Raw genomic sequence first — 461,373 nt, forward strand, 5'->3', positions numbered from 1 at the left:
GGCATCCGTGCCCTGACCGACGCTGCCAAAGAGGCGGGCGTGAAGTTCGGACTATGGATAGAGCCGGAAATGGTGAATCCCAAAAGCGAACTCTTCGAGCAGCACCCCGACTGGGCCATCCATTATCCCAACCGCGAGACGTATTACTACCGCAACCAGCTGGTGCTCGACCTGAGCAACCCGGCCGTGCAGGACTATGTCTACAGCATTGTGGACAAGCTGCTGAAGGAGAATCCTGACATCGCTTACTTCAAGTGGGACTGCAACAGCCCTATCACCAACATCTATTCGCCCTACCTCAAAGCTGAACAGGGACAACTGTACATCGACCATGTCCGCGGCGTCTATAACGTGATGAAGCGCGTGAAGGACAACTATCCCGACGTGCCCATGATGCTCTGCTCGGGCGGCGGTGCACGTTGTGACTACGAGGCGCTGAAGTATTTCACCGAATTCTGGTGTAGCGACAATACCGATCCTGTGGAGCGCATCTACATCCAATGGGGCTTCTCGCAGTTCTTCCCGGCCAAGGCCATGTGCGCCCATGTGACGAGCTGGAACAAGGCAGCTTCCCTCAAGTTCCGCACCGATGTGGCTTCGATGTGTAAGCTGGGCTTCGACCTGGGACTGAAAGAACTGAGTGCCGAGGAACTGCTCTACTGCCAGACGGCCGTAGCCAACTGGAAGCGTCTGCAATCCGTCATCCTGGACGGTAACCAATACCGTCTGGTATCGCCTTACGAAAGTAACCACATGGCGGTGAACTACGTGAGCACAGACAGCCGCAAGGCCGTACTCTTTGCTTACGATGTCTATCCGCGTTATCAGGAGAAACTGCTGCCCGTCCGCTTGCAGGGACTTGACCCGACGAAGCGCTACAAGGTAGAGGAAATCAACCTGATGCCCGAGGCCCAATCTTCACTTCCATCTAACGGCCGCATTCTTTCAGGTGACTATCTGATGAAAATCGGTCTCGATATCTTTGGTTTCCGCCCGATGCAAAGTCATGTGGTGGAACTGACGGAGGTAGAATGAATATCACTTCTCAAACTTCTTTAAATTCTTAAAAACAATGACCGCAAAACAACAAATGAAATACGGAAGGCTGATACCCGTCATGCTCTGCTTCTTCGCCATGGGCTTTGTCGACCTGGTGGGTATCGCTTCCAATTACGTAAAGGCTGACCTTGGACTGACGGACTCGCAGGCCAACATTTTTCCGTCGCTTGTCTTCTTCTGGTTCCTCATCTTCTCTGTACCCACAGGAATGCTGATGAATCGTATCGGACGAAAAAACACGGTACTGCTGAGCCTCTTCGTGACAGCTCTGTCACTCCTATTACCTTTCTTTGGGGATGGTTACGGACTGATGCTCTGTTCCTTCTCGCTGCTAGGTATCGGCAATGCCCTGATGCAAACTTCACTCAATCCACTATTGAGCAACATTATTTCGGGCGATCGTCTGGCCAGTTCGCTTACTTTCGGGCAGTTTGTCAAAGCCATCGCTTCGTTCCTGGCTCCCTACATCGCCATGTGGGGTGCTACGCAGGCCATGCCTACTTTCGGATTGGGCTGGCGTGTGCTGTTCCCCGTCTACATGATAGTGGCTGTCATCGCCATCCTGTGGCTCTCATCTACCCCTATTGAAGAAGAAAAGCCTGATCAGGCATCAGGCTTTGCCGACTGCCTGCGTCTGTTAGGACAACCGTTTATCCTGCTTTGTTTTTTGGGTATTGTCTGCCACGTAGGTATCGATGTAGGAACCAACACAACTGCACCCAAGCTACTGATGGAGCGTGTAGGCTTGACACTCGACGAAGCTGGTTTTGCCACGAGCCTCTACTTCATCTTCCGTACGGCGGGCTGCCTGTTGGGCACGTTCATCCTGCAGCATTTGTCAGCACGCCGCTTTCTGGGCATCAGCGTAGTGTGTATGCTGGTAGCCATGGCTGGCCTGCTGGTGTCCGACGCGCATCATGTCATCTACGTCTGCATCGCCCTCATCGGATTCGGCAACTCCAATGTCTTTCCTATCATTTTCGCACAAGCCCTCACTGCTGTACCCGACAAAAAGAACGAAGTTTCGGGACTGATGATTATGGGCCTTTTCGGCGGTACAATCTTCCCGCTGCTGATGGGTATGGCCAGTGACGCTGTCGGACAAAGCGGCGCTGTCGCTGTAATGACGATCGGCGTACTCTATCTGATTGCCTACACTTTGAAAATGAAATCACAAAAAAACAATAGCCATGAATAATCAATCAATCGTAGTCGGAATGGGCGAAGCACTTTGGGACGTGCTGCCCGAAGGGAAAAAACTGGGTGGAGCACCCGCTAATTTTGCCTATCACGTATCGCAGTTCGGATTGGAAAGCCGCATAGTAAGTGCCGTAGGACAGGACAAACTGGGTTCAGAAATTTTGGATAACTTCCGCGAAAAACAATTATACGGACTGATAGAAACAGTACCTTATCCCACAGGAACGGTTCAAGTTGAATTGGATGCTGAAGGGGTTCCTTGCTATGACATTAAAGAAGGGGTAGCTTGGGACAACATTCCCTACACACAAGCTCTTGAGGGACTGGCCCATCAGACATGCGCTGTCTGTTTCGGTTCACTGGCACAGCGCAGCATCGTATCACGCGAAACCATTCACCATTTTCTCGACGCAATGCTGGAAAACGAAGATACACTCCGCATTTTTGACATCAACCTGCGTCAAGGATTTTATACGAAAGAAATTCTGTGTGATTCGTTTCGTCGTTGCAACGTACTGAAGATTAACGATGAAGAGTTGGTTACCGTAAGTCGAATGTTCGGTTATCCGGGTATCGACCTTCAAGACAAATGCTGGATTCTGCTGGCCAAGTATAATCTGAAAATGCTGATTCTGACTTGTGGCGTAAACGGCAGTTATGTCTTTACTCCCGGCCGCGTATCATTTGTAGAAACTCCCAAGGTGCAGGTTGCTGACACCGTAGGTGCAGGCGACTCTTTCACAGCAGCCTTTACGGCCGCTATCCTTAAGGGACATCCAGTAGCAGAAGCCCATCAACTGGCCGTAGAAACTTCGGCTTATGTTTGTACGCAACAAGGAGCTATGCCCGTATTACCTCAATCGCTGACGGAAAGACTGGCATAGAGATGATAGTTTCATGGATTTTTGTCTATCTTTGTATCCATAACCAAAGAACAAAAATCCATGAAACGCCATTTTGTCTTTCTTGTAACCATCCTTTGTACACTCTATCTACTGCTATTTAGTTCATGCAGCCAAGAGAAAAACCGTTACGTTATCGGTGTGTCACAATGCAGTGATGACGAATGGCGCACACAAATGAACAAGGAAATCCGCCGCGAAGCACTCTTCTATCCTGGCGTGGAAGTAGATATCCGTTCGGCAAACGACGATAATCGGAAACAAACAGAAGATATCGAACGATTTATCCGCCGAAAAGTAGATCTGATTGTTGTAGCTCCCAACGAAGCAGAAGCCATCACTCCTGTGATAGAAAAAGCATACGCCAAGGGAATCCCCGTCGTACTGGTTGACAGACGGATTAACTCCGACCAGTATACTGCTTATGTAGGAGCAGACAACTACGAAATGGGCCGACAGATAGGCCACTACATTACTACACGTTTGGAAGGCAAAGGCAACGTTGTAGAACTGACAGGCTTAAAAGGTTCCACACCTGCAGCCGATCGCCATCGAGGATTGATGGACGTACTATCTCGTACACCTGGCATACAGATAGTGGCCAGTGCCGATGCCGGGTGGTTCCAAAAATCAGCAGAACAAGCATTTGACTCCATCCTGACCTGTCAGCCGAAAATCGATCTGGTATTTGCTCATAACGATCGCATGGCAGCAGGAGCACACACAGCAGCCCTTCGGCATGGACGCGCAAACAAAATGCTCTTCGTCGGTGTAGATGCCTTGCCTGGCAAAGGATTGGGAGTAGAATTGGTAGCCAATGGCGTATTGGACGGCACTTTCATTTATCCAACGGGAGGCGACCGCGTAATACAAGTAGCCATGAGCATTCTGGAAGGGAAGAAATATCAACGCGAGAATCTGCTTTCCACCGCTCCTGTCAACCGACAAAACGCCCACGTAATGCAGATGCAAACGGATCACATCGCCACACTGGACGGAAAAATTGAGAAGCTCAACAGCCAGTTGGATGCCTTCCTGCTCCGCTATTCCGCCCAACGCATGTTCCTCTACGCCTGCATCATCATTATCCTGCTGGTAGGTGCATTGCTGGTCTTCGTAGTACGTGCTTTTTGGACCAAAAACCGCTTGAATGCCGAACTGTCCCAACAGAAAAAGCAGCTGGAGGAACAACGTGACCAACTCATCACACTATCGAGGCAACTAGAAGAAGCTACGCATGCCAAACTGGCTTTCTTCACCAACGTATCCCACGACTTCCGTACTCCCCTCACCCTCATCGCCGACCCCGTCGACCAACTTCAGCAAAGTCACAACCTGAACGAGCAGGAACGCTTTCTGCTGAATATTATCCATAAGAACGTAGCTGTACTGTTACGCCTCGTCAATCAGATACTCGACTTCCGCAAATTTGAAGAAGGGAAACTGGATATGCATCTCTCTCGATTTGATCTGGCTGCCTCGCTACACGAATGGACAGATGCCTTCCGTACTTTGGCCTATCGAAAACATATCCGCTTCAGCATCGACACCCCTGAACCTGAAGGTAAAGAAAACGAAAATAGCTTCATCACCGCCGATGCCGAAAAAATAGAACGTATCTTATACAACCTCCTGTCCAACGCCTTCAAGTTTACTCCCGAAAACGGAAGCGTCCACGTCTGTCTCGAATTTTTCAATAAGGAAGAGGTCCGTTGGATGCGCCTGCAAGTGACAGATACTGGAGTAGGCATGTCTGCCGACCACATACAGCACATATTCGAAAGCTTCTACCAGATAGATGTCCACCATGCAGGATCGGGCATTGGCCTCGCTTTGGTGAAAGCATTTGTAGAGATGCACGGAGGCACCATCCACGTGGACAGCGCTGAAGGACAAGGTACCCGCTTCTGCATTGAGATGCCAGCTCATCAAACAGGTGCATTAGACAGTAACACTACCCGTAGCGCCATGTTAGCCAACCTGAAAGAAGGCGCCGTACTGGCCGCCGACCAGGAAACAATACAAGTGGCCGATCACGACACAAAACCCGAAGACAAAGAAACCATTCTCGTAATAGACGACAATCAGGACATACGCGACTATGTCCGCTCCGTCCTTCAGGAAAAATACAACGTCATTGAGGCTGCCAACGGACAAGAGGGCGTTCAACAAGCCATGAAGTACGTGCCCGACGCCATCATCTGCGACGTGATGATGCCCGTCATGGACGGCATGGAGTGCTGTCGTCGCCTGAAGTCGGAATTGCAGACATCGCACATCCCCGTAATGATGCTCACGGCCTATGCCGTAGACGAACAGAAGATAAAGGGATACGAGTGTGGAGCAGATTCCTACATATCCAAACCTTTCAGTGCCCAGCTACTTACCGTCCGCCTGCGCAACCTCATCGAAAACCGCCAACGTTTACAAAATTTCTTCTCGGACGGCGTGAAAGCACCCACGCAAAAGGCCCCCGTGGCCGAGCTGGATAAAGGTTTCATGGAAAAGCTCCATCGCCTCATCAACGACCGCCTGTCCGATCCTAACCTAAGCATAGAGGATTTGGGGGAAGAAATAGGTTTGAGCCGCGTACAGCTTTATCGCAAAACGAAGGCACTCTGTGGCCATGCACCCAACGAACTGCTGCGCATCGCACGCCTGAAACGTGCATCTGCGCTATTGGCTTCCACCGAAAAGACGGTAGCTGAAATCACTTACGAGGTAGGTTTCAGTTCGCCCTCCTACTTCACCAAATGCTACAAAGAATATTTCGGCGAAAACCCCACCGATTTCTTGAAACGAAAGAATGGAGAATAAATGCAAAAAGAAAGCATTGCTTTCCACCTCGAAAAACAATGCTTTGTGAGGCAGAAAACAATGCTTTATTCTTTATTAAGAAGAGGCTTCTCTGACTACTTCTCTTGTCCGTATCCCTCTTCTGCCGTATCGTGATGCTTCAATACCTTGGCGTCGATGAAGAAGACAATCTCTTCTGCTATGTTCGTGATGTGGTCGCCGGCACGCTCCAGCTTGCGGAAAACGCTTGCCAAATTGATGCAGGACAAAGCGCTTTCAGGATGTTGCTGGATATATTCAGCCAACAAGGTAGAAGCGTTGGCATTGATTTCATCCAGCACATTGTCTTTCGCGAAAACTGATGTAGCCAACTCCTGGCTTTCTTCCTGCAAAGCACGCTTTGCCAGTTCGAGCATGGAGAGAACCTGATCGATCATCTCCTGCAGACGAAGACGCTTCACGAGGTCGGCATCGAGTGTCAGCTCTTTCTCTTCGAGAGCAAAGCGGGCAACGCTCTCGGCAAAATCGCCCAGACGCTCCAGATTGGTATTGATTTTCAGCATGGCCAATACAAATCGTAAATCGATGGCTACCGGCGTATAAAGCGCAATGATGTCCTCCACATCGCTGTCTATCTTCAGCTCAAAGGCATTGACCCGACGTTCATGCACAAGCACCTGCTGAGCCAACTCCTTGTCCAGCGTAAGTACCGATTCGCCGGCACGATCCAGTTGGTTGTAAACCAACGTCCACATTTCGTCTATCTCTTTCTTCAACAAAACCAGTTCACTTTCGATGAATTTTACCATAATACTATTCTGTTTTAGTTACTAATTCGTTTTTAAAATTGCCTCAAAGTTAAGCAAAATCCCCATTAACCGAAACGTCCTGTGATATAATTCTGCGTCTGCTCTTTTTTCGGGCTGATAAAGATGGTCTTCGTGTCGCCATACTCCACCATCTGCCCCATGTAGAAGAAAGCCGTCTTATCGCTTACACGGGCGGCCTGCTGCATGTTATGAGTCACGATAACAATGGTGTAGTCGTGCTTCAGCTCGTGTATCAGCTCCTCTACCTTGGTTGTCGAGATGGGGTCGAGCGCCGAAGCCGGTTCGTCCATAAGAAGCACCGAGGGGGATACTGCCATGGCCCGAGCTATGCACAAACGCTGCTGCTGACCACCCGAAAGAGCATACGCCGACTCTTTCAACTTGTCTTTCACCTCATCCCACAAGGCGGCACCACGCAAGCTTTCCTCCACACGCTGACGAATGAATTGGGTATCGGTCACCCCATTCACGCGCAGGCCATAGGCTACATTCTCGAATATACTCTTGGGAAACGGGTTGGGACGCTGAAAAACCATGCCAACGTCCTTACGCAACTCATCCACATTCACCCCTTTGCCGTAGATGTCTTGCCCGTTGATTTGAACGCTTCCGGTCAGACGCGTATCGGGTATCAGGTCATTCATCCGGTTCAACAGACGAAGGAAGGTAGACTTGCCACATCCCGACGGGCCGATGAAAGCCACCACGGATTTTTCCTCTATATCCATGCTGATATTTTTCAACGCATGAAAATCGCCATACCAGAAGTTCACGTCACGGGTTTCAATGATATTCTTCATATATTTGGATATTTGATTATCGATAAATTTCCATTTTCTAATTTGATTTTACTTTCTTCTCAAAATACTTGCGCAGAGCATTGGCCAACAGGTTGACAAACAAGATGATGACAATGAGCACCAAGGCCGTGCCATAGGCAATGGGCAGCTGGGCATCGATGTCCGTACCACTGGTCGAAATCACATACAGGTGATAGGGCAATGCCATACACTGGTCAAAAATGCTTTGTGGCAACCGAGGCAGGAAGTAAGCGGCACAAGTAAACAGAATAGGCGCCGTCTCGCCCGACACACGCCCCAAAGCCAGAATAAGGCCGGTAATGATGTTAGGCATACCCATCGGCAAGATGACATGCCAGATGGTCTGCAACTTCGTGGCGCCCAAGGCCCGGCTTCCCTCACGCATGCTGTCGGGTATCGCCTTCAAAGCTTCCTCAGTAGTACGGATAACCAACGGTAAGCTGAGCAGGCCCAACGTGAGCGAACCGGCCAGGATGCTGTCACCAAAATCGAGCCAGTTGACAAACAAGGCCATACCGAACAAGCCAAACACAATGGACGGGATGCCGCTCAGGTTATTGGTCATCATCCGGATGAAGCGAACCACCCACCCCCGTTTGGGAGCATACTCATTCATATAAATGCCGCTCATCACTCCTACAGGGAAAGCGAACAGCGCACTACCCACCATGAGATAAAACGTACCTACAATGGCCGGCCAGATACCGCCTGCCGTCATACCGTCGGCCGGAGCCGTCGTCAAGAAGTCCCAACTAATGACCCCTATACCCTTATATATAATAAAGAACAGAATAGCAAAGAGCACCAACACGACACTCAGACTCAGCAAACGGAACAAACCGAAAGCTATACCTTGCGAAACACGTTTTCGATTGACTGACATAATCTTATTTCTATATTTAAATCCTTACTTTCTCTTCGACACCGCCTCCACCGTAAAGTTAATCAGCAGACTAATGAAAAACAGCACCACGCCCAAGAGGAACAACGACGCGTAATGTGCCCCCCCCGCGGGAGCCTCACCCAGTTCGGCAGCAATCGTAGCGGGAATGGTGCGAAGCGGTTCAAGGATGGAAGACGGTATCACGGCCGCATTGCCTGTCACCATCAACACGGCCATCGTCTCGCCCACAGCGCGTCCGATGCCCAACACGACACCCGACGTAATACCCGATATGGAGTAAGGTATCACCACTCTATAAATAGTCTGCCATTGCGATGCGCCCAGCGCCAGACTGGCCTCGCGCATAGCCCGGGGACAGTTACGCATGGCATCTTCCGTCACGGTGATTATCGTAGGCAAGGCCATGATGGCCAGCACGATACTTCCCGCCAAGCCACTTTCACCCACAGGTAGGTTGAACACTTGTTGAAGCAAAGGCACGATGACTATCAGGCCGAAGAAGCCATAAACTACAGATGGAATACCGCTCAACAGCTCGATGACCGGCTTCAAGACGTTACGGATTTTAGGATGGGCCACTTCAGACATATAGATGGCCACGGACAGTCCGAAGGGTAAAGCTATCAGAATGGCAAATAGGCTGACCCAAAGCGTACCCGTTATCAAGGGCAAGAAACCGAACAAGGGTGCGGGCGTAGCAGTCGGAAACCATTCCGCACCGGCAAACACGTCCTTCGCCGAGATGGTGTTATCTTTCATCAAATACACTGAGTCATTGTGCTCCACAAACTGTTCGGGAACAAAAGCCACCATACCAGGCGTACGGGCTACCAACCCTGTGATACATGCGCCCGCATTCTCGTAAGACGCTCCCAACTGCTCTTCCGTGAAATACCGCTCAGCGTCCTCCAGACGAAACAGGCGGATGGGGACATCCTCTCCCCCTACATCCTTCCAATTGGTAATCTCGCCGTCAAACACATCCTTAATCTCCTCGGGAGTCAGCTCGTCCACTCCGGTACCTTGATGAACCGCCAGCACGTAACCTTCTTCTATGACCTTGTCACCAAACAGCCCCGCCGCTTCCGAAAAGAGGAAGAGCACAATCAAAACAATTGTGATGCTTGTCACAAAACCGCTACAGGCCAGCAGTCCTTCTACAATTTTTTCAAATATCCGCTTCATTGCATAATAAATTTCTGTACCTATAATTTTCCGCCGCAAAGAAACAGCGGAAATGCTAAGAAAACGTGTCTTTCTCTTGAAGAAACTGTTTCATATGTATTACATTTTCGTTACAAATCCCGAGGACACCCGTTTTGTAACGTCCATGAAACATCTGTTTCCGTTATTTGTGCCCATAAAAACAATAATTAAAATGAAGACTATACAGATTTTTCTTGTTCTGGCCGCATGGTTTCTTTCCTTCGGCAACCTCTACGCCCAACGCATCAAGGGCAGCGACACAGTATTGCCCATCGCCCAACAGACAGCCGAAGAATTCATGAAAATCCACCCCGAAGCCCGCGTCACCGTCACCGGCGGAGGTAGCGGCGTAGGAATTTCCGCATTGCTAGACGGCACGGCCGATTTGGCCATGGCTTCGCGCTCCATCAAGTTCAGCGAAAAGATGAGAGCTAAGGCGGCAGGCAAAGACATCCGCGAAACCATCATCGCTGGAGACGCCCTTGCCGTGGTGGTCCATCCTGACAATCCGGTCGACCGGCTGACCCGCCAGCAACTGGAAGATATTTTCCGCGGAAAGATTACCAACTGGAAAGAAGTGGGAGGAGAAGACCGCAAGATTGTCGTTTATTCGCGCGAGACGTCCTCCGGCACGTATGAATTCTTCAAAGAGAGCGTGCTGAAAAATAAGAACTACATGGCTGGCAGCCTTTCCATGCCCGCCACGGGCGCCGTCATCCAGTCGGTCAGCCAGACCCGTGGTGCCATCGGCTACGTGGGACTGGCCTACGTCTCCCACCGAGTGAAGCCGCTTGCCGTGGCCTACGAAGGAGGCGAGTATGCACAACCCACCCCGCAAAACGCCACCAACGGCACTTACCCCATCGTCCGCCCACTCTACTACTATTACGAACAGAAGAATGCCGACCGCGTTGCCCCGCTACTGGATTATATTCTTTCGTCCAACGGGCAGGCCATCATCAAAGGCGGCGAATATATTCCCGTCAAGCCATAAACGCTATCCGGTTTCTGTCATCCCGCACTCGATGCGGGATCCATATCATCATCGCCTGTGTGTTCCTGGGAAGGTGTGTCAAAAAGCACACCTTCTTTGTTTAGCACAAAGCCCCGACTTTCACAAGCTGGGGCTTTGTTGTTACCTAAAGATTTTGTATCTTTAAGCCTAAAGATTTATACATATGGCAAAGATACATTTTCGTCCCTACACTCCCAACCAAACGGTACTATTTCCGCAAAGAATCGATGAAGATATTGCAGAAAACGATCCTATACGCATGGTTGACGCTTTGGTTGAAAGCCTGAATCTTGAAGGTTTCAGGAAGTTATACAAAGAATGCGGCCGTAGTCCTTACCATCCCAAGATGATGCTAAAGGTTATCTTGTATGCCTATATGAACAATATATACTCCTGCCGGAAAATAGAAAAGCTCCTTCGTCGTGATATCCATTACATTTGGTTAGCCGGTTATGAGAAACCGGACTTTATTACTATCAACCGTTTCCGTAATCGGGTGAAGAAGGAGATCAACGAAGTGTTTACCCAAACCGTACTTCTGCTTTCATCCAAAGGTTTCATCAGTCTGAATGTGGAATATATTGACGGAACAAAGATTGAGTCCAAGGCCAACAAATATACTTTTGTATGGCGGAAGAGCGTTGAGCGAAACCGTGAACGACTGATGAAGAAAATCAGTGTTTTGTTAAGCCAAATAGATGACGTCATCGCTCAGGAAAAAGCTTCGGAAAACAACGAGGAAATTGAGTTTACTCCTTCCATGCTGACAGAAATGGCGGGAGAATTACGCACTGCTCTTGAACAGACTTCAGAACCATCCACGAAAGAGCAGAAATCTGCGCTGGGAAAGAAACGCAAGCAGCTGAAAGAACTGGAAGCACATAGAGATAAGCTTCAGGAATACAATAACCATCTGGACAATCTTCAGGACCGCAACTCTTATTCCAAGACAGACAAAGAGGCCACTTTTATGAGAATGAAGGAGGATGCCATGCACAACGGTCAGACAAAACCAGGATATAATCTTCAGATTGCTACGGAAAATCAATTCATTATCGATTATTCTCTTTTTCCGAATCCGACTGACACCTTGACGATGATTCCCTTTCTGAAGTCCTTTGCCGACAGATACGGCCGTTTGGCTCATACGGTGGTTGCTGATTCCGGTTACGGATCAGAAGAGAATTACCACTTTATGTCGGAAAACGGGATGGAAGCATACGTCAAATACAATTGTTTCCACATGGAGCAGCGGCCAAGATTTAAACCGAATCCTTTTAAAGCCGAAAACTTTTTCTACAATGAAGAACAGGACTACTGCGTCTGTCCAATGGGACAAAAGATGCAGAGGGCAGGTACCAGGCATACGAAAACCGAATCCGGATATGTAGTCGAATATGCCAGGTATAGGGCTGTCAGATGCGAAGGGTGTCCGTTAAGATGTCTGTGTTTTAAAGCTAAAGGAAACAGGACGATAGAACTGAATCACCGACTCAGGATATACAAACAGAAAGCCCGGGAACTTCTCTGTTCCGAAGAAGGACTGAAACACAGAGGGCAAAGGTGTATAGAACCGGAAGCTGTATTTGGACAGATAAAATTCAACATGAACTACAAGCGCTTCCGTCATTTTGGAAAGGACAAGGTCCTTATGGACTTTTCCTTCCTGGCCATCGCCTTCAATATAAAAAAGATGTGTACCAAGATGAATAAAGAGGGGATAAATTGGCCAATTAAACACCTTTACGGCCTTATTACCACTCATTTAAGCTATTGGGAACAAAATATCGAGATTATCTTCAGAATATCGCTGCTTGAAAAAGTTAACAACGCTCTTATCGTTGATAAAGAAAAGAGGGTGAATCGCGTATTACGACACACCCTCTTTTCTTTTTATAAGCAGTTACAACATCCGCATGAAACAGGAATTGAAAGAAAACGGCGGCCTTCCCGCCCATATTCTCTGGACACTCGCCATCGTGGCAGGCGTGTCTGTAGCCAACATCTACTACAACCAGCCCCTGCTCAACCTGATACGGCAGGAACTGGGCATCACGGAGTTCAGCGCCAACCTCATCGCCATGATCACGCAGGTGGGCTATGCGCTGGGACTGCTGTTCATCATCCCGCTGGGAGACCTCTATCCGCGTAAGAAAATCATTCTGGCCAATTTCACCCTGCTCATCTGCTCCATGCTGACGATGGCCGTCAGCAAGGACATCCATGTCATCTGGGCCGCGTCGCTGCTCACGGGTATAGGTTCCATGATTCCCCAAATCTTCGTGCCCATCGCCTCCGTCTTCTCTCGCCCTGAGAACAAGGGGCGCAACGTAGGCATCGTCATCTCGGGTCTGCTGACGGGCATCCTGGCCTCGCGCGTGGTCAGCGGCTACATCGGCGAACTGCTGGGCTGGCGCGAAATGTACTACATAGCTGCCGGCATGATGGTAGTATGTGCTGTGGTGGTGCTCAAGGTGCTGCCCGACATCCGCCCCACCTTCAGCGGACGGTACTCCGACCTGATGAAATCGCTCTTCCAGTTAGTAAGGGACTATCCCGAACTGCGCATTTACTCCATCCGCTCCGCACTGGCCTTCGGCTCCATGCTGGGCATGTGGTCGTGCCTGGCCTTCAAGATGGGCAGCGCACCGTTCTATGCCGACAGCGACGTCATCGGCTTCCTGGGCTTGTGCGGCGTGGCCGGCGCCTTGACAGCTTCCTTCGTGGGCAGTTGGGTAAAGAAAGTGGGTGTACGCAACTTCAACTACATCGGATGCGGGCTCATCCTCCTGTCCTGGTGTTGCTTCTACTTCGGGCAAAACAGCTTTGCCGCCATTGTGGCAGGCATCCTGCTAATAGATATCGGCATGCAGTGCATCCAGCTCAGCAACCAGACAAGCATCTTCCACCTCTGCCCTTCGGCCTCCAACCGCCTGAACACCATCTTCATGACCACCTACTTCATCGGCGGCTCGCTGGGTACCTTCCTGGCCGGCAGCTGTTGGGAGCTGTGGGGCTGGGGCGGTGTATCGGCCGTCGCCTCCCTACTGACGCTGATTTCACTGGGCATCACGGTGGTGACACAAAAGTAAAAAAGCAATGGGGCTGCATCAACAACATGATAGAATGGTTCGCATTCTCTCTTGTTATTGATACAGCCCTACAATTGTATAGAAGTCGGGCAAAGTTAATCAATCACCTTCCTCCAGCTGGAAAACTGTTTCGACCGGCTGGCCGAAAACTTTTGCTATCTTGAGGGCCAACACCGTAGAAGGAACATACTTCTTGGTCTCGATGGCATTGATGGTCTGGCGGCTCACTCCTACCGCCTCGGCCAGTTGCTGCTGCGTCATCTGATGGATGGCGCGCTGCACGCGCAAAGTATTATTCATGATTCTCCTTTCTGAAACGCAAAAGTTTCCAATGAAAAATGACAAGAAACAAAATCAATACGGTAAACATATTGACAGCCATAAAATTGAGATATGGCATTCCGTAAATGCAAAGTGTTACCACAATCAGAATCAGGTAGTTGCACACAATAGCCAACGTCCAAGCCTGCATGCGCAAATGAGCAATACATTCGTCCTCATCCTTCTCACACGAAAAGGAAGCCAGCAACAAGCAGACAGCAAGACCTACCACAACAAGTTCATCAAAACAATCCTTCATCCCCATTTGGGATAAGAATGTATCCATCCACGATCCATCAAGCAAGAGATAAAGACCTCCCAACACAAAAGGAATACCCAACCACAATCCTACTTTCTTGCAGGAGGGCGACAAAAGATAATCGGTTTTCATATCGTAATGGTTTTAAAGATTACGATGCAAATATAAAGCATAGAATACGAAATGACAAGTAAACTATACATAAAGTAATGCAAACTTAACTCAATATAACATTTCACACTCTATTAAAACCACTACATGCTACTATTTCAACCCCCAAAATGAGCATGACACACCCACTACCTCCTCCGTACATTCTCCGTATACAAGTACCCAAACATGGAGCAGGTACGGACCTGGTACGGAGAAGGTATGGAGAAAGGCATCTGTTTGCAGGATTTTTCCGTTTTTTGCACTTACATCATCTTGATACACGTCCGGAGGTATTTCCCTGCATCAGGCTTTCTACCTCCTCAACTGTCACCAGATTGAAATCGCCATAGACCGTATTCTTCAAGGCAGAAGCAGCCAAAGCAAAATCAAGTGCCTTCTGTGCATCATCGGGATAAGCTCGCAAACCATAAATCATACCTCCTACAAAGGCATCGCCGGCACCCACACGATCTACTTCATGCTCGATGTCATAGATTCCAGTGTGATGGAACTTTCCATCAGACAAAAGAACAGCTGCCAATAAATTATGATTAGCAGTGAGAGAATTGCGCAACTCAAGGAAAACCTTCTGACAACGTGGTACAGCCTTACTTACTTTACGCGTGAAAGTTTCGAATGCAGGCAAATTGGCTTCAAATGAAACATCAGCTGCGGTCACAGCCTTAAAACCGACAGGCTCAACTCCCATAATCTCCCGATACTCGGGTTCGGCACCAAACAATACATCACTGTACTGCACAAGCGGCATCATCACTTCAGCTGCTGTCCGTCCATAGTTCCACAGTTTCTTGCGGAAATTCAAATCACACGAAATGATCAGTCCCATGCGATCGGCTACTTCCAACGCCTCACGACAGGCATCAGCCCCTTCCTGCGAAAGGGCGGCAGCAATACCCGACCAATGGAACCATCCCGCTCCGTCGAACACCTTCTCCCAGTCAATCATACCCGGACGAAGAGTCGCAAATGCAGAATCCTCGCGATCGTACACGACATTGGAATTACGAAAAGCAGCTCCCGGTTCCAAAAAATAAATCCCCATACGCTTGCCACCGAAAACGACACCTTCCGTGCCCAACCCATAAGAACGTAACGAATCAATACAGGCATGAGCAATGGCATTGTCCGGCAAACGAGTTACAAACTCAGTCGGCACCCCGAAATGAGCCAACGACACTGCTACATTAGCCTCACTACCACCATACGTGGCTATCCATTCGTTTGTCTGCGAAAAACGCCGGAAACCGGGGGTAGACAGACGAAGCATCACCTCACCGAAAGTAACCACTTTCTTTCCAATATTCAATCGCTTGTTTTCCATCTGATTATCCAAGTTTTATTCTTCAATTCGTTTTGAGATTGCGAATGTACAAATTTAATGGATAACAAAATCGGTTCAACTTCGAAAAAAGAAAAAAACTAGTAAAAATCCGAATATATATTCACACAAAATAATATAAAAGCCAAAGTATCCCTATCAAAACATTATTTTTATGCAATATTCCCCTACGGATACGGAATAAGCATAAATTTTATCGTACCTTTGCCGCAAAATTGAAAAATAAGCATGAATTCAACGAAGAAGATTCCCTCTCCCCTCGTATCCCTCCTGCCTATTGCGTTGCTGGCAGGAATGTTGTTTGCCACCATTAGTACTTTCGGAAGTGATGCGCTGAACGGTGGTAGCCAAATTTCCTTATTAGTAACCACTGCCTGCTGTGCACTTATCGGAATGGCCTTCTACCGCATTCCTTGGAAAAACTTTGAACGGGCAATAACCAATAATATAGCAGGTGTCTCTACCGCCCTTCTCATTCTGCTTATTATCGGTGCATTAAGCGGAACTTGGATGATCAGTGGTGTAGTGCCAACCTTAATATATTATGGCATGCAGATAATCCATCCTGATTTTTTTCTGGCTTCGACCTGCCTTATCTGCGCTCTCGTATCCGTAATGACTGGAAGTTCATGGACCACTATCGCTACTATCGGCATTGCCCTGATGGGCATCGGCAAAGCACAAGGGTTCCACGAAGGATGGATAGCCGGTGCTATCATCTCAGGAGCCTATTTTGGAGACAAAGTTTCCCCTCTGTCTGACACGACCATTCTGGCTTCATCGGTTACAGATACTCCTCTTTTTACCCACATCCGCTACATGATGATTACGACTGTGCCTTCCCTACTCATAGCTATCACACTCTTCACCATCATGGGGTTAACGCACGACGGCGGTAGCACGGCCCAAGAAATGGCTGCATTTGGTGCAACACTGGAAAACAAATTTCATATTACTCCCTGGCTGTTGCTTGTTCCCATCGTAACAGGCATTCTTATTGCACGCAAAGTACCCTCTATTGTCACCTTGGCCATCTCGACCGTACTGGCTTGTGCAGCCGCCCTCATCTTTCAGCCCGACCTGCTGCGCGAAGTAGCAGAAGGTGGAAGCTTGTTCAAAGGAACAATGATGACCTGCTATGGAAGTACCAGCCTGCAGACCGATAATAGCATCCTGACTGAACTGGTCGCCACCCGGGGTATGTCAGGTATGATGAATACCGTATGGCTTATCCTATGCGCCATGTGCTTCGGTGGAGCCATGACGGCCAGTGGCATGTTGGGTAGTATCACATCCGTATGTGTACGTTTTATTAAAAGCCGTGTCAGCACTGTAGCTTCTACGGTTTTTTCAGGACTCTTTTTGAACATAGCCACAGCCGACCAATATATCAGCATCATTCTGCTGGGTAATATGTTTGGAGACATTTATAAAAGACAAGGCTACGAAAGCCGTCTGTTGAGCCGAACAACCGAAGATGCCGTAACAGTCACTTCCGTACTGATTCCATGGAATACTTGCGGCATGACCCAGGCCACCATCTTGAGTGTACCTACACTGGTCTATCTACCCTTCTGCTTCTTCAACCTCATCAGTCCGCTAATGAGCATCCTGATGGCAGCCATCGGGTACAAAATAGTTGTGAAGAAAGCTAACCTGTCATAAATGAAAAGAAGCTTCGAGGGCAATACACATGTAAATGTCAACCCACGAAGTTTCTTTCAATCAATTCTTTTTCAGCCAATAAAATCTGGGCTACTTCTGTTTTCCGAAAAATTTCTCAAAAAACAAAATCTGGTAATCAATGGAATTATTCCAATAAGTATTATTATGTGTGCCGGGTCTGGTAATAAAATCGTGATCGATCCCCCGGCCCAATAAACGTTGATGAAGTTCTTTATTCACCTCAAGAAAGAAATCACTCTCACCGCAATCGAATATAATGGCCAAATCACCATTCTCTATCTTGTCTATCTGATTAATGGCTGTATGTTCGTCCCAACGTTTCCTATTGGCAGCATACTCTCCCAGCTGTTTATTCATCTGCCAGTTCAGCGGGAAAGGACGGATATCCACTCCACCGCTGGTACTGCCGGCAGCACCAAATACATCTTTATGACGGAAGGCATTCCACAAAGCACCGTGGCCACCCATACTCAGTCCTGTAATCGCACGACCCTGAGGTGCTGCAATCGTCTTATAATGACTATCCGTATAAGCAATCAATTCGGAAGATACAAATGTTTCATAACGGTATGAAGAGTTCACCGGACTATCCCAGTACCAACTGTTTTTTCCATCCGGACAAACGAATATAATACCTTTTTCGTCGGCTATGGAAGGCAATTGAGGTTTGATATTGATCCATGTCTTGGCATTTCCACCGTAACCATGTAATAAATAAACTACCGGACACGCCTGAGCCCGATCGCCTTCTGCCTTGTCAGGCACAACATAAACAACTTGAACCTCCTTGTCCATGGAACGGCTTTTAACCATTACCGTATCCACCCGTGCCGCCTGTACAGACAACACAACCAAACATAGCAGCATACCTGCCAAAAAGAACTCTTTTTTCATTATTTACAGATGTTTTATTACAAAAGATTACAAAATTGCTCCAAATTTAGTATGTTTGCGGCGAAAACACTTCATTTATTATATGGAATTTATTATCATTCTACTTTTATTAGTATTGAACGGCATTTTTGCCATGTATGAAATCGCACTTGTATCATCCAGTAAAGCACGGCTAGAAACTCTGGTCAGCAAAGGAAACAAACGAGCCAAAGGGGTACTGAAACAACTGGAAGAACCCGAAAAATTTCTTTCTACAATCCAAATAGGCATCACTCTCATCGGAATTGTTTCCGGTGCGTACGGTGGTGCAAATATTGCAGACGACCTGGTTCCACTATTTGCTCTGATTCCTGGAGCTGAGCCATACGCAGCAAATCTGGCCATGATAACCACAGTAGCCGTTATCACCTATCTATCCTTAATTATCGGTGAACTGGTTCCGAAAACCGTTGCCATGAACAACCCTGAGAAATGGGCAACCCGCCTCAGTCCGTTCATGATCGTACTCAGCAAAATTTCCTATCCGTTTGTCTACCTCCTCAGCGCATCCACACGCCTGACCAACCGTCTTATCGGTATGGAAAACAACGAAGAACGCCAAATGACACAAGACGAACTGAAAATGATACTCCACCAAAGCTCCGAACAGGGTGTCATTGACAAAGACGAAACCGAAATGCTAAAAGACGTATTCCGTTTCTCGGACAAACGTGCCAATGATTTGATGACCTACCGACGCGACATCGTCGTGCTCCACCCGACAGACAGTCCTGAACAAGTGCTGAAAACAATCCAAGAACAGCATTTCAGCAAATACCTGCTAACTGACAAAAGCATGGAAGATATCATCGGTGTCGTATCAGTGAAAGATATCATCTTGATGATGGGCAATACCAATCAACGTTTCGACTTGCGCAGCATTGCTCGTCCGGCCCAATTTATTCCCGAAAGCCTTTATGCAAAGAAAGTTCTGGAAATCTTCAAGAAGAATAAAAACAAATTTGGAGTAGTGGTTGACGAATATGGCAACACACAAGGTATCATCACCCTGCATGATCTGACAGAAAGTATCTTCGGCGATATTCTGGAAGAAAACGAAATGGAAGAACAAGACATCGTAGCACGCCAGGATGGTTCGCTACTGGTAGAAGCCTCCATGAATTTGGACGACTTCATGGAAGCCATGGGCATCCTCGATTATGATGATCTGAAAGAAGAAGACTTCACCACACTAAGCGGACTGGCCATGTTCCTTGTAGGACGTGTTCCGAAAGCCGGTGATCTTTTCACATACAAAAACCTGCACTTTGAAATTGTAGATATGGATCGCGGACGAGTAGACAAACTACTGGTCACTAAAGACGAACCGGAAGAAGAAGACATCTAATGTTCCTTATTCTTAAGAATTAGATTTTATTTTCTAAATAACGAATAACCCCATAAAAAAGGGCGGCTCATTTTTGAACCGCCCTTTTTATCGATTACACCAATTTCCTTATTTCTTGGCCGGTGAAGAATAACGTGCATTCAAACCTTCCAAAATTTCCTTTGTAATATTGTAAACGCTATCGGCATACAACAGATTATCAAAACCAGTATTGCTGATAATCATGCTGTAGCCTTTTGTCTTGTTATATTCTTTCAAGAAAGAATTAATAGAATCACGCAGCTGCAAACTGTTTTTTTCATTTTCGCTCATCAGTTCAGACTGCAATTTATTGCTCAGGGCCTGCAAATCTTGCTCCAACTTAGCAATACGATTGTATTCCTGTTGAGCTCTTTCCTGCGAAAGATAAGCATTGTTCTGATATTTGGTCTGGAATTCCTGCTTTTGCTTTTCCAACTCAGAAGCCTTCTGGTTAAGTGTCAGACGTACATTTTCGCTCTTCTTCACCATCGCTTCATTCAGGTCAATGCAGAAATTGTATTTGGCCAACAATGTGTCTATCTCTACATAAGCAATCTTCATGCCTGACAGGCCGGCTTGAGCAGGAGCACTAACCGATTGATTGTTTGTATTGCCTGCACATTGGGAAAACAAAACAACAAAGGCCAAAGCAGCCAAACCGTTCAGGAGGTAATTCAATTTCTTCATAATTTTGAATACAATAATATTTTTAGAATTAATTAGTTCACACTTTCATTCAAGGCTTTTTCCAATTCATCAATGGAAAAACGAGATTTTTTCTGCGCAGCTCTGTCTTGCGACTGAACGCATCCAATGCCTTTCTTACGAAGCGCCTTATTACCGCTTACATGGCCATTAGGAAATCGTCCTCCTTTTACAAAAAAGACCTTTACACCCAACAGAAGCACACAAATAGCAACTATTAACAAAGTTATCAATACAGTCTCGAGCATTTCCATTAATTTTGTGGGTGCAAATATAGGGCTTTGCAAGGACTAAGCCGCCTTTTTTCTTCTAAAAAAAGAAGATGGGTTGGCAGAATAATTCATTATTTAACCATATTTAGCAATATATCGTTCATGCAACAGTCCTTAAGAGAAAGGAAAAACAGATTGCTACAAGGCAAAAACCAAAACAAAAAGAAGTATGGAAAAGAAAAATTTGAAACCGGCAGGAGTGTTCCACTATTTTGAGGAAATCTGCCAAGTACCACGCCCTTCCAAACATGAAGAAAAAATAATAGCTTACCTGAAAGAATTCGGCCAAAAGCACCACTTGGAAACATTATCGGACGAAGCTGGCAATGTGTTAATCAGGAAACCGGCCACACCAGGCATGGAAAACCGTAAAACCGTAGTTCTGCAATCCCATGTGGATATGGTCTGTGAAAAGAATAGCGATGTAAAACACGATTTTATGACAGATCCCATCCAAACCGAAGTAGACGGAGAATGGCTGAAAGCCAAAGGTACAACTCTGGGAGCAGACAACGGTATTGGTGTAGCAACCGAATTAGCCCTTCTGACCGACGATACGATTGAACACGGCCCTCTGGAGTGCTTGTTCACAGTGGATGAAGAAACAGGCTTGACAGGTGCATTTGCCCTGAAAGAGGGATTCATGACAGGAGAAATCTTACTGAACCTCGACTCGGAAGATGAAGGCGAACTGTTCATCGGATGTGCAGGAGGAGTAGATTCTGTTGCTGAATTCAATTACCACGAAATAGATGTTCCAGCCGGATACTTTTGCTGTAAAATTCAAGTAAAAGGTCTGAAAGGCGGCCATTCAGGAGGAGACATTCACTTAGGATTGGGCAATGCCAACAAAATTCTGACTCGTTTCCTGAGTCTTGCTTCTCAAAAATACGACCTTTACTTATGTGACATCGATGGAGGCAATTTGCGTAATGCCATAGCCCGGGAAGCTCATGCAATCATTGCCATACCTGAAAATGACAAACACAGTTTGCGAACCGATCTGAATATATTTGCAGCTGAAGTACAAAATGAATATAACGTCATCGATCCAGATCTACAACTGATCATGGAATCAGAAAACTTCCATGCAAAAGCAATTGACCGCGATACCACACGCCGACTTCTTCAGGCACTCTACGCATGTCCTCACGGTGTATTTGCCATGAGTCAGGACATTCCCGGCCTGGTAGAAACATCTACCAATCTGGCTTCTGTCAAAATGAAACCCAACCATATTATCCGTATCGAAACCAGCCAACGTAGTTCCACGGCCTCCTCGAAACAAGACATTGCCAACATGGTACGTACTGTATTTGAAATGGCCGGCGCAACTGTTACTTTTGGCGACGGTTATCCAGGTTGGAAACCCAACCCACATTCCGAAATACTGGAAGTGGCCACTGCCTCCTATAAACGCCTGTTTGGCGTCGATGCCAAGGTTAAAGCGATCCATGCAGGACTGGAATGCGGCCTGTTCCTTGACAAATATCCGTCGCTCGACATGATTTCGTTTGGTCCTACTCTGCAAGGAGTACATTCACCAGACGAACGTATGCTGATACCAACGGTTCAGAAATTCTGGGATCATCTGTTGGATATTCTGAAAAACATTCCAACTAAATAATTACGGAACAGACGGATGATACTCTTTTTACAAAGACACAGGAAGAATACGAAACCGCGTTTCGCATTTTATTCTTTCTGTGTCTTTGTTTTTTCAAGCTACAGTCTGTTATGCAAGGCACAAAACAATGATACTTTGACTTTCCGCGTAGTCAGTTACAATGTAGAAAACCTTTTTGACACCTATCATGACTCACTAAAAAACGACTACGAGTTTCTACCCGAGTCTGTTCGCCATTGGAACTATTCAAAATACAAGAAAAAGCTGAACGACATCGGCCGCACTCTCATTGCCGTGGGCGAATGGACACCTCCAGCACTAATAGCCCTATGTGAGGTTGAAAATGACAGTGTATTGTATGATCTGACACACTACTCCGTATTGCGTGAAGTCGGATACCGTTATGTGCTGACCCACTCCAACGACGAACGTGGTATTGATGTGGCCTTACTCTATCAACGTGGCTTGTTTAAATTATTAGACAATCACAGCATAACCATCGACAAACCCCGACCATCCGACCGGCCTACACGTGATATTTTGCATGTAAGCGGGATGTTATTGAACGGCGATACCTTAGACATACTGATCGCTCATTTCCCGTCCCGTTCAGGCGGTGCGAAAGAGAGTGAACCATATCGACTAAAGGCCGCCCACCGGCTAAAACAGACAGCAGACAGTATCATCAGCCTTCGGCAATATCCACAGCTACTCATCATGGGAGACTTTAACGACTATCCTCACAATCGATCCATCAAGAAAATCATACAGGCAGAAGCTCTCGTTCCCGGCAATACGCCTCGTAACGATCAGCTATACCACTTGCTAGCCCGTAAGGTCCAAAAGGAGAAAAACTATGGAAGTTACAAATATCAGGGGGAATGGGGATTGCTTGACCACCTTATTGTATCAGGTAATCTGCTAAAGCCCGATGCTCCACTCACTACTAGTGAAGCACATGCTGGAATAGCTCGCCTACCGTTCCTATTGGTTCCGGACAAAAGATTCGGCGGAGTCCAGCCTTTCCGTACTTATATCGGCCCTCGATACGAAGGAGGCATCAGCGATCACCTGCCTGTATGGGCAGAATTTCGACTGATTTACTAAAGAAATGGATCAATTACAGAACGAAAAATTAATCATTCAGATACATAAATGCGTCAATCTGACCTGTTGGAATCGAAATTACCCCTCCACACATTGCGGGTATCATATAATTTTGCGAATATTGCACAAACAATAATCTATAATTTATCATGAAATACGCCATCTTATTACTTACATTCATTATAGGCAGCTTGTCTGCATCAGCTCAACATTTAGTTCAAATAGGAAAAGGTTACAGTTCCACTTCAGTCAACACAACCGTATTCCGCAACAGTTCGCTTGTTACCTTCAAGCAAAATCAATACACAGCCTATTACGACGCCGACGGCTATATGGTTATCGGTAAACGCAAACTAGGTTCCGAACATTGGGAACTTCAGCGTTCACAATACAAAGGTAATGTAACTGATGCCCACAATGTCATCAGCCTAATGGTAGATGGCGAAGGCTATTTGCATGTTGCCTTTGATCATCATGGACAACCGCTGAACTATTGTCGCAGTACTGCTCCCGAATCCCTTGTTTTAGGAGAGAAAGAACCGATGACCGGTAAAGACGAAGCCGATGTCACTTATCCAGAATTTTACCGTCTCTCCACCGGAGATTTGCTCTTCGTCTATCGTTCAGGAGCATCCGGAAGAGGAAATCTCGTATTAAACCGTTATAATTTGAAACAACGTAAATGGCAACGTGTCCAAGACGTGCTCATTGATGGCGAGGGACAACGTAATGCCTACTGGCAACTGTACGTAGATGCCAAAGACGTAATCCATCTTTCGTGGGTATGGCGGGAAACATGGATGGTAGAAACCAACCACGACCTGTGCTACGCCTGTTCATCAGACGGGGGAAAAACATGGCAAAAATCAAATGGCGAAACTTATAATCTGCCCATACGTGAAGCTAATGCAGAATACGCCTGCCGTATCCCCCAAAACAGCGAACTTATCAACCAAACCAGTATGAGTGCCGACACGGAAGGTCATCCTTATATTGTCACCTACTGGCGCGATACCGACAATACCATTCCCCAGTATCGTCTGGTTTGGCATGACGGCATCAACTGGCACAACCGCCCCATCATGAATCGCACACAGGCCTTCTCTCTGAAAGGAGGAGGAACCAAAATGATTCCCATTTCTCGCCCCCGCATTGCAGTAGACAAAGGACGGGCTTTCTTCCTCTTTCGCGATGCTGAACGTAGCAGCAAGGTATCCATGGCCTATACCACTGACCTCAAAAGCGGAGAATGGCAAGTGACTGATCTTACCGACTTCAGTGTCGACGCATGGGAACCCAGTCTTGATACAGAATTATGGAAACAAAACCGTCAGCTTCATGTTTTCGTACAAGAAACCCATCAGGGCGACGGCGAGAAACAAATCGCTTCCGAACCAACTCCCGTATATGTACTCGAGATCAATACCAAACAATAATTAACATACAAAACTTATGAACAAAATTCTTAAAACATTTGCAGCCTGTTTCATTGGACTATTACCGGTTGCAACATTTGCCAAGACTTCCGAGGCCGAACAGGTCCGAAAGATCATTGACAAAGTGAACCAACACTGGCAAGCTGAAAACAAGCCAGAAGTACGTTCTTTCTGGGACAACGCAGCCTATCACACCGGCAACATGGAAGCTTACTTCCTGACAGGCAATGAGACTTACCGTGCCTACTCCGAAGCATGGGCCAAACACAACGAATGGAAAGGAGCCAAAAGCAACGACCGTTCCCAGTGGAAATATTCATACGGAGAATCGGACGAATACGTTCTGTTCGGCGATTATCAGATTTGTTTCCAAACGTATGCCGACCTTTATAATCTGGCACCTGAAGACTATAAAATCAAGCGTGCACGCGAAGTCATGGAATATCAGATGAGCACTCCGCAAAACGACTATTGGTGGTGGAGCGACGGTCTGTACATGGTTATGCCGGTCATGACAAAATTATATAAGATTACTCACAATTCTCTCTATCTGGACAAGTTATACGAATATATCACCTATTCCGACCAGATCATGTTCGACAAAGAAGAAAATCTCTATTACCGCGATGCCAAATACGTCTATCCCAAACACAAAAGTGTCAACGGGAAAAAAGACTTCTGGGCCCGTGGTGACGGATGGGTACTGGCCGGACTGGCTAAAGTGTTGAAAGATCTGCCGGCCGACTACAAGCATCGCGCCTTTTTCGTGGAGAAATTCCAGAAACTGGCTAAAGCAGTAGCTGCCATCCAGCAACCCGAAGGGTATTGGACCCGCAGTATGATGGATCCCGAACATGCGCCCGGCCCTGAAACAAGCGGTACTGCCTTCTTTACTTATGGCATCCTGTGGGGCATCAACAACGGTTATCTGGACGAGGCTGAATACCTGCCCATTGTCAACAAAGCATGGAACTACCTGTCGAAAACCGCTCTTCAGAAAAACGGAGCTGTGGGTTACGTACAACCTATCGGCGAAAAAGCCATCCCCGGCCAGGTTGTTGATGCTAACTCTACCGCAAACTTCGGTGTAGGTGCCTTCCTGTTGGCAGCCTGTGAGTATGTACGTTACCTGGAAGCTCCCAAGACTCAAGACCGTGCTTACTGGTGTGACCTTGCCTACAAGATGGCTGCCCCTATCTTGAGTAATATGTCCAAAGGAGAACTTCAAAAGAACATGATTGTAGAAGTTAGTCCTACATGGGACGGTCGCGACAAAAGGGTAACCTACATGGAAGCTTTCGGCCGTCTGATGGCAGGTATCGCCCCATGGCTTACCCTCCCCGATGACAATACAGCAGAAGGAGCCATGCGCAAGCAATTACGCGAATGGGCTTTGGAAAGCTATGCCAACGCTGTAGATCCACAGAGTCCCGACTACCTACTGTGGCGTAAGGAAGGCCAGCCCCTAGTAGACGCAGCCTATATTGCAGAAAGCTTTCTCCGTGCATTCGATCAGCTGTGGAAACCTTTGGATGACACCACCAAGCAACGCTACATTGAAGAGTTCACGCTGTTACGCCGTATCGATCCGCCATACACTAATTGGCTGCTCTTCTCATCCACTATCGAAAGTTTCCTGGCTAAAGCCGGGGCACCTTATGATGCCTATCGTATCAATTCCGCTATCCGCAAGGTAGAAGAATGGTATACCGGAGACGGCTGGTATGCTGACGGCCCGAGCTTTGCTTTCGACTATTACAGTAGCTATGTATTCCATCCCATGTATCTGGAAACTCTTCAGGCCATGAAAGACGTCAAGGCTTATACACGCATACATTATTCCAAGTATTATGACCGTGCCTTGCGCCGTGCCCAGAAGTACAGCCTGATACTGGAACGCTTCATCTCACCTGAAGGAACCTTCCCTGTCTTCGGACGATCCATCCCCTACCGCATGGCTACCATGCAACCCCTCGCTTTGATGGCCTGGTATCAGGAACTGCCGGCTGGTGTGACCAACGCTCAGGTACGTTGCGCCCTCACTGCCGTCATGAAACGTATGTTTGCCAGCGGCAACAATTTCAATGAAGGTGGTTATTTGACCATTGGATTCAGCGGACGACAGCCCAATATTGCAGACTGGTACACCAACAATGGTAGCTTATACATGACTTCCCTGGCTTTCCTGCCTTTGGGGCTGCCAGCCAGCCATCCATTCTGGACCGATGCCCCCCAGGACTGGACCAGCAAACGAGCTTGGAGCGAACAACCATTCCCCAAAGATCACCATTGGAAGGATGAAATCCGTACGTGGGATTTATTCTGATAATAACAGCATGTAGGGACGCACCACGGTGCGTCCGACCCTTCAGGCACGGATGATACAGATAAATTGTCATCCGTGCCTGAAATATAATATATCACCCCCGGCTCTTCTGCTTCAGATATTCCGAAGGAGCCATGCCATATTCATCCTTAAAGCACTGTCTGAAATAAGCCACACTACTGAAACCGGCTAAGTCTGAGATCTCAGCAATACTATACTCACCACCTAACAGGAGATCCACACTTTTCTTCAACTTCACTTTTCTCACAAATTCGTTGACCGACATATCTGTCAGACACTTAATTTTCCGATAAAGCGTAGAATGACTCATACACATTTTGTCGGCAATGAACCCCACATCAATCTTTTCCATGCTAAGATTTTCTTCAATAATACGGGCTACCTTATCCAAAAACTCACGATCAAGCTTATTCAGTGTGTGATTTCCTTCACCCAGATCCTTTAAAGCCTCTTGAGTGGACGAACCTACTGACGATACAGTCTTTGCAGCAATCAGGGCCGCCAACTTTCTTCTACCAGCCAGCAGATTCTCAATTCTCCGAGTCAATAGACGAGCACTGAAAGGCTTGGCTATAAATGAATCGGCTCCAACGGCATACCCTTCTTCCCGATCCTGAATACTATCTTTGGCCGTCAGCAAAATCACAGGAATATGACTGGTACGCATATCCTGCTTCACACGTTTACAGAAAGCAATACCATCCATAATGGGCATCATAATGTCACTGACAATGACACTAGGTATACGCACCTTGGCAATGTCCCAGCCTTCTTTTCCATTGGAAGCAGTAAGTACCTCATACATATCCTCGAAGGAACTTCGGATATACTCACGGATATCATTGTTGTCTTCTACCACTAGCAGAACGGGACGTGCATCTTCCCCTTCAACCAACGCATCCTTAACAGCAGTTTCAGCTACAGATGTTTTAGCACTACTTGAAACCTCCTGCTTATGTTGTGCATGAGGATATGTATTGTCGGTCAAAAGGCTGAGAGTAAAGCAGCTACCTTCATTCAGTTCACTTTCCACCATGATCTTTGCTTCATGCAAATCGGCCAATGACTTCACCAAGGCCAACCCTATGCCTGTGCCTGAAGCCTGATGCTTGCCTTCCGCCTGATAATAACGATCAAAAATGTGAGGTATTGACTCCGGATCAATGCCGAACCCTGTATCTTTAACCTTGATTTCAGTATAGCTCTGCCCGGCTTCCTCACGTTTGTCGAGAGATAAAGTGATGACTCCCTCAGGCGTATACTTCATGGCATTGGACATCAGATTATTAAGGATAATCCTTACTATTTCGGGATCGAAATAGAGTTCCGTTTCTTCTGTTTCAATCTTCACCTCGATATCGACTCGACTGTTCTGATTCAATTCCTTAAAACCCAAACCGATTTCTCTTACCAACTTCCCAAGATTAGCTTTTTCTATCAGCAATTTCCGATTCTGTGTTTCTGTCTTTCGGAACTCCAATATCTGGTTAATCAACGCCAGCAACCTATTGGCATTGCTATGTATGATACCGATACGTTCCGCATGTTTCTGTGATAGCGACTTATCCGACAGAAGATCTTCCAAAGGTCCGATAATGAGCGTAAGCGGCGTACGCAACTCGTGTGTAATGTTGGTATAGAAACGAAGCCTTTCTGCATTAAGTTTCTCTCCATTCTCCAGCTGTTGGTGCTCCAGACTCAGTTTATTCTCCAAATCAAGTTTATGCTTATAGAAACGCAGAATAAAAAAGAGAATCAGGCATGCTACAGCCACATAGAACAACTTTGCATACCACGCCAACCATAGAGGTGGTTCGATTACCAACGTCAATGAGGCAATATTCTCATCCGTCCAAGCTTGATTTCTCATCCGGGCATTCACCTTGAACGTATAATTTCCGTAGGGCAGATTCCTGAACGTAACCTGATTCTCACCATGCGTATTGTACCAGGAATCATTCAACCCTTCCATCTGATAAATATACTCCACCTGACCTGCTTGTGAGAAATCGGTCACATTGAAGCCAATTCTCAGATTATTGTTTCGATAAGAAAGCTTAATCTTATTCTTAACGATGGGGACCATTACCTCGGCATACTCCGGCCGTAAATCCCCCGTCATACTCCGACACTCAGTAAAGACTACTGGGGCCACCTTGTCACCATTATCAAGAGTAGCAGGATGAAAATAGCATACACCATTCTGCGAGCCAAAATAAATAGTGCCATCAGCTGTCCGACAAACCGATCCGTCCATAAAGTCACCACGGGGAACGCCGTCATGGTAATTATAATTTCTGAACATTCCTGTCGCTTTCTCATAACACGAAATACCATTGTTTGTACTGAACCAAATATTACCTTTCCCATCCTCCTGTATGGCTCTGACATAACTGTTCTCTATGCCGTCTTTCTCTGAAAATATACGGAATCCATTCGGATTGTCTGTCCGTTCAAAAAAGACAAGGCCATTCCTTGTTGCAGCCCAGATTTCGCCACGGCTATTCATAGCCAAATGGGATACAGCATTCGAAGCCATTCCATTGTCCGTAGTCAGACTATAAACCAAATTGCTATGACGGTTCAGAATCTGAACACCCTTACCGAAGGTGCCAATCCACAGTTTTCCCTGCCTGTCACGCAGAATACTATGTACCATATTGTCGGCCAACTGACTGTTAATGCTGTCCTCACAACAGAACCGTCCGCCGACATAGCTGTAGATACCGCTTTCCGTACCAATCCACATCTTGCCGTCCGTATCTTCATGGAAACATCGTACGTCAAGATTAGGGTATCCTTCGGCAATCCGCTCCATGCGCCCCGTTTTGTGGCGATACACTGTCACTCCATCCAGATACATACCCATCCACAAGTCACCTGAACGGTCTCTATAGATAACATTCACATGTGTATTCTTTACGGCTTGCGGCTTCAGCAAATCTTTCATTTTACCCTTGTCGAACACTGCTACTTCATTCTCTCCACCCAACCACAAACGACCGTCCACATCAACATTGATACCCCACACCTGCTTGTTGGTATATTCGCCGTAGCGTTTCTTCTGATAAGGCAACGTCTTGAACAAAGGCTGCTGATGACTGATGACATCCACCCCACCCCGATAATTACCAATCCAGATGTTACCGAAAGAATCTTCGAACAAACACCGCGCATTGGGTGAAGACAAACCATGTATATCGTTTGTCACTACAAGATTGCGGAATTGCACCTGTTCAGGGCGGATAAAAGAATTTTGGCGTAAATCAAGAATGCTGACTCCGCCCATATTGGTACAAACCCAAATGTTTCCATCGCGTGTCTGCCTGATATCGTACACCTGATTGGACAATAGGGAACGGGGATTGTCAGGCTGATTACGGAAGGTCGTAAACTCCTTCGTAACCGGATTGAACAAAGAAAGGCCGTTCTCCGTACCGACCCATATCCGTTCTGCACTATCCATCAGAATGGCATGAACCGTATTACTCGGAATGCTCTTGGGGTCGTCAGTAGAATGGCGGAAATTCTCACAAGTACGTGTCTTCAAGTCTATGATACTGAGACCGTCATTCACGTGTCCCACATAGAGATGACCTTTCCCGTCATCGCACGAAGTCCAGTTACGGCCCGTAAATCCCTTGACATTGGACGTGCTGTAACACTCTATCTTCTTCGTCTTCCGGTCGTAATGATCGATACCCAAATGATAATGAGTAATCCAGACACCACCGTCCGCCGCCATTTTCAGGTCGGTCACGTCGTTTGTAATCAGTCCGCCATATACGTCTAAAGTCTCAAACGTCTGGCTGCCTACATCAAAGATACTGATACCATCGCGCTGCGTTCCTATCCAGATCGTATTGTCTTGCGGCACGGAAAGCAATGCATTATGTTCATTGCCGCTAATCTGTGAATTGTTTCGGTTATAAACAGTGAAGTAACGTCCGTCGAACTTGTTGAGTCCGGACTCTGTTGCAATCCATACACAGCCCTGGTTATCTTGCGTAATATCTACCACATAATTGTTCGACAACCCTTGTTCCACACCCATCCGTTTCAAAATCAAATCGTCCTGAAGTGCACGTGCATTCAAAGGGAAACACCCCAATAATACTATGAGCGATATAAGGTAACCGGTTTTCATCATCATCACACTAAACAGATTAATTGTACCCAGCAAAAATAATGAAATAAGCCGAATAGAACAGTCTTTATGACCATTTTTTCTATCCGTTCTTATCAAAAAGCATGAAATCTCCCACGTAGTGCCATTTATTCAAGATGTTTCACATCCTTCATCCTGTTTACGAGCGTTTCTATTGTGTATGAAGAAGTTTCACCCGTGAAGTTTCACCGTAACCAACTATGTACAAGGCATTTACCGTGAAAGATGCCTATAAGGACGCATGAAACATTGATTTCACAACAATCCTTTGAATTCCAATAATTTATAGGACCGTGAAAGCGTGAAAGTTTTTTTCTGAAAGAAAGACTTCAACAGAGATTTGCAGCTAATCTGAATAATCTTTCACCTTCGTCAATACCCAATCAATGACCGGAAACGAAAAACAGCCACTCCTATAGCGTAACTATTAACTTGAGCGACGTAACTATGAACTTTAGCGACGTAACTATGGACTTTAGAAAGACAATGATAAACTTTTAAATAGCATTTTGACGAAAAAAACGATGTTTTATAACGAGAAATTAGATGTTCACATCTTATAAAACACAGATTCTGATGCATGATAATCATCTAAACGTTTCCTTTTTCACCCCTCTCAAATGTTAAAAACTACCAATAAAAACAAAGCAAGCAAGATAGAATAAAACGTCATTTGACATCTTTGAACAATTTTTCTATCTTATATGCTTATTTCTTATAATCTCTTTTTCTTATTTATCTCCTACTTTTGGCAGCGATTTAATTCTCATACAATTTTTAACTAAAATAAAATGAATGATGAAATCTAATTCTTGCAAAAACAATCGACGAGCCATGATGGCTCTGCTTCTTTGCACAGGATTCATTGCCATGCACCCCTTGGCAATGTCAGCTAAAGAAGACGTTTCATCACTGAACGTGGTGCAACAACAAAAGAGCGTAAGCGGTGTAATCAAAGATTCAACAGGCGAACCTGTCATCGGTGCTAATGTACGTGAAAAGGACAATCCCACGAATGGTACCATAACTGATTTGGACGGAAAATTTATTCTGAATGTAGCTCAGGCGACTAAATTGGAAATATCTTTTATCGGATATAAAACTGTCGTTGTAGATGCTATTCCAGGAAAGACAATCGATGTAAAGTTAGAAGATGATTCCGAAATGCTCGACGAGGTAGTTGTAGTAGGTTTCGGTACCCAGAAAAAAGTGAACCTGACCGGTTCGGTAGGTGTAGTTACAGCCGAAGAGCTGAAGGAACGTCCCGTAACCAATGCAGCACAAGCCCTGCAAGGTGTAGTACCTGGATTGCAAATTACCCAAACCAACGGTAGTTTGGAAGACACTCCAAGTATCAATGTCCGCGGTACAACAACCATCGGTCAAGGAACAAGCGGCGACCCGTTAGTTTTAATTGATGGTATGGAAGGTGACTTGAACACTATCAACCCACAAGACATTGCCAACATCTCAGTTTTGAAAGATGCTGCTGCATCTTCTATTTATGGTTCACGTGCTCCATTCGGTGTTATCTTGATTACAACCAAATCAGGTAGTACAGAAGGAAAGACTACTGTTAACTACAATAACAGCTTCCGTTGGGGTACTCCTATCAACATGAACCATATGATGAATTCTGTTGATTTTGCCAGCTGGATGAACGACACCTTTGCAAATGGAGGTAATCCCGTTTTCTTTGACGCAGACAGAATGGACCAAATTGTGGCCTATCACAATGCTACTCCTTACAAACCTGGACAAAGAATTACCAGTGATGGAACAATCATGACAGGTATCAGCGCAGGAGATAACGGATACTGGTTAGACGGATATGCCTACGGTATAGATGATGTAGACTGGTACAGTGAAATCTATAAAAAGTGGACATTCTCCCAAGAACACAATTTAAGTGTCAGCGGTGGTAGCAAGAAGCTTAACTATTATGCATCATTCAATTTCTTGGATCAAGGCGGCTTCATGAATCTGGGTGAAGAAGGTTTGAAGAGATACAATGGTACAGCTAAAATCAGTTCACAAATTACCGACTGGTTAAAATTCAATTATACCATGCGTTTCACTCGCCAGGATTATAAACGTCCTGCCACTCTGACCAGTTCATTGTATTCCGATATGGCCCGTCAGGGATGGCCTGTTCTTCCACTCTACGATCCCAATGGCTACTACTACGATGCGCCCTCACCTGCTTTGGGATTGGCAGAAGGTGGTGTTGACAAGACACAGACAGACAACTCTTATCATCAAATCGGACTGGCAATTGAACCTATCAAGAATTGGATTACCCATATTGATTTCAACTACCATATCCAGTCGGCTAACAGACATTGGGATAGCCAAATGAGATACAACCACGATGTAAACGGTAATCCTTATGTTCACAGCAATGGTTCTAATGTACATGAAGATTATTATAAAGAGAACTATTATAACTTCAATGCCTATACGGAATATACTCATACCTTCAATGAGGTTCACAATCTTCATGTAATGGGTGGTTTCCAGGCAGAGAATCTGAAACAGACCCAATTCGGTCTGCAAAGAAACGGTATCATGTTCCCCGGCAAACCCGAAGTGGATCTTACGACCGGTTTGGACTATTTTGGCAACGAAGTAACTCCTCAGACCAATGGTTCCAGAAACGAATGGTCCACAGCAGGTTTCTTTGCACGTGTCAACTATGACTACCAAGGCAAGTATCTGATTGAAGGCAATCTCCGTGCAGACGGAACGTCACGCTTTAGAAAAGGCAACCAATGGAAAGCCTTCCCATCAGTATCTGTCGGTTGGAACATTGCAAGAGAAAACTTCTTCGAACCAATCAACGATGTAATCGGAACTCTTAAGTTGCGTGCCTCATACGGATCATTGGGTAACCAAAATACAACCAACTGGTATCAGACTTATCAGACCATGTCAGTAGGTTCATCCGACGGTAGCTGGCTCATGAACGGTAAGAAACCTAATACCGCAACAGCCCCCGGTCTTGTATCTACAACGTTGACATGGGAAACCATTGAATCATACAACATTGGTTTGGATTGGGGATTGCTCAATAACCGCTTGACCGGTTCATTCGACTATTATATCCGAAACACTAAAGACATGGTGGGTAATGCTCCTGAACTTCCTGCCATTTTAGGTACTGCGGTTCCTGTAACCAACAATACCGACTTGCGCACTTCAGGATGGGAATTGTCAATTGGTTGGAATGATCGTCTGAGCAACGGGCTGAACTATAGTGCCAAATTCAACATATCAGATGCACGCACAAAGATCACTCGCTATCCCAATAACCCGACCAATGCCATCAGTACATACATTGAAGGACGTTACATCAACGAAATTTGGGGCTACGAAACAGTCGGTTTGGCCAAGACAGACGAAGAAATGCAGGCACACCTCGCTACATTGCCCAACGGCGGACAAAATGCTTTGGGTAGCGACTGGAGAGCCGGTGATATCATGTATGCTGACTTAAATGGCGATGGCAAGATTTCCGGTGGCGCAGGCACACTGAACGACCATGGCGATATGAAAGTAATTGGTAACCATACCCCCAGATATCTCTTCGGTCTTGACTTGAACGCAAGCTGGAAAGGATTTGATGTTCGCGTATTCTTCCAAGGCGTTATGAAACGCGACTACTGGCAAGGAAGTACTTATCTGTTTGGTGCTGCCGGCAACGGACAATGGTGGGCAACAGGCTTAAGCCAAGTTTCCGACTATTTCCGCGACGAAAACACGTGGTCTGTTCAGAACGGTTACCAATCTGTTAACACAGACTCTTATTTGCCACGTCCTTTGTACAGTGACAAGAACCAACAGTGTCAGACAAGATACCTGCAGAATGCAGCTTACATTCGTCTGAAGAACTTACAAATCGGTTATACTATCCCCCAAAATATCACCTCTAAATGGGGCATCCAAAATGTCAGAGTCTTCTTCTCTGGTGAAAACTTGTGGACAGGAACAAGCCTGGCAGACCAATTTGATCCTGAAACCATTTCCAGCTATAGTGGAAACTCCTACCCGTTGTCAAAGACATTATCATGTGGTATAAACGTTACATTCTAAATTCGAAGCTATTATGAAACTCAATAAACTCACTTATTTATCGACAGTCATATTACTGTCTTCTTCGCTGGTATCTTGTGAGGATTTTCTGGACAAGGAACCCCCTTCATACGCAGTTCCTGAAGATTACTATTCAGCAGAAGACCAAATTCAAGCTGTAGCCAACAAATTCTATCCTGACGTGCTTCCTTCTCACGGAAACTGGAGTTATGGAACATTCGGCACAGACAACAATACAGACAACCAAGCCGGCTTTACAGCAGATAACAAATATGCTACCGGCCAATGGAAAGTAGCATTGGAAAACGGCAATTGGGCTTGGACCAACATCCGCAACATTAATTATTCATTGAATACCATTCTGGAAAATTATGAGGCAGGAAAGATTACCGGCTCTGACACAAACATTCGCCAATATATAGGAGAGATTTACTTTTTCCGTGCCTATTGCTATTTCGACATGTTACAGAAGTGGGGAGATCTGCCCATTATTAAAGAAGCGCTTCCGGACGACAATGATATTCTGGTGGAAGCCAACAAGAGAAGTCCGAGAAACGAAGTGGCAAGATTTATTCTTGAAGATTTGGACAATGCCATCAGCTATATGACCGACAATTTCGATTCCAGAAAGAATCGTCTGTCACCGGACGTTGCCAAAGTGTTGAAATCACGCGTTGCTTTGTTTGAAGCTTCCTGGTTGAGATATTTTAATAATACGCCTTTTGTCCCGAACGGTGAAGGATGGCCGGGAAAAGCAAAAGATTATAATGCAAACTATCAGTTCCCATCAGGCAGCATAGAAAACGAAATCGAATATTTCTATACGATAGCAGCAGAAAGTGCTGAAGAAGTGGCTGAAAAATACAAAGGACGACTGACTCAGAACACAGGCTTAGTTCCCCAATCTGAATCAGATCCAGAGAATCCTTATTTCAGCATGTTCGGAAATACTGATATGTCAGGTTTCCCGGATGTACTCTTGTGGCGTGAATACAACGAAGGTTTGGGCATTACCAACAACATCGAAGTAGCTGTTCAGAAAGGTAACTACGGTGTAGGACTGACTAGAAGTATGGTTCAAGGTTTTATTATGTCGGACGGAAAACCCATCTATGCAAACCATGACGGTTTTGCATTCAATGATGAAACATTGGCTAATGTGAGAAAAAATGCAGACCCACGCTTGTTCATTTTCTTAAGGGGTGTTCTATAAATTGAATTACTTATAATACTTTGATAATCAGATAATTATTTGTATATTTAAGCAATAAAAATTGCTGAAAACGATGAAAAAGCAGAACCGATACAGAAACCGCATTAGCAAGAGTCTTTTCGAGTCCGAAGATACTCATACGATTTTGTCGAACCTCGGTAACCCATTGACTGCGCTTGACAACTTGATTGACTTCGAGATGTTTCGCCCTGAACTTGAGGCCGCTCTCTCGAACAAAGAGCGCAAGAGTAACGCTGGGCGCAAGCCTTTCGAACCGGTTCTGATGTTCAAGGTTCTGTTTTTACAACGCTACTACGGCCTGGGAGACCATCAAATCCAATACCAGATTGTTGATCGGACGAGCTTCCGCCAGTTCCTTGGTATAGAGAGCGTAAAGGACGTTCCCGATGAAAAGACGGTCTGGAAATACAAGGAGGCGTTGCAAGTCTGTGGCGCGTACGACAGACTGTTCGACATGTTCCGCCGGTACATGGAGGATAGAGGTCTTGTTTTCAACAGCGGCAAGATAGTGGATGCGAGTTTTGTCACCGCTCCCCGTCAGCGCAACACTCGCGAGGAAAACCGGCAGATAAAAGCCGGCAGGGGTGATGAACTTTGGAATGACAATCCACACAAGAAGTGCCATAAGGACACTGATGCCCGTTGGACGAAGAAGCGTGGTGAAACTTATTACGGATACAAGAACCACTCCAAGGTGTGTGCCAAAACGAAGATCGTGCTTGCCTACGACACCACATCCGCCAGTGTGCACGACTCGAAGAAGGTCACCGACTTGATTACGGATGAAGACAAGGGGAAAGCCTTGTACCTTGATGCCGGATATGTCGGCAAGGACGATGAGGTCAGGAAACGTGGAATGACCCCTGTCATATGTGAAAAAGGACACAGGAATCGTCCGCTGACAGAAACCCAAAAGGCCAACAACAGGACAAAGTCCAAAGTGCGCAGCCGTGTGGAGCATGTCTTTGGCTTCATGGAACAGAGTATGCACGGGCTGTTCGTCCGCACGGTCGGGATAAGCCGAGCGAAAGCCAATACCGCACTGACGAGCCTAATGTACAATATCTGCCGCTTCTGTCAGATTGTCAAGTATCATGGCGATTGGCTGGCTACTTGTGAGGGATAGTTATGCCTTAAATATTAATTTATGTTAAAATTGGGGGGGGTGATATAGTTATGAGCTAAAACACATACTTTTACATCGTGAATTAATAAAATCCGTGTCGGTCAGGCTTAATCGGGTTCTCCCGATCATCACGAAGTGTTAATTATAGAACCCCTCTTAAAAGAGCCCGATCAAATCAATATGTTCAAGAACATGGACTCCCAAAAAGATCATGGTATGGAATTTGAACCCTATCCCGATATCTTGGGTAATGATGGTGAAAATGACTATGGTACCGGATATTCCATCCGTAAGGGAGGAACTTTCGATAAAGCCTTAACAGGTAATGGTGCTGGATATACAGGTTCTATTACTTTCAGAGCAACCGAAGCATTGTTGAATTACATGGAGGCTGAATACGAACTTACCAAGAACATTTCCTCCGGTAAGATTCTGGAATATTGGAAAGCTGTCCGTACAGCTGCAGGATTTACAGGTTCTGCCATTGACCCACAGACAACCATCGCAGCAACAGATATCACGCAAGAGAAATTGGACTGGGGCTCTTATTCTGCAGGAGAACAGTTGACCGACCCCGTTCTTTACAATATACGTAGAGAGCGCCGTTGCGAACTGATGGCCGAAGGCCTCAGATGGATGGATTTGATTCGTTGGAGAGCATTGGATCAAATGATTGACGAACCTTATTTCATTGAAGGTTTCCATCTTTGGAATACTCCAATGCAGAACTGGTACGATGCAAATAATCTGATTTCCGACGGAAGTGCTTCAGCTACCGTATCAAGCCCAAGCTTGAGCGAGTATTACAGACCTTATCAGAAGAATATGACAAGTGGTAATCTGTTCAAAGATGGATATACATGGCACATGGCACACTACCTGCAACCACTTCCCATCAAACAGTTCCAGTTAACTGCTTCCGATAACGCTTCACCAGAGCTTTCTCCTCTGTATCAAAATCCATATTGGCCGACTACTGCCGATATGCCAGCAGAGAAATAATTTATCTAATAATAAAATAACTAAAGTCTCTCCTTTAATGGGAGAGCTTTAGTTATTTTTTTTATTCCGCATAGCAATATGAAAAACATCAAAGTCCTGTTCCTTATATCATTCACATGGTTGTCCATACAGGCTGTCCAATCACAACAAAACATTAAAAAGAATATACCATTAGATTCTATCCGATTGAGCGATCCTTGTATTCTAACAGATCCAGAAACTTCCACTTATTACATGACAGGAACAGGTGGAATGCTATGGAAAAGTAAAGATTTAAAATATTGGGACGGTCCTTATAAAGTAGCTCAAACAGATTCTCACTCATGGATGGGACCTGAGCCTATGATTTGGGCGGCTGAACTTCATCATTATAAGAATAAATATTACTACTTCGCTACCTTTACAAACAAAGCAGTCATTATAGATGTAGTCCAAGGAAACAAAATTGAACGAAGAGCAAGTCACATATTAGTAAGTGACAGACCAGATGGCCCCTATCGCCCTATGAAAGATTCCATTTATCTGCCTGCAAATAAGCCCACATTAGACGGGACATTTTGGGTTGATACTGATGGAAAGCCTTATATGGTCTATTGTTATGAATGGCTACAGAATTGGGACGGAACCATTGAAAAAATAGAATTGAAATCTGATCTCAGCGGTTCTATCGGAGAAGGTAAATTGCTGTTCCGTTCCAGTGAATGTCCCTGGAGTCGTGAATTGCGTGACGGGAAGGAGGTTCCTAATAAAGTGACCGACGGTCCTTACCTATTTCGCACGCAAACAGGACGGTTAGGAATGCTTTGGACAAGCTGGATTCATAACATCTATACACAAGGAGTCGCATATTCTGAAAGTGGAACTTTAGACGGTCCTTGGATTCAGGAACCACAGCCCATCACCCCTCCCAACTTCGGACACGGGATGCTATTCCAAACATTGGACGGTAAATGGCTGATGTCTGTACACAGTCACAAAGACATCAACGGATTTTATCTCCGCATACCACACTTATTTGAAGTGGATTTGTCTGGCGATAAATTAATAGTCGGAAAAATGTACCAACCCTAAAGTAAACGACATCATGAAAAACAAAATAACCTAAAATCCGCAACTATCATCCAATACACGATTAAGGGTAGATTTATGAGTCGTTAGTAGTAGCTTTCAGTAAAAAGCAACAGCACAACATCAATATGTAGCCAACATCCCCTTACCCCACGATGCGACTTGAGGAAATACGCAGATTCTAACCGGAAAGAAAGGATTCTTATCCGAATTCTGTTTTGAAGGGTTTTGCATAAGCGCGGTTCTCTGTGTAGATATTCAGCACGTATTGCCTTGCAGTCATGATCCACTTGGCAGGTACGGAGATGAATCTGAAGACAAAAGCCTTTATGCGACTCGTTTTCTTGAGCCCAAAAGCCTTGGTGTCAAGCCTGCTCATGATGGTCTTGTAGAAATTGTGTATCAATGCAGTAAGCAGAAGAAAGACAGTATTCTCCGCCATGAATGACTTGGGGAGCCTGCTCCAACCGAATCCGTTGTTCATGTCGTCAAAGATACGTTCCTTGCCGCCACGCAGATTGTAGAATTCAACAATGTCCCTTGTCGATGACTTGTAATCGTTGGTCAGAATACAACGGTAAGTGTATTCGCCTTCCCATAGGTCAAGGTCGCCACTGTTGCGTCTTTGTCTCTGGATGACAAGACGATAGCACTTGCCTTCCCATTTCTCAACGAGAATGGAATTGAGTTCGAACTGGATGCCGTTAATCTCCTCCGTCTTCCATCCTCTCAGAGCAAAGATGTCATTGTAGAGCGAACTGCATCGGTTGGCACGGATGTAGAAATGTTTGCAATGCTTCTCTATCTCACTGACGATTTCCTTCGAGCAGGAACCGCAGTCTGCCCTGAAGCGATTTACACGGATGTTCTGGGATTCCAGAAGAGCGAAGAATCTCTTATGGGTGTCTGCCTGATGAAAACGCACATTCGTGTTGCCATCGCTGTTCTCGATATAGACTATCTTGTCACCGATAACATATACGCCAGGCCTGTAGCCGAGGAACTTTTTGTAGGTCGGTTTTGCATCATACTTCTCCGTTTCAAGAAACTGATGGTCAAAGTCAACATCGTATTCCTCAATTTCCTTCAACTCGCCTGTAGAAACCAAAGCGTTTATAAGCAATGTGTTGAGTTTGTCTGCAGTATTGAAATCATAGGTCTTGCCTTGGTCGGAAGTATAGGAGATGTTTTCCTGTGTCAGTTCCTTGATGGCTCTGAGGATGGTATCAGAGCTGCATGTACGAAGGGTAGGATGATACGAGAGATGGCGCATCAGTTGTGACGTTACGTCTTCCACGCATGAGCCGCCACAGAAATAAACGCTCATCAGCGAACGGACTATCTCGCTGAACTGATATCCGATGATACTGCGGCATCTCTGACCCAGTGTTGAGTCGATAACGGGTGAAAGCATGGAGTCAAATTTCTCCATGATTGAAAAAATTCCTCCAAAAGGTGTGAGTTTCTCAGATTTTATTTGTACCTTTGCCATGCCTTGTTACGATTTTCGCTTGTTTTCTAATTGCAACACTAAGATAAGTGAAAAATCTGACACGGCAAAATCCTGGGCAACTTTTTGTTGCTCAGGTACTTAAAAAGTTATATTTATAATAGTGTTGCGGAATTAAGGAATAATAAAATACTGCGGATATTTTTGCATTTTACTATCCACAGCTTGTACACAACCACAGCCGAGACCTATCTGTTCCGGCGAAATCTGGCCCGACAATCAAGGCGTGCATATCAATGCACACGGAGGCGGTATGCTCTATCACGAAGGAACCTATTACTGGTACGGAGAGAACAAATCGGACTCGACCAGCAAGGCTATGGTAGGTATCATGTGTTATTCGTCAAAAAACCTCACCGACTGGAAAAACGAAGGTGCCGTGCTGCCTGTGGAACTGAATGATACAACCAGTGACATCATACAAGGTTGCATAATGGAGCGACCGAAAGTGATCTACAACGAAAAGACGAAAAAATTCGTCATGTGGTTCCACTTGGAGCTAAAAGACAAAGGATATGCAGCCGCTCGTTCGGCCGTAGCCGTAAGTGACTTGCCGACCGGGCCATTCCAATATCTTCGTTCAGGACGTATCAACCCCGGGATTCTTCCTTTTGACATAACAGCCGACCAACGCAATATCCTTGACACGCTTCAGTTGGAACATTTCAAGGAATGGTGGACACCAGCCTGGTATGAAGCCATCGACAAAGGCCTCTTCCTGAAACGCGACCTGGAAGGCGGCCAGATGGCACGCGACATGCAACTTTTTGTAGACGACGATGGTAAAGCTTACCATATTTATTCTTCGGAAGACAACCTGACCCTACACATAGCCGAACTAAGTGAAGACTACCTGAGCCATACAGGCAAATACGTACGCCTGGCACCTGCCGGACACAACGAAGCTCCTGCCATCTTCAAGAAAGACGGCATTTATTGGATGATTACTTCGGGATGCACAGGCTGGGATCCCAACGAAGCACGCATGTTCTCAGCACCCAGTATCTGGGGACCATGGACCAAACACCCCAATCCCTGCATCGGACCGAATTCTGAACTGACTTTCGGCGGACAAAGTACATTTGTACTGAATATACCCAGTAAGAAAAACGCCTATATGTTCATGGCTGATATATGGAGACCGAAAAAACCAAGTGATGCACGCTACATCTGGCTACCCATACAGTTTAAAGACGGAGTACCCTATATTGAATGGATGGACAGCTGGACACTCGATTTCTTTAATAAATAAACGAATATCATTAAAAAAGTCCGCTTGTTATAGGCGGACTTTTCTGTTCTGCCATTACTACAATCGTTCAATGCATGATTATTATCCCTTTTTGAATGATTTGCTGCCCTTATAATCACTGTTTATTTGTAAATTTGCACAAAATAAAAAAATAACAAACATAAACATGAAAAACAAAATTCTAGCATTTATCCTACTGTTATCTGCTTTCACCCCTACCTTTGCAGAAAAAATAGAAGAAAAAGATTTAATGGCCTATCTCTTCGTCTACTTTACCGGTAATCACATCAGCCAGGAAGCTGTATGTTATGCGGTCAGTATGGACGGATATTCCTATTGGGCCCTCAATAACAACAAACCGGTTATCGACTCAAAAGTCATCAGCTCTACCGGAGGGGTACGCGACCCGCACATCCTACGTTGTGAAGACGGAAAGACATTTTATATGGTGGTAACGGATATGGTATCAGGTAACGGATGGGATTCTAACCGTGCCATGGTGTTACTGAAATCGACTGACCTGGTTAACTGGTCACACTCGATCATCAATATGCAGAAGCGCTATGAAGGTCAGGAAAAGCTGAAACGCGTATGGGCTCCCCAAACAATTTTTGATCCTGAGGCAAAAAAATATATGGTCTACTGGTCCATGAAATACGGTGATGGTCCTGACGTTATCTATTACGCCTACGCCAACAAAGACTTTACCGACCTGGAAGGTGAACCGAAACCTCTGTTCGTTCCAGCCGACAAGAAATCGTGCATTGACGGTGACATCGTGTACAAAGACGGTATCTATCACCTGTTCTACAAGACAGAAGGGCATGGTAACGGCATCCGCGTAGCCACATCCAAATCACTGACTTCCGGACAATGGAAAGAAAATATGGAATATAAGCAACAAACCAAGGAAGCAGTGGAAGGTGCCGGTACCTTCAAACTGATTGGTGAAGACAAATACATCCTGATGTATGACGTTTATATGAAAGGGGCTTACCAGTTCACGGAAACAACCGATCTAGAACACTTCAAAGTCATTGATCACGAGGTAAAGATGAATTTCCACCCACGCCATGGCACTATCATGCCCATTACCCGAAGCGAACTGAAACGCATCACGGACAAATGGGGAAAGCCTGCCGAACTGGGTGAATTACCCAATAATCCGGTTCTCCCCAGCTTCCATGCCGACCCTGAAATTGTTTATTCCAATCTGACCGGCAAATATTACATTTACTCAACAACCGACGGACATCCCGGATGGGGAGGATGGTATTATACCGCCTATTCTTCCAATAACCTGAAGGACTGGACCTATGAGGGCATTGTTCTCGACCTGAAATCCGATCAGGTTTCCTGGGCCGACGGCAACGCATGGGCACCTGCCATTGAAGAAAAGAAGACCAAAGACGGTTACCGCTATTACTTGTACTTCAGCGGCAATCCGAAAAACGGCGGCGGCAAGCAAATCGGTGTCGCTACAGCCGACTCACCTACCGGTCCTTTCACAGACTTGGGATATCCAATGATTACCGAATCACCTGTAGGCAGAGGACAGCAGATTGACGTGGACGTATTCACCGACCCTGTATCAGGCAAGTCCTATCTCTACTGGGGTAACGGATACATGGCCGGTGCCGAACTGAACAAGGATATGGTTTCCATCAAAAAGAAAACGCTGACAGTATTGACACCCGAAGGCGGCACATTGCAAGATTATGCCTACCGTGAAGCTCCCTACGTATTCTACCGGAACGGTCTGTACTATTTCATGTGGTCAGTAGATGATACTGGTTCTCCAAACTATCACGTGGCCTATGGAACTTCTACATCTCCACTAGGCCCCATTAAAGTAGCTACCGACCCTATCGTCACGATCCAAAATCCAGAAAAGGAGATATACGGTCCGGCACACAATTCTGTCATCTGTAAGCCCGGCACGGACGAGTGGTACATTGTCTATCACCGCATCAACAAGCACTACCTTGACAAAAGCCTGTCGCCCGGCACGCACAGAGAGGTCTGCATTGACCGCCTGGAGTTCAATGCTGACGGTACCATCAAGCGGGTGGAACTGACAAAATAAGTCTAAACAATCAACATTTAAATAGCATAAAGATATCATGAAAAGAGTAGCAAGCATTGCCCTCTCCTTCTTTTTAGCCATAAGCATGGTAGGCAGTCTGTCGTCTTGTTCGCAGAAAACGACAGGCACATTCGAGGCAGGAAAGGGCACGTTTCTCCTGAACGGAGATTCCATGGTGGTGAAAGCCGCCGAAATCCACTATCCGCGTATTCCCGAACCCTACTGGGAGCAGCGTATCGAATCGTGCAAAGCACTGGGCATGAACACAATCTGCCTCTACGTTTTCTGGAACCTGCACGAACAGGAAGAAGGTAAGTTCGACTTCACAGGGAACAAAGACATTGCCAAGTTCTGTCGCCTGGCACAAAAGCACGGCATGTACGTCATCGTACGACCGGGTCCCTATGTATGCGCCGAATGGGAAATGGGCGGTCTGCCCTGGTGGCTCCTGAAGAAACAGGATGTACAACTCCGTTCGCTCGATCCCTACTACATGGAACGTGTAGGCATCTTCATGAAGGAAGTAGGTAAGCAGTTGGCCGACCTGCAGATTACCCGCGGCGGAAACATCATCATGGTGCAAGTGGAGAATGAATTCGGTTCCTATGGTACCGACAAACCGTACGTATCGGCTATCCGCGACTTGGTGCGCGAAGCAGGCTTTACAGATGTACCTCTCTTCCAATGTGACTGGAGCTCGAACTTCACCAACAACGCCCTGGACGACCTGCTTTGGACAGTAAACTTCGGTACCGGTGCCAACATAGAACAACAATTCAAGAAGCTAAAGGAACTTCGCCCCGAAACTCCACTGATGTGCAGTGAGTTCTGGAGTGGATGGTTCGATCACTGGGGACGCAAGCACGAAACGCGCGACGCTGCCACCATGGTGAGCGGTATCAAAGACATGCTCGACCGCAACATTTCCTTCAGCCTGTACATGACCCACGGAGGTACGACCTTCGGCTGGTGGGGTGGTGCCAACAATCCCGCCTACTCGGCCATGTGCAGCTCCTACGACTACGACGCACCCATCAGCGAAGCCGGCTGGCTCACGCCGAAATACTACCAGTTGCGCGACCTGTTGCAACAATACCTGCCCGCTGGACAGACCCTGCCCGAGCCTCCCGAAGCTTTCCCCGTCATCGAAATACCGGCCATCACCGAATGGGAGGTAGCCCCCTTGTTCGACAACCTACCCGACCCCAAGCAGACGGAAAGTGTGAAGCCCATGGAGCAGTTCGACCAAGGCTGGGGAAGCATCCTCTACCGCACGACATTGAAGGAAGACATCGAAGGTACTCTCCACCTGGACGAGATGCACGACTGGGCACAGGTCTTTGCCGACGGCCAGCTGCTGGGACGCCTCGACCGCCGTCAAGGCGAATTCACCCTTCCACTGAAGTCGCCTCTGAAAAAGGGTACCCAACTGGACATTCTCGTGGAAGCCATGGGGCGTGTAAATTTCGATAAATCCATCCACGACCGCAAAGGTATCACCGAGAAGGTGGAAGTTATTTCCGACGGACAGGCTACCGAATTGAAAGGATGGTCAGTATATAATCTGCCTCCCTTCTACGAATTCGTCAGCAACAAAAACTATCAGAAGGGACAGGCTGTAAATGGTCCCGCCTACTACCGTGCCACCTTCCGCCTAGACAAGACGGGCGACACCTTCCTCGACATGCAGACGTGGGGTAAGGGCATGGTTTGGGTAAACGGACACGCCATGGGCCGTTTCTGGGAAATAGGTCCCCAGCAGACGCTCTACATGCCCGGATGCTGGCTGAAGGAAGGTGAGAACGAAATCATCATCCTCGATTTGAAAGGTCCTGCCGAGACAAAGGTGATCGGCCTTGAGAAACCTATTCTCGACATGCTTCGCACACAGGCTCCCGAAACGCATCGCAAGGACGGACAGGCCCTGAAGCTCAACGCCGAGAAACCGGCCCACAAGGGTACTTTCAAGCCGGGCAACGGCTGGCAGGAAGTGAAGTTTACTGCCCCCGTGCAAGGACGCTACTTCTGCCTGAATGCCACGTCCAACTACGATGGAAACAACATTGCCTCCATCGCCGAATTCGATGTACTGGATGCCAACGGCAAGCCCGTATCGCGCGAAAGCTGGAAGATTGTCTATGCCGACAGTGAAGAGACACGTAGCGGCAACCGCACGGCCGACAAGATATTCGACCTGCAAGAGAGCACCTTCTGGCAGACGGTAGACAACACCGCATTCCCCCATCAGGTAGTTATTGATTTAGGTAAGGAGTACAACGTAAGTGGTTTCCGCATGCTGCCCCGCGCCGAGAAGGGTGCACCGGGCCTCATCAAAGACTATGCAATATATGTAAAGACCAACGATTTCAAATACTAATTGACTTAACTACAACTATAAACTGGAAGGGTAAGAGGATGTGCCATGCAATGCGTGACGCATCCTCTTTTTTATCCCCGCAACACGTATCCTTTTTTCATGAGCGACTCAATCTTTACCGACGGGTCGTTCTTCAACGCCTTACGCAGGTAGGTGATCTGTACGTTCAGGGCCAGGGAGTTGGCATAGGAAACCGTTCCCCACACGGCTTCGAGCAGGTGGTCGCGGGAGACGGCCTGATTGACATTCAGGGCCAGCAGGCGGAGGATATCTGCCTGGCGCGAAGTGATGAGCACCTTGCTGCTGGCCGTGCGGAGCTCGTTAGTGTTGTAACTGAACACGGTATTGCCGAAGCGGTAGGTCTCCTCCTCCATCGTCTCCTCCAGCTGGAGGGCGAAGCGCTCGCGGATGCGGGCAATGAGCTCTTCGGGGTAGAAAGGCTTGGCCAGGTAGTCGTTGGCGCGGAGGCTGAAGCCCTGCAGGCGATCGGCCTTGTCGCTGCGGTCGGAGAGGAAGAAGATGAGGACGTGCTTGTCTGCCTCGCGGATGCGGGCCGCCACTTCGAAGCCGTTCAGCCCGGGCATGTTGATGTCGAGCAGCACCAGGTTGGGCCTGACCAGGGGGAACTGCTCCACGGCCATGCGGCCGTTTCCTACGTAGGTCACTTCATAACCTTCCTGCTCCAAGAAGCGTTTCAGGAGCAGAGAGTATTTCAGGTCGTCGTCGGCAAAAAGAATCTTCAAGGGTTTCATAATCATCCATTCATTGAGGTATAGTGACGGTCACCGTTGTCCCCTGCCCCGGCTGGCTCTGCAGGTCGACGGTGCCGCCATGCGCTTCCACGAGCAGCTTCACGTAGCTCAGGCCCAGGCCGATGCCGGGCACGGATCGGTCGGGCAGGCTGGCGCTGCGGTAAAACTTGTCAAACACACGGGCCTGCTCGGCGGGCGGGATGCCGATGCCGTTGTCGGCCACCGTGAGGGTGAAGCGATGCCCGTCCGACGCGCCGGTGATGGTGATGTGGACGGAGTCGCCCGAATACTTCACGGCATTCTCCAGCAGGTTGCTCAGGATGTTGCAGAGGTGCATGGGGTCGGCCGTCACGGGAAGCGAGGGCGGGAAGTGGGTCTCGAACGTCACGAGCTTGTGGTCGGGGATGTGCAGCTGGCGGAGGGTCTTCTCGGCCATCGGGCGGAAGTCGAAGGTGCGGAGGCTGAGCGGCGTGCGCTCGTCGTCGGCCCGCGTCATGTCGCGCAGCTTCTGGAGGTAGGCCGAGAGGTTGTCCACCTCGACGATGGAGTCGTCCACCACCGCATCGGTAGCCTTCGTGTCGGCACGGAGGGAGGGGTCGGACAGGTAGGCCAGGCACATCTTCAACATCTGGACGGGGCGCTTCAGTTCGTGTATCATGGTACTCACGAAGCTACGGCGCATCTCGTCCACCCGCCGTTGCTTCAGGATGGTCTTGATCTGGAAGAACAGGCAGACGGCCAGCAAGGCTATCATCAGCAGGCTGCCCGCCAACTGGCCGCCCATGCGAAGCAGCAGCATGTGGCAGGGAATTCGGACATCGACTTCGACCAACTGGCGCTTCAGGGGGTTATAGGGATAGACCACCTGCGCCAGCGGCCGGAGCAGGGAGCCGCCGGAGTGTAGGGTGGCTTCCCACTGGTAGAGGCTGTCGGCGGCAGTGGTAGTCAGGCGGGTGGTGAAGGTGACGTCCGGCAGGGTGACGGCTACGATGGAGTCGAACGGATGAAGGTCGAACGGATGGGACAACTCCAGACGCATCAGGTCGGCCAGATACATCATGTTGAGGCGTTCGTACTGCCTCTTGTCGCCCAGCAGGACGACCGAGTCGGTGCAGAGCACGGTACTGTCGGCCAGCAGGCGGGATACATTCACGCCTGCCGCCCCTGTCTGTGCTGGGGTGAAGTCCGTCAGCGTGTCCTGCGTCTCCGCTCCCAGGCGCTGCACCAGGTAGATGCGCGTACTCTCCTGCCCCGTCAGCGAGTCGGTACGGTCGTCCCAGTTGACGTTGGTGTTATACCACTGCACGGCCTTCTGTTCGCCCAGGGGACGGGGTTCCTGCCAACGCAGGGTGTTGTAGCTCACCACGGCTTCGGACACCTGCCGCAGCACTTCGCGTCCGTAGGCCTCGTTGGTATATTGATAGTGGCTCCACAGCCAGTAGCCCTGCCCCGCCCCGATGAGGAGCATGGAGGTCAGAGAGAGCAGCCAGATAATCTTGATGCGTCGTTCCATCGTTCACTTGTTTTTTCCGCAGGCAAAGATAAGCCTTTCGCCCGTACACAAGGTTCGCGCGAGGCCGATATTTCCGCCGCCGTAATATTTCCGTAATAACTTCCTGCGCCCGCTTCCGCCCCTTCCGCCTATCTTCGTGGCAGGAAAACGAACTGAATGTTTCACCACCAAACCATTACAGACATGAAAACCAGACACATTCTTCTCCTCGCCCTGAGCCTCGCCGCCACGGCTGCCCAGGCACAGATGAACATCAAGATTTCTACCGGGCAAACCTTCCGCAAGGACACCATCGACCACAAAGTGCTGACCGTGCAATACGGGCTGGATGCCCTGACCGACCTCAGCAAGCCCGACGCACGGATGCAGGAGACCCTGCGGCTGGACATCGGGCGGCAGGCGTCGCGCTTCTACAGCTACACGGCCTTCGTGGCCGACTCCGTCCTGGCTGCCGACATGGCCAACGGCGCTTCCTCCGAGCTGATAGCCCAGCACGCCAACCAGTACCAGAGCCAATGGAGCGAACAGACGTTCAAGAACTATCCCGCCGGGAAGGTGACGACGCTGGACGAGCTGGCGGGCGACATCTGCCGCCTGCGTTGCGAAGAGCCCACGGAAAAACCTCAATGGACGCTGACGCAGGACACGCTGACCCTGCTGGGCTACCGCTGTACACGTGCCACGACCCAGTTCAAGGGGCGGCAATGGTCGGCCTGGTACACGACGGACATCCCCGTGAGCGAAGGCCCGTGGAAGCTCTGCGGCCTGCCGGGCCTGATTCTGAAAGCTGAAGACGACGAGGGGCACTACCGCTTCACGGCCGACGGCCTGGAGCAGAGCCACGGCACGGAGCCCATCCTCTTCGGCGGCAAGGACTACCAGCCCGTCGACCGCAAGCAGTACGACAAGATGCAGAAACGCTTTGCCGCCGACCCCGTGGGCTTCATCACCGGCATCATGCCCAACGTAAAGATTACCGTCCGGGACAATCACGGCAACAACACCAAGAACCCCAAGGACATGCCCTACAATCCCATCGAACGGTAAAGGCGGACATCCTGCCGCCCCACGTACAGGGAAGCATCCGTTCAAAGGCTTTGAACTACCAGTTTAAAGGCGGTAAACTAATGGTTTAAAAGCAGTAAACTACCAGTTTAAAAGCGATAAACTGACAGTTTAAAAGCTTTAAACCGATTATAAACTCCGTTTGAACGGACACTCTCCTTGTACAATACTCCCATCATCGTATTTTCCTATTCTTTCCACTTTCTGCCTATGCCGACCCGATATCTCCTTCTTCTCTGCTTGGGGGGCTTTCTCCTGCCCTCGCTTCATGCACAAGACGTACTCCAAGGCCGCGTGACCGACGCCGAAACCTCCCTTCCGCTCGAGGCAGTGATGGTGAGCGTACTGCGCGACAGCATGACCATCGACTACACCCTGACCGACGCCGACGGACGCTACTCCCTGCCCTGGCACCACAAGGGCACCCTGCAAGTCAGCGCCTCGATGCTGGGCTACGGACGACAGACGCGCGACGTCGGCAAAGGCGGTCGGCTGGACTTCGCCCTGCGCACCGAGAGCATCGTGCTCCGCGAGGTGGAGATACGGCCGGGGCGCATCAGCAGCCGGCGCGACACCGTGCGCTACAACCTGGCCGACTTCATCACGGAGAAAGACACCCGCGTCCGTGATGTGCTGAAGCGCCTGCCGGGCATCGACGTGGAGGAGAACGGCACCGTGACCTACAAGGGCAAGCCCATCGATCACTTCCTCGTAGAGGGCATGGACGTGACGGGCGGACGCTACAACCAGGTGAACAACAACCTAGACGCACGGGCGGTGAAGTCAGCCGAGCTGATGGAGAACTACCAGTCCGTCCGCGCCCTAAAGGGGAAAATTGACTCCGAACAGGTGGCCCTGAACCTGCGGCTGGACGAGAAGGCGCGCGACCAGTGGTTCCCCTACCTCGAAGCAGGGGGCGGATTGACCGAAGACACCGACGGACACCCCGCACCCCTGTGGGAAGGTACCCTGAGCGCCCTGCAACTGGGACGCGGACGGCAGAGCATCTTCGCCCTGAAGACCAACAACACGGGGCGTGACCTGAGCAACGAACAAACCCTCCTGGCCACTAATGTACCCGAAGCTGCCACACTCCCCTCCCTGCTCGACCTGCCGGCCTTCAGCGCTCCGCTGGACACCCGCCGCACGTTGTTCAACGAGACTTGGACGGCCAACGCTAACCGCATGTACCGCCGCAACGACGAACGCACCCTGCGCATACAGGCCGACTATACCCACGACTTCGTCCACCAGGAGCGGGGCAACACGCAGACTTACTACCAGGCAACCGATACCGTCAACCTCTCGGAAGAGGCCGACTACCGCCTCCGAACCGACGCCCTGCACGCGGCCCTGGCCTACGAGGACAACAGCCCGACGCACTACCTGACCGAACGCCTGGAGCTGGACGCCGCCCGCAACCGCAGCCACGCCTCCCGGCTGGGACAAAACATAGAGACCTCCACCCTACAGGCCCGCAACTACCTGAACTACCTGAAGAACAGCGGTGAGCGGACGTGGGAGCTGACCTCGGACGTACAGATGTCCCTGCTTCCCTCCGTCCTGACCCTGGCTACGGAGCGTGACGACTATACCCAAAGGAGCCTTCACACCCGCCACACGGCCAGCTACCTGCGCAAGCGCAACGGCTTCAGCCGCCGCCTAGAGGCAGGCCTCACGGCGGAATGGGCCCGCTATCGGCTGGAGTCGCCCGCCACCGTCCGCACCTACGACGCCTCGCACCTCGGGGCCGACCTGACGCCCCAGCTCCAATGGGAAGGCGGACGATTGTTCGCCTCGGTGGAGGTACCTGTCGAATGGACGCACTACCTCGGGGCACAACAATCGTACCTGCTCTACCATCCGACCCTCTACCTGCGCTACCAGCACGACTATCACTGGAAATTCTCTCTTTATAGCGGCCTCGACCGGCAGGCGGGGCAGGCACTCGACCTCTGCCCCTACCTGCGCCGCACCGACTACCGCACGCTGACCTCTACCGCCAGCCTGATGCCCCTCAGCACCACCGCCACAGGGCAGCTCTACGCCGAATACAAGAACACTGTAACCGAATTTTTCGCCACGCTAACCCTGACCTACAGCCACGGTCGACATGCCACGATGGACGAACAATACCTCTCGGAAGACACCCTATCCCTGACGCGACGCGCCCTGAAGAACCGGACGGACACCTGGACACTGAGAACCTCCCTCTCCAAAGGCGTCTTCGACTGGCGGCTCAAGGCCTCGCTCGACCTGCAACTGACACGCCACTACGGCCACCAGCTGACACGCACCGCCGCATCGCCCGCCCTGCCACAGGACTATCGTTACGACCTCCTCACGGCCGAGCCCAAGCTCAACTGGTCTCCCCTGACGTGGCTGGAGGCCGACTATCACGCCACCCTGTCGTACAACGCCACCCGCATCGGGAGCGACACACACCTCCCTCCCCTGCTGAACCTGACGCAACGCTTGCGCCTCATCCTGACCATCGGGCGGATAGACGTACAACTGGGCGGCGAGCACTACCGCAACGCCCTGGCCGACGGCACTCACCTGAACACCCTCCTGGCCGATGCCTCGCTCACGTGGAAGCACGACCGCTGGCGGGTAGAGGCCCGCCTCAACAATCTGTTCAACAAAAAGACTTATGCCTACACCACGTACACGGCCACACAGAGCCGCACCGACTGGCTTCGCATCCGACCCCGCGAACTGTCCGTCAAAGTGGGATATCAGTTCTGAAAAGAAGAAATCTATACGAAAGTATACACCAACATGCCTACAACCGTGAGACCACCCACAGCCACCGGCACCCACAGATGCATCGGACGTTCGAGACGCTCGTACTTACCAAATTTCTGGAAAAGCCAATAACAAAGACTGGCGCTCGCAAAGCCAAGTAAAGCCCCTGCCAACAAATCACCCGGATAGTGAACGCCAAGGTAAGCCCGCGAGTAACACGTCACCACTGCCCATCCGAAAATAAACGTTGAGAGCAGCCGATTACGGAAAAGATAAAAGACAAAAAAGGCAAGACCAAAGGTGTTGGCAGCATGACACGAAGGGAAACCATAACGTCCGCTGCGGTAACCATTAACGATGTGTACCATCTCCGAGATTGGATTATCCAAATTGGATGGACGCAGTCGTTCTGCTATGGGACGGATAAGCGAGGCGCCTATCTGATCAGCCAAAACAATAGTGAATGCGATGGCTACGGCACAACCCAAAGCTACCTGCCAGCGCAGGTTGCGTACAATGACGTAAAGCAACGAAGCATAAAGTGGTATCCACACTACCTTGCCACTAAAGGCATACATAAACGTGTCCGCCCAAGGGGCATGCCATCCGTTGATGGCGAGAAGGCAGGCATTGTCCGCCTCAATCAACTGTGATAAAAAGTCTGTCAACATAGTTTCATTCTATTTGCGATGAGCCGCTTCGTGCCGGCTCGATGTAAGAATTGCGATCTTTTTCCTTTATCCTGAAAACGAGTCAGTTACGTTTCAGGTAAAGATGGTCTGTAATAGTGATTGGCAGCTCACCTGCATAGTGAGTCACCATAATCAAAGTTTTGTCATTGCGACGACAAAAGGCTTCGATAACGGCTTTTACCCGACGACGGTTATACGTATCGAGTCCATGCAGGGGTTCATCCAATATCAATAGCTCAGGATCCTTGACAAAAGCACGTGCCAACAACGCCAAGCGTTGCTCGCCACTGCTCAGCTGCAGGAAGGGTTTGTCGCGCAGGGCACCGATGCCAAAGATATCCATCCACCACTCGCACACCGCCATCTCTTCTTCATGTGGACGCTTGTAAAGACCAATACTGTCATGCAGACCGCTGGCCACAATCTCTACGGCCGGCAGGTTCTTCAGGTAGGCACGATGCATCTCGGGACTGACGTAGCCAATGTGCTTCTTTATCTCCCAGATACTCTCACCTGTACCCCGTTTACGGCCAAACAAACTGATATCGCAAGCGTAAGACTGTGGATTGTCGGCACAAATAAGACTCAGCAAAGTGGACTTGCCCGCTCCGTTCTCGCCGCTCAAAGCCCACTTCTCACCGCGCTTCACGATCCAATCGAGCTCCTTCAGAATGGTGCGATCACCATAGCGGATACTAACATGGTTGAGCCGTACCACTTCGGAAGAAGTAAAGTTCGTATGTGTATAAGGAAGAGCTAAAATGCGCTGCTGCAAAGCTTCAAGCCGTTGGCGCTCATCAGCACTCTGTGCTTCATCGAGCTTGCGATAGGCATCCAAATAGTCGACACGCCTCATCTTCTCACCAACCCGCATACCATTCACTGGTATCACATGGGTGATAAAAGGAGGTATGTCGTCAAGCATCGAAAGCACCAGCACCAACTGGAGCGAACGCATATCGGCAATGCGCATCAGAAGGTCGTTCAATAAATCGCGCGTAGCTGCATCAAGACCGATGAAGGGATTGTCCATCACCAAGATGCGGGGAGCAGTCAGCAGGGCTTTGGCCAACTGGAACTTACGTAGCTCACCGCTACTAAGCAGAATGATCTTCTTGTCAAGCAAAGGTTCGATGCCAAACAGCTCGAACAACTGGCGACGGTATTCTTCGTTCTTAATCTCGCCCAACTGTTGGCGTACGGTAGGAGCTTCGTCCTGGTCGTGGGCGTTCCATCGTTGCTGATAATAGTAATTGGCATCGGCACTGCCATAGGTATCGCGAAATGCGATGTAGCGAATATTTTCGTATGCTGAAAGTGAAGAAGAAGGACGAAAGTCATAGGTCAAAGAGCCCTCTCGCAACGGATATTTCCCGGTCAGCGTGTCCACCAGCAGACTCTTACCTGCCCCATTGGGTCCCACAATGGCGATATGTTCGCCTGCTCCGAAGGCCACATCGGCAGGCGCATCCAGCCTTACCAGCGGGTTACGTACCACCCCCTTCATCAGACAGATTGTTTGTTGTTCACTCATTTCTGTGTCACCTTGTTTCATTTCAACGGCGAAGATACAACATTTTTCATATACCCCCACTAAATCAGCATGAGTTTCCAACGAAGTGCTTTCTCACCCTCTGACGAAGTGCTTCGTTAGGGGCTCAGGAAGTGCTTCGTCACCACCTCATGAAGCACCGTGTCAGACCGCCAGAAAGCACCGTGTCAGGATGCCTGCCGACGGACGATGACATTTCCACGCCTTACGACCACAGACCCGCCTCAAAACGTTATAAGCCCTTTAACTTCAGTACCAATGAGTCGCATACCTGACTGAAAGCAGCACGGTTGGCTTCACTGATAGGCTTCTTGGGTTGGGACTTGATGGTTAGCGGATTGATAGGACGGCCGTTTTCATAGACACGGAAATCAAGATGAGGACCTGTGGAAAGTCCCGTAGAGCCGACGTAGCCAATGATCTCCTTCTGTTTTACCGTAGATCCCACCTTCAAACCTTTGGCAAAACGAGACAAGTGCATGTAAGTCGTAGTATATGTACCATTATGCTTGATTTTCACATAATTTCCACCACCATTCGCCTGATAGGCTTTGGCGATGACCTTACCGCTTCCGATGGCATAAACAGGCGTACCCGCTGGAGCAGCATAATCCACACCATGATGGGCACGATAACGTTTCAGCACCGGATGATAGCGGCTGTTGGTAAAACGTGAAGAAATGCGGTAAAAATCGAGCGGAGCTTTCAGAAAAGCCCCTTCGAGGCTATTACCGCGCTCGTTGTAATAAAGCTCTTCACCATCCTGAACGAAAGGAATGGCATAATACGTACTGTCTGAAGCCCGGAAAGAAGCAGCCAGAATGTGGAAGTTATCAAGCGCTTTGCCGTCCACAAATTCCTGCTCGTAGATGACACGGAACTCGTCCTGCTTCTGCAAGCCGAAGAAGTCGATGGTCCATCCAAAAATGTGAGACAAGACAATGGCCAGCTGGGGAGACGCCTCGCAACGCTGCATGGCCACCCATAGCGACGACTCGACCTGTCCCTTAACCGTCTGTGTGCGCCACTCGGCGGGATTTTGCCCACGACTGACAGCCAAGTCACCACGCAAATCGAAAACGATGTACGATTTAGGATCTTCTTCATAAACGAAAAAACGAGGAGGAGCCAGACTGTCATGCTTGCTGAAGAACAAGGCATAGGCTTGCCCACTACGAATACGACGAACGTCGAACACTCCACGAGCCTTCTCGCCCAGATGATGTACCGTACCCGTAGATACGCCATGCTCACCTAAGATGGAACCGAGGTTCTGGCGTGGCTGCACAATGCCATACTGCACCCGATAGCGGTCGGCCGGAATGCCATATTCGTAGACCATTTCCTGCACTTCAGCCGAGTCGGTAACGGCCACTTCGTCAAGGTCTCCTTCTCCCTCGCGATAGGTAGGAAGGAAAAGCAAAGCTGTCGCCACTGCCACAAACACGGGCAGGGCAACCAGCCAAAGTTTCTTGTTACTGAACTTGAACACTTCTTTTAATTGAAAATTGAGCGTGAATAATTGAATATCATTTCCAGGCGATAAGGGCCGATTGGGCAGGAACTGTCAGTTCGGTACCCGACACTTTGGCCAAACCGCCTTCATTAATAAATCCATCCTTGCACACTACAGTATAACTACCCTGAGGCACAGTCACACGTGCTGGCTCGCGACGCGAATTGAGCACAACAACAATATCTTCCCACTTGTCACCTCCTGCATGTTCCTTCAAGCGCCATGCCACTACATTCGTGCCCTCAACAGGCAAGAATTCCAAATGACGGCGCACGAGATCGGCATCTCCCAAACGGAAAGCCGGATGGTTCTTGCGCAACTGTATCAGCCCCTTGTAGTAAGCAAAGACGTCGGCATGCAGAGCCTTGCGGCTCCAGTCGATAGCGTTGATAGAATCAGGGCTCTGGTAGCTGTTATGCACCCCCTTCTTATCGCGCATCACCTCCTCGCCGGCATAAATGAAAGGAATACCCTGCGAAGTGAAGACTGCTGTCTGGGCCAACTTATCGAGGCGTGCCAGTTCATCGTCCTTAATGCCGGGAATGCTGGCACGCAGGCGGTCGACGAGGCACATGTCATCATGACAGGACACATAACTGATCATCTGCGTAGGCTCGGCCGCCCAAGGAGCCTGACTGTAGTTAACAGAGTCGTTACATACTTGTGGATGCTGCACAGCACCTACAATGCCGAACTTAATACTCTCCTCACCGCCCGGCAGACCTGCCAGAAAAGCTCCCTGCTTGTTATCATTGAAGGGACCACGAAGAGCGTCGCGCATCTCGTCACTGAAAGCAGCAATGCCCGGCATACGATGCGTATTAGCCTTCATAGCCAACGAGTCTTGAGGAAGCTGGGGAGCCTGGGCAGCCCATCCCTCTCCGTAAACAACGATGGAAGGATCAACGGCTGTCAATGCAGCACGTATTTCGTTCATGGTCTTTATGTCGTGAATACCCATAAGATCAAATCGGAAACCGTCTATGTGGTATTCGTTCACCCAGTGTAGCACAGATTCAATCATATATTTACGCATCATGGGGCGATCACTGGCCGTCTCGTTTCCACAGGCTGAAGCATCTGCATACGTACCGTCGGGCTTCTGACGATAGAAGTATCCGGGAGCCGTACGTTCGAAATTACTGCCGGCAATATTGAAAGTATGGTTATACACAACATCGAGAATGACACGGATACCAGCCTTGTGGAGTGCCTGCACCATCTGCTTGAACTCACGAATACGCGTAGCAGGGTCATAAGGATCGGTAGAGTAAGAACCATCAGGAACATTATAATTTTGAGGATCATACCCCCAGTTGTATTGATTCTCGCTCAGTTTCGTTTCGTCCACAGAGGCATAGTCATAGGAAGGCAGCAAATGAACATGAGTCACTCCCAACTCCTTCAAATGATCGATACCCGTAGCCAGTCCTTCGGGAGAAAGGGTCCCTTCTTCAGTCATAGCCAAAAACTTTCCCTTATGCTCAATACCCGATGCTGGCGAAACGGAAAAATCACGATGATGCATCTCATAAATAACAATATCGGCAAAAGACTGAAGTGGCGGACGACGGTCCTCAGCCCAGCCCTCCGGATCGGTAGCCTTCATGTCAATGATGGCAGCACGCTTACCATTCACACCAACAGCCTTAGCATTAATACCCGGCGTATCTCCCAACCATTGATCATCGATTTTTATATTAAAGGTATAGAACTTACCCATCAGGTCCTCTTTTACCGTAGCGTGCCAAACACCTTCTTCGCCCGCTTCCATACTGACAGTTGTGTAGGCATGGCCACCTTCACCAGCCTCATACAGCATGAGACGTACTTCGTCTGCTGTAGGTGCCCATACGGAAAAATGTGTAGCTTCAGAAGTGTACTCCATCTCTGTCAAGCTGCCCGAACGTACGGGATAAAGTTCATAGGAGGCATATTCGTTCTTCACGGATGTGCAACCGGCAGCCGTCGCCACCGCTACACCGACAATGACTAAATCGTTCATTTTCATGGCTTCCATCTTCTATATTTATATATACTGTTTTTAAAATTAAAATCTACTATCCACCCTTTACCTTATCAGGATTCTTGGCAATGAAGTCCTTCCACCCATGATAGGCTTTATCTACCATAGGACGCCCCATCTGCAAGTAATGACAGTAGGCAGCTGCCATAGCATCCGTAGCATCCATAAAAGCAGGCATCTGACTTTTGTCGAAACGAAGCATACGCTGCAACATGTCGGCTACCTGTTCTTTCGAGGCCTGCCCATTGCCCGTAATAGCCATCTTAATCTTAAGAGGAGCATATTCGGTAATAGGAATGTCACGACTCAGGGCAGCAGCCATAGCAACTCCCTGTGCACGTCCCAATTTAAGCATGGACTGAACGTTTTTGCCGAAAAAGGGCGCCTCAATAGCTAATTCATCAGGCAGATAACTTTCAATTATTCCCAATACCCGTTGATGAATGTACTTTAGTTTAAGATAAGTATCGCCTACACGTCGCAAATCGATAACCCCCATAGCTACCATTTCAGGTTTGGTGCCCATAACACGCAACACTCCGTAGCCCATAATATTAGTACCCGGATCGATACCCAAAATAACCTTTTCCTTGACTGGTACTATCACTCTACCTCCTCCATCAACGTCGGGAATCCTACTACTTTGTCCTTGAATATGCGAAGCATCTCTTCATTAAGTTTCACTCCCTGTTCGCGATGCCAGCGATGAAGTAAGGCCGAGCTCTCCACCTCGAATTGAACAGAATAGCAAGTACTTCCTTCCTCACGATGACTAAGGATACGCAGGATACGCGGTGAACGCAGCGTGCCTTCTTTTTCCACTTCGGGCAGATAGAATTCCCTCATCCAAATAAGGAAATATTTCTCCTGTCCATCCTCTACATGATACGTTGTATTATAGACCAACATAATTTTTTCGCTATTTTTTCTGCAAACATAACAATTATTTCAGAAATATGCATTATCTTTGCGCCATCAAAACGAAAGCAACCTTGCAAACGTTTACATTTTGGGGTATTAGCTCATCTGGCTAGAGCGCGACACTGGCAGTGTCGAGGTGAGCGGTTCGAGTCCGCTATGCTCCACACAAAGTCCTTGAGAACGGAAGTTTCAAGGACTTTTTTCGTATCTTTCTAGCACATAACAGAACGATGTGACAAGAAAGTTGTATCTTTGCAACATTTTCAAACCAAGACGAAATTCAAAAAGACAACAACGATATGATAGCTAAAATCAACGAGCTTCTGCAGGAAGTGGAAGCACTGACGGCCTCCAATGCCGAAGAACTGGAGGCGCTCCGCATTAAATACCTCAGCAAGAAGGGTGCCATCAACGAACTGATGGCCGACTTCCGCAGCGTGCCCGCCGAACAGAAAAAGGAAGTGGGTATGAAGCTGAACGAACTCAAGAACAAGGCACAAGAGAAAATCAACACCCTGAAGGAACAGTTCGAAAGCCAGGATACGGGTTGCGACGACCTCGACCTGACACGTACCGCCTACCCCATCGGGTTGGGCACACGCCACCCCTTGTCCATCGTCAAGAACGAAATCATTGACATCTTTGCCCGCATGGGCTTCAGCATCGCCGACGGCCCCGAGGTGGAGGACGACCTGCACGTATATACCAAACTGAACTTCGCCGCCGACCATCCGGCACGCGACATGCAGGACACCTTCTTCGTCAATGTGAACCCCGGCGACGTGACCAAGAACATCATCCTGCGCTCGCACACCAGCTCCGTACAGGTACGTACCATGGAGCATGCCGAGCCGCCCATCCGTATCATCTGCCCGGGACGCGTGTACCGCAACGAGGCCATCAGCTACCGTGCACACTGTTTCTTCCACCAGGTAGAGGCTTTGTATATCGACAAGAACGTGTCGTTCACCGACCTGAAGCAGGTATTGCTGCTCTTCGCCCAGGAGATGTTCGGCAGCGAAACGAAGATACGTCTGCGTCCGTCGTACTTCCCCTTCACAGAACCCAGTGCCGAGATGGACATCAGCTGTAACATCTGCGGAGGCAAGGGATGCCCCTTCTGCAAAGGCACCGGCTGGGTGGAAATCCTAGGTTGCGGCATGGTGGACCCCAACGTACTCGAGGCTTGCGGCATAGACAGCAAAGTTTATTCCGGCTACGCCCTGGGTATGGGCATCGAGCGCATCACCAACCTGAAGTATCAGGTGAAGGACCTGCGCATGTTCTCTGAAAACGATACCCGCTTCCTGAAGGAATTCGAAGCGGCAAGATAAAGTTCAACGGTCAGTGGTAAGTAGTTAGCCGTAAGTGCCTTATACAAGCATCAACCACTAACTACTAACTACTTACCACTAACCGCTTATCACTAAACTGCTAATGAAAGACAAGCTCATCACTCCGAGTTACTGCTTCATCCTGGCAGCCAACTTCCTGCTTTACTTCGGCTTCTGGCTGATGATGCCCGTACTCCCCTTCTACCTGACGGAAGTGTTCGGAGCGGACAAATTCACCATGGGGCTCGTCTTGTCGTGCTACACCATTGCGGCCCTATGCATCCGCCCCTTCTCGGGCTACCTGCTCGACACGTTCGCCCGCAAACCTCTCTATCTGCTGGCCTACTTCATCTTCACGTCTATCTTCGGCGGCTATCTGCTGGCCGGCACCCTGACCCTCTTCATCGCCCTGCGCATCGTCCACGGCGTGTCGTTCGGCATGGTGACGGTAGGTGGCAATACGGTGGTCATCGACATTATGCCCTCGTCGCGCCGCGGCGAAGGACTGGGATATTACGGACTGGCCAACAACATTGCCATGTCCATCGGCCCCATGACGGGCCTCTTCCTGCATGACGCGGACATCGGTTACACGTGGATATTCTGTGCCTCACTGGGTTCGTGTCTGGCCGGCTTCTGTTGTGCTACGCTGGTCAAGACGCCCTACAAGCCACCTGTGAAGCGCGACCCCATCTCACTCGACCGCTTCATCCTGCTCAAGGGACTTCCTGCCGGAGCCAGCCTCCTACTTCTGTCCATCCCCTATGGCATGACGACCAACTACGTGGCCATGTATGCTCGCCAGATTGAGATAGACGCCTCTACAGGCTTCTTCTTCACCTTCATGGCGCTGGGCATGGCCGTGTCGCGACTCTTCTCCGGCCGGCTGGTGGACAGGGGAAAGATTACGCAAGTGATATCCGCAGGACTGGTGCTGGTAGTGTTCAGTTTCTTCCTACTGGCCGCATGCGTATACATCATCCAATGGGACAGCCATGCCTGCACGGTGGTGTTCTTCACCATCGCCCTGCTGCTGGGCATCGGCTTCGGCACCATGTTTCCCGCCTACAATACCCTGTTCGTTAACCTGGCGCCCAACAGCCTGCGCGGCACGGCTACCTCAACCTACCTCACGTCGTGGGACGTGGGTATCGGCATCGGCATGCTGGCCGGCGGATACATTGCCGAAATCAGCACCTTCGACAAGGCTTACCTCTTCGGCGCCTGCCTGACGGTGGTGTCCATGCTGTACTTCAACCTGAAAGTGGCGCCCCATTACCACCAAAACAAACTGAGATGAGAAAGAAAGAACGATACGAAAAGATACTGGCCTGGTTCAGGGAGAACCGCCCCGTGGCCGAAACGGAGCTGCACTACAACACCCCCTTCGAGCTACTCATTGCCGTCATCCTGTCGGCCCAATGCACGGACAAGCGAGTGAACATGATCACTCCCCCGCTTTTCCACGACTTCCCCACTCCCGAAGCACTGGCCGCCACTACGCCCGAGGTGGTGTTCGAGTACATCCGTAGCGTGTCCTACCCCAACAACAAGGCACGCCACCTGGTGGGCATGGCGCAGATGCTCATCAAGGACTTCGGAAGCCAGGTGCCCGACACGCTGGAGGAACTCGTCAAGCTGCCCGGCGTGGGACGCAAGACGGCCAACGTCATCCAGTCGGTCGTGTTCAACAAGGCCGCCATGGCAGTAGATACGCATGTCTTCCGCGTCAGCCACCGGCTTGGACTGGTAGGTCCAAACTGTACCACCCCGCTGAGCGTGGAAAAGGAGCTGACCAAGCACATCCCCGAGGCCGACATTCCCATCGCCCACCACTGGCTCATCCTGCATGGGCGCTACGTGTGCCAAGCACGTACACCCCAATGCGATGCCTGCGGCCTAAAGATGCTCTGCAAAGATTACGAAAAAAGGACGGGAATAAAAGAGGTGAATAGTTAATTCACAGGGGGATATCCAACATATTTTTAACATTCAAGATTTAAAAAAGTGCCCGTAGCGAACATATTACAGAAAATAATGCTAACTTTGCGGGCAAGTAAAGCGAGAATATTCGTAACACTTTTAAATAAAATAGAGCATTATGACAATTGATCAATTCAACTTTGCCGGTAAGAAGGCATTCGTCCGTGTGGACTTCAATGTGCCCCTGGACGAGAATTTCAACATCACTGATGACACCCGTATGCGTGCCGCTCTTCCTACACTGAAGAAGATTCTGGCCGACGGCGGTAGTTTGATAATCGGCTCCCACCTGGGTCGTCCGAAAGGCGTAGCCGAAAAATTCTCTCTGAAACACATCCTGAACCACCTGAACGAGCTGCTGGGCATTGAAGTTCAGTTTGCCAACGACTGTATGGGCGAAGAAGCTGCCGTAAAGGCTGCCGCTCTGCAACCGGGTGAAGCCCTCCTGCTGGAAAACCTGCGTTTCTATGCAGAAGAAGAAGGTAAACCCCGTGGCCTGGCCGAAGATGCTACCGACGAAGAAAAGAAAGCCGCTAAAGCCAAGGTAAAAGAAAGCCAGAAGGAATTCACCAAGAAGCTAGCTTCGTATGCCGACTGCTATGTGAACGATGCTTTTGGTACCGCTCACCGCGCACACGCTTCAACGGCACTCATCGCCCAATATTTCGACAAGGACCACAAGATGTTCGGTTACCTGATGGAGAAGGAAGTGAAGGCTGTTGACAAAGTATTGAACGACATTCATCGTCCGTTCACCGCCATCATGGGTGGTTCGAAGGTTTCTTCCAAGATCGAAATCATCGAAAACCTGCTGAACAAGGTAGACAACCTCATCATCGCCGGCGGTATGACTTATACATTCACCAAGGCTATGGGCGGCAAGATCGGTATCTCCATTTGCGAGGACGACAAGCTTGACTTGGCTCTCGACCTGATGAAGGAAGCCAAGGAAAAAGGCGTTAATCTGGTATTGGCTACCGATGCCAAGATTGCAGACTCCTTCTCGAACGACGCCAACACCCAGTTCTGCAAGGTAAATGAAATTCCTGACGGATGGGAAGGCCTTGACATAGGTCCTGAGAGTGAGAAACTCTTCGCCGATGTTATCAAGAGTTCCAAGACTATCCTGTGGAACGGCCCGACAGGTGTATTCGAATTCGACAACTTCACACACGGTTCACGTGCCGTAGGCGAAGCTATCGTAGAAGCAACGAAGAACGGTGCTTTCTCACTGGTAGGTGGCGGTGACTCTGTAGCTTGTGTCAACAAGTTCGGTCTGGCCAGCGGCGTATCTTACGTATCGACTGGTGGTGGTGCATTGCTCGAAGCCATCGAAGGAAAAGTTCTTCCGGGTATTGCAGCTATCAACGAATAAAACATAATCACCAACCGAAAGAGGGTGTGTCCAGAGAAGATACGCCCTCTTTCTTTTTAAATGCCTTATGAAAAAACTACTGATACTATGGTTTGTCTGCGCTTTCATGGCTTCAGCAGCCGCACAAGAAAAGCAAGAAGAAAAGAAAAAACCACAGAACAATACACTGAACAACATTGTGAACACGCTGAAAGAGCGTATCACACTGGAAGGATATATGCAATTAGGATACACATATAATGATCAGTCTGAAAGCAAAACAAATACCTTTGAAATGACCCGTGCCATCCTCATGGCTCGTGGACGAATTACAGATCATTGGTCATGTTATTTTATGTATAGTCTGGCAGGAACACCCAAAATTCTGGAAGCCTACACCGAATATCACTTTTTCCCTGAATTGAGTGTACGCATTGGCGAATTCAAGACTCCTTATACGTATGAGAATCCCTTGTCACCTACAGTCGTTGAGCTAATAAGTTGTTACTCACAAGCCGTTAACTATCTAGCAGGTATTAATGGCAGTGATTTACTTTACGGCTCTAACAGTGGACGCGATTTAGGTTTAATGATATACGGCAACCTGTTCAAGAATCTCATAAATTACAAACTAGCCATCATGAACGGACAAGGCATTAATAAAAAAGATGGCAACAATCAAAAAGATATCGTAGGTACGTTCAACATCAATCCACTGCAATGGCTGACCCTTACCGGTTCTTTCATTAAAGGAAAAGGATGCGCCATAGCCACATCCAATATCAATCCCAACATACAGATTGGAGACAACTACACACGCAATCGATGGGCAGCCGGTATAGTAATGAAACTGAAACCGATAGACCTTAGATCAGAATATCTGGCAGGCAAAGACGGTTTGGTAAAAAGCAACGGATATTATGCAACAGCCAACATACACATCCTCTCCAAGCAAAAGCTAGACTTAATAGCATCTTACGACTACCTAAACAAAAATAAAGCTGTAGACAATAAACAAAGTAACTACGTTGCAGGTATACAATGGTGGTTTTATCCGAAATGCCGCCTTCAAGTACAATATACCCACTGCGTTCCTTACCAAAATAAAAGTTACAACCTGGTACAAGCTCAAGTACAAGTACGTTTCTAAGAACCATTTTTCAACTCAACCAGTTCATGAACTACGATCAAATCCTTCAAGAAATTTATCAGGAGATACAGCCTTATGCCGGACAGGGAGAACCTGCCGCCTACATTCCCGACTTGTTGAAAGTAAATCCCGACCGCTACGGTATCTGCCTGCATACCCTCGACGGACAAGACTTTGCGATGGGCGATTGCGACGAACGGTTTGCCATCCAGAGTATCTCGAAAGTCTTTGCACTGGCCATGGGATTTGCCCGGCTGAACGACCGTCTTTGGCAACGCATCGGCGTGGAGCCTTCGGGTAATGCCTTCAATTCTATCTTTCAGCTGGAACTGGAACATGGTATTCCCCGCAATCCGCTCATCAACGCAGGGGCGCTTGTCATGACCGATATTCTTCTCTCTGTATTGGAATACCCCGAACGTGAATATCTGGCCTTTGTGCGTAGCCTTTGCGGATGCGACTCCATCCAATACGACGAGAGCATGGCCGCCTCGGAGCGCGACAACGGCTATCTGAATGCAGCTATCGTGAACATGCTGAAGTATTATGGCAATATCGAAAACGACGTGGAGCGCGTACTCCGCTTCTATTTTCGCCAGTGTTCGGTCAAGATGAACTGCCGCGAATTGTCGCGCGCTTTCCTGCCCTTCGCCGACCACACGCGCGCCTTTAGCTTCGACGGAACTGAACTCACCACCTCACAGGTGAAACGCATCAATGCCATCATGCAGACATGTGGTTTCTATGACGAAGCCGGCGAATTTTCCTACCTGGTAGGATTGCCAGGCAAGAGTGGTGTAGGAGGAGGTATAGCTGCCATCTGTCCACGCCAATACTCCGTAGCCGTCTGGAGTCCCCGACTCAATAAAAAAGGCAATTCTGTAATGGGATTAAAAGCACTCGAACTACTCACCACGAAGACAGCTGTCAGCATTTTCTGACAATTTTTCACCGGCATAGGCTTCTCCCATCCTTCATTTTGGCGAAAAAGCATGCGAATGTGAAAAATGTTTCGTATTTTTGTACCCAAATTGAGTGAAAATTAACGATATGAACGTTTTAGAACTAAGTGAACAGGAAATCATTCGCCGCAACAGCATGAATGAACTTCGCGCGATGGGTATCGAACCCTATCCCGCAGCAGAGTATGTAACCAACGCTTTCTCTACAGACATAAAAGCTGAATTCAAAGACGAAGACGAACCTCGCCAGGTGTCCATCGCCGGACGTATGATGAGCCGTCGTGTCATGGGAAAAGCTTCCTTCATCGAACTTCAGGACTCCAAAGGACGTATCCAGGTGTACATCACCCGTGATGACATCTGTCCTGACGAAAACAAGGACATGTACAACACCGTGTTCAAACGTTTGCTCGACTTGGGCGACTTCATCGGTATTGAAGGTTTTGTTTTCCGTACCCAGATGGGCGAAATCAGCGTACACGCCAAAAAGCTGACCGTACTCGCCAAGAGCCTCAAACCTCTGCCTATCGTGAAATACAAGGATGGCGTGGCATACGACTCGTTCGAAGACCCTGAACTACGCTATCGCCAACGCTACGTAGACCTCATCGTGAACGACGGTGTAAAAGAAACTTTCCTGAAGCGCTCCAAAGTTATTTCTACCATGCGTGCCGTGCTGGACGAAGCCGGCTATACCGAAGTAGAAACTCCTATCCTTCAGTCTATCCCCGGCGGTGCAAGTGCCCGTCCATTCATTACCCACCACAATTCGCTGGACATCGACCTTTACCTGCGTATTGCTACAGAACTTTACCTGAAAAGACTTATCGTAGGCGGATTTGAAGGTGTATACGAAATCGGCAAGAACTTCCGCAACGAGGGTATGGATAAGAACCATAACCCCGAATTCACCTGCATGGAGCTCTATGTACAGTACAAAGACTATAACTGGATGATGAGCTTCACTGAAAAGCTGCTTGAACGTATTTGTATTGCCGTAAACGGTTGTACAGAAACTGAAATAGACGGCAAGACCATCAGTTTCAAAGCTCCTTACCGCCGTCTACCCATTCTCGATGCCATCAAGGAAAAGACCGGCTATGACCTCAACGGCAAGAGCGAAGATGAAATCCGCCAGATCTGCAAAGAACTGAAGATGGATATTGATGATACCATGGGCAAAGGCAAGCTGATTGATGAAATCTTCGGCGAATTCTGCGAAGGAACCTTCATCCAGCCGACTTTCATCACCGACTATCCTGTTGAAATGAGTCCGCTCACCAAGATGCATCGTAGCAAACCGGGCCTTACCGAACGTTTCGAATTGATGGTAAACGGCAAGGAGCTGGCCAACGCCTATAGCGAGCTGAACGACCCCATCGACCAGGAAGAACGCTTCAAGGAGCAGTTGCGCCTGAGCGAGAAGGGTGATGACGAAGCCATGTTCATCGACCAGGACTTCCTGAAAGCTTTGCAATATGGCATGCCTCCCACATCGGGTATCGGTATCGGTATTGACCGTCTGACCATGCTAATGACAGGAAAGGCCTTCATTCAAGAAGTATTATTCTTCCCGCAAATGCGTCCCGAAAAAGTAACGCCGAAAGACGCACCAGCCAAATTCATAGAACTGGGTATTCCTGAAGAATGGGTACCTGTTATTCAAAAAGCAGGATATAATCAAGTTGCAGACATGGCAGAAGTCAATCCTCAAAAACTGCACATGGACATTTGCGGGATCAACAAGAAATACAAACTGGAATTGGCCAATCCGAGCGTAAACGACGTCGCCGGCTGGATAGAAAGATTGAAGAACTAACGAAATAGAGATGAAAGTTCCTGGAAAGATAGCCATCATGGGCGGAGGAAGTTGGGCAACAGCCATTGCCAAAATGGTGCTCAATCAGGCAGAGTCGATTAATTGGTACATGCGGCGTGACGACCGTATTGCCGACTTCAAGCGGCTGGGCCATAACCCCGCCTATCTGACAGGCGTCAAGTTTGATACCAAGCGGATCAATTTCAGTTCGAACATCAACGATGTAGTCAAGGCATCCGATACACTGATATTTGTTACGCCTTCGCCTTACCTCAAATCTCATTTGAAGAAGCTGAAGACAAAAATAAAGGACAAATTTATCATTACAGCCATCAAAGGTATTGTCCCTGATGACAATCTGATTGTATCCGAATACTTCACCAAGGAATATGGTGTACCAGCCGAGAACATTGCTGTAGTAGCAGGTCCCTGCCATGCCGAAGAAGTGGCACTGGAGCGCCTGTCCTACCTCACCATCGCTTGTCCCGACATCGAAAAAGCATCGATTTTTGCCCGCCATCTCAGCTGTTCTTACATCAAGACTTCGGTGAGCAACGACGTGGCAGGCATCGAATATGGTTCGGTACTGAAAAACGTTTACGCCATCGCAGCCGGCATTTGCAACGGATTGAAATATGGTGACAACTTCCAGGCTGTACTCATATCGAATGCAATACAAGAGATGAACCGTTTCCTGCAAACGGTGCATCCACTTGACCGTAATGTCAGCGACTCGGCCTACCTAGGAGATTTACTTGTAACAGGCTACTCCAACTTTAGCCGTAACCGCACGTTTGGCACCATGATAGGAAAAGGTTATTCGGTGAAAAGCGCCCAGATAGAAATGGAAATGATTGCCGAAGGTTACTATGGAACCAAGTGTATCAAGGAAATCAACAAACACTATCATGTCAACATGCCTATCGTGGATGCGGTCTATAACATTCTGTATGAAAGGATATCCCCCATGATAGAAATCAAATTGCTGACTGATTCTTTCAGATAAAACTTTTTTAAATTAAGATAGTATGATTAGTTTAAACATTGAAAAGACTTTTGGATTTATTTCCAAAGAAAACGTTGCCGCTTACGAAGCAAAAGTAAAAGAAGCACAAGACGCTTTGGAAAACGGCACCTGCAAAGGTAATGACTTTTTGGGCTGGTTGCACCTGCCGTCATCCATCACCAAAGAGCACCTGGAAGACTTGAAAGCTACAGCACAGATATTGCGTGAAAATTGTGAAGTTGTAATCGTTGCAGGCATTGGCGGAAGCTATCTGGGTGCACGTGCGGTCATCGAAGCACTTTCAAACAGCTTTATCTGGTTGCAGGAAAAGAAGAACGCTCCTACCATTCTTTTTGCCGGTCACAATATTGGTGAAGACTACTTATACGAACTCACTGAATATCTGAAAGACAAGAAATTCGGTGTCATCAATATCTCCAAGTCAGGGACAACTACCGAGACAGCTCTCGCTTTCCGCCTGCTGAAAAAACAATGCGAAGACCAGCGTGGTAAAGAAATGGCCAAGAAAGTCATCGTAGCTGTTACAGATGCCAAGAAAGGTGCTGCACGCACTACTGCCGACAAGGAAGGATACAAGTCGTTCATCATCCCCGACAATGTAGGCGGACGTTTCTCTGTACTGACTCCGGTTGGTTTGCTCCCTATCGCCGTAGCCGGCTTCGATATCGACAAACTGGTAGCTGGTGCCGTTGAGATGGAAAAGGCCTGCGGCGCGGACGTTCCTTTCGAACAGAATCCCGCTGCCTTGTATGCCGCTACCCGCAACGAATTGTACAAGAATGGCAAGAAGATTGAAATCCTTGTCAACTTCAACCCGAAACTCCATTATGTCAACGAATGGTGGAAGCAATTATACGGTGAGTCAGAAGGTAAGGAAGGCAAAGGTATCTTCCCTGCTGCCGTAGATTTCTCGACCGACCTTCACTCCATGGGACAATGGATCCAAGAAGGCGAACGTACCATCTACGAAACCGTTATATCAGTTGAACAACCGACTCACAAACTGGAAGTGCCCAGTGACGCAGAAAACCTGGACGGCCTGAATTTCCTGGCTGGCAAGCGTGTAGACGAAGTCAACAAAATGGCCGAACTAGGCACACAGCTGGCTCACGTAGATGGAGGTGTACCCAACATGCGTATCTCCGTTCCGACCCTGAACGAAAAATGTATCGGCGGCCTGCTCTACTTCTTCGAAAAAGCCTGCGGCATCAGCGGTTATCTGCTGGGCGTCAACACGTTCAACCAACCGGGTGTAGAGGCCTACAAGAAGAATATGTTTGCCCTGCTCAACAAACCTGGATACGAAGAAGAATCCAAAGCTATCCGCGCAAGACTGTAAGCTCTATGAATTCCATTCAACAATCCATAGCCCGCTATCTTCAAGGTAGCGGGCATTCTTATATCCATCTCAAAGCAGTACTGTTCGACATGGACGGAGTACTATTCGACTCCATGCCCTATCATGCCGACGCCTGGCATACGGTAATGGAGCGTCGTGGCCTCCATTTAAGCCGTGAGGAAGCTTTTCTGCACGAAGGACGTACAGGAGCATCGACAATAAACATTGTATACCAAAGGCAGTTCGGCAAAGATGCCACTCCCGAAATGATTGAAGAAATCTATGCCGAAAAAAGCCGAGAGTTCAACAAGCATCCTGAACCCGAACGCATGAAAGGTGCTTGGGAACTGATACAAAAAGTAAAATCCTGCGGGCTCATTCCTGTATTGGTCACAGGTTCAGGACAAACATCCCTACTCGACAGACTGAACCACAACTATCCCGACACGTTCGATCGGAACCATATGGTTACAGCCTTCGATGTCAAATATGGTAAACCGCATCCTGAACCCTACCTGATGGGACTGGAAAAAGCGCAGGTAGCCCCCAATGAAGCAATCGTTGTTGAAAATGCCCCCATCGGCGTACAAGCAGGCGTTGCAGCAGGTATTTTTACTATAGCCGTCAATACAGGTCCACTGGACGAGCAAGTTCTACTTAATGCTGGAGCCAATTTACTATTTCCTTCCATGCTGGCCTTCAATGATTCATGGGAGAAAGTATACCAAACTTTACAACAAGTGTCCATATAATAAAAAAAGAGGGTATATCATCAACAGATATACCCTCTCATTTTTTACTATGCAATTCTTATTTGGCAGCTTCCAAAGATGCTTTGCGGAAAGCCTTCATAGCTTTCTCAATTTCCAATGAAGCCTTACGTGCACGGGTACCAGCAGCCTTGTTTCCATTTTCTACCTGTGCCTTTGCATCTTTTTCAAACGCTGCATATAATTCAGCAATCTTTTCTACTAATTCTTTCATAATCCCTTTAAGTATTTACTTTGTTAATAATGTACGGCAAAAATACACTCTTTTGCGAAATAAACACATAAAAAGAATATTTTTTTTTACTACAGCAGCAATTTTAAGCTAAAAAAAGAATAATCGGCGTTTTTTCTCTACTTTTGCAGCCATGAAACGTCTTACAGATACCGACTATATATACACTTTGATTGCTGAAGGTGAGCATCAACAACAAGACTTTAAGTTTGAAATATCTGACGCATGTAAAATTGCTAAAACTCTTTCCGCCTTTGCAAATACAGAAGGGGGACGCCTGTTGATTGGCGTAAAAGATAATGGCCGAATTGCAGGAGTGCGTTCAGAGGAAGAAAAATACATGATCGAAGCCGCAGCAGAACTATATTGCAGCCCAACAGTCAACTATAGCATGCAGACTCATCAAGTTGAAGGACGCACTATCCTGATTGTACAAATTGAAGAAAGTGATCAAAAACCAATCTATGCAAAAGATGAATCGGGAAAATACTTAGCCTATCTGCGCATCAAGGATGAAAACATCTTGGCAACTCCCGTCCATTTACGTGTCTGGCAACAGAGTGGAAATCCGCTTGGAGAATTGATAGAATATACTGAACGTGAACATTTATTACTTGATCTGCTCAAAGGGAACGACCAGTTATCTTTAAACCGATATTGCCGCTTAGCGCATATTTCACGCCGTGCGGCAGAACATCTACTGGCCAAGTTTATCCGCTATGATATTGTAGAAGCAGTGTTTGAAGGCCACAAATTTCATTTTCGTTTGAAAGAATAATAACACCCTACTCCACAACAATACAACACACATGGGAATAATCAATTCAATCAATGACATACTTTGGACATATATCCTTATAGCATTTTTGCTAGGATGTGCCATTTGGTTCACTTTCAGAACTCGTTTTGTCCAGTTTCGCATGATTTCAGAAATGATACGCCTGTTAGGAGATTCTGCAGGAACAAACAAGAACGTCAAACACATCTCGTCCTTTCAGGCATTTGCTATCTCGATAGCCAGCCGCGTAGGTACAGGAAATCTGGCAGGAGTAGCTACCGCTATCGCCGTCGGCGGTCCAGGAGCTGTATTCTGGATGTGGATTATCGCCCTATTCGGAGCATCCAGTTCGTTTGTAGAGTCGACCTTGGCACAACTTTATAAGGAAAGAGGGAAGGACTCATATATTGGTGGACCAGCCTATTACATGAGAAAAGGACTAAAACTGCCATGGATGGGAACTTTATTTGCACTCCTCATCACCGTCACTTTTGGTTTTGCATTCAATTCTGTACAGAGCAATACACTATGCGCCGCTTTCGAAAACGCATTTGGTTTAAGTCATACCATTGTAGGAGTTATACTTACTGCATTAACTGTTCTCATCATCTTTGGAGGCGTACAACGTATTGCCAAAGTTAGCAGTATCATCGTACCTATCATGGCTCTAGGGTATATTGCACTGGCAGTAACCATTGTCTTGCTGAACATAACTGAACTGCCAACCGTAATCAGCCAAATTATAAGCCATGCCTTCGGCTGGAATCAGGCATTAGGAGGAGGTATAGGCGCAGCTTTGATGCAAGGCATTAAACGGGGACTTTTCAGCAATGAGGCCGGCATGGGTTCAGCGCCCAATGTGGCAGCTACGGCTCACGTCAGTCATCCTGTAAAGCAAGGACTGATTCAGACCTTAGGTGTCTTTACAGACACTCTGATCATTTGTACCTGCACAACTTTCATTATCCTTTTCAGTGGTGCTCCACTAGATGGTTCAGCCAACGGAGTGCAACTCACCCAACATGCTTTGACAAACGAAATAGGTCCCTCTGGCAGTATATTCGTAGCAGTGGCATTATTTTTCTTTGCATTCAGCAGCATCTTGGGAAACTACTATTACGGAGAGGCCAATATACGTTACCTCACCCATCGAAAATGGATACTGAACATTTATCGCTTATTAGTAGGTGGAATGGTACTGTTTGGGGCATTGGCAACATTGGATATGGTATGGGGGCTGGCAGACATCACTATGGGATTAATGACTCTCTGCAACCTGATTGCCATCAGCCTTCTTGGCAAATACGCATTTAAACTTTTGGAAGACTATCGTATGCAAAAACAAAGTGGAATTAAAGACCCTGTATTTACCTCCGACAGATTGAAAGAATTGGAAGATGATTTAGATTGCTGGCAAAAAGAAAGTTAAGAAATAAGCGCCAAACAATATTGGTGTAAATCAACTTATTTCGTAATTTTGCGCCACGACTAAAAAAACATTCATAAAAAACATGGGAATATTTACCAACTTATTTAAAAAGAATACAGAAGAAGTCTCTTCAAAGAACGTAGAAGACTTTGTCTTGCTGACGCGTGTTTATTTCCAGTCAGTAATAGCAGCCAATCTGGGTATCACCAACATTCGCTTTGTGCCCGATGTAGCCACTTTCAAACGGCTATTCAAAATCCCCACACAAGGTGGAAGACTGGGACAAGCAGAAAAAGCTGCCTCCAAGAAAATGTTGATGCAAGACTATGCTTTAAGTGAAAACTTCTTCAAAGAAATTGACGCTTCCATCAAAAAACATTGTCGCACTCCCAACGACGTGCAAGCCTACCTCTTCATGTATCAAGGTTTCGCCAACGACTTGATGATGCTGATGGGTAACTTAATGCAATGGAAATTCCGCATGCCGTCAATCTTTAAAGGTGCCCTTAGAGCGATGACGGAAAAAACAGTCCATGAAGTCTGCACCAAAACAGTATGGAAGAAAGACGACGTACACAAGACTGCTGCCGCCGTACGCCAATACAAGGAACGTTTGGGCTACTCCGAACAATGGATGACAGAATACGTCTACAACGTAGTGGTACTGGCCAAAAAAGAAGCCAAGCATAAAAAGAACGAAGACAAGAAATAACAGGTTCACCCCCATTTATGGAAATAGAACAACACCCATTGGAACCTTTCCTGCCAACCAATGCCAAACTGCTGATGTTAGGCAGCTTTCCGCCTCAACGCAAGCGGTGGAGTATGGAGTTCTATTACCCTAACTGGAACAACGACATGTGGCGCATCGTGGGCCTCATTTTCTTCGGCGACAAAGAGCACTTTGTTGTCAAGGAGAAAAGGGCCTTTTCCAAGGAAGAACTCATTGCTTTCCTGCAGGAAAAAGGCATCGCCCTCTACGACACGGCCACGGCTGTCCGACGTCTGCAAGACAATGCATCCGATAAGTTTCTGGAAGTGGTACAACCTACGGATGTCCGCGGCTTGCTCGAAAGACTTCCTCAATGCCGCGCCATCGTCACCACCGGCGAAAAGGCTACCGATACATTGTGCCGCACGTTCTCCCTTACAGCTCCCAAGGTGGGCGACTTCACTGAATTCCTTTTCGGAGAACGCTCCCTCCGCCTCTATCGCATGCCCTCTTCCTCGCGGGCCTATCCGTTGGCCCTGGACAAGAAAGCGACTGCCTATCGAGTCATGTATCAGGACTTGCAAATGTTATAAAAGACAGCATAATCGGGGACAAGAAGAAAAATAAAGCGGCAAAGGTCTTGCAAAATCAAAACTTTCCACTACCTTTGCAGCCGCAAACACGGGAATAGCTCAGTTGGTAGAGCATCGGTCTCCAAAACCGAGTGTCGGGAGTTCGAGCCTCTCTTCCCGTGCAACAAAAAATCCGGTATCCTTCAAAGGATATCGGATTTTTTTGTTGCAAGGATAAAAATTACTTCAAAACGACCAGTACCTTACGTGCGCCATGGGCTCCCATAACCAGCGCCTGCTCGATGTCGGCCGTCTTCGAAGGCCCCGAGATGAATACGCCATAAGGATAGGAAGCCGTCTTTAAAGCAGCATAGGCCTCGTGCATATTGTTGACCAGACGGTTGCGGTCCACAACTATCAGCAATGCCTCCGCAATGAAATACAGCAACTTATGACGAACGGTTTGCGGAATCCAGACCGCCCCATTCTCGGCCACTCCCATTTCACCCGACACCACAGCCAGGTCTACTCCGTTCAAATCCTGCGCACGCTCCACCTCGTCGGGATTCAGCGTAGCGCAAGTTACCTCTGTCAAAGTCGAAGCAATGCTACGCGCCTCAGGGAAACGCGAATGAATGATGGCATCCAGTGTATCACCCTCCTGCCACACTACCGCATCACCTCCCACCTGACGGCTGACCTCACAAAACTGTTTCACCTTGTCGGCATAGGTCCTAGCCTTTATCTCCCAGCGGGGATAGTCGAAACGCAACTTGGTGTTCCGACGTATTTTGTCCAATATTTCGTCACGATTGCTCATTTCTCAGATTCCTCCTTTCCCTGTACTTTGTTTTTCTTCCACATCTCGTTGAACGATTCCGAAGCAAACTTGGGCAGCTCACGTCCCTTGCCCCAATCATTCAGTCCATTGTATTTCATGAAACGGGGCAACCCGTTCACCATCGGAGCCGCCCAAAGTGCCGCATTGAACAGGGTCGGACGCTCCATCAGGAATTTCATGCCGCCGGACATGTACTGCTTCTCGCTGCTGGCCTTGCCAATAGCCTTCAATCCCTGACGCCACTTATAAATCTGTTCGCCCAAGTCGACCTTGGCCGGACAAACATTGGAACAGGAAAGGCAAAGCGAACAAGCCGAAAGATTGTCGTAATACTTCTGCGGATCGTGTGCCATCCCCAGATTGATGCCAATTGGCCCTGGAATGAAATAGGTATACGAATAGCCACCGCTCCGCCGATAGACCGGGCAGGTGTTCATGCACGCTCCGCAACGGATACAGTTCAGCAGACGGATGTGGTCGGTATCAGCCAGCATGCCGCTGCGCCCGTTGTCTACTATAATGATGTGATACTCACCTCCCTCACGCGGAGAGCGGAAATGGGACGTATAGGTGGTACTGGGTTGTCCTGTGCCCGAGCGGGCCAACAGACGGGTAAAGACACCTAACGCCTCCATGTCGGGTACAATCTTCTCCAACCCAAAAGCCGAAATGTTCAACTTGGGGCAGGACATGCCCATATCGGCATTACCTTCGTTGGTACATACCACGACATCGCCCGTCGAGGCAACGGCAAAGTTGGCGCCAGTCATGGCCGCATCAGCATTCAGAAAAATGTCGCGCAGGTTCTTGCGGGCCACATGGGTCAGATAAGTAGGATCGTAGTTGCCCTTTTCAGAACCCATCTCCTTCTCGAACAGTTCGCCCACTTGCTGACGCTTGATGTGTATGGCCGGCAGCACCACATGGCTGGGCGGCAGGTGCATCAGTTGCAGGATACGTTCGCCCAAATCGGTTTCCACCGTATCGATGCCCTTGGATATCAGGAAAGGATCCAGTTCGCATTCCTCGGAAAGCATGGATTTGCTCTTGACAAAGCGCTTGACACCATGGCTGCGCAGCAGGTCGTAGATAATGTTGCGATACTCCTCCGCATCCTTGGCCCAGTGTACAATAGCACCATTGGCTGTGGCGTTCTCCTCAAAATCGACCAACAGCTCTTCCAGGTGGCTGTTGGAATACAGTTTCAGCTGACAAGCCTTTTCGCGCAGGTCCTCCCACTCGGACAGTTCCCGGCTCATCTTGTCTCGTTTGGCACGGACCATCCAAAGGGTCTCATTGTGCCATGCCACCTGTTCCTTGTTCTGGAGGAACTTCTCGGCGGTTTTTGAATGCTTGGTACTCATAGTTGTGAAGCCAATATTTCTACAATATGAATGGTTTTAATGGGCAGATGTTCGCGGTCAATGACGCCCTGCATGTGCATCAGGCAGGAGCTGTCGGCCCCGGTGATGTATTCGGCACCTGTTTCCATGTGATGCCTGATCTTATCCTGGGCCATGCAGACCGAGACGGCCTGTTCTTCTACGGCAAACATACCACCGAAGCCGCAACACTCGTCCGGATGGGCCGGCTCAAATACTTCGATATCCTTCACCAGCCCCAAAAGATCGCGCAACTTGTTATAGTAAGGAATGTTACGCTCACTAGGCGAAGAGAGATTGAGCTCACGTACGCCATGGCAACTGTTGTGTATGCTCACCTTATGGGGAAAGCGTGCACTCAGGCTGTCAGGCTTCACCACGTCGTGAATGAATTCACAGAGGTCATAAATCTTTCCCGCACTCCGACACACGTGTCCTTCGTGCTTCAGGATATCAGGATGATTCAACTTTACAAAAGCCACGCAACTGGCCGAAGGACCGACCACGTAGTCATAATCCTTGAACAAATCGTCGAAACGGAGGGCCAGCTTGGAAGCCTCGCTCTCGAAACCAGCATTGGCCATAGGCTGTCCGCAACACGTCTGGTCCAGCGGATAGTCCACGTCTACACCCAGGCTCTTCAGCAACTTGTAGGACGCCACCCCCACCTGGGGATAGATGGCGTTGATATAACATGGAATAAACAAACCTACTTTCATGGGTTCATCAGATTGATTGAATGATATGGTTAGTTTTCTTATTGTATGTCTATCAGCTTATGCGTCTGCAGACTGAGCCGCCAACGTGGATGCGCCAGCACACAAGCCACCGTCTCGGCCGTATTCCGGCATGAGCAGGGCTGCAGGAAGAAGTGTGCAGCAGGCAGCTGTTCGTAGGGCGTCAGGTCCTGTCCCTCGTACACCACCTTCATTTCGTCCATGCGGGTCAACTTCAGTACGCCACCCTGTTTGGGCGAACAGGTCACCCAGTCGATACCTTCCGGCAAGGGACAGGTACCGTTTGTTTCGATGCAAATGTACTTCCCAGCCCGATGCAACAGGTCTACCAACGTCCCGTCAATCCAAAGCGACGGCTCTCCCCCAGTCAATATCACCATGCGGGCCGGATATTTCTGTACTTCGGCCAGGATGGCTTCATCGGTCATCAGCGTGCCTTCCTCGTGGCGCGTGTCGCAGAAGTGACATTTCAGGTTGCACCCCGAAAAGCGCACGAATACGGCAGGAGTACCCGTATGGAACCCCTCACCCTGCAGGCTGTAGAATATTTCGTTAATCTTTCTCATAGATGGCCATATTTCCTTCGGACTCCTGTACCTCTACCTTGAAACAAGTAGGTATCTGGTCGCATACCCAACGGGCGATGTTCTCGGCCGTGGGATTGCAGGGGATGACTTCGTTCAGATTCTTGTGGTCGAGACGGTCCATCACCGTCTGCTTGATGTGGGTAAAGTCCACGACCATGCCGTCCTCGTTCAATTCGCGCGAACGGCACCAGACGGTAATAATCCAGTTGTGACCATGCAGATTCTCACACTTACTGGGATAAGAAAGGCGCAGGCTATGGGCAGCCGACACCTCCATGCATTTGACTACTGTGTACATAGGTTTAATACGCTTACTAAAATAAATGTTCCTACATAAATTCTGCATCTAATGTCACCTCGATGCTGCGGCAAAAATACGAATTTCTTCGTTATTTTTTCTACATTTGCGCCATGAAAGTAATCTGCATCATTTTAGGAAGCCTGTCGCTGGGGCTAGGCATTGCCGGCATTTTCCTGCCCTTGCTCCCCACCACACCCTTCCTGCTCCTGACAGCAGCCCTCTACTTCCGCGGCTCACCCCGCCTGTACGACTGGCTGTTACGACAGAAGCGGCTGGGCCCCTATATCCGCAACTTCCGCGAACACAAGGCCATACCGCTTCATGCCAAAATTACTTCCGTCAGCCTGACGTGGATTACCATTCTTTACTGCGTGACTTTCCTGATTGCAGCACTCTGGCTTCGAGTCCTGCTGCTCCTATTGGCTGCAGGCATCAGCTGGCACATCTTGTCGTACAAAACTTTGAAATAGCTTCAGACACCACCCGTCCGCTCAAAGAAAGCCTCCAAAGCCCGCCGGGCATCGGAAAGCTTGTCCTCCCAATGCTGGACGGAATTTTGCCCGATGACGTCGGTCACATACTTCACCGCCACAAAGGGTACCCCCTTCGCACGGCACACCCAGGCCTGAGCATACGCTTCCATATCGACCACGTCGCCTTCCACGTCGGTCAGCTCGGTCAGGAAGGAGTCGCCTGTATTGCACACCCCGTCCGTCCCCTGCCAATGGAGGCAGTAACCTTTCTCTTCTAGTAGACCTGATACATCGAGACGGCAATCCACGCCCAATCCCTGTACTTTCTGCAAGTCGCGGTCGACAAAACGACGACAGACAAAGATATCGCCCACACGATGGCCGACCGTACCGGCCGTACCGATATTGATCACCAGATCGGGCTGCAGACGATTAAGCGCATCGGTCAGGTAATAGGCAGACTTCACCTTGCCGATTCCTGTACGCAGATAGCCCACCTGCACTTCGTCGTTTCCCCGCATGCCGGGAAATTTCAGTTCCGTAAATTCACCTTGAACGGCGTAAGTAACCAGTATTTTCATTGCAATTTCATTTTAAATCTTTATTTCACAATATATGTCTTCAGCGCTTCCACATATTCCTCGAAGGCATCCACTCCCTGGGGCGTAATTTTGCAGAGCGTGCAGGGCATCTTTCCCTTGAACGTTTTCGTCACCTCCACATAGCCCGCTTTGCTGAGCTTGTCTATCTGCACGCTCAAGTTGCCCGCCGTGGCTCCCGTCTGCTGACGGATGTAGACAAAATCCGCTTCTTCTACGCTGATGAGCAGCGACATCACGGCCAAGCGGAGCTCGCTATGAAGTAATGGGTTCAGTTCTCTAAACATATCGGTTCCTTCTCACTTTCCAATTGAAACATCCTTACGCACACGACGGTTCAACACATGACCGGGAATAACCAACGAAAACAGTAGAATAAGGACAAAAATAATCAATGTGTCCATGGAAGCCCCGTCGGTTGCCACCTCGAAAACCTGCTCCAGGCTCCAGGCAAACCCACACGAAGGCAAACCCGAGAACAGCGTATAGCGGATAATAATGCCCGTAAGCAGGCTGCCGAGCGAAACCAGCAAGCCACACAGGGGCAGAATCATTTCATAACGATGATAGAGCGTGGCGAACCCGGCCACTGCGCAGCAGGCTATGCCGACTATCTGCCACACCTGCCCTACTACACGGTCGGTATAGTCCTTCGCTCTCTGTTCCTTCCGCCACTTGCGCCCGAACCACCAGGACAACGACCATCCCACTACCGGCAAAGCCCAAAAGCCCCACAAAGCAACGGTATTTTCCGTCAGAGACCACGCGGCCAGTACACCCAATGTAACCACTACACCTACATATCCCCACAACAGAAACATGTTTCCTCCGCCTGCATCCAGATTGCGGCGTGTGTTCTGAATCATCTGCGTTATCAATTCCAAACTCTCCTTTTCGTTCAGTTTACGATCTTCCATACGTTTTCCTCCTTACTTGTTTACGTTTTCAACATTCTGTTTTTACATTTCAGGATGCAGTCATCCCGTTTTCAGGTTCGAACTCTGTCGCAAAGATATAAGGTTTATTTTATAAACCAAATTATTATATAGATTATTTTATAGTCTGAAAAGAAGACATCTATCAGTACCAGTGTTTCACACCCACGAAATCAATCTTTCACATAAGTATTTGAACAAATAATAGGGATAAAAACAGTTACTTTTATAAATGAATTCACTTTAAACCACTGAAAATAAAACAATTACGGTGAAAGATCGAATTTTATGAAAGCAAAATCGGAAAAACAGTCGTTTCACCCACATGAAACACGACCTTTCACCATAACCATATCTTTATCAACAATTTACAAACAGAATGAAAGATTGAAACCTGTTTAGAGAATAAGGCTTTCAGACACGGATATTTAAAGAATATACAGCCAGAAAAAGAGCAACGCACTGAACGCACTAAACACCTACTTGAGCTCGCTAAACATCTACATTACGATCACCAAGTGGCACTTTAGCTTCACAATGTAGTATGTTGCCCTATACAGATAACAATACTTTTACCGGAAGAAAGCACCGTTTTCCACATAGCAAAGCAATGCTTTCCTACACGAAACAAATACAGATAGATTTTAATACCATTGAATATTGCTCTGTGTCTGGCTGCGCTGTTCCCACTTCAAGTCCTGAAGAATGCTGGCGTTGGCACGAATGGTAAAGTTGTAGTATTTCCAACGGCCGAAAGGTGAAAGGCTGGCTGACATGCTGAAGCAGTGAAGGTCGCGCGTAATATTGAAAGCTGTCTGCACAATCTCTTTCGCATCGAAGTCGTAGCCCGAATTGAAGCTGATGGCCCACTTGTTGGATATCTTGATATTGCCGTTGATACTCAAGTTTTGCGTATACTTATAAGGATAGCGCATCTTCTTCTTGTTGATTTCCGCACTGCGGTCTTCGGTAATGCCAAAACCGTAGTTCACATTGATAGACCAAGGCATCTTGAAAGCCATATATCCATCTTCGTCCACGGCAGCTTTCTCTGTTTTCTTCTTGCTTGGCAAGCCCCCTGATGCAGTTTCTTCACCTTCTGTAGTCTCATCGGTCTCCGTTCCTTCGCCACCTTCTTTCCCTTCGCCCTCTTCCTTTTCACCTGTAAAGAAAGCCTTGATTTTCTTCCAGGTATCATTGTTGAATGTATAGCTGAAAGAAGAACTATAACCTTGGAAGATACCAAAACGGCCATAAGACCACTCGGTACGATCATTATCTACGACATTGCCTTGTTCGTCGAATTTATAACCATAGGTCTTGAACGTGGAGCTCATACTGAACGTATAGCTCTTTGTCAGTTTCAATCGTGCGTTCAATGTCAGGTCGCTCCACGGCCTTGTCGTAGCGGCCATATTATAGGAAAGGCTTGCTCCCAATTCGTCAATCAGACTGACTTTCTTGATGGAGTCGTTCTTGTCCTTATACTTCATTTCCAAGTTGTTGGAGATGCTGAACGTAACGTTTCCCTGCTTACCGCCACTGGGCACATCAAACATCTGGTTGGCATAATAGGAATACTTCACTGTATCCTGCGTACCATTGCTGTTCGGACGATAATAGGTATCATAATACCCATAGCGCGACGTCGTAAAGTCGGGGGCAGCACTAAGGCTGATAGAAGGAGTGATGACATGACGTATCTGAATGGCCTTCTTCGGCAGGAAGATGGGCTTGTACATACCATAAATCTTGGTATTCAAGCCGAGGCTGGCATTATAGTTGTAGACACGATGGAACCCATAGATGGTATCTGTATCTACTTCTTTGTTAGCCGTTTCGTCCCAGCCTTTTGTGATTTTACGGGTATACCAACGCTCGGTATAATTGACAGAAGGCGTCAGGTTGAAATACTTGAAAAGGGTAAACGTGGCACTGATAGGAATTTCATGCTGCATACCGTTTTCCCAGTCTTTTATCAAGTTCGACTTAAAAAGCAGATTATCTTTAGTCTTGATACTATTCTTCAAATGTCCTGTATAACGAACAGAAATTTTCTCATACCAACGTTCTTCACCCACCGCCTTTTTCCGCTTAAAAGGATAAATATTACTGAGCGAAATTGTCAAATCGGGCAAAGTAACAGCAATTGATGAATCTTTCATCGTTTGCGCAATGTTCGACGTGGCCGAGATGGTCAGCTTCTGGTCGGGGAAGCTTCGGGTATAACTGATACTCGAGGTCTTGGTATTCTGCGTCATGGCCTGCGAGTTGTAAAGATTGCCAATATTGGACAACTCATAACTACTGGTCGAAAAGTTCACACTGGCCGAGAAAGTGGAGTTCGGATTAGCCTTTGCATCCTGACGATGACTCCATACGATCTTAAAATCTTTGGACACAGAATAATCGGGCAGACCTTTGTCACCTGTCTTCGTCACCTGATAGCTGGCTTGGAAAAGACCCGAATACTTGTATCGCTTCACATAGTTGCTTTCGGCATTCAGCGCCCACGAACCCTTCGTGAAGATATCGCCACGAAGTTTCAAATCCATCTGGTCACTGATGGCAAAGTAATAGCCACCGTCCGTCAGACCAAAACCGCGGCTGGAGTCGTCCATATAAGTAGGCATCAGAAAACCTGACGAGTAGCTGCTGGAGAAAGGGAAGAAAAAGAACGGAACCGCCAAGGGCAGAGGTACATCCTCGACCACCAGATAGGCAGGTCCGGTCACTACATTCTTCTTAGGACGAACTTTGGCATAAGTCATCTGCATATAGAAGTGAGGATGTTCGTGGTTATCACAGGTTGTATATTTACCATCCTTCATATACATCTCGTTACCCGTTCCCTTCTTGGCATTGTTACCCGTTACATATCCCTCACCCTGCTGGCTCACCACATTGCTGATGATACCTCGCTTACTCTTGAAGTTGTAGCGAATGGTATTGGTTTCGTAAGGCGTCTCGCCATCCTTAAAGACAGGTGTACCCTGCATCACACCCAATGAGTCCTCCACGCCATGGGCATAGACCGTACTGCTGTCCATATTCATGGTAATGACGGCAGCAGTCAGTTCGGCTTGCGGATAATTCACTTTACTGTTTCCATACAGATGGGCATAACCGTTTTGCGTGAATACAATGGAGTCCGTCGCTTCATAGGTCACCGGCGCATCGAGCCCGTCTTTCTTCTTTGCCGCCAATGTATCGACAGGTATGGAGTCATTGCGCAACGTGTCGCCTGTCTGCAACGAATCTCTTTGATTCCTTGGAAGCGAAACGTTCCTGTTCCTGCGCTGCGATTCGGCTTCAGCAGAAATGATCAGCAAGAGAAACAATAATAAGAATGATATGGTTGTCTTTACTTTCAATGCTCAAATAAACATACGGTTATGTGCTTGGAGGGGGCAAAAATAAACAAAATAGATGGATTGTCCGCTCTTTTTAAAGAAAATTAGATAGCTACAAGAAGAGTTCGCACCAACGGTCGAAACGTGACAAACCTTCCGCTCCATATTTTTCCAGACTATTCCTCGCCTTCTCTACTGTCTTTTCACGGTCGAGACGGGTTTTGGAATAAAATTTATCGGCGAAACAGATAATCTGCTCCTCGATACTGACAGGAAGCATCTCACGATGAGGTACAGGCAATTGCTGTTCTACGATCTGTTCGAGTGACAAGCCGGCTCCAGTATGCCGCTCGCAAACCAACGCATGGCGTGGATAGCCTTCATTACGCATCAGGTCGGCGCCCAAATAGCCATGACAAATGTAAGGTTTATCGCCCTTACAGAAAATACCGTCAGCATCGGTCAGAAAAATGCCAATATCGTGTAACATGGCTGCTTCGTACAGGAAATCCCTGTCTGCCTTCAGTTCAGGATGTCTGTCGGCTATCTGCAAAGCCTTATCGGCAACCGAACGGCTATGGGTCAGCAGGATATGGCGCAGTTCACTGCCCTCCTGATAATATTTATCGATAATTTCAACTGGATTCATGATCTAACTTTCACAAAATTATCCGACTATGCCTTCCCCTACTCCTGCATGACTATAACTCCAACGACAGAAGAAACGGTAAGCACAATCTTTTTCGACGACAAAAGTACAAATTATTCCCTAACTACCTTACACATCCTTGGATAAATCAGCTTTCCTTTTCTTCCATAACTGATAGCTGTTAATAATATTTTGCCACAACACGTAGGAGCCAGGACCCACTGAAGAAAGAGGATTCAAATAAGTATAAGCCATCCAAATAGCCAACACGGTATTCTTCTGACCCAATGCCTGACCACCACTGATACGTTCCTTATAATGTCCACCGATACGTTTACCCAAATAGAACTGAACGCAACATGCCACCAGTCCGGCCAAAGCAATCAGCACCTCCACATAGCCTGGAGCTGTACTGTTGACTAATGAACGCACAGTTTGACCAGAAACAATCGCCAAGGCCACACCCCACAGGTAAAAAGCAGCCGTATGCCGCTCCAGCAACCATTGATGAACAGCAGGCAACCAAATCCGCAAGAGCCATGCCAACAGGAACGGACAAAGCAGCAACGGAAAGACCTTGCTAAGGATTTTCAGAAAAGCCAGCCAGAAAGTCACATCCGCATGAGGTTCTACCAACGGGAAAACCAGCGGGACGGCCACGGCCGCCAACAGATTGGACATCAAAGTATAGGTAGTCAAGCTAGCAGCACTTCCACCCAATTTGCCCGTAATAACAGCTGCTGCAGTAGCCGTAGGACATATCAGACAGACCATAGCTCCTTCGAACACCTCCCGATAAAGTTCGTTCATCGGACAATAGACCAACAATGCCGAAAGCAAAAGACATGAAACCGTCTGAAACAAAAGCAACCAACCATGCCAGGCTTTCGGCTTCAAATCTGCGAAATCTACCTTGCAGAACGTGAGTAGCAATTGGGCAAAAATCAGCAACGGCGTAAGAATTGCTACCAAGGCATTGACCAAAGGTTTGACTGGAGCAAGCACCGGCACTCTTGCAAAAAGAAAATAGGCTAACGTTCCGGCTATCATGGCCACGGGGAGCGTCCAGTCTTTCAAAAAACGAATAATAGCATTAGCCAACATAAATTACACCAATTTTATTGCTCTAACCATCTCTGTCAGATTAGGCGGTGCAAAATTAGCTTCTATTTATGAAAAACATGCTCTCCAACATCTAAAAACTGTACCAAAATAAATGGAAAAAGAATAAAACTTAGTGTAAACGGCAAGTTTTCAGCAAAATTACACTACATTTGCGGAGTAATTCATATATAGATGAGTTTGAACAGGCTTTATCACATATTATATATTACTTTTTGCATGGTCTGTTTGCCCATGCACCCAAGTTTGGCAGCCAACCTATCCAAAAAGTTCGTCGTAGTCATCGACGCCGGTCATGGAGGACATGACCCGGGAGCTGTCGGAAAAATATCCAAGGAAAAAAACATCAACCTTAGCGTCGCTCTTCAATTGGGTAACCTGATTAAAGAGCAATGCGCTGACACGCGTGTTATCTATACCCGCAGCAGAGATGTATTTATACCATTAGCCCGACGAGCAGAGATTGCCAATGAAGCCAAAGCAGATTTGTTTATCTCGATTCATACCAACTCTGTCGGAGGAAATAAAAGCGTGCAAGGTGCTTCAACCTGGACATTAGGTCTGGCCAAATCGGATGCTAATCTGGAAGTAGCCAAACGTGAGAACTCCGTAATCTTATACGAAGACGACTACAAAACCCGCTATGCAGGGTTTAATCCCAATTCTGCAGAATCGTATATCATCTTCGAATTCATGCAGGACAAATACATGTCGCAAAGTGTCCACCTGGCTTCATTAGTACAGAAAGAATTCAAACAAACAGGGAAACGCATAGATCGAGGCGTACATCAAGCCGGCTTTCTGGTCCTGAAAGCCAGTGCAATGCCTAGTATTTTGGTCGAACTTGGATTCATCTCCAACCCGACAGAGGAACGCTATCTGAACAGTGAGTCTGGCAAGAGAGCACTGGCAAACAGCATTTTCCAAGCTTTCCTGACATACAAAGAAGAACAGAAAATGAGATTGGAAGGAAGTAAAGGGAACACATTGCCTGAAGCTGAGCCTCTACAATCTGAGGTTCCACAACCTGAAGGTACCACCTCTGCTTCCACTACACCGAAAAAGGCATCTGTTGCAACAACTTCTGCCAAGACACAGAAAGTCGCCCAACAAGTCCCGGTATTTAAAGTACAAATTCTGACTTCATCTAAACCATTATCCCCCAAAGACAAACAGTTCAAAGGTCTCAAAGGTATAGATTCTTACAAAGAAAACGGGCTGTATAAGTACACATACGGTTCGTCCACCAACTACAACGAAATACTCCGCATTAAGAAGGACGTTTCCAAACGGATAAAAGACGCTTTCATCATAGCCTTCAAAAACGGAAAAAAGATAGATACCGCTGCCGCTATCCGCGAATTTAAAGAAAACAAGAAATAACCATTCAATAAAGACAAATCATCATGAAGTATATTACAAAAGAAGTAAAGATAGGTATTGCCGGTATTGCAGCTCTATGCATATTGGTATATGGTATCAACTACCTGAAAGGTATCCACCTGTTCAAACCTGCTAGCTACTTTTATGTCAAATTCCAAAACGTCAACGGTCTCACAAAATCCAGCCCGGTCTACGCCGATGGATATAAAGTGGGACTCGTACGCGAACTCTATTACGACTATGATGCCCCTGGAAATGTAGTAGCTGAAATCGACGTAGAGCCTGATTTGCGTATACCGAAAGGAAGTAGTGCAGAACTGGCCGCTGAAATGTTGGGAGGAGTTCGCATGAACTTACTACTTGCCAACAATCCGCGTGAACGCTACCAAATCGGTGATACCATCCCCGGATACTTAAACAACGGAATGATGGAAAAGGTAGCTAACATGATGCCTCAAATCGAGCAAATGATGCCTAAGCTCGACTCCATTCTCAGTTCTCTTAACGCAGTACTGGCCAATCCAGCCATTCCTGCATCATTAAAGAATATCGAAGAATTGACGGCCAACATGAATGCAACCAGCAAACAATTGAAGGTACTTATGAGCAATGATATCCCGCAACTAACAAGCAAGTTGAACACCATCGGCGACAATTTCATTGCCATGTCCGATAACCTCAAGCAAATCGATTATGCTGCAGCCATGCAAAAAATAGATTCTACACTGGCTAACGTACGAACACTTACAGACAAGCTGAACAGCAAAGATAATACCGTAGGCTTACTGCTAAACGACCCACAGCTTTACCAGAACCTGAATGCAACAACGGCCAATGCTGCTAGTTTACTCGAAGACTTGAAAGCCCACCCCAAACGCTATGTTCATTTCTCGCTTTTCGGCAAAAAAGACAAATAAAAAAATCTATTATATAGAATTCATCTAAATAAAGGCAAATTTAGCAAAAGCTGCAAGAAGCTAAGAAAATAGGGTAATTCAAAGCATTAAGGACTATTCCATCACAAAGAATAAAAGTCTTATAGATTTACATAGACATTCGTAATATACTAATATACAAGTCCTTTTAAAAAAGCAACAGCCCTTCTCAAAGGGCTGTTTGCACGTTATGCGATAAATAGCTGAAAGTAAAGACCTTATTCATTGAATGAAAAAAGCAAGAAAAAAAGCATTTGTTTTTTTCAAATAAGATACCCAATTTTGCAAACGTAGAAGTTTCGCTAAATTGATAAATGTAGATAGCCGTTATGAGTAAAAACAATCATGTCGGACTATGGAACGCGTGTCTTGACATCATTCGCGACAACGTTCCTGAACAGACATATAAAACTTGGTTTTGTCCAATCGTCCCATTAAAATTTGAGGACGATACCTTGGTATTGCAGGTGCCGAGCCAATTCTTTTATGAATTTCTGGAAGAGAAATTCCTGGATTTGCTACGCCAAACAATTCATAAGGTTTTTGGCGAAAGAACCAAATTGATGTACAGTGTAATGGTGGTTAAAAACCCACCTACAGCTGTTCCTCTGCCTACTCATTCCGGTTCGTCCACTCCGGTATCTGCTGTACGCAAGACTACAACCAAAGACATTCCGCAGACACCACAAATAACCGAACTCGACCCTCACCTGAATAGAGATTACAATTTCGAAACATTCATAGAGGGAGAAAGCAACAAACTGTCACGTAGTGTGGCAGAAGCTGTTGCACTCAATCCGGCCAAAACCATTTTCAATCCGCTATTCTTCTATGGAGCATCTGGCGTAGGGAAAACTCACCTCGCCAATGCCATCGGAACCAAAATTAAGGAACTTTACCCTGAAAAACGGGTGTTGTATGTCTCGGCCCACTTATTTCAGGTGCAATACACGGACTCCGTACGCAACAATACGACTAACGACTTCATCAACTTCTACCAGACAATTGACGTGCTGATCATCGATGATATCCAGGAATTTGCTGGAGTTACCAAAACTCAAAACACGTTCTTTCACATCTTCAACCATCTACATCAGAACGGGAAACAGCTTATCCTAACTTCGGATCGTGCCCCCGTACTCCTACAAGGTATGGAAGAACGCCTCGTCACTCGTTTTAAGTGGGGTATGGTTGCCGAGCTCGAAAAGCCGACCGTCGAACTGCGCAAAGATATCTTACGCAACAAAATACGTCGTGACGGTTTGCAATTCCCTCCAGAAGTTATTAATTATATCGCAGAAAACGTAAGTGACAGCGTACGCGATCTGGAAGGTATCATTATCTCCATCATGGCCCATTCAACCATCTACAATAAAGATGTAGATTTGGAACTGGCTCAACGGATTGTACGTAAAGTTACCCAGAACGAAAGTAAAGCCATAACGATAGACAATATCATCAATACGGTATGCAAGCACTTTGGTCTGGATACAAGTGCCATCCATACAAAATCCAGAAAGCGAGAAGTGGTACAGGCACGACAGATTGCCATGTACCTGGCTAAAAATTACACAGACTTCTCAACGGCCAAAATTGGTTCTTTAATAGGCAACAAAGACCATGCAACCGTTCTACATGCCTGCAAGACGATCAGTGAGCTGAAAGAAGTAAGTAAAAGTTTCCAAGCAGAATTAGAAGAGATACAGACGGCCTTGAAACAACAATAGGATTAAAGTAAACTCATAACGATGAAAAAGCAGGGATTAAAATCCCTGCTTTTTCATTATATTCCATAACAATTCAGACATGGCTTCTGCATCTTTTTTCGTATAGCGAACATCCGTAAAGACTTGGGCTAAAGTCGCTTTACCATTTTCTGTCACATACTGTCTATTCTCAGGCAATGATTCTTTATAAGCATACAAACGGTCAATATCCTCAGGCGTATAGTCGTGATAAACTTCTTCATGAACTACCGCTTCCAATGGCAAACGGTCAACTTGCGCAGGATCTTCAGCCGGCCATCCCACTGTAACGGTCGTGATGGGGAACACCAACTCCGGCAACTCCAGTGCTTCAATAATCAAATGAGGATTGTATGTAGTAGTACCCAAATAGCAAATACCCAATCCTTTTTCCTCGGCGGCCACGCAAAATGTCTGAGCAGCCAGCAAGGCATCAACAGCTCCCGTTACAAACCATTCAAAGTTATTATACCCCGGCTCGGCCTGACGCTGCCGACACCATTTGCTAAACCGGTTCAAATCTATACAGAAAGTAAGTACAACCGGCGCAGCTGTCACCATTGGCTGATTGAAATGTGCCGGAGCCAGTTTGGCCTTCCGGTCGGCATCGCGGGTCACCACCACGCTATAGGTCTGCATGTTTCCAACGGTCGATGCACGAAACGCCGTTTCAAGTAAATCATTTAACAAATCAGCAGGAATGTCCTTCTGCTGATATTTACGGATTGTTTTTCTCTGTTTCAAGCTTCCCATACTTTTTCTTTTTTCTGCAAATATATAAAAGATTTAAGTAATTACCCTCTTTCTAGGCATAATCCTTCCCCACTCCATACCTAAAAAACAATTCAAGAATCTTCTCATATGCTCACTGCTTTTCTTTTTTGAAAACTTTCCCATATATCCCAAAATAGTAAACTTCTAAAATACAGACAGATAACAGTTATAAACAAGAAACTTACAATCTGTTGATAAAAACATGACTATTTATTTTGTCGGATGGAAAAACATTCATAGATTTGCAAACACATTTGTTAGCCAATGGCAAAACTTCTACAATATTGCTAATTGAATCAATAAAATCTAAAAGAATAGACCATCGTGGAAAAGAGAACTTTTACTTATCAGGAAGCCTTTGAAGCATCTTTACAATACTTCCAAGGCGATGAACTGGCTGCCAGGGTATGGGTGAACAAATATGCCGTCAAGGACTCCTTCGGCAATATTTACGAAAAGTCACCAGAAGACATGCATTGGCGTATCGCAAACGAAGTGGCTCGTATTGAGGCCAAGTATCCCAATTCCTTGAGCGCCGAAGAGTTGTTCAAGTTGTTGGATCACTTCAAATACATCGTTCCACAAGGAAGCCCCATGACAGGCATCGGAAACAATTACCAGGTTGCTTCTCTGTCCAACTGCTTCGTAATTGGAGTAGACGGTGAAGCCGACTCTTACGGCGCCATCTTCAAAATCGACGAAGAACAAGTACAGCTGATGAAAAGACGCGGCGGCGTAGGCCACGATCTTTCACACATCCGTCCCAAAGGATCTCCGGTAAAGAACTCGGCCCTCACTTCCACCGGTTTGGTTCCTTTCATGGAACGCTATTCGAACTCCACCCGCGAGGTAGCACAAGACGGACGCCGTGGTGCCCTGATGCTCAGCGTTTCCATCAAACATCCCGATTCTGAAGCTTTCATCGACGCCAAAATGACTGAAGGCAAGGTGACAGGCGCTAATGTTTCGGTGAAACTGGATGACGCATTCATGGAAGCCGCCGTCAGCGGTACTCCTTATGTACAACAATACCCCATCGACAGCCCCAATCCGCTTGTAAAGAAAACCATAGATGCAAGTACTCTGTGGAAGAAGATTGTCCACAACGCATGGAAGTCTGCCGAACCCGGCGTACTGTTCTGGGACACCATCATCCGCGAATCTGTCCCTGACTGTTATGCAGACTTGGGCTACCGCACTGTATCTACCAATCCTTGCGGTGAGATTCCCCTCTGTCCGTACGATTCCTGCCGCCTGCTGGCTATCAATCTCTATTCTTACGTGGTCAATCCATTCAAACCCGACGCTTATTTCGACTTCGAGCTGTTCAAGAAACATGTAGCCTTGGCACAGCGAATCATGGACGACATTATCGACCTGGAGTTGGAAAAAATCGAACGGATCATGGAAAAGATAGACTCCGATCCGGAAAGCGATGCTGTCAAGGAAACAGAACGTACTCTATGGCAAAAGATCTACAAAAAGAGTGGCCAAGGACGCCGTACCGGGGTAGGTATCACGGCCGAAGGCGATATGCTGGCTGCTCTAAACCTGCGCTATGGTACGGAAGAAGCAACAGCTTTCTCTGAACAAGTACACAAGACCATCGCCCTGAGCGCTTACCGCTCGTCGGTCGAAATGGCAAAAGAACGCGGAGCATTCGAAATCTACGACACCGAACGCGAAAAGAACAATCCGTTCATCAACCGCCTGCGTGAAGCCGATCCTGAGCTCTACGAAGAAATGGCCCAATACGGTCGACGCAATATCGCCTGCCTAACCATCGCTCCTACCGGAACCACCAGCCTGATGACGCAAACCACCTCGGGTATTGAGCCTGTGTTCCTGCCGGTATACAAACGCCGTCGCAAAGTAAACCCCAACGACACCAACGTCCGTATCGACTTTGTAGACGAAACCGGTGACGCATTCGAAGAATATGTAGTGTTCCACCCGAAGTTCGTCACTTGGATGGAAGCTCAGGGCCTTAACCCTGCCAAGCGTTATACCCAAGAAGAAATCGACGAAATGGTGACACGCTCACCCTATTATAAAGCCACGTCCAACGACGTAGACTGGCTGATGAAAGTCAAAATGCAAGGACGCGTGCAGAAGTGGGTGGACCACTCCATCAGCGTCACCATCAACCTGCCCAACAATGTCGACGAAGAACTGGTCAACCGTCTCTATGTAGAAGCCTGGCGTTCGGGTTGCAAGGGATGTACCGTCTACCGCGACGGTTCACGCTCGGGCGTGCTCATCTCTACCAAAAGCGACAAGAAAGACGAATTGCCCCCCTGCAAACCGCCTACGATTGTCGAAACACGCCCCAAAGTGCTCGACGCCGAAGTGGTACGCTTCCAGAACAATAAAGAAAAATGGGTGGCTTTCGTGGGCCTGCTCAACGGACACCCCTACGAAATTTTCACCGGTGTGCTTGACGATGACGAAGGTATCGTACTCCCCAAGAATGTCGTTTCAGGCCACATCATCAAGAATGTTGACGAAAACGGTATCAAGCGTTACGACTTCCAGTTCGAGAACAAGCGCGGCTACAAAGTCACGATTGAAGGCTTGTCCGAGAAGTTCAATAAGGAATACTGGAACTACGCCAAGCTTATCTCAGGCGTACTACGCTACCGCATGCCTATCGAGCAGGTCATCAAGCTGGTAGGATCCCTACAGCTTGACAGCGAAAACATCAACACCTGGAAAAACGGTGTAGAACGTGCCTTGAAAAAATATGTGCTCGACGGCACAGAGGCCAAGGGTCAGAAATGTCCCAACTGCGGCAATGAGAGTCTCGTCTACCAGGAAGGCTGCCTCATCTGCAAGACTTGCGGTGCTTCCCGCTGCGGATAAACGGGCTGCAAACACAAACGTTTGCATAGGATTTTAAAATACTTGGACAACGATAGCTGCATGACTATGAAGAATATTTTCTATACTTGCATAGTCAATGCAGCTATTGTCGTTCATATAAATCTAATAATATGATACTTTCATTCAACATCGAATATCGTACCAGTTGGGGAGAGGAAATCAAAGTCCTGGGTTCCGTCCCCGAATTAGGAAGTAACATGCCCGGACAAGCCGTTCCCATGCATACAGTGGACGGTATACACTGGACAGCGGAAGTCGAAATCGGACTACCCGAAACGAAAGAAATCCATTACAGTTACCATGTCTACCGCGACGGACAAGCCGTCCGCAACGAATGGAACAGCCTGCCGCGTGTCTTGTACGTCTCCGACGATCCCGCCAAGACCTACCGTCTGGAAGACAGCTGGAAGAACCTGCCGGAACAGCAGTATTTCTACACCTCGGCCTTCACTGAGTCGCTCCTGGCCCATCACGACCGCGAAGCAGCCCCACGGGGATGCCAACGCAGCCTGGTCCTCAAAGCCTACGCGCCCTGCATTGACAGCGGACATGCACTGGCTGTGTGTGGAAGTGTGGACGCCCTGGGCGGATGGAATCCCGACAAAGCCATCCTGATGAGCGACGCCAACTTCCCCGAATGGCAGGTGGAAATCGACGCCTCCGACCTGACCTTCCCGCTGGAATACAAATTCGTCCTCTATAAGAAAGAAGAAAGCCGCGTCGTGGCTTGGGAAAACAATCCCAACCGCTATTTGGCCGATCCGAAACTGGGCGACGCCGAGACACTGGTTGTAGGCGACCGCTACGTCTACTTCAGTCTGCCTGCCTGGAAGGGTGCCGGCACGGCCATCCCCGTCTTCTCCCTCCGCTCCGAAGGCAGCTTCGGCGTGGGCGACTTCGGTGACCTGATGAAGATGATCGACTGGGCCGTCAAAACCCACCAGAAGGCCGTGCAGATTCTCCCGATCAACGACACGACCATGACTCACTCATGGACCGACTCTTATCCCTACAGCAGCATCTCCATCTACGCCTTCCACCCCATGTACACCGACCTGCGACAACTGGGTACCTTGGACGACCGCGAGAAAATGGAGCAGTTCGAACAGCGACGCCAGGAACTGAATGCCCTGCCCGCCATCGACTACGAAGCCGTCAACGAAGCCAAGTGGGAATATTTTCGCCTGATCTTCGCCCAGGAAGGTGAAGCCGTACTGGCGTCTGAAGACTTCCGCGCCTTCTTCGAGGCCAACAAGGAATGGCTCCAACCCTATGCCGTCTTCAGCTATCTGCGCGACGCCTACCGGACACCTAACTTCCGCGAGTGGCCGCGCTACAGCGCCTACCACCAGGAAGATATCGACGCTCTATGCAATCCCCAGTCGGCCGATTACCCGCATATCGCCATCTACTACTACATCCAGTACCAGCTCCACCGCCAGCTGCTAGCTGCTACCCGCCATGCCCGTGCCAACGGAGTGGTGCTCAAGGGCGATATTCCCATCGGCATCAGCCGCAACAGTGTCGAAGCCTGGAAGGAGCCCCATTACTTCAACCTGAACGGACAGGCAGGTGCCCCGCCCGACGACTTCTCTGCCAACGGACAGAACTGGGGCCTCCCCACCTACAACTGGGACGTGATGGAGCAAGACGGCTATGCCTGGTGGATGAAGCGTTTCCGCAAAATGTCCGAATACTTCGACGCCTACCGCATCGACCACATCCTGGGCTTCTTCCGCATCTGGGAGATTCCGATGGACGCCATCCACGGCCTGCTGGGACAGTTCGTCCCCGCCCTGCCCATGACGCGTGAAGAAATCGAGAGCTACGGCCTCGGCTTCCGCCCCGAGTTCCTGAGACCCTACATACACGAATACTTCCTCGGACAAATGTTCGGCCCGCACACCGACTACGTGAAGCAGACCTTCATCGAGCCCACCGACACGTGGGAAGTCTACCGTATGCGTCCCGAGTTCGACACACAGCGCAAAGTGGAAGCCTACTTCGACGGCAAGACCGACGACGACAGCATCTGGATACGCGACGGCCTTTACGCCCTCATCAGCGACGTTCTGTTCGTATCCGACCGTAACGATCCCTCGAAATACCATCCACGCATCGGCGTACAGCACGACTACATCTACCGCTCGCTGAACGACTGGGAGAAAGCCGCCTTCAACCGCCTCTACGACCAATACTACTACCACCGCCATAACGATTTCTGGGGGCAGCAGGCCATGAAGAAGCTCCCGCAGCTGACGCAGTCCACCCGCATGCTCGTCTGCGGCGAAGACCTCGGCATGATTCCCGCCTGCGTGGCGTGGGTGATGAACGAGCTACGCATCCTCTCGCTCGAGATACAGCGCATGCCTAAGGACCCCAGCCAGGAGTTCGGACACCCCGAATGGTATCCCTACCGTTCCGTCTGCACCATCTCCACCCACGACATGTCCACCCTGCGTGGCTGGTGGGAGGAAGACGCCCAGCAGACGCAGCGCTACTACAACCACGTCCTAGGCCACTACGGCACTGCCCCTGCCGTGGCCACGCCCGAACTGTGCGAACAGGTAGTGTGCGCCCATCTGACGAGCAACTCCATGCTCAGCATCCTCTCCTTCCAGGACTGGATGTCGATCGACGGGCAGCTGCGCAACCCCAACGTGGCCGAAGAGCGCATCAACGTGCCTGCCAACCCACGCCACTACTGGCGCTACCGCATGCACCTGACGCTGGAACAACTCATGGCCGCCGACGACTTGAACAACAAGATCCGGCAGATGATTGCCGACAGCGGACGCTGACGCCCCGCCCCCCCTGCCGGAAACGGATTTTCCCTTCAGGCCGTCTCGGGATGAACACTGACTTTCATTTCGGGACGGCCTGAAAACGTTCTACCCCCTGCCCGCCGCTCAACATGACAGGGGTGGTGCGTCCCTACATCGTCCGCGTATCCATTTTTTTCGCGAGATGTTTGCATAATCTTAATTCATTTTGTACTTTGTGCCGCAAATACCAATAAAGATAAGTATGTATAAAAGAACATTCATGCAAACGCTGGCGGCGGTGGCGATGATGCTGCTGCCGGCCGCCTGCGCGGACGACTACGACGACTCCGCCCTCTGGGACAAAGTGAACGACCACGAAGAGCGCCTCGCCGCGCTGGAAAAATGGCAGGAACAGACCAACCAAAGCATCGCAGCCATGCAGGAGCTGCTGAACACCACGGACATGATCACCGGCGTCAGCGCCGTCAGCGAAGGCGGCCAGACGGTGGGCTACACCATCACTTTCCTGCACTCCGACCCCATCACCATCTATAACGGTGCGAAGGGCGAGGACGGTGCCGACGGAGCCGACGGACAGACGCCGCAGATAGGCCTCGCGCAGGCGGAGGACGGCAACTGGTACTGGACGCTGAACGGCGAACTCCTGACCGACGCCCAAGGCAACCCCATCCGCGCCAACGGACTGGACGGAGCCGACGGTGAAGACGGCGAAGACGGAGCCACAGGCCCCGAAGGCCCGCAAGGCAACGACGGCACTTCCGCCCCCACGCCGCAAATCCTGCTGGGTAGCAACATCCCTGCAAGCGGTACCGTCCAGACCGACAGCGGCACGACGATCGCCGATGCCTGGTACCTGAGCGTGGACGGCGGCGCGACGTGGTACCGCGTCAGCGGCAAGGACGGCACGAACGGCGACACCTGGTTCGCCGAAGCGCCCAAAAAGGAAGGAAACTATTACGTTTTTACCTTAGCCAATGACGGCGGTTCTTTCAAGGTCGCCGCCTACCAGCCCTTCTGCATCCTGGCCAAGGGCGAAACCCTCGAGAGTTTCGACAACGCCACGGTGCCTGTCAACGAAGCGACCACCCTCTACCTCTCCATCGACGAGGGCATAGAATATAGTAGCATCGTGGCGCAAGCGACGCCCGTGGACGCCGACGCCGTGCTGACCCGTGCCGACGGCAGTGACTGGAGCGCCAAGGTAGCGAAGAGCGGAGAAGACATCACCGTCACCGTGACGCCTCCCACCGAAGCGGGCTACGCCCTGCTCGACGTCTCCCTCCTCCTCACCGACGGCGGCAAGCTGACGGCCTCGCGACTGCTAACCAAGGGTTACAGCTACGACAATAACACCTACACCGTTTACACCGCCGACGGTCTGAAGGCATGGGCAGAGGCTGCACAGAGCAATCTCTCGCTGAACTGCATCCTTGCCGCCGACATCACCTTGCCCACGGTTGCAGAAGGCGAGAATAACTGGACGCCGATAGGCACAAACGGCTATTCTAAACGATACACCGGCACCTTCGACGGCGGTGGACATACCATCACGGGGCTGACCATCAACCAGTCTGGAACGGACCATGTGGGTCTGTTTGGATGTATCGGTGGAAGAGGCACGGTAAAGAACCTGACGCTGGAGAATGTGAATATAACCGGCCACGACAATGTCGGCGGCGTGGTAGGATCTACCGACGACTACTTAAACATTGTGACCGGCTGTACCGTTTCGGGTACTGTATCCGGCAACAGCAATGTCGGTGGCGTGGTGGGATACAACAATAGCTCCGTGTCCGGCTGCACCGCCTCGGGAGATGTCACGGGTATGGGGAACAATGTCGGCGGCGTGGTGGGATACAACAATAGCTCCGTGACCGCCTGCTATCATGCCTCGGGCAGTGTCTCCGGCGCCAACTTTGTCGGCGGCCTGGTGGGATATACGGACCTCATGACCGCCTGCTACAATGCCTCGGGAGATGTCACGAGTAAGGGAGACTTTGTCGGCAGTGTGGCGGGATACAACTCCAGCATCATAACCGCCTGCTACTGGAGCAACTATGATGGCAACGGCATCGGCATCAATGACGGCACCGGCACTCCCACAAAAGTGGACGGCACGACCGTTACCTGGCAGACGGCCGTTGAAGCCATGAACGCCGCCTTGCAATACTCAGAGTGGCGTTACGAACTCACCGGAGCGCTGCCTACCTTGAAGAAACAGTAAACCGTCGGGCCGTCCGAACGCTCGGGGAGTCAAGAAATCTCGTCGAAAGCTTCTCCGAACGCGCGGACAGCCGAGAAATCTCGTCGAAAGCTTCTCCGAACGCGCGGACAGCCGAGAAATCTCGTCGAAAGCCTCTCCGAACGCGCGGACAGCCCGGAAATCTCGTCGAAAGCTTCTCCGAACGCGCGGACAGCCGAGAATTCTCGTCGAAAGTCTCTCCGAATGCGCGTACAGCCGAGAATTCTCGTCGAAAGTCTCTCCGAACGCTCGGACAGCCCGGAAATCCCGTCGAAAGCTTCTCTGAACGCGCGGACAGCCCGGAAATCCCGTCGACGGAGAAAAACAGAAGAAAAAGATTGTTTAACTTTAAATTTTCAAGCCCTATGCAAATCATCAGTCCAAAAATTCCGTACATCGGCTATTCCCGCAACGCGGAACACGACTACCTGTTCAACAAACTCGTCGAAGCCATTTCGAAGGAATTCGCCACGAAACACAACTTCCTCGCCTACCACCAGCGCATGACCGCCGCCCTGGCCGACGAAAACGCCAGCTACACGCGCACGACGAAGTACGTCGACACCGATACGCTGGTGCAGAAAGACAACGCGCGCGACAACCTCTTCCGCCGCCTGAAGCTCCACCTCCAGTCCGCCGAGCTCGACCCCGACGCCGACACGTCCGCCGCAGCCGCACGCTGTCTCGAAGCCGTCGGCTCGCAGAACCCGACGACCCTGCCCTACACCGAAAACACCACTGCCGTGCGCGACATCGTCGACAAGCTGGAGTCCGACCACTACGCCCCGTCGGTAGAGCAAGTGGGCGCCGCGCAGCTCGTGGCCGACCTGAAGGCGGCGAACGACGACTTCGACGCCCTCTACACTGCCCGCGCCGACGAACGCTACGCGCGCAACACCTCGGCGCCCGACATGAAAGTGGCCCGCGCGGCGATGGAAGCGGCCTATGCCGACGTGGCCGACATCGTGAACGCCCTCTACATCCAGTCGACCGTCCTCGCGCCGGACGAAGAGACGCTGGCCGAAGTGACCGCCATCGCCACGACGGTGAACGCCCTCATTTCGCAGTACACGCTGGTACTCTCGCGCCGCGGCGTGGGCAAGACGACAGATGACACCACTGACACCGACACGCCGGATGAAGGCGGCACCGACACACCACAACCCGAACCCGAAGAGCCGGGCGGCGACGAGGGCGAAGGCGGAAGCCCGCTGTAATGGAGAATGGAAAATGAAAGGGGCGCAAGCCCCTTTTTTTGGATGTAGGGACGCACCACGGTGCGTCCGCCCGCCACATTCGCAATAATTTCGCCGAAAACGCGAATTTTCGGCAAAAAGTTTTTGTAATATCCAAGTAAATCGTATTTTTGTGTACAATTTTGGTGTAGAGATGACAGAAGAAGAAAAAGAGCTACTGAAAACCTTTGAAGCACGGCTGCGCCACCTGATTTATCTGCACGATGAACAGCGGCGCGAAAACGCGCGTCTGAAGGAGCTCCTGAACGCCTGCCGGGCCGACTGCGCCGCCTCGCAAGCCGCCTACCGGGCCCTGGAAAAACGCTACACCGACCTAAAAACAGCTACGACAATCAGCCTTAACGGCAGCGACGTGAAAGAGACGAAGCTGCGATTGTCAAAATTAGTGCGTGAAGTCGACAAATGCATCGCCCTGCTGAATGAATAACGAAGGAGACGAAGATGTATGAACGATAAGATAAAGATACACCTGCTCATGGCAGGCACCACCTACCCCCTCAGCATCCGCCGCGACGACGAGGAAACGGTCAGGGAAGCCGCCCGACAGGTCAATGTCAGGCTCAAACAGTATAGGGACTACTACCCGGAAGCGAGCAACGAACAGCTGCTCGGCATGGTGGCCTACCAGTTTGCACTGGAAACCCTGCGGATGGAACAGCGGAACGACACCGCCCCCTATACGGCGAAGCTCAAAGAACTGACGGAGGCGATCGAAGCCTGCTTCAAGGAAACGGAAGCACCGGACAACCCTCCCGACGCAGCCCCCGGGCCGCAAACCAGATGAGAAAACAAAACCACGCACTGTACGAGACCTTCCACCCCTCCCGGACCGACGGGCGGAAGACTCCGGCAGTGCTTTTTTATTTATATACATATTAAAACAAATTATCAAAATGACAGTAGTTACGATAGTAGTGTCCCTCGCCTGCCTCCTCATCGGAGCCGCCGCCTCGTACGTGCTCTTCAAGCACGGCCTGAAGGCGAAATACGACGGCATCCTGAAGGACGCGGAAGCCGAAGCGGAAGTGATCAAGAAAAACAAGTTGCTCGAAGTAAAGGAAAAGTTCCTCAACAAGAAAGCCGACCTGGAAAAGGAAGTGGCCGCCCGTAACCAGAAAATCCAACAGGCCGAAAACAAACTGAAACAACGCGAACTGGTGCTGAACCAACGACAGGAAGAACTGCAACGCAAGAAGCAGGAAGCCGACGCCATCCGCGAAAACCTGGAAGCACAGCTGGGCATCGTCGACAAGAAGAAGGACGAACTGGACCACCTGCAACGCCAGGAAATCGAAAAACTGGAAACCATCTCGGGCCTCTCGGCCGACGAGGCGAAGGAACGCCTGGTAGAATCGCTCAAGGAAGAGGCGAAGACGCAGGCACAGTCGTACATCAACGACATCATGGACGAAGCCAAGCTGACGGCCAACAAGGAAGCCAAGCGCATCGTCATCCAGACCATCCAGCGTGTAGCCACGGAAACAGCCATCGAAAACTCGGTCACCGTGTTCCACATCGAATCGGACGAAATCAAGGGCCGCATCATCGGCCGCGAAGGACGCAACATCCGCGCCCTGGAAGCTGCCACCGGCGTTGAAATCGTGGTGGACGACACGCCCGAAGCCATCGTCCTCTCGGCCTTCGACCCCGTGCGCCGCGAGATAGCCCGCCTGGCCCTGCACCAGCTCGTCACCGACGGCCGCATCCACCCCGCCCGCATCGAGGAAGTGGTGAACAAGGTACGCAAGCAGGTGGAGGAAGAAATCATCGAGACCGGCAAACGCACCACCATCGACCTGGGTATCCACGGCCTGCACCCCGAACTGATCCGCATCATCGGAAAGATGAAATACCGTTCGTCCTACGGCCAGAACCTGCTGCAACACGCCCGCGAAACGGCCAACCTCTGCGCCGTCATGGCCTCGGAGCTGGGACTGAACCCGAAGAAGGCGAAACGCGCCGGCCTGCTGCACGACATCGGCAAGGTGCCCGACGAAGAACCCGAAATGCCACACGCCCTCTACGGCATGAAGCTGGCCGAGAAATATAAGGAGAAACCGGATATCTGCAATGCCATCGGTGCCCACCACGACGAGACGGAAATGACCAGCCTGCTGGCACCCATCGTCCAGGTGTGCGACGCCATCTCGGGCGCACGACCCGGTGCACGCCGCGAAATCGTGGAAGCCTACATCAAGCGCCTCAACGACCTGGAACAGCTGGCCATGTCCTATCCGGGTGTGACGAAGACCTACGCCATCCAGGCCGGCCGCGAGCTGCGCGTCATCGTCGGTGCCGACAAGATAGACGACAAGCAGACGGAGAGCCTGTCCGGCGAAATCGCCAAGAAGATACAGGACGAGATGACGTATCCGGGACAGGTGAAGATCACCGTCATCCGCGAGACACGCGCCGTCAGCTATGCGAAGTAAAACGAATTGAAAACAACATAAACAGACTCCCTAATCATGAACCCTCCCCGCTTCCAGTTCGAAGTCTGCGCCAACGGCGTAGAGAGCTGCCTGGCCGCACAGGCCGGCGGCGCGGACCGCGTGGAGTTGTGTGCTGGCATCCCCGAAGGAGGCACAACCCCCTCCTTCGGAGACATCGCCACCGCACGCAGCCTGCTGGACCGCACCCGCCTGCATGTCATCATCCGCCCCCGCGGCGGCGATTTCCGCTACTCTCCCCTCGAAGAGCGCATCATGCTGGAAGACATCGCCAACGCCCGGCGCCTGGGTGCCGACGGCGTAGTGTTGGGCTGCCTGACAGCCGACGGTACCGTAGACCTGCCCCTGATGGGACGGCTGATGAAGGCGGCACAAGGCATGTCGGTCACGTTCCACCGTGCCTTCGACGTCTGCCGCGACCCCTTCCGTGCACTGGAAGACATCATCGGCTTGGGCTGCCACCGCATCCTGACCTCAGGACAACAACCCACTGCCGAGCAAGGCATCCCCCTGCTGCGTGAATTGCAGAAAGCCGCCGCCGGACGCATCACGCTCCTGGCCGGCTGCGGGGTGAACGAGGGAAACATCGCCCGCATCGCCCGCGAGACGGGCATCACGGAGTTCCACTTCTCCGCCCGTGAAACCGTAGAAAGCGACATGGCCTGGCACAACGACGCCGTGTCCATGGGCGGCACTGTACGAATAGAAGAATATACCCGCCCCGTCACCACCGAACGCCGCGTCCGCGACACCATCGCAGCGGCACACAAGGGGTAAGGATACAAAAATGGCACACGGACAACGCAAGGTTTCATCCGTGTGCCATTTTCAGTATAGGGAGGAAAACAGCCTCAGCGCACCACCTTGTTCGTGGCCGGATCGGGGAAGACGACCGTCGGCTTGAACGACTTGGCCTCCTCGAAATCCATCAACGCATAGGACATGATGATCACGATGTCATCGGGCTGCACACGGCGTGCGGCCGCACCGTTCAGGCAAATCTTTCCGGAGCCGCGCTCACCTTTAATGATATAAGTCTCGAAACGTTCGCCATTGTTGTTGTCGGCAATGTACACCTTCTCGCCGGCAATCATGTTGGCCGCGTCCATGAGGTCCTCGTCAATCGTAATGCTACCCATGTAGTTCAGGTTAGCCTCCGTAACACGGGCACAGTGGATCTTGGACTTCAATACTTCAATCATCATAACGTATTTCTGTTTATTGGGTTAAGACTTGTACTTGATATTGTCGATGAGACGAACCTCGCCGCAAAAGACGGTGATGCAACCCACGGCATAATCCGTGTCGGCCCAGTCGGCAATTTTCTGCAACGTATTTCCATCCACCAGTTCGAAATACTCCAGACGGAGACCCGGCACAGCAGCAATGGAGTCTTCGACGAACTTCTGCGTCTCGGCCACCGTATGCGAAGCTGCAAATTCAACGCTGGCAAAGAGTGTCTGCGAAATCTTCAGCGCAGTCTGACGCTCGTCAGCAGACAGGCGCTGGTTGCGGCTGCTCAAAGCCAACCCGTCGGCCTCGCGGACGATGGGACAACCGACAATCTCCAGCGGGAACTTCATCTGACGTACCATCTCGCGGATGATGGCCAGCTGCTGGAAGTCTTTCTCGCCGAAATAGGCACGATCGGGCTTCACCATATCGAACAGTTTGCTCACAATCTGGCAAACACCGTTGAAGTGTCCCGGACGGAAAGCGCCTTCCATCACCGTATCCAGCGGAGCATAGCTGAAGTGACGGGTATCCGGTTCGGGATAAATCTCTTCGACCGACGGCGCAAAGGCGAACGTAGCTCCACACTGCTCGAGCAGGCGGCAGTCGGCCTCCAGCGTACGCGGATATTTGGCCAAATCGTTCTTGTCATTAAACTGAGTGGGGTTGACAAAGATGCTCACCACCGTGGCATCGTTTTCGGCCACACTCCGCTTAACCAGCGAAGCATGTCCCGCATGCAAAGCTCCCATAGTGGGCACCAGTCCCACCGTCTTACCCTGGGCACGCAAAGCGGCAAGTCCCGCCTGCAAGTCCTTGATAGAATGTACTATTTCCATTACTTTTAACGTTTGATAAATACAGGGTTGTTTCAAAAGCGGTGCAAAATAAGCTATTATTTACCACATAACGAAGAAATATCGCATTTTTTGTAGAAAAAGCATGTCCGAACAGAACTTTCCAGCCGAAAAAGCAATATTGAAATACAAGCACTTAACAAATCATAAGGAATTATAGCCATCCCATCTTGACGCTGTGAGCGTTTTTTTTTGTAACTTTGCGCAATAATTGATGAAGAGTATGACAAAGGCTAACAAGGTTTTATTTATCACACAAGAAATCACCCCCTATGTTCCTGAAACCGAACTGTCCCTAACCGGTCGTAACCTGCCGCAAGCCATCCAGGAGAAAGGCAGAGAGATCAGAACATTCATGCCCAAATGGGGGAATATCAACGAACGCCGCAACCAGCTGCATGAGGTGATACGCTTGTCGGGAATGAATCTCATCATCGACGACACCGACCACCCGCTGATCATAAAAGTGGCCTCCATCCAGTCTGCACGAATGCAGGTCTACTTCATAGACAACGATGACTTCTTCCAGAACCGGCTGCAAATCACCGACGAAAACGGTGTAGAATATGAAGACAACGACGCACGAACCATCTTCTATGCACGAGGAGTGCTCGAAACGGTGAAAAAGCTGCGTTGGTGCCCCGACATCATACACTGCCACGGATGGATAACGGCCCTGGCTCCCCTCTACATCAAGAGGGCATACCGGGAAGAGCCTTCGTACAGAAATTCCAAAGTGATCTTCTCACTCTACGAGGACGACTTCAAACAAAACTTCCATCCGGACTTTGCGACCAAGCTGATGCTGAAGGGTATCGCCAAAAAGGACCTCGCCAAACTGAAAGAACCCGTGGACTTCACCAGTTTGTGCAAACTGGCTGTGGAGTATTCCGACGGAGTCATTCAGCAAAGCGAACACGTGAACCAGGAAGTGCTGGACTACGCACGGAGTCTGGGAAAACCCGTGTTGGAGTACCAAGGAGGCGAAGACATGGCAGACCGCTGCAACAGCTTCTACGACCTGGTTGCAGAAACAGAACAATGACATCAAAAAAAAGCAAAAACTGAAATCTATGAGACTTAAGCATATAGGAGCATTGCTGACAGCGGCTCTCGTATTCTTTGCTTGCGACGACACCACCAATACACTGGGTATGGGGATGCTCCCCGACTCGGACGGGATGTCTGCACATACCATCACTTTCGACGTCACAACCCATTCTTATCTGGCAGACGCCGTATATGCCAAGACCAGTACCGGATATGTAGGCCGCTTTACCGACCCCGAGTTCGGAGCCTATACATCCAGCTTCCTGACCGAACTAAACTGTACGGACAACTTCAAATTCTCGGAAACGCTGCCTCCTCTCTATGAAGAGTACTACAGCGGAGACACCTTGAAGGGGAAAGGTACACGCGTAGACGAAAATGTAGCAGGACTGAAGCTGATCCTTTATTATAGCAGCTGGTTCGGTGATTCCCTGAATGCCTGCCGCATGAGCGCCTACGAACTGAACGATCGTTGGATACAAGAACGCCAGGACGGGACCAAACACTACCGCTACACGGACATCAATATCAACGACTATAAAGGAACCCTTTTGGGAAGAAAAGCCTATACGGCCTATGATGCTACCGTACCCGATTCTGTTCGCTTTGAAACAGACTCTAACGGCAATTACACCTATTCCCCCAGTATCGTATTCAATCTCGATACGGAAATAGGACAAAAGATATATGACCTGAACAAGGCTTACGAAAAAGGTGAAAACAACTATTTCGATAATGCAGACAACTTCATCAACAACGTATTCAAGGGCGTCTGCATCCAGAACGACTTCGGCGACGGAACCATCCTCTATGCAGACCGCATAGACCTCCAGTTCCAGTTCCGCTTCCACTACGTAGACAGCCTGGGAGTTGCTCTCAAAAAGAAAGTGACTGATGAAAATGGACAAATCGGTGAAGATTCAATCTATTACGGTGCAGAAACTCTGTTTGCATCGACCAAAGAAGTAATACAGGCTAACCAGTTTGCCAATTCAGAAAAGTTAAAAGAGAAAGCTGAAGAAAAGAACTGGACTTACATCAAGTCGCCCGCCGGTATCTTCACAGAGGCAACCCTACCCTATGATGAAATCTATCAGGAATTGTCCAAAGACACGCTTAACTCAGCGAAATTGACATTCACCAATTATAATGAGAAGAATAACTACAAGTTCAGTATGGATGCGCCAAGCAACGTATTGCTGCTACGCAAGCAGGAACTGAAATCGTTCTTCGAGGAAAACAAGGTGAACGATAACATCACTTCTTTCACCGCTGCTCATAATAGCGTTGCGACTAACCAATACACCTTCCAAAACATCGCTCGCCTTGTATCTACTTGCATCAACGAAAAGAAAGCTGCACGCGACAAGGCAAAAGAAGAAGCAGGAACCACATGGGATGAAGAAGCGTGGAACAAGAAATGGAACGAAGAAAACCCTGATTGGAACAAAGTATTACTCATCCCAGTAAACATCAGTACCCAATCGACAGGAACAAACTCTACAACAACTACAGCTGTAGAACACGACTTGCAGCCCAGCTACGCTAAACTGCAGGGAGGCGACCCGGACAACGGCGGAACCAAACTGACGCTGGAAGTAACCTATACCCGCTTTCATGAATAACAATTTCCAAGAATATAGTGAAATATGGTGAAAGATTCTTCTTTCACCATATTTTTTTGTTTTTCAGGCTATAAGAGTCGAGGTGAAAGCGTGATACCATCTTTTTACACCTTTGTCTATCATAAGCAGAACAATATATTTAAAAGCAGTTTCACAGAAACCGAATATCGCCCCTCCTCCCAATAACCATGTACTCGGGTTTTCTAAAGAGCTACTTTAGAATGCTAAACATCTACATGGCAACCGCCAAGTGGCACTTGATATGCGATTTTCCTTCAGTTGACAAAAAAACGGCCGGTGTCTGTAAGCACCGACCGTTCTCTATTTAACTTGTTACACAAAGTCCATTATTAAGCTTCCGCTTTCTTTGTGGCTTTCTTTGCTGTAGTAGTTTTTGAAGCAGGTTTCTTGGCAGCCGTCTTTTTAGCCGGTTTTTCTGCTGCAATCTTACCCAGCTTGGCACGGGCTTCTTCAAGTTCCTTGTTCAGTTCTTCAATTTCGTCTCCCTGATTCTTGATCGTAGTCAACAAAGCATTCAGTTCCTCATTATCGATATCAACCGGATATAAGGAATCTACACGTTTAATAAAGTCACCCAAAATATTCATGTAGTTGGTGAATGCATCATAAGGAGACTCATAAATGCCACGATAAAGGGAAATACTGGAGCTCTTCGTTGTCATAAAACGGAAGTTATTGCTAGCCTGGAGATAATCCCAGTCCTGCTTAATACGGCGGTCATCACAAAGATGTACACGTTCGGCCACACTGTACAGCTTGTTGAACGCCTCACGCTGCATCACATTACCCAACCAGCAGCTGGTATCTCTTTCTTCGTCGACCCAAGACAACGGATAAGGCACATCAAGCTGAGATACGGATTTCAGCTTCGTCACAATCTCCGTCGGCGTAGAGAAAGTAATACCCTTCTCCTTGGCGCAAGCCGGCAGGGCCTTGAGGAACTCCAGAATATTGGAAGACAATGGCTGATATTTACCCAACGCACAAAGTTCCATGAAGATATTGATAACCTGTTCTTCCTGCGGTAGAGAGTCAATCCAGGAGATATACTTATCGGCAAACAGTGGATATTCGCTCCAATCTGAGTTAGAGAAACGGAGGCTGATATCGTCTGAAAGCTTGAAATCACGCAACAGAAGCTTCAGGTTCGGATTCATGTTACAATGGTACACATAGTGAGGACTCTTCCATCCCAGGATATGCTTGGCCCCCTCAGTCAACATACCCTTGAAACCCATATCGGCTACTACAGCACCGATTTCATCGTTATAGATCAAGCTTGAGTTACGGAACACTTTAGGAGCCTTACCAAACATTTGTTTCATCTTGGCACTCTGACGAAGCACTTCTTCACGGAAGCAATCTTCGTTGGCCAAAGAAGAAAGGCCATGTGAATAAGGTTCGGCCAGGAATTCGCAACAACCCGTATCGTTAAGCTGATGCAACAGGTCGATGACATACGGAGCGTACATTTCCAATTGCTCCAAAGCTACACCTGAAATAGACAAAGCAACCTTGAAAGCACCGCCGGAGTTCTTCACCATGTCGATCAAGGCACTCAACGCGGGAATATATGAATGCTCAGCCACATCACTGATACTGGTCTCATTGGCATAGTCATCGTAGTAATAATGATCTGTGCCGATATCAAAGAAACGATAACGTTTCAAATGAATAATCTGATGTATTTCAAAATAAAGACAAATCGTTCTCATTTCCTATTCTTGTTTTGTTATTTACCATAGTTTCTTAATACATTCTCATAAAGGGCACGGATACGCAAGCCAACCTTTTCCCAAGTAATGCCATCGACCTCTTTTTTACCTTCTTCCTGGAGATAATGGAAGAGCGACTGGTTAGTACAGATGGAATAAATGGCATCTGCCATGGCATGGATATCCCAATAGTCGACTTTGATGACTTTATCCAGGATTTCACCGCAACCCGACTGCTTGGAGATAATGGAAGGTGTACCACACTGCATTGCCTCCAACGGAGCAATACCAAAAGGCTCCGATACAGACGGCATCACAAAGACGTCGCTGTTCTTATAAACTTCATATACTTGCCTTCCCTTCATGAAACCCGGGAAATGGAACCTGTCTGCAATACCACGTTCTGCAGCCAGATTGATCATTGCGTTCAGCATATCACCCGAACCTGCCATAACAAAACGAATGTTACGGGTACGTTTCAGAACCATGGCTGCCGCTTCTACGAAATATTCCGGTCCTTTCTGCATGGTGATACGCCCCAGGAAAGTAACAATCTTCTCTTTTGAATGGTCGGGACGTGGGATGTCCTGCAAATCCTGAGAAAGAGGATATACCGCATTGTGCATAGCAAACACTTTACGCGGATCCTGATGGTATTCATTAATAACCGTACGGCGAGTCAACTCGGATACGCACATGATACAGTCGGCATAGTCCATACCGTTCTTCTCAATGGAATAGACCGTCGGATTCACTTTACCACGAGAACGGTCGAAATCCGTAGCATGCACATGGATGCACAGTGGACGTCCACTCACCATCTTGGCATGTACACCAGCCGGATAAGTCAGCCAGTCGTGTGCATGGATAATGTCGAATTGTTCCTTGCGGGCTACTACACCGGCTATAATGGAGAAGTTGTTGATCTCTTCATGCAGATTGCCCGGATAACCTCCAGCAAACTCCATACATCCCAAGTCGTTGACATGCAGATAAGAGAAATCAGCATAAATATGGTCACGATAAGCATAATATTCTTCTGGCGTCATCTGTCCGTAAAGACGCGACTTCAGGTAATCGTAGTTCACATCCCGCCATACAACCGGAACCTGATTCATCCCCACAATCTTGAGGAAACGTTCTTCATCGCCTGAAGGCTTAGGCATGCAGAACGTCGTTTCAACGTCTCCCTGCAAACTCAATCCCTTGGTTATTCCATAAGAAGCAACTGCCAGACCACCATAGATTTTGGGAGGAAATTCCCATCCAAACATTAAAACTTTCATTTGCGTTCCTCCTCTTTCTGTATTTGTTCATACTTATACAACAAACTCAATATACGCAGGATTTCGGCCACATTCATGGCAAACGAAATAGCTCCGCGTCCCACAAAAGGCGGATTACCGTCGAATAACTCCGGCAAGGTGCTGATACAGTGACGTCCCATCTCGTCGTCCATACCAATAAGATGTCTTTCAACAAACGAAATGCCACTCAACTTATAAACGCGCAGATAAGCTTCCATATAGAAGCCCAACAACCAAGGCCATGCCGTTCCTTGATGATAAGCATAGTCACGCTGCATCTGAGGACCTACATAATTCGGATTGTATCCGCCACTCTTGGGGCTCAGCGTACGAAGTCCCTTCGGGGTGAGCAATTCTTTGGTCACAATATCCAGTACTTGGCGTTTCTGTACACGATCCAACGGAGAGTAATCGAAAGCAACCGTAAAGATCATATTCGGACGAACACTCCAGTCCATCATGTAACCGTCTACATAGTCGAACAGATAACCATATTCATTACGGAAGACCTCAACAAACGATTTTCCTGTCAGTTCAGCCTGTTCGTCGAGCACATTAGCCAACGCCTCATTTCCACCTTCGCGAACCATATCGGCAACGAAGCGCAACGCATTGTACCAAAGGGCATTGATCTCGACGACATATCCTGTACGTGGTACCACTGGCCGACCATTGGCTGTAGAATTCATCCAAGTTACTGGATGTTCCGTGCCGTTGGTATAAAGCAGACCGTTGTCATGCAGGAACAGGTTGTCATGCTTACGACCACGAATGTATTCCAACAAATCTTCCAAAAGCTGGCCGTACATCTGACGGCAACGATCACGTGAAGTAAACTTCGCATATTGTTGCAACGTCCAGATTGCCCATAACAGGACATCAGGATGTTCCATTTCATAAATCTTATACGTATAGGTTTCCCCATTCATATATTGACGCAATGCCTTTTCGGCCGTCTTCATCACATCCTCGAATTCATCCTGTTCGTCGATAGCCAACGTCAGACCAGGTAAAGCAATGAACAAGTCACGGGCACGGCATTTGAACCATGGATAACCTGCCAGTATATAATGCTCGCCTCCCTGTTTGTTGTGGAACTGATGAGCTGAGTTCTTCAGGCAGTGGAAGAAACTGTCGCGCGGAGTGCGGTCTGCCACTTCCGTTTCGAACACCTGTTTCAGTTTACGGGTATCCGTTTCAGAGATACCGGCAGAAAAGACAATGCTCTCGCCTTTCTTGATATCCACTTCAAAATAACCAGGCACATACAAATCCTCGTTGAAATCGTAACCACGTTCCTGCTCCTTCGGATATTCAATGCCCCGATACCAGTCGGGCTGGAAGTGGAATTCATTTTTCTTGTTCAGCTGCATGAACAGTTCGGGATAGCCGGGATACATGCACGTCTTGATGCCATTCTCCACCAGCTGGTACTCACGGCTTGCCTGGGGATTCTCGTGCGTGTACTCGCGCACGCTGCGGAAAGCCAGGAACGGCCGGAAACGCAATGTCGTGGCCGAATGGGCATCGACCAGCGTGTAACGTATCAGAATGCGGTTCTCATGGTGTACAAAAATCTTTTCCTTACGGAGGATAACGCCTCCCACACGGTAGGTTGTAGCCGGGACGTGCTCGCAGTCGAACTCACGGATATATTTATGTCCGTTGGGACTGAAATGATTGCCCTGATACTTGTGCAATCCCAGGTTAAACTCTGCACCATGCTGAATTACCGTCTCATCCAAAGAAGAGAGTAACACATGATTCTCATCATCCAGGTTGGGAACCGGGATTACCAACAGACCATGATATTTGCGTGTGTTACAATCCACAATCGTTGTACAATGATAGGCGCCAGATTTATTTGTACGGAGTATCTCACGAGGGAGCGACTCCTCCAAATTAATCATCAGCGTCTTGTCAAATCGTAAATAACTCATAGTTGTGCATTATTTAAATTAAAGGTTAAAAACTCAGGTTCACTATGCGCTACAGCTATCTGTAGCAATGCCCAAAAATACAAATTAATGTATACACCAAAAATAAAAAAAGCTTTTTTTTTCGCTTTTCGAGCAAATAATCGTAGTATTGCATCCAATTAGCACATGACACTTATCAAAAAGCTATTTGAACAACTTATGAAACGAGATATACAAAGAATTTTCCTGGCAGCCGTAATCCCTCTCTTCTTTCTGTTTGTTCTGTATATGTTAAAGATTTTAGAAGTAGGAATGGATTGGGATTTCACACGACTGGGGATCTATCCTATGGAAAAACGAGGACTTTTCGGCATCTTTGCCCATCCGCTTGTACACAGCAGTTTCAAGCATCTGGCCGCCAACACACTTCCACTGCTCTTCTTGTCCTGGTGTCTGTTTTATTTCTATCGTGGTATCGCCCCATATATTTTTTTCTTAATATGGATTGGCGGTGGCGTTTTCACCTTTCTTTTCGGCAAAAGTGGATGGCACATCGGATCCAGCGGACTCATCTATGGCCTAGCCTTCTTTTTATTCTTCAGCGGTATTTTCCGCAAACACGTACCTCTCATTGCCCTCTCGCTATTGATCACGTTCCTCTATGGTGGACTGGTTTGGAATATGTTCCCCCAGTTTGCCAAGGTTACTACTTCATGGGAAGGGCATATGGGCGGAGCCATAGCAGGCATGCTGTGTGCTGTAGGTTTCATGAAGTACGGGCCACAACGTCCCGACCCCTTCGCCGACGAAGCGGACGAGGAAGAGAACAATCCTGAAAGCGAAACCTCGGAACAGACGGAGAACTACCAAAGTACAGAGACGAAACAGAAAGACACACCAGACCTACGGGAAGAATGATATAGCCCCCCGCATGGCTCTTTCATTTAAAAGCCACTTCCGCCGTCTTTCATCAAAAGGGTCGTGTAGGCTCTCACTCATTTTCACAGCAAAAAGTTGTTTTATTCACCATACAAGCTTATTTTTGTCCTGCCAAACAAGGTTCACTTAACGACAAAAGATATTTTCTATATACATCAATAATCATGGAAGGGTTTAATACTGAGACATTGTACAACCAATCGAAGCGAAAGCACAGCCTCATCAACAAAAAAATCATCGCACGCGTGCTGGGCATCTTGCTGTTTTTGGAAGCCATCATGTTCCTGATTTGCGCACTGGTGTCGTGGTACTATCAGGAAAAAGAAGCATTCACCTTCCTGCAAACGGCAGGCATCAATACCCTTGTCAGCATTATCCTGATTTTACTGAGCCGCGGCGCTGAACGCAGAATGAACAAACGTGACGGCTACTGCATCGCCAGCTTGGCCTGGGTACTGTTTTCCGCCTTCGGTATGTTGCCCTTCTATCTCAGCGGAAGCGTGGACAGCATCACCAATGCCTTCTTCGAGACCATGTCGGGCTTCACCACCACAGGAGCCACCATCATGGACAACATCGACAGCCAGCCACACGGTATCCTTTTTTGGCGTAACCTCACCAACCTGATAGGCGGCTTGGGTATCGTAAGTTTCGCGCTTGTCCTCCTGCCCATCTTCAACGAAGGCAATGTACAACTATTCTCGGCCGAAGCCACCGGTGTGACCCAAAACAAGCTACATCCCAAAATCAGCATCATGATAAAACAGATCTGGGGAGTCTATCTGCTTATCACGCTGCTGGCCGCCGTACTGCTCCGTGTGGGAGGAATGAACTGGTTTGACGCCGTCTGCCATTCGTTCGCCACCATCGCCACCGGCGGCTATTCCACCAGGCAGGCCAGCGTGGCCTACTGGAATTCGCCCTTCATCGAATACATCATCTCCATCTTCATGATTATAGGCGGCCTCAACTTCAGCCTCATCTTCCTCGCCGCCAAGGGCAAGGTCTCCAAGATATGGCACGACGAAGAGACCCGCTGGTACCTTTGGTCGGTCGTCATCCTCACCGTGGCCTGCACCGCCGCTCTAGTGATAGGAAACGGCTACGGCACGGAAGAAGCCTTCCGCAAGGCATTGTTCCAGGTGACCACCGTCCACTCCTCCTGCGGCCTCTCCACCGAGGACTACAGCTCGTGGCCGCCGTTCACGTGGGTGCTGCTCATCTTCGCCATGCTGGCAGGCGGCTGCACCGGCTCCACGGCCGGCGGCATCAAAGCCGTGCGTTTGCAGATGATGGCCAAAGGCATACGCGGCTGCTTCCGACGCATGCTCCACCCCAACGCCATCCTGCCGATACGCATCAATCGGCAGACCATCGCGTCCAACACGGTGCTGGCCGTAGCCTTCTTCGTATTCCTCTACTTAGTCCTTATCATGACGGGCTGGCTGGCCCTGATGATACTGGGCGTAGAGTTCAGCGACGCATTCGGCGTAGTCGTGTCGAGCATCGGCAATACGGGTATCGCCATCGGCCACTACAGCCCGGCCTACTCATGGAATGCCCTGCCCGAAGCCGCCAAGTGGATATCAGCGTTCCTCATGCTGGTAGGCCGTCTTGAGATATACTGCGTGCTGCTGCTTTTCTACCCCAGCTTCTGGAAAAACCGATAGCATAAAGCAGAGTGAATAGCACTTTTAAGAAATAATAAAAAAACAAAATGGGGAAGTGATAATAAAGACGCAGCCGCCAATAATGATTATTTTTGTTTCAAATGGAAAGGGACCCCTATGACAACAATCTTCGATACACTGCTGCAACTTCCCCTGTTCCAAGGACTGGCCATGGAGGACTTCACCAGCATCCTGGAAAAAGTGAAACTGCATTTCGCCAAGCAAAAGGCTGGAGAGATCCTCGCACAAGAAAGTATGCCGTGCGACAAGCTGATATTCATCCTCAACGGGAGCGTAGCCATGACCACCACCTCGACAGACAGGCTCTACAGCCTGACCGAATACTTTGAGGCCCCTTATCTGATAGAACCCCAGTCGCTGTTCGGACTCTATACCACCTACTCGGCCAAATATACAGCCACCACCCCGGTAAACAGCATCAGCATCGACAAGACATCCATCCTGAACGACCTGCTGAAGTATGACATCTTCCGGCTCAACTACCTGAACATCATCAGCAGCCAGCTGCAGTTCCTCAACAAGAGCGTCTGGCAGCCTGCGGCCGGAGATGTGGAGGCACGCATCCGCTATTTCATACGCACGCATCTGAAACGGCTGCAAGGCCCCAAATCGCTGAAGATAAAGATGGAGGACCTGGCCACCATCGTAAACGACACGCGCAACGGGGTATCAAAAGCCTTGAACAGCATGCAGGACAAGGGGCTGCTGGAACTGCACCGCGGAGAAATCGTCATTCCAGCAGCCGAAAAGTTATTTACCTGAACCGTTGCCCAGCACCTCTGCCACTACTTTTTTGACTAAAGGTTCCATTACACGATAGCCGTCCAGTGTAGGATGCACACCATCTTTCGAATAAGCAGCATCAAGCGAATGTCCGTCATCTGCCAACAAAGCATGATAGTAATCTACATAAGGCAAGCCCTGTTCGGCCGCATAGGCAGCAATACGTTTGTTCAGTGCGGCAATCTTCTGAGGAGCGTCTGTAATGGTCTTGTTCCAACCAAACGCAGCAGCCGGTAATACGGAAGTCAGAACAACCTTGATATCATTGGCACGTGCCAACTCTACCATCGAGACAATATTTCCAAATGTATATTCCTCCACATAAGGCCCTGTATTTTCGGCTACATCGTTCGTACCAGCATTGATAACTACTACTTCAGGTTTCAGTTTAATAACGTCCTCACGGAAACGCAACAGGAACTGATAGGAGGTTTGTCCGCTGATGCCACGTCCTACGTATCCGTTCTCCTCGAAGAACTGGCCATCTGTCCGCACCCATCCTTCCGTAATGGAGTTTCCCATAAAGACTACCCTACCTTTGACTGTACCACTTTGTTCCTGCTGCAACACGCGATTGCTTTCAGCATAACGTTTCAGATTCGCAAAATCCTTGTTTTGTGCATTGCACACGGCCATTCCCAGCATCAACAGCAGAAAGACACAGGCCCCTAAATAAAGTCTATTCTTCATTGTATAATCAATCTATAAAAAAGCACAGACAACGCAGGGATGCGGATGTTTCCGAACAGCCCGTGATGCCTGTGCTTTCTCTATTTAAAAAATATTATTACCTAAGGTTTATTCCCATTCGATAGTCGAAGGTGGCTTCGAGGAGATATCATAGGTGACGCGGTTCACACCCTTCACCTTATTGATGATGTCATTCGAAACCTTGGCCAGAAACTCGTAAGGCAAGTGTGCCCAGTCGGCGGTCATGGCATCGGTAGATGTCACGGCACGCAGAGCCACGGCACGTTCGTAGGTACGTTCGTCGCCCATCACACCAACGGACTGGACAGGAAGCAGGATGACGCCTGCCTGCCATACCTGATGGTAGAGCGTGGTTTCATTGCCTTTTTCATCGGTCACCTTCCAGTCGCGCAGACCTTGGATGAAGATATCGTCGGCGTCCTGCAAGATGCGTACCTTCTCGCGGGTAATGTCACCCAGGATACGCACGGCCAGACCCGGACCGGGGAAAGGATGACGGCTGATGAGGTGATCGGGAATGCCCAGCTGACGGCCCACGCGGCGCACTTCGTCCTTGAACAGCCACTTCAGCGGCTCGCAGAGCTGCAAGTGCATCTCTTCGGGCAGGCCGCCCACGTTGTGATGGCTCTTGATGGTCTTGCCGGTAATGTTCAGGCTCTCGATGCGGTCAGGATAGATAGTACCCTGTGCCAGCCATTTGGCATCGGTTATCTTATGTGCTTCGGCGTTGAACACTTCCACAAAGTCACGACCGATGATCTTACGCTTCTGTTCGGGGTCGGTCACGCCCTCCAGGTCCTTGAAGAACTTCTCGCTGGCGTCTACACCGATGACGTTCAGTCCCAGACACTCGTAGTCGTGCATCACGTTCTTGAACTCGTTCTTGCGCAGCAGACCGTGGTCCACGAAGATACACGTCAGGTTCTTGCCGATGGCCCGATGGAGCAATACGGCAGCTACCGACGAGTCTACACCGCCGCTCAAGCCCAGAATGACGCGATCGTTGCCTACCTGTGCCTTCAGCTCAGCTACGGTCGTATCGACAAACGAAGCGGCACTCCAGCTCTGGCTGCAGCCACAGACGTCGACTACGAAATTCTTCAGCATCTGCGTACCATCCTCGCTATGGAACACTTCGGGATGGAACTGTACGCCCCACATCTTTTCGCCCTCGGCCTGATAGGCAGCGATTTTCACCTTGTCGGTCGAAGCGATGACGCGGAAGTTGTCGGGGATAGCCGTGATGGTATCGCCGTGGCTCATCCACACCTGCGTATTCTCGCGCACGTCCTTGAAGAGCACGTTGCTCTTGTCGAAGGTGCTGAGGTGGGCACGTCCGTATTCGCGTGTACCAGCCGGTTCAACCTTACCGCCGTTGCTGTACGAGATGAACTGGGCGCCGTAGCAGATACCCAGAATGGGATACTTGCCGCGCAGCTGGCTCAAGTCCACCTTGAAAGCGCTCTCGTCGTAAACGGAGAACGGGCTGCCCGAGAGGATGACTCCCTTCACACTGTCGTCGCCTTGCGGGAACTTGTTGTAGGGCACAATCTCACAGTAAACATTCAGTTCGCGGATGCGGCGGCCGATGAGCTGCGTAGTCTGCGATCCGAAATCGAGAATGATGATTTTTTCCTGCATATATGTGTCTATTGATAAAATGATTGTTTCAAGTTTGATTGATTGTGCAAAAATAGCGAAAGGCGAAAGCAATACAAAATAAGCCCGCTTATTTTTATTGCTGAGCCGCATCCTATTTTCGTGCAACAAAAATAGTGAAAGGTAAGCGCATAGGCAAATGAAAACGAAGTTTTTAATTAGCCCATACCCCACCGCCTCTTGGTGTTCAGTTACATTATAGTCCCCCAAAACACTACATCGGAGATTTCATTGCTTTCCATTCTTCTTTAGTCAACAATGTAAAATGTTCCGTCCGAATGTCTCCCAATGGAGAAGTCTTGCCTTCCTCTGTATGATGAAATTTAAAACCACATTTATCCATCACTCTACGCGATTTGATATTTCCGTCATAATAACCACACCAAACCCTTTTGATATCAAGTTCATCAAAACAGCGTATTAACAAACGATTTACAGCCTCTGGTATAAGCCCCTGCCCCCAAAAAGGAACACCGATCCAGTATCCAATCTCTGCATCCCCCTCCTCCATCTCTGCACTGTGTAAACCGTCACTAAACATAATGCCTACACTACCAATCGGTTCATTGGTTTCCTTCAGCACTACAGCATATGTTTCCGGAGCAGAAAAGATATCACGTATTACTTCCCTACTGTTTTCAATTGACGTATGCGGCGGCCAACCAGCAATTGGACCTATAGCCGGATTTTGCGCATATTTATAAAGCGATTCTGCATCATCTTCCGTCCATCGTCGAAGTATAAGTCTCTCAGTTTCCATAAATCAATCATTTGGGATGTCTTTACATAAAATACGATTCACTTATGCCCCTAAAGGTAAGCATTTATCTGAAAAAATCTTTCCCCAATAGATTATTTTGTAATAACACCCACATTGAACCGTCAGTACAAAGGCGTTAAACCGACAGTTTAAACGGAGTAAACTGACGGTTTAAACGGATTAAACTGGCAGTTTAAAGCTATTAAACTGAGAGTTTATTTCGGATAAACAAAAATAAACTACTACACATCTGTTTTCCAATAACTTGCAATTACAGGTCCAGAGGGCGGACAGGTACAAAAAAAGATTGCAGGAACACACTGCTCCTGCAATCTCTTATATATACCTTATATTATATAGGCTTATTTACCTTGCTCCAGCTGCAATGTCTTGGTAGGCTGGTCGCAAACTTCCGTAGGACCGAAGTACTGGATAGGACCCGGATATACGTAAGCTGTTTCCATAGCCCACTGCTCGCGCTGTGCGGCGAAAGCCTTGAAGGGCGCACCGTCCAACTTCACGAGAGCCTTCTGGATAACGGGCTTCATTTCGCCATGACGACGCTCCATGTTCATCATCATCGTGATGGGCACACCACCTGCAATCCACTCTTCGGCAGGAGCTGTAGTGTTGCGTACAGACGACATGTAGCCAGTCTTGCCCTCACCAATCAGAGCGGCAGCCGTATAACCCAACGAGTAGCAGTAGTCGGCATCGAAGTTCGACGGAGCGGCGCAACGTCCTTCATAACCGAAGAAGTGGTGCTGAGCAGCGAACTTGCCTACATACTTGCCTTCTTCCTTCCAGGCAGCCAGCTTGGTAGCAACCATTTCAGAAAGCAGTTTCTCTGTTTCGATCAGCGATACCTGTACGTTGCCGTGCGGGTCGCGGTCGAGTGTCAGCTGACGGGCTACGCCTTCGGGCAGGCTGGCATAAACAGCCGAGTTGGCCGGAGACAGCTTGCTGATGATATAGTCACGCTGGTGAGACTTCTTGATGTGAGAGAACTCTTCGGCGTTGGCAGCCAGGAAGTCATTCAGTTCGGCGATGAGTCGCTTCATGGCCGGGATAAACTCGATCAGACCTTCAGGGATGAGGACAGTACCGAAGTTGTTGCCCTGAGCAGCACGGTCGGCCACTACCTTGGCAATGTAAGTCACGATGTCGTCCAGTGACATATCCTTAGCCTCCACTTCCTCGGAGATGATGCAGATGTTAGGCTGTACCTGGAGAGCACACTCCAATGCGATGTGAGAAGCCGAACGGCCCATCAGCTTGATGAAGTGCCAGTATTTGCGTGCCGAGTTGCAGTCGCGCTGGATATTGCCGATTACTTCAGAGTAGGTCTTGCAGGCAGTGTCGAAACCGAAGCTGGTCTCGATCATGTCGTTCTTCAAGTCACCGTCGATGGTCTTGGGGCAACCGATAACCTGTACGCCGTAGTTCTTTGCAGCATAGTATTCGGCCAATACGCAGGCGTTCGTATTGGAGTCGTCACCACCAATGATAACCAGCGCCTTGATGCCCAGCTCCTTCAGGATTTCATAACCCTTCTCGAACTGGTCTTCCTTCTCCAGTTTCGTACGGCCTGAGCCGATGATGTCGAAACCACCGGTATTGCGGTACTCGTCGATAATGTCGGCCGTCAACTCCATGTAGTTGTGGTCAACCAAGCCACCAGGACCAAGGATGAAGCCGTAGAGCTTGTTTTCGGGGTTCAGCTTCTTGATACCGTCGAACAGACCAGAGATGACGTTGTGTCCGCCAGGAGCCTGACCACCAGAAAGGATAACGCCTACGTTCATTACAGGGAATGAAACAGCCTCGGCAGAAGTTTCGAACTTGATGAGCGGCATGCCGTAGGTGTTGGGGAACAGCTTCTGGATAGCCTCCTGGTCGGCAACCGACTGGGTAGCCTCGCCAGCTACAGCTTTCACATGTCCTTTCAACGCCTTGGGCAACTTGGGCTGGTAAGCAGCCCTTGCGATTTGCAATGCACTTTTAGTCATATTGTACTATTTGTTTAAAGGTGAATATACTTTACCGTCTAAAGGTGGTGCAAATTTCGCTTTTTTCCCGTAGACTACATAACTTTTTTAAGTAAAACCTAAGCAACTATCACATTTTTTATATTTTTGCCGCCGAATAACAAACACACGCCTTATGCTACAAGACTGGAAAGAACGCTGGAAAGCCCGCTCCCGACGCGTGCGTCGTAAGATAGAACTGCTCCGCCTGAAGCGGATACGCCAGAAAAAAACGCCGAAATACTCTCATTGCAAAAACTGCGGTACGCCGCTTGAAGGTATGTACTGCTACCGCTGCGGCCAATATGCACTCGACGTGGAACAGCCTTTCTGGAAGTACGTGCGCCAGTACTTCGAGAATGTCTACCAGTTCGACACCAAAATATGGCGCACCCTGTGGTACCTCTTCACCCGCCCCGGCTTCCTGACTGCCGAATTCAACGCGGGCAAAATCAACTCCTACGTCCATCCCTTCCGCCTGTACATGTGCATCTCCGTGGTGTTCTTCGCCGTGTTCTTCATGCTGGTGGGCGAACGGGCGAACGATTTCAACGCGCTGAACGACGGACGGTTGCGCCGCAGCATCGTGGAACAGCTCGGAACGCCTGCCGCCGGAGCCGATACCACTATCTACCTCTACCAAGCGCCACGACTGGTGAAGACCCTCAAGCTACGCTTCGGTATGGAGAGAGCCGACAGCCTGGTGCGCTACCAACCCATCGACAATCCCTATGGACTGTCGCGCACCACCCTGCCACGCCTGCTGGCGGACTCCTGCTTCAAGCAGACCGATATCCTGCCGGAGGACTGGGACTTCATCCGAAAATCGCGTGCCCTGAAGAACCTGAATATCGAAAACTGGATAGACGGACGTGACTACGGTCCGGACAACGTGGCCGCCATCCGAACCTTCCACGTGGACAGCACCTACATGCAGACGGCCGAAGGCAGAGACAGCCTCGTGCTGCGCCCGCAGCGGGTCTGGCTCTGGACGGACGAGGTGAAGAAGGACGCCGAGACGGACGAACTGCAGAAGCAACTATTCGTCAACGACCTCGTGGGCGGCCTGTCCAAGTGGACACCCTTCTACATGATGTTCCTTCTGCCGCTGTTTGCAGCCCTGCTGAATCTGTTCTACCGTCGTAAGCAGATGCCCTACATGTGGCACTTCGTCCACGCCATCCACCTGAACACCGTCTTCCTCATCCTGATCTGCATCCCGCTGGTGCCGCTCTTCGCCTACGGGCTCGACGACCTGATGGCAGCCGGACAGACACTGAACACGGCGCAGCTGAACTCCCTGCGCATCACCCTCGTCGGTTTCCCCGTCGTCATGTTCCTCTATCTGCTCATGTCCTTCCGCACGGTTTACCGCCAGGGCTGGGGCAAGACCACGATGAAGGCGGTGCTGTTCTACGTACTGTTCACCGCCATCGCGTCGCTGCTGGCCGCCGCACTGTTGTTGTGGCTGTTGGCAACAGAAGCAGAGGCAATTTGAATGAACAATGAATAATGAAGAATTAAGTAATGAAACTCATAGAAACACTCCGACAACGACAACTCCGCATCCGGCGAAACATCGAGGCCATGCGCCTGCGACGCATCCGCCGCCACACCCGCCCCGGCTACACCCACTGCATGAACTGTGGCACCCGCCTGAAGGGCATGTACTGCCACCAGTGCGGCCAATACGCCCTCGACATCCACCAGCCCATCTGGAAATACATCCGTCAGTATTTCGAGAACGTCTACCAGTTCGACGGCAAGATATGGATGACGCTGCGACTGATGTTCACCCGACCGGGCTTCCTAACTAACGAGTTCAACGACGGTAAGATCAACTCCTACGTGCACCCCTTCCGACTATACATGTGCATCTCCGTCGTCTTTTTTACCCTGTTCTTCATGGCTGCCGGACGCGCCACGGACCGCGCACTGCTGTCCATAGCCGGCGAGCAGATACCGGACACGGTGATGAACATCCTGAACCGTGCCGACGTCGCCCTCCCGGACACGACGGTTTATGCCTACAACACTGAGACGCTGCTCCAAGTGCTCGACGCCCGCGGAGCCCAGCACGCCGACAGTCTCGTCCGCCTGCACTACGAGGACCGCGGCGACGAACTGAACCTCGTTACCCTGCCCCGCTTGCTCTTCGACTCGTGCCTGACGCGCACCGCCGTCCACGAGGAGACGCAGACCGAGGTCAGCGTCCTGCGCCGCACGGCACGCTTGGGCACGCCCGACGAAGAAGAGCGGTTCTACCTGGACCTGCCCATCGACACGGTAACGGGCCGTATCACGACCGACACGTACGACTGGATGACGCGCCTCGACCAAACTGACCAACTGCACCAGCAGGCCACGGCCTCGTTCGTCCTCGGCCAGCTGTCCAAGTGGACGCCCCTGTTCCTGATGTTCCTCCTGCCCGTGCAGGCGCTGCTGTTCAAGCTCTTCTACCGCAGCCGCCGCTACATGGAGCACTTTGCCCACGCCACGCACCTGAGCAGTCTCCTGCTTGTGCTGCTCGTCGCGCCCGCTGCCATCTTGCTGTGGCACTTCAACGTGGACCGCTACAGCGATGTCTTCACCAACGGCGTGGAAGACACCATCATCTTCCTCACGCCCCTCGCCCTGCTGACCTACCAGCTCGTGTCGATGCACGTCGTCTACCGCGAGGGCTGGAGCAAGACCACGGCGAAGTGCCTACTCACGTTCTTCCTCTTCAACCTGCTGGCGCTCGCCACGGCAACGGGCCTCATCGCATGGCTGGCGGCCAAGGCAATGGGAAGGGTTTAAAATTTTAGATTTTTGAGGTTATATATACGCGCTCGTCAATATGTAAATAAAATCAACATACTCTCCACCGTTAGAAATTCGGCCTCATGTACAGACAAGGAAACAGCTGCGTAAAAAAAATAAGCCACCACAGCTGCATGTCAGCAACCGTGGCGACTTATATGATTCCGGAGATAAAAAGAACAACGTCTCCTACTCCCAGCCTCCGCCAAGAGCTTTGTAGAGATTGACCATCGTGATGCGCTTGTCGCGTACGGCATAGCTCAGGCTGAGCTGGGCGTCGAAGTAGGTACGCTGCGCGTCGAGCAGGTCGATGTAGCCGATGGCACCGTTGACGTACTGCAGCTGGGCCAGTTCGAGCGTCGTCTTGGCCGCCTGCTCCAGCCGGAGGCGGGTATCGTAGATGTCCTTTATCTTGTTGAACTCCGTAATGGCGTTGTAGGCATCCTTGAAGGCGCTGAGCACAGCCTTCTCGTAGGCATGCGTGGCTCCCTCGAAAGCAGCCTTCTTGGCCTTGAGCATGGCACGGTTCTTGCCCATGGCGAATATGGGTTGCAGCAGGTTGGCCGAGAAGAGGTGGTAGGGCGACTTCAGGATGTCACCCAGCTCGCCGCTCTCGCTTCCTGCCGTAGCCGTAAGTGCGATGCGGGGGAAGAGGGCGGTGAAGGCCATACCCACCTGGGCATTGGCGGCAATAAGTGCCTGCTCGGCCTGGCGTACGTCGGGGCGGCGCTCCAGCAGCGTACTAGGCATGCCTACGGGCAGGGCATCGGGCAACTGCACGTCGGCCGCCTGGCTGGCACGGGCGATGGCATGGGGATATTCGCCCGTCAGGAAGGCCAGTTCGTTTTCCTTGAGCGTAATCTTGCGTTCGAGGTCGGGCACGAGGGTCACGGTCTTGGCCAATTCCACCTGCGCCTGGCGGAGGGGAATTTCGGAGATAAGTCCGGCTTCACGGCGCAGACGGACCAGGTGAAGGCTCTCGCGGCGGGCTTCGACGGTCTGACGCACGATGGCCAGCTCGTTGTCCAGCGCCACCAGCTCGAAGTAGGCCTGCGCTACCTGTGCGATAAGACTCATCTGCAAGGCACGCCGGTTCTCGATGGAGCCCATGAAGTCGGCCAGGCTCTTGTCGCGTGCCCAACGTAAATTACCCCACAAGTCGAGCTCCCACGTAGCCGACGCCTTGATACCGAATTCATCGCTGTTCTTAGGGTTGTTGCCTCCGTAGTTTTCGCGCTCGGGTTCGAGGTAAACCTTGGCACCAATCTGCGGGAACATGTTGGCCACGTCGATACGCTTCAGTGCAGCCAGCTCCTTAACGCGGGCGGCAGCCATCTGCATATCCTTGTTATACTCCAGTGTCTTGCGGATAAGCCCCTGCAGCAGAGTGTCGGTGTAGAGTTCTTCCCAAGCCATATCGGCCAGCGAAGCCGAATCGTCGGCCGTCTGGCTGCCCAGCGTCGTGGGCAGGTCCAAGTCAGGACGGGTATAGTGTTTGCCCAGCTGGCATCCGGCCAATACCATCAGTACGGCCAGCAGGCAGATAGGATATATCGTACGTTTCATCATCATTTCTTCTTTTTAAAGGTTTGCAGATTCAATTTGGGGGCACGCATCTTGTGCTTCATCTTGTAGATCATCACGAAGAAGAAGGGCACCAGCAAAATACCGACAGTAACGGCCACAATCATTCCAAAGAATACGCCCGTACCGATAGCCTGACGGCTGGCTGAACCCGGACCGGTAGCAATGACCATCGGAAGCATACCGAGGATAAAGGCCAACGATGTCATCAGGATGGGTCTGAAGCGCAAGTGAGCGGCATGGAGTGCAGCTTCAACAATGTCGCTACCGCGGTCCACCTCGTCCTTGGCGAATTCAACAATCAAGATGGCATTCTTGGCAGCCAGACCGATGAGCATTACCAGACCGATCTGGAAGTAGGTGTCGTTCTCCAGCCCACAGACCGAAATACCGGCATAAGCACCCAATACAGCAATGGGCAGAGAGATGAGTACAGCGATAGGCACGCTCCAGCTCTCGTACAGAGCAGCCAGGAAGAGGAAGACGAAGAGGAATACCAATCCCAAGATAAGTCCGGTTTGTCCCCCGGCCTGTTTTTCCTGATAAGACAAGCCACTCCATTCTACCCCGATATTGTCGGGCAAGTGCTCGCGAGCAATACGCTCCAGCAATTCCATCACCTGTCCGGAGCTAGCACCATTGGCAGCCGTACCACGAATAACAGAAGCATTGAACATATTGAATCGCTTGATGCTTCCCGGACCGGTAGTATACTCCGTCGTTCCGAGCGACGTAAGCGGAATCATGTCGCCATCGCTACCACGTACGAAATAAAGACCGATATTGTCGCGATGCTCACGATAAGGAGCTTCAGCCTGCAAATAGACACGATAGACGCGGTTGAACATATTAAAGTCGTTCACATAAACCGAACCCGTATAAGCTTTCATCGTCGAGAAAACATCAGCCATCGGCACGCCTGAAAGTTTCACCTTATCGCGATCCACATCAAAATAGAGCTGGGGAATCTCAGCCTGGAGCGAGGACGACAATCCTTCAATTTCCTTACACTGTGAAGCATAATACATCAATGTGTCCGTAGCGCGCACCAGGTCATCAAAAGTAGCCTCACCACGTGCCTCCAGTTGCATCTCAAAACCGCCCGACGTACCCAGACCAGGGATAACTGGCGGTGTAGACAAATAGACTTTACATTCAGGATATTCACTAATCTCACGACGTACAGTCTCCATCACCTCGTCGATGGTTGTATTATCTCGTTCGTCCCAAGGCTTCAGGATAACGGTCAGCTGGCTACGTGCCTGACTGGTACCTACACGGGGACTGGAACCTGTAACATTTTGTACGTATTCTACAGCAGGCTGCTTCATCAGGAAGTCAATGGCACGGTCGGTCACCTTGCGGGTGCGCTCCAACGTGGTACTCTCAGGCATTTCCAACTCAACAGTGAAATATCCCTGATCCTCTACAGGCAAGAAACTGGTAGGCGTAAAGCGATGCAGGATGAAAATACACAGCAGACCCAGGCAGAAGTACATAGCGATGCGACGCGGATGTTTCACGGTGCGACCTATTAGCTTGACGTATTTCGTATTGCCAATGGCCAACCATTTGTTGATGAAGGCGAACACTCGATTCTTCGGTTTGTTGGGATCTTCAGGACGCAGGATGAGCGAACACATTACGGGGCTCAGCGTGAGGGCCACTACCGTAGACAACAGCACGGATACCACGATGGTCACCGTAAACTGGCGATAAAGCTGCCCCGTAATGCCCGGCAGGAAGCTCACTGGCACAAACACGGCCGCCAGCACGAGCGACGTGGCGATAATAGCGCCAACCAGTCCGTCCATAGCCTTCTTCGTAGCCTCGTAAGGACTGAGGTGTTCTTCTTCCATAATACGCTCTACATTCTCCACCACTACGATGGCGTCGTCCACCACGATACCGATAGCCAACACAAGACCAAGCAAGGTCAGCATATTGAGCGAGAATCCGAAAATGAGCATGAAACCAAAGGTACCAATAAGTGAAATGGGTACTGCTACCACAGGTATGATGGTGGCACGCCAACTCTGTAACGACAGGTAAACTACGATGATAACCAGTATCAATGCTTCGAACAGCGTCTTGTACACCTCGTGGATGGACTCATTGATGTAGGTCGTCATATCGAACGGTATCTCATACTCCAATCCCTCAGGGAAGTTGGCGCTGATTTCCTTCATGGTTTTCTTGACGTTCTCAGCCACCTCCATGGCATTGGCTCCAGGCAACATATAAACGCCTAACACAGCGGCATTACCAGCATTGATACCACTCTCAGTGTTATAAGACTGCGCTTCGAGCGAAACGCGGGCTACATCACGCATCCGTATCAGCGAGCCGTCAGCATTGGCACGGAGCACAATCTCCTCGAATTGTGCGGCTGAAGACAAACGTCCCTGCGCGGTGATGGGAATAGTGATATCAAGTCCCTCAACGGGCTGCTGACCAAGGACACCGGCCGCAGATTCACGGTTCTGATCTTTCAGGGCATCCTGAACATCCTTCACCGTCAGTCCGTAATTGGCCAAACGAGCGGGATCTACCCATATCTGCATGGCGTAGTAGCGACTTCCGATGTTAGACACACGGCCCACACCAGGGATGCGTCGCAAGAGATCCACCACATTCAACGTGGCAAAATTACTCAGGTAGATTTCATCGAACTTGGGATCATTCGACGTCAAGCAGAGGGTCATCAGCTGACTGGGAGCTTGCTTATCCACTTCGATGCCATTCTGTACCACCTCGGCAGGCAGACGTGATTCGGCCAGTTTGATACGGTTCTGTATTTCGACAGCCGCCAAGTCGGGATCAGCCGAGATATCGAAAGTAACAGTAGCCGAAAAACTACCCGTATTGGAACTGCTGGACTCCATGTATAACATACCAGGCGTACCATTCAGTTCCTGTTCGATAGGAGTAGCGACAGCCTGCGACACGGTGACAGCACTAGCACCAGGATAAGATGCCGATATCTTCACCACGGGTGGCGTAATCTGAGGGTATTGGTCGATAGGAAGCATCATCAAGCCGATGATACCCACAATGACGATCAATATAGAGATGACAGCCGAGAATACCGGCCTGTCAATAAAGAAATTCACTTTCATAAGCGGGATAGGTTTCTGATTTTAGAATTTTGATTGCAATGCGGACAGTTTTCCTGTCTCACTTACTCTTCTTCCTCCATAGGTTTGCCTACGCGTACCTTTATACCAGGAGTCAGTTTATGATATCCTTCAGTCACAATATTCTCGCCGGGTACAATACCACGTTCTACCACGACATTGTTACCGAACTCAGGTCCCAACTCTATGAAACGACGTTCAACCGTAGAGTCACGACGCATAACGAAAACATGTGCTCCACCTTTCTCGATCATCAAAGCCTTTTGAGGTACAACGGTAGCATGCTCGCGCACATCAAGCAACACACGTACTTTAGTGAACTGACCAGGAAGCAATACACGATCCGGATTGGGCATCTCAGCACGAACAGAGAATGTACCCGTCTTGGGATTGACTTGCGGTTCAGCAAAATCTACAATACCTTTATATATATAGGTGCTGTTATCAGGCAGGGTAATAGTAACAGTCGGTTGCCAGGAGCGGCTCGAATCTTTCTGACCTATGACAACATTACGTTCTTTACTTTTCAGATAATCCAATGCTGTCATACTGAAATCCACCAATACGGTGTCACTCTTTACAATCGTAGCCAGCAAGGACTTTCCACTAGTACCTACCAGTGTACCAAGGTCCACATGACGTTCACTGATGTGGCCCGATATCGGAGAACGTACCCACGTATAGCCCAGTTCCTGTTCCGCCTGATCGAGATCAGCCTGGCTCATACCCATGCTGGCTACAGCCGTTTCATAAGCCGCAATGGCATTATCCAAGTCCAACTGACTGGCTGCATTCTGTTCAAACAACGGACGGATACGCTCCAAATCACGCTTGGTCTTACGCACCAGAGCAGAATCCTTACGCAACTGAGCACGAGCCTTATCTGCTTTGGCACGATATTGCTTCTGGTCGATGACGAACAAGACTTGATTTTTCGTCACATACGTACCTTCCTCAAAAGCCATACTCTCTAAAAAGCCTTCCACACGTGCACGTACTTCTACAAATTGCTGTGCACGGATACGTCCAACATAGTCTCCGTAGATTTCCACATCCTCCTGCTCTACAGGCTGCACAATCACGACAGGTGGTACTGGAGCCACCGCTTTCGGCCAAGTTAATACGATATACGCTGCCAGCAGCACCGCCATGCAAACCAGCATCGTCACTAATCTTCTTTTTCTCAACCTCAATTCCTTTTTTGTAAAAAATAGTCTCATGTCTGTTTGTTAGATAATTAAAACCCTGTTCTTCACCTTAACAAATGCAAAGATAATACCATTTTTTCAATATCATGCATTAAGTCATGTAAGTTATTAGTTTTCAGAGGTAATCGACTTTATTTATTTCTAGTAAAAAGCACCTATATCCCCACATGTATGTAGAAAGCCTCTACATATCTGTAGAATTATTCCACAACACAGCTATCCACAACACAGCATACTCCCAACCTATTCCTTCTTATGATCAGATAAAAGTCAAAAAATGCTGTTCACCTAACCATATTGAACAAACAATGAGCTACAACATCATCAAATGGTCTTCACGACATCATTCCAAGCAATATTTCAGGCAATTTTAACGATAAATAACCCTATTCTAACCCCTTAATATAAAAAAAAGAAAAATTAAACCCACCGACACACCAACATAAAAAACAATTTTGTACTTTTGCAGCGCATTTGAAAAACAAGTGCACACTGATTATCAAGAGAGATATATAAATACATATTTATTGAACCTTTAAAAGTTTAAACAAAATGATTAAAGTAGGTATTAATGGATTCGGACGTATCGGACGTTTCGTATTCCGCGCAGCTCAGACTAGAAACGATATCCAAATCGTTGGTATTAACGACCTTTGCCCGGTTGACTACTTGGCATACATGCTGAAGTACGATACAATGCACGGCCAGTTCAACGGCACTATCGAAGCTGACGTTGAGAACAGCAAGCTGATCGTTAACGGCAAAGAAATCCGTGTAACAGCTGAGAAGAATCCTGCTGACCTGAAATGGGATGCTGTTGGTGCTGAATATGTAGTTGAGTCTACTGGTCTGTTCCTGACTAAAGAAAAAGCTCAGGCTCACATCCAGGCTGGTGCAAAATATGTAGTAATGTCTGCTCCTTCTAAGGACGACACTCCGATGTTCGTTTGTGGTGTTAACGAAAAGACTTACGTTAAGGGTACTCAGTTCGTATCTAACGCTTCTTGTACTACTAACTGCTTGGCTCCTATTGCTAAGGTTTTGAACGACAAATGGGGTATCACAGATGGTTTGATGACTACCGTTCACTCTACAACTGCTACTCAGAAGACAGTTGACGGTCCTTCTATGAAAGACTGGCGTGGTGGTCGTGCTGCTTCTGGCAACATCATTCCTTCTTCTACTGGTGCTGCTAAGGCTGTAGGTAAAGTTATCCCGACTCTGAACGGCAAACTGACTGGTATGTCTATGCGTGTTCCGACTTTGGACGTTTCTGTAGTTGACTTGACTGTAAACTTGGCTAAGCCTGCTACTTATGCTGAAATCTGCGCTGCCATGAAGGAAGCTTCTGAAGGTGAACTGAAGGGTATCCTGGGTTACACTGAAGATGCAGTTGTTTCTTCTGACTTCTTGGGTGACACTCACACTTCTATCTTCGATGCTAAGGCAGGTATCGCTTTGACTGATACTTTCGTTAAGGTTGTATCTTGGTACGATAACGAAATCGGTTATTCTAACAAAGTTCTTGACCTGATCGCTCACATGGCATCTGTTAACTGCTAATTTACAGTTAGAAAATATTAAAGTATAGGCGGCTTCTGCGGAAGTCGCCTATTTTTTTTGCATTTTTGCGTAATGTTTGAGAAAGGCCTTATCTCGATGAAAATCAGAGAGGCCGTTGTTTTACTTTGCATATTGAATATGACAGAAGCTCAGAATCCTTTTTTTGAAAATATCCATACACCCCACGGCACCGTCCCCTTCGACCGCATCGCCGTGGAGCACTACGCCCCCGCCATCCGCCGGGGCATCGAATGCCAGAACGAGGAGATAGACGCCATCGTCCGCAATCCCCAGCCTGCCGACTTCCACAACACCATCCTGGCTTTGGAAAAGTCGGGCCAACTGTTGCATCGCGTGGAAGTGGTGTTCGACAACCTGCTCAGCGCCGAAACCAACGATGCCATGCAGGAGCTCGCCAAGGAACTGATGCCCCTGCTGAGCGAACATGCCAACAACATTACGCTGAACGAACGCCTCTTCGAACGGGTCAAGACGGCCTACGAGCACCGCAACGACGAACCTCTGACCGCCGAACAACGGAAACTGACGGAGGATACCTACGAAGGATTTGTACGCAGCGGAGCCAACCTACAGGGGGCCGACAAGGAGAAATATCGTGAACTGTCGCGCCAGCTGAGCCTGCTAACCCTGCAATTCAGCGAAAACAACCTAAAGGAAACCAACGACTACCAGTTGGTGCTGACCGACGAAGCCCAACTGAAAGGCCTGCCGCAGAGTGCCATCGACGCTGCCGCCGAAACGGCCCGCGAGAAACAGCAGGAGGGCTGGGTCTTCACCCTGCATGCTCCCAGCTACGTGCCTTTCCTGACCTATGCCGCCGACCGCGACCTGCGTAAGGAAATCTACATGGCCTATAATACCAAGTGTACGCACGCCAATGCCTGCAATAACCTCGACATCGTGAAGCAGCTGGTCAACACCCGCCTGGCACTTGCCCAGCTGTTGGGATACAAAGATTATGCTACCTACAAGTTGGAGCGCCGCATGGCACAGAACAGTGCCAACGTCTACCACCTGCTCGACCAGCTGCTCGAAGCCTACAAGCCAACTGCACAAAAGGAATATGCTGAAGTACAGGCACTGGCCCGCGAAGAGCAGGGAGCCGATTTCACCCTGATGCCTTGGGACTGGGGATACTACTCGCAAAAGCTCAAGGACCGCAAGTTCAACCTCAACGACGAAATGCTTCGCCCCTATTTTGAGCTGGAGAACGTCAAGAAAGGCGTGTTCGGCCTGGCCACCCGCCTCTATGGCATCACTTTCCAAAAGAATCCCGACATCCCCGTCTATCACAAGGATGTGGAAGCTTTCGATGTATTTGACAAAGACGGCAGTTTCCTCGCCGTACTCTATACGGATTTCCATCCGCGCGAAGGTAAACGTTCAGGCGCCTGGATGACCAGCTACAAAGAGCAATGGATTGACGAAAAGACGGGCGAGAACAGCCGTCCGCACGTTTCGCTGGTGATGAACTTCACCAAGCCCACACAGGACAAGCCTGCCCTGCTCACCTTCGGCGAAGTGGAAACCTTCCTCCACGAGTTCGGCCATAGTCTGCACGGCATGTTTGCCAACACGACCTACGCCAGCCTGAGTGGCACCAATGTCTACTGGGACTTCGTGGAATTACCTTCACAATTCATGGAGAACTTTGCCGTCGAAAAGGAATTCCTGCATACCTTTGCCCGCCATTATCAGACGGGCGAACTGATACCTGACGAACTGGTACAGCGCATCGTGGATTCGCACAACTTCAACGCCGCCTATGCCTGCCTGCGCCAAGTCAGCTTCGGCCTACTGGACATGGCATGGTACACCCGTACGACTCCCTTCGAAGGCAACGTGATGGCATACGAAAAGCAGGCATGGGCACGTGCCCAAATATTGCCATCGGTTGAAGGCACTTGCATGAGCACCCAGTTCTCACACATCTTTGCTGGAGGCTATTCGGCCGGCTACTACAGCTACAAGTGGGCCGAGGTGCTGGATGCCGATGCCTTCTCGCTTTTTAAAAAGCAGAGGATTTTCGATCAGAAAACAGCCTTTTCCTTCCGCGAAAACATACTTTCGCGGGGAGGAACTGAACACCCCATGACGCTCTACAAACGCTTTCGCGGACAAGAGCCAACCATTGATGCATTATTAATTAGAAATGGAATTAAAAAATGATGAAATATAGACTATTTACTTTATTGACCGCTATCCTACTCCTTACTAGTTGCAATACAGAAGACGATGTAATGGAAATCTTCATTGGCAAAACTTGGAAGTTGACTTATATTTCTACAGAAAATTCACACACGCAATACAACTTCTGGAACAACGACCAAGAATCAGAACAAAGTTTCAATGCATTGAAGCAATCTGATACCTTTATCGTAACTTTTGAAGGAACAGACTTGAATGGCATTACAGGTGGAACTTTTAATGCCAAAGGTATCAAAGCCACCATCAATGGGCAATGGAATGCAAACGGTGAAAACCATGAAATGCAAACCAGCAGTATCCAAATAAGTAGTACAGAAACAGACAAGCTGGCACAAGCCTTTATCACTGGATTTCAAAATGTTATCCGTTACGATGGAGATTCCAGCAATCTCTATATCTATTATGAAGATAAAGACAAAAGTATCAAAAGAATGAATTTTAAAGCACAATAAAATAAAAAGCTATGGACCACAAAGCCAAACAAGAAGCATTGGACAAACGCTACATACGAATGGCCGCCATTTGGGCTGAAAATTCTTATTGCCAACGCAGGCAGGTCGGCGCTCTCATTGTGAAAGACAAGATGATCATTTCCGATGGTTACAACGGTACTCCTTCCGGATTTGAAAATGTATGCGAAGACGACAACAATATAACCAAGCCCTACGTACTGCATGCCGAAGCCAACGCTATTACTAAAATAGCACGCTCCAACAATAGTAGTGACGGAGCTACAATGTACGTTACCGCTTCTCCCTGCATCGAATGTGCCAAACTTATCATTCAAGCAGGTATAAAGCGGGTTGTCTATTCAGAAAAATACCGACTAGAGGATGGCATCAACCTGCTCAGACGAGCTGGGATTGAAGTGGTGTATCTATCAGCAAACGAATAAAATAAAAAACGATTAAAGAAAAGATATTATGGGTACAAAAGGTTCTTCCCGTTTCACACCTGTCATCATTGCTATCAGTGTAGTGGCAGGTATTCTGATTGGAACATTCTATGCCAAACATTATGGAGGAAACAAATTGGGCATCATCAATGGATCATCCAACAAACTGAATGCCCTCCTACATGTCATCGACGACCAATATGTAGATACAGTTGACATGAGCCAGCTGGTAGAGAACGCCATGCCACAAATTCTGGCAGAACTGGATCCGCATTCCACTTATATTCCTGCCCAGAAGCTGGAAGAAGTAAACTCAGAGTTGGAAGGAAGTTTCAGTGGTGTCGGTATCCAATTTACCATTCAAGAAGACACCATACATGTAAATAGCGTTGTATCGGGAGGCCCTGCTGAAAAGGTAGGCCTTATGGCCGGAGACCGCATTGTGACGGTAGACGACAGTCTTTTTGTCGGAAAAGATCTGACCAATGAAAAAGCCATGCGTACCTTAAAAGGCCCCAAGGGAAGCCAAGTGAAACTAGGTGTGAAACGCATTACGGAAAAAGAGTTGCTTGACTTTGTTGTCACACGAGGCGACATACCACAAAACACCATCGATGCTGCTTATATGATAAGCAACGACTTCGGCTATGTGCAAATCAGCAAGTTTGGACGTACTACCCATGTCGAACTCTTGAACGCAATTGCCCAACTGAGCCACCAAAACTGTAAAGGCATGATCATCGACTTGCGCGAAAACACGGGCGGTTACATGGAAGCAGCCATCCGCATGGTCAATGAATTCTTGCCTGAAGGTAAACTAATCGTTTATACACAAGGACGCAAATATCCTCGCATGGAAGAATACGCTAATGGAACTGGCAGTTGTCAGAATATTCCCTTAGTCGTATTGATAGATCAAGGATCTGCCTCAGCCAGTGAAATTTTCGCAGGCGCCATTCAAGATAATGACCGAGGAACCATTGTAGGGCTTCGTTCATTTGGCAAGGGCCTTGTACAGCAACCTATCGACTTTAGTGATGGATCGGCCATCCGCCTGACCATTGCACGTTATTACACCCCATCAGGCCGTTGTATCCAACGTCCATACGAAAATGGGAAAGACAGCAAATACGAAATGGACTGGTTAGATCGCTATGAACATGGAGAATTCTTCTCGGCCGACAGTGTGAAGTTGGACAAAAAACTACGCTATTCTACGTCTTTAGGACGACCGGTCTATGGCGGTGGTGGCATTATGCCCGACGTCTTTGTTCCGCGTGATACGACAGGAGTGACTTCTTATCTGATGGAGGTCAGCAACAAAGGCTTGCTCATCCAATTCTCCTTCCAATATACAGATCGCAATCGTGCCAAACTCGATCAATTCAACGATGAGACAGAATTGCAAAAGTATCTGGAAAAGCAGAATATTGTAGAACAATTTGTACAATTTGCTGCACAGAAAGGTGTTAAAAGACGTAATCTTCTGATCAACAAATCACGGAAACTATTGGAAAGGAATCTATACGGGAATATCATCTATAATATACAAGGCAAAGAAGCATACATCCGCTATATCAACCGTGATGATGCAACAGTGTTGAAAGCCTTAGAAATACTGGAACGAGGAGAAGCATTCCCCAAAGCTCCAACAACCATTAAAGAAGAAAAAAATGATAATCGGGAAAAAAGAACTGCGCAAGTATATAGCAGAATTGAAGACCCTGCACACAACTTCCACTACGCTTTTATCGGATGAAATACTAAGCCGAGTAGAGAAACACCCTGTATTCCAGAAGGCTCAAACAGTATTATTGTACTATTCCTTACCCGATGAAGTTTATACACACGACTTTATCCAAAAATGGTACAATCGTAAACGAATTTTGCTTCCAGTTGTCGTAAAAGATACGCTTGAACTATATACATATACAGGCCCTGACAAAATGACAATAGGTGCATATGGCATTAAGGAACCAACAGAAGGAAAATTCAATAATTTAAAAGATATTGATTTAGCAATCATCCCAGGAGTAGCTTTCGACCGCCGTGGCAATCGGTTAGGACGTGGTAAAGGATATTATGACCGACTGCTTCCATTTCTAGTAGGCACTTATAAACTTGGTATTTGCTTCCCTTATCAATTACTGGAAAGTGTACCAACAGAAGACTTTGATATACGCATGAATGAAGTGATTTATTAATCACGTCAACGAAAAATAATATTGGTAATGACCTGAGCCCCCACGTGGCGGTTCAGGTTACGTACCAACAATTCACGTCCCATCATCAATTCTTGCCGAAGTGTTGCTGAAGTTAAATGTACATACAGCACCTGATTCTTAATAAAAAGTTCTCGAGTATATGACGCTATAACAGGTCCTAAAACCTCCGGCCAGGCATTAATCAGCCGCCGTTCATTCAAAGGAGATTCCAAACTTTCTTGACGCAGGTAATTTCGGATAAGAACACCAATCTGTTCTGCATTATTACGCTTCATATCTCACCCTCCTGCATTTCAAAGACCATACCTTGATCGACACGAAACATCCGATAATCTCCTCCCACCTTATGCAAAATCTTATCCAAATGGTCACGGTTCGTATCGGTAATAAATATCTGACCAAAACGGTCACCTGCCACGAGTTTAACAATCTGTTCCACTCTCGAAGCATCCAACTTATCAAAAATATCATCAAGCAATAACAAAGGGACAGTATTTCCTGCACGATGCAGAAAATCAAACTGTGCCAACTTTAATGCTACCAGATAAGTTTTATTCTGCCCCTGTGATCCCTCACGCTTGATTGGAAAATCTCCGAGCAACATCTCCAAATCATCCTTATGGATTCCTTTCAAGGAAAAACCCATAATTCGATCGCGTTCGCGACTCTCTCTCAGAACCTCCAATAAAGACGCATCCCGAGCATGTGAACGGTAACTCAAGCCAACCTGTTCACGATCCTGAGAAATGAATGAATAAAACGATTGAAAAATCGGAATAAATTCATTGACGAACGCCTCGCGTTTGCGATAAACCACTTCGCCAGCTTTTGCCATCATCTCCTCCCAGACAGCAAACAATTCATCTTCTACTGGCTTTTCGCTCTTCAGTAAAATATTACGCTGTGCCAACGCTTTATTATACCGAATCAGAGCATCCAGATATTCCTTATCATACTGAGAAATGACTACATCCATAAAACGACGCCGACCTTCACTGCCACCAGCTATCAGCTCTGTATCAGCTGGTGAAACCATAACTAACGGCAAGAAACCAATGTGGTCAGACAATCGTGTATACTCTTTCTTATTGCGCTTGAACTGTTTCTTCTGGCGACGCTTCATTCCACAATACACTTCTTCTGGAGTCCCATCAGCCGCCTCATAAAAGCCTTGAATAACAAAAAAGTCTGCATCATGACGTATATTCTGCGAATCAATAGGATTACCGGCACTCTTGCAGAAAGAAAGAAAATAGATCGCATCCAACAGATTGGTCTTTCCCATTCCATTCTGTCCAAGAAAACAATTCAGTTTCGGTGAAAACGTCAGTTCCACCTGTTCCAAATTCTTATAATTAAGTATTGAAATTCGCTTCAGTATCATAATTGCATCTACATTCTTGTGCAAAATTAGAAAGTTTTTCGTGCTTTTCAGACACAAAACAAAAAAAGATGCCGCTAAATTTCGTTGAAAGCTATAAAAAACTTACTTTTGCCAGTCGAAATCTCAAAGAGTGAATAATAACAAAAAAAGAATCTATAAAAATGGCAGAACAAAAGAAAACAAACGAAGCCCTCAACATGGAAGAGGCTCTGACGCAGTCGGAAGACTTCCTCATCAAAAACAAGAAAGCAATTATCGGTGCCGTAGTGGCAATTATAGTCATTGTTGCCGGTATAGTCATGTACAAGAACCTGTATGTAGAACCTCGTGAAGAAAAAGCACAGGCCGCCTTGTTCAAAGGAGAAGAATACCTGACTGCTGATGCTTACGAACAAGCTCTTAATGGCGATAGCATCGGTTATGCAGGCTTCCTGAAAGTTGCCGACGAATTCAGCGGGACTGACGCAGCCAATCTGGCTAACGCATACGCAGGTATATGCTATGCACATCTGGGCAAATATGAAGAAGCCATCAAAGCTTTTGAACGTTTTGACGGCGATGATCAAATGGTTTCTCCGGCAATGAAGGGTGCGATGGGCAATTGTTATGCATCATTGGGACAACTGGACAAGGCAGCCGACATGCTTCTCAAAGCAGCCAAAGAAGCTGATAACAACACATTAAGCCCTATTTATTTGCAACAAGCAGGTGAAATTCTTGTTAAGCAAGGCAAATATGATCAAGCTATCGAAGCTTACACAACTATTAAGGACAAATACTTCCGTTCTTATCAGGCTATGCAGATTGACAAATTCATCGAAGAAGCCAAACTGATGAAAAAATAAACCGCTACACCTCTTATTAATATTAAATAAGAATTTCAGTCACGGATTAAACGGAAAACACGGTCAACCTATAAAGACGCCGTGAAGTTCGTGTAATCCGTGACTTTTTTATCTATAAATTCTCAACAATCCAATTCTAAAAAAGACAAGATATGGCAACAGCTTATCACAACCTGTCAGAATACGATTTCAACTCCGTGCCCGATGCCTCAAACATGAAGTTCGGCATCGTTGTGTCCGAGTGGAACTATAACATCACCGGCGCCCTCCTACAAGGAGCCGTAGCTACCTTGAAAAAACACGGGGCAAAAGAAGAAAATATCCGAATCAAGACTGTCCCCGGCAGCTTTGAGCTGACGTTCGGCTCCAACCAATTCATATCCCATACCGATGTAGACGCTGTCATCGCCTTGGGCTGCGTAGTTCGCGGCGATACTCCACATTTCGACTACGTTTGCATGGGAGCGACCCAAGGTATTGCCCAGCTAAACGCAAAAGGCGATGTACCAGTAATTTACGGACTGATAACCACCAACACAATGGAACAAGCCGAAGAACGTGCAGGCGGCCGATTGGGAAACAAAGGTGACGAATGTGCAATTTGTGCAATAAAAATGATCGATTTTGTTTGGAGTTTAAAATAATAGTCGTATCTTTGCACCGCAATTGAGAAACAAAGGTGCTACACTAAGTAAATCAAGAGCGATTGGGCAAATACCAGAGTGGTCAAATGGGGCAGACTGTAAATCTGCTGGCTTACGCCTTCGGTGGTTCGAATCCATCTTTGCCCACTAAATTTGCGGAAGTAGCTCAGTTGATAGAGCATTAGCCTTCCAAGCTGAGGGTCGCGGGTTTGAGTCCCGTCTTCCGCTCTTCTGAAAATCAGATAGTTATCGTAAGATTTCTATCTGATTTTTGTTTTTGGAGGGTGCTGATTTTGCACAAAACTATGCGGTTGAAGTCAACCAAGAAGTCAACCGAAAATTCTATGAGTGCAGCAATCAACGTAGTATGCTACAAGTGGAAGACTTTAGCAAATGGAGAATCCCCCTTAATGGTAAGAGTAGCCAAAGGTGGCAAACGAACTATGCAAAGTTTAGGCATATCCATTAATCCTAAATATTGGGACTTCACACGAAACAAACCTAAACCCAACTGTCCTAACAAAGAATATATCCAAAAGATTATCTTGGATAAACAGCGAGAACTTCAACAGCGAATGTTAGAGTTGAATGTCGAACAGAAAGAATATACCACTTCTACCCTACTCAATAATGAGAATACTAAGTTTGAACTGAAAACTGTTAGTGAGTTCTATCACGAACTGATAAAGCAATACACACGTGAAGACAAATGCGGCAACCGCCTTATCTATAAAAGTTCTTTCAATTCTCTTAAAGTGTTTACGAAAGGTAAGTTAGATATACCTTTCAGCGATATAGATACTTCTTGGCTTACCAAATATGAGAAGTGGTTACGCTCCAAAGACAATAAAGAAACCACCATAAGCCTTATGTTTCGTACATTACGCAGTACATATAATAAAGCCATCAAAGCTAAGTGCGCCCGGAAGTCCGATTATCCGTTTGATGATTATAAGATTAATAAATTCGATACTACAACTCAAAAGAGAGCCATTGCCAAAACAGACGTACTGAAATTCACAACCGAAGTACAGCCTATAGGAAAGCAGCAATACATAGAGTTGAGCAAAGACATATTCGTGTTCAGCTATCTATGTGGTGGAATCAACTTCACAGATATAGCCAATCTAACAAAAGAGAATATTCAAAATGGCAGGTTACACTATATTCGTCAAAAGACAAAAAAGCTAATCAAAATAGGAATACCGCAAGAAGCCATGCAGATAATCGAAAAGTATTCAAAAGAAAGTAAAGGCTATCTATTTCCGATTTTAGACAGCAAGATACACAAGACCGCCCTACAAAAACAGAACAGAATACATAAGATATTGGGAAAGGTCAATAAGAATCTAAAACTACTTGCCGCACAGCTTGGAGTTGAAGCCAACTTGACAACCTATGTCGCCCGGCACTCATTCGCAAGTGTTCTTAAAAAATCGGGGGTAAACATCGCATTGATAAGCGAAGCATTGGGACATTCTGACTTAGCTACCACTCAAATATACTTGGATAGCTTCGATAATGAGCAAGTGGATGAAGCTATGAAGAACCTACTGTAACAAAAAGAAGTCTGTAGTCCGAAAAGATTGCAGACTTTTATTTTATTTTGCAGTATAACTAATAACAACGTACTATGTCAAAAGAAGAACTGCACCAAATAGAAGAACTGCCCGATTTAAAAGTGTCTTGGCATGAAAGCTACAAATACCTTGCTGAACCACTATTAGAATATGTGTGGGAAGTAGCCAATCACTTCCTGCCCGATTATGAAGATGTGTCCGCTGCACCTGCCATATTTGCCAACAGATATGCGGAAAGAAACTTATCCGTTGAAGAAAGGTACGAGAGAACCCAAGAAATGAAAACTTTCAAAGGAACTTTGGAAGAATACAAGAAACGGGAATACAGAAAGCTGGATGATTCTTTCAAAGAGAAGTTCCTGACTAATGAAGATTTACAGAATACCATTGAAGCATATAAGTTGGACGTTAGCAAGTTTTGGTATCTACTTCTGTTCGTATATGACTTTATAGAGGATATTGGCACAAACGCACCTGCATTAAATAAGTCTGTACTGGAAGATTTTAGCTATTTTCATGCCAATCTATTGGAAGCTACCAGTATCACCTTAAAGAAGAACAACAAGAAAAGCTATGTTGTTGAAAGGGAGGACACAATCAGAATCATTCAAGCAGCCTTGCAGCATTTTGTCAATACATATAGCGATATTATACATAGTGAACAAGATAGAGAAACTATGATTAAACAATTAAAGGACATAGGTTTGAAGGGCTTTATCAGAAATGACTTATCGTCAAAAATCAGCTTTACAGACAAGTTCAGTCTTGACATATCTTATAAGAAGTGGAAGTTTACGGATATGTTTCTTTTCTTCATTGAAAAAAGAAAGGCTACCACCATCCCCAATAAAAAGGTAAAGGTATCTAAAGACAAGATGATGCTTGTTTCAAGGCTTATCTATACAGTAGGCTATGATGGCAAGAGATATAATGAAGAATACGATTCGGAGGGTAACAAGAACAGAATGTTATCCAATCTCCTTAGAAGATACAAGAACGAGAAATTCCCGTTTGTTATAGCTAATAACTACATGGTAGTTTCTTAAAGAACATACATAAAACCATAGCAGAAATGCGTACTGAAAGGGCTGTTCTTTTCGGTACGCATTTTTTTTGCGTACTGGAATAGACACGTTTTCTACACACATGGGCATTAGCTAAAATACTTTGTCACCCTTTATTTCTGCCCTAATTTTGCAATGTCAAAAGGACGAGAGGTCTAAGAAATCGTTGAAAGGAATCATCCCAAAACAGAGGACGAAAGTCAAGGGAGTTCTCTCCGAAGAATAGTAAGGGGGAATAGAAATCGGTAAAATTTCATTTCTTAAAACGAGATTGAAAGCCCCGTAATTTTGCAACGTAATTAAGAAACAAGTGCGCACGAGTTTATGATTACAACATTTAAAACATTAAAAAATAATTCTTATGGAAGAAATATATATCAAAAGTAGTGCAGAAGAAGAGAAGCACATCTGCTCAATCTGTGGTGAGGAATACATTGGTTATGGAAACAATGCGCAACCAGTCAATGATGGACGTTGCTGTGATGAATGTAACCGCAGAACGGTAATTCCCATAAGGGTAATCCTTATGAATAGCAAGGGAAGAAGCACAGAGGAGAATTACTTCTTACAACAACAAGATTAAGAATCTTGTAATATCAAAAGCACGAGAGGACATTGAAAAGTTAAACGGAAATGATTCATTCCATTCAGCATATTAAGGAAGTTCACTCCGAAGAATAGTAAGGGAGAATCAAGGTCATTACCGATAACCAAGTAAACAAATCTCTGAATTTTGATAACAACAATCAGCGACTATAAGGCGCCAATGTCAATGATTGCATTAACCGATTATTTAATTTAAAATTTAAGATTATGAGCAATTTCAATTACAATTTTGGTACAGAGAATGCTGTTAGAGTTTACGACAATCAAGGCGCATACAACACCTTGCAGGAAATGATAAAGCGTAAGGAACAACTGATAGTGAAGTTTTACGGCAGCAAGGACAATACACGTTGTGCATGGATAGAATCCGCTCACGTGGCAGGATTCAAATATCAACTGAAAAGCGCATCCTATCAAGGCTTGTTGAACTACTTATTCAAAGGTGACGTGACAGACTTCGACACAAATCCGAAAGAAGCGGACACGTTGAATGAGGACGAGGACTTCCAGCTTGGAATACTGAAAGCAATGATTGAAGCAGGCAAGACAATCCAATATGTCCCGTTGTTCAGAGAACATCCCGACTATATCAGTGCAATTCTTCCTTGTCTCAAAGGAAAGATAATGTTCAGAATCAAACGGACAGAAGCAACTTTGAACTATCTACGTGAGCAGAAACAAGCTATCTAATCAACCAAAAGTAAAGGGGGAGCTTCCCCCTTTTTTATTAGCTATTTAAATGATAAGAAAGATGAATAATAAAGAGATAACAGTCAGCAAAAAGGCAAACGGGAAAATCCAATACTTGACAGAGATTCTGCCCGAAATACCCACCAATACCATATTATATAAGAAACTTACGGGACTTGGTGCTACTTATGGAGAACTGAAAGCACACCGTAATTCAATCATCATAGAGCCGAACAAACCCGTTATCAGTGGAAAGTGTAAAGAGCCGAAGCATGGAAAAGACAATCTTTTCGGGGTATCTGATGGTGTCTATGCGGATGACATAGTGGCATACATGGAAAGGAGTATCAAACAGAACAAGTATTTCAAGATTCTCACCACTCCCGAAAGTTTCCACAAGGTGCAGGAAGCGTTTGAAGAAATGGATATGGATATACGCTATAACAGTTTTCTATTGTTCGATGAATGCCATAAGATAGTCAAGGATTCAGGTTTTCGTCCAGATATAACATTACCTATGGACTTGTTTTTTGAATGTGAAAACAAGGCATTGGTATCTGCCACTCCCATCGAGTTTACAGACCCGCGTTTTGAAGAACAGAAATTTCAGACCATTACCATCAAACCCACATTCGACTATGTAAAAGACATGAATCTCCATGCGACCAACAATCTGTTGCAGGCAGTAAAAGAAGTGTTCGCAGGTCTGAAAGGTAATTGCTTCATATTCTGCAATTCCACAGATACCATCTATTCACTGATACTGCAACTTGGCTTGTTGGACGAATCCGCAGTATTCTGTTCCGAAAAGAGTGTGGAAAAGCTGAAAGGCTTGAAGTTTGAGAATGTTTCCGATATATGGGACAAGGACATAATGAAGCGTTACAACTGGTTCACTTCACGTTTTTATAATGCGGTGGATATTGAACTTGAAGAGAAGCCTGCCATATTATTACTGACAGACTGTTATTTTGCGGGCTATACCGCATTCGACCCGAATACGGACACAATTCAATGCGTGGGAAGATTCAGAAACGGTGTGTCCTCCATCCACCATATCAGTAACACTAACCGCAATTTCATGGTGAGAAGCAAGGAGGAACTGAAAGGACGCATCTCATGTTGGAAAGACGTGTACGATATGTTACAGAACCATTATGACTATGCGACCACCGTTTCCGCAAAAGACGCATACGGTACAATACTTGTCAGTCTGCCCTATGCGGAGATGCTGGACGAGAAAGGAAGAACCAAACACTTCAAGATAGACAACTACATCAATACGGAGTTGGTGAAAGGATATTATAATTGTCCCCAAAATCTGTATGAAGCATACAAGAATTGCGATGCTTTTACAATCAACCATTATAGCGTTTTAGATTATAAGCTCGGTGATTATGAAAGATTGCAACGTACCAATAAAGCAAATTCCATCAAGGAGAAACGTAAGATAATGGTGCAACAACTTGAATTGCTCGGTGAGTGCCAAACGGAAATGGAATACCAATTCAAAAGGGACTTGGAGAAAGCGGACAGTTTCATTGTGGAAGCATACGACAAAATAGGCAAGGGAGAAATAGAACGGTTGAAATATAACCGCAAGAAAATCAAGGAAGCAATGATTATTGCGGACTACCATGCTAAAATTACGGGAACAGAAGTCTCACAGATGATATACAACTCTTTTGAAGCGGGCAAATGGTATTCCCGAAAATTCATAAAAGAAGAAATCAGCAGGATATTCAGTCTGTTCGGCATTGAGCCAAAGAAAGCGGTAACATCACATACTATTCTTGATTTTTTTCATGCGGTGGAAAAGAAACGGAAAAATATAAAAGGTTATCAACTGACCATGCGGAAAGGCGTATAGGCGAGTACTTTTTTTATGAAGAAATTCCTATATATACCCTGCTTAAAAAAAGTACCTGTACCTGCCTATACAGAAAACCATCTTTCATTTATACAAGATTATAGGACAGATGCAAACCGTGTCTATCCTATAATCACCAAAAACGGTTTGTTTTCTCACTGACTGATGATTGCACCGATTTTACTTGGAACTTTTTAATACAATGAATAAGATAGCGTATCTGAAAATACAGAAATCCAACCTCATAAAAACAGCATCCTCAAAATCCAATTCTGATTTTCCAAAAAGAGGTATTCATTTTAGGGAGTATGCCCCGTTCATTTCAAGGGGTACGGAGTGTTCATTTTAGGTGGGTCGCTTATAAATACCTATATATAAATACCTACCTACCCGATTTTTCAAATCGGGACAGTTTAGTTAATTCTCAAAATCTTATATTTAATTACCTATGATTATCTATTTGCCTACAAAAAAGACATTCACGAATCAGAAAGAAGCGAAAAATCACTTCGGAAATCACCATTACAGAAGATTGGTAAAGAAAGGAGATATTTATTTTACTAACTATAAACATACGGTTGCTAATGACCTCATACAGAAAGATAACATCTAATATCGCAGGAAAACTTAATCTGCTGGAAACATACTTGTTCTATTGTTTGGCTCTCTGTTCCAATTGCAATACAATGGAATCACACATAAAACAAGATAACCTAACTAATTTCTACGGAATTAAAAAGACAGACCAAATAAGAGAATGGCTGCATAAGTTTGAATCCTTTGGATTGGTAAACATAAATAAGTCCGTTGTTCACGGACAATATGGAATATTCAACAGATGCAGTTACGAATTAGATACAGAACATTATGTTCTCATAACTAATAAGCTATATGACGAACCGATAAGCAAGGAACTTAAAGGCTTTCTTATCCTACTGAAATGTAAATGTTTAAACGGAACTAACACTACTCTTTACAGCCAAAACAGATTAGCGGAAGAACTGGGCTTATCCAAAGGTACAATATCGAAATACATTAATGAAGCCGAAGAAAAAGGCTATGTAAAGAGAAATAAGAAAGGAATACACCTGCTTAGAGAAGATATATTTCTGAAAACTTCTGAAAGCCAATTAGCTATAATCAAAAATGTATATCCCGAAATAATCACTGATGAAGACCTTGCAAGAGGTTACGTTGTTTAATATATCGTCAAGCCGTAAGTAACCCTTGCGGCTTTTATTTTTGGCACAGAACCACAGCCCCACATTTTCCACGATTCCAATTTTCTGAATACTCCCACTTTAGTCAGAGTTATATAGCACCTACTTTATAATATGCCACATATACCTAATACCATTAAAAAGACTACCTAACTAAAGAGTCACCTATATACAGTTTAGCTAAAAATCAAGAAAGCGGATATATAAGATACTTAATACAGAAAGCCCCCTCCCCATGCAGCCAGTAACCCGAAATATATAAGAGTGTCTGCCTCTCGTGCCCACAACCTCCAATAGTCCCCCTCTGTACATTGATATAAAAAGAATTATTAATCATTTAAACTTTTATCAATATGAGAAATTTAGTTATCATGCCAACAGAGAGAAAAACTTTGAATTTAGGTGAGTTTGCAGAAGAAGCAACCATTATTGAAGAAACTGCAACACCTAAAAGGGTAAATCACTTCATAGAGGCAAACACACAAGAAGTAACATTGCAACATTTGAGAAATGACTGTATTATTCCAAGTTTTGCATCAATGGAAGAAACTATAAGCCATCAATCCTTTATAGGTGCAGTAGTGGATGCAGCCAAAGATTACTTTCATGGGGAACAGTTTGACATGCCAGAGATTAGAATCTCTCATCCTATCAATGGGCGTATTAGTTCAGCAATGGGAAAGAAAGCATCTGAACTGACAGAGGAAGAGAAAACTTTGTTCTATCAACGTATGTGTTTCTGCTTTGAAATTCCATCCATTGTACATGATGAATATGGAAACCGCTTGGCATTATCCATAGGTGGGGTGAGAGCCTATAATGAGATTAATCTTTACAGTAAAAAATCTGTGGAGAAATTTAAAATCTTTATAGGCTTTAGAAATAGAGTATGCTCAAATTTGATGCTTACCACTGATGGTTTACAAGACAGGGTGGAAGTGTTGAATGTGCAGGAACTTTATGCAGCAGCATTGAATCTGTTTCATGCTTACAACCCATCCAAAGACCTGCATTTGCTAAGGACACTTGGGCAAATGTCTATTTCTACAAGTGAGTTCTGCCAAATCATAGGCAGAATGAGGTTATATCAGGCTCTTACACCCAATCAACAAAAGCACCTACCACGCCTATTGTTGGGGGACAGTCAAATTAATGCAGCTTGCAGGGCTTTTGTTTCTGATGCAAACTTTAAGAGTACAGGGGATAGCATTACAGGCTGGCAATTACTAAACCTGCTTAATGGCTCTGTAAAATCAAGCTACATTGACAATTTCTTAGAAAGAAACTTGAATTGTACAGAGTTTGTGCAAGGCATACAACGTGCCAAGTTGGGAGATAGTGAATATTCTTGGTTCTTGGGCTAAACTAACTGAAAGGACATCTATTTATTAGGTGTCCTTTTTTTTGACAACTCAAAATACTACAAAAATGGAAGATAATGGAAAATTGATTTTATGGGGCACATTGGTAGTTATACTACTGATAATAATTGGTATCATTAATCCTTTTTTGCTGATACTGATTATTGCAATCTTTACTTATCTGCAATCTTAGTTACACTTTCTAATAGAAGTGAAAGTAATTTGAGAATCAGATTATTACAAAATGATTCCCGAATTTACTTTCACTTTTATAGTCAAACCTACAAAATTGAAACAATATGAGTTTGAAGAATAGCTATACAACAAGTGATTGCCTACAATGGGACAGTGCCACAAACTTGGTGAGAAAGTTATATAGGGATAAGAATTATAGAATAAGCCTGCTTGTTGGGTGTGGCATATTCTTTGGTTTACGCATTAGTGACCTATTGCAAATTACTTGGGGAATGCTTCTAAGCAAAGATGCAAAGTTTACCATTACTGAAAAGAAAACAGGCAAACGTAGGGAAGTGAGAATTAACAAGGAGTTCCAAAAGCATATCAAAGACTGTTATACTGCTTTGGATATTCAGAGTTTGAATGAACTTTGCTTTTTATCGGGAAAAGGTAAGAACAAGGTCTATTCTATCCAATGGATAAACATTGTACTTAAAGAACTGAAAAGCAAGTACAATTTAAAGATAGACCATTTTTCTACCCATTCACTTAGAAAGACTTTTGGCAGGAAAGTATTTGAATCCTCTGAAAATGCAGAATTGGCTTTAGTTAAGCTGATGGAACTATTTAACCATTCAAGTGTAACCATAACTAAAAGATACTTGGGACTTAGACAAGAAGAACTGTTAAATACTTATGACTGTTTGAATTTCTAACTAACTGCTTGGGATGGGACAAAGTTTGAAATTTCTGTTGTTATCATACCATTTTCAGAAATAGAGAACTTTGTCCCGTTCTCTAATATACAGCAACTTTCAAAAACTGCAATGTAAGAAGAACTGTAAATAATGGATATATCTAAATCTGATAGGGCATAGTTCCAAGCCAAACAGATTGCGATAACGTAGCTAATTCCGCATTGGTGCAAGCGTAAGAAAATAATCTTTTTAAAAAGGCATGATATGGCTTGTAGTTTATGGTATGTGCGATTTTGAAGCAAATTTATCCTCACAGATACCGCTATAATTGCAAATGAATCACTAATTTTGTGGTCTAATTAACTAAAAGCGTAATAGATATGGAAGATATGTTCTCTTTAGGTAACGTATTGTTATACGGTGAGTTCCCAAGTAAAGGCAAGGAAAACAGTCTTACGGGAGAAATGGCAGAGTTGTTTATCTCAAAGATTTTCGGGGTTACAGTTCTCAAATTGAAATATGAAGATGTCTTATATCCAGTTCTAACCACAAATGACTGTGATATTTACAAGGCACAAACCATAAAAGGAGAGAAATATTTCAAGCATGAAGACCTTGATGAGTTGATACAAGCCATTAAAAAGGCAAAGTAGTAAACTGATTCTTAAAGAGTTCGTAGCATTTGCGGACTCTTTTTTTATGCCTATTATGAAGATTAGATACTCCTTTCATTCATTTCTTAATTAGGCTACAAACCTATATACCTTATAATCTCTAATAGAACTACATTTTTCAATCCGCAGAATCTACGGGTACTTTTTTCGGGAAGAAATCTTCTTATAGACCCCGTTCAAAAAAAGTACCTACTTATGGAGTTATGGAGAAAAAAGTTGATAAATAGCTAATTACCTACTAAGAATATGCTTTGGAACATTTAGAATTGCATTTATCAGCGTTTTATCTTTAGCTATTCAAAACCTTTCGCTAACTTTGCAACAATTTCAGAAGTCTTAATGCTCTGAAAGGACATATTTAACGAAAGGTGTTATTGAGATTATCTTCTAAAGTCAAACTTCGCAACTTTGATATTGGAATGAAGATGATAGCAATAGCACTCACACATTTGATATATAATCATCTATTAGGTGAACTATATACCTTTTGGTGTGGGGCTATTGTTTTATCCATTCCAAAGGTATTGCGAAGACCTGACTTTAGGGTAAGACAAATATAGTTCCCACACCTTATTTTTTTCCGCTTTCTTCGGGGAATTGGGAAGCATATCTAATTAAAGGATATGACATATATTATCGTATTTCTCATTTTGATTGTCATTTGGAAGGCAGTTGAAGAACAGTAACTACATAATAACCTCAATACTTAATTCTACTATGGCGGAAATTTCAGACATACTCAAAATAGGTAAAGATAAATACTTAGAAAAAAATATTGAACAGAAATGTTATAACCCTTTCAGAGAATGGATTTTTGGTGAATTTATCTGTTTTCGAGCTTATATTGAAAATGGGATAATGAAATATGAAATTTATAGTAAGATAACTCATGTTCCATTGGAAGAATTAAAAAATTCTGATAGAAGTTGGAGATATTCTATAAGTAAAGAGGATGGGGAATTTGCCATAAAATACGGTATAGAATCATATTTTATATGGCGTAATTTTTGGGTGTCTGATTATCGTAATTATTTATGTTCTAATAGTGATGATTATGATGATAAGATTAAAGAATGCGATGATGACATAGCTGAATTTTGGAAAGATTTTAATAAAGGCTTAAATCGTGAATTTAAAAAACTTGAAGAAAAGCATAGAAATAATGAAGATATGTTTTTCTATACAGAGGTACGGTTAATGGAACAAAATTGTTCGTGGATGATTGATTGTGCTTGTGACGATTTTAGACAGCAACAGAGAAAAGAGGAAGAAGAATATAAAAGGAAGCGAGAAGAGATTGACAAGAAACTTGAAGCCGAAAGACAAGAAGCCGAAGCACGTAAAGAGAAATTTAGATTCAACCAAAGGAACAAGCATCCACTTGATTCTACTATATCCTTTCGTGCATCTGACCATCTTTATATAGTAAATGGAGTTTGTTTAGAATCTGTAACAACCTTTGTTAGCAACTGTTTTCCGAAATTTAATACAGAGCTTCATGCAAAACAGAAAGCTGGGGCATTAGGAATATCCGTTCAAGAAGTAATAGAAAAGTGGGAACAAAAAGGAAAAGAAAGCAGGGATTTAGGCACTGCAATGCACAAAAAAATAGAGAATTATTACCAAGGTATTGATTCTGCAAATGATGATACATTTAATTTGTTTAGAATATTTGCGAACAACATTAAATTAGTGCCATATCGTACTGAATGGGCTGTATATGATTGGGAGTACAAACTTGCAGGGACTATTGATTTCGTAGATTGCCAAAACGGACAATATACAATTTATGATTGGAAACGAAGTGATAAAATCATAGCCAGTGGTATGCCTATAAAAATAAATAAATATGGAGAAAAAGGGAATTATCCTTTGGAGCATATAGATAACTCACCTTATTATCATTATGCGTTACAGCTAAGTCTATACAAATTCATTTTAGATAGAAATTATGGTATTAAAATAGATAAATTAAGATTGGGTATCTTCCATCCTACATATAACAAGCCATATCTTTTGGAAGTTCCATATCTTGAAAATGAGATTAATACTATTTTTAATTTGCGTTCAGAAGTTATATTTTAATTATAGAGTTATGGCGAAAATATTTTATGTTATAACATTAGCTATATTACTTATATCTTGTAATTCTAATAATGGTAAGACAAAACAAGTTTCTACCATAGACAGCACTTTACAGGTAAGTGTTGATTCTATCCTGCAAAACAAGTTATCCGAACTTGATGCTACGGTAGGACAAGTTGTCGTAATGGAAGTACAGACGGGAGAAATCAAGGCTTCTGTTGGTTCTGATTCTATTCTTCAAGAATCGGGATTAGTGCGTACCGCTTCACTTTTGGGAGCATTGGAAACAAAGGCAATCAAACTATCCGATACGATAGATGTTGGTAATGGCATTTTAGTTATTGGTAAAGATACATTGTGCGACCATAACTGGCATAGGGGTGGATATGGGAAAATCACAGTGGAACAAGGCTTCGGACTTGCATCCAATATCGCCACCTACAAAGTAGCGAAAAAGGCATTTGAGAACGGACAAGCCTTTGCGGAAGCACTGGCAAAATACGGTTATCAAGTGAAAGGCACAAGTCTTGTTTATAATCCTTTGGGATATGGCATTCTCACCACTCCATTACAGAACTTGACTTTCTTTAATTACATAGCTAAAAGTAAGACTGCCATAAAAGAAGCATTGGAATACTCTGTTTCTAATGGATTAGCTAAACCTGCCCAATCAGATAAAGTTAAAGTAGCTGGAGCAACGGGAACAATTCAACTTCCGAACGGTGAATATGCGGTAGAATTTTGCGGTTACTTCCCTGCCGATAATCCGAAATACAGTGTTATCGTTACCATTAATAAGACAGAATTGCCTGCAAGTGGTGGACTGATGGCAGGTGATGTCTTTAGGCATATTGTTGATATTATGAATGAAAGATAATGAGAAGATTGCTATTTATCATTATTGGACTACTTAGTTTAGCAGCTTGCAAAACAGACAAAACATCTGTTCCGCAAGAATTTGAGTGCTTTAATCAGCCACATATCTATATAAAGTACAAACAACCGATAAACGGATATACAGTAAAGGTAATGTGGCTGCAATATGGTGAGGTAGGTAATGCTCTATTCTGTTTAGAGAAACAAGGAGTACAATATTACTACTTTGCGGAGAAATGGACTGATAAGATTCTGTATGATAAAGATAACACATATCCGAACAACACTGTTATAGAATTGGACTATACAGCCAAATTAGAGAGCGAAGAATATCTTTCGGATGATTCCCCTTTCTTCTTTTCTGATGTTGATTTTGACGGTGAAGAGGAGTTCATTATCAACTGCTATAAAAGTGGTTCAAGGGATTCCAATGCCTATGATGTGTACGATGTCAGCCCATACGGTTACTTTATACGGAAAGCAGAAGCACCATTTACAGAATTAGAAAACGGACAATGTGAGTTTGATTCAAAGAACAAGACCATTACTGTTTACGGCTCTAATGGATGGAACAATACTATCAATCATACATACCAACTAAAAGGGAATAAATTTGAATTCGTACAATCAGAATAACTATTTAAATATCAAACAGAAATGAAAACATTTAGATTAATTGGAATGGTTTTATTAGCCGTAGTAATGTGTGTGAATTTCACTTCTTGCAGTAATGATGATGAAGAACAAGGAGAAACTTACAGTGTTGAAGGTACTTGGCTAATGCAAAGTTTAAAGGGTTACATTGAAACTGCTGACAACAAAGAAATTTTGGATGAAAGTTATCCAGACTTGCAGGAAAGTAAATTGATAATTACTAAAGTTTCAAATAACAAATATAGATTTGAAGAACACACATATAATAATGGTACATGGGAAGAAGAAGATGGTATATACCCTGAACTATCAGGAAATATGTTCACTATAACGCCTCATCAGCTGGATATATTTGATACAGCCGAAATAAAATATTTAGATGAAACAAAATTAGTATTGGAATTTATCGGTAATGATTATGACCAAGAATGGTGGTGTTATACATGTACTTTTATAAGAGCAAAATAATTAAGAAAAAAGCCAGCCTATCCTTACGGATAAGTTGGCTTTTTCAGTTCTGAACAAATATCTATTAACCATAAACTATGTGTTATACAACTCTATTCAGAGTTACGGAGAATACCAAATAATCAAAGTATATTTTCAGCGAGTAGATTTTTAAGAAGAAACGGCTTTCTATACTCATTACTGATTTTACTACCACTACTCTATTATATATTAGAAACACAGTCTATGAATACTTTTTAAGTAAACCTTAATTCCGCAACACTATAGTTTAACATTATTTATAAGTGCCTGAGCAACAAAAAGTTGCCCAGGATTTTGCCATGTCAGAATTTTCACTTACCTTAGTGTTGCGAAAAGAAGACAAGCAAAACTCTAATATGACATGGCAAAGATACAAATAAAATCTGAGAAACTCACTCCTTTTGGAGGAATTTTTTCTATTATGGAGCAATTTGATGCTCTTTTAGCTCAAACCATAGATTCCACCTTGGGATTGAGATGCACTATGTTTGGTTATCAATATAGCGAAATTCTACGCTCTCTGATGTGCGTATATCTTTGTGGCGGCTCATGTATTGAGGATGTTACAACTCACTTGATGAAACATTTGTCTCTTCATCCAACTCTTCGCACTTGCAGCGCAGACACCATATTGCGTGCTATCGAAGAACTGACTTGTAAGAACATCACCTATAAATCTGCTTCTGGCAACTCCTATGATTTCAATACTGCAGACAAGATGAACTGCTTATTGATCAAAGCCCTGCTTGCTACTGGTCAATTGAAATCCGGTCAAGAGTATGATTTTGACTTTGACCATCAGTTCATTGAAACAGAGAAGCATGATGCAAAACCAACCTACAAGAAGTTCCTGGGCTATAGTCCAGGTGTGGCAGTCATTAACGACATGATTGTCGGTATTGAAAATAGAGACGGCAACACAAACGTGCGCTTCAACCAAAGAGAGACTTTGGAAAGAATCTTCAAGCGACTGGAGGCATCAGAAGTATATATATCCCGTGCCCGCATGGATTGCGGCTCATGCTCGGAGGAAATCGTAGATATGGTAGAGGCTCATTGCAGGCATTTTTATATTCGTGCCAACAGATGCTCTTCCTTCTACGATTCCATGTTTGCCTTGACTGGATGGAAAACTGTTGAAATCAACGGTATTGAATTTGAGCTGAATTCCATCCTTGTTGAGAAATGGAAAGGAAAACCGTATCGTCTTGTCATACAGAGACAAAGGCGAATAGATGGAGACCTTGACATTTGGGAAGGCGAATATACCTACAGATGTATACTGACTAACGATTACAAGTCGAGTGCAAGAGACATCGTGGAATTCTACAATCTTCGTGGTGGCAAGGAACGCATCTTCGATGACATGAACAATGGCTTTGGCTGGAATCGATTGCCAAAATCGTTCATGGCACAGAATACTGTATTCCTGCTTATGACAGCTCTCATCAGAAACTTCTACAAAGCTATTATGCAGAGATTGAAAACCCATGAATTTGGATTGCGTGCCACCAGCAGAATCAAGACCTTTGTTTTCAAGTTCATCTCTGTTCCTGCGAAATGGATTAAGACATCACGTAGGCATGTATTGAATATTTACTCAGACAACAATGCTTATGCCAACCTGTTCAAGACAGACTTTGGTTAAAGACCATGCTTTTCTGGTTAAACCAGCGTATTACCTCAAGTCGCTTTATGGGGTAAGGGGATTTTGTGTCTGCGACATTTCTGTTGTGCAAGAAATATGTACAATAAAATGAATTTTGTCGCTTTGCAAGCAAAATCCCACTAAACCCTATAGGTTGCGGATTTGAGGGTAAAGAGAAAGCTACTCTATACTATTATGTACTATATCATTAGATAGATAAAAAACTGATAGTCAAAAGCAAAACTATTAGAAAGAATCATTGCATAACAGCATGATATTTACTAACTTTGTGGTGCAGTTGCAATACTGCAAAGAGATTATTAATTTATTTATTATGAACCATTCTTGGCACTTGACCTTAAAAGTCAACCAAGACATCAACCAATAGTTTCTAAATAGAATCAGATACTAAAGATAGCTATCATAAAAGGAAGTAGCTCAGTTGGTTGCCTTTAATCCGCAGGATTAAAGGACATTAGCCTTCCAAGCTGAGGGTCGCGGGTTTGAGTCCCGTCTTCCGCTCTTAAGAGAATCAGATAGTTATCGAAAGATTTCTATCTGATTTTTGTTCTCAAGGGGTGCTAATTCTGCACGGAACTATGCGGTTGAAGTCAACCAAGAAGTCAACCAAAAATTTTATAGGACCATATCAGCTCCTTTTTATCGACAAAAACAACCGACCCAACTTAATTATTGGTTGTCCAAGATAAGTAGATGTGATATAACCGTTTTCTCTGGCCCAGCCTACAGCCTTATTGCGTATTTCATCTGGATAATAAATGGAAATGATTTTCTTGTTTAACAAGTCCCTCCACATGTTTTGATGAATGTTAACATTGTGGATATCCTCAACACGACTAATGCCTAAAGCTATACACACTGGACTATTGCAGAGATCCCCCTTATCTTCAGTGATATTCATATCAAAATGCTGTTTGATACCGTCAACTAACTTTTTAATCTCCAATAAATCTTTGCATAGGTCAATGCTCAATGATTTCTTTCAGTTCTGCAACTGCATACTTATGAAATGTATGCTCTGCATCTATCTGTTTTAATCCAAACGATGTAAGAAACTCAAGAGACTGGATTGCTCTTTTTCTTGCGAGTGCCTCCTTCCTATGAAGGTCTTTTTTCTTTGTTGCCATAATGTTGTATATACTAATGATTATTTGTTTCTGAATGCAAAATAACACCTTCAATATGCAATAACACTGCATATCTTACGCTATTATTAAAATCATATTCACATATGCAGTGTTATTACATATATTATATGTACTTTTATAGCATAAATAAAAGGTATTGTATAAATTACAGATGTTACAGATAATACTTGAAGAATAAATAATAACACAATTCGTATGATTAGTAAAACCTTCAATCGATATATCTGGTTGTTGAATACTTTGCTTCAGCATGGACGATTAACCTTTGAAGAAATTAACAACCGATGGCAAAACAGTTGTCTCGGTGATGGCAAGCCCCTTGCTCTAAGAACTTTTCATGTTCATAGAAATGCTATAGCTGAGCTGTTCGGAGTAGAAGTGGCATGTGATGCTTCTACCTATGAATATTACGTGTCATCTCCTGAAACTTTGCGAAATGACAGGACTCGTCAGTGGTTGCTCAACTCATTCACCCTCTCAAACATGATTGAAGCCGGACGGAATATGAAGGACAGAATTCTTTTTGAGGACATTCCAAAAGGAACAGAATATATTCAAACGGTTATTGAAGCAATGCAGTGGAACAAAGAGCTACGGATAGACTATCAGCCATTCCATGGAAGCAGAGCTATGTTGCACATTCAACCTTATGCAATGAAGGTTTATCATCAACGTTGGTATATCGTGGGGGTTCTAAAGGAGCAAAAAGGGATTCGTAACATAGCCTTGGACAGGATATTGAATATGGAACTCACAACAGTAACATTCCGATATCCAGATGATTTTAATGCGGAGGAATACTATTCCAATACTGTAGGAATCTTTGTAAATGACAAGTTAAAGCCCCAGAAAGTTCTTGTAAGGGCATTTGGCATCCATGTAGAATACATGCGTACTCTTCCTCTTCATCATACTCAAAAGGAAATAGAATGTAAGCATCAGCAATACAGTGACTTTCAATATTGCTTGTGTCTCACTCCCGAACTTACGAGCCAGCTGCTTGCGATGGGTGAAAAAATAGAGGTTCTGGAACCCGTAGAATTAAGAGAAGAAATCAAGAATAGATTATTAAACACACTTAATCGTTATCATGATGAATAGAAATCAGTATCCTAAAGGAAGTAAAAACAAAAGTTCTATGAAAAAAAGAAGTATCTCAAGCAGTTTTTTGGAACAACTAAAGACCGGTAACTTGAAATCCATTACAGACTATGTAAGAGTTGACCCTTATTTAGATCTGGAACTGAGAGGCGATAGCGTTATGATATATTATAGAGGTGGGAAAGTTCTTACAGTCGATGAAAAGGGAGTTCTTACAGGTCTGGTTGATGAATACTATCTGTCGCCTGATACGGAGAGAATCCTACCTTCTATTGAAGGTTTGCATGACTACTTGGCTCATGCAAAACATATTGTAGATATTCATGAATCTACCAAAAACAGTAAATTAGGAGAGAAGGAAATACAGCAAAGGGTGGTTTACGAAAACAATCTGTCTGTGAATGCTGACAAAACAGATTATTTCATTGCCGATGTAGAATGGGCTGATAATAAAGTTTTGAAAGGCCGCGTAGACATCGTGGCCTTCTGTTGGAAACATAAAAAGCCACGTAATCGTATTGTACAGCTGACTTTGATAGAAGTAAAGCAAGGTGATAAGGCAATTAAATCATTGTCAGGACTAAAGAAACATTACGAAGACTATCTTTCTTTTAAAAAAGATCAGGAATCTGTGAACCGTGTGGCTAAGGACATGCTTCTTGTTCTAAAGCAGAAGAAAGAATTAGGTCTTGTGAAAGGGTTGGATAATCTATTTGAGAAAAAGGTTACAGAAAAAGATGTTTGGGGTAAGAAGGTGCAGCGACAAGTAGAAGTTGAACCTAAGATAGAAGTTGAACCGGATTTTCTGTTCCTGCTTACTAACTATCATCATTACAGCTCAAATCTTCAGATTGAATGTGAGGATAAGGATTGGACAGATGATTGCAAATTTATCAATGCTTCTTTCTGCGGATATGGGTTGTATAAGGATCTGATCAAGACAAAAAAGGAATTGAAATTTTATTCTAAATAAAATATGAATATCAAGATACACAGAGGCCTTGATCAGATAGGTGGTTGTATTACAGAGATTTCTACAGATACTTCCAGGGTTTTCATTGACTTTGGTCAGAATCTTCCTGGATGTGGAGAACCGACTACACCAGAGGATGACGAGCAAATGGTTCAGGCTATTTTTTCTCAGAACAAGAAGCAACATGAAGCTGTATTCTATACACATGGTCACGAGGATCATGTGGGGCTGTTTGAGTATATTCCAGACAAAGTTCCTCAATATATGAGCGAAGGAACCATGAAGTTACTTTCCATTAAATATGGACTCTTATCGGAAGGTGCGTCACTTAAAATGAGCGAATTGCGGAAACAGAATTGTACTTCAGAGGAATATAACGATGCGGACAGTAACCAGAAAAAGGTTGAAAACAAATGTAAGCTTCTCAAACGTATATGTATCTGGAAAAGGACTGCTCCGCATAAGGTTCCGAAAAGTATTATAGTCGGCGATATAAAGGTAACTCCATTTTTCAATTGCCACTCCATTTATGATTCGTACATGTTTCTGATAGAGGCAGACGGCAAACGGATCTGGCATACTGGTGACTATCGGGAGCATGGATATATGGGCAAAGGACTTTTTCCGACCTTAAAAAGGTATGCCACCCATATTGATACGCTGATTACAGAAGGAACCATGCTGAAACGTGAAGACAAATGTATTCACGAACGTGATGTTTCCGGCAAGATGGCTTATGTGATGCGGGCTTTTAAATATGTATTTGTGCTTGCTTCTGCTACAGACATAGAGCGACTTGCTGCAATCACAGAAGCTGCAAATGGAGCAGGTAAAACGGTGTATGTGTGGTCAAAGTTTCTGAAACAAACAATGGCTTTCTTTACAGATCAAGAAGGAGAACTCTCTCATGGTTTGTTTTCATTCCATCCTAAATTTTACAATCAACGCCTTTTGAAAAGCGTAAAACGGAATGGCATGGTCATGATTGCAGGTTCATCACAGAAAGAATGTATCAATGGACTTATTAATGAACTTCCTCAAGAAGAAACGTTGCTTATTTACTCATCGTGGGATGGTTACTACAAAGACCCGGTACAGATCAAAGTAAATCCAATGTATAAGGAATTTCGTGAAATGTTCCATAATGTAGTTGATATACATACATCAGGGCATGCAGACCGCAAAACAATAGAGAAGGTTATCAGAACAATTAACCCCAAAAGGATTATTTGCATTCATAAGGAAGCTGATGCTGAACTATAGTGTTTAGGTAATCTATTTTATAATCAGGCAGTGAAAATCCTACAAATATCAGATACTCACAACAAACATCATTTGCTGGTTAATCTTCCAGCAGCTGATGTTATTGTTCATTGTGGCGATTTTACCGAACATGGCACAGAAAAGGAAGTTCTTGATTTCCTTAATTGGTTCATTATGCTTCCTTATAAACACAAGATATTCGTTACAGGGAATCATGATACATGCCTTTGGAATGCAGAAGCCATTGAAAACTTACCGAAAAACGTTCACTTCCTTCAGGATAGTGAATGTAAAATAGAAGGCATAACATTCTTTGGACTGGCATACAATCATTCCGAACAAGTCATTCCTCCTGATGCAGATGTATTGGTCAGTCACGAACCTCCATTTATGATTCTAGATAAGGATAATAATATCCATTGGGGAAATGCCGATTTGAAAAAAAAGATATTGGAGGTCAAACCTCGCTATCACTTTTTTGGCCATATCCATGGAGCTTACGGTACAGAGAAACACCATGGAATCGTCTTCTCAAATGCCGCATTATTTTATGAATCTTTTCAAATGGAAGGTAATTTCCATCTATTGAAATATAAACCAAAAATATTTGTTTTGTAAATTGATATATTGTAGTAGAGAAAATACATAACACAATTTTATTCTCCTGCATCTCTCGGTTACCTGTTGTATTTCTGCCCACTTTTTCTTATCTTTGGAACAGTTAGAAGCCAATCGTACAAACCATGGAAAATTTCGATTACTCTGTAGTACCCCGTGGATTCGGCCATTGCATAGCCAGCTGCCCGCAGGCTGCGACCTGCCTGCGCCACATCGCTTACGAACACCTGCCCGCTGACAAGGCTTTCGTCCGAATGCTGGTGCCACACATGGCCGAACAGGCGCAGGGAAAATGCAAATACTATTGTTCCAACGCCAAGGTACGCTATGCCAAAGGATTTGCCCGAATCATCGACGAGCTGTCGGTGAAGCAGGCGGCTGCTTTCCGCGAACGGATGATAGGAAAGATGGGAAGAAAGAACTATTACGCCTCGCGCAAGGGAGACCGGCTGCTCCCGCCCGCCGAACAGAAGCAGGTACGTTCCGTACTCCGCTCGCTGGGAGCACCGGACGAGAACTGTTTCGACGGCTACACTGACTGCTTTGTCTGGGAATAAACGACGGGCCCCCTGCCCTCACAGCATGTTTCCGCGTGTTTCCGCAGGGGGAACCCCGTTTCCCCTATAAAGAAACGGTCGTTACCATTGAAGGGAACGACCGTTACCATTGAAAGGGAACGTCTGTTTCCTTTAAAGGGAACGGGCGTTTCCTCGTAGGGGAAACGGGGAAAGGTTGTTGCATTCCCAGTTTCCCAGCAGATGTTGGATAATTATCTGTCTATCCGCACAGTCACCGGCTTGCCGCTATACATTCCTTGCGGCAGGGCTATCCGTATGTCGCGGCCGTTCCACTTCAGAGCTATCTCCTTCAGGGAAGCGTCCATACAGGCATCGGCCACGGTGACGAAACAGGCCTCCTCCGTCTCGCGGAGCACAAGGGCACAGGGGGCAGACACTTCCAGCTTCAGCCCCTTGGCCTCCAGAGCCGGCGCTTCGGGATAGAACACGGCACCGATAACTATGCGGTCGGCGGAACAGACTGCCTGTACCAGCGTGTCGTTACGCAGCACTTCGAAGGGAAGCTTGCGGGCTGGTTCGCCCTGACCCAGATAGACCGCATAGCCGTAGGTGTCGGCCACAGGCGTACGGCCGTGGTCGATCCACAGACGCAGGACGGGCACTTCGGCAGGAAGGTCTTTCCGCTGACGGTTCTGCTCGTTCATCCTGGCCCAGTCGGCAGGACGGTTCTCGCAGGCTACGTGCAAGTCCGACTGGTAGTTCGGCAGGGCACGGTAGGCAAACTGGCCTTCCTGAACAATCCAGGCATTCTTCAGCTGGCGGGCGTCGAGCGTCGTCATGCCCATGGGCAGCAGTTTCTTCCGGCCTTTCTCCAGCAGATACACGGGCGACGTTCTTGCCGTCTGGTCCAGTGTCGTTCGGATGTTTCCCTCCTGCTCCGGTTCCAGGTTGGTGACTCCGGCACCGAGGGCCACCAGGTAGTCGCCCAGGATAAAATACCCCTTGTAGGCCTTGAAGCCATACAGCAGAGCGTTTTTCTTCGGATGGCCACCTTTATAGTCAGGATTTTCCTTATCCGGCCCGTACATCTTCTCAAAGATATATCCGCCGGCCGCATAGTCGCCGCCGTCGGCCGCTCCAGTCGCAAAGTTATGATGGCTGCAATAGCCCCGCCAGTTGGTTACGGGTACCAGTCGGTCCATGCCCTCACGGGCCGTCACGTCCCATCCGCCCATGATGCGGAAGTATTCGTCGCCACGACGCTGGAAGAGCGTCATACCGTCGGTGGGATAGAAGTTGTAGTTGTCGGCAAAGTCAGCACTCTCCAGGCCGTCACAACGCACGGAAGCCATGTTGACCATCAGGTGGTAGTCTGCCGTGTGCTTCATCAGGTCGTCGTTGTTGAAGAACCAGCGCGTACCCTGATAGACGCCGCCGGAGTATCCGTCCATGCGGATACGTCTGGCTTCCACTTCGGCCAGAAGCTGTTCCAGTTCGGCCTGCTCGGCGGGAGTGAATGATTCCTTCCAGTTATTCACCACGTCGCGCAGCATGTTGCGGTAGGGAATGGCACTCTCCTTGTCGCAATAGACATACGAACCGCGGTCGAGGCACGGCAGGCGGTAACCGTCGCGGTAATACCAGCTTCCACCGCGGAAGAAGGTCATCAGGGCCTCGGCATTCTCGCGGCTCAGGTTCTTGGCCCAGGGCGTGCCACGAAGTGTTTTCAGCATATTCAGCGCCGCCGATGTACCGTGAATGGGATATCCCCAGATGAGGCACTGCATGCCGTGTCCCCATCCGGCTCCGTCGGCCGTAAAGCCTTCGGTCCAGAAGGCGTCGCTGTAGGTAGTCTGCGACGTGACGCTGATGCCGCGCTGGCATACCTCGGCCAGCACATCGAGCATCGGCACCGAACTGTACATGACGGCCACCGGAAGCAGCGAACGGTAGGCCAAGGCATTTCCGCCTACCCACCAGACGTGGTTGCGGAAGCGTTCCACCGACACTACATTACGGTCCGTAGCGTCCCGGCGCAAGGGTTGCGTATAGGCCTGAAGGCCGAGTACCTTCAGCATGTCGCAGGCCGCCCGCACTTCGGCACCGGCTTCTCCGCGCTCAGCCCGGTCCATCTCCTCCATGCAGGCAAAATAGATGTTGACCGCTGCCGTAGGGATGGCAAAGCAGGAGGCGTGAAAGCGGGGCTTGTCGTTGGAGCGGGCTATCTCCAGATTGCCGTAATGCACCACCGACCGTGAAAGGCGGTTCAGGAACTCGGTATCTTTCTTCAGACTGCCCCTCCGCGCGGCTTCGGCCAGGCGGTACACACGGTTCAGCGCATCGGCGATGAAGATACCCGCCCGGTCGTCGGGCGTATTGGCATATCCACGGTCCCAGACGTTCTCACTATTGTACTGCTCTTCCGTCGGATTCAGGTCGGAGAAGGTTCCGTCCTCGCCCAGCAAAGCATACATCCGGGCTGCCTCGGCCTCACCCACCGGCTTCACGGCCCGATGGGGATGACGGAAGAAGTAGTCGCGGAGCTTGCCTACGGCTTCTGTCTTCTCGTCGGCCACACGCTCGCGGGCTTCCCGATAGTAGCGGCGGTAGTTGGTGAAGGCAAACTGGGCCTCGGCTTTTCCCTTTTCCATCATGCGATTGTAAAGTGTCCCACTGTCAGGAACAACAATATCCACCCTCTTTTTTACAGAATTCAGTTCCGATGCTACGGCCAACAAAGGCATCAGAAGCATCCACAGTCCTAAAAGTCTCAATCTGTTCATGGATTTTCGTTTTTTTCATAAATAAACCAAAGCCGGCAGCGATACGTACCTTCGTCCGTATCCGGCTGCCGGCTTCGAATATCACCAACATTCTCTCTCAATACTTATACTGCAAAGCCTTGTCGTAGTTTCCGCCCTTGACGGGAACCAGTGTAAAGCCCCAGGTATACAGGCGGTTGGCAGGAATGGTGTAGCCCGGCTGTACCTTGGCTCCCCAGCTGTCGTATCCGGCCACGCCTTGCTGCTTCATGTCCAGGCAGACTTCCACGAAATCGCGCGGAACAATGTCGTTCACGTGAGTCTGGCGACGCATGACGTTGCAGGCTTCGGCTTCATTCTTATTGGCAATCTCCTGCGGAGAGCGGTTGCGCCACTGGTAAGGATGCGAAGATTCTTCGCTGTCGAAGTCTTCCACCGTATTGCGCAAGGCATTGAAGCCGATGATGCTGTCGGCCACTACCAGCAGGCCTTTCCGTTTGCCGTCCGAGAAGGCCACCCAACGCGTATCGGTACGGTGGCCGTTCTCCTGCGGACGCACGTAGCGGACGTACATGTCTTCGGCAGTCGTCGTGTAACGGCCAATCATGGAACCGGCATTGCGGTCGATGTAATTTTCTTCAGGACCACGGCCGAAGTATTCCACCTGATGCAGCGAGGCCGGCATCCGGAAGCGTACGCCCAGACGGGGCAATTCGAGCTGACTGCCGTCTGCCTTTTTCTTGCCCGGCGTATAGGTTGCCAGATTGGTATCTTCCAGCACTTCGGTCTTCACAGCAGCGGCGTTGGTAGGAGTGAACTTCAACGACACGTTGACCACGCCGTCCGGATAGATGCGGTAGTTCACGAAGTATTCGTTCCGGGTAGGCAGGTCATAGACCACGCTCAGGATGCGGGTATCACCGTCTTTCTTCACGTCAGCCGAACTGATGCGAAAGTCATGACTGGCCTGCTTCCATATCTGCAGACGCTTGGGGTTGCTGTTTCCATAATCGTTGTCATTGGGCGCACGCCAGAAGTTGGGCTGGATACCAAATCCGTCGGACACATATTCCATGCCGTCCACGCAATAGGAGGTCACCTTGCCCGCTGCCGCATCGAACACGAAACGCACTTTGGACGAAGAAATCTCAATGCGGTCGCCCTCGCGGCTGTCTGTCAGCTTCGGGCCCGATGCCTTGTAGGCCAGTTCGGGCTGTGCTGCCGACAAGCGGAACTGCTCGCAGGCCACTTCATAGCCTTTGGGAACCAACGGCTCGGCCAGGCGGGTCACCACACCGAAACGCACGAAGCATTCCGTCCCAGCCTTGAGGCGGAAGCCCGACACCGGAATGGAGAACTCGGCAGACTGCTGCGGTGCCAGGGCCATGTTCAGACGGCCTTTCTTGCGGGTCTCTCCATTGACCTGCACTTCGTACAGGATGTCGTAGTCTTTCAGATCCGTAAAATAGAATCGGTTCAGCACACGGAATTTGCCTGCTGCGGCATCCACTGCCTCGAAAGCCACGTTCTGATGGGCATATTTCACTTCAGCCATGGCCGGATGCGGCGTGCGGTCGGGAGCTACCAGACCGTTGCAGCAGAAGTTACCGTCGCTTGGCATATCCACTCCATAATCGCCTCCATAAGCCCAATAGGGACGGCCGGCCGCGTCTGTTTCCAGAATACCCTGGTCCACCCAGTCCCAGATGTATCCGCCCTGCAGGTTGGGATACTTGTAGATTTCCTTCCACTGGTCCCACAGGTTACCGTTGGAATTGCCCATCGCATGCGAATATTCCGACGGAACGACCGGACGGTCCGAACCGTTCGCACCGATATAACCCAGCCATTCGGCACTGGGATACTGGGGCACGTACATGTCGGAATTCCACTCCCACTGGGCACGTTCGTAGTTCACGGGACGGTTCATCAAATCTTTCTCCCGTTCCTTCACCCACAGATAGGTCTGGTAGAAGTTATATCCGTTACCGGCTTCATTACCCAGCGACCAGAAGGTTACTGAAGGATAGTTCTTGTTACGCTCATACATATTCTCCGTACGGTAGAGGTGGGGCTTCAGCCATTCGGGGTTGTTGCCCAGCGTTCCCCCCTTGCGCAAGTCGTAGAACATGCCATGCGACTCGATGTTGGCCTCATCATATACATACAGGCCGTATTCGTCGCACAGCTCATAGAAACGGCGGTCCTGCGGATAGTGAGCCAGACGAACCGTATTGATGTTGTGGCGTTTCATCAGCTCGAAGTCTTTCCGCATCAGCTCCTCGGGTACGTAGTGTCCCGTAGCCTCGTTGTGCTCATGGATGTTCACACCCTTGAGTTTCAACGGCTGTCCGTTGATGAGCAGCACGGTATAGGGTTTTCCGTTCTTGGCCAGCTGGTCAATCTGCTTGATTTCGATGCGACGGAACCCGACGTGGAAGGGAACGATTTCGGTCACCTTGCCGTCTTCCGCGACCGTCATCAGCAGTTTGTACAGATTGGGGTGCTCCGAAGTCCAGGTCTTCACACCGGCCAGCGTTGTGCTGAAGTCCACAGTCTGTACACCACCGGCAGGCAGGCTGCACTCCTGAACCGCATTGACCACCGAATGGCCTTCGGCATCGAGCAGTTCGTAACCCACCTTTACGGATTTCTGTCCGGCTGCCCGGTTTCTCATGTCCACTGCCAGACGGAAGATACCGTCCTTGTAAGTGTCGTCCAACGTCGATACGACCCGGAAGTCCTTGACGGCCACCTTGGGCTGTGCATAGAGGAAAACGTCGCGTTCGATGCCGCTCAGACGCCAGAAGTCCTGACACTCCAGATACGAACCCGTGCTCCAACGGAAGATTTTCAGCACCAGGCTGTTCTTGCCCGGCTTTACATAAGAATTGATCAGGAATTCGGCCGGATTCTTGGAATCTTCGTTATATCCCACTTCCTGCCCGTTGATATAGACATAGACACCCGACTTGGCTCCGGCCAGATGGAGGTAGACATCTCTTGTCTGTAACCACTCGGCCGGTATATCTATCTCGCGCCGGTAGACACCCACCGGAATATCGTCGGGCAACAGCGGCGGCTGAGGGTCGCTGGCCTTGAACTCAAACCACTGGTTGGTATAGATGGCCACGCCATGTCCCTGTACTTCCCAGTTGCCCGGCACCTGGATGTCACACCACCCTGCCAGGTCTGCTGTAGCCGAAGTCACATCGGCAGGCAGCCTGCGATGGGAATCGGAATACAGGAACTTCCACGTTCCGTTCAGCAGCCGGTAGAAGCGGCTGTTCTCGTATTTACCACTCAGGGCGGCCTCACGGTCGTCATAGGTCATGAACGACGTTCGGGGCGCCTCCCGATTGACAGATACCGTCTGAAGGTCCTGCCAATAAGGCATTTTCGGTTGTTCCTGCTGCGCCGCAAGGCTTTCTGCCGAAGCCAGAGCCAAGCCGCAGCCGACAACGCATGCAAACATCTTGTTTCTCATGTTACTGTTTTTTTATTTCATTCAACATTATCAATTTATCAATCATTGATTCCTACTCCGAATTGGGTCTGCTGTTTCTCCACCTCCTTTACCTTGAGCTGGTTCAGTTCCTTCCGCAGACGCGCATTCTCTTTCTCCAGTTCGCTGGCAGATGTCTTCCGGTCATCCGTCTGTTTCAGCTTGCCCACCTCGGCCATTTCTGCCTCATCCGCAATCTGACGGCGGTCGGTGGGTATACTTTCAAACTCCAGCGTACCTTCCAACGGACGTGCTTCGCCCGGTACTTCCAGTGCAGCTGTCACCTTAATCTTTCCAGCGCGACCGGTAGCCTGTATCAGGGCCGGAGCCGAACCCCATACCACCGGCATCGGATTCACACAAGCCACGTCACCGCCCAGCAGACGTCCTTCACCTTCCACCGTAAAGCGGATAATGGAATTGTTCAAACGTTTCACCGTTCCACGCTTGTCCACCACTTCGGCTATCACGGTCACAACATCCGATCCGTCGGCTTCCATCCGCATTCCTTCGTCGTCCAGACGCAGCCGGATATGGTCGGCCTGTCCCGCAGGATAACGTTTGTGCGTAGCCACTACCTTGCCGTCCATCAGTCCCTCCGCAAGCAAATAAGCCTCGTCCTGCTTACGGGCACGGGCTTTCGCCTTCCACTCCATGAAATGGAAAGCATCCGTAAACTTGATAATTGGCGAAGGCATGCCCTGATGGTTGGGATCTTTCTTATAAGTATAGGTCTTTCCGCCCTTGAACACCGTGAGCCGCACCTCGTCGCAGTTGGAGTAAACCGTAATGTCCTCCGGCGAGAAAGGTGTCAGCTCGTGAGCGATATAGACCATCGGTCCGCTCTCGGCCTGCAAGTCACTCTTCACAGGTTCACGCTGCGACATGAACATGTAATAGGAAGTCTTGGGCTGGCGGAAAGCATCCATGATACCCCCGTAAAAAGGATCGGCATGGTATCCGCGCTGATGGTCGAACGAATGCCAGAAACAAGCTCCCACAATCTGGGCAGATTTCTGACAAATAGACTCATAGCACAAAATGGGGAAGTCTTTCTGATAGGACGGATTCGCATAATGTGCGGCCTGAAGCAGCATCGGAACTTCACCCCATCCGCGAGCCACACGGCTGTCTGAATTCTGAGCATTCCAGTCGTCCACGTTGTCGCCCCACTCACGGATAAAATAAGTCTTGTCACTACGAAGTTTGGACTCGATAGGACGCAGCAGCAAGTCGTAATATTGGTCACCGGCAGCTCCGTGGTCACAGGCGGCTATGCTATAAGGATAAGGATACTCTTCACTACAAATCTCCAACGCCCTTTTGGCAAACGTTTCAGGATAATGGGTTTCATTGAGAATCGGTTCCCAAAAGAACAGCGAAGCATGGTTGCGATGGATGCGTATCATATTACGTATGTCTGAATAGATACGCTCGGCAAATATCGGTTCCTTGTTCCAGAACTGCCAACCCGGCACTTCGACCAAGGCAAAAAGTCCCAATTCGTCACAAGCATCCATAAAAGCAGGATCAATGACATAATGGGTACGGATGACCTTCAGACCTGCTTCACGCAGTTTTTTGGCATCCCTCCACTGCAGCGAGTTGGGTAATGCATTGCCCAGCACAGCAAAGTCTTGATGACGGTTAGTACCCATAATCTTGCCTTTATACGGTTTCCCATTCAGCCACAGGCCTTCCGTCTTCTTGAATTCAATGCTGCGAATGCCGATGCGTTGGCGATACCCATCTATCACACGTCCTGAAGCATCCTTGACCAGTATATCCAGATGATACAAGTAAGGCGACTCCGGAGACCACAACGATGGAGAATCCACTACCATAGAGGCTATCGTATGAGCGGCCTTTCCGTTCTTCAACGACATTTTTTTCTCGGCTTCCTTCACCACCTTTCCCTGTGGAGTCTTCAGTGCGAAGCAGACCGTCACGCGACAGTTCTTTCCCGAAGCATTGCGTACATGGGCTTTCAGATTGACAGTGGCCTGTGCTTCGGATACCTTGTCGTACGACACGAACAGACCACCTCCGGCTACCTCGTTCTCATAATTGGCATTCGTGATGAACACATCATTATGGGCCACCAGCCAGCAGTCCCTGTATATACCTCCGAAATAGGTAAAATCAAGCATGCTCTGCTCCTTGCCGACCGGATAGGTAGGGTCGTCACTGTTGTCGGCTTTCACGGCTATCACATTTTCTTCACCAAACTTCAACAGCGTACTTACATCCACGATAACTGGCAGATAGCCACCATAGTGTTTCTTTACTAGACTGCCGTTCACATACACCTCGCTTTTGCCCATAATGCCTTCAAAGTGCACAAACAGCTGCTTGCCTTTCAGGCTGTCGGCCGGAGTGAAATGTTTCCGATACCAGGCCACTCCCTGATAATTGGCACAACCGCTGGCCTCCACCGGCAGATATTCCAAACCGTGAGGCACCGAAACAACCTCCCAATCTGTATCGTCATAGTCCACAGCGTATGGCGTTCCATCCGCTTCACCTTTCCAGAACCGCCAGGCCTGATTCAAGGAATAGGCCTCACGCCCGGTATTCGGCAATTCGTAAAAACCGGCTGTCGAGAAACGGGCCATGTCGGCATATCCGTGGATTCCCACCAGCACACATATAATAAAAAGAATCAATTTTCTCATAATAAAACACATAACCTATTGTTCAACGTACAGCCTCCAGGTAAGCCTTCAGTTCCTTTATCTTATCTGGATTCTGTTCGGCTCTGTTGACCTGTTCACCCATATCTTTCTTCAGATAGTACAACTGCTCGGCAGGCGCATTACCCAATTCCGTATTCGTCAGTTTATTGTAAGCGCTTTTACGGTTGGGATAGATGTATTTCCATTCGCCGTCGGACACCGACAAGGCTCCGGCATATTCAATCACATAATCACGCCCCTTGCGGTCCTTGCCATACCAGGCATCCAGTTGGCCATTGCTGTCTTTCATCTGTTCTTTCGTCAGACTGGTCTGCAGGAATTCAGCCATCGTCCCCAGAAAATCAATCTGCGAAACCAAAGCCTTTGACACACCCTTCTTCACTTTGCCCGGATAGTTCACGATGAAAGGTACACGGGTACCAGCCTCAAAGTTACTGTACTTTCCCCCTCTGAAAGGCCCCCAAGGCCGATGTTCGCCCAGCAATTCCACCGCACGGTCCTGATATCCGTCATCCACTACAGGACCATTGTCGCTTGTCAGGATTATCAGAGTATTTTCGCGTATGCCCAAGCGTTCCAGTGTAGCCACCACCTGGCCTACCGTCCAGTCGAACTCGATCAAGGCGTCCCCACGCGGCCCCATGCCACTCTTACCTGCAAAACGCGGATGCGGCACGCGAGGTACATGGGCATCATTAGTGGCCAGATACAGGAAGAAAGGCTCATCCTTGTGCTGTTCTATGAAAGCAATGCCATGGGCCACAATACTGTCGTTGATGTCTTGGTCCTTCCACAACGCTTTCTTGCCTCCCTTCATGTAACCGATACGGGAAATTCCGTTGACAATGGCCTGGTCGTGTCCATGATTGGGGCTCGGCTTCATCACCGTCAGCTGTTCCGGATGGGTCTTGCCCAAAGGCTCGCCGGGAAAAGGTTCCTTGTAGCTGACATAGATGGGATCATTGGGGTCGTCATTGACCACCTTGCCATTCTCCACCCATACACAGGGAACACGATCACCCGTAGCAGCCATAATGTAGGAATAATCGAAACCGATATCCTTCAATCCCGGTTCTATCAGCCGGTTCCAGTCCTGTTCTCCGGTCTTGTCACCCATGCCCAGGTGCCACTTCCCTACAGCTGCCGTCGCATAGCCGGCCTCCTTGAACAGGTCGGCCACCGTATATTGCTCCGGACGGATAATCATACCCGCATCACCCGGCGCTATTCCCGTATCCGAACGCCGCCAAGCATAATGCCCGGTCAGAAAAGAATAACGCGAAGGTGTACTGGTGGCAGCCACTGAATGGGCATCCGTAAACATCACGCCTCCATCGGCCAACTTCTCCACATTGGGGGTATGGATGGTCTTTTCTCCATAACAACTTAAGTCACCGTAACCGATATCGTCGGCCATGATAACTACCACATTCGGTTTAGCCGCCTGCTGGGCAACAGCAAAGAAAGGTCCGAACGAACAAGCCATTCCTGAAAGGAAAATAGTATTGAATTTCATGGTATTAAGTAATGCTTTATAAATATATGCAAATATAATCTTTATTCTTTAATAAAAAAGGAAGTACAAACAAGAAAAGAAAAAGCTATACACAATAACATTTACACAGAACTCTCTAAAAGCCGCAAACAAAAAATCCGCTGTTACCAGCGGATTTTTTGTTTGTGACCCGGGTGGGACTCAAACCCACGACCTTCAGAACCGGAATCTGACGCTCTATTCACTAAGCTACCAGGCCTCAATTGCGAGGCAAAAGTATAAAAAATATCAGCATTCTCCTAATATATGCCTGCTTTTTTCAAGATTATTTCGCAGAGCAAGACCTTCTCTTACACTATTAAAATGAAAACACAACACAAGAATATACAATCAAATTGATATTTTATTTAGCAAAACAGATACACCAAACAATATTTTATCTATATTTGCCAAACAAATTAGCAACATAACATTAAAAACTAGATCCTATGAGTTACTTGATAACACCCAAAGACTATAAACCCCTGTTAGACCTAAAGCAAACAGAGCTGGGTATCAAACAAATCAAGGAGTTCTTTCAGATGAACCTGTCATCAGAACTCCGTCTAAGACGTGTCACGGCTCCACTATTCGTGCTGAAAGGTATGGGGATCAATGACGACTTGAATGGTGTAGAGCGTCCCGTTTCCTTTCCGATCAAAGACTTGGGCGACGCACAGGCTGAAGTAGTACATTCACTGGCTAAATGGAAACGCTTGACTCTAGCCGAATACAACATAGAACCCGGTTACGGCATCTATACGGACATGAATGCCATCCGAGCCGACGAGGAGCTGGGCAACCTGCACTCGCTCTATGTGGACCAATGGGACTGGGAACGTGTCATCACTGCCGAAGACCGTAACGTAGAGTTCCTTAAAGAAATTGTAACCCGCATCTATGCCGCCATGGTACGCACAGAGTACATGGTATACGAAATGTATCCCCAGATTAAACCCTGTCTACCGGAAAAATTACACTTCATCCACGCCGAAGAGCTACGCCAACTCTACCCCAATATGTCTCCCAAAGAACGCGAACATGCCATCACAAAAAGGCATAAAGCTGTATTTATTGTAGGTATTGGCTGTGAGTTAGGAGACGGGAAGAAACACGACGGACGTGCTCCTGACTATGATGATTTTACAACTCCGGGCCTGAACGGTCTGCCCGGACTGAACGGCGACCTATTACTTTGGGACGAACCTCTACAACGAAGCATCGAACTGTCTTCTATGGGTATCCGAGTAGACAAGGCAGCCTTAGTTAAACAACTAAAACTGGCAGGAGAAGAAAAACGCCTGGAACTCTATTTCCACAAACGCCTGATGGACGACACCCTGCCACTGTCCATCGGAGGTGGTATAGGCCAGTCACGCCTCTGTATGTTCTATTTGCGCAAGGCACATATCGGCGAAATACAAGCCAGCATTTGGCCTGAACAGATGCGTCAAGAGTGCCGCGAACACAACATTCATCTGATTTAAGGATATAGAACGCAGATTTTTGCAAACAAAGGAGAAGATTAGTTTTTCCATTTGCAGAAATCTGCGTTAATTTGTATCCCAAAAAATCAATTCATAATCCAACTGCCATGAATGTTCAAATAGAAGAGAGCTGGAAAAAACGTCTACAACCCGAATTCGACAAAGATTACTTCAAAGCCCTGACCGATTTCGTACGAACCGAATATCAAAACGGCACCGTATATCCTCCGGGCAAACTCATATTCAATGCTTTCAACCTTTGCCCTTTCGATAAAGTAAAAGTAGTCATCATCGGCCAGGACCCCTATCATGGCCCAGGACAGGCACATGGCCTTTGCTTCTCTGTAAACGATGGAGTAGCTTTCCCACCATCTTTAGTCAATATCTTCAAAGAAATCAAAAGTGACATAGGCACCGACACACCGTCCACTGGCAACCTGACGCGCTGGGCAGAACAGGGTGTGCTTCTGTTGAACGCCACACTAACAGTACGTGCCCATCAGGCCGGTTCACACCAAAACCGCGGTTGGGAAACCTTTACAGATGCTGCTATCCGCCTGTTGGCTGAAGAGAAAGAACATTTGGTCTTCATCCTGTGGGGGGCATACGCCCAGCGCAAAGGAGCCTTCATTGACCGCAACCGTCATCTGGTGCTGACATCAGCCCACCCATCTCCACTCTCCGCCTACAACGGATTCTTTGGGAACAAACATTTCAGCCGCACAAACGAGTACCTGAAAGCACATGGAGAGACTCCGATCCAATGGTAAGTCAAGTGAAAAAAGCTTCCATGAAACAGGAAAAAGATACTGAAAGCCCCAGCCTATACCTCCAGCGGCAACAACTGTTGCTTCGCATGGAATATGAATACGAAAAGGAAGAATTCCGGCGCCAGACGGAAACCATGGGAGTGGCACGCAAAGTAAAACGTGGGCTTTGCTGGTTTCCGGCTACCGCCGGACGAAGTTACTATAACTCGCTCAATCAGTTGGTACTGGAAATAACCCGTACCGAAGATATTGATATCGAACACAATTTCGAATATGGACGTCCAGTCTGCTTCTTCCACCAAACAGCAGACGGGAGCCTCAGCTACTATAACTTCCAAGGCACCGTAAGCTATGCCGACGACACACGCATGGTGGTGGTTATGCCCGGAGCAGGATCTATCATGGACATACAGGGAGCTGATCGTTTAGGGGTACAGCTCTATTTCGACGAGACCAGTTATCGCACCATGTTCGAAGCTTTGACCGACGTGCTCCGCGCCAAAAGCAACCGGCTGGCCGAACTGCGCGACACGCTGCTGGGTACCCTGAAGCCCGGCTTCCGCGAACTCTACCCCGTCCGTTTCCCCTGGCTGAACCAAACACAGGAGTCGGCCGTCAACAAAGTATTATGTACCCGTGACGTTGCCATTGTCCACGGCCCTCCCGGCACAGGAAAAACTACCACGCTGGTCGAAGCCATCTACGAAACACTACACCGCGAACCGCAAGTGCTGGTGTGTGCACAAAGTAATACGGCAGTAGACTGGATCTCAGAAAAGCTTGTAGACCGAGGTGTCAGCGTACTGCGTATCGGCAATCCCACACGCGTCAATGACAAAATGCTGTCCTTCACCTACGAACGTCGCTTCGAAGCCCATCCGGCCTATACTGAACTGTGGAGCATCCGCAAAGAGCTACGTCAACTACATGGCAAAGCCCGCCGTGGCACTTACGAAGAACGTGAAGGAGTGCGCAGCCGTATATCCCGCCTACGCGACCGAGCCACAGCTCTGGAAGTTCAGATCAATGCCGACCTCTTCGACTCGGCTCACGTCATTGCCTCCACCTTAGTCAGCAGTAACCATCGTGTACTGTCGGGCCGACGTTTCGGCACCCTCTTTATCGATGAAGCGGCACAAGCCCTCGAAGCAGCCTGCTGGATAGCCATCCGTAAGGCTGATCGCGTGGTGCTGGCTGGTGACCACCAACAACTGCCTCCCACCATCAAGTGCTATGATGCAGCACGAGGTGGACTGGAACGTACACTAATGGAGACTGTCGTGGCCCACAAACCCGAGACCGTCTCACTGCTCACTACCCAATACCGCATGAACGAAGCCATTATGCGCTTCTCGTCCGACTGGTTCTACGGCGGTCAGTTGCAGGCCGCCCCCGAAGTGCGCCATCGCGGCATTCTGGATTGGGACACACCCATCTCGTGGATCGACACATCGGAAATGGATTTTAAGGAAGAGTTTGTGGGCGAAAGCTTCGGCCGTATCAATCGCCAAGAGGCAGATCTCTTACTCAGCGAACTACGGAAATACATCGAACGCATCGGCGGCCAACGTATTTTGGACGAACGCATCGACTTTGGCCTTATCTCCCCCTACAAGGCACAGGTACAATACTTGCGTGGAAAACTGAAAAACGACGCTACCCTGCGTCCCTATCGCAGTCTGATGACTGTAAATACCGTCGATGGCTTTCAGGGACAAGAACGCGATGTCATTTTCATCAGTCTCGTCCGTGCCAACGACGAAGGGCAAATAGGTTTTCTCTCCGACTTACGTCGCATGAACGTAGCCATGACCCGAGCTCGCATGAAACTGGTCATCCTTGGTGAGGCTTCCACGTTGAACCGTCACGCCTTCTACCGACGATTGCTGGAACATATTCAAAAGGAATCGCAGAACTGGGAATAGGCGTTAGTTTAACGCCCATTCCCTCTACACATTCCCATTTTTTTGCTGCAACAAACAATGTTTTTTGAAAAAAACGAGTCTATTATTTGGAGATATAAAAATAAGTCGTACCTTTGCCACGCTTTTTCAAAGAAAAGGGCGTTTAGCTCAGCTGGTTCAGAGCATCTGCCTTACAAGCAGAGGGTCGGCGGTTCGAATCCGTCAACGCCCACGAAGAATAAGAACTGTTTCACTATTAGTGAAGCAGTTTTTTATTTATCTCCCTTTCTACAAATACATTTCACCCAATACCCATTCCCATACCTCGTATGTACTCTCCGCCCCAGCTGAGCCAACAGACGGGCAAAGGCTGTGCACGAACAGTCTTTTAGGGCTGCGGGATTCTTCTGTTTTAATACGGCATAAATATCTGCCGCAGACATCAGGCGGGCACCTTGCTCGCCTGCCTCGGCAAACGCAAAGCAGCTGCTTATAAGCTCTTCGGCGGGTGTCACACGGTAGAACGGACGGTTGGCTGCCTGAATTTCCGTCTCTTCGGCCTTGCTGAACCAGCATCGCTCGCCACTGTTCAGTTCGTGCAGCAGTTGGGCATAAAGCTGGGCATGGTCGATGGGCGTCGTACAGTCGATGGACCGCTCCACTTCCACACAGATGAAGCGTCTGCTGCCCGAAAGGTCGGTCAGCAGGTCGCGACGGTTGCTCGTACCGATGAACGAGGCAATTCTTGGCAACGATTCGGCCGAACGGCGGTAGGCACGACGCACACGCAGGTCTTCCATCTGCATCAGGTTCTTCAGTTGGGGCATCCGGCTGGCGGGAAGGCGGTCGAACTCGTCCAGGTTGATCAGGCCGTAAGAAGCCAGTTTGTTCTCCGCTGACGAGGCATTGGTCAGGTCGAAGCTCTCTGTGAAGTAGTCACGCAGTTCCTTAGGTAGCAGCATACGGCAGAAAGTGGATTTACCTAGGCCCTGTGTGGGGCTGATCAAAAGCGGAGCCACACTGTTGGCCCTGCGGCCACGGTTGCCTGAACCCGTCCACTGGGCTGTGACGGCCAGCATCCAGCGGTGGAAGGAGCGTACCCAGACATCCTTATCGGATACGCGCTTTGCCAATTCCGTTACTCGGTCTTTGCCGTCCCATTCGGGCAGGTTCTTAAAATAGAGTTCGAAGGGGTGGTAAGCTTGTACGTGGTCGGATTCTACATAACGTTTCACATCCCGGTCCCAACATTCTACACCGTTTTCGATGGCACTGAGAGCAATGCCGTTCAAGGTGCGGCTGTCTACGGGCGTATAAGTAAGGTGGTGAGCCTCATCGGCTTTCTCTGTATTCAGGTGAGCACATTCCGTCCGTTCAGTCAACAGGTTGTAGCGGAAAGCATAGTGCAGTTTCAGATAGCGTGAGAGACGTTGCATCATCCGTTGCTGTTTCGGTTCCTTTTCTGCCTGCTGCGCTACTGGTTTCTTCGCTTCCACGGCAGAGAGAGCTGTTTCTACCCATTCTGTCACCTCATTCTGTCCATTCAGGCTGAACATACGCTTCTCAGGATTCGTCTGTTGCGGTTTCCAAGTCAGGCGAACAGTGAACTCGCCGTCGCCTGTCACGAGAAAGACTTGTCCTTCGGGCAGACTGGAACAAGCACGGTTCAGATCGGCAAGCAGCCGGTCGTACGACGAAACGGATGGTTCTTCGCGGAAAAAGAAATTTCTCAGTTGACAAATCAGATTCATAGGCGTATCTTTTTCTCGTAAAGATACGACATCAAAAAGGCGAAGTCAAGTTTTTCAGCGTAAATAACGGACGATAATCAACGATAATCAACGAAAATCAACTTTTCATTGCCTTCACAAGTTGATTTCAAAGATTCCCCTAATGTGACTTCACCACAGGAAACTGATAATAAGATACTTATATTGAAACATCCACATTGGGAAAGATGACACATTACCGTACAAGCTGAAGACGATGAACACTGCCGTGAAACTTTATCTTTCAACCTACGTCCCTTTCTTGCAACAGATTACACTACCAATGAAGGATTGGAAGCAGATTTGGACAATCCATTACTCACTACCGATATTGCGTTCCTAAACACCTACTTTAGGGACAGTCGTTAAATTCCGTCATTATGAGTCAATCGGCAGACTGTCCCGGTAATTTTTCCGATCGAACTCATCTTTTTATATTTTCGGCTCCGTTTCGGAGCCCCTTTTTTCATTTTTGGACCCAACTGGAGCCAATACTCCAGTGAAAGGGCCGTTTCTCACTCACCTCGAACATCAGGCAGCCTGAGCAATTTCGTTGACTTCCCGCCGGACGAGCTGTACTGCATTCGCCGTGTGGATGCCAAAGAAGATGTACAGGATTTCGGTCAACTTCGTCCTTGCCTTGATGCGTTTCAGGCCATAGTGTTCCTTCTGCGTTCCGAACGAGCCTTCCATCCTCGTTGCCCTCACCCTCGCCAGCTCGTTGCGGATGATGTCGTTCTCTTTCTTTTCCAAGGACGGACGGCCACGCTTGACGAATGACGTCTGTATTCCTCTATCCTTGCAGTACCCCCTGTTGGCGCTGCCGGCATAGCCTGCATCTCCTCCGACCTTCTTCGCGTCCACACCGAAGAGCTTTCGGTGCATCTTCAGGCAGTGCGTAAGCCTGGTTCCCTCGTTGAAGGCATTGAATGACAGCTTCTCGATGAATGAGAGTCCGTCAACCTGGATGTTGTTGCACTTCGCACCAAACTCTACGCTCTTCACTTCCTTGCCTCTCACGATCGGCCTCACATACGGCTTGCTGATGCTCACTATCCTGTCCTTGACACTCTCGCGAGGATTGTTGTTCTCGAAGTGGGCCTTCTGCTGGCGGTACACTCTTGTGATGATTTCAATATCGCTCTTCTGTCTGGCTGTCAGCAATTTCTCCGCGCCTGCATTCTCCCTCTCCAGTGTGCGGGTCTCCTTCAGTATCTTCCCCAAAAGGTTGAGCAGGCGTCTGGTCAGTTTCCTGGTCTGGACTTTCGTATGCCTGCGCCGCTTCCTGTACGACAGGTTGGCCTTCTCTACGTCTACGTACTTCGTCCTCGGACGGTGCACATTCAGCTTGGCACTCAGAGTGCACATTATCTCATATGACTTCTCTATTCCTTCCCACAGAAGCTTCGCATCCGTAGGATAGCGCATCTCGCTCTCGTAACAGGTTGCATCCGTATACATCGTGTCCAGGTCCTTCATGTACGGTTTCCAGGCTCTTGCCAGTATCTCCTGCTGCTGTTGGATCTTCAGCCCGCGGGCCAGCTCCGAAAACACGTCGTCCAGAAGTTTGTAGTTCGTCAGAGGATGCATCGGGTCTATTCTCACATCGCAGAAGAGCTGATAGTGGACGTTGCCGTTAAGATGCTCCATCAACCTCGGGCTGCTCAGACCTGTGTACATCTTCAGGAACATCAGCGCAACCTTGCCCTCCGGGGTGAAGTATGTTTTTCGTCCTTTCTTCGCTCTCATGCTCTTGCTTATCAGTCCAAAGTTCTCTGCCATCTCACCAAGCGGCAGCCTCTTCCTAATTTTTCCCAGCTCGCTAGTCGCGAACGTCCGCCTATACAATTCATAAAAATCGAACTCCGTGAAAGGAAGATCGGGTGATATTCCAGAGAAATTTTGTACCTTAGCCATGCAGATTAATTTTTGCGATACCTCCAAATTTGGCTTTTCTAGGGCAATTGGAGGTATTCTTTTTATCTTTAGCTAAGATACAAATTTTATATTACATTGGCAATCAATTCGTTATAAAGTTTTATTCTTTTTACGACAGTCCCTACTTTAGTTCGCTAAACATGGACTTGGCGGATGTAAAGAGGGGCTTTGTAAGGTCGTTTATGCTTGGTATTTGATACCCACCAGGAATCGTAATCTAATGATAAGTGGCTGAATATCTTTGATGTATCTTTTAGCTAAAGAAGTAATCTCCCGCTATTGCTCCACCGGAGGCTTGCAATATTTTACAGTGTCTTGCGGTGTCGATTTCCTATCACACGACAAAGGTAACGCTTTACTTTGAAATACAAGCAGATGCCTTGTGTTTTTGCTCCATCTCATTGGGGAACTTCAATTTAAGTGGATAATATTACAGAATATACTTGTTAAATGATGTTCTTGTTTTTACAAATAATCACCAATCTTTAATGATTTAGAATAACTATCAACTTCTTTATCTGAAGCTAATTTCTCTACATGCTCAATAGATATACCTTTCCATCCTCTTATATTTGAAAACATAGGCCATATTGTACATTCTCCTATTTCGGGCTCATATTCATAATCTATATCTTCAAGTTCCTGCAGAGAGCATAAGTTCTTTACTTCATCGTCTGTTTTAGCTATTACAATTATATCTTCTGGTGATATTGAGGAAAAATCAAACTCATGTCGTATTCTCCATTCTCTCAACCAAGTGAAATCATGGGTAAGAACATTTAGTTTCTCAAATCTCCAATCCATATCTATTTTCTTAAGATTCGCTTCGTCCATTTTATCACCATAAATTACAGATTTGGCTCCAAAGTCTTTTATCAACAAATCTCTTCTAAAACCTATACCGTAAAAAGACAACATAGGTTTATAGAAACGATTCATATACAAAAGATTTTCTCTAAAGTGCGTTATCGGAGTCTCTGTAAAACAAATATAATCATGAGTGTTAGAAATCAATTTTGATTGATTCAAAATATTCACCAATTTATCATACGCATCTTCCCCTTTTGTGAAATGAAAGAGATAAGGTGAAAGATCATTCCTATTTTTTACTAAATTTTCAGATGGATTCATAATTATATATCTATATTATTTTTCTTCTTTGAAAAATAATTGATAATAGTACATTTTTTTTTCTTCATCATAACCTCTAACTATATATTGCTCTCCACCATGAATATTTATATCAAAATTCTTATCTAATTTGATTGTTGTCATGGTACCTGTAGCCCTACGTTTTATTGCAGCTGATTCAGTTTCAAAGGTGTCATCAATTTCTATATCACGCTCCCTTTGATAGTTTTCTTTATATTGCTTAAATTCAGAAACTAACTTAGGAGTTTCAAAAACTTGTTCTGCAAAAGTATTTATATTAACAGATCCTTCTTTCAGAGCTTCAACACTTCTGTTCATATATGTCGCTTTCTCTATTTTTCCATTCTCACTAGGTAGTTGAGAAACAAAACTCTTGCATAGAGAAAGTATATTTTGAGTCTGATTGAAATTATCTTTTCTTTGTCGTATGTGGAGAAAATCATTAATCCAATATTGAGCTTCTGTTCCTTTACTACTATTGTCTATAGTTAAAATAGAAAAACCAAACTCTCCATCTACATTGAAAATCAAACATCCTTTATCTAATTTGTTGATATTTATACCATATTCAGTTTCTATTTTGTAACCTATATTATCATGATACACCTTTAGAAAAGTATCTTTTGTTTCTGATTTAAATAAACCTAATACATCGGTAAAATGGCCCTCAAAATAACAATTTTTAAATAGTACGATATGAAAATCACCTCCTTTAATTTTAGGATGATCACTTCGTTCATATAGATGTTTAGCAATATTTATTGATTGAGCGTGCATCTCATTATGATTCTTGAATACAGCTGAAGCATATACATAAATCTCATTCAGGTTCAAGTCAGCTTCATGAAAAAACTGATAGATAATATTCTTATTAAAGGACAATGTAAAATATTTTAATAGTACAGGAAGTACTTTTTCCGATACCATATATGATGCTTTAGAGAAATAACAGTTCTCATTATAAGTTTTATTTCCAATGTAATGTGTAGATATTGCTTCTATAATCGCATTAGAAAATACTATATCACTTTTGTTGTTCATCTTGTTCTCTTTTTTCTAATCTAATTAAAAAATGCATTGACTGTCCATAGTTGAAAAGGTTTATTACTGTGTAATATAACAAGACTAAAGACAACGTAGAAAAAAATAATATGCCTATTATAGTTAAACAATTAACAACTATCGCTATTGATTTTGAAAATACTGTAATTTCAAGTTTTAAGATAATTTTGATTATGAATGATAACAACAACGTTATACATTGTAAAATTAACGATCCCGCAAATACACTACTTAGAATTTGGAAGAAACTTAAATTATCTCTTTTCTCCATTGGTGAGGACATTTTCTTCAGAGCCTCTATATTGCCAATGCCGATTATTAAAGCATATCCTCCTATACAAAAACCTAATATGTTTGGTAACAAATCAAGAGTAATATTTATTATTTCATCTAAGAGTGCGAATGTATTTTCTAATTTAAAGTGGATTATCAAGAATGATAAAATAGCTGTTATTACTACACTAATAAGCATAGAGTAGGAGTATAGAAATTTACGTATTATATATTTGGGAAAGATTCCTTTTATACTCAATTTATGGCTATTTTTAAGTTCTTGATTAGTTTCCATGAGAATGAGGCCTAAAGATATTCATTATTTGATTTACAACATATCCTAATAAATTAACTTCCTCACATCTTGTATTAAGGATTCTAGGATGTGTTTTTGTATCTATTTTTATTTTTGTATTATTCTCTATAATTGTAGCTTGTACATAACCATTACTTTGAGCAACCTTTAGAGCTCCTTTTATTAATAGACTACCAGTCTTTATATCACCATTTTGATTTGGAGTCGCCTCTAATTTTAGTCTCTTCATCTCACTTTCTCTAATTTGATTATCCATAAATTCATAGGCTTCATCTCCTGTGTCTGCATTGCTATACGAAATACTTATTAGTAATTTCTTTACAGATTCTGCATTTATAATACGATCAAATATATCTTCTGATTGTTCTATGATGACTTCTGATTGTTCATCGTTTTCTATAACCTGAGCTACAGCATTTGACAAAAATTTATGCACATTGTTAGCAGAAATTCCTTGGTCTTTAACAAAAGCAAATCTATGTGCACGAGGAATGAAAAAATAGTTAGTTTCTTTCAGATTCGGGAATAAATTTGTTGGTAAATCCACATTCTCTACTTCCATGCTACTCAAGTTTATCCAGTCATCGCTATCAATTATTACATATTTTGATATTTTTCCATATATAACCTCTATATTTTCTTCGCCAACTCTCGCGAATGTGGAAAATTGAGTACGAAGAATCATATGCTGGTTTTCCCCATAAATAGGTATATGAATTTTTAGGTTTTTAATTTGAGATACTATATTTTTATAAGCTTCATCACCTTGTCTATTATTAGACATAAGCTTAATATTAACAATTTGTATACTAAAATTTTTTTCGTCTAATTGATTACGTGCCATATTGTTACTTTTAATTATTATTTCCCTCCTTTAATTCTATTACAATTCTTACAAAGCATCTGGCAATTCTCAGCCACAGTAGTACCACCTTCTTTCCATGGTGTGATATGATCTGCTTCCATTTCCTCCAGTTCAAAGTGTTTGCCACAATGTACACAAATACCTTTCTGGCGTTCGTAGGCTTCGCGTTTCATCTTTTTATCAAAAGTACGGAAACTCAGATCACGTAAATCACCGCTCAGAACATAACGGTAGATACCGGATTTTTTCATGATTTCATCATCTTCCATCAAATCATGAATTTGTTTTTCCAACGCAGCGGTATCATAGACACCATCACCATATTTGTCGAACATTTCGCCCCAGTCCAAACCTTTCATTTCACGGCGGTACTTAACGAATGTAGAACGTATCCATGTGATGATTGATACGAAATAAGCCCAAAGTTTATTGGCATTTGGATCAAACTGGTGCAAAGCCATATACTTGTCAATACTCTCTACACCGTCATGACGAGCAGCCCATTTTAAGATTGTGGATAAATATGCTTGTTCTATTGCATTACCGTTCAGAAAATCTGCCCCCATTTTATATGCCGGGCAACCATTCTTTGAGAAGTGTCTACGTGCGTCAGTTACAAAAGGTCCAGAATAAACTGCATTTAATAATTCTTGGTCAAGAAGTTTTTCTCCAGCAATGTTGATTACACGAAACCAATCCAACTTTTCCTTATCAGTTCCTTCACAAAAATAGACTGTTAATTCATAATTGAGGAATTTCTCTTTTTCCTCAGCTGTAAGTGTTGAATAATAAAGTGTACCTCGGTTAGGGTCAACTATATTGAAGTCATGGGTATAGAATCCGCAGATTGAAAGAGTACGTTGCTGTCCGTCGATCATTTCAAAATTGCCATTATCATCCACACTCCAATACATGATATTGAGAGGAAACCCTTTAAGTATAGTATCTATTACAGCCTGTTGTTGCTTTTCATCATAACGGAACTCACGCTGATAAGGTGGGCGTATATCCAACTTTCCATGATAGCCTTTAACACCTGTATCTGGATCATTGACATAACCGTCAATAAGATCTGCAATTTTTATTGATTTCAATTCTATCTGCATATCTTACTCCTTTCCTTTTTTTGAAGTTTTGTTTGTGCTTTGTTTCTTGGTCAAGGATTTTTCCTCAGATTTTAATCGCCGTTCTACCTTTTTTACGTCCTCTCCCGGTGGCAACTGTTCCGGAACAATTCCACGTTGAAGCAGCATATTCCTTACAGCAGCATTGTTGTCTACATGCTCACGGGTTATTTGTTCTTGACCATGCAAATCTTTCTGTTGTACATTCACTGAGGTCATTTCTGCAGCAAAATCTTTTGCTTTGATACTGATTGTTGGGAGAAAGTCTGCTAAAGGTCGATTGTCTGGAGCGCCTAATCTACGCTTTAATAATGCTGTGTCTAAATGAAATAATGCCTTGTCGCCTTTAGAACGGATAATGCCGAATCCTTTGTTATCCACGCCACGCTCATAAAGAATACCTGACAGGCGGTTTTCCGTTTCAGCTAATTTGTTGCGTGCCACAACACGTTCGTGTTCCAAGATTCTTTTTTGCACAAGTTCTGCTCGGCGTGTCTGTACAGCAAAGTAGTTTTGTGCAAATGCTACTTGTGCTTTGCGGGGGTCTCCATTTTGTGCTATAAGATAGCAGGCATAGCGCGTCAGCATGTAGTCATTTATCTCACGCTGAGCACCTTTGGCCAATTCTATCATTTTGCTGACGTCAGCAAAATGATATGCTATTTCTTGGCCTGCATTTTCACATGCTGTTTTTGCTTTCTCTATGATATTCTCGAAGTTACGCCATTGAGCATAACCCAATAAGGTAGAGAGTTCTCTTGCACTCCAGCATTCCACCCCTTCGTATTCATTGGCAATGGCTTCAAATTGCTGGAATAGTTCTATTATTTCTTCGGCTTTCATGGCTTTTATTTTTTTCTTCTTATTAAAATGCGAGCATAACAACCTATTAATTTCCCTTTTTTATCTCTGTAGCATAGCTTCCCTCTTCTAAAACTTTTATCCTCTCTAAACAAGTTTTCGCATTCAGTACTCGTCAAGTTTGAACTAACTCCACAAGCGACACCTAACTCTCCACCATTTCCAATTCCTATAATTTCGAACTGTTCAGGATTATATTTATCCATGAATGTAATAGGAACTCCCATTATACCATCATAATCCATTGGAATAAATTCAGTTTTTGCAACCTCAATGGCATCATAATTTATATAATGAGGATATTCTTCTGGAGAATATGATTTAAATAATATAATATCTTCGTGACGTTTCTTTATATCTAAATTAGTAAACCACGTTACACCTGAAACTCTTATCATTCCCTGCTTGTGATTACTAGCTGTTGCTGTATCTTCATATTTTGAAATAAAATGTCCTGCACCTCCTTTAAATCCGTATCCTAACCACATTTTATTATTTTGAATCAATGGAAATATTTCTTTATATGATAATGCATTTTGATGTCCAATAATCAAAAAATCTTTTTTATATTCCATTAATTGTGCAATATATTCCCGGAATAGAGAAAATGGTGGATTTGTTACTACAATATCTGCTTCTTTAAGAAGCTCGATACATTCTTTACTTCGGAAGTCACCATCTCCTTTCAGTGGCATTACTCCTATTTCATTTGCATCCGGAGTATGATTTCCATTCTTATCTCCTTCATAAATTAGATATACAGCCTGCTCGCTTTGATTTTGGCTGAATAAATCCATATTCTGGTTCTTATAGCATGTAGTAATTAGCTTTTTCAAACCAAGAAACTCAAAATTATATGCGAAATAGGTAAAGAAGTTACTTACTCGTGGATCGTCACAGTTACATAATACGGTTTTACCACGAAAATGTTCGCGATAATGTTTCAGTTCATTATTGATATCGTCAAGTTGGGTATAAAATTCATCCTTTTTCGCTTCTTTAGCCTTATCTATATTTCTTTTTGCCATAATTTTACATGCTTTTATTTAATAATTCTCTGATATCCACATTTAGCAATCCTGCAATTTTAGACAAGGTTGCTAAATCTGGTTGAATCTTATTGGAGCACCATTTGGAAACGGTGGAACGATCTTTTCCAAGTTGTTCAGCCAACCACTTTCCTGTTTTGTTTTGTTCTACTAATACGACTTTTATTCTATTCAAATTTTCCATTATAGACCACATTATTGGTATATAATACAAATATAGTGATTATATATAAAACAATGGACTTTCCTTCAAATATTTTTTACCCCAGACAGAAAGGCCGTATGTCAGTCATAATAAACCGATGGCACACAATCTTTCTGTTTTGAAATAAATAATCATAATCTTCAGTTATAGGAATCCGAATTCCGTAAGATACGCTACGAAAAAGTAAAAAAAAGGAGTGTACCGGCCGTGCCAAGCACGCCGATACACTCCCTTGGAGTTCTTCAATCCGATACGTTTAGTTGTTCTCCGGACGGAGCTTGCGGACGGTAACGGCCGTCTGCCACATTTCGCTCTCGCGCAGAGCTTTCAGCTCGTCGTTCAGCTTCTCGCGATAATCGGGTTTGGAGTTGCTGTCGATAGATATCTGAGCTTCGTTACCACACTTCACGCTCTCATACAACTTCTGCATAACCGGTTTAATAGCATCGTGGAACGGGCCCATCCAGTCAAGAGCACCGCGCTGGGCAGTAGTAGAGCAGTTGGCATACATCCAGTCCATACCATTCTTGGCAAAGAGGGGCATCAACGACTGCGTCAGTTCCTCAACGGTTTCATTGAAGGCTTCGGAAGGTGTGTGGCCGTTCTCACGGAGCACTTCATACTGTGCCAGCAACAGGCCTTGAATAGCGCCCATCAGCGAACCACGCTCACCGGTAAGGTCGGAAGTAGCTTCACGCTGGAAAGTGGTCTCAAACAGATAACCGGAACCGATACCGATACCCAATGCCAAGGTACGGTCCATTGCCTTGCCTGTGGCATCCTGATAGATGGCGTAAGAGCTGTTCAAGCCACGACCTTCGAGGAACATGGTGCGGAGCGACGTACCTGACCCCTTCGGTGCTACCATAATCACATCAATATCTTTGGGAGGAACCACGCCTGTGCGATCGTTCCAAGTAATAGCAAAACCATGAGAGAAGTAAAGAGCCTTGCCAGCTGTCAGATGCGGCTTCAACGTAGGCCATACAGACATGACGGCTGCATCGGAAAGCAGACACATCACAATAGTGCCCTTCTCGGCTGCTTCCTCGATACCGAACAAGGTTTCGCCGGGTACCCATCCATCGGCAATAGCTTTCTCAAAAGTCTTGCCCGGACGCTGTCCAACGATGACGTTGAAGCCGTTGTCGCGCAGATTGCAGGCCTGTCCCGGCCCCTGTACACCATATCCGATTACTGCAATAGTTTCGTCTTTCAAAATCTCACGTGCCTTTTCCAAGGGAAACTCTTCGCGGGTCATCACATTTTCGATAACACCGCCAAAATTCAATTGTGCCATTGTTGTTATTGTTTTTATTTGTGGCTTTCGCCCGGTTAATATATTTCTTTTATTCAAATATCATTTTTGCACGGCATACGGTTTCATCGCCGTTCTTTTTCACTTCCACACCATACACATCGTTACCATCGTCATCTAAGAAGAAGGAAAGAGTGTCACCATAGTAACTTTCGGCCACGTAGGCCATCTCAAAGCGACGGATACGCTGCGTCCGATACTTTTCCAACGGAAAAAGATCGAGGATGTGCTCGATGTAGCGGATGCTGTTGACATGGCCGTTGATGTCAATATCACTGTACTTGGCCGTGAGCGAAGCGACAGGTTCCGCGGCCATCACCTTGATGCGTGAAGGCTTCTCGATGGGGCAAGGTTCGTCGCACACGTAGTTTACAATATCGCCACCGTTTATGGCTAGCAGGTCAATGGGTTTGCGTGTCTGCATGCTAATCATTGCCCAAACAGAACGGGCATATCCTATCTTGCGGCCGTCCTTGTCGAGGATGGCAAAGTTACGGTCGGTAAAGAGGCGGTAGACGTTCTCCACCCACGTCTGTACCGAGAAGGGGTCATATTGCAAGGGCATCTCGTCCATATCAACAGCCAGACGGGACAATACCCACGTATAGTTTTCTTCGTTCAGTTCAGCCATGCCGAAACCGCGTTCGGTGGCGTGGAAACCCGCACAGTTAAGCAGGTGGTTACCCAACACCCCCAGCGTCAGCCGTCCTGTAAAGTCTACATGAAAAGGCTCGGCCACGAAGTTATAGGTTCCTATTTTGTTGTTTTCACTCATTGCTTTTCTGTTTTTTACTTTCCAGATATTTTGCCTCCCGTTCGGCCAGGTACTCGTTAACCCGTTCGAAGCAGCTCGTAGTGATAGCCACACGCCCTGAGCGGACAAACTGAAGCACACAGCCGAAAGCTTGCAATTCCTGATACAGGTGCGTGATATCATCGCTCATACCGTTCAGCTCAACAATGGAGAAAACGGGGTTCACCTCGACGATGCGAGCATGATTCTTACGGATGACCTTCGACACCTCAGGCGTTTGTTCCAGCGCAGGAGTCTCTACCTTGTAAAGGGCTATCTCGTGCTGATAGATTTCGTCGTCGGTAAAATAATGAGCCTGCAGTACATCCATCTTCTTAGTAATCTGCTTCACGACTTTCTCGATGGTATCCTTGTCCGTCCACGCTGTAATGGTGTACTTGTGTACGCCCTGAATGGAAGAAGCGGACACATTCAGGCTTTCGATATTGATCTGCCTGCGGGTAAACACCGCCGTCACCTGATTGAGCAAGCCGGCAATGTTTTCCGAATGGACGATAATGGTATATAATGTCTTGTCAGTCATAGTCTGTATCTTTTAGCATTCCAAAAGCATCTGGTTCACCGAACCACCCGGAGGCGTCATCGGCATAACGTTACCCTCTTCTTCCACGCAGGCCTCGAGCAGGAAGGGACCGTCCGTGGCCAGCATCTCGCGGATGGCATCGGCCAACTCCGAACGCTCCATGACGCGGCGTGAAGGGATGCCGTATGCGGCGGCTATCTGCATGTAGTCAGGGTTCAGCATGGGGGTAAACGAGTAGCGGCGGTTGAAGAACATGGCCTGCCACTGGCGCACGTTACCCAGGTAGTTGTTATTCATCAATATCATTTTGACAGGTGCCTTCTGCTCCATCACCGTGCCCAGCTCCTGCAAGTTCATCTGTAGGCCGCCGTCACCCATAAAGACGCAGACGGTACGGTCGGGACGACCAAAGGTGGCACCAATGGCGGCAGGAAGGCCGAAGCCCATCGTACCCAGTCCGCCAGAGGTAACGATGCTGCGCTCGCGGGTATATTTGAAGTAGCGGGCAGACATCATCTGGTTCTGGCCTACGTCGGTCACCAGGATGGCTTCGTTGTTTGTAGCTTCGCTCACGGCACGTACCACCTCACCCATGCTCAGTTCGCGAGTCGTGCGATGGAGTTCAGGACGGATTACTTTCTCCTCCTCTACTTCCTCGTAAGTACGGAAGCTGTCGAGCCATTCCTGATGGGTAGCGGGCTTCAGCAGTTCGGTAACAGCAGGAAGCGTCTGTTTGCAATCGCCCAACACGGCCACGTCGGTCTTGATGTTCTTGTCTATCTCGGCAGGGTCGATGTCGAAATGAATGATTTTAGCCTGCGGAGCATAAGTAGCTACGTTGCCCGTCACACGGTCGTCGAAGCGCATGCCCACGGCTATCAGCACGTCGCACTTATTGGTATTGATGTTCGGCCCCAGATTGCCGTGCATGCCCAGCATACCTTTGTTCAACGGATGGTCGGAAGGAAGGGCCGAAAGTCCCAGCAGGGTACGTCCGGCAGGCAATCCGGCTTTCTCGATGAAGGCCCGGAGTTCGGCCTGTGCATTGCCCAACTCTACCCCCTGCCCCACGAGTACCAACGGGCGTTCGGCAGCATTGATGAGATCGGCTGCCTCGCGGATGGCTTCCATATCCATGTCGGGCACGGGCTGGTAGCTGCGAATATAATCGACTGTCACAGGAGCATATTCCATCTTGTCTACCTGCGCGTTCTTGGCAAAGTCGAGCACCACAGGGCCCGGCCGACCGCTACGGGCAATGTAGAAGGCACGCGCCACGGCCCAAGGCACATCTTCGGCCCGACGGATCTGGTAACTCCACTTAGTGATGGGTTGGGTGATGCCTACAAGGTCCACTTCCTGAAAGGCATCCGTACCGAGGAAACCTGTACCCACCTGCCCGGCAATGACCACGATAGGCGTACTGTCTATCATGGCGTCGGCAATGCCGGTAATGGTATTGGTGGCACCCGGCCCACTGGTCACGAGGCAAACACCTACCTGACCCGACACACGGGCAAAGCCCTGCGCGGCATGGGTAGCACCCTGTTCGTGGCGCACCAGGATGTGGTTCAACGTCTTCCGATGGTCGTATAAGGCATCGAACACGGGCATAATGCTGCCGCCCGGATAGCCGAATATCGTTTGTACCCCTTCGTGCTCCAGAGAGCGCATCAGGGCTTCTGCGCCTGTAATTGTATCTTTCATTTCTTTAATGGATAATGGAGAATTGAAAATGGAAAATTGCCTGCGAAATCACAAGGCTATTAATTTTCAATTCTCAATTTTCAATTATATAATCCTCACCGCTCCCTTGTCTGCCGAGCTCACCAGGCTGGCGTAGGCCTTCAGCGCCTTGGACACCTCGCGGTTGCGAGTGACAGGCGTCATGGGACGTGCCGCCAGTTCGGCATCGGTCAGCCGGACATTGATGGTACGGTTGGGGATATCTATCTCGATGATGTCGCCATCCACCAGCTTGCCGATGTTGCCGCCGGCTGCCGCTTCGGGCGAGATGTGGCCGATGCTCAAGCCCGACGTGCCACCGCTGAAGCGCCCGTCGGTAATGAGGGCACACTCCTTGCCCAGGTGGCGCGACTTGATATAAGAGGTGGGATAAAGCATCTCCTGCATGCCTGGGCCGCCCTTGGGACCTTCGTAAGTGATGACCACCACGTCGCCGCTCTGCACCTTGCCGTCCAGGATACCTTCGCAGGCAGCTTCCTGCGAGTCGAAGACTTTGGCAGGACCGGTGAACTTCCAGATGCTTTCGTCCACACCGGCAGTCTTCACTACGCAACCGTCCTGTGCGATGTTTCCCTTCAGCACGGCCAGTCCGCCGTCCTTGCTGTAGGCATGCTCCAGGTCGCGGATACAACCCTCGGCACGATCGGTGTCGTATTCCTTATAGCTGTTGTCCTGCGAACCCAGCTTCAGGTTGAACTTGCCGCCGGGAGCACTGGCGTATTTCTTCAGCGCCTTCTTGCAGACGTTGGGGCTGGTGATGCAATACTGGTCAATCTCTTCGGCCAGCGTCAGGCCGTCCACGCGCTTCACGCTGGTATCGACGAGTCCACCCTTGGCCAGCTCGGCCATGATAGCTACAATACCACCTGCACGGTTCACGTCCTCTACATGGTACTTCTGCGTGTTGGGCGCCACCTTGCAGAGACAGGGCGTCTTGCGCGACAGCATGTCGATGTCTTCCATCTTGAAGTCGGCCCCCGCCTCATGAGCCACAGCCAGCAGGTGGAGTACCGTGTTAGTCGAGCCACCCATGGCAATGTCCAGCGTCATGGCGTTGAGAAAAGCCTCGCGGGTTGCGATGCTACGTGGCAACACGCTCTCGTCACCGTCCTCGTAGTATTTGTAAGCGTTCTCCACAATCAGCTTGGCGGCGTCCTTGAAAAGCTTCTTGCGGTTCTCGTGCGTAGCCACGATGGTGCCGTTGCCCGGCAGGGCCAGGCCGATAGCCTCGTTCAGGCAGTTCATGGAGTTGGCGGTGAACATGCCCGAGCAGCATCCGCACGTGGGGCAGGCATGCTGCTCAATCTTGGCCACTTCGTCGTCGCTCACCGTCGTGTCGGCCGACTTGATCATGGCGTCTATCAGGTCGAGGTGCTGTCCCTTCCATTCGCCCGCCTCCATCGGTCCGCCCGAAACGAAGACGGTGGGGATGTTCAGGCGCATGGCTGCCATGAGCATGCCCGGCGTTATCTTGTCGCAGTTGCTGATGCACACCATGGCGTCGGCCTTGTGGGCGTTGACCATGTACTCCACGCTATCGGCAATGATGTCGCGCGAAGGCAGGGAGTAGAGCATGCCGTCGTGTCCCATGGCGATGCCGTCGTCGATGGCGATGGTATTGAACTCGGCGGCAAAGCAGCCCAGCTTTTCAATCTCTTCCTTGACATACTGGCCGATTTCGTGCAGGTGGACGTGACCGGGTACAAACTGCGTGAACGAATTGACGATGGCAATGATGGGCTTGCCCATCTGCTCGCGCTTCATGCCGTTGGCCACCCACAACGCACGTGCCCCGGCCATGCGGCGGCCCTGCGTACTGAACGAACTGCGTAACTGGTGTTTCATCTTTGTTGTTCTCCTTTCAATGAAAAAAGCCTTTCTCATCAGTGAGAAAGGCTTCAATAATTATCTTCCGACGTATGAATACATACACAAAACCTTTCTCACGCTCTTGATTTCAAGACCACGACGCGAATAATATGCAGGACTGCCAGGTTAATGGATGTATGTAGCATCATATCTTTCTTATCTCTTTAAAATTGGTAATTCTATTATCTTTTGTTGCTTAACGTGATGCAAAGGTAAGGGCTTTTTTATAATATCCAAACAGTTTGAAGAAAAAAAACATATTTTTCTATAGAATCGTAAGAAAAGAGCAAAGAAAACTCTCCTTTTATCATCAGCAAGTTCATCAAAGCAGCCACCATGCCATCTTTATTTCCCAAGATACGACCTTCTTGTCCATGCCTTTCGTACACAATATTCCCCACTGCCTACGAGTTTATTTCAATTTATCCATAATAAACTGACAGTTTAACGGTGATAAACTGAGAGTTTAATACGATTAAACTGGAAGTTTAAAGCGACTAAACCAGGAGTTTAAAATGACTAAACTCAAGAAAAACAAAAGAGGACCGGCTCCCTGCGTCCGATCCTCTTTGCCTAACAAAAAACCATTAAAAATTACCAGCCAGCATGTTCTTTCTTATGTTCGTAAGAATCGGCCTGGCGTACACGATCGCCATTGTAGTTCCATACGATTTCGTCGGTGTATTCCTTGCCATCGGAGGTGATGACGGCCTTGAGCACGTTGCGCCCTTCGGCCAGAGTCACTTTATCGAAAACGTAGTGGACATCGGTATAGCCCTTGCGGATGCCTTCCAGCTCCCGGCCGTTCAGGTAGACGCGGGGCGTGCCGAGGTTAGAGTAAACTGTCACGGAAGTCTCCTTGCGCTCGCGCTCCGTGTTGCGGCGCTGCGTCAGGTAGAGCACAGGTTCCTTGCTCCAGTTGGCCTTGTACCAGTAGAAGGAGTCCTTGCGCGTCTTGCGGTCGAAGGTAATAAGGCCCTTCATGTTGCGCGCATCCACGCCGCCGCGCTTCCACATGGGCACGGCAAAGTCGAACGTATTCCACAGGTAGGATGCCAGGATGTAGGGGTGCTGGGCGATGATGCTCCACTGGTACTCGTGCGTCTTGGTCTGGAAAGTCTCGGGATAGAAGTCGCTGCCCCAGTTCAGGGCGTCGCCCAGTACCTCCGTCTGATGCTCTATGTTGGCATCCGCACCATATTCGGTCAGCATCAGCCGCTGCCAGGGATATTCCTTCTCCATCTTCTCGACCCAGGGCTTAATGTCCTGTATCTTCTTCTCGTACCATCCGAAGTAGCGGTTCATGCCCTGTATGTCGGTATTCTCGTTGACGGGATGCTCCACATGGCCGTAGCCGTTGACGGCCACCGTATAGCGGTCGGGGTCCTCGAGCTTGCAGAGGTCGTGGACAGACTGAGTGAGCGCCGCCGTATAGCCGTGCGGATGGTAGACTTCGTTATGGATGCCCCACACGTAGATGGAGGGGTGGTTGAAGCTCTGGCGTATCAGCTCACGCATCTGCTGGTGGACGTTGTCCCACTCCTGCCCCGTGACGCGGTTCACGAAAGGAATCTCAGCCCAGATGACAAGGCCCAGCGTGTCGCAACGCGAGTAGATGTAGTCCGACTGCTGGTAGTGGGCGAAGCGCACGGTCGTGGCTCCCACCTCCATAATCTGCGCCAGGTCGAAGTCGTGCTCCTTGTTGGTCAGCGCGCTGCCCAGTCCCCACCAGTCCTGATGGCGGGTAACGCCGTACATGGGATACTTCTTGCCGTTCAGGAAGAAGCCCTTGCCGGCGATGGCTTCGTACTTGCGCAAGCCCAGGGGCTGCACCACCTCGTCGATGACCTGCCCGTCCTGCTTCAGGCGCGACACCACCTTATAAAGATAAGGATCTTCCCGTCCCTGCCACAAGTGAGGATTGCTGATCTTGAAATGGGAGACATAGCTCTGCACACCCTGAGGTGTCAGGTCGAAAGACTGGCGATGCGTCTTGACCAGCTTGCCTTCGCGGGTATAAATGGCATTCTCCAGCTCCAAAGGAACCGGCGCCAGCGTGGCATTGTCCAGCTTCACCTTGACAGACACCTCGGCCGATTTCTTCGACACATTCTTCTGCGTGATGTACACACCCGGCGAAGCGCAGTCGTTCACCACGATGTTGCAGGGTTCAGTTACCACCAGCCATACAGGACGGTAGATGCCGCCATAGACACCAAACAGGCCATGGTTGACCGGTATCACGTCAGGCCGCGCCGTGTTATCGGCCTTCACCACAATTTCATTCTCCTCACCATACTTAACCTGTGCGCCGATTTCGCAAACGAAAGCCGAATAGGCCCCCTTGTGCGTCCCCACCAGATAGCCATTAACATAGACCTCGGCACACGAGCCCACGCCCTCGAAGCGCAGGAAGATGCGCTTGCCTTCCAGCGACTTGGGGAAGACATGCTGTTTCCGATAATAGGCCACGCCGGCATAGAAGCTGTTAGTCTTCTTCTGCATGTCGTCCGCATTCCAGGTGTGGGGCACGGTCACCTTCTCCCAGTCGGCATTCCACTTGGCCGCCACCTGCATGGCATCCGACGCAAACGGCCCTTTCTTAAATTCCCACCCGTCGTTGAACGACGTCACATCGCGGGCTTCCGCCTTCGGTGCAAAGCCCAGCAAGCATATCAGCCATACGACTGACAACAATATAGTCTTCTTTATTATCAGTGTTTTCATGGTCTTCTATTTTAACTTAATCAGCACTTTCTGCTAAACGACAAATCTGACATCCTGCCATCAGGAAAGCACCTACGCCATAGACTTCAGTCATATCGCGGGTCACCTTACGCGGATCGGCGCCGATAGGTTGAACATATCCCAACTTACCGTCGGCATCGACTGCATCAACCAATGCCTTCCAGCCCTTTGCTACAACTGGCAGGAATGTAGCTTTATCGAGTAATCCCTCGTTAACTCCATAAGCCAAAGCATAAACAATAAAACCTGTGGCACTCGTCTCGGGCGAAGGATAAGATTCCGGATCGAGCAAACTGGCATGCCAATATCCGTCGGGACTCTGCAAGCCGACAACGCGAGTGGCCAGTGTGACAAACAGGTCTTGGTAGAATTTACGCGAAGGTTCGTCACCAGGAAGCGCCTGAAGAATCTCGGCCAATCCTCCCAAGACCCAACCGTTACCCCGTCCCCAAAACACCTTTTTACCATTGGCTTCCCGCTTGTCAAAATAACGGCGGTCACGGTAGAACATTTGTTCCTCTTTGTCATACAAGTAATCGTAGGTAGCCTTATATTCCCTATTTAAAAAGTTCAGATACTTCTTGTCGAGCGTTTGTGCATAAAGCTTGGCATAGACGGGAGGTGCCATGAACAGTGCGTCACACCAAGACCAGCGGCTCAATGTTTCTATGCGACTATAATCCAACTCCAAAGTCGTTTCAGGCAGATTGTCCACCACCCAATTGGCACGCGCCATCACAGGAGCTATCATCTTTATCTCACCATACTTCCGATAGAGGTCAATGAAAGGCTGCCCCACGGCAATGAAGTCGGCATGATACATCCACTTGCCCATCTGGAAATGATTTCTTCGGCCAATACGAAGCAACCATTTATAATAAGAACTGTCGCCGTCTTCATTTTCTGTCAATTCGGCCCAATCCACCATGCCCATGTAAAGTGCAGCATGAGTCCAATCCAAGTCATCGTGTTCAGCCTCCTTGTTAGGATTAGCTATTTGCCAATCAGCTACCCGTTTCATCCAAGCCTTCACTTCAGTTTTATTGAATCTCGGCTGAGCTACCACTTGCAAAGCTGCAACCAACCACAAGATTGCGCATAAACTTATATTTTTCATCATACTAAATGTTTTTCTTTAGATATTCAACTATTATAACTCAGGTTAGAAGTTTTTCTTTTCCATAAAATAGAAACAGACCCATATATTACAATCAAGTCAAAGCATCCCGATATTTGTCTGTTTCTGACGTTTTTTCTTTTGTTTCAAGTTTAATGACAAACGGTTCACCCGGATCTTTATCCGGCATATCCACATTGTATTCATTACGAGCTGTTTCGGTGATTTTCACATCATTCCCTCCATTTACAGTCACTGCCTTAACAATTTCAGTACCAACAGGAGTCTTTACAACCAAATGCTTGGAATAAGGAGGATTGAACACAACCATATATACATCCTTGCCCTTGCGGGTGTAGTATCCCCACGCCTGCTTCTCCCAGCCGGAATAGTCGCAACCATAGATACACTCGCCATACTTCTTCATCCAGCGGCCGATGCTTTCTGCCAGCTGCTTCTCTTCGGGACGGAAATCACCGTCAGGCTGGGGACCGAAGTTCACCACCATGTTACCTCCCATCGAAACGGCATGGACAATGCGCTCCAACACCTCCAACGGAGTCTTTACATAACTTAACGACCAGTCTTTGTGATATCCCCACTGATTTTCGGGTACGGTCATACAAGCTTCCCAGTCCCAACGGGTCACCTTCAAGTCCTTCACAGGATCGGGCAAACGACGTTCATATCCCGACTCATAATCCCCCATCAGATGTCCGTTACTATCGAAATGACGTTTACCATAATCATCAGCACGTAAACGACTATTGATAGTAACGCCCGGAACCAGTTCCTTCAACATCTTCTCGACATGAGCTGTCCACCAGCCGTTTTTCTTAATGCTGGCATCCCACGTTCCATCAAACCAAAAGTCTTTGACGGTGGGATAGCGGGTAGCCAGTTCCTTCAGCTGGTTATCTGTAAATTCCAGAAATCGGTTAAATGCTTCCTCATCTTCTTTTGACTTGATGTCATAGCGATAGTCAGGATGACTCCAGTCCATTACCGAGAAATAAAAATGCACGTCGATGCCTTCGTCGTTGTAAGCCTTCACCAGTTCGCCCAAAATATCTTTCTTATAAGGCGTATTGGCAACCGTATATTTCGTATATTTACTGGGCCAAAGACAAAATCCTTCGTGATGCTTGGTAGTAATCTTCACATACTTCACTCCCATTTGTTTGGCCATCTTCGCCCAAGCCCTGGCATCAAAGTTTTGTGGATTCCATTGATCCATCAGCTTCATCCATTCCTCTGAAGGGACCTTTGCCCATGCCTTCAACCATTCAGCTGCACCATTATATACTTTTCCATTCCATTCTCCACCAGGAATAGCATAAAGCCCCCAATGTATAAAAGCACCCAACCTATTGTCACGGAACTTCCGCATAGCAGCATCGCTACGCTTCCCTAAACGATCGGCTCCATACTTTAACTGGATTTCCTGATCGGCAGGCAATAGTGTCGTCCGATCCTGTGCATGGACACTTCCGACGCAATAAAAGTAACTACAAAATAAAATTGCCCAAAGCTTATTCATAATATGCGATAAAAGTTTCTGGATGCAAAAAAAGCCAATTTCAGCCGTGAAGGCTTACTCTATTCGCCATTTGTTTTATCCAAATCGCTTATTTCGCTTTATTTTTTATGTTTTGTGGCAAACGAAGTAGGTGTCTCCCCAAACACCTTCTTAAATGAATTGGTAAAATAAGCCTGACTCTCAATGCCAACTTGCATCATTACTTCACGCATCGTCAGATTTTCCTCTATTATCAAACGAGCAGCCTTACGCAAACGGCAATTCAGCACAAATTCAACAACCGATTTACCTGTCAAACCTTTTACTTTGGAGTACAGCTTACTCCGGCTCATTCCCAACTCTTCAGCAATCTGATTGACATCCATCTGAGGTTGATCCATGTTGGTTTCTACAAAATCAACAAACTGTTTTAAGAAACGATTATCCTGTTCGTTGGTAACCAATTCGCTGGTATCTGCATAATAATTCTTCGCATAATGTTCCTTCAATTGTTGCCTGTTACGAAATATGTTCAGCAATGATAGTTTCAGATAAGTCAGATCAATCGGTTTCTCAAAATAAAGATCAGCTCCAGAGTCCACACCTTCGATTTTACTTTCAAGGCTCGTCTTGGCGGTTAGTAAAACAACAGGAATATGCGATGTATTCAAATCCTTCTTAATATCATTACACAATGAAACGCCATCTTTATTAGGCATCATGATATCACTAATGACTAAGTCGAATTCCAATTCCTCCATCTGCCTCAAAGCTTCCAATCCATCTCCGGCTTGTACTACCAGAAAATCATCGGCCAACGCTTCGGCAATCAATGCACGCAAATCCGCATTGTCTTCTACTAACAAGATTTTTTTCTTATTCTCGTTCTGCAATCGTTCCTCCACATTTTCTACAACATCTGTATTTTCCTGAGAGGCAACAACTTTTGCGTCAGAAACTTCCACTGGTTGTTTCTTAAAGTCAGAATCGCGGAAAAGCGTTATATCCAAAGGCAGGCGGACTACCATATCTGTCCCCTTATCCCTCTCACTATAAATTGTAATGGAACCTTTTTGCAGTAATACCAAACTCTTAACCAATGCCAGGCCTATACCCGTACCTAGATGTGAATCCGCATTAACGGTATTCACTTTATAGAAACGCTCAAAAACGCTACTGATTGATTCAGCTGAAATACCAACACCAGTATCGCTTACCACTAAGCTAAAAGCATTATCTCCACAACTTCCTACCGTAAAACTATTCTTGTGTTCTGAAACAAAGGGTTCACCGGGTCCTCTGATTTCCAAACAAATAGAGCCTTTCTCGCGTGTATATTTAAATGCATTATTCAACAAATTCATAACAATCTTTTCCACAACATTCTTATCCGCATAAACAGAAGCTGGCAAATCCTTGTCAAAAATCATCCGAAAATCGATATTCCGCTGTTTCGCATAGTCTGCAAAGTCATTGCCAATTTCCTGCACCATCCGATTGATATCCAACTGCTCCAGTTCTAATTTCATCATACCATTCTCAACAGTCCTGAAATCCATCAGTTCATTCACCAGATTCAACAGCCGCTGTACATTACCATTCAAAATACGATAATAATATTCCTTCAGTCCCTCACGTCTTAACTTATCCAACGCAGCCATAATCAATGAAAGAGGAGTCCGGAAATCATGCGAGATGTTAGTAAAGAAACGCAGTTGTGCCTGATGTATCTGTTCCTTCTTATCACGTTCTACACTTTCCTGATAGAGTAACATTTTAAATTTCTTTTTCTCAGAGAAATGTCGGTAGACTGCATAAACTACTCCTGCAATTATTAACAAATAGAGCAAATAAGCAGGCCAACTGAACCAAGGAGCCGTTTTTCTGACAACTTTAACAACAGTAGGATATTCACTCCAAACCCCATCATTGTTGGCTGCATAAACCTCAAAATAATATGTACCTGCCGGCACCTTCGAATACATGGCTGTTCGATTCTGGGCATTGACCGTTATCCACGTATCATTATATCCTCGCAACCGATATTTAAAACGATTCTTTTCCGGAATATGATAACTGTCGGAAGCAAACTGAAAGCCAAAGTTTGTCTGATCATAATCCAGTACAACTTCACGAACTGAATCATTGAGCCTATATTCCGGACGTACAGACTCATGATCTATGAAGAAATCAGAAATTACCGCTTTCGGTTTATAAGAATTATAAGAAATCTTTCTAGGATCTACGGATGTAAATCCATCTGTTCCACCAAAATACAATGTGCCGTCCGCCCCTTTCATGGAGGCCAACGGATAATACACTTGTCCCTGTGTGTTTTCTCCTTTATCAAACCGTGCCAAATGATTTTGTGCTATATTATAACAATACAGACCGTTGTCTGTCCCCATCCATACATTTCCTGCATCATAGCACAACGTATAAATGGAATAAATATTTTGCTGCAATATATTCTTCATGCTCATAAACTGCAAGGAGCTTGTATCAAATTTCACAAGTCCATTACCAATAGTACCAATCCAGATATTACCAGAATCATCCAAACAGAAAGTAAACAACCCCAAATAAGTAGAATCATTAGGCATCATTTTCTCCACTTTCTTCGTATGAACATCCATACAATATAATGCTTCATTACTGATAGCCCACAACTTATTTTCGCCCTGTCGCTGAATATCAAATAAATAATTGGTATTATCGTCCAATTCATAATGCACAAAGGAACGAGTCTGAAAAGAAAAATAAGAAACAACCGGTTTCGGATGTTGATAAGCTATCCACAACCCGGAATCCGCCTCCTGTACCACTTTTCTCATATCATTTACCAGCAACGACTGCTTGTCATTTTTGTCATGTCGATAATGCGTCATATTTCCCCGCCTGATATCATACATATCCAGCCCTTCTCTAAAAGTTGCAATCCACAACCTTCGATCATTATCCAACACCAATGATTTCACATTACTCAAAGGTGTCTTTCCTTTATCAACAAAAGGCATAATCTGTCCTGTTGATACATCCATCAGGTTAAGGCCTCCGCCTTCCGTACCAATCCAAAGGCTGTTACCATCTTCAGCAAATGCACTTACCGGAGCGTAATTCAATCCTCCCGCCTTGGGTGTCCATGATCTGAACGCATTGCTTTCATTTACATTCACGCAACACAATTTACCCGAATACATTCCAATCCATACATTCGACTGCCTGTCACCATATATATCCCAAACTGAATTATTAGGCAGACTGAACGGATCAGAACGGGAATGTTTGTAATGAGATAATTTTCCATCCTCTGTATCAAGTATATAAACTCCGTCCATGGTTCCCATCCATACCTGCCCTTCATTATCTACATAAAAAGAACGGAGAGAAGACCCGTCATATTCCGAAAGAGGTTTAAAGCGTTTCTTTACTCGGAATGTTGTCAAATCGATCTGATACAGCCCCTCTTTATTTACAAACACCCACAAGCTTCCTTTGCAAGCTTGTGCAAAACGTATATTTCCCTCTGTATCAGGAAGTACATAACAAAGTTCGAACTGTCCCTCTGTATAGTTAAAGCGATAAATTCGCTGTTGGACAAAGCTATACAGATCCTGATGATAGGCACAAAAAGCGACATTACTATAATCTATTTTTTTCCCGTCATATAATGGAGCCGAGAGTTCACCTGTATTCACATCCAACTGATGCCATAAAGTCTGTACTCTCACCCACAAGCGATCCATGTTATCTACCATTACCGTAGACACAGGATCGTATATCCACTCAAAACGGTCTGTAACCGATTCGTAACGATAGATTCCATTGTTCGTATTCACATACAGACAACCCGACGAATCGGATGCCATATTCTTGAAAAGCCATTTCTGAGTCGGTTGCAGCTTTGCAAAATATGGATAATATTTTTTATAGTGATAGCCATCAAAACGATAAAGTTCATAGTCCATCATTACCCAGATAAAACCGGTCTGATCCTGCTCAATCTCTTTCACACCATCGTAATAAAAACCACCTTCAGGAGACATCGTTCTGAACCGATAGTTAGCGTTTGCCGAAAAAGTATCCAAGACACAGACCAACAAACCAAGGAATAAAAGAATTTTCGTTTTCATAAAAATATCACCATTACTATAAATCCATATATGTAATCTCACTCTATCCTAATAAAGGAAGCCGTACAAAAACGACATACCCACCATTCTTGTACGGCTTTCATCTTTCTGACTTCAGCCTGTCAGATTCCTGTATCGACCGGATTTTCATCCGGAAAAAGAGGACTATAAAGAACTGTACGCTTCAACACTTGAAGCTTGCCATTCTTCACGAACTCCTCTCCACGTTCGGACAAATGCTGCACCATGGCAGCACGAAGTTCTTCTAACCGCTCGTGGTACTTTTTATCATTTACCACGTTCTTCATTTCGTGAGGATCACTCTCCAAGTCGAACAATTCTTCTGCCCCAGTATGGAAACGCCATACGTACTTGATCTTCCCGTCGGTCAAAGCACACCAATAGTTGTCGGGACTATAACAAGTGGCATGCTCCAAATCGATATATTTACGCCAACTTCTTCCGCTTCCATCCATCAGACGAACCAATGATTGTCCGTCCATATCGGCAGGGATCTGTCCACCAGCCATTTCAAGGAAAGTAGGGAGCACGTCACGAAGTTCTACCGGTGCATCTACCTTTCCACCTTTCGGAAAACCACAAGACGAAGGCCATTTCACGATATAGGGTACGTGTACCGATCCTTCATAGGGATAGGTCTTACGCCAATGATAGTGATCGCCCAGCATATCACCGTGATCGGAGATGTAACATATCAAAGCATTATCGTACATGCCCTCCTCTTTCAATGCCTGCACAATTTTGCCAATCTCTTCATCAATAAAAGTCACGTTTGCATAATAATAGCGACGGGAATTCTTGGCGTATTCATCCCCGAAATTTCCATAAGCCGCATCCGAAGGCGCATCTGAAACATTCTTCAAGACAGCATAATCCTTGTCCTTGCACCATTCCCCTACACAAGGAGCCGGTACATCCTTGTCCTTATACATATCAGCAAACCGTTGGGGCGGATCATAAGGGCTGTGTGGACGGGCAAAAGAAACCTTCAGGAACAAAGGTTGTCCGCTTCCATGTTTATAGTTGTGTATCATTTCCTGCGCCATCTCGCCAGTCCATGCCGTAGGATGCAGTTCTTCAGGAAGTCGATAGGTAGCTGCTCCATGATCGTTCCAACCTATATGAGTGGAATCTGGATTCAGTCCGGGTGCCTGCATCTGGAACCACAGACGATAATCACTGATAAAGTCGTCGGTCTCCACCCGACCGCTTTCATCAACCAACGTGCCATGGAAACCATGCAAGGCTTTCTGCGGAAACCAATGCATCTTGCCAATACCGAATGTATAATAATCCAAATCACGCAACATCTGCGGCATCTCATAACGATACCGACTTCCTACCCTACCATATCCCAGCATGCCATGATGCCAAGGCGACAATCCAGTCAGCAGCCCCGAACGGGCTGGAGTACTACTCGGTGTAGACGAATAGCCATTCAGAAAAAGAGTTCCGTCATCAGCCAAAGCGTCCAGGTTGGGAGTGATTACAGAAGAATTGCCCATGCAATGCATCGCATCTCCCCGATGCTGATCGGATACAATAAGGATAATATGTGGTTTCTGTTGTGCCGCCAGGTAAGCCGGTACCAGGCTAGCACCAGCGGCTACCGCACAGGCTGTGCCAAACCATTTATTCATCTCCATAGACTTAATATTTTAAAGTAAACGATTGGGTAGCCCCTGCAAAAATAGGATTGTCTGATGGACGGAAATCAATGGTCTGTTCTCCGCCTTTCGAACCGGGAATACGTACTTTAACCTGGATAGGCTGTCCAGTCTGACCGGGATCGGCGACATGAACCACCGGACGCCGGCTGTCTACCTTCTTTACCATCAAAGCACAAGGTTTATCTACACGAACGGATAACTTACCATATTTAAATTCCCCCGGACGATAGAATACCATCTGCCAAACATCCAATTTCTTATGACGGACAACCTGTATATCAGCCGTATTACTCAAAATCTCGATAGCATTGTTTTTACAATATTTCTCCATCTCGGAAGCTGTACGCTTGCCAGGCACTACCACATAGGCATAAGTAGCATTTTCAGGCTGGCGGCCATGATCGAGACTTACAGTAAATACCTTCTCCTCCACCGGTTCCTTACGGTTCACGCTGTTGTTGATGTCATACCAAGTACCGCTCTGTTGCTGTGCGCCTGCCACTACACGACCTCCTTGAGGGAACAGATAACCGATGCCGTCGTGCAAAACCCAATCGGCATTCTCATAAACGGTCTCTTGGGCAGGAAGTACTTCCTGCTTACCATCAACAGAAACCACAGCTTCATCAGAAGCAGCCAGACACTGATTAACCGACGTATAGACAGCCTCGGAAGAAGTAGAATGAATATCCGAGCCTAAACAAACCACTTCGTCGTCAAAAAAGAACCAAGCTTTATGAGCTCCGGTATTGATATCTTTGTATGTATCCATATACGCATAGGTCGTGACGCCATAAAGACTGTCAGACACGCCACCTGCAAAAGTGGAAGTACCCATACACTGCCAATCGCTTGCTGCTAAGGGAATTTCCTTGAGCTGAGGAGCTGTCACACCAGGAATACGGGTCCAGTTCCAGACAGGGAAGATATTGAAATATTCACCTCCACGGGTCGTAATATTCGTACATCCGTCCGACAGGAAATAGGTTTTCAAATTTTCTCCATTACCATACTCACAGCGGGCTGTACGGGCCGATACCAAACGTACGTCAAATGCATACTGCGGACGGACATGCAAAGTATAGTCACCGCGGAAATAATGGGTATGCTTCGGCTGCAGACCATCACCCGGTGCTTTCGTTCCTTCCATACGTGCCACAATATCACGGAACTCGTCGGCATGTTCCTTGTCCAATTCCACCATACGCTTGGCAAACAGAATAGTACGTGATTTGTCCAGAATATCCGGACGGCTGATACTGCGTCCCAGTACGTCATACGACATATACTTGCCACGCATGACTGCATAATACGTTTCACGCATAAACTTGCTGATCAGCTCCAATTTATCCTGTGGCATGGCAAACCGAGTACCTCGAGTATACATGGCAACCTGCGTCACCCCTTTCAGGATCTCGTCACCGTATCCGCCAATGTATAACTGCTGTCCGTGCTGGAAGTTGCTGTTGTCATGCTGAAATCCTTCTTTCGTAGTATAAACGACCGGATTGTACACATTCTCCAACGCATAGGCTAAATCCTCTGCATTCCGTTGCAAACAGGAACGATAAATCCAATGCAGGGCAATATCCGTACGATTGGCACCGGTCCATTTGGACGGATCACCACCATCTTCCCGTACACGGTCCAATATTTTCTTTTCCAAATCAGCCGGCAATTGTTTTTTACCGGTACGCATCTGGATAAGCAATACGCCTAACTTCTGAGGTTCGGAAATCTGATTATACCACCAATTATGACACCACGGATTACGCTCATGCCAGAACTCCAATCCTTTCACAATCTTATCATACAAAGCTTCCTCGCCAAAATGTTTGTTCTTCGGATTGGTATAAGCAAACACAAAATCGCTGATACGCTCTACATGAACCAATGGAGGCCAATTGGTACGCTGTATACTGGCATAATCTACATCGGTAAACGAACCGTCCTGTTCATTATACTTAGCCAATGCCTCGTCAATGGCGGGATTGGCCACAAAGTCCTGACGGATCTTTTGCATCAACGTTTCAAACTCGTCACCCGACTGTAAACCATTTTGTGCCTGAGCCGGAATCCCTAAGCAAATCACCATCCCAAGGACAACCAGCCATAGTCTTAAATTTATTCTCATATCACTCTAAAATATTTCTCCGTTCAAAAATACTAATATTCTATCTAAAGTCAAAAATCCATCGAACAGAAAATAAATACAGATGCCTATTTAAGATCTCTAAAGTTCAACTTTAGCTCGCTAACTATCTACTTTACGAAGCTAACTATGGACTTTAGACAAGCTAAACATAAACATTCTTCTGCCGATGGAACAGTTTTTCGTCCAATAAGTTTCACGCTTTCACAACGTTCCATAAAACATTTATTTATAGGAGAATAAAGTGAAAGCAATACCCCAAAAAGGAAGGTTTCACTACTTTCACATGCCTTCACAACAATGTTTCACAGAAAGCAAAGGACAGTAAATAAAAATGGGGCCATACTATCAAATACATCATAGTACGACCCCATTCATTTCGCTTTTTCTATAGAGATTTGATTACATCATATTATTATTCCCATCCAGGATTTTGTCCTAAAGCAGGATTAGCAGCAATTGCCGATGAAGGTATCGGACGCAGATAATCCTTAGCAGGGTCAAACGAACGACGTTCTACTGCATAATTCGTTCCACCATAGGCGTCTATATATGTTTACCATCTTCTGCTACATATACATAGATAGGATTACTTCCTGCATTAGGAGCACCGGCCTTTGTAATATCTATTTTTTGTTCTCCAGTTGTCCTCCTTTGTTCAAGTCCCCCAAAACCGTGTTTCAAGTTTAATTTAACATCGCAAATCTAAAAAGAAGCTAACAAAGGGGTTTACTCTTTTTGCTTTTTCTTTTACTCTTTTTCAAAAATGTGCACAAGTTTCTATAAATCAATAAAATACAATAAACAAAAACATAAAGAAAGTGATAAGAGATAAACAAATAAGGTAAAATAAGACTGCAATTTCAGCTACAAAAAAGAGAAGAGGGACAAATAAAAACCAATAGAAAAGCGGCCTTGAAAACAAACATCAGGAAGGAGTTTCCGAAAGGACAAGGAAGTATAATATTATGATGAGAAAAAAAGAAAGCACTTCGTGAAATCATGACGAAGTGCTTCGTGAGGGTTTAACACAGTGCTTTATGAAGGTGTCACACAGTGCTTCGTGAAGACCTGACGAAGCACTGCATGAAAGGGCCAGAAAGCACTGTGTGAGAAAGGCAAAAAAACGATATACAATCTTGATCAGCGTACGGCTATCTCCGCAAAGCCCATCGGCTCACCTTCCGTGACCATACGGACAGCTTTCAGATACAGATAGCGTGCCTTGACGGGCGTGAAGTAGACAGACTGCATCACAGGATTGTTACGGATATTGGAAAACTCACCTGCTTTGACCATCGTAACATTCTTTCTATCGGCATCGGCTACAGACAATTCATAATGTGAAACCAAGCCTTTGTTCGGTTCACCCTGGTCGGGCAAGAAGTGGAAGGAAGAAACAAAACGTTCACTCCCCAAGTCTATAGTCAGCAAATCACCGTCGACAAAACAAGTGGTCTTCTCGTTACGGTCGGAAGCAAAGGCCGCCTCTTCCGGCTTCACACCGGAAAGGGTGAAAGGAAGGCTTTGCATCTGAGTGGTCGGTATTGCTTCAAAAAGTTGGTCAGCATTCTCACCGGCATCATACACTCCAATGTTGTTGATGCACAGCGGCCCACGCGCATCGGTAATACGGATGCGGATACCGTCGGAAACAACGGAAGAAAAACGCAACAGGCGCTTGTAACCAATAGTTGTGGTTTCTTCGTTCAGGACAACAGGCTGCCAGTCACCCGAAGCGTCACGATATTCCACAGTAAAAGCTTTCACACGCTGGCCCAAAGGAATATATTCCTGCAACAGCATACGGTTCATCCTCGTCGGTGAGGAGAAAGAGAACGTAATGTCGCCCGTCGTCACACTATCGGCCGTAGCCCAATAGGTGTCATAATCGTCATCCGTCAAGGCTGAAGCCACATGATCGCCACCGCGCTCATCGCTTACCTGAGGAACAATTCCAGCTACCAGATTTGTTTCCAGTTCCTTCTGTATCATCTGATGGAAACGAACAGCATTGGCCGAGTCGACCGGATGTATCAATCCATCCCTGTCCACCGGGAAATTCAGCAACAGCGTTGCATTATGTCCCACACTGCGATAATAGAGATCAACCAACTGTTCGGGAGTCTTTACAAGGCTGTCTTGTTCGGGATGATAGAACCAACCCGGACGGATGGAGACATCGCATTCGGCTGCCACCCACTGGTTGCCATCTGCATGACCATACTGAAGCTGGTAACTCTTGTCGTAACCGGGATATACTTCACCCTTACGGAGGAAAGACCAGTTAGTGGCACCGGCAAAACCCTTTTCGTTGCCCACCCACCGGCAACCGGGACCGCCGTCGGAGAAGACGACTGCCTGCGGCTGTATACTGTCCAGCATCTCGTAAATGCGGGGATAATTGTAGTAATTACGACGGTCGATGGTACGCGTCTCCTTAGCTCCGCCATACCATCCGTCTCCACCATTGGCGCCATCGAACCAAACTTCGAACACTTCACCATAATTGGTCAACAAATCACGCAACTGAGCATAGAAATAATCCAGATAGGCAGGAGTACCGTAATTGGCCTGATGACGATCCCAGGGCGACAGATAAACAGCAAACTTCAATCCATATTTCTTGCAAGCTTCAGACAATTCGCGCACGACATCTCCTTTACCATCTTTATAAGGACTGTTTGCCACACTGTAGTCGGTGCCGGCAAACGGCCAAAGGCAAAAGCCATCGTGATGCTTGGCCGTAAGAATGACTCCTTTCATTCCTGCTGCCACCAAAGTTTTGGCCCACTGTTCGCAATCCAGACGAGAAGGATTGAACACCTCCGCCGGTGTGTCACCATATCCCCACTCACGGTCGTTAAATGTATTCAATCCAAAATGGATGAAGGCATAGGTTTCCATCTTCTGCCATTCCACCTGCTTAGGCTCAGGAATAGGAAGAATAGGATCGGGAGCCTTGACATGCGTGGAAGAACACGCCGACATCACAACTGATAAAGATGCGGAAAGCCATAAGGCCGATAGAAGTTTGTTGTTTTTCATAAAACAAGCATTTATAGGTTAATAATCAATCGTTTTCATTTAAAACGAGCGTCCGCCTACCAGCAATGGACATTTTGGACCACGGAGTAACCGAAGTCCAAAGCGCAAGGTCGGCAATACCGGCAGGATAGGACTCCCCACCCCGAAGATCTTCCTCCAGAGCTTTCAGCATCACATAGTCCATACCGCGATGATGGGTATCCACTTCGAGCGCTTCCCGCCCCCATTGTTTCCAGTAAGAATGCTCATAGCGGTCGATATAAGCATCGTCCGGTTCCCAAGATTCATCAGGACTGGTTCCTTCCACATAAATCATCCGCCGGTCACCATTCCAGATGCCACGCGTACCCTGTATCTCAAAGTCGAGGCTACGAGGACGGGGCAAGGTCGTATCATGCGTCAGCGAAATCAGTACTCCCCGTTCCGTTTCCAACTGAGTAACGACTACATCGCCCAACGTTATCTTCACATCGGAATTTCCTCCCAAATCACGAATACGCTGCATCAAACCGGCTGGCTTAGAAGCAAAAGAAGTCACATACTTAAAACGGTCGGTACGTCCGATACCGGCAATCAAACACAGCGGTGCCAAGCCATGTGTAGGATAAAGATCACCATTTTCTTCCTGATAAAACTGACTCCGCCAGACGCTTTCCGTTTTGTCACGGTTCCCCAACGTCCCGTCATCATCCAACAACATACGGCGCAGGTCATGACGATACCCACCACGCATATAGACTATCTCGCCCAATACACCAGCACGAACCAGATTATAAATGGACAGATTCTCACGCATGAAAAGCGTATTTTCCAACGGATAGACTCTACGGCCCGTACGTTCGGCCAATTCGATCAGCGGCTTGTACTCATCCAGATACAATCCGCCCTTTATCTCCAAAGCAACATCAGCTCCATGCTCCACGCAATGGATGGCATGCTGCACATGACACTGCCAGGGAGAAGCTACAAATACCAAAGCAGGCTTCTGTTCCTCCAGCATATTCAGATAGTCACTGTCTCCCCTATTATAACAAGCCACATCGGTCATACCCACATCCGACACACCGGGATCAGCAAAAGCCTCCAGGCGGAAAGCAGGAATATGACGTAACAGGCGGAGCAGCTGCATCCCCCTATACCCCATGCCTATGAATGCCGTCTTTATCATATCTTCGTTATCCGTTCATATCTTTTCCGCGTCAATACAGGAAAAGTGTGTCAAAGATAAGAAGTTTTTGCAACATACACCAAAAGATTTGTATCTTTGCCCGAGCCAAAAACAAGATTATTCACTTAAAACAAGATTTTATAAAGAATATGGAAACAAACAAGTACATTACTGTAGCTTACAAGCTATATGCCATCGAAGACGGAGAACGCGATTTCACAGAAGAAGCCACCACAGAACATCCATTTCAGTTCATTTCTGGGCTGGGACTGACTCTTGAAGCTTTCGAAAACCAGCTGAAAGACTTGAATGCCGGCGATAAATTCGACTTCACCATCGCTTGTACCGAAGCTTATGGAGAATATGACGAAGACCATGTCATCGATTTACCCAAGGATATCTTCCTTATTGACGGAAAATTCGACGAAACACGTATTAAAGAAGGTGCCATTGTCCCCCTGATGACTGCCGAAGGCCAGCATATCAACGGAAGCGTTGTAGAAGTGAAAGACGATGTAGTAGTGATGGACATGAACCATCCTCTAGCTGGATGCGACCTGAATTTTGTGGGGGAAGTTGTAACCAACCGTCCGGCAACCAACGAAGAACTCGCAGAAATGGCCCGTATGATGAGCGGTGGTTGCGGATGCAGTTGCGACAGCTGCGGAGGCGGATGTGGCGATCATGATTGCGGCGAAGGCTGCTGCCACTAATCAATGAAGAACTAAAAATGAAGAATGAAGAATTCCTGAGTGTCCCTTTGTTTTGAATACACAAATAGGAAATTCTTCATTCTTCATTTTTAGTTCTTCATTTATTTGTCATGATATCCAGCACCAGTTTATCTGTTTCATTCATGCCCTGCGATCCAATTCTAGTCAGATTGCGGATACTTTGATCTACATCTTGATCGATAATACCCTCCACAGAAGTAACACAACGGTTTTCCATTGCCATGATAGCAGAGAGCACTGCGGTAGATACACCCGTAGTCACTTTCAAGGCACAACTGGGCTTTGCTCCGTCGCAAATCATGCCCGTCAGATTGGCTATCATGTTTTGTACTGCATAAGTGATTTGCTCATATGTACCTCCCATCAACCAGGTAATGCCACAACTAGACCCCGTAGCAGCTACCACACAACCACACAAGGCAGACAAGCGTCCCAAACTCTCCTTGATATAAATAACTGTCAGATGACTCAGCATCAGAGCACGAATCAACTCTTCTTCCGACTTCCCGTTTTCTTCGGCATAAACAACAACAGGAAGCGTAGCCGAAATTCCTTGATTTCCACTTCCTGAATTGCTCATCACTGGTATCATGGCTCCTGCCATGCGTGCATCACAAGCCCCCGAGGTATAAGACAATATATGTGAAAAGACACTGTCGCCCATGACTTTATGCTCATAAGTTCCACGAAGCATTTTTCCCAAGCCATGCCCATAATTACCAGTAAAGGACTGTTCTGCAGCGGCTTTGTTCAAACGAGCCGTATCAAGAATGAAACGGATTTCATCCAATGGTGCAGTCATAGCAAAATCATAAACCTTATGTAAGGTCAGATCTGGTACGGCGTTTTCTTCTTCTTCAGCAGAAGCAGTCTGTTTGTCAAGCAAAACGTCACCGTTGTGTGACACATAAACAAACGAAGTATGCCCACCAGCAATGATAGCTGTCGAACGGTCTGAACCAGCTTCACAGCATACTTCTATATACAATTTCTCATCGATATTTGGTTTCAGGGCAATCGATATACGTTTTTCATCAATAAAACGTTTGCCTGCTTCTACTGCTTCGGGCACACTATCTTTCAATACCTCCAACTGATACTCCGATTTTCCAATTAAGGCCCCCAAAGCTATGGCAATGGGTAAACCTATCATCCCTGTACCTGGAATACCTACACCCATCGCATTTTTCAGAATGTTCGCACTAAGCCATACACTTACCTTTTCAGGTTTCACGCCCAATGTCTCTGCCGCCTTAGCTACGCACAAGGCAACGGCAATAGGTTCCGTACATCCGATAGCCGGAACCACTTCCCGTTTCACAAGAGCTATAATCTGTTGTCTTTCTGCATCGTTTATCATTGTGTCACGAAATTTAAGTCCCTGCAAAGGTAGAAAAAACGTTTTATTAAACAAATAGTCAGAAAATATAAAATATCAAACAAGATTTCATTTAATTCGAAAAAGAACCGTAACTTTGGCAACGATATTATTCATAGAATAAAACTAAAACACATGAAGTATTTTCTATTATCCCTACACCTATTGTTTACATTCATACTGTTTTCTTGTATACAGGATGAGGCTCCGAATACCGAGGCAGACATCGAATCGGTCAGTCTACCAGGCGATGTACTGATCCGTTCTGTGGAACTTGATGCAATTACAGACGGAGTGGATGGAAAGATTTATCCCATCATATTATACGTAAAAAAAGGCACAGACATAAGCCATCTGGCACCCGAATTCACACTGACCCCCGGTGCTACCATCATGCCAGCGAGTGGAACTGTACTGGATTTTAATACGGCCCAGAATTACATCGTTACTTCGGAAGACGGAGAATGGCAACGCAAATATCGTATAGAAGTGACCAGTACCGGTTTCACCAGTACCCAATACGATTTTGAAAATGCCCGCTTGGGAGGAAACGGGAAGTATCACATTTTTTATGAAACAGACCAAATGGGAGCAGAAACAATGACATGGGCCAGCGCAAATCCCGGTTATGCATTGACAGACTATACCATTACGCAACCTGAAGAATTCCCAACCTACCAATCGACTGAAGGACGAAACGGTAGCAAATGCGTAAAATTGGTAACTCGAAAAACAGGTTCACTAGGTAGCAGCGTAAACATGCCTATCGCCTCAGGGAATTTATTCATTGGCTCATTCAACTTAGCCAGCGCTTTGACCAATGCACTGAAAGCAACCCAGTTCGGTATACAATTTGATCAGATTCCTACATTCCTACACGGATATTATAAATTTAAGGCAGGCGATACGTTCTATGAACTGGATACCAGTGCAGAAGACAAACTGAAACCAGTACCCGGACGTAAAGACATTTTTAATATATACGCAGTCTTCTATGAAAGTACTGCAGACAGACCAGTATTGGACGGAACAAACATCCTGTCCGAAGATAACGAACAAATCATTTCAGTAGCACAAATCACTGATGCCAAAGAAACCGATGAATGGACAGAATTTAATCTTCCCTTCAACCTGCGTGAGGGAAAAAGTATTGATGCGACCAAACTGAAAGATGGGAAATATCACCTTACCATCGTCTTCGCTTCCAGCATCCGTGGAGATTACTTTGAAGGAGCCCCCGGAAGCACATTATATGTCGATGAAGTAACACTTGAATATGAACAAAATGAAACAAACCAATAAAGAAATGAGAAATCATAAAATCCTGTGGCTTATAGCAAGCCTTATACTGACAGCTACCTGTCGGCTACAAGCACAAGAAGACCGCAATCGCGGTATCATACAGTCTGCACTTTATGGTTTGGAATATGAAGTCAAAGCAGGCTTCAACATTGGAGGAACTTCCCCTATTCCACTTCCACAAGAAATACGTGCATTAACCGGTTATTCCCCCAACATCAATTTTTCCATCGAAGGAGATATTATCAAATGGCTAGGAAAAGAAAAGGAATGGGGAGTTATCCTTGGTTTACGCCTTGAGAACAAAGGAATGGAAGCCGAAGCTCGTACTAAGAATTACAGTATGGAAATCATAGGTAGTGGCGGAGAACGAATGAAAGGAAACTGGACAGGCATGGTAAAGACAAAATTCCGTGCTTCCTACTTCACGATTCCCGTATTGGCTGCATGGAAAGCTAATCCACGCCTACGTTTTAATTTCGGTCCCTACTTCTCAATTATGACCAATGGAGACTTTACAGGTTACGTATTCGATGGTTATCTGCGTGAGGGTGATCCAACAGGCAATAAGGTGGAATTTGAAGGAGAAACGACTGCCCCTTATGATTTCTCTGACAACCTGCGCCATTTTCAATGGGGAATGCAAGGAGGAGTCAGCTGGCGCGCATTCAAACATCTCACTGTTAATGCAGACCTGACTTGGGGACTGAACGATGTCTTCCAAAAAGACTTCCAGACCATTACCTTTGCAATGTATCCCATCTATCTGAATGCCGGCTTCGGATATGTCTTCTAATGACAAAAGACGGCTTACATCTCACTAAACAATAAAAAGAGAATGTGTCAAAACTCCCTCTACCATTATCACTTCACTGAAGAAGTAATAAGATTGGGAATTTTGACACATTCTTAAAATGAACTAGATAATACCAGTTTATTTAGACGACTGGGGCTTAATAAATTCAGAAAAAGAACCTACCGCCAAATCCAAACCTATATCAAATGAGGAAGTAGCTTCCCATATCTGCTCGAATTCCGTCAGACTTTGAATGCCCAACAAAGTTTTCAATAGTGGAAGGAGAGGAGCAGATTGGCCCAGAATTTCGATTTGCATGTCTGCCAACATCGTCTCTAAATCAGGCAATAGAGGAAAAACTGCCGGCATAAGGATATCAAACAATTCCTTATCTACCGATACATACATATTCTCCAAAGTCTGTCCATCTTCAAAATTAGCATTGTCAATCCGATGAACTAAAGGAAAACCATTGAATACATACCCCATCAGTTTTTCCATATCAGCATCAGATATTTTAGTAATATCAAGTTTAGACAAGATGCTATCTCCACCCATTTCGGTTAAAAGGCTAGCTAAAAGCTGTTTTACTTCAGCTCCGCTCATTCCCTTCAAAGATTGTATCACACCGGTAATAACTGTAGGGTCCATTCCTCCTTCACCACCCTGGTCTGCTACAGCCTGTGCAATGATATTAGGAATATCCAATACAACATAAAGATCATTATCCGTTACATACCAATAAGCCAAATTAGCCGATGACGTATTCCACTTCAATCCGTCACGTGAAGGCAATGTACTTCCAAGAATAGCCTGCATGATGCCTCCCATATCCATTTCCGGAGTTTCTGCCACATATTCTGCAACAATAGAGCCATCTGCATTGAAAGTCACATGATTCAGCAGCTGGGTCATAAAATAAGACAAAGCTGTTGTTCCTACAGTTGTGATATTTCCCGTTGCCAGGCCAGGATTATTGCCATCAGAACTATAGTCAGACTCCCAATTGATGTGGCAAGGCGCATAACGGAACCAATCCTGACTGTCCAGCACGCCATCAGCGTTCCGGTCAAAATACTTATCTGTATAACTAGCGTCACACAAAGTCCAAGTACGAACCAACGTTCCTTCGGCAGTCGTACTTACTGTTACAGAAGCTTTACCATCCAAAGTAATAGAACCGTTTACATCGGCTTTCATTGAATTAAGCAACGTACGCGTAAGAGGCATTTCATAAGTTCCCTGAAAACGGAATGAGCCATCTGACTGCTCAGCAACTGAAACATCTACTTTAACTTCATTCCAACCTCTGATAGCGTTCGTCAATGTCAACACACCGGTTTGTGCATCACTCATGGTAAGAGAAACGCTAGCATCGGACATTTTTTGAGAATTCAAAGTCAACTCCAGATTATCTGCCGAAATGGTTTCGGTCGGCAATTTCTGCCAGCTTGGCTCTTCATCGTCACTACAGGCTGTAAACAATCCTAACGAGCAAGCCCAGAAGCACAAATAAAACAAACTTTTTTTCATTGCAAAAAAACGTATTTAAGTTAATAATATGTTTCTAAAGACTTTCTATAGTCCATTTTTATTCAAAGTGCAAAGAAACAGGTTTTAAACGATTTACACAAGCCCATTTTATTAAAATAAATATTCCATTTTTAAGATGGGAACCAACATTACAAACAAAGGAAAAGAAAGATTGCCAAGAAACAAAAGCAAAAATTTGCATCTTAAAAAAGTATTCTCTACTTTTATCAGCCTCAAAAGCACACGGAAGTACAGTAAACGAAATGACAACTTTTTAAAGCAAACTGACTATGTTCAACTCATTCGGAAACATCCTGCGCCTGACCAGCTTCGGCGAGTCGCACGGCAAAGGTATCGGAGGTGTCGTCGACGGATTTCCCGCAGGCATCACCATCGACATGGATTTTATACAGAAGGAACTGGATCGCCGCCGCCCTGGACAATCAGCCCTCACTACTCCACGCAAAGAGGCCGACAAGGTGGAATTCCTCTCAGGTATCTTCGAAGGCAAGTCGACAGGCTGCCCCATCGGGTTCATCGTGTGGAACGAAAACCAGCACTCCGGCGACTACGACAACATGAAAGACGTCTACCGCCCCTCGCACGCCGATTATACCTACAAGACCAAATATGGCATCCGCGACCATAGAGGTGGTGGACGTTCGTCGGCCCGCGAAACTATTTCGCGTGTAGTGGCCGGTGCACTGGCCAAGCTGGCATTGCGGCAGCTGGGCATACGCATAACGGCCTATACCTCACAAGTGGGTCCCATCCGACTAGAAGAAAACTATACGGCGTATAACCTGGAGCTGACCGAAACAAATCCCGTCCGCTGCCCCGACCCTGAGAAGGCCAAAGAAATGGAACAGCTCATAGCCGAAGTAAAAGCCGAGGGCGACACGATAGGCGGCGTCATCACCTGTGTCATCAGAGGATGCCCCGTGGGATTGGGACAGCCGGTGTTCGGCAAGTTGCAGGCTGCCCTGGCATCGGGCATGCTGAGCATCAACGCCGCCAAGGCCTTCGAATATGGCGACGGCTTTAAGGGGCTGAAGATGAAAGGTTCAGAACAGAACGACGTGTTCTACAACAACGCCGGACGCATCACCACTCATACCAACCACTCGGGCGGCATACAGGGAGGCATCAGTAACGGGCAGGACATCTATTTCCGCGTAGCCTTCAAACCGGTGGCCACCGTGCTGATGGAACAGCATACGGTAAACATCGACGGTGTGGACACCACGCTGAAAGCCCGCGGACGTCACGACCCTTGCGTACTGCCGCGTGCCGTACCCATCGTAGAAGCCATGGCTGCACTCACCATTCTGGATTTCTACCTGATAGACCGGACGACACAACTGTAAAAGCCTTTCCCCATATATATCATATATAATGTGTAACCTTTCATTTATATTCCTCTTCCATTTATGATCAGAACTTATATCTCCGAAAACGAACCCCGCATGCTGGACGAATTGTTCAGCCTCATTCGCATTCCAAGTATCAGCGCCAAGCCCGAACACCACGACGACATGCTGGCCTGTGCCGAACGCTGGCGCCAACTGCTGCTCGAAGCCGGTGCCGACGAAGCCATGGTGATGCCCTCGCAGGGCAATCCGATGGTGTTTGCCCAAAAGACGGTAAACCCCAAAGCGAAAACCGTCCTCATCTACGCCCACTACGACGTGATGCCTGCCGAACCGCTGAAACTATGGAAAAGCGCCCCCTTTGAACCTGAAGTACGCGACGGCCACATCTGGGCCCGTGGTGCCGACGACGACAAAGGCCAGTCGTTTATCCAAGTAAAAGCATTCGAATACTTGGTAAAAAACGGTCTTCTGACGCACAACGTGAAGTTCATCTTTGAAGGCGAAGAAGAAATCGGCTCACCCAGCCTAGAAGCTTTCTGCCAGGAACACCGCGAACTGCTCAAGGCCGACATCATCCTCGTATCGGACACCAGCATGCTGGGAGCCGACCTGCCCTCGCTGACCACCGGCCTGCGCGGACTGGCCTACTGGGAAATCGAAGTGACGGGACCCAACCGCGACCTGCATTCGGGTCACTTCGGCGGAGCAGTGGCCAATCCCATCAACGTGCTGTGCCAGATGCTGGCGTGCGTGGTCGATGCCGACGGCCGCATTACCGTCCCTGGCTTCTACGACGATGTGGAGGAAGTGCCGCAGGCCGAACGCGACATGATAGCCCACATCCCCTTCGACGAGACAAAATACAAGGCCGCCATCGGGGTAAAGGAACTCTTCGGCGAAAAAAGTTACAGCACACTGGAACGTAACAGTTGCCGCCCGTCGTTCGACGTTTGCGGCATTTGGGGAGGCTATACAGGCGAAGGTTCGAAGACGGTGCTGCCGTCGAAAGCCTATGCCAAGGTGTCGTGCCGTCTCGTTCCGCACCAGGACCACCACAAGATTTCACAGCTGTTTGCCGACTACATCCAGAGCATTGCCCCCGCTACGGTACAGGTGAAAGTAACGCCTATGCACGGCGGACAGGGCTACGTCTGCCCCATCACACTGCCCGCCTATCAGGCTGCCGAGAAAGGGTTTGAGAAAGCGTTCGGACAGAAGCCACTAGCTGTGCGTCGCGGCGGAAGCATTCCCATCATCTCGACCTTCGAACAGGTGCTGGGCATCAAGACGGTACTGATGGGATTCGGGCTGGAGAGTAACGCCATCCACTCGCCCAACGAGAACATGCCGCTCGACATCCTGCGCAAAGGCATCGAAGCGGTAGTCGAATTCCACTTGAATTACGATTAAATAGACAGGTCAAGCATCGAACGGCTTACGGAAGGTACAACCATTGCGCCACTCGGAGCAACCGTAAGCCGTTTTTCCTTTGATAATGGTACCCTTGCCACACAAAGGACACGGACGCCCCACCCATTCATCGGGCTGCACCGTAGGAGCCGGAGCTGTTCCGGCATTGGCAGCCTCGGCCTTCTTCTTGCGGGGAGAACGTTTGCGAGGTTCCTTCTTCGGCTGGTCGTCGGAAGCGGAAGTATTGCGCGCAACCTTACTCACTATAGGAGGCGCCTGTACCGTAATGTGGCGGTTGCTGTTGTCCGACAGTACACTGGTCACAATCTCAGCCACCATCTGCTTCAGTTCTTCCAAGAAACGGGAGGCATCATACGTGCGGCGCTCTATCTCGCGCAGCTTCTTCTCCCAGATACCCGTCAGTTCGGCACTCTTCAACAATTCTTCGTGAATGGTCTGAATGAGCTCCACGCCTGTAGGAGTAGCTATCAGGTTCTTCTTCTCCTTACGGATATAGTTACGTTTGAACAAGGTCTCGATAATGGCAGCACGGGTAGAAGGACGGCCGATGCCGTTTTCCTTCAGGGCGTCGCGCAATTCATCGTTGTCCACCAGTTTACCGGCGGTTTCCATGGCACGAAGCAGGGTGGCTTCGGTGTAAGGGCGTGGAGGTTGTGTCCATTTCTCCACGAGTTCGGGTACGTGGGGACCACTCTCTCCCTTGACGAAGGCAGGCAACACACGGTCTTCTTCGCCGTTCTCCTTATTCCCCTCATCGCCGTTTCCTTTCTGAGTGGCGGCATTGACCGTGAACACCACTCGCCAACCAGGATCGAGTATCTGCCGGCCGGATGTCTTGAACTCCACGCTATCCGCCTCGCCCATGACGGTCGTAGTCGAAAAACGGCAGTCGGGATAGAACACGGCGATGAAGCGGCGGGCAATGAGGTCGAATACCCGTCGTTCTACATCGGTGAGGTTGACCGGCGGTTGGCCGGTAGGAATAATGGCATGGTGGTCCGTGACCTTCGAATTGTCGAACACTTTCTTCGACTTCGTCAGGATGGTTCCCTCCAGCGGCGCGGTCCAGGTCTCATAGCCCCGCAACCCCTTCAGGATGGAGGGACACTTGGGATAGATGTCGTCACTCAAGAAGGTAGTATCTACACGAGGATAAGTAGTGACCTTCTTCTCGTAGAGCGACTGGATAGTCTTCAGCGTGTCGTCGGCCGAGTAGGCAAACTTCTTGTTGCACTCCACCTGCAGGGAGGTCAGGTCGAAAAGACGGAGCGGCGCTTCCCGGCCTTCCTTCTTCGTCACAGAGGTAACGGTAAACGGCACATCCTTGATGCGTGCCAGCAGCTCCTCGCCTCTCGCACGGTCTGTTATGGGATCTATACCGCGGTTCTCTTCCTCCTTCTTGGGCTTCTTGCCGGCGGCCAGAGCTTCCTTCTGCTTCTCTGCTTCCAGTGCCAGCTCTTCGTCGCTCTTGCGGATGAGGGCCGAGAAAGTAGTATCGCGGTAAACGGTATTGAGCACCCAGTATTGCTTGGGCACAAAGTTCTGAATCTCCAACTGACGGTTCACGATAAGGGCCAGTGTAGGCGTCTGCACCCGCCCGATGGAAAGCACCTGGCGGTTCTGCCCGTATTTCATGGTATACAGGCGCGTGGCATTCATGCCCAGCAGCCAGTCGCCGATGGCACGGCTCAAGCCCGCTTCGTACAGAGGTTGGAAGTCGGCAGCATCCCGCAGGTTGGAGAATCCTTCGCGGATGGCTTCTTCGGTCAGTGAAGATATCCACAGGCGCTTCACTGGGCATTTGGCTCCAGCTTTCTGCATCACCCACCGCTGGATGAGCTCTCCCTCCTGGCCGGCATCACCGCAGTTGATGATCATGTCAGCCTTCTGCATCAGCCCCTCGATGACGTGGAACTGGCGTTCGTAGGTAGGATTACTGATGAGTTTGATACCGAAGCGGGGCGGTATCATGGGCAGGCTGCCCAAGCTCCACGTCTTCCAGCTCGGCGTATATTCATGCGGCTCCTTCAGCGTACAGAGATGGCCGAACGTCCAGGTCACCTGGTATCCGTTTCCTTCGATATATCCGTCTTTCTTCTCCTTCGCTCCCAGCACATCGGCTATGTCGCGTGCCACAGAGGGTTTCTCGGCTATGCAAACTATCATGCGTTTCTCGTTTTTACAGGCTGCAAAGATACGAATTAGTCGTGAAATATGATATGGATGTTGAAAAGTTCGGGGAGGAAGTTTCACGCCTTCACGGGCTGCCCATTGCATTGATATTCAGGTCTATGTGGTGAAACATACACTCCTTTCACGCGATGCGATGTTTCACGGATGTGCTAAAATCGTACACGGATATGCCAAAATCGTACAGAACGGAACGGTGAGGGATGGTGCTTGCTTTCACGCTGTATCTTTCACGCGACAGGGTGTGAAACTTCACGTGAAGGATGTATCTTTCACAACATTCGGCTGGTTATCAATTGCTTGCAGGCGCGTGAAGGCGTGAAGGATGCTACGGACAAATCATTTCTTTATCGTCATTCCGGCCTTGAGACGGGAGTCGGGATAACCTTTTTTTGTGTGTATTGAGGGTGTGCCAAAAAGAGAAACGACTTGCATGTTGCCCTGTCATCCTGAGCATCGCGAAGGATCTCCCGCCTATTCTCGTGAAGGGGAGATGCTTCACTACCGTTCAGCATGACAGAATGATAACGTCCCTGCATGTTGAGTAAGCACTCAATTTAGGGCATACCTCTTTGAGAGGGTACTTTTCAGTGCCCTAAATCGAGTTTTGTTAATTAATTAGTTTTGAATTTAACATTGGCTGGTAGCCAAAGTGATTTTGCTAGGAACCATGTTAACATAGTCTCTGCAACCGTTAAAGATATTTTTGAAAAAGGTTCCGATGAAGTTCCAGACAGAACTGCCATGAAGCTTTACCGTTCCTATTACACTATGATAAGTGGCAGCCATCTCAGCACCCGCATCACTGCCATAATGAAGTGAATTGTTGCGTTGAGTAGTCAGCTTTCGAATGGTTCGCTCTGCCAGATTGTTGTCTATCGGAAGATCTCCATCGTCCAGAAAAGCAAATAGTTCCTTCCAAAACTTCTTCAAGTAATTAAGAGCTTCTGTATAATACTGGCTTCTAAATTCTGAATTCTTCGACAGTTCACTCTCCAACAGGCTGCGCAATTCTATCAGGTGTTCCTTCGTTTCCAGGCTTTGCCTTTCCCGCAGTCTCTCTTCCGGAGTAAGACCGGCTTCATCATAAATATGTTCTTTAGAAAAGAACCACTTTAAAAGCTTTGAAAAACGTTCGGCCAGCGGTTCGCCTCCTTGATTACCGGCTTTAACGAACTTATTATTCGCATGGGACATACAAACCTGATGGATAGTATCCTTAAACTGAGCCGATTTCAACTCATCACCGATAAAAACATAAGCATTGTATCCGTCGGACATGATACTCTTCAATTCCGCATCACCCAGAAAATCCGTAAGCACCTCACGGCCGCGGGAGCCATCCTCATAGAAGAAAATGGCTGTTTTCTGAGCCTTGTTGACCAATACCCAGATATAACACTTCTTATAACGGTCATATTTGCGCACCTTGCACCAGGTCTCATCGCAGTTCACAACCGAGTCCTTTTCCAAGGCAACGGACTTCAATACACGAACCAGTTCATCAAGGTATTTCTTGCCTTTCTTAAGCCAGTTGCGTAAGGTGTTTTTAGAAATGGTCATTCCCATATCCGTCAGCCATTGGTGCAGAAGGCCGAAGGTCACATTCTTTACATAAACTTCATAGGCGATGGCCTGCAGGAATTCAGGAGTGGCTTTAGTCCCCTCAAACTTAGTTACCACCTCCGGATGGCCTTCAGAGGGGAAATAACCCCACTTCGGCTTTTTGCCAGGCTCTGCATAATGGACCATTTCAAAACATTCTTCCGTAAGGAAGGTACGGAAACTGAATACACGTACCATCCTTCTTTCAATGATACGTCCGGGAACCTTTGTCAGATCTGACGGATGCTCTACCACTTCTCCGGACACTCCCATCGTTTTATACCCGTCGGGACGATTGCCCAGGTCACGTTCCTTTCTGGGAAGAGCCGGCTCATTCCGGGATTCGTTATTGTCTACAGAGTCCGTACGGAGCGTATCGTCCGTACCGTCATAATCATCTTTTTCCTTTTGCCGGTCAGAAGCACTCTTTTTAGCTTTAGGGTTTATCCGTTGACGCCTGTCACCAAAACGCTCCTGATTGGCAAAATCAAGTTTTTCCTGGAGAGACTTTGCCTTACGTTCTGCCGATTTGCGAAGCTTGCGCTCTTCCGATAACTGATTTTCCAAATCGGACTGTTTCGATTGCATGGAGGACATCTGGTCCTTCAGCCCCTTCATCTGAACCATGAAATCCTCCAAGACAAGCTTCATGGCGTCATTTGTCAACCTGAGGTCCTGATTCTGCTCAGCAAGGTATTGTATGTACCGGTCTTCTTGATCGTCTGCCATACCTTCACTATAATTTATAGGGTTCCGTGAGTAGGTTTCCCTACTCAACAATTCCCTTTTTGAGTCTATTATATGTTGCAGTTCGATCATGTTTAAACCTTTGATTTACAGATATAAAGGTACTAAAATAATCGCAAAACAGCAAGCAAATAGACATATTAATTATCTGATTTTTAATGTTTTAACTATAGGGTTTTCCAGTATCAGGACCACATCTTTCCAGTCAATCCGATAAACGGTATCCGCCCCGTTCCGCTCCACTTTCATGAACTGGTAGCCCGCGACAAACTTCTTTTCGAACAGGCTGTATGAACGGTTGGCAAATGAGAACATACGGACTATTCTTCGGTTTCGCGACATGACAATGAAGACATCCCCGTCACAGGGTTCCCGGTGAAGCCGTTCACGGATGATGGACAACACACGGCTGTGCTTGCAACGCATGTCGGTAAAGTCACGCACATAATAAAAATGATTCAGACCGGTAACACTCAGCATAAACCCTCCAGCTTCTCTATCATCCGGACTAAGTCCTGATAGCTTAAATTCTTTTGGGACAAGTGCAATCCATTACTGATACGGATGTCTATCCATATGCGGACGGGATTGTCATTACCGCTTCTTGATACAGGTTTAGGCCGGTCACCAATTTTAGTCTTTTCTTCATGGGTAATCTCAGGAGCACCGTCAACCTGAACCTCAACTACTTTTTTGCGGGTATCCTTAAACCATTTCTGGAAAATGTTATAAGGGACTTTGTTCTTGACACAAAACGATTGGAGAGATTCTCCACGGGGTAACGCCTCCGTCTGGTACTGAAAGTAAAACCTTTCAAGATCTTCACTGCTATACATAATTCTATAAATTTTGCTTGGCAGCGAAGTTATCTATTTCAATTAATAGCCATTTTTTGACTGCTTACGCATGTTGATACACCCTTAGGATACAGGGTATGTTTAGGCGCGGATTACGCGGATTACGCGGAGGAGGCATTCTGCACTTGTATCTGTCATCCCGTTGTTTCTATCATTCCCGTTGTATCTGTCATTCCCGTTGTATCTGTCATTCTGGTTGTATCCGTCATTCTTGTAGTATCTGTCATCCCCGTTGTATCTATCATTCCCGTTGTATCCGTCATTCCTGTAGTATCTGTCATCCCGCACTTGATGCGGGATCCATGTGTATGCATCGGAAAGAAGGCTGCGTTGCAACCTGACGATACGCTTCGTGAGGGTGTAAGACCGTACGGCGTGAGGAGGTAAGGCCGTGCTTCGTCAGCAGGTGTGGGAGTATGGCGTTAGGGTGTATGTACTGGATCCCGCATCGAGTGCGGGATGACAATTCCTTGTCATATCCTACTTTCGCCGGCTAAAGAGGGACTTTAGCGGGACAAACAGGGACTTTAGCGTGCTAAACAGGGACTTTTCAATTCCCCGGTTCGACATATTTATCCCAGATATAATGCAGGGGACTCAGCAGCCGTGCGGTCAGGCTCCGTTCGTCCGTCAGCACCTGGGCGGTACCGGCCAGCTCGCCGCCGAAGTGCAAGGACTTGCCGTAAGACGTGCGCAGGTCCTGCGGCAGGCTGACGGTGACGGTGTACATGCCTTCCTCGTCGGGCAGCAGGGAAACGGACTGCACCGTCCCGGTCAGGAAACCGAACTCCATGTAGGGATAGCCCGCCACGCTGATGTTCACCCGCAGGCCCGGCTTCACCTTGCCCGACCCTTCCGGGGGCAGCTTTATCTTACCGATGACGGCCCCCATGTCCCGGGCCACGACGGAGAACACCTTGTCGCCGCTGTTCACGTTCTGGTTCTTCTGCCACACGTTGTTGTAGGACAGGATGCCGGCAGCCGGAGAGACGAAGAGGCAGGCCAGTTCCCAGTCGCCGATGCTCGTCTTCAGTTCGTTGCAGGCGGTCTGCAGGGCGGTGCGCAGCGTGTTGACTTCCCGTTCCCGCTCCATGCGGGTTTGCAGGATGGTCTGCTTCAACCGGGCCTGCTGGATGCGGGCGTTGGAAAGCGAGGTCATCAGTTGCTCCGTGCCCTGCTGCTTGGCGAGCAAGGCCTGTTGCGCCTCCTCGTATTCGGCCTTGGCCGTCAGCCCGTCTTCGTACAGTCCTTTCTCCCGCCGGTGCACGGTCTCGGCTATCTCCGTCTGCCTGCCGTCCAGCACGACCTGCCGTTCCAGGTGGGCGATGTAGTTCCCGTATTCGGCCAGCTCCTCTTCGGTCGCCTCGATCTGGCGGTCATACAGGTTCAGCTCCAGGTAGTTCCGGTAGTCGGTCAGGCTCCGCAGGAAGGCGGCATAAGCGGCCTGTATGCTTCCCAGGGCCGGCCTGTCGGGGAAGCGTGCCGCCTGCACGCAGCTGTCCGTCAGGCGGAATGCGCGGAGCTGTTCTTTCAGTTCCCATACATCGGCCGTCCGGGCGGGGTTTTCCAGCACGGCGATCAGGTCGCCCGCATACACCGAGTCGCGGTCCGTGCGGTACACCTCTTTTATCTTGCCGCTGCCCCGTGCCACCATCCACACCGGCGGATGCTCGGTCGTCACGGTCACCGTGGCGTCCACCACGTCGGGATATTGGAAGAAGCACCCGCCGATGAACACCGCCGCCAGCACGCCGAAGAACACCGTGATGCCCCAGCGCACCAACGCGCGGGGCGGGCGGGTCAGTATCTCCTGCACCTCCTCGCTGCGCAGCTCTATGTCGTTTTCATTCTCCATTCTTCATTCTTAATTCTTCATTCTCCATTCTTCATTCTTAATTCTTCATTCTCCATTCTTCATTCTCCATTCTTAATTCTTCATTCTCCATTCTTCATTCTTAATTCTTCATTCTCCATTCTTCATTCTCCATTCTTAATTCTTCATTCTTAATTCTTCATTCTTCATTCTTCACTCTTCATTCAAGCGCGCCCGCGCGCGCTTATACCTCCAACTGGTTCTTCACCAGCCTGTAATATTGTCCTTCCTGTGCTATCAGCTGCTCGTGCGTGCCTTCTTCCGTGATGCGCCCGTGGTCTATCACCACAATCTTGTCCGCATGGCGCACCGTGCTCAGCCGGTGGGCCACCACGACCGACGTCCGTCCCCGGAAGAACGCCTGCAGGTTCTCCATGATGCGCCGCTCGTTGTTGGCGTCCAGGGCGTTGGTGGCCTCGTCGAAGAAGATGAACGCCGGGTCTTTGTACACCGCCCGGGCTATCAGGATGCGCTGCTTCTGCCCCTGGCTCAGCCCGTGCCCCTCGCTGCCTATCTTCGTGTCGTAGCGCAGGGGCAGCTCGTTGATGAAGTCCTCGATGCACGCCACCCGTGCCGCATGCCTCAGCCGCTCCCCGTCTATCCGCTCCTCGCCCGGCGCGATGTTGCCCGCGATGGTGTCCGAGAAGATGAAGCCGTCCTGCATCACCACCCCGCACCGCTGCCTCCACCGCCGGGGGCTGTACATCTCCAGCGGACTGCCGCCCACCGTGATTTGTCCCGCCGCCGGCGGATAGAAGCCCAGCAGCAACTTGACCAAGGTCGTCTTTCCGCTGCCGCTCATGCCCACGATGGCGGTCTGCTTGCCTGCCTCGATGTCCAGGTTGATGTTGGCCAGGGTCGGCGTCTCCGCCAGCGGGTCGTACTTGAAGCTGATGTCCTCCAGCCGCAGTCCCGCCCCTTGCGGAATTTCCTGTAACGGTTGGCGGGCGGGGTTCTCCTCGTCGGGCTTGTCGCGCACCTCGCTCAGGCGGTTCATGCTGAGGCGGGCGTCCTGCATGTCGCGGGCGAAGGTGATAAGCTCGTTCACCGGGCTGTTCAGCTGCCCGATGATGTATTGCACGGACATCATCATGCCCAGCGTCATGTCTCCCTGCACCACGAAGCTCGCCACCAGTCCCGTAATCATCACGTTCTTGGTCTGATTGATGAGCACCGCGCCCGAGTCCTGGTACTGCCTCAGGGCCAGGCTCCGGATGTTCACCCGGAACAGGCGCGCCTGTATGCGTTCCCACTCCCACCGCTTCTGCCGCTCGCAGGCGCTGAGTTTTATCTCCTGCATCCCCGTCACCAGTTGCACCACGCTGCTCTGGTTCGCGCTCTGCTGGGCAAAGCGCTTGTGGTCCAGCTCCGCCCGCTTCTTCATGAACAGCCACACGTAGCCGACGTACAGCGCGCTGCCCACCATGAAGATGCCGAACACCACCGGGCTGTAGAGCAGCAACACCAGCCCGAACACCACGATGTTGAACGCCGAGAACACCACGCTCAGGCTGCTGCCCGTCAGGAAGTCCTGTATGCGAGTGTGGTCGTTGATGCGTTGCAGGATGTCGCCCGTCATCTTCGTGTCGAAGTAGCCCATGGGCAGGCGCATCAGCTTGGCCAGGAAGTCCGATATGAGGGAGATGTTCACCCGCGTGCCCAGGTGGAGCAGTATCCAGCCGCGGATGAACTCCACCGCCGCGCTGCTGAAGGTCAGCGTCAGTTGCGCCACCAATACCAGCCAGATGAACCCCATGTTTTGGTTGTTGATGCCGAAGTCCACCACGCTTTGCGTCAGGAAGGGCAGCAGCAACTGGATGCAGCTGCCCAGCAGCAGCCCCAGTATCAACTGTCCGATGAGTTGCTTGTAAGGCCGCAGGTAGGAGAACATGAACAGCAGCCCCCGCCGGTTCCGCTCCCCCTCGTCCCCGTCATCCTCCTGCGCATAGAACTCCGGCGTCGGTTCCAGGAGCAGGGCGATGCCCGTGTCCTCCCCGTTCCGCTTCGCGCTGAGCCAGCACCGGCAAAACTCCTCTTGGGTATATTTCAGTTTCTCCGCCCCCGGGTCAGCCACCCACACATGTTTGTTGTCCATGCGATACACCACCACAAAATGCTGCTGGTTCCAGTGTACGATGCAGGGCAGCGGCGCTTCCCGCAACCGCTTGTAGTCTATCTGCACACATAGGCTCCGCAGCCCGATGCGTTCCGCCGCCTCGCTGATGCCCAGCATGGACACGCCCTCGCGGGTCAGAAAGCTCTTCTCACGCAGCCCTTCCAAGGAATAGCGTTTCCCGTACCAGGCGGCTATCATCCGCAGGCAGGTAGGACCGCAGTCCATCTGGTCGTGTTGGGTGTAATGGGGGAAGGATTTCATAACTACTCAATCAAATAAATAATCAATATCTTTGACTTCATAATAATGGGGAAATATTCTATTATTTGCAATGAGGATAGGAGTACTGAAGAACTTATGTTTCAGACACCATTCCTTCTGTTCTTTCAATATATCAACAATGAATTCTTCTTGTATAATCGTATTCTTTTTAGTTAATAAGTTATTCTTACTAATTGGGTATTTAGTTACATAGTTTAATAAGGTATCAATGAACATCTTTGGTTCATGTATATAAGATTGTACGAGCCCTTTTGCAATAATCAAGGATTCTGGATGTTTTTTTTCATCTAAAAGAAAGATTAATTTTAGATTAACCTCTTTTTTCCGTTTAATGATAGGTAATAAAGTCTGTAGTTCTTTTATACAAGGCACGCATATAGGACTAAACACCAACGTTAGCGTATCTTTTGCATTTTTATTACCTATGCAAATTCTATGATGCATTTCATTGAAATCTGCTATACATTTTGTTTGAGAAAAAGCGTACTGGATAATGTTATCATCAAATATTAGTTGATTGAATTTCTGTCGTAAAGCTATGTGTTGTTTAGAACTAACAATTAAAGGCTTAATAATCATATAAGTTGTCAATACAATTAAAACTTCCGCAACCAGACAAATGATAATATCGATAGAATAAAGTTCTTGAATGTCAATAGTTTTAAAAGTGCATAAACTTAAAATGAATAAGAACATAAATACCGCTTGGACAGATAAACAAAGAGTACACCATTTCTTTGCAACAAATTTTTGATAAGTAATAGAATAGCAAACATAGCCCAAACTCATAATTGACAAAATATTAATGGCAGTCCTTGCTACATCAAAAGGGAAAAAAAGTATTAATAATAATAAGGCTACAAAATAAACTACTCCCATATCAGTCCATGAAACGATGCCTAAAAAATAAGCATCTTTAAAGTCTAAAATGGATGAACAATCCACTTTGCTTTTCCCATTGTTTGCAGAACACAACCTTTTAACAAATATATTATACTTGTCTGTTTGTTGTATAAATAGAAAAATTGTCGATGTTACTCCAGCCAAAATCCCCACTAAATAGAAATAAAACGACATCTCAGTTTCTTTTTTCATCCATAATAAGACTATAAATGTCAATAATAGACTAATAATAAAAAAAGGAAACTTTACATTTTCTACAAGGGTAACTAATTTATCCTTATAAGGGATATGTATGTTCACAGGTTTTTCATCAATCAAAAGAGCATTTCCATCCCACATCTTAATAAAATCTTCACGTGTAATGTTTTCAATGTTCCCATTTTCGTTTTTTATTTGCACATATTCGGATGTAACTTTATTCACAAATAAAAATAAATCCACATTTGTATAAACATGTACAAGACAAGGTAACGGTATCTTGAGCAATTCTTCATATCCAATGTGAACCGCATAACTGTCTTTATCCAGTCGTCTTAATATATATTGGAAAGCTAAAAAACTCGGGAAATCCGGATGTCTCTTCAATATACTATATAGAACAGGAGAATAAATTCCGTTATATTCTCGAACAATAATCTTCAAAATAGTTCGGACATTGTCCTTTATGATTTTTTTATGTGCATTCATTTCAACAGGAGCAAAAAATTTCAGAAGAAGAGACTTCTTTTCTAAGGAAGTCTCTTCAAAAACGTCAACTTCTTATGCATTACCACAATAAGATGTCGTAGAACAACTGTCGCAACACCAATAGCCCGAATGATCCGCAACTCCGGCCAAAGCTATAGACTTACTGACGTTGCACGCTACTGTGCCAGATTTTAAATTGTAATACCCGCAGGTACCACCACCTTTAACCTCTCTCATTTGTGATTTACTGAGAGCATTCAATCTGAATTTTTCAAATTTCATAGTCGTAAAAATTAAATTAAACATTGTTATTAGAAAACACACAAATACAATAATCAGAGTTCCTTGTCTGTATTTGCTTTTAAATAATTTCAACAGATCTATTTCAAGTACTTGTTCAATCTCTGCACGATTTCATTGCTACTCGGTCGTGGCGCGTTCCGTTCTACCAAATTACCTTTTTTATCAAAAACGAGGTAACGGGGAATGGAGGATAATTCGATTTGCCGTAGCATTTCACTGTTCTTTGAGTTTTGAATGAAATAGCAGGTAGGCAGCGAGGACAATCCCTCTTCCTCACACGCTTTCCGCCATTTCTCTTCCTCATCGTTATAGGACAGATAGACAAACACAACATCTTTGCCTGCATACTTTTCACGAAGCCGGATTGCCGGTTCCATTTCCGCCCTGCACGGGCCGCACCAACTTGCCCAGAAATCCACATAAAGAACTTTTCCCTTAAACAATTCCTTTATATCCGCGAAAGTCGTTTCCGTGCCTTGCAGGTCTTTCAGCACCAACTGGCCGGCATCTATATCTAAACGATATTGCCGAACCAATTCATCATGCAAGGTGCTGTCGCCGGTTATCTGTAGGTACTTATCCAGATAGGCATTCATGTCATCAACCCCGTAATCCTTACAGATTTCTCGCAAACAGTCTCCCAACAAACAGCGTTTCGCCCGTGGACCGAACTTTTTTGACGCTATCTCGTCAAACATAGTCCGAAAATCAGCATAGCCTCCATGGGAAGTAGTCACAACAGTAATATGCTGGCCTATGGCCACTGCATAATATTCTATCAGTTCCCGGAACGTGGGGTAATAAGTCTGTTCTTCCGTCAGGTCCGGTTCTATCTTGCGATAATAAGACGTGTCTTCCAGCATGCGATGTGTTTCATGGTCTTTCAAGCGAAGGCGGAACCGGTAACGTTCATACATAGCTTGGGTAATTAAGCCCTCCTGTAAGAAATCCTGTATGGTGTCCGTGTAAGCTTTCCGGTAAGCGGCATACATTGATTGAAGTGAATCCAACGGGCAGTAATCCGGCAGGAACTCCGTCAAATTCTGTTCACGAATCATCTTAATGTTTTGCGCTATCGTCAAAAAACTACTTCCAAGACACGTGCCTGCCTCTAAGTTGAGATGCGTGCGTCCTTGCCGCAATTGGTAATTCATGTTGTAAATACGGTTGCGTTCCGGATGGTGCTTGCTCTTCAACAGTGGATAGTCAAGGCTGTCTGTAGTCACACAAACGGTATCGCCCTGCAACAAAGGATAATAGATATACTCATGGTCACGATAGCTCAAAGCAAACTCTATGAAATCATTCGGACAACCTATTACCAATGTATCACGCAACGTATCCGGAGTATAGGTATGGTAGACGCCTGCACTGTCCACAAAGCTTACCTTGGGCATAGGTATATGAAACGAACCTATACCCGGTGTCTTGAATTTGGGAGGATTGTAGTGGTCGAAAATGATAGTAACAGAGTTAGGGACATAAGTATCAATCTTAGGACTAGAACAAGCCCCCACTAAAGTAACTAATAAAATACTGAAATATTCCAATCTCAATTTCATGAGTATAACCTCCTATATAAGTAGTTAACACCAATAATAGCCTCCTCCACTCGCTTCTATCAAAAACTTGGCCTGTTCTTCCGTTAGATTTGGGTGGACGGTCTGTGTTCTGGGAATAAACACGGTACACGTCTTATCATTTGTGCCACCTATCATTTTTCTCATTTGTCTTTTGGACAGCATTTTATCAGCCCAACAAATTAATTTTTTCATAATCCAATTCTTATGATATGCGTTACTTTCTAATGTTTTTCATAAAACTAGTTACAGAAAAGTTTTCGTATAAACACAAACTGTCCGATGTCTTATCCATAGAGTAGTGTCTTTTACAATAGATCCCTATCTGGCGATGTGACAATAACATCTCGGGCAGTTTGTTTTTACGATCATCGGTATTTCATGAGAGTTCAACTCTCACCACAAATCAATACCAACTTGCAGAGCTACAACTGTCGCAGCACCAATTACCACCTGAGGCCATCATTTGGGCTTGAGCTTTGCTCAAATTATAATGCACATGGCCACTTGGCGATTTTGCCGCACAAGTTCCAAAACCACCTTTGACGGCTCTCATCTCTTTTCTGCCAAGAGATTTGTCTTTGAAATAACTAAAATCTTTCATTTTTGTAGTTTTTTTTGTTAACAATAAGGCAAACATTCATTTGTTCCTTATGAACATTTTCCTATTAATTATAATGATACGTAACATTTTCATTCTCTTTAAAGTGAAAATTCTCCTTGCAGCCACAAACCGCCCGATACTACATCTATCTGATACCGTCCCTTGCCGCAAGCACTCAGGTCGATTTCCATACCTCCCATGCCGGTCTGCGAATAGATTTCTTCTCCGGTAACCGCGCGGGTAATGGTAACGGTGGCTTCTTCCGACAATTCGCTCAGGTCTATGCTGACTATCTTATTAGATAAGGTAGCGTAGGCGGTGGGTTGGAAGAGGGAGAAAGGATTCGCAGCTTCTTTTTTTATTACATAAAGTGGAATATCTTCCTCTTCGTCATCTGTTGCAATTGCGACTCTATTTTGGGATAAGTTCTGATTTTCTATCGTCCATAAAGGGATGCTACCCATCCATAAAGATACGAATGTTACGATTAGTGCTTTCATGATTGTACTACTCTTTAAAATTAAACCTTATCGTTGTTTTGATGTGATAAAGTTAATCGAATAAAAGCGGACAAAGTGTGGAAAATTCAGACAAAAAGTGTGGAAAATGCGCCTTTTTCCACACATTTCACAGCCTTTACGTGTGGAAAGTGTGGAAAAATTATGGATTATATGTTTTTCAGCAGGTCTTTCAACTCGATCTCGTCTTCGTTCTTAAACTTTCTTTTCAGCAGGGATTTTCGCTTTTTGTAAATGCCGCTGCGGTCTTTCTCCATGATGACAGAAATCTCCGTCGGGCTGAAATCGAAGAGATGAAGGCTGCAAAAATAAATTTCTTCTTCAACCAGTTCAGGAAATTTCTGGTTCAGACGGTCAATGATACCGCCCGTAAGCTGATTGATGGCTTCGAGCCACTCCCGCCGGTCTTTTTCCTCAAAACGTTCTTTATAGTCACAGAATTCCTTGTAATAGTTTAAAATATTCTGCAACTTTTGATATATCTTTGTTTGCGGCATCTGTTCTTGCAGCGTGTCAAAGTGGAACAAGGGATGTATTTCCTCAGTTTCTTCTATGCACTGTTGAGGTTCAGATACCAATACGGGAGAAGCAGTAGTTTCAGCCTCCACATGAGCTTGCATCTCCTTCAACAACAATTCTTTCAGTTGTTGTTGCGAAGTTCTCTCTTTTTTGCGGGCGCGTACAAACAGAACTATGACAATCAACACAAGTCCGGCAATCGCAGACATACAATAGTAAACAATATGCCAGACAGACTGTTGTTCCTGCCAATCGACGTATTCGTGTTCCGCCAATTGAACTTCCGTAGTCTGCATTTCTTGCTGATACAATTTCTCATTTCGGACACGCAGTTTCTCATACTCCAATGCCTTCTGTGCATTTTCTTGCTTTTCTGCAATGTCGCTCAACCGCATATAAGCTGCAGATCGGATATGTAATCGGGGCGATGCAAGTGCTTTATTAAAATAAAGAGAAGCGGAGTCATAAATACCCTGCCGATAAAAGCCTTCTCCGGTAAGAAGAAAGGCTGTAGACAGCATGGTAGTATCCTTTTGCTGTAAACTCAACGCAATCTTTGCAAACTGCAACGTTCGTTCTCCGTCACGCATGTAGCTATAAAGTTGACTTAAAGTAAGCGCATTACTACATTGGTAGGACGGATTGCCATAACGGGAAGCCCTTTCATAATTTTGCTGTAATCTTTGTTCCGCTTCTTTATAATACGATTTTCCTTGTCCTATCAGATAAAGACTTTGTCGTTCTACGGAAACCAGCCACAGCACCGTATCTTTCATCTGAATAGCCATCTGCTCGACTCTCTTATATAAGGAATCGGCTTGCCGATTGAGTCCTTCGCACTGATATATGTAGGCCATTCCGTTATAAACCCGTGCTAACAATCGCTTGTTCTTGACAGATTGCGCCAACTCTTCCGCTCGATAGTAAGCTGCCACGGCTTTACCACCGTCTTTTAGATAATTATAGAGTATGTATCCACGGGTATATTCACCCCGTGCTTCCCGCTGTTTGTCTCCGGTGCGCCGGAAGTAATCCACGGCTACCCGCAACAGCGAGTCATCCCGTTGCGGGATGTGGTTACGACATTCCGCCTCCACCGTGAGCAATGCATAGCGCATCCGCTCCTCCTTCGTGTCCAGTCGGGCAGGCGGAATGCCGCGCAAAAGGGTGAGGGCACTGTCCGGACGAATATAAAGGAGGCTGTCCGCATCCGCCAGGCGGCGGGTGTAGTCGATGTGCGTGCAGGCAGCGAAAGCCAGCAGCAGGAGGGGAAGGATGTAGGTACTCTTCATGGGTTATATTCCTTTCGGAATGCAAACTTACGAAAAAAAAGCGTTTTCCCGATGGAAGCCATCGCACAAATGAATTATCACCATCCGCACCGCTGCATCCATCGCCGGAGGCTACATAGTTCCAATGGGCTGCCATGGGAATTATTTCCCATTGCTAAAATACCTCATAGATGTAAAATAAAATCATTCTATTTCTCCCCATCCTGCCCGTCCCTGTTTTCAGCCCCCTTAAACTTCCCTTGGGGAATGTTTGAAACATAGAGGGGGAATGTTTGAAACATTCGGCCCTTATGTTTGAAACATAAGGCTCTTGAGATTGAACCCGGCTTTCAGACAGAAGAAAGGCAGCCTTTGCGGAAGTTTCTTCTTTGTAAATATAAATGTATAAATCCGATATAAATCTCCCCATAAAAAAAGAGTGCACCCCAAACGGATGCACTCTCCCACAAACAAACATAAACAGAATGCTGTCGGATTATTCGTCCAGCAGAATTTCCAAAATCTGGCAAGCTGCCTTGGCAACCGAAGTACCGGGGCCAAAGATAGCGGCTACACCAGCCTTGTACAGGAAGTCATAGTCTTGTGCGGGGATTACACCACCGGCAATCACGACAATATCCTCACGGCCCAACTTCTTCAGTTCGGCAATGATTTGTGGAATCAAAGTCTTGTGACCGGCGGCCAGTGAAGACACACCTACTACATGCACGTCGTTCTCAACAGCCTCACGGGCAGCCTCGGCCGGAGTCTGGAACAACGGTCCCATATCTACGTCGAAACCGCAGTCGGCATAACCGGTTGCTACTACCTTCGCACCACGGTCGTGACCGTCCTGACCCATCTTGGCAATCATGATACGGGGCTGACGGCCTTCCTTCTTGGCAAACTTCTCGCAGAGTTCACATGCCTTGGCGAAGTCTGCATCGCTCTTACTTTCTGATGAATACACGCCTGAAATAGTTCTGATTACTGCTTTATAACGTCCTACAACCTTCTCGCAAGCATACGAGATTTCTCCCAAAGTGGCACGAACACGGGCAGCCTCAACAGCCAGTTCCAGCAAGTTGCCCTTGCCTGTCTTCACACATTCGGTGATGGCATCCAGTGCCTTGTCCACTTCTGCCTGATTACGTCCTTCCTTCAGACGCTTCAGGTTCTCCAGCTGTTCCTGACGAACGGCCGTATTGTCAATCTCAAGGATATCAATCGGAGCTTCCTTCTCGAGGCGGTACTTGTTCACACCGACAATGGTCTGCGCACCGCTGTCGATACGGGCCTGCGTACGTGCGGCAGCCTCTTCGATACGCATCTTGGGGATACCGGTTTCGATAGCCTTGGCCATACCGCCCAGCTTCTCGATTTCCTGGATGTGCTCCCATGCCTTGTGGGTAATCTCGTTGGTCAGCGACTCTACATAGTAGGAACCACCCCACGGGTCAACGTTCTTACAGATATTGGTCTCTTCCTGAATATAGATCTGCGTATTACGCGCGATACGTGCAGAGAAGTCGGTCGGCAGGGCAATGGCCTCGTCGAGGGCGTTGGTGTGCAGAGACTGTGTATGACCCAGTGCGGCTGCCATAGCCTCGATACAGGTACGGCCTACGTTGTTGAACGGATCCTGCTCGGTCAATGACCAACCTGAAGTCTGAGAGTGTGTACGCAAAGCCAGTGACTTCGGATTCTTCGGGTTGAACTGCTTTACAATCTTGGCCCACAACATACGTGCAGCACGCATCTTGGCAATTTCCATGAAGTGGTTGGTACCGATGGCCCAGAAGAAAGACAGACGTGGTGCAAAAGCATCGATGTCCAGTCCGGCACCCACACCGGCACGGAGATATTCCAAACCGTCGGCCAGGGTATAAGCCAACTCGATATCTGCCGTAGCACCAGCTTCCTGCATGTGGTAACCGGAGATGGAAATGGAGTTGAACTTCGGCATCTTCTGCGAAGTATATTCAAAGATGTCGGAAATGATCTTCATGGAAAATGCAGGCGGATAGATATAGGTATTGCGCACCATGAATTCCTTCAAAATATCGTTCTGGATGGTACCGGCCATTTCTTCAAGCTTGGCTCCCTGCTCCAGACCGGCATTGATATAAAACGCCATGACGGGCAGTACGGCACCGTTCATCGTCATGGATACGGACATCTTGTTCAAAGGAATGCCGTCGAACAGTACCTTCATGTTCTCCAGCGAGCAGATGGATACACCGGCCTTACCAACGTCACCCACTACACGTTCGTTGTCGGGGTCGTAACCGCGGTGCGTAGCCAAGTCAAACGCTACAGACAAACCTTTCTGACCGGAAGCCAGATTACGGCGATAGAACGCATTCGATTCTTCGGCCGTAGAGAAACCCGCATACTGACGGATTGTCCAAGGACGCAGGGTGTACATTACTGAGTACGGACCACGCAGGTAAGGAGGAATACCGGCAGCAAAGTCCAGATGCTCCATTCCTTCAAGGTCTTCTTTGGTATAAACAGGCTTCACATTGATGTGTTCCGGCGTCTTCCAATCAGCCTCAATGCCGTTAGCCTTCTGCCATTCAGCACCATTGACGGGCTTGAAATTGGCATATATATCTAAGTTTTTAAAATCTTTTCTCATCTTACTTCAAAAGTTTAGCGTTGTATTCTTTCAGTGTTTCCAGCACGTTGACACGAACATGGATGAAATTCTCGATACCGGCAGCCTTCAGTTCGTCCATGCAGGCAGGAGCTCCGGCAACGATGAACATAGCACGGCCATTCAAAGCCTTGAATGCGGGAACTGCATACTCGGCATATTCGTCATCGCTCGAGCAAAGTACTACAATGTCGGCCTTCGCAGCTACGGCAGCTTCAACGCCCTCTTCTACAGTAGAGAAGCCCAGGTTGTCCACCACTTCGTATCCGGCGCAAGCCAGGAAGTTACAAGAGAACTGTGCACGTGCCTGACGCATAGCCAAGTTACCAATCGTCAACATAAATGCTTTCGGACGCTTGCCGGAAGTTTCAGTCTGCAGACGCAGAGCCTCGAATTCGCTGGCGGCACGGTCGAAATTCAAAGAAGGAACATCCTTTTCGCAAGTATCATGATGCCCGCCACCACAGCAGCAAACAGCTTCCAACGGACGCTTTTCGCCAGCCAGCTCGGTGAAGTTAGGATACTGGTTGGTACCCAACAGGATCTCCTTACGCTTGGCCACAGCTTCGTGACGAGCCTTGTTGCTGGCATTCACAGCTCCCTGTACCTTGCCGGCCTTCACTGCTGCATAGAAACCACCTTCATCCTCAACAGCCAGGAACAAATCCCAAGCCTGCTTGGCAATGGACACTGTCAAGTTTTCAATATAATAGGAACCGGCAGCTGGATCAATCACTTTGTCGAAATGAGATTCTTCTTTCAGCAACAACTGCTGGTTACGTGCCAAACGTTCAGAGAAATCATTCGGAGTCTCGTATGCCTTGTCGAAAGGAACCACCGTCATAGAATCAACACCTGCAAGAGCGGCACTCATTGCTTCAGTCTGCGTACGGAGCAGGTTCACATACGAATCAAAAACTGTCAGGTTGAAAGAAGATGTTTCAGCATGTATCTTCATCTGGGCAGCACACTTACAGTCGCCTTCGGCCAGATACGAATTCACGATATCGGCCCACAACATACGTCCAGCGCGGAACTTGGCAATTTCCAAGAAATAATTGGAGCTGATACCAAAATTGAACTTGATTTTTTTGGCAACCGTTGCAGCAGGAATACCAGCTTCGGTCAGTTGATTCATATATTCATTACCCCATGCCAATGCGTATCCCAGTTCCTGATAAATATAAGCACCTGCATTGTTCAGAGTAAGCGCATTCACATTGATGACGCGATATTCGGGCAAAGCAGCCGTAGCGGCAATCAGTGCCTTGGCCGTATCTACCAAGCTACCTTTTTCCTTGCCCTTAACCAACATCTTGTTCAAATAGTCGAAGTTAATAGAACCATGCAACTTGTTCAGGTCATATCCCTTCTTCTGGAAATATTCTACCAACAAATTGGCCAAATCAACAACATGCCCTTGGCAAGTGGAAAAGTTCAACTCGACACATTCTGCACAAATACCTTCAAGCAACATTTCCAGATAAGCGGCATTCAGTTCCTTGGCCTTTACATGGAACGACAAAGAATCAATTCCTTTGTTCAGGATATCCAAGGCCTTGGCATTAGCTTCCTTCACATCATCTACTCTGATTTCCTGACGTACCAGCCACTCATTGTTGTCTTTCTTGTTACCTCTCAAATAAGGGAATTCACCAGGAAGTGCATCCGTTGTCTTAAGTCCTTCAAGGTCTTCCTTACGGTAGAAAGGTTTCACTTTAAATCCTTCGTTTGTCTTCCAAACGAGTTTCTTCTCAAAATCAGCCCCCTTAAGGTCTGCTGTTACTTTTTCCATCCACTGCTCAGTGGTAACAGGAGAAAAGTCAGAGAAGAGTTTTTCTTTACTGTCTGCCATAGTTTATAAAATTAAAATAGATAAATACTATTCATCATTTTGTCGTCAATAGACATGCAAATATACTCAAATCAAATTAAAGACAATCCTTTTTAGTGAAATTTCATACCTACCACTAAACAAGTGTCAAGTCGACATTGCAAAATCGAAAAATTAAGAAAAAACTTTGGCTACAATTGTTGAATTAGCTAATTTTGCAGAATTGTTTTTCAACTACAAATAAAGATGTGTTAAAAATATTATGAATTGGTTAGAAAGCTTGTTATGGGACCCAGCTTCCGTAGCACATATTGTGTGCCTTTATGCCTTTGTCATTTCACTAGGTGTACTGCTGGGTAAAATCAAGTTCTTTGGAGTATCGTTAGGAGTTACATTCGTACTCTTCGCGGGTATTCTGATGGGACATCTGGGATTTACAGGAGAAATTCACATTCTGCATTTCCTACGTGAATTCGGTCTTATTCTATTTGTATTCTGCATTGGTTTACAAGTGGGGCCGTCGTTCTTCTCGTCTTTCAAAAAAGGCGGTATGACATTAAATCTGCTTGCTGTCGGCATCGTTTTGCTGAATATTGCTGTTACATTGGCTATTTATTTTATAGCCAACGGCCGTGTGGACCTACCAATGATGATTGGTATATTATATGGTGCCGTAACCAATACACCAGGTCTCGGTGCTGCCCAAGAAGCACTGAACCAGCTGAACTACACAGGTGAACCTATAGCTTTGGGTTATGCCTGCGCATATCCGCTCGGCGTCGTAGGTATCATCGGCTCCATTATTGCTATCCGTTACATCTTCCGTATTTCACTTTCCAAAGAAGATGAGCAAATTAAAGTACAAGACAATGATACGAAGCACAAGCCCCACAACATGCATCTGGAGGTACGCAATGAATCCATCAACGGAAAGACGCTGTTACAGGTAAAAGATTTCCTGGGACGTCCGTTTGTCTGCTCGCGTATCCGCCACGAAGGCCATGTCAGTATCCCCAATCATGAAACGGTATTTTATACTGGAGACCAACTGTTCATTGTTTGTTCTGAAGAAGATGCTGAAGCCATCACTGCTTTCATCGGTAAAGAAATTCAAGTAGACTGGGAAAAACAAGACATGCCGATGGTCTCCAGACGAATTTTGGTCACCAAATCAGAAATAAACGGAAAGAAATTAGGAAGTATGCACTTCCGTAGCATGTATGGTGTCAATGTAACCCGCGTAAATCGTTCTGGTATGGACTTGTTCGCTGATCCGAACCTAATTCTTCAGGTAGGTGACCGCGTTATGGTCGTAGGCCAGCAGGATGCTGTAGAACGGGTAGCTGGTGTATTGGGCAACCAGTTAAAGCGTCTGGATACTCCGAACATCGTCACAATCTTTGTCGGTATTTTCATGGGTATCGTATTGGGTAGTCTACCTATCGCTTTCCCAGGCATGCCTACTCCCGTAAAACTAGGTTTAGCTGGTGGACCGCTGGTAGTAGCCATCCTCATTGGACGTTTTGGACATAAGTTAAAACTAGTAACCTATACCACAATGAGCGCCAATCTGATGTTACGCGAAATAGGTATTGTACTCTTCCTGGCAAGTGTAGGAATAGAGGCAGGTGAGCATTTTGTACAAACAGTGGTGCATGGAGACGGTTTATTGTATGTCGGTTACGGTTTCCTCATCACAGTTATTCCACTACTCATTATCGGTGCCATAGCGCGTTTTTATTTCAAAGTCAACTACTTCACTCTGATGGGTCTTATCGCCGGTAGTAATACAGATCCCCCTGCACTGGCCTATGCCAATCAAGTAGTATCGGGCAACGATGCACCTTCGGTTGGTTACTCTACCGTATACCCGCTGTCCATGTTCCTGCGTATCATTGCCGGTCAAATGATTCTGTTGGCCATGCTTTAGTATCCTCCTTGAGGAATATAAAAATATCAGGCGCAAATTGCACACTTCAAAAGGCTGTACAATCTGCGCCTGATTTATATTTTCAAACCGTATAACGAATATCCATCAACGGACAGTAATATCCAAATTCAGTTTCTTGCGCACAAACTCCTCTATGTAATCTACCGTACTGGCAATACCCAAAACAGACGAATCGATACACAGATGATAGGTAGCAGCAGCTCCCCACGTTTTATAACTATAATAATTGTAATATTCCGAACGCTTTTTATCCGCCTTTTCCATCATTTCCTCAGCCTCTTCCTTGGATATGCCGTGAATACGGCACAAACGTTCCATCCTATCTTCTGGCGTTGAAGATATAAATATATTGGCACAGCGAGGATGATCACGCAAAATATAGTCAGCACAACGTCCCACAAAAAGGCACGACTTCTCATGAGCTAACCGACGAATAACATCACTTTGTACTTTAAACAATGAATCATTACTCAAACAATTGTTGGTCGGAATAGTTCCATCACCTATAAACGGGAAACGCATACCAAACAATCCGCCCATAATGCCTTGAGAAGGGCGTTCATCCGCTTTTTCAAAAAACTCACGGCACAATCCACTTTCTTCCGATGCCAACTGAATCAGCTCTTTATCATAAAAAGATATATTCAACCGATGAGCCAGACGTTCGCCTATCTCGCGCCCGCCGCTTCCCAACTGACGGCCAATATTCACTACAAAATATTCCATAAACCTTTATTATTAAACACGTTTGCTGCAGGCAAATATAAAAAATCTCACGCAAACGAACGAACACATAGCAAAAAATGTTTCACACAGATAAAGACTGACGAACCGCCGCTTTGTGAAATTTACGAAACTGCAACAACAACATGACTGCAGCAATAATACTAGCCAACAAATCGGACACAGGCATACTGATCCATACACCTAACGCGCCAAAAAAATGTGGTAGGATCAGCAGACATGGAAGCAGAATCAACAACTGACGAGACAGCGACAAGAAAATAGCCTTTCCAGCCATACCTATACTCTGAAAGAAATTGGCTGTTACCATCTGAAAACCTATTATAGGGAAAAACATAACGATAATGCGCAGTCCACGAGCCGACAAATCTATCAGTTCGGCGTCCGAAGTAAAGATACTCACAACCAGTCGCGGTACAGCCATACCTACAACAAAGCCAAAAGTTGTTACGACCGTAGCATATACAATGGTCAGTTTCAACACCTTGGTCACGCGCTGATAGAATTGCGCTCCATAATTATAGCCGGCTATAGGCTGCATACCCTGATTCAATCCCATCACAATCATTACGACAATATATACCAGACGATTGACAATACCAAATGCACCGATAGCCAAATCGCCGCCATGACGTTTCAATCCCTGGTTAATCAGAATGACAATAAAACAGGCAGCCATATTCATCAGAAACGGTGACATGCCGATAGCCAACGAATCGACCACAATCTTGCGCTTCAAACGGAATATGCCACGATGAAAATGAAGCAATTCATTACGATTACTAAACAACTTGAACTGCCAAAGCAACGCTATAATCTGGGCCAATATCGTAGCAATGGCTGCACCACGGATACCCCACCCGAAGCCATAAATAAACAAAGGGTCGAGAATAGTATTGATAACAACCGTAGCTACTGTGGCATACATTGCTTTCTGCGGATGCCCAGAGGAACGCAGCACAGAATTCAATCCAAGGTACAAGTGCGTAACAGCATTGCCGATAAGAATAATTTCCATATAGTCACGTGCATAAGGCACTGTATCATCACTACCACCGAAAAAATAAAGAATGGGATCAAGAAATGGCATCACCACTAACGTAAAAGCAACACCTAGTAAAATATTCAGTACTAAAACATTACCCAATACGCGTTGAGCCGTATCATAATCCTTTTGGCCCAACTTGACCGACACCAGCGTGGAAGCCCCCACACCAACCAACGAACCGAAAGCCGCCGCAAGGTTCATCAACGGGAAAGTCAACGCCAGGCCCGAAATGGCCAATGGCCCTACACCATGGCCGATAAAGATACTGTCGACCATATTATACAAAGAAGAAGCCGTCATCGCAATGATTGCAGGAACGGCATACTGCATCAATAATTTTCCAATGTTTTCTGTACCCAACGCTGTGGGAGTATTCAATCCTGCCATATCTATTTCACCTAAACATTTTTACGGGTGCAAAGGTAGACAAAAACAATGGAAATCCGATATAATTACACTATCTTTGCTCCCGATTGGACACCACATTATTCTATTATGGACGAACAAACCATCAACGAACAACATAACAGCATCATTGCTCTACTAAAAGGCAAACGCCTGAAAGAAGCACAAACCCAACTGACCTCCATGTTGGCAACCTGTCCCGACTGGACATTACATAATCGATTGGAACAAGCACAGACTTCTTATAACTACATGCTGCAATATATGAAGCAAGGCGTAGACGATCCTGAACGAGGCAAACTATATATAAAACTCCTAGCGGAGACATGGGCTATTGCTAACCAAGCACGACTAATATTGCTCGACGAAACATCTTCTGCCTATGGCTATTACCAGACATTACACTACAAGAATCGCCATACAGCTGTTCGTCTGGACGGATACCTGCATGCACTGGAAACATTTCAGGACGACGTGGCCGTATGTAAGCTAATTACCGACAACAACCAAAGCTTCAACCACCTGCAGAAACGCCATGAAGAAACAAACCAAAAGTTATTCCAATCCATTTGGGGTAATAGTGAATGGACGGCCGAAGAGGACACTCAAGCACAAGCATTCCTTTCTTCTAGTTTATTACGTTCCATTGATCTTTGTCTGGTTGTAAGCGCCGTAACCATGAGTCTTCAAGCCTGTTTCGACATTCGCAAGTGTCTGTGGCTACTTGAAGCCAGCCAGCACCAAGAAACTATTGTGAGACAACGTGCACTGATCGGTCTACTCCTGACTCTGAACACGTACCCCGACCAATGCCTGCTCTATCCAGAACTGAAATCGCGCATCAGCCTATCTGACGAAAACGGATGGTTAGGGAAAGAACTGAACCGTATTAGTCTCCAATTACTGCAAAGTCAGGAAACTGAAAAGATAGACAAAAAAATGCGTGAAGAAATCATTCCTGAAATGATAAAGAATGTCAGCATGATCAAAGGAATGAAACTTGGGTTGGAAGAAACAGCAGACGAAAACGATCGTAATCCCGATTGGGAAAATACTTTCGAGAAATCAGGGTTAGGAGATAAGATTCGTGAAATGAATGAAATGCAGATGGAAGGTGCAGACATCTATATGAGTACATTTGCACAATTGAAATCAGGACCCTTCTTCGGCCAGTTATCCAATTGGTTCTATCCATTCGATCCGCTACATTCCAGCGTGTCGACCCTGTTCGGTCCGTCAGATACAGGTGAGAATGCAGTCTTGAATGTTATCCTACAATCAGGTTTCTTTTGCAATAGCGACAAATACTCACTCTGCTTCACCATGACCCAATTACCTCCATCCCAACGTAACCTCATGTTACAGCAGCTTACCCCTCAAGAATTGAATGAGATAATGGACAACGAGCAGGCCAAAATGATGAAACAGTATGCCGAACGCCCTGAAGTCATTAGCAACCAATATATACACGACCTATACCGTTTCTTCAAGCTAAACCCACGCCGACGTGAATTCGAAGACCCCTTTAAGGATGATTTCGCTTTCTATGATTTGCCTATCCTCAAAGGCATTCTGGATAAGCCAGAATTATTGACTGCTATAGCTGACTTCCACTTCCGTAAGGAACACTATTCTGAAGCCCTTGTGCTCTACAGACGACTAGAAGTTAAGAACAAAGCCCATGCAGACCTCTTTCAGAAAATTGGTTATTGCCTGCAGAAAGAAAAGAAATATGCAGAAGCCATCGAAGCCTATCGGAAGGCGGATATCCTGAAGCCTGACCATCTGTGGACCATACGTCACTTAGCCACCTGTTACCGGCAAATACACAATTTCAGCATGGCCTTAGATTACTATCTGAAGGCGGAAGGCATACAGCCCGAAAACGCCAACATACTATTCTTTATTGGAAGTTGCCATGCCGAATTGGAAGAATATAAGGAAGCGTTGCAATATTTTTTCAAGATGGATTTTCTGGACAGCCATTCCATAAAAGCCTGGAGAGGGATCGCTTGGTGTTCTTTCATGACTGAAAAATATGAGCAAGCCGATAAATATTATCAGAAGCTACTGCAAGAAAAGCAAGTCCTTGCTACAGACTGGCTCAATGCAGGACACGTAGCATGGGTACAACACAAACCTGACGTTGCAGCCGAACGCTACGGAAAAGCAATCGCAATGTATGGAAGTAAAAGTGACTTTCTGGATTTGTTCAATAAAGACCGCGATATCCTTATCAGACATGGTATCCATGAAGAGGACATACCGCTAATGGCCGACATTGCCAATTAAAAACGTTGGTATTAAAGTACAAAAAAGAAACAAGCCGGAAGCGTTTCCTACTACTCCCGGCCTGTCTCTTAAAAAATATTCATTCTACGAACAGCAAGTCTCATTTCACTTCTTCACCTTTATCAGTAAAGAGGACTGACGTTTCTGTTCCGTCTTCTGCTACCAATGTCAGTTTATAGATCTGTGTCTCAGATTCTTCTTCCTGACGTACAGCCGCTTCCTTCAGCGTTTGCTCAGGATAAGCTTTGGTTACAGCATCAACTACAGCCTGAGGAACTTCTTCCAATTTAACGGGAACAAAATCATCCATTACTTGAACGGTCATCATATCGTTCGTATCGACAGTCGTTGCAAAAGCTGCGGTTCCTAAACTCAATGTCATAGCTGCTACAAAAAACAATTTTTTCATAATCGTAAAGTTTAATAGTTAAAACACTTATTGAATAGAATAGTTGATCAAGCTATCTGCCTAACTAAGGACAAATGGAATGCCACAATTCCGTTCTAGAAGCAACCACCTATAAAACAAGCAATTAAAAGAATAAATTCTACACAGAAACAGACTAATTTGGGGAATAATACCACATAAGTTGAGGAAAAGCAACTGTAAAAGTCACGTAAAATCTACAGTAGTATATATAATATTAAACTTGTGAAAGGTTATGCAACCTTCATCCTTGCCAATATACGGGGAAAGAAGAATGCAAAAATCGTAGTACAGCAGATAGCAGCCACGGCATCGGAGATTCCTTCAGCAGCAAAAATACCCATCACACCCATCCATCGGGGCAACAACAAGGCCAATGGCACCAACAAAATAACCTTGCGAAGCAAGGCAATGAAGATAGACACCTTGGCCTGCCCCAAAGCGACAAACATGTTCTGACAAGCACGTTGCAGCCCGAAAATAGTCATACCAGCCAGAAATACAGGCATCGTGCGAGTCACGGTTTCCGTCAAATGTGCATCACTAGTAAAGATAGCAGACACCAACGAAGGGAAAAGTATCATCAACAATACCAGTAGAAAATTGAAGAAAAACATCACAGTCACCACTATCTTGAAGCATTCCTTCACTCGCTCACGGTTACCGTGCCCAAAATTATAGCTAACTACAGGAACAAAACCTTGGGCAAAACCTGTCAGCGGCACGCTGACACAAAGCATAGCCGCCTGCATCACTGCCAATGCACTGACGTAGATATCACCATAGCGTTCCAAACTACCGTTCAGCACGAACCCCACCAAACTCTCAGTACTGGCCATAATGAAGGGCGAAAGGCCCAAAGCCAACGTAGCCCCCACGATACGACGATCCAGCTGCAAATACCTGCGTTCGAGCTGTAGCGAAGCACGTCTGGAGGTAAGGAATGCCAGTACCCACACGGCAATGCACGCCTGAGACAGGATAGTGGCCAAAGCGGCTCCCTTCACTCCCATATCAAAAGCAAAAATAAAAAGAGGATCGAGCGCAATATTAAGCACAGCTCCGATAATGACCGAGTACATGGCCACACCTGGCCGTCCCTGACAATTTATAAATGTATTAAGCCCCACGGCTACCTCGACAAAAAGGGTACCCAACAAGTAAACGGAAAGATAGTCTACCGCATAGGGCAACGTGTGGGTTGATGCACCGATAGAGGTCAGAATGGGCTTCATGAAAAGATAGGAAACGGTCGAAGTAACCACAGCAAAAAGTACCAACAGTACAAAGCCATTACCCAATATCTTCCCTGCCCGTTCACGATGCCCTTGCCCTAAAGCAATAGCTGCCAACGGAGCACCACCTCCAGCTACAATGGCCGAAAAGGCTGAAATAAGGATGATAACCGAACTCGTCACCCCCACCCCTGCCAACGCATCGGTACCTATATCAGGGATATGGCCGATGTAGACACGATCTACCAACGTATAAAGCAGATTGACCAATTGGGCAGCTACCGCTGGCAGTGCCATGCGAAAGACCAACGGCAGCATACGGTCGGTACCCAAACGTTCTTCGTATTGCGTGTTTGGCATCACTCTACAGACTTCAGTTCACGATAGAGTCGTTGTACAGGCAAGCCCATGATATTGAAATAGCTACCTGAGATGTACTCCACCCCTACGAAGCCTATCCACTCCTGTACGCCATAGGCTCCTGCTTTGTCCATCGGACGGTAATGGTCTACATACCAACAGATTTCTTCTTCCGTCAGCTGTGCAAAGCGTACCTCGGTCTGTGCTGAAAAGCTACGCTGCCACTCCGTCGTTGTTATACAAACTCCTGTAAATACTTCATGCGTGCGCCCCGACAGGTTACGAAGCATCAGCAAGGCATCCTCACGATCACGAGGTTTACCCAGCACACGACCGTCCAACCAAACGATGGTATCGGCCGTTATCATCAGCTCGTCGGCCTGCATCAGGTCGCGATAGGCAGCTGCTTTCTCGCGAGCTATGTACAGAGGGATATCACCACCTTGCAACGTTTCAGGATATGATTCATCAACATCAGGCAAAGTGCGCACTTCGTAGTCGATGCCCAAACCAGAAAGCAGTTCCTTGCGCCGAGGCGAATTGCTCGCCAAAATCACTTTGTATTTCTTCAGATTGTCCAGCATAAAAACAATATACAGTGAATAATAAATACCAATAACTACCAACCGAAAGCCCTCTCGTCGGCCATCCAAAGGCCCTGTACCTTGAGGACTTGCTCCACCACGTCGCGCCCTACGCCATAACCACCGTCGGCATACGAAATGTAACGAGCCACAGCCTTCACCTCGGGGGCTGCATCGCGCGGACAGCAGGGAAGGCCACAGGTACGCATCACCTCAAGGTCGGGGATGTCGTCGCCTACGTAGAGTATCTCTTCGTCGCACAAACCATAACGATCGCGAAAGTCACGATAGTCATGTATCTTGACCGACGAGCCCAGGTAAATATTTTCTTCCTTCAAGCCCAAAGAAAGAAAACGGCGGCGTACAGCCTCGGTCCGTCCACCTGTAATGATACCAAGCAGCACCCCCATCTTGGCTGCCAGGTGGAGCGAATAGCCATCCTTGATGTTGACAGTGCGCATAGGCTCGCCTTCGGAGCTCATGGGAATGACGTTTGCACTGAGCACGCCGTCCACATCGAAGAGCAAAGCACGTATCTTCTTTAAATCATAATTGATAGTACTCACGATCGGATCATTCGTTTAATTGGGTTTCACTAAAGATTCAAAAACAGAAAGCATTGTTTTCTCGAACAGAAAGCGATGAGTTCTTTGCAAGAAAACAGTGCTTTCCAGCAAAGAGCCTATACCAGCCGATGGATATCGTCGCTAAGCAGGCGATAGAGCTGCTGCATCTCGGGTTCGTCGGCCAACATGTCGAGGTGCTTACCGATGACACCCATGTCATAACGAACAGCAGGACCCGTCTGCGCCAATCGAGGAGAAAGCTCGTGCACCTTGCGTGCCGTCTCGTCGATGAGGGGCAGCATGGCGTCGAAAGGCAAGCCGTGCTTCTGCAGCAGATGTTCGGCCAATGCATACATGTGGTTGGTGAAGTTGCAGGTGAAAACAGCTGCCAAATGAAGATTGCGCCGTTGTTCAGAATTGGCTTCCAGCACCTTGCGCGACAAGGCCGAGGCTATCTGCTTGAGGAAATGCACTTCTTCGTCCGAACTTCCTTCCACAAAGACAGGAATTTCGTGGAAGTCCACCAAGCGACTCTTACTGAAAGTCTGCAAGGGATAGAACACGCCATAGCGCTCCACATGCCCCTTCCAGATGTCCATCGGGATGCTTCCTGCCGTATGTACCCAAAGTCCTTTCCCCCTACCTGCTACAATCTGCGGCAGTAGCTCCACCAAGGCGTCATCCTTAAGCGACACGATGTAGAGCTGAGCGTCGGGCACCACTTTTTCCAAACTCGTGGTATAGTCGGCCTCTACGGCCTGAGCCAGTGTACGGGCCGAATCCTCCGTACGGCTGTATATCTGTACCACCCGAAAGCCTTTGCGGTAGAAGGCATGGGCCAGGTTGGTGGCCAAGTTGCCCGCACCTATGAACACGATGGACGTATCTTCTATACTTCTTTTTATCATGGATTTCGTTTCGTTATCTCGTAGCTATAAAATAGAGGATGATACCTATCACCAGCAGGGCTAGCGGCAGCAGATAGGCCGACATGGTGCCCAGCAGAGCAGTAATCAGCCCAAAATTCAACACCAGCCAAAGACCAGCCAGCACCAGGCCGACCGACTTGTCGTGCTTGACCAGCAGGAAAATGATGGCCGTATAGAGCAGAAAGTTGTCCTTCTGCATGACCCACGGCAACCCCAGTGCCGCAAAATGCACCAGTTTGTCTAGCAGGTAGAGCACGCCAAAGACCATCAGCGTAATGCCAGTAGCCTTATAGGTATCCTTGTTGTTATTCGCCTTCGCCGCACTCACCGTTGTTTCCTCCGTATTTGTTCAGATGGATTTTTTCCCATTGCAGGTGTTCCTCGTTGAAGGGCTTGCGCTCCATACCTTTGTGACCGATGGCGATGATGCTGAGCACCTGAAGCTGCAGAGGAATATCAAGCACATCGTGCACATATTCGTTCGACGTCACACCTGGAGCTGCAAAACGTTCGCGCACCTGCACCCAGCAGCTGCCCAACCCCAAATCTTCGGCCTGCAGTTGTAGGTAGATGGAAGCGATAGAGGCATCTTCGATCCACACGTCGCTGCCCATCGGGTCGGCCATGACCACCACAGCCAGTGCCGCATCGGCTATAAACTGCGAAGCCTGCTCCTTGCAACGAGACAACTTCTGAAGCGTCTCTTTATCGTCTACCACGACAAACTGCCAGGCATTGCTGCGCTTTGATGTCGGCGCCATCAGAGCCGCCTTCATCAGCGTTACCACTTCTTCCTGCGTCAATTCTTCGTCCGTAAACTTGCGCATGCTGCGACGGTTCTTTATCAATTCGCTGAAACTTTCCATAACTGAATCATCTATTTGTAGCGAAGAGAGCAATCTCTTCCTGATTAAACTTGATAAACGTTGCAAAGATACGAGAATATTTTCTAAATTTGCCGTCGATGCCTTTGAAACTGACGACATATCACACAGGAAGCGACATTCCTCCCCTGCCGGGAAATGATACCTTCCATTCGACGACCCTGTTCCGCATCTACGAGGCGACACCAGGTTACAGTCCCCTGCTCATCGTGGCCAGCCTCGACGGGCAACCCGTAGCCAAGCTGCTGGCCGTCGTCCGTCGTAGCGTGCGCCTGTTTCCGCCAAGCATCATCCACCGTTGCGAAGTCTTCGGCAACGGCGAATATCTGGCCGAAGGCATCGACCGCGAAGCCGTCTTCAGCGATATGCTCCAACGGCTCACCGACGAAGCCTTGCGCAGCTGTTTCCTCATCGAGTTCCGCAACCTGCCCGACGCCCGTTTCGGCTACCGTTCTTTCCGTTCGTGTAGCTATTTCCCTATCAACTGGCTCCGTGTACGTAATTCCCTGCACGATACCGCCCGCACCGAAGTTCGCTTCAGCCCCTCACGCATCCGCCAAATAAAAAAGGGATTGAAAAACGGAGCCGAAGTGCGCGAGGCACGCACCACCGACGAAATCAAGGAGTTTGCCCACATGCTCCATCACATCTATTCGTGGAAGATACGTCGCCACTTCCCCAGTCGGGAATTTTTCCAGCAACTGGCACAACAAGCTACCGACCCGCAACGACAGAGCCGCATCTTCATCGTCACATACAAAAACAAAATAATAGGCGGCAGCGCCTGCGTCTATTCAGGCAGCAGTGCTTACCTGTGGTTCTCAGGCGGCATGCGCAAGACCTATGCCTTGCAATACCCCGGCATACTGGCCGTATGGAAGGCATTGGACGATGCACGCCAGCAGGGATACCGCCATCTGGAGTTTCTGGACGTAGGCCTTCCCTTCCGCCGCCATGGTTATCGCGAATTCGTTCTTCGTTTCGGTGGAAAACAAATCAGCACCCGACGTTGGTTCCGCTTCCGCTGGAAGTGGCTCAACCGAGTGCTGACCTGGATTTATGAATAACTGCTTGCGCTTATTTCAGTTTGAACACAACAGAAGAATAGGCTCCCAACTTCACAAGCGTCTGCTCCTCTTCGATTGCCTGCTCTGCACTTCCCGATACGGCTACAGCTTTTTCTACGTCATCGGTCAGAGGGAACTGAATATCCGCTCCTCCAAAGTTATGAAGTATAAGCATTTTTTCCTCGTCTTTCGTCATATACCAAGCAGCCAACGATTTATAGGTTTCGTTCGTCTCATTATAAACGGCATGTCGGCTCATGGCTCCTTCAGCCAAAGCTGGATAGGTATTTCGAAGACGTGCAAAGGAGATGTAAGTGTTCAGCAACGAGCTTTCGTCCGCCTGCTGGTCAACCACAGGCTTTACAGCTGAAGCCACTCCTGCATCCACCTTGTCCGTATAGGAAGTAGTGTAGCTGTCGCCCCACAACATCGGACCACGTACATATTCATCGCCTTTGTCCTTCGTACCATACAATCCAAGTTCTTCTCCATAATATATGTAAGGAGAACCCGCTGCCGTCAGCAATACGGCTGCCGCCAGCTTGCATTTGTCGGCCGACTTACCCAGTTTGGATGCTGTGCGGTCTTCATCGTGGTTGGATAGCTTCGTCGCTTCAATATAATCACTACGATAAGACGCATATTCCTGCTGATAGCTCATGATATCCTTGGCAAAGTAGCAGCCGGTCGCGTTATTAATGGCCCACTCCAACCGATACCAGAAGGAAAACTCGAACAAGGCAGGAAGACCGGCATAATAAGGCGCTACCTCGTTGTGCTCCGAAAGAACTTCGCCTACCATATAGAAGTCATCCGTCTTGCCCGTCTGCTTATAATAGGTATTCATATCATGGTAAAAAGTATTCAGGAAACGTGGATTTTCATCGGACGTCGCATTGTGATAGATATGCTTCACGGCGTCCAGACGCAACCCATCCACACCTTTGTCCACCCAGTCTTTGGCTGCATCAACCATAGCAAGGTAAGTAGGATTGGTCGCCACGGCATCCACCTTTCCATAATTCAGGTCGGCAAACCAGTCAGTATAAAAATGCGAATGGTAGTACCACAAGTTCATCGACTCAAACAAGATATCAGCAGCCGTCTTGTTATCCAACGCAAAAGGTTCACCCAGCTTTATCTTGGAAGATTTGGACGAAGCGCCGTATTTCGTTCCCCCGTCCCATGTCGTGTTGCTGGTACGAATCAGGAAGCCCCATGCCGAAGCAAAGTCCACCGTCAAATCATAAATTCCATTTCCGCGGTCATAGAACTTTTTGCAAACTTCCTCCCCGTAATACAAATACTTGGCGCCAGCGGTACTTGCATCAGGATTGTCGGCATCAGGTTTTTCGGCCTGAGTTACCGTCAACGTAGGATGAGCAGCGTCCGCCCAATCGAGTACAAACTTATAACATCCCGTCATTTCGTCATCGGCTGAAGTAGTCGAGAACCATTCACCCGCATTATATCCGGCCGCTCCTTCTGTAGCTATCATTGGGATATTTCCAGCCGCAATGTCTGTAGCCGGATCTTGCGAAAAGACATAATAGTTGCGATACTCACTATCTGGCGACGCCTTGGCACTGACAAACCAAGGATGCTCCTTGCCCGTATGGTTCATCACATAGTCCAAATAGACCTTAATATTCCGCTGATGTGCTTCCGTCACCAGCCGCTCAAAGTCGGCCATCGTCCCATATTGCGGATTAACCGTCGTGTAATCAGTCACATCATATCCATGATACGACATGGCCGGATGGATAGGCGAAAGCCAAATGGCCCCTACTCCCATCTGTTGCAGATAATCCAACTTGGACGTAACGCCGTTGAAATCTCCACATCCATCTCCGTCGCTATCAGCAAAAGAATACACCAAAAGCTGATAAGAAATGTCCGCCCGCTTTTGGTTGTCCCAGGTGTCGGGAGTGGCGGTCAAAATCATCCATTCTTCAGTCGGCTCCGGTTCCGGTTCAGGAGTCGGTTCCGGGATAGGGTCATTGCTGTCCGAGCAGGCGTAGAAGAAGGAGAGCAACATACAAAACAAGAAAAAAGACAAAGATTTCTTCATATCATTAAATTTTAAATGTTAATTCAAAGATAAGCAAGTCTACATTGCTTCAATAAACTATGATGCCAAGAAAAAGTAAGTCTAAACCTGAAAACATTTGTATGAAATTACTAGCAATCAATATTTAGAGAACATAAAAAAAGTCCTCTTTCAGACACTATTCAATGCAAGAAAGAAGACTTCTTATAATCATTCAAAAAGAATTACCTATTGACTATTTTTCAATTATTCCATCAATTAGCAGGTTCAATTGTACAATAAGCCTTACCTTCGCACAAAGGATAAAGATTAATCGTATATTTACCTGCTGTTACTGCAATATTCCCTCCATTCAGAGTAGTCAGTTGCTCCAGAGTTCCTCCCCAACTAATTGCCCAATCATCATTTGCACGGAATTTAATTTCTCCGTCAGTCAGATCTGTTGTAATCATCCAGCAATGATTTTCAATGCTATAAGTCATATCCGTATCGCTGTCCCATCCGCCCGGAGTGGCACTACCAATAATACCTATCGCAATAGGAGTCAAAGTATATGACTTCTCATTCAAGTCAACCACTACCTGATAGAAACCTTCGGGCTCAATCATCGTGATATTGGCCGCATCGGGAGCTGTGCTGAAATCGGCTCCGTAATTGGTACCATTCCAATTCGGTTCGGAACTGAACTTAAATCCATTCTGATTGAGGTACATATAGCCCGTATAAATGTTATTGAACTCCAGACTTGCCAGCATGTCGACATGGCTCCAGCCATTAGCGTCGCCAGCCATATAAAGATAAGCTGTTGCCGGAGCTACCGAATATGTATAGTTAACAACGTCAAGAGTAATGATGAAGTGACCCGCTCCTGCAATAGCCGGAGTTTCTACTTTATACTTATCACCTGTCCATACCACAAAGTTCTCAGTCTTTGTATCACCATTGACACGGCATCCCATTTGTACAGCATTGGCAGCATCCCAACCTCCGTTCACATCATAAGCTGCATAGAACTTGAAATAGCTGGCAGCCTCGTTAGTTGTCTCTACAGTAACCTGATATACACCTTCTTTATCGGCTACCGGTGTCATAGCCGTTGGATTAGCAGGATCCCATCCTGTAAAGTCACCCAGCAATACATAACCTCCTTCACTGATAGCAGGAGTTGAAATGGGAGTTAGTTTTGCCTGAGATGTTCCGGAAACGTTGACAGCCTCACCACTCTTCAGCTTGGCAGCCACGTTCATATTCACATCAAATACTCGTTCCACATGAGCACGACTGAAAAACGCATCACGTACTACAGAATCCAGTTCCAAAGTGTTGACTATCACATTGCCATCCTTGACAGTAGCGTTGATTGCCAGTCCATTGATATTAATGCTATTCAGTTTGATAGAAGCCACATTGGGATTTGTAGAAGACAAAGACGCTATTTCGACAGAATCCGTTGCCTGTAGTTCCTCAGCTACCGATTCATAAAACTGATCCATATCAACCGTAGCATCGGCACCGGCCGCAAAGCCGATTTCATATTTAGCAGCCGGATCTTCGGGAGAGTTGGATTGGGGGTTAGCCCAATCCGTATAATCTTCCGTACAAGCTCCTAAGGCAATTCCCATAAAGAGCGCACATGCAAATATCAGATTTTTCTTCATAATGTTTTTCCTTTAAAAAAGATTATCATTCAGGTTATTTCACCTCACCTTTCTCTATAGCGTCTACACCCGGTGTACCGATAGTGAGATACAGCTTCTGGCCGGCTGCTGGCTTAACACTATATTCTGCACCCATTGTTTCTTCCCAGCTATTAGGAATATTATCATTACGCCAGAACAACGTACCGTCGAACAAGGTAAACTCAGTACGCCACCACTCAAATTCGGCTACTTTTACATAAGCTCTCATCTCACCTCCACCAATAAATTCAGGCGAAACCCAAGCTTCGGTATCGTCAGCCGGCACCGTGAATTTCAATGCAGGATCTGAATCGGTCCAAGAGGAAGTTGCATTACCAATGATATAGAATGCAGCTGGATGTACATTCAGTGTATAATTGATAGACTCACCGTCAATCTTGGCCTTGAAAGAAAGTACATACCAGCCTCCATTAGCAACCTTGATGTTGCCGCCATTATCAGACAGTCCTGCTCCGGCTACATCGTTATATAGATTGACATCGGCATAACCTAACCACTGTTCCGGATAAGTACCCCACTTGAACTCACCGCCATCAGGAATATAAACAACGGTAAAATAGTTACCTGGCAAACCGTATACAGGTGTAAATTCTTTCCAGGTTCCCCATGGTACTCCGATGCTTGAACCTGCCATATACAATTTTTCAGGCAGTGAGATGCTCGGTGCCTGATAGGTAGCTACTACCTGAAGCTTGATAACATTGGAATAACAGCTGCCTTTATCCAGTCCGTTTACATTAGCATGCAGACGTACATAAAGTTCTTTCACCTCACCAGAAGGATATTCCACTCCTTCATTGGCTTCCAAGAACATGTTGACAACAGCATCATTCAACCGACTACCAGAAATTGCTATAACTGTAGAAGTAGAACTCGTCACAACTTTATATACAGAGTTTTCACTGCTAAAGTCTTCGAAAGAGATTTCCACATCGTAGTTCGTAGCCAAAGGTATGCCTCCATAATCGGGCTGACTGGTAGTAAATGTTATCTCATCGGCAGCCAACAGGTCCAATATGTTATTAGCGGCATTAGCAGGCATATTCAATACAAAGCCTGTAGTGTTTTCATGGAATGTAGGATTGCTATCCATGTCCTTTTCGCACGAAGTAACCAACATCATGCACAGAACGGCAAGCAACATTCCTGATAATATTTTTTTCATAATCGTATAATGCTTTTTTAGTTCTACAAATAAAACGGTTTAATAGCCCTCGTTCTGACTCAGGTTCTCATTACCTCTAATATCATCGGCAGGAATTGGATATACCTTAAAATAGTTTGCCACACTCTTACCTTCGGCTACACCACCTTTGAAATCCCAAATGTACTTGTCACCGGTGAATAATCCGAAACGGTTCAAATCACTGCGACGACGTCCTTCCATATAGAATTCACGGCACCATTCATCAATAATAAACTGTTCTGTAATCGTTGCAGGTGTAGAAGCACCGGCACGAGAACGTAATACTTCGATATCTGCACGTGCCTGTTGCGGATCACCGCTCAAACGGAATTTGGCTTCCGCGCGAGTCAGGAACATCTCGGCATAACGAATCAAAGGTATATCTACATCTGGGAATTCAACGTGTGAAGTAGGAGCACCGTCTGTACGAATGTTACTCCATTTCACAATAGACAGACCTGAGTTGAAACCCGCAATCTGTTCAAACTCGATGCCACGCAATCCACCGCCACAACCGGAATAGAAGAGGGCACGGTCATCATTAGCCTTACGCTGTACATCCTTAGTGGTAGTACCGGCAGCCTCATCAAGTGCTATGATATCTGCTTCTGTAGAGTTGTCCGGTGCCTTTTCTGTTGCCAACGGACAATCTTCAAGATTAGAAAAGAATTTCTTAACCAAAGCTGCCCGAGCAAAGTTACAACTCCAACCGTTATTAGTTCCCATGTAAGGCATTCCTGTAATACGAGTAGAACTAACTAAATAATTGGAACCACTATAACATTTCGTTTTAACGCCATCCTGACGAATAGGCAAGATGATTTCCTTCATGGCCTGGAGATTCTCGTCATTATCCGCCATGAACACTTGTTCATAACCTGTATAACCATTCTTGTCCGCTGTTGAAAGTTCATATTTACCCTCTAACAAATTACAATAATCAATTGCCTTCTGGTAATCCTTCACTGCACCGTTAGTATAAACTTCCGAATTGAGTGCCAAACGAGCATGAAGCATATAGGCGGCACCTCTATCCGCACGACCGAAATTAGAACTATTGTTAAACTCACCTACCTCTGCCATTTGAGGTTCAATTTCTGTAAGTTCCTGATCAATCCAGTCATAAAGTTCCTTACCTGCTTTTTCTACCGGTAACTCATAAATATCATAAGTAGTTTTGAAAGGAACTTTTCCCCACAAATCCAAGAAATACCACAAATGAAGCGCACGAAGGAAACGTACCTCAGCACGATAAAGCTTATATTGCGGATCTTCTGCCTTTTCTTCGGTATTGGTCAGATAGAAATTACACAAGGTAACATCAAATGCCAAACGTTGAAATGCCCACTGTACACGAGGTGATGAAGAAGTCCACTCAATGTTAGTTATTTGAGGAATATCAGCATCTGTCTGCCATGCCCAAACACATTCATCGGTACACAATTCCTGCAAATTGAAAGTCGTACGATAGAAACCGCTTTCACCTTCATCACTACTAATGTCTCCATTACCTGCGGGGCCTCTTTGTCCGGTTAAGCCGAGCGTACCATATATTTTGGCCAGCAATTCCATATCGCCATAACTGGAACTGGACTGCGGGTCAATGGATGAAATATTCAAGTCGTTGATACATGATGTGGTCACTCCGCCCATCAAAAGAGCTGCAAGGACCGTCTTCATAAATATATGTTTCATATTATTTCGAATTAAAATGGATTAGAAATTAAGGCTTAACCCCAACTGTATACTGAAAGGACGCGGATAAGGATTAGAGTCGATTCCGCTTGAAACTTCTGGATCAATACCTTTGTATTTAGTGATGATAAATGGATTTTGTGCTGTAAGGAAAGCACGTCCGGAACATGTTTCATGACCTGCTACTTTGAACAAAGCTGGGAACGAATATCCCAACGTAATGTTCGAGCATTTCAAGAAGGAAGCATTCCGAACAAAATAGTCGCTCAGATAGTTGGTGTTTCCAGCGCCGATACCTGTAAAGCCCAGTTCTACTGCTTCGGGAGTTGTATTGTGAAGTGTACTATTAGTATACAAACCTGCCTGGCTGACCATAGCACGGTTGGACAGGAAGTCATAGTATACGTAGTTGCCGATAGAAGCACGGAACGCCATGCTCAAATCCCAGTTCTTGTACAGGAACTTAGTCGTAAGTCCCATGATGACATCAGCAGCAGGTTTCTTATAGAAATAACGGTCACCATCGTCAATACGACCGTTACCGTCACGGTCGACATACATACCCTCAATAGGTTTACCATTTTCATCGTAAACCTGCTGGTAAACGAAGAATGAGTTGGTTGCCTCACCTACCGTATTGGCCTGAATCTTTGTATTATTACCACGGCTGATTTTATCTCCAGCCCAAGTATAATATCCTTCGTCACCATCAACCAATTCGGTAATTTCATTATGGTTCCAAGAAATATTATAGCTTACATCCCATGTAAAATCTTTGGTAACAATCGGTTTAGCATTAATTGCAAACTCAATACCGTAATTCTTCAAAGAACCAATATTCTTAGTCAACTGAGAACCAAACTGCATTCCGACAGGAATAGTTATTGAGTTCAGCAAGTCGGTTGTTTTACGGTAATAACCATCTACATTGGCAGTGATACGGTTGTTCAAGAATGCCAAGTCGAATCCGGCGTTATAGGTAGTCGTAGTTTCCCATTTCAAATCGGGATTATAAGCCGATGGACGCATCGTATTATAATAGGTATCACCAAACGGATAAAGTGCAAACGAGTCGCTGGTTGTATAATGAGTTTCGTAACCGAAATCGGAATTGATATCCTGCTGACCGGTCATACCCCAACCCAAACGCAATTTGAATTCATTCCACCAGGTAAGGTCTTTCATAAATGCTTCTTCGTTGATCTTCCATGCCAAAGCTACTGAAGGGAAGTACCCCCATCTGTTGCCCTCTGCAAAACGTGATGAGCCATCGGCACGGAACGTAGCCGTCAGCATGTATCGGTTAAGGACGGTATAGTTCAAACGTCCGAAATAAGATACCAAACTGTTATGAGTGGCCCAAGCCTGCTCTTCTTTCAGCTTTGCATCATGAGGTTCGCCTGTATACGGATCAGTTCCTTGACCATAGTTATAACCGTTACGATGGAAGTGACTCTCTTCACCACCGACCATAATGTCAAAGTTATGATCGCCGATTTCTTTGATGTATTGAGCATAAGCATTGGCTGTAATACTGTACTTATAAGTCTGAGTCACACCTACCCAACCATAATAGTTCGGACTATATGCATATTTAGAAGTAACATCGTCCTGCTTGCTTTCAGTATACTGTCCACCATAACTGGCATGAAGAACGAGATCTTCAAAACCGTGAATCTTGTAATCAATTTCAAAATTACCGGTAAAGTCATTAGTAGCAGCCTTTGTACTCTTCAGGTTCAACAAAGCTACAGGATTTTGCGGAGCATTAGGATTATTGGTATATTTCCACTCCGGATTGAAATCCTTGGGAGCCTGAGAATACTGATAGTACCCGCCAAAGAAAGGAGCACGTTCATCACCTTCATCAAAATAAACCGGCAATGTAGGATCCATACTAAGAGCTGCACCGATAGCACCGCCTGCATCGGCATAACGGTCTTTTTCATACATATACTTTGCGTAAACCTTCAGGTTTAAATGATTGTCAAAGAAGGAAGGCGACAAATTCACCCCCACATTAGCACGACGCATCCACGATGTTTCTACAATACCGTCGGATGAATTATAACCTAAACTCAGACGGTAAGGAATATTTTTCACACCACCAGAAATGGATACATTGTGACTATGTGAAATAGCTGTACGGAAAATTTCATCCTGCCAATCGGTATTGGCATTTCCCATACCTACTTCGTCAGCTTTGTCGCCCCACAACTGTCCAACAAGATTACGGAACTCATCAGCATTTAACACATCATATTTCTTCTGAATCATGGAAACCGTCATATCACCGTTATACGACACAGAAGGAGCCGCACCGCTCTTACCTTTCTTCGTTGTAATAATGATGACTCCGTTCGAAGCACGACTACCATAAATAGCTGTTGCAGAAGCATCCTTTAGCACGGTAAAACTTTCGATGTCATTCGGATTAATCATGGCCAACGGGTTACTCATACCAGTCGGTGTATTGTTATCGATAGTTAAACCATCGATTACAATCAACGGATCGTTGGAAGCATTCAATGATGAACCACCACGTACACGAATCTGGGCACCGGCACCAGGAGTACCACCCGAAGTAATCACGTCTACACCAGGCACCTTGCCAACCAACATATCTTGAGCGTTGTTCGTAATACCTTTACTCAGTTCGTCCGGTTTGATAGCTGTTACCGATCCTGTCAAATCGTCTTTCTTAGTACGGCCATAACCTACAACCACCACTTCACTCAGCAACTCCGCATCGTCCTGCATGGTCACGACAACCGAAGGAGCGGCTGCCACTTCCTGAGTCTTGTAACCGATAAATGAAACAACCAAAGTGGCACCTTGCGGAACAGTCAAAGTAAAATTACCATCCAAATCGGTAATCGTACCGTTAGAAGTGTTACCTTTCTCTACAACATTCGCGCCAATCACACCACCTAAGGCATCTTTCACATGTCCTTTCACGGTGACTGTCTGTGCATAAGCGCTAACACACAAGAACATCCCTAAAAGAAGGGGTAGAATCGTTCGAAAGATTCTAAGATTAACTTGCTTCATGCATCTAAAAAATTAAAGTTAACAATAAATTATTATCATTTTCCGAATTAAATCCGAAATACTATCTAGCCATGGAATTAAATAAAAGGCCATAGCATATCACGACAAAAATATAAGTTTAAAGATTACGGCAGGTCAGCAAAAGAGTTAAAGATACCCTTGAAACAATGCAAACGATTGCAAACGCATATACTTTGACAGTGAAATACGCCCTTTCACCATATCTACATGAATATCAATATATAAAAAAGACTGTGAAAGCGTGAAAGATCAGATCCGAATTCATACTTAATGTACTGAGAGCTACATAATGCCACAAAAACGACCGAATGTATCCTTTCACACATTATGATAAATGCAAATGTCATAAAGTGCCTCTTTACGGTCGTAAAGTAGATGTTTAGCAAGTTAAAGTAGGACTTTAGAACAAGGAAATACACATCAGGCGTGAACCGCATAAAATAAAAACAGAGTCTTCATCATCTCCGTAATAATCTATGCAATCCACGCCTGAAGGAAACAACAAACGGGGACAATAAGTTTTAAGGTGCGACCTTCAATATCAGTTTTCCTGTCCGCAAACCTTTAGCCTTGGCTTCAAAAATGAGATTTCCTTCCTGCAATCCACTCTGTACAATAGCCGTCAGCTGGCCGCTAAAGGCATGCATACGTGGCAGGTGGAAGAGGTCCAGACAGGTAGCATCACCGTTGGCGGCCGCACGATAAGTACCAGCTCCCTTGACAGAAAAGGTCACCAGACGGTTGTCGGCCGGGCAGAGGTTGCCGTCCTTGTCCACCACGCGGACGGTGATGTAAGCCAGGTCCTTGCCATCGGCCGTGAGCTGCATGCGGTCGGCCACCACTTCCAGGTGATGGGGCTTGCCGGCCGTGCGCACAATTTTCTCTTCGGCGGGGCGTCCATCCTTGTCGTAAGCCACGACTTTCAGTTCGCCGGCTTCGTAGGGTACGTCCATCCACATCAGGCGGTAGCGGCGTTGCAACCACAAAGCATCGTTTTCCTTCAACGAAAGCGCTGCTTTCGCATCCAGTTTACGCTGCTTTCCGTAGCTTTTCCCATTGACGAAGAGTTCGGCTTCGGGGTAGCTGGTGTAGACAAAGACGGGCGTGTTCTCCCCTTCCCTGCCGGGCCAGGTCCAGTGGGGCAATACATGGAGGGTGTTGTTGCGCTTGTTCCAAAGGCTGCGATAGAGGTAGTAGCGGTCCTTGGGCAGGCTGGCCAAGTCGATGATACCGAACACGGAGCTATGGCTGGGCCATGCGTCAGTGTCGTAGGGCGACGGTTCGCCCAGATAGTCGAAACCTGTCCACACGAACTGGCCGAGTGTCCAGTCGTAATCCTCGGCCAAAGCAAAGTCCTCGTCGGGCACATTCGACCACGAGCAGGCCTCCAGGTCGTAACCCGAAGACTGATGGTCGTCATACATAGCCTGCTTCTTCAACTCGGCAGGGAACTTATAGACGCCGCGCGAGCTGACGGTGGAAGCCGTCTCGGAACCCAGTACCAGGTTTTGCGGCAACTGACCGTAGGCCTCCACGTAGCGGTGCGTACGGTAGTTGAAGCCGGGTACGTCGAGCATGGCGGCAAAACCATTGCCCAAGACGCAGGATACCTGGTCCATGCCGCAGGTGACGGGACGTGTGGGGTCTTCGCGATGGCAGATATCCTGCAGGAACGAGGCCACCTTGTAGCCTTCGGGGCTGCACTGGGTAGGCACTTCGTTACCAATACTCCACATCACCACGCTGGGGTTGTTGCGATACTGGCGGAGCATGTTCACCATATCCTTCTCCGCCCACTCGTTGAAGAAGCGGTGGTAACCGTTTTCACACTTGGCGATATCCCATTCGTCGAAAGGTTCGAGCATCATCATGAAGCCCATCTCGTCGCAGAGCTGCACCAGCTCGGGCGCGGGCATGTTGTGGGAGGTGCGGATGGCGTCGCAACCCATGTCCTTGAGCAACGTCAGCTGACGGCGGAGGGCAGCCACATTGATGGCAGCACCCAACGGACCAAGGTCGTGATGGTTGCACACGCCCTGGAACTTGCGGTGCTTTCCGTTGAGGAAGAAGCCCTTGTCAGCCACCAGCTCGATGCTGCGGATGCCGAAGCGGGTGACGTATTCGTCCACCTGACGGCCGTCCACGTATATCTTCGAAGAGGCCTTATATAAATAAGGTGTCTCGGGACTCCACAACTGAGGCTTGTCCACGAGGAAGTTCTGCTCGAAGGGCTTGCCGTGGTTGATTTTCATCGTATTGTCCTTCACGGCCACCACTTGTCCCTCGGGCGAGAGGATTTCGGTGACGATGCGCACGTCCTGCTGGCCGGCTCCCTCGACGGTGGTCTTCAGGCAGACGGAGGCATAGTCGGCAGCTACGTGGGGCGTGGTGAGCTGGGTACCCCACACGGGTACATGCACCGCTTCCGTAGCTATGACGCGCACGTTTCTGTACAAGCCCGCACCCGGATACCAACGGGAAGACTGGGGTCGGTTCTCCAACCGCACGGCCAATACGTTCGGCTGACCGTCCTTATATATATAAGGTGTAACGTCGCAATGGAAGGAATTGTAGCCGCAAGGCCAGAAGCAGGCTTCCTGCCCGTTGACGTAGACGCGCGCCTCGCTCATGGCACCGTCGAAGACGAGCGACACCTGCTTTCCCGCAAGAGCTTCGAACGTGGTGCGATACCACCCCACTCCTACGTAGGGAAGACCGCCCGTTCGGCCTGTCTTCACCGAAGCGGCCGTCTCGAGGTTCTGCGTCACGGCCACATTCTGCAAGTCGTGGCTGCGGTCGAAGGGGCCGTAGATAGCCCAGTCGTGGGGCACGGTGACCGCCTCCCACTTCGTGTCGTCAAACTCCGGCTTCATGGCATCGGCCACATCGCCCTTCGTAAATCTCCAGTTTTTTTCCAACAACATCTCTGTGCGTTGCTGGGCGGCCATCATCCAGGCCAACAAAAGGCAACACAATGTTGCCAACATTCTTCGATTCATAGGCTTGTCAGTCTTTAAAGGCGTTCATAATTACGGTAGGTTTTCCGTCTGCGGTGAAGGCACCCAAGCGGTATTGGCTTGGCTTGCACTCGGGCTCCCAATAGAACACGCCCTTGCACTTGCCATCGGTATTCTCGCGGCATTCCTTGATGATGCGTGCCAGCTGCTCCCTGCCCTGCTGGAGGACGGCGTCGCTGGCCAGGTTGCCCTTGTCGTCGGCACACTCCATGCCCGTCTCCACCACCATCACGTCGCAACCGTAGCGGGCACTGACAGCCTTGATGTTGGCGATGCAGTCGGTAATTACCTTATTGGGGTCGGTATATTGATTGCCGTCGGCATCCTTGTTATCCCAGTTGATGCACCAGTAGGGATAGAGCGACATGCCGATCATGTCCCACTTGCCGCCGTACTTCTTCAGCTCGTCGAAGAACCAGGTGTAGAGCCCCTTGTCGAAACCGTTGTCAAGGTGGACGATGGCGACAGCCTGCGGGAAAACACTCTTCACGGCATCATAGCCCGCATTGATGAAGGCGGCCAGATTGGCCCAGTTTTCCTTAAAGTTCACCTTGCGGTTATCGTCATAGTCGATGGTGCTTTCGCCGCTCCACGAGGCACCGCTGAGCGAGGCATCTTCGTCCCACAACATACCCGGGCGTATCTCGTTGCCCACCTGCACCCACTTGGGTGTCACGCCTTTGGCTTTCAGGGCCTGCAAGGCTTCGGTGGTATGGTTCCTGATGGCTTCCTTCAGCTGGCCGAGGTCCATGTCCTTCCAGGCCGCAGGCTTCACCTGCTTACTGGGGTCGGCCCAGAAGTCGCTGTAGTGGAAATCCACCATCACGTCCATGCCCAGGTTCTTGGCCCGCACGGCTTTCACGACCATATCTTCCACGTCGCACCATCCGCCGTGCTTCGAAGGGTCGACCCACACGCGCAGGCGGATGGCATTGAGGCCGCATTCCTTCATCAGGGCGGTGCACTCTCGCTCCTGCCCAGCCGCATTGTAGAACTTATGCCCCTGGCTCTCCATCTCGGTCACCCAGCTGATGTCAGCTCCGAGAGCAAACTCCAAATTCTCAGAACCACTTCCATTTTCTTCCTCATTTTCCCTAGGAGAATTGTTTGTACTACAAGACAAGAATAAGAAACAGGTTCCTATAAACAAACTCAAAAAAACAAGATGCTTCATGCTTATAATCTTTATTATGAAATAATCGCTTTCAAAGATAATAAATACAAACGATTCATGCAACAGTATTCGCTTTCCTCTGCTATCTGAATAAACGAAAAGTCCATCCCCATTGCAAAAGCAGTTATCGCAATCGTTTGCGAAAATAGATAATCCGATAATTTTCAATCTATAAAACGAAATCAGTCAGTTCCTCTAATTTTGCAATAAAAATATAGCAAGCTATAGCCTTCCCCATTTGCAAGACAAAAAATATTGTCTACCTTTGGATGGAAAATACCTATACATATGAACAAGCCTCAAATCACCATTAAAGACATAGCACGCGCATTAAATGTTTCTCCATCGACCGTGTCACGAGCCTTAAAGAACAATCCTGACATCAGTCAGGAAACGCGCGACCTAATACATGCCTATGCACACGAACACAATTACAAACCCAACGCACAAGCTGTAAACCTGAGAGCCGGACGAAGTAATACCATTGGGGTCATTGTTCCACAAATGGTACATCACTTTTTCTCATGCGTACTTAGTGGTATTGAGCAAGCATCATCGGAAGCTGGATACAACATAATTGTTGCCCAAAGTAACGAATCATATGAACAGGAAGTAAAAATCGTCCATTCGTTTCTTGCCGCCCGCGTATGTGGAGTTATCGCTTCCTTAGCTAAAGAAACCTCCCATTATGAACATTATCAGGAACTGTTAGAAAACAATATTCCTATTGTCTTCTACGACCGCATTTGTACTGGCATCAAGACGGAACGAGTGGTAGTAGACGATTATGCAGGTTCTTTTGCCGCTGTAGAATACATGATACAAACAGGATGTAAACGAATTTACTTCTATGGCGCCTCACCTCATCTTGAAATCACCAAAAACCGACGTAACGGTTATCTGGACGCCATGAAGAAATATAAGATGCCAGTCGATGATTCCATGATTCTACTCTGTGACACAAGAGAACGGGCTATTGCCATCACTCCCGACCTATTGGAAAGCCCTGAGCGTCCAGACGGTTTCTTCGCGATCAATGACGAAACGGCAGCAGGTATTCTTTATGCCTGCAAGCTAGTTGGACTTAAGGTTCCTGACGAAGTATCTATCTGTGGATTTACCAACGGAGTTATAGCCCAAAGTACAGATCCCAAACTGACAACTGTAGAACAACATGGAGAAGAAGTCGGAAAAAGTGCCTTCAACATCCTTTACGAAAAATTAGAGGGAGAAGAAAAAAGCCCCAATAAAATCGTACGTACCAACTTAGTAGTTAGAGGCACAACTAAATGAAACAACATAAAAATGTAAAAACATAATAAGACCATGAAAGTAAAACCAGATTTAAGTTTCTGGAAGCTGTGGAACATCAGCTTCGGTTTTTTCGGCGTACAGATAGCCTATGCTTTACAAAGCGCAAATATCAGCCGTATATTTGCCACACTGGGGGCTGATCCCCATTCTTTAAGTTATTTCTGGATACTCCCCCCTTTGGCAGGTATCATAGTCCAACCGATTGTCGGAGCAGCCAGTGACCGTACGTGGACACGATTCGGACGGCGTATACCCTATCTATTCATCGGCTCACTCATAGCCGTACTTGTGATGTGCCTGTTGCCTAACGCCGGCAGTTTTGGTATGAGCGTAAGTACTGCCATGATTTTTGGTCTCTTTGCCCTTATGTTTCTTGACACCTCTATCAACATGGCCATGCAGCCGTTCAAGATGATGGTAGGCGACATGGTAAACGAAAAACAAAAAGGCTTGGCCTATTCCATTCAGAGCTTCCTTTGCAATGCAGGAAGCCTCGTCGGCTATTTATTTCCTTTCTTTTTCGCTTGGATAGGAATCCAAAATACAGCCTCCTTGGGAGTTATTCCCGATTCTGTTATCTATTCTTTCTACATCGGAGCCGCTATCCTGATCCTATGCGTCATCTACACTTCAGTCAAGGTTAAGGAAATGCCTCCTAAGGAATATGCAGAATACCATGGCATCAGTGAAAAAGAAGAGAAGACAAACATGCTGAAACTTTTGATTAAAGCTCCCAAAACCTTTTGGACAGTTGGGCTGGTACAATTTTTCTGTTGGTTTGCTTTCATGTTCATGTGGACCTATACGAACGGTAGTATCGCAGCCAATGTTTTCGATGCTCCTACTGTAGAAAATGTAGTAAACGGTGTAAAGAAAGTATTACTCGACACAACCAGTCAAGAATATCAAGAAGCAGCTAACTGGGTCGGCGTGCTCTTTGCTGTCCAAGCCATTGGTTCTGTTCTGTGGGCTATCTGCATTCCTCTGTTCAAGAATCGCCGATTGGTATATTCACTCAGCCTCGTATTAGGTGGAATTGGATTTATTTCTACTTACTTCATCCACAGCCAGTACACTCTGTTTTTCTCATTTATCCTGATAGGTTGCGCATGGGCGGCCATGCTAGCTCTTCCCTTTACAATTCTCACCAATTCATTAAGTGGCAGTCATATGGGTACCTATTTAGGACTTTTCAATGGAACCATTTGCATTCCACAGATTGTGGCAGCCGCCTTAGGTGGTACGATTTTAGCCTTATTTACCCCCGAAGGTTGCCTGCCTCCCGAAATCAATATGCTTGTCACAGCTGGCATCATGTTGATAATCGGTGCAGCATTTGTCTACATTATCAAAGAAGGGAAGTCTGAATAAAGAAGAGAATACTTCCCTAGATTTTCTTATCAAAATATCACAGTCAGGAATTTCTTTTCTGAAATTCCTGACTGTGATATTCTTTTATCGACATAAATGTTTAACTTTACGGCGCAACCATAGAATACAGCACCATGAAAAAATACCTGAAAACAGATGAATGGAATATCATTGAAGATGAATTTCATGCAGATGACCTCCGAATGTCCGAAAGTATATTTAGTTTGGGAAATGGGCGATTCGGACAACGAGGTAACTTCGAGGAACCTTACAGTAGTGACAGCTATCAGGGCTCGTTCGTCGCAGGCATTCCCTTTCTTGACAAAACCCGTGTGGCTTGGTGGAAAAACGGATTTCCCCATTATTTTACACGCATTCCCAATGCCGCTAACTGGAGCAGCATACACTTACGTCTAATCGACGAAGAATTAGATCTGGCACAATGGGATGTAAATAGCTTCAATCGAAGGCTTGACATGTATAATGGCATTTCCTACCGAGATGTCAAAGTAACTTCTCCCAGAGGAAATTGCTTACACTTACATGCAGAACATTTAGTCAACATGGCCTACCCAGATCTTTGCTTAATCCGTTACAGTGTCACTTCACAAAACTATACCGGTAAACTATCTCTCCTTCCACTACTTGAAGCCAATCTGAACGACCATTCAGAATACACGGAAGAAAAAATATGGAATATACTAGACTCGGGAGTGATACAGGACTGCGCCTATTTGTGGACACAAACTCGAAGGGAAGATTCACAAGTCTGCTATGCCATGACCTATCATTTTTACAAAAACAATAAAGAGACCAGCCTTAATCCTATACGCATCGAAAAAGGGAAACAAACAGGATTCAGTCTAGGAACCGACGTAAAACCTGGAGACACTGTGACGTTGTTGAAATATGTCATTATAGCTTCATCTCTCTATTATGAAAGGCAACATTTAGTAGAAACTTCCACCTGCATGGCTCGTAAAGCTAAAAGTGACGGATGGGAAGCACTTACAAAAGCACATCAGCAAGCATGGCATAAAATTTGGGATGAAACAGATGTCGTCATTCAAGGTGATCCAGAAGCACAACAAGGCATACGATACAACATTTTCCAACTTTACCAAACTTACCGAGGAGACGATCCGCGTCTGAATATTGCCCCCAAAGGTTTCACCGGTGAAAAATACGGAGGAAACACTTATTGGAATACCGAACTCTGCTGTGTCCCTTTTTTCTTGCTGGCTACGCCCCGAAGCATTGTAAAGAACTTACTGATGTATCGCTATAACCAACTACCTAAAGCAATTGAAAACGCCCATAAACTGGGATTTAAAGATGGAGCAGCACTTTTTCCTCAAGTAACCAATAACGGAGAAGAATGTCATAGTGAATGGGAAATTACTTTTGAAGAAATACACCGTAACAATATCATTGTTTATGCCATTCTACAATATGCAGCCATTACAGGATCCAACGAGTATATTTTAAAATATGGTCTGGAAGTAATGATAGCAATTTGCCGATTTTGGAGCCAAAGAGTCACATTCTCAAAGCCCAAACAACAATATGTCATTCTAGGAGTAACAGGCCCAGACGAATATCAAAACAATGTAGACAACAACTGGTATACCAATCTTTCTTGTGCCAGCAGCCTTAAAATGACACTATATTATTTAGATTTGGCTGCACAAAAATATCCAGAAGATTATACACGTATATGCAATCTTACCCACCTTGACTACGAAACTGAAACACCTCTTTGGCATAACATAGCCGAACAGATGTACTTACCAGAAGATAAAAACTTGGGCATTTTCGTACAAAATGATGGTTTCATGGACAAAACATTACAAAGTACAGAAGCCATCCCAGCAGATGAACGGCCAATCAACCAACATTGGTCATGGGATCGTATACTACGTTCCTGTTATATTAAACAAAGTGATGTTTTACTGGGACTTTACTTATACTATCACAAATTTGATATAGAAACGATACGGCGTAATTTCAACTTCTATGAACCCATGACAGTACATGAATCCTCACTTTCACCGCATATCCATGCGATACTTGCCGCACGTATTGGTGAAACAGAAAAAGCATATCAACTTTTTCTGCACGCTACCCGCCTAGATCTAGACGATTACAATAATGAAACGGCTGAAGGTCTACATATCACAAGCATGCCTGGTTCATGGCTCGCTATTGCCAAAGGATTCGGCGGAATGCAAACACAAAAAGGGAAATTGAAATTCGCACCAACTCTCCCTAATCAATGGAAGAAATATATATTTAAAACCAATTATCAAGGAAGAAAATTGCAGATAGAAATCGATCAGGAAATAAAAATTACTTTACTTTCTGGCCCTACTATAAAAATAACAGTCTACGAGGAAGAATACGAATTGGAAATAGGAAATACATTGCATATTCCCCGCATCCAATAATAACTTATTCTACCAATAAAAATAGAGGTGTGTCCAACTGTCTTCTTTCGAATTCACTCGACACACCTCTACATTTATATATTAATATCTAAAGATACACTTCCTTACTTTATAAGCATTACTCTTATCCTAAGAAAGAGATGAGCACACCGGCAGCCACGGCCGAACCGATGACACCCGAGATGTTGCTGGACATACAGTAGTTCAGCACGTGGTTCTTCGGGTCGTACTTCGTGGCAATCTCGTTGCACACGCGGCTTGCCATAGGCACGGCGCTCAAGCCCGTCGCACCAATCAGCGGATTGATCTTCTTCTTCGAGAAGAGGTTCATCAGCTTCACGAACAGGATACCGCCCGAGATGGACAGGGCAAAGGCCAGGAAACCTCCGGCTACGATGCCGATGGTCGTCCAGTTCAGGAAAGCCTCGCTCGTCATCGTGGCACCCACACTGAGGCCCAGGAAGATAGTGGCGGCATTCATGATGCTGTTGGCGGCGGCGTCGAACAGGCGGCTTGTGTCCGAACCGATTTCCTTGATGAGGTTACCGAACATCAGCATACCGATCAGAGGCACGGCCGTGGGCACAAACAGGGCCACGATGGTCGTCACGGCTATCGGGAAGATAATCTTCAATACGCGCAGGTTCTTGATTTCGGTCTTCGACGGGTAGAGCTTCTCCTGCTCCTTCATGTTGATCATCAGCTCCTTCTTGGTGCAGAGCAGCTTCACAACCAGCGGGATGATGACCGGCACCAGAGCCATGTACGAGTAGGCCGCGATGGCGATGGGGCCCAGCAGGTGGGGAGCCAGCTTGATGGTGGTGAAGATGGCCGTCGGGCCGTCGGCACCGCCGATGATACCCAAGGCGGCGGCTTCCTTAGGTGTGAAGCCCATCAGCACGGCGCAGAGCAGCACCGTAAAGATACCCAGCTGGGCGGCCGCGCCGAAGATGGACAGGCGCAGGTTGCGGAGCATGGGGCCGAAGTCGGTCAGCGCACCCACACCCATGAAGATGACGGGCGGCAGGAAACCGGTCTTGATCAGCATGTAGTAGATGAAGTTCATCAGTCCCAGCTCGTGGGCAATCTCGTGCAGAGGCATTTCCCAGATGTTCTTCATCACCCCGTTCACCATTACCATACCATTCTCGTCGGCCTGGATGACGCCCATTTCGCCGCCCGGAAAGTTGGCGATGAGCACACCGAAGGCGATGGGCACCAGCAGCAACGGCTCGTAGTGCTTCTTGATGCCCAGGTAGAGCAGGATGAAGGCAATGGCATACATCACGAGGAACGACGGGTCGGCAATGATGTTGCTGAACGCCGTCATGTCATAGAGTTTTCCAAATATATCTTCCATTATCCTATCTTCATTAATACGTCGTCTTCTGATACTGAGTCACCCGGATTCTGGCAGATGGCGGTCACGGTGCCCTCCACGTCGCTACGGATGGCGTTGTAGGTCTTCATGGCCTCGATGTAGCACAGCAGGTCGCCCTTCTTCACGCGGTCGCCCACCTTGAGCGGTGTCTCCTGCGTGTTCTTGGTCAGGAAGAACTTGCCTTCCAGCGGAGCCACCACCGGCTCGCCTTCGCCCGAGGGAGCCACCTTCTCGGTAGCCGATGCGGGCAGGTCGATGTCGCCATAAGCCACGGTCACGCGATAGGATTGTCCGTCCACCTGTACGGTCAGGGTCTTGGGTTTGGCGTCGTCAGCCGGCGTGCTGTTCTGCTCGGCGCGGCGCTTCTCCACGTCGGCCAGGAAGTCTTCCTTGGCCTTTCCGCTCTTGTAGGCCTCATACTGGGCGGGGTGCATGGCATATTCGAAGAGTTCTTCGTCGTCTTCGCCCGTATCCCATTTCTTCTCCTTCATCATCTTGCGGTACTTGTCCAGGCAGTCGGGATAGTTGTCCTGCGGGTTGCCAGTGAAGAACTTGCGTCCCTCGCGTTCGGCCTTCTCCACGATTTCGGGAGCCAGCTCGCCCGGCAGCTTTCCGGCCTTGCCCAGAATCATGTCCCAGATGTCGTCGGCAATCATGCCCCAGCGCTCCTTGCCCTTCTCCATGGCGATGACGTTCATCATGGCCAGGTTCTTGACGTACTGGCTGAAGGGAGTCACCAAGGGAGGATAACCCACGCGCGGCCATACGTAAGCCACTTCGTTGAAGAGCTTGATGAGCAGCTCGTCCTGCTTCATGAAGGGCAGGTTGTGCTTGGCCTTGTATTTGTTGATGCTTTCGAGATTCGTCTCCAGGTCGGCCATCAGCGAGCCCATCATGCCGCCCGGCAGACCCGGACCGATGAGCAGGGAGTTCATCAGACGGTTACGCGGCGAGATGTACAGGCCCAGGAAGTCGTCCATGAACTCCTGGATGAGGGCGCGCACCTTCATGTAGGCCTCCATGTTGATTTCGGGCACCTGATAGCCGGCGTCCTTCAGCATGGCCTGCACGCTGAGCAGGTCGGCGTGACCCGTACCCCACGACAACGGCTCCATGCCCACGTCGATGTAGTCGCATCCGGCTTCGCAGACGGCCAGGATGCTGGCCATGTTGAAGCCGGGGCCCGCATGGCTGTGATACTGGATGGGGATGTCCTTGATCTGCTTGATGCCGGCCACAATCTTGCCCAGCGTCACGGGGCGTCCGATGCCCGCCATGTCCTTGATGCAGATTTCGTCGGCACCTGCCTCGATGAGCTGCTTGGCCATGTTGACGTAGTATTCCACCGTGTGTACCGGCGAGTGGGTGATACAGAGCGAGCATTGCGAAATCATGCCGGCCTCGTGGGCGTAGCCGATGGAGGGGATGATGTTGCGCACGTCGTTCAGTCCGCAGAACGTGCGGGTGATGTCAGTGCCCTGCGCCTTCTTTACCTTATAGAAGAGCTTGCGCACGTCGGCAGGTACGGGGCTCATGCGGAGGCCGTTCAGCGCACGGTCCAGCATGTGTGTCTGTATGCCGGCTTCATGGAAAGGTTTCGTCCAGGCACGCACGGCCTTATTCGGGTTTTCTCCAAAAAGCAGATTCACTTGTTCGAAGCCGCCGCCGTTGGTTTCCACGCGGGCAAAGCAGCCCATCTCCACAATGGCGGGAGCCACCTTCACCAGCTGGTCAACGCGGGGAACATACTTACCGGCGCTCTGCCACATGTCCCTGAAGACCAAGCTGAACTTAATTTCTCTTTTCATCGTTGATTCTATTCTGTAAAAATATGAATAATGTGTTTTTTTATCTCAGTTTCTCCACCTTCGTCACCTTGCCTTTGTCGTGTGTCACTACGGCAACCGCGGCACTGATGGCCGCCATGATGTTGGCCGGTATCGGAGCGGGACCTTCCTTCTTGGCAGCCGCCGCCTCTTCGGGCGCATACTTGTTGACAAGTGCAATCATCGCCTTTCCCAAATAGATGACAATCAGAAGAATAGCAAACACAGTAGCCATGCCCACCACCATCAGCAGAAGTGCAATATTTAAATTTTCCATATCAATAATTTATAATCAATTACTTACATTCTGTAAAAAATTGCCCGAAATTACCAATAAATACTTATAGTATAAAGAAATATTGTGATAAAAGATGCTAAATAATAAGACAGAGAATAAACAAAAAGTTCATAAATTCTTCCATTCATATTTTTTCACAAAGTACACAAATATCATAAAAAATCACAAAATGGCACATGGCTACAATTAAAATGAAAAATCTTCGAAAAATAAGCAGAATAATTTATGAAGAATAAAAAATAGTTCAACCTTCATAAGGAGATACTTTCAGAAGATGCAACGAAGCGCAGTATGAGGGTGCAACGAAGCACTGCGTGTGGATATGACGAAGCACTTCATAAGGAAGCCAGAAAGCACTGCGTGAGCGGATAAGCGAGCACTGCATGAAAGGGATAGGGATTCGATAGGGATTCTCCCGGCGGGCATAAAAAACAAAGTCCCCCGTAACAGGATTGTTACGGAGGACTTCTGAAGGAAAACGGCGGCGACCTAATCTCCCACTGTTACGCAGTACCATCGGCGTGACCGGGCTTAACTTCTCTGTTCGGAATGGGAAGAGGTGGAACCCCGGTGCTATAGCCACCTGAATAAGGTTGACATGAAGACAGAAAAAATAAATGCTGAACGTATATACCGTCCAAAAGGACCGACATAAAAGCTTACGGGCAATTAGTAACGCTCGGCTTTGGTGTCACCACCTTTACACCTGCGTCCTATCAACGTCATCGTCTTTGACGACCCTAAGAAATCTAATCTTGTGGCCGGCTTCGCACTTAGATGCTTTCAGCGCTTATCCGATCCCGACTTAGATACCCGGCAATGCACCTGGCGGCACAACCGGTAAACCAGAGGTCAGTCCAACACGGTCCTCTCGTACTAGTGTCAGAGCCACGCAAATTTCATACGCCCACGATAGATAGAGACCGAACTGTCTCACGACGTTCTGAACCCAGCTCGCGTGCCACTTTAATGGGCGAACAGCCCAACCCTTGGGACCTTCTCCAGCCCCAGGATGTGACGAGCCGACATCGAGGTGCCAAACCCCTCCGTCGATATGAGCTCTTGGGAGGGATCAGCCTGTTATCCCCGGAGTACCTTTTATCCTTTGAGCGATGTCCTTTCCATACAGAAACACCGGATCACTATGCTCTAGTTTCCTACCTGATCGACTTGTATGTCTCCCAGTCAAGCGCCCTTATGCCATTACACTCTGCGGACGGTTACCGATCGTCCTGAGGGCACCTTTAGAAGCCTCCGTTACGCTTTTGGAGGCGACCACCCCAGTCAAACTACCCACCAAACAGTGTCCTCCTAGCCAGGAGTTAGAACTCAAACAACCGAAGGGCCGTATTTCAACGGCGGCTCCACGATGACTGGCGTCACCGCTTCATAGCCTCCGGCCTATCCTACACATCGTCTGCCCAAATTCAATGTTAAGCTATAGTAAAGGTTCACGGGGTCTTTTCGTCCCATCGCGGGTAATCGGCATCTTCACCGATACTACAATTTCACTGAGCTCACGGTTGAGACAGCGTCCAGATCATTACACCATTCGTGCAGGTCGGAACTTACCCGACAAGGAATTTCGCTACCTTAGGACCGTTATAGTTACGGCCGCCGTTTACTGGGGCTTCAATTCAACGCTTCTCTTGCGATGACGTCTCCTCTTAACCTTCCAGCACCGGGCAGGTGTCAGGCTGTATACTTCATCTTTCAATTTTGCACAGCCCTGTGTTTTTGTTAAACAGTTGCCTGGACCGATTCTCTGCGCCTCCATCGCTGGAGGACCCTTTATCCCGAAGTTACAGGGTCAGTTTGCCTAGTTCCTTAACCGTGATTCACTCAAGCGCCTTAGTATATTCAACCCGACTACGTGTGTCCGTTTGCGGTACGGGTACCGAAAGGATTAAGTTTAGCGGATTTTCTCGGGAGTATGCTTACGTGCGCTATTGGATTGTCCCGAAGGACGCTCCATACTGTCAGGTTCGACTCTCGCTGCGGATTTGCCTGCAGCAATCAACATCTACACCCTTTAACCGGCTATTCCGTCAGCCGGCGGCACTGTCACGACTCCGTCCCCACGTCACTCCATTCGGTAGTACCGGAATATTAACCGGTTCTGCCATCGGCCTCGCCGTTCGGCTGAGCCTTAGGACCCGACTTACCCTGATCCGATTAGCGTTGATCAGGAAACCTTAGTCTTGCGGCGGGCAGGTTTCTCGCCTGCCTTATCGTTACTTATACCTACATTTGCTTTTCCACACGCTCCAGAATACCTCGCGGTACGCCTTCAACGCAGAGTGGAATGCTCCCCTACCAATCATGAATGATTCCAAAGCTTCGGTAGAATACTTATGCCCGATTATTATCCACGCCAAACTCCTCGACTAGTGAGCTGTTACGCACTCTTTAAATGAATGGCTGCTTCCAAGCCAACATCCTAGCTGTCTTAGCAATCTGACTTCGTTAGTTCAACTTAGTATTCATTTCGGGACCTTAGCTGTTGGTCCGGATTGTTCTCCTCTCGGACATGGACCTTAGCACCCATGCCCTCACTCCTGACATAAAACTGACGCGCATTCGGAGTTTGTCAAGACTTGATAGGCGGTGAAGCCCTCGCATCTTATCAGTCGCTCTACCTCACGTCAGTATAAGTCAAGGCTGCACCTAAATGCATTTCGGGGAGTACGAGCTATCTCCAAGTTTGATTAGCCTTTCACCCCCACCCTCAGCTCATCCAGAAGCTTTTCAACGCTTATTGGTTCGGCCCTCCAGATGGTGTTACCCATCCTTCAGCCTGGCCAAGGGTAGATCACTTGGTTTCGCGTCTGCTCCTTCCGACTGTACGCCCTGTTCAGACTCGCTTTCGCTTCGGCTACAGGTCTCTAGACCCTTAACCTTGCCGGAAAAAGCAACTCGTAGGTTCATTATGCAAAAGGCACGCCGTCACGCTTACGCGCTCCGACCGCTTGTAGGCACATGGTTTCAGGTACTATTTCACTCTTCTGTTCGAAGTGCTTTTCACCTTTCCTTCACAGTACTGGTTCACTATCGGTCTCTCGGGAGTATTTAGCCTTACCGGATGGTCCCGGCAGATTCACGCAGAATTCCTCGTGCTCCGCGCTACTCAGGATACCGCTATGCTTCGTCTCGCTTCGTGTACGGGCCTGTCACCCTCTATGGACCTACTTTCCAGAAGGTTCCACTCACGAGATTTCTTGCAACGGCGCGGTCCTACAACCCCAGATATGCCGTAACATATCTGGTTTGGGCTCTTCCCCGTTCGCTCGCCACTACTAGGGGAATCATTATTTATTTTCTCTTCCTGCAGGTACTAAGATGTTTCAGTTCCCTGCGTTAGCCTCCCGCATTGCGGGATAATGTCTCTTCAAGACATTGGGTTGTCCCATTCGGAAATCCGCGGATCAAAGGTCATTTGCACCTACCCGCAGCTTATCGCAGCTTATCACGTCCTTCATCGCCTCCGAGAGCCAAGGCATCCGCCATGTGCCCTTTCTTGCTTTTTTGCCGTTTCACGTCCAAGCCTTGCGGCTACGGACGGAATATACTTTCAGCTTTAACTTTACTTTTTCTGTTACAACATGTCATAGATCGTCGGAATATTCCCGCGACCGTGTCGCGGAAAGGATTGGCTGCGCCCATCCTTTTATTCCTTAAGTGGAGAATAACGGATTCGAACCGTTGACCCCCTGCTTGCAAAGCAGGTGCTCTAGCCAGCTGAGCTAATCCCCCAATCGGAGTAGTCCCAGGCAGAGTTGAACTGCCGACCTCTACATTATCAGTGTAGCGCTCTAACCAACTGAGCTATAGGACTGTCAGTCAAACCCCAGCCTTTCGGCCCGGCTTCTACTTTTCTCGCTTATATCTTTAATAAACAAAACCTTAGTACAAGAGGTTCTTATGTAATAAAAATAGAACCTTTTATCCGTAACCGCTCCAGAAAGGAGGTGTTCCAGCCGCACCTTCCGGTACGGCTACCTTGTTACGACTTAGCCCCAATCACCAGTTTTACCCTAGGGCGCTCCTTGCGGTTACGCACTTCAGGTACCCCCGGCTTTCATGGCTTGACGGGCGGTGTGTACAAGGCCCGGGAACGTATTCACCGCGCCGTGGCTGATGCGCGATTACTAGCGAATCCAGCTTCGTGGAGTCGGGTTGCAGACTCCAGTCCGAACTGAGAGGGGTTTTAGGGATTGGCATCCGGTCGCCCGGTAGCGGCCTGCTGTACCCCCCATTGTAACACGTGTGTAGCCCCGGACGTAAGGGCCGTGCTGATTTGACGTCATCCCCACCTTCCTCACATCTTACGACGGCAGTCCCGATAGAGTCCCCAGCGTTACCTGATGGCAACTATCGGTAAGGGTTGCGCTCGTTATGGCACTTAAGCCGACACCTCACGGCACGAGCTGACGACAACCATGCAGCACCTCCACAGCGGCGATTGCTCGCTGATCTGTTTCCAAACCATTCCGCTGCAGTTCAAGCCCGGGTAAGGTTCCTCGCGTATCATCGAATTAAACCACATGTTCCTCCGCTTGTGCGGGCCCCCGTCAATTCCTTTGAGTTTCACCGTTGCCGGCGTACTCCCCAGGTGGAATACTTAACGCTTTCGCTTGGCCGCTGGCAGTATATCGCCAACAGCGAGTATTCATCGTTTACTGTGCGGACTACCAGGGTATCTAATCCTGTTTGATACCCGCACTTTCGAGCATCAACGTCAGTTACGGTCCAGCAAGCTGCCTTCGCAATCGGAGTTCTTCGTGATATCTAAGCATTTCACCGCTACACCACGAATTCCGCCTGCCTCTGCCGCACTCAAGGTCCCCAGTATCAACTGCAATTTTACGGTTGAGCCGCAAACTTTCACAACTGACTTAAGGACCCGTCTACGCTCCCTTTAAACCCAATAAATCCGGATAACGCTCGCATCCTCCGTATTACCGCGGCTGCTGGCACGGAGTTAGCCGATGCTTATTCATACGGTACATGCAGAGCGGCACACGTGCCGCGTGTTATTCCCGTATAAAAGAAGTTTACAACCCATAGGGCAGTCATCCTTCACGCTACTTGGCTGGTTCAGGCTCTCGCCCATTGACCAATATTCCTCACTGCTGCCTCCCGTAGGAGTTTGGACCGTGTCTCAGTTCCAATGTGGGGGACCTTCCTCTCAGAACCCCTATCCATCGTCGACTAGGTGGGCCGTTACCCCGCCTACTATCTAATGGAACGCATCCCCATCGGTTACCGATGAATCTTTAATAAGAAAACCATGCGGAAATTTTATACTATCGGGTATTAATCTTTCTTTCGAAAGGCTATCCCCGAGTAACCGGAAGGTTGGATACGTGTTACTCACCCGTGCGCCGGTCGCCGGCAATTGTATTGCTACAATTCCGCTGCCCCTCGACTTGCATGTGTTAAGCCTGTAGCTAGCGTTCATCCTGAGCCAGGATCAAACTCTTCATTGTAAAAGTATCTTTAACACCTGAATATCAAATGATATCCAAGTAAGTTGTTACTCTGTCAGGATTACGGATCAAAAGCTCATTACCTATATATATAAGTATTGACGGTTCTTTTTTTTACCCAAAACTGTTTCCAGTTTTGCTCTTGTACTACTGTATTGTTTATGTAAATCTCTTCAAAGATCGCTCTTCTTGATGCTCTCCGTTTTTATCGGAAAGCGGTTGCAAAGGTAAGGAGTTTTTCGTATATCCTCCAAATTTTTGCGGAACTTTTTTTCGAAGTTTTTTTTCGAAGCTCAGCTTCGAGATTCACTTCTCAAAAGCGGGTGCAAAGGTAAGGAGTTATTTTCAAACTACCAAATGTTTTGAGAAGTTTTTTTCGAAAGTTTTTTCGAAGACCTCAGAGGGAAGGAGCTCTCCGCTTGGGCCTCTCTCATGCGAAAGGCGGGAAAGTCACTTGCCGCTAAAGGACAACTTCATCAAAAATCACCTGCAACAGCATGTCAAGTATCACCGCTTCGTTTCCGAAAGCGGGTGCAAAAGTACAGCTTATTCAGATAACTGCAAGCTTACAAACGATTTTTTTCGATGATTTTTCTAACTTTTTTCGCAAATAGCTGATTTACAAGTATGTTTTATAGCAGGATTTTCAAAGACGAAATGCACAAGATGAAATGACCACACATTATAATATTTCATGCGCATGAGCGCGCGCGGTACAATTACAACTACAGGTAAGTTCTATGCGAACAAAACAAGAAAACGATGATTTAGGGAGGGGAAAACGATGATTTAAGAAGAGGAAAACGGTGCTTTAAGAAAATAAAACCATGAAATCCGATAAGCCGACAAGAGAAAAATATGTTTTCTGCAACGAAAAGAGCCGAAAAAACAAGTTATTGCATTCCCAAAGAGCGCCCTCTCAAAAGGTTTTTCTTATCTTTGCAAACGAAATATCTTTTTAATCAATAACCCCAGTATTAATCAACAAGACCATGAAAAAGCTATTCGTACCCTTTGTGGCATGCGTTCTTGCCGCATGTAGCTCCAACGAGCAGCAGGCAACGTCGTATGACGTCATCCCGTTGCCGCAGGAAATCACTATTTCGCAAGAAAATCCGTTCAAACTAAGCAAAAACACTGTCATCGCCTATCCGAAGGACAATGACCTGCTGAAGCGTAATGCAGAATTCCTGGCTGAATACATCGCCGAAGCTACAGGCTACACGTTGAAAACCAAAGCCATCGAAAACGGAGAAAAGCCCAGCAAAGCGATTGTCCTGAGCCTGGATTCAAGCATCGCCAATGCTGAAGGTTATCGCCTGACAACCCAAGCCGATGGTATCAGTATCTGCGGACAGACAGCCAACGGCGTATTCTACGGCATCCAGACGCTCCGCAAGTCGATCCCCGCTCAAGCTACCGATGCCGACATCTTGCTGCCCGCCGGCAAAGTGGAAGACCAACCACGCTTTGGCTACCGAGGCATGCACCTCGACGTAGGCCGCCACTTCTTCCCCATAGAGTTCATTAAGGAGTACATCGACCTGCTGGCTCTGCACAACATGAATACCCTGCATTGGCACCTGACTGAAGACCAGGGCTGGCGAATCGAAATCAAGAAGTATCCGAAACTGACCGAAGTGGGATCCATCCGCAAACGCACGGTCATCGGGCACAACTCTGGTGAATATGACAACACACCTTATGGCGGCTTCTACACACAAGACGAAGCTCGTGAAATCGTAAAGTATGCACAGGAACGCTACATCACCGTCATTCCCGAAATCGACCTGCCGGGCCACATGCTGGCTGCACTAGCCGCTTATCCTGAACTGGGTTGTACAGGTGGTCCATACGAAGTATGTCCGGAATGGGGAGTATTTGAGGATGTGCTCTGCATCGGTAATGAGAAGACCCTTCCTTTCCTGGAAGACGTAATGACCGAAATCATCGACATCTTCCCGTCGAAATACATCCACATCGGAGGTGACGAATCGCCACGTACCCGCTGGCAGAAATGTCCGAAATGTCAGGCCCTCATCCGCAAGGAAGGCTTGAAAGCCGACAAGAACCACTCGGCCGAAGACCGCCTGCAAAGCTACTGCAACGCACGCATCGAAAAGTTCCTCAACGAACGCGGACGTCAGATCATCGGATGGGATGAAATTTTGGAAGGCGACCTGGCTCCCAACGCCACCGTCATGTCATGGCGCGGATCGGCCGGAGGTATCAAGGCTGCACAAATGGGCCACGACGTCATCATGACTCCCAACACTTACTGCTACTTCGACTACTTCCAAAGCAAGGACAAGGAGAACGAACCTTATGATGCTATCGGAGGCTATCTGCCTGTAGAACAAGTGTACAGCTTCAACCCCACCGAGGGCCTCAATGAAGAGCAAGCCAAATACATTCTAGGCGCACAGGCCAATGTATGGACCGAATACATGACTTCGACCCAGCAGGTAGAATACATGATCCTGCCGCGCATGGCCGCACTGGCTGAGGTACAGTGGACCGAGCCGAGCAAGAAGGAATACAGCAACTTCCTGGAACGACTCAACTCACTCGCCAAGATTTACGACCGCGACGGACTGAACTACGCCAAGCACGTGTTTACCGCCCCGGCAGATTCCGTACAGGCAAAATAATCTCAGAATTGGAAATAGATGAAGGGCTGTACATCGGCACTCTTCATCTGAATGACCAGATAAATGAGAGCAACCAACAATACCGCCTTTCCCACCAGGGGGAGGCGGATTATTGTTTTTGTACATCCCCTCTCCCAACTGTCGGGCAAGAAATGGAGTACATAGCCCAGCCCCATCAAGGCGAATACTTCCCAATAACCGACAATGAGCTGCGGAAAGACTTGCGGACGGAAGGACATAGCAATCTGCTTCAGCATATCGACCGCCGGCGAGAACTCGGCATGGCGAAAGAATATCCAGCAAAAACAAACAAAATGGAAGGTTACCAACATGCCAAGGAAACGGCGGATACCATGCGGACGTTCCCCCTTCGGACGGCCCACCAATGCCATCCAGCCTTTATGCAAGGCCAGCGCCACGCCGTGCATAATGCCCCAAAGTACAAAATTCCACGATGCGCCATGCCACAAACCACCCAAAAACATGGTGATAATAAGGTTCATATACTGGCGTATTTTCCCCTTACGATTGCCGCCCAACGAAATGTAGAGATAGTCGCGCAACCAACTGGAAAGAGAAATGTGCCAACGTCGCCAGAATTCCGTAATCGAGGCAGACTTGTAGGGCGAATCGAAGTTGATATTGAAATGGAAGCCCAGCAACAGGGCAATACCTATCGCCATGTCGCTATAACCCGAAAAGTCACAATAAATCTGCAAGGCATACCCGTAGACGGCCATCAGATTTTCCACGCCCGAATAGAGAGACGGATTGTCGAAGACTCGCTCCACAAAATTCACACTGATATAGTCGGATATAATGGCTTTCTTGAACAAGCCTGCCATAATCAGGAACACTCCGCGTCCGAACATCTCGTTCGACACGAACAACGGGCGGCGAATCTGTGGAATGAAGTCGCGTGCACGCACGATGGGACCCGCTACCAGCTGAGGGAAGAAAGATACGTAGAACGCATAGTCGAGTAAGTTGCTGAGGGGAGTAATTTCCTTCCGATAAACGTCAATCGTATAACTCAGCGACTGGAAAGTAAAGAATGAGATGCCCACAGGCAAGAAAATATCCAGCGGATCAAAGTGTCCCCCCGTAAACGATGCCCAACACGCTCCAAAGAAATTGGTGTACTTGAAGTAACAGAGTAATCCCAAGTTGATAACCAGGCTCAATGTGACCCACAACTTACGTCTCCATCTCGCAGCCGTCCGCTCCATGAAGCGAGCTATCAGAAAGTCGCTGACTGTAACCAACGCCAGCAGAAAAAAGTACGTACCGCTGCTCTTGTAGTAGAAATAGTAGGAAAACAGGGTGACAAACAGCAAACGGGCGGTAGTGCGCCTTTGCAAAAGTAGATACACAACCACAAAGGCTGCAAACAACCAAAGGAATAGACCGCTGCTGAAAATCATAGGCGCCTGCGGATCGTACAAAAAAACGTCGCGCAAGCGGGACCAATCGATGTTAAGGTAGGTCAATATTGTATCAATGTTCCACATAAGCATTATAAGTTTTCACGATAGCCTCGTAAAGTAACTCACCCTGCAAGGCATATCCGGCAGGCATGAAATGGACATGGTCGGGGCGCATCAGTCCGGCTTCCTGCCAGTTCAGGCAAGCCCTCTTCACTCCGCCTGCAATATCATACAAATCCCAGACAGCCAGTCCGTTTGCATCAGCAAAACGAATGATGTTCTTTACTACGGCCGAAGTACGAGGATTGATTGTATACGTTCGACGCCCCCTTCCACGACGTTTGCTTTCGTAAGACCCAGGCGGCGTAGTCAGCATCATGGGCACATCGGGCAACCGTTCCCGAAGCATACGCACCAACTCATCCATCTGCCGGTAATGCACCTCCGTATTGTACCGGTAATTATGACTTTCATTGGTGCCAAATGATAAAATGAGCAAATCGGGCTTAAGAGCCGCAATTGCTTCAACACGCTCTTTCCGAGTAAAAGAAATACAAAATGCCCCATTGATACCAAAATCCCGATAAGTCATATTTGTAAACACCTTTCGTAGGAGAGAAGCCACTGTATCCGTCAACATGTGTCCTCGAATATGACTGTCACCGACGTGCACCACCCGAACAGTATCGGAAACATCTCCGGCACGCATCAGACGTAATTTCTCCCAAAAAGGATGAAGGATTCCCAAGCTGTCAGTCAACACATTAGCTTGCTGCATACGAAAAGACGAAGGCCAAACGACTGGCAACCAATCAATGGTATCGGTACGATGTCCATAGGCAAACAGCGTATCGCAAGAAACAGCTTCACAATCTACCACAGCTTGCAGAGGCAGTGCATCCTGAGCCCGCAGATGGCACAGCCCCATGACAGCCAACAAACACAACATCTTGCATCGCAACGTCATTCTGTTCAGATATTTCGCACTATGGTTCCGATTCATAAGCACGTCTTCTGTCATATTGTTCCTTACCATAGACCAAAGCTTCGTAAAGCAGACCGGCCAAGTATTTACCTCCACGGAAATTGATATGTGTATAGTCGTAATTGGCTTGGGCAGGATTCGCTTCCACCAGTTTTACCATGCTTTCATTACCTCCCATTGCCTCGAACAAGTTCCAGAAAGCGACTCCGTTGTCAGCTGCCAGCCGCTGTTGGTAGCGCACCAGGTTACGAATGCCAGGCATTGTACGCAGGTCGCCTTCTTCGGTCTTGTAGTCTCGGTCGCCCACACTGACAATCAGAATAGCAGCCTGCGGAAAAGCTTCCTTCAGATGCTTCAGAGCGGTAGTCATGCCTTCGACATAATAGTTGTAGTCGCGCCCCCGTTCGGTAGCCACGTTCAACCCATATTGCAGCACTATCAGGTCGTATGGACGCAAGGCATTAAATTCTTTCAATGTCTGAAGAGGAATAAAACGCAAGGAAAGACCGGACATTCCGCGCAATGAAAAGTTGTCCAGCACGATACCCGACAAGTCATCCATTGCCACGCCATAGAACACGGCAGAATCGGCTGCATTCACCGTCCAACGGGCTGTACCGATACGCCCCTCGACGCTCCATTTGCGAATCTGCTCTTCAGGTCCGAACGATTGGGACAAGGCCGTTGCTCCATTTATCTTCAGCGAAAGATCCATCGTCCCGGTATTGCGGAAAAAGACACTGACCTGACGGCAGGTGTCCAGACGAGAAGCATACTTCCGTTGCCCTCGGAGTTCGACATATGCGCCATCATAAGGAAAGAAATAATGTCCCGAAATCCCCTGCCTGCTCCGCTCGAAACCTACGGAATCCGTAGCCGCATGACTGTTCCAACCTCCAAAAGTGTGGACCACCGTAGGACGGAAACCGTTGATGGGAGAAGTAATGGGAACAAAACCCACACCACATCCGCCATATTTCTGCTGGAGCATGGCCCGCAAATCGGCAGTCAGGATATCTGCTTCAATAAAAGAATCGCCGAAATAGGCTATGCGTACAGGACGCGGACGCTGTGCATGTTCATCCAATGCTTCGTAAAAGGCTGACATTCCCCGACGGGTACTGTCGCTATAGTCTTCGATGCACACCTTGCCCGATGGACAAGTATCGGCAAACGCAGGTTTGGCAACAGGCAGCTGCACTTCCAGCGTATCTGGTTCGTCCGCAAGGACCAGCGGAGGCCGTACGTCGGCCAGGATATCCACCCGTCTCAGGGCGTGTCCTCCCACCTCTGTCGCAGGAAGCCAGTGCAGCAACAGCAAGGCAGCCATCACCACCAGCACCAACCCTCCTACTTTCTTCAGCTCATTTTTCTCCATATTCTCATTCTATCCCTGCGGCGTACGCCGATATTCGCAGATGAACTTTTCCAGTTCACGCGCCCCTTTCTCGGTAGAGATACCACGGAGATAAGTAAACATGATGGACTCATAAACCTCCAGGAAAGAATATTTCTCGCAAATATCAGTGTTGAGTAAAAGTTCTATCTGTTCATGCACCAACAGATTGACTATGGCAAAATTAATATCATCGCGAAAGATTCCCTGCTTCACACCCTCCTCGAAAAAACTGACAGCTTCTGCCGAATCATGTTTCTTGTCGCTTTTGAAAAGTTCATAGACTTTCGGATATTTCTTCAAGTCCTCAAAGAAACTCTTATGAGTGGCATGAAAACGTTCGATACTATGCAAATAAAGCTTGAGCAGCACCTCAAGAACATGGTCAGACGTTGCCAACATTTCGTCTACATAGGCTTTCATGTCTTCCCGCTCCTTCAGTATACAAGCTTCCAAGAGCATCTCTTTGTTCGCAAATACCTCGTAAAGGGTACGTTTGGAAATACCTAACGACACCGCAATGTCATCCATCGTGATGCTTTTTATGCCGTGCGACTTAAAGGCTTGCATCGCTGTCTCTACAATTCGTTTTTTCAATTCGGTTCTTGGCACCGAGCGCTTTGCATTATCACTCATCTCTTTCCAAAATTTGGGTTATAATTCCGCTTTCAGCGATAAAACGCTACAAATATACGGAAAGGAAACCCAATCGCCTCATTGCGTTTCCTCTCTTTTTTGAAAAAATTAATAATAATAACAATTTGCTCAAAAAAAGAGCAGCCGCTCCGCACGGAGCAGCTGCACATCATTCACAGAATAAACAGGTGCACAAATCAACTTGTGCATAAAGTATTTTTTCAATCGTCAGAATCCATGTCGATGACATTGAACTTTGTGTCGAACTTAATCTCCCAGCGGTTATTGAGTTTCACTTCGTAAGAGTAACGGTCTTTCTCCAAGGAGATGATTTTAGCATCGGGATAGCGATCAGTGACAAATTTCTGAATGGCTTGCGGCACAACTGCTGCAGGCACCTGCGAATGTTTACACTTAATATCGGTCCACTCACCTTTCTTATTAAACTCAACCTTATCACCGTTGGCAAACATCACCTCGTAAGAGGTATCGAACAACTCGGAGTCTTCCTTGGCAAAAGCCACTTTCTCCGATGCGAAATGCTTCTTGACAAACTGCTGTGCAACGGCGGGAAGCTGCTCGACAGTGATCGGTTTATCGTTGTCGGCTGATGCAAACTGAAGGGTGAACACACTCACTAATAAAAGAACTAACTTTTTCATAACTGTACATTTTTTAGGTTTAATACTTATTCGATCTTTTCATTTGTTTTCGTACAGCAAAGAAAAGCAGCCTTTCTGGAAAGATTTGGGAATAATGAAGAAAAGACAAGAAAAAGAGAAAAAAGTTTCCTTATTCGCCCAAACGTTGCAACGCCTGCAGGTAACGCACCATCACATCGGCCGCCTCACTCTGTTCCAAGCGAAGGTTTGCCTGCAAGTCGGGATAGCCTTCAAGGAGAGCCATCATTTTGTCCTTACCTACAAATTCGGCACGGCCGGTCTCGGGATTGATTTCGTAGAACACACGGGCGGCCACCAGCGCCGATGCGGCAATGGCATCGCCCACTTCGCCGCCCAGCTTCGTGGCGTCGGGCGACTGGGCCGTACTTGTAGCAGCCTGTCCCACAGGCTGGGCACAGAAGTAGAACTTGTCGCCCACATGCATGGCGGCCGCATAGCAGTTGCCGAAGCGGTAGCGTTTATAGCGCATCTTGCGGCAGTTGACGTAGAGGGCTGTATCAATCCGCACCGCATAGCAACGCTTACGCAGATAGCGGTTCAAGCCACGGTTTTCGTCAGCTTCGATACGGTAGTCGCCTCCGCCCATCAACAGTATCTGATTCCTACTGCGTCGTTCTACCCGCAACGTTGTAACCGTATCACCTTCACATTCTACCAGTTCACGCAGGTTGGCATACATAATCTGTTGAGCCTCGCAGGGCAGAAACAGCCCCGAGACACACAGCAACATCAGCAACACGACCCATTTTTTCATATTAAAACAATCTCCTCTTCGGTTCATTGGTTTTCCGAGATAAAGGTAAGTTATTTTAGAAAAATCTGCAAGAATGCGACCAAAATAATATAAAGAGGAAAGGCTGGAACGATACTTGCCCGTATTTTTATACCTTTGCCGCACAAACTAACACCCAACAAGTATGATGACCGAAAACGAAATACGCGCCGCCTACCGGCAGGATGCCGAACGCGCGGCCGGCGAAGTGACAAAGACGCAACGACTGATTTACCGCACCGGCACCCTGCGCCTGCTGCTTTTCGGCGGAGCCGTGGCGGCGGTGATAGGGCTGTGGGGCCAGGGCGCGCTGATGTATGCCGTGACGGCCGCCTGCCTGCTGCCCTTCCTGCTGCTGGTGAAGTACCACAACCGCCTGTTCCTGCGGAAGGACTATCAGGAGAAACGGGTGGAGGTGAACCGCCAGGAGCTGGCCGCGCTCGACCAGGACACCTCAGCCTTCGACGACGGCAAGGAGTTTGCCGACCCGGCCCACCCCTATACGTACGACCTCGACGTCTTCGGCCCTCGCTCGCTCTTCCAGTACGTCAACCGCACGTGTACCCGCCTTGGACGCGAACAGCTGGCCGGGTGGATGGCCTGCCACCTAGACAAGCGGGAACCCATCATTCGCCGGCAGGAGGCCGTGCAGGAGCTGGCGGCCAAGGCGTCGTTCCGCCAGCACTTCCGCATCCTAGGCCTGCTGAACAAGGGGCAGGCGGCCGACCGTGCCGAGCTGCTGGAGTGGGCGCAAAGCCCCGTCCGCTACCGCAACCGCAACCTGCTGCGACGGCTGCCCCACATGGTAACGGCGGTCAACCTCCTCTGCCTGGCGGGTGTCGTGACGGGCATGCTGCCGGCCAACGTATGGGGCGTCCTGTGGTTCGGCATCGTAGTGGCCAGCTTCGCCTTCACGCGACAGATTACCAAGGTGCAGAGCGTCTACGGTCAGAAGCTCCGCATCCTGGGCACCTATGCCAAGCTGCTGCAGACGATGGACGATGAGCCAATGGAAGCCCCGCTCCTGCGGGTCGTCAAAGACAAGATTGGGGGTGACCGCCGACAGGCCTCGCAGGCCATCCGGCGTCTGGTGAAGCTGATGAACGAGCTGGACCAGCGCAACAATTACCTGATGTACACCGTGCTGAACGGCTGCTTCTTTTGGGAGCTGTGGCAGATTATGCGCATCGAGGCGTGGAAGGAAGTCCATGCGGGCGAACTGCCGCACTGGCTGGAGGCCATCGGCGAGATGGATGCGCTCTGCTCGCTGAGCACGTTCGCCTACAACCATCCGGAGGGGTACTCCTACCCCGACATTCTGGGCGACACAAACACAGGGACGGACAACACGGAAACGCCTTTCCAGCTGGTGGCCGAGACGATGGGCCATCCGCTCATCCCGCGCGACCGCTGCGTGTGCAACGACATCCGCATGAGCCGCCGCCCCGCCTTCATCATCATCACGGGGGCCAACATGGCGGGCAAGAGCACCTACCTGCGCACCATCGGCGTGAACTATCTGCTGGCCTGCATCGGCGCGCCCGTCTGTGCCGCACGGATGTCGCTCTACCCTGCCCGGCTGATGACGAGCCTGCGCACCACCGACTCGCTCAGCGACAACGAATCCTACTTCTTCGCCGAGCTGAAACGGCTGAAGTCCGTCATCGACCGTCTGCAAAGCGGCGAGCAGCTCTTCATCATCCTCGACGAAATTTTGAAGGGTACCAACTCGGCCGACAAGCAGCGGGGTTCGTTCGCCCTCGTCCAGCAGCTGATGCGTCTGCGGGCCAACGGCATCATCGCCACGCACGACCTGCTGTTGGGCACGCTGAAGGACCGCTTCCCCGACTGCATCGACAATTTCCGCTTCGAGGCCGACATCACCGGCGACGAGCTGACCTTCTCCTACCGCCTCCGCCCCGGCGTGGCACAGAACATGAACGCCTGCTTCCTCATGAAAAAGATGGGGATTGCCGTGGATCTATAAAAAAAGAGAAAAGAAATCAATCTTTCTTCTTAAACAGCGCAAAACTCTCGCCGAACGTATGCGAATAGAACAGCAGCACGGCAATGGTACCGCAGCTGATGGCCGCATCGGCCAGGTTGAAGACGGGACTGAAGAAAATGAAATGCTCCCCGCCCACAAAAGGCATCCACGACGGCCAGTCGAACTCAAACAGCGGGAAATAGAACATGTCCACCACACGCCCATACAGCCAGTCGGCATAACCCTGTCCGGCCGGTACAAACGTGGCTATGTCCATAGGCGTACTTTGACTGAAGATGGCACCGTAGAAGATACTGTCGATGACATTGCCTACCGCACCTGCAAAAATCAGCGAAATACAAACGATATAGCCCGTCTTGAAGCGCGCCTTCACCAGCAACCAAATGTACCACAAAATAAATCCTGAGAATACCAGTCGCATCAGCGTCTGCACAGCCTTAGGCATCACCTGCATACCAAACGCCATACCGTTGTTCTCGATAAAGGCGATGTAGAACCAATTGGTAACAGGAATGTGCTGGCCATAATACATATTTGTTTTCACCACAATCTTGATGACCTGGTCCAAAATAAGCGTGAGCAGGATGATACCCAACGCCAGCCAGAATTTGTTGTATTTCTTGTCCATATTGCTCTGATAACACATGAATAGTTCTGATATGCGGACAAAGGTATAAAAAAGCAAGGAATTATCGGCACCAGACAAGCAAATACATCGTCTACACATGACGACGCACTTCCTCAGACTCTCACGAAGCACTGGCACGCCTCCCCACGAAGCACTGTGTCAGTGGGTAACAAAGCACTGCCTTGCCCCCTAACGAAGTGCTGCATGACCCCGGCAGGAGATAAAAAAAGCCGCCCCAATCACTGGGACGGCTTTCATATCATATAAGAATAGTGTCGGATTACTCAGCCTTTGCTTCTTCAGCAGGAGCTTCAGCTGCAGGAGCCTCTGTAGCAGGAGCAGCTTCCGTAGCGGCAGCCTTCTTGGAAGAACGGCGCGTACGAGTTGCTTTCTTAGCCACCTTATCCTTAGCCATGTTCTCGTTGTAGTCAACGAGTTCGATGAAGCACATCTCGGCATTGTCACCCAGACGGTTACCAGTCTTGATGATGCGAGTGTAGCCACCCGGACGGTCGGCAATCTTCACAGAGATTTCCTTGAAGAGTTCAGTTACAGCATACTTGTCTTGCAAGTTGCTAAATACTACACGACGAGAGTTTGTAGTGTCGTTCTTTGACTTGGTGATCAGCGGCTCAACAAACTTCTTCAGAGCTTTAGCCTTTGCAACGGTCGTAGTGATTCTTTTGTGCTTGATCAAAGAGCACGCCATATTGGCCAACATAGCGTTTCTGTGAGAAGCAGTACGACCCAGATGGTTGAATTTCTTGTTATGTCTCATTGTTTATTCTTTATCTAATTTATATTTAGAAATATCGGTTCCAAACGACAGATTCAGACTGTCCAGCAAATCATCAAGCTCGGTCAGCGATTTCTTACCGAAGTTGCGGAACTTCAGGAGGTCGGTCTTGTTGAACTGTACCAGGTCGCCCAGCGTCTCAACGTCAGCAGCCTTCAAGCAGTTGAGGGCACGAACGGAGAGATCCATATCGACGAGCTTGGTCTTCAGCAACTGACGCATGTGCAATACTTCTTCATCGAACTCTTCATTGCCGTCAGCGTCATTGCTTTCGAGCGTGATCTTCTCGTCGGAGAAGAGCATGAAGTGATAAATCAGAATTTTTGCAGCTTCCTTCAGCGCTTCTTTCGGGTGAATGGAACCGTCGGTAGTAATCTCGAGTACCAGCTTCTCGTAGTCGGTCTTCTGCTCAACACGATAGTTTTCTACCTGGTACTTGACGTTACGTATCGGAGTGTAAATGGAGTCGATAGGAATTACGTTCACATCGGTGCAGTATTCACGGTTCTCGTCAGAGGGAACATAACCGCGGCCTTTGTTGATCGTAATGTCTATCTGCATCGTAGCTTTTGAATCTAAATGACAAATAACTAATTCAGGATTTAACACTTCAAATCCAGTCAGATACTTACTTATGTCACCTGCCTTAAATTCACTCGAATTCTCGATCGTAATACTTACCTTTTCGCTCTCGAATTCCTCTACTACTTGCTTGAACCGTACTTGCTTCAGGTTCAAGATAATGTTAGTAACATCCTCCTTTACACCGGGGACACTGGAAAATTCGTGCTCAACACCTTCAATCTTGATAGTGGTGATGGCAAAACCTTCCAATGACGAAAGCAGGATGCGGCGCAGTGCATTACCCACGGTAATACCGAAACCGGGCTCCAACGGACGAAACTCGAACTTGCCGAATTTAGAGTCCGCTTCCAACATTAAAACTTTATCAGGTTTTTGAAATGCTAATATCGCCATGAAATTAATTATTATTTAGAGTACAATTCTACGATCAAATGCTCCTTAATGTTCTCAGGAATGTCTGCTCTTTCAGGTACATGCAGAAGCTTACCTACCTTTGCATTGTCATCCCACTCCAGCCAAGGATACTTGCTGTGGTTGAAACCAGCCAGCGAGTTGGCAATCACTTCCAGAGACTTGGAACGCTCGCGAACACCGATCACCTGACCGGGTTTCAGAGAATAAGAAGGGATGTTTACTACTTCACCGTCTACAGTGATGTGCTTGTGGCTCACCAGCTGACGGGCAGCAGCACGCGTAGGAGCGATACCCAAACGGAATACAACATTGTCCAGACGGCATTCGAGCAACTGCAACAGGATTTCGCCGGTAATACCTTTCAGTGTAGCTGCCTTCTCAAACAGGTTACGGAATTGTTTTTCCAATACACCGTAAGTATATTTAGTTTTCTGCTTCTCACGAAGTTGCACACCGTATTCAGAAGTCTTTCTCTTTCTAGAGTTACCGTGCTGTCCGGGAGGATAGTTCTTCTTAGACAAAACTTTATCTGCTCCGAAGATACCTTCACCGAATTTACGGGCTATTCTTGATTTTGGTCCAGTATATCTAGCCATTTCTTTTAAATATTTAATTGTTTATTGATGAACTCAATTTGTTGCAGCCGCGATTGCAGAGAAGAATTGTACAATCCAATAACAAAATCAAGTTTCATGCTTAGTAATAAAGGTAAATCTTAAACTCTACGTCTTTTAGGAGGACGACATCCATTGTGTGGCAACGGAGTTACATCGATAATTTCTGTAACTTCGATTCCGGCTCCGTGAATGGTACGGATAGCAGACTCACGACCGTTACCTGGACCTTTAACATAAGCCTTTACCTTTCTCAAACCAAGATCATAAGCCACTTTGGCACAATCCTGGGCAGCCATCTGTGCTGCATACGGAGTGTTCTTCTTAGAACCTCTAAAACCCATCTTTCCGGCAGAAGACCAGGAGATAATCTGACCTTCACTGTTTGCCAGAGAAACAATGATGTTGTTGAAAGATGAATGAACATGCAACTGACCGTTGGCATCCACCTTTACATTTCTCTTTTTTGCTGCAACTGTTTTTTTTGCCATATCAACAATTATTATTTAGTAGCTTTTTTCTTATTAGCAACGGTTTTCTTTCTACCCTTACGAGTACGAGCATTGTTCTTAGTGCTCTGGCCTCTTACAGGAAGACCAATACGATGACGAACACCACGATAGCAACCAATATCCATCAAACGCTTGATGTTCAATTGAACTTCTGAACGAAGATCACCTTCTACTTTGTACTCAGCAGCAATGATCTCACGAATCTTACCTGCCTGATCATCAGTCCAGTCTTTAACTTTCAGGTCTTTGTCAACACCTGCTTTTTCCAAAATCTTTGCTGAACTACTACGACCTATTCCGTAGATATAGGTCAACGCAATTTCTCCTCTCTTATTCTGAGGCAAATCGACACCAACTATTCTTATAGCCATATACTAAATTATTTTTTTTGCAAAAATAATAAATTATCCTTGACGTTGTTTATACTTAGGATTTTTCTTGTTAATAACATACAAACGGCCATTACGTCTAACGATCTTACATTCTGGCGTACGTTTCTTTAAAGAAGCTCTTACTTTCATATCTAATAATTATTTATATCTGAATACAATTCGTCCTTTCGATAAATCGTAAGGAGACATTTCGACACGCACCTTATCGCCCGGAAGGATTTTGATATAATGCATACGCATCTTTCCAGAGATATGAGCAGTAATCTCATGTCCATTTTCCAATTCAACACGAAACATTGCATTAGACAATGCTTCAACTATAACTCCATCTTGTTCTATTGCAGACTGCTTTGCCATATTAATCTTCTAAATTGCTTGATCTCCCAATACTTCTTCTATAAACTCAAATGATGAAAGGATATCCGCCTTTCCAGCACCAACAGCTATCGTATGCTCAAAGTGAGCCGCACATTTTCGATCCTTAGTCCGGACAGACCAACCGTCGCTTTCCATCACTACGTGACGGTCGCCCAAGGTTATCATGGGCTCGATAGCGATACAAAGTCCACGCTTCATCATAGTTCCCGTACCACGTCTGCCGTAGTTAGGTACCTGCGGATCTTCATGCATCTCCTTACCGATACCATGGCCGACAAACTCACGTACCACTCCGTATGAATGAGACTCACAATACTGCTGTATTGCATAGCCTACATCTCCCAAACGTTTGCCCTGAACAGCATTTTCAATACCAATGTACAAAGCTTCCTTGGTAACCTTCAAGAGATTCCGAACGTCTTCAGCAACTTCACCTACACAAAACGTATAAGCTGAATCACCGCAAAAACCATTCATGTAAGTACCACAATCAACAGATACGATATCACCATCCTTCAGTACCACATCACCCGGTATGCCATGCACAACCTGCTCATTAACCGAAGTACAGATAGATGCTGGGAAAGGTCCACCATACGGATTGGGGAACCCCTTGAATGTAGGGACTGCGCCATTATCTCTAATGAACTCTTCAGCCACCCTGTCCAGCTCTTTTGTTGTCACTCCGGGCTTGATAACTTTGGCTATCTCTGCCAAAGTTCTGCCCACGAGCAAATTACTGGCACGCAGTAATTCTATTTCATCATTTGTCTTAAGAAATATCACTTCAAAATCTATTAATATGCAGCTATATTTCCGCTACGTCCCTTAATACGACCAGACTTCAACAAACCGTCATAATGTCTCATCAACAAATGACTTTCAACCTGCTGCAACGTATCAAGTACAACGCCAACAAGAATCAATAAAGATGTTCCACCAAAGAATTGAGCAAATTCGGCTTTCACACCAAATACACCAGCAAAAGCAGGCATAATGGCTACAAGCGCCAGGAAGAAAGAACCAGGCAGCGTAATGCGTGACATAATCACGTCGATATACTCTGCTGTACTCTTACCAGGCTTGATACCGGGGATGAAACCGTTATTTCTCTTCATATCTTCAGCCATCTGAGTCGGATTGATGGTAATTGCAGTATAGAAATACGTAAATACAATAATCAGCACCGCAAATACCAAATTATACCAGAAGCTTGTATGATCAGTAAACGCACGCATGAAACCGCTCATCTCATTGGCATTACCGGACAAACCAATAAATGTAATGGGAATAAACATGATAGCCTGTGCAAAAATGATAGGCATCACATTAGCCGCATTTACCTTCAAAGGTATATACTGACGTGCACCTCCATATTGCTTGTTGCCAACAATCTTTTTAGCATATTGTACAGGTATCTTACGAGTTCCTTGTACCAAAAGAATAGCAAAAGCAATAACAATCAGCAACACTACAATCTCAATCAAGAACATAACCAAACCGCCAGCTTTTTCAGTCACACGGGATGTCAGTTCCTGAATGAAAGACTGGGGCAAACGAGCAATGATACCAATCATAATAATCAATGAGATACCATTTCCAATACCCTTGTCAGTAATTCTCTCACCAAGCCACAAAATAAACATACTTCCGGCCGCCAATATGATGGTAGAAGTAATCATAAACAGAGTCCAATCTAATGAAGCATTTAAGGAAGGACCAGCCTGCATTTTAAGGTTAATAAGATAGGAAGGCGCCTGCACCAGCAAAATAAAAATAGTCAGCACACGAGTGTACTGGTTCATTTTTCTTCTACCACTCTCCCCTTCACGCTGCAGCTTCTGAAAGTAAGGAACTGCAATACCCAGCAACTGGATTACAATGGAGGCAGAGATGTAGGGCATAATTCCCAATGCAAAAATGGATGCATTAGAAAATGCACCTCCCGAAAACATATTTAACAAGGCTAAAAGGCCCTCGCTTGTTTGTTGATGCAACTGAGTCAACATTGCAGGATTGATACCCGGCAATACGACGTAAGAACCAAAACGGTAAATTGCCACAAACAATATGGTAATGAGGATCCGTTGTCTCAGATCCTCAATTTTCCATATATTCTTTAATGTTTCAATAGCTTTTCTCATTGAATCAGAGTTTTACTACTTGTCCACCAACAGCTTCAATGGCAGCAACAGCACTCTTAGAGAATGCATGTGCCTGTACATCCAACTTAGCAGTCAAAGTTCCGTTACCTAATACTTTTACCAACTGATTAGAAGATACGAAACCTGCAGCAACCAGATCATTGATACCTACAGACTGCAGATTTTTAGCTTCGGCAAGTTTCTGAATAGTATCCAGATTGATAGCCTTGTATTCTACACGGTTAATGTTCTTGAAACCGAATTTAGGAACACGACGCTGAAGAGGCATCTGACCACCTTCAAAACCAATCTTCTTAGAGTATCCAGATCTTTGCTTAGCACCTTTATGACCTCTGGTAGAAGTTCCTCCCAAACCAGATCCCGGACCACGTCCAATTCTCTTTCTAGTCTTAGTAGAACCTTCAGCAGGTTTTAAATTACTTAAGTTCATATTGTAATTCGTTTTATATTCAACAAATAATTACTTAACGATGGTAACCAGGTGCTTTACCTTATCCACCATTCCAAGAATTGAAGGAGTACATTCGTGCTCAACCACACGATTCATCTTATGAAGTCCCAGCGCATCGAGAGTCTTTTTCTGATCAGCAGGTGCACCAATTCTACTTTTAATTTGCTTAATCTTTATAGTTGACATATCTTTCCTCCTTATCCTCTAAATACTTTTTCAACACTGATACCTCTGTTCTGGGCAACCATACGCGCATCGCGCATTTCGCTCAGTGCAAGGATTGTAGCCTTCACCAGATTGTGAGGGTTTGAAGACCCTTTAGACTTAGCCAAAACGTCTGTCACACCTACGCTCTCCAATACAGCACGCATAGCACCACCGGCTACAACACCTGTACCGTGAGAAGCAGGCTTGATAAACACCTCAGCACCGCCAAACTTAGCAGACTGCTCATGAGGAACAGTACCCTTCAGAACAGGAACCTTAGTTAAGTTCTTCTTTGCAGACTCAACGCCTTTAGCAATGGCAGCCGTTACTTCACCAGCTTTACCAAGACCCCAACCGATGATACCTTCTTCGTTTCCGACTACAACAATAGCAGAGAAACTAAAAGTTCTACCACCTTTGGTTACTTTAGTTACACGATTGATAGCTACCAATCTGTCCTTCAGTTCTATATCGTTTGAAATTTTAACTCTATTATTAAGTCCTGCCATAATGATTAAAATTTAAGTCCACCGTTACGAGCAGCATCAGCCACCTCTTTTACTCTCCCATGATACAAGTAACCATTACGGTCGAAAACTACAGTAGTGATACCAGCTTCCTGAGCCTTCTTTGCAATCAGCTCACCTACTTTAGCAGCCTGTTCCTTCTTAGGCATCTTTTCAGTCATACCCAATGAAGAAGCAGCAGCCAAAGTCTTGCCTGACAAGTCATCGATCACTTGAACGTAAATTTGCTTGTTACTTCTAAATACACTCATACGCGGGCACGTAGCAGTACCAGAAATTTTATTGCGTACTCTATATTTAATCTTAATTCGTCTTTCTATTTTTGTTGTCATAATACTATCAATTTAAATGATTATTTAGCACCGGCTGATTTACCAGACTTTCTACGAATTTCTTCGCCAACAAACTTAATACCTTTACCCTTATACGGTTCAGGCTTACGGAAAGAACGGATTTTTGCGCAAACTAAACCAAGCAATTGCTTGTCACAAGATTCCAAAATAATCAGAGGATTCTTGTTTCTTTCAGACTTAGTCTCAACTTTCACCTCAGGAGGGAGCTGGATAAAGATACTATGAGTATAACCTAATGCCAACTCGATGATGTTTCCCTGATTAGAAGCACGGTAACCTACACCGACCAGTTCGAGTTCCTTCTTGTATCCTTCAGATACACCTACAACCATATTGTGAACCAATGCACGGTAAAGACCGTGGAATGCATGCTTCTGCTTGGGATTATCCAGCATAGCTGACTCGTTCTCAGCCAACACAACATGACCGTCTTCGATAGAAACATTGATAGCAGGATTTACGTATTGGCTCATTTCACCTTTGGGTCCCTTCACGGTAACCATATTGTCGTTCAGAGTGACTGTCACTCCTGCGGGAATACTAATGGGTAATTTTCCTATTCTTGACATTGCTAATTCCTCCTATTAATATACATAACACAAAACTTCACCACCGATTTTCAGTTCAGCGGCCTCTTTGTTGGTCATTACACCTTTGGAAGTAGATATTATAGCAATACCCAAACCATTAATAACACGCGGCATGTCTTTGTAACCGGTATATTTACGCATACCCGGAGAAGAGATTCTCTCTAATTTCTTGATAGCGTTTACCTTGTTAACCGGATCATACTTCAAAGCAACCTTGATTGTGCCTTGAGGACCATCTTCTACAAACTTATAATTAAGAATGTAGCCTTTCTCAAAAAGAATCTTGGTGATTTCTTTTTTCAAGTTTGAAGCCGGAACTTCTACAACTCTGTGCTTCGCTTGAATAGCGTTCCGCAACCTCGTCAAATAATCTGCTATTGGATCAGTCATATAAAAATAAATTAAATTAATCAGGACTACCCTGACAATATTTAAAAATAATAATTACCAGCTTGCTTTCTTTACACCCGGGATAAGACCGTTAGAAGCCATCTCACGGAACTGGATTCTCGAAATACCGAACTGACGGATATATCCTTTAGGACGTCCTGTCAACTTGCAACGGTTATGAAGGCGAATCGGATTGGCATTTTTGGGCAGAGCCTGCAACTTCTGTGCAGCTTCATAAGCCTCTGCTGGATCACCGGTTCTCACGATTTGCTTCAAAGCAGCTCTTTTTTCGGCATATCTGGCTACTAACTTGGCACGTCTAACTTCGCGTGCTTTCATTGATTCCTTTGCCATAATCTATCAATCTTTTTTTGCGTTCTTAAACGGTAAACCAAATTCTTTCAGCAGAGCATAACCTTCTTCATCTGTTTGTGCAGAAGTCACGAAAGTAATGTTCATACCAAGAATACGGGTAATGCTGTCGATATTGATTTCAGGGAAGATAATCTGTTCCTGAATACCGAGCGTATAGTTACCTCTACCATCAAATTTACTTTCAATACCCTTGAAGTCACGGATACGAGGAAGAGCTACACGAACAAGCTTCTCCAAGAATTCGTACATTCTCTCACGACGCAATGTTACCATTACACCGATAGGCATTTTCTTACGCAACTTGAAGTTTGCGATATCTTTACGGGAAACTGTTGCCACAGCCTTTTGACCTGTAATGGCAGTCATTTCATTAATTGCTACTTCAATAATCTTCTTGTCAGCCACAGCCATACCCAAACCTTGATTGATAACAATCTTCTTGAGCACAGGGATCTGCATAGAAGAAGAATACTGGAACTGTGATTTCAATGCAGGTGCGATGCGCTCTGCATATTCTTTCTTAAGGCTAGCAGTATTACTCATTACTTAATCTCCTCTCCTGATTTTTTAGAATAACGCACTAAAGTGCCATCCGCACTCACTTTTCTACCAATACGAGTTGCTTTGCCAGTCTTCGGATCAACCGGGTTCAAGTTTGAAATATGAATAGAAGCTTCCTGCTTCACAATTCCACCTTGAGGATTCTTTGCACTCGGCTTCGTGCTCTTAGAAACCATGTTGATACCTTCAACGATGGCACGATTCTTCTTCACAAGAACCTTCAATACGCGACCGGTTTTACCCTTGTCTTCACCAGAGTTTACGTAAACCGTATCGCCTTTCTTAATATGTAATTTACTCATTACTTAAATCTTTTACAAAAAAATTAAAGTACTTCAGGAGCGAGTGACACCACTTTCATGTTGGCAGCACGCAATTCACGAGCTACCGGTCCGAAAATACGGCTACCTCTGATTTCGCCTGCATTGTTCAACAGCACACAAGCATTGTCATCAAAACGAATATAAGAACCGTCCTGACGGCGAATTTCTTTCTTCGTACGTACAATCAAAGCCTTAGACACTGCACCTTTTTTAATATCACTTGAAGGGATGACGCTCTTGACAGAAACGACAATTACGTCTCCTACAGAAGCGTAGCGACGACCTGTACCGCCCAAAACGCGAATACAGAGAGCTTCCTTAGCTCCACTGTTGTCACATACTGTAAGTCTGGATTCTGCTTGTATCATAATTACTTCGCTTTTTCAACAATTTCTACTAATCTCCATCTCTTTGTCTTGCTCAAAGGACGAGTCTCCATAATGCGTACAGTATCACCGATATTGCACTCATTCTTTTCATCATGAGCATGGTATTTTTTCGTCTTGCTAACGAACTTACCATAAATGGGGTGTTTTTCCTTAAACTTGGCAGCAACTGTGATCGTCTTGTCCATCTTGTTGCTCAACACAATCCCTGTTCTTTCTTTTCTTAAATTTCTTGCTTCCATCAAACTCATCATTTATTGTTAAGTTCTCTTTCGCGCAATACAGTTTTCATACGCGCAATTGTCCTGCGTAATTGTTTGATCTGAGCAGGATTATCCAAAGGAGAAATAGAATGGTTCAGCACCATCTGATTGTAGTTAGCTACTTCTGCCTCGATTCTTTCTACCAAATCCGTGGTAGACATTTCTTTAACTTCTGCTATCTTCATACTCTTTACGCATTTTGATTTTGAATATCATAATCACGTCTTACCACAAACTTCGTAGTGATGGGAAGCTTTTGTGCTGCCAGGCGCAAGGCCTCTTTCGCGATTTCGTAAGATACTCCTTCAGCCTCAATAATAATTCTACCCGGAGTAACAGGAGCCACAAATCCCTCGGGGCTACCTTTACCTTTACCCATACGTACATCAGCAGGCTTTCTCGTGATAGGTTTGTCCGGGAAGATACGAATCCAAATCTGTCCTTGACGTTGCATATATCTTGTTACAGCGATACGCGCAGCTTCAATCTGGCGTCCTGTAATCCACTTCGTTTCCAAAGCTTTAATTCCAAAAGAGCCGAAAGCCAACTGGTTTCCTCTCTGAGCATTACCTTTCTGGCGGCCCTTCTGCTGTCTTCTGAATTTTGTCTTTTTCGGTTGTAACATAGTTCCTAAAAAATCAAATTCGTTTAGCGATTATTTTTCTTTCTTTTGAAGTTCTTTCCGCCATTGTTTCCGCTATTGCTTCCACGGCCACTTTCCTTGCTTTGTGTAAAGTTCGGAGCCAATTCTCTCTTTCCGTAAACTTCGCCTCTGCAAATCCAAACTTTGATACCGAGAAGACCAACTTTTGTCAATGCTTCAGTATGACAATAGTCAATATCTGCTCTGAAAGTGTGCAACGGAGTTCTTCCTTCCTTATACATTTCAGAACGAGCCATTTCAGCGCCATTCAAACGTCCTGAAATCAAAACCTTGATACCCTCAGCGCCCATACGCATTGTATTTGCGATAGCCATCTTGATAGCACGGCGATAAGCGATTTTTCCTTCTACCTGGCGAGCGATGTTGTTAGCCACGATAACGGCATCGAGTTCAGGTCTTTTCACTTCGAAGATGTTAATCTGAATATCCTTATCGGTAACCTTCTTCAATTCCTCTTTCAACTTATCAACTTCCTGGCCACCTTTTCCGATAATAATACCCGGACGTGCAGTACAAACGGTAATAGTCACAAGTTTCAGCGTACGTTCAATAACAATTCTTGATACACTGGCTTTTGCAAGACGAGCATTCAAATATTTACGAATCTTGCTATCTTCCAGCAAAGAATCACCGTAATTCTTTCCACCATACCAATTGGAATCCCATCCTCTGATAATTCCCAAACGGTTGCTTATTGGATTAACTTTTTGTCCCATTTACCTTAATTTTGATCTTCGTTATTACTTTTAGAACCAACGAACAGTGTCACATGGTTTGAACGTTTGCGGATTCTGTAACCTCTACCCTGCGGAGCCGGACGCATTCTTTTCAGCGTAGCACCACCATCAACAAAAATCTTGGTTACGAACAGTTCACCGTTTTCAGCCTTACGTTCGTTTTTCTGCTCCCAGTTAGAAATTGCAGAGCGCAGCAACTTTTCTACTCTTGCTGCAGCCTCTTTTGAAGAGAACTTCAAGACGCCAAGCGCTCTGTTCACTTCCATCCCGCGAATCATGTCAGCCACGAGACGCATTTTACGGGGGGAAGTAGGAACATTTTGCAATTTTGCAAAATACATGGTCTTAAGGGCTTCTTTTCTTTTTTCAGCCGATATTTTTTTTCTTGCTCCCATTATATTATTACTTTTTTATTTCAGTAGTAAAACCTGTTTTTATTTCTTCTTGTTACCAGCATGGCCTCTGAAGGTACGCGTTGGGGCAAACTCACCCAACTTATGACCTACCATGTTTTCTGTAACATACACAGGTATGAATTTATTTCCATTGTGAACTGCAACGGTATGGCCTACAAAATCAGGCGAAATCATTGAAGCTCTGGCCCAAGTCTTAACCACAACCTTCTTGCCGCTTTCGTTCATGGCAAGAACTTTCTTTTCCAGCTTAACGTTAATATACGGACCTTTTTTTAATGAACGACTCATAATATTCTCGATTAATCAGATTACTTCTTTCTTCTCTCAATAATATACTTAGACGATTGTTTCTTCGGAGCTCTTGTCTTAAGACCCTTAGCATACAATCCCTTGCGAGATCTCGGATGGCCACCAGAAGCACGTCCTTCACCACCACCCATCGGGTGATCAACCGGGTTCATTACAACACCACGGTTACGCGGACGACGACCTAACCAACGAGAGCGACCGGCCTTACCGGAGCTTTCCAAACCATGATCCGAGTTACCAACGCTACCGATAGTAGCCTTACAAGTACTAAGAATTTGACGAACTTCACCTGAAGGCAATTTGATAACACAATACTTACCTTCTCTTGAAGTCAACTGAGCGAAATTACCAGCTGAACGAACCAGAGCAGCACCCTGACCCGGACGTAATTCGATATTGTGAATTACAGTACCAACCGGAATATTCTGAAGAGGAAGTGCATTTCCAATCTCTGGAGCTGCATTTTCACCTGACATCAAAGTCGCACCAACTTGCAATCCATTGGGAGCAATAATATATCTTTTTTCGCCGTCAGCGTAAAACAACAAAGCAATACGAGCCGAACGATTCGGATCGTATTCAATTGTCTTAACCACTGCTGGCACACCGTCTTTATTTCTCTTGAAGTCAACGATACGAATTACCTTCTTGTGACCGCCACCGATGTAGCGCATGGTCATCTTACCTTCGTTGTTGCGACCACCTGAGGATTTCTTACCAAATACAAGAGACTTTTCTGGTACCCGTGCAGTAATTTCTTCGAAAGTACCAATAATTTTATGTCTTTGCCCCGGTGTTGTGGGCTTAAATTTACGTACTGCCATTTGTATTAAATATTGCTATAAAAATCAATAGTATCTCCTTCTTTCAACGTAACGATTGCTTTCTTATAAGCATTTGTACGTCCATTGATGAGACCAGCCTTCGTATAGCGGCTCTTATTCTTGCCAGCATATTTTATGGTGTTCACATCAACCACTGTAACGTTGTAGAGAGCTTCAACTTCGTTCTTAATTTCCAATTTGTTAGCTTCAGGACGCACGACAAAACCAAAACGGTTGTTCTGCTTGTCAGTTATTGCAGTCATCTTCTCTGTCACCAACGGTTTAATAATAAATCCCATTATTTAAGCCTCCTTACTTTAAATTAAGATATTGTCGATAGCAGAAAGTGCACTTTCAGTAAGCACAAGAACCCCAGCGTTCAATACTCTGTAAGTATTTAACCCTGAGATTATCTGCACGTTAGCGTCTTTCACGTTACGAGCTGACAAATATACGTTTTTATTTGCTTCCGGTAATACTACAAGCGGCTTCTTATCAGAAACTTTAAGATTTTTTGTCATTTCTACAAAGTTCTTGGTCTTAGGAGCCTCAAAAGTGAAGTCTTCAACAACGATAATTGCATCGTTCTGGGCCTTATATGACAAAGCCGATTTACGAGCGAGCGCCTTCACTTTCTTATTCAACTTGAAGTAATAATCACGAGGTTTAGGACCAAAAACGCGTCCACCACCAACCAATACAGGCGAGTTCATGTCACCACGACGTGCACCACCACCACCTTTCTGACGGCCGATCTTACGAGTAGAACCGCTGATTTCACTTCTTTCCTTTGACTTATGAGTACCCTGACGCTGGTTAGCCATAAACTGCTTTACATCCAGGTAGATGGCATGGTCATTGGGCTCAATGCCGAAGATAGATTCGTTCAACGCAACCTTTCTTCCGGTGTCTTCACCTTTAATGTTAAATACGCTAACTTCCATTATTTTTCAATTATTACGATTGAACCTTTGCAACCGGGAATAGAACCCTTCACCAAGAGGAGGTTATGCTCCGCGATTACTTTTAATACTTGCAGGTTTTGAACAGTTACTCTGTTACCACCCATCTGTCCACCCATGCGCATGCCTTTGAAAACTTTTGCAGGATAAGAACAAGCACCAATAGAACCCGGTTTGCGGGCACGATTGTGCTGACCATGAGTAGTCTGACCTACACCACCAAAACCATGTCTCTTAACAACGCCCTGGAAACCCTTACCTTTGGATGTTCCGGCAACGTCTACGAAGTCAGCGCCATTGAACAGTTCTACGGTAACTGTGTCACCGAGATTCAGTTCGGTCTCAAATTCTTTGAACTCAGCCAAGTGTTTCTTGGGTGTTACTCCGGCTTTCTTAAAGTGACCCATCAACGGCTTGGTAGTATGCTTTTCCTTCTTGTCCTGGAAACCCAGCTGAACGGCAGCATAGCCATCTTTTTCTACGGTCTTCACTTGAGTAACAACACAAGGACCTGCTTCGATAACAGTGCATGGTACATTTTTACCCTCGGCACTGAAAACGGATGTCATTCCGATTTTTTTTCCTAATAATCCTGGCATTTCACTAAATTTTTAAATACACTTACACTTTGATTTCTACTTCCACACCACTCGGCAACTCCAGCTTCATCAGAGCATCAACAGTCTTAGCAGTAGAGCTATAGATGTCGATCAGTCTCTTGTAAGAAGAGAGCTCGAATTGTTCACGCGACTTCTTGTTAACGAAAGTCGAACGGTTCACAGTAAAGATACGCTTATGCGTAGGAAGAGGAATAGGACCGCTAACGATGGCGCCCGTCGTCTTCACTGTTCTTACAATCTTCTCAGCTGACTTGTCAACCAAGTTGTGGTCGTAAGATTTCAATTTGATTCTAATTTTTTGACTCATTAGTGTTTATAGTTAAACTTGTTATTAAACGGAGAAGCTCCGCAGGTTAAGAGTCATACGCTAACCTGCGGGCTTCTAGATTTTCTTTAGAGTAATTCAGAGTGACCTTTCACTTCGTCAAGCACAGCCTTCGCAATAGAGGTAGATACTTGAGCGTGGTGATCGTAAGTCATGGATGAAGTAGCACGACCAGAAGTGATGGTACGCAAAGCTGTTACATAACCAAACATTTCTGCCAGAGGAACCATTGCCTTCACGATACGAGCGCCAGAGCGGCTAGACTCCATACCTTCTACCTGACCACGACGCTTGTTCAAGTCGCCAATTACATCACCCATGTTTTCTTCCGGAGTTACAACTTCCAGCTTCATGATGGGCTCCATCAGAACGGGACCTGCCTTAGAGCAAGCGTTCTTGTAAGCCTGGATGGCACAGATTTCGAATGACAACTGGTCTGAGTCAACCGGGTGGAACGAGCCATCCAACAAAGTAACCTTCATGCTATCCATCGGGAAGCCAGCCAACACACCATTCTTCATAGCTGTCTGGAAGCCCTTCTGTACAGATGGGATGAATTCCTTAGGAATGTTACCACCCGTAACTTCGTTGATGAACTGCAATCCACCTTCCTTAAAGTCTTCATCTACCGGACCAACATTTACGATAATGTCAGCGAACTTACCGCGACCACCCGACTGTTTCTTATAAACCTCGCGAAGGTTAACAGTCTTCGTGATAGCTTCTTTATAGTTAACCTGAGGCTTACCTTGGTTACATTCAACCTTAAACTCACGTTTCAGACGGTCGATGATGATATCCAAGTGAAGCTCACCCATACCAGAGATAACTGTCTGACCAGTCTGTTCGTCAGTACGAACGGTGAAGGTCGGGTCTTCTTCAGCCAACTTGGCCAGACCATTAGACAGCTTGTCCATATCCTTCTGAGTCTTGGGCTCAACAGCGATACCGATAACAGGATCGGGGAAGTCCATAGACTCCAATACGATCGGAGCCTCTTCGTCGCAGAGAGTATCACCCGTACGAATATCCTTGAAACCTACACCGGCACCGATATCACCAGCCGATACTACTTCTACAGGATTCTGCTTGTTAGAATGCATCTGGAACAGACGGGAAACACGCTCCTTCTTACCTGAACGACTATTGTAAATATATGAACCTGCCTCTACCTTACCAGAATATACACGGAAGAAAGTCAGACGACCAACATAAGGGTCAGTAGCAATCTTAAATGCCAAAGCTGAAGTCTTTTCATCTTCACTCGGCTTACGATCTTCCTCTTCACCTGTGTTAGGATTAGTTCCTACGATATTCGGAGTATCCAGCGGAGAAGGCAAGAAAGCACAAACATAGTCAAGCAACGTTTGTACACCTTTATTCTTGAAAGAAGAACCGCACAACATCGGCACGATGTCCATCTTCAGGGTAGCAGCACGCAGACCACGAAGTATTTCTTCCTCAGTGATAGTAGAAGGATCGTCGAAGAACTTCTCCATCAAAGCGTCGTCGTATTCGGCCACTGTTTCCAGCATTTTACCACGCCATTCCTCAGCTTCGTCTTTCAAATTAGCGGGGATTTCCTCTACGTCATAGTCAGCACCCATCGTTTCGTCATGCCACAGGATGGCTTTCATCTTAATCAGGTCGACTACACCCTTGAAGTTTTCTTCAGCGCCGATAGGAATTACAACCGGACACGGATTAGCGCCCAGCACATCCTTCATCTGGCGAACTACTTCAAAGAAGTCAGCGCCCGAACGGTCCATCTTGTTCACGTAACCGATACGGGGAACGTTGTATTTATCAGCCTGACGCCATACAGTTTCAGACTGCGGTTCCACACCACCTACAGCACAGTAAGCAGCGACGGCACCATCCAACACACGCAACGAACGCTCAACCTCAGCAGTAAAGTCCACGTGTCCCGGAGTATCAATCAGGTTAATCTTATATGTATCACCTGCATATTTCCAACGCGTAGTCGTAGCAGCAGATGTGATAGTAATACCACGTTCCTGCTCCTGCTCCATCCAGTCCATAGTAGCTGCACCATCGTGCACCTCACCAATTTTGTGAGTCAAACCAGTATAGAACAGGATACGTTCTGAAGTTGTAGTCTTACCGGCATCAATGTGAGCCATGATACCGATATTACGTGTCAAATGTAAATCTTGCTTTGCCATTTTCTAAATTCCTTTTACTTTAAGTTTTTAATCTTTCAGGTTACGCTTGCAGTATCAGAAACGGAAATGAGCGAACGCACGGTTAGCCTCAGCCATTCTATGCATATCTTCCTTACGTTTGAATGCACCACCCTGTTCGTTGTAGGCATCCATAATTTCAGCCGCCAGCTTGTCAGCCATAGACTTACCACCACGTTTACGAGCAAAGATAATCAAGTTCTTCATCGAAATGGACTCTTTACGATCAGGACGAATTTCAGTCGGAACCTGGAAAGTAGCACCACCTACACGGCGGGATTTTACTTCAACTTGAGGAGTTACATTATCCAAAGCCTTTTTCCAAATCTCCAACGCAGATTTTTCTTCATTCTGCATTTTGTTCTTAACTACATCCAAAGCGGCATAGAAAATCTCATAAGAGGTATTTTTCTTTCCGTCGTACATCAAGTGGTTCACAAACTTGGACACTTTCACATCGTTGAACACGGGATCCGGCAGGATAACGCGTTTTTTTGGTTTTGCTTTTCTCATTTTTCTTTAAATGAATAATGTTTTCGTTCTTGGTTGTTTACTTCTGTCTTCTTCAACCCGCCCTCCGGCAGATTTACTCAACCCGTAGCATCTATCCAAGCAAACTAAAACGTAAATCTTTACTTTACTTACTTTCTATTTTTACAGCTTATTTCTTTTTTGCGGGAGCTGCCTGACCCGGCTTCGGACGCTTAGCGCCATACTTGGAACGTCTCTGAGTACGACCGGCAACACCAGCGGTATCCAACGTACCACGAACGATGTGATAACGTACACCCGGAAGGTCTTTCACACGACCGCCACGTACCAGTACAATAGAGTGTTCCTGCAAGTTATGACCTTCACCCGGAATATAGGAGTTCACCTCCTTACCGTTAGTCAAACGCACACGAGCTACCTTACGCATAGCTGAATTCGGTTTTTTCGGAGTGGTTGTATACACTCTCACGCAAACGCCACGTCTTTGAGGACATGAATCCAAGGCAGGCGACTTACTCTTGTCAACCAATACCTGGCGTCCTTTTCTTACTAATTGCTGAATTGTAGGCATTTTAATTGTTTTTAGTTATTATATTGTTGTATTAATTTTCAAGCATACACTTTTTCGGGCTGCAAAGATACGAATAATATTTGAATAACCAATGATCATCTATATTTTTTTTGATTTTCAGCCCACTAGCTCGTCTACACCCTGTTACAAACAGCCTACATTATGCCTCTCCTTTCACGTTTGTCAAAGGCGGATAATCCATCTCGTCCTTCATACGGATCGGTCCGAAAGCCCGTTCATACTTCTCGATATTCTCTTCCAATGCACGTAGCAAACGTTTAGCATGCTCGGGCACAAGAACGATACGCGACTGGACACTAGCCTTCGGCATGCCCGGCAACATTTTGATAAAATCGAGAATAAATTCTGAACTGGAATGGGTAATGATAGCCAGATTGGCATAAGTTCCCTGTGCCACATCTTCCTTCAATTCGATCTGTATTTGTCCATTGTTGCTAATTTCCTGATTGTCCATGATTTCTATTGCATTTTAGGTTTATGCCACAAAGTTAACGGTTTGTACCAGATTTACCAAATCTGAAACAAACCGTCTCAATATCCTCAGCGAATAACTACTTCATCCACGTAAATGCGTGAAAGCTGTCCGGGACGCACGTGGTCTGATGGACAGTTTCCCGGCCCATCAAGTATAAAACGCACGTAGCGGGCCTTCACATCCACCTTCAACTTCAAATCCTCAATAAAAGTGCCTTCCTTAAAAATCTCCGCGTCAGAAAAACTCAGGCTACCCACAGGAACAAATACCTTATTATCGTCCGACGCCTCTACCTTCATCACCCGCGGCTTGTGGCAGCCCATTCCATAATTGGTAATACAACCCACTGCACATTCCGTCAATTCATAACTTTTCAGCAGGTCCACCGTAAAAGTCAACGGACGGTTCATATCTCCCGTGTACCATTCAAAATCCGTTTGTTTCAAACTACCACGAAGACCATTCACCAAAATATTCGCCGAAGCTGGAAGTCCCAATAAAGGTTTCGCTGTAGCCAGATTCCAATCCAATGGCAACTCCAAAGTTTTTCCCATTTTCTTTCCATCACAAAAAGTAGCACACTTTATCACAGCATCACCATTCAGTATCAACGAGCTTTCATACAATGCAGATTCTGCTCCCGGCTCCATGCCATCGGTCGTATAACGTATCTCCACATCAGGACGTTCACACATAAGATCCACCTTTAGTTTACCATCAACCGACGTCACCGTATGCTGGATATTATACATAGAATGGGCATACTGAATACCTTTAGCCTGTAAATGTGCCAGATAGCCGTCCAGCGCCTCGACAAACGTCGGCCAGTCCTTGCTACTTTTGGGCGACCAAGCGACTTCAGCCAGGGCCACCAAGCGGGGAAATACCTGATAGGTCACGTCAGAAGGATGGTTGCAGAATTCCGTCCACATGGCCCCCTGTACACCCATCAATAATGGCTCATACTCCGGTTTCCAATTATCCTGTATCGGCTCGTAATTATAGACATCTTTCAGCGTATTGTTGCCAAAATAGGTAAGCGGTTCAAACCATTGCGGACCCTGATAACGGATGAGGTAGAGCAGGCGGGCAGGCGTCATGACGAAACGGTGTCCCTGTGCAGCTGCCTTCAGAGCTGCATTACCAAAGCCTTGCCAGCCGAAGATGATCGCACCCTCAGGCAAGGTTCCGTTCGTCAGCTCGTCCCATCCCATCACTTCCTTCCCCTTGCTCTGCACGTAGCGGCTCATGTGGCGCATGAAGTAACTCTGCAGTTCCTCTTCGTCCGGCAGATTCTCATCCTTCATACGCTGCTGGCACAGGGGACATTTCTTCCAATAGATTTTCCAGGCTTCATCGCCACCCAAGTGAATGTATTTCGAGGGGAAAAGGGCAGCCACTTCGTCTATCACGCCTTCCAGGAAATGGAAAGTCTGCTCGTTGCCCGCACAATAAATAATATCGGCATGGTCGCCGCCCAGCCCGGGCAAGACACCGATATACTTGTCCACCACCGGACAAGCCAATTCCGGATAAGCTGCCAGTGCAGCGTTCGAGTGAGCGGGCATGTCTATTTCCGGAATAATCTCCACCTGCCGCGCCTGTGCATAAGCAATGATTTCACGCATGTCGTCCTGCGTATAGTAGCCACCGACCGAAGTAGATTCGCCGGGCAAGGGATTCCGACGATCTGGGAAAGGCACGCCATTACGATTCACCCTCCGACTACCAACCTCCGTCAAACGAGGATAGCGTTTGATCTCCAATCGCCAGCCATTATCGTCCGTCAGATGGAGGTGGAGTTTGTTCAGTTTGAGCATCGCCATGCAGTCAATAATCTGAAGCACATTTTCCTTGGGAATAAAATAACGCGACACGTCCAGCATCAACCCACGATATGCAAAACGAGGACTATCAACCACGTGCATGGCAGGGATCGTCCAATCGACACCTTCGACTGGTGAGAAAGACTCTATAGCCGCAGGCAAAGTCAGCCGAAGCGTCTGCAAGGCATAGAAGCCCCCAGCATATCCACCCGCCTCAATAAGCACTCCGTTACTATCCACGTGCAGTCGATAAGCCTCAGCAGACAAATCATCTACCCGTTCCAGACGGATATTCCCCTGACCGCCCACACATACTTTCAGCGAAAAGCCCGCCGGACGGACGAAAAGCGAACTGAAATATTCGGCCAGCGGTTTCAATCCTTCATCACCCACCGACACCACAGTTGACGAAGTAATATGAAACATGCCCGATACAGTAACAATTTCTACCGGACGGGGAACAATACGTACCGGTGTCGGATCCTGGGCCAGCAGCAAACTGGTGACCAGACATGCCGATACCCATAGCATCAGCAGTCGACAAGTGATTCTTTTCTCCATAGTTTTCGAATTCTACCGGATTATGCTGAATAAAGAGCAAAAGGGGAGAAAGCAACTGTATTCTAAAGCATTATCCTTTTTATTTTTGCAAAGATTAGAAAAAAGGAAGAAAGAAACAAATACATGGATATAAAATATATACATATACTCCGTCCACCAATATGCAAATCCATCATCTGCAGACAACGACCTGACCTGTCAGCCAAATACCGCCCCTGCATCCAGGCATGGGCAAGCCTTGGGCGAAGTCCCGGGCAGATCGCGATGACCGCAGATTACAGCCTGGGGAAAGAGACGCCGCAGGCGGGCAAAGAGATCTGTCAGGCGTTCGGTCTGTGCCGGAGTGCGGGTGTCGGCCGGACGACCCTGAGCGTCGAGTCCACCCTCGTAGCAGACGCCGATGGAGCAGCGATTGTAGGGACGGCAGTGAGCCCCTACCTCCAGCAGACCGCGATGTTGGGTCAGGCAGCCGTCACGGCGGACGTAGAAGTGATAGCCCACGGTGCGGAAACCGCGGGCACGATGGTCATGCAGAAGCTGTTCGGCAGTGTAATCCTGCGTACAGCGGGTGGCAGAACAGTGAAGGACGAGGTAGCGGACACTGTCTGGTCCGCCCATCAGCTCGCCGTCCTCCACACAGGCGAGGAGGGCCTGTTCGCCCGGCACCTCCTCGCCACCAACAGTCAGGGGATAACGGTCGTCGGTCATGTCAGGAAAGGAATAAAAGGTGTACAACTGGTAATACCGAGCGCCGTCAGAGCAGCAATGGCTGCCTGGATAATGGCCTTCACAATAGAGGCCCAGGTGATTTTCGAAGAATTGGAAGTTGTGTTCATGTTGATAACAGATTAGAAGTTAATAATGAATGACTGTGAAGGTGTAAGGATTTTACAGCGGGCTGCCTCCCTCTTCTTCTCCGCCCTGGTCTTCACCGTCCGAAGTGTCGTCCTCGCCGGCAGGTACGGTTGTACCGGTATACTTCACGAGACTGATCTTGTCGGGAATAAGGTCGTAGATACGGCTGTTGTTCACCATCGTAAACGAGGGACGGAAGCCGGGCACAAGCGCTTTCACCAGCGCGGCAGTCGCATCCTTCTCGGCACTGACGCTCTTGCCGTTGACAAAACGCAGGTAAAGTTTGCCGAAACCCAGGAGTTCGATGGCATAACCTTTCTTCAGGTTCTCGGACACATAATAGGCATAGCGGTCGAGTACGTTCTTCACATCGCCGGGACTGGCGGTGGACTCGGCGGCAATCTGGCGAGCCACGTCGTCGGTAGTCAGCGTGCCATAGCACACAGGAGCCACGTTGTAGACGGTCTCACCCCTACGGTCACCCAACTGGATGACGCGTTTCATTACTTTGTAAGCAGTTGGCATAGTTTTTTTACTTTTAGCAGGTTAATACGCAGATAAATTCTCAGCGGTAAACGGGGAGGGCGCCTCTCCCCTTTTCCTGCTACAAAGTTAGTACATGCGCCCGAGCTCATGGGCGATGCATGTCGATAAGGGACGGTAATAAAAGGAGTAAAAAGGAAGGAGTGTATCAGACAGAGATATGAACTTCTGTTTCAGTCTGATACACTCCTTTTTCCAGGCGGAAAGCATTCCTAATGTTCCAGCAGATCAACGATCTGACTGACACTACCATCGCATGGCGCAGGGTCAATACCCAGCAGATGGGCCAGGAGCGGATAGATGCAGGTATTGTCGAACAGCTCAGTGCGTACATATCCGTGCTTGAAGTCAGGACCTTCAGCACGGAAGAGCACGCAGAGGTCCGAAGCCGTGGGATCGAAGCCGTGGTTACCAAGCTTCACCCGTCCGTCCTCGGACACCAGCCAACCATTGTCAGGCAGCGCCACGATGGGAGCCACATTCGGATTCGATCCGTAACGCAGATAAGCAGGCACGTCTTCCCGACGCCACACGCGCAGGTGGGGCGCCCGCTCCAGAGCTTTCAGAATGTCGTCCTCGTGTCCGGCCTTGGGGAAAATCAAGGTGGGCAGGTCTGCCAACACACGTTCGCACCAGTCGGGTTGCAGATAGTCCGAGAGGCGGATGATGCGCTCGGGCGAAGTGGGAGCCATGCCGTGGTCTGAAGTGACGATGAAATTGATGTCCCCACCTCCGGGCAAGGCACGCAGCCGAGCATAAAAACCGGCCAGCAGCGAGTCCAGTTCCTCGACGGCACGACGGGTCTCGTGGGAAGCCGGACCATAAACGTGCCCGCTATAATCGGGTTCTTCGAAGTAGACCATGACAAGCTGCGGACGCAGGCTGTCGGGCAGCGTCAGCAACCGTTCGGCTTCGTCGAAGCGTTGTTCAAAGGTCAGCAAGGGCTTCTTGGCATAGTCTTGATAATAGTCGGGATACTGCCCCCGGATGGCTACATCGGAACCGGGCCAATAGACTACACCCACCTTGACACCTTGCCGGCGAGCCGTCAGCCAGATAGGCTCGCCGCCGTAGAACGAACCGTCCTTACCCGTCACCTTGTCTCCGATGCTGAAGGTGCGGCCCGAAGCCACGTCATAGAAGCGGTTGGCGATGATGCCGTGATGGTCGGGGACGAGGCCCGTGGCCAGCGTGTAGTGGTTGGGGAACGTTTTCGAGGGGAACGAAGGACGCATCACCGCGCGGACACCGCGACGACCCAGGGAGTCGAGAAACGGCGTGTCGTACATCTGCGGATAGTCCCAGCGGAAGCCGTCGAGCGACACGATGACCGTCGTATGCCCACCGGCATACAGGCCGAGGGCGACAAATAGGAATATAAACAGTACAAACTTTCTCATGACGCGAGTATAAAAAAGAAAGAGGGCAGCAAAGATACGGCTTTTTCTTCAAACGCGCCGATTTTGCTGCCCTCTCTTCAATTTTCAATTCTCAATTATCAATTCTCCATTAATTGAAGTAGTACTTCACACCGATCTGCATCTTCCAGCACTGGTCGTAGTTGCGGTTGAACGTCCAGCTGGTGAGCGGCGAACCGTCGCTGTTCTTATACATGGAGAAGTAGGGAGTTCCGTTCTCTACCTTGTCCACCTTCAGGATGGCGCCGTTGTTGCAGTTGCTCATGTTCTTCTCTACGCCCCACTTGGAGTTGAAGAGGTTGCCCACGTTCATGATGTCCACGCTCAGCTGCAGCTTGTTGGTGGTCTTGCCCAGCTTCAAGTCGAAGTCGTGGGCCCAGCGGAAGTCGAAGCGGTGTACCCAGGGAGCGAAGGCGCTGTAGGCCTCGGCATACTCACCCTTGTGGTTCTTCAGGTAGCTGTCCTGCTCCACGAAGTCCCAGAAGAGCTGGCGGTCGCTCTCGTTGGTGAAGTGGATTTCGCTGTCGTCCTTGGGGATGTACATCAGGTCGGTGTTGTTGCCGTCGCCGTTGAGGTCGTTCGAATAGACGAAGCTGTAGCCCGCACCACGGTAGCCGGTGTAGAACAGGCTGAAGTGGTCCTTATGATAGGTGTAGCTGACGGAAGCAATCACGCGGTCGGGGATGACGTAACGCGAGTTCTGCAGCTCCACGTTGTTCGGGCCGTTCACCGAGTAGAGTCCCGACCAGGCCGAAGAGGCGTTGCTGCCCGGCATGCCGGACATTTCCTTCATCACCGTGTGGGTATAGGCGGCCATCAGGTGCAGGTCCTTCACCGGTTCGGCGGTAGCCGTCAGGTTCATGGTCCAGCCGTAGCCCTTGTGGGTGTTGGTCAGCACGCAGGCGTTGCTGAAGTTGTTGTAGTAGCGGTAGTCGCTCGGATAGATGTAGCGGTTGTCGGCACCCTTCAGCTGTTCCCAGCTGCCGTCGATGGGCTTGATGTTGTAGTTGTCCAGGATGACGGCGTTCACGTTCTTCGTATAGGTGAACTCGCCGGTCACGGTCAGCGGGAAAGCCACGGGGAACTGGTAGTCAACGGCCAGCGACGACTTCCACACCTGCGGCATCTTGAAGTTCTTGTCCACACCGGCAATCTCGCTGGGCACCGTACCCTCATCGGGGCTGATGCTTTCGGGCGCGCCGAGCAGCTCGCGGATCTTGTTGACGTCCGTCACCAGTCCGCCGGCAAAGTTCTGCAGACGGGGGTCAGACTTCACTACGACACCGTTCTCGTAATTGGTGTCGGCGTGTACCAGGTTCTGCACCATACCCGAGTTGGTCGGCATGTTGGTGAAGAACACCAGCGGCAGACGTCCGGCAAAGAGTCCCGTTCCGCCGCGCACCTTCAGGCGCTTGTCGCCGAAGACGTCCCAAGTGAAGCCGATACGCGGCGAAATCTGTACATTGCCGTCGGGCCAAGCACCGGTGTCGATGTGGCGGCCGCCGAAGTCCAGGTCATAGATGGCGTTGTTGCGCATCAGGTCGTCGTCGTTGAAGGCAATCATGTCGAAGCGGATACCGCCCGTCAGTTTCAGGTTCTCCAGGATGTTCCACTCGTCCTGTGCATACAGGCCATACTGGTTGAACACCACTTCGGCGTTCGGGTTGGTTTCGCCGTTGTAGCCGTAGGCCAGACCCACCGTCTCGGGAGCGGCACCGTTGAGGAAGTCGTCCAGCGAACGGTAACGGTAGTAGCCCGTACCGCCGCGCATGTAGGAGTTGTTGGCCAGCTGGTGCTCGAAGCTGAATCCGGCGGTAATCTTGTGCAGACCGGCATAGTAGGTAAAGTTGTCGGTCACGGTCGCAATCTTGTTCTGTACACGGTTGTTATAGGAGAACAGCTCGTAACCGAGGCTCATGTAAGGAGTCAGGCTCTGGGTCACCGTACCGTCGGCAGCCGTCTCGTAGCCGCCCATGATATCGATGAAGGGGAAGGGCGAAGAGTCGGAGCCGCGCGCATCATCGATGTTCGTGTAGGTGAAGAGCAGCTGATTGGAGATGTTGTTGCCGAAGCGGCTGTTCAGGTCGGCCGAAACGGTGCTCACCTTGTTGTCCATGGAGTACATCGAGTTGGCGAACGACATGGAGTACTGCGACAGGCGATCCATGTTGCGCAGGCGGTAGCCGGTGTCGCTGGAGTTGCCGTTCACGGGGTTCCAGGCCGTATTCTTCGTATAGTTGTAGCGTACGGCCAGACGATGGTCGTCGTTGATGTTCCAGTCGATGCGTCCCAGCAGCTTCAGGTTACTCTCGTCGGCAGGGAAGTCGGTGTACGAACCCGTGTCGTAACCATAACGCTCCATCATGAAGTCACGCACCTTCTGCAGGTCGGCCACGGTGGTGCGGGAGATGTAGTTGTCCGGATCGGCCACGCCGTCTTCCGACGCACGCCAGCGGTTGATGACCGACGGGATCTTGGCATACTCGGCATTAGCGAAGAAGAAGAGCTTGTTCTTCACGATCGGGCCACCCAAGGTGAAACCATAGGTCGTATTGCGGTTCGTACCGCGTTCGCCCAGGTCGGCATTGTCAATGCGGTTACCGTGCATGTTCTCGTTGTTGTGATAGACGTAGGCCGTTCCCTTGAACGTGTTCGTACCGGACTTGGTCACGGCGTTGATACCGCCGCCGATGAAGTTGGTCTGGCGTACGTCAAACGGGGTCACCACCACCTGCACCTCGTCGATGGCGTCCATCGAGATGGGCGTGCCGCCGCCGGGCAGGCTGGACGAAAGTCCGAAGTTGTTGTTCAGGTTGGCGCCGTCCAGCGTGAAGTTGGTCGAACGGCCGTCACCTCCGGCAAAACCCATACCGTTGGCATAAGGCGAGAGGCGCACGATGTCCGAGATGCTGCGGTTCACGGTGGGCAGGGCCGTCAGCTGTGTGTTCGAGATGTTGGTCGTCGCGCCGGTTTTTTCGGCGGCAAACTTGGAACGGGTACCCGTTACGACCACCTCGCCCAGTTCGGTCACGTCTTCCGTCATAGTGACATTGAGGTTGTAGGTTTCACCCAGCTGGAGGGTGATGTCCTCGATAACACTGTCGGCAAATCCGACATAGGTAATTTTCACTTCGTAAGGTCCGCCCACACGCATACCCTGGATGGCCCACCGGCCGTCCACGTTGGTCACAGCGTTGTACGTCGTTCCCGAAGGTTTGTGAACAACCCGTACGAGGGCACTGATAATGTCCTCACCCTGCTTGTCGGCCACGTGTCCGGCCATTGCTGAAGTGGTAACTTGGGCGTTCACTGTCGCTGCCACAATCATCAAAAGGGCAGCAAAAAAGAATAATCGCATCTGTTTTACCATAAACATTTGTTTTTAAAAAATACCTAATATTTTGAAAACCGGTGCAAAAGTAATAAAAGAGTTTAAAAGCGGATGTTACAAACAGATGAAAGATTTAAGTGCGCGCCGTCACATGACATGTCCCCTCCCCCACAGCACGCCACCATACAGTCCGACGAAGTGCTGCCTTACAGGACAAGGCAGCACTTCCTGAGACTGTCACGAAGCACAGCATGACACCCCCAGGAAGCACTGCGTCAAGGGATGACGAAGCACGGCGTCACGACAGGAAAGATACGTACTTGGACAAACGAATGAAACAACTCTTCCCCCAAACAGGACGTCATACCATTTCCATAAAAAAACAATGAAGAAATACACTAAAAAGAATATTATTTATAAAACCTTTTAACTACTTTTGTCGGCAGAATAGAACGAGCACAACGTTTATTGCCCCACGTTTTGTGCGATGTACAAGTATAAAAAAATGTCTTTTAGGAGGGCTGAAAAGACTATAAGAACTACAATGAAAAATTTATCTACTGTTTCCGGTACGCTTCAGAAAAGCATGCTAACTTGTATTTTTACGCTGACCCTTGCATGGACCAGCCCACAGGCGGTTTGTGCACAAGACGTACCTTCCGACAATCTGGAATGCAACGAAGACACGCTGCTGACGCCTACGGACGACAACGACGCCTACCAACTTGACAAAGAAGAGAAACGCCAGGAAGCCGTCTGGAACGACCGGAGCAGATACTTCCACTTCGGCTACCTGAACCAGACGCTGACCCACCAGGACGTACCCGGCCTGAACTGGAAAAGCGATTTCGGACTCTCGATCGGGGCAGGACGTACCTTCTACTTGCATAAGAAGCCACTGTTCAACATGCTGAAATTCGGGCTGGACGCCACTTGGTTCGACCTCTCCTATGCGAAATATGGCGATGCCGAAGGATGGGTGAAACTGCCCTCCGAACCGGTATATCCCGACGAAGGCTATGAAGAAGAAGAGATTGACTTGGGTGTACACCAGTTGGAACTGGGAATGCATGTAGGACCTTCCATCACGCTCAACCCTGTGGACCATCTCAAATTAAGCGGATATTTCCATTTCATCCCTTCGGCATCGGTTGTCATCATGAATGACGAAGCCAACGTCAATTATGTATCCAACTTCGCAGTGGGCGGTGCCATAGCCTATAAGGTCATCTCATTGGGCATCGAATCGCGCTGGGGAAAAGCCAAATACAACTCGTTCTCCATTGACGAGGAAGGAGATGACAGCGATTGGGAAGGAGATGTAGACATAGACGACGTCTTAAAATCCAGCAAAAACCGACTGAAAACCAAATCAATCCGTTTCTTCCTCATTTTCAGATACTAAGTCCGTCTAGGGTTCGCCCAGGTACTCCATGATGAGACGGGCCTCGCGGACGGTGAGGTAGCGGCGCTTGTCGAAGGGGGTACCGCCCCGCGTCAGCTCGGCATAGAGCGGACGGCAGCGACGGATCCAGGAGGTGAGACGGCGAACAGCCTGCTCGGGCTCGGCATCGGGGAAATACTGGCAGGCCAGGGAACGGCGGGTGTAAGTAATGGTTTTCATAATTGAAAATTGATAATGGATAATTAATAATGAAGAGGATGTAACATCCCCCGTAGGGACGCACCATGGTGCGTCCGCGGGATTCTCACCCGAACGCGGAGGGAACGGACGCACCATGGTGCGTCCCTACAGGTGTGCAATGTTTTCAGCCCCGCGGAAGATGCGGAAGATGCTTTTATAAACTTTTGGAGTTTACGTAAATAAATGAACTGCCTTTAAAGGCAGACTATTTATTTATTTTTCCCGCGTAATGTTTGCAAAACACCTACCGCATCTTCCGCGAAAGACTTATTTATCTATTAATCAACATCTTGGCGTGGGGAGATATTTTCAGTATCTCCAGACATTGGTTCGGGCAAAACGCTGTTCATCTCCTCGGCACTACGGTCAACAACAATCCAAAAGCTGCCGGAATGAATCTTTACCTGTTCGAACCCCAACTCCTTCATCGCCCGCCCCACCTGCACGGGACTGAGCCGCATCGACGCGAAGCGGGCGCAGATCTGCGAAGCCGTCAGGTAGCGGCCCTTCTCGAGCGCCGAGGGGCGGCGGTAGTGGGCCAGGATGAGCTCGCGGGCGGGATTGGGCGCTTCGAAGCGGCGGTTGCGGCGGTTGAGCGCCTCCACCTCGTCGCCCTGGAACCAGTAGCGGAATCCGCCGTCGAGCAGGGCCTTAGCCTGGGCGTAGACACCCTCGTAGTCGATGGGCGTGGTCCAGGGATTCTCGATGTGCTCCACCTCGAAGGGCAGCCAGCGGCGGTTGCCGGTGTCGTCGGTGAGGAACTGGAGGTTGTTGCCCGTGGCGCAGAACGAGGCCACGTGGGGCAGCCGCACCTTGTTGCGCCCGTAGGCCGGACGCTCGTTGATGTAGAGCGTGGTGGTCATGGCCTTCAGCTGGTTCAGTTCGGGACGCTGCATGGAGTCTATCTCCTCGAAGTTCACCAGCAGGTTCTCGGTCATGGTGAAGAGGTCGTCCTTGGTGAGGCGCTGCGAGTTGGTCTTCGTGGTGTAGTAGCGGCGCAGGCAGGGCGGCAGCAGGTTCTCGAGGAAGGAGCTCTTGAACGAGCCTTGCGGACCGAGGAGGACGAGGATTTCGTGGTTCACCACACCGTCGTCCAGCGCGGCGGCCAGCATGCCCACCAGCCAACGGCGGAAGTAGTAGTCGAACTCGGCGGCCGACGTGCCGCAACACACCACCATCCGGGCCAGGCGGCCGATGTAGTCGGTCGTGCCATCCCAGGGCGGCAGCGTGTCGAGATAGCGGCGCAGGGGGTGGTACGTGGGCACAAAGTCGCTCTGTAGCAGCGTGCGCAGGCGGAAGAGGTCGGCGTCCAGCCCCTCGTGCTGCATGGCGCGCCACAGGGAGTTCTCCAGCGCATCGGTCATCAGCTGCCAGCGGGGCTCCTCCTCCCCTGTCCCTTCGCAAAGTCGCACCTCCAGCTGGTGGATGAGGAGGTTGCGGCGCAGCTGGCACCAGCGGCCGATGAAGTCCTCCATCTGCGCTACGGACACGCGGGGCGCACGGCTGCCACCGCCGCCCGACTTATCTTTAGAGGTACGCGCACGCGCGTAGCGCGCGAGGCGACACGTGGCGTGTTCGGCGGTCAGGGCGTAGCAGCTGCGCACGGTGGCCGCAACGGAATGTTCGGCCGCGTCGTAGTCGGCAAATTCACTGAGGGCCCACGCCTCGGCATCGGCCTCGCTCACGCCGAAGCGGTTCATCCAGTAGAGGCAGCGGCAGATGTAAGCGTTGTGGCTGCCGGGAGCGTAAAGGATGCCGTCGTCCTCCACCAGGCGGCGCACGGTGGGGGCGGCACTCACGGCCCGCACGGGTCGGCCCCTCGAGGCACGGGAACGCGCTGGGGCCTCAGGCTCCACTGCCAAGGCCTCGGCCTCGGGACGGTAGCAGACCTCCGGGTCGTGGCAGAGGACGGACATGCGGGTGGCGTTCTTGCACTGGGCATCCACCGTCACGCCCAGCAGGCGGGAGTAGTAGTCGTTCACCGTCTGCCAGGCGCGGGCAAAGGTGCGGGCATCGGTCGGCGCAGGCTCCACACGGGCCACCACCCGCAGGCCACGGCCCGAGAGAGTGACGTAGGCCAGAAACGTATGCGGGTCGGCTTTCACCCGCGCGACCAGCGTGTCCAGGCTTTTGCCGTTCAAATCATCAATATCGACCATCGCCTTGTCGGAGTAGCCGCGGACATGCTGCTGGCTACGTCCTCCCTCAAGGGTGACGGAACAGACAAAGGCCGCCTGCGAAGTCTTCAGGGAAACTTTGCGGCGCTTCAGCTCTTCGACGGAAGCAATGTCGCCCGCAGCTTCGGCTTCAGCCAGGCGGACACAAGTCTCGCGGTAAAGACGAGTGACAGTGAGATGACGTCCTCCACGGATTTCTTCCACCAGCTCGCCCCACGTGGTGGGTACGGGCACGGTGTCGCGCAGGGAGGCAAAGCGCGAGGGCCGGAAAGAGATTTCATTTTTCATTGACATATTCATCGCGGTTTACTTGTTTATTTGGATCAAATTCATTATATTTGGACATGCGATCTTTCCAAGTTTTTTCGGCAAAGGTAGTCAATGACGGATAGCGGATGCTGCACTCATGGATACAGCATTTTTCAGGCTCTTTTACAGATTTAACTTCTTTTATGCCGTTCATGGTTTGGCCGCCGGCCGCGGTCTAATCCTCTGGGCCATGAATGAAAAGAAGCTAAGAAAGAAAGCCAATTTGTGGATAGCCACGGCCGCAAATGAATTGAACGAGATCCGAAGAAGGTGGCACCTAACCTCCAACCGCCAGTTTGCCCGCGCAGTCGGCATGAACGAGCGCACCATAGCCAAGCTGAATCCGAAACAACCGGACAGCTCGTTGTCGCTCGAGACTGTGGACCGCATCTACAGCGCGCTCATAGCCTTGCGTTGTGTGTACATCACGGACGAAGAAATGGAAGAGGAGTACCGCCGGCTGATGGAGTCGAGGATACGCATCGCTATGAGCGTAGCCCCGCTGCCACAGGCCGTAAAGGACGCTGTAGCAGACGAACTCCAAAGTCGCGGGAAGCAGACCGGAAAATGTTGAAACGGACCCGTCCGAACCGCTGTGCTGATGGTGATAAGGCCGGCGGGGAAGCAGTCGTACAGAAGGTGTAAAAAGGGAAACCTCCGCACTGTCGCCCTCCTCCCGGGCAAAGAGCAAGCGACTGAAAAGATGTGCGGCAAGAAGGCAGAGGCAAGAGGAGACTGAAGCCCGCAACTTCTACCAAGGCCATGACGACCACTCCGCAACGACAAGCGAAAGAGAAATCCCGGGGGGAACAAGCCATGACTGCCCGCCGGGATTTTGTCTGTAATCTGTATACCAGTCGGAAACGGCTCTACGACGCGTTGCCCCCAAAAGAGAAAAAGGGGATGTGTTGTCCCAACACATCCCCTTATCTGATAAAATTTCATGAAACAAACTGCGGAGAGAACGAGATTCGAACTCGTGATACCCTTTAGGGGTATACACGCTTTCCAGGCGTGCCTCTTCAACCACTCGAGCACCTCTCCTTCTGATTTCGGGGTGCAAAGATACGGGAAGTTTGCGAGATTTCCAAATCCAGAAGAAAAGAGTTTACCCCAAAAGAATTGTCTGGCTTCGCACCAAATGCAGGACGAGAGAATCGTTCGAAATAGAGGATGAGCCTATCTCCTTTCGTAATTTGAGCAAGCATATGCATCTCCCCCATATCTGTCGGTATGCTTTTTCAACAGGAGACACTGCTCAGAGCTGTTATCGTACCAAGAACAAAGGACACAAGCTTTTTCTTCATTCTTTGAAATTTCTTCTGCCGAGGGTATCACTGAAGACGTCGCAGCTCCAAGCATCTCTGGAACAGAAGCAAAAACAGCCTTCACGACAATCACCAATATCACCACAAATATATAAAAAATACCAGCAATGGCAGCCGTCAAATAGCTCACACTGAAAATAAGGACGAGTCCAACAGCCGACAGAACAGCCTTTTCCACCCCTTTTCCACCTTTAATGTCATCCCAGAAAGCTCCAACCACATTTCCTAAAAACAGGAATAACAGGAATAAATTCGGAATGATACATAAATAGGGTTGAAGACCATAAGAAGCGTCTGGGAACCACAATGCGCCAACATTGTTTACCCAGTTGGGGTTGTCGTTGCAGTAGGCTACGAAAATGAGAATAAAATTCCAAATACCCAACATAACACCCAATCCCATGGTATTGTTCTGCACAGAAGTGGATTTGTACATGAAACCGGTTATAATCATGGGAAGCGAAATAATGATTACCAGGATAAGAATGGCCAACAAGACCTTCCACCATTGAGCAGTAAAAAGCAGTTTCAAAAAGCCGCTCATCACATACTCGGAAAAAAAGATACCGGCATTGAACAAACGCGGAATGAAAGATTCATCCGCTGTGGTCTGATACACATGGGCACTATAGGCAATTCCCCCCTTTATCAATGCTAAAACACCCGCTTTTCTATCCCGCAACAGCCTCTCACCTTGATGCCAGTTTTCCCAAGCCTTCTGATAATATTGTTCGGCCATGAGGGAATCTTCCAGAACATGAGTCCGCAGAAATCTGCTGTTATAATAATCCCCCATGTCATAATAACTATCCGGATTATTATATTTGATGCCGATTTGTGCCCATTTGAACATGATATCATTCCGTCGGTCTTCATACTCCTCATCACTCATCTTGGGATGTGGTTTACGAAAATCAGCCCATTCTTGAAGCCAAGCATCTGTAATGATCGCGTCATTTCCTGATTCGATCAACACTTGCCGATATCGCTCAAAAGAATCGAGGGGCACTACATCCTTAAAATCATCATAATGCCTTACAACAGCAAACATCGCATTCTTATCCTCCTTCTGCGCCGCCTGATAAACATTCTCCAAATCGCTCTCCCACGGAGAACACGAACCGAGCAAGAGGCATGAAACGATAGAAACGACTAACAATAAATCTTTTCGAAAATGATCCATATATTTCATAACCATTAACTTTGAAACGGTGAACGCATCCTTCACAGAGATGAATCCACCGTTTACAAAACCAGCCTAACCAATACTCATGAGTTTCATTATTTTATTTACTCCATTCTCAAAGTACTTCATCGGACCTTAAAATATGGGGCAAGAACAATTAATAAAATCAACCCTATAATTTGCCCGACTTCGTTCTTTATCCATTCAGTTTACAAAAAAACAATTATTTTAATTGAAAAATTGTCACCCAAAATAGTGATTTTATCTCAAATAAGCAAAACAAATTAAAAGATTCATATTTCTCATACCAATTACTATCATAATCTCTAATTTATTATATAATCTACTTCACTAAAATACTATATATAAATATAGCTTCCAAAGAAAAAATAAAGTAATCTCACTTTCTACACTTAGCTTTTCGTATATTTGCCAACAAAATCATTTTCAACCAAATGCCATGAAAATTCTCTATAAAATACTACTATTATTTCTGCTATTATCATCTTCACTTCATGCAGAACAGATCCCTCTAGATTCTACATTAACGCGCCTTTATACCCACGCTGCCGACCTGATGAGCGAAGGGGGACAAAACAATTACGAAAAAGCCCAACGAACATTTGACAGCGCCTTTGCCATACGCGGAGTAGAACAATCACCTATATTTCCCATATTATTAAACGAACAGGCTACATTATTGGTATACATTGGCGAAGGAGAACGTGCTTTTGAAATGAAAAAAAAGGTGCTCCCTTACTTACCTAAAATAAAAGATCTGGAAAAACACATCAGTGTATACAACGATCTTGCTATTCTTTACCGTCGACGACACATGAATGACTCTACATTATATTACTATAACAAAGCATTAGAAGCCGCACTACAATACAAAGATGAAGGCTGGATTACGCATATCTACAATAATGTTTCCGTTTTTTACTTCAATATAAGACAACTGCACGAAGCAGAAAAATACATAGATCTAGCCACTGAACATGCCATAAAAACTGACGATATTTTTTCAACATTCAGTACATGGCAACTACATGCAGCTATCAAAGCAGAACTAAATAAGCTAAAAGATGCGGAACAGTCCATTCGAAAAGCATGGAATATAGCCTGTCTGTCAGGAGAAAACGCTTCCAGTTGGAAAATCAGATGTTTGCCATCATTACTAAGAATTTTTGAACAAGAAGAGCTATCGGATTCCATAGACTATTACTTGCAATTAGGAAACGACCTTTTAATAAAAGAGCCTACCAATTCCATTCCTGCTATCGGATTTATACAAATAAGGGCCTCCACTGAAATAAACAGAAAGAACTACACACAAGCACTAAAAGACCTACTATGGCTACGAAAAGAAAATATAGGCAGTGAACCTAAAACACTCCTTACGCAAATCGCCCAATGCTATCATGCTATAGGCAACCATGTGCTAGCATATGCTTACATGGACAGTGCACGCATGTGGACCGACACACTGGCCCAACAGAATCTAACTCGACAAATGGCTGAATTCAACGTCAAATACCAAACACAGGAAAAAGAATTACAGATAGCGAATCTAAAACAGCAGCAGCTGGAACATCAAGCCCTTCTGTTGAAAGGAGCTATCGGAAGTGGGTTGTTATTGATTTGCATATCCATCATTTTATTGGGAGTATATCACAAGAAACGGACAGCAGAACAAAAAATTGAATTATTGAAACAAGAAAATGACCTGAACTCAGCACGACGCTATATTGAAGGCCTGGAAACTGAATGTAAATACTTTGCTAAAGAGTTACACGACGGTATCGCCAACGATCTTCTGGCTCTACAAATGAAAATGATACAAATGAAAATGAGTAACCAAACATCAAAAAACAATGCGGAAGAGCTAACCAATCTCGTCGGACAAATAAGAAACAGCGTACGCAATATTTCCCATGAACTGATGCCCCCTGAATTCGATGAACTAAGTCTGGATGAAATATTAGTACGCTATGCTTCAAACCTGAAAGCCAACACCGGCATACAAACCAGCTATACCCCCACCATAGGCAATGCTTCCCGCAATCTCCCCAACGAAACAGCCGATGAGTTGTATCGTATCACGCAGGAGCTCACTATGAACATTGCAAAACATACCCAAGCAGACTATATCCACATCAGCTTACAAACTGAAAATGGAACAAGATATATATTACAGATTGCTGACAATGGTATCCAATCTGCGAATCAGCAGTCTACAAAAAATGATGGCATAGGCCTACGCACCATAAACGACCGTATCAAAGCCATCCGTGCTACTACTAACCAAACTCAATCCAGTGATGGCAACAACATTTTTACACTACAATTCGACATATAGTCCAATGGATAAAAACATGTATAAGCTACTGATCATAGACGACCATCCCATCGTAGCAGAAGGTATCAAAAACATAGCAGAACAACTGGGAGATGTTACATGCCAAAGCGCCATTTGCATGAAAGAAGTGGAACAAGCAGTCAATGCCTGTCAATTCGACCTTTGTATCATTGATCTGGAACTTCCAGACACAAACGGCTTCAAACTGATCGATTTCCTGCACAATCAAATACCAGAATGCAGAATTCTGATATACACCATGCATGAAGAACCTTGGGTCATATCCAAGTTAGCACACCAGGCTATTCATGGGGCTGTCTCAAAAAACAACAGCATCCAGGAACTAGCTACAGCCATCAAAGAAATAAAGAATGGGAATAAATATTTCTGCAAAACTTTTTCCGAGCAGTTCGGTAGAAATTCTATAACTCAGGTACCAGAGTTGTCCAAAAGAGAAAAAGAAGTATTGGCTTTATTATCCCAAGGGCTGAGTACCTCAGAAATTGCAAACAAGATATTTCTTAGCACTAACACGGTACACACTTACCGCAAACGACTGATGGAAAAACTGGAAGCCAAAAATGTGGCAGAATTAGTATACAAAGGAACAGAGCTATTCTAATCAAGATCTTATTCAATAACAAGCAAAACTAAAATACGATTTAAATCATACCACTTAACAAGAGATATTCTGTAAATCTTCTTAAAAGAAAGGGAGGATGTCCTTACGAACACCCTCCCCGGAATATTACAATTGATGTATTACTTGCGGTTTATTCTTCTTCAACTTTCTCGTCTACCGTGTTGTAGTCGAGAACCGTCTTCTTGTTGGCAAGCATACGGTCATACTCTTCTTTGGAACCAACGATAATCTTTTCGAACTCACGCTGACCTGTACCGGCAGGAATGAGGTGACCACAGATCACGTTCTCCTTCATACCTTCCAGACGGTCTACCTTACCGTTGATAGCTGCTTCGTTAAGCACCTTCGTCGTTTCTTGGAAAGAAGCGGCAGACATGAAGCTCGACGTCTGCAGAGCAGCACGCGTAATACCCTGAAGTATCTGTGTAGAAGTGGCAGGCACCGCATCACGTACTTGTACCAGCTTCAAGTCACGACGTTTCAGCATGGAGTTCTCGTCACGCAGCTTGCGAGCAGTAACAATCTGACCCGGCTGCAGATTCTGAGAGTCGCCTGCATCGGTAACCACCTTCTTGCCCCAGATGCGGTCGTTCTCTTCCATGAACTCGATCTTGTCGACTACCTGCTGCTCGAGGAAGCGGGTATCGCCCGGTTCGTTGATTTCGACCTTGCGCATCATCTGACGTACGATGATCTCGAAGTGCTTGTCGTTGATCTTCACACCCTGGAGACGGTAAACATCCTGAACCTCGTTGACAATGTACTCCTGCACAGCCGTAGGACCCTTGATGGCCAGGATATCGGCAGGCGTGATGGCTCCGTCGGACAACGGAGTACCGGCACGTACGTAGTCATTCTCCTGTACCAGGATCTGCTTAGACAGCGGAACAAGATATTTCTTAACCTCACCACCCTTAGAGGTGACGATGATTTCGCGGTTACCACGTTTTACCTTACCCATCGTAATCTCACCATCGATTTCGGAAACGATAGCAGGGTTGGACGGGTTACGTGCTTCGAACAGCTCGGTAACACGGGGAAGACCACCCGTGATATCACCAGCCTTACCAACAGCACGCGGAATCTTCACGATGACTTCGCCGGCCTTCACCTTCTGGCCGTCCTCCACTACCACGTGGCCACCCACGGGGAGGTTGTAGGTACGGATCAGTTCGCCGTCTTCGGTCATAATGTGTGCTGTAGGCACCTTTGCCTTGTCCTTGGACTCGATAACGATGATTTCGCGCAAACCGGTGGACTCGTCGGACTCTACCTTATAGGTGACGTTCTCGATGACATCCTCGAACTCGATTTTACCGGTAGCCTCGGTGATGATAACAGCGTTGAAGGGGTCCCAACGGGCGATGAGCTTGCCTTTCTCTACCACCTCGCCGTCGGCTGCATAGAGCGTAGAACCGTAGGGTACGTTGTGGGTAGAAAGAACGATGTCGGTGTTGACATCGACAAAGCGCAACTCGGCCAGACGGCCTACCACTACCTTGGCGGGTTCGCCTGCTTCGTCGATGACATCGACGGTACGCAGTTCCTCGAACTCGAGGCGGGCGTTGTTCTTGGCCACGATGCTGGCGTTGGCGGCGATGTTGGCAGCCGTACCACCGGCGTGGAATGTACGCAGTGTCAACTGTGTACCCGGCTCACCGATAGACTGTGCCGCAATGACACCGACGGCCTCACCTTTCTGTACCATACGACTGGTAGCCAAGTTACGACCATAACACTTAGCACAAACACCCTTCTTGGATTCGCAAGTGAGCACCGAACGGATTTCGACACTCTCGATAGGAGAATCTTCAATCTTCTGGGCAATGGCCTCTGTGATTTCCTCACCGCCGGCAACAATCAGTTCGCCGGTTGTCGGATGTACAATATCGTGTACGGATACACGTCCCAGAATACGTTCATACAGTGTAGCGATGGTTTCATCGTTATTCTTGAGGGCTGTACAAACCAGTCCGCGGAGTGTTCCACAGTCTTCTTCGTTGATGATCACGTCGTGTGACACGTCGACCAAACGACGAGTCAGGTATCCGGCGTCGGCCGTCTTCAAAGCGGTATCGGCCAAACCTTTACGGGCACCGTGGGTAGAGATAAAGTACTCGAGCACGGACAAACCTTCCTTAAAGTTCGAAAGAATCGGGTTTTCAATGATCTGACCACCTTCGGCACCGGCTTTCTGCGGCTTGGCCATCAAACCACGCATACCGGAAAGCTGACGGATCTGCTCCTTCGAACCACGGGCACCGGAATCCAACATCATGTAGACAGAGTTAAAGCCCTGATCATCAGATGAAATGGTTTTCATCAGGATGTTGGACAATTCGGAGTTGACGTGTGTCCAGATATCAATTACCTGATTGTAACGTTCGTTATTGGTAATGATACCCATATTATAGTTGTTGATAACCTGTTCTACTTCTTCGTAGCCCTTCTGTACAAGTGCCTCCTTCTCTTCAGGAATAATGATATCACCTAAGTTGAAAGACAGACCTCCCTTGAAGGCCATATAGTAACCCAAGTTCTTGATACCGTCAAGGAAGTCAGCAGCCTTGGACACACCGCACACCTTAATAACGTGACTGATGATGTCGCGCAATGACTTCTTAGAGATAATGGTATTGATGTATCCGGCTTCGGGCGGTACAATCTCATTAACAATGACACGACCGACAGAGGTATCGTGCATCATCTTCTTGACAATGTTACCGTTCTCATCTACATCGTCCACGATAACACTAACAGGAGCGTGGATGTCGCACTTGCCTTCGTTATAGGCAATCAGGGCTTCTTCTGGACCATAGAAAGTCAGGCCCTCACCCTTAGCACCCTTACGCAGCTTGGTGATGTAGTACAGACCAAGCACCATATCCTGTGCAGGCACAGTGATAGGCGCACCGTTGGCCGGGTTCAAAATATTGTGTGACTGGAGCATCAACAGCTGTGCCTCCAGAATAGCTTCATTGCTCAACGGAAGGTGGACAGCCATCTGGTCACCGTCGAAGTCGGCGTTGAAGGCCGTACATGCCAACGGGTGCAGCTGGATAGCCTTTCCTTCAATCATCTTGGGCTGGAAGGCCTGGATACCCAAGCGGTGCAGTGTCGGGGCACGGTTCAGCAGAACTGGATGTCCCTTCATGACATGCTCCAAGATATCCCAGATAACGGGTTCCTTGCGGTCTACAATCTTCTTAGCACTCTTCACCGTCTTCACAATGCCGCGCTCAATGAGCTTACGGATAATAAACGGCTTGTAAAGCTCAGCGGCCATCAGTTTGGGAATACCGCACTCGCCCATACGCAGTTCGGGACCAACGACGATAACCGAACGGGCAGAATAGTCAACACGCTTACCCAACAAGTTCTGACGGAAACGTCCCTGCTTACCCTTCAAACTGTCGGAGAGAGATTTCAACGGACGGTTGGCATCAGTCTTCACAGCGCTAGACTTGCGAGAATTGTCAAACAGTGAGTCGACTGCTTCCTGCAACATACGCTTCTCGTTACGAAGAATGACTTCAGGAGCCTTTATTTCAATCAATCTCTTCAGACGGTTGTTACGAATGATAACACGACGATAGAGATCGTTTAAGTCGGACGTAGCGAAACGGCCACCATCCAGCGGAACCAACGGACGCAGTTCAGGCGGAATAACCGGTACGATACGGACAATCATCCACTCGGGCTTGTTGCGGCCGCGAGAAGCACGGAACGACTCAACAACCTGTAGACGTTTCAGCGCCTCGTTCTTACGCTGCTGTGAAGCGTCGTTGTTGGCACGATGGCGGAGTTCATAGGACAATGCATCCAAGTCCAGATGAGTCAGCAGGTCGTAAATGGCCTCTGCACCCATCTTTGCAATAAACTTATTGGGATCAGAATCTTCAAGGAACTGGTTTTCCTTAGGAAGCTTGTCCAACAAATCCAGATATTCGCCCTCTTCCAAAAGGTCATACTGAGCTACTTCGTCAGCCAATACACCGGGCTGAATAACGACGTAACGCTCATAATAGATGATGGCATCCAGTTTCTTAGTCGGCAGACCCAACAGATAACCAATCTTGTTGGGTAAAGAGCGGAAATACCAGATATGAGCCACGGGCACAACCAACTGGATGTGACCCATACGCTCACGGCGCACCTTCTTCTCGGTTACCTCCACACCACAACGGTCGCAGACGATACCTTTGTAACGGATGCGCTTATACTTACCGCAGTGGCACTCATAGTCCTTGATAGGACCGAAGATGCGCTCGCAGAACAAACCGTCACGCTCGGGTTTATAAGTACGGTAATTGATGGTTTCAGGCTTTAAAACTTCACCACTCGAATTCTCAAGGATTTCTTCAGGTGAAGCCAAACCGATAGAGATTTTCGAGAAATTACTCTTTATCTTATTATCTTTTCTAAAAGCCATACTTTATATTGTAATTGATAATTGACAATGGATGATTGAAAAATTACTCTAAGTTGATGCTCAATCCGAGTCCGCGTAACTCATGCAGCAACACGTTCAACGACTCAGGAATACCCGGAGTAGGCATCGGCTCACCTTTGACGATGGCTTCGTATGCCTTCGAACGTCCAACTACATCATCAGACTTGATTGTCAGAATTTCCTGCAGGATGTGTGCAGCACCGAATGCTTCGAGTGCCCAAACCTCCATTTCTCCGAAACGCTGTCCACCGAACTGTGCTTTACCACCCAACGGCTGTTGTGTAATAAGTGAGTACGGACCGATAGAACGGGCATGCATCTTGTCTTCAACCATGTGACCCAGTTTCAGCATGTAGGTCACACCCACAGTAGCTTGCTGCTCGAACGCCTCTCCCGTACCACCATCGTACAGCGTAGTCTTGCCATAACGAGGCAAACCTGCTTTATCAGTCCATGTGTTCAAGTCGTCCAACGTAGCTCCATCAAAGATAGGAGTAGCAAACTTAACGCCCAACTTCTTTCCTGCACTTCCCAATACGGCTTCAAAGATCTGACCAATGTTCATACGAGAAGGCACACCCAACGGATTCAACACAATGTCAACCGGAGTTCCGTCAGCCAAGAACGGCATGTCTTCCTGACGCACTACGCGGGAAACGATACCCTTGTTACCGTGACGTCCGGCCATCTTGTCACCGACACCGATCTTACGCTTCTTGGCAATGTAAACTTTGGCCATCTGAATGATACCGGCAGGCAGTTCGTCGCCAATGGTAATGGCAAATTTCTTACGTTTCAGTTCAGCATCCAATTCTTTATACTTCTTGATGAAGTTCATCACCAAAGCACGGATCAGCGTGTTGGCATGTTCATCCTTCGTCCAGCCGCTCAATTGGATAGCAGTGAAGTCCAAATCGCTAAAATCGGAAGCATGGAAACGGGCACCCTTAGAAATAACATCGGTTCCCATATAATCCTTCACGCCTTCAGAAGTCAAGCCATCAGTCAACTTCAAAAGTTTATCAATCAATATCTTACGTAAATCGGCTACTTTACCTTCAAATTCCTCATCAATCTTTGGCAACAGAGCTTTGTCGGCCAGTTTGGAACTACGAGTCTTTATGACACGTGAGAACAAACGTTTGCCGATAACCACACCTTTCAACGAAGGTGATGCCTTTAAAGAAGCATCTTTTACATCACCGGCTTTATCGCCGAAGATAGCACGAAGCAATTTCTCCTCAGGAGAAGGATCGGACTCACCCTTCGGCGTAATCTTACCGATCAGGATATCACCCGGCTCAATACGGGCACCAACACGCACGATACCATTCTCGTCCAGATCTTTGGTAGCTTCTTCACTTACGTTAGGAATATCAGAGGTCAGCTCTTCCATACCACGTTTCGTCTCACGTACTTCCAACGAATACTCTTCTACGTGTACAGAAGTAAGCAAGTCTTCGCGGACAACACGTTCGTTCAGCACGATGGCATCCTCGTAGTTATATCCCTTCCAAGGCATATAGGCAACCAATAGGTTCTTACCCAATGCTAATTCGCCGTCTTCAGTCGAATAACCCTCAGTAAGGATCTGACCCTTCGTCACACGCTGTCCTTTCACACAGATCGGGCGGAGGTCAATGGTCATATTCTGGTTCGTACGACGCCACTTCGGAATGCGATATTCCTTCAACGCCGATTCGAAACTTACAAATTCTTCATCTTCCGTGCGGTCATAAAGAATACGGATGGTCGTAGCATCCACAAAATCTACTACACCTTCACCTTCGGCCGTAATCTGCGTACGCGAATCGCGAGCCAACTGACGTTCAATACCAGTTCCAACAATCGGCGCCTCGCTACGCAACAAAGGTACTGCCTGGCGCATCATGTTCGATCCCATCAACGCACGATTAGCGTCATCGTGTTCCAAGAACGGAATCAAAGAAGCGGCAATAGAAGCAATCTGCTGCGGAGAAACGTCCATCAGCTCGACTTCATTGGGAGCTACAACAGGATAATCTGCATCCTGACGTGATTTTACTTTATCACGAATAAAGGTTCCGTCATCATTCAAAGGAGCATTACCCTGCGCAATAATCTTGCCTTCCTCTTCTTCGGCGCTCAGATAAACCAATCCTTCGGGAGAAAGATCAACCTTACCGTTTTCTACCTTACGATAAGGGGTCTCGATAAATCCAAGATCGTTGATCTTAGCGAACACACAGAGAGAAGAAATCAAACCGATGTTCGGACCTTCAGGAGTCTCGATAGGACAAAGACGTCCATAGTGAGTATAGTGTACGTCGCGCACCTCGAAACCAGCACGTTCGCGTGACAAACCGCCAGGACCTAAGGCAGACATACGACGCTTATGAGTAATTTCAGCCAATGGATTCGTCTGGTCCATGAATTGAGACAAAGCGTTGGTACCAAAGAACGAATTGATGACTGAAGATATAGTCTTGGCATTAATCAAGTCGATCGGTGTGAACACTTCATTGTCACGCACATTCATTCGCTCACGAATGGTACGAGACATACGGGCCAAACCGATAGCAAACTGATTGGACAGTTGCTCACCGACAGTACGTACACGACGGTTGCTCAAGTGGTCGATATCGTCGACGTCTGCCTTCGAATTGATCAATTCAATCAGATACTTGATAATCTCAATAATATCTTCCTTCGTCAGGACACGTACATCCATGTCGGTCGTCAAGTTCAACTTCTTGTTGATACGATAACGTCCCACATCACCTAAATCATATCTCTTTTCAGAGAAGAACAAATTGTTGATGACTTCACGTGCACTGGCATCATCTGCAGGATCTGCATTACGCAACTGACGGTAAATGTAAAGCACAGCTTCCTTTTCCGAGTTACTAGGGTCTTTCTGTAGTGTATTATATATGATAGAGTAGTCAGACTGGTTCGGTTCTTCCTTATGAACAAGGATATTCTGAACGCCTGACTCTAGAATGATATCTACATGTTCCGGTTCAATCACAGTTTCACGGTCGATAACAACTTCATTACGTTCGATAGAAACTACTTCACCGGTATCTTCATCTACAAAGTCCTCAATCCATGTTTTCAAAACACGGGCAGCCAATTTACGACCAACAATCTTCTTCAGATTGGCTTTATTCACCTTTACGTCTTCTGCCAAATTGAAGATTTCAAGAATATCCTTATCATTCTCAAAACCGATAGCTCTCAGCAACGTTGTAACGGGCAATTTCTTCTTACGGTCGATGTAGGCATACATGACATTGTTGATGTCCGTAGCAAATTCAATCCAGGATCCCTTGAAGGGGATGATACGAGCTGAATACAACTTCGTACCATTGGCATGTACACTCTGACCGAAGAATACGCCCGGCGAACGATGCAATTGGGATACAACGACACGCTCGGCTCCGTTGATGACAAACGTAGCTTTATCTGTCATGTAAGGAATAGGTCCAAGGAAAACGTCCTGAATGACCGTATCAAAGTCCTCATGATCAGGGTCGGTACAATACAATTTCAATTTTGCCTTTAACGGCACACTATAAGTAAGCCCTCGCTCTATACATTCATCGATGGTATAACGCGGCGGATCAATATAGTAGTCCAGAAATTCAAGAACAAAATTGTTTCTTGTATCGGCAATAGGGAAGTTTTCAGCAAATACTTTATACAATCCCTCGTTCTTACGTTTCTCGGGAGGAGTATCCAGTTGTAGAAAGTCTTGGAATGACTTCAATTGTACTTCCAGAAAATCCGGATATGCAAGCGGATTCTTAGTCGAAGCGAAATTAACTCTTTGATTTACAGTATTTGAAGACATCTGATAATGGATTTGTAGAAGTGAATTTTAAATATATACACAAAAAGGTTAAGAACCCTTTTCACGAAGGGTTCTTAACCGAATTACCTGATTTACAGGCTAATGTTATTTAAGTTCAACTTCAGCTCCAGCTTCTTCCAATGTTTTCTTCAGTGACTCTGCTTCGTCCTTAGCCAAACCTTCTTTTACTACGCTAGGAGCACCGTCTACCATGTCCTTAGCTTCCTTCAAACCAAGACCACAAGCTTCCTTAACGGCCTTAACTACTTGAAGTTTAGCTGCACCAGCGCTCTTCAATACTACGTCGAAAGAAGTCTTCTCTTCAGCGGCAGCAGCACCAGCGGCTGCGGGGCCAGCAGCAACAGCAACAGCTGCAGCAGCAGGTTCAATACCGTATTCTTCCTTCAGGATAGTTGCAAGTTCATTAACTTCTTTTACTGTCAAGTTAACTAATTGTTCTGCAAAAGCTTTCAAATCTGCCATTTTTGTATGAATTTAATTGTTTAAATACTAAAATAAATTGATAAAATTTTGTTTGCGGCTACTGTTATGCAGCCAAATAAATCGAAGCCTTAAGCTTCGGTTCTTTCACCAAGAGTCTTGAGAACTCCGTGAAGTGTGTTACCACCTGATTGCAGAGCAGAGATAACGTTCTTGGCCGGAGATTGCAGCAATGCCACGATTTCGGCAATAACTTCGTTCTTGCTCTTGATAGCTACGAGAGCATCCAACTGGTCAGCACCAACATAGAAGCTTTCCTCAGCATATGCAGCTTTCAGTCCCGGAATACCATCTTTAGCTTTATCCTTAATAAGTTTAGCCGGAGCGTTCGCAACATTGCAGAACATAACGGCCGTAGTACCTTTCAGGCAGTCATAAAGCGGAGAATAATCTTCTTCAAGGCTTTCCAAAGCTTTGTGCAGCAATGTATTCTTAACCACCATCAGTTTGATGTCAGCCTTGAAACAAGCAGCTCTCAAAGCGCTGGTAGCAGCTGCATTCATAGCAGTTGTATCTACCAAGTAGAAGTGTCCGTATTCCTTAACTGTAGCAGCAATCTGCTCAATAATCGTACTTTTATCTTCCTTTCTCATTATTACTCCGTTTTATTAGATTTCTTCCACTGATTTAGGGTCAATTTTAACACCCTTACTCATTGTACTAGAAAGATAAATACTCTTAATATATGTACCCTTGGCTGCAGTCGGTTTCAATTTATTCAAAGTAGAGATGAATTCTTTCGCATTGTCGCGAATTTGATCAGCACTAAATGAAACTTTACCGATAGAAGTATGAACAATACCACTCTTGTCAACCTTGAAGTCGATCTTACCTTGTTTTACTTCCTTAACAGCTTTAGCAACATCCATAGTCACAGTACCACTCTTAGGGTTCGGCATCAATCCACGAGGACCGAGTACACGACCGAGGGCACCAATCTTACCCATGATGGAAGGCATCGTGATAATCACATCAATATCTGTCCATCCACCTTTGATCTTTTCAATATATTCGTCAAGACCAACATAGTCAGCGCCTGCTTCTTTTGCAGCAGCTTCAGCATCCGGTGTACAAAGCACCAAAACACGCGTTACTTTACCAGTACCGTGAGGAAGTGATACGACACCTCTCACCATTTGGTTAGCCTTACGCGGGTCAACGCCCAAACGTACGTCGATATCTACAGAAGCATCAAACTTGGTAAAAGTGATTTCCTTTACCAGTGCAGAAGCTTCTTTGAGAGAGTATGCTTTCCCTGCTTCAATTTTTTCTGCAGCTAACTTTTGCTTTTTTGTCAGTTTACCCATTCTAATTGAAGTTTATAAGTTATTCATTAACCGGGAACTCCCCTTTTACAGTGATACCCATACTTCTAGCTGTACCAGCAACCATCTTCATAGCAGCTTCTACAGTGAAACAGTTCAAGTCAACCAACTTGTCTTGAGCAATCGTACGTACTTGTTCCCAAGTGATCTCGGCAATTTTCTTACGATTGGGTTCAGCAGAACCACTCTTCACCTTTGTCAGCTCCAGCAACTGGATTGCAACGGGAGGAGTCTTGATTACAAAATCGAAAGACTTGTCTGCATAGTAAGTAATGATTACAGGAAGAATCTTTCCTGCCTTGTCTTGGGTTCTGGCGTTGAATTGCTTGCAAAACTCCATGATGTTGATACCCTTGGAACCCAAAGCAGGTCCTACGGGAGGTGATGGATTTGCAGCGCCTCCTTTAATCTGTAATTTGATTAGTCCAGCAACTTCTTTAGCCATTTTAATTGATTGATTTATATATTACAATAATGACGGAACGACACAGCGTAACACCTGCATCATTCTTTTTCCACTTGCATAAAGCCCAATTCAAGCGGAGTTTTCCGCCCAAATATCTTCACCATGACCTTCAGCTTCTTTTTCTCGGTGTTCACTTCTTCAATGATACCACTGAATCCGCTGAACGGACCATAATTCACCTTTACAGTCTCACCGACTACATACGGGATGTTCATCTCTTCTGTAGCATCCTGCAATTCGTCAACAGTACCGAGTATGCGATTGACTTCTGATTGTCTTAAAGGTACGGGTTTATCCGAACCTCCCAAGAAACCAATCACGTTTGGAGTGTTTCTCAAGTGATGAGCAACCTCACCAACCAAAGCCGCCTCTACCAAAACGTAACCAGGAAGATAACTTCTTTCCTTCACAATTTTCTTGCCATTGCGAACCTGATATACCTTTTCAGTAGGAATCAACACCTGAGACACGTAATCACCAAGGTCGCTGTTCTTAATGTCAGCTTCAAGGTATTCCTTTACCTTAGTTTCTTTTCCGCTGATAGCACGCAATACGTACCATTTCTTTTCAATCTCAGACATTCTTCAAGCTTTTTAATGAGGATAAACAAACTCCATTACGTGCTGGAAACAATAGTCCATCACAAACACCACCAATGCGATGAGCAGGGAAGCATATAAAACAACTACCGCACTGTTGGTAAGTTCAGAATACGTAGGCCACGATACTTTATGTACAAGTTCGTCGTAAGTTTCTTTGAAATAAGTTACAATCTTTTTCATTGCTTCAATATTAGCACGGGAGGAGAGGCTCGAACTCCCGACACCCGGTTTTGGAGACCGGTGCTCTACCAACTGAGCTACTCCCGTTTGAACATAATCAGTTCCCGATAGTAAATAACGGGAACTGATTAAGATTTATATTTTAGTCAAGAATTTCAGTAATCTGACCAGAACCTACTGTACGACCACCTTCACGGATAGCGAAGCGCAGACCTACGTTCAAGGCAACCGGATAGATCAGCGTAACAGTGATTTCAACGTTATCACCCGGCATTACCATTTCTACGCCTTCCGGCAGAGTGATTTCACCTGTACAGTCCATAGTACGCAGATAGAACTGAGGACGATACTTGTTGTGGAACGGAGTGTGACGACCACCTTCCTCTTTCTTCAAAACGTAGATAGAAGCTTTGAACTTAGAGTGAGGCTTAATCTGACCCGGCTTGCAGAGTACCATACCGCGCTTGATTTCGTTCTTGTCGATACCACGCAGCAACAGACCTACGTTATCACCAGCTTCACCTTCATCCAACAGTTTGCGGAACATTTCAACGCCAGTTACAACCGACTTCTTATCCTCACCCAAACCAAGGATTTCAACTTCATCACCTACCTTGATAACACCAGCCTCGATACGACCAGTAGCTACAGTACCACGACCAGTGATAGAGAATACGTCTTCAACAGGCATCAAGAACGGTTTATCTACATCACGCGGAGGCAGAGGAATCCAGCTATCGCAAGCATCCATCAGCTCCATAACTTTTTCTTCCCACTTTTCAACGCCGTTCAATGCACCCAGCGCAGAACCCTGGATAAACGGAGTGTTGTCACCATCGAAATCATAAGCAGACAACAGTTCACGCATTTCCATTTCAACGAGTTCCAACATTTCAGGGTCGTCTACCATATCGCACTTGTTCATGAATACAACCAGCCTAGGAACGTTTACCTGACGAGCCAGCAAGATGTGCTCGCGAGTCTGAGGCATCGGACCATCAGTTGCAGCAACTACGATGATAGCACCATCCATCTGAGCGGCACCAGTTACCATGTTCTTTACGTAGTCGGCGTGACCCGGGCAGTCTACGTGAGCATAGTGACGGTTAGCAGTCTCGTATTCAACGTGAGAAGTGTTGATAGTAATACCTCTTTCCTTCTCTTCAGGAGCGTTGTCGATCTGATCGAAAGACTTAACTTCTGACAGACCCTTCTTAGCCAACACTGTAGTGATAGCAGCTGTCAACGTGGTTTTACCGTGGTCAACGTGACCAATTGTACCAATGTTCACGTGGGGTTTGGTACGTTCGAATTTCTCTTTAGCCATAGCTTTACTTGTTATTTATTTGATTAATAATCAGCATTTACAATGTAAGAGCTGTTACCGGGACTTGAACCCGGGACCTCTTCCTTACCAAGGAAGTGCTCTACCGCTGAGCTATAACAGCAAGTGAAAGGAGTGGGCAAAGATGGATTCGAACCACCGAAGGCGTAAGCCAGCAGATTTACAGTCTGCCCCATTTGGCCACTCTGGTATTTGCCCATCACTTTGTTTTTCGAGCCTCTTGTCGGATTCGAACCAACGACCCCGAGATTACAAATCACGTGCTCTGGCCAACTGAGCTAAAGAGGCAATTTTGCAGCCGTTCGCGCTATACCGTGTGCGAAACGGCTGCAAATTTAGGCATTTATTTCATTCCCGCAAAATTTTTGCAGGTTTTTTATTTATTACGTATTTTTTCCTTGTACTTAACCAGTTGTTTTTCCAAAGCTTCCAAACATAAGTCTACCGCTTCTTCAAACGTATCACAAACCTTGTTCGCATACAATTCGCCATTGGGAACTAAGACCTTCACTCCGGCTTCCTTGTTTTCGGCTGTTTCTGGTTTAACTACCTTTAATGACACCTCTACTTTCTGTATATCATCATAAAATCGCTCCAACTTCGCAGCTTTCTTTTGGATAAAAGCCTGCAATTGCTCTGATGCGTCAAAGTGAATTGATTGAATTCTAATTTCCATACATACCTCCTTTTCTTTAAGCCCGAGGATGGGCCTGGTTATACACTTTTTTAAGCTCTTCGAAAGTCGTATGCGTGTAAATCTCGGTAGTAGCCAAGCTTTCGTGCCCCAACAGTTCCTTAATTGCTCCAAGTTCCGCTTCATGATTCAGCATGCTTGTCGCAAAGGTATGCCGTAGCACATGTGGACTCCGTTTTTTCACAGTCACCACCTTCGAAAGGTTTCGCGTCACAATTTTCCTCACGATATTAGGATAAAGCCGCTCACCCGTCTTACGGACAAAAAAAGCGCCCGACCGAACCGGAACCGATTCATCCCGTTGCTTCACATAAGCCTCCATCTCCACCCGCAATTCTTCACCAAAAGGAATCAGACGCTGCTTGTTACGTTTACCGGTGACCTTAATCACCGATGCCGCAAAATCAACATCCCCGTCGTCGAGGCCTATCAGTTCCGAAAGTCTCATGCCTGTGGCATAAAACATAGCAATAACCAAATGGTCACGGCAACCTTCAAATCCTTCTCCAAAGTCCTCATCATCCAGCAATCGGTTCATTTCACTTTCCTTCACGAAAACGGGCAGGTTTTTCTTGTTTTTAGGCCCCGTTATCTTACGCAACGGATCCACTTTCACCTCTCCCTTCCTCAGAAGATACTTATAATATGACCGAAGCGAGCTGAGCTTACGGTTCACAGAAGTCGTCGCATAGCCGAGGTTCATCAAATGAATCATCCATTCGCGAACAACGTCCACCACCACTTCCGAAGGAGACTGAAGACCGACATCTTCTCCGCCAAACTCCTGAAACTGACGGATATCCTCACCGTAAGCTTTTACGGTATCATCAGAATAATTCCGCTCATAACGGAGATAATCGAGAAAAGAGTCTGTCAGCAACATATCGCTACATAACTAAATGTGCAACGAATGTATGAAAAGAATTCAATAATTCAAAGGATTTTACGAATTATTAATCTTCTACTTGCTGAAGTTTCTGAACGTAAACGGCACGTTCTTTCTTAAGTCTTTTAATAACAGACGGTTTGTCAAACTGCTGTCTGCTTCTCAACTCTTTTACGATGCCAGTCTTTTCAAATTTACGTTTGAATTTCTTCAGCGCTTTCTCAATGTTTTCGCCTTCTTTTACAGGTACTACAATCATTGTTTTTAATTAATTAAAAAGTTAATGTTTAAAAATCTCACGATTAATTCGAGCCGCAAAAGTACACATATTTTCTTGATTCACAAAAAACTTTCTGCAAAATCTTAGCAAACAGGCAGATATTCTTTTCTTTAGCTATCTTTACATGGAACTATCAACAACTAGAAAAAATCTCAAAAACGGCGTAAAAGTTTGCACCGTCCGCGTTCTTTATGTACTTTTGATAATCGTAATGCCTGCTTCCGACAGGCATTACGATCCCCACACAATCATACATCTTTTATATAGTGAATTATGAACGACACCATTAAAGAACGCATCCAGACTCTCCGCGCATGGATGAAACAGACGGGGATAGAAGCATTCATCATCCCCAGTACAGACCCGCACCTGAGCGAATACGTAGCCCCCCACTGGCAGAGTCGAGAATGGATTTCCGGTTTTACCGGCTCGGCAGGGACCGTAGTGGTTACCGAGAAAGAAACCGGCTTGTGGGCCGACTCGCGCCACTTCCTGCAAGCCGCCCAGCAGCTGGGAGGTACCGGCATCGACCTCTATAAGGAGATGCTGCCCGAAACGCCTTCCATCCCCGCTTTTCTATCCGAACAATTAAAAAAGGGACAAAGTGTAGGCATCGACGGCAAGGTATTCGCTACCGACGCAGCCCGATCACTCCAAAAAGAACTGGAAAACAACGGAATAACACTCAAATGCACCGCTGATCCGATGGAACAGATATGGGACGGGCGACCGGAAATGCCACAAGCCCAGGCCTTTATCCACGACACGAAATATGCCGGACGTACCTGTGCCGAGAAACTGGAAGCCATACGTGCCGAGATGAAGAAAGCCAAAGCCGACAGCTTGCTGCTCTCTGCCCTCGACGAAATAGCATGGACACTGAACCTGCGCGGCAGCGATGTGCACTGCAATCCAGTCGTTGTCAGCTACTTGCTGATTGGAGAAAACGAAGCGCACTACTTTATCAACTCGCAAAAGGTAACACCCGAAGTCGCTGCACACCTGCATGAAGCGGGCGTATCACTACACACCTATCAGGAAATCGAGTCCTACCTCGCCCAATTGCCGGCAGAAAACCTGATGCTGGAGCCAGGCAAGACCAACTATGCCGTACGCTCGGCCATTCCCCAGCAGTGCCGCGTCATCGAAGCCCCCTCGCCCGTTGCCCTTCTGAAAGCCGTACGCAACGAACAGGAGATAGCCGGACTCCGACAGGCCATGCAACGCGACGGCGTAGCACTGGTGAAGTTCCTAAAGTGGCTGGAAGAAGCAGTTCCTCAAGGTAAGGAAACGGAAATCAGCGTGGACAAGAAACTGCATGAGCTGCGTGCCGCCCAACCGCTCTACATGGGCGAAAGTTTCGACACCATCGCCGGGTACGGAGCTCACGCGGCCATCGTCCACTACGAAGCCACACCCGAAACAGACATTCCGCTGGAGCCCCGCGGCTTCCTGCTGCTCGACTCGGGTGCACAATACCTGGACGGTACCACGGACATTACCCGTACCATCGCCCTCGGCCCGCTGACAGACGAAGAAAAGACCGACTACACCTTAATATTAAAGGGCCACATCGACCTGGCCATGGCTGTCTTCCCCGAAGGCACGCGCGGTGCACAGCTCGACGTACTGGCCCGCATGCCCATCTGGCAGCACCGCATGAACTTCCTGCACGGCACGGGGCATGGCGTGGGCCATTTCCTCAACGTGCACGAAGGCCCGCAGAGCATCCGCATGAACGATAACCCCGTCACCCTGCGCCCAGGTATGGTCACCAGCAACGAACCGGGCGTTTATAAGGCCGGCAGCCATGGCATCCGCACGGAGAACCTGGTGCTCACTGTTCCTGCAGGCGAAGGCCTGTTCGGCCGTTACCTGAAGTTCGAGACCGTCACCCTCTGCCCCATCTGCACTCGTGGCATCGTCCGCGACCTGCTGACTCCGGCAGAAATAGACTGGCTGAACCAATACCACCGCACGGTGTACGAGCAACTCTCGCCCAGCCTCGACGAAGACGAACGGCTGTGGCTGGAGAAGGCTTGCAAGGCAATTTAATTTAACCTTTAACCCCTAAAGAAAAATGGCATTAATCAAATCAGTAAGAGGCTTTACGCCCGAAATAGGAGAAAACTGCTACCTGGCCGACAACGCCACCATCGTAGGCGACGTAAAGATGGGCCGCGACTGCAGTGTATGGTTCAACACCGTGTTGCGCGGTGACGTCAACTCCATCCGCATCGGCAACGGTGTGAACATACAGGACGGCAGCGTGCTGCACACGCTCTACGAGAAATCGACCATCGAAATAGGCGACCACGTGTCCATCGGTCACAACGTCACCATCCACGGCGCCACCGTGAAGGACTATGCCCTTGTCGGCATGGGTGCTACCATCCTCGACCACGCCGTCGTGGGCGAAGGCGCCATCGTAGCCGCCGGCTCGCTGGTACTGAGCAACACGGTCATCGAGCCGGGCAGCATCTGGGGCGGTGTACCCGCCAAGTTCATCAAGAAGGTGGACCCCGAACAGGCCAAGGAACTGAACCAGAAGATTGCGCACAACTACCTGATGTACGCCAGTTGGTACAAAGAGTGAGACGCTCCCAAAGATGGTCCTCTCACCCAGTGCTTCCTCATCCCCTGACGAAGCACTTTGTTACCCCCTCATAAAGCACTTCCTCACGACCTCATGCAGCACGGCATGAAGTGGTGAGGAAGTGCTCTGTTATAGAGAGTATGCAGAATACCGCTTATTTCAGGACCTCTACCGCACGCTGGATACGACGGATAGTCTCTTCCTTACCCAGCAGCTCGGTGATGTCGAACATGTGCGGACCCTTGCACTCGCCCACAACAGCCAGACGGAAGGCATTCATCACGTTGCCCATGTGGTAGCCCTTCTCCGTAATCCAGCCGATGACGATGTCTTCGGACGGCTTCGAGCTGAAATCGGCGATGCCGCGCAGTACTTCCACCAACTCGCCCATGATGCGGGGCGTGTCTTCGGACCAGCGTTTCTTCACGTCCTTCTCGGCATACGTTTCGGGAGCCACGAAGAAGAAGCGTGCCTGATCCCAGAGTTCCTTCACAAAGTTGACGCGGCCCTTGACGAGCGACACCACGCGGGTCAGGAACTCGTCGCTGTATTGTGCCACGTCTACGCCATTGGCTGCCAGTACAGGCTTGAACAGCTCAGCGATTTCGGCGTCAGGCTTCTGGAGGATATATTCGTGGTTGAACCAGATACCTTTCTTATAGTCGAACTTGGCACCGGCCTTGCTGCAATGACTCAGGTCGAAGAGCTTCACCAGCTCGTCCATCGACATCAGTTCCTGGTCGTTGCCGGGGTTCCATCCCAGCAGGGCGAGGAAGTTGATGACGGCCTCGGGCAAGTAACCGGCCTCGCGATAACCCGAAGACACTTCGCCGGTCTTGGGGTCGTGCCATTCCAGAGGGAAAACGGGGAAGCCCAGACGGTCGCCGTCGCGCTTGCTCAGCTTGCCGTTGCCTTCGGGCTTCAGCAGCAGGGGCAGGTGGGCAAACTGGGGCATGGTGTCTTCCCAACCGAAAGCGCGGTAGAGCAGCACATGCAGCGGAGCCGAAGGCAACCACTCCTCGCCGCGGATGACGTGGGATACCTCCATGAGGTGGTCGTCCACGATATTGGCCAGGTGATAGGTAGGCAGCTCGTCGGCCGACTTATAAAGCACCTTGTCGTCGAGGATGGAAGAGTTGATGACCACTTCGCCACGGATGAGGTCGTGGACATGCACGTCTTCATTCGGCTCAATCTTGAAACGTACGACATATTGCTTGCCCTCGGCGATCAGCGCATCTACTTCTTCCTTCGGAAGAGTCAGCGAGTTGCGCATCTGCAGGCGGGTAGAAGCGTCATACTGGAAGTTGGCCACTTCCTTGCGCTTAGCCTCCAGTTCTTCGGGCGTATCGAAAGCGATATAGGCTTTTCCTGCATCGAGCAGCACCTGGACGTACTTCTTGTAAATGTCGCGACGTTCGGACTGACGGTAGGGACCGTGGTCACCACCAAAGCTGACACCCTCGTCGAAAGGAATGCCGAGCCACTTGAACGACTCCAGGATATATTCTTCAGCACCCGGAACGAAACGGTTGCTGTCGGTGTCTTCGATACGGAAAATAAGATCACCTCCATGCTGACGCGCAAAAAGGTAATTATACAACGCGGTGCGCACACCGCCGATGTGCAAAGCGCCCGTCGGACTCGGGGCAAAACGGACTCTGACTCTTCTTTCTGCCATAATCTTCCTTACTTTATGAATATTTTAGGCGGCAAAATTAAGCCTTTTTTTCCACATGATTGTTTTTTTTTGTACTTTTCGCAAAAATTTCAACCGATATGAACAAAAGCAGTGAAAAAAAACACTCCGTTTATAGAGATTTGCTATACAAAGCCCTTCTTTTCATCGGTACGGTAGCGGTCATCGTCTACTTCCTGCCCCGTGACGGGAAGTTCAACTATCAGTTTGACATCAACAAACCCTGGAAATACGGCCAGCTGATAGCGACCTTCGACTTTCCGATCTACAAGACGGACGACGTGGTCAGACACGAGCAGGACAGTATCCTGGCCCGCTTCCAGCCCTACTATCAGAAGGACAAGAATATCGCAACAGAAGCCCTGAAAAAACTGAAAAAGGACTACCAGAACCGCCTGCACGCCCCCTATCTGACAGCCGACTACCTGCAATATATCGAAAAGAAACTGACCGAAGTGTACCAGGCAGGCATCCTGTCGTCCGAGGCAATGGAAACGTTGCAAAAAGACAGCACGCGAAGCATTATGACCGTGAACGACAAGATTGCACAGCAGCAAGGAACTGACAAGCTGTATACCGTCAAATCGGCTTATCACTACATCTTGACGGCCGACTCCCTGCACTACCGTCCCCACGTTCTGCGTCAATGTTCCCTGAACGACTACCTGAACATCAACCTGACCTTCGACGAACAGCGTACGGACGCAGCCCGCAAGGAAATGCTGGAAAACTACTCGTGGGCCAACGGCATCGTACTGAGCGGACAGAAAATCATAGACCGTGGCGAGATTGTCAGCCCGGAGACCTACAATATTCTGGAAAGCCTGCGCAAAGAATCCATCAAACGCAGTGCATCAGCCGGACAGAACCGCCTGACACTGCTGGGACAGATACTCTACGTCAGCATCTTCATGCTGTGCTTCATGCTTTACCTCGACCTGTTCCGCAAGGACTACTACAACCGGAAAGGAAGCCTGTCGCTGCTCTTTGCACTGATGATGTTCTACTGCGTGGTAACCTCGATCATGATGGCATACAACCTGTTCAATGTCTACATCCTTCCCTATGCCATGCTGCCGGTCATCATCCGCGTATTCCTCGATTCGCGAACAGCTTTCCTGACGCACTGCATCACCATCCTGGTATGTTCCATCTGCCTCCGCTATCCGCATGAATTTATTCTGCTACAGATAACCGCCGGCCTGGTAGCCATCTATAGCCTGAGGGAACTGTCACAACGCTCACAGCTGTTCAAGACAGCCGTGCTGGTCATACTGACCTATGCCGCCCTCTATTTCGCTTTCGAGATGATTACGGAAAACGACTTGTCGAAGGTGAACGGACGGATGTATATCTACTTCATCATCAACGGCATCTTCCTGCTCTTCACCTATCCGCTCCTATTCGTACTGGAAAAAACATTCGGCTTTACCTCGAACGTGACGCTGGTCGAACTGTCCAACATCAACAATCCGCTGCTGCGCCGCATGTCCGAAACCGTGCCCGGCACCTTCCAGCACTCCATGCAAGTGGCCAACCTGGCTGCCGAAGCCGCCAACTGCATCGGTGCCAAGAGCCAACTGGTACGTACCGGCGCCCTCTACCACGACATCGGCAAAATGGAGAATCCCGTGTTCTTCACCGAAAACCAGCGGGGAGGTATCAATCCGCACAAAAACTTGAACTACGAACAAAGTGCGCAAGTAGTCATCAGCCACGTTACCGGCGGCGTGAAACTGGCCGAAAAAAACAACCTGCCCAAGGTCATCAAGGACTTCATAACAACCCACCACGGCAAAGGGAAAACCAAATATTTCTACATTTCGTGGAAGAACGAACATCCTGGAGAAGAGCCAGACGAAGCTATGTTCACCTACCCCGGTCCGAATCCTTTCACCAAGGAACAAGCCATTCTGATGATGGCCGACTCGGTAGAGGCCGCTTCGCGCAGCCTGCCCCAGTATGACGAAGAAAGCATCAGCAACCTGGTGGAGAAAATTATCGACTCTCAGGTAGCCGAAGGGTACTTCAAGGAGTGCCCCATCACCTTCAAAGACATCGCTACCGTGAAGGAAGTGTTCAAAGAGAAGCTGAAGACCATCTATCACACGCGCATCAGCTATCCCGAACTGAAAAAGCAAGAAGAGAAAAAGTAAAAAACCTAACCCCATAGAGCCATGAAACCTACTGCCAAAGAAGAACAACGCGCCCTGCGCTTCCTGCAACAGAGCCAGCTGACACCGGAGCAAATAGCCGGATTCAGCTTCATGCAACGGCATACGCCCGAACCCGACCGCCACAGCCCGGCCAACGTTTATGGCCCCGGCATCCTGACCTTACGGCTGAAGTCGGGCGAAGAAAGAATACGGATCGTCCATCTGCGCAACCACCCGACGGCTCTGATACGTACTCTGATAAGCCGCGGTATCGCCTTCGACAATCATCCAGCCGACACGGGAAATAGTACAAGGCCAACAGGCACCACCGTCTACCGCCGCATGTCACTCTACATGTTCTGGTATTTCGTACTGTTCGTTCTCTGCCTCAGCATAGCTTTCTATACCCTGAACATCGAACAATGGACAGGCATTGTGCTGCCCGTTCTCTTTTTCGGCATGAGCCTCTACAGCATCTACTTGCTTCAGGTGCGTTTCTGCTACCTCCGACTGGAAACCGACCGCCTGACCGTAGTCAGTGCCGGACGCGAAATCCATTATGCCTACAGCGATCTGCTGAAAGTGAACTTCGACTTCGCCCGCGAACCGAACGCCACACACGTCATGGAAGTGATGGACAATACATATCGCTACCGTCTCTTCTACATCGGCCGTGTACCCCGCACACGGCTCAACGAGATTGCCGAACGTCTCCGCCAAGCAGGTATCGACGCCACATGCAGCCTCAACGACGAAAAACGACACTACCACGACGTGTACCATGAATAATTGAGAATGGATAATTGAGAATTGAGAATTATTAGTAAGGGGGGAGTCTTCCATTATCCATTATCAATTATCAATTCTCCATTATCAATTCCTCAAGCAGTCCTGCACAGGCATCTTCCAGCAGGTCGAGCACATACTCGAAACCTTCTGCACCACCGTAATAGGGGTCGGGAACGTGGTCAGCCTCAGTAAAGCGGGTACAAAAGTCAGTCATACGACAAATCTTCCGTTCTGCTTCGACCGAAGGAGCGCGCTCCTTCAGGTCTTCGATATTGCGGTCGTCCATACCAATGATAAGATCGAAATCATCGAAATCGCTGGTACGAATGGGACGCGAACGATGCACTAGGTTGTAACCGCGGCGGGCAGCATGCGCACGCATCCGCGGATCGGGCAATTCGCCCTGATGATAACTCAGGATACCGGCAGAGTCAATCACAAATTCATCGGCTCTTCCGGCCTCTTCCACCAGATGTTTCATTACACCTTCGGCAGACGAAGAGCGACAGATGTTTCCGAGGCAGACAAACAGGATACGGTGTTTCTTTGAAGAAGCCAAGTCTTTCTTTTCCATAGTTTCCATATTAAATTCAGATACCTAAATACTGTTTAAACCGCGTTACGTCATCATTCAGGATAAGCGCCTCGGGAAAATCAGTCTCACGGATGAGTTCTGATACGTATTCGTAATTGGCAATATCGAACGAAATGTGGGCATCACTTCCTAAAATGACAGGTACTTCGTACCGCTTGCACAGACGAAGGATTTCCAGATTATTGGGACGGGCCTCCTCCTTGTGGCGGCAGGGCTTCAGGGAACTGTTGTTGATCTCGAGCAGTGTGTGATGTTCTTTCGCCGCAAGGACAATAGGTTCGAACAGCAAACGGGCCGTTCCGTCGCCGGGATGGCTGATGATGTGGATGTAGGGATTGGCTATCGCCCGCAGCATGCCTTCCGTATTCTCCTCGGGCGTTCCCGGACGGTAACAAAGCGAATGGATGCCGGCAATGCGCAGATCGAGTTTCTTCAGGTGTGTCTCGTCCAGGTCGAGTCGCCCTTCCGTATCGAGGATGTTGATTTCCGCCCCCAGCAACAACTCAATCCCATACATACGTCTGGGCACGACATGCAGGTTACGGAAATAAATCAGGTCACAAGTACCAGGGATGCCGGGCGTATGCTCGGTGATGCCCAGCAGTTCCAGTCCCTTGTCGGCAGCTGCCTGTGCCATCTCCTGCAGCGTGCTGAAGGCATGCCCGCTGGCCAACGTATGCGTGTGTACGTCTAATGCTATCTTCATATTTATATCCTAAATTATATTCTACATCGGGTCGACATCGTAATAAACAATGAGCGACTTGAAACGGTCTTCGGCCACCATCTCCTGTTGTACCTGCACCAGCAACTGCCGTGCACGTGCCATCGGAGCATTCGTTTCTATCTTGAGGACAATCTTGCGAATGAACAGCGTCTGTATGCGGGCCACAGGCGGTTTGTCCGGTCCCAGTACCCGTGCACCAAAGACAGCACGCAGCTTAGCAGCCATCGTCTGTGCCATGACGTCGAGCAGCTGCTCGTTGCGGTGTTTCAGGTAGACATACACCAACCGGTAGTAAGGCGGATAGCGGAACAACTGCCGCTCGGCCAGCTGCCCGACCACCATCCCCTCGAAGTCGTTGTGCATCACCTGCGGAATGATGGGATGATCGATACTCTTGGTCTGCAATACCACCCGCCCACGCTTGTTCTTGCGTCCGGCCCGCCCGGCCACCTGTGCCATCAGCTGGAAAGCACGCTCGTAGGCGCGAAAATCGGGATAGTTCATCATGGTATCGGCATTGAGGATACCTACCACGCTGACGTGGTCGAAGTCCAGTCCCTTGGACACCATCTGCGTGCCGATAAGGATGTCTGTCCGTCCTTGCTGGAAGTTGTGGATGATGCGTTCATAGGCCGTACGGGTACGGGTAGTATCCAGATCCATGCGAGCTACGCGAGCCTCTGGGAAGATAGCTTTCACGTCGTCTTCAATCTTCTCCGTACCAAAGCCACGGTTGCGCAGGTCCACTCCCTCGCAGGCAGGACACTGACGGGGCACAGGCTGCGTGTAACCGCAGTAATGGCAGGTCAGCTGGTTGAGCCCCTTATGGTAGGTGAGGCTGACGTCGCAGTTTTTGCATTTGGGTACCCAGCCGCACGTATGGCACTCGATCATAGGTGCAAAGCCGCGGCGGTTCTGGAAGAGGATAACCTGCTCCTTCTGCTCCAGCGCCTCGCGCACGTATTGCAACAACAAGGGTGAGAAGGGACCATTCATGCGCTTCTTGCGTTGCAGTTCCTTGATGTCGACCGGAATGATTTCGGGCAGTTGAATTTCCTTGTAGCGTTCCTTCAGCTCTACCAGCGCGTACTTACCACCCTCGGTAGCATTGTACCAGCTCTCCACACTGGGCGTAGCAGTACCCAGCAAGGTTTTGGCCCCACACATAGAAGCCAATATGATAGCCGCGTTGCGGGCGTGGTAGCGGGGAGCGGGATCCTGCTGCTTGTAAGTATTCTCGTGTTCCTCGTCGACGATGACCAGTCCCAGCCGCTGGAAGGGCAGGAAAAGGGACGAACGCACACCGAGGATAATGTCATAGGGTTCATGGGAAAGCTGTTTCTGCCACACCTCTACCCGCTCGGCATCGGGAAACTTGGAATGATAGATGCCCAGCCTGCTGCCAAAGACCCGCTTCAGACGCTCGGTTATCTGGGTAGTCAAAGCAATTTCAGGCAGCAGATAAAGTACTTGCTTGCCTTGACGGATAGCCTCATCAATGAGGTGGATATAAATTTCGGTCTTGCCGCTGGAAGTGACTCCGTGAAGCAGGCAAACATTTTTCTTGCGGAACGAAACGCGGATTTCGTCGAAAGCCCGTTGCTGATGTATATTCAATTCATTGAGGGACATCACAGCTTGTGAAACAGTTTCCAGTCGCCCCACCTCCTGTTGATAGACCTCGAACACGCCTTTATCCACTAACCCGCTAAAAACAGCAGGAGTAGCGCCCGAACGTTTCAGCAGCTCGGCTTTGGAAACTTCCTTGACCTCTCTTCCTCCCAGACAGCCGGAAAGTTCGATGTACTTCATCAGCAGGTCCAACTGCTTGGGCGCCCGGCGTTGCAGTTCGTCGAAGAAGAAATGCAGCCGCCGTTCGTTGCACGCCGCTTCCGTAAGGCGCACACGTGTCTCGGTCTTGGGCTTGTAGGTGCGTTTCAACTCTTCCTTTACAAAAAGAGCATCTTTCTCGAGTAATGACTTCACTACAGCAAGAATGTTCTTCAAACCGCTTTCCTTTTCCAGCCTAGTCACCGTTTGTTCGGGTTCGACAGCCAACAGGTCCAGCACTTTTTGTTCGCGTTCGGATAACGGTTCTGTAGCTTCGAAATCTGGATTGTACTCTACTACGGTTTCACTCTCCAGCTTCAGCCCCGACGGCAAGGCAGCCTTGTAGACATCGCCCTGCGTACAAAGATAATAGTCGGCCAGCCACTCCCAGAACCGAAACTGTAAGGGCAACAGAATAGGGTGTTCGTCGAGTACAGCCGACACTTCCTTCACTTCGTATTCCTGTGGCTTCAGGTAATGCACATTGCGCACAATACCCGTATAGAATTTCTTCCGCCCAAAGGATACTACCACCCGACAGCCTATCTGCACCTGTCCGTCCATCTCAGGCGGCAAAGCATACGTGAAACTGGCCTGTAGAGGCAATGGCAATATGACATCGACAAATTTTTCCATCGTGAGTGCAAAGATACGACAAAAAAACAGCGCCACCAATCAAAAAGATTAGCAGCGCCATTGACTTATCAAACTAATTGTCTTTTCTAAAACATATATGCTAATGAGATTTGCCAGGTTTTAGTTTTAAAATCAGCCTCCTGTACATTCTTCCAAGTGAAACTATCCCCCAAAGGGATCTGATAATTCACTCCAATTTGTAGATGCTTCACCAGCTTCACACCAGCACCGATATTCAATCCAACCTGTGTTTTCTTGGCCTCTAGTCCTTGCAAATCAACATCTTTAAAATTAAAAAAGAAATCCGGTCCTGCTGCTACATAAATTCCAAACATACTGCCTAATCCTAACGTATATTTCAGATTGACAGGAATTTCCACACCCTGCTGCTTAAAATCATCTTCACCACGCTGTGAATACATTACAGCACCGTCGATACCCAAACCGATAACCGGTATTGTAAACTCGGCCATCGGACCAATAAAGAAACCAGCACTATTGTCCTTATTTCCTTCATATCCACCATTCCAGTCAATCTTCGACATATTCACACCACCTTTCACGCCCCATTTAAGCTGAGCCTGAGCAGGCGTAGCCAATGCCAGACAGCACACAGCTACTAATAAAATACTAAAAACCTTTTTCATATTCTTTCATTTAAAGTTTTGGGCAAATATATGTAAAATATTCCACGAAAAGAGTACAATCTAACAGAAAACTACTACCTTTGCACGACCAAACCAAGGAAAGATGCCGGAGTGGTCGATCGGGCCGCACTCGAAATGCGGTGAACGGGCAACTGTTCCCAGGGTTCGAATCCCTGTCTTTCCGCTAAAAAAGATGTAAGTCTTACTACAAGATTTGCATCCTTTTTTCTTCATAAACATCATACACCATGAAAATGTTCATTATCGCCGCCCTGACGGCCATCTTTTTAACAATCCACGGATGCCGTCCTGCCTCAGACTGGCAAACACAACTACGTACAGAGCTCCAAACTTATACAGACACATTGGATGCACAAATCGGTATCGCTCTCTTGCTGGAAAACGGAGACAGCCTGACACTCAACAACCGCCAACACTACGAAATGATGAGTGTATTCAAGTTCCATCAGGCACTGGCCGTATGCAACTATCTACACCACCACAACCAATCACTCGACACCCTGCTTCACATCACGCCCGCCGATTTGAAGCCCAATACCTGGAGTCCGCTCAGGGACAGATATCAGCAAGAAGAGTACGTAAACGGAATGGATATCAGTGTCCGAAACCTGTTGGAATACACGCTACAGCAAAGTGACAACAATGCCTGTGACATTTTGTTCTACCGTCTCGTATCGCCTGCCGAGACAGACCTTTTTATCAGAAACCTGGGACTGACAGAAGATTTCGGCATTGCCTATACCGAAGCAGAGATGCAGAAAGACCATCACCTCAGCAAAGGCAACTGGAGTACACCTTATGCAGCAGCCAGCCTCTTGAAACACTTTCTGGAAACTGATCTCATAAAGGAGCCTTACAAAGCTTTCATAAAGGAAACAATGACCAGTTGCCAGACCGGCATGAAACGACTTCCCGCCCCACTACATGATGCGGGAGCCATTATTGGCCACAAGACCGGTAGTGGATATACCACGGCAGACGGCCGTATTGGAGCGACCAACGACCTCGGATTCATCACCCTATCCGATGGGACTCGCTATATCCTGGCCGTTTTTGTAAAAGATTCGGGATACAATGCCACACAAACGGAGGAAATCATCGGACAAATATCTCAAATCGTATTCAACCACCTGCAAAAATATTGATTACTCACCATGATACAAATCAGAAAGACTCAACCAGAAGACATAGACCACCTGATGAACATCTTTGAACAGGGTAAACGCATCATGCGTAAAAGTGGGAATCTGAAACAATGGACAGGAAGTTATCCCAGCCGAGATTTAATAAAAAAAGATATCGAAGCCGGTCACAGCTATGTCTGTCTGGACGAAAAGGGAGATATCATCGGGACCTTTACCTTCATTCCTGGCAAAGATCCTACTTATGCCCGCATCTACGAAGGACAATGGTTGGACGACGAAGTCCTTATGCCACCATCCACCGCCTGGCCAGTACAGAAGACAGCCACGGTGTAGCCGCCGCCTGCCTGGAGTGGTGCTACACCCAAATACAGAACTTGCGGGCAGACACCCACCGCGACAACCTCATCTTGCAACATATCCTGCAAAAACACGGTTTCCGCTATTGCGGCATCATCTACCTGCTGAACGGCGATGAACGGTTGGCATACCAGAAATTGTAGATGAACGGTAAGTAAATAAACCCTAAATGCTAGCAATACCTCTTCTTCAGCTCCTCCACCGACATGCCGGTAAAATAATCTTCAATGAAGTTCCAACGCTGCTCGTCGGTCATACGATCGGTACCGAAAAACATCGTAAACAGCTCAATCTGTTCCTGGAAAATGCGTTCATTAGCATCTAGAATCAGATTACGATAACCATCGGCTGCCGCCAGCTGTTCCAGCCTATCCGCATCGTTGATGCGTACATGAACGCACGGCGTACCGCCCCCTGCCACACTGAACGACAAGCCCCCCAGCATGGAAAGCAGGTTAAGCAACATGTTCAAATCGGAAAACGGCGTACAGTAGAACTGCAAACGGTCGCCCTTATGCCCCGTGATACGCTGGGCAAACAACTTCTGATAACGCGAAAGCAACAGATCGAAGCCACGGGTTACGGTAAACGAAAGTTCGTTGGACTCCTTTTTCTTCTGGCTGCTGATATAACTCACGCTTCGCCCTTCCTCCGTACGGCTCTCGAGCAGGGAACCAATGAAGCGCTTGGCCGAACGGACATCCATCGCATGTTCGGCAAAGACGGCACGCAAGGCTTCTTCATCAAAACGCCCCTTACTCTTCTGTAAAGCTGTTTTCAGCAGCGTAACCAGACTCTTGAACAGCTCGTCCATACGACTGCGGAGCGTATCGGCGTCTTCCTTCAGCAGCACCTCATGCTTGCCTACGGCAACCGGACGTGCACCTTCGCACAGCGTACCGTTATTCAGTTTCTGTTTGAATTCCTTATAACCCAATTCGGGGAAACGCTCTTCCCACAAACGATCGAGACGGGCCAGGTAAACACCCTCCTCTCCTTCCACCGGAGTCAGATAATCGGCATACGCACGGGCAAACGCATCTCCCGTCTTGTCCTGCACATAGCCTTCCACCAGCAGATTCTGCGGACTGACCTCCAGCAAGCGGGAGCCAAAACGTTTCTGCACGTCTTCCTCGAGCCATAGCAAGGCGGTCTTTACAAATTGTCCCAGTTCCGTTTCATACTCCAGTTTATTCTTTGTACGCGGCAGTTTCACCACAAACTCGAAGTCGGAAAGCGACACCAGCATCTCCAGCTTCTGTCCTTTCATGTGATATACCTCGATGAGTTTCTGCAGAATCAGTGCCAACTGTTCCTGGGCAATAGCTCCCGTCTGATGCAGACGGTTCATATAATAGAAATCGCGTTCGTGGAAATCGGTGGCCGAAATGCCTTGCACGGATGCATCACGGGCAGCGCGTCCGACCTCCTGCACGTAATCGACAAACGTACTCGAAGGAGCCACATGGTAGACACGGTCGATATCACTGATGTCCACCCCCATACCAAAAGCCTTGGTAGCTACGATCAGCCGCTTACTACCATCCTTAAAGGCGTCTACAATGGCAGCCTTCTGCACCTTGTCCTTCTTCCCGTAGTAGGAAGCGACCAAAGGCCAGTCGGCAGGCTTCACCCACGACTTGATCCGCATGTCGATCCCACCGGCAAAGGGATAATAGAGCAACGTCTTATGCCCGTCCAGATAGTCGTCCACACGGGCAGAAACAGCACGCTGCTTGGCCTTATCGTAAGTTTCCCCTTCCTCCAGCTGCAACTGGCGGATGTCGAAACCAATATTCCGACGCTTCACCGTACCAATGTAGAGCACACAGGGTTCCATCTGCAATGAACGGACCGTCTCGAAAACCATATCGTTGTCGCCCGACGGATTCCATACTGCCGTAGCCGTCAGGGCAAACAGCGGGAAGTCATAGCCCAATGTCTGTTTCAAACCAGAAAGATAACGCCCCAGGAACCAATAGTCTACACGAAATTCCTTGCCCCAGGTAGTCACCGTATGAGCCTCATCGACTACGACAAGCCCAATACGACGGTCGCCCACAAAGTGACGGATATCGTAGGACAGCAACAACTCGGGCGAGAGGTAGAACAGGTCCACCTCACCCTCGCGCACCCGGCGATATACCTCAGCTTTCTGTTCGGGCGACAAGTCGGATGAAGCGTATGCCACACGCTCGTAACCCAGATCCTGCAATCCCTCTACCTGATCGACAATCAGAGCCTTCAGAGGGGAAACGATGAGCGTAAGCAGTCCGTATGCCTGCCCCAGATAAATGCCGGGCAGCTGAAAAATCAACGACTTGCCCGATCCTGTCGGAGCCGTCAGCAGGACATTGTCCGGCCGCTCACGATCGTCTTTAGCCTTTTCGGCTTCCCGAATGACGTGTTCGACTAAGTGTCCCTGCGACAGAACGACTTTATCTTTTCCGCCGAATAAGTCTTTGTATATCTCCAGATCACGGAACTGCCGATACCCGTATACTTCATTCAGAAGCCTGCTTACCTCATCCCGACACTCAAAGGGTGAGCCATGGCCGTCCAATACCGGCAGGCGGCATCCGTTCATATTTCGTGCAATCATGATATTCCTGAAATACGATGTAACAAAAAAAGAGAAAGGTGGTCAGCAGGCCGTAAACTCCGACCTTCAGAACCACCTTTCCTTATTTCTAATTTAATTTGCTGCAATGCTGTTGCTTCAGATATGCGTAATCAATACTCCTCTTCGTTAAAGAAGAAATCTTCCTTGCTTGGATAATCAGGCCAGATATCTTCAATGCTTTCATATATCTCGCCTTCATCTTCCATCTCCTGCAAATTTTCAATCACTTCAAGCGGAGCACCCGAACGCATAGCATAATCAATCAGTTCATCCTTAGTTGCCGGCCAAGGGGCATCTTCCAGCTTCGATGCCAATTCCAATGTCCAATACATAGTTTCTAAGCCTTTAAGTTTGTGTACAATATTCTTTTCTCAATATTTTCGGCAAAAGTATAACATTTTATTTCACTTGCAACTATTCTGCCAAAATATTTCGTCTTTTTTATTATCCAGGTTGATTTTTCGGGAAAGAACGAACAGATAGTCGGACAAACGGTTCACATAAGCCAACAATTCGTCCGCCACATGTACCTCTTCCGCCAACGCCAAAATACGACGCTCAGCACGTCGACAGACCGTACGGCAGACGTGACAAAGCGCTGCTACCTCATCACCTCCCGGCAGCACAAATGCCTTCAACGGCGGGAGCTGGCTGTCCAGACGGTCGATCTCCGCCTCCACCTTTTCCACCTGTTCGGGGGTAACGATACTGGCTGCCCGGAGTTCTGTTTTTTCACTGTCGGTAGCCAGATAACTGCCTACGACAAACAGACTGTTCTGCACCCATTGCACAAAAGCCTTATCTTCATCGTTGGACAAACGGGAAACCAGCAGCCCCAGAAAAGAATTCAGCTCGTCCACCGTGCCATACGCTTCCAAACGGACATGTGTTTTGGGAACACGCGTCCCTCCCACGAGCGACGTCTTGCCGCTGTCACCCGTACGTGTGTATATCAGACTTTTCTTCATATCAGTATATGTTTTAAGCATTAACAGCCCGAAGGCTTCAAAAGTTTACCAGATAATGTTGTTTTATCTTCGTCCGGTCGAAGAAGATGATGCCCAAGTCGTAGAGGTCGAACGTGATGCCGCAGCGTTCGTCCTGCCTCATGGCGTCCCACAGCCTGCGCATGGCCGACGTGTAGCGGATGCCTTCGATGACAAATACCGAGCAGCCACGAGCCCGCTCCACGCACTGACGGAACACTTCCTCTACAAAGTCGGGACGCCGCCAGTCGTGCAGATACAGAAAGTCTACCGGTACGCCCGCCTCCAGAAACAGTTCGTCCAGCTCCGCAGCAGCCGTATAAGTCGCCCCTTCCCTACCCGCCTTCAAATAGAGCCCCGAAGAGGACAGAGGTCCCGCATCGACAATCGTTTCCGGCCGCGCATAGTTAACCAGACGGAACAGAAGCCGCTTCACCCGCAAGGGCTCTTCTCTCCAGCTGCTGGGGTGCTGCGTTGCCTGCCGCTTCTCCCCTTCCAGCAGGGAAGCATACTTATAATAAGGTGCAGTCTCGTAGATGACCCCCGTTATCAGATGGAAAGCAAAAGGTGAGTGCACTCCGTAACCGCACCGATGGCGGAAGCGGGCCAGACGCACGAAAGGACGCTTGCACAAGATAGAGATACGGTTCATGTTCCTGACAGTTTTATACCTGCAAAGATAAAGTAATCCGGCAGAAATCCATCAACCGGCAGCAGTATTTTGCACCCGCCCTGACGAAGTGCTGCATGAGCCCTCCACACAGTGCTTCGTCAGGGGGCGAGGAAGTACTGCATGACGACCTCAGGAAGCACTGCATGGCAAGGCAAGAAAGCACTGCGTTAACCTGCCTGAAACAGCCTTTTCCTCATCCGATAAGATACTTTAGCAGAAAGAATACTGTCAGGATGTACATTGTAACCGTGAGCCGCTTGCGGTGGCCGGACAACAGGTTCACCAACACATAGCTGATCATGCCGATGGAAATACCCTCGGAAATGCTATAGGCCAGCGGCATCATAATCAGGCAAAGGAAAGCGGAGATGGAACGGGAATAGTCGGAGAAATCAATCTCTTTCAGCGTGGAAAGCATCATCAGCCCCACCAATATCAGGATCGGAGCCGTAGCCGCCGTCGGCACCGACAGAAAGAACGGCGCAAAGAACAAGGCAAGCACTAGACCCATCGCCGTCACAAAAGCCGTGAGGCCGCTGCGCCCGCCTTCGTTCACACCAGCCGCATTCTCGACCACAGTGGTGACAGTGCTCGTCCCCATAAGGGCCCCGAACGTCGTTCCCAGCGCATCGGCCATAAAAGCCCGGTTCAGCCGACGGATTTTCCCCTGTCTGTCCACCATACCCGCCTTCACGGACATGCCCACCAGTGTACCGATGGTATCAAAAAGGTCAATAAACAAGAACGTGAAAACCACCACCAGCATGTCCAGGCTCCAGATGTGTTCAAAATCAAACTGAAACACGATGGGAGCAGGCGATGGCGGCAGGCTGCACAAACCTTGCCAGTGAGTCACTCCGAACGGTATGCCCAGGAGCGTAGTTACCAGAATGCCGATAAGCAGAGCCCCCGCAACCTTGCGTACCAGCAATACAGAAGTCAGAAGCAAGCCGACCAACGTGAGCACCACCTGCGGGCTGGTGACATCGCCTAAAGTTACCAAAGTAGCTTCACTTCGTACGATGATGCCCGACTGCTGCAAACCGATAAATGCAATGAACAAGCCGATGCCCGGAGCTATCGCTTTGCGAATTACCTCGGGCAGGGCATTGACAATTCTCTCCCGAATGCCCGTGGCTGTCAGCAAGATGAAAAGAATTCCCTCAATCAGCACAGCCGTCAGTGCAAATTGCCAGGGATAGCCCATCGTCAAGCAAACCGTATAGGCAAAGAAAGCGTTCAGCCCCATGCCCGGCGCCAGCGCAAAGGGCAGTTTGGCATAAAAAGCCATAACCAATGTCGCAAATACAGAGGCAATGACCGTCGTCGTGAACAGCGCGTCACGGTCCATGCCCGTCGAACTCAACACATTGGGATTGACGGCCAGGATATAGGCCATGGTCAGGAAAGTGGTCAAACCGGCTACCACCTCCCTGCGGACAGTCATCGTCCTCGGATCAAAATCGAAAAGTCTTTTCAGCATATCGTGCGATTCGGATAAGTCGGAAACAAAAGTAAGAAATAAAAAACATAAAGTCCCTCTTTACATCCGTAAAGTAGATGTTTAGCGTGCTCAAGTAGGTGTTTACGACGAGAAATCACCTTAAAAAAACATTTCTCCCTTGAAGCCCTCACGCTTTCACATCGCCACAATGCATTGAAAACAAATGCGATACGGTGAAACATACAAGGTGCACGGTGAAGGCACAAGAAGAGATTTGCGGACGGAGTGTGAAACTTACTGCTTTCACCGTCTCCTTAAGTCTGAGTTTCATTTCACCATAACCATATAAATACCAGTATCTTACAGTGAAAGTTCACCCGAGCATCTTTTACACAATAAGAAAAGCAGCTTTAAAAATAAAATAGTCGAACGGAAATATCATTGATATGATACAGATGCAAAAACAGCATGATACACAAATCCATAATCTCAAGGAAATGCTACGCATGGAAAAGTTCTGTGCCATGCTGGGGGGCACTAAAGAAATGACTGAAAGCCTTATAGTCAAAAAAGAAGCTTTGAAATGTAGCGGTAAAATCTATTCGGAGCAGCATAGGTAAAACTTTAATGCCAAGGATTATATTCTAATGGTGGAAATGACCCTAACGATGAAAGCTGACTGAACCTGACAATAATCAGGAAGCCGATTGCCGACTGGTTCAGGGAACAATGGCACAGGCTCAGATATGGCACAAGACAACCACAACAGGAAGAAAGGAAAAGCAGAGGATTCAAATTGTAATTGTTGAATCGCTCAAATCTAGAAGAAAGGAGTAATCAAATGGTATTTTAATTGTTCCTTTTTCATATCTTTACACCCGTGCGGTGGATAAATTGAAAGAGGAGGCGATAAACAGCCTGCCGGAATTAAAGTTTTAACCATAAAAGACTTACCTTTGCAATTATGGGCTTTGAAGCATTAGTAAAACATATCAGCACGATACAAAGCACGTTGCAGGCGCAAGCCGCACACGCTGTAAACCTCGCCCTGACTGCCCGCAATTGGCTCATGGGCTGCTATATCGTGGAGTTTGAGCAAAACGGTGAAGACCGTGCCGCATACGGCGAACAACTGTTGAAGAAACTGGAACAGCGGTTGAATGTCAAAGGACTGAACGAGCGCAGGTTTCGTGAGTTCCGGCGGTTGTACCTCGTTTATCCGCAACTGAAAGAGCCTATCGCACAATACATATTGGCAGGAAGCGAAATTCGGCACACACTGTCCGCCGAATTTGCAGACCCAATTCGGCGGTCGCCAACCGCCGAATCTTCTCAATACATTCAATCGGCTCAAAACAAATGGATTACCCCACCCGAAAAGTTATTTAGCCGCCTATCCTCTACCCATTTGAATGTAATTTCACCCATTGATAACCCTGTAAAACGTGCTTTCTACGAAATGGAAGCCATTCGGGGCTGCTGGTCAGTAAAGGAATTGGAGCGGCAAATCAATTCCCTCTATTACGAGCGCAGCGGATTGTCGAAAAACAAAGAAGCCTTATCTGCTTTGGTGCAACGGCAAGCCATACCGCTGCAGCCCAAAGACATTATTAACACGCCCGTTACGTTAGAGTTTTTGGGATTGAACGACCGTGCTTTGGTAACGGAAAACGACTTGGAGCAATCCATTCTGGACAACCTGCAACGCTTCCTGTTGGAAATGGGACATGGCTTCTGCTTCGAAGCACGCCAAAAGAGAATCCTGATAGACGGGGATTATTTCTTTGCCGACCTCGTGTTTTACCACCGCATTTTGAAATGCCATATCATCGTGGAATTGAAGATAGACAAGTTCCGCCACGAATACGCTTCGCAACTGAACCTATATCTTAACTACTTCAAGGCGGAAGTGATGCAACCCGACGACAATCCGCCTGTCGGCATCCTGCTTTGCACCGAGAAGGGCGACACGTTGGTAAAATACGCCACTGCCGGATTAGCCCCGAACATCTTCGTGCAAAAGTATATGATAGAACTTCCCACTGAAGAGGAAATTAAGAAGTTCATTTCAACTGCAAACTATTAGCAATAAAAAACACTACTGGCGAAAAGAAGGAAAGCCATTCTTTCTCTTTTCACCAGCACGTTTATTACTGCCAACAAGAATAGGTTTAGGTTAGTTTGGATGTATATACAAAAGACAGAACTAAACCGTAAATGCAGACGATAATTATAGCAAGTCACTTATGATACATTCTGTTCTTCCAAGACTATATTAGCATCATTATCGCATTTTTCAGGCTTAATCCGCTCTATACGACGAATATGTTTTGCCCTATTAGCTATAATTAACGGTACACGCTCGACAACAACAACCGATGTGTCAAGCCCCAACGCACTCGGTTCTCCAATGCCTATCTTTCTAATTAAGGCATAAAGGCTCATCAGCAAATTTTGTCGGCGGTTACGGGAATCTTCAGGATAATATATCCGGTGGATAATAATAAAGCGAAAATCACCCGGTATGCCATTCTTATGCAATGAAGGATAAGAGCTTGTTAGTTCTACTTCACCATCCGCAACAAGGTCATCAACTACTTGTCGTAAATAAAGGCTCACGCGCGGTTCTATACGAAAACCTATACGCATGGTTATACTAAACAATGTCCCTTTTATTAATGTGGAACAATTATATTCAAGTGTGTCTGGTGTATCCACAAATTCAAGGTTAATAAGCCAATAATGATCTGCCCGTTTAGGCTGCTTATTAATTATGGAATACAACAATTTATCGTCCACACAACCTTCTTTGTCTGCATGATTCACATAGACAAGATTAGAAGCATATTTGGATATGCTTTCGTCCGCCTTAATATCAGAAATAATGTTGTAGTATTCACTTAACCGTTTGGAAGACATATGTTTTCGACGAATTTTGTTGGCACTTACCCATACAAACATGATAAAACATAATAATCCACCTATTAACAGCGTAAACCAACCTCCGACCATAAATTTGGACAGGTTTGCAGCAAGGAAAATACCTTCAATAACACAATATCCGCCGACAAACAGTATTGATAGAATGCGTGGAATGTTATGCATATGCAAATAGAATCCCAACAACAATGTTGTCATCAACATTGTAATAGTTATGGCAAGTCCATAAGCGGCTTCCATGTGGGTGGAATCTCGAAACAACAATATAGTAAATATTACTCCAATATACATTACAAGGTTTACCATTGGAATAAATGACTGACCTTTTACGTTGGTAGGGTGCTTAATACGCATACGAGGCCAGAAATTCAAGTTCATAGCTTCACTCAATATGGAAAATGAACCGCTTATTAGAGCTTGGCTCGCAACAATAGCTGCCCCGGTAGCCATTGCTATGGAAAACAACAGTATTTCTTGTGGCATGATTGAATAAAATGGGTTCACTGTACCTTCTGCACTTTCCGGATGATGCAATACCCACGCTCCTTGCCCCAAATAATTTAGAATAAGCATCACCTTTACAAATATCCAACTGACCGTAATATTTCGTCTGCCACAGTGCCCTAAATCAGAGTATAAGGCTTCTGCACCAGTGGTACACAAGAAAACGGCACCCAATATCAGAAACCAGTGGGGGGATTCCACTAATAACCGTATGGCATAGTAAGGATTGAATGCCTTGAATACTTGAGGATAGGAAGTCAGACTGATAGCTCCGGCGATTCCAAGAAGCAGGAACCAAAGTAGCATAAATATGCCAAATGACCGTCCTATATTTTCTGTACCAAAACGCTGAACGAAAAATATAATGGTAATAATGGTCAGTGTAATAGGAATCACAGGCAGATGCGGACTGATACTTTCAAGTCCTTCTATGGCAGTTGTGACCGTAATGGCTGGAGTGATAATACCATCAGCAAGCAAAGTGCTCGCACCGATAATGGCAATGATGTAAATCCACCTTCTTCTGTGGCGGCGTAAAAGGGCATAAAGCGCAAGTATGCCACCCTCCCCGTTATTGTCGGCACGGAGAGCCACCAGCACATATTTCACCGTAGTCTGAAGAGTAAGCGTCCATATGATACAAGACAATGCGCCTAAAACATAATTTTCATCAAGAGCTTCTCCAGTATGAATGATGGCTTTCATAACATAGAGTGGCGATGTTCCAATGTCACCAAAAACAATACCCAATGTGATGAGTAACCCGGCAAATCCAAGTTTATGTTGAATATTGCCTTCTTTTGATAGGTTTGCCATAAAAAGTAGTTTTTTGTTCTACATATATTTGTTTTCCTTTTAAGCGGCGCAAATATAAAATAAAATCTTAACAATAAGATTTCACTTTTCTTTTTTCGTGAAAAATATCATATAAACCTTGACGATGGTCAAGGCTTGTCTAAAAAAAATAGTCTGTTTGAATTACGTATAACTATTAAACTCAAAAGCCGAAGTTATGGGACTTATCCTTCACCTCGGCTTTTTGCTATTTACTGATTTCCTAACCTATCAGCTTCCTTTTTCAACTGCTCAGCCTGCTCATTAAGCAGCTTTGCCCGTTCCAAGGCTTCCGCCTGCCTGCGGCAACGTTCCTCAAAATCTAGTACCGAATCCGTCAGGTTGCGGATAAAACGCTCGTCCCGCTGCCACTTGAACTTATTCTCCAGTCTTTCAAGGGTATTGCCGTCCGCTTGTCCCTGCATCAGCAGATAACGGTATTTCATGTCGTTGTCCTGTGAAATGGATTTATCTGCCTATGAATCCGAGCAAAAACAGCAGGAACAACTTGCCGCAAAAGTACGTGAACTTCAAAAGAAGAACACGGAATTACAGAAAGCGGCGACCAACTATTACCTTTATACCGCCGAAGGTGAACGCCTTTTCTGCGAACGGCACAACTGCCGGATTTATCCAGACAACCGAGGCATCTTTTGGCATTTCAAAGTTGCCGACTATCCAGCTTATACACTTCCGACTGAAATTAGTCGGGTGTATCTTAACCATGAGATTTCGATACGGGATGTGTATGTGCATTGGCGGAAGAACAGTCATAAATAGAACTCGTGTAAATAGGATGTTGGAATCAGAAAATCCAACATCTTATTACACATAAACTATTGAATACTGATTAAAGTCCACCCTTGAGCCTTTAATGATTCCATTATAATTATAGAAGCATCAACAGCTTCTTTGATAGGATACTTTTCTTCTAATCTTATCCAAAATGGCCAATATTTATCCCTACTTGTATGCCCATCGTCTAATAAAAAAACACTTTCAACATCATTGCGCGTGCTCGATGAATTCCTTTTTGACCAGTACTTTGCAAAGTAGTCATCTTTAATCTTGGGAATATCAATTTTTGATAAAATAAGATTTCGTTCGTTTGTTTTCTCAGTTCTGCAACCATAGTAAATACCACAGTAATTTTTCTTGTCAAACTCAATAACTACTTCAATTTTTATACTTTCCTTTGATAATTCCCAATGATAATAGACTTCGTTTTTGACATCTATCTCCTTTTTTTGCGGGAGAAGTGAACACAAATCTTTCCATTTTTCTTGCCATTGTTGCGATGCATCGTTCATAAACATAAACATTTAGAGATGAATATATATTTTTCAAATTAAAGGTTTAGAACCGTACTACAACGCCCGAAACATTTATCTAAAGCTAAAACCTCTGTTTTCCAACAATCTTTTAAAGCTGCCATTTCGTGCTTTCTTAATAAAAGCTGGAATATGCAACTTCAAATATAGCATAAGTTCGTCGGCCTTATATCGATCATCTATATTCTTATGATTGATTTGGGTAATACCTCGAACAACATCTTTACTCTTAGAATAATCCAATCTTCTCAATTCATCAACAAATTGCCCGACCAATTTATCAAATGGATATAAACCAGTTAAGACTTTATTATCGCTTGTGTAGTCCCCTAATATGTGAACATTATAAGCCATTGATGCAAGGAAATGAGAATAAACACTTTTAGTGCCTCCTTTGTCATCATCCTGAGCAAGTCTAAAAATCTGTTCAGTCTTCTGAATGATGAGCCTATTCCGTCTTGCTTGTTCAGATTTTATTTTCGCTTTAAATACTCTTATATTGGATTCTATGTTCAAATCATACTTTTCACAATAATTTCGGATGAATTTTTCCAATTCTGTATTCCAAGGCTCTGCTTCATAAGCCCAATGAAATAAAAGTCTATGATTTCGGGGGTGGGAAATATTTAGACCAGGATAATCTCTGTCTAATTGATTATGAAAATCAGATTTTGTATTATCAATCATATCTGAGCTTATGAATTTAGTCCAGCTCTGATTACTCTTAGTGTCTTTTGAACGACTGAATAACTTAAGGTTGTATTCAAATCCAAAGACATCCATGATATCTTCGCAATGTTGAATAAACCCGTTATGAGCGTAAACATTCAACACTGAAGATAATAGAATAAGGGCAAATGCTCCTGCTTTCTGTATTATACTTGTTTTAGTCACTTCCTTTATCTTTTGAATCATCATTACTAGAAAAAAAGCCACATATACTATTCCAAGTTTTTGACCACCACGATGGTTCGCTCGTTTTGGGGGCAGTATCTTTTGCATCTTCATCAGAAAACCAACTTTTGATAGTTTTCCATATCTTCGCCCACCATGATTCTTTTTTCTCAATAATAGTACACTGATATTCGTCTTTACATGCAATATTCGCAAAGACAGTTCTATCACCTACCGAATACAGATATGGCTTCAAATCTTTATTATCTGAATCATATTTATACATCAGGTTTATTCCATTGGCAAAGACTATCCGTAAATAATAACCTTCTTGCTTAGTTGAATGATATGGTCTGTACCTAAGGCTATCACCTGAGAATTTTATTTTAACACCATTACTTTCACCTTTATCAATATAATCATTTCCCCATTCCTCACATTCTAAGTTCGTGTCATAACTTTTGGGAGTATGATCTTTACAGAAATCAATAATATCCTCTATATTTGCTTTAACTGTTTTGTCCTTTTCCTCAGCACTATGCCCTTCTGCATTATATGTTAAGTCAAATTCCCTCATTCGAGACCAATCCTCAGTACGCACCTTTTCATAATCTATGTTGCGTTTCAATACGAAAACCTCATTAGGAATGATTGCTTCAAAGAATAAGTACTTAAGATCCTTAAGACCTTTAAAGCATTCAACACTTTCTATTTCGTCCAGAGATACCCCATTAGTAAATGTCGTTTTTAATTGGCGTACAGAAAGCTTGTCTACTTCGTGCTTTTCTATATAAATGGATACATCTCCCACATTATACGACAGGCGTTCGGGAAAGATAATTTGCAATTCATCATTCAAGTGAGTACCAATCCACAAATGATACCATTTTCGATAGCTTATATTTTCAAATATGATAACGTTTAATATATTTTCCCACGCATTTTCCTTTACATTGGTTAAAAATACCAAATACGGATCAACATTAATATTTGAACCGTTTTCAAATGAAGCTTGAATACTTGACTTTATATTTGGATATTCAACCATAAGAGGTAATAACTTTGAAGCAGCCATATACAAGATACTTCTGTCTGATGCGTTTGGGTCATCTATACCAGCTCGTATCAAGTCTAAACCCTTTTCCTTGTTTCCCAATTCATACAAATACACCATTGCACATTGCAAAATAGCAGCACTATTACTGGGAAGGTTTTGCAGTGCTATGTTTATTAATTGCTCCTTTTCGATATTTGATAAGTTTTTCTCATAAGATAGTCTTGTCAAAGCAATACAACCACTTTTCTCATCATATCTTAAGATTGGAGCTTTCTTATACATATTAAGATAAGTGACAAAATTGGGCTTTGCCTTATCATATTGTTCTAAATCCACATATCCCATCCCTAAATGGTAATAGTATTCAGCGATCTGTTCATAAGTTTTGCGGTGGTCTTCAAGTAATCGAACAAGTTTTGCTGCATCAGGCTCAGAAATATAGTCGCTGAACAAATTTGCTGTAGCTTCCGTTAACCTGTCATTTTCGCTGAGATGATATTTATTGTAAAGACTGAAGACTATGTTCAAAGCTGTTTTCCGCACATCATTTATCGTATTCAAATCTTCTTTACGTAAATCCCACATAGCACGCAGTTCCTCAATGTTCTGTTCACCTTGCATGGTCTTGTATTCTACAGCAGAGCGAGCAGCTGTAAGCAAAGTTTGAAAAGCAAACTGATAACCCATTCCCGGTCCAGCGTTTCCTGTTAATAACATTGTTGGATCTAAGGCATTGGATAGTGCTGCCCACTTCATATTATCTCTTTTAATAGATTGTATTCGTCTGAGTAAAGCACGCTCCTCTTCCGTTATCTCAAATCTACTAACTGCGTCTAACAACTCTATCCTAAAATCATTGATTTCATATAGTCCTATCATTTGCTCCATTGTCAGGTTATTCAGCAGTTGATCAGATTCATGCTCAAGAACAGTCATGGATTTGTTATGGACAATATTTGTCAATGTCGTGATGCAATAATTCATCTGGGCAATGACCATGTCCTTATCGGATTGAGCAAATGTATAGGAAACATTGGAAAAGATTATGGCCAATGTTAGGGCAACTGCTTTTATGTTGGATGGGATTTTCATATTATTGCGCCTTTTATTATCGTTTAATCAAATGTTATTCTTTTTAATTCCGCTCCACAGACTTGCCCTGTGGGAACAAAACGGGAACATTCTTAAAAGAGAAAAAGAAGGTGTGTCAAAAAGCACACCTTCTTTGTTTAGCACAAAGCCCCGACTTTCACAAGCTGGGGCTTTGTTATTACCCTTAATTCCGCAACACTATTATAAATATAACTTTTTAAGTAGAGGGTGTGTCGTAATACGCGATTCACCCTCTTTTCTTTATCAACGATAAGAGCGTTGTTAACTTTTTCAAGCAGCGATATTCTGAAGATAATCTCGATATTTTGTTCCCAATAGCTTAAATGAGTGGGTAATAAGGCCGTAAAGGTGTTTAATTGGCCAATTTATCCCCTCTTTATTCATCTTGGTACACATCTTTTTTATATTGAAGGCGATGGCCAGGAAGGAAAAGTCCATAAGGACCTTGTCCTTTCCAAAATGACGGAAGCGCTTGTAGTTCATGTTGAATTTTATCTGTCCAAATACAGCTTCCGGTTCTATACACCTTTGCCCTCTGTGTTTCAGTCCTTCTTCGGAACAGAGAAGTTCCCGGGCTTTCTGTTTGTATATCCTGAGTCGGTGATTCAGTTCTATCGTCCTGTTTCCTTTAGCTTTAAAACACAGACATCTTAACGGACACCCTTCGCATCTGACAGCCCTATACCTGGCATATTCGACTACATATCCGGATTCGGTTTTCGTATGCCTGGTACCTGCCCTCTGCATCTTTTGTCCCATTGGACAGACGCAGTAGTCCTGTTCTTCATTGTAGAAAAAGTTTTCGGCTTTAAAAGGATTCGGTTTAAATCTTGGCCGCTGCTCCATGTGGAAACAATTGTATTTGACGTATGCTTCCATCCCGTTTTCCGACATAAAGTGGTAATTCTCTTCTGATCCGTAACCGGAATCAGCAACCACCGTATGAGCCAAACGGCCGTATCTGTCGGCAAAGGACTTCAGAAAGGGAATCATCGTCAAGGTGTCAGTCGGATTCGGAAAAAGAGAATAATCGATAATGAATTGATTTTCCGTAGCAATCTGAAGATTATATCCTGGTTTTGTCTGACCGTTGTGCATGGCATCCTCCTTCATTCTCATAAAAGTGGCCTCTTTGTCTGTCTTGGAATAAGAGTTGCGGTCCTGAAGATTGTCCAGATGGTTATTGTATTCCTGAAGCTTATCTCTATGTGCTTCCAGTTCTTTCAGCTGCTTGCGTTTCTTTCCCAGCGCAGATTTCTGCTCTTTCGTGGATGGTTCTGAAGTCTGTTCAAGAGCAGTGCGTAATTCTCCCGCCATTTCTGTCAGCATGGAAGGAGTAAACTCAATTTCCTCGTTGTTTTCCGAAGCTTTTTCCTGAGCGATGACGTCATCTATTTGGCTTAACAAAACACTGATTTTCTTCATCAGTCGTTCACGGTTTCGCTCAACGCTCTTCCGCCATACAAAAGTATATTTGTTGGCCTTGGACTCAATCTTTGTTCCGTCAATATATTCCACATTCAGACTGATGAAACCTTTGGATGAAAGCAGAAGTACGGTTTGGGTAAACACTTCGTTGATCTCCTTCTTCACCCGATTACGGAAACGGTTGATAGTAATAAAGTCCGGTTTCTCATAACCGGCTAACCAAATGTAATGGATATCACGACGAAGGAGCTTTTCTATTTTCCGGCAGGAGTATATATTGTTCATATAGGCATACAAGATAACCTTTAGCATCATCTTGGGATGGTAAGGACTACGGCCGCATTCTTTGTATAACTTCCTGAAACCTTCAAGATTCAGGCTTTCAACCAAAGCGTCAACCATGCGTATAGGATCGTTTTCTGCAATATCTTCATCGATTCTTTGCGGAAATAGTACCGTTTGGTTGGGAGTGTAGGGACGAAAATGTATCTTTGCCATATGTATAAATCTTTAGGCTTAAAGATACAAAATCTTTAGGTAATAACAAAGCCCCAGCTTGTGAAAGTCGGGGCTTTGTGCTAAACAAAGAAGGTGTGCTTTTTGACACACCTTCATTTTGCCGTGTCAGATTTTTCACTTATCTTAGTGTTGCAATTAGAAAACAAGCGAAAATCGTAACAAGGCATGGCAAAGGTACAAATAAAATCTGAGAAACTCACACCTTTTGGAGGAATTTTTTCAATCATGGAGAAATTTGACTCCATGCTTTCACCCGTTATCGACTCAACACTGGGTCAGAGATGCCGCAGTATCATCGGATATCAGTTCAGCGAGATAGTCCGTTCGCTGATGAGCGTTTATTTCTGTGGCGGCTCATGCGTGGAAGACGTAACGTCACAACTGATGCGCCATCTCTCGTATCATCCTACCCTTCGTACATGCAGCTCTGATACCATCCTCAGAGCCATCAAGGAACTGACACAGGAAAACATCTCCTATACTTCCGACCAAGGCAAGACCTATGATTTCAATACTGCAGACAAACTCAACACATTGCTTATAAACGCTTTGGTTTCTACAGGCGAGTTGAAGGAAATTGAGGAATACGATGTTGACTTTGACCATCAGTTTCTTGAAACGGAGAAGTATGATGCAAAACCGACCTACAAAAAGTTCCTCGGCTACAGGCCTGGCGTATATGTTATCGGTGACAAGATAGTCTATATCGAGAACAGCGATGGCAACACGAATGTGCGTTTTCATCAGGCAGACACCCATAAGAGATTCTTCGCTCTTCTGGAATCCCAGAACATCCGTGTAAATCGCTTCAGGGCAGACTGCGGTTCCTGCTCGAAGGAAATCGTCAGTGAGATAGAGAAGCATTGCAAACATTTCTACATCCGTGCCAACCGATGCAGTTCGCTCTACAATGACATCTTTGCTCTGAGAGGATGGAAGACGGAGGAGATTAACGGCATCCAGTTCGAACTCAATTCCATTCTCGTTGAGAAATGGGAAGGCAAGTGCTATCGTCTTGTCATCCAGAGACAAAGACGCAACAGTGGCGACCTTGACCTATGGGAAGGCGAATACACTTACCGTTGTATTCTGACCAACGATTACAAGTCATCGACAAGGGACATTGTTGAATTCTACAATCTGCGTGGCGGCAAGGAACGTATCTTTGACGACATGAACAACGGATTCGGTTGGAGCAGGCTCCCCAAGTCATTCATGGCGGAGAATACTGTCTTTCTTCTGCTTACTGCATTGATACACAATTTCTACAAGACCATCATGAGCAGGCTTGACACCAAGGCTTTTGGGCTCAAGAAAACGAGTCGCATAAAGGCTTTTGTCTTCAGATTCATCTCCGTACCTGCCAAGTGGATCATGACTGCAAGGCAATACGTGCTGAATATCTACACAGAGAACCGCGCTTATGCAAAACCCTTCAAAACAGAATTCGGATAAGAATCCTTTCTTTCCGGTTAGAATCTGCGTATTTCCTCAAGTCGCATCGTGGGGTAAGGGGATGTTGGCTACATATTGATGTTGTGCTGTTGCTTTTTACTGAAAGCTACTACTAACGACTCATAAATCTACCCTTAATCGTGTATTGGATGATAGTTGCGGATTTTAGGATTACCTAAAGATTTTGTATCTTTAAGCCTAAAGATTTATACATATGGCAAAGATACATTTTCGTCCCTACACTCCCAACCAAACGGTACTATTTCCGCAAAGAATCGATGAAGATATTGCAGAAAACGATCCTATACGCATGGTTGACGCTTTGGTTGAAAGCCTGAATCTTGAAGGTTTCAGGAAGTTATACAAAGAATGCGGCCGTAGTCCTTACCATCCCAAGATGATGCTAAAGGTTATCTTGTATGCCTATATGAACAATATATACTCCTGTCGGAAAATAGAAAAGCTCCTTCGTCGTGATATCCATTACATTTGGTTAGCCGGTTATGAGAAACCGGACTTTATTACTATCAACCGTTTCCGTAATCGGGTGAAGAAGGAGATCAACGAAGTGTTTACCCAAACCGTACTTCTGCTTTCATCCAAAGGTTTCATCAGTCTGAATGTGGAATATATTGACGGAACAAAGATTGAGTCCAAGGCCAACAAATATACTTTTGTATGGCGGAAGAGCGTTGAGCGAAACCGTGAACGACTGATGAAGAAAATCAGTGTTTTGTTAAGCCAAATAGATGACGTCATCGCTCAGGAAAAAGCTTCGGAAAACAACGAGGAAATTGAGTTTACTCCTTCCATGCTGACAGAAATGGCGGGAGAATTACGCACTGCTCTTGAACAGACTTCAGAACCATCCACGAAAGAGCAGAAATCTGCGCTGGGAAAGAAACGCAAGCAGCTGAAAGAACTGGAAGCACATAGAGATAAGCTTCAGGAATACAATAACCATCTGGACAATCTTCAGGACCGCAACTCTTATTCCAAGACAGACAAAGAGGCCACTTTTATGAGAATGAAGGAGGATGCCATGCACAACGGTCAGACAAAACCAGGATATAATCTTCAGATTGCTACGGAAAATCAATTCATTATCGATTATTCTCTTTTTCCGAATCCGACTGACACCTTGACGATGATTCCCTTTCTGAAGTCCTTTGCCGACAGATACGGCCGTTTGGCTCATACGGTGGTTGCTGATTCCGGTTACGGATCAGAAGAGAATTACCACTTTATGTCGGAAAACGGGATGGAAGCATACGTCAAATACAATTGTTTCCACATGGAGCAGCGGCCAAGATTTAAACCGAATCCTTTTAAAGCCGAAAACTTTTTCTACAATGAAGAACAGGACTACTGCGTCTGTCCAATGGGACAAAAGATGCAGAGGGCAGGTACCAGGCATACGAAAACCGAATCCGGATATGTAGTCGAATATGCCAGGTATAGGGCTGTCAGATGCGAAGGGTGTCCGTTAAAATGTCTGTGTTTTAAAGCTAAAGGAAACAGGACGATAGAACTGAATCACCGACTCAGGATATACAAACAGAAAGCCCGGGAACTTCTCTGTTCCGAAGAAGGACTGAAACACAGAGGGCAAAGGTGTATAGAACCGGAAGCTGTATTTGGACAGATAAAATTCAACATGAACTACAAGCGCTTCCGTCATTTTGGAAAGGACAAGGTCCTTATGGACTTTTCCTTCCTGGCCATCGCCTTCAATATAAAAAAGATGTGTACCAAGATGAATAAAGAGGGGATAAATTGGCCAATTAAACACCTTTACGGCCTTATTACCACTCATTTAAGCTATTGGGAACAAAATATCGAGATTATCTTCAGAATATCGCTGCTTGAAAAAGTTAACAACGCTCTTATCGTTGATAAAGAAAAGAGGGTGAATCGCGTATTACGACACACCCTCTTTTACCTTGTACCCAGACCCGGGGTCGAACCGGGATGGAAGTGAATCCACTGGTGTTTGAGACCAGCGCGTCTACCGATTCCGCCATCTGGGCATCACATTGATTTCTCAATTGCGGTGCAAAGATACAGCTTTTTTTTGAACTCGCAATACTTTATCGAAAAAAAGAAGAAAAAAACAGAAAACCTCCGACAAACATTACCTATTCTTAAAAATATAATGTACTTTAGCAAAAAAATTAATGAGAACAATCATGGCAATAAACAAAGACAATTTCTGCGTTATCATGGGAGGAGGAATTGGCAGTCGCTTTTGGCCGTTCAGCCGCAAAACACTGCCCAAACAGTTCCTCGATTTCTTCGGCACCGGACGTTCGCTGCTGCAGCAAACTTTCGACCGCTTCAAAAAAATTATACCGACGGAGAACATCTTCGTTGTTACCAACGCCCTCTATGCCGACCTTGTCCAGCAACAACTTCCCGAACTGAAAGCCGAGCAAATTCTTTTGGAACCTGCACGCAGGAATACAGCACCCTGCATCGCATGGGCTTCCTACCACATACGGGCCATCAATCCCAATGCCAACATCGTCGTGGCACCATCGGACCACCTGATCTTGAAGGAAAGTGAATTCCTGACCGCCATCGAGAAAGGTCTGGACTTCGTAGCCGGAGAAAACAAACTCCTAACTCTCGGAATTAAACCCAACCGACCAGAAACAGGCTACGGATACATCCAGATAGCCGAAGCAGCCGGGGAAAACTTCTATAAAGTGAAGACATTCACCGAAAAGCCCGAACTGGAACTGGCCAAAGTATTTGTGGAAAGCGGAGAATTCTATTGGAACTCCGGCTTGTTCATGTGGAACGTGAATTCCATCATCAAAGCAGGGGAAGACTTGCTGCCCGAACTGGCTTCCAAACTGGAACCTGGTAAAGACGTCTACGGCACGCCGGAGGAGAAAAAATTCATTGATGAGAATTTCCCAGCCTGCCCCAACGTATCCATTGATTTCGGCATCATGGAGAAAGCCGATAATGTCTACGTATCATTAGGCGACTTTGGTTGGTCGGATCTCGGAACATGGGGATCCCTTTATGATCTCTCCCCCAAAGACGAACATCGGAATGTAACTCTGAAATGTAACTCCCAACTCTACAACAGCCAAGACAATATCATTGCCCTGCCCGAAAACAAATTAGCGGTAGTGGAAGGATTGGAAGGTTACCTGATTGCAGAATCGGACAACGTCCTGCTCATCTGTAAAAAGGACGAAGAGCATGCCATCCGTAAATACGTGAATGATGCACAAATCAAGATGGGCGAAGATTATATCTAATATTAGATAAAACTCAAAACCATACAAATATAAAAGAAGGGACAGCCCGTCAAGGCCGCCCCTTCTTTTATATATAGGAGGATATATGCTTACTCTAAAACGATTTCATCTACAAACAAAAAACCTGGATTACCCTTGCCACCATGCCATGACGGAATTTCGTGTTCAGACAGAGCTTTTACTTTGACATAACGCGTCTTTACAGATGCAAATTCCAGCTTATGAGTATAAATCTGATTGGGATCATCAGACTTCATCGCAGGATAGGATTCCGAAGCCACTTCCTTATACGTCTGGTTGTCATCCGAAACAGATACCGTAATACCGCGGGTATCAAAGATCCAATCGCCCTTTTCTACACAAGTATGTAATGTCATCGACGAAATTTCCATCGGTTCTTTCAAGTCAATGACAGCCTCCATGTCATTCTTATAGAAAGCAATCCAACGCCCGGTTTTGTAATTCATGTTACCCGTCATTCCATCAACCAATACCGTAGCTCCAGTAAATTCATATTGTTTGTTGATGGGTTGCAACATGGTTATTGGCTTCATAGACGACTTACTGAAAGTGATTTCATCGGTTGTTACTTTCGATTTTCCAGAAGAACGAATCGCAACAGTACGAAGCGTGCAGGGCTTATCTATTTTAAGCACTCCTGTATATTCCTGTGATGAAGAAGTTGGTTCACTACCATCCAACGTATAGTAAATAGGAGCACCATCAATGGTTTGAGCTACAACATCAAGCGTACCAGTTTCTGTATTTGGCCTCAAGTCAAGCCGTACATCAAATATATGCGTTGCATAATTCCATCCATTCTTTTGATAGATATCCACCAGACGGCTCACCCGCTTCAGGAATGATTCATAATCTTTCTTATTGGGCTGACTCCATTGTACTTCACACAAAGCTGCCATACGAGGCAAAACCATATACTGTATTTGTTTCAGGTCAGGGATATACTCTGTCCACAAATTGGCCTGTACACCAATAATATATTTCTGTTCTTCGGGCGACAAAGCCTTAGGCATAGGTTCGTAACTATACACCCGTTCCATAGGCAAATATCCTCCAATAGCCAATGGTTCGGTATCTGTATCTTTCGACTGATAATAATCGAAATAGAGATATGTATTCGGAGTCATAACTACATCATGCCCTTGTTTGGCTGCTTCGATACCTCCGCCTTCACCACGCCATGACATAACAGTAGCTCCCGGAGCAAGTCCACCTTCCAAGGTTTCATCCCAACCAATCATCTTCCGGCCTTTCGTTGCAAGGAACGCTTCGGCTTCATGAATAACAAAACTCTGCAAACGTTCTTCTTTAGTGTGTTTACTATCGCTCTTTAAACCCAAAGCCTTGATACGTGCCTGACACTTTGGGCACTTTGCCCACACCGTTTTGGGACACTCGTCGCCTCCCACATGAATATATTCTGATGGGAATATTTCCACGATTTCAGCCAACACGTCCTTGACAAATTCGATTGTCTTATCATTGCCCGCACACAGCACATTATCTGAAACACCCCACTGCGTCCATACTTCGTACGGACCACCCGTACATCCCAGCTCAGGATAAGCAGTCAAAGCAGCCTGCATGTGCCCAGGCAGATCTATTTCAGGTATCACCGTAATATAACGTTCAGCAGCATAAGCGATTATTTCCTTTGCCTGCTGCTGGGTATAGAATCCACCATAAGGCTGTCCGTCATACTTACCACTATTGCGCCCGATAACCGTTTCTTTACGTTGCGAAGCGATCTCGGTCAGTTTCGGATATTTCTTGATTTCTATTCGCCAACCCTGGTCATCAGACAAATGCCAATGCAAACGATTGATATTATGAAGTGCCAGCATGTCAATATAGCATTTCACATCGTCCACAGAGAAGAAATGACGGCTCACATCCAACATCATTCCCCGATAACCAAAGCGAGGTTCATCAGTAATACTTACCGCAGGTAATTCTATACTCCCCTCCTCAGCTATACCTATTGATTTACGCAATGTCTGAATACCATAGAATACACCAGCCTCAGTTGGTGCTGTAATCACAACTTGCCCCTGTTTCACTTCCAAGGAATAAGCTTCCGGATTCTCTTTTTTCAAGCCCAATTGCAAAAGGATGCCTTTCTGTCCTTCACCACCTTCCTTTACGTTCAATCTAATCCCCGTCTGACTTTCTACATATGATGCCAAAAACTCGGCATTCCGGCGCATTTTCTCATTACCAACCGTATAATAGATTGTTGTGCCATCCTTCATAACAAAGGAGGCTTCTTGAACTGTTTTAATTTCCAAAGGAATGGGGACCACCTCATAATCGGCAACCACGGGTGCCTTACCTGCACAAGAAGCTAACAATAATCCTACTAAAGCCAAGCTTCCTAACCTGAAATCAGAAAAAATTCGCATGTTCAATAATCTTACAGAATTAATAATAAACCTAATAGCAGAAAAATTCTGCGTCAAGATACAAAAAAAAGATGAAATGAACAAGCGACTAATCACAAATCCTGCCAAAAGCCGACTTTCAACTGCTTTATTTTCAAATTTACTTTTCTACCTGTTGTCCGGCTTCCACCCAACCGTTAAAACCAGTCCCCAGTTCATAAACCTTAAAACCCTTTTCAGACAATATGTGAGCTGCTTTTTTACTTCGTTTTCCGCTACGACAATAGAGAGCAACCGGTCTCGAAAGTTGCAATACGGAATCTGCAACAGCAGCAAAAGATTCATCGAGTACATTAACGTTCATACTACCAGGAATATGACCTTCTGAATATTCCGCTACTGTACGTACATCTAAACGTTGAACTTCCGGATCATTGATTACATTAACAAAGTCTTCCACAGACAACGTTTCAAAATTGCCACCTTTCTGCTGACAAGAAGAGAAAAAAGAAAATAACAAACAAAATGATGCAAACAACGTTTTCATAACCAAATTCAATTAAAGTTATTCGGCTATCAAAGGCCGGTACTCAAAGGTATATGTCTTCACTTCACCCGAATAAGTATGCACATGCAAACTCACCTCTACCGTATCAACTCCTTCATCGGCATACTGCAATAAGGGTATCGAACAATAGGCACGCTGGCTATAAGCCGGCGTGTCGCCTCCATCATCATGATACAACGTCAATTCTACTGACGAACGGTGTGCTTCGACATCAACATCCACCCGATCTTCCACATAATGAAACTTATGTTTCCCATGCTGTGCCTTGACCGTAAGCATCAGGTTCAGATAATTACGTCCCATCCACACACTCAGCACATCCACTGGGTCAGTCTTCACACCTTCGGGAAATTTATCGGCAGGCAAAGGTATCGGAGCGACGGCTGCCGACACGGCATACAGGTGCACTCCCTCACCTCCTTCCTCGTGCACCCATTCATAATTGCTGACAATACGCACCAAAGAGTCGGGACGGATACGCGAATGGGAGTCATCAACCAGCACCGCATATTCCTCACCATCATCCGTCAACACCCGCTCCAACGCTCCGTCGCCCCCCGAATAGGCAGTAAGGAATTCTAGTTTGACGGACGGATAATGATAGCTATCCTCCCCACAAGCTGTCAGCAACAGACATAACATTCCTAACAGACATCCATACCAATAACCCACCATTACTCTCTTCTTCATACCTCCATTGCTTTCAGATGATTCTTCAGCGGATTGGCATACATCTCGAGCATCTTGGTACGCAGAAAGGCTTCATCCTTATTTTCCAACGTAATACGTAACAATTGACTGGCCAGATAGCATTCAAACTTCTGCTTGTCATCGGTCGTATAATGCCCGGCATAGACATCGGTACCTGCCAAAAGGTCAGCAGCCACATAATTGCACGGATACAAACGGTAACCGCGATGAATTTCTCTGTCTATCATCGCCGATACAGTAGAGAAAAGCTCCTGACGAGGCATCTTGCGATCCAGGCCAGCCAAGAGATCGTTGATACAAGAAGCAATGTGGAAGTGTACCCGTCCCTTATAGCCGAACAAGCCTGTCTGCATATTCTTCAGGTCATCGGCCGTCGACTTCTTGTAATCAGGATGATCGCGCTTCAGCTGAAACTCCCATGCCTTGAGAAAATCGCAAGGATCAAACTCGTAAGAAATAGAAAGAGGCGCGATATTCATCTCCATCAGGCGATCCAACACATCGCCCTCGCCGCCGATAGCCAGCATCTTGAGTACACTATCCTGCGTGCGGTCGTCTGAGTCTTTGGCGCGTCCCTCACGCTGGGCTATCCAGATAGACTGCTTCTTCTGCGAAATGGTGTAGTGCATGTAGCGTGACATGCGAGCTGATGACTCAAGCATCTGCCGCATGGGCAAGCCACGTTGTACGATGAACGACTTGTTGATACGTACCAGCCTTTTTATCCACGGATAAATGAGCAGATTATCACCAATGGCTATTTCTACTGTGTCACCTCCCTGATCAACCAACATAACAGACAAAAAGCCCGAATCGAGAATAATATCTCGATGATTGGAAATGTAAGTGTACGATTTCGTTTTGTCAGCCAAAGAGTCATTATCCAACGTCACACCATCTGAGGCCTTCTGCATAATGTCTTTCATTATGGCATATCCAAAAGTTTTTTGGAACTCCAACTTGGTCTTGCAACTGCGCATTTTGGCAGCAAGCATTTCAAAAGGCACACTGGGAAAGGCCGCGGAGGCCACTTGCCTGAAAGCTGGATCGGCTATCAGCTCCTCGTACACTTCGGGAAGTTCCTCGTCGTGATAAGGGCGGATTTCGTCAAATTCGTCGTACATAGTAATGGAAGGTTAAAACTTGTTTTCTATAATGTCTGTCATCACGTCCTTGATGTCCAAGCCGGCGGCACGCACCTGCTGAGGAATGAAGCTGGTGGCCGTCATGCCCGGCGTGGTGTTCACCTCGAGCAGATTGATCTTGTCGCCCTCGGTCACGATGTAGTCCACGCGGATAATACCCTGTGCACCCAAGATGTCGTAGATGGCCGAAGTGAGTTTCTTCACCCGGTCGGCCAGCTCGTCGGAGATACGGGCTGGCGTGATTTCGTCGGACTCGCCGTTGTACTTGGCCTTGTAGTCGAAGTATTCGTTGTGGCTCACCACCTCTGTAATGGGGAAGACCACCGACTTGTCGCGCGTCTTGTAGCAACCGCAGGTCAACTCGGTGCCGTCCATAAAGGCTTCCACCACCACCTCTTGCGCTTCGTCGAAGGCCTTGGCAATGGCGGGCTGTATCTGTTCACGTGTCTTCACCTTGGTCACACCAAAGCTGGAGCCTCCCAGGCTGGGCTTGATGAAACAAGGCAGGCCGATCTTCTCCACCACTTCGTCATCGGTAATGGTCTGTCCCTGACGCAAAAGGAGCGACTCAGCAATGCGCACGCCATAGGCATGCAGATACTGGTTGCAGGCAAACTTGTCATACGTAAGCGCCGCCGCCAGCACGCCACAGCAGGAGTACGGGATGCGGAGCATGTCGAAGTAGCCCTGCAGGCGTCCGTCCTCGCCCGGCGTACCGTGGATGGTGATGTAGGCGAAGTCGAACTTCACCTTCTGCCCGTCCAGCTGGAAGCTGAAGTCGTTGCGGTCTACGGGCAGCGTACGTCCGTCGTCGAGCCGCACGTGCCAGTCGAGGCCGTGCATGCCCACTATATATAATGTGTACTTCTCCTTGTCGATGAAGGAGTAGATTCCTTGTGCGCTGCGCAGGGAAACTTCATACTCGGAGGTATCGCCTCCGGCCACAATAGCAATCGTACGTTTCATTCTAATTCTCTGTTACTGATGTAGCTTCTCCATTTGCCGATGAGGTTCGTCATGTCGTCGGGCAGTTCGGAAGTGAAGTACATTTCCTCGCCAGTGACGGGATGGACAAAGCCCAGCGTCATGGCGTGGAGCGCCTGGCGCGGGCAGATGTCAAAGCAGTTGTTTACAAATTGTTTGTATTTGGCAAAATGAGTACCTTTCAGAATTTCGTGACCACCGTAGCGTTCGTCGTTGAAGAGCACGTGGCCGATGTGCTTCATGTGCACACGTATCTGGTGCGTACGCCCCGTCTCGAGGATGCACTCAACGAGTGTGACGTAGCCGAAGCGCTCCAATACGCGATAGTGAGTCACGGCATGCTTGCCTTCCCCCTCGGGCAGGACAGCCATCTGGAGGCGGTCCTTGGGGTTGCGGCCGATGTTACCCACAATTGTTCCCTCGTCCTGCTCTACGTTGCCCCATACCAAGGCTCGATAGCGGCGTTTGGTAGTCTTGTGGAAGAACTGCCAGCCCAAATTGGTCTTGGCGTCAGCCGTCTTGGCAATGACCAGCAGGCCGGAGGTATCCTTGTCAATGCGGTGCACCAAGCCCAAGTGCGGGTCGTTGGCATCGTAACCCTTGGTGTCCTTCAGATGCCAAGCAATGGCGTTCACTAGTGTGCCGTGCCAGTTGCCGTGACCTGGATGTACCACCAGTCCGGCAGGCTTGTTGACCACCATCACATAGTCGTCCTCATAGACCACGTTCAGCGGGATGTCTTCGGGCACCACTTCGTTGTCGTAGCGGGGACGGTCCATCATCACCGTTATCACATCCAGCGGCTTTACCTTGTAGCTGCTCTTCACGGGCTTGCCGTTGGCCATGACGAAACCCGCATCGGCCGCCTTCTGGATGCGGTTGCGTGAAGAGTTGGTGATGCGGTCGAAGAGATACTTGTCCACGCGCATCATCTCCTGCCCCTTGTCCACCACCACGCGGAAATGTTCGTAGAGCTGGTCCTCGTCGCCCACCGGCTCCACGTCGTCAGGGCATTCGTTCTCCAGGTCGTCTATGTCAATATCTATATCTTCTTCTCTCATAGTCCGTGTCAAAACCAGTCTTCTTCTTCCAACACTTCTCCCTGTACTTGTGGCACGTCCAACGAATCGACTTGCAAAGAATCGGCTGGTGCTTCTTCCCCATTACCGATAACCAATGTCAAAATAGCGCCCATCGGCACCTTAGCGCCTATTTCTAAAGAGTTTCCTCTGTACTTCACCGCATATACCCAATCTTTTTCACCAGGGATAGAGTCATTGTTGGTAAGGCGGAAACCGGCAGCCAATAAACGAGCTTCAGCCTGACGCACAGAACTGTTGTCAGCCACATCGGGCACCTCCTGCAACGGGATATCCAGTGCGTTAATAGTCAAATACACCATGCGTCCTTCCTTTACACGTTGTCCCGCAGTCGGACTATAATCGAGTATACATCCAGCTGGTAAGTTTTTTACATAGCTTGAATCGGCTACTACGCAATTCAATCCCCTGTCGGCAAACATAGTTTGTGCTTCCGCCAGACTAAGTCCTTTCACATCAGGCACCACTACTGCCTCACCGTGACGAGTGTATGCATCCAATGCTGCCAGTACTCCGAATATCACTCCTGCCAGCACCACAACCATTGCTATGATGTTCCCCCAGAAAAGGCCGTTTTTCCGAAAGGAAAAGAATTCTTTAATCGTCATAAAACATACATTTATATGAAAGACTGTATTGTCCTCTATTTTTTGGCAAAGATAATGAAAGGTGAGTGCAATGCAAAAAGAAGCTTACTTATTTTTGTATTGCCGAACCGCATCCTATCTTATTGAAAGATAGTGAAAGGCAAATGGAGAGACAAATGAAAACAAAGTTTTCCAACGCGCTCCCGCTCTTTCAAGATAACCTCAAATCCGCAACCTATAGGGTTTAGTGGGATTTTGCTTGCAAAGCGACAAAATTCATTTTATTGTACATATTTCTTGCACAACAGAAATGTCGCAGACACAAAATCCCCTTACCCCATAAAGCGACTTGAGGTAATACGCTGGTTTAACCAGAAAAGCATGGTCTTTAACCAAAGTCTGTCTTGAACAGGTTGGCATAAGCATTGTTGTCTGAGTAAATATTCAATACATGCCTACGTGATGTCTTAATCCATTTCGCAGGAACAGAGATGAACTTGAAAACAAAGGTCTTGATTCTGCTGGTGGCACGCAATCCAAATTCATGGGTTTTCAATCTCTGCATAATAGCTTTGTAGAAGTTTCTGATGAGAGCTGTCATAAGCAGGAATACAGTATTCTGTGCCATGAACGATTTTGGCAATCGATTCCAGCCAAAGCCATTGTTCATGTCATCGAAGATGCGTTCCTTGCCACCACGAAGATTGTAGAATTCCACGATGTCTCTTGCACTCGACTTGTAATCGTTAGTCAGTATACATCTGTAGGTATATTCGCCTTCCCAAATGTCAAGGTCTCCATCTATTCGCCTTTGTCTCTGTATGACAAGACGATACGGTTTTCCTTTCCATTTCTCAACAAGGATGGAATTCAGCTCAAATTCAATACCGTTGATTTCAACAGTTTTCCATCCAGTCAAGGCAAACATGGAATCGTAGAAGGAAGAGCATCTGTTGGCACGAATATAAAAATGCCTGCAATGAGCCTCTACCATATCTACGATTTCCTCCGAGCATGAGCCGCAATCCATGCGGGCACGGGATATATATACTTCTGATGCCTCCAGTCGCTTGAAGATTCTTTCCAAAGTCTCTCTTTGGTTGAAGCGCACGTTTGTGTTGCCGTCTCTATTTTCAATACCGACAATCATGTCGTTAATGACTGCCACACCTGGACTATAGCCCAGGAACTTCTTGTAGGTTGGTTTTGCATCATGCTTCTCTGTTTCAATGAACTGATGGTCAAAGTCAAAATCATACTCTTGACCGGATTTCAATTGACCAGTAGCAAGCAGGGCTTTGATCAATAAGCAGTTCATCTTGTCTGCAGTATTGAAATCATAGGAGTTGCCAGAAGCAGATTTATAGGTGATGTTCTTACAAGTCAGTTCTTCGATAGCACGCAATATGGTGTCTGCGCTGCAAGTGCGAAGAGTTGGATGAAGAGACAAATGTTTCATCAAGTGAGTTGTAACATCCTCAATACATGAGCCGCCACAAAGATATACGCACATCAGAGAGCGTAGAATTTCGCTATATTGATAACCAAACATAGTGCATCTCAATCCCAAGGTGGAATCTATGGTTTGAGCTAAAAGAGCATCAAATTGCTCCATAATAGAAAAAATTCCTCCAAAAGGAGTGAGTTTCTCAGATTTTATTTGTATCTTTGCCATGTCATATTAGAGTTTTGCTTGTCTTCTTTTCGCAACACTAAGGTAAGTGAAAATTCTGACATGGCAAAATCCTGGGCAACTTTTTGTTGCTCAGGCACTTATAAATAATGTTAAACTATAGTGTTGCGGAATTAAGGGATAAAAAACACTTTTCAAAAGAAAAGCCGCAAAAGACCAGGCTTCCTGTCTTTTGCGGCTCTCTTATTTTCTACAAGAGAAAAGAGATTAGGCTTTTACTCCGTTGTATTCGTCGGAAACAGTCAGTTTTTTGCGACCTTTAGCGCGACGTGCTGCCAATACTCTGCGGCCATTGGCTGTAGCCATTCTCTCACGGAAACCATGTTTGTTTTTTCTCTTTCTGTTAGAGGGTTGGAATGTTCTTTTCATTGCTGTATCTTGTTTTACGTTATTATTCTCACGAATTCGGGCTGCAAAAATAGGGAGTTTTTTCAAATAAACCAAGAGATAACTCATTTTCTCTCAAAAGTTTTGTGTTTTTTACCGATTTCCATTAATTTTGCACCGCATTTCGCATGAGAAAGAATACATTAATAACATAAAAACAAGAAGATAATTATGATTAATGCCCAAGACATTAAAATCGGAACTTGCATCCGCATGGACGGCAAGCTGTATTTCTGCATCGACTTCCTGCATGTAAAACCCGGAAAAGGCAACACCTTCATGCGTACCAAACTGAAAGACGTTGTAAACGGCTACGTACTGGAGCGCCGCTTCAATATCGGTGAAAAGCTGGAAGACGTACGCGTTGAACGCCGTCCTTACCAATACCTCTATCAGGAAGGTGACGACTACATGTTCATGAACCAGGAAACTTTCGATCAAATTCCTATCGCCCACGACCTCATCAACGGCGTAGACTTCCTGCTCGAAGGCCAAGTTGTAGATGTAGTATCCGACGCTTCAACAGAAACTGTACTTTATGCTGACATGCCTATCAAAGTTCAGATGAAAGTCACTTACACTGAACCGGGTCTGAAGGGCGATACTGCTACCAATACACTGAAACCCGCTACTGTTGAATCAGGTGCAACCGTCCGCGTTCCTCTGTTCATCAACGAAGGCGAAATGATTGAAATCGATACACGTGACGGTTCATACGTAGGACGTGTAAAAGCATAAGGATAAACGAACCTTATATATTGTTCCCGCATTCTTTCAACAAAAGATGCGGGAATTTTTTATTTCCCCAATTCTATTCAGCTTCCATTTAGCCATTTTTCAAGGGATCATCCTTGTCTGGCGAATCTGGTTCAGGCGTAGCATCCGGATTAAAAGGATTAAAATAATAAATGCCCTTTGCATCCAGCAACTGAAGATAATATGGCAGCTTTTGCATAAAGAGGCTACAATCTTTTGCATGAATTGGCGTCCAAGCAGACTCTGCCACAGCTATCAGACGAGGAAAAGTCATAAAATCCAACCTCTTGGCATCAGCGACACGTTCCGACCAAAGATTAAACTGAAGGCCTAATATTTGCTCCTCATACCCCTGAAACAGGTTCATAAGCGGTTCAGGGAAGCGACAAATATCCTCTATCGGATTATAGCCACCCCACATACGCCCCACTTTATGAGTACCATACTGAACAAAATCAGCATACAATGGCCGACGCGGAGTCAAAATCACCCGATAGCCATTCTCCAAAGCCTTGAGCAACTGATATTTTCGGTCATGTCGCCACCACATAACCAACGACTTTTCAGGCGAAACTCCTGCATCTACAATCTCATCCCAACCAATCATCGTTTTCCCTTTGGAAGCGACCATATCGGCTACTCGACGAATGAAATAATGCTCCAGCTCCACTTCATTAGCCAACTCCTTATCTTTAATAAACTGCTGAATTTCCGGATCTGTATACCAGCTTTGATTGCCGAAATGCACTTCATCTCCTCCAATATGTATATAAGGTGAAGGGAACAAAGCAATCAACTCATCCAATACGTTATTGATAAACTCAAAGGTTTCTTCCTTACACGGATGGAAAGTAAAATGCTTCCACTTTCCTTCACCACCACCCGATATTTCTGGATAAGAACGACATACCGCCGTTGCATGCCCTGGCATATCAAATTCAGGAATAATCATAATGTGACGTTCGGCCGCATAGGCTACAATTTCTCGAATATCCTCCTGCCTATAATAAGCAGCAGGAGCTTTGGGATCATGCCAGTTGCCAACAGCTCCTTCAGTAGTTAGTTTAGGATAACGTTTGATTTCGATGCGCCATCCAGGTTCATCAGTCAGATGCCAATGGAATACGTTCATACGAAGCGACGCCATGATGTCCAAATACTGCTTGACCTTCTCCTTGCCAAAAAAGTGACGACTTTCATCCAACATGAACCCACGCCATCCATAACGGGGAGCATCTTCGATCCGACAAGTATGAACACGTCCCTTTCCCATACGTACCAGCTGAACAAAAGCCTCTTTAGCATAATATAGCCCAGACTCAGAAGACGAACGGAGCGTCACTTGCTCAGGAGTGACAACCAATGTATAAGCCTCATCTGGCATCCCCGCCTTCTCATCCTGCTCCAACACAATCATACCAGAAGAGGGTGCAGAAACATCCAAAAGACGATTCAACGTATCTGCCAAAGCCTGTGACAAATTGTCTGCATAGCCTCCATTACCACAAACTCTGACATTCTGCCCAACAATAAAAACGCCTTTCCCTCCCTGCATGTGAGCCGGCGTCGGAAGCAATGAAAACTGCGCCAGCAAAGGCAAGACAAATCCACACAAACAAACGATAACAGAAAGTTTCTTTTTCATATCTACAAATATATCAATGTATTCAACGTACATTCCAAGTCACCCTATATTAGCTTTCTATAAATAGAAGGCATCCTTACGAATTTTACGATCGCGAGTAACCAATCCCTTATCGTTTACACCCGGACGATCACCTTCCGTACGATGAGCAGCTCCGAAATCAAACATATTCCACACAAATGATCCCCAAACAAAAGGACGTTCTGCCATCGCTTTCCAGTTTTCCATGTGATAATTCAGCCATTTAATCAGTGTGTCTAAAACGAAACACACAAAAATAAAGATTTATTTGCAAGCGCCCATACTTATCCAAAGGAAAAAGTTATCTTTGCCAAAGAAACATCATTATTCAATATGAAATATTCGGTTATCATCCCCGTTTATAATCGTCCTGACGAAGTGAACGAACTGCTAGAAAGCCTCACCCTACAAACTTGTAAAGACTTTGAAGTGGTAGTGGTAGAAGACGGATCGTCCATTCCCTGCCAAGAAGTCGTGGAGAAATATAGTGACCGATTGGACATCCACTACTACAACAAACCGAACTCCGGTCCTGGACAAACCCGTAATTACGGCGCTGAACGAAGCCATGGCGAATATCTCATCATATTGGATTCTGACTGTATCCTGCCACCTGGTTACTTCGAAGCTGTTGAAAAAGAATTGCAATCTTCTCCCGTCGATGCTTTTGGAGGCCCCGATCGTGCCCACGCCTCTTTTACAGACATTCAAAAAGCCATCAATTATTCGATGACTTCATTCTTCACCACTGGCGGCATCCGAGGAGGCAAGAAGAAAATGGACAAGTTCTATCCCCGCAGTTTCAACATGGGTGTGCGACGCAGTGTCTATCAGACTTTGGGAGGTTTCTCAAAGATGCGTTTTGGCGAAGATATTGATTTCAGTATCCGTATCTTCAAAGCAGGCTATCGCTGCTGTCTCTTTCCAGAAGCATGGGTATACCACAAACGCCGTACCGACTTGAAAAAGTTCTTCAAACAGGTACATAATTCAGGTATCGCCCGCATCAATCTCTACAAAAAATATCCTGAATCACTGAAGCTAGTACATCTGCTTCCGGCCCTTTTTACATTAGGTACCGTTCTATTGCTCATCTGTGCGATATTCTGCCCCTATGCTTTGCTGCCCCTTTTGGCCTATGCACTCCTCGTTTGCATCGACTCCACTATCCAAAACGGAAACATTCGTATAGGTTTATACTCCATTGCTGCCGCCTACATTCAGCTCATCGGCTACGGTACAGGATTTTGGCGTGCATGGTGGAACCGTTGTATTTGCCAGAAAGGGGAATTTGAAGCTTTCAAAAAGAACTTTTATAAATGAAAGCGATTACCATGAATAAACTCACCATCAAACAACTGGCTGAATCCGACCGTCCTCGCGAAAAGATGATGCAAAAAGGAGCCGAAGCTCTGACCGACGCCGAACTGCTAGGCATTCTGATCGGCTCCGGCAATACGGACGAAAGTGCCGTAAACCTGATGCAACGTATCCTTTCGGCTTGCGACAACAACCTGAACCAGCTGGCCAAATGGGAAGTACGCGACTTTGCCCGCTTCAAAGGCATGGGGCCGGCCAAAAGTATCACCGTTATGGCCGCTCTCGAACTAGGGAAGCGCCGCAACCTGCAAGCACAAGGAGAGCGTCTCTGTATCAAAGCGTCAACAGACATTTATAATTTGTTCCATCCCCTGCTTTGCGACCTACCGACTGAAGAATTCTGGGTATTGTTACTCAATCAAGCAGGCAAAGTCATCGACAAAATCCGTATCAGTCGCGGAGGTATCGACCAAACCACAGCCGATGTCCGTGCCATTTTACGCGAAGCACTCATCCAACGAGCTACACAAATAGCACTGATACACAATCATCCCTCAGGGAACGTACGTCCCAGCAATGACGACCTTCGCTTGACACAAGTCGTACAACGTGCCGCACAAACTATGAACATCCGACTCATCGACCACCTCATCATAACCGATGGACATTATTTCAGCTTTAACGACGAAGGACATTTATAATACAAACGACGTTAAGTGCCTCTTTACGACCACCAAGTCCATGTTTACGTTCACCAAGTTCATGTTTACAATCACCAAACATCAATTTATTCGGCAGGCGTTATGAATTCTTCCGTCACCTAACATAATAAAACGCAAAATAGCTTCTAAATGACTTCACGCTTTCACATTACACATAATCTAACGTGAGTTCGATATAAGATCAAATTATAATCTACTAGTAAATAGGAACATAGCGATAAAAGTATTAAATTTATAGTGCTGAATTATAAGATTTAAACGATTACCGCTATGTTTCCAGAGTCTAAAGTTACAGAGATTTATTGTATGGCCGATGATTTTTGCAAGGAATTTGCGTTGCAACAGGAAAAATATATGATAGAAGACAAGAAACAGAACCATCGCAACAAGCCCAACCGCATGGGTGATGCTGAGATTATGGTTATTCTTATCCTGTTCCACTCCGGTGGTTTCCGCTACTTTAAGCATTACTATAAGGAATATGTATGCAAACACCTGAAACACCTTTTCCCACGTTTGGTATCCTATAACCGTTTCGTGGAACTGGAAAAGGAAGTACTGCTTCCCTTGACTATTTTCATTAAGAAAGTCCTGTTGGGAGCCTGTACAGGTATCAGTTTTATTGACTCCACTCCCTTGCGTGTATGCCGTAACCAAAGAATCCTTATTCATAAGACATTTGAAGGGCTTGCCGAGCGTGGAAAATGTTCCATGGGCTGGTTCTTCGGATTCAAGTTGCATCTGATAATCAATGACAAGGGTGAGATTCTCAATTTTATGTTCACGCCTGGAAACGTGGATGACCGGGAACCATTGAAACAGGGTAAGTTCCTGGAAAACATCAAAGGAAAATTGTGTGCAGACAAGGGATATATTGGCCAGGCTCTGTTTGAGAACCTTTTCCTTAATGGCATACAACTTGTCACTAAAGTTAAAAACAATATGAAGAACTCACTGATGAGCATCTCCGACAAGATCCTGCTCAGAAAAAGAGCCTTGATTGAAACGGTCAATGACGAGCTGAAGAATATTGCACAGATCGAACATTCCAGACATCGTTCCTTTAACAACTTCATTGCAAATTCCTTGTCGGCTATTGCGGCATATTGCTTTTTTGAGAAGAAACCCGCCATTGACGTGAATTTTGTCAATGACGGACAACTGTCTATCTTCTAATTCTATTTCGAACTCACGTTAATCTACCTCAAATAAGGAAATTACGGTGAAAGATAAAGCTTCACAGCCATGAAACATGTTTTTTCTACCTTCTCAAATTGGTTTCAAGCCAAATAAGTGTATTTCAGACAATTAATATTTTCACGTTCTCCTGGGAGAAAAAGATATTTACTATATTCCACCTGTTTTGCACAGAATTCCTCCCACAATATTCACAAAGAGTGTAGTTTTGCCAAAAACCTGAAAAGTCTATGAAAACAAGTATGAACAACTACACCCGCAAAAGAATATTCGGTCATACTGACGAATATCCATGCCTGCCAGTCTCCTTGCAAATCATTCCGTCTGAAGAAGATTGCAATGAGAAATGTCTATTTCCATATAACAATCTGATTGCCAAAAGATTACAAAATACTTGTAACCTTTCTGTCACACTAATGTAACACATGCCAAGTACCTTTGCACCGAAAATCTAACATTAAAAACATTATAAATATAGTGTACAGACAAATAATAATTCACCAAACTAAAAATCTAATTTTATGCTGAATGTACAATTAAAAAAGAAGTGGACATTACGACAAAGTGTAATCTTTGTGATGTTCCTGCTAAGCAGTACCTTAGCATTTGCGCAAAACCGAGTGACCGGTACAGTAACAGACAAGACCGGTATGCCGCTTCCGGGCGTCAACGTGCTGGAAGTAGGTACCACCAACGGCAACATTACCGACGTGGACGGTAAGTACTCCATCAATGTAGAGAAGGGCAAAACCCTGCAATTCTCCTACATCGGTTTCGTGACTCAAGATATTAAAGTAGACCGCAACGTCATCGATGTAGTGATGGCTGAAGATGCCCAGGCATTGGAAGAAGTGGTCGTTATCGGTTACGGTAGCATGCAACGCAAGGATGTGACCAGCTCTATCACAACCATCAAATCCGATAAAATGAATATCGGTACTTATACCGATCCCGCCCAGATGCTGCAAGGTAAAGTACCGGGGCTGACCATTACGCAGAGTAGCGACCCGAATGGCGGAACATCTTCCATACAGTTGCGTGGCGCTTCTTCTCTGCGTGGCGGTGAAGCTATGGAACCCTATTATGTAGTGGATGGGGTACCTGGCGTGTCTTTGGCCTTGGTCGCTCCTGAAGACATTGAGAGTATTGACGTATTACGTGATGCAACAGCAACGGCCATTTATGGTTCGAAAGCCGCTAATGGTGTGATTATCATCACAACAAAGAAAGGTAAATCAGGAAAAGCTACCGTTAACTACAATGCTTATGTAGCTATCGACAACGTGATGAAGAACCTGGACATGATGACAGCTGCAGACTTGCGTGCTTATGCACAACAGCACAACCTGACCATTGGCAATGACTTCGGTGCAAGTACCGATTGGCAGAAGGAGGTACAGCGTACCGCTTTCACCCACAACCACAATGTATCTATTAGCGGTGGAACGGACCGTACGCAGTACAACGCAAGCATCAACTACATAGAAAAACAGGGTGTTATCAGGGGGACTGACATGGATCGTCTGATTGGACGTGCATTTTTACAAACGAAAGCATTGAATGATCGCTTGACATTATCCATAAATGTAAATGCAAGTGTCACAAACAATCATTCTGTTGAAACCGGTTCGGACAACACCAGTGTTTACGATGCCATGAACTATTATTCGCCGCTGGTTCCTGTATATGATGAAAATGGCAATTGGACGTTGTATGAAGGAGTATCGCAAAACTACAACCCGTTGTCGTTGATCAATGAAGATACCTATGATCACACGACAAAGAAGATACAGGGAACGGCCAAAGCATCTTTGGATATTATCGAGGGACTGAAATGGGATGCCATGCTTTCCTACCAGAATGAACAATTCTTGTGGGACGAATATCATTCTTCCAAATCACAGCTGACTACGGTGAAAGATAACGGACAGGCTCACCGCCGTACCACTCAGGATTACAGAAAGGTATTTGAAACTTACTTGAACTATGACAAAACGTTCAACGAGGCGCACAAATTGGGAATTATGCTGGGTTATTCTTGGGAAGAAACGACTAAAGCAGACGGATATGGTCTTACCGTATATGATTTCTATAGCGATGCAACCGGTTATAAAAACTTGGGATTGGCCAATAAGATGGACGGCATCAACGGAATCTGGTCTTCGGCAGAAAATACACTGCGCATGATATCCTTCTATGGACGTGTGAACTACAGCTACAATAGCAAGTATCTGTTGCAGGCTACGGTTCGTCGTGACGGTTCTTCCGCGTTCGGTGAAAACAACCGTTGGGCAACTTTCCCCTCTGTATCGGCTGCCTGGCGCATTTCGGAAGAAGATTTTGCAGAAAACTGGGGATTCGATGACTTGAAACTTCGTGTAGGCTACGGTGTCAGCGGTAACTCTTTGGGATTTGATCCTTATCTTCCAATAATGGTGTATGGAGGGACAGGATGGTTTACCTATACGGATGGAACCGAATACCGCACCATCGGTGCCTTGAGAAACAATAATCCCGATTTAAAGTGGGAAAGCACCGGCATGTTCAACATCGGTTTGGATTTCTCTGTATTGGGTGGCCGTTTGGGAGCAACCATTGAGTATTACAGTAAACAAACGTCTGACCTAATTCTTGACTATCAGGTTTCCACCAACAGATACCAATACGGAACCATGTGGGCCAACGTAGGCGACATTTCCAACAAAGGTGTTGAAATCAGCATCAACGCCATTCCGGTTCAAACCAAGAATTTCCAGTGGAGCACTACCTTGAACTTGTCGCACAACAAGAATGAGGTTGAAAAGATTTCCAATGACACTTATTCAGTGCCGTATATCAACAGAGCCAAACCGAACATCGGAGGTTTCGCGCAGACGAATTCAATCCAGCGCATCATGGAGGGCGAGCCCATCGGTACGTTCTACACTTATCATTGGGAAGGTTATAATGAAGACGGGGTGTCTATCTTCTCTCACTACGATGAAGAAGGGAACTACATCGGAACAACCACCAATCCGGGTGAGCAAGACCGTGTGAAAATAGAAGGTTCTGCACAGCCTAAACTGAATTTAGGGTGGAACAACACTTTGAACTACAAGAACTGGACATTGACTGCTTTCTTCCAAGGAACTTTCGGTAATAAAATCATGAACTTGCCGCGTGCCCAATATAATAACGTGACCAACTTGGGCGTAGGTAAAAACGGATTGAAAGAAATCATCGAACTGAACAAGCCTAACGATGTCAACGCACAGGCACCGTCTGACCGTTACATCGAGGACGGTAGCTACCTGCGTCTGTCGACATTAAGCCTGAGCTACGATTTCGGGAAAATCGGCAATTGGATTAATAACCTGAAGCTGACCGCTACTTGCAACAACGTATTCACGATAACAGGCTACTCCGGCACAGACCCTGAAGTAAGTCTGGGTGGGGTGGAACCGGGTATCGATTGGCGTAATTCTTTCTACCCACGCACCCGTACATTTATGCTGGGGCTGAATGTGAATTTCTAATTAACTGATTAACTGGAACAATATGAAAAAGATATCTAAATTATTTATATCTGCCGGATTATTGGCCATGGCTGCTACCGGCTGTACGGATCTTGATGTGGACATCACATCTCAATATACAGAATATCCGGATTCGGAAATTGCCATTGAAGCCAAAATGGCGAATGTTTACTATGCATTCCGCGGGGCATTAGGACGCCGCTACAACGAAGCCGTATCATTCTCCAGCGATGAGTTTACCGGTATTTCTTTTGATGGAGACTATTACAACTCCGGTGAGAATTCCCATCCTACACTTCACATGTTGACGCCTGATGATCCTACTATTGGTTGGTATGGTGACTTGACTTCGGGTATCACCAACTGTAATAAAGCGATCTTGGAATTCGGTGGTGAGGACGAACCCTTGGCTGCGCCGGCATTGACCATGCGTGCATTCTATACATTCATTCTGATGGACTGCTACGGTGCTACGCCTATCCTTGACCATTTGGCTGAAGAAGACGAGGTTATTGCCCGTTCACCGCGTCCTGAAGTCGCAGCTTTCATCGAAGCAGACTTGCTGAAAGCGCTTCCCAATTTGTCCCAAGAATCCAACTCGGTGACCTATGGAAAGCCAAATTACTGGATGGCGAAAGCTCTTCTTGCCAAGTTGTACCTCAATTGGGGAGTTTATTCTTGCGAGGATGTGACAACTTATACCCCCTCGACCGCTAATCCAAAACTGAATGATTGTATCGCCATCTGCGATGAAATCATGGCTTCCGGATTATTTGACCTGAGCGACAGCTATCGTGAAAAGTTCTGGCCGGAAAATGGCGCTCATATCAAGGACTTCATCTATGCAATGCCTTATGACCGTATTACTGCCCAAGGTATGACATACGCCCGCTTCCGTACCTGGCGCCAAATGAACTCGCTTGATGTTTCGATGTATGGTTTTAAGTTGAGCGCTTCGGTTGGTGGTAATTTTGCAGTGAATCCGGAAATGGTAGACCTGCTTTCTCTGCCGGGCGACGAACGTAACCAATCCATTGTGGGTGGTCCTATTTATTACTTTGACAGCAACCGTAATTTAACAACTGATCCGGTTATTTATGAAGGACAGCAACTCGTGTTCACCAAAGAAATCACATTGAAGTCGGGTAGTGTTCCTGAGGAAATCAATACGGGTAAGGATGTTAACGGTTGGTCGCAAGGCTACAAATCGGTAAAATGGTTCCCGACTTATGACGATTATGTAAATGGTCGTAACCAGAGCAACGATGTGCCCATCTTCCGTTATGCCGATATTATCCTGACGAAAGCAGAAGCCATCCTGCGTGGCGGTTCGGCAACCAATGGTGACACACCGGCTTCCTTGTTGAATCAGATACGTTCCTATGTACATGCGCCTCAGTTTGAAGGCGAACCCACACTGGATGATATCTTGGACGAACGTGGTCGTGAGTTCTTCGACGAAAACTGGCGTCGCAACGACTTAATCCGTTTCGGTAAATTTGAAGACGATTGGGGTTTGAAGCATGTCATCAATCCGGCTGCTAAAACCGAATTGTTCCGTCGTATCTTCCCGATACCGACAGGTGTGATGAATACCAACACGAACTGGAGCCAGAACGCCGGATACTAATAAACACACAGAAACATTTTTAAGGTAAAAGCAAGCGATTGTTTTATTTAGAGTTTTAAAAATGTAGGCCTTGCACAAGACCTGCGGTAATGCCATTCCGCAGGAGGCGTGCAAGGCTTTTTCTTACATGAATTACCACGCCAATGTACGGAGGAGGCAAGTGTGGCGAAATACCCTTTTCCCTCCTTGTCCGCTTCTTCTTTCTTTCACAGTATGGATGTGACACCTTCACAGTACGGATGTGACGCTTTCACACTAAAAGCGTGAAGAGATGTGAAGGCTTCACACCTTATGGAACGCTGGGTGTGAACAGGCTGGACAGAGGGCAGGCATCGGCTTCTTGCGGATATTTATTCAAAAAGACATGTCGCCGTCACTTGCGTTTCCGCAGCCTTTTATTAATTTTGCAATCAGATGATACCTTCACTACCCTATAAAATAACAAGCATGCGAAAAATCAAATCATTCCTTTATACAGCATGGACAGTCATCCTGGCAGGAACGTCACACGCCGCCCACGCTGAGGGACTGCCCGACCGAATTGCCGACGAGTTCCCGTTGACGCAATATGTAGACCTACGCATCGGAAGCGAAGGGCTGGGACGTGTGTTCATCGGTCCGACCTATCCGTTCGGCATGGTGAAACCTTCACCGGACTGTACGCCCGCACCCAACAACGGATGGGATCCCATGCCCACACGAGTGGACGGCTTCGCACAGACCCACATCAGCGGGACGGGAGGCGGACAGAAGTATGGCAACGTTCTGGTGCAACCTTTCTGCAACGGCATGAACCAGATTAACCATTACTACCACCGCGCGGAAGAAGACTTCTCACTGGGATATTACCGCACGACATACCGCGAAAACGGCATCCGAACGGAGATTACCACAGCTGAACGAGCCGCATTGTATCGCTTCACCTATCCTACAGACTCTCTGAAAGGACTGGCCATCGACGCAGGATTTTTCCTCGGCGAAAACCCGGTACCGGACGCTCGCGAGGCGCAACAGTTTGTGGGATCGGAAGTGAACATCGTCAGCGACACGGAAGTGGAGGGATACACTCGCATACGGGGTGGATGGAACAACGGAAGAGCGTACACAGTGTATTTCTACGCACAGACTGACCGCCCCTTCATCGAAACGGCAACCTGGAAGGGCGACAGCATCTGCCCGGACCAGAAACGACAATATGATTCTTATCAGAAGACGGGTGCGCTGCTACGGTTCGGCGGGGAAGAAAATCAAGTGCATCTAAGGGTGGGCATCTCGTTCCTGAGCACGGGACGGGCACGCCACAACGCACACCATGACTTGCCGGAGTGGTCCATGGAGAAGGTGTATCGACGGCTGCTGAACACATGGGAGGAGTTGCTGGGACGCATCTCGATAGCAAACGACACACCGGAGGAACAAAAACGTATGTTTTACACGGCCATCTACCATGCCCTGATGATGCCGGCGGACCGAACGGGAGAAAATCCGTTATGGAATGACCCGCAACCTTACTACGATGATTATTATGCCATCTGGGACACATACCGCACAAGCACACCACTACTTACATTGATGGATCCGAAGCGCGAGGCAGACTTAGTGCAGTCACTACTATATATCTACAAACGAGACGGATACCTGCCTGACGCACGTAGCGGTAACTGTAACGGACGCACGCAGGGGGGCTCGAACGCAGAAGTGATGATAGCGGACGCCTACGTGAAGGGCTTACAGGGTATCGACTGGGACCTGGCGCTGGAGGCGATGCTGAAAGACGCCACCGTGGATCCAGGCGGACACCACGAGGCGGAAGGCCGGGGCGGACTGGACGAATATCTACACTTGGGCTATGTGCCTTGGGGCATTCCACGTGCGGGTAACCGCACGGTAGAATACAGCTACTGTGACTATGCCATCTATCAGGTAGCGAAAGGTATGGGTAAGAAGGATCTGGCAAAACAGTACTTGAAACAAAGCGAAAGCTGGAAAAATCTTTGGCGCTCTGACTATGAGCACGACGGTGCACGGGGCTTCATTATGCCGCGCGACGCACAGGGCAACTGGCTGGATAGCCTGACCTATGGACACAGCCGACTGCGCAAGCCGAAGTATGTCTACACGCCCGTGACGTCAGAAGGGCCGTGGTACACGCCATGGTGGAATACATTCTTCTACGAGGGTTCGTCGTGGGAATACTCGCTAAGCGTGCCCCACGACGTACCGGGGCTGATAGCGATGTGTGGAGGAGCCGAGGCTTTCGAACGAAGGCTGGACACATTTTTCGATCACGGCTATTACAATGTGAACAACGAACCGGCCTTCCTCACGCCGTATCTGTATCACTGGATAGGGAAACCCGACCGCAGTGCGGATCGGGTGCGTGAAATCGTAGGGCAGCACTTCAGTGCAAAAGCAGACGGTCTGCCAGGCAGGGACGATGCGGGAGCAATGTCGTCGTGGCTGGCGTTCCACATGATGCCGCTCTATCCTAACGGAGGGCAGGACTATTACCTCATCCACGCACCGATGCTGCGGGAGGTAACGTTCCATCTGGCGAACGGTCGCCAATTCCGCATCATGGCCGAAGGACTGTCAGAGCGGAATCGTCACATCATATCGGCCACACTAAACGGCAAGAATTACCCCTACTCAGCCCTGCGCCACGCCACACTCATGGAGGGTGGTACACTAATACTGAAGATGGGCGACAAACCGGGCGAGTGGGGAAAACGTATGTTCAAGGAAGAGAAATAACATTATGAAAACCAAACTTCTTACTCTACTGACTTTACTGTGGATGTCCCTCGCCGCAGGGGCACAGGTGATACCGGACACATTGCTGTTCGTCTTTAAGCTGCACGGGCAGACGCGGCGCTTTGAGATGAGCTTCGAAGAAAAGAATGACACCGTAAGCCTCATCTGGGGCATCGAACGCAAGCTGAAATGGCTGTCGGGGACTTACACCATGATGCCGGAAAACGTAGAAAACGGCTCGTCACTTAGTTTTCTGCAGCCGGAGGACAAGAACCATGTGACACTGCCTGCCGGGGAAACGGTGTACATGATAGGACGCAAGGCATACCGCACGCTGAAAACGACGGGAGAAATGGACTATAACCGGACGACGTACCGTCTACTGGATACAGACGACCGCGCCCTGGGCCTGCCGCTACTGCACGTCAAGGACACGGTCGAGAATGAAGAAATGTGGATACTGGACCATCCGACTCTACCGCTAGTATGGCGGATGAAAGACAATCCACTGGAAATAAACTGGACAGCAGAGGAGATTAGGAAATAAGCCTCTCAATCAGCTTCATCGAGCAACCCCCAAAGATGCCGTCGCAAATCCGCCCAACGATAGTAAGGACCGGAGGCAGGGGCAAGACCGGTGAGACGTACTTCGTGTTCGTTGTGGAGCAACTTCACCAATATTTGCCCCCCGGCATTGCGGAAGAATATGAGTTGCAGGTTGGCTGCCATCGGCGAGACGCGGTAGTCCTGCCAAGCCAAGTGGAATTTCTCAATATCTGCTTCACGCCCGTTGCATCCTTCTATACCCATCAGGGCAAGTAAACGAATAAGGTGAGTATCATGCCCAAAGCGAAGGTCAGCGCAAGGCCTTCCAGCAGCAATGGCCTTGTCGGCACTCTCCACAATGTTACGTAGCAAAGCTGTAGCCTGGCGAGGCATCAGCCCTCCATTGAGCGGAGCGGCGGCATTACACACGTACATACGGGCGTTTACCACTTTCCACAGGGCCATTAGCTCGTCGTAGGTAAAAAGGTCGAAGAAGGCGACACCCTTCAAATGGTCGCAATTCTGCATGTCGATGGCAATCCAATAGATATCCTCCATCAGCTTCCGTTCCTGCTCATAGGACATGCGGACGGGCAAAGTGACCAGAGCCTTCACAAAACGTTCCGGTTGTATCTGCTCCCGCTCGAAACGGCGGAAGTCGGCACGCCACGCCACCGTATCGGAACAGAAAGCCTCGGCCTCGGGCGAGGTATGGGCGATGTAGTCCATGTAGCACTGATAAGCCCTGCGACTGACACACAAGCGGGGATTCTGCTCCTTCAAAGCCTCGGTGAAATAGCTCATGCTCATGGCGCAACGCAACGACGTGGACGAGCGGGCATCGACCACTGCACTGTCGGCAAATACCGACGGAAATGATGTAAACATACGGTAGGCAATATCGTGATGCTGACGTTCGCCTAACGGCGTAATATTGCCGCTACGCCCACGGGCATCTTCCCACACGCGATGCAAACGGCCACGTACATCCTCGCCCAACGTCGTAAGTGCATGCACGGTAGCCAGTGAATCGAACACATCGACCACACGCTTGTAATGCACATCATCGGTACGCCAACGGGAACCATGTCGCCCGTAGTGCGAGATGTAAAATGCCTCAAAACCAGCAGGAGGCGGAGTCTGAACAACAGCCGGTGTCGGATAGGCAAAATAAATACTCCCCAGTTCTTCGTTGGTGGGCCTTAGTTGTGCAGTGGCCATCCCCACTGCACACACGCATACATATAGTAAGACAACTATTCTGTTCATAACATATCAGAAATTAAAGTATATTTTATCGGGCCACAACGACGTTTGTCGAAGCCTTCTGCTTCAGCAGCTCCCCGGAAGCCGCCACAGGACGGGTGTCTCCCCACTTCAGGCGAGGATTATTGATATAAATATCACTGGCCGTATCAATATAGAAGCCATAAACCTTGTCGTTCACAAAACCTTCACCCACACAAGGTCGTTTGTCGTATACACCTCCCGGATAATCCGTTCGTTTTAACAATTGAATATCAATATCGTCAAAATAAATATGGTTCACCTTACCGGGCACATCACCACCGACAAACACACCATTTTCACTGATGCATTTCACATTGGAAAACCAGATGCGGCTCACTTCACCACACCGTCCTTCAGTAGCTCCTTTTGGAAAACGCCAGCCGGCATCCTTATGGTTGCCCACGGCACGAGGATAAGAAGTGACATAAATTGGCTCAGCCTTTCCCCACCACACATCTGACCATAGACGACAATCTACAATCATATTGTCAAACACAACATTCGTTACAGTACCTTCATCACGATTCTGAATGCCAATGCCACGGTTACTATCACGAATGATGCAATTATTAAATAAAACATTATTGATAACATCCATATTCTCAGAACCGATCTTGATGGCACAAGAGCGGGAAACCATCGTACAGTTGGTCACCACTACATCTTCACAAGAGCCGTATTCCTCAAACTCACGACGGTTTTTCAGGCAGATACAATCGTCGCCCGACTCGATGTAGCAGTTGGCTATGCGGACATGCCGCGAGTGATCCACATCAATACCGTCACCGTTACGTATCTTCAGGTTATTACGGATACTAATACCCTCTATCACTGCATCCTTACATCCGATAAGATGCACAGTCCAATAGGGACTGTTGCAAAGAGTAATATCACGGATAACCAGTCGGTCGATGGCTTCCAGCGTCAACACATGAGGACGTGGATCGAAGTCTGTCACCGGCTTCAGTTCATACGAATCTTCCAATTCCTTACCCATAAAAGCTACACCATTACCGTCGATGGTTCCCATCCCAGTAATAGAAACCTGCTCCAGATTCTTTCCACTAATCCACATCATACCTTCTCCACGGTTCTCGCGAAAAGCACTTTCTGTATAGACAGACTCATCGGGGTTGGCCAACAGGCGTGAATTGGCTTCCAAGTGCAGTTCCACAAACGATGCCAGTTTGAAGGGACTACACAAAAAAGTATGCCCGGCAGGCACCAGCACCTGTCCGCCACCAGCCTGTGCACAGGCGTCAATAGCAGCTTGAATAGCAATCGCATCATCAGTCTGCCCGTCGCCCACTGCACCAAAGTCCATAATATTGAATACATTGCCTGTCTGCTTCTGTCCTCCACAGGCAGCTAACAATAAACAACTGAAAACGAAAAAGATGTATTTAATTCTCATATCTATGATAATGATTAATGACCAATCTTTTCAATTACCTTCTTATTACTTCTGGTGGACAATCCTTCGGCAAACTACCCCACTCCCGATTGGGTTCAGGCCCCATCTCCAGTTCCAACGTGCCACCTTTCACAATGTCGGCATGATCCAGGTAGTTTTTGAGATAAGGCTGTCCGTTCAATGTAGCACGCTGGATATAAATATTCTGCTCCGAAGTCCCTCTAGCCTGAATAGTAAACGGCCGGCCTCCTTCCGGACAGAGCGTAATGGACGGAAAAGAAGGACTCGCCAACATATAATAGGGCGTACCCGGACAAACAGGATAGAAACCCATAGCTGCAAACATATACCAAGCCGACATTTGTCCTGCATCATCGTTTCCGGCCAATCCACCAGGGGTATTATGATATTCCGTATCCATAATATGGCGGACAACCTGTTGTGTTTTCCATGGTTGCCCAGCATAATTAAACATGAAAGCTACCTGATGGCAAGGTTCATTACCATGCCAATAACGGCCCTCAGAAAACATTGAATCAAGTTTGGCAACATAACAATCCTTACCTCCCATTTTTTCCATTAGGCCGTATGGATCTTGAGGCACATACCACGTATAATGACAAGGAGCACCTTCGGTAATAAAGCGTGTAAAACGGAATGCATTGTTCTCATCCAGGAAAATACCGTCAGCCCGGCGTCCTTGGACATAACCGGTACGGGGATCAATGACGTGACGATAATTACGGGCACGCTCCACCAAAGCATTATAGTCATCCTCCTTCCCTAAAGCAGCAGCAATTTGTGCCAACGCAAAATCATCATAAGCATACTCCAAGGTGCGCGATACCTGCTCGCAGGTATGGAACGCATCAGGCACACTGTCTTCCAAAGGAATATAGCCAAACTTTAAATAAGAGTCGAGCGCACGCCGTCCCATCCCATTACGATATTCTTCCAAAGAGGCAGGACATTCAAACGCATTCTTCCGTAGTCCCTCGTATGCTTTATTGATATCAAAGTTCCGTATCCCCTTGCTCCATGCGTCGGCTACTACCGACGCCACATGGTCACCAATCATGGCTGATGTATAACTGTTCCAACAGGGGAAAATGGGCATCCAGCCACCTTGCTCATACTTGCAGACCAACGATTGCATCATCTCACCTCCCTTCTGAGGAGTAATCAGATTGACCAGTGGATGCAAGGCCCGATACGTATCCCACAGGCTGTAGTCATCGTAATAAGTCTGTCCCTTTTTTGTCTGCATTATTGGAGTTCCGGTTGCGAAAGCTGGATAGCGACCGTCCACATCGTTAAACGTACGTGGCAGGAAGCTAGCCCGATAAAAAGCTCCGTAGAACTTGGCTAATGCTTCTTCGTTATCAGTCTCCACCTGAACGAGATTAAAACGCCGCTCCCAAATATCCGTCAATTCACAGCACACCTGTTCAAAGTTCCAATGGGGTATTTCTGCCTGCAAATTCTGTTCCGCACCGTTCTCGTCCACAAAAGACGAAGCAGCCTTCACCAACACCTCTTCTCCTGCTTTCACCTCGAAAGCCAAATAAGCTCCCACTCCCTGACGCCCATTCAATTCCAAAGAAGCATCAAACAATGAATCTGTCGCAAAGGTTCCATAACCGCTTATCTTTTTCTGAAGTTCAACCACAAAATGACCACTGAATCCAGCCGGTTCTCCCCAACCTTGATAAATGCGATGCACGGGGTTACAACCATAAATACGGCCATTCACCGTATCGATATGCACGGAACCTAGACCTTCATCACTGTTAGGGGTGACCACCAGATAGGCTTTACCTGCCTTCTGATAGGTAAAACGAAAAATGGCCGTACGCGAACGGGCCGTCAGTTCTGCTAGAATATCTTCATCAGGCAAAGTAACAGCATAATAGGCAGGCGTAGCCACTTCATCAGCATGGGAAAAACGTGTAGCACGAGCCTCAGCCTGACAACGCAAAGTGCCATACAACGGCATCAATGTCATAGAACCATAGTCCTGCGTGCAACCGCCCACAATCCAATGGGAATTGCGAAACCCCTGAAAAAGACTGTCACGATAATAATAGGGAGCGATACATTTCTTTTCGGAATCGCGGGTCTGAGGTGTCCAAAAATTCATGCCGTTAGGCTCGAGAACAGCAGGTAAAGTCTGTCCGTATTCTTCGGTATTCTTGCCGAACATACCAGCTGTCCTTGTTGTACTGGCAGCTGTTCCCACTCGTGTATCCACGTATGACAGATACGATGTTCCAACAGGAACATCAGTACAACCAGCATGGAAGCACAGACAGAACACGAACAACCCTATTGCTGCAATCACAGACATTCTCATAACTTTATATATATTTTCTTCTTATACAACGGATAACCCGCTGCTGCCATCAGCAGCATGAACAACAACGAATAGACAGCAGAAGCCAAATAAGGATTGGCCACCAACGAATGTATCATATCATAAACTGGCGGCTTGACACCTGTAACGCCAATCACAATAGCAAGGACTTCACTCAGCACATACAAAAACAATGGGTTAACACCGAACAATTCAAAAAAACGACACCAACGCCGTTTATCTTTATAGTCAATAAAGTACATTAACATAGCCTGGAACATAGCCGCCAAGCCGCAAGTAGTCAAGGCAAATGTAGGCGACCAGATACGCTTGTTAAGCGGAAAAGCCTCGGTCAACAGGAAACCGACAGACATCATCAAGAAACCCACTACAAAAAGTCTGACAATTTTCTTTTCTAGTGTATCGGCCTCCATGATTAAACGCCCACAACAAAAGCCTATCAAGGTATGAGCTATGGAGGGCAGAGTACTGAACAGCCCTTCAGGGTCAATAGGGCTCTTCTGATACAGATGGCCGACGCCCAACACGGCACGGTCAATCACGGAAAGCAGGTTGGTCTCATCAGGTACATACCCATTGGCTGCCAGCAAAAAGATACCATATCCTACCAACAGTATTCCCGCTATCCACCCCATCCATTTATGGGGGACATACAAAGCCAAAAAAGAAGCGGCACAATAGCAAAGGGCAATACGCTGTAATACGCCTGTCAATCTCAAATAGGCAAAAGGCAGAAAATCTCCCTCACAGATATGGTCGAACCAATAGATGGCAATACCAATCAACAGGATGAGTAAAGTGCGCTTCAGTATCTTCCACACGACAGCCCCCGACGGCTCAAAACGGAATTTACGGAGAGCAATGTAGGTCGATATTCCCATGATGAACAGGAAGAAAGGAAATACCAAGTCACAGGGTGTCATACCATTCCATGCCGAATGGCGCAACGAGTCGTACGACAGGCGTCCTCCCGCATTATTCACCACAATCATTCCAGCCACGGTAATCCCTCGTAGCACATCGAGTGACAGCAATCTTTTCTTCGGTAAAACCTCCGTCATGACTATTCCCTTTACATATTAATCATTCTGTACCAGTTTGATGGCTTTCTTGGCCAACTCAATGCAATCTCCTTCGGCCTCGGCTGTGTAGGGATTTTTAGCCAATGCCCAAGGTTCCTCCATGGCATAATAATCCAATTTCACTTCAGGTTTGCCATCCAGTTGGTCCTGCAAAGTCTTCCAATAGGCAGCCCAACGCATATAGTAGAAGTCACGCAGGATACCGTTCCACTCCTTATGGGCATAATCGCGCAAGCCACCATCGTCGGCACAGGTACGGTTGCCCCAAGTCGTAATCTGCACACGAGCATTCCATTCATAAAGGTCTTTCTCTTCGGGTGTAGTACCCAATTTGCGGGCCTGCTGAATCCAGCGGCCTACACGGAATTCACTACGCGTACCCAATAAGCTGTCCTGCATCAGCAACAGGTCGAGAAAACGTTTGGAGTCGCGGGCAAAACTTCGCTTGTCGAAGCTCTTGAAATCGGCCACCGTACGGTTATAGACAATACGAGCCTCATCGGATATGGCCTGACGTACCATATCGACCAAGTCATATTCAAAATTATTATTGCCACGATACTTGTCGGCCACTTCCACCATCAGGGCAGCTGCTTCGGCCGTCACGGTGGGGTCATAATAATTTTGCATCTTCGACCAACTGCTGGCCTGGAAGTTGTTCAGCGTGGGACGTCCGCAGAAGATGGACTCATGAGGTCCCTGTTGATTGTTACCGAAAGGACAGTTATAGATCGAATTAGCCAAAATCATCCAAGCCTGCTCAATCTTGGCATCGCGTACACCATAACGAGCATAGACATAATCCTTCAGCCATTCTTCTTTGGTAAACTTCTGGGGTCGCCAAGGCAACTCACACATCAGTTCAAACATCACTGGATTATTTTCCGAACCTTCCATCGTCAAGCCAATACCCTTCAGATGGGCTGCCAACGGATTATTCTTAGTCAGATAGAAGTTATTGAGCAACTGATCCATACGCCCGTGCAGGCCTACATTGCCACCAAAGTTCTCGAGCATGCAGAACAACCAGTCGTGCTGTTCATATCCGTTGTCACGTTTCCAGATGGAAGGAATACCCCACATCGGACGACATTCACTGAAGAGGTCCAAGATAAGCAAATCACCATTGTTCAGGTTCTTAATCATTTCCGGACGAGGATTTTCCGTCCATCCCTGTACCACCCAAACAGCCTTTGGATTCACTTTCTTCATTTCGGCCATTACAGCCTTTCCTGCCGCATCGAAATCCACTTCGTGAGCGTTCTCCAATTCATGGAAAGGGTCCATGGAATAATAGTCAGCCTTGCCGAAAAGTTTCTGCTGCTCACTATAATAAAGAGAAGCTATTTCGCTATAACGAGGATCGGTAGGTTGTAGGAAAGCTGGGCGAACGAATCCGTTCCACAATTCCGGTTTCTCAATATTAAGTCCCATCTTTTCGTCGGCATCGTGAGGTACCATACCGCTATAACCAGGGAAAACAGGCTTAATGCCGTATTCTTTCATTCGTTTCAGGATTTTCTTTTGCAAGGCCTCCTGTTGGGTGTACCAACTATCGGGATTGGGGCCTCCCCAACCTTCCAAATTATTCATGGCCCACCAAGCCAGAAAAGCCGGACCGGCAATGAAGCGATTCACCTCATCGCTGCTATAACCCAACTTCAGAAGCATGTTACGCCACACGCACTCCATACCGACAGCCGCCAAGGGCAGGTTGATACCATGCAAAGCCATCCAGTCGATTTCTTTCTCCCAGCGTTCCCAATCCCAGAAAGCCATGGAATAAGAATAGGTACAATAATTGAAATCGTAACGCAAACTCAAATCCGTCTCCTTGCGCAGTTTTTCTTCAACAGGTGGCAGCACATCAGGCAACTTAGCCTGCATACCGTTCCAAGTAAGATGAATGCCAGCATAATATTTCAGATACCAGTTGAGTCCCGTAGCAATATTAACATAAGTATTACCACGTACCACAACCTTCTTTCCTTTCTGGTCTAATTCAAAAAAATCTTTGTCACCTTTCTTCAATTCAATGACAAACTTGTGCGACGCTCCCTTATCTATCCTTTCAAGCAACCCATCAATAGGATTTGCAAACAATTGAACACTCCACACGGATATTAACAGGATAAGTAAACTGATTTTGTTCTTCATGATACTATTTCTATTTATGCAACAAATATAGAGACTTTCATCTAGCTATAAGTGGAAAATAGAAAAGTTTAGGAAGAATATAGTCCAGTCTGCAACCTGAAAAGACAAATGGCCTCCTTAGTCCTTCTTAAATCCGCTACTGGGCAAATAACCGAAAAACTCTTTAAAACATTTAGTGAAATACTTAGGATCATTAAATCCTACAGCATAAGCAACTTCGGAAACATTAATATCGCCTTTTCCTTCTTGAATCATTCGCCGAGCTACATTCAATCGATAATTCTTCATAAATTGTCCGATAGGCTGTCCCACCAGTGCATGCATTTTACTATTTACCAAAGTTTTGCTGTATCCCATATCACGTACAAAACATTCCAAATTATACTCTGAATCCGCATAATTCTTTCCCATTAGCTCAATAGCTTTATTAACAAACTGCTGATCTCTGGATTCTTCCTTTATATGCAATTCGCTTACATTACCACTGGCTGAAAATTTTTTCTTGTAACTATTCCTAAGATTAAGAGGGGTTCTATAATTAACACTTCGTGATGATCGGGAGAACCCGATTAAGCCTGACCGACACGGATTTTATTAATTCACGATGTAAAAGTATGTGTTTTAGCTCATAACTATATCACCCCCCCAATTTTAACATAAATTAATATTTAAGGCATAACTATCCCTCACAAGTAGCCAGCCAATCGCCATGATACTTGACAATCTGACAGAAGCGGCAGATATTGTACATTAGGCTCGTCAGTGCGGTATTGGCTTTCGCTCGGCTTATCCCGACCGTGCGGACGAACAGCCCGTGCATACTCTGTTCCATGAAGCCAAAGACATGCTCCACACGGCTGCGCACTTTGGACTTTGTCCTGTTGTTGGCCTTTTGGGTTTCTGTCAGCGGACGATTCCTGTGTCCTTTTTCACATATGACAGGGGTCATTCCACGTTTCCTGACCTCATCGTCCTTGCCGACATATCCGGCATCAAGGTACAAGGCTTTCCCCTTGTCTTCATCCGTAATCAAGTCGGTGACCTTCTTCGAGTCGTGCACACTGGCGGATGTGGTGTCGTAGGCAAGCACGATCTTCGTTTTGGCACACACCTTGGAGTGGTTCTTGTATCCGTAATAAGTTTCACCACGCTTCTTCGTCCAACGGGCATCAGTGTCCTTATGGCACTTCTTGTGTGGATTGTCATTCCAAAGTTCATCACCCCTGCCGGCTTTTATCTGCCGGTTTTCCTCGCGAGTGTTGCGCTGACGGGGAGCGGTGACAAAACTCGCATCCACTATCTTGCCGCTGTTGAAAACAAGACCTCTATCCTCCATGTACCGGCGGAACATGTCGAACAGTCTGTCGTACGCGCCACAGACTTGCAACGCCTCCTTGTATTTCCAGACCGTCTTTTCATCGGGAACGTCCTTTACGCTCTCTATACCAAGGAACTGGCGGAAGCTCGTCCGATCAACAATCTGGTATTGGATTTGATGGTCTCCCAGGCCGTAGTAGCGTTGTAAAAACAGAACCTTGAACATCAGAACCGGTTCGAAAGGCTTGCGCCCAGCGTTACTCTTGCGCTCTTTGTTCGAGAGAGCGGCCTCAAGTTCAGGGCGAAACATCTCGAAGTCAATCAAGTTGTCAAGCGCAGTCAATGGGTTACCGAGGTTCGACAAAATCGTATGAGTATCTTCGGACTCGAAAAGACTCTTGCTAATGCGGTTTCTGTATCGGTTCTGCTTTTTCATCGTTTTCAGCAATTTTTATTGCTTAAATATACAAATAATTATCTGATTATCAAAGTATTATAAGTAATTCAATTTATAGAACACCCCTTAAGAATGTTTCGAATGCGCAACAAAAAGACCTCTTCATCAAAAGGCTTACAAATATATTCGTCAACTCCAATCTCAAAACTTTTCTTCTCTTGTACATCCGAAGAAATAGCCGTAAGCATCAAAAATGGAACATGCGATGTAAGCAAATTATCCTTTATACGCCGTGAAAGTTCCATGCCATCCATAACAGGCATCATCAGATCGCTTACAATCAAATCAACCGAATGCTTTTGTACAATCCGAAGTGCTTCTTCCCCATTCTCCGCCTCAAGAAAACGATAATCCTTCGACAACAAAGAACAAACATAGGCACGCATATCCTGATTGTCTTCTACAACAAGAATCGTTTCTTTATGAGTATCTTCCCCAACCAAGTCTTCCTGTCTTGTTTGTGACCCAATAACAGTATCAACATTAGTAGAAGAAATCTCATGCTCAGCCTGTAACAAAGGAAGCAATATCCGAAAAGACGCTCCACGTCCCTGATTATTACGAGCAAAAATGACGCCGCCATGTAGTTCAATGATACGCTTACATAAAAAAAGTCCTATGCCTGTACCACTTTGCCCGAAAATCGGATGTTTATCGCCAGTCTTAGACTGAAAGAAACGATCAAAGATTTTATCCATATCCGCTTCAACTATCCCATATCCTGTATCACAGACATTAATATAAAGTTGTGGCCCCTTTTCTCCACCTTTCGGAATGGCAGCAACAAACACATCAATACGTCCATTATCCGGTGTGAACTTAATGGCATTCGCTACCAAATTGACCAAAGCCTTACGCATATAAGCCACATCTATCATTAAACAAGGATGATCGATACGAGTATATAGACAAATCTCAATTCCACGCTCCCGCGCAAACACCTTAAACGGTAACAACAATTCTGAAACGAAGTCAACAAAATTACAACCCTTCCGATCCAAAATCACTTTGTTCATATCCAACTTCCGAAAGTCCATCAGCTCATTCACCAATGAAAGCAAATAACCTGAATTGCGTTCTGCTATCTGCAATTGAGCTTTCACCTCCTCATCTTCAACGACTTTTAAAGCATGTTCAATGGGGCCATGAATCAATGTCACAGGTGTCCTGAACTCATGAGTAATGTTCGTAAAGAACGTTATTTTCTCTTCCGTAGCCTCTTTTACCTGTTCAGCCATCACTTCCAGTTGTTTATTTTGCACAGCCAATTCCTGGGTACGTTCTTCCACCTTCTGCTCCAATTCAGCCCGTTGCTGACGATAACGCTTCATCTTTCTATGATAAAATGCCCAAATCAATGCCCCCAATGCCAGTAACAGGATTAAATAAAACCAGATCGTTTTATAAAAATAAGGAATAATGTGTACTTCGACCTCAGTCACATGCTCCGACCACTGCCCCATCTCATTGGTAGCACAAACCTGCAGAACATAATCGCCAGGAGGCACAGCTGTATATCTGATGACACAATCTCCCGGCCTTGTTTCATTCCACTCCCTTTCATACCCCTTCATCCGATACGAAAAACGAATGCGATTGCTACATGCATAATCCCCCGTTGTCACCCCTATTGAAAAACGACTTTCTCTCTCATGCAAGGTAATCAATGAAGTTTGTGTAATACTACGATCCAGATAGTCACCACTTGAAGGATAAATCAGATTACCAGCCACCGTTAAAGAAGTCAATTTAACGACACGATCTGCATAAAATGAGGCGAGTTCTTCAGGTCTGATAATCAATACCCCCATATTAGTCGCAACATAGATCCGGTCATATTTGGACGAATAATGAATACCATTCCAAGAATATTGTGTAAACGGCAAACCGTCACCTGCTGTATAATTCGTAAACGACATCGTCATTCTGTCCAACTTACAAATTCCCTCGTGAGTCATAATCCACAGATCACCTTGCCCGTCCTGCGTCATACCAATAATAGTATTGTCCGGCAATCCATTCCGAACCGTATAATTCGTAAACTCGAAATGCCCTCTTTCATCCTCCGAAACCTTATACAACCCATTTCCATTACCGCCTAGCCACAAGGTTCCATCCTTATCCTCTAAAATACTATTGATTTTCTCCAACCTCATTGATTTCGGCTCGTCCAATTTATATTTGAAGTAGGTATACCTAACATTTTTATGTGACTTGGCATACACAAATAAATCCAACATCAACAACCCACGAGTCGTCCCTATCCATAAACGTTTCTTTTTATCGACACAAAGTGTCGGTATCATCTCAAACTCATTGTCGATACCATCAAAAAGGACCCGTTCAAACGTTTTCGAATGTTTATCATAAAACAACACACCACGTGTAGAGCCAAACCATATCCCTTCATTGATAACATCTTCACATGCACTACTGATAAAATCCCCCTTCAAAGTCGCAAATTCCTCACGAGTATAACGTCGGAAACGTCGATTTCCTGCCACATTCAAATCCAACTCATTGATCCCGACTCCCCATGTGTATGCCCACAAATGATGATCCGAATCAATCAAAAGGCCATTTATTGTATTATTAGTGAGTGAGCTTGGATCGTTCGGTGCAAACACATAACGCTCGCATATTCCAGTTTCCGGGTTCCAACGAGCCAGACCTCTCTCCAACATACAAATCCATAAATTTCCGTCTCGATCTTCACGTATAGCATTAACCGGGAAATTTTCTCCAACGGCAGACGCGTCCTGATCCGGACACCATAATTCCGTCTGAAGGCGTTTGGGAGAAAGCAGATTAATCCCTCCCGTTTCTGTACCCAGCCAAATCGTTTCACCCGACGTATAAATGCAATCTATCGCATTACAATTAATAGTTCCATTTCCTTGAGTCCGGTTCTGCCGAATAAAAGAGAAAGTATCCGTTTCACGATGATAAACATTTATTCCATTCAATGTAGATACAACAATATGCCCCTGCTCCGTCATTTTGATATCCGTTATATATGCCTGACTCAACATACCCGGACGATGAGTTGAATAACGATATCGCTGCATTTGATGGGTCGACTCATTATATTTAAATAACCCCCTATTTGTTCCAATCCACAAGAAACCACTCTCCTCAAGCATACAAGAAATTCTCCAGTCTTCGCTAAAAGGAACCAAATCATTCGATAAAGGCTTTTTCTCCAACAGATGTCCAGGTTTCTTTTCAAGTACATATACCTGATTATCCAGTCCTGCACAAATACGATCTCCAACATCCATCACGGCTTTAACGGGGGAAGAGCAAGATTCTTTCAAACAATAGTAATTACCGATACCTCCTGTTTCATCCCACTCTATACACCACAAACTGTTACTACAAGAGACCCATAAATTCCCAGCTTTATCCTTATAAAGAGAATGAATATATCCATCTGCCAATGGTTGCAATGTATCATTCGATAAAGAATAAAAATCAATAACGGCATAGGTATTCAAATCAATGGCTTCAAGTCCTCCCTCAGATCCGATCCACAACCGACGAAAATTATCCTCACAAAGTGCATGCACAAAATCATTTTTCAACTTTAACGGCTGTGTCTGTGTATTAATGCTCATGACCTGATAACCGTCATATCTACCGATACCATTATGAGTAGCCATCCATATAAAGCCTTCTGAATCACAGAGAATATCATCTATAAAACTATGAGGAACTCCCTCACTCTCTGTTATATAATGATAATTGTATTTACTGAAAAAACGTTCGTCCGACTGTGAAAAAGCAGTCAGAACAATGATATATAAAAGAAAGAAAACAATCGACAATCGTAGTTTCATAGTGCTCGTAATCATGTGTGAGTTTCGTTGTACAAATATAGTAATATCCTCCCAAACAATAAAATCGCATTTAGCGTAAAAGGAAGATTAGCAGAGGCAAATAATCTTTCAATTCTACAGCAAGCTGCTTCAAAGCCTGTTGGATTCGATAATCCACCGTTTTAACCGATACATCCAAACGTTCTGCAATTTCTTTATAGGTCATATCCTTAAAACGGTGCATAACGAATGCCTCTCGATACATTTCCGGCAAATGGGATATGGCTTCATTCAATTTCCTGCTCAAGCTGTTTATCGTACACAAATCACTTTCTTTCAGGACATTTTCTATTATATCCTGATAAAAACGTGTGTCCGCTTGCAGTTTTACTTGTTCCTGCTCGATCCGATTCAACGCTTTACGATAAACCACTTTCAACAAATATTTCGCTAAAGAAGTCTGGACGATTTCCTCTTCCCGATGCTCCCAAAGCCACAACAAAGCATCCTGAGCAATTTCTTCCGCATTTTCGGTACTGATAAACCGCTTCCCATATGCGCACAACAACGGATAATATTTCCGAAAAAGCGCATCAAAAGCTTTTGCCTCTCCATTTCGAAGCCTGCTCAACAAAAGGTTATCTACATGCAGCGTTTCCATGTCATAGCTTTGCTCTCATTCAATTCAATGTGCAAAAATAGTTTTTCTAATGAAAAAGACTGTTATCTCAGAAGTATATTTTTCGCTTCAATAAGGAAAAGCAAGAAAATCCAAAGCCCGCCAAATGTTAATGAATAATAAAATCAGAAAAAGAGTTTAGGAACTCTCTGTTCCCACCTGTCTCTTTTACAAACGAGTCATCTATGAACGAACAACAGACCAACATAGAGCAACGATTGATCGAGTATTACGAAGGCAAACTCGAAGGAACGGCGTACGATGAAGTCAAAGCCTGGATTGCTTCGTCCGAAGAGAACCGTCGTATGGCTCGCCGTATCTATTCCCTACTGCTGGCCGTAGATGTACATCAAGTCAGCAAAGAGATTGACACAGAAAAGGCATTAAAGAAGGTAAAAGGTAGAAAGATTGCACAAAAGAAATCAAGACGGAGCTAACTTGTTAACATTTAAAAAGTGTCCACAAGGTATTGATCCTGAAGCACCCGCAGGATGGGGAGCCTACTACCCTCATATTAAAACTCATTCACTTGGTATTACTGTAACATTATCTATATAAAATAGGCAATTACAGATATCACCTTCATTTAGAATTATATCACCTTTTTGATATTTCTTAGGCTTGAATAATATCTGCAAAAAGGCGAATATTCTCCAACTTAAGTTTGCGATTAGGGCATGTTTCAGCTATAATCTGTTTTGCAATGTCAAATTGAATACTCATAGGCTAAAGTTATTTATATCCAACATTTTGTTTCAATTTTGGGTTCAAGTCTATACTTTTTTGTGGAATAGGAAAAACTGTGGTATACCCATTTTTCTCATCAGCCAGTTGGACTCGCTGATCGTATGATTTGTGATAAACTCCAAAACGCACCATATCTTGTCGTCGCCAGCCTTCCCATACTAACTCCAACAAACGCTCTTTCAATATGTTCTCAAGCGTAGCTTCTCGATATGGCATACCAACACGACCTCGGACTTCGTTCAACTCCAACGAGCCATCCTCACCATTACGTACCTTTGCCTCGGACTTCATCAGGAGAGCATCGGCATAGCGGAATAGCACGATGTCGTTATCCGGTTGTCTACCGTCGGAATGTGAGGTCCTATCAACCTCATATTTTGCCATACGAGCACCAGCTGTCTTGACATAGGAGCTTCCCGTAAGATTCAACTTTAGCTCCAATGGGAAATACTCCAACTGCTGTCCATTGTCCATCATTACAGGCTTTCCATCAACCTCTACGATGCCGGCATAGAAGTTCTTTTCAAAGCGAGCATCTACATCATCTGTGCCGTATCCGTTGGCTAAGACTGTTGAGATATTGGCACTGGTACCATTTTCCGATGAGCCACCCAACGCACCGCCATGGTTGTAGTGTCGTGATCGGAAGAGATACCAGAACTGCGCAGCATAGAGGTTCTTATCCAACGGAATGGTGAATATGTTTTCGTTGGAGTTCTCGTTATGCACAGAGAAATTATAGCTATAATCGTCCTCCAACCGATAACCTACCTCGGCAAGTTTATTGCAATATTTGATACAGGTCTGCCAAGCGTTGAGTTTCTCACCATCGACGGTGAAAAATATCTCTTTACCGTTCCGTGGAACGCCATCAGTCCAATTATCATCACAATATATCTCGGCATTAAGAGCCAACTTAGCCAAAAGGAAATTAGCTACAGGTGTTGTTATACGACCATAGTAGTTACCCATCTTATTACTACGCTCATTTGGCAACAACTCGGCAACCTCCTGCAACTCATTCACGATAAAACGGAAAACCTCGCTACGCTCGCTCTGCACAACTTCATCCTGCGGTTGTTCATAGGATGTTACGATGGGCACTCTGCCATACATATCCATAATGTAGTAGTAGAAAAGTGCTCTCAGAGCTCGCACCTCAGCTTCGTAGGCCACTCTCTGCTCCTCAGATAGGTTATGGCTATACTTATCGATGATATGCAGAGATTTGTTCGATAACACAACAACCTTGTAGAGGTATTTCCAAGTATTGTAGAGTGGTAAATCATTAGGACTCCACTTATGCTGATACATATTCGCCCACAAACCTCCATCGTACCAGTCGCCACCACGAATAGGTATCATGGCTTCGTCTGTAGTAAGTGTGTTATAGTCATAAATCCCACGACAGGTCCCCTGTAAACCCTCACTGTCTGCACTGCCACCAATGTAATTGTAGAGCACAGCCACTGCATTAATATATATGTTGTTGGCATTGTTGTAAATGTCTTCTTCATAAAGTTGATCTCTAGGGTCTTCAGTAAGACAAGAGGTCATCATCGTTGCCAAAGCAACCATCAATATGTTTATATATCTTTTCATAACTGTAAGCGGTTAGAATTGAATACTAAGACCTAACGAATAGGTACGATATAAAGGATAGGTGCGTTTGTCGTCAATGCCCAAAGTGTTGCTTACTACATAACTGTTTATCATTGGAGTAAGACCGCTATAGCCTGTGATTGTTGCAAGGTTGCTAATGCCTGCCGAAAGACGCAATGACTTCACAGCCTTGGATTTCATTGGAATATTGTAGCCTATGGTAATATGTTCAATATTTACATAGTCTCCTTTTTCCAACCAATAGTCTGAAACATTCTGATCAATAATATTTTTTTCAGGAGCACCCTTCAATACATTGTAGTCAGGGAATATAGACATATTGGTATAAGCCAAGCCCGTGCCATTGAATATCTTATGACCGAAAGCACCATTTATCTGCATGGCAATATCAAAGGACTTGTAACGGAAACTGATGTTTGATCCAATAGTTACCTTGGGGGTTGCCTGACCTGCTATATACCTGTCTCCGCCATCGCTAAAATCAATCTCGCCATCATCATTCAAATCTTCAATATCGTAACTGTAGCCACCAAGTTCATTTTCTTTAAGCCCTTTGCAGTGAGGTAGATAGAATACCCCCAATGGCTGACCTACAATCTGATATACTACATTATTGTCTCCACCGTTCTGACCTGCACCATAAAGCGAGCCAATCGGAGTAATATCTGAAGCTGTCATATGCATACCATTATACTCTCCACTAAGCGAAAGTAACTTATTCTTCTGGTAGGACATATTGAAGTTGATATTCATCTCCATATCCTTTCGTTGAATGGGAACTACCGAGATTCCTAGTTCGACACCCTGGTTAGACATCGAGCCGATATTTGCCATCAGTTTATCGAACGCAAAGGTCGGAACGGGAACATCATACTCATAGAGCATATCCGTTGTCTTTGAGTAATATAATTCCGAGGTAAGCATCAACCGATTATCCCATATACCTAAGTCAAAACCGATATTAAATGTTGAACGAGTCTCCCACTTAAGGTCCGGATTCGTGTTGCGTATACTTCCCATTGTTACGGTAGGTGCACCGTTGATGGATACGATACCATTCTCCTTTACGGTATTAAGTGTTGTATAGGATGTTATACCTCCAAGATTTCCTGACCGACCATATCCGGTTCTTAGTTTCAATATTGTTATAAAGTCAGTATCAGAGAGGAAGCCTTCTTTTTTTACATCCCAACCCAGTGATACTGATGGGAAGAATCCGAAAGTATTGTTATCGCTTACCATTGAAGAGCCATCTCCACGGAGTGCTGCCGCAATAGAATATCTATCCTTGTAACTATATGTGACACTACCCATTATTGAAGCAAGTGACGGGTCTTCATAGCTACTGCTCGTACCACCGAAAGGACGCGATGATGTTGCTCCGATGTTATTATAGGAGAAATCATTTGTTGTTATTCCTTTTGCCTGCACCCATAAACCAGTCCTTACCTGTTTAAGATATTCTGCGCCAACAACAGCATCAAGGTGTGAGTCTCCCCAAGCATTGTTATATGAGAGGGACACATTTGTAAAGTAGTCTTCACCCTTGAACTCTCCACTATAAACATTGCCTTGCGCCCACACCCATGTAGGACAAAATTGAGCATTTCCCGTAGATGAATATGAATAAGAGCCGAAAGCCGACAATATCAAATTGTCAAGGATATTAAATTTCAGCCCCAAATGTGTATTGAAATTCCGTTCTTCGGAGTCATTTTTCTCATAGAGGAGTGCTCCGGGGTGGTTGATGTGTGATGCAGCCGAGTTCTTCACCCAGTTGCCATTAACATCAGTTCCTGCTGGATATGTAGGATTCTGTGCAGCTGCCGAGTAAAACAGCATTCGTGTATCGAAAATGTCGTGTATCTTTGACGAGTAGCCATATACACCAAAATCGCCAACTAAGCGACCATCGAAAGCCTTTTGTGTAGCATCAAGTTTTACCACTAAATTTCGGTAATCGTTAACTTTGACAATTGTATTATGATCCATAAAACCGAACGATGCTCGATAGTTTGAGTTTTCCGAACCACCGCTAAAAGCCAAGTGATGCTGATGTATCAAGCCCGTACGAGTAATTACATCGTGAAAATTGGTGTTGTAGCCACCATTATTGTAATCTAATCCAAGTGCCTCTGCTGTAGCTATATACTCCGGGCCGTTGAGCATTTGCAGATGTTTATACATTGACTCGAATCCGTAGTTGCCATCATATGATATTTCGAAACCTCGCCCCGTTCCTTTCTTGGTCTTAATCTCAATTACACCTGAAGCACCACGGGAACCGTACATTGCCGTTTCGGTAGCATTCTTCAAAATAGTGAAACTCTCGATGTCTGCGGGATATATGGTAGATAGCGTAGCGATGTCAGATGTCACTCCGTCAATAATTACTAACGGGTCATTGCCACCCATAATGGATGTGGTACCACGCACACGGATACTATTCAGCATAGCGAGCCTGTCAGTCCCATTAGTGGTGACGTTCACACCGGCAGACTGACCACTCAATACATCCAAAGCATTATTCAATGGTCCCTTCTTGATATTCTCGGGCCTGATATGCTCTAATGATTTAGTCGCCGAAATGGTATCTTGTTTCTCTCTGATATTCTGTACTTGTGCATCAATTTTTTGAGCACTACAGATGAAGAACATTATGACAAGACAAAGACCGACTCTTCCCATCTTGATTCGTTAAATCTCTGTAGATTCCCCAGACCAGACAGTTAATAAATCTTATACGCAATGTATTATAAAGAGGGGGATTGGGAATCTGTACTATTTCCCTGCCAGTCCGTCCGCTTAGCCATTGTATATTTTTTTCTGTTATTTCATATCAGTGATGCTGATAATCCAGGCAAGAACAGAGTAAACATCTACCTATTTTATACATAAATCCTTTCCAAGGACTTTATAAGCGCAACCATTAACTACATTACATTACAAAGGTAACAATAATTTGTCATTTGAAGAAATTTAGAAAAAAGAAAAAGTCATTATGCGTGATATTTTTTATTTAATTACGACATTTATCAAATACAAAAAATCATAGAAGGACAAAAATCTTTAAATGATTTGATTATAAACAAACTTTAAATAGTTAAATTGCAATAATACTATACCATGGTTGTTCTTTACCTTAATGTAATACTACTGTTATATATCTGGTCATTTATCTCCTTTTGTCGGATGCAAAGGTTGCCAAACCTCTTTTAGAAAACGAAAAGTTCAAGCGGTAAACCATTTGGAGCAGTTTCGTCCTCCGTTGGAGAGTAAACAGCTCCAGAACCTTTTCTTATCCATCGGCTTGGCTGAAAACTGCATCCGGCAACGGAGATAAACGACTGACGAAATAATAGCATAAAACAGCATAGCCCCCCCCTAATAAGGCAATTTTATCAATGCTGTTTTCATTCTTTTCAGAGGACTATTATTTTCGACAGAGAGAAATTTGGCAAGCGGCAGATTTCACTCCCTCAAAAATAATAGATTTGAATTGCTGTCCTCTTGCCTTTATTGGAAATTGTAGTACCTTTGTAGTGGCTTGTGCGAACGAGCCAAGCAATGTGGAAAGATGGGAACATCGAACCATCAATAAAGTACCGAAAAGAGGGAAAATACCCTCTACCACCGCTCTTTGGGCGTTAAGGAATAATAAAAAGGTTAAATCTTCACCTTTTAGAATGTACCCCTAAAGGTTATGCCCATATTTCTGACTTATAACTCACAAAATATTGAGTAATAACTGGTTGCAAATACGAATATTGTATCTTGGAACAAAACGAAGAAATAACAATGCCTCCATCCCCTATTAGAAGTATTAATTTAGGGCTTTATGTAGCTAGAATTATTCATCATGATCTAGCCATTGCCAACGCCTCTGCATGGCAATGGTGGACAGCCATATCACTTGGAGAAGATGTTCCCATACAATTATTACCACAAAAAGGTTCTTCATTTGAAAGCGTAAAATATGATGGTATAATATCACCCACAAAAATGCTTTGGAGTACAGCAAATTACAGCTTCTTTATCAGACCTGGCATGTATAGAATAAATATATCCCCAACAAACATGCAGATACCAGAGTTAGATGCAGCAACATCAATCATGGCCTCTTCTTATACAGATGGAAAACAAATCATCTCTGTTTTCATAAATTATACTCAACAAGATAAGAAAATCAAAATAAATTGTCCAAATCACAAGTATGCAAAAATGTATACCACATCCATCGATAAAAATCTCAAATACGATGGAATACATAAATTATCTTCAATAACCCTACCTTCAAAATCAATAGTTACTATAGTAATCTAACCAATAAATATCGACTTATATTTTCTTCACCCAATACCCATTCCCATACCTTGTATGTACCCTCCGCCCCAACTGGGCCAACAGACGGCTGAACGAAGTACAAGAACAATCTTTCAAGGCAGCGGGATTCTTCTTCTTCAGCACGGTATAAATATCTGCCGCAGACATCAGGCGGGCACCTTGCTCGCCTGACTCGGCAAACGCAAAGCAACTGCCAATAAGTTCTTCGGCGGGCGTTATGCGGTAGAAAGGACGGTTAGCAGCCTGGATTTCTGCCTCTTCGGCCTTGCTGAACCAACAACGCTCGCCGTTATTCAACTCATGCAGCAATTGGGCATAAAGCTGGGCGTGGTCGATGGGGGTCGTACAGTCGATGGCATGCTCCACTTCCACGCAAATGAAACGGCGGCTGCCCGAAAGGTCGGTCAGCAGGTCACGGCGGTTGCTCGTGCCAATGAATGAGGCAATTCTTGGCAAGGCTTCGGCTGAACGGCGGTAGGCACGGCGCACACGAAGGTCTTCCATCTGCATCAGGTTCTTCAGCTGGGGCATCCGGCTGACGGGAAGGCGGTCGAACTCGTCGAGGTTGATCAGACCGTAGGAGGCCAGTTTGTTCTCCGCCGACGAGGCGTTGGTCAGGTCGAAGCTCTCTGTGAAGTAATCACGCAGTTCCTTAGGTAGCAGCATACGGCAGAAAGTGGATTTACCCAGACCCTGTGTGGGGCTGACCAAAAGCGGAGCTACGCTATTAGCACGACGGTCACGGTTGCCCGAGCCTGTCCACTGGGCTGTGACGGCCAGCATCCAGCGGTGGAAGGAACGTATCCAAACGTCCTTATCGGATACTCGTCTTGCCAGTTCCGTTACGCGGTCCTTACCGTCCCATTCGGGCAGGTTCTTGAAATAGAGTTCAAAGGGATGGTAGGCTTGTACGTGGTCGGATTCTACATAACGTTTCACGTCCCGATCCCAACATTCCACACCGTTTTCGATGGCACTGAGAGCAATGCCGTTCAGGGTGCGGCTGTCTACGGGTGTATAAGTAAGATGGTGAGCTTCATCGGCTTTTTCTTCATTCAGACGAGCACATTCCGTCCGCTCGGTCAGCAGGTTGTAGCGGAAGGCATAATGCAACTTCAGGTAGCGCGAGAGGCGTTGCATCATCCGCTTTTGCTTCGGTTCCTTTTTTTCTTTTTCTATATCTACAGGTTTGGGCTCTTTCGTAGCAGTTGGAACGGCTTCTATCCATTCCGTCACTTCATCCTGTCCATTTAGGCTGAACATGCGTTTATCGGGGTTCATCTGTTGCGGTTTCCAAGTCAAGCGGACAGTGAACTCGCCGTCGCCTGTCACAAGAAAGACTTGTCCTTCGGGCAGACTGGAACAGGCACGGTTCAGGTCGGCAAGCAGCCGGTCGTACGACGAAACGGATGGTTCTTCACGGAAAAAGAAATCTTTCAGTTGACAGATCAGATTCATAAAAGTAGTTGTTTATCCTGTCGTAAAGATACGACATCAAGAAGGCGAAGTCAAGTTTTTCAGCGTAAATAACGGACGATAATCAACCATAATCAACGGAAATCAACTTTGCAATGCTTTCACAAGTTGATTTCAAAGATTCCCCTAATGTGATTTCACCACAGGCAACTGATAATAAGATACTTATATTGAAACAACCATATTGATCAAGATGCCACATTACCGTACAAGCCGAAGACAATGAACACCGCCGTGAAACTCTATCTTTCAACCTACGTCCCTTTCTTGCAACAGATTACACTACAAATGAAGGATTGAAACCTGATTAGGGCAATCCATTACTCACTACCGATATTGCGTTCCTAAACACCTACTTTAGCTCGCTAAACATGAACTTGACGGACGCAACTATGGACTTTAGCCTGCAAAATATTTTTCCAACCGTCCTTGCACCACTTCCCTTTTGTGATTTCACAAAAAAAGTGTAGTTTTGCTCTTGAAACAAGTTTTGCAAGATTATGACTAAATTTGAAATAGAAGAAAAGATAGTGGCGATGCTCAAGACCGTGTACGACCCCGAAATACCCGTAAACGTATACGACCTGGGCCTGATTTACAAAATTGACGTGACGGACGACTTCAACGTCAGCATCGACATGACGCTGACGGCACCCAACTGCCCGGCGGCCGACTTCATCATGGAGGATATCCGCCAAAAGATAGAGAGCATCGAAGGTGTGGCCTCGGCCACCATCAACCTGGTCTTCGAGCCCGAATGGGACAAGGACATGATGAGCGAGGAGGCCAAACTGGAACTGGGATTCTTATAACAAAAACAACAGCATATCATGAAACAGAAAACACTTGGCCTGCTGGCCTGTACGGCACTGCTCTGCGCCTGCCAGCCTGCTCAGAAACAAACGACCATCACCGGCACACTGGCCGGCGTAGAGAGCGATACCCTGATTGTGAACTATTTTGCCGTATCGGACTTAAGCCGCAGCACGATACACCGCGACACCATCGCCTTGCAGAACGGAAGCTTCACCTGCCAGCTGGAGAACGACAGCGTGCCGATGGAGGCCTTCTTCTACGCCCAACCCCGTAACGGAGCCGCCGCCGCATCACTTCGCAAAACCATCACAGTTGTAACCTTCCCCGGCGAAACGGTGGAAGTAAGCGGTTCGATGGACGACTACCACATGAAAGGCAATGCTTTCCACCAGGCCTACGAAGAAGTGCGGGCCCTGTACAAGCCCTATGAGGACGAGATGCACAAGGTGACACAAGTCATCATGGGCATGCAAAGTGATGGCACACTGACACCCCAACGCCTCGACTCCCTGCGCCAAATCTATGAGCCGATCAATGCCGACATGAAAAAAGTAAAGGAAGACTACATCCGCCAGCACCCTGACGAAGACATCTCCGTCTATCTGATATCCGACTTTGGCAAAACCGCGAGTGACCTGCTCGACCTCATCGGCGAAAAGGCACAGAACGGCCCGATGGCTCCCCTCTACAAGGCCATGAAAGAAGCCATCGAGCGGCAGAAAGCCCGCGAAGAAGCGCGCAAAAATATGGTCGAAGGCGTCACAGCCCCTGACTTTACGCTGAAAGATCTCCAAGGCAAAGACCTCACCCTGTCGTCCCTGCGCGGCAAGTATGTAGTACTGGACTTCTGGGGAAGTTGGTGCGGTTGGTGTATCAAAGGTATCCCCGACATGAAGAAATACTACGAAAAATATAAGGACCGCATGGAGATATTGGGTGTGGACTGCAACGATACGGAAGAGAAATGGAAAGCAGCCGTAGAGAAGCATGAATTGCCCTGGCTGCACGTGCGCAATACGGACGAAGCAGACATCACGGTGAAGTATGGCATACAGGGCTATCCTACCAAGATTGTCATCGACCCCGAAGGCAAAGTGGCCAAGATTGTGGTAGGCGAAGATCCCGCCTTCTACAAATACCTGGACGAACTATTCAAATAAAAACCTAACGAATACGCCTTATGAAGAATGTATATTTCCTCTCCGACGCCCATCTGGGTTCGCGTGCCATCGAGCACGGCCGTACGCAAGAACGCCGGCTGGTGAACTTTCTGGACAGCATCAAGCACAAGGCTTCGGCCGTTTATCTGCTGGGCGACATGTTCGACTTCTGGTACGAATTCAAGCTGGTGGTGCCCAAAGGCTACACGCGCTTTTTGGGCAAGCTGTCCGAACTGACGGACCTCGGAGTGGAAGTACACTTCTTTACGGGCAACCATGACATCTGGTGCGGCGACTACCTGACAAAGGAGTGCGGCGTCATCCTGCACCGTAAGCCGCTGACCACAGAAATCCATGGCAAGGAATTCTATCTGGCCCATGGTGACGGACTGGGCGACCCCGACCGTAAATTCAAGTTTCTGCGTGCCGTTTTCCACAGCCATACGTTGCAAACCCTGTTTTCCGCACTTCACCCCCGCTGGAGTGTGGAACTGGGATTGACATGGGCCAAGCACAGCCGCCTGAAACGGGTGGACGGCAAGGAGCCTGACTATATGGGCGAAAACAACGAACCACTGGTGCTCTATACCAAAAACTACCTCAAGAACCATCCGGACATTAATTTTTTCATCTACGGGCATCGCCACATTGAATTGGACCTGATGCTGAACGCCTCATCGCGTATCGTCATTCTGGGTGACTGGATCAACTACTTCTCGTACGCCGTATTCGACGGTGAACACCTGTTTTTGGAAAACTACATCGAAGGCGAAACAAAACCCTGACAAAATAAAAACGTTGTCTGACAAAACTGACACCCTTTATGGAAAAGAAGAAAGACGGATTTCCCAATGAAAAGGCCATTGTGATTCCTCAAGAGATTCTTCTCAAGGTGCAAAAGAATCCCATGACCAGCCTGCTCTATCCGACCGATATCGGCTACTATCCCCATGCGGAGAACCATTATCGGCAACGGGAAGAAGGCAGTGAACAACACATTCTGATCTATTGTCACGAAGGAGAAGGCTGGTATGACATCGGAAAAGGTCGATGTACCATAAAAAAGAACCAGTTCTTCATCATCGAAGCCGGTACGCCTCACACCTATGCCGCATCGACCCAACATCCATGGAGTATCTACTGGGTACATTTTGCCGGTGAAAAAAGCAGCCTCTTCGCCGAACTGTTCAATCGGACCAGCCATATCGATGACTCGCCTTCCGCCCGATTCGACGACCGCATTCGCCTGTTCAATGAAATCCTGGTAAATCTGGAGATGGGATACAGTGTAGAAAATCTGGAATATATCACCCTCTGCCTATGGTACCTGCTGGGAAGCTTCAGATACATCCCTCAATTCAGGGAAATAAACAAGCCACAAACCCAAGACACCATGCAGAAGGTCATCAACTTCATGAAAGCCAACCTGAACAAGCAGCTTACCCTGGAGGACATCGCACAGAGCGTAAACTATTCGCCCGCATACCTGAGTACCGTATTTACCCAAAAAGCCGGCATGTCTCCCATCAGCTATTTCAATCAGCTGAAAATACAGAAGGCATGCCAGCTCTTGGACTTTACGGACAAGAAGGCTAAGGAAATAGCCTTCGAACTGTCCTTCAGCGATCCCTACTACTTCTCAAAGGTATTCAGTAAATACATGCACATGTCTCCTAAAGAATACCGCATGAAGAAAAAGGGATGACACACATATAAATTATTCACACATTTTCAGTAACTGTTGTCCTACCTGATGATTGATATCAAGGCGTATCACTTCAGACAGGAACTTACGGGCCTGTTCTTTATCCCCCAATCCCAGGTAGCCTAATCCCATTACCAGGTTACAATGAATGAGATTGCGCACATTCAGATCGTCATCCCAAATCAGCAGGTCGGGAAGTGAAACGGCAAAATAATCGATTTTGACTTTATCGAACAGATGTTTCTCGCCATGCTTGATGAGACGGTTGAAACGACTGCGTGCCTTGTCTTCTTCACCCAGTTTACGCCAAGCCAGTCCCTGATAGAAAATCTTGTCCGGTTGCTGATCGTTATAGAAGAATGCGATAGCCGGTTCAGCCGAACCTTTGGTAGCCCGTTCAAAGTAGGCTTTCGCCTGCTCCATGTCTCCCAGTCCTTCGTAAGCGCATCCCAACCAATAGTGAATATCATTTTCCTCAGCCATCGAGAGCTTTCCTTCACCCAGATTATCAGGATATTTTTCAGTTTCCTTCAACAATCTTACGGCATCGGCATAACGCTTCTCAGCCAAAGCCTGCTTGGCCAGCTCCACACGACAGAATACATACTGGCTCGTTACCTTACCTTCACCACCCTCCCACGGATGGAACTTGCGTGAATTGATCAGGTCGTATGCCTTCTGATACTCACCCAACTGATTATAAAGCGTGATACGCTCAATGCACAAGTCATCGCGCTGTTCTACTTCGTTCGCATGAGCTTCCAGGAAATCCAGACGCTGACGATGCGGATAGCGAAGTTTCTTATACAACTGGTCAAGTTCCATCAGGATACGTGCATCTGTCGTATCGAGATTATACGCCTTCTCCAACGCGGCCAATGCCTTCTGAGGATTATGTTGTTTGTTATAATAAGCCAAAGAAAGATTACGCAATACCGTCGGGAAGCAATCGTCGAGAGCTGCCGACGTTTCCCAACATGTCACAGCATCTTCGTAACAACGAACGGCATAATGGAAATTACCCAAATAGTAGGGAGCCTTAGCTCCTGTCGGGTTCAAAGTCATGGCATCCTGCAACATCAAGACTTCTTCCAGTTTATTGGGGAAACAATAATCCGGACACATCTGTTCTGCTTTCTGATAGTAAGCCAATGCTTCATCCTTCTTTCCTGCTTTCGAAGAGAAGTAACCCAATGCATAATATACCATCGGATACGTATTCTCTGTATCTTCTGTCACGAAAGAAAGCAATTGCAAAGCCTCATCGTACATGCCGGCCGAAGCATAGTCAATGGCATACTCCATATAACTATGGACAGCACCACGCATCAATGTCTTCATTTCTTCCTTCACGGCTGCTGCCTCTTCCACCTTACCCTGCAGTTTTCTGATCAAATAGGCTTCAAAACGGCATCCCATATTGAAGCGATCCATCGACAAGGACTCATCGATCAATGCCATTGCACGGGTATAATCACCCATCTTGCGCAAGAAGGAAGCCTTCAACTGCCGCCCCTTATGATTCAACCAATTGCGATAGAGCGAACGGTCTATATGATCCAAACCGTTTTCATAATCCTTGCGGATCATGTCAATTTGCGCCAGTCCCATATAACCGGCATCCTGCCAAGCTGCGTTCCAGGTAGCCTTGAAGAAAGCATCATAGGCACCGTCTATATCACCTTGCATCTTCTTGCACCAACCCAAGTTGTAATACGGTTCACCGTCATAAGGATTCGGATTACGCTCTGTCTGCGTTTTGATGGCACGGTCAAAATAACGCTGTGCCTCTGCAAAACGCCCGCGACGCATCAGTAACAAACCGACAGCATTGTTACAACGGATATCTCCCTCCTCACGGCTCAAGGCCTCCATATAATAATCCATAGGCTGATACGTAGCATGACGATACTGTTCCAGATGGTGACCAGTCAGGAAAAGCTGTTCCATGCTTGCTATCTGCTTGGGAGCAAGTGCAGCCTTGGCAGGCTCAGGTATCGGACGGATCTCAGGTTTGTCAGCCTGATAGCTTACCATAACTTTCCCTTGTTCATCGAGTACCATCAGCTTCAGGTCTTCTGCTTTTTGCGTATCACATGCCACTGTCTGCACATAAGCATTCTCGGGCGATACTGCGGTAAGTGCATCCAAATAGATTTTTCCGGTTTTCTCATTGGTCAGCATAACCCGCACTTCGCGATGGGCTGCCGTCGTATAAAGAATGACCTTCATCCGACCCTCTCCTTCCGGAAGCAGGTTAATTAAAGCATCACGTGTCGCATTTTTCACCAGACCGACTTTCTGATAAGGCATGAAATACTGTACCCATGACTTCTCCTCATAAGGCTGAAGCCAAGTGAAGTCCGGCTGATTGTCGCAATACATACCGGTCATCAATTCGATATAAGGTCCGTCTTCATCCGTCAAGTTACGGTCCCATGCTTGTCCAAAGTCGCCGTTACCCCAAGTCCATTGCTTCTTACCGGCATTTACATGATGGTCTGCCACATGAAGCAGGCCGGCTTCGATATGTTCTTCATAACCTCCAACAAAATCGTATTTCGAATTGATGGCCATGTAAGAAGTCGGAACAGGAATATTCTTGTAGCGGGAAATATCCACACCTGCCGAATAATCTACCTTGTAATATTCGCCAGTAGCAATCGGAAAACTTGACACAGCCCGCTTACCATGATCGAAGACGGCATTCACATCGGGTGGGAATACCGAATAGTAATCCTTATTCACCACAACGGCTGGATTGGCCCACCACAGGAATGTCTGTGGGAATGGAGTGCGGTTGTACACCTTTGCTTTGATTTCAATATAAGCCTTGCCCGGATAAAGAGTAAAACCTGCCATACCTTTTGTCCGGAACATACGCTCCACCTCACTGCACCACACCGTCTTACTACCATCCGGAAACTCCTCAATCATGCAATCAGTCGGCAAATAGGTGCTGGGGCGATGGTGCTGTGGCCAGTTGAATTCGATACCTCCTGAAATCCAAGGACCGGTCAGACCAACCAACGCAGGCTTAATCACCTGATTATAATAAACAAAGTGACGTTTCTTCACTTTATCGTATGCCATCTGGATACGTCCGCCCAGTTCAGGCAAAATCATTACCTTGATATACTCATTCTCAATGAAGAATGCACGCCAGGGACGGTCGTGTTTCTCATCCTCTATTTTTTCTACTACCGGATAAGGATAGACCGCACCCGAACTACCTTGATAGACACGCTTTTCGAGAAAAATCGGATTCTTTTCTTCCTTACCAATTCCATAAGTAGGCAACATCACGACTTCTTCCCAAGCCTTTACTTCCGAAGTATTTACAGTACTTCGAGTCAGATATTCTGTTATTGCTTCCATTGTCTATATATTAATAATAAAATGTGATCCTAATAAATTCCTTTTGCCGATTGTTTTTGATTGTTTGCTGTTCCAAACACATCTTTCATCTTGTCCAATCCCTCCATTCGGGACGGTGCGAAGGCTGCACTATTCATATACTTCAGAATAGAGGCCAACATCTGACGAGCCACCGGACGTTTGTCGAGAGCAGTCTGTAGATCAAACGTAGCCAGCATCAGTTTCCCTTTACCGACACCACCTTCGTACAAAGAAGCCAGACGACGGTTATTGACAAAATTATCCACCATTTCTACAATAGGAGATCCGCCATTCAAACTATCCACAATCATTGTTGTAGAATTTATATTCAAATCCCACCATTGCCAGTCGGTATGCATATCCGTAGGGAAGTCTGACAAAGCCGGATGAGACGGATTACAGAGTACCCCCATCGTACCTGCCTGATTGGGGAAATGAACCGGGCTCCAGAAAACAGGTACAAATTTGCCCTCAATACCTCTCAACGTATGCCAATCAGGATTGAATAAGACCTTCTTTCCTTCTACCAGCCATTGCATGGCGGTATTGTAGTCTCGGGTATATTTCACATCTCCCCAGTTGAGTTCTATCTCCAAAGGATAAACCCAGATATTCCAGCAATTACGATACTCCGAGTTCTCCAACGACAAGCAGACCTCCAACTTTGAGGCTTTGGTTATACTATTCAGAGGTAATACGATTTCACCCAAATTCTCGTTATGTCCCATCCTGAGGTCTGCAACATCAATACGACCTTTTCCAACCGACTTTCCTGCGTCTTTCACTTCCCAAACCAATGTTCTGTCTTTCAGTTCCTCCACACCATAATTACTCAATTCGGCTTTTGCCACAAAAAACTCATTATTCGTATAGACAGCTTTGGGAAAACGAAGCAATGGAACCACTGGTGCACAAAATTCTCGGAATTCACGTCCTTGAATAATGCCTTTACTCTCCCAAAAAGCATTCAACAGCCCGACCAATGCCGTACCCTGCCCAGGAAAATCATGCAAATCAAGCAACTGAAATCCGCTGACACCTGATGTCTTCAAAGCACGTTCAATCTCTTCCTTATAGAGTATAGCAGCCAACTTTCCAGATGCCTGTAAATATTGAGGTGCCTTCTCTATCAATCCTTTCCGCTCCAAATCTTGCTTCACGGCCATAAAATTCAGCGGAATCAACGTACCGGTGTATTTAGGAATCTCTGTCAGATCGGGATATACAGAATATTGCCCCACCTCGTGTGTAACCAGCGGAACTTGCATACCTTCAACCGAACTATGGTAATCCTTCTCAAACGAAGGAGTTTCCTCATTAAACACACCCTGTCCTCGCACCCAACCTTTACGAGTCCATTGTGTTACAAAAAAGTCATCGTCCGGTTCGGGCCAGTCACCATGTCCCTTTTCAAATGTAAACGAAGTAGTTGTGTACAGATGACGACCATCTGCCTTCTTCATTTCCTGTAACAAAGATGCCATAATCTGGAAATCATATTGCAATTCGTTGCCCAAACTCCAAAAACAGAACGACGGATGATTCCCATATTCTTTCCGAATACGACTCGCCTCTGCACGAAGGAAATCAATCGTAGCAGAATCACTTCCTAAAGTTACACTCCACACCGGCAATTCAACCTGAAGATAGAAGCCCATTTCATCAGCAACATTAAAAGCTGCTTCAGGAGGACACCAAGAATGAAAACGAAGATGGTTCAATCCATATTCACGAGCCGAAGAATAGAGTTCCCGCCAAGCTTCCTCGTCTGTAGGCGGAGTACCGGTCAAAGGGAAAATGCAACATTCCAATGTTCCACGCAAGAAAATCGGCCTGTCATTTAACATCAGACAACTTCCAGCCTGTGCAATTTGGCGTAAACCGAATCTTTCCGAAACACACGACGTCCCTTTTTCTGATTTCAGTTCCACATTCGCACAATAAAGATTAGGAGTAAATTCACTCCACAACGGAGCATCCTTATCCAAAGTACACTCCAACTCTACCAATGTTTTTCCCGGTCCAACAGAAATTTTCTTGTTGGCTATTCCATATTCTTTCCCATCTTTTTCTCCTAAAACCAACAGTTCCAGCATAGCCTCCTGTTGCACATCTTCGGAGTTACAGACCGTTACCGCAACTTTGGCTGATCTGGAAGCGACATCCGGATAAATCTGTACATCATCCACACGAACTTTATCAACGGCCTCTATATACATATCGCCTAAGATACCGTTCCACATCACTTGTGTAGCATTCGTATAAGCATGAGCCAAGTCGTTAACCGAAATATCATAACGTTTGCGATTGTCAACCCGTACGGTCAGTAAATGTTTTTCTCCACTCTGCAAATAAGAAGTGAGATTATAACAATGTGGTGAAACCAGACTTTCCTCGTGTCCATCCACCTTAATACCGTCCACCCATACCTGCGTATCCCAAAGTACTCGCTCCAAATGGAGAAAACAATCTTTCTCTTTCCATTCTGCCGGAATCTCCACTTCACGAGCATACCAGGCAGGGCCAACATAGCTATAGGCACGAGTCAAATGCAATAACTGTGGTTTCTCCAAAGCAGGTTTCAGCATAGTCTTTGTCCCCAACTTTGCCATATCGGTAGTACCAGGGAGCATGATGGCCGTTTCATAACAGCGTCCAGGCCAATTTTCCTGTATCCCGACATCAGCACTATCCAGACGCACAGTCCATTTCCCGGCCAAATCAATCCTGCCAACATTCTCGCCGCACGAAGATACCAGCAGCACAACAAACATAAAAATAAATATATTTTTCATGATAAAAATAGATATTGTTTCTGACTGCAAAGTAAAGAGAAACAAAGCGGAAAGGAAATGGAATATTTATTTGAATTGATGTAATATTCCACGGACTTTCAAAAAGAGGACAAATAAATCAGGCCACGCACAAACTTTCCAACAAAAAAGGAGACCTCAGCAGCCTCCTTCATTAAATCCAAATAATAAAATATGGGTGTCATCTCTTACTGAAGCGCCTTCAATGCAACCTCATAGTCGGGCTCGTCAGATATAGTCTTAACCAGCTGAGTGTAAATCACCCTACCATCCTCATCAATCACTACCACTGCCCGTGCCATCAGCCCCTCCAGCGGACCGTCGGCGAGGCGAAGCCCGTAACCTTCCACAAAGTCGCGACTACGGAACAGCGAGAGCGGCACAACATTGTCCAACCCCTCGGTAGTGCAGAAGCGAGACTGCGCAAAAGGCAAATCCATCGACAAGCAGAGCACGACAGTATTTTCCAGTTTCGAAGCACGAGCATTAAACTGACGGACAGACAGGGCACATGTCGGTGTGTCGAGACTAGGGAAGATATTCAGTATCAAACGCTTGCCCCGATAGGAAGACAAGCTGACTTCCTCCAGCGCGGCATTCACCGCCCGGAAGTCGGGGGCCTCCTGCCCCACCTTCACCATCGGGCCGCAGGTATGAGCTTCCACTCCGCGACAGATGACCACTTCTCCTCTCTCCCGTGCAGGACTTCCACTCTGCGCAACCGCTTGCAGCGGCATCAGGCCCAGCGTCAGGACGGCGCACAGGCCCAGCATCGTTTTTACAGTATTCATATCACAAAACAGTTTTTTCCTATACAACAAACTCATACAACATTTGGTTGCATATCCTGTAAGAATTGCCTATCTTTGTTTCATACCAAAACCCGACAAGATGATGGAAACAAGAATCACATCCCCCCGCATCACCGAGCTGAAGCCCGGTGAGATATTCGTTTTCGGCAGCAACCTGGAAGGTGCCCACGGCGGAGGCGCCGCCCTGCTGGCCTGGAAGAAGTGGGGAGCCGTATGGGGACAGGGCGCAGGCCTGCAGGGACAGACCTACGGCATCCCGACCATGCACGGAGGCCCCGACGCCATCAAACCCTATGTGGACGACTTCATCCGCTTCGCCCGCGAGCATTCCGAACTGACGTTCCTCGTCACGGAAATAGGCTGCGGCATCGCCGGATTCAGGCCGGAGGAGATTGCCCCGCTCTTCAAGGACGTGGTGGGAGTAGCGAACATCCACCTGCCTCAACGCTTCTGGGAGGTGCTGAACGCAAAGTAAAGACGCGTGCGCCGACGGCCCAGAGCCACCAGAATGCACACCAGCGAACAGAAGGCGCAGACCACGAAGACGATACCCGTGGACGAAAGGATGTTGCCCATACCGACCAGCGGCGATACGATGCCGCCCGCAGCAAAGCACACGGCACCGAGCAGTGCCGAAGCCGTACCTGAATTCTCGCGCTGACTCTCCATGGCCAAAGCTGTGCTCGAGGTGAACGTCATACCCATACTGAACAGTAAGCCCAACATCAGCATCTCGTAAACCCAAAAACTGCAACCCGACATAAGAGCCGCGCACTGGAGTACCGATATGACGGCCATACCACAACAACCCACTAACGTGCAGCTTTCAGGTCGGTGGAACTTGACCGACAAGGCGGCTGCGATTCCAATAGCCAACGCATTGACACCAAAACAAAGGCTGAAAGCAAAAGCCGAAAACCCATAATGCTGCTGTACAATGAAAGGCGAGGAAGCGATGTTGGCAAACAGTACGCCCTGAGCGAAGGCCATCTGAAGGACGTAACAAACGTAGCGCCGGTCGCACAGGACAATACCGAAACTACGGAACGTATCAGTCCACTGCTCCGCCGAACGTTGGTCGCGGGACAACGATTCCCGAAAATGGCAACAACCAGCCAGTAGCAAAATGCCCAATCCGAACAAGATCCAAAAGATCCCCTGCCAACCTATTAGGTCAGTCAATAGCCCGCCCACGATAGGAGCTGCCACAGGAGCTACCCCATTGATCGCCCCGATAACCGCCAACATCTTGGCCAGTTCGCGACCGGAGAACTTGTCCGTCGCTACAGAACGCGAAATAACAATGCCACCCGCACCCGCAATACCCTGTAGCAGGCGAAAAGCGACAAACTGTTCGATACTCTGCGAAAACAGACACAATAAAGTAGAAATGATAAACAACCACATGGCTACCAGCAACGGCAAACGACGTCCATAACGGTCGCTCAAAGGACCGAAAAACACTTGCCCCACAGCCAAGCCAATCATACTGGTCGTCAGACCCAATTGTACCATCGAGGACGTGGTACTGAAATAATCACCCATCGAGGGCAGGCTGGGCAGGTACATATCGGTGACAAACGGACCGAAAGCGGTCAGCATACCCAGCAATATCAACAAGAATACTTTGGAATTTTCTTTTACCATATATCTATAATCTCTTAGAAAAGCGTGGCAAAGTTACCATGAATTCCTGCAACCTGTAACACCACGTACCACTGCCTATCACCCTTTTTGGAAAACATTTTCAGAAGTTAACAAGCCAAGGGCATTTCCGTCCGAGTGAGCACCAGGAATCATGCAGATTGAAACAGATTTATTTGTCTCAACTTTCTACTTTTCTTATTTTTGCATCCATCAAACCAAAGCAAGAACCACAACATGCAATACCTACTCAACGCCCCCGCCTCGCTGTACGCCACCGTGCAGCTGCCCGCCTCGAAGAGCATCAGCAACCGCGCACTGATCCTGCATGCTCTATCGGGAGGTAGCACACGTCCTGAGAATCTGAGCGACTGCGACGATACACAAGTGATGATACGTGCCCTGGACCACATGCCCGACGTGATAGACATCCACGCCGCCGGCACAGCCATGCGCTTCCTCACCGCCTACCTCTGCGTGACGCCGGGCACGCACACCATCACCGGCACTGAACGCATGCAACAGCGCCCCATCCGTATTCTGGTAGACGCCCTGCGCACACTGGGAGCTCGCATCGACTATACTGGCAATGAAGGATTTCCGCCCCTGCGCATCAACGGCACCCAGCTGACGGGCAGCGAAATCGAACTGGCGGGCAACGTGAGTTCGCAATACATCTCGGCACTGCTGATGATAGGCGCCGTGCTACCCGTGGGGCTGAAGCTGCGGCTAACGGGCGACATCATCTCGCGCCCCTACATCAACCTGACACTGCAACTGATGCACGACTTCGGCGCACAAGCCAGATGGACATCCGAAAACAGCATTAGTGTAGCACCCGGCGGTTACCACGACACGCCTTTCCGTGTAGAAAGCGATTGGAGCGCAGCCTCCTACTGGTACCAAATGACAGCCCTAGCGGCCGATTCTCCTGAGGTAGAATTGTTGGGACTCTTTGCCAACAGCGCGCAAGGTGACAGCCGTGGTGCCGAACTCTTTGCCCGACTGGGTGTACAGACGGAATATACTCCACAAGGCGTGAAGCTCCGCAAGCAAGGACATCCCGTCGTACGTCTGGATGAAGACCTGTTGGATATCCCCGACTTGGCCCAAACATTCGTCGTAACCTGCTGTCTGCTGGACGTTCCTTTCCGCTTTACAGGTCTACAAAGCCTTAAAATCAAAGAAACCGACCGCATCTGTGCCCTCATTACCGAACTGAGGAAGCTGGGCTACGTGGTACACGCCGAACAAGACAGTATCCTGTGGTGGGACGGCGAACGATGCCCTGCCGACGAGCAACCCGGCATAGACACCTACGAAGACCATCGCATGGCCATGGCTTTCGCCCCTGCCTGCCTCGTCCGCCCCGACATCCGCATCAATGAGCCGCAGGTGGTGAGCAAGTCCTATCCCCGCTACTGGGACGACTTGCAGGCAGCAGGATTCGGCATTACGGCATATCCCGAAAGCAGATAAACAACAGGTTTCCGCTATTTTAGGACATCCGGCCTCGTCGTGCCCCAAATCTGTGTATCTTTACTTCACTTCGGAATCAAAAGCTTGAAAACTTCGTTTTCGCTTTGTGCTTCTCTAAGTTTGCACTACCTTTGCAAAGCTATATATAAATAAGGTATGTGGATACTGATCGTTAGTCTGATAGTCCTGGCTGTGGTAGCAGCTGTAGCCGGAGTAATACGCAACCGCCACTTACGCAAACAAGTGGAAAGCGGCGAACTGGAAGCTATGCCCGAAACCGTGCAAGTGGACTCGGAATGTTGCGGACAGCACGAAGTGTGCGAAAAGGAAAGCCTCCTGGCTGCCGTCAGCAAGAAAATAGAATACTACGACGACGAAGAACTGGATCAATACATCGGCACGCCCGGCGACTCCTATACAGCTGAACAGGAGGAGGAGTTCCGCGACGTATTCTACACCATGCAGGCCGAAGACGTAGCCGGATGGGTACGTAGCCTGCAGCTCCGCGGGATTGCTCTGCCGGACAACCTGAAGGACGAGGTCTTTCTCGTTGTCGGAGAACTGAGAGCCAATCCACATAAAAAGTAGTAAAGGAGGTAGAGAAGATAAAGGCCGATAGTAATTATTAACCACTAAAAAAGCTGCTAAAAACATGGACCTGTTACAATATACATTTTTCCAACACGCCCTGCTGGGCAGCCTGCTGGCAAGTATTGCCTGCGGACTGGTGGGTACGTACATCGTGACGAGGCGGCTGGTATTTATTAGTGGTGGACTGACACATGCCTCGTTCGGCGGTATCGGACTGGGGCTGTACACGGGGATCTCGCCCATTCTATCCGCTGCCCTGTTTGCCGTTTTGTCGGCCTTCGGCGTGGAATGGCTCAGCAAGCGCAAAGACATGCGCGAAGATTCGGCCATTGCGGTATTTTGGACACTGGGAATGGCGCTGGGTATCATGTTCACTTTCCTGTCGCCCGGCTTTGCACCCGACCTTTCGGCCTACCTCTTCGGTAACATCCTGACCATTACAGCCTGTGATATCGCATTATTAGGTGTCCTATCGGTTGTTTTAGTTGTATTCTTTGGCCTCTACCTGCGCCCTATTGTCAGCATCGCGTTCGACCGCGAGTTCGCCCGTTCACAAGGACTGCCCGTAGAGTTCTTCGAATATGCCCTGATGCTGTTCATCGCCCTGACCATCGTGGCCTGCCTGCGCATGGTGGGTATCGTGCTGGTCATCTCACTGCTCACTATCCCGCAGATGACGGCCAATCTCTTTTCACACCGTTTCCACCGCATCATCTGGCTATCCATCGGCATCGGCTACCTCAGCTGCCTGGGCGGACTGCTGCTGTCGTTCTACCTGAACGTGCCTTCGGGAGCGTCCATCATCTTCTTCTCCATCCTTATCTATGCCGTATGCAAGACGGGGAAAAGCCTCTACATCGCCAACCTGAAGAAGCAAAACAGATTATAACCATACATTAAAATAAGAATCATACAATGGAAATCAACATCCAATCATTAGACCAGATTCACGAAGCCGCCCGCCAATTTGTCGAGGCCATGGGCGACAATACCGTCTTTGCTTTCTATGGCAAGATGGGTGCCGGAAAGACCACCTTCATCAAAGCCGTCTGCGAGGAGCTGGGCGTGAGCGATGTCATCACATCACCCACTTTCGCCATCGTCAACGAATATCGTTCCGACCTGGCCGGAGAACTTATCTACCACTTCGACTTCTACCGCATCAAAAAGCTCGAAGAAGTGTACGATATGGGATACGAGGACTACTTCTACAGCGGTGCCGTGTGCTTCATCGAATGGCCTGAACTGATTGAAGAGCTGCTGCCGGGCAATACGGTGAAAGTAACCATCGAAGAGGTAGAGAACGGCGCACGCCGCCTGACACTGGAAGAATTAGCCTGACCGTCGCCATGGCCAGCCAATATCTGATACAAGGCATCTTTGCCACGGCAGGCATCGTCAGTCTGCTGGCAGCCCTGCTGGACTGGGACTGGTTCTTCACGGCGCACAACACACAATTCGTCGTGCGTAACGTGGGACGTCGCCAGGCCCGCCTGTTCTACGGCATACTGGGACTGATTCTGATAGCTACGGCTGTGTTCTTCGTACTGAACACACCACCAGCATAAGACAGGCCTGCTGAGACAGTGCTTCGTCACCCTCTGACGAAGTGCTTTCTCACCCTCTCAGGAAGTGCTTTATGACCACCTAAGGAAGTGCTTCATGAAAACGTCATGCCGTGCTTCGTCAGAAAGCGACAAAGCACGGCATGAACGGAAAAGGGAAAATGTCGGCTTATTCGTTGCCGCCCAATGAGTCGGTATATTCCATCTCACCCTGAACGACAAAAAGCAGTTCTTCGGGGTCATACTCACCCATTTCGTCCTTACGGGCTTCCTTGATGATGTAGTCCACAATCTTCTCCAGATCGATATCGATATAGCCATCTTTATCGGGCTGGGCATCGAGGATTCCACTCTCTACATAATACTCGTCTATCACGTCGAGGAAGTAATACAGTTCGTCGTCGGAAAACTTCTCCTTCAGATCCTGCGGCAAATAGTTTTTGATGAACTCGATGGTCTTCTCGTCATCCAGATCATCCTGCAAGAATTCGTCTACTGTTCCCATATTATTGAATGATTTTAAAGTGACAAAGGCCACAAATGCAACCGCCCCCTGTACGGGATGCGTCCACATTTGCAGCCTTCTGACTATGATTTACAACAAAGCGTCAATCTTGGCAGCGTATGCCGATTTAGGAGCGGAGCCCACCTGTTTGTCCACCAGCTTGCCATCCTTGAAGAACAGCACGGTAGGGATGTTGCGAATGCCGAATTCGGCAGCCACATCACCGTTCTCGTCTACATCGCACTTACCGATGAGTACCTTACCTTCGTATTCGGCTGCCAGCTCCTCGATGATGGGAGCTACCATCTTACAAGGTCCGCACCACGGTGCCCAAAAATCTATCACTACAGGCTTTCCTTCTGCGAGCGTTGCCTGATAATTGCTGTCAGTAATCTCCAATGCCATTGTCTTAAGCTTTTAATTTATTGATTATTATTAATTTATTATCCAATCATTTCTTAACCGATTGCATGGGCAAAGATAGTGAAAGGTGAGAGCATAAACAAATGAAAATGTAATTTTCAATTTGGTTATGCCGAACCGCCTCCTATCTTATGTAAAAAGAACTAATTGATTCGGAAATCCAGTTCCGGACGTTCTTTTAAATAAGAAATCAACTCACGTCCCACAGAGAGCTTCACCGGACGCGATACCATATCGAGCGTCATCTTCGTCTCAGGATCGGAAACCTTGACATAGAGTTCCGTAGAACCAGGATGCTCTTTCGTGAGATCCACCAGTTCGTTCACCAATTCCGTGTTGAGCACCGTAAGAGGAATGAGGATAGTGATCTTGCTAATCAGCTTCTCCTTGACATCGGGCAACAGCTCAATGGACGTAATCTTCAGCTCAAGTTCATTCTGCCTCCACTGCTTGGGCTGGCAACGTGCCTTTATATAGAGGAAGGTACGTTCACCTAAGTAACCCTGATAAGTAACCCAGTCATTACCGAAAAAGGGTATCTCGGCCGCACCTGAATAATCTTCTATCTTAGCAATGCCATAAGGGTTACCATTCTTGCTGGTACCACGGCGCAGGGCAGTGACGATACCACCCATGGTAATTTCGCGTCCCACAAGTGACTCCTTATTTTCGAGTTCGGCCATATGAGTATTGCACACATGCTCCAGCACGACGGCATACTCGTCCAGCGGATGGGCAGAGAGATAAATACCCACCAAATCGCGTTCTTTATTCAGACGATCGAGGTCGCTCCACCGTTCGGCATCGGGCACTTCAGGCGTGGCAATATCCACCACGTTCTCGCCACCGAAAAGCGAATTAGCAGCTGCCGCCTTGTCAGCCTGATAACGGTTACCATAGCGTACGAGTGATTCCAAGAAGACTTCTCCCTTGGAGTTGAGAGCAAAATACTGTTCGCGGCGCAGTTCAGGGAAACTGTCGAAACCTCCGGCTAAAGCCAGACACTCGAGGTTCTTCTTGTTGCAGGCATTGAGGTTGACACGCTGCACGAAGTCAAATATACCGGTATAAGGGCCGTTTTTCTCACGTTCTTCCATGATGCTCTGCACGGCGCCCTCGCCCACTCCCTTCACGGCACCCAGTCCAAAGCGGATGTTACCTTCGGGGTTGACAGTGAACTTCAGGTTACTCTCGTTTACATCGGGTCCCAGCACCTTGATGCCCATCGACTTGCATTCGTCCATCAGCTTGGTGATGGTAGTGATGTCCGAGAGGCTTCGGCTCATAACGGCCGCCATGTACTCGGCAGGATAGTTGGCTTTCAGGTAGGCTGTCTGATAGGCCACCCACGAATAGCATGTGGCATGCGATTTGTTGAAGGCGTAGGAGGCAAACTTCTCCCAGTCGGCCCAGATTTTCTCCAATACCTTGGGATCGTGACCGTTCTTCTGCCCGCCGGAGATGAACTTCGGCTTCATGTGGTCCAGCTTGTCGCGCAACTTCTTACCCATCGCCTTACGGAGGGCATCGGACTCACCACGGGTAAAGTCGGCCAGCAGACGGGAAAGCAACATCACCTGCTCCTGATAGACGGTAATGCCATACGTATCCTTCAGGTACTTCTCCATGATGGGAATATCGTATTCAATGGGCTTGCGTCCCCATTTACGGTCAATGAAGTCAGGGATATAATCCATAGGACCCGGACGGTAGAGGGCGTTCATGGCGATGAGGTCCTCGAACGTACTGGGCTGAAGTTCGCGCAGGTACTTCTGCATGCCGGCCGACTCGAACTGGAAGGTTCCGATGGTGCGGCCATCGCAATAGAGCTTGTAAGTGGCAGGGTCGTTGATAGATATCTTGTCGATATCAATGTTGATGCCGCGGTGCAGACGAACGTTCTCCACCGCTTCCTTTATAATAGACAGGGTCTTCAACCCCAGGAAGTCCATTTTGATCAGGCCGGTATCTTCGATGACCGAACCTTCGTACTGGGTGACGAGCATCTTCTCGCCCGTTTCTTTGTCGTCGGCGGTACTGACGGGCACCCAGTCGGTAATGTCGTCGCGGCAGATGATGGTACCGCAGGCATGCACACCCGTACCACGCACGTTGCCTTCGAGCATCTTGGCATATTTGATGGTATCGCGCACCAACGGGTCGGGCGAAGCTTCGGCCGCCTGAAGTTCGGGTACATATTCGATGGCATTGGGCAGGTTCAGTTTCTTGTCGGGAATCTTGTCGGGAATCAGCTTGCACAAGCGGTCGGACTCAGACAAAGGCAACTTCTGCACACGTGCTACATCCTTGATGGCCAACTTGGTAGCCATGGTACCGTAAGTAATGATATGCGCCACCTTCTCCTGTCCGTATTTCTCGGTCACCCAGCGGAGCACCTCGCCGCGGCCGTCGTCATCGAAGTCCACATCGATATCGGGAAGGGAGATACGGTCAGGATTCAGGAAACGCTCGAACAGCAAGTCGTACTGGATGGGGTCTATCTTCGTGATGCCCAAGCAGTAGGCCACCGCCGAACCGGCCGCCGAACCACGTCCCGGCCCCACGGATACGCCGAGCTGGGTGCGGGCGGCATTGATAAAGTCCTGCACGATAAGGAAGTAACCCGGGAAACCCATCGTCTTCATAATATAGAGCTCAAACACTAGACGCTCCTTCACTTCTTCACTCAACGGATCGCCATAAAGACGTTTGGCACCATCGAATGCCAGCTTGGCCAGGTAGTCGGCCTCCAACTTGATACGATACAGCTTCTCATAGCCTCCCAAACGCTTGATCTTGGCGTTAGCAGCCTCCTCGTCAAGCACCACTTCGCCGTTCTCATTGCGGGTGAACTCGTTGAACAAGTCCTGTTCGGTATATTTCTTGCGGTATTCCTCCTCCGTACCGAAGTCTTCGGGGATGGCAAAGGTAGGCATGATGGGCGCATGGTCAATGGAATAGAACTCCACTTTATCGAGAATCTCAAGCGTATTTGCCAGGGCTTCAGGCACATCGGCAAAAAGTTCGTTCATCTCAGCCTTGGTCTTCATCCATTCTTGCTTAGTGTAAAGCATGCGGGTAGGGTCATCAAGGTCCTTGCCCGTACTGAGGCAGATGAGACGGTCGTGTGCCTCAGCGTTCTCTTCGTCTACGAAATGGACGTCGTTCGTACAAATCAGCTTGACACCAAACTTCTTGCTGTACTCCAGCAGCTTGGCATTCACTTTCTGCTGCATGGGATAGGCCTCGTGATTGGCCCGCGGCACGGTAGCCTTGTGGCGTTGCAACTCCAGATAAAAGTCGTCGCCAAAGAGGTTCTTATACCAGCGGATGGCTTCTTCGGCCTCCTCATACAGGTCGTTGGTAATCTTCTTGGGAATTTCACCACCCAGGCAGGCGGAGCAGACAATCAGCCCTTCGTGATACTTCTCCAGTTCGTTTCGGTCGGTACGCGGACGCATATAATAACCCTGCGTCCAAGCATGCGACACCAACTTGATAAGGTTGTGGTAGCCTTTCTCATTTTTAGCCAACACCACCAGGTGATAGCCGCTTTGGTCGGGTTTACCTTCTTTCTTGTCCATCGTACGACGTGCTACGTACATCTCACAACCGATAATAGGTTTAAAGATACGAGCTTCCGCCGCTGCGATTTTCTCCCGGCAATCTGCCAGTGCGGCTTCCTTGTCCTCGCATTCCTCCTTACCACTCTCGATGTCGGCCATCTTCTTCTTCAGATCCTTGATTTCTCCCTTCGGACCACCGTTCTTCTTATTAACGTAGTTGGTGAATTCTTTGATGCCGAACATGTTACCATGGTCAGTCACCGCGATGCCTCGCATACCGTCCTTCATAGCCTTGTCCACCAGGCGGCTGACACTGGCCTGACCATCCAGCAACGAATACTGAGTATGTACATGTAGATGAACAAAATCTTGCATAAAATCTCCTTTCAAATTGGAGCATAAAGGTACAATCTATCCATTTTTCAGCCAAAATAATCCTCAAAAAATTACTTGTAGACGCATTTCTTTCCCAATTTCTTGTTAGATTTTTAAAATAGCCCTATTTTTGCAAGTAATTACTAATTCCAAAACAACTCTATAAACGCGGGTTTACATGGGCAGACTAAAAAGACTAAAAAAAATACGTATACACCGTGAGGGAACTCACACACTGATCGGAAGCCTGTTGCTGCTATTGGTAGTCAACTCCGCCTTATATTTCGGACTAAATAACAAAGTTCCATTTTATATTGTCGGAGCCATCAGTCTTATCGTATACGGCATATTGGTAAATTTCTTCCGCTGCCCAATTCGCCTTTTCGGTCAAGACACTGAAAAGGTCGTAGTAGCCCCTGCCGACGGGAAAATTGTAGTTATTGAAGAAGTCGAGGAAAACGAATATTTTCACGACCGTCGCCTGATGATTTCTATCTTCATGAGTCTGGTCAACGTACACGCTAACTGGTATCCCGTAGACGGCACCATCAAGAAAGTAGGACACCAAAACGGCAAATTCATGAAAGCGTGGCTGCCCAAAGCCAGTACGGACAACGAGCGCTCGATGGTAGTCATCGAAACTCCCGAAGGCATAGAAGTAATGGCACGCCAGATAGCTGGAGCCATGGCACGCCGCATCGTCACTTATGCCGAACCAGGCGAAGAATGCTACATCGATGAACATATGGGCTTCATCAAGTTTGGTTCTCGTGTAGATGTTTACCTGCCTTTAGGAACAAAAGTACTTGTCAAACTGGGGCAATTGACAACGGGTAACCAAACTGTCATTGCCAAACTAAAATAATATCCAAGTTATGGCTAACTGCATCACCCGACATATTCCTAACGCACTGACCTGCCTGAACTTGTTTTCGGGCTGCATCGCCGGCGTGATGGCCTTCGAAAGCCGCTACGAACTGGCGCTGCTGTTTATCATCATCAGTGCCGTGTTCGACTTTTTCGACGGATTGGCCGCACGTGCGCTGGATGCACATTCCCCTATCGGCAAGGATTTGGATTCGTTGGCCGACGACATCAGCTTCGGCGTGGCACCGTCGCTCATCGTCTTCTCCCTGTTTAAGGAGATGCCCTACCCCGCCTATATGGAAGGTATGGCGACCTGGCTTCCCTACTCGGCTTTCCTCATCTCCGTATTCTCAGCCCTGCGCCTGGCGAAGTTTAACAACGATACGCGCCAGACGACTTCTTTCATCGGTCTGCCTGTGCCTGCCAACGCGTTGTTCTGGGCCTCGCTCGTAGCGGGCTACCATCCGATACTGACCGGCGGCAGTGTTCATCCGCTCGGACTGCTGGCACTGGTCTGCCTCTTCTCTTGGCTGCTGGTATCGGAGATTCCGATGTTCTCACTGAAGTTCAAGAACCTGTCGTGGAAGGACAACAAAGTGAGCTTCCTCTTTCTGTTGTTCTGCGTTATTTTCCTGATCACTTTACAAATACGGGGCTTTGCCACCTGCATCGTCTGGTACATCCTGCTGTCATGGTTTACCGGCCGGAAGAAATAAACTTTCCGTCTGGCACGATTGTTGTAGTAGTGTTATCAGAACCAACTTAAACACTCAATACACATGTTACATTTCTTAGGATTTCTGTTTATACTCATTATAGCAATACTGATTATCGGTCTCAGTATTATCGGTAGTATTGTACGCGGCATCTTCGGACTCGGACGGAAAAAAACGTCTTCGCAGGACTTCCGAAGCTATACATTTTACGGAGACAACCGGCAATCATCACGTACCTCGACCGACACGACCGACGGCATCCGCCCCGAAGAAGGTGAAATACACATCAAACATAAGGAACGTATCTTCTCCAAGGATGACGGAGAGTATGTAGACTTTGAAGAGATAAAGGAATAATACTGAAAAGACGTGAATGACTAAATATTCGATAATTTTAACTGCTCTACTATTATTGTGCTGCGGAACTGCCGTACATGCCCAAGACGATAAACCGACCTTCACAGCAGACCTATACGGAGGACTCTATCTCAATAACGAACCGGCATGGCAACTTGAGCCATCCATAAGCTGGCTTTTCCATAAATATCTCGGGGTAGCATTTGGATTGGAGTTAACCAGCCAATACAACCAACCGAGCCGTCAGACCATTATTGACGGACAGGAGGCTGAACTCACAGACAATGAGAGGAACATCCGATGGATCATATTCAAGCCGTCTATAGTTTTGAAATCTCCCACCGTCTGGGAAAGTACGGACAACGATTATCGCCTTTGGTTCCAGATAGAGCCTGGCCTCAGTCTGGCATGCCCATTTCGAAACTCTTTAACGTATGAAATCAAGGAATTTGCTGGGTCAGTCAGTCAAACCGTAGATTACCGACGATTTCCCAATAAAGGGCTCCAGTGGTTCTACTGGAACGCAAGAGCTTCCGTCAACTTTGCCATTGGCCGTTTCATACTCAGAGGAGGATATTACCTCTCCAATCTTGACTACTATTCCGGGCGCAGAAATATTACGTTGGCCAATGGACAGAAATTCTATGTGCCGAAAAGAGAGTTAAGCCAAAGTGTATTCCTGTCAATCGGCTATTCGTTTTCCCACCGTTAATTGGTCCTTTGCCATTTAACAGACTGAAAAGTTAGGAACTAACACTAACTTAACTGCGAACTATTCCCCCTCCTTATCGTTTCCGTTGGAAGAATTCTTTCATCAGGGCAGCACACTCGTCGGCCATCACGCCTTTCACTACCACCGTTTTAGGATGGAGGGCTTGCGGCGCATAACGCTGATAGCCCCGCTTTTCGTCCGCAGTGCCAAAGACGAGGCGACCTGTCTGCGCCCAAGCGATGGCACCGGCACACATCACACACGGTTCCACCGTTACATAAAGCGTACATTCGTTCAGATACTTGCCGCCGAGAGCCGATGCCGCGGCCGTAATAGCCTGCATCTCGGCATGGGCTGTCACGTCTGTCAGGGTTTCGGTCAGATTGTGGGCACGAGCAATGATGCGGTCCTTGCATACCACGACTGCACCGACGGGCACTTCGTCGCGCTCGGCCGCCTTCCGTGCTTCGGCCAAAGCCTGCTTCATGTAGAATTGGTCGTCCATATTGGTCAGGAGTTAAAGAAGTTAGGGAAGTTAAAGAAGTTAAAGCCGATACATTTGCTTGCTGACAAATTACCGTCTCATGTCGTGCTCGCCGAAGAGGGTCGGATAGTCTTCCTCCATATTCTTGTGGATGAACATGAGAATAGTTTCCCTGAACCAGCGCGATTTGTTGGTTATCTTGTACTTCTCCAGATAACGGTCTACAATCCGCAGTTCCTCTTCGCTCATCAGGCACACGATGCGCTGTTCGCGTTTGGGCTCGTCGGGCGTTGCTTTCGCACACGTTTTGTCTCTCTTTCTCATATTTCCTGCAAAATTAGTGTTCCTGCTGTAATTTCAAAGCAGAAAAAGCGTAAATTTGTCTCCCAAGAAGAAAAAAGAAGGCAATATGGCAGCACACAACAGACTGGGTAAGGAAGGCGAAGACGCTGTAGCAGCCTATCTGGAGCGCCAGGGCTACACGATACTCCACCGCAACTGGCGCAAGAACCGACTGGAGCTGGACATCGTGGCCATGCACAAAGGCGAGCTGGTGGTGGTCGAGGTGAAGACCCGCACCAACACCGAGTACAAGGAGCCGCAGGAGGCCGTGGACTGGCGGAAGGTGCGCCACATCGTCGTGGCAGCCGATGCCTATATCAAGCATTTTGGTATCGATCTGCCCGTCCGCTTCGACATCGTCACGGCCGTCGGCGACCGGCCTCCGTTCCAGATCGAGCATCTGGAGAATGCTTTCTATCCGCCACAATTCTGAAATTAATGAATTTTACGTACAAGACCAAAATGACAGCAACTTCCGAACAACCCTCCTTCCCAATCATCGGGCTGGAAGAAACCGACTCGACCAACCGTTACTTGAGCGACCTGTGCGACAACGCCCCGACGGCCCCCATTGAATATACGACCGTCACAGCCCGCTTCCAGACGTCGGGCAAGGGCCAGCGCGGCAACTCGTGGGAGTCCGAAGCCGGGCAGAACCTCCTGTTCAGCACCGTGCTCTACCCCCGTTTCGTCGAGGCACGCCGCCAGTTCGTCCTGTCGCAGATTGTCTCGCTGGCCGTCAAGGAAGAGCTGGACACCTACACGGAAGGCATCTCCATCAAATGGCCCAACGACATTTACTGGCACGAGAAAAAGATTTGCGGCATGCTCATCGAGAATGTGCTGGAGGGCAACCGCATCGGCCGCTGCATCCCCGGCATCGGCATCAACCTGAACCAGACCGTCTTCCGCAGCCCCGCACCCAACCCCGTTTCGCTGAAGCAGATTACGGGCCGCGACTACGACGCGCCGACCGTCCTCGACGGCTTCCTGTGCCGCCTGCACACCTATTACGAAGCTCTGCGCCGCGACGCTGACGGACGCTTTGCCGCCTCCATTGCCCGCCGATACGCCGACGCCCTCTTCCGCCGCGAGGGTCTGCACCCCTACGAAGATGCCGACGGACGCTTCCTGGCCCGCCTGGCCGACGTGGAGCCGGACGGACGCTTCGTCCTGCAAGACGAGGCGGGACGCTTGCGCCGCTACCTCTTCAAGGAGGTGCAATACATCCTCTGATACCGGAAATGTCAAGAAAACTGTTCTCCGGGGTCTCCGAGCGTTCGGACAGTCCGGCGGAATATCCGACGGCTTCTCCGAGCGTTGGGACAGCCAGGCGGAAAGTCCGACGGCTTCTCCGAACGTTAGGACAGTCCGGCGGAATGTCCGACGGCTTCTCCGAGCGTTGGGACAGCCCGGCGGAATGTCCGACGGCTTCTCCGAGTGTTGGGACAGCCCGGCGGAATGTCCGACGGCTTCTCCGAGCGTTGGGACAGCCCGGCGGAATGTCCGACAGCTTCTCCGAGCGTTGGGACAGTCCGGCGGAATGTCCGACGGTTTCTCCGAGCGTTAGGACAGCCCGGCGGAATGTCCGACGGCCCGAAATTCTTCCATACAATCCCTTCGGCCCGAGGCCAGAGACTTTATTCTTCTGAGGTCAATCCTTCATATTGTTCAAGCACCACCTGCACATGATAAGCATGCTCCAGCGCCGGATAACGTTCCCGATAGAGAGAAGTACGGTCCGCAACCACACAACGGAAGTGGGGAGCCGAATTGAGATCACGCGTATCAGGCGAAATGCCGCCATTGGACTCGCTCAGAAACAGTTCGTCCGAATGGTTGCCCGACGACAGACGGACAGGCGTGAAGCGTTCGAAGAAAAACTTGCGTGCAAAACCGTCGGCCGTCCGCACATTGAGTTCCAGAGGATCTTCGAGTCCGATGGGCTCGGCCGAAGCATCGAAGACATAGCGTGAAGAACCGATAACCAGCTGTCCCGCATTCATCGCTTCGTTCTGATAGACCAACGTATAACCCTTGACGACGGCAGGCCCCGAAGAAGCCCCCAGCATCTCCTGCTCCAGCGCGCTCTTCTCTTCATCGGTCAGCCCTGCGCCCTGCAACATCACGCGGTTGTCTATCACACCATAGAGATAATAGGGATAACCCACCGTGACCGACAAAAGATAATCCCATCCGTAACCGTCACGGATAAGGACTTCCGCCTTTCCGGCCTTCAGCGGACGGATAAAGAGCTTGCTCCCTTCGCAACGGGCCTGCACTACCTCGTCGTTGCTAATCTCCAAACGGAAATTCCCGTCACCACCCTGTATGAGATACACACGGTCGGCCGTCTCAAAAGCCATCAGAGAGATACGAGGGTTTTCGTTATCGAAAACTTCATTCGGGTTTTCATACGCCAGTTGGATACGTGGAACACTGTCATCTTTATCGGAACAGGCACCCAGCCCGAGCGACAGCAACGTCAGGCACAGCAAGACAAAAGGAAACAGTTTTTTCATGTCGGGATGTTTTTCCTACAAAGGAAAGGATTTGTGACGGAAGGATGAAACGTTTCCCGAAGATTCATCGGGTATTTAACTTTCATTTTCACTGCCAACTCAGCCGTCTATTGCATTCACCTTTTGCAAAGGCAGGAGGCGGTTCGGCAAAAACAAATGAAAACCACGTTTTCAATTTGTTTCTGCGCTCACCTTTCACTACCTTTGCAACAAACAAAGCATTGCATCCCGATGACAGACGAAAGCCATACGCTACACATCAAGAACATGGTATGCCACCGCTGCATCCTGGCCGTGGACAACGCCCTGCGCACGCTGGGCCTGCATCCGCTGTCTGTGGAGCTGGGTATCGCCGTCACCGCCGAAGAGCTGACACCCGACCTCCGTCTGCGGGTAAAGGAAACGTTGGAAACCTTGGAATTCGAACTGATAGACGACCGTCGGATGCAGACGGTGCAACAGATGAAGGACCTCATCGTCAGCCTAGTGCACCAACCCACGGACGCTCCCCTCCAGACCAACCTGTCCGACTACTTGGCCCACGCCCTCAGCAAAGACTACGGCACACTGAGCAAGCTGTTCTCCGAAGCCACAGGCACCACCGTCGAAAAGTATGTCATCGCCCAGAAAATAGAGCGGGCCAAAGAGCTGCTGACCTATGGCGAACTGACGTTGAACGAGATAGCCGACCGTCTGAGCTACTCGAGCACCGCTTACCTGAGCGCGCAGTTCAAGAGCGTGACAGGCCTCACCCCCACGCAATTCAGGCAACAGAAAGAGAAACGTCGCAGGCCGCTGGACGAAATCTGAGATAAAGACACAATCTTATAACTTATTCCCCGAATTTCATAACAACCGATCGGGAAGTCCGCCGTACCTTTGCAAGCGTAAACATCAAAATCAATCGTCAGCAATGGAAAACGAACATACCATCCAACAGAACTTCGATGTACAGGGCATGAGCTGCGCCGCCTGCTCCGCCCGTGTGGAAAAGACCTTGAGCCGGCAGCCGGGCGTGGTCCAGGCCGCTGTCAACCTGGCCACAGCAACAGCCACGGTGACCTACGACCCGTCGGCCTGCAATACCGCAGCCCTGCAACAGGCCGTAGAGGCCGTGGGATTCGGCCTGACTCCCCAACAGGAAACACCCGCGCCCTCGGAGGCGGAAGACAAGGAAGCGGAACAACTCCGCCAGTACCGCGCACTGAAGCGGCGCACCGTGTGGGCCATCGCCCTCGCCCTGCCCGTGGCCGTCATCGGCATGGTGTTCATGGACCTGCCCTATGCCAATTACGTGATGTGGCTGCTCGCTACCCCCGTAGTCTTCGGACTGGGCCACGGCTTCTATGCCAACGCCTGGCGACTGCTGAAGCACCGCGCGGCCAACATGGACACGCTGGTGGCCGTCAGCACCAGCATCGCCTACTTGTTCAGCGTGTTCAACCTCTTCTTCCCCGACTTCTGGCGGTCGCGGGGCATCGAGCCGCATGTCTATTTCGAAGCCTCGGCCGTCATCATCGCCTTCATCCTGCTGGGCCGCCTGCTCGAGGCGCGCGCCAAGAGCCGGACAGCCGACGCCATCAAGAAGTTGATGGGTCTGCAACCGCAGACGGTAACGCTGGTAAATGAAGAATTAAAAATGAAGAATGAAGAACCAGGCTGTGCTGCGCCTGACAGTCTGCAAGGAAATTCTTCATTCTTCATTCCTCATTCTTCATTAAAAGAATCTTTCCCACTGGAACAGGTCACCGTCGGCAATCTGCTTCTGGTGAAGCCCGGCGAGCGCGTGCCCGTGGACGGCACGGTCGTGGACGGAGAGTCGTACGTGGACGAAAGCATGCTGAGCGGCGAACCGCTGGCCGTGGGCAAGCGTGCGGGCGACCGTGTACTGGCGGGTACCATCAACCAGAAGGGCAGTTTCGTTTTCTGCGCCGAGCAGGTGGGACACGACACGCTGCTGGCCCACATCATCCGTGCCGTGCAGGACGCACAGGGCAGCAAGTCCCCCGTGCAGAAGTTGGCAGACCGCATCGCGGGCATCTTCGTCCCCACCATCATGGCCATCGCCCTGCTGAGCTTCCTCGGCTGGGTATTGTTGGCCCCGACCGACGGCTTCACCCACGGCCTACTGGCACTGGTAACAGTACTCATCATCGCCTGCCCCTGCGCCCTGGGGCTGGCCACACCGACGGCCATCATGGTGGGCATCGGCAAGGGAGCCGAACAGGGTATCCTCATCAAGGACGCTGAAAGTCTGGAGCGCGCACGACGGGTGGACACCGTCGTGCTGGACAAGACGGGCACCGTGACAGAAGGCTGTCCGCAAGTCACCACCCTCCTCTGGCGACACGAAGAGGAGCGCCACGCCATCGCCTTCTACACGCTGGAGAAGCGTTCCGAGCATCCGCTGGCCGAGGCTATTGTCCGCTACTGTGAAAATAATTTTCCCCAGTTAGAAAAAAATTTTTCTCCAACTGAAGAATTTGAAAGCCTCACAGGCCAAGGCATTCACGGTCGCGTTGGCAGTACACATTATTACATCGGCAACCGTCACCTGCTGGAAGAACAGAGAATTACCATTGACCCGCAACTGGCGCAGGAAGCCGACCGTCTGGAGGCCGAAGCACAAACCGTCGTCTGGCTGGCTGATGAGCACGAAGCTTTGGCCGTCGTCGCCATCGCCGACCGCGTGAAGCCCACCTCTGCCCAAGCCATCCGCCGCCTGCAACGCCAAGGCATCGACGTCCATCTGCTGACGGGCGACAACGAAGCCACTGCCCGCGCCATCGCCGCGCAAACGGGCATCCGCCACTACCGCGCAAACGTGCTACCACAAGAAAAAGCAGCCTACATCAGCCGCCTTCAACAAGAGGGGAAAACCGTCGCAATGGTGGGCGACGGCATCAACGACAGCGCTGCCCTGGCACAGGCCGACCTGAGCATCGCCATGGGTACGGGCAGCGATATCGCCATGGATGTGGCAGGCATTACCTTGCTGAAGGGTGACCTCGGCAAGCTCTCTGAAGCCCTGCGCCTCTCCCACCTCACCGTGCGCACCATCCGGCAGAACCTGTTTTGGGCATTCATTTACAATATAATAGGAGTGCCTGTCGCCGCCGGTGTGCTCTACCCCGTCTGCGGCTTCCTGCTCAACCCCATGATAGCCGGGGCGGCCATGGCGTTCAGCAGCGTCAGCGTGGTGACAAACAGCCTGCGGTTGAAACGATGCCGGCTGTAAAAAGAAATCAACTGTTGAGCCACACCTTCAGCGCCGCCACCCGTTCGCGGCTCACCTGAACGCTGCCGTCGAAGGGAGGCGTAACGTGCACCACCATCTTGCCGTTGAAGTAAGGCTCGATGTCGCGGATGCAATCGGCCGAAAGGATGAACTGGCGGCTGACACGAAAGAAGCGGCGCGGGTCGAGCTGTTCTTCCAGCTTCGTGAGCGGCAGGTCGATGATGTGCGTGCGGCGGTCGGCCGTCACGGCAAAGGTCACTTTCTCTTCCGAATAGAAGTAGCACACGTCGTCTACAGCCAAGGTATAGAGGCTCCGCGCACCGTTGACGAGGAAACGCTTTCGATAAGGACAGGCGTTGCGGTCGGCCAGCATCCGAAGCAGCTCCTGCATATCCATCCGCTCATTCTGTTCACGAATGCGGGGAGCGGTCAGGCGTTCGAACTTTTCAAGCGAATCGGCCAGGCGCTCACGACGGACAGGCTTCAGCAGATAATCGATGCTGTTGACGGTAAAGGCACGAACGGCATATTCGTCGTAGGCAGTAGTAAAGACAATCATGCTCTCGGGGCGGGCCTGCTCGATGAAGTAGAACGAGAGGCCGTCGGCCAGCTGAATGTCGAGAAAAAGGATGTCGGGATGCGGATGGGTGGCAAACCATTGTACGGCCTCCTCTACCGTACCCGGCAGAAGCAGAATATCCCACTGGGGGCGCAACTCGGCCAGCATCCCCTGCAACAGGCGGGCGGCAGGCAACTCGTCTTCGATGATGGCGGCCCGTATCTTCTTTCCGCTCCAGGCGTCTGTCTGAACATCATTCATACAACAACGGAACTTTTACAGTAAAACAATCTTCTCCCTTCTGCACACAAATCTCCTTGCCGCAAAGCAGGCGATAGCGTTGCGTCAGGTTGTCCAGCCCATGCCCGCCCGAAACGGCTCCCAGCTTGGGACGCAAAGGATTGGACACACGCAGCCAAGGGAATCCTTCCTCGTCCGACACGACCTCCACTTCCACCGCCATCGGTCGTGAAGGGCTGATGACGTTGTGCTTCACGATGTTCTCCACCAGCACCTGCAGGGTGAGCGGAGGCAGCTGCGCATCCTCGCGCACAGCCTCATCCACTTGCCAAGCTACCGTCAGACAATCGCCCAGACGCACCCGATGAAGCTCCACGTAGGTATCGACAAATTCCATCTCCTCGCGCAAGCCCACCAGCCGCTTGTCCTGACAGGCCAGGATGTAACGGTAGACGTCGGAAAGGTTGCGCGTAAAGCTGACGGCTCCCTGCGGATTGTATTCAATCTCGGCCACCAGCGTATTGAGGCTGTTGAACAGAAAGTGCGGATTGAGCTGGGTCTGCAAGGCCATGTAGCGGGCCTGCAAGGCTGTTTCTTCCAGCTGGCGCGTACGGCGGTAGGCGGCAAGCAGGTCTTTGTAGAAGCGGTTGCTGACCGACTGGCTGACAATGACTAGCTCCGTCAACCACGTGATGAGCAGCAGACGCGTCCCCTTATAAACCAGCTGGAAAGGATGCGGCATGTCAAGCAAGAGCTTTACAGATACCAGCAACAGGTAATTGAGCAGGAAAAGAAAGGCGCCCGACAAAACAAAGAATAGTACCATCTGCCGACGGCTGCCGAGGAACGTCGGATAGCTGCGCCGAAGCCTCAACTGAATGTAGCGCATGCCCAGCCCCACGCCGTTGAACAGCAGCATCACGGCCACGAAGGCTTCGGGCGTGAGCAGGCGGTCCTGATAGCGCAAGGGGATATCGGCAAAGCGTACCAGGAAGAAATAGGAGAAACATCCCAGCCCCGAGTAGAGCAGGATGTCCCCAAGGTATTGTCGGGTGTTCGGTTGCATAACAGTAAAAATCAGCTATATTCCTAAATCCTTTCCCTTTATCGGATACAAGGCGATGGCTTGTCATCGACAAAGCAGTGCTTTCGCCTCCGCAAAACGATGTTTTAAAGACGACAAAACAATGCTTTACGCTGTACTTCCACAAAGATACAGAATTTATCATTCGCCGCAAGCCCTCTGCAAGGCACTTTTTGCCACGCAGGCATTCAGCTTCGAACGAATATGGTTCTGGCGAGCTTCCAGATGGAAAAGCTGCGCATTGATGACCTCGACAATCGAGATGCTTCCCTCGCGGTATTTGTCCATGGCCAGCTCCTCGCTCTCGGCCGCCTTGCGCAACGAACTTTCGGTGAGCCGCACCTGCTCCACGGCCTGTGCATAGTTGCACTGAGCCGTCTCCACCTCCAGCCGCAGGCCGTCGCCCACCTGTATACGCCGTTCGCGGGCAATGTCCACCTGATAGCGCCCCATGTTCTTCGTGCGACGGCGTTTGCCCCACTCGAAGATGGGTACGCTGAGCTTGGCATAGATGGCATAATTGGGATCGAGGTCGGCACGGAAGTCATAGCCGGGCGACGAGTAGCTGCCGTCCACGCCGATGGAAAGCGTAGGCAAATAGCGGGCGTTGGCCTGGCGGGCGGACGACTGCTGTACGCGTACATTGCTTTCGGCCATTCCCATCTCGGGGCGGCGCATCAGCAGGTCGTCCACCTCATCAGTCAAGGGCTGGACGACGGTGAGGGGCACTACCAGCGTATCGGTGGCAATGTGCTGGTCGGAAGGGATGCCGGCCAGCGCATTGAGCGACAGGCGGGCCACTTCGGCATCGTTGCGGGCGCGCTGCACCTGATAATCGGCATCGTTCAATCGCACTTCGGCCATGAGCAGGTCGTTACGGTCGGTATATTCCGCCTCCACCCGCTGGCGGACGACTTCCACCAGCCGACCCACCGACTGGCGGTAACCGTCGGCCACGCTGACCAATTCGCACTGAGCCACATGGTTCCAATAACAGACATCGGCTTCGTGGCGAAGGTCATTCGCCACACGTCTGATTTCCTGACGGGCCATCTCGTCCTCGGCCTGCGCCTTGTCATAGCCCGCCCGAAGCGCACCGCCCGCATAAAGCGGTTGCGCCAGGCTGACCGAAGCGCCGTATTTCGTATTACGTCCCTCGAAGGTGTAAACGTCATCCGTGCCAGACAAAGCAATGTCCTTACGCAACGGATGGCCCGTATAGTTGAAGTTGGCTCCGCCCGAAAGCTTGGGGAGGAAGTCGGCCCGTGCCGATTGTTTTGCTTCCCCGCTCGCGCCGGCCGCATATTCGGCAGCACGCAGGTCGGGGCTATAGGCCTCTACCTGTGCGCGATAGGCGTCGAGCAGCGGGTTGTCCTGTGCCCGTCCCGACGCGGCCGTCAGGAGTGCAGAGGCCGTCATAATGAGATATAGTTGTTTCATGTCTTTTCGTTTTTATTTCATTGAATGGACAGTGTTCACGCTCTCTTTGCCGCTTCGGGATAGAACACGGCGTAGAGGGCAGGAGTTACGAAGAGCGTCAGCAGCGTAGCGAACGACAGGCCGAAGACAATCGTAGCCGCCATGCCGCCGAACACGACGTCGAACAGCAGGGGAATACTGCCGAAGATGGTCGTAATGGCTGCCATCAGTACAGGCCTCGTACGCGAAACGGTAGCCTCAACGATGGCCTCACCGGGCGCGACACCTGCCCGCCGCTGAATGTTCACCTCGTCGAGCAGCACGATGACGTTCTTGATGATCATGCCCAGCAGGCCCAGCCATCCGGCTATGCAGAAGAAGCCGAACTGGAAACCTGTGACCAGCATCCCCACGACCACGCCGATGACCGACAGAGGCAGGATGAGGAAGATAATGGAAGGCTGGCGGAAATTGCCGAACAAGGCTACCAGTATGAGCACCAAGAAGACGATGGCCAGCGGGAAATACTTGGTAAGCGCCTCCATAGCCTCTTTCTGGTCCTTATACTGCGAATCCCAGAAGAAACTGTATCCGGCGGGAAGCCCGATGCGCTCTATCTCGTCACGGATTTCGCCGTGTACCTCCTTCATGGTATGGCCGGGCTGTACGTCGCATTGTGCTGCCATAGACAGACGCCGGTTATAGGTCTTTACCAACGGCCATTCCCAACCTATCCCGATGCTGTCGGTCACCTGAGCCAAGGGGACAGAGTTGCGTCCATTCCACACGGGCAGGTCTTCGAGTGCAGCCTGCGACAGCTGCTCGCCGCCTACCGTACGCAACAGGACAGGTACCTGCTTGTCACCGTCGCGATAGATGCCTACCGGCGTGCCGTCGTTGGTACTCTTCACGGCCGTCATCAGGTCGGCTTTGCCCAGGTTCAGGCGGCCGGCTTTCACGGGGTCGTAGGCGGCACGCACCAGCATGGCCTTGTTACCCCACTCGTTGCGGGCGTTCATCACCTTCGGATTGCGGCGCATGATGTCGATGGCCATACTCGTCAGCGAATCGAGCACGCGGGGATCGTCACCGCAAAAGCGGGCTTCGATGAGCGCCTGCGGAATGCTGTTCAGCTCGAAGCGGTTGACGCGGATCAGGGCATCGGAGAAAGTCTGCGACAGCTCGTCTTGCAGTCCCACCTGCATGCTGCGCGCCACAGACGGGCTTACGGCCTCGACCAGACACTGTGCGTAGTTGCTCTGAGGTCCGTAGGCAGCATTGGCCAGGTAGTAGCGCGGGGGTGTCTGGCCGACAAAGGTCGACACGTGGCGGACGCCCTCATGCTGCATCAGCTTCTCGGCCAGGGCTTCGGCCTGACGTGAGGTTTCCTCCACGCGGGTGCCCTCGGGCAGCCAAACGTCGACGGAGAAGTATTGCTTGTCGAGCAACGGCATGAACTGCTGCGGAATGCAGCGGAAGCCCAACGCGCTGGCGGCCAGCAGCACCACCATCGAGGCCAGTACGAACCAGCGGCGGCGGATGGTCCAGCGCAGGGCACGGTGGAAGCGGTCGTACATGCGCCCATGGAAGAGCTCGCCCTTCAACTCGTCGGGACGCGGACGACGGACGAATTCCTGCACGAAGAAGACGTTTTGCGAAACGGCCAGCACCCAGCTCAGAAGGAGTGACACGGCAATGACGATGAAGAGCGACGACAACAGCTCACCCGTAATGTGGGGCGACAGATAGACAGGCAGAAAGGTGAGCACGGCAATGAGCGTAGCGCCCAGCAGCGGCATGGCTGTCGTGCCTACGGCAGCAAGGATGGCCGTACGCTTGCGCATGCCGCGCTGCATGTTGACCAGCGTAGCGTCATAGACCACAATGGCATTGTCCACCAGCATACCCATGGCAATGATGATGGCCGCCAGCGACATGCGTTGCAGGGCGATGCCCGTGCCATACATATAGATAAGGGTGCCGAAAATGGAAAAGACCAGTCCGCTGCCAATCAGTATTCCGTTCTTCATACCGATAAAGAACAGTAGCACGGCGATAACGGTCACAACAGAGATGATGAGGTTGAGCACAAAACCGTCGTTGGCAACAGACGACTCATGCCCCTGGTCGTAGACGGTACGGAGACAATAGCCTTCGGGCATATCTTGCTCCAACTGCGACAGGCGGGCGGCTACGCGTTCGGCCATGTCGACTACGTTGCCGTCGGCCACCGTCGATATGGCGATGCCGATGGTAGGGAGGCCGTCCATCTCCATGCGGCTGCGGGCCGGACGGACATAGCTCTCGCTGACGGCGGCCAGCTCGCCCAGGCGGAAATAAGAGCCGTCGCGCGAGGTGACGGTCAGGTTCTCGAGTTCTTCGAGCGTCGTGAAGCTTCCTGCCGCATCAATGCGCAGGCGGTTATGGGTCGTCTCAACAGCTCCGGCATCAACGATGCGGTTCTGGCGGTCGAAGGCGGCGGCGATGTCGGCCATCGTCAGCCCGCTGGCAGCGAGCAGTGAAGGGTCAACCTCTACCTCGATGGTGCGGTTTTGTACGCCATAGAGTTCGACACGGGCCACATCGGGCACAGCCAGCAACTCGTTTTTGAGGCGTTCGGCCTGCTCCTCAAGTTCGCGATAGGTGTGCACGGCGCTACTCAAGCCATAAAAGGCACATAGACTTCGACCTTCACTTGTGAAAGATCAATAAAAGTCACAACCGCCTGCGAAGGCTTCACTTCCTGATGGCGTTCAATGTGTGTCTGCTGTACAAAGCCATCGAAAGGAGCCAAGAGACGTGTGTCATCCAATTCGTTCACGGCCATATCGAAATCTGCACGAGCACGAGCGTAATCAGCACGAGCTTTCTCATAGGCAGTGGCCGATACGTTGTTTTTTTCATAAAGATTGGCTGTACGACGATAGTCAGCCTCAGCCTGACGACAAAGAGCTTCGGCACGATCGCGACGTATGAGGAAATCACGACGATCGATAGCGGCTATCGGCTGTCCTTGACGAAAAAACTGACCTGCCTGCACTGTAAAGTTGTCCACCGGCCCGCCTACACGAAAAGCGAGCTGAGTGACACGCACAGGCTCAGAAATAAATGTATAACTGCGGGCAGCTTCACTCGTAATAGTTTCAGCACGGGCCACCCGCACGACCGGCTGAGGCCTGACTGGCTGCTCCTGCTTGCCACATGCGGCCAGCAAGGCAGACAGACACACCATGAAAAATGCGTTTCCTAATAAATTCTGCTTCATATCTCTTTTTACACTTCGGTTTACAAATATCGTCCGCAAAATTAGCGGAGGCTGCTACTCCTCGTGAGTAAAACTTACCCAACCGCAAAATAAGGCCACTGAAACACGAAAAAAGAAAGATGAAGCCCACAAAGCCATATACAACGACTCAGAAAGAAACGGACAGAAAAACTCGCCTATCGTTTGCCGCTCCAATACCTTTTTATATCTTTGCCGAAAACCTCAAAACAAACCATTTATGGCAACATACAAGAGAATCTTACTGAAGCTCAGCGGCGAGAGCCTCATGGGCGAAAAGCAGTATGGCATCGACGAAAAACGTCTGGCCGAATATGCAGCACAGATCAAGGAAATACACGCCACAGGCGTACAGATAGGCATCGTCATCGGCGGCGGAAACATCTTCCGCGGCTTAAGTGGAGCCTCAAAAGGCTTCGACCGCGTAAAGGGCGACCAGATGGGCATGCTGGCCACGGTCATCAATAGCCTTGCGCTCAGCTCGGCACTGACGGCCGCAGGCGTCAAGGCGCGTGTGCTGACAGCCGTACGCATGGAGCCCATCGGCGAATTCTACAACAAATGGCGCGCCATCGAATGCATGGAAGCAGGCGAAGTGGTCATCATGTCGGCCGGCACGGGCAATCCGTTCTTCACCACCGATACAGGTTCCAGCCTACGTGGCATTGAAATCGAAGCCGACGTCATGCTGAAAGGTACCCGCGTGGACGGCATCTATACGGCTGATCCTGAAAAAGACCCGACAGCCACAAAATTCCACGATATCACTTACGACGAAGTGCTGCACCGCGGCCTGAAGGTGATGGACCTCACCGCCACGTGCATGTGTAAGGAAAACGACCTGCCCATCATCGTCTTTGATATGGATACCGTGGGCAACCTCAAGAAGGTCATCGACGGCGAAGACATCGGCACATTGGTACACAACTAAAAAAGCATTGCTTTCCATCGAAGAAAACAGTGCTTTACACCCAAGAAAACACTGTTTTCCTCTAATCGAGCTAATATCTTCCGAAGCAAAAAAAACTTGCAATGTTGCAAAAGAAGAAATAATACGCTACATTTGCTCTACTAAATAAAAAAACAACCATTCTATATAATAAAGAACGAAGCGATATGAAAGACGTAAAAGACATCCTGAACGAAGCGCAGGAGAAAATGGACATGGCCATCATGTATCTGGACGAAGCATTGGCACACATCCGCGCCGGCAAGGCCGACGTACGCCTGCTGGACGGCATCCGCGTAGACTCCTACGGCAGC

The 461,373-nt window shown here is 47.4% G+C and carries 369 protein-coding genes, 16 tRNA genes, 3 rRNA genes and 8 pseudogenes (2 of these 396 cut by a window edge); 153 read left to right on the top strand and 243 right to left on the bottom strand.

From position 1 onward, the window contains the following. The 4 genes in view from BQ8005_RS08995 to BQ8005_RS09010 are tightly spaced (at most 60 nt apart) and all read left to right on the top strand, a layout consistent with a single transcriptional unit that may run on beyond the window. Positions 1 to 1,035 carry the 3' portion of an alpha-galactosidase gene (locus BQ8005_RS08995; protein WP_075317817.1) on the top strand. It extends 1,161 nt beyond the left edge of the window, so only the last 1,035 of its 2,196 coding nucleotides appear in the window; its start codon lies beyond the left edge, outside the window; the stop codon is at positions 1,033 to 1,035. Between the two features lie 37 nt (positions 1,036 to 1,072). Further along, positions 1,073 to 2,257 carry an MFS transporter gene (locus BQ8005_RS09000; protein WP_075317818.1) on the top strand — a complete coding sequence of 395 codons (1,185 nt, stop codon included), beginning with the start codon at positions 1,073 to 1,075 and terminating at the stop codon, positions 2,255 to 2,257. Further along, the gene (locus BQ8005_RS09005) at positions 2,250 to 3,143 is read left to right on the top strand and encodes a carbohydrate kinase family protein (RefSeq protein WP_075317819.1); all 894 of its coding nucleotides are present in this window, start codon (positions 2,250 to 2,252) and stop codon (positions 3,141 to 3,143) included. The genes BQ8005_RS09000 and BQ8005_RS09005 overlap by 8 nt, the downstream gene beginning before the upstream one ends. A 60-nt stretch (positions 3,144 to 3,203) precedes the next feature. Then, positions 3,204 to 5,978: a hybrid sensor histidine kinase/response regulator transcription factor gene (locus tag BQ8005_RS09010; RefSeq protein WP_075317820.1), complete on the top strand. Its 2,775-nt coding sequence runs from the start codon at positions 3,204 to 3,206 to the stop codon at positions 5,976 to 5,978. Positions 5,979 to 6,073: 95 nt separating this feature from the next. Here BQ8005_RS09010 and phoU read toward each other — a convergent pair whose 3' ends face one another. The 4 genes from phoU to pstC all read right to left on the bottom strand — a co-directional run bounded on the left by phoU (position 6,074) and on the right by pstC (position 9,697). Next, entirely contained in the window at positions 6,074 to 6,766 is a 693-nt protein-coding gene (phoU, locus tag BQ8005_RS09015; RefSeq protein WP_021846522.1) for a phosphate signaling complex protein PhoU, read from the bottom strand. 65 nt (positions 6,767 to 6,831) lie between these two features. Then, a complete protein-coding gene (pstB, locus tag BQ8005_RS09020) occupies positions 6,832 to 7,587 on the bottom strand; it encodes a phosphate ABC transporter ATP-binding protein PstB (RefSeq protein ID WP_021846521.1) in 756 nt (251 codons plus the stop codon). Positions 7,588 to 7,624: 37 nt separating this feature from the next. Then, positions 7,625 to 8,491, bottom strand: coding sequence for a phosphate ABC transporter permease PstA (gene pstA, locus BQ8005_RS09025; protein ID WP_021846520.1), 867 nt, complete (start codon positions 8,489 to 8,491; stop codon positions 7,625 to 7,627). 24 nt (positions 8,492 to 8,515) lie between these two features. After that, complete coding sequence (gene pstC, locus BQ8005_RS09030) at positions 8,516 to 9,697, bottom strand: phosphate ABC transporter permease subunit PstC (protein ID WP_021846519.1); 1,182 nt, start codon at positions 9,695 to 9,697, stop codon at positions 8,516 to 8,518. A 193-nt stretch (positions 9,698 to 9,890) separates the two neighbouring features. Here pstC and BQ8005_RS09035 point away from each other — a divergent pair, with 193 nt between their 5' ends. The 3 genes and pseudogenes from BQ8005_RS09035 (at position 9,891) to BQ8005_RS09045 (ending at position 13,825) form a co-directional block, all read left to right on the top strand. Further along, complete coding sequence (locus BQ8005_RS09035) at positions 9,891 to 10,712, top strand: PstS family phosphate ABC transporter substrate-binding protein (RefSeq protein ID WP_246593188.1); 822 nt, start codon at positions 9,891 to 9,893, stop codon at positions 10,710 to 10,712. A gap of 184 nt (positions 10,713 to 10,896) precedes the next feature. Beyond that, positions 10,897 to 12,453, top strand: a pseudogene (locus BQ8005_RS09040) (IS1182 family transposase); the annotation flags it as partial. A gap of 196 nt (positions 12,454 to 12,649) precedes the next feature. After that, a complete protein-coding gene (locus BQ8005_RS09045; protein ID WP_075317821.1) occupies positions 12,650 to 13,825 on the top strand; it encodes an MFS transporter in 1,176 nt (391 codons plus the stop codon). Between the two features lie 99 nt (positions 13,826 to 13,924). Here the strand turns inward: BQ8005_RS09045 and BQ8005_RS09050 are convergent, their stop codons facing one another. The 3 genes from BQ8005_RS09050 to BQ8005_RS09060 all read right to left on the bottom strand — a co-directional run bounded on the left by BQ8005_RS09050 (position 13,925) and on the right by BQ8005_RS09060 (position 15,900). After that, positions 13,925 to 14,125 (bottom strand): helix-turn-helix transcriptional regulator, encoded by a 201-nt coding sequence (locus BQ8005_RS09050; protein WP_021847514.1) that lies wholly within the window; start codon positions 14,123 to 14,125, stop codon positions 13,925 to 13,927. Further along, positions 14,118 to 14,537 carry a hypothetical protein gene (locus BQ8005_RS09055; RefSeq protein ID WP_021847513.1) on the bottom strand — a complete coding sequence of 140 codons (420 nt, stop codon included), beginning with the start codon at positions 14,535 to 14,537 and terminating at the stop codon, positions 14,118 to 14,120. The genes BQ8005_RS09050 and BQ8005_RS09055 overlap by 8 nt, the downstream gene beginning before the upstream one ends. A gap of 289 nt (positions 14,538 to 14,826) precedes the next feature. Beyond that, on the bottom strand, positions 14,827 to 15,900 hold the full coding sequence (locus BQ8005_RS09060; protein WP_075317822.1) for a sugar kinase: 1,074 nt from the start codon (positions 15,898 to 15,900) through the stop codon (positions 14,827 to 14,829). Between the two features lie 246 nt (positions 15,901 to 16,146). On the opposite strand from BQ8005_RS09060, the gene BQ8005_RS09065 reads away from it, so the two are divergent. Further along, positions 16,147 to 17,583 carry a Na+/H+ antiporter NhaC family protein gene (locus BQ8005_RS09065; protein WP_021847511.1) on the top strand — a complete coding sequence of 479 codons (1,437 nt, stop codon included), beginning with the start codon at positions 16,147 to 16,149 and terminating at the stop codon, positions 17,581 to 17,583. A gap of 90 nt (positions 17,584 to 17,673) precedes the next feature. Here the strand turns inward: BQ8005_RS09065 and BQ8005_RS09070 are convergent, their stop codons facing one another. Further along, a complete protein-coding gene (locus tag BQ8005_RS09070; protein WP_021847510.1) occupies positions 17,674 to 18,498 on the bottom strand; it encodes an alpha/beta hydrolase in 825 nt (274 codons plus the stop codon). 82 nt (positions 18,499 to 18,580) lie between these two features. Here BQ8005_RS09070 and BQ8005_RS09075 point away from each other — a divergent pair, with 82 nt between their 5' ends. Continuing rightward, the gene (locus BQ8005_RS09075) at positions 18,581 to 19,885 is read left to right on the top strand and encodes a hemolysin family protein (RefSeq protein WP_021847509.1); all 1,305 of its coding nucleotides are present in this window, start codon (positions 18,581 to 18,583) and stop codon (positions 19,883 to 19,885) included. Between the two features lie 108 nt (positions 19,886 to 19,993). On the opposite strand, the gene BQ8005_RS09080 is transcribed toward BQ8005_RS09075, so the two are convergent. Further along, positions 19,994 to 20,593, bottom strand: a complete 600-nt coding sequence (locus BQ8005_RS09080; protein WP_075317823.1) for an OmpH/Skp family outer membrane protein — start codon at positions 20,591 to 20,593, stop codon at positions 19,994 to 19,996. Between the two features lie 32 nt (positions 20,594 to 20,625). Continuing rightward, a complete protein-coding gene (locus BQ8005_RS09085) occupies positions 20,626 to 20,859 on the bottom strand; it encodes a hypothetical protein (protein ID WP_075319077.1) in 234 nt (77 codons plus the stop codon). Positions 20,860 to 21,052: 193 nt separating this feature from the next. On the opposite strand from BQ8005_RS09085, the gene BQ8005_RS09090 reads away from it, so the two are divergent. The 4 genes from BQ8005_RS09090 to BQ8005_RS09105 all read left to right on the top strand — a co-directional run bounded on the left by BQ8005_RS09090 (position 21,053) and on the right by BQ8005_RS09105 (position 27,379). Continuing rightward, a complete protein-coding gene (locus BQ8005_RS09090; protein ID WP_075317824.1) occupies positions 21,053 to 22,510 on the top strand; it encodes an aminoacyl-histidine dipeptidase in 1,458 nt (485 codons plus the stop codon). Between the two features lie 15 nt (positions 22,511 to 22,525). After that, entirely contained in the window at positions 22,526 to 23,617 is a 1,092-nt protein-coding gene (locus BQ8005_RS09095; protein WP_111936065.1) for an endonuclease/exonuclease/phosphatase family protein, read from the top strand. Between the two features lie 149 nt (positions 23,618 to 23,766). Then, complete coding sequence (locus BQ8005_RS09100) at positions 23,767 to 25,053, top strand: alpha-l-rhamnosidase (protein ID WP_075317825.1); 1,287 nt, start codon at positions 23,767 to 23,769, stop codon at positions 25,051 to 25,053. Between the two features lie 16 nt (positions 25,054 to 25,069). Further along, positions 25,070 to 27,379, top strand: coding sequence for a DUF2264 domain-containing protein (locus BQ8005_RS09105; protein ID WP_075317826.1), 2,310 nt, complete (start codon positions 25,070 to 25,072; stop codon positions 27,377 to 27,379). A gap of 94 nt (positions 27,380 to 27,473) precedes the next feature. On the opposite strand, the gene BQ8005_RS09110 is transcribed toward BQ8005_RS09105, so the two are convergent. Further along, entirely contained in the window at positions 27,474 to 31,547 is a 4,074-nt protein-coding gene (locus BQ8005_RS09110) for a hybrid sensor histidine kinase/response regulator transcription factor (protein ID WP_075319081.1), read from the bottom strand. An 819-nt stretch (positions 31,548 to 32,366) separates the two neighbouring features. Between BQ8005_RS09110 and BQ8005_RS09115 the strand changes: the two genes are divergently transcribed. From BQ8005_RS09115 to BQ8005_RS09135, 5 genes and pseudogenes are all read left to right on the top strand, one after another. After that, positions 32,367 to 35,660 carry a SusC/RagA family TonB-linked outer membrane protein gene (locus tag BQ8005_RS09115; RefSeq protein ID WP_111936101.1) on the top strand — a complete coding sequence of 1,098 codons (3,294 nt, stop codon included), beginning with the start codon at positions 32,367 to 32,369 and terminating at the stop codon, positions 35,658 to 35,660. A gap of 13 nt (positions 35,661 to 35,673) precedes the next feature. Further along, positions 35,674 to 36,873 carry a RagB/SusD family nutrient uptake outer membrane protein gene (locus tag BQ8005_RS09120; RefSeq protein WP_083610536.1) on the top strand — a complete coding sequence of 400 codons (1,200 nt, stop codon included), beginning with the start codon at positions 35,674 to 35,676 and terminating at the stop codon, positions 36,871 to 36,873. A gap of 73 nt (positions 36,874 to 36,946) precedes the next feature. Next, positions 36,947 to 38,020, top strand: a complete 1,074-nt coding sequence (locus BQ8005_RS09125; RefSeq protein WP_075317828.1) for an IS5 family transposase — start codon at positions 36,947 to 36,949, stop codon at positions 38,018 to 38,020. A 156-nt stretch (positions 38,021 to 38,176) separates the two neighbouring features. Continuing rightward, positions 38,177 to 39,022, top strand: a pseudogene (locus tag BQ8005_RS09130) (RagB/SusD family nutrient uptake outer membrane protein); the annotation flags it as partial. A 78-nt stretch (positions 39,023 to 39,100) separates the two neighbouring features. After that, complete coding sequence (locus BQ8005_RS09135; RefSeq protein ID WP_075317829.1) at positions 39,101 to 40,093, top strand: glycoside hydrolase family 43 protein; 993 nt, start codon at positions 39,101 to 39,103, stop codon at positions 40,091 to 40,093. Between the two features lie 199 nt (positions 40,094 to 40,292). Here the strand turns inward: BQ8005_RS09135 and BQ8005_RS09140 are convergent, their stop codons facing one another. Continuing rightward, entirely contained in the window at positions 40,293 to 41,582 is a 1,290-nt protein-coding gene (locus tag BQ8005_RS09140; RefSeq protein ID WP_005815306.1) for an IS1380-like element IS612 family transposase, read from the bottom strand. A 166-nt stretch (positions 41,583 to 41,748) separates the two neighbouring features. On the opposite strand from BQ8005_RS09140, the gene BQ8005_RS09145 reads away from it, so the two are divergent. The 3 genes from BQ8005_RS09145 to BQ8005_RS09155 all read left to right on the top strand — a co-directional run bounded on the left by BQ8005_RS09145 (position 41,749) and on the right by BQ8005_RS09155 (position 47,315). Continuing rightward, positions 41,749 to 42,852 carry a glycoside hydrolase family 43 protein gene (locus tag BQ8005_RS09145; RefSeq protein ID WP_234984082.1) on the top strand — a complete coding sequence of 368 codons (1,104 nt, stop codon included), beginning with the start codon at positions 41,749 to 41,751 and terminating at the stop codon, positions 42,850 to 42,852. 166 nt (positions 42,853 to 43,018) lie between these two features. Further along, positions 43,019 to 44,938: a glycoside hydrolase family 43 protein gene (locus BQ8005_RS09150; RefSeq protein ID WP_075317831.1), complete on the top strand. Its 1,920-nt coding sequence runs from the start codon at positions 43,019 to 43,021 to the stop codon at positions 44,936 to 44,938. 85 nt (positions 44,939 to 45,023) lie between these two features. Then, a complete protein-coding gene (locus tag BQ8005_RS09155; protein WP_075317832.1) occupies positions 45,024 to 47,315 on the top strand; it encodes a beta-galactosidase in 2,292 nt (763 codons plus the stop codon). A gap of 71 nt (positions 47,316 to 47,386) precedes the next feature. On the opposite strand, the gene BQ8005_RS09160 is transcribed toward BQ8005_RS09155, so the two are convergent. After that, positions 47,387 to 48,067, bottom strand: a complete 681-nt coding sequence (locus BQ8005_RS09160; RefSeq protein ID WP_075319083.1) for a response regulator transcription factor — start codon at positions 48,065 to 48,067, stop codon at positions 47,387 to 47,389. A 10-nt stretch (positions 48,068 to 48,077) separates the two neighbouring features. Continuing rightward, positions 48,078 to 49,580 (bottom strand): sensor histidine kinase, encoded by a 1,503-nt coding sequence (locus BQ8005_RS09165; protein ID WP_075317833.1) that lies wholly within the window; start codon positions 49,578 to 49,580, stop codon positions 48,078 to 48,080. Positions 49,581 to 49,763: 183 nt separating this feature from the next. Between BQ8005_RS09165 and BQ8005_RS09170 the strand changes: the two genes are divergently transcribed. Both BQ8005_RS09170 and BQ8005_RS09175 read left to right on the top strand, forming a co-directional pair. Continuing rightward, the gene (locus BQ8005_RS09170; RefSeq protein WP_075319084.1) at positions 49,764 to 50,627 is read left to right on the top strand and encodes a GLPGLI family protein; all 864 of its coding nucleotides are present in this window, start codon (positions 49,764 to 49,766) and stop codon (positions 50,625 to 50,627) included. Between the two features lie 228 nt (positions 50,628 to 50,855). Beyond that, positions 50,856 to 53,393, top strand: a complete 2,538-nt coding sequence (locus BQ8005_RS09175; RefSeq protein ID WP_075317834.1) for a carboxypeptidase-like regulatory domain-containing protein — start codon at positions 50,856 to 50,858, stop codon at positions 53,391 to 53,393. Positions 53,394 to 53,404: 11 nt separating this feature from the next. On the opposite strand, the gene BQ8005_RS09180 is transcribed toward BQ8005_RS09175, so the two are convergent. From BQ8005_RS09180 to BQ8005_RS09205, 6 genes are all read right to left on the bottom strand, one after another. Then, positions 53,405 to 54,064, bottom strand: coding sequence for a phosphatase PAP2 family protein (locus BQ8005_RS09180; protein ID WP_075317835.1), 660 nt, complete (start codon positions 54,062 to 54,064; stop codon positions 53,405 to 53,407). Positions 54,065 to 54,146: 82 nt separating this feature from the next. Further along, positions 54,147 to 55,619, bottom strand: coding sequence for an ATP-binding cassette domain-containing protein (locus BQ8005_RS09185; RefSeq protein WP_075319086.1), 1,473 nt, complete (start codon positions 55,617 to 55,619; stop codon positions 54,147 to 54,149). Between the two features lie 250 nt (positions 55,620 to 55,869). Next, a complete protein-coding gene (locus tag BQ8005_RS09190; RefSeq protein ID WP_234984025.1) occupies positions 55,870 to 57,129 on the bottom strand; it encodes a peptidoglycan DD-metalloendopeptidase family protein in 1,260 nt (419 codons plus the stop codon). Positions 57,130 to 57,166: 37 nt separating this feature from the next. After that, a complete protein-coding gene (pulA, locus tag BQ8005_RS09195) occupies positions 57,167 to 59,164 on the bottom strand; it encodes a type I pullulanase (protein ID WP_075319090.1) in 1,998 nt (665 codons plus the stop codon). A gap of 49 nt (positions 59,165 to 59,213) precedes the next feature. Further along, positions 59,214 to 59,786: a crossover junction endodeoxyribonuclease RuvC gene (ruvC, locus tag BQ8005_RS09200; protein ID WP_075317836.1), complete on the bottom strand. Its 573-nt coding sequence runs from the start codon at positions 59,784 to 59,786 to the stop codon at positions 59,214 to 59,216. Continuing rightward, positions 59,783 to 60,088 (bottom strand): DUF4286 family protein, encoded by a 306-nt coding sequence (locus BQ8005_RS09205; protein WP_021848545.1) that lies wholly within the window; start codon positions 60,086 to 60,088, stop codon positions 59,783 to 59,785. The genes ruvC and BQ8005_RS09205 overlap by 4 nt, the downstream gene beginning before the upstream one ends. 102 nt (positions 60,089 to 60,190) lie before the next feature. Here BQ8005_RS09205 and BQ8005_RS09210 point away from each other — a divergent pair. From BQ8005_RS09210 to BQ8005_RS09260, 11 genes are all read left to right on the top strand, one after another. Beyond that, positions 60,191 to 60,264 (top strand) — tRNA-Ala (locus BQ8005_RS09210). A gap of 135 nt (positions 60,265 to 60,399) precedes the next feature. Continuing rightward, positions 60,400 to 61,434 carry a phenylalanine--tRNA ligase subunit alpha gene (pheS, locus tag BQ8005_RS09215; protein ID WP_075317837.1) on the top strand — a complete coding sequence of 345 codons (1,035 nt, stop codon included), beginning with the start codon at positions 60,400 to 60,402 and terminating at the stop codon, positions 61,432 to 61,434. A gap of 103 nt (positions 61,435 to 61,537) precedes the next feature. After that, complete coding sequence (locus BQ8005_RS09220; protein ID WP_075317838.1) at positions 61,538 to 62,734, top strand: MFS transporter; 1,197 nt, start codon at positions 61,538 to 61,540, stop codon at positions 62,732 to 62,734. Further along, positions 62,731 to 63,393 (top strand): endonuclease III, encoded by a 663-nt coding sequence (nth, locus tag BQ8005_RS09225; protein ID WP_075317839.1) that lies wholly within the window; start codon positions 62,731 to 62,733, stop codon positions 63,391 to 63,393. Before BQ8005_RS09220 ends, nth begins: the two co-directional genes overlap by 4 nt. A 139-nt stretch (positions 63,394 to 63,532) precedes the next feature. Continuing rightward, positions 63,533 to 64,792, top strand: a complete 1,260-nt coding sequence (locus tag BQ8005_RS09230) for a phosphoglycerate kinase (RefSeq protein ID WP_111936066.1) — start codon at positions 63,533 to 63,535, stop codon at positions 64,790 to 64,792. Between the two features lie 106 nt (positions 64,793 to 64,898). Next, entirely contained in the window at positions 64,899 to 65,921 is a 1,023-nt protein-coding gene (locus tag BQ8005_RS09235; protein ID WP_234984083.1) for a porin, read from the top strand. 26 nt (positions 65,922 to 65,947) lie between these two features. Then, positions 65,948 to 66,862 carry a glutaminase gene (locus tag BQ8005_RS09240; RefSeq protein ID WP_075317841.1) on the top strand — a complete coding sequence of 305 codons (915 nt, stop codon included), beginning with the start codon at positions 65,948 to 65,950 and terminating at the stop codon, positions 66,860 to 66,862. 109 nt (positions 66,863 to 66,971) lie between these two features. Beyond that, positions 66,972 to 68,702 carry a lysine--tRNA ligase gene (gene lysS, locus BQ8005_RS09245; protein WP_021848552.1) on the top strand — a complete coding sequence of 577 codons (1,731 nt, stop codon included), beginning with the start codon at positions 66,972 to 66,974 and terminating at the stop codon, positions 68,700 to 68,702. Between the two features lie 10 nt (positions 68,703 to 68,712). Then, positions 68,713 to 69,708: an NAD(P)H-dependent glycerol-3-phosphate dehydrogenase gene (locus BQ8005_RS09250; protein ID WP_021848553.1), complete on the top strand. Its 996-nt coding sequence runs from the start codon at positions 68,713 to 68,715 to the stop codon at positions 69,706 to 69,708. 22 nt (positions 69,709 to 69,730) lie between these two features. Beyond that, positions 69,731 to 71,068, top strand: a complete 1,338-nt coding sequence (locus BQ8005_RS09255) for a glucose-6-phosphate isomerase (protein WP_021848554.1) — start codon at positions 69,731 to 69,733, stop codon at positions 71,066 to 71,068. A gap of 5 nt (positions 71,069 to 71,073) precedes the next feature. Next, the gene (locus BQ8005_RS09260; protein WP_021848555.1) at positions 71,074 to 71,820 is read left to right on the top strand and encodes an inorganic diphosphatase; all 747 of its coding nucleotides are present in this window, start codon (positions 71,074 to 71,076) and stop codon (positions 71,818 to 71,820) included. A 58-nt stretch (positions 71,821 to 71,878) separates the two neighbouring features. On the opposite strand, the gene BQ8005_RS09265 is transcribed toward BQ8005_RS09260, so the two are convergent. Beyond that, entirely contained in the window at positions 71,879 to 72,052 is a 174-nt protein-coding gene (locus BQ8005_RS09265) for a hypothetical protein (protein ID WP_021848556.1), read from the bottom strand. A 151-nt stretch (positions 72,053 to 72,203) separates the two neighbouring features. Between BQ8005_RS09265 and BQ8005_RS09270 the strand changes: the two genes are divergently transcribed. From BQ8005_RS09270 to BQ8005_RS09290, 5 genes are all read left to right on the top strand, one after another. Beyond that, positions 72,204 to 72,848 carry an AlbA family DNA-binding domain-containing protein gene (locus tag BQ8005_RS09270; protein ID WP_075317842.1) on the top strand — a complete coding sequence of 215 codons (645 nt, stop codon included), beginning with the start codon at positions 72,204 to 72,206 and terminating at the stop codon, positions 72,846 to 72,848. 31 nt (positions 72,849 to 72,879) lie between these two features. Further along, complete coding sequence (locus tag BQ8005_RS09275) at positions 72,880 to 74,277, top strand: alanine/glycine:cation symporter family protein (RefSeq protein WP_075317843.1); 1,398 nt, start codon at positions 72,880 to 72,882, stop codon at positions 74,275 to 74,277. An 82-nt stretch (positions 74,278 to 74,359) separates the two neighbouring features. Next, positions 74,360 to 74,989, top strand: a complete 630-nt coding sequence (locus BQ8005_RS09280; protein WP_021848559.1) for a hypothetical protein — start codon at positions 74,360 to 74,362, stop codon at positions 74,987 to 74,989. A 17-nt stretch (positions 74,990 to 75,006) separates the two neighbouring features. Continuing rightward, positions 75,007 to 75,582 (top strand): uracil-DNA glycosylase family protein, encoded by a 576-nt coding sequence (locus BQ8005_RS09285; protein ID WP_075317844.1) that lies wholly within the window; start codon positions 75,007 to 75,009, stop codon positions 75,580 to 75,582. 88 nt (positions 75,583 to 75,670) lie between these two features. After that, positions 75,671 to 75,743: transfer RNA gene (locus BQ8005_RS09290), tRNA-Trp, on the top strand. A 59-nt stretch (positions 75,744 to 75,802) separates the two neighbouring features. Here BQ8005_RS09290 and BQ8005_RS09295 read toward each other — a convergent pair. From BQ8005_RS09295 to queD, 5 genes are read right to left on the bottom strand one after another with little or no spacing between them, the layout of a single operon-like run. Continuing rightward, entirely contained in the window at positions 75,803 to 76,381 is a 579-nt protein-coding gene (locus BQ8005_RS09295) for a LutC/YkgG family protein (RefSeq protein ID WP_075317845.1), read from the bottom strand. Beyond that, complete coding sequence (locus BQ8005_RS09300; protein ID WP_075317846.1) at positions 76,378 to 77,766, bottom strand: lactate utilization protein B; 1,389 nt, start codon at positions 77,764 to 77,766, stop codon at positions 76,378 to 76,380. Before BQ8005_RS09300 ends, BQ8005_RS09295 begins: the two co-directional genes overlap by 4 nt. After that, on the bottom strand, positions 77,763 to 78,503 hold the full coding sequence (locus BQ8005_RS09305) for a (Fe-S)-binding protein (RefSeq protein WP_075317847.1): 741 nt from the start codon (positions 78,501 to 78,503) through the stop codon (positions 77,763 to 77,765). The genes BQ8005_RS09300 and BQ8005_RS09305 overlap by 4 nt, the downstream gene beginning before the upstream one ends. A gap of 38 nt (positions 78,504 to 78,541) precedes the next feature. Continuing rightward, positions 78,542 to 79,087, bottom strand: coding sequence for a 7-carboxy-7-deazaguanine synthase QueE (locus BQ8005_RS09310; RefSeq protein WP_075317848.1), 546 nt, complete (start codon positions 79,085 to 79,087; stop codon positions 78,542 to 78,544). Beyond that, on the bottom strand, positions 79,074 to 79,406 hold the full coding sequence (gene queD / locus BQ8005_RS09315; protein WP_075317849.1) for a 6-carboxytetrahydropterin synthase QueD: 333 nt from the start codon (positions 79,404 to 79,406) through the stop codon (positions 79,074 to 79,076). The genes BQ8005_RS09310 and queD overlap by 14 nt, the downstream gene beginning before the upstream one ends. Positions 79,407 to 79,519: 113 nt before the next feature. Here queD and BQ8005_RS09320 point away from each other — a divergent pair, with 113 nt between their 5' ends. Further along, positions 79,520 to 79,879 (top strand): YbaN family protein, encoded by a 360-nt coding sequence (locus BQ8005_RS09320; protein ID WP_075319091.1) that lies wholly within the window; start codon positions 79,520 to 79,522, stop codon positions 79,877 to 79,879. Positions 79,880 to 79,881: 2 nt separating this feature from the next. Here the strand turns inward: BQ8005_RS09320 and BQ8005_RS09325 are convergent, their stop codons facing one another. The 6 genes from BQ8005_RS09325 to BQ8005_RS09350 all read right to left on the bottom strand — a co-directional run bounded on the left by BQ8005_RS09325 (position 79,882) and on the right by BQ8005_RS09350 (position 86,522). Beyond that, entirely contained in the window at positions 79,882 to 80,463 is a 582-nt protein-coding gene (locus BQ8005_RS09325; RefSeq protein ID WP_075317850.1) for a 5'-methylthioadenosine/S-adenosylhomocysteine nucleosidase family protein, read from the bottom strand. Positions 80,464 to 80,483: 20 nt separating this feature from the next. Continuing rightward, positions 80,484 to 80,768, bottom strand: a complete 285-nt coding sequence (locus BQ8005_RS09330) for a winged helix-turn-helix domain-containing protein (RefSeq protein WP_021848352.1) — start codon at positions 80,766 to 80,768, stop codon at positions 80,484 to 80,486. Positions 80,769 to 80,780: 12 nt separating this feature from the next. Next, positions 80,781 to 81,398 (bottom strand): hypothetical protein, encoded by a 618-nt coding sequence (locus BQ8005_RS09335; protein WP_075317851.1) that lies wholly within the window; start codon positions 81,396 to 81,398, stop codon positions 80,781 to 80,783. A gap of 662 nt (positions 81,399 to 82,060) precedes the next feature. After that, positions 82,061 to 84,790: a putative LPS assembly protein LptD gene (locus tag BQ8005_RS09340; protein ID WP_075317852.1), complete on the bottom strand. Its 2,730-nt coding sequence runs from the start codon at positions 84,788 to 84,790 to the stop codon at positions 82,061 to 82,063. A gap of 91 nt (positions 84,791 to 84,881) precedes the next feature. After that, positions 84,882 to 85,418, bottom strand: a complete 537-nt coding sequence (locus BQ8005_RS09345; RefSeq protein WP_075317853.1) for an HD domain-containing protein — start codon at positions 85,416 to 85,418, stop codon at positions 84,882 to 84,884. Positions 85,419 to 85,547: 129 nt separating this feature from the next. Beyond that, a complete protein-coding gene (locus BQ8005_RS09350; RefSeq protein WP_075317854.1) occupies positions 85,548 to 86,522 on the bottom strand; it encodes a transporter in 975 nt (324 codons plus the stop codon). A gap of 192 nt (positions 86,523 to 86,714) precedes the next feature. On the opposite strand from BQ8005_RS09350, the gene BQ8005_RS09355 reads away from it, so the two are divergent. The 3 genes from BQ8005_RS09355 (at position 86,715) to dnaA (ending at position 90,585) form a co-directional block, all read left to right on the top strand. After that, complete coding sequence (locus BQ8005_RS09355; protein ID WP_075317855.1) at positions 86,715 to 87,923, top strand: N-acetylmuramoyl-L-alanine amidase family protein; 1,209 nt, start codon at positions 86,715 to 86,717, stop codon at positions 87,921 to 87,923. A 23-nt stretch (positions 87,924 to 87,946) separates the two neighbouring features. After that, a complete protein-coding gene (locus BQ8005_RS09360) occupies positions 87,947 to 88,840 on the top strand; it encodes an MlaD family protein (protein WP_075317856.1) in 894 nt (297 codons plus the stop codon). 347 nt (positions 88,841 to 89,187) lie between these two features. After that, positions 89,188 to 90,585 (top strand): chromosomal replication initiator protein DnaA, encoded by a 1,398-nt coding sequence (gene dnaA, locus BQ8005_RS09365; protein WP_075317857.1) that lies wholly within the window; start codon positions 89,188 to 89,190, stop codon positions 90,583 to 90,585. A 36-nt stretch (positions 90,586 to 90,621) separates the two neighbouring features. On the opposite strand, the gene BQ8005_RS09370 is transcribed toward dnaA, so the two are convergent. After that, a complete protein-coding gene (locus BQ8005_RS09370; protein WP_075317858.1) occupies positions 90,622 to 91,356 on the bottom strand; it encodes an NADPH-dependent oxidoreductase in 735 nt (244 codons plus the stop codon). Positions 91,357 to 91,701: 345 nt separating this feature from the next. On the opposite strand from BQ8005_RS09370, the gene BQ8005_RS09375 reads away from it, so the two are divergent. From BQ8005_RS09375 to BQ8005_RS09410, 8 genes are all read left to right on the top strand, one after another. Next, positions 91,702 to 94,239, top strand: a complete 2,538-nt coding sequence (locus tag BQ8005_RS09375; RefSeq protein WP_075317859.1) for an adenosylcobalamin-dependent ribonucleoside-diphosphate reductase — start codon at positions 91,702 to 91,704, stop codon at positions 94,237 to 94,239. 131 nt (positions 94,240 to 94,370) lie between these two features. After that, positions 94,371 to 97,061, top strand: coding sequence for a 4-alpha-glucanotransferase (locus tag BQ8005_RS09380; RefSeq protein ID WP_075317860.1), 2,691 nt, complete (start codon positions 94,371 to 94,373; stop codon positions 97,059 to 97,061). A 226-nt stretch (positions 97,062 to 97,287) separates the two neighbouring features. Beyond that, entirely contained in the window at positions 97,288 to 99,270 is a 1,983-nt protein-coding gene (locus tag BQ8005_RS09385) for a PL29 family lyase N-terminal domain-containing protein (RefSeq protein ID WP_075317861.1), read from the top strand. 383 nt (positions 99,271 to 99,653) lie between these two features. After that, positions 99,654 to 100,505 carry a DUF6261 family protein gene (locus tag BQ8005_RS09390; protein WP_075317862.1) on the top strand — a complete coding sequence of 284 codons (852 nt, stop codon included), beginning with the start codon at positions 99,654 to 99,656 and terminating at the stop codon, positions 100,503 to 100,505. A gap of 172 nt (positions 100,506 to 100,677) precedes the next feature. Then, positions 100,678 to 100,971: a hypothetical protein gene (locus tag BQ8005_RS09395; protein ID WP_075317863.1), complete on the top strand. Its 294-nt coding sequence runs from the start codon at positions 100,678 to 100,680 to the stop codon at positions 100,969 to 100,971. A gap of 18 nt (positions 100,972 to 100,989) precedes the next feature. Then, on the top strand, positions 100,990 to 101,328 hold the full coding sequence (locus tag BQ8005_RS09400) for a cell division protein ZapA (RefSeq protein ID WP_075317864.1): 339 nt from the start codon (positions 100,990 to 100,992) through the stop codon (positions 101,326 to 101,328). Positions 101,329 to 101,437: 109 nt separating this feature from the next. Continuing rightward, entirely contained in the window at positions 101,438 to 102,976 is a 1,539-nt protein-coding gene (gene rny / locus BQ8005_RS09405; protein WP_075317865.1) for a ribonuclease Y, read from the top strand. Positions 102,977 to 103,012: 36 nt separating this feature from the next. Beyond that, a complete protein-coding gene (locus BQ8005_RS09410) occupies positions 103,013 to 103,771 on the top strand; it encodes a copper homeostasis protein CutC (protein ID WP_075317866.1) in 759 nt (252 codons plus the stop codon). 74 nt (positions 103,772 to 103,845) lie between these two features. Here BQ8005_RS09410 and panD read toward each other — a convergent pair whose 3' ends face one another. Then, positions 103,846 to 104,199, bottom strand: coding sequence for an aspartate 1-decarboxylase (gene panD / locus BQ8005_RS09415; RefSeq protein ID WP_021846557.1), 354 nt, complete (start codon positions 104,197 to 104,199; stop codon positions 103,846 to 103,848). Positions 104,200 to 104,220: 21 nt separating this feature from the next. Next, positions 104,221 to 105,066, bottom strand: coding sequence for a pantoate--beta-alanine ligase (panC, locus tag BQ8005_RS09420; protein ID WP_021846558.1), 846 nt, complete (start codon positions 105,064 to 105,066; stop codon positions 104,221 to 104,223). A gap of 241 nt (positions 105,067 to 105,307) precedes the next feature. On the opposite strand from panC, the gene BQ8005_RS09425 reads away from it, so the two are divergent. Both BQ8005_RS09425 and BQ8005_RS09430 read left to right on the top strand, forming a co-directional pair. Continuing rightward, positions 105,308 to 106,129: a glycogen/starch synthase gene (locus tag BQ8005_RS09425; protein WP_075319093.1), complete on the top strand. Its 822-nt coding sequence runs from the start codon at positions 105,308 to 105,310 to the stop codon at positions 106,127 to 106,129. Between the two features lie 28 nt (positions 106,130 to 106,157). Further along, a complete protein-coding gene (locus BQ8005_RS09430) occupies positions 106,158 to 107,759 on the top strand; it encodes a BamH family beta-barrel-assembly machinery protein (RefSeq protein ID WP_075319095.1) in 1,602 nt (533 codons plus the stop codon). Positions 107,760 to 108,109: 350 nt separating this feature from the next. On the opposite strand, the gene BQ8005_RS09435 is transcribed toward BQ8005_RS09430, so the two are convergent. The 3 genes from BQ8005_RS09435 to BQ8005_RS09445 are packed head-to-tail and all read right to left on the bottom strand — an operon-like array spanning position 108,110 to position 112,742. After that, positions 108,110 to 109,495 carry a glycoside hydrolase family 57 protein gene (locus BQ8005_RS09435; RefSeq protein WP_075317867.1) on the bottom strand — a complete coding sequence of 462 codons (1,386 nt, stop codon included), beginning with the start codon at positions 109,493 to 109,495 and terminating at the stop codon, positions 108,110 to 108,112. A gap of 17 nt (positions 109,496 to 109,512) precedes the next feature. After that, on the bottom strand, positions 109,513 to 110,781 hold the full coding sequence (locus BQ8005_RS09440) for a glycosyltransferase family 4 protein (protein ID WP_075317868.1): 1,269 nt from the start codon (positions 110,779 to 110,781) through the stop codon (positions 109,513 to 109,515). Beyond that, a complete protein-coding gene (locus BQ8005_RS09445; protein WP_075317869.1) occupies positions 110,778 to 112,742 on the bottom strand; it encodes a glycogen debranching enzyme N-terminal domain-containing protein in 1,965 nt (654 codons plus the stop codon). Before BQ8005_RS09445 ends, BQ8005_RS09440 begins: the two co-directional genes overlap by 4 nt. 198 nt (positions 112,743 to 112,940) lie before the next feature. Here BQ8005_RS09445 and BQ8005_RS09450 point away from each other — a divergent pair, with 198 nt between their 5' ends. The 3 genes from BQ8005_RS09450 (at position 112,941) to BQ8005_RS09460 (ending at position 116,113) form a co-directional block, all read left to right on the top strand. Then, positions 112,941 to 113,639, top strand: a complete 699-nt coding sequence (locus tag BQ8005_RS09450) for a rhomboid family intramembrane serine protease (protein ID WP_021846565.1) — start codon at positions 112,941 to 112,943, stop codon at positions 113,637 to 113,639. Between the two features lie 185 nt (positions 113,640 to 113,824). After that, positions 113,825 to 115,330 (top strand): TrkH family potassium uptake protein, encoded by a 1,506-nt coding sequence (locus BQ8005_RS09455; protein ID WP_021846566.1) that lies wholly within the window; start codon positions 113,825 to 113,827, stop codon positions 115,328 to 115,330. Between the two features lie 117 nt (positions 115,331 to 115,447). After that, on the top strand, positions 115,448 to 116,113 hold the full coding sequence (locus tag BQ8005_RS09460) for a Crp/Fnr family transcriptional regulator (protein WP_021846567.1): 666 nt from the start codon (positions 115,448 to 115,450) through the stop codon (positions 116,111 to 116,113). On the opposite strand, the gene BQ8005_RS09465 is transcribed toward BQ8005_RS09460, so the two are convergent. The 4 genes from BQ8005_RS09465 to BQ8005_RS09480 all read right to left on the bottom strand — a co-directional run bounded on the left by BQ8005_RS09465 (position 116,102) and on the right by BQ8005_RS09480 (position 121,273). Further along, positions 116,102 to 116,770, bottom strand: coding sequence for an SGNH/GDSL hydrolase family protein (locus BQ8005_RS09465; protein WP_394334117.1), 669 nt, complete (start codon positions 116,768 to 116,770; stop codon positions 116,102 to 116,104). The genes BQ8005_RS09460 and BQ8005_RS09465 overlap by 12 nt on opposite strands. A gap of 162 nt (positions 116,771 to 116,932) precedes the next feature. Beyond that, the gene (gene guaA, locus BQ8005_RS09470) at positions 116,933 to 118,486 is read right to left on the bottom strand and encodes a glutamine-hydrolyzing GMP synthase (protein WP_021846569.1); all 1,554 of its coding nucleotides are present in this window, start codon (positions 118,484 to 118,486) and stop codon (positions 116,933 to 116,935) included. A 232-nt stretch (positions 118,487 to 118,718) separates the two neighbouring features. Further along, on the bottom strand, positions 118,719 to 119,264 hold the full coding sequence (locus tag BQ8005_RS09475) for a GNAT family N-acetyltransferase (RefSeq protein WP_075317871.1): 546 nt from the start codon (positions 119,262 to 119,264) through the stop codon (positions 118,719 to 118,721). 362 nt (positions 119,265 to 119,626) lie between these two features. After that, on the bottom strand, positions 119,627 to 121,273 hold the full coding sequence (locus tag BQ8005_RS09480) for a diphosphate--fructose-6-phosphate 1-phosphotransferase (protein ID WP_075317872.1): 1,647 nt from the start codon (positions 121,271 to 121,273) through the stop codon (positions 119,627 to 119,629). Positions 121,274 to 121,427: 154 nt separating this feature from the next. On the opposite strand from BQ8005_RS09480, the gene BQ8005_RS09485 reads away from it, so the two are divergent. Both BQ8005_RS09485 and BQ8005_RS09490 read left to right on the top strand, forming a co-directional pair. Beyond that, positions 121,428 to 122,789, top strand: coding sequence for a DUF3667 domain-containing protein (locus BQ8005_RS09485; protein ID WP_075317873.1), 1,362 nt, complete (start codon positions 121,428 to 121,430; stop codon positions 122,787 to 122,789). Positions 122,790 to 122,818: 29 nt separating this feature from the next. After that, complete coding sequence (locus BQ8005_RS09490; RefSeq protein ID WP_075317874.1) at positions 122,819 to 124,090, top strand: DUF3667 domain-containing protein; 1,272 nt, start codon at positions 122,819 to 122,821, stop codon at positions 124,088 to 124,090. Between the two features lie 192 nt (positions 124,091 to 124,282). On the opposite strand, the gene BQ8005_RS09495 is transcribed toward BQ8005_RS09490, so the two are convergent. From BQ8005_RS09495 to BQ8005_RS09505, 3 genes are all read right to left on the bottom strand, one after another. Continuing rightward, complete coding sequence (locus BQ8005_RS09495; RefSeq protein ID WP_200806346.1) at positions 124,283 to 125,662, bottom strand: efflux transporter outer membrane subunit; 1,380 nt, start codon at positions 125,660 to 125,662, stop codon at positions 124,283 to 124,285. Further along, complete coding sequence (locus tag BQ8005_RS09500; RefSeq protein ID WP_075317876.1) at positions 125,662 to 128,796, bottom strand: efflux RND transporter permease subunit; 3,135 nt, start codon at positions 128,794 to 128,796, stop codon at positions 125,662 to 125,664. The genes BQ8005_RS09495 and BQ8005_RS09500 overlap by 1 nt, the downstream gene beginning before the upstream one ends. A gap of 62 nt (positions 128,797 to 128,858) precedes the next feature. Then, complete coding sequence (locus tag BQ8005_RS09505) at positions 128,859 to 130,034, bottom strand: efflux RND transporter periplasmic adaptor subunit (RefSeq protein WP_075317877.1); 1,176 nt, start codon at positions 130,032 to 130,034, stop codon at positions 128,859 to 128,861. 540 nt (positions 130,035 to 130,574) lie between these two features. Here BQ8005_RS09505 and gap point away from each other — a divergent pair. The 6 genes from gap to BQ8005_RS09535 all read left to right on the top strand — a co-directional run bounded on the left by gap (position 130,575) and on the right by BQ8005_RS09535 (position 136,913). After that, positions 130,575 to 131,585: a type I glyceraldehyde-3-phosphate dehydrogenase gene (gap, locus tag BQ8005_RS09510; RefSeq protein ID WP_075317878.1), complete on the top strand. Its 1,011-nt coding sequence runs from the start codon at positions 130,575 to 130,577 to the stop codon at positions 131,583 to 131,585. 138 nt (positions 131,586 to 131,723) lie between these two features. After that, the gene (locus BQ8005_RS09515; protein WP_394334101.1) at positions 131,724 to 133,775 is read left to right on the top strand and encodes a M3 family metallopeptidase; all 2,052 of its coding nucleotides are present in this window, start codon (positions 131,724 to 131,726) and stop codon (positions 133,773 to 133,775) included. Continuing rightward, positions 133,772 to 134,266, top strand: coding sequence for a DUF4847 domain-containing protein (locus BQ8005_RS09520; protein WP_083610540.1), 495 nt, complete (start codon positions 133,772 to 133,774; stop codon positions 134,264 to 134,266). The genes BQ8005_RS09515 and BQ8005_RS09520 overlap by 4 nt, the downstream gene beginning before the upstream one ends. A gap of 11 nt (positions 134,267 to 134,277) precedes the next feature. Beyond that, positions 134,278 to 134,709, top strand: coding sequence for a deoxycytidylate deaminase (locus BQ8005_RS09525; protein WP_021846412.1), 432 nt, complete (start codon positions 134,278 to 134,280; stop codon positions 134,707 to 134,709). A 28-nt stretch (positions 134,710 to 134,737) separates the two neighbouring features. Next, a complete protein-coding gene (locus BQ8005_RS09530) occupies positions 134,738 to 136,468 on the top strand; it encodes a S41 family peptidase (RefSeq protein ID WP_075317879.1) in 1,731 nt (576 codons plus the stop codon). Then, on the top strand, positions 136,383 to 136,913 hold the full coding sequence (locus BQ8005_RS09535) for a 5-formyltetrahydrofolate cyclo-ligase (RefSeq protein WP_075317880.1): 531 nt from the start codon (positions 136,383 to 136,385) through the stop codon (positions 136,911 to 136,913). The genes BQ8005_RS09530 and BQ8005_RS09535 overlap by 86 nt, the downstream gene beginning before the upstream one ends. Positions 136,914 to 136,918: 5 nt before the next feature. Here the strand turns inward: BQ8005_RS09535 and BQ8005_RS09540 are convergent, their stop codons facing one another. Together BQ8005_RS09540 and recF are read right to left on the bottom strand one after the other, a co-directional pair. Further along, entirely contained in the window at positions 136,919 to 137,209 is a 291-nt protein-coding gene (locus BQ8005_RS09540; RefSeq protein WP_021846415.1) for a DciA family protein, read from the bottom strand. Further along, complete coding sequence (recF, locus tag BQ8005_RS09545; RefSeq protein ID WP_075317881.1) at positions 137,206 to 138,318, bottom strand: DNA replication/repair protein RecF; 1,113 nt, start codon at positions 138,316 to 138,318, stop codon at positions 137,206 to 137,208. Before recF ends, BQ8005_RS09540 begins: the two co-directional genes overlap by 4 nt. 161 nt (positions 138,319 to 138,479) lie before the next feature. On the opposite strand from recF, the gene BQ8005_RS09550 reads away from it, so the two are divergent. The 19 genes from BQ8005_RS09550 to BQ8005_RS17390 all read left to right on the top strand — a co-directional run bounded on the left by BQ8005_RS09550 (position 138,480) and on the right by BQ8005_RS17390 (position 156,018). Next, positions 138,480 to 139,163 (top strand): tetratricopeptide repeat protein, encoded by a 684-nt coding sequence (locus tag BQ8005_RS09550; protein WP_021846417.1) that lies wholly within the window; start codon positions 138,480 to 138,482, stop codon positions 139,161 to 139,163. Positions 139,164 to 139,315: 152 nt separating this feature from the next. Further along, a complete protein-coding gene (ribH, locus tag BQ8005_RS09555; RefSeq protein ID WP_075317882.1) occupies positions 139,316 to 139,807 on the top strand; it encodes a 6,7-dimethyl-8-ribityllumazine synthase in 492 nt (163 codons plus the stop codon). 64 nt (positions 139,808 to 139,871) lie between these two features. Then, positions 139,872 to 139,954, top strand: a tRNA-Tyr gene (locus BQ8005_RS09560). An 8-nt stretch (positions 139,955 to 139,962) separates the two neighbouring features. Continuing rightward, a tRNA-Gly gene (locus BQ8005_RS09565) sits at positions 139,963 to 140,035 on the top strand. Positions 140,036 to 140,151: 116 nt separating this feature from the next. After that, entirely contained in the window at positions 140,152 to 141,366 is a 1,215-nt protein-coding gene (locus tag BQ8005_RS09570; RefSeq protein WP_075319100.1) for a site-specific integrase, read from the top strand. Between the two features lie 74 nt (positions 141,367 to 141,440). Beyond that, positions 141,441 to 142,433: a hypothetical protein gene (locus BQ8005_RS09575; RefSeq protein WP_075317883.1), complete on the top strand. Its 993-nt coding sequence runs from the start codon at positions 141,441 to 141,443 to the stop codon at positions 142,431 to 142,433. Positions 142,434 to 142,812: 379 nt separating this feature from the next. Next, the gene (locus BQ8005_RS17205) at positions 142,813 to 143,034 is read left to right on the top strand and encodes a hypothetical protein (protein WP_111936067.1); all 222 of its coding nucleotides are present in this window, start codon (positions 142,813 to 142,815) and stop codon (positions 143,032 to 143,034) included. Between the two features lie 230 nt (positions 143,035 to 143,264). Beyond that, positions 143,265 to 143,747 carry a hypothetical protein gene (locus tag BQ8005_RS09580; protein ID WP_075317884.1) on the top strand — a complete coding sequence of 161 codons (483 nt, stop codon included), beginning with the start codon at positions 143,265 to 143,267 and terminating at the stop codon, positions 143,745 to 143,747. A 61-nt stretch (positions 143,748 to 143,808) separates the two neighbouring features. After that, a complete protein-coding gene (locus tag BQ8005_RS09585) occupies positions 143,809 to 145,617 on the top strand; it encodes a DEAD/DEAH box helicase family protein (protein WP_075317885.1) in 1,809 nt (602 codons plus the stop codon). A gap of 584 nt (positions 145,618 to 146,201) precedes the next feature. Next, positions 146,202 to 146,819 carry a helix-turn-helix domain-containing protein gene (locus tag BQ8005_RS09590; RefSeq protein WP_075317886.1) on the top strand — a complete coding sequence of 206 codons (618 nt, stop codon included), beginning with the start codon at positions 146,202 to 146,204 and terminating at the stop codon, positions 146,817 to 146,819. A gap of 371 nt (positions 146,820 to 147,190) precedes the next feature. Further along, complete coding sequence (locus tag BQ8005_RS09595; RefSeq protein WP_075317887.1) at positions 147,191 to 148,201, top strand: DUF3871 family protein; 1,011 nt, start codon at positions 147,191 to 147,193, stop codon at positions 148,199 to 148,201. Between the two features lie 296 nt (positions 148,202 to 148,497). After that, on the top strand, positions 148,498 to 149,091 hold the full coding sequence (locus BQ8005_RS09600; RefSeq protein WP_075317888.1) for a tyrosine-type recombinase/integrase: 594 nt from the start codon (positions 148,498 to 148,500) through the stop codon (positions 149,089 to 149,091). A gap of 362 nt (positions 149,092 to 149,453) precedes the next feature. Next, positions 149,454 to 149,726, top strand: coding sequence for a hypothetical protein (locus BQ8005_RS09605; RefSeq protein ID WP_075317889.1), 273 nt, complete (start codon positions 149,454 to 149,456; stop codon positions 149,724 to 149,726). A 738-nt stretch (positions 149,727 to 150,464) separates the two neighbouring features. Next, positions 150,465 to 151,832, top strand: coding sequence for a hypothetical protein (locus BQ8005_RS09610; protein WP_159436232.1), 1,368 nt, complete (start codon positions 150,465 to 150,467; stop codon positions 151,830 to 151,832). A gap of 10 nt (positions 151,833 to 151,842) precedes the next feature. Next, on the top strand, positions 151,843 to 152,709 hold the full coding sequence (locus BQ8005_RS09615; RefSeq protein ID WP_075317891.1) for a penicillin-binding transpeptidase domain-containing protein: 867 nt from the start codon (positions 151,843 to 151,845) through the stop codon (positions 152,707 to 152,709). Next, the gene (locus tag BQ8005_RS09620; RefSeq protein ID WP_075317892.1) at positions 152,709 to 153,344 is read left to right on the top strand and encodes an XAC2610-related protein; all 636 of its coding nucleotides are present in this window, start codon (positions 152,709 to 152,711) and stop codon (positions 153,342 to 153,344) included. Before BQ8005_RS09615 ends, BQ8005_RS09620 begins: the two co-directional genes overlap by 1 nt. A 21-nt stretch (positions 153,345 to 153,365) precedes the next feature. Beyond that, a complete protein-coding gene (locus tag BQ8005_RS09625; protein ID WP_075317893.1) occupies positions 153,366 to 153,830 on the top strand; it encodes a hypothetical protein in 465 nt (154 codons plus the stop codon). A 382-nt stretch (positions 153,831 to 154,212) separates the two neighbouring features. Continuing rightward, positions 154,213 to 155,499, top strand: a complete 1,287-nt coding sequence (locus BQ8005_RS09630) for an IS1380-like element IS942 family transposase (RefSeq protein ID WP_055235773.1) — start codon at positions 154,213 to 154,215, stop codon at positions 155,497 to 155,499. 427 nt (positions 155,500 to 155,926) lie between these two features. Beyond that, positions 155,927 to 156,018 (top strand) — tRNA-Gly (locus BQ8005_RS17390). A gap of 130 nt (positions 156,019 to 156,148) precedes the next feature. On the opposite strand, the gene BQ8005_RS17670 is transcribed toward BQ8005_RS17390, so the two are convergent. Together BQ8005_RS17670 and BQ8005_RS17060 are read right to left on the bottom strand one after the other, a co-directional pair. Beyond that, a complete protein-coding gene (locus tag BQ8005_RS17670) occupies positions 156,149 to 156,421 on the bottom strand; it encodes a hypothetical protein (RefSeq protein WP_234984026.1) in 273 nt (90 codons plus the stop codon). 61 nt (positions 156,422 to 156,482) lie between these two features. Beyond that, complete coding sequence (locus tag BQ8005_RS17060; protein WP_159436233.1) at positions 156,483 to 156,647, bottom strand: hypothetical protein; 165 nt, start codon at positions 156,645 to 156,647, stop codon at positions 156,483 to 156,485. 216 nt (positions 156,648 to 156,863) lie between these two features. On the opposite strand from BQ8005_RS17060, the gene BQ8005_RS09640 reads away from it, so the two are divergent. The 5 genes from BQ8005_RS09640 (at position 156,864) to BQ8005_RS09660 (ending at position 161,180) form a co-directional block, all read left to right on the top strand. Beyond that, complete coding sequence (locus BQ8005_RS09640) at positions 156,864 to 157,769, top strand: helix-turn-helix transcriptional regulator (RefSeq protein WP_075317894.1); 906 nt, start codon at positions 156,864 to 156,866, stop codon at positions 157,767 to 157,769. Between the two features lie 37 nt (positions 157,770 to 157,806). Continuing rightward, a complete protein-coding gene (locus tag BQ8005_RS09645) occupies positions 157,807 to 158,742 on the top strand; it encodes a hypothetical protein (protein ID WP_159436234.1) in 936 nt (311 codons plus the stop codon). A gap of 3 nt (positions 158,743 to 158,745) precedes the next feature. Further along, a complete protein-coding gene (locus BQ8005_RS09650; protein WP_075317896.1) occupies positions 158,746 to 160,005 on the top strand; it encodes an MBL fold metallo-hydrolase RNA specificity domain-containing protein in 1,260 nt (419 codons plus the stop codon). A 30-nt stretch (positions 160,006 to 160,035) separates the two neighbouring features. Next, positions 160,036 to 160,623, top strand: a complete 588-nt coding sequence (locus tag BQ8005_RS09655) for a metallophosphatase domain-containing protein (RefSeq protein ID WP_075317897.1) — start codon at positions 160,036 to 160,038, stop codon at positions 160,621 to 160,623. Between the two features lie 125 nt (positions 160,624 to 160,748). Further along, positions 160,749 to 161,180: a DUF6078 family protein gene (locus BQ8005_RS09660; RefSeq protein WP_075317898.1), complete on the top strand. Its 432-nt coding sequence runs from the start codon at positions 160,749 to 160,751 to the stop codon at positions 161,178 to 161,180. A gap of 212 nt (positions 161,181 to 161,392) precedes the next feature. On the opposite strand, the gene BQ8005_RS09665 is transcribed toward BQ8005_RS09660, so the two are convergent. From BQ8005_RS09665 to BQ8005_RS09685, 5 genes are all read right to left on the bottom strand, one after another. Continuing rightward, positions 161,393 to 163,924, bottom strand: coding sequence for a polysaccharide lyase family 8 super-sandwich domain-containing protein (locus BQ8005_RS09665; protein WP_234984027.1), 2,532 nt, complete (start codon positions 163,922 to 163,924; stop codon positions 161,393 to 161,395). A gap of 97 nt (positions 163,925 to 164,021) precedes the next feature. Next, the gene (locus BQ8005_RS09670) at positions 164,022 to 167,390 is read right to left on the bottom strand and encodes a glycoside hydrolase family 2 TIM barrel-domain containing protein (protein ID WP_075317899.1); all 3,369 of its coding nucleotides are present in this window, start codon (positions 167,388 to 167,390) and stop codon (positions 164,022 to 164,024) included. 38 nt (positions 167,391 to 167,428) lie between these two features. Next, positions 167,429 to 170,083, bottom strand: a complete 2,655-nt coding sequence (locus tag BQ8005_RS09675; RefSeq protein ID WP_075317900.1) for a sugar-binding domain-containing protein — start codon at positions 170,081 to 170,083, stop codon at positions 167,429 to 167,431. A 22-nt stretch (positions 170,084 to 170,105) separates the two neighbouring features. Next, positions 170,106 to 171,590, bottom strand: coding sequence for a sulfatase family protein (locus BQ8005_RS09680; protein ID WP_075319103.1), 1,485 nt, complete (start codon positions 171,588 to 171,590; stop codon positions 170,106 to 170,108). A gap of 195 nt (positions 171,591 to 171,785) precedes the next feature. Continuing rightward, positions 171,786 to 171,858 (bottom strand) — tRNA-Arg (locus BQ8005_RS09685). A 229-nt stretch (positions 171,859 to 172,087) separates the two neighbouring features. On the opposite strand from BQ8005_RS09685, the gene asnA reads away from it, so the two are divergent. The 4 genes from asnA to BQ8005_RS09705 all read left to right on the top strand — a co-directional run bounded on the left by asnA (position 172,088) and on the right by BQ8005_RS09705 (position 176,031). Continuing rightward, a complete protein-coding gene (gene asnA, locus BQ8005_RS09690) occupies positions 172,088 to 173,125 on the top strand; it encodes an aspartate--ammonia ligase (RefSeq protein ID WP_075317901.1) in 1,038 nt (345 codons plus the stop codon). Positions 173,126 to 173,232: 107 nt separating this feature from the next. Further along, positions 173,233 to 173,895, top strand: coding sequence for a uracil-DNA glycosylase (gene ung, locus BQ8005_RS09695; protein WP_075317902.1), 663 nt, complete (start codon positions 173,233 to 173,235; stop codon positions 173,893 to 173,895). Positions 173,896 to 173,915: 20 nt separating this feature from the next. Further along, positions 173,916 to 175,820, top strand: a complete 1,905-nt coding sequence (locus BQ8005_RS09700) for an AAA domain-containing protein (protein ID WP_075319105.1) — start codon at positions 173,916 to 173,918, stop codon at positions 175,818 to 175,820. A gap of 136 nt (positions 175,821 to 175,956) precedes the next feature. Continuing rightward, positions 175,957 to 176,031, top strand: a tRNA-Val gene (locus BQ8005_RS09705). A gap of 40 nt (positions 176,032 to 176,071) precedes the next feature. Here the strand turns inward: BQ8005_RS09705 and BQ8005_RS09710 are convergent. The 25 genes from BQ8005_RS09710 to BQ8005_RS09830 form a co-directional block, all read right to left on the bottom strand. Further along, positions 176,072 to 177,550, bottom strand: coding sequence for a VapE domain-containing protein (locus BQ8005_RS09710; protein WP_075317903.1), 1,479 nt, complete (start codon positions 177,548 to 177,550; stop codon positions 176,072 to 176,074). Positions 177,551 to 178,099: 549 nt separating this feature from the next. After that, positions 178,100 to 179,218, bottom strand: coding sequence for a transposase (locus BQ8005_RS09715; RefSeq protein WP_317044832.1), 1,119 nt, complete (start codon positions 179,216 to 179,218; stop codon positions 178,100 to 178,102). A 753-nt stretch (positions 179,219 to 179,971) separates the two neighbouring features. Further along, positions 179,972 to 180,637 carry a hypothetical protein gene (locus BQ8005_RS09725; RefSeq protein WP_075317906.1) on the bottom strand — a complete coding sequence of 222 codons (666 nt, stop codon included), beginning with the start codon at positions 180,635 to 180,637 and terminating at the stop codon, positions 179,972 to 179,974. A gap of 15 nt (positions 180,638 to 180,652) precedes the next feature. Continuing rightward, complete coding sequence (locus BQ8005_RS09730; RefSeq protein ID WP_075317907.1) at positions 180,653 to 181,699, bottom strand: nucleoid-associated protein; 1,047 nt, start codon at positions 181,697 to 181,699, stop codon at positions 180,653 to 180,655. Beyond that, positions 181,683 to 182,288 (bottom strand): hypothetical protein, encoded by a 606-nt coding sequence (locus tag BQ8005_RS09735; protein ID WP_075317908.1) that lies wholly within the window; start codon positions 182,286 to 182,288, stop codon positions 181,683 to 181,685. The genes BQ8005_RS09730 and BQ8005_RS09735 overlap by 17 nt, the downstream gene beginning before the upstream one ends. Beyond that, positions 182,278 to 183,153, bottom strand: a complete 876-nt coding sequence (locus BQ8005_RS09740) for a DUF4747 family protein (RefSeq protein WP_075317909.1) — start codon at positions 183,151 to 183,153, stop codon at positions 182,278 to 182,280. The genes BQ8005_RS09735 and BQ8005_RS09740 overlap by 11 nt, the downstream gene beginning before the upstream one ends. A 17-nt stretch (positions 183,154 to 183,170) precedes the next feature. Continuing rightward, the gene (locus BQ8005_RS09745) at positions 183,171 to 184,280 is read right to left on the bottom strand and encodes an HNH endonuclease family protein (RefSeq protein ID WP_075317910.1); all 1,110 of its coding nucleotides are present in this window, start codon (positions 184,278 to 184,280) and stop codon (positions 183,171 to 183,173) included. Between the two features lie 3 nt (positions 184,281 to 184,283). Next, positions 184,284 to 185,141, bottom strand: a complete 858-nt coding sequence (gene dinD / locus BQ8005_RS09750; RefSeq protein ID WP_075317911.1) for a DNA damage-inducible protein D — start codon at positions 185,139 to 185,141, stop codon at positions 184,284 to 184,286. A gap of 5 nt (positions 185,142 to 185,146) precedes the next feature. Then, positions 185,147 to 186,187 (bottom strand): adenine-specific methyltransferase EcoRI family protein, encoded by a 1,041-nt coding sequence (locus BQ8005_RS09755; RefSeq protein WP_075317912.1) that lies wholly within the window; start codon positions 186,185 to 186,187, stop codon positions 185,147 to 185,149. Positions 186,188 to 186,191: 4 nt separating this feature from the next. Further along, a complete protein-coding gene (locus BQ8005_RS09760) occupies positions 186,192 to 186,392 on the bottom strand; it encodes a helix-turn-helix transcriptional regulator (RefSeq protein ID WP_075317913.1) in 201 nt (66 codons plus the stop codon). 277 nt (positions 186,393 to 186,669) lie between these two features. Then, positions 186,670 to 187,713 carry a ketol-acid reductoisomerase gene (ilvC, locus tag BQ8005_RS09765; protein WP_075317914.1) on the bottom strand — a complete coding sequence of 348 codons (1,044 nt, stop codon included), beginning with the start codon at positions 187,711 to 187,713 and terminating at the stop codon, positions 186,670 to 186,672. A 49-nt stretch (positions 187,714 to 187,762) separates the two neighbouring features. Beyond that, the gene (locus BQ8005_RS09770; RefSeq protein ID WP_075317915.1) at positions 187,763 to 188,506 is read right to left on the bottom strand and encodes an acyl-[acyl-carrier-protein] thioesterase; all 744 of its coding nucleotides are present in this window, start codon (positions 188,504 to 188,506) and stop codon (positions 187,763 to 187,765) included. Next, positions 188,499 to 189,068, bottom strand: coding sequence for an acetolactate synthase small subunit (gene ilvN / locus BQ8005_RS09775; protein ID WP_021848452.1), 570 nt, complete (start codon positions 189,066 to 189,068; stop codon positions 188,499 to 188,501). Before ilvN ends, BQ8005_RS09770 begins: the two co-directional genes overlap by 8 nt. Positions 189,069 to 189,080: 12 nt before the next feature. Further along, positions 189,081 to 190,775 carry a biosynthetic-type acetolactate synthase large subunit gene (gene ilvB / locus BQ8005_RS09780; protein WP_075317916.1) on the bottom strand — a complete coding sequence of 565 codons (1,695 nt, stop codon included), beginning with the start codon at positions 190,773 to 190,775 and terminating at the stop codon, positions 189,081 to 189,083. 84 nt (positions 190,776 to 190,859) lie between these two features. Beyond that, positions 190,860 to 192,659, bottom strand: a complete 1,800-nt coding sequence (ilvD, locus tag BQ8005_RS09785; protein ID WP_075317917.1) for a dihydroxy-acid dehydratase — start codon at positions 192,657 to 192,659, stop codon at positions 190,860 to 190,862. Between the two features lie 248 nt (positions 192,660 to 192,907). After that, positions 192,908 to 193,084 carry a hypothetical protein gene (locus BQ8005_RS17395; protein WP_159436235.1) on the bottom strand — a complete coding sequence of 59 codons (177 nt, stop codon included), beginning with the start codon at positions 193,082 to 193,084 and terminating at the stop codon, positions 192,908 to 192,910. A gap of 193 nt (positions 193,085 to 193,277) precedes the next feature. Continuing rightward, entirely contained in the window at positions 193,278 to 195,410 is a 2,133-nt protein-coding gene (locus BQ8005_RS09790; RefSeq protein ID WP_083610544.1) for a glycoside hydrolase family 2 protein, read from the bottom strand. A 16-nt stretch (positions 195,411 to 195,426) separates the two neighbouring features. Then, a complete protein-coding gene (locus tag BQ8005_RS09795) occupies positions 195,427 to 196,548 on the bottom strand; it encodes a glycoside hydrolase family 88/105 protein (RefSeq protein ID WP_075319109.1) in 1,122 nt (373 codons plus the stop codon). Positions 196,549 to 196,642: 94 nt separating this feature from the next. Beyond that, positions 196,643 to 198,088 carry an alpha-L-fucosidase gene (locus BQ8005_RS09800; RefSeq protein ID WP_394334102.1) on the bottom strand — a complete coding sequence of 482 codons (1,446 nt, stop codon included), beginning with the start codon at positions 198,086 to 198,088 and terminating at the stop codon, positions 196,643 to 196,645. Positions 198,089 to 198,186: 98 nt separating this feature from the next. Beyond that, positions 198,187 to 202,200, bottom strand: a complete 4,014-nt coding sequence (locus BQ8005_RS09805; protein ID WP_075317919.1) for a hybrid sensor histidine kinase/response regulator transcription factor — start codon at positions 202,198 to 202,200, stop codon at positions 198,187 to 198,189. Positions 202,201 to 202,322: 122 nt separating this feature from the next. Continuing rightward, positions 202,323 to 203,861 (bottom strand): arylsulfatase, encoded by a 1,539-nt coding sequence (locus BQ8005_RS09810; RefSeq protein ID WP_075319111.1) that lies wholly within the window; start codon positions 203,859 to 203,861, stop codon positions 202,323 to 202,325. 10 nt (positions 203,862 to 203,871) lie between these two features. Next, entirely contained in the window at positions 203,872 to 206,025 is a 2,154-nt protein-coding gene (locus tag BQ8005_RS09815; RefSeq protein WP_075317920.1) for a polysaccharide lyase 8 family protein, read from the bottom strand. Positions 206,026 to 206,458: 433 nt separating this feature from the next. Continuing rightward, entirely contained in the window at positions 206,459 to 206,593 is a 135-nt protein-coding gene (locus BQ8005_RS17810) for a RagB/SusD family nutrient uptake outer membrane protein (RefSeq protein ID WP_111936104.1), read from the bottom strand. A 593-nt stretch (positions 206,594 to 207,186) separates the two neighbouring features. Beyond that, on the bottom strand, positions 207,187 to 209,091 hold the full coding sequence (locus tag BQ8005_RS09825; RefSeq protein WP_075317921.1) for an alpha-L-fucosidase: 1,905 nt from the start codon (positions 209,089 to 209,091) through the stop codon (positions 207,187 to 207,189). A 25-nt stretch (positions 209,092 to 209,116) separates the two neighbouring features. Then, positions 209,117 to 210,259 carry a Gfo/Idh/MocA family protein gene (locus tag BQ8005_RS09830; protein ID WP_075317922.1) on the bottom strand — a complete coding sequence of 381 codons (1,143 nt, stop codon included), beginning with the start codon at positions 210,257 to 210,259 and terminating at the stop codon, positions 209,117 to 209,119. Between the two features lie 149 nt (positions 210,260 to 210,408). Between BQ8005_RS09830 and BQ8005_RS09835 the strand changes: the two genes are divergently transcribed. Continuing rightward, positions 210,409 to 210,972, top strand: a complete 564-nt coding sequence (locus BQ8005_RS09835) for an FKBP-type peptidyl-prolyl cis-trans isomerase (protein WP_075317923.1) — start codon at positions 210,409 to 210,411, stop codon at positions 210,970 to 210,972. A gap of 97 nt (positions 210,973 to 211,069) precedes the next feature. Here the strand turns inward: BQ8005_RS09835 and BQ8005_RS09840 are convergent, their stop codons facing one another. Next, complete coding sequence (locus BQ8005_RS09840) at positions 211,070 to 212,353, bottom strand: L-cysteine desulfidase family protein (RefSeq protein WP_075317924.1); 1,284 nt, start codon at positions 212,351 to 212,353, stop codon at positions 211,070 to 211,072. A gap of 153 nt (positions 212,354 to 212,506) precedes the next feature. Here BQ8005_RS09840 and BQ8005_RS09845 point away from each other — a divergent pair, with 153 nt between their 5' ends. Then, positions 212,507 to 213,673, top strand: a complete 1,167-nt coding sequence (locus tag BQ8005_RS09845) for a PCMD domain-containing protein (protein ID WP_075317925.1) — start codon at positions 212,507 to 212,509, stop codon at positions 213,671 to 213,673. A 4-nt stretch (positions 213,674 to 213,677) separates the two neighbouring features. After that, positions 213,678 to 214,466 carry a porin family protein gene (locus BQ8005_RS09850; protein ID WP_075319113.1) on the top strand — a complete coding sequence of 263 codons (789 nt, stop codon included), beginning with the start codon at positions 213,678 to 213,680 and terminating at the stop codon, positions 214,464 to 214,466. Positions 214,467 to 214,604: 138 nt separating this feature from the next. Here the strand turns inward: BQ8005_RS09850 and BQ8005_RS09855 are convergent, their stop codons facing one another. After that, complete coding sequence (locus BQ8005_RS09855) at positions 214,605 to 215,999, bottom strand: DUF4925 domain-containing protein (protein WP_075317926.1); 1,395 nt, start codon at positions 215,997 to 215,999, stop codon at positions 214,605 to 214,607. Between the two features lie 290 nt (positions 216,000 to 216,289). On the opposite strand from BQ8005_RS09855, the gene aroC reads away from it, so the two are divergent. Together aroC and BQ8005_RS09865 are read left to right on the top strand one after the other, a co-directional pair. After that, positions 216,290 to 217,366, top strand: coding sequence for a chorismate synthase (aroC, locus tag BQ8005_RS09860; protein WP_075317927.1), 1,077 nt, complete (start codon positions 216,290 to 216,292; stop codon positions 217,364 to 217,366). Positions 217,367 to 217,429: 63 nt separating this feature from the next. After that, positions 217,430 to 218,782, top strand: coding sequence for a dipeptidase (locus BQ8005_RS09865; RefSeq protein ID WP_075317928.1), 1,353 nt, complete (start codon positions 217,430 to 217,432; stop codon positions 218,780 to 218,782). Between the two features lie 9 nt (positions 218,783 to 218,791). On the opposite strand, the gene BQ8005_RS09870 is transcribed toward BQ8005_RS09865, so the two are convergent. The 15 genes from BQ8005_RS09870 to mutA form a co-directional block, all read right to left on the bottom strand. Beyond that, complete coding sequence (locus BQ8005_RS09870) at positions 218,792 to 220,969, bottom strand: DNA topoisomerase 3 (RefSeq protein ID WP_075317929.1); 2,178 nt, start codon at positions 220,967 to 220,969, stop codon at positions 218,792 to 218,794. A 654-nt stretch (positions 220,970 to 221,623) separates the two neighbouring features. Beyond that, the gene (tnpC, locus tag BQ8005_RS09875; RefSeq protein ID WP_075317930.1) at positions 221,624 to 223,417 is read right to left on the bottom strand and encodes an IS66 family transposase; all 1,794 of its coding nucleotides are present in this window, start codon (positions 223,415 to 223,417) and stop codon (positions 221,624 to 221,626) included. 72 nt (positions 223,418 to 223,489) lie between these two features. Beyond that, positions 223,490 to 223,825 carry an IS66 family insertion sequence element accessory protein TnpB gene (gene tnpB / locus BQ8005_RS09880; protein WP_075317931.1) on the bottom strand — a complete coding sequence of 112 codons (336 nt, stop codon included), beginning with the start codon at positions 223,823 to 223,825 and terminating at the stop codon, positions 223,490 to 223,492. Beyond that, on the bottom strand, positions 223,819 to 224,181 hold the full coding sequence (locus tag BQ8005_RS17530) for a hypothetical protein (protein ID WP_200806330.1): 363 nt from the start codon (positions 224,179 to 224,181) through the stop codon (positions 223,819 to 223,821). The genes tnpB and BQ8005_RS17530 overlap by 7 nt, the downstream gene beginning before the upstream one ends. Before the next feature lie 571 nt (positions 224,182 to 224,752). Further along, complete coding sequence (locus BQ8005_RS09890; RefSeq protein WP_075317932.1) at positions 224,753 to 226,057, bottom strand: HlyD family secretion protein; 1,305 nt, start codon at positions 226,055 to 226,057, stop codon at positions 224,753 to 224,755. Between the two features lie 202 nt (positions 226,058 to 226,259). After that, positions 226,260 to 228,452, bottom strand: coding sequence for a peptidase domain-containing ABC transporter (locus BQ8005_RS09895; protein WP_075317933.1), 2,193 nt, complete (start codon positions 228,450 to 228,452; stop codon positions 226,260 to 226,262). A 6-nt stretch (positions 228,453 to 228,458) separates the two neighbouring features. After that, positions 228,459 to 230,018 carry a vitamin K epoxide reductase family protein gene (locus BQ8005_RS09900; RefSeq protein WP_234984028.1) on the bottom strand — a complete coding sequence of 520 codons (1,560 nt, stop codon included), beginning with the start codon at positions 230,016 to 230,018 and terminating at the stop codon, positions 228,459 to 228,461. Between the two features lie 117 nt (positions 230,019 to 230,135). After that, positions 230,136 to 230,369, bottom strand: coding sequence for a TIGR04149 family rSAM-modified RiPP (locus BQ8005_RS09905; RefSeq protein WP_317044833.1), 234 nt, complete (start codon positions 230,367 to 230,369; stop codon positions 230,136 to 230,138). Positions 230,370 to 230,443: 74 nt separating this feature from the next. Next, the gene (locus tag BQ8005_RS09910) at positions 230,444 to 231,928 is read right to left on the bottom strand and encodes a TlpA family protein disulfide reductase (RefSeq protein ID WP_075317935.1); all 1,485 of its coding nucleotides are present in this window, start codon (positions 231,926 to 231,928) and stop codon (positions 230,444 to 230,446) included. Positions 231,929 to 231,952: 24 nt separating this feature from the next. Then, positions 231,953 to 232,141 (bottom strand): hypothetical protein, encoded by a 189-nt coding sequence (locus BQ8005_RS17400; protein WP_159436236.1) that lies wholly within the window; start codon positions 232,139 to 232,141, stop codon positions 231,953 to 231,955. Between the two features lie 211 nt (positions 232,142 to 232,352). Next, positions 232,353 to 232,550 (bottom strand): hypothetical protein, encoded by a 198-nt coding sequence (locus BQ8005_RS09915; protein ID WP_075319117.1) that lies wholly within the window; start codon positions 232,548 to 232,550, stop codon positions 232,353 to 232,355. 98 nt (positions 232,551 to 232,648) lie between these two features. Next, positions 232,649 to 233,050: a DUF3244 domain-containing protein gene (locus BQ8005_RS09920; protein WP_083610547.1), complete on the bottom strand. Its 402-nt coding sequence runs from the start codon at positions 233,048 to 233,050 to the stop codon at positions 232,649 to 232,651. A gap of 167 nt (positions 233,051 to 233,217) precedes the next feature. Next, positions 233,218 to 234,879, bottom strand: coding sequence for a hypothetical protein (locus BQ8005_RS09925; protein ID WP_075317937.1), 1,662 nt, complete (start codon positions 234,877 to 234,879; stop codon positions 233,218 to 233,220). Positions 234,880 to 235,354: 475 nt separating this feature from the next. Further along, on the bottom strand, positions 235,355 to 237,499 hold the full coding sequence (gene scpA / locus BQ8005_RS09935; protein ID WP_075317939.1) for a methylmalonyl-CoA mutase: 2,145 nt from the start codon (positions 237,497 to 237,499) through the stop codon (positions 235,355 to 235,357). A gap of 1 nt (position 237,500) precedes the next feature. Continuing rightward, complete coding sequence (gene mutA / locus BQ8005_RS09940) at positions 237,501 to 239,372, bottom strand: methylmalonyl-CoA mutase small subunit (protein ID WP_075317940.1); 1,872 nt, start codon at positions 239,370 to 239,372, stop codon at positions 237,501 to 237,503. Positions 239,373 to 239,613: 241 nt separating this feature from the next. Between mutA and BQ8005_RS09945 the strand changes: the two genes are divergently transcribed. After that, positions 239,614 to 241,281, top strand: a complete 1,668-nt coding sequence (locus BQ8005_RS09945) for a putative transporter (RefSeq protein WP_075317941.1) — start codon at positions 239,614 to 239,616, stop codon at positions 241,279 to 241,281. A gap of 105 nt (positions 241,282 to 241,386) precedes the next feature. Here BQ8005_RS09945 and BQ8005_RS09950 read toward each other — a convergent pair whose 3' ends face one another. Both BQ8005_RS09950 and BQ8005_RS09955 read right to left on the bottom strand, forming a co-directional pair. After that, on the bottom strand, positions 241,387 to 242,028 hold the full coding sequence (locus BQ8005_RS09950; RefSeq protein ID WP_075317942.1) for a cytidylate kinase-like family protein: 642 nt from the start codon (positions 242,026 to 242,028) through the stop codon (positions 241,387 to 241,389). Positions 242,029 to 242,110: 82 nt separating this feature from the next. Continuing rightward, positions 242,111 to 243,481: an MATE family efflux transporter gene (locus BQ8005_RS09955; RefSeq protein WP_075317943.1), complete on the bottom strand. Its 1,371-nt coding sequence runs from the start codon at positions 243,479 to 243,481 to the stop codon at positions 242,111 to 242,113. Positions 243,482 to 243,589: 108 nt separating this feature from the next. Here BQ8005_RS09955 and BQ8005_RS09960 point away from each other — a divergent pair, with 108 nt between their 5' ends. Continuing rightward, positions 243,590 to 245,791, top strand: a complete 2,202-nt coding sequence (locus BQ8005_RS09960) for a tetratricopeptide repeat protein (RefSeq protein ID WP_075317944.1) — start codon at positions 243,590 to 243,592, stop codon at positions 245,789 to 245,791. 100 nt (positions 245,792 to 245,891) lie between these two features. Here BQ8005_RS09960 and BQ8005_RS09965 read toward each other — a convergent pair whose 3' ends face one another. From BQ8005_RS09965 to BQ8005_RS09995, 7 genes are all read right to left on the bottom strand, one after another. Further along, the gene (locus tag BQ8005_RS09965; RefSeq protein ID WP_021848426.1) at positions 245,892 to 246,200 is read right to left on the bottom strand and encodes a hypothetical protein; all 309 of its coding nucleotides are present in this window, start codon (positions 246,198 to 246,200) and stop codon (positions 245,892 to 245,894) included. Between the two features lie 251 nt (positions 246,201 to 246,451). Next, positions 246,452 to 247,813, bottom strand: coding sequence for an MATE family efflux transporter (locus BQ8005_RS09970; protein ID WP_075317945.1), 1,362 nt, complete (start codon positions 247,811 to 247,813; stop codon positions 246,452 to 246,454). Beyond that, positions 247,813 to 248,397: a Maf-like protein gene (locus BQ8005_RS09975; RefSeq protein WP_075319118.1), complete on the bottom strand. Its 585-nt coding sequence runs from the start codon at positions 248,395 to 248,397 to the stop codon at positions 247,813 to 247,815. The genes BQ8005_RS09970 and BQ8005_RS09975 overlap by 1 nt, the downstream gene beginning before the upstream one ends. A 35-nt stretch (positions 248,398 to 248,432) precedes the next feature. After that, positions 248,433 to 248,963 carry a KdsC family phosphatase gene (locus BQ8005_RS09980; protein WP_021848423.1) on the bottom strand — a complete coding sequence of 177 codons (531 nt, stop codon included), beginning with the start codon at positions 248,961 to 248,963 and terminating at the stop codon, positions 248,433 to 248,435. Positions 248,964 to 249,079: 116 nt separating this feature from the next. Then, complete coding sequence (locus tag BQ8005_RS09985; protein ID WP_075319120.1) at positions 249,080 to 249,868, bottom strand: Rossmann-like and DUF2520 domain-containing protein; 789 nt, start codon at positions 249,866 to 249,868, stop codon at positions 249,080 to 249,082. Positions 249,869 to 249,884: 16 nt separating this feature from the next. Next, on the bottom strand, positions 249,885 to 250,220 hold the full coding sequence (locus BQ8005_RS09990) for a hypothetical protein (RefSeq protein ID WP_021848421.1): 336 nt from the start codon (positions 250,218 to 250,220) through the stop codon (positions 249,885 to 249,887). Then, positions 250,198 to 250,758 (bottom strand): nitroreductase family protein, encoded by a 561-nt coding sequence (locus tag BQ8005_RS09995; protein ID WP_021848420.1) that lies wholly within the window; start codon positions 250,756 to 250,758, stop codon positions 250,198 to 250,200. The genes BQ8005_RS09990 and BQ8005_RS09995 overlap by 23 nt, the downstream gene beginning before the upstream one ends. 98 nt (positions 250,759 to 250,856) lie before the next feature. Between BQ8005_RS09995 and BQ8005_RS10000 the strand changes: the two genes are divergently transcribed. Further along, complete coding sequence (locus tag BQ8005_RS10000) at positions 250,857 to 251,843, top strand: GNAT family N-acetyltransferase (protein ID WP_075317946.1); 987 nt, start codon at positions 250,857 to 250,859, stop codon at positions 251,841 to 251,843. 10 nt (positions 251,844 to 251,853) lie between these two features. Here BQ8005_RS10000 and BQ8005_RS10005 read toward each other — a convergent pair whose 3' ends face one another. The 7 genes from BQ8005_RS10005 to BQ8005_RS10035 all read right to left on the bottom strand — a co-directional run bounded on the left by BQ8005_RS10005 (position 251,854) and on the right by BQ8005_RS10035 (position 265,737). After that, complete coding sequence (locus tag BQ8005_RS10005) at positions 251,854 to 253,914, bottom strand: alpha-amylase family glycosyl hydrolase (RefSeq protein WP_075317947.1); 2,061 nt, start codon at positions 253,912 to 253,914, stop codon at positions 251,854 to 251,856. Positions 253,915 to 254,147: 233 nt separating this feature from the next. Beyond that, a complete protein-coding gene (locus BQ8005_RS10010; RefSeq protein WP_075317948.1) occupies positions 254,148 to 255,551 on the bottom strand; it encodes an Outer membrane protein SusF domain-containing protein in 1,404 nt (467 codons plus the stop codon). A gap of 34 nt (positions 255,552 to 255,585) precedes the next feature. Next, on the bottom strand, positions 255,586 to 256,758 hold the full coding sequence (locus BQ8005_RS10015) for a SusF/SusE family carbohydrate-binding protein (protein WP_075317949.1): 1,173 nt from the start codon (positions 256,756 to 256,758) through the stop codon (positions 255,586 to 255,588). Positions 256,759 to 256,797: 39 nt separating this feature from the next. Next, positions 256,798 to 258,474, bottom strand: coding sequence for a starch-binding outer membrane lipoprotein SusD (susD, locus tag BQ8005_RS10020; protein ID WP_075317950.1), 1,677 nt, complete (start codon positions 258,472 to 258,474; stop codon positions 256,798 to 256,800). A gap of 21 nt (positions 258,475 to 258,495) precedes the next feature. Beyond that, positions 258,496 to 261,525 (bottom strand): SusC/RagA family TonB-linked outer membrane protein, encoded by a 3,030-nt coding sequence (locus BQ8005_RS10025; protein ID WP_075317951.1) that lies wholly within the window; start codon positions 261,523 to 261,525, stop codon positions 258,496 to 258,498. A 542-nt stretch (positions 261,526 to 262,067) separates the two neighbouring features. Continuing rightward, positions 262,068 to 264,533 carry a glycoside hydrolase family 2 TIM barrel-domain containing protein gene (locus tag BQ8005_RS10030; protein ID WP_394334118.1) on the bottom strand — a complete coding sequence of 822 codons (2,466 nt, stop codon included), beginning with the start codon at positions 264,531 to 264,533 and terminating at the stop codon, positions 262,068 to 262,070. Between the two features lie 19 nt (positions 264,534 to 264,552). Next, complete coding sequence (locus tag BQ8005_RS10035) at positions 264,553 to 265,737, bottom strand: glycoside hydrolase family 53 protein (RefSeq protein ID WP_075317953.1); 1,185 nt, start codon at positions 265,735 to 265,737, stop codon at positions 264,553 to 264,555. 288 nt (positions 265,738 to 266,025) lie between these two features. Between BQ8005_RS10035 and BQ8005_RS10040 the strand changes: the two genes are divergently transcribed. From BQ8005_RS10040 to BQ8005_RS10050, 3 genes are all read left to right on the top strand, one after another. Then, entirely contained in the window at positions 266,026 to 267,030 is a 1,005-nt protein-coding gene (locus tag BQ8005_RS10040) for a LacI family DNA-binding transcriptional regulator (RefSeq protein ID WP_075317954.1), read from the top strand. A 33-nt stretch (positions 267,031 to 267,063) separates the two neighbouring features. After that, positions 267,064 to 268,422, top strand: a complete 1,359-nt coding sequence (locus BQ8005_RS10045) for an MFS transporter (protein WP_021848410.1) — start codon at positions 267,064 to 267,066, stop codon at positions 268,420 to 268,422. Positions 268,423 to 268,556: 134 nt separating this feature from the next. Then, positions 268,557 to 270,869 carry a family 65 glycosyl hydrolase domain-containing protein gene (locus tag BQ8005_RS10050; protein ID WP_075317955.1) on the top strand — a complete coding sequence of 771 codons (2,313 nt, stop codon included), beginning with the start codon at positions 268,557 to 268,559 and terminating at the stop codon, positions 270,867 to 270,869. A gap of 124 nt (positions 270,870 to 270,993) precedes the next feature. Here BQ8005_RS10050 and BQ8005_RS10055 read toward each other — a convergent pair whose 3' ends face one another. The 8 genes from BQ8005_RS10055 to BQ8005_RS10090 form a co-directional block, all read right to left on the bottom strand. Next, entirely contained in the window at positions 270,994 to 272,229 is a 1,236-nt protein-coding gene (locus tag BQ8005_RS10055; protein WP_075317956.1) for a sodium ion-translocating decarboxylase subunit beta, read from the bottom strand. After that, a complete protein-coding gene (locus tag BQ8005_RS10060) occupies positions 272,229 to 274,058 on the bottom strand; it encodes a biotin/lipoyl-containing protein (protein WP_075317957.1) in 1,830 nt (609 codons plus the stop codon). The genes BQ8005_RS10055 and BQ8005_RS10060 overlap by 1 nt, the downstream gene beginning before the upstream one ends. Before the next feature lie 40 nt (positions 274,059 to 274,098). Continuing rightward, positions 274,099 to 274,353, bottom strand: a complete 255-nt coding sequence (locus BQ8005_RS10065; RefSeq protein ID WP_075317958.1) for an OadG family protein — start codon at positions 274,351 to 274,353, stop codon at positions 274,099 to 274,101. A gap of 497 nt (positions 274,354 to 274,850) precedes the next feature. Further along, positions 274,851 to 274,961, bottom strand: a 5S ribosomal RNA gene (gene rrf / locus BQ8005_RS10070). A 62-nt stretch (positions 274,962 to 275,023) separates the two neighbouring features. After that, a 23S ribosomal RNA gene (locus tag BQ8005_RS10075) occupies positions 275,024 to 277,901 on the bottom strand. A gap of 152 nt (positions 277,902 to 278,053) precedes the next feature. After that, positions 278,054 to 278,127, bottom strand: a tRNA-Ala gene (locus BQ8005_RS10080). An 8-nt stretch (positions 278,128 to 278,135) separates the two neighbouring features. After that, positions 278,136 to 278,209, bottom strand: a tRNA-Ile gene (locus BQ8005_RS10085). Between the two features lie 126 nt (positions 278,210 to 278,335). Further along, positions 278,336 to 279,863: ribosomal RNA gene (locus tag BQ8005_RS10090) — 16S ribosomal RNA — on the bottom strand. The 16S, 23S and 5S rRNA genes sit together here with 2 tRNA genes alongside, the layout of an rRNA operon. Positions 279,864 to 280,855: 992 nt before the next feature. Here BQ8005_RS10090 and BQ8005_RS10095 point away from each other — a divergent pair. Further along, the gene (locus tag BQ8005_RS10095) at positions 280,856 to 282,514 is read left to right on the top strand and encodes a beta-N-acetylhexosaminidase (protein WP_075317959.1); all 1,659 of its coding nucleotides are present in this window, start codon (positions 280,856 to 280,858) and stop codon (positions 282,512 to 282,514) included. 2 nt (positions 282,515 to 282,516) lie between these two features. Here BQ8005_RS10095 and BQ8005_RS10100 read toward each other — a convergent pair whose 3' ends face one another. From BQ8005_RS10100 to BQ8005_RS10125, 6 genes are all read right to left on the bottom strand, one after another. Further along, on the bottom strand, positions 282,517 to 284,025 hold the full coding sequence (locus BQ8005_RS10100; protein ID WP_075317960.1) for an MBOAT family O-acyltransferase: 1,509 nt from the start codon (positions 284,023 to 284,025) through the stop codon (positions 282,517 to 282,519). Further along, positions 284,012 to 284,944 carry an SGNH/GDSL hydrolase family protein gene (locus BQ8005_RS10105; RefSeq protein WP_234984029.1) on the bottom strand — a complete coding sequence of 311 codons (933 nt, stop codon included), beginning with the start codon at positions 284,942 to 284,944 and terminating at the stop codon, positions 284,012 to 284,014. Before BQ8005_RS10105 ends, BQ8005_RS10100 begins: the two co-directional genes overlap by 14 nt. Then, complete coding sequence (locus BQ8005_RS10110) at positions 284,928 to 286,304, bottom strand: SGNH/GDSL hydrolase family protein (RefSeq protein WP_075317961.1); 1,377 nt, start codon at positions 286,302 to 286,304, stop codon at positions 284,928 to 284,930. The genes BQ8005_RS10105 and BQ8005_RS10110 overlap by 17 nt, the downstream gene beginning before the upstream one ends. A gap of 9 nt (positions 286,305 to 286,313) precedes the next feature. Further along, on the bottom strand, positions 286,314 to 286,958 hold the full coding sequence (locus tag BQ8005_RS10115) for a TetR/AcrR family transcriptional regulator (protein WP_075317962.1): 645 nt from the start codon (positions 286,956 to 286,958) through the stop codon (positions 286,314 to 286,316). A 221-nt stretch (positions 286,959 to 287,179) separates the two neighbouring features. Continuing rightward, complete coding sequence (locus tag BQ8005_RS10120; RefSeq protein ID WP_021846276.1) at positions 287,180 to 287,620, bottom strand: PepSY-like domain-containing protein; 441 nt, start codon at positions 287,618 to 287,620, stop codon at positions 287,180 to 287,182. Positions 287,621 to 287,750: 130 nt separating this feature from the next. Next, positions 287,751 to 288,395: a DUF6563 family protein gene (locus BQ8005_RS10125; RefSeq protein ID WP_075317963.1), complete on the bottom strand. Its 645-nt coding sequence runs from the start codon at positions 288,393 to 288,395 to the stop codon at positions 287,751 to 287,753. A 163-nt stretch (positions 288,396 to 288,558) separates the two neighbouring features. On the opposite strand from BQ8005_RS10125, the gene BQ8005_RS10130 reads away from it, so the two are divergent. Next, positions 288,559 to 290,400 (top strand): MutS family DNA mismatch repair protein, encoded by a 1,842-nt coding sequence (locus BQ8005_RS10130; protein WP_075317964.1) that lies wholly within the window; start codon positions 288,559 to 288,561, stop codon positions 290,398 to 290,400. A gap of 16 nt (positions 290,401 to 290,416) precedes the next feature. Here the strand turns inward: BQ8005_RS10130 and BQ8005_RS10135 are convergent, their stop codons facing one another. The 41 genes from BQ8005_RS10135 to BQ8005_RS10330 form a co-directional block, all read right to left on the bottom strand. Continuing rightward, positions 290,417 to 291,049 carry a lipoprotein signal peptidase gene (locus BQ8005_RS10135; protein WP_075319124.1) on the bottom strand — a complete coding sequence of 211 codons (633 nt, stop codon included), beginning with the start codon at positions 291,047 to 291,049 and terminating at the stop codon, positions 290,417 to 290,419. 280 nt (positions 291,050 to 291,329) lie between these two features. Next, complete coding sequence (gene rplQ, locus BQ8005_RS10140; RefSeq protein ID WP_021846272.1) at positions 291,330 to 291,827, bottom strand: 50S ribosomal protein L17; 498 nt, start codon at positions 291,825 to 291,827, stop codon at positions 291,330 to 291,332. A gap of 3 nt (positions 291,828 to 291,830) precedes the next feature. Further along, positions 291,831 to 292,823 carry a DNA-directed RNA polymerase subunit alpha gene (locus BQ8005_RS10145; protein WP_021846271.1) on the bottom strand — a complete coding sequence of 331 codons (993 nt, stop codon included), beginning with the start codon at positions 292,821 to 292,823 and terminating at the stop codon, positions 291,831 to 291,833. A gap of 11 nt (positions 292,824 to 292,834) precedes the next feature. After that, positions 292,835 to 293,440: a 30S ribosomal protein S4 gene (gene rpsD, locus BQ8005_RS10150; protein WP_021846270.1), complete on the bottom strand. Its 606-nt coding sequence runs from the start codon at positions 293,438 to 293,440 to the stop codon at positions 292,835 to 292,837. A 119-nt stretch (positions 293,441 to 293,559) separates the two neighbouring features. Continuing rightward, entirely contained in the window at positions 293,560 to 293,949 is a 390-nt protein-coding gene (rpsK, locus tag BQ8005_RS10155; RefSeq protein WP_005656474.1) for a 30S ribosomal protein S11, read from the bottom strand. Positions 293,950 to 293,960: 11 nt separating this feature from the next. Next, positions 293,961 to 294,341 (bottom strand): 30S ribosomal protein S13, encoded by a 381-nt coding sequence (gene rpsM, locus BQ8005_RS10160; protein WP_021846269.1) that lies wholly within the window; start codon positions 294,339 to 294,341, stop codon positions 293,961 to 293,963. A 33-nt stretch (positions 294,342 to 294,374) separates the two neighbouring features. Further along, positions 294,375 to 294,491, bottom strand: coding sequence for a type B 50S ribosomal protein L36 (gene ykgO / locus BQ8005_RS10165; RefSeq protein ID WP_002558051.1), 117 nt, complete (start codon positions 294,489 to 294,491; stop codon positions 294,375 to 294,377). Positions 294,492 to 294,500: 9 nt separating this feature from the next. Next, positions 294,501 to 294,719: a translation initiation factor IF-1 gene (gene infA, locus BQ8005_RS10170; protein ID WP_002558052.1), complete on the bottom strand. Its 219-nt coding sequence runs from the start codon at positions 294,717 to 294,719 to the stop codon at positions 294,501 to 294,503. 9 nt (positions 294,720 to 294,728) lie between these two features. Next, the gene (gene map / locus BQ8005_RS10175; RefSeq protein ID WP_075317965.1) at positions 294,729 to 295,526 is read right to left on the bottom strand and encodes a type I methionyl aminopeptidase; all 798 of its coding nucleotides are present in this window, start codon (positions 295,524 to 295,526) and stop codon (positions 294,729 to 294,731) included. A gap of 11 nt (positions 295,527 to 295,537) precedes the next feature. After that, on the bottom strand, positions 295,538 to 296,884 hold the full coding sequence (gene secY, locus BQ8005_RS10180; RefSeq protein ID WP_075317966.1) for a preprotein translocase subunit SecY: 1,347 nt from the start codon (positions 296,882 to 296,884) through the stop codon (positions 295,538 to 295,540). A 4-nt stretch (positions 296,885 to 296,888) separates the two neighbouring features. Continuing rightward, the gene (rplO, locus tag BQ8005_RS10185) at positions 296,889 to 297,335 is read right to left on the bottom strand and encodes a 50S ribosomal protein L15 (RefSeq protein ID WP_075317967.1); all 447 of its coding nucleotides are present in this window, start codon (positions 297,333 to 297,335) and stop codon (positions 296,889 to 296,891) included. A gap of 30 nt (positions 297,336 to 297,365) precedes the next feature. Further along, the gene (gene rpmD, locus BQ8005_RS10190; RefSeq protein WP_075317968.1) at positions 297,366 to 297,542 is read right to left on the bottom strand and encodes a 50S ribosomal protein L30; all 177 of its coding nucleotides are present in this window, start codon (positions 297,540 to 297,542) and stop codon (positions 297,366 to 297,368) included. An 11-nt stretch (positions 297,543 to 297,553) separates the two neighbouring features. Continuing rightward, a complete protein-coding gene (gene rpsE / locus BQ8005_RS10195) occupies positions 297,554 to 298,072 on the bottom strand; it encodes a 30S ribosomal protein S5 (RefSeq protein ID WP_075317969.1) in 519 nt (172 codons plus the stop codon). A gap of 5 nt (positions 298,073 to 298,077) precedes the next feature. After that, entirely contained in the window at positions 298,078 to 298,422 is a 345-nt protein-coding gene (gene rplR / locus BQ8005_RS10200) for a 50S ribosomal protein L18 (protein ID WP_075317970.1), read from the bottom strand. Between the two features lie 20 nt (positions 298,423 to 298,442). After that, the gene (gene rplF / locus BQ8005_RS10205) at positions 298,443 to 299,012 is read right to left on the bottom strand and encodes a 50S ribosomal protein L6 (protein WP_075317971.1); all 570 of its coding nucleotides are present in this window, start codon (positions 299,010 to 299,012) and stop codon (positions 298,443 to 298,445) included. Positions 299,013 to 299,027: 15 nt separating this feature from the next. Continuing rightward, positions 299,028 to 299,423, bottom strand: a complete 396-nt coding sequence (rpsH, locus tag BQ8005_RS10210; RefSeq protein ID WP_022161560.1) for a 30S ribosomal protein S8 — start codon at positions 299,421 to 299,423, stop codon at positions 299,028 to 299,030. Between the two features lie 54 nt (positions 299,424 to 299,477). Beyond that, a complete protein-coding gene (rpsN, locus tag BQ8005_RS10215) occupies positions 299,478 to 299,777 on the bottom strand; it encodes a 30S ribosomal protein S14 (RefSeq protein ID WP_075317972.1) in 300 nt (99 codons plus the stop codon). 6 nt (positions 299,778 to 299,783) lie between these two features. Continuing rightward, positions 299,784 to 300,341 (bottom strand): 50S ribosomal protein L5, encoded by a 558-nt coding sequence (gene rplE, locus BQ8005_RS10220; protein WP_075317973.1) that lies wholly within the window; start codon positions 300,339 to 300,341, stop codon positions 299,784 to 299,786. Continuing rightward, positions 300,341 to 300,661: a 50S ribosomal protein L24 gene (gene rplX, locus BQ8005_RS10225; protein WP_075317974.1), complete on the bottom strand. Its 321-nt coding sequence runs from the start codon at positions 300,659 to 300,661 to the stop codon at positions 300,341 to 300,343. Before rplX ends, rplE begins: the two co-directional genes overlap by 1 nt. A gap of 23 nt (positions 300,662 to 300,684) precedes the next feature. Beyond that, entirely contained in the window at positions 300,685 to 301,050 is a 366-nt protein-coding gene (gene rplN / locus BQ8005_RS10230) for a 50S ribosomal protein L14 (RefSeq protein WP_075317975.1), read from the bottom strand. 2 nt (positions 301,051 to 301,052) lie between these two features. After that, positions 301,053 to 301,322 (bottom strand): 30S ribosomal protein S17, encoded by a 270-nt coding sequence (gene rpsQ / locus BQ8005_RS10235; RefSeq protein ID WP_111936070.1) that lies wholly within the window; start codon positions 301,320 to 301,322, stop codon positions 301,053 to 301,055. Next, complete coding sequence (rpmC, locus tag BQ8005_RS10240; RefSeq protein WP_075317976.1) at positions 301,319 to 301,516, bottom strand: 50S ribosomal protein L29; 198 nt, start codon at positions 301,514 to 301,516, stop codon at positions 301,319 to 301,321. Before rpmC ends, rpsQ begins: the two co-directional genes overlap by 4 nt. A 5-nt stretch (positions 301,517 to 301,521) precedes the next feature. Beyond that, the gene (gene rplP / locus BQ8005_RS10245; protein ID WP_005656538.1) at positions 301,522 to 301,956 is read right to left on the bottom strand and encodes a 50S ribosomal protein L16; all 435 of its coding nucleotides are present in this window, start codon (positions 301,954 to 301,956) and stop codon (positions 301,522 to 301,524) included. Positions 301,957 to 301,979: 23 nt separating this feature from the next. Beyond that, on the bottom strand, positions 301,980 to 302,711 hold the full coding sequence (rpsC, locus tag BQ8005_RS10250) for a 30S ribosomal protein S3 (protein WP_075317977.1): 732 nt from the start codon (positions 302,709 to 302,711) through the stop codon (positions 301,980 to 301,982). A gap of 5 nt (positions 302,712 to 302,716) precedes the next feature. Then, on the bottom strand, positions 302,717 to 303,127 hold the full coding sequence (gene rplV / locus BQ8005_RS10255) for a 50S ribosomal protein L22 (protein ID WP_075317978.1): 411 nt from the start codon (positions 303,125 to 303,127) through the stop codon (positions 302,717 to 302,719). 39 nt (positions 303,128 to 303,166) lie between these two features. After that, a complete protein-coding gene (rpsS, locus tag BQ8005_RS10260; protein ID WP_002558070.1) occupies positions 303,167 to 303,436 on the bottom strand; it encodes a 30S ribosomal protein S19 in 270 nt (89 codons plus the stop codon). Between the two features lie 20 nt (positions 303,437 to 303,456). Next, positions 303,457 to 304,281 (bottom strand): 50S ribosomal protein L2, encoded by an 825-nt coding sequence (gene rplB, locus BQ8005_RS10265; RefSeq protein ID WP_022020054.1) that lies wholly within the window; start codon positions 304,279 to 304,281, stop codon positions 303,457 to 303,459. 5 nt (positions 304,282 to 304,286) lie between these two features. Next, positions 304,287 to 304,580, bottom strand: a complete 294-nt coding sequence (gene rplW, locus BQ8005_RS10270) for a 50S ribosomal protein L23 (RefSeq protein WP_075317979.1) — start codon at positions 304,578 to 304,580, stop codon at positions 304,287 to 304,289. A gap of 18 nt (positions 304,581 to 304,598) precedes the next feature. After that, on the bottom strand, positions 304,599 to 305,225 hold the full coding sequence (rplD, locus tag BQ8005_RS10275; RefSeq protein WP_075317980.1) for a 50S ribosomal protein L4: 627 nt from the start codon (positions 305,223 to 305,225) through the stop codon (positions 304,599 to 304,601). Beyond that, positions 305,225 to 305,842, bottom strand: a complete 618-nt coding sequence (gene rplC, locus BQ8005_RS10280; protein WP_075317981.1) for a 50S ribosomal protein L3 — start codon at positions 305,840 to 305,842, stop codon at positions 305,225 to 305,227. The genes rplD and rplC overlap by 1 nt, the downstream gene beginning before the upstream one ends. Before the next feature lie 22 nt (positions 305,843 to 305,864). Beyond that, the gene (gene rpsJ / locus BQ8005_RS10285; protein WP_004291244.1) at positions 305,865 to 306,170 is read right to left on the bottom strand and encodes a 30S ribosomal protein S10; all 306 of its coding nucleotides are present in this window, start codon (positions 306,168 to 306,170) and stop codon (positions 305,865 to 305,867) included. An 86-nt stretch (positions 306,171 to 306,256) separates the two neighbouring features. Then, positions 306,257 to 308,374 (bottom strand): elongation factor G, encoded by a 2,118-nt coding sequence (fusA, locus tag BQ8005_RS10290; protein ID WP_075317982.1) that lies wholly within the window; start codon positions 308,372 to 308,374, stop codon positions 306,257 to 306,259. A 54-nt stretch (positions 308,375 to 308,428) separates the two neighbouring features. After that, positions 308,429 to 308,905, bottom strand: coding sequence for a 30S ribosomal protein S7 (gene rpsG, locus BQ8005_RS10295; RefSeq protein ID WP_021846444.1), 477 nt, complete (start codon positions 308,903 to 308,905; stop codon positions 308,429 to 308,431). A gap of 148 nt (positions 308,906 to 309,053) precedes the next feature. Continuing rightward, positions 309,054 to 309,455, bottom strand: a complete 402-nt coding sequence (rpsL, locus tag BQ8005_RS10300; RefSeq protein WP_021846443.1) for a 30S ribosomal protein S12 — start codon at positions 309,453 to 309,455, stop codon at positions 309,054 to 309,056. Between the two features lie 160 nt (positions 309,456 to 309,615). Continuing rightward, a complete protein-coding gene (locus BQ8005_RS10305) occupies positions 309,616 to 309,930 on the bottom strand; it encodes a DUF3467 domain-containing protein (RefSeq protein WP_075317983.1) in 315 nt (104 codons plus the stop codon). Between the two features lie 86 nt (positions 309,931 to 310,016). After that, the gene (locus tag BQ8005_RS10310; RefSeq protein ID WP_394334119.1) at positions 310,017 to 312,308 is read right to left on the bottom strand and encodes a glycoside hydrolase family 20 protein; all 2,292 of its coding nucleotides are present in this window, start codon (positions 312,306 to 312,308) and stop codon (positions 310,017 to 310,019) included. Between the two features lie 228 nt (positions 312,309 to 312,536). Continuing rightward, the gene (locus BQ8005_RS10315) at positions 312,537 to 313,046 is read right to left on the bottom strand and encodes an N-acetylmuramoyl-L-alanine amidase (RefSeq protein ID WP_075317985.1); all 510 of its coding nucleotides are present in this window, start codon (positions 313,044 to 313,046) and stop codon (positions 312,537 to 312,539) included. Beyond that, positions 313,043 to 313,174 carry a smalltalk protein gene (locus BQ8005_RS17405; protein ID WP_159436237.1) on the bottom strand — a complete coding sequence of 44 codons (132 nt, stop codon included), beginning with the start codon at positions 313,172 to 313,174 and terminating at the stop codon, positions 313,043 to 313,045. Before BQ8005_RS17405 ends, BQ8005_RS10315 begins: the two co-directional genes overlap by 4 nt. 52 nt (positions 313,175 to 313,226) lie before the next feature. Continuing rightward, the gene (locus BQ8005_RS10320; RefSeq protein ID WP_075317986.1) at positions 313,227 to 313,718 is read right to left on the bottom strand and encodes an HU family DNA-binding protein; all 492 of its coding nucleotides are present in this window, start codon (positions 313,716 to 313,718) and stop codon (positions 313,227 to 313,229) included. 230 nt (positions 313,719 to 313,948) lie between these two features. Further along, the gene (locus tag BQ8005_RS10325; RefSeq protein ID WP_075317987.1) at positions 313,949 to 315,136 is read right to left on the bottom strand and encodes an alkaline phosphatase family protein; all 1,188 of its coding nucleotides are present in this window, start codon (positions 315,134 to 315,136) and stop codon (positions 313,949 to 313,951) included. Positions 315,137 to 315,245: 109 nt separating this feature from the next. After that, entirely contained in the window at positions 315,246 to 318,524 is a 3,279-nt protein-coding gene (locus tag BQ8005_RS10330) for a TonB-dependent receptor (protein WP_075317988.1), read from the bottom strand. A gap of 505 nt (positions 318,525 to 319,029) precedes the next feature. Here BQ8005_RS10330 and BQ8005_RS10335 point away from each other — a divergent pair. Next, entirely contained in the window at positions 319,030 to 319,890 is an 861-nt protein-coding gene (locus tag BQ8005_RS10335) for a hypothetical protein (protein WP_083610549.1), read from the top strand. Positions 319,891 to 319,896: 6 nt separating this feature from the next. Here the strand turns inward: BQ8005_RS10335 and BQ8005_RS17680 are convergent, their stop codons facing one another. The 3 genes from BQ8005_RS17680 to BQ8005_RS17410 all read right to left on the bottom strand — a co-directional run bounded on the left by BQ8005_RS17680 (position 319,897) and on the right by BQ8005_RS17410 (position 322,770). After that, positions 319,897 to 320,226 carry a DUF4248 domain-containing protein gene (locus BQ8005_RS17680; RefSeq protein ID WP_234984030.1) on the bottom strand — a complete coding sequence of 110 codons (330 nt, stop codon included), beginning with the start codon at positions 320,224 to 320,226 and terminating at the stop codon, positions 319,897 to 319,899. Between the two features lie 182 nt (positions 320,227 to 320,408). Then, the gene (locus BQ8005_RS10345) at positions 320,409 to 322,601 is read right to left on the bottom strand and encodes a VapE domain-containing protein (protein WP_234984031.1); all 2,193 of its coding nucleotides are present in this window, start codon (positions 322,599 to 322,601) and stop codon (positions 320,409 to 320,411) included. Further along, positions 322,585 to 322,770: a hypothetical protein gene (locus BQ8005_RS17410; RefSeq protein WP_159436238.1), complete on the bottom strand. Its 186-nt coding sequence runs from the start codon at positions 322,768 to 322,770 to the stop codon at positions 322,585 to 322,587. The genes BQ8005_RS10345 and BQ8005_RS17410 overlap by 17 nt, the downstream gene beginning before the upstream one ends. 36 nt (positions 322,771 to 322,806) lie before the next feature. Here BQ8005_RS17410 and BQ8005_RS10350 point away from each other — a divergent pair, with 36 nt between their 5' ends. Beyond that, the gene (locus BQ8005_RS10350; RefSeq protein WP_159436239.1) at positions 322,807 to 323,190 is read left to right on the top strand and encodes a hypothetical protein; all 384 of its coding nucleotides are present in this window, start codon (positions 322,807 to 322,809) and stop codon (positions 323,188 to 323,190) included. Between the two features lie 382 nt (positions 323,191 to 323,572). Here BQ8005_RS10350 and BQ8005_RS10355 read toward each other — a convergent pair. Together BQ8005_RS10355 and BQ8005_RS10360 are read right to left on the bottom strand one after the other, a co-directional pair. Next, positions 323,573 to 323,660, bottom strand: a tRNA-Ser gene (locus BQ8005_RS10355). A 135-nt stretch (positions 323,661 to 323,795) separates the two neighbouring features. Further along, positions 323,796 to 325,136 carry a hypothetical protein gene (locus BQ8005_RS10360; protein WP_159436240.1) on the bottom strand — a complete coding sequence of 447 codons (1,341 nt, stop codon included), beginning with the start codon at positions 325,134 to 325,136 and terminating at the stop codon, positions 323,796 to 323,798. A 454-nt stretch (positions 325,137 to 325,590) separates the two neighbouring features. Here BQ8005_RS10360 and BQ8005_RS10365 point away from each other — a divergent pair, with 454 nt between their 5' ends. Then, the gene (locus tag BQ8005_RS10365) at positions 325,591 to 327,489 is read left to right on the top strand and encodes a tetratricopeptide repeat-containing sensor histidine kinase (protein WP_075317991.1); all 1,899 of its coding nucleotides are present in this window, start codon (positions 325,591 to 325,593) and stop codon (positions 327,487 to 327,489) included. 16 nt (positions 327,490 to 327,505) lie between these two features. Continuing rightward, positions 327,506 to 328,111 (top strand): response regulator, encoded by a 606-nt coding sequence (locus tag BQ8005_RS10370; protein WP_021847924.1) that lies wholly within the window; start codon positions 327,506 to 327,508, stop codon positions 328,109 to 328,111. A 151-nt stretch (positions 328,112 to 328,262) separates the two neighbouring features. Here the strand turns inward: BQ8005_RS10370 and rpoC are convergent, their stop codons facing one another. From rpoC to rpsU, 16 genes are all read right to left on the bottom strand, one after another. Beyond that, entirely contained in the window at positions 328,263 to 332,564 is a 4,302-nt protein-coding gene (gene rpoC / locus BQ8005_RS10375) for a DNA-directed RNA polymerase subunit beta' (protein ID WP_075317993.1), read from the bottom strand. Between the two features lie 43 nt (positions 332,565 to 332,607). Next, positions 332,608 to 336,420: a DNA-directed RNA polymerase subunit beta gene (gene rpoB, locus BQ8005_RS10380; RefSeq protein WP_021847742.1), complete on the bottom strand. Its 3,813-nt coding sequence runs from the start codon at positions 336,418 to 336,420 to the stop codon at positions 332,608 to 332,610. A gap of 105 nt (positions 336,421 to 336,525) precedes the next feature. Next, positions 336,526 to 336,903 carry a 50S ribosomal protein L7/L12 gene (gene rplL / locus BQ8005_RS10385; protein WP_022020579.1) on the bottom strand — a complete coding sequence of 126 codons (378 nt, stop codon included), beginning with the start codon at positions 336,901 to 336,903 and terminating at the stop codon, positions 336,526 to 336,528. An 89-nt stretch (positions 336,904 to 336,992) separates the two neighbouring features. Further along, on the bottom strand, positions 336,993 to 337,514 hold the full coding sequence (rplJ, locus tag BQ8005_RS10390) for a 50S ribosomal protein L10 (protein ID WP_075317994.1): 522 nt from the start codon (positions 337,512 to 337,514) through the stop codon (positions 336,993 to 336,995). Between the two features lie 15 nt (positions 337,515 to 337,529). Next, positions 337,530 to 338,228, bottom strand: coding sequence for a 50S ribosomal protein L1 (rplA, locus tag BQ8005_RS10395; protein ID WP_075317995.1), 699 nt, complete (start codon positions 338,226 to 338,228; stop codon positions 337,530 to 337,532). A gap of 19 nt (positions 338,229 to 338,247) precedes the next feature. Further along, positions 338,248 to 338,691, bottom strand: a complete 444-nt coding sequence (gene rplK, locus BQ8005_RS10400) for a 50S ribosomal protein L11 (RefSeq protein ID WP_075317996.1) — start codon at positions 338,689 to 338,691, stop codon at positions 338,248 to 338,250. Positions 338,692 to 338,750: 59 nt separating this feature from the next. Then, positions 338,751 to 339,293, bottom strand: a complete 543-nt coding sequence (nusG, locus tag BQ8005_RS10405) for a transcription termination/antitermination protein NusG (RefSeq protein WP_075317997.1) — start codon at positions 339,291 to 339,293, stop codon at positions 338,751 to 338,753. A 12-nt stretch (positions 339,294 to 339,305) separates the two neighbouring features. After that, a complete protein-coding gene (secE, locus tag BQ8005_RS10410) occupies positions 339,306 to 339,494 on the bottom strand; it encodes a preprotein translocase subunit SecE (RefSeq protein ID WP_075317998.1) in 189 nt (62 codons plus the stop codon). Positions 339,495 to 339,508: 14 nt separating this feature from the next. Continuing rightward, positions 339,509 to 339,581 (bottom strand) — tRNA-Trp (locus BQ8005_RS10415). Between the two features lie 55 nt (positions 339,582 to 339,636). Further along, a complete protein-coding gene (gene tuf, locus BQ8005_RS10420; RefSeq protein WP_075317999.1) occupies positions 339,637 to 340,821 on the bottom strand; it encodes an elongation factor Tu in 1,185 nt (394 codons plus the stop codon). Between the two features lie 49 nt (positions 340,822 to 340,870). Beyond that, positions 340,871 to 340,942: transfer RNA gene (locus BQ8005_RS10425), tRNA-Thr, on the bottom strand. Between the two features lie 12 nt (positions 340,943 to 340,954). Further along, positions 340,955 to 341,037: transfer RNA gene (locus tag BQ8005_RS10430), tRNA-Tyr, on the bottom strand. 16 nt (positions 341,038 to 341,053) lie between these two features. Beyond that, a tRNA-Thr gene (locus BQ8005_RS10435) sits at positions 341,054 to 341,127 on the bottom strand. A gap of 88 nt (positions 341,128 to 341,215) precedes the next feature. Beyond that, positions 341,216 to 341,515 (bottom strand): ribosome hibernation-promoting factor, HPF/YfiA family, encoded by a 300-nt coding sequence (gene hpf, locus BQ8005_RS10440; RefSeq protein ID WP_021848666.1) that lies wholly within the window; start codon positions 341,513 to 341,515, stop codon positions 341,216 to 341,218. Positions 341,516 to 341,531: 16 nt separating this feature from the next. After that, positions 341,532 to 342,413, bottom strand: a complete 882-nt coding sequence (locus BQ8005_RS10445) for a tyrosine recombinase XerC (protein ID WP_083610610.1) — start codon at positions 342,411 to 342,413, stop codon at positions 341,532 to 341,534. Positions 342,414 to 342,486: 73 nt separating this feature from the next. Beyond that, positions 342,487 to 342,678 carry a 30S ribosomal protein S21 gene (gene rpsU, locus BQ8005_RS10450; protein WP_021848668.1) on the bottom strand — a complete coding sequence of 64 codons (192 nt, stop codon included), beginning with the start codon at positions 342,676 to 342,678 and terminating at the stop codon, positions 342,487 to 342,489. 294 nt (positions 342,679 to 342,972) lie between these two features. On the opposite strand from rpsU, the gene BQ8005_RS10455 reads away from it, so the two are divergent. Beyond that, entirely contained in the window at positions 342,973 to 344,754 is a 1,782-nt protein-coding gene (locus BQ8005_RS10455) for an aminopeptidase P family protein (RefSeq protein ID WP_075318001.1), read from the top strand. 25 nt (positions 344,755 to 344,779) lie between these two features. Further along, positions 344,780 to 345,295 (top strand): gamma carbonic anhydrase family protein, encoded by a 516-nt coding sequence (locus BQ8005_RS10460; protein ID WP_021848670.1) that lies wholly within the window; start codon positions 344,780 to 344,782, stop codon positions 345,293 to 345,295. Positions 345,296 to 345,449: 154 nt separating this feature from the next. Here BQ8005_RS10460 and gltX read toward each other — a convergent pair whose 3' ends face one another. Beyond that, on the bottom strand, positions 345,450 to 346,976 hold the full coding sequence (gltX, locus tag BQ8005_RS10465) for a glutamate--tRNA ligase (RefSeq protein WP_075318002.1): 1,527 nt from the start codon (positions 346,974 to 346,976) through the stop codon (positions 345,450 to 345,452). Between the two features lie 98 nt (positions 346,977 to 347,074). On the opposite strand from gltX, the gene BQ8005_RS10470 reads away from it, so the two are divergent. Continuing rightward, positions 347,075 to 349,150, top strand: a complete 2,076-nt coding sequence (locus BQ8005_RS10470; protein ID WP_075318003.1) for an HD family phosphohydrolase — start codon at positions 347,075 to 347,077, stop codon at positions 349,148 to 349,150. A 21-nt stretch (positions 349,151 to 349,171) separates the two neighbouring features. Beyond that, positions 349,172 to 349,939 carry a hypothetical protein gene (locus BQ8005_RS10475; RefSeq protein WP_075318004.1) on the top strand — a complete coding sequence of 256 codons (768 nt, stop codon included), beginning with the start codon at positions 349,172 to 349,174 and terminating at the stop codon, positions 349,937 to 349,939. A 70-nt stretch (positions 349,940 to 350,009) separates the two neighbouring features. Here BQ8005_RS10475 and BQ8005_RS10480 read toward each other — a convergent pair whose 3' ends face one another. The 4 genes from BQ8005_RS10480 to BQ8005_RS10495 all read right to left on the bottom strand — a co-directional run bounded on the left by BQ8005_RS10480 (position 350,010) and on the right by BQ8005_RS10495 (position 354,374). Next, a complete protein-coding gene (locus BQ8005_RS10480; protein ID WP_394334103.1) occupies positions 350,010 to 350,522 on the bottom strand; it encodes a low molecular weight protein-tyrosine-phosphatase in 513 nt (170 codons plus the stop codon). A 7-nt stretch (positions 350,523 to 350,529) separates the two neighbouring features. Further along, positions 350,530 to 351,240: a phosphatase gene (locus tag BQ8005_RS10485; protein WP_075318005.1), complete on the bottom strand. Its 711-nt coding sequence runs from the start codon at positions 351,238 to 351,240 to the stop codon at positions 350,530 to 350,532. A 21-nt stretch (positions 351,241 to 351,261) separates the two neighbouring features. Next, complete coding sequence (gene priA / locus BQ8005_RS10490) at positions 351,262 to 353,727, bottom strand: replication restart helicase PriA (protein WP_075318006.1); 2,466 nt, start codon at positions 353,725 to 353,727, stop codon at positions 351,262 to 351,264. An 86-nt stretch (positions 353,728 to 353,813) separates the two neighbouring features. Beyond that, positions 353,814 to 354,374 (bottom strand): porin family protein, encoded by a 561-nt coding sequence (locus BQ8005_RS10495; protein WP_075318007.1) that lies wholly within the window; start codon positions 354,372 to 354,374, stop codon positions 353,814 to 353,816. A 97-nt stretch (positions 354,375 to 354,471) separates the two neighbouring features. Here BQ8005_RS10495 and BQ8005_RS10500 point away from each other — a divergent pair. The 3 genes and pseudogenes from BQ8005_RS10500 to BQ8005_RS17220 all read left to right on the top strand — a co-directional run bounded on the left by BQ8005_RS10500 (position 354,472) and on the right by BQ8005_RS17220 (position 356,040). After that, positions 354,472 to 354,558: transfer RNA gene (locus BQ8005_RS10500), tRNA-Ser, on the top strand. A 64-nt stretch (positions 354,559 to 354,622) separates the two neighbouring features. Next, positions 354,623 to 355,540, top strand: a complete 918-nt coding sequence (gene bla / locus BQ8005_RS17215) for a class A beta-lactamase (RefSeq protein ID WP_075318008.1) — start codon at positions 354,623 to 354,625, stop codon at positions 355,538 to 355,540. A gap of 9 nt (positions 355,541 to 355,549) precedes the next feature. Continuing rightward, a pseudogene (locus BQ8005_RS17220) lies at positions 355,550 to 356,040 on the top strand (GNAT family N-acetyltransferase). Positions 356,041 to 356,069: 29 nt separating this feature from the next. On the opposite strand, the gene BQ8005_RS10515 reads toward BQ8005_RS17220, so the two are convergent. The 5 genes from BQ8005_RS10515 to BQ8005_RS10535 all read right to left on the bottom strand — a co-directional run bounded on the left by BQ8005_RS10515 (position 356,070) and on the right by BQ8005_RS10535 (position 361,662). Next, a complete protein-coding gene (locus tag BQ8005_RS10515) occupies positions 356,070 to 358,499 on the bottom strand; it encodes a DEAD/DEAH box helicase (RefSeq protein ID WP_075318009.1) in 2,430 nt (809 codons plus the stop codon). A 131-nt stretch (positions 358,500 to 358,630) separates the two neighbouring features. Then, positions 358,631 to 358,852 (bottom strand): DUF2795 domain-containing protein, encoded by a 222-nt coding sequence (locus BQ8005_RS10520; RefSeq protein WP_002558131.1) that lies wholly within the window; start codon positions 358,850 to 358,852, stop codon positions 358,631 to 358,633. 72 nt (positions 358,853 to 358,924) lie between these two features. After that, on the bottom strand, positions 358,925 to 359,488 hold the full coding sequence (locus BQ8005_RS10525; RefSeq protein WP_075319134.1) for a cob(I)yrinic acid a,c-diamide adenosyltransferase: 564 nt from the start codon (positions 359,486 to 359,488) through the stop codon (positions 358,925 to 358,927). Between the two features lie 37 nt (positions 359,489 to 359,525). Then, positions 359,526 to 360,158: a hypothetical protein gene (locus BQ8005_RS10530; RefSeq protein ID WP_075318010.1), complete on the bottom strand. Its 633-nt coding sequence runs from the start codon at positions 360,156 to 360,158 to the stop codon at positions 359,526 to 359,528. 214 nt (positions 360,159 to 360,372) lie between these two features. Beyond that, on the bottom strand, positions 360,373 to 361,662 hold the full coding sequence (locus BQ8005_RS10535; RefSeq protein ID WP_075318011.1) for an NCS2 family permease: 1,290 nt from the start codon (positions 361,660 to 361,662) through the stop codon (positions 360,373 to 360,375). Between the two features lie 413 nt (positions 361,663 to 362,075). On the opposite strand from BQ8005_RS10535, the pseudogene BQ8005_RS10540 reads away from it, so the two are divergent. From BQ8005_RS10540 to BQ8005_RS10545, 3 genes and pseudogenes are all read left to right on the top strand, one after another. After that, positions 362,076 to 362,425, top strand: a pseudogene (locus BQ8005_RS10540) (mobilization protein); the annotation flags it as partial. A 71-nt stretch (positions 362,426 to 362,496) separates the two neighbouring features. Beyond that, positions 362,497 to 362,562, top strand: a pseudogene (locus BQ8005_RS17225) (site-specific integrase); the annotation flags it as partial. 25 nt (positions 362,563 to 362,587) lie between these two features. After that, entirely contained in the window at positions 362,588 to 363,709 is a 1,122-nt protein-coding gene (locus tag BQ8005_RS10545) for a PDDEXK nuclease domain-containing protein (protein ID WP_075318012.1), read from the top strand. Positions 363,710 to 363,867: 158 nt separating this feature from the next. Here the strand turns inward: BQ8005_RS10545 and BQ8005_RS10550 are convergent, their stop codons facing one another. Both BQ8005_RS10550 and BQ8005_RS10555 read right to left on the bottom strand, forming a co-directional pair. After that, complete coding sequence (locus BQ8005_RS10550; protein WP_018710110.1) at positions 363,868 to 365,883, bottom strand: KUP/HAK/KT family potassium transporter; 2,016 nt, start codon at positions 365,881 to 365,883, stop codon at positions 363,868 to 363,870. Between the two features lie 230 nt (positions 365,884 to 366,113). After that, positions 366,114 to 366,359, bottom strand: a pseudogene (locus tag BQ8005_RS10555) (hypothetical protein); the annotation flags it as partial. A 4-nt stretch (positions 366,360 to 366,363) separates the two neighbouring features. Here BQ8005_RS10555 and BQ8005_RS17685 point away from each other — a divergent pair. After that, positions 366,364 to 366,681: a hypothetical protein gene (locus BQ8005_RS17685; protein ID WP_234984032.1), complete on the top strand. Its 318-nt coding sequence runs from the start codon at positions 366,364 to 366,366 to the stop codon at positions 366,679 to 366,681. Positions 366,682 to 366,737: 56 nt separating this feature from the next. On the opposite strand, the gene BQ8005_RS10565 is transcribed toward BQ8005_RS17685, so the two are convergent. The 4 genes from BQ8005_RS10565 to BQ8005_RS10580 form a co-directional block, all read right to left on the bottom strand. Next, the gene (locus tag BQ8005_RS10565) at positions 366,738 to 367,211 is read right to left on the bottom strand and encodes a hypothetical protein (RefSeq protein ID WP_022150094.1); all 474 of its coding nucleotides are present in this window, start codon (positions 367,209 to 367,211) and stop codon (positions 366,738 to 366,740) included. Between the two features lie 75 nt (positions 367,212 to 367,286). Then, positions 367,287 to 368,126, bottom strand: coding sequence for a hypothetical protein (locus BQ8005_RS10570; protein ID WP_159436241.1), 840 nt, complete (start codon positions 368,124 to 368,126; stop codon positions 367,287 to 367,289). Then, entirely contained in the window at positions 368,119 to 370,275 is a 2,157-nt protein-coding gene (locus BQ8005_RS10575) for a tetratricopeptide repeat protein (RefSeq protein ID WP_075318015.1), read from the bottom strand. Before BQ8005_RS10575 ends, BQ8005_RS10570 begins: the two co-directional genes overlap by 8 nt. A 291-nt stretch (positions 370,276 to 370,566) precedes the next feature. Then, positions 370,567 to 372,222, bottom strand: a complete 1,656-nt coding sequence (locus tag BQ8005_RS10580; protein WP_075317536.1) for an IS1182 family transposase — start codon at positions 372,220 to 372,222, stop codon at positions 370,567 to 370,569. A gap of 186 nt (positions 372,223 to 372,408) precedes the next feature. On the opposite strand from BQ8005_RS10580, the gene BQ8005_RS10585 reads away from it, so the two are divergent. Further along, a complete protein-coding gene (locus tag BQ8005_RS10585; protein WP_005815306.1) occupies positions 372,409 to 373,698 on the top strand; it encodes an IS1380-like element IS612 family transposase in 1,290 nt (429 codons plus the stop codon). Between the two features lie 214 nt (positions 373,699 to 373,912). After that, a complete protein-coding gene (locus BQ8005_RS10590; RefSeq protein WP_075318016.1) occupies positions 373,913 to 375,679 on the top strand; it encodes an IS1182 family transposase in 1,767 nt (588 codons plus the stop codon). Here the strand turns inward: BQ8005_RS10590 and BQ8005_RS10595 are convergent. Then, positions 375,645 to 375,728: transfer RNA gene (locus BQ8005_RS10595), tRNA-Leu, on the bottom strand. The two genes, BQ8005_RS10590 and BQ8005_RS10595, sit on opposite strands and share 35 nt — an antisense overlap. Positions 375,729 to 375,887: 159 nt before the next feature. Here BQ8005_RS10595 and BQ8005_RS10600 point away from each other — a divergent pair. Beyond that, on the top strand, positions 375,888 to 376,973 hold the full coding sequence (locus BQ8005_RS10600) for a mannose-1-phosphate guanylyltransferase (protein ID WP_075318017.1): 1,086 nt from the start codon (positions 375,888 to 375,890) through the stop codon (positions 376,971 to 376,973). A gap of 89 nt (positions 376,974 to 377,062) precedes the next feature. Here BQ8005_RS10600 and BQ8005_RS10605 read toward each other — a convergent pair whose 3' ends face one another. The 9 genes from BQ8005_RS10605 to rpmH all read right to left on the bottom strand — a co-directional run bounded on the left by BQ8005_RS10605 (position 377,063) and on the right by rpmH (position 386,532). Continuing rightward, positions 377,063 to 379,396, bottom strand: a complete 2,334-nt coding sequence (locus BQ8005_RS10605; RefSeq protein WP_083610611.1) for a glycoside hydrolase family 20 protein — start codon at positions 379,394 to 379,396, stop codon at positions 377,063 to 377,065. 139 nt (positions 379,397 to 379,535) lie between these two features. Further along, complete coding sequence (locus BQ8005_RS10610; protein ID WP_021846599.1) at positions 379,536 to 379,922, bottom strand: rhodanese-like domain-containing protein; 387 nt, start codon at positions 379,920 to 379,922, stop codon at positions 379,536 to 379,538. Positions 379,923 to 379,940: 18 nt separating this feature from the next. After that, entirely contained in the window at positions 379,941 to 380,633 is a 693-nt protein-coding gene (locus BQ8005_RS10615) for a NigD1/NigD2 family lipoprotein (protein ID WP_075318018.1), read from the bottom strand. Further along, on the bottom strand, positions 380,630 to 381,778 hold the full coding sequence (locus BQ8005_RS10620) for an acyltransferase (protein ID WP_075318019.1): 1,149 nt from the start codon (positions 381,776 to 381,778) through the stop codon (positions 380,630 to 380,632). The genes BQ8005_RS10615 and BQ8005_RS10620 overlap by 4 nt, the downstream gene beginning before the upstream one ends. A 12-nt stretch (positions 381,779 to 381,790) precedes the next feature. After that, entirely contained in the window at positions 381,791 to 382,765 is a 975-nt protein-coding gene (locus BQ8005_RS10625; protein WP_075318020.1) for a D-alanine--D-alanine ligase, read from the bottom strand. Then, complete coding sequence (locus BQ8005_RS10630; protein ID WP_075318021.1) at positions 382,762 to 383,844, bottom strand: RluA family pseudouridine synthase; 1,083 nt, start codon at positions 383,842 to 383,844, stop codon at positions 382,762 to 382,764. The genes BQ8005_RS10625 and BQ8005_RS10630 overlap by 4 nt, the downstream gene beginning before the upstream one ends. Before the next feature lie 8 nt (positions 383,845 to 383,852). Beyond that, entirely contained in the window at positions 383,853 to 384,491 is a 639-nt protein-coding gene (locus BQ8005_RS10635) for a PASTA domain-containing protein (protein ID WP_021846604.1), read from the bottom strand. Positions 384,492 to 384,858: 367 nt separating this feature from the next. After that, the gene (locus BQ8005_RS10640; protein WP_055235773.1) at positions 384,859 to 386,145 is read right to left on the bottom strand and encodes an IS1380-like element IS942 family transposase; all 1,287 of its coding nucleotides are present in this window, start codon (positions 386,143 to 386,145) and stop codon (positions 384,859 to 384,861) included. A 225-nt stretch (positions 386,146 to 386,370) separates the two neighbouring features. Next, the gene (rpmH, locus tag BQ8005_RS10645) at positions 386,371 to 386,532 is read right to left on the bottom strand and encodes a 50S ribosomal protein L34 (protein ID WP_004292199.1); all 162 of its coding nucleotides are present in this window, start codon (positions 386,530 to 386,532) and stop codon (positions 386,371 to 386,373) included. A gap of 189 nt (positions 386,533 to 386,721) precedes the next feature. Here rpmH and efp point away from each other — a divergent pair, with 189 nt between their 5' ends. After that, entirely contained in the window at positions 386,722 to 387,288 is a 567-nt protein-coding gene (efp, locus tag BQ8005_RS10650) for an elongation factor P (protein ID WP_021846607.1), read from the top strand. A gap of 88 nt (positions 387,289 to 387,376) precedes the next feature. On the opposite strand, the gene BQ8005_RS10655 is transcribed toward efp, so the two are convergent. Both BQ8005_RS10655 and BQ8005_RS10660 read right to left on the bottom strand, forming a co-directional pair. Beyond that, positions 387,377 to 388,951, bottom strand: a complete 1,575-nt coding sequence (locus BQ8005_RS10655) for a beta-N-acetylhexosaminidase (protein ID WP_075319138.1) — start codon at positions 388,949 to 388,951, stop codon at positions 387,377 to 387,379. A gap of 57 nt (positions 388,952 to 389,008) precedes the next feature. Continuing rightward, positions 389,009 to 389,224, bottom strand: coding sequence for a hypothetical protein (locus BQ8005_RS10660; protein ID WP_075318022.1), 216 nt, complete (start codon positions 389,222 to 389,224; stop codon positions 389,009 to 389,011). Between the two features lie 81 nt (positions 389,225 to 389,305). On the opposite strand from BQ8005_RS10660, the gene BQ8005_RS10665 reads away from it, so the two are divergent. From BQ8005_RS10665 to BQ8005_RS10695, 7 genes are all read left to right on the top strand, one after another. Then, positions 389,306 to 390,295, top strand: a complete 990-nt coding sequence (locus tag BQ8005_RS10665; protein WP_075318023.1) for a glycosyltransferase family 2 protein — start codon at positions 389,306 to 389,308, stop codon at positions 390,293 to 390,295. A gap of 11 nt (positions 390,296 to 390,306) precedes the next feature. Beyond that, the gene (gene radC, locus BQ8005_RS10670; protein WP_075319140.1) at positions 390,307 to 390,993 is read left to right on the top strand and encodes a RadC family protein; all 687 of its coding nucleotides are present in this window, start codon (positions 390,307 to 390,309) and stop codon (positions 390,991 to 390,993) included. Between the two features lie 291 nt (positions 390,994 to 391,284). Next, positions 391,285 to 392,190, top strand: a complete 906-nt coding sequence (locus BQ8005_RS10675) for an IS982 family transposase (protein WP_075318024.1) — start codon at positions 391,285 to 391,287, stop codon at positions 392,188 to 392,190. A gap of 542 nt (positions 392,191 to 392,732) precedes the next feature. After that, positions 392,733 to 395,726 carry a SusC/RagA family TonB-linked outer membrane protein gene (locus tag BQ8005_RS10680; protein WP_075318025.1) on the top strand — a complete coding sequence of 998 codons (2,994 nt, stop codon included), beginning with the start codon at positions 392,733 to 392,735 and terminating at the stop codon, positions 395,724 to 395,726. 22 nt (positions 395,727 to 395,748) lie between these two features. Next, entirely contained in the window at positions 395,749 to 397,356 is a 1,608-nt protein-coding gene (locus BQ8005_RS10685; protein WP_075318026.1) for a RagB/SusD family nutrient uptake outer membrane protein, read from the top strand. 447 nt (positions 397,357 to 397,803) lie between these two features. Then, positions 397,804 to 400,110: a GH92 family glycosyl hydrolase gene (locus tag BQ8005_RS10690; RefSeq protein ID WP_083610550.1), complete on the top strand. Its 2,307-nt coding sequence runs from the start codon at positions 397,804 to 397,806 to the stop codon at positions 400,108 to 400,110. 4 nt (positions 400,111 to 400,114) lie between these two features. Continuing rightward, positions 400,115 to 400,657, top strand: coding sequence for a hypothetical protein (locus BQ8005_RS10695; protein WP_234984033.1), 543 nt, complete (start codon positions 400,115 to 400,117; stop codon positions 400,655 to 400,657). A 5-nt stretch (positions 400,658 to 400,662) separates the two neighbouring features. Here BQ8005_RS10695 and BQ8005_RS10700 read toward each other — a convergent pair whose 3' ends face one another. The 9 genes and pseudogenes from BQ8005_RS10700 to BQ8005_RS10740 form a co-directional block, all read right to left on the bottom strand. Next, positions 400,663 to 401,925, bottom strand: a complete 1,263-nt coding sequence (locus BQ8005_RS10700) for a histidine-type phosphatase (RefSeq protein WP_075318028.1) — start codon at positions 401,923 to 401,925, stop codon at positions 400,663 to 400,665. Positions 401,926 to 401,950: 25 nt separating this feature from the next. Beyond that, entirely contained in the window at positions 401,951 to 403,360 is a 1,410-nt protein-coding gene (locus BQ8005_RS10705) for a glycoside hydrolase family 28 protein (RefSeq protein ID WP_075318029.1), read from the bottom strand. Positions 403,361 to 403,394: 34 nt separating this feature from the next. Continuing rightward, positions 403,395 to 405,707, bottom strand: coding sequence for a GH92 family glycosyl hydrolase (locus BQ8005_RS10710; protein ID WP_075318030.1), 2,313 nt, complete (start codon positions 405,705 to 405,707; stop codon positions 403,395 to 403,397). A 2-nt stretch (positions 405,708 to 405,709) separates the two neighbouring features. Beyond that, complete coding sequence (locus BQ8005_RS10715) at positions 405,710 to 406,795, bottom strand: acyltransferase family protein (protein WP_075318031.1); 1,086 nt, start codon at positions 406,793 to 406,795, stop codon at positions 405,710 to 405,712. 18 nt (positions 406,796 to 406,813) lie between these two features. Next, positions 406,814 to 408,973, bottom strand: a complete 2,160-nt coding sequence (locus BQ8005_RS10720) for an alpha-N-acetylglucosaminidase (protein WP_075318032.1) — start codon at positions 408,971 to 408,973, stop codon at positions 406,814 to 406,816. 117 nt (positions 408,974 to 409,090) lie between these two features. Continuing rightward, a pseudogene (locus BQ8005_RS10725) lies at positions 409,091 to 409,507 on the bottom strand (helix-turn-helix domain-containing protein); the annotation flags it as partial. A 145-nt stretch (positions 409,508 to 409,652) separates the two neighbouring features. After that, a complete protein-coding gene (locus tag BQ8005_RS10730; protein WP_075317828.1) occupies positions 409,653 to 410,726 on the bottom strand; it encodes an IS5 family transposase in 1,074 nt (357 codons plus the stop codon). 68 nt (positions 410,727 to 410,794) lie between these two features. Next, positions 410,795 to 414,586: a two-component regulator propeller domain-containing protein gene (locus tag BQ8005_RS10735; RefSeq protein ID WP_075318034.1), complete on the bottom strand. Its 3,792-nt coding sequence runs from the start codon at positions 414,584 to 414,586 to the stop codon at positions 410,795 to 410,797. Between the two features lie 70 nt (positions 414,587 to 414,656). After that, on the bottom strand, positions 414,657 to 415,226 hold the full coding sequence (locus BQ8005_RS10740; RefSeq protein WP_075318035.1) for an RNA polymerase sigma-70 factor: 570 nt from the start codon (positions 415,224 to 415,226) through the stop codon (positions 414,657 to 414,659). Between the two features lie 203 nt (positions 415,227 to 415,429). Between BQ8005_RS10740 and BQ8005_RS10745 the strand changes: the two genes are divergently transcribed. Then, positions 415,430 to 415,681: a hypothetical protein gene (locus BQ8005_RS10745; protein ID WP_075318036.1), complete on the top strand. Its 252-nt coding sequence runs from the start codon at positions 415,430 to 415,432 to the stop codon at positions 415,679 to 415,681. 295 nt (positions 415,682 to 415,976) lie between these two features. Here the strand turns inward: BQ8005_RS10745 and BQ8005_RS10755 are convergent, their stop codons facing one another. After that, positions 415,977 to 417,593 (bottom strand): RagB/SusD family nutrient uptake outer membrane protein, encoded by a 1,617-nt coding sequence (locus tag BQ8005_RS10755; RefSeq protein ID WP_075318037.1) that lies wholly within the window; start codon positions 417,591 to 417,593, stop codon positions 415,977 to 415,979. Positions 417,594 to 417,605: 12 nt separating this feature from the next. Next, positions 417,606 to 420,302: a SusC/RagA family TonB-linked outer membrane protein gene (locus BQ8005_RS10760; RefSeq protein ID WP_075318038.1), complete on the bottom strand. Its 2,697-nt coding sequence runs from the start codon at positions 420,300 to 420,302 to the stop codon at positions 417,606 to 417,608. Positions 420,303 to 421,385: 1,083 nt separating this feature from the next. Between BQ8005_RS10760 and BQ8005_RS10770 the strand changes: the two genes are divergently transcribed. Beyond that, the gene (locus BQ8005_RS10770; protein WP_262484406.1) at positions 421,386 to 421,937 is read left to right on the top strand and encodes a glycoside hydrolase; all 552 of its coding nucleotides are present in this window, start codon (positions 421,386 to 421,388) and stop codon (positions 421,935 to 421,937) included. Positions 421,938 to 421,952: 15 nt separating this feature from the next. Here BQ8005_RS10770 and BQ8005_RS10775 read toward each other — a convergent pair whose 3' ends face one another. Then, a complete protein-coding gene (locus BQ8005_RS10775) occupies positions 421,953 to 423,416 on the bottom strand; it encodes a VapE domain-containing protein (RefSeq protein ID WP_075318041.1) in 1,464 nt (487 codons plus the stop codon). Between the two features lie 518 nt (positions 423,417 to 423,934). Between BQ8005_RS10775 and BQ8005_RS10780 the strand changes: the two genes are divergently transcribed. Genes BQ8005_RS10780 through BQ8005_RS10795 form a run of 4 tightly spaced genes read left to right on the top strand, consistent with a single transcriptional unit; the run spans position 423,935 to position 427,115 of the window. Beyond that, on the top strand, positions 423,935 to 424,246 hold the full coding sequence (locus BQ8005_RS10780) for a metal-sulfur cluster assembly factor (protein WP_021847760.1): 312 nt from the start codon (positions 423,935 to 423,937) through the stop codon (positions 424,244 to 424,246). Positions 424,247 to 424,264: 18 nt separating this feature from the next. Further along, the gene (locus BQ8005_RS10785) at positions 424,265 to 425,410 is read left to right on the top strand and encodes a TlpA disulfide reductase family protein (RefSeq protein ID WP_021847761.1); all 1,146 of its coding nucleotides are present in this window, start codon (positions 424,265 to 424,267) and stop codon (positions 425,408 to 425,410) included. A 20-nt stretch (positions 425,411 to 425,430) separates the two neighbouring features. Continuing rightward, a complete protein-coding gene (locus BQ8005_RS10790; protein WP_075318042.1) occupies positions 425,431 to 426,195 on the top strand; it encodes a UDP-2,3-diacylglucosamine diphosphatase in 765 nt (254 codons plus the stop codon). A 38-nt stretch (positions 426,196 to 426,233) separates the two neighbouring features. Beyond that, positions 426,234 to 427,115, top strand: coding sequence for an AraC family transcriptional regulator (locus BQ8005_RS10795; RefSeq protein WP_075318043.1), 882 nt, complete (start codon positions 426,234 to 426,236; stop codon positions 427,113 to 427,115). Between the two features lie 12 nt (positions 427,116 to 427,127). On the opposite strand, the gene BQ8005_RS10800 is transcribed toward BQ8005_RS10795, so the two are convergent. The 3 genes from BQ8005_RS10800 to tpx all read right to left on the bottom strand — a co-directional run bounded on the left by BQ8005_RS10800 (position 427,128) and on the right by tpx (position 434,064). After that, positions 427,128 to 430,493, bottom strand: a complete 3,366-nt coding sequence (locus BQ8005_RS10800) for a DUF5107 domain-containing protein (RefSeq protein ID WP_075318044.1) — start codon at positions 430,491 to 430,493, stop codon at positions 427,128 to 427,130. 29 nt (positions 430,494 to 430,522) lie between these two features. Then, complete coding sequence (locus BQ8005_RS10805; RefSeq protein WP_075318045.1) at positions 430,523 to 433,309, bottom strand: glycoside hydrolase family 2 protein; 2,787 nt, start codon at positions 433,307 to 433,309, stop codon at positions 430,523 to 430,525. 206 nt (positions 433,310 to 433,515) lie between these two features. After that, on the bottom strand, positions 433,516 to 434,064 hold the full coding sequence (gene tpx, locus BQ8005_RS10810; RefSeq protein ID WP_075319144.1) for a thiol peroxidase: 549 nt from the start codon (positions 434,062 to 434,064) through the stop codon (positions 433,516 to 433,518). Positions 434,065 to 434,221: 157 nt separating this feature from the next. On the opposite strand from tpx, the gene BQ8005_RS10815 reads away from it, so the two are divergent. Next, complete coding sequence (locus BQ8005_RS10815) at positions 434,222 to 434,614, top strand: A1S_2505 family phage non-structural protein (protein ID WP_075319145.1); 393 nt, start codon at positions 434,222 to 434,224, stop codon at positions 434,612 to 434,614. On the opposite strand, the gene BQ8005_RS10820 is transcribed toward BQ8005_RS10815, so the two are convergent. Continuing rightward, positions 434,581 to 435,786 carry a multidrug effflux MFS transporter gene (locus tag BQ8005_RS10820; protein WP_075318046.1) on the bottom strand — a complete coding sequence of 402 codons (1,206 nt, stop codon included), beginning with the start codon at positions 435,784 to 435,786 and terminating at the stop codon, positions 434,581 to 434,583. The two genes, BQ8005_RS10815 and BQ8005_RS10820, sit on opposite strands and share 34 nt — an antisense overlap. Positions 435,787 to 436,020: 234 nt before the next feature. Here BQ8005_RS10820 and BQ8005_RS10825 point away from each other — a divergent pair, with 234 nt between their 5' ends. From BQ8005_RS10825 to BQ8005_RS10845, 5 genes are all read left to right on the top strand, one after another. Then, positions 436,021 to 437,262, top strand: coding sequence for a 3-phosphoshikimate 1-carboxyvinyltransferase (locus BQ8005_RS10825; RefSeq protein ID WP_075318047.1), 1,242 nt, complete (start codon positions 436,021 to 436,023; stop codon positions 437,260 to 437,262). A 156-nt stretch (positions 437,263 to 437,418) separates the two neighbouring features. Next, complete coding sequence (locus tag BQ8005_RS10830) at positions 437,419 to 437,850, top strand: hypothetical protein (RefSeq protein WP_021847769.1); 432 nt, start codon at positions 437,419 to 437,421, stop codon at positions 437,848 to 437,850. A 64-nt stretch (positions 437,851 to 437,914) separates the two neighbouring features. Beyond that, the gene (locus tag BQ8005_RS10835) at positions 437,915 to 438,742 is read left to right on the top strand and encodes a metal ABC transporter permease (RefSeq protein ID WP_075318048.1); all 828 of its coding nucleotides are present in this window, start codon (positions 437,915 to 437,917) and stop codon (positions 438,740 to 438,742) included. Positions 438,743 to 438,768: 26 nt separating this feature from the next. Beyond that, positions 438,769 to 439,194, top strand: a complete 426-nt coding sequence (gene tsaE / locus BQ8005_RS10840; protein ID WP_021847771.1) for a tRNA (adenosine(37)-N6)-threonylcarbamoyltransferase complex ATPase subunit type 1 TsaE — start codon at positions 438,769 to 438,771, stop codon at positions 439,192 to 439,194. 8 nt (positions 439,195 to 439,202) lie between these two features. Next, positions 439,203 to 439,421 carry an immunity 17 family protein gene (locus BQ8005_RS10845; protein WP_075318049.1) on the top strand — a complete coding sequence of 73 codons (219 nt, stop codon included), beginning with the start codon at positions 439,203 to 439,205 and terminating at the stop codon, positions 439,419 to 439,421. A gap of 166 nt (positions 439,422 to 439,587) precedes the next feature. Here the strand turns inward: BQ8005_RS10845 and BQ8005_RS10850 are convergent, their stop codons facing one another. From BQ8005_RS10850 to dnaE, 3 genes are all read right to left on the bottom strand, one after another. Beyond that, entirely contained in the window at positions 439,588 to 439,923 is a 336-nt protein-coding gene (locus BQ8005_RS10850) for a hypothetical protein (protein ID WP_021847773.1), read from the bottom strand. Between the two features lie 90 nt (positions 439,924 to 440,013). Then, positions 440,014 to 440,328: a thioredoxin gene (gene trxA / locus BQ8005_RS10855; protein ID WP_021847774.1), complete on the bottom strand. Its 315-nt coding sequence runs from the start codon at positions 440,326 to 440,328 to the stop codon at positions 440,014 to 440,016. A gap of 161 nt (positions 440,329 to 440,489) precedes the next feature. After that, on the bottom strand, positions 440,490 to 444,287 hold the full coding sequence (dnaE, locus tag BQ8005_RS10860) for a DNA polymerase III subunit alpha (RefSeq protein ID WP_075318050.1): 3,798 nt from the start codon (positions 444,285 to 444,287) through the stop codon (positions 440,490 to 440,492). A 178-nt stretch (positions 444,288 to 444,465) separates the two neighbouring features. Here dnaE and BQ8005_RS10865 point away from each other — a divergent pair, with 178 nt between their 5' ends. From BQ8005_RS10865 to BQ8005_RS10880, 4 genes are all read left to right on the top strand, one after another. Then, on the top strand, positions 444,466 to 445,152 hold the full coding sequence (locus BQ8005_RS10865) for a phosphatidylserine decarboxylase family protein (protein ID WP_075318051.1): 687 nt from the start codon (positions 444,466 to 444,468) through the stop codon (positions 445,150 to 445,152). Between the two features lie 10 nt (positions 445,153 to 445,162). Then, positions 445,163 to 445,870 (top strand): CDP-diacylglycerol--serine O-phosphatidyltransferase, encoded by a 708-nt coding sequence (pssA, locus tag BQ8005_RS10870; protein ID WP_075318052.1) that lies wholly within the window; start codon positions 445,163 to 445,165, stop codon positions 445,868 to 445,870. A gap of 63 nt (positions 445,871 to 445,933) precedes the next feature. After that, positions 445,934 to 446,227: a DUF4834 family protein gene (locus BQ8005_RS10875; protein WP_021847778.1), complete on the top strand. Its 294-nt coding sequence runs from the start codon at positions 445,934 to 445,936 to the stop codon at positions 446,225 to 446,227. Positions 446,228 to 446,243: 16 nt separating this feature from the next. Next, on the top strand, positions 446,244 to 446,939 hold the full coding sequence (locus tag BQ8005_RS10880; protein ID WP_075318053.1) for a hypothetical protein: 696 nt from the start codon (positions 446,244 to 446,246) through the stop codon (positions 446,937 to 446,939). A gap of 73 nt (positions 446,940 to 447,012) precedes the next feature. Here BQ8005_RS10880 and BQ8005_RS10885 read toward each other — a convergent pair whose 3' ends face one another. Together BQ8005_RS10885 and BQ8005_RS10890 are read right to left on the bottom strand one after the other, a co-directional pair. After that, positions 447,013 to 447,444 carry a nucleoside deaminase gene (locus BQ8005_RS10885; protein ID WP_021847780.1) on the bottom strand — a complete coding sequence of 144 codons (432 nt, stop codon included), beginning with the start codon at positions 447,442 to 447,444 and terminating at the stop codon, positions 447,013 to 447,015. 69 nt (positions 447,445 to 447,513) lie between these two features. Next, on the bottom strand, positions 447,514 to 447,747 hold the full coding sequence (locus BQ8005_RS10890; protein ID WP_021847781.1) for a hypothetical protein: 234 nt from the start codon (positions 447,745 to 447,747) through the stop codon (positions 447,514 to 447,516). 85 nt (positions 447,748 to 447,832) lie between these two features. Between BQ8005_RS10890 and BQ8005_RS10895 the strand changes: the two genes are divergently transcribed. Together BQ8005_RS10895 and BQ8005_RS10900 are read left to right on the top strand one after the other, a co-directional pair. Beyond that, positions 447,833 to 448,198 carry a YraN family protein gene (locus BQ8005_RS10895; protein ID WP_075319147.1) on the top strand — a complete coding sequence of 122 codons (366 nt, stop codon included), beginning with the start codon at positions 447,833 to 447,835 and terminating at the stop codon, positions 448,196 to 448,198. A gap of 29 nt (positions 448,199 to 448,227) precedes the next feature. Further along, positions 448,228 to 449,001 carry a biotin--[acetyl-CoA-carboxylase] ligase gene (locus BQ8005_RS10900; RefSeq protein ID WP_075319149.1) on the top strand — a complete coding sequence of 258 codons (774 nt, stop codon included), beginning with the start codon at positions 448,228 to 448,230 and terminating at the stop codon, positions 448,999 to 449,001. 404 nt (positions 449,002 to 449,405) lie between these two features. Here the strand turns inward: BQ8005_RS10900 and BQ8005_RS10905 are convergent, their stop codons facing one another. Beyond that, on the bottom strand, positions 449,406 to 450,287 hold the full coding sequence (locus BQ8005_RS10905; protein ID WP_075318054.1) for a hypothetical protein: 882 nt from the start codon (positions 450,285 to 450,287) through the stop codon (positions 449,406 to 449,408). A 231-nt stretch (positions 450,288 to 450,518) separates the two neighbouring features. On the opposite strand from BQ8005_RS10905, the gene BQ8005_RS10910 reads away from it, so the two are divergent. Together BQ8005_RS10910 and BQ8005_RS10915 are read left to right on the top strand one after the other, a co-directional pair. Beyond that, positions 450,519 to 451,097: a helix-turn-helix domain-containing protein gene (locus BQ8005_RS10910; protein WP_075318055.1), complete on the top strand. Its 579-nt coding sequence runs from the start codon at positions 450,519 to 450,521 to the stop codon at positions 451,095 to 451,097. A gap of 103 nt (positions 451,098 to 451,200) precedes the next feature. After that, the gene (locus BQ8005_RS10915; protein ID WP_075318056.1) at positions 451,201 to 453,525 is read left to right on the top strand and encodes a heavy metal translocating P-type ATPase; all 2,325 of its coding nucleotides are present in this window, start codon (positions 451,201 to 451,203) and stop codon (positions 453,523 to 453,525) included. A gap of 7 nt (positions 453,526 to 453,532) precedes the next feature. Here the strand turns inward: BQ8005_RS10915 and BQ8005_RS10920 are convergent, their stop codons facing one another. The 5 genes and pseudogenes from BQ8005_RS10920 to BQ8005_RS10940 form a co-directional block, all read right to left on the bottom strand. Next, positions 453,533 to 454,345, bottom strand: a complete 813-nt coding sequence (locus tag BQ8005_RS10920; RefSeq protein ID WP_075318057.1) for a LytR/AlgR family response regulator transcription factor — start codon at positions 454,343 to 454,345, stop codon at positions 453,533 to 453,535. Then, a complete protein-coding gene (locus tag BQ8005_RS10925; protein ID WP_075318058.1) occupies positions 454,338 to 455,390 on the bottom strand; it encodes a sensor histidine kinase in 1,053 nt (350 codons plus the stop codon). Before BQ8005_RS10925 ends, BQ8005_RS10920 begins: the two co-directional genes overlap by 8 nt. Positions 455,391 to 455,549: 159 nt before the next feature. After that, positions 455,550 to 456,848: a TolC family protein gene (locus BQ8005_RS10930; protein ID WP_075318059.1), complete on the bottom strand. Its 1,299-nt coding sequence runs from the start codon at positions 456,846 to 456,848 to the stop codon at positions 455,550 to 455,552. 35 nt (positions 456,849 to 456,883) lie between these two features. After that, positions 456,884 to 459,517, bottom strand: a pseudogene (locus BQ8005_RS10935) (efflux RND transporter permease subunit); the annotation flags it as partial. After that, positions 459,487 to 460,092, bottom strand: a complete 606-nt coding sequence (locus BQ8005_RS10940; RefSeq protein ID WP_075318060.1) for an efflux RND transporter periplasmic adaptor subunit — start codon at positions 460,090 to 460,092, stop codon at positions 459,487 to 459,489. The pseudogene BQ8005_RS10935 and the gene BQ8005_RS10940, both read right to left, overlap by 31 nt. Before the next feature lie 238 nt (positions 460,093 to 460,330). On the opposite strand from BQ8005_RS10940, the gene pyrH reads away from it, so the two are divergent. Both pyrH and frr read left to right on the top strand, forming a co-directional pair. After that, on the top strand, positions 460,331 to 461,041 hold the full coding sequence (gene pyrH, locus BQ8005_RS10945) for a UMP kinase (RefSeq protein WP_021847481.1): 711 nt from the start codon (positions 460,331 to 460,333) through the stop codon (positions 461,039 to 461,041). 185 nt (positions 461,042 to 461,226) lie between these two features. Beyond that, a protein-coding gene (frr, locus tag BQ8005_RS10950; RefSeq protein ID WP_021847480.1) for a ribosome recycling factor crosses the window boundary here: on the top strand, positions 461,227 to 461,373 show its 5' end (the start). It continues 414 nt past the right edge of the window; only the first 147 of its 561 coding nucleotides appear in the window; its start codon is at positions 461,227 to 461,229; its stop codon lies off the right edge, out of view.

It is taken from the genome of Bacteroides togonis, from assembly GCF_900130135.1.
GTDB classification, from domain to species: Bacteria; Bacteroidota; Bacteroidia; order Bacteroidales; family Bacteroidaceae; genus Bacteroides; species Bacteroides pullorum.

Bases quoted from the DNA above. Each gene is read 5' to 3' on its own strand.
- BQ8005_RS09000 (WP_075317818.1), top strand. From the start codon at position 1,073: ATGACCGCAAAACAACAAATGAAATACGGAAGGCTGATACCCGTCATG.
- BQ8005_RS09005 (WP_075317819.1), top strand. From the start codon at position 2,250: ATGAATAATCAATCAATCGTAGTCGGAATGGGCGAAGCACTTTGGGAC.
- BQ8005_RS09010 (WP_075317820.1), top strand. From the start codon at position 3,204: ATGAAACGCCATTTTGTCTTTCTTGTAACCATCCTTTGTACACTCTAT.
- phoU (WP_021846522.1), bottom strand. From the start codon at position 6,766: ATGGTAAAATTCATCGAAAGTGAACTGGTTTTGTTGAAGAAAGAGATA.
- pstB (WP_021846521.1), bottom strand. From the start codon at position 7,587: ATGAAGAATATCATTGAAACCCGTGACGTGAACTTCTGGTATGGCGAT.
- pstA (WP_021846520.1), bottom strand. From the start codon at position 8,491: ATGTCAGTCAATCGAAAACGTGTTTCGCAAGGTATAGCTTTCGGTTTG.
- pstC (WP_021846519.1), bottom strand. From the start codon at position 9,697: ATGAAGCGGATATTTGAAAAAATTGTAGAAGGACTGCTGGCCTGTAGC.
- BQ8005_RS09035 (WP_246593188.1), top strand. From the start codon at position 9,891: ATGAAGACTATACAGATTTTTCTTGTTCTGGCCGCATGGTTTCTTTCC.
- BQ8005_RS09045 (WP_075317821.1), top strand. From the start codon at position 12,650: ATGAAACAGGAATTGAAAGAAAACGGCGGCCTTCCCGCCCATATTCTC.
- BQ8005_RS09050 (WP_021847514.1), bottom strand. From the start codon at position 14,125: ATGAATAATACTTTGCGCGTGCAGCGCGCCATCCATCAGATGACGCAG.
- BQ8005_RS09055 (WP_021847513.1), bottom strand. From the start codon at position 14,537: ATGAAAACCGATTATCTTTTGTCGCCCTCCTGCAAGAAAGTAGGATTG.
- BQ8005_RS09060 (WP_075317822.1), bottom strand. From the start codon at position 15,900: ATGGAAAACAAGCGATTGAATATTGGAAAGAAAGTGGTTACTTTCGGT.
- BQ8005_RS09065 (WP_021847511.1), top strand. From the start codon at position 16,147: ATGAATTCAACGAAGAAGATTCCCTCTCCCCTCGTATCCCTCCTGCCT.
- BQ8005_RS09070 (WP_021847510.1), bottom strand. From the start codon at position 18,498: ATGAAAAAAGAGTTCTTTTTGGCAGGTATGCTGCTATGTTTGGTTGTG.
- BQ8005_RS09075 (WP_021847509.1), top strand. From the start codon at position 18,581: ATGGAATTTATTATCATTCTACTTTTATTAGTATTGAACGGCATTTTT.
- BQ8005_RS09080 (WP_075317823.1), bottom strand. From the start codon at position 20,593: ATGAAGAAATTGAATTACCTCCTGAACGGTTTGGCTGCTTTGGCCTTT.
- BQ8005_RS09085 (WP_075319077.1), bottom strand. From the start codon at position 20,859: ATGCTCGAGACTGTATTGATAACTTTGTTAATAGTTGCTATTTGTGTG.
- BQ8005_RS09090 (WP_075317824.1), top strand. From the start codon at position 21,053: ATGGAAAAGAAAAATTTGAAACCGGCAGGAGTGTTCCACTATTTTGAG.
- BQ8005_RS09095 (WP_111936065.1), top strand. From the start codon at position 22,526: ATGATACTCTTTTTACAAAGACACAGGAAGAATACGAAACCGCGTTTC.
- BQ8005_RS09100 (WP_075317825.1), top strand. From the start codon at position 23,767: ATGAAATACGCCATCTTATTACTTACATTCATTATAGGCAGCTTGTCT.
- BQ8005_RS09105 (WP_075317826.1), top strand. From the start codon at position 25,070: ATGAACAAAATTCTTAAAACATTTGCAGCCTGTTTCATTGGACTATTA.
- BQ8005_RS09110 (WP_075319081.1), bottom strand. From the start codon at position 31,547: ATGAAAACCGGTTACCTTATATCGCTCATAGTATTATTGGGGTGTTTC.
- BQ8005_RS09115 (WP_111936101.1), top strand. From the start codon at position 32,367: ATGAAATCTAATTCTTGCAAAAACAATCGACGAGCCATGATGGCTCTG.
- BQ8005_RS09120 (WP_083610536.1), top strand. From the start codon at position 35,674: ATGAAACTCAATAAACTCACTTATTTATCGACAGTCATATTACTGTCT.
- BQ8005_RS09125 (WP_075317828.1), top strand. From the start codon at position 36,947: ATGAAAAAGCAGAACCGATACAGAAACCGCATTAGCAAGAGTCTTTTC.
- BQ8005_RS09135 (WP_075317829.1), top strand. From the start codon at position 39,101: ATGAAAAACATCAAAGTCCTGTTCCTTATATCATTCACATGGTTGTCC.
- BQ8005_RS09140 (WP_005815306.1), bottom strand. From the start codon at position 41,582: ATGGCAAAGGTACAAATAAAATCTGAGAAACTCACACCTTTTGGAGGA.
- BQ8005_RS09150 (WP_075317831.1), top strand. From the start codon at position 43,019: ATGAAAAACAAAATTCTAGCATTTATCCTACTGTTATCTGCTTTCACC.
- BQ8005_RS09155 (WP_075317832.1), top strand. From the start codon at position 45,024: ATGGTAGGCAGTCTGTCGTCTTGTTCGCAGAAAACGACAGGCACATTC.
- BQ8005_RS09160 (WP_075319083.1), bottom strand. From the start codon at position 48,067: ATGAAACCCTTGAAGATTCTTTTTGCCGACGACGACCTGAAATACTCT.
- BQ8005_RS09165 (WP_075317833.1), bottom strand. From the start codon at position 49,580: ATGGAACGACGCATCAAGATTATCTGGCTGCTCTCTCTGACCTCCATG.
- BQ8005_RS09170 (WP_075319084.1), top strand. From the start codon at position 49,764: ATGAAAACCAGACACATTCTTCTCCTCGCCCTGAGCCTCGCCGCCACG.
- BQ8005_RS09175 (WP_075317834.1), top strand. From the start codon at position 50,856: ATGCCGACCCGATATCTCCTTCTTCTCTGCTTGGGGGGCTTTCTCCTG.
- BQ8005_RS09180 (WP_075317835.1), bottom strand. From the start codon at position 54,064: ATGTTGACAGACTTTTTATCACAGTTGATTGAGGCGGACAATGCCTGC.
- BQ8005_RS09185 (WP_075319086.1), bottom strand. From the start codon at position 55,619: ATGAGTGAACAACAAACAATCTGTCTGATGAAGGGGGTGGTACGTAAC.
- pulA (WP_075319090.1), bottom strand. From the start codon at position 59,164: ATGAAAATGAACGATTTAGTCATTGTCGGTGTAGCGGTGGCGACGGCT.
- BQ8005_RS09205 (WP_021848545.1), bottom strand. From the start codon at position 60,088: ATGTTGGTCTATAATACAACGTATCATGTAGAGGATGGACAGGAGAAA.
- pheS (WP_075317837.1), top strand. From the start codon at position 60,400: ATGATAGCTAAAATCAACGAGCTTCTGCAGGAAGTGGAAGCACTGACG.
- BQ8005_RS09220 (WP_075317838.1), top strand. From the start codon at position 61,538: ATGAAAGACAAGCTCATCACTCCGAGTTACTGCTTCATCCTGGCAGCC.
- nth (WP_075317839.1), top strand. From the start codon at position 62,731: ATGAGAAAGAAAGAACGATACGAAAAGATACTGGCCTGGTTCAGGGAG.
- BQ8005_RS09235 (WP_234984083.1), top strand. From the start codon at position 64,899: ATGGCTTCAGCAGCCGCACAAGAAAAGCAAGAAGAAAAGAAAAAACCA.
- BQ8005_RS09240 (WP_075317841.1), top strand. From the start codon at position 65,948: ATGAACTACGATCAAATCCTTCAAGAAATTTATCAGGAGATACAGCCT.
- lysS (WP_021848552.1), top strand. From the start codon at position 66,972: ATGAACGTTTTAGAACTAAGTGAACAGGAAATCATTCGCCGCAACAGC.
- BQ8005_RS09250 (WP_021848553.1), top strand. From the start codon at position 68,713: ATGAAAGTTCCTGGAAAGATAGCCATCATGGGCGGAGGAAGTTGGGCA.
- BQ8005_RS09255 (WP_021848554.1), top strand. From the start codon at position 69,731: ATGATTAGTTTAAACATTGAAAAGACTTTTGGATTTATTTCCAAAGAA.
- BQ8005_RS09260 (WP_021848555.1), top strand. From the start codon at position 71,074: ATGAATTCCATTCAACAATCCATAGCCCGCTATCTTCAAGGTAGCGGG.
- BQ8005_RS09265 (WP_021848556.1), bottom strand. From the start codon at position 72,052: ATGAAAGAATTAGTAGAAAAGATTGCTGAATTATATGCAGCGTTTGAA.
- BQ8005_RS09270 (WP_075317842.1), top strand. From the start codon at position 72,204: ATGAAACGTCTTACAGATACCGACTATATATACACTTTGATTGCTGAA.
- BQ8005_RS09275 (WP_075317843.1), top strand. From the start codon at position 72,880: ATGGGAATAATCAATTCAATCAATGACATACTTTGGACATATATCCTT.
- BQ8005_RS09280 (WP_021848559.1), top strand. From the start codon at position 74,360: ATGGGAATATTTACCAACTTATTTAAAAAGAATACAGAAGAAGTCTCT.
- BQ8005_RS09285 (WP_075317844.1), top strand. From the start codon at position 75,007: ATGGAAATAGAACAACACCCATTGGAACCTTTCCTGCCAACCAATGCC.
- BQ8005_RS09295 (WP_075317845.1), bottom strand. From the start codon at position 76,381: ATGAGCAATCGTGACGAAATATTGGACAAAATACGTCGGAACACCAAG.
- BQ8005_RS09300 (WP_075317846.1), bottom strand. From the start codon at position 77,766: ATGAGTACCAAGCATTCAAAAACCGCCGAGAAGTTCCTCCAGAACAAG.
- BQ8005_RS09305 (WP_075317847.1), bottom strand. From the start codon at position 78,503: ATGAAAGTAGGTTTGTTTATTCCATGTTATATCAACGCCATCTATCCC.
- BQ8005_RS09310 (WP_075317848.1), bottom strand. From the start codon at position 79,087: ATGAGAAAGATTAACGAAATATTCTACAGCCTGCAGGGTGAGGGGTTC.
- queD (WP_075317849.1), bottom strand. From the start codon at position 79,406: ATGTACACAGTAGTCAAATGCATGGAGGTGTCGGCTGCCCATAGCCTG.
- BQ8005_RS09320 (WP_075319091.1), top strand. From the start codon at position 79,520: ATGAAAGTAATCTGCATCATTTTAGGAAGCCTGTCGCTGGGGCTAGGC.
- BQ8005_RS09325 (WP_075317850.1), bottom strand. From the start codon at position 80,463: ATGAAAATACTGGTTACTTACGCCGTTCAAGGTGAATTTACGGAACTG.
- BQ8005_RS09330 (WP_021848352.1), bottom strand. From the start codon at position 80,768: ATGTTTAGAGAACTGAACCCATTACTTCATAGCGAGCTCCGCTTGGCC.
- BQ8005_RS09335 (WP_075317851.1), bottom strand. From the start codon at position 81,398: ATGGAAGATCGTAAACTGAACGAAAAGGAGAGTTTGGAATTGATAACG.
- BQ8005_RS09345 (WP_075317853.1), bottom strand. From the start codon at position 85,418: ATGAATCCAGTTGAAATTATCGATAAATATTATCAGGAGGGCAGTGAA.
- BQ8005_RS09350 (WP_075317854.1), bottom strand. From the start codon at position 86,522: ATGTTGGCTAATGCTATTATTCGTTTTTTGAAAGACTGGACGCTCCCC.
- BQ8005_RS09355 (WP_075317855.1), top strand. From the start codon at position 86,715: ATGAGTTTGAACAGGCTTTATCACATATTATATATTACTTTTTGCATG.
- BQ8005_RS09360 (WP_075317856.1), top strand. From the start codon at position 87,947: ATGAAGTATATTACAAAAGAAGTAAAGATAGGTATTGCCGGTATTGCA.
- dnaA (WP_075317857.1), top strand. From the start codon at position 89,188: ATGAGTAAAAACAATCATGTCGGACTATGGAACGCGTGTCTTGACATC.
- BQ8005_RS09370 (WP_075317858.1), bottom strand. From the start codon at position 91,356: ATGGGAAGCTTGAAACAGAGAAAAACAATCCGTAAATATCAGCAGAAG.
- BQ8005_RS09380 (WP_075317860.1), top strand. From the start codon at position 94,371: ATGATACTTTCATTCAACATCGAATATCGTACCAGTTGGGGAGAGGAA.
- BQ8005_RS09385 (WP_075317861.1), top strand. From the start codon at position 97,288: ATGTATAAAAGAACATTCATGCAAACGCTGGCGGCGGTGGCGATGATG.
- BQ8005_RS09390 (WP_075317862.1), top strand. From the start codon at position 99,654: ATGCAAATCATCAGTCCAAAAATTCCGTACATCGGCTATTCCCGCAAC.
- BQ8005_RS09395 (WP_075317863.1), top strand. From the start codon at position 100,678: ATGACAGAAGAAGAAAAAGAGCTACTGAAAACCTTTGAAGCACGGCTG.
- BQ8005_RS09400 (WP_075317864.1), top strand. From the start codon at position 100,990: ATGAACGATAAGATAAAGATACACCTGCTCATGGCAGGCACCACCTAC.
- rny (WP_075317865.1), top strand. From the start codon at position 101,438: ATGACAGTAGTTACGATAGTAGTGTCCCTCGCCTGCCTCCTCATCGGA.
- BQ8005_RS09410 (WP_075317866.1), top strand. From the start codon at position 103,013: ATGAACCCTCCCCGCTTCCAGTTCGAAGTCTGCGCCAACGGCGTAGAG.
- panD (WP_021846557.1), bottom strand. From the start codon at position 104,199: ATGATGATTGAAGTATTGAAGTCCAAGATCCACTGTGCCCGTGTTACG.
- panC (WP_021846558.1), bottom strand. From the start codon at position 105,066: ATGGAAATAGTACATTCTATCAAGGACTTGCAGGCGGGACTTGCCGCT.
- BQ8005_RS09425 (WP_075319093.1), top strand. From the start codon at position 105,308: ATGACAAAGGCTAACAAGGTTTTATTTATCACACAAGAAATCACCCCC.
- BQ8005_RS09430 (WP_075319095.1), top strand. From the start codon at position 106,158: ATGAGACTTAAGCATATAGGAGCATTGCTGACAGCGGCTCTCGTATTC.
- BQ8005_RS09435 (WP_075317867.1), bottom strand. From the start codon at position 109,495: ATGAGAACGATTTGTCTTTATTTTGAAATACATCAGATTATTCATTTG.
- BQ8005_RS09440 (WP_075317868.1), bottom strand. From the start codon at position 110,781: ATGAAAGTTTTAATGTTTGGATGGGAATTTCCTCCCAAAATCTATGGT.
- BQ8005_RS09445 (WP_075317869.1), bottom strand. From the start codon at position 112,742: ATGAGTTATTTACGATTTGACAAGACGCTGATGATTAATTTGGAGGAG.
- BQ8005_RS09450 (WP_021846565.1), top strand. From the start codon at position 112,941: ATGAAACGAGATATACAAAGAATTTTCCTGGCAGCCGTAATCCCTCTC.
- BQ8005_RS09455 (WP_021846566.1), top strand. From the start codon at position 113,825: ATGGAAGGGTTTAATACTGAGACATTGTACAACCAATCGAAGCGAAAG.
- BQ8005_RS09460 (WP_021846567.1), top strand. From the start codon at position 115,448: ATGACAACAATCTTCGATACACTGCTGCAACTTCCCCTGTTCCAAGGA.
- BQ8005_RS09465 (WP_394334117.1), bottom strand. From the start codon at position 116,770: ATGGCCGTGTGCAATGCACAAAACAAGGATTTTGCGAATCTGAAACGT.
- guaA (WP_021846569.1), bottom strand. From the start codon at position 118,486: ATGCAGGAAAAAATCATCATTCTCGATTTCGGATCGCAGACTACGCAG.
- BQ8005_RS09475 (WP_075317871.1), bottom strand. From the start codon at position 119,264: ATGGAAACTGAGAGACTTATACTTCGACGATGGACGGAAGATGATGCA.
- BQ8005_RS09480 (WP_075317872.1), bottom strand. From the start codon at position 121,273: ATGACTAAAAGTGCATTGCAAATCGCAAGGGCTGCTTACCAGCCCAAG.
- BQ8005_RS09485 (WP_075317873.1), top strand. From the start codon at position 121,428: ATGCTACAAGACTGGAAAGAACGCTGGAAAGCCCGCTCCCGACGCGTG.
- BQ8005_RS09490 (WP_075317874.1), top strand. From the start codon at position 122,819: ATGAAACTCATAGAAACACTCCGACAACGACAACTCCGCATCCGGCGA.
- BQ8005_RS09495 (WP_200806346.1), bottom strand. From the start codon at position 125,662: ATGATGAAACGTACGATATATCCTATCTGCCTGCTGGCCGTACTGATG.
- BQ8005_RS09500 (WP_075317876.1), bottom strand. From the start codon at position 128,796: ATGAAAGTGAATTTCTTTATTGACAGGCCGGTATTCTCGGCTGTCATC.
- BQ8005_RS09505 (WP_075317877.1), bottom strand. From the start codon at position 130,034: ATGAGACTATTTTTTACAAAAAAGGAATTGAGGTTGAGAAAAAGAAGA.
- gap (WP_075317878.1), top strand. From the start codon at position 130,575: ATGATTAAAGTAGGTATTAATGGATTCGGACGTATCGGACGTTTCGTA.
- BQ8005_RS09515 (WP_394334101.1), top strand. From the start codon at position 131,724: ATGACAGAAGCTCAGAATCCTTTTTTTGAAAATATCCATACACCCCAC.
- BQ8005_RS09520 (WP_083610540.1), top strand. From the start codon at position 133,772: ATGATGAAATATAGACTATTTACTTTATTGACCGCTATCCTACTCCTT.
- BQ8005_RS09525 (WP_021846412.1), top strand. From the start codon at position 134,278: ATGGACCACAAAGCCAAACAAGAAGCATTGGACAAACGCTACATACGA.
- BQ8005_RS09530 (WP_075317879.1), top strand. From the start codon at position 134,738: ATGGGTACAAAAGGTTCTTCCCGTTTCACACCTGTCATCATTGCTATC.
- BQ8005_RS09535 (WP_075317880.1), top strand. From the start codon at position 136,383: ATGATAATCGGGAAAAAAGAACTGCGCAAGTATATAGCAGAATTGAAG.
- BQ8005_RS09540 (WP_021846415.1), bottom strand. From the start codon at position 137,209: ATGAAGCGTAATAATGCAGAACAGATTGGTGTTCTTATCCGAAATTAC.
- recF (WP_075317881.1), bottom strand. From the start codon at position 138,318: ATGATACTGAAGCGAATTTCAATACTTAATTATAAGAATTTGGAACAG.
- BQ8005_RS09550 (WP_021846417.1), top strand. From the start codon at position 138,480: ATGGCAGAACAAAAGAAAACAAACGAAGCCCTCAACATGGAAGAGGCT.
- ribH (WP_075317882.1), top strand. From the start codon at position 139,316: ATGGCAACAGCTTATCACAACCTGTCAGAATACGATTTCAACTCCGTG.
- BQ8005_RS09570 (WP_075319100.1), top strand. From the start codon at position 140,152: ATGAGTGCAGCAATCAACGTAGTATGCTACAAGTGGAAGACTTTAGCA.
- BQ8005_RS09575 (WP_075317883.1), top strand. From the start codon at position 141,441: ATGTCAAAAGAAGAACTGCACCAAATAGAAGAACTGCCCGATTTAAAA.
- BQ8005_RS17205 (WP_111936067.1), top strand. From the start codon at position 142,813: ATGGAAGAAATATATATCAAAAGTAGTGCAGAAGAAGAGAAGCACATC.
- BQ8005_RS09580 (WP_075317884.1), top strand. From the start codon at position 143,265: ATGAGCAATTTCAATTACAATTTTGGTACAGAGAATGCTGTTAGAGTT.
- BQ8005_RS09585 (WP_075317885.1), top strand. From the start codon at position 143,809: ATGAATAATAAAGAGATAACAGTCAGCAAAAAGGCAAACGGGAAAATC.
- BQ8005_RS09590 (WP_075317886.1), top strand. From the start codon at position 146,202: ATGACCTCATACAGAAAGATAACATCTAATATCGCAGGAAAACTTAAT.
- BQ8005_RS09595 (WP_075317887.1), top strand. From the start codon at position 147,191: ATGAGAAATTTAGTTATCATGCCAACAGAGAGAAAAACTTTGAATTTA.
- BQ8005_RS09600 (WP_075317888.1), top strand. From the start codon at position 148,498: ATGAGTTTGAAGAATAGCTATACAACAAGTGATTGCCTACAATGGGAC.
- BQ8005_RS09605 (WP_075317889.1), top strand. From the start codon at position 149,454: ATGGAAGATATGTTCTCTTTAGGTAACGTATTGTTATACGGTGAGTTC.
- BQ8005_RS09610 (WP_159436232.1), top strand. From the start codon at position 150,465: ATGGCGGAAATTTCAGACATACTCAAAATAGGTAAAGATAAATACTTA.
- BQ8005_RS09615 (WP_075317891.1), top strand. From the start codon at position 151,843: ATGGCGAAAATATTTTATGTTATAACATTAGCTATATTACTTATATCT.
- BQ8005_RS09620 (WP_075317892.1), top strand. From the start codon at position 152,709: ATGAGAAGATTGCTATTTATCATTATTGGACTACTTAGTTTAGCAGCT.
- BQ8005_RS09625 (WP_075317893.1), top strand. From the start codon at position 153,366: ATGAAAACATTTAGATTAATTGGAATGGTTTTATTAGCCGTAGTAATG.
- BQ8005_RS09630 (WP_055235773.1), top strand. From the start codon at position 154,213: ATGGCAAAGATACAAATAAAATCTGAGAAACTCACTCCTTTTGGAGGA.
- BQ8005_RS17670 (WP_234984026.1), bottom strand. From the start codon at position 156,421: ATGAATATCACTGAAGATAAGGGGGATCTCTGCAATAGTCCAGTGTGT.
- BQ8005_RS17060 (WP_159436233.1), bottom strand. From the start codon at position 156,647: ATGGCAACAAAGAAAAAAGACCTTCATAGGAAGGAGGCACTCGCAAGA.
- BQ8005_RS09640 (WP_075317894.1), top strand. From the start codon at position 156,864: ATGATTAGTAAAACCTTCAATCGATATATCTGGTTGTTGAATACTTTG.
- BQ8005_RS09645 (WP_159436234.1), top strand. From the start codon at position 157,807: ATGAAAAAAAGAAGTATCTCAAGCAGTTTTTTGGAACAACTAAAGACC.
- BQ8005_RS09650 (WP_075317896.1), top strand. From the start codon at position 158,746: ATGAATATCAAGATACACAGAGGCCTTGATCAGATAGGTGGTTGTATT.
- BQ8005_RS09660 (WP_075317898.1), top strand. From the start codon at position 160,749: ATGGAAAATTTCGATTACTCTGTAGTACCCCGTGGATTCGGCCATTGC.
- BQ8005_RS09665 (WP_234984027.1), bottom strand. From the start codon at position 163,924: ATGAACAGATTGAGACTTTTAGGACTGTGGATGCTTCTGATGCCTTTG.
- BQ8005_RS09670 (WP_075317899.1), bottom strand. From the start codon at position 167,390: ATGAGAAACAAGATGTTTGCATGCGTTGTCGGCTGCGGCTTGGCTCTG.
- BQ8005_RS09675 (WP_075317900.1), bottom strand. From the start codon at position 170,083: ATGAGAAAATTGATTCTTTTTATTATATGTGTGCTGGTGGGAATCCAC.
- BQ8005_RS09680 (WP_075319103.1), bottom strand. From the start codon at position 171,590: ATGGCTTGTTCGTTCGGACCTTTCTTTGCTGTTGCCCAGCAGGCGGCT.
- asnA (WP_075317901.1), top strand. From the start codon at position 172,088: ATGAGTTACTTGATAACACCCAAAGACTATAAACCCCTGTTAGACCTA.
- ung (WP_075317902.1), top strand. From the start codon at position 173,233: ATGAATGTTCAAATAGAAGAGAGCTGGAAAAAACGTCTACAACCCGAA.
- BQ8005_RS09700 (WP_075319105.1), top strand. From the start codon at position 173,916: ATGAAACAGGAAAAAGATACTGAAAGCCCCAGCCTATACCTCCAGCGG.
- BQ8005_RS09710 (WP_075317903.1), bottom strand. From the start codon at position 177,550: ATGAATCTGATTTGTCAACTGAGAAATTTCTTTTTCCGCGAAGAACCA.
- BQ8005_RS09715 (WP_317044832.1), bottom strand. From the start codon at position 179,218: ATGGAGCATCTTAACGGCAACGTCCACTATCAGCTCTTCTGCGATGTG.
- BQ8005_RS09725 (WP_075317906.1), bottom strand. From the start codon at position 180,637: ATGAATCCATCTGAAAATTTAGTAAAAAATAGGAATGATCTTTCACCT.
- BQ8005_RS09730 (WP_075317907.1), bottom strand. From the start codon at position 181,699: ATGAACAACAAAAGTGATATAGTATTTTCTAATGCGATTATAGAAGCA.
- BQ8005_RS09735 (WP_075317908.1), bottom strand. From the start codon at position 182,288: ATGGAAACTAATCAAGAACTTAAAAATAGCCATAAATTGAGTATAAAA.
- BQ8005_RS09740 (WP_075317909.1), bottom strand. From the start codon at position 183,153: ATGGCACGTAATCAATTAGACGAAAAAAATTTTAGTATACAAATTGTT.
- BQ8005_RS09745 (WP_075317910.1), bottom strand. From the start codon at position 184,280: ATGCAGATAGAATTGAAATCAATAAAAATTGCAGATCTTATTGACGGT.
- dinD (WP_075317911.1), bottom strand. From the start codon at position 185,141: ATGAAAGCCGAAGAAATAATAGAACTATTCCAGCAATTTGAAGCCATT.
- BQ8005_RS09755 (WP_075317912.1), bottom strand. From the start codon at position 186,187: ATGGCAAAAAGAAATATAGATAAGGCTAAAGAAGCGAAAAAGGATGAA.
- BQ8005_RS09760 (WP_075317913.1), bottom strand. From the start codon at position 186,392: ATGGAAAATTTGAATAGAATAAAAGTCGTATTAGTAGAACAAAACAAA.
- ilvC (WP_075317914.1), bottom strand. From the start codon at position 187,713: ATGGCACAATTGAATTTTGGCGGTGTTATCGAAAATGTGATGACCCGC.
- BQ8005_RS09770 (WP_075317915.1), bottom strand. From the start codon at position 188,506: ATGAGTGAAAACAACAAAATAGGAACCTATAACTTCGTGGCCGAGCCT.
- ilvN (WP_021848452.1), bottom strand. From the start codon at position 189,068: ATGACTGACAAGACATTATATACCATTATCGTCCATTCGGAAAACATT.
- ilvB (WP_075317916.1), bottom strand. From the start codon at position 190,775: ATGAAAGATACAATTACAGGCGCAGAAGCCCTGATGCGCTCTCTGGAG.
- ilvD (WP_075317917.1), bottom strand. From the start codon at position 192,659: ATGAAACACCAGTTACGCAGTTCGTTCAGTACGCAGGGCCGCCGCATG.
- BQ8005_RS09790 (WP_083610544.1), bottom strand. From the start codon at position 195,410: ATGAAAACACTGATAATAAAGAAGACTATATTGTTGTCAGTCGTATGG.
- BQ8005_RS09795 (WP_075319109.1), bottom strand. From the start codon at position 196,548: ATGAAAAATATAAGTTTATGCGCAATCTTGTGGTTGGTTGCAGCTTTG.
- BQ8005_RS09800 (WP_394334102.1), bottom strand. From the start codon at position 198,088: ATGAATAAGCTTTGGGCAATTTTATTTTGTAGTTACTTTTATTGCGTC.
- BQ8005_RS09805 (WP_075317919.1), bottom strand. From the start codon at position 202,200: ATGAAAACGAAAATTCTTTTATTCCTTGGTTTGTTGGTCTGTGTCTTG.
- BQ8005_RS09810 (WP_075319111.1), bottom strand. From the start codon at position 203,861: ATGAATAAATGGTTTGGCACAGCCTGTGCGGTAGCCGCTGGTGCTAGC.
- BQ8005_RS09815 (WP_075317920.1), bottom strand. From the start codon at position 206,025: ATGAGAATAAATTTAAGACTATGGCTGGTTGTCCTTGGGATGGTGATT.
- BQ8005_RS09825 (WP_075317921.1), bottom strand. From the start codon at position 209,091: ATGAAAAACAACAAACTTCTATCGGCCTTATGGCTTTCCGCATCTTTA.
- BQ8005_RS09830 (WP_075317922.1), bottom strand. From the start codon at position 210,259: ATGATAAAGACGGCATTCATAGGCATGGGGTATAGGGGGATGCAGCTG.
- BQ8005_RS09835 (WP_075317923.1), top strand. From the start codon at position 210,409: ATGGAAACAAACAAGTACATTACTGTAGCTTACAAGCTATATGCCATC.
- BQ8005_RS09840 (WP_075317924.1), bottom strand. From the start codon at position 212,353: ATGATAAACGATGCAGAAAGACAACAGATTATAGCTCTTGTGAAACGG.
- BQ8005_RS09845 (WP_075317925.1), top strand. From the start codon at position 212,507: ATGAAGTATTTTCTATTATCCCTACACCTATTGTTTACATTCATACTG.
- BQ8005_RS09850 (WP_075319113.1), top strand. From the start codon at position 213,678: ATGAGAAATCATAAAATCCTGTGGCTTATAGCAAGCCTTATACTGACA.
- BQ8005_RS09855 (WP_075317926.1), bottom strand. From the start codon at position 215,999: ATGAAAAAAAGTTTGTTTTATTTGTGCTTCTGGGCTTGCTCGTTAGGA.
- aroC (WP_075317927.1), top strand. From the start codon at position 216,290: ATGTTCAACTCATTCGGAAACATCCTGCGCCTGACCAGCTTCGGCGAG.
- BQ8005_RS09865 (WP_075317928.1), top strand. From the start codon at position 217,430: ATGATCAGAACTTATATCTCCGAAAACGAACCCCGCATGCTGGACGAA.
- BQ8005_RS09870 (WP_075317929.1), bottom strand. From the start codon at position 220,969: ATGATAGTTTGCATAGCCGAGAAACCCTCTGTGGCACGCGACATAGCC.
- tnpC (WP_075317930.1), bottom strand. From the start codon at position 223,417: ATGATCGAACTGCAACATATAATAGACTCAAAAAGGGAATTGTTGAGT.
- tnpB (WP_075317931.1), bottom strand. From the start codon at position 223,825: ATGCTGAGTGTTACCGGTCTGAATCATTTTTATTATGTGCGTGACTTT.
- BQ8005_RS17530 (WP_200806330.1), bottom strand. From the start codon at position 224,181: ATGTATAGCAGTGAAGATCTTGAAAGGTTTTACTTTCAGTACCAGACG.
- BQ8005_RS09890 (WP_075317932.1), bottom strand. From the start codon at position 226,057: ATGGAGAATGAAAACGACATAGAGCTGCGCAGCGAGGAGGTGCAGGAG.
- BQ8005_RS09895 (WP_075317933.1), bottom strand. From the start codon at position 228,452: ATGAAATCCTTCCCCCATTACACCCAACACGACCAGATGGACTGCGGT.
- BQ8005_RS09905 (WP_317044833.1), bottom strand. From the start codon at position 230,369: ATGTTTAATTTAATTTTTACGACTATGAAATTTGAAAAATTCAGATTG.
- BQ8005_RS09910 (WP_075317935.1), bottom strand. From the start codon at position 231,928: ATGAAATTGAGATTGGAATATTTCAGTATTTTATTAGTTACTTTAGTG.
- BQ8005_RS17400 (WP_159436236.1), bottom strand. From the start codon at position 232,141: ATGAAAAAATTAATTTGTTGGGCTGATAAAATGCTGTCCAAAAGACAA.
- BQ8005_RS09915 (WP_075319117.1), bottom strand. From the start codon at position 232,550: ATGAAAGATTTTAGTTATTTCAAAGACAAATCTCTTGGCAGAAAAGAG.
- BQ8005_RS09920 (WP_083610547.1), bottom strand. From the start codon at position 233,050: ATGAAAGCACTAATCGTAACATTCGTATCTTTATGGATGGGTAGCATC.
- BQ8005_RS09925 (WP_075317937.1), bottom strand. From the start codon at position 234,879: ATGAAGAGTACCTACATCCTTCCCCTCCTGCTGCTGGCTTTCGCTGCC.
- scpA (WP_075317939.1), bottom strand. From the start codon at position 237,499: ATGAGAAAAGATTTTAAAAACTTAGATATATATGCCAATTTCAAGCCC.
- mutA (WP_075317940.1), bottom strand. From the start codon at position 239,372: ATGGCAGACAGTAAAGAAAAACTCTTCTCTGACTTTTCTCCTGTTACC.
- BQ8005_RS09945 (WP_075317941.1), top strand. From the start codon at position 239,614: ATGAATTGGTTAGAAAGCTTGTTATGGGACCCAGCTTCCGTAGCACAT.
- BQ8005_RS09950 (WP_075317942.1), bottom strand. From the start codon at position 242,028: ATGGAATATTTTGTAGTGAATATTGGCCGTCAGTTGGGAAGCGGCGGG.
- BQ8005_RS09955 (WP_075317943.1), bottom strand. From the start codon at position 243,481: ATGGCAGGATTGAATACTCCCACAGCGTTGGGTACAGAAAACATTGGA.
- BQ8005_RS09960 (WP_075317944.1), top strand. From the start codon at position 243,590: ATGGACGAACAAACCATCAACGAACAACATAACAGCATCATTGCTCTA.
- BQ8005_RS09965 (WP_021848426.1), bottom strand. From the start codon at position 246,200: ATGAAAAAATTGTTTTTTGTAGCAGCTATGACATTGAGTTTAGGAACC.
- BQ8005_RS09970 (WP_075317945.1), bottom strand. From the start codon at position 247,813: ATGCCAAACACGCAATACGAAGAACGTTTGGGTACCGACCGTATGCTG.
- BQ8005_RS09975 (WP_075319118.1), bottom strand. From the start codon at position 248,397: ATGCTGGACAATCTGAAGAAATACAAAGTGATTTTGGCGAGCAATTCG.
- BQ8005_RS09995 (WP_021848420.1), bottom strand. From the start codon at position 250,758: ATGGAAAGTTTCAGCGAATTGATAAAGAACCGTCGCAGCATGCGCAAG.
- BQ8005_RS10000 (WP_075317946.1), top strand. From the start codon at position 250,857: ATGCCTTTGAAACTGACGACATATCACACAGGAAGCGACATTCCTCCC.
- BQ8005_RS10005 (WP_075317947.1), bottom strand. From the start codon at position 253,914: ATGAAGAAATCTTTGTCTTTTTTCTTGTTTTGTATGTTGCTCTCCTTC.
- BQ8005_RS10010 (WP_075317948.1), bottom strand. From the start codon at position 255,551: ATGAAGAAAAATCTGATATTTGCATGTGCGCTCTTTATGGGAATTGCC.
- BQ8005_RS10015 (WP_075317949.1), bottom strand. From the start codon at position 256,758: ATGAAAAAAATATTATCAGGAATGTTGCTTGCCGTTCTGTGCATGATG.
- susD (WP_075317950.1), bottom strand. From the start codon at position 258,474: ATGAAACATATATTTATGAAGACGGTCCTTGCAGCTCTTTTGATGGGC.
- BQ8005_RS10025 (WP_075317951.1), bottom strand. From the start codon at position 261,525: ATGAAGCAAGTTAATCTTAGAATCTTTCGAACGATTCTACCCCTTCTT.
- BQ8005_RS10030 (WP_394334118.1), bottom strand. From the start codon at position 264,533: ATGTTGGCAACATTGTGTTGCCTTTTGTTGGCCTGGATGATGGCCGCC.
- BQ8005_RS10035 (WP_075317953.1), bottom strand. From the start codon at position 265,737: ATGAAGCATCTTGTTTTTTTGAGTTTGTTTATAGGAACCTGTTTCTTA.
- BQ8005_RS10040 (WP_075317954.1), top strand. From the start codon at position 266,026: ATGAACAAGCCTCAAATCACCATTAAAGACATAGCACGCGCATTAAAT.
- BQ8005_RS10045 (WP_021848410.1), top strand. From the start codon at position 267,064: ATGAAAGTAAAACCAGATTTAAGTTTCTGGAAGCTGTGGAACATCAGC.
- BQ8005_RS10050 (WP_075317955.1), top strand. From the start codon at position 268,557: ATGAAAAAATACCTGAAAACAGATGAATGGAATATCATTGAAGATGAA.
- BQ8005_RS10055 (WP_075317956.1), bottom strand. From the start codon at position 272,229: ATGGAAGATATATTTGGAAAACTCTATGACATGACGGCGTTCAGCAAC.
- BQ8005_RS10060 (WP_075317957.1), bottom strand. From the start codon at position 274,058: ATGAAAAGAGAAATTAAGTTCAGCTTGGTCTTCAGGGACATGTGGCAG.
- BQ8005_RS10065 (WP_075317958.1), bottom strand. From the start codon at position 274,353: ATGGAAAATTTAAATATTGCACTTCTGCTGATGGTGGTGGGCATGGCT.
- BQ8005_RS10095 (WP_075317959.1), top strand. From the start codon at position 280,856: ATGAAAAAGCTATTCGTACCCTTTGTGGCATGCGTTCTTGCCGCATGT.
- BQ8005_RS10100 (WP_075317960.1), bottom strand. From the start codon at position 284,025: ATGTGGAACATTGATACAATATTGACCTACCTTAACATCGATTGGTCC.
- BQ8005_RS10105 (WP_234984029.1), bottom strand. From the start codon at position 284,944: ATGAATCGGAACCATAGTGCGAAATATCTGAACAGAATGACGTTGCGA.
- BQ8005_RS10110 (WP_075317961.1), bottom strand. From the start codon at position 286,304: ATGGAGAAAAATGAGCTGAAGAAAGTAGGAGGGTTGGTGCTGGTGGTG.
- BQ8005_RS10115 (WP_075317962.1), bottom strand. From the start codon at position 286,958: ATGAGTGATAATGCAAAGCGCTCGGTGCCAAGAACCGAATTGAAAAAA.
- BQ8005_RS10120 (WP_021846276.1), bottom strand. From the start codon at position 287,620: ATGAAAAAGTTAGTTCTTTTATTAGTGAGTGTGTTCACCCTTCAGTTT.
- BQ8005_RS10125 (WP_075317963.1), bottom strand. From the start codon at position 288,395: ATGAAAAAATGGGTCGTGTTGCTGATGTTGCTGTGTGTCTCGGGGCTG.
- BQ8005_RS10130 (WP_075317964.1), top strand. From the start codon at position 288,559: ATGATGACCGAAAACGAAATACGCGCCGCCTACCGGCAGGATGCCGAA.
- BQ8005_RS10135 (WP_075319124.1), bottom strand. From the start codon at position 291,049: ATGGACAAGAAATACAACAAATTCTGGCTGGCGTTGGGTATCATCCTG.
- rplQ (WP_021846272.1), bottom strand. From the start codon at position 291,827: ATGAGACATAACAAGAAATTCAACCATCTGGGTCGTACTGCTTCTCAC.
- BQ8005_RS10145 (WP_021846271.1), bottom strand. From the start codon at position 292,823: ATGGCGATATTAGCATTTCAAAAACCTGATAAAGTTTTAATGTTGGAA.
- rpsD (WP_021846270.1), bottom strand. From the start codon at position 293,440: ATGGCTAGATATACTGGACCAAAATCAAGAATAGCCCGTAAATTCGGT.
- rpsK (WP_005656474.1), bottom strand. From the start codon at position 293,949: ATGGCAAAAAAAACAGTTGCAGCAAAAAAGAGAAATGTAAAGGTGGAT.
- rpsM (WP_021846269.1), bottom strand. From the start codon at position 294,341: ATGGCTATAAGAATAGTTGGTGTCGATTTGCCTCAGAATAAGAGAGGA.
- ykgO (WP_002558051.1), bottom strand. From the start codon at position 294,491: ATGAAAGTAAGAGCTTCTTTAAAGAAACGTACGCCAGAATGTAAGATC.
- infA (WP_002558052.1), bottom strand. From the start codon at position 294,719: ATGGCAAAGCAGTCTGCAATAGAACAAGATGGAGTTATAGTTGAAGCA.
- secY (WP_075317966.1), bottom strand. From the start codon at position 296,884: ATGAGAAAAGCTATTGAAACATTAAAGAATATATGGAAAATTGAGGAT.
- rplO (WP_075317967.1), bottom strand. From the start codon at position 297,335: ATGAACTTAAGTAATTTAAAACCTGCTGAAGGTTCTACTAAGACTAGA.
- rpmD (WP_075317968.1), bottom strand. From the start codon at position 297,542: ATGTCAACTATAAAGATTAAGCAAATTAAAAGTAGAATTGGTGCACCT.
- rpsE (WP_075317969.1), bottom strand. From the start codon at position 298,072: ATGGCAGGACTTAATAATAGAGTTAAAATTTCAAACGATATAGAACTG.
- rplR (WP_075317970.1), bottom strand. From the start codon at position 298,422: ATGACAACAAAAATAGAAAGACGAATTAAGATTAAATATAGAGTACGC.
- rplF (WP_075317971.1), bottom strand. From the start codon at position 299,012: ATGTCAAGAATAGGAAAATTACCCATTAGTATTCCCGCAGGAGTGACA.
- rpsH (WP_022161560.1), bottom strand. From the start codon at position 299,423: ATGACTGATCCAATAGCAGATTATTTGACGAGGTTGCGGAACGCTATT.
- rpsN (WP_075317972.1), bottom strand. From the start codon at position 299,777: ATGGCAAAGGAATCAATGAAAGCACGCGAAGTTAGACGTGCCAAGTTA.
- rplE (WP_075317973.1), bottom strand. From the start codon at position 300,341: ATGAGTAATACTGCTAGCCTTAAGAAAGAATATGCAGAGCGCATCGCA.
- rplX (WP_075317974.1), bottom strand. From the start codon at position 300,661: ATGAGTAAATTACATATTAAGAAAGGCGATACGGTTTACGTAAACTCT.
- rplN (WP_075317975.1), bottom strand. From the start codon at position 301,050: ATGATACAAGCAGAATCCAGACTTACAGTATGTGACAACAGTGGAGCT.
- rpsQ (WP_111936070.1), bottom strand. From the start codon at position 301,322: ATGATGAGTTTGATGGAAGCAAGAAATTTAAGAAAAGAAAGAACAGGG.
- rpmC (WP_075317976.1), bottom strand. From the start codon at position 301,516: ATGAAGATAGCAGAAGTTAAAGAAATGTCTACCACGGATTTGGTAGAA.
- rplP (WP_005656538.1), bottom strand. From the start codon at position 301,956: ATGTTACAACCGAAAAAGACAAAATTCAGAAGACAGCAGAAGGGCCGC.
- rpsC (WP_075317977.1), bottom strand. From the start codon at position 302,711: ATGGGACAAAAAGTTAATCCAATAAGCAACCGTTTGGGAATTATCAGA.
- rplV (WP_075317978.1), bottom strand. From the start codon at position 303,127: ATGGGAGCAAGAAAAAAAATATCGGCTGAAAAAAGAAAAGAAGCCCTT.
- rpsS (WP_002558070.1), bottom strand. From the start codon at position 303,436: ATGAGTCGTTCATTAAAAAAAGGTCCGTATATTAACGTTAAGCTGGAA.
- rplB (WP_022020054.1), bottom strand. From the start codon at position 304,281: ATGGCAGTACGTAAATTTAAGCCCACAACACCGGGGCAAAGACATAAA.
- rplW (WP_075317979.1), bottom strand. From the start codon at position 304,580: ATGGGATTTATTATTAAACCGTTGGTGACAGAGAAGATGACTGCAATA.
- rplD (WP_075317980.1), bottom strand. From the start codon at position 305,225: ATGGAAGTTAGCGTATTTAACATTAAAGGTGAAGACACCGGAAGAAAG.
- rplC (WP_075317981.1), bottom strand. From the start codon at position 305,842: ATGCCAGGATTATTAGGAAAAAAAATCGGAATGACATCCGTTTTCAGT.
- rpsJ (WP_004291244.1), bottom strand. From the start codon at position 306,170: ATGAGTCAAAAAATTAGAATCAAATTGAAATCTTACGACCACAACTTG.
- fusA (WP_075317982.1), bottom strand. From the start codon at position 308,374: ATGGCAAAGCAAGATTTACATTTGACACGTAATATCGGTATCATGGCT.
- rpsG (WP_021846444.1), bottom strand. From the start codon at position 308,905: ATGAGAAAAGCAAAACCAAAAAAACGCGTTATCCTGCCGGATCCCGTG.
- rpsL (WP_021846443.1), bottom strand. From the start codon at position 309,455: ATGCCTACAATTCAGCAATTAGTAAGAAAAGGACGCCAGGTATTGGTT.
- BQ8005_RS10305 (WP_075317983.1), bottom strand. From the start codon at position 309,930: ATGGACAATCAGGAAATTAGCAACAATGGACAAATACAGATCGAATTG.
- BQ8005_RS10310 (WP_394334119.1), bottom strand. From the start codon at position 312,308: ATGCTATGGGTATCGGCATGTCTGGTCACCAGTTTGCTGCTGGCCCAG.
- BQ8005_RS10315 (WP_075317985.1), bottom strand. From the start codon at position 313,046: ATGACCGACGACCGTTATCCCCTGACTGTTGGTGGCGAGGAGGTGCCG.
- BQ8005_RS17405 (WP_159436237.1), bottom strand. From the start codon at position 313,174: ATGAACACAACTTCCAATTCTTCGAAAATCACCTGGGCCTCTATTGTG.
- BQ8005_RS10320 (WP_075317986.1), bottom strand. From the start codon at position 313,718: ATGCCAACTGCTTACAAAGTAATGAAACGCGTCATCCAGTTGGGTGAC.
- BQ8005_RS10325 (WP_075317987.1), bottom strand. From the start codon at position 315,136: ATGAGAAAGTTTGTACTGTTTATATTCCTATTTGTCGCCCTCGGCCTG.
- BQ8005_RS10330 (WP_075317988.1), bottom strand. From the start codon at position 318,524: ATGGTAAAACAGATGCGATTATTCTTTTTTGCTGCCCTTTTGATGATT.
- BQ8005_RS10335 (WP_083610549.1), top strand. From the start codon at position 319,030: ATGAAAAATTTATCTACTGTTTCCGGTACGCTTCAGAAAAGCATGCTA.
- BQ8005_RS17680 (WP_234984030.1), bottom strand. From the start codon at position 320,226: ATGGTGCGTCCGTTCCCTCCGCGTTCGGGTGAGAATCCCGCGGACGCA.
- BQ8005_RS10345 (WP_234984031.1), bottom strand. From the start codon at position 322,601: ATGTCAATGAAAAATGAAATCTCTTTCCGGCCCTCGCGCTTTGCCTCC.
- BQ8005_RS17410 (WP_159436238.1), bottom strand. From the start codon at position 322,770: ATGAACGGCATAAAAGAAGTTAAATCTGTAAAAGAGCCTGAAAAATGC.
- BQ8005_RS10350 (WP_159436239.1), top strand. From the start codon at position 322,807: ATGAATGAAAAGAAGCTAAGAAAGAAAGCCAATTTGTGGATAGCCACG.
- BQ8005_RS10360 (WP_159436240.1), bottom strand. From the start codon at position 325,136: ATGAAATATATGGATCATTTTCGAAAAGATTTATTGTTAGTCGTTTCT.
- BQ8005_RS10365 (WP_075317991.1), top strand. From the start codon at position 325,591: ATGAAAATTCTCTATAAAATACTACTATTATTTCTGCTATTATCATCT.
- BQ8005_RS10370 (WP_021847924.1), top strand. From the start codon at position 327,506: ATGTATAAGCTACTGATCATAGACGACCATCCCATCGTAGCAGAAGGT.
- rpoC (WP_075317993.1), bottom strand. From the start codon at position 332,564: ATGGCTTTTAGAAAAGATAATAAGATAAAGAGTAATTTCTCGAAAATC.
- rpoB (WP_021847742.1), bottom strand. From the start codon at position 336,420: ATGTCTTCAAATACTGTAAATCAAAGAGTTAATTTCGCTTCGACTAAG.
- rplL (WP_022020579.1), bottom strand. From the start codon at position 336,903: ATGGCAGATTTGAAAGCTTTTGCAGAACAATTAGTTAACTTGACAGTA.
- rplJ (WP_075317994.1), bottom strand. From the start codon at position 337,514: ATGAGAAAGGAAGATAAAAGTACGATTATTGAGCAGATTGCTGCTACA.
- rplA (WP_075317995.1), bottom strand. From the start codon at position 338,228: ATGGGTAAACTGACAAAAAAGCAAAAGTTAGCTGCAGAAAAAATTGAA.
- rplK (WP_075317996.1), bottom strand. From the start codon at position 338,691: ATGGCTAAAGAAGTTGCTGGACTAATCAAATTACAGATTAAAGGAGGC.
- nusG (WP_075317997.1), bottom strand. From the start codon at position 339,293: ATGTCTGAGATTGAAAAGAAATGGTACGTATTGCGTGCTATCAGCGGA.
- secE (WP_075317998.1), bottom strand. From the start codon at position 339,494: ATGAAAAAGATTGTAACTTATTTCAAAGAAACTTACGACGAACTTGTA.
- tuf (WP_075317999.1), bottom strand. From the start codon at position 340,821: ATGGCTAAAGAGAAATTCGAACGTACCAAACCCCACGTGAACATTGGT.
- hpf (WP_021848666.1), bottom strand. From the start codon at position 341,515: ATGGAAATTAGAATTCAATCAATTCACTTTGACGCATCAGAGCAATTG.
- rpsU (WP_021848668.1), bottom strand. From the start codon at position 342,678: ATGATTGTAGTACCTGTAAAAGAAGGCGAAAACATTGAGAAAGCGCTG.
- BQ8005_RS10455 (WP_075318001.1), top strand. From the start codon at position 342,973: ATGAACGACACCATTAAAGAACGCATCCAGACTCTCCGCGCATGGATG.
- BQ8005_RS10460 (WP_021848670.1), top strand. From the start codon at position 344,780: ATGGCATTAATCAAATCAGTAAGAGGCTTTACGCCCGAAATAGGAGAA.
- gltX (WP_075318002.1), bottom strand. From the start codon at position 346,976: ATGGCAGAAAGAAGAGTCAGAGTCCGTTTTGCCCCGAGTCCGACGGGC.
- BQ8005_RS10470 (WP_075318003.1), top strand. From the start codon at position 347,075: ATGAACAAAAGCAGTGAAAAAAAACACTCCGTTTATAGAGATTTGCTA.
- BQ8005_RS10475 (WP_075318004.1), top strand. From the start codon at position 349,172: ATGAAACCTACTGCCAAAGAAGAACAACGCGCCCTGCGCTTCCTGCAA.
- BQ8005_RS10480 (WP_394334103.1), bottom strand. From the start codon at position 350,522: ATGGAAACTATGGAAAAGAAAGACTTGGCTTCTTCAAAGAAACACCGT.
- BQ8005_RS10485 (WP_075318005.1), bottom strand. From the start codon at position 351,240: ATGAAGATAGCATTAGACGTACACACGCATACGTTGGCCAGCGGGCAT.
- priA (WP_075318006.1), bottom strand. From the start codon at position 353,727: ATGGAAAAATTTGTCGATGTCATATTGCCATTGCCTCTACAGGCCAGT.
- BQ8005_RS10495 (WP_075318007.1), bottom strand. From the start codon at position 354,374: ATGAAAAAGGTTTTTAGTATTTTATTAGTAGCTGTGTGCTGTCTGGCA.
- bla (WP_075318008.1), top strand. From the start codon at position 354,623: ATGAAAATGTTCATTATCGCCGCCCTGACGGCCATCTTTTTAACAATC.
- BQ8005_RS10515 (WP_075318009.1), bottom strand. From the start codon at position 358,499: ATGATTGCACGAAATATGAACGGATGCCGCCTGCCGGTATTGGACGGC.
- BQ8005_RS10520 (WP_002558131.1), bottom strand. From the start codon at position 358,852: ATGTATTGGACATTGGAATTGGCATCGAAGCTGGAAGATGCCCCTTGG.
- BQ8005_RS10525 (WP_075319134.1), bottom strand. From the start codon at position 359,488: ATGAAGAAAAGTCTGATATACACACGTACGGGTGACAGCGGCAAGACG.
- BQ8005_RS10530 (WP_075318010.1), bottom strand. From the start codon at position 360,158: ATGAACCGTATCTCTATCTTGTGCAAGCGTCCTTTCGTGCGTCTGGCC.
- BQ8005_RS10535 (WP_075318011.1), bottom strand. From the start codon at position 361,662: ATGCTGAAAAGACTTTTCGATTTTGATCCGAGGACGATGACTGTCCGC.
- BQ8005_RS10545 (WP_075318012.1), top strand. From the start codon at position 362,588: ATGGGCTTTGAAGCATTAGTAAAACATATCAGCACGATACAAAGCACG.
- BQ8005_RS10550 (WP_018710110.1), bottom strand. From the start codon at position 365,883: ATGGCAAACCTATCAAAAGAAGGCAATATTCAACATAAACTTGGATTT.
- BQ8005_RS17685 (WP_234984032.1), top strand. From the start codon at position 366,364: ATGGATTTATCTGCCTATGAATCCGAGCAAAAACAGCAGGAACAACTT.
- BQ8005_RS10565 (WP_022150094.1), bottom strand. From the start codon at position 367,211: ATGAACGATGCATCGCAACAATGGCAAGAAAAATGGAAAGATTTGTGT.
- BQ8005_RS10575 (WP_075318015.1), bottom strand. From the start codon at position 370,275: ATGAAAATCCCATCCAACATAAAAGCAGTTGCCCTAACATTGGCCATA.
- BQ8005_RS10580 (WP_075317536.1), bottom strand. From the start codon at position 372,222: ATGGCAAAGATACATTTTCGTCCCTACACTCCCAACCAAACGGTACTA.
- BQ8005_RS10585 (WP_005815306.1), top strand. From the start codon at position 372,409: ATGGCAAAGGTACAAATAAAATCTGAGAAACTCACACCTTTTGGAGGA.
- BQ8005_RS10590 (WP_075318016.1), top strand. From the start codon at position 373,913: ATGGCAAAGATACATTTTCGTCCCTACACTCCCAACCAAACGGTACTA.
- BQ8005_RS10600 (WP_075318017.1), top strand. From the start codon at position 375,888: ATGGCAATAAACAAAGACAATTTCTGCGTTATCATGGGAGGAGGAATT.
- BQ8005_RS10605 (WP_083610611.1), bottom strand. From the start codon at position 379,396: ATGCGAATTTTTTCTGATTTCAGGTTAGGAAGCTTGGCTTTAGTAGGA.
- BQ8005_RS10610 (WP_021846599.1), bottom strand. From the start codon at position 379,922: ATGAAAACGTTGTTTGCATCATTTTGTTTGTTATTTTCTTTTTTCTCT.
- BQ8005_RS10615 (WP_075318018.1), bottom strand. From the start codon at position 380,633: ATGAAGAAGAGAGTAATGGTGGGTTATTGGTATGGATGTCTGTTAGGA.
- BQ8005_RS10620 (WP_075318019.1), bottom strand. From the start codon at position 381,778: ATGTACGACGAATTTGACGAAATCCGCCCTTATCACGACGAGGAACTT.
- BQ8005_RS10625 (WP_075318020.1), bottom strand. From the start codon at position 382,765: ATGAAACGTACGATTGCTATTGTGGCCGGAGGCGATACCTCCGAGTAT.
- BQ8005_RS10630 (WP_075318021.1), bottom strand. From the start codon at position 383,844: ATGAGAGAAGAAGATATAGATATTGACATAGACGACCTGGAGAACGAA.
- BQ8005_RS10635 (WP_021846604.1), bottom strand. From the start codon at position 384,491: ATGACGATTAAAGAATTCTTTTCCTTTCGGAAAAACGGCCTTTTCTGG.
- BQ8005_RS10640 (WP_055235773.1), bottom strand. From the start codon at position 386,145: ATGGCAAAGATACAAATAAAATCTGAGAAACTCACTCCTTTTGGAGGA.
- rpmH (WP_004292199.1), bottom strand. From the start codon at position 386,532: ATGAAAAGAACATTCCAACCCTCTAACAGAAAGAGAAAAAACAAACAT.
- efp (WP_021846607.1), top strand. From the start codon at position 386,722: ATGATTAATGCCCAAGACATTAAAATCGGAACTTGCATCCGCATGGAC.
- BQ8005_RS10655 (WP_075319138.1), bottom strand. From the start codon at position 388,951: ATGAAAAAGAAACTTTCTGTTATCGTTTGTTTGTGTGGATTTGTCTTG.
- BQ8005_RS10665 (WP_075318023.1), top strand. From the start codon at position 389,306: ATGAAATATTCGGTTATCATCCCCGTTTATAATCGTCCTGACGAAGTG.
- radC (WP_075319140.1), top strand. From the start codon at position 390,307: ATGAATAAACTCACCATCAAACAACTGGCTGAATCCGACCGTCCTCGC.
- BQ8005_RS10675 (WP_075318024.1), top strand. From the start codon at position 391,285: ATGTTTCCAGAGTCTAAAGTTACAGAGATTTATTGTATGGCCGATGAT.
- BQ8005_RS10680 (WP_075318025.1), top strand. From the start codon at position 392,733: ATGCTGAATGTACAATTAAAAAAGAAGTGGACATTACGACAAAGTGTA.
- BQ8005_RS10685 (WP_075318026.1), top strand. From the start codon at position 395,749: ATGAAAAAGATATCTAAATTATTTATATCTGCCGGATTATTGGCCATG.
- BQ8005_RS10690 (WP_083610550.1), top strand. From the start codon at position 397,804: ATGCGAAAAATCAAATCATTCCTTTATACAGCATGGACAGTCATCCTG.
- BQ8005_RS10695 (WP_234984033.1), top strand. From the start codon at position 400,115: ATGAAAACCAAACTTCTTACTCTACTGACTTTACTGTGGATGTCCCTC.
- BQ8005_RS10700 (WP_075318028.1), bottom strand. From the start codon at position 401,925: ATGAACAGAATAGTTGTCTTACTATATGTATGCGTGTGTGCAGTGGGG.
- BQ8005_RS10705 (WP_075318029.1), bottom strand. From the start codon at position 403,360: ATGAGAATTAAATACATCTTTTTCGTTTTCAGTTGTTTATTGTTAGCT.
- BQ8005_RS10710 (WP_075318030.1), bottom strand. From the start codon at position 405,707: ATGTCTGTGATTGCAGCAATAGGGTTGTTCGTGTTCTGTCTGTGCTTC.
- BQ8005_RS10715 (WP_075318031.1), bottom strand. From the start codon at position 406,795: ATGACGGAGGTTTTACCGAAGAAAAGATTGCTGTCACTCGATGTGCTA.
- BQ8005_RS10720 (WP_075318032.1), bottom strand. From the start codon at position 408,973: ATGAAGAACAAAATCAGTTTACTTATCCTGTTAATATCCGTGTGGAGT.
- BQ8005_RS10730 (WP_075317828.1), bottom strand. From the start codon at position 410,726: ATGAAAAAGCAGAACCGATACAGAAACCGCATTAGCAAGAGTCTTTTC.
- BQ8005_RS10735 (WP_075318034.1), bottom strand. From the start codon at position 414,586: ATGAAACTACGATTGTCGATTGTTTTCTTTCTTTTATATATCATTGTT.
- BQ8005_RS10740 (WP_075318035.1), bottom strand. From the start codon at position 415,226: ATGGAAACGCTGCATGTAGATAACCTTTTGTTGAGCAGGCTTCGAAAT.
- BQ8005_RS10745 (WP_075318036.1), top strand. From the start codon at position 415,430: ATGAACGAACAACAGACCAACATAGAGCAACGATTGATCGAGTATTAC.
- BQ8005_RS10755 (WP_075318037.1), bottom strand. From the start codon at position 417,593: ATGAAAAGATATATAAACATATTGATGGTTGCTTTGGCAACGATGATG.
- BQ8005_RS10760 (WP_075318038.1), bottom strand. From the start codon at position 420,302: ATGGGAAGAGTCGGTCTTTGTCTTGTCATAATGTTCTTCATCTGTAGT.
- BQ8005_RS10775 (WP_075318041.1), bottom strand. From the start codon at position 423,416: ATGAATCTGATCTGTCAACTGAAAGATTTCTTTTTCCGTGAAGAACCA.
- BQ8005_RS10780 (WP_021847760.1), top strand. From the start codon at position 423,935: ATGACTAAATTTGAAATAGAAGAAAAGATAGTGGCGATGCTCAAGACC.
- BQ8005_RS10785 (WP_021847761.1), top strand. From the start codon at position 424,265: ATGAAACAGAAAACACTTGGCCTGCTGGCCTGTACGGCACTGCTCTGC.
- BQ8005_RS10790 (WP_075318042.1), top strand. From the start codon at position 425,431: ATGAAGAATGTATATTTCCTCTCCGACGCCCATCTGGGTTCGCGTGCC.
- BQ8005_RS10795 (WP_075318043.1), top strand. From the start codon at position 426,234: ATGGAAAAGAAGAAAGACGGATTTCCCAATGAAAAGGCCATTGTGATT.
- BQ8005_RS10800 (WP_075318044.1), bottom strand. From the start codon at position 430,493: ATGGAAGCAATAACAGAATATCTGACTCGAAGTACTGTAAATACTTCG.
- BQ8005_RS10805 (WP_075318045.1), bottom strand. From the start codon at position 433,309: ATGAAAAATATATTTATTTTTATGTTTGTTGTGCTGCTGGTATCTTCG.
- tpx (WP_075319144.1), bottom strand. From the start codon at position 434,064: ATGCCGCTGCAAGCGGTTGCGCAGAGTGGAAGTCCTGCACGGGAGAGA.
- BQ8005_RS10815 (WP_075319145.1), top strand. From the start codon at position 434,222: ATGGAAACAAGAATCACATCCCCCCGCATCACCGAGCTGAAGCCCGGT.
- BQ8005_RS10820 (WP_075318046.1), bottom strand. From the start codon at position 435,786: ATGGTAAAAGAAAATTCCAAAGTATTCTTGTTGATATTGCTGGGTATG.
- BQ8005_RS10825 (WP_075318047.1), top strand. From the start codon at position 436,021: ATGCAATACCTACTCAACGCCCCCGCCTCGCTGTACGCCACCGTGCAG.
- BQ8005_RS10830 (WP_021847769.1), top strand. From the start codon at position 437,419: ATGTGGATACTGATCGTTAGTCTGATAGTCCTGGCTGTGGTAGCAGCT.
- BQ8005_RS10835 (WP_075318048.1), top strand. From the start codon at position 437,915: ATGGACCTGTTACAATATACATTTTTCCAACACGCCCTGCTGGGCAGC.
- tsaE (WP_021847771.1), top strand. From the start codon at position 438,769: ATGGAAATCAACATCCAATCATTAGACCAGATTCACGAAGCCGCCCGC.
- BQ8005_RS10845 (WP_075318049.1), top strand. From the start codon at position 439,203: ATGGCCAGCCAATATCTGATACAAGGCATCTTTGCCACGGCAGGCATC.
- BQ8005_RS10850 (WP_021847773.1), bottom strand. From the start codon at position 439,923: ATGGGAACAGTAGACGAATTCTTGCAGGATGATCTGGATGACGAGAAG.
- trxA (WP_021847774.1), bottom strand. From the start codon at position 440,328: ATGGCATTGGAGATTACTGACAGCAATTATCAGGCAACGCTCGCAGAA.
- dnaE (WP_075318050.1), bottom strand. From the start codon at position 444,287: ATGCAAGATTTTGTTCATCTACATGTACATACTCAGTATTCGTTGCTG.
- BQ8005_RS10865 (WP_075318051.1), top strand. From the start codon at position 444,466: ATGGGCAGACTAAAAAGACTAAAAAAAATACGTATACACCGTGAGGGA.
- pssA (WP_075318052.1), top strand. From the start codon at position 445,163: ATGGCTAACTGCATCACCCGACATATTCCTAACGCACTGACCTGCCTG.
- BQ8005_RS10875 (WP_021847778.1), top strand. From the start codon at position 445,934: ATGTTACATTTCTTAGGATTTCTGTTTATACTCATTATAGCAATACTG.
- BQ8005_RS10880 (WP_075318053.1), top strand. From the start codon at position 446,244: ATGACTAAATATTCGATAATTTTAACTGCTCTACTATTATTGTGCTGC.
- BQ8005_RS10885 (WP_021847780.1), bottom strand. From the start codon at position 447,444: ATGGACGACCAATTCTACATGAAGCAGGCTTTGGCCGAAGCACGGAAG.
- BQ8005_RS10890 (WP_021847781.1), bottom strand. From the start codon at position 447,747: ATGAGAAAGAGAGACAAAACGTGTGCGAAAGCAACGCCCGACGAGCCC.
- BQ8005_RS10895 (WP_075319147.1), top strand. From the start codon at position 447,833: ATGGCAGCACACAACAGACTGGGTAAGGAAGGCGAAGACGCTGTAGCA.
- BQ8005_RS10900 (WP_075319149.1), top strand. From the start codon at position 448,228: ATGACAGCAACTTCCGAACAACCCTCCTTCCCAATCATCGGGCTGGAA.
- BQ8005_RS10905 (WP_075318054.1), bottom strand. From the start codon at position 450,287: ATGAAAAAACTGTTTCCTTTTGTCTTGCTGTGCCTGACGTTGCTGTCG.
- BQ8005_RS10910 (WP_075318055.1), top strand. From the start codon at position 450,519: ATGACAGACGAAAGCCATACGCTACACATCAAGAACATGGTATGCCAC.
- BQ8005_RS10915 (WP_075318056.1), top strand. From the start codon at position 451,201: ATGGAAAACGAACATACCATCCAACAGAACTTCGATGTACAGGGCATG.
- BQ8005_RS10920 (WP_075318057.1), bottom strand. From the start codon at position 454,345: ATGAATGATGTTCAGACAGACGCCTGGAGCGGAAAGAAGATACGGGCC.
- BQ8005_RS10925 (WP_075318058.1), bottom strand. From the start codon at position 455,390: ATGCAACCGAACACCCGACAATACCTTGGGGACATCCTGCTCTACTCG.
- BQ8005_RS10930 (WP_075318059.1), bottom strand. From the start codon at position 456,848: ATGAAACAACTATATCTCATTATGACGGCCTCTGCACTCCTGACGGCC.
- BQ8005_RS10940 (WP_075318060.1), bottom strand. From the start codon at position 460,092: ATGAAGCAGAATTTATTAGGAAACGCATTTTTCATGGTGTGTCTGTCT.
- pyrH (WP_021847481.1), top strand. From the start codon at position 460,331: ATGGCAACATACAAGAGAATCTTACTGAAGCTCAGCGGCGAGAGCCTC.